Origin of the sequence: Mesorhizobium sp. SP-1A (assembly GCF_032460275.1) — a bacterium.
Classification (GTDB): Bacteria; Pseudomonadota; Alphaproteobacteria; order Rhizobiales; family Rhizobiaceae; genus Mesorhizobium.
This window is the reverse complement of sequence record NZ_JAVXZD010000003.1, coordinates 1-454547: the sequence shown is the minus strand read 5'-3', so window position 1 is coordinate 454547 and position 454547 is coordinate 1. Positions and strand designations below refer to the sequence as shown.

Here is a 454547-nt window from a genome sequence, read left to right as displayed (position 1 = left end):
CAAGCCGGCGCGTCCGATCCGGAAGTGCTGATCGTTACGACAATGCGACAGCTTATCTTTTTTCTGTCGGCGTCGGAGAAATTTCCCGATGCGCGGCGTCATCCAATCGGCCTGCGACCACCTCTGCTTTGCATCGTACCCTCCCTCTTAGGGTAATGGCGGGCCCGGAGCCAGTATATTAAGTTTCCCCTAGGTTAACCCGTAAGACTGTCGTCTTTGTGTGATGCCTGCCACCAGAGGGAAAAAAATGAAAACGGTTTTTACTCGCATCAGGAATGCCTTGGTCCTGCTTGCCTGTGTTGCCGGAGGGCAGCTTGCCTGGTCAAGCACTTCGGCTATGGCGCAGGACGATATCGTGCTTTGCACGGTCGACGATCTGTCCGGCGACTTCTCCATCATGTCGACACCGAAGACCTATGGCTACCGTTTGGCCGTAAAGGAAATCAACGACGCCGGTGGCATCGAAGTCGATGGCGTGAAGAAGAAAATCAAGCTTGTGTCTTATGATGGGCAGTCTGATGTGAAGCGATATCAGGAACTGGCCCAACGCTGCATCTTCGAGGATGAAGCAAACGTCGTCATGGCCGGGTATACCGGAGCAGAGCGCGAAGCCGCGCGCAAGGAAGTCGTTCGCAACAAGGTCATCTACTGGCACAACAACCAGGGCGAGGGCGGTATCGCCGACAAATATTCCTTCTTTTCAGGTCCGACGCCTGAGCAGCAGGTCCTGCCCGCGCTCAAATACATGATCAAGGAAATGGGCCCTCGGATGACTTTCATCGGAGCGGACTACAATTTCTGCAGGGCGATCGGCCAATGGGTCCGAGTTGCCGCCGGTCTGTATGGCGGTAAGATCGAGATGGAAGAGTATTTCCCATTCGGCGTCTCGCAATGGCAGTCCACGATCGACAAGATCAAGGGCATCAAGCCCGATTTCCAGGTCCATTGCCTGGTCGGTGCCGAACAGGTGCAATTCTATCCGCAGGCGCGGGCCGCCGGCCTTGTCACGCCGATGTGGTCCAATGTGACGATCTCGGACGGCTATGAACACAAGCGCTTTGCGCCTCCTTCCCTGGCAAACATGTACGTACCTCCGGCTTTCATCGAGGACGTACCCGGTGACGTCAGCAAGGCTTTTACAGCCAAGATCCGCGCGATGTTCCCTGATGCGGTGTATGTGAATGAGCATGCTGCCTTTGGCTACGTAGCCGTAAAGGCAATGGCAGAGGCCTGGAAGCGTGCCGGCACGACGGATATCGATGCCGTTATCAAGGCGCTCGAAGACGACGTGTCCATCCCCGACGCTCCAGGGGGCCCTTGGACGTTGCGTGGCTCACAACATCATGCGGCGATGCCGACCTATCTCTTCAAGGTCGATGACTCGCATAGTCTCCAACTTGTCACGCCGTTGGGAGTAACGGAGCCGACTTTCCTTACCGAGGTGGGAGTGGACATGCGTAAGCATGCGCCCGGCCGTCAGTTCCTGCCTTCAGATAATCCGACGTGGAAAGCCTTCTTCGAGAAGAATTGATCGATCCGTGTGCCGAAGTTTCTACTTCGGCACACGATCTGATCGTTTCGCTTGCCCGTAGGTACGGAGGTCGCCGTGGATATTCTTGGCCAGATAATAAGCTATATATATCAGTATTTCGATAACTTCAGCTTCCTGATCCTGTCCGGTGTGGGCCTAATCATCATCTATGGGATGATGGGCGTCATCAACATGGCACATGGCGAGTTGATGATGATCGGTGCCTATGTCGCCGTCACGGCTTTCCACGCCGGAACGCCTGCTCCAGTTGCCGTGTTGCTTGGCGGATTGGGCGCCGGGGTGGCTGGTGTCATCATCGAGCGGCTGGTCATTCGGCACTTCTACAATCAACTGCTTTCTTCACTTGTCGTGACCTGGGGAGTGAGCCTGGTTGTCAGCCAAGGCACCTTATTGCTGCTGGGGCCTTCGATTATGAACATGCCCACCCCGCTCGGCAGCTTCAGCGTCGGTCCGTTTGCATTCGGCGTTTATCGAGTGGTCATGTTCATCGTGGCGGTCGGCCTGATCGCAGGGGTCTGGGCGATCTTCCGCTGGACCAAGCTCGGAATGCAGGCGCAGGCCACGATGGAGAATCCCGCCATGGCAGATGCGCTCGGCGTCGACACGCGCCGCGTGTACACCTTGACCTTTGGCCTTGGCTCGGCGCTTGGCGGAATTGCGGGAGCAATGTTCGCGATGACGGCGACGATTTCACCGTTCTTCGGGCAAAACTATACGCCGATGGCCTTCATCACTGTCGTGATCGGCGGTGGCGCGAGTCCGATTGCGGGCCTTGTTTATGCGGGGCTGTATCTTGCAGGGATTCAGACGGTCTCGTCGAACGTCTTCAATGAATATATCGGCTATGTCTCGGTGATGGCGGCAGCCTTCCTGGCGCTTCTTCTCATGCCAGCCGGCATTTCCGATTTCATAGAGCGGCGTCGTATACGCGCGACGCAGAGGTGACTATGCAAAAGCAATCAAGCGGCTTTCAGCGCTTCTTGCGCGCATTCAACGGTCAGCAAACCCTAGGCAACAGTCGTTTCTTTTGGCTTTGCTGGTTGGTCGCGGTGGTGTTGCTCGTTCTTTTGCCATTCTACGGATCTCGATACCAGGTATTGACCGCGAGCAACTTCTTGATCTCGTCCATGCTGGCGCTGAGCCTGTGTCTTATTTGGGGCTTCTGCGGGATACTCAGCTTGGGTCAGGCTGCCTTCTACTGCATAGGCGGTTACGCTTTCGGCATCGTGGCAATGAACCTGATCGAAACCCAAGCCAACACCGACTTGGCTTTGGTGGCTGGCATCCTGGTGCCGACGGTGTTTGCCGCATTGATCGGGGCACTGATGTTCTACAGCCGTCTTAAAGGCGTTTACATCGCCATTCTGATGCTGGTGACTTCTCTGCTTCTCGGACTATTCATGCGCCAAACTGCCGACCCGAGCTATGTCATCGGTTCTGCTTATCTGGGTGGCATGAACGGCCTTAGTCCGGCGACAGCCTCAGACCCTTCGCTCCCGAACATCATTCTGGGGCTCGGCGAAGCCGTATTTGAGTTCGATGGACGTAGTCGTGACTTTTATTGGCTCGTGCTCGGCATCGGCATCGTCGTCTATCTTGCACTTCGCTGGATCGTGAATTCCAGCTTCGGATACGTTCTGGTGGCGGTTCGGGAGGATCCTGAAAGAGCTGAAACTTTCGGTTACGACGTGCGCCTCGTGCAACTTGGGGTCTTCTGCCTTTCAGCTGCAATCGCTGGTCTTGCCGGCACGCTTTACACGGCTTGGGGCACATACATTCATCCAGATGGCTTCAGCGTAGGTGCCAATATTCTTGTCGTCATCTGGGTAGCGGTAGGCGGCCGCAAGGATTTGACGTCGGTCGTCGCGAGCACCATAGCGCTCAACTGGATTTCCATAGAACTGTCGGCATGGGGGGAGATTTCCATGTTCGTGCTTGGCTGCATACTCATCGTTGCGATGATGGCAGCGCCAGAAGGTGTCATGGCCGGTATCGGCAAGATCATCGGTCGCTTTCTAAATCGGACGGTCCGCTCTGCCGGGCGAGCTATTCCGCCGACCCAAGGCTGCAATCTACCGAAGATGGAGCGGATACAATGAATGCGCAGGCGAGAATCCACATGGTCGACGCTCCGACGCATCCGTCGCTCTCGTCGCCCATTCTCGAAGTGCGCGACGTACACAAGGTATTTGGCGGCGTGCGTGCCCTTAACGGGCTTTCACTCTCCATCGCTGAAGGTGAGGTCCATTGCGTGCTTGGGCCGAACGGGGCCGGCAAAAGCACCTTTTTCAAGATACTTATGGGGACCGAGAGGCCGACGACCGGAAAAATTCTCTACAAGGGTCGTGATGTCACCGACTTGCCAGCCTTCAAACGGGCTCGTCTCGGTCTGTCGGTGAAATTCCAGAATATCCGGGTTTTCGCCGATCTCACCGTTTTCCAAAACCTGTTCATTCCTTTGCGTCGCCACTATAGCGCCCGCCAAATACCAGAACGGGTCGCGGTGCTGCTTGCGCAAGTCAGTCTCGATGGCAGCGAACACCGCTTGGCGCGTGAACTTTCCCACGGCCAGCAGCAGTGGCTCGCCATTGCCATGTCGATGGCGTTCGATCCTGAAATCCTGCTTTTGGATGAGCCGACTGCAGGAATGTCGGTGGAGGAAACGGACAAGACCGCGGCTATCATCCGCCAGCTCAACGCACAGAAAACAACGATCATTGTCATCGAACACGATATGGGTTTCATTCGCGACCTTTGCGCGCGAACCAGTGTGTTGCACTATGGCAAGTTGTTTGCCCAAGGCAGTTTTGACGAAATTGCAGCCGATGCCGATGTTCGGCGGATCTATCTCGGCACCTTGTGAGGAGAAGATTGAGTATGCAGCTTCAAATCTCCGCGCTCAGGTCCGGGTATGGTTCCGTCCGCGTCATCAATGACGTGTCTTTTGACATCAAATCAGGGGAGATAGTCGCAGTGATCGGGCGTAACGGCGTCGGCAAGACTACGTTGATCAAGACGATAATTGGCGCGCTGCCCACAATGTCCGGATCGATCTCCTACCGTAACAAGGAAATAACTAAGCTTAGTGCCACCAATAGAGCCCGCCTGGGAATTGGTTACGTACCGCAAGGGCGCGGGATATTCACGCGAATGACGGTCGCGAGCAATCTGGCAATGGGTTCCGGTGTCGGTAACGCGGCCGCTCCCGATTTCAAGCGGGCTTTTTCGTTCTTTCCGATACTGGAGAAACGGTTGCAGCAATTGGCGGGATCAATGAGTGGTGGTGAGCAACAGCAACTTGCTATCGGCCGCATTCTGGCAGGCCGGCCAGAGATCCTTCTGTTCGATGAGCCGTCCGAAGGTATCCAGCCGAACATCGTTCAGGAAATCGGGTTGATCATTCGTCGCCTCCGGGACGAGGAAGGGCTGACGATCATGATCGTTGAACAAAATCTTCAGCTAATACGATCTGTCGCGGATTATTGCTTGGTCATGGATAAGGGGAAGATCATTGATCGCATCTCGCCTGACGATCTCGAGAACCCTGAGGTTGCCCAGCGTTACCTAGCGATATGACTCCAGAACTCAAGAAAATTTCTTGAGGCGCGTATCAACTCTCAGATGAGTCCAAGACGTACTGCGATGGCAACGGCTTGAGATCTGTTTGTTGCCTCAAGCTTGGTGATCGCATTTTTAATATGTAGCCTTACCGTCTCAATCGACCTTCCGAGTATGATCGAAGTTTCTTCTGAAGTTTTTCCGGCTGCAGCCCACTTCATGCATTCGAGCTCCCGGCTGGTAAGCTTGCTGAATCGCACGGTATCTATCTGATTTTCGAACTTCATATCCAAAATGGATTTCGTAAATGTATGCATCAATCTGAAAAGAGGCTCTCTCACAGATTCAAACATGGTATTCCAGTCGATGTCTTGCCGGTCGACTATAGCGCTCATGACCGCAAACCGTCCGAACGGAAGATGGGCCGGAACAGTGATGCCATGCGAAAGGCCGAAATCGTTTAAGTAAGAGCACGCTTCTCGCTGGACCGCGGCAAGATTTCCGTTCGCCTGCACGCGAGTCCAATCTATAGGTAAAGTTCCTTGAAAACAGGCCCGATAGTAAGGGTCTACTTTCATAAACCTGTTCCAGCCGTCCTCCCAGCCTTTCGGGAAATTACGGACGTTCAGTTTAAGCGGCAGCCAGTCACCATTTGGTAGCTGTGGGGGTATGGGCAGGTAGGCGTATAGCACCTGCGTGAAACCGAACTCTCCAACGGTGTCCATCAGAACATCGAGGGCTTGACTGAAATCCCTCGAAGTTTCCACTTGCTTCTTGATGTCAAAGGGCAGTCCGAAACCAGATTGGATCATGCCTTGCATTGCTCACGGTTATACCTGATTGCTATGCGATCATTCAGAGTAGCAATTTATCGCCGGGATGGAAGGCGTGTTTTTCAGATTCCTTTTTTTGCGGTGCACAATAGCATGTAAGGTTGTTAGTTACTGAGTTTGCTCCTTAGTTGATATCCGCTTCGTTACCGTAATGGACGCGAGTAAGGCGACGGCAAAGGACATGCTGGCTGCGCTCGTCATGTTCATAGCGGCGCAGAAGTACGCCATTTGCAATATCCAGCGCGCCGAACGCTTTCCAGCCTCACGCCGTTTTTGGCGCGATACCCATCTCCTCCATGTCCTGGAAGCGGTCGCCTATGCGCGGATGCATGCGGCCACCGTCGGACGCGCCGATAGCCACCAGAATTTCGTCGCGGTCGGGTGCGTCGCTGATGCAGAAATTCAGGGTCAGGAAGTGGGAACGCTGGCCGACTATCGTCTTGTGGGTCATCGGCAAGGAAACCATCGCGCCGGCAGGGGTGCGGGTGTTCGTGAAGTTGAGGTAGCTGGTGCCGCCCACGGCGTCGCGGAAGATGTTTCCGAAACGGAGCGTATGGATCAGGGCGGAAGCCTGTTCGATTTCTCCCCCCAGGCCGACGATGGCCGATTTGCCGTAGGCTTCGACCTTGTCGGCCGGGCACAGTTCCAGCAGCCTCCCGACGAGTTCGCGCCCCAGTATCGGCGCGGCTTCAAGCACCTCGGGACGCAGATCCTCCACGAAACCGCGCCCTGCCCAGGGGTTGGTGACGACCGCGGCGACGGCGACGGCCGTGACCGGGCGCTGTCCCGCCTTTCCGCCTTCGATGAAGACTTCCTCGACGTGGCGAACGATCTTGCGGATTTCCAGGGACATGACCTTCCTTCATCGATGCTGGCTGCGGAAACGAGTCTTTCGTTCGCATCTACGCTAGGGCAGGTCCGGGCCATCGGCTTCCTATGGAAGAGAGGAGAAACCGGCGTCGGAATGCTGCCCTATTGCTGACAGGTTCCTAATATGTGAGGGACGACGAGGAGATCGGGAGGATTTTCTTGAAGGCCATAGACCGCCCCCTGTCGCGCGTGCTGCACGACGTTGCCAGTCTTATCAACTCCAGCGTGGACCTGAGCACCACGCTGCAGCATCTTGTCGATGCCGCTTGCCACCACACCATTTGGTCGATGGCCGGCGTGATGAGCATCGACGAGGCCAGCGGCGATGCGCTGGTGGTAACGCGCCATGATCCCAACCTCCTGGCCGGAACCTATCGCGACCGCTGGACGCTCGCCACAAGCCCGTCGCTGACCGCTCTCACCCGCGGCGAGCCCGTCGTCATCCGCGATGCACAGGCCGCCACGGAATATCCCGGCTATCAGGCAGAGGCCGTCCAGCGCGGCTATCGCACCGTCGTCGTGCTGCCGCTCGGCTGCCGCGACATGGAAGGGCGCGCCATGGTGCTCTCGGTTCAGTCGCGAAGCATAGTCGAACTCGGCGAGGCCGATCTTTCCTTCCTCGAGACGATCGTGCATCTCGGTGCCATCGCCGTGGACAAGGCGCATCGGCTGCGGGCCGAACGTGTAGCGACAGAGCGTCTGCAGTCCGTGCTGAGCGCGCATTCCGCGCTGATGCACAAGGTTCTCTCCGATGGATCGGTCGGGTCGGCGGCGGCGATGGCGGAGACCTTTCTGGCGACCCCGATGGTGGTGGTCGACCTGACCGCCAATCTGGTCGTCGCCGGACGCTCGCCGCGAAAGGATATCGTGGACGATGCGGCGTGGCGCGAAGAGGTCGACAAGAAGCTGAACCGGCAATTGCTGAAGGTCGCTCGTCAGGCGGCGGACGGAACGCGGCTCGGCACGAGCAGGCTCTATCTCAATTGCGGCGGGCAGCATCTCGATGCTCCTGCGATGGTGGAGCCGCTGACCGTCGATGACGAGACGGTGGGCGCCTTGATCGTGTTTCCGCCGCAGGAAGATGCCGACGGTCTCGACAGCCTGCTTCTCGAGAGTGCCAAGTTTGCGCTCAGCGTGCAGATGATGCGCTCCCATGTCCGGTTCCGGAGCGATTCCCAGACTTCGAGCGAGCTGTTTGCCGAGATCGTCTCGGGCAACTGGAGGAATGTGGGCGACCTGACGGCGCGGGCGCGCCGCCTCGGCATAGAGGTCAACGCACCCGCCAGGCTGATCGCCATTTCGCTTCCGCGTGAAACCGGCGGCTCGGCCCGGCCGCTTCCGGAGTTGCATCGATCCATCGTACGGCTGGGCGAGCAGCAGAATCCGGCACCCGTGACGGCGGTGCTCGACGACATCATCCTGTGCCGGGTACCGGGCTCCTCCAGGGAAACCGAGGCAGCGATCAAGACGCTCGTGCGCAAGATCGTGGAGGAAGCGAAATGGAGCCTCGACGTCAGGCCCATAGTGGTGACTGGCAAGACCTGCTCGAGCATACAGGACCATGCCGCGGTGTGGCGCGAGTGCGAACGAATGGTGCGCCTTGCCATTCGGTTCAATCGCACCGGCCAGCTCACAGCGCAGGATTTTGGCCCGTTCCCTTTGCTGCTTTCGGCTGCCGACAGCGCCGAGGTGCGGTCCTTCGTCGAAATGACGATCGGCCAGGTCATACGCCACGACAAGGATAATCACGGGGACTACATCAAGACACTGACATCGTTCCTTGAACATGGTTGCCGCAGCCAGGCCTGCGCCGACGCACTCGGCCTTCACGTCACGACGCTGCGGTATCGACTGAATCGCATCCAGGAATTGTTCGGCATCGAGATCGATACGCCGGAGCGCCGTTTTGCGCTGGAACTGGCAATCCGTCTTAACGAAACGCTGTCGCAGGATGCCCCGATCTGAGGCAATCCTGCTCCGGCACCTAGGAGACTGACCGCATCCTCTCCTGCGGACCGCAGGAAGAGCCATTTCGCGCATGGCCCTATCCTTTCCGGAACTGGAGAGGCCTGGCGCATGTTGCCCGTGAGCGAAAAAGAGCAGAGCACGATCGATCCCGTCGAGTTGCGGCGGGCTTTCGGCACCTTTGTGACTGGGGTCACCGTCGTCACCACGCGCGACGAGGACGGCCTGCCGCGCGGCATGACGGCGAATTCCTTCACGTCCGTCTCGCTCGATCCGCCGCTTCTTCTGGTCTGCATCGGCAAGGCGGCGAGCAGCTTTCCTGCGTTCAATTCTAGCGACAGCTTCGCCGTGAACGTTCTGCACGACCGGCAGAAGGACGTGGCAAGCGTCTTCGCCTCCAAATCGGCGTCCAAATTCGAGGCGGTCAGCCACGACGCCATCCATACTGGCGCACCCGTTCTTTCCGATAGCCTGACCTGGTTCGATTGCACGGTTCATAGCCGGGTAGATGCGGGCGATCATGTCGTCCTGATCGGCCGCGTGCGCGCTTTCGGCACAAGCCCGGCCGCACCGCTTGGTTTCTGTCGGGGCCGGTTCGCCTCGGTCGAGGACCCGATGCCTCCCGGATGGACGCCTTCGCGCCGCATGGTGATCGGCTATCTGGTCGAGCATGAAGGCCGCATCCTGCTGCGCAGTGACGGCGCAGGCGGCTGGGGCCTGCCTACGGCGAACCGCCGCAAAGCCGGCGACATCGTCAGCCTGGACGAGAACGGCGCCGTGGCGCTGCTTTCCGACGACGCGTTCCTCTACTCGGTGTTCGACGTCGCCGACCAGGAGCCGGGCTATGTCGTCTATCGAAGCATCCTGTCCGGGCAGGGCGGCGCGGTGCCGGAACTGTCGCCTTCGCTGAAGTTCTTTGCGCCCGACGAGTTGCCCTGGGCGCACATCCCGGTCCGGCAGATTCGCGCGATGCTGCGGCGCTACCTGCATGAGCGCAGCGAAGCGCGCTTCGGCATCTATGCCGATTCCAGCGATGGCGGCCGCGTGGCCATGATCGATGGCGCGCCGCGCCCCTGGCGAACGCTGAACGGCCTGGCCGTCGACCACGAAACCGCAGACGGGTGAGATGATGGACCTTACGATGAAGGCGATCGAAGGGTCGCGTCAGGATCTTTATATTGGCGGCGAGCGCGTGGCGCCGAAATCGGGCCGCTACATTCCGAGCTACGACCCCACAAATGCCGAGCCCTGGTACGAGGTCGCCGACGCGGGCGCCGAGGATGTGGACACCGCCGTGGCGGCGGCGAAGAAGGCATTCCACGATCCGGCATGGAGAAGACTGACCCAGACCGACCGCGGCAAGCTGCTGCGCCGTCTGGCCGAGCTGATCGCCGAACAGGCCGACGAGCTCGCCGCCATAGAGATGCGCGATAACGGCAAACTGCTGAAGGAGATGCGCGCGCAGCTCCGCGCCGCGCCTGACAGTTATCTCTATTTCGCCGGCATGGCCGACAAGCTGCATGGCGAGACCATACCGGTCAACAAACTCGACATGTTGAACTTCACGCTGCGCGAGCCGATCGGCGTGGTCGGCATGATCTCGCCATGGAATTCGCCGCTGATGCTTTTGACCGGCACGCTGGCGCCTTGCCTGGCGATCGGCAACACGGTCGTCGTCAAGCCTTCCGAGCACACTTCCGCGTCAACCCTCGCGCTTGCCGAACTGATCGCGCGGGCGGGCTTTCCGGCCGGCGTCTTCAACGTGGTGACGGGCAGGGGCGCCTCGGCGGGCGAAGCGCTGACGCTGCATCCCGACGTCGCCAAGATCGCCTTCACCGGCAGCACGGCGACGGGGCGCCGCATCGCCGCCAACGCCGCCAGCCGGCTGGTGTCGTGCCAGATGGAGCTTGGCGGCAAGTCGCCCCACGTCGTGTTCGGGGATGTCGATCTCGACCGCGCGGTGAATGGCGTGGTGGCCGGCGTGTTCGCCGCCGCCGGCCAGACCTGCATCGCCGGTTCCCGCTGTTTCGTCGAGGCGCATGTCTATGACGAATTCGTCGAGCGGCTGGTGGAGCGCACGTCGCGCATCCGCATCGGCCACCCGGCCGATGACGAAACCGAGCTGGGTCCTTTGGCGCTGGCGGCGCAACTCGACAAGGTCGAGCAATATGTGGGCTATGGCGTGGCCGACGGCGCGCGGCTGGCCGTCGGCGGCCGCCGACCGCAGCAGGAGGCACTTGCCCGCGGCTGGTACTACGAACCGACGGTGCTTGCCGATGCGCGCAACGACATGCGTTTCATGCGCGACGAGATTTTCGGGCCCGTGGTCGGCGTCACGCCCTTCCGCGATGAGGCCGAGCTGATCGCGCTGGCCAACGACACGAATTACGGGCTCGCCGCCGGCATCTGGACCCGCGACATCGACCGCGCCATGCGCTTCGCCCGCAGTGTCGATGCCGGCACGGTGTGGATCAACACCTATCGCTCTGCCGCTTACATGTCGCCCTCCGGCGGTTTCAAGGAAAGCGGCTACGGCAAGCGCGGCGGTTTCGAGGTCATGCGGGAATTCTCGCGGCTGAAGAATGTCGTGCTCGATTATTCCGGCGCTACCCAGGACCCGTTCGTCATCCGCCTGCGCTGACGTTTTCCAGAACAAACTGCTGAAACATCCGAAAAGGTCACTGCCATGAAGTTTTCCGTAGCCCTGCATATGGAGCGGTTCAGTCCCGACACGGATATGCGCGACGTGGTGGGCCGCACCCTGGAAATCGTGCGCATGGTCGATGCCGGGGGGTTCGAGACGATCTGGTCGGCCGAGCACCACACCATCGAATTCACCATCGCGCCGAACCCGTTCCAGGTGCTGACCTGGTGGGGGGCGCATACGGAGCGCATCCGCCTTGGCACCGCGACGCTGGTGGCGCCTTACTGGAATCCGATCCGTCTTGCCGGCGAGGCCGCCCTTTGCGACCACCTGACCGGCGGAAGGCTGGAATTCGGCATCGCGCGCGGCGCCTACCAGTACGAATTCGACCGCATGGCCGGCGGCATCCCGCAGCAGGAAGGCGGGGCCTATATGCAGGAGCTGGTGCCCGCCGTGCAGAAGCTGTGGGCCGGCGACTACGCGCATGAAGGCAAGTATTACAACTTTCCGCTCGCCACCTCCGTGCCGAAGCCGCTGCAGCAGCCAAATCCGCCGATCTGGGTTGCGGCGCGCGATCCCGGCACCTTCGACTGGGCGGTGCGCAACGGCCACAATATCCTTTCCACGCCTCTGTCGCGGCCGGTGGCCGAGGTCGGCATTCTCGGCGACAAGTTCAAGAAAGCGGTGGCCGACCACCCGAATGTCCCCAAACCGCGCTTCATGATGCTGCGCCGCACCTGCGTCTATGAAAGGCCGGACGACTGGGAACTGCCGGTCCGTCGCAGCATCGATTATGGCCGCAGCTTCGAGAACCTGTTCCAGAACATCGGCACCGTGACCAACGGGTTCCCCGAAGCCGTGCCTTACGAGGCAGTCGCCAACCGTGACCAATATGACCCGCAGGCGGTCCGCGACAACCTTGTCTTCGGCACGCCGGACGAGGTGATCGAGAAGCTCATGGTCTATGAAGCCGCAGGAGTCGACCAGTTCTGCCTCGGCCTTGCCTTCAACCTGCCCTTCGAGGTCCAGAAGAAGTCGCTTTCGCTTTTCATCAAGGAGGTGATGCCGGTCTTTGCCGCGCGCGAGCGCGATGCGATGAAGCAAAAGTCGCGGGCGATCGCGTGACGATGGCAGAGGAGAGCGGCACGGTCGATGCGGTGTTCGACGCAGGTGGCGTCGGCATCCGCTATCGGCTGGAAGGCGCGGGCACGCGCCGCCTCGTCTGCGTGCATGGCGTCGGCTCCTATCTCGAGGCATGGGACGGGGTGATCGAACGGCTCGCGCCGCGTTTCCGCATCCTGCGCTTCGACCTGCGCGGCCACGGCCGTTCGGCGCGCGTGAAGGGACGCTACGAGATCGGCGATTTCATGCGCGAGCTCCTGCTTCTTGCGGATCATGTCGGCTTTACGCGCTTCGCCCTGGCCGGTTTTTCCCTCGGCGGGCTGATCGCCCAGCGCGCGGCGCTCGATCATCCTGACCGCGTCGAGCGGCTGGTGCTGCTCTCCACCGTCGCCGGACGCAACGAGGCGGAGAAGGAGCGCGTCCTGAACCGGCTCTCCATGCTCCAGAGCAGGGAACCCGGCTCACATTACGACAACTCGGTGAGCCGCTGGTTCAGCCAAGAATTTCAGCAGGCCAATCCGGACCTGATGGCGACGCTGCGCGCGCGTAACGCAGCCAATGATCCGGACTGCTACGCCTCGGCCTATCGCGTGCTGGCAGAGAGCGATTTCGGCGACGAGCTGGGTGAGATTCGCTGTCCTACCCTGATCGTCACCGGCGAGGAGGACCAGGGTTCCAATCCGCGCATGGCAAAGCTGATGAACGAGCGGATTCGCGGCTCGCAACTGGCGATCCTGCCCGGCAAGCGCCATTCGATTCTCATCGAGGCGCCGGCCGATGTCGCCGACCTCATGCAGGATTTCCTGCTTTCAGATCAGGTGACCGCCCATGGATAAAGACCTTCGCATCAAGGGCGAGAAGGTTCGACGCGCCGTTCTGGGTGACGACTACGTCGATGCGGCACTCGCCAGCGCCGACGATTTCTCGATGCCGTTTCAAGACGTGCTGAACGAATATTGCTGGGGCCAATGCTGGACCGAAGACGGTCTTTCGCTGGCGCAGCGCAGCCTGCTCAATCTCGGCATGCTGGCGGCGCTGGGGCGCATGCACGAATTCAAGGTGCATTTCCGCGGCGCGATCCGCAACGGGCTGAGCGATGCGGAGCTGCGCGCGGCACTGATCCAGGTTGCCGTCTATTGCGGGGTGCCGGCAGGCGTGGAGGCGTTCCGCGTCGCCCGCGCGGTGCGCCAGGAAATGGCGGCGGAAGCGACGGGCGGGAAGGTCGAGCGGTGATCGTCGAGGAGCGCATCTACAAGATCAAGCCCGGCAAGCTCGCTCGCTATATGCAGCTCGTGCGCGAAGAAGGTCTGGCGATCCAGCAGCCGATCCTCGGCAATCTCATCGGCTATTTCCAGACCGAGATCGGGCCGCTCAATCACGTCGTGCATCTGTGGGGCTATCGCGATCTGAACGATCGCGCCGAACGCCGCAAACGGCTTGCCGAAGATCCCGCCTGGCAGGCTTTCACCGTGAAGCTCACCGAAAACCTAGACGGGCTCGAAAACCGGATCCTCGTTCCGACCGACTTCTCGCCGCTACGCTAGATTGCGGCGAGCTGACCAAGCCTGAAAGTTTCTACGACCTCGTCGGCGGTCATTACCCAACCATAATTGCGCGCGAAAGCATCGAGGGTCGCCCGCTGGCTCGGAACATAGTTGGACGAGACTGCATCCTCCACGAGAATGGTAGGATAGCCGAAATGCACAGCGTGGCGTGCGCTGTCCTCCACGCACATCTCCGTCACGGTGCCGACAAAGACGAGGCCGTCGACCTTCAGCGCCTTCAGTCTCTCTTCGAAATCGGTGGCATGGAACGCACTGAAATAGATCTTGTCGAGCACCGTCTCGCCGGGAAGCGGCAAAAGCTCATCGATCACCTGCGCGGCATCCAGCATCCCTTCCGCATCTCCATAGGAGCGCATGAAACCCGGCACGCAGGCGCAGGTCGGAGCGTCGAGCAGACCTATCCACCCAAGCTTGCGGGCCAGCGGGCGGTAGAGCGGATCGGCGACATAGCGGGTGAAAATCACCGGCTTTCCGTTCGCGCGAAAGGCGTCCATGAGCTTATGGATCGCCGGTATGGTTCCACGCGCCGCCGACACCTCCATCGGCGCGCCCTTCCGGACGAAATCGTTCTGCATGTCCACGACCACAAGGGCCGGATTCGTCAGTTCCGTCAGCACGCGTTTTCTCCGGATCGATGCGGAACACAAGCTATAACGCCAGCGCTGCCGACCGTATGCTCCTGTTCGTAGCATTTGAGCGCACCGGCATCCTCAGCAATGGGGGAAGACGCTGATCGCGATTGTCCGTTCATTAGGCGCAATGGCGGCCCCGCGCTGCAACTGATAACAGCATAAACGCAGCGGGGGCGTGGAGAATCGGCGTGACAGACCGCATAACGATTGAAAACCTCTACAAGATATTCGGCAAGTCGCCCGAGGCTGCGCTGCGCTTGCTGGCGCAAGGGGAATCGAAGGAAACGGTTCTCGGCCGGACCGGTCAAGTCGTCGGCCTGCATGATGTTTCGCTGTCGGTTCCCGCCGGCTCGATCTACATGATCATGGGTCTGTCCGGTTCCGGCAAGTCGACGCTGGCGCGCTGCATCAACCGGCTGGTCGAGCCGGATGCAGGCCGTATCCTGATCGATGGAGAAGAGATAACCGGCATCGGAGAGGCGCGCCTGCGCGAGGTGCGCCGTACCCGCATCTCCATGGTGTTCCAGCACTTCGCTCTGCTGCCGAACAGGACCGTGGTCGAGAATGCCGAGTTCGGCCTGAAGCTGCGAGGCATCGGAGCCCGCGAGCGGCGGCGCAAGGCCATGGAGGTCCTCGACGTGGTCGGGTTGGCTTCCTGGGCGCATCATCGCCCGAGCGCGCTGAGTGGAGGCATGCGCCAGCGCGTCGGTCTGGCGCGGGCGCTGGCCACGGAAGCGGACGTGCTCATCATGGACGAAGCGTTCTCGGCGCTCGATCCGCTGATTCGCAGCGAAATGCAGGAGGAACTGCTTCGCCTGCAGCAGACGCTGCGCAAGACGATCCTGTTCATCACGCACGATTTTCAGGAAGCGCTGAAATTAGGCACCCGTATCGCCATCATGTCGGAAGGCGCCGTGGTGCGCGAGGGTACGCCGCAGGAGATCGTCCAGGCACCGGGCAACGACTATGTCGCCGCCTTCACGCGCGATGTCGATCGCTCGCGTGTGTTCGACGCCGCTTCGATCATGAGCCCTGTCCTGCCGATCGTGATCGGGCCGAATGGACTTTTTACCCGGGAAGGCGAGCCAGCTCCCGATGGCGGTTTCGCTGTCGATCCGGAAGGGCGCCTGCTTGGATACTGTCGCACCGGCGACATCGAGAAGTTGAGGGTGTCTCCGCGCCCGCATTCGCTGCTATCCCAGGATTACGTCGCTGTGTCGGGCGAAGACAAACTAGTCGAAGTGGCGGCCCATTGCCGCCCCGAACGTCCGGTTGCCGTAGTCGATCGGGAAGGACGCTTCGAGGGAAGTATCGAAACCTCGAGGATACTGTCGCGCATCGGCGAAAAGCCGGCCATCTAGATCGAGACATTCGCCAATGTTCAACCCGGACGATCTTTACATTCTTCCTGTCGACAAATGGATCCAGACGGCCGTCGAATGGGTGGCGTTTCATTTTCGACCGCTTTTTCTCGCGATCAAATGGCCGGTCGAAGGACTTCTGTCGCTCATCGAACAGGGCCTGCAGGATCTTCCGTTTCCCGTTTTCGTGGCGGTGTTCGCCTTGTTGGCCTGGCGTCTTGCCGGTCGCGGCGTCGCCATCTTCAGCGCAGTGGCGCTGATCTTTATCGCCTTCATGGGGGTCTGGTCCGAAGCGATGACGACCCTCGCGCTGATCGCGACTGCGATCGTGCTGTGCGTCGTTCTCGGAATTCCGACGGGTATATTGTGCGCGCGCAACGATACTGCCTGGAGCATCGTCCGGCCGATCCTCGACATCATGCAGACGACGCCGAGCTTCGTCTATCTGGTCCCGGTGGTGATGTTGTTCGGCGTTGGAACGGTGCCGGGAGAAGTGGCAGTCATCGTGGCCGCCATCCCGCCGCTCATACGCTTTACCAATCTCGGCATCCGCATGGTCGATGTCGAGATGGTGGAGGCCGGCAAGGCGTTCGGCGCAACGAGCGGGCAACTGCTTTTCGAGATCCAACTCCCGCTCGCCACGCCCACCATCCTGGGAGGCCTCAATCAGACGGTGCTGACTGCCATGGTCATGTCCGTGATCGTGGCGATGATCGGGGCCGAAGGCTTGGGTCTCGTGGTGCTTCAAGGTTTGGGGCGTCTCGATGTGGGACGCGCCGCGGTCGGCGGCATTGCCATCGTGCTTCTGGCTATCATTCTGGACCGTATCACCCAGGCCATCGCTGAACGCGAACCGGCAGGCCGCCGTCCCCTGTTTGGCGCCGTAGCGCGGTTGTTCCGCTTCCGCAAACCGGAAGAAAACGAACAAATCGCAACCGGCAACAGCACGCCTGCCCCGCGCCATTCATGAACTACAAAGTACGACCCAAAGGAGGAGTTATGAGGTCAAGTGCTTTCCATATGTCCCGCTGGCTGGCGATCGCGGCAGCCGCGGCACTTACGGCCGGTTGTATAACCGCTGCCGATGCCGGGCCTCTGCCGGGAGAGGGCAAGACGGTCAATTTCGCCCAGAACGACAGTCTCGGCGCCAATTACGTTCAGGACCAAATCCTGATCATGGCGCTGGAAAAGCTGGGCTACAAGGTGAACCTGCAGACGCTTGGGGTCGCCACCTTTTTCCAGGCGGCTGCGCAGGGCGACCTGGACATGACGGGAGACATCAACTGGCCCCAGCGTGAACCTGCCTTCCGGCAGGTGGAAAAGCAGCTGACTTTGGTTGGCGACGGCACGATCGAAGGCGGCGGCATAAACGGCTACGTCATCGACAAGAAGACGGCCGAAGCCCACAACATCACCAACATCGAACAACTGAAAGATCCCAAGCTCGCCGCGCTGTTCGACACCGATGGTGACGGCAAGGCCGACCTGATCAACTGCGACCCCGGCTGGAGTTGCGGCGATGTCGTGGACTATCAGATCGAGAAATTTGGGCTTTCCGGGACCGTCCATTCGGTACGCGCCAAGTATGAGGCGCTGATGGCCGAAACCTTTGCGCGTGCGCGGCGCGGCGAGCCCGTGCTTTACTATACCTGGAGCCCGTCCTGGATCACGGACGCTCTGGTTCCGGGCAAGAACGTGGTGTGGCTTCCCATTCCCTACGAAGCACTTCCCGAGGGCGTATCGCGGGGCAATGGCAGCGACGTTAAGGGTGTGGAGGGCTGCGCCGGCAATCAGGATCCCTGCCGCATGACGGTTGGTTCCTGGAACTGGCTGATCGTCGCCAATCGTGATTTCCTCGATAAGAATCCGGCCGTGCGCAAGCTTGCGGAGACGGCGAAGTGGCCGCTGCCCACCTGGTCGTCCTGGGAAGCTGCGCTCAACAAGGGCAACAGCAACCGCGATATAAAGAAGCTGGCCGAGAGCTGGGTCGCCGAAAACCAGAAACAATTCGACGGCTGGATCGCCGAGGCGGCGGCCGCCAAATAGGCACCTGCCGGCAAAGCGGTTTCAGCAACAGCGTGAAAGGGCTTCGTGTCCGGAAGCGCGTAGAATAATGTGACCGAGCGGTTCCGGGAATTCCATCAACCGGAACCGCTCTCTCTACCCTCAGGCAGGGCAGGCGGCTCGCCGGACGAGCCAAGATGGCGACGTTCATGCGGCATGAAGGGCCGGGCCGGCCTTGTTCGCCTTCCGGTCCCGCCTTGTGCCGCCCTGCGATATCAACTGCTTCGTCGTCGGGTGCGGCGCGGCGGTTTTCAGCCAAGCTACAGTTCCCGCAGCACCGGCGCGGCTTTCTGGCCGAGGATGCGCCAGGTGCCGGCCAGCCCGAACCCGACCGTCAGGACGAGCGAGACGGCGATCGTGGCGGTTGCCACTTGCGGCAGGAACTCCGATGGCAGGCGCATCACGCGCGCGACCACATACCAGGCCGCGGCGGCGCCGGCGGCAAGGGCGAAGACAGCGGTGACGAGCCCGATCAGGAGATATTCCAGCGCGAAGGCGGCGATCAGCGTCCTGCGCGTCGCCCCCAGCATCTTGAGCACGATCGCGTCGTGCATCCGCCCGCGGTTGCCGGCGGCCAGCGCCCCGGCCAGCACCAGCACCGAAGCCACGAGCGCGACGGCCGCGGCCGCCCGGATGGCGACACCAAGCTGCGACACCAGCCGGTTCACGATGTCCAGCGCATCCTTGACCCGCACCGTCGTCACCGTCGGAAACTCCCTGGTCACCGCGTTCAGCACCCTGGCTTCGCCGGCGGGGGTGGCGTCCTTCATCGCCAGGGTCGCCAGCCAGCTATGCGGCGCGCCCCTGAAGGCGTTGGGCGAGAACACCATCACGAAATTGATGCCCATCGTTTCCCACTGCACTTTCCTCAGGCTGGCGATGCGCGCGGTGATGTTCCGGCCGAGCACGTTGACGGTGACCGTATCGCCGATGCCGAGGCCGATCTGGGCGGCTTCCTCGGCCGAGAACGACACCAGCGGCTCGCCCGAATAGTCCTTCGGCCACCACTTGCCGGCCGAGAGCGTGGCGTTCTGCGGCGGACTGTCCGAATAGGTGATACCGCGATCGCCGCGCAGCACCCAGGCGCCTTGCGGGGGGACCTTCACCTTCTGCGCCTCGACACCGTTCAGCGCCACGACCCTGCCGCGCAGCATCGGCACGCGCTGGATCTCCGCGCCGGGCGCCTCCTGCGACAGGAACGACGCGAACCGGTCGGCGTCGGCGGCCTGGATGTCCACGAAGAAGAAGTTCGGAGCCTGCGCCGGCAGGCTGTCGGCGATCCGCCGCCGCAGGTTGCCGTCGATCAGCGCCAATGTCGCCAGAAGCGTCAGTCCGAGGCCGAGCGACAGCACGACCGACGGCGTCAGCGCGCCGGGGCGGTGGATGTTGCCGACCGCCAGCCGCAACGGCACGGAATGCACGACAGGGCTTTTGCGGGCAAGCCACTGGACGAGCCAGGCCACGGCCCGCAGGATCAGGAACGAAGCGATGGTCGCCGCAACGAAGATCGTCGCGATGCGCCGGTCGTCGGCGACGAGAACGGCGAGGGCGGCTAGCGCGATGCCGATCGCGGCGGCGGCCGACAGGTAGGCCGGACGCGGCCAGCCGCGGCTTTCGAGGCCTACCTCGCGAAACAGCGCCGTCGCGGGCACGTCCCTGGCCCTGCCGAGGGGCAGCAGGGCGAACAGCAGGGTCACCAACACGCCGAAGAGCGCCGCGACCGCCAGCGCCGAAGGGTAAACGCCGGTCGCGGCGGGCAGGGGCAGCAGCGATTTCAGCGCCGCTTGCGCGGCAAACGGCATCAGCACGCCGATGAGGAGTCCGGCGGCGATGCCGATGGACGCGATCATGAGGATCTGGATGAGGTAGACGCCGAACACGAAGCCGCCCGATGCGCCGAGGCTCTTGAAGGTCGCGATGACCCCGCGCTTACCGTCCAGATATGCCCGCACGGCGTTTGCGACGCCCACGCCGCCGACCACCAGCGACGTCAGCCCCACCAGTGTCAAGAATTGCGAAAAGCGCTCGATGCTGGACGACAGCGCCGGAGCCGCGTTCGCGCGCGTCCGCACGTTCCAGCCCGCCTGCGGGAAGGCGCGGTTCGCCTCCTCCACGGCCGCCTTGATCCCGGCGTCGCTGGTGCCGGCGGGAAGCTTCAGCTTGTAGCTGTGTTCGACCAGGCTGCCCGGCTGCACCAGCCCGGATGCGTGCAGCCCCTCAAGCGACACCAGAAGACGTGGCGCGAACGCGAAACCCTGCGAAATTGCATCCGGTTCGTCGACCAGCACGGCGCGGAGCTCGAAGGTCGCGCTGCCGAGCCTTATCCTGTCGCCGACCTTCAGGCCGAGCCTCTCGAAAAGCAGATCGGGCGCCGCCGCTCCGAACACGCCGTTTGCTTCACCGAACAGGTTCGACCTGTCCAGCGCGGGCTCCGTCCGCAGCGCCCCGAAAAGAGGATAGCGGTCGTCCACCGCCTTCACCTCGACCAGCGCCTGGTCGGAGCCATCGACCAGGCGTGCCATCGAGCGCATTTCGGCGCTTGCCGCGAGTTCTCCGAGCCCCTTCAGGAAGGCCAGTTCGCGGGCGTCCGCCTCGCGCTGGTTGAGTTCGAAGCGGAGGTCGCCGCCAAGCAGCGTTTGCCCTTGGTCGGCAATCCCTGCTGCGATCGAGCGCGCGACCGAATTGACGCCGCCGATCGCACCGACGCCGAGCGCGATGCAGGCGATGAAGATCAGGAAGCCGGAAAGTCCGGAGCGCATTTCGCGCAAGGCAAAGCGGAAGGGCAGGTAGGTCAAGGCTGGCTCCGGCCGGACCGCCACTCGCGGGCGGCATCATTGTGAAGGTGGCGCTTCCGCAGAGCAGTGCTGCATTGCATCGGTCGCTTCGATTAAAATGTCTCTTCTCGAAGCCTCGTGTCGATAGCGCCTTCGCGCCCTGTTAAACGATAGCCGGTTGGACGATGCGTATCGCCCGCCCTGAAACGGTTCAGGCGCGCAACAGCGCGGCTCCCTTCCCAGTCTCAGCATCGGGTTCGATCCGTCCCGAGCGCATGTGCACCTGCCGGTCGCACCGGGCGGCCAATGCCGGGTCATGCGTGACCAGCACCAGCGTCATGCCCCGCGAGCGGACGGTGGCGAACAGGAGGTCGGCGATCTGCCGCCCCGTGGCCTGGTCCAGATTCCCGGTCGGCTCGTCGGCGATCAGGATCGGAGGCTCCGGCGCAAGTGCGCGCGCTATCGCCACGCGTTGCTGCTCGCCGCCGGAAAGCTGGCCTGGATAGTGGGAAGCCCGCGCCGCGAGACCGACGGCCGCGAGTTCGCGCCGCGCCGCTTCGAAGGCGTCGCGCCGGCCGGCAAGTTCCAGCGGCACCGCGACATTTTCGAGCGCGGTCATGTTGGGGATCAAGTGAAACGACTGGAAGACGATGCCGACATTGCGGCCGCGAAAGGCCGCGATCCTGTCTTCGCTCAGCCCGTTCAGTTTCTCGCCGGCGATCCCGACCGCGCCGGAATCGACCTGCTCCAGGCCGGCAATGACCATCAGCAGGGTCGACTTGCCCGAGCCCGACGGACCTACGATGCCGACCGCCTCCGCCGCTTCGACCTCCAGCGTCGCGCCGTCCAGTACCTGGACCGAGGAGGCCCCGGTGCCGAGCCGCAACCGGACTTCCTTGAGGTCGATCGCCGGCTTCGGCTCGATCACTGGGCTTGTCACAAGAAATTCCCTATTTCGGAGAAAGGATCCCGGCGGCTTTGCTCATATGGGTTGGTTATGACGGCAATCAAATATTTCGCGCTCACGCTCATGGCATCGCTTCTGCTGGCTTTCTCGCCGGCGGCGGCCAAGGCGGAGCCGTACAGGATAGTGGCCGTCGGCGACAGTCTGATGGCCGGCTTCGGGCTGCCGCCGGGCGAAACCTTCCCCGAGAAGCTGCAAGCCGCATTGAAGGCCAAGGGCTACGACGTGACGATCGACAATGCCGGCGCGTCCGGCGACACCTCGTCGGGCGGCTTGTCCCGGCTGGACTGGTCGGTGCCGGAAGGCACGCGGCTCGTCATTCTGGAACTGGGCGCCAACGACATGTTGCGTGGTATCGAGCCCGCCCTGACGGAGAAAAACCTGGACGCGATGATCTCGCGCCTCAAGGCCCGCGGCGTCCAGGTCATCCTTGCCGGCATGCGCGCCGCGCCCAATCTCGGCCCGGATTACCAGAAGGCCTTCGACGGCATCTACAAGCTCCTGGCCGACCGGCACGGGGTCACGCTCTATCCGTTCTTCATCGACGGCGTCGCGGCGCAAAAGGCGCTGTTGCAGGATGACGGGATGCATCCCAACGGCGAAGGCGTCGGTCGCATGGTCGAACGCTTCCTGCCGGTGATCGAACCGTTGCTGGCTGCCGCGACGACGGCCTCGGACACGCAGCAGGGCGCGGCCAGATAATTCGACCCCGACCGATGCGCGGCGAATGCCCTATGACGCTGGCAAGGAGGCACTGGCGGCGGCCGCGCCGGCGCGCTACGACATGCCGCACGAACGGCAACCGGTGGGGAGGGGTATCGGCATGGCGCCAAGGGTCGACAAGGTGACGCCGTCCCAATGGACGGGCGAAGGCGCCGATGTCGTGGTCGTCGGCGGCGGCATCATCGGCTGCAGCACGGCGCTTTTCCTCGCCCGGCGCGGCATCTCCGTCGCGCTGCTGGAGAAGTCGGAAATCGGCTGCGAGCAGTCGAGCCGCAACTGGGGCTGGTGTCGCGCGCAGGGGCGCGACGTGCGCGAGATTCCGCTGATCCTGGAGAGCCTGCGGCTATGGCGCTCGCTCGACAATGAAATCGGTGCGGTCAGCGGGTTTGCGACCTGCGGAACGCTCAACGTGTTGTCGACCGACCGCCAGATCGAAGACGCCAACCGCTGGCTCGACAAGGCCAAAAGCTACGACGTCGATTGCAGGATGATTTCCTCCGCCGAGATCGCGGCGCTGGTTCCCGACCATCGCGGGAACTGGAAGGAGGCGCTCCACTGCCCGTCGGACGGACGGGCGGAGCCGGGGCTGGCGGCGCCCGCCATCGCCGCGGCCGCCAAGCGCGCCGGCGCCCGCATCCACACCGGCCGCGCCGTTGTGGGCATCGAGCTTTCGGGCGGCGCCATATCGGGCGTCGCCGTGGAGGGCGGGCGCATTTCCTGCAGCCAGGTCGTGATCGCCGGCGGCGCATGGTCGAGCGCGCTGCTGCGTCCCCTGGGGATCGGGTTGCCGCAACTGCCCGTCATCGAATCGGTGCTGCGCACCACCCCGGTCGCGGGCGGACCGTCCGTCTCGATCAAGGGCGGCGGCTTCTCCACCCGCCGGCGCATGGACGGCGGCTATACGATCGGCTACGGGGCGACGATGACGGGGGAGATCGTCGCCGATTCCTTCCGTTTCCTTTCGGATTTCCTGCCGCTCATGAAGGACGAGTGGCGCACCATCCGCCTGCATGCCGGCCGGCGAACTTTCGCCAGCATGGCCGGCGGCGGAACGGCCGCGACGCCGCGGGCGGGGCTGACGCTCGATCCCGCGCCGTTGAAACGGGACATCACCAAGGCCTGGCGCAATCTGCGGCAGGCGCTTCCGCAGTTCCGCGACGCGCGCGTCGCCGAGGAATGGGCGGGCCTGATCGACGTGACGCCGGATGTGGTGCCGGTCATTTCCCGCGTCGAATCGGTGCCCGGCCTGACCGTCTCGACCGGCTATTCGGGCCATGGCTTCGGCATAGGGCTGGGGGCGGGCCGGCTCACGGCCGACCTCGTCGCCAACGACAATCCCGTGGTGGACGCGGCGCCCTTCAGGCTTTCGCGTTTCCGGACCGGGCGGTCGTAGGTCGCGCCGCCAGGCCCTTAGGCCGGACCTACAGAGGCGGCAGAACGAACAATCGCGCCCCGTTCTGCCGCTCCTGTTCGACATAGCCGATGATCTGGAACCATCGACCGACATCGGGATGGTCGATCCAGCTCCGCGATCGAATCGGCAGGTTGCCGGTCAGCGCCTGGATCCGGCGGATGTGCCCTTTGCAAAAGCGCACCGTCGAAGCGGAGAAAAAGTCGTCCTGCGCAGCGAAAAGCGTGTCCGCGGCGTCGTCCTCTTCGTGCCACGCGATAATGGCCACGGGACGGTCGTCCTGGAGAAGCACATGGGCGCGGCCTTCTCCCAGGTTCATCATCAGATTGTCATAGGCGAATTTGCTGTCCTTGCCGGCAGCGGCATACTCGTCCGACATGCGTTTGGACAGGTCGTGGAAAACGGTTTCGAGGTCGCCAACAGTGGCCTGCCGTGCTCTCATTTCTCCTCCAGACACCCCCGCAAGGCATCTTGCCCTCACAGGGCGTGAGCTCCAAGCAAATAGAATCTTTTAAACACGCTGATGACGATCGGACGTCGCCTTTGCCCGCTTCCCGGGCGGCTGGCGGGGCGGCAATGCATCGGGCCTGACCTCTGGCCGGTCACAGGCCCGGGACAGATTGACTTCCGCCACGCGGCACCTCTATCATCGGTTGAGGTGATGGAGTTCGCCTTGTAACCGCCCTTAGGGCTCATGACTCCTCCGGGTGCCGTTTGAGAGGCAAGGAGGAGCTATGGATTTTTCCCCGACCACTTTGTTCCAGCCTACGTCGTGGATTGCGGGCGCTTTCCGGCCTGCGCATTCCGCCCGTCGCGTCCGGCCGCCGGCTGGCCAACTCGCGGCTTTGCGCCCTTTAAGACACAATTTTCATCCTGCACCGACTGGGGCCTGCCCGCTCCGGCGTCGCCGTCACTGACACGAGGAAGACGAAGGAAATCATGTGGACTTACATCGCCATCGCCATAGGCGGCGTCGTCGGCTGCTGGGCGCGCTTCGCAATGACCAACCTGGTGCAGGCGGTCTTCGGTCGCGAGTTCCCCTACGCCACGCTGAGCATCAATCTTCTCGGCAGCTTCCTGATGGGCTTCCTGTTCATCAACACGCTGGAGCGCCTCGTCATCCCGCCGGAACTGCGGGCCGGCATCCTCACCGGCGGGCTGGGCGGTTTCACCACTTTCTCCACTTTTGAAATGGAAACGCTGCTGCTGGTCGAACAGGGTAGCTTCGGCAAGGCGGCGCTCTATGTGGTGCTTTCGGTGGGCGTCGGTTTCATCGGCGCCTTCGGCGGCGCCTACATCGCCCGCATCTTGTGAAGGTCACGGCCCCATGAGCAGCGAAGTCGTCGTCGTGCGCATCTATATCCATGAGGCGGAGCAGGGCCGGCGCACGAACCTGCAACAGGAGATCCTGGCGCTGCTGCACGACCGGCAAAGGGTGAAAGGGGTCACCGTCTTCCGCGGCGTTGCCGGTTTCGGCGCCAGCGGCACGGTCCATGCCGCCGACCTCCTGCGCCTGGTCGCGGACCTGCCCATCGTGATCGAATTCTATGACGAGCCCGAGGTCGCCCAGGCGGCGATGAAACTTCTCGACGGCCTCGTGCCCGACGGCCACATCGTGTGGTGGCGGGCCAACTGCCGCACCATCGCAGACGGGCAGCCGCAGGCATGACCGCCGCCGCGCCTGTTCAGCAGCGGCTCTGCCTGGCGGAATAGATCGCGCGTTCCTCGCCTTGCAGGCGCTCGATCTTGCCGGTCTGTCTTTTCTGGATGGCGGAAACGGCCTTCGTGCCGCCCGGCACCCAGAAGGGAACGCTCCATTGCGAGACCTTTCCGCGGCTGATCGCGGTGGCCGATATGCCCTTCGACGTCCCGCCCAGGGCGGAGTTGAGGTCGGGGCAGCTCATGGCGGCGTATTTTGCCGGGTCGACCGGCTTTGCAGAGCCGAACGAGGACGCGCAGCCGGTCAACGCGGCTGCGGCAAGGCTTAGGGCGCCCAAAGGGCCAAGGATTGCTGCCTTCATCGGCCTACCGTAACAAGACCAACCGCGCTTTGGAACCTCGCGGCGGCGAAAGCCGGCCGGCAGACTTCGGGGAGCGGCCATCCGAACTGGAGCGCGGCAGCCGAATCCCTCTTGCACCGGATGAAATGGCTCATATTGTGCCTTTGATCTCGGGTTCTTCCGTCGTTGGAGGGATCGCGCGGCAAGCCGGCGCAAGACCGGCGGAAATCGCAAGTCATTTGCAAACCTCTTGAGGAGAATTTCCATGACGTTCCGCACATTCGTCCTGGCCGGCGCGCTGGCGTTTGCCGGGCTGGTGGCTCCTGCCGCCGCCAAGGACTGGAAGACCGTGACGATCACGCTGGAAGGCGCCTATGCGCCCTGGAACATGACCAATGCGGACGGTTCGCTGGGCGGTTTCGAGCCGGAGCTGGCCAAGGTGCTGTGCGAACGGGCCAAGGTCGAGTGCAAGCTGGTCGCCTCCGACTGGGATGGCATGATCCCGGCGCTCAACGCCGGCAAGTTCGACATGATCATGGACGCGCTGTCGATCACCGACGAGCGCAAGCAGGTGATCGACTTCACCGTGCCCTATGCCGCGACGCCGGCCGCCTTCGCCACGGCCAAGGACAGTGCGCTGGCAAACGCCGCGGGCACCGGCGCCACGATCAGGATGGAACCCGGCCAGACCGGCGTGAAGGAAGTCGAGGCGCTGAAGGAAGCCTTCAAGGGCAAGACCATCGGCATCCAGGCCGCCACGGTCTACGCAAAGTTCATCTATGACAATTTCGGCGACACGGCCACGGTGCGCGAATACAAGACCGGCGCCGACCGCGACATCGATCTCCAGAACGGGCGCATCGACCTCGGCTTCGACGACGCCGTCTATTTCAACAATGCCTTCGATGCCGCCAAGGGCGCGCTGGTCTTCACCGGGCCGGAGATCGCCGGGCCGATCTGGGGCGAGGGCGAGGGGCTCGGCGTGCGCAAGTCTGACACCGACCTGCGCGACATGTTCAGCGCCGCCATCAAGTCGGCCCTGGCCGACGGCACCGTCAAGAAGCTCTCGGAGAAGTGGTTCAAGACCGACGTCTCTCCGCAGTAACGGTTCGCAGCCCGCGCCGTCCAACGCTGCGGCGCGGGCCTGCCTCGACCGGCTGCGCGCGGCGCAGGCGGCCTGAGGGGAGGTGCACGCGATGTCGACACTGGAACTGCTCGGCTTCGGCCAGACGGGATGGGGCGCGCTGCTGCTGCTGGCGGCGCTGATGACGCTGGCGGTCACGGCTGCTGCGCTGGCCATCGGCGCGGTGCTCGGCGCCATCGTCGCCACCGCCAAGCTGTCGGGGCGCTGGCTGCCGGTGGTGCTCGGCAATGTCTACACCACCGTCTTCCGCGGCGTGCCGGAACTGCTCATCATCTATCTGATCTATTTCGGCGGCTCGACCGCCGTCACCAATATCGGTCAGGCGCTGGGCTATGAAGGCTTCCTCGGCCTGCCGTCCTTCCTCGCCGGGGCGTTTGCGGTGGGCATCATCTCCGGCGCCTACCAGGCGGAGGTTTTCCGCGGCGCCTATCTGGCAATCTCCAGGGGCGAACTGGAGGCGGCTTCGGCCATCGGCATGCACAGGGCCTTGCGTTTCCGGCGCATCGTGATGCCGCAGGTGCTGCGCTACGCCCTTCCGGGCATCGGCAATGTCTGGCAGCTCAGCCTCAAGGATTCGGCGCTGATCTCCGTCACCGGCCTCGCCGAACTGATGCGCACCAGCCAGGTGGCGGCGGGCTCGACGCGGCAGTATTTCCTGTTCTTCATCGTCGGCGGCGCGCTCTATCTGGTGCTCACCAGCCTGTCGGACCGCATCTTCAACCAGGCCGAGCGGCGCGCCAACCGCTCCATGCCTTCGGCCATGGGGCAGGTCTAGCCATGGATTTCGCCTTCCTCGGAAGCACCATGGCGACGCTGCTGAAAGCGGTGCCGACGACGCTGGCGCTGTTTGCGCTCTCGGTGACGACGGGCGGCCTGCTGGCGCTGCTGATCGTATGGATGCGGGTTTCCGGCAACCGGGCGCTGGCTGCCTTCGCCCGCGGCTACATCTTCGTGTTCCGCGGCTCGCCGCTGCTCATCCAGATGTTCCTGATCTTCTACGGCCTGGCGCAATTCTCCTTCGTCCGCAACGGGCCGCTATGGCCGTTCCTGCGCGAACCCTTCGTGTGCGCGGTGCTGTCGCTGGCGCTGTGCACGGCCGGCTATTCGGCCGAGATCTTCCGGGGCGGCATCCGCTCCATCTCGCCGCGCGAGATCGAGGCGGCGCGCTCCATCGGCATGTCCGGCTTCCTGCTGGTGCGCCGCATCATCGCTCCCATCGCCTTCCGCTACGCGCTGCCGGCCTATTCGACCGAAATCGTGCTGATGATGAAATCGACCGCGCTGGCGAGCCTCGTCACGGTCTGGGAAGTCACCGGCGTGGCGCAGCGGCTGATCTCGCAGACCTATCGCACCATGGAAGTGTTCCTGTGCGCGGCGCTGATCTATCTGGTGCTCAACTTCATCGTGCTGCAGGCGCTCGGCTTGCTGGAGCGCTCGCTGTCGCATCACCTGAAGGCCGCGCCGCCCATGCGGAAGCCTTGAGCCATCGCGGAGAGAAAATGCCAGATACAACCCGACTTTCCGTCCGCAACATCCGAAAGAGCTTCGGCCATCACGAGGTTTTGCGCGGCATCTCGCTGGAGGCGAGGGACGGAGACGTCATCTCCGTGCTCGGCCCCAGCGGCTCGGGCAAGTCCACTTTCCTGCGCTGCATCAACCTCTTGGAGATGCCCGACGACGGCGAGGTGCTGGTGGACGGCGAGCTGATCCGCATGATGAAGAGCGGTGCGCACAGCCGTCCGGCCAGCCAGAAACAGGTGGACCACATCCGCGCCGAGCTCGGCATGGTGTTCCAGTCGTTCAACCTGTGGTCCCACATGACCATCCTGCAGAACGTCATCGAGGGGCCGGTGCATGTGCTGAAGCGCCCGCGCGCCGAATGCGTGGAGGAGGCGCAGGCGCTGCTGAAAAAAGTCGGCATCGCCGACAAGGCAAACGCCTATCCGGCGCATCTTTCCGGCGGCCAGCAACAGCGCGCCGCGATCGCCCGCGCCTTGGCGATGAAGCCGAAGGTGATGCTGTTCGACGAGCCGACCTCGGCGCTGGACCCCGAACTGGTGGGAGAGGTGCTGCGCGTGATGCGCGCGCTGGCGGAGGAGGGCATGACCATGCTGGTCGTGACGCACGAGATGGGCTTTGCCCGCAACGTCTCCAACCGCGTCGTCTTCATGCGCGACGGTCTGGTCGACAGTTCGGGCACGCCGCACGAGATGTTCGGTGAAGGAGCGTCACCGAGCTTCCGCCAGTTCATCGGTCACTTCGCCGGCGGAAACTAGCCTTTCTTCGGCTTCGGATCGAGATCGACGCCGTTGACGCGGCCGACATGGGTGGCCAGCATCGGCACATATTCCTCGGTGCCGGCGGTGACCGCGCCGCGGAAGGAATTCTTGGCGGCGTTGCCCAGCGGATTCATAACGCCCGCTGCATTCGCCATCGATTCCAGATAGGTCAGGTCCTTGAGGCCGTTGGCGAGGGTGAACTTGTGCGCGTCGCGGTCGCCTTCCAGCACCCAGCGCATGAAGGTCTGGTAGAAGCCGCAATCCATGCGGCTGCCGCGGATGACGCTGTCGAAACGCTGCGGCGAGATGCCGACCTTGGCCGAGAGCGCCAGCGCTTCCGAATAGAGCGCGGCGTAGCCGAGCGACAGGAAGTTGTTCAGCAGTTTCATCCGGTGGCCGTCGCCCACGGTGCCGATGTGAACGATGCGGCCGGCCCAGGTTTCCAGCACAGGCTTCAGCCGGGCGAACACCTCGTGGGTGGCGCCGACCATGGTGTCCAGCGTGCCTTCCCAGGCTTCCTTCGGCGTACGGCCGAGCGGCGCGTCGGCATAATCGACGCCGATCTGCGCCAACTCGGCCGCCAGCGCCGTGGTCGAGGTGGGGTCGGCGGTGGAGCAATCCACAACGACGGAGCCTTTCTTCAATCCTTCCTTCAGGCCGTTCTTGCCGCGAACGATCTCCTCGACCTGGCGCGAGCCGGTGACGCAGAGGAAGACGATGGTGGACCGCGCCGCCAGTTCGCCGGCCGTCGCGGCCTCGGAGGCGCCGCGCTTCAGCATGTCCTCCGCGGGCTCGCGGTTGCGATGGGCCAGGAACGTCAGCGCATAGCCCTTTTCCAGGATGTTCTTGGCCATGCCGTGCCCCATGAAGCCGAGCCCGATGAAGCCGATCCGTTCGCTTTCAGGTGCAGTCATGTCCGTGTTCCGATCCTGTGGTGGCGCCGACGATAAGCCTTTCGCGACGGGAAGTCTCTGCCCCGTCGAGTTTCGCCCGAGCCGGCTTGACGAGCCGGCTTGACATCACGGCGAACCGGCTTCTTGGATGGGCCGGCAGGAAGAGGGTGAGGATGGCGCAAGCGAAGACGACGAAGGCCGGCCGGCGGAGCGAAAGCGTGCACGCTTCGGTGGCGAACGAAATCGGCCTCAGGATCGTGCGCGGCGACTACGCGCCGGGGGCCATCCTGCCGAACGAGGCGCAATGGGCGCAGACCTTCAACGTCAGCCGCTCCGCGGTGCGCGAGGCGATGAAGATGCTGATGGCCAAGAGCCTGCTCGCGTCGCGCCCGAAGGTGGGCAGCCGGGTCGAGCCGCGCGAGCGCTGGAACCTGCTCGATCGCGATGTGCTCGGCTGGTACGCGACTTCGCCCGACCGCGCGACCTTCCTCAAGACGGTGCAGGAGTTTCGCCACATCATCGAGCCGGAGGCCTCCGCCTTCGCCGCCCAGCGGCGCAACGACGCGCAGATGGAGGAGATCAGCCGCGCCTGCCGCGAGATGAAGGAGGCACCGACGCTGGAGGCGCGAACGCGGGCCGACACGCGCTTCCATCTGGCCATATTGCGGGCCGCCGGCAACGATCTCCTGGTGCCGCTCGGCGTACTGATCGAACAGGCGTTCGACCATCTTTTCGTGCATGTGACGCGCGAGGGCGACGATTTCGACCATGCGCAGAAGCTGCATGAGGCGATCGAGAAGAACATCCGCCTGCAACGGCCGGATGCGGCGCGCAACGCCGTGCGCAAGCTGCTGGCCAACACCGACAAGGTGGTCGGCCGCGCGCCGGCCAATGGCGGCTGAGGATTTTCGACAGGACAGGACCATGCGGCCCAACGTGCTTTTCATCTGCGCCGACCAGTGGCGCGGCGACTGCCTCTCGGCGCTCGGTCACCCGAATGTGCGCACTCCGAACCTCGACGCGCTGGCGGCCGACGGGGTGCTGTTCTCCAACCATTTCGGCCAGTGCACGCCTTGCGGCCCCTCCCGCACCAGCCTGCTGACCGGGCTCTACCTGATGAACCATCGTTCGGGCCGCAACGGCACGCCGCTGGACGCACGCCACACCAATATCGCGCTGGAAGCGCGCAAGGCCGGCTATGAGCCGGCGCTGTTCGGCTATACCGACACCAGCATGGACCCGCGCGGGCGCGACCCGAACGATCCGGTGCTGACCGGCTACGACAAGGGCGTGATGCCGGGCTTCGTGACGCCGCTGCACCTTCCAGACGACATGGAGGCCTGGATCGCGGACCTCGCCGCCAAGGGTTACGACGTGCCCGCCGGCCGCGACGACGCCTTCCGGCCACGCCCCGGTTTCGACAAGCCGGCAGATCGCGGCTTCCGCTATATCCCGACCGTGTTCCCGGCAGAGCACAGCGAGACGGCCTATCTCGCCGACCGCTTCCTCGAATGGCTTTCGGTGCGGCAGGGCAAGCCCTGGTTCGCCCATGTCGTCTTCTATCGACCGCACCCGCCGCTGATCGCGCCGGAGCCGTACAACGCGCTGCTCGATCCCGCCGACGTCGAATTCCCGGTACGCGCCGCCTCGGTCGAGGAGGAGTGCCGCCAGCATCCGCTGCTGGCGTATGAACTGGAGCGCATCAGCGAACCGGGGCGCTATGACGAGCACAGCCCGATCGATCCGGTTTCGGCGGACGAGCTGGAAATCCGGCAGATGCGCGCCGCCTATTACGGGCTGATCGCGGAGGTCGACCACCATGTCGGCCGCATCGTCGCGCACCTGAAGCGCACCGGCGAATATGAGCGCACGCTGATCGTCGTCACCAGTGACCATGCCGAGATGCTGGGCGAGCACCATGTCTGGGGCAAGGAGATCTATTTCGACCCGGCCTTCCATCTGCCGCTGGTGATCTGGGACCCGCGTCGCGAAGCGGATGCCGCGCGCGGCGGCCGTATCGACGCCTTCACCGAGGCGGTGGACATCATGCCGACCATACTCGACTGGCTGGGCATGCAGGCGCCGCGCACATGCGACGGGCGCTCGCTGCTGCCGCTGGTGGAGGGCACAGTGCCGGACGGCTGGCGCGAGGCGGTGTTCTTCGAGCATGATTTTCGCAATGTGGCGACGCAGCGTGCCGAAACCGCGCTTGGCATCACCTCCGACCAGTGCAGCTACGCGGCCATTCGCGACCGGCGCTACAAATATGTTCATTTCGCCGCGCTGCCGCCGCTGCTGTTCGACATGGCCGCCGATCCGAGCGAGATGAAAAATCTCGCCCCCCGGCCGGAAATGGCCGCGACGGTGGCCGCCTACGCGCAGAAGATGCTGAGCTGGCGGCTGGAACACGCCGACCGCGCCTTGACCAACATGCAACTGACCAAGGACGGCGTGATTTCACGGCCATAGGCGCCTTGCAGGTTCAATCCTGCCTGTCGCGGCCGAAGGCGGCACGCAACTCGTCCTTGGCGTCTTCGAGCACCTTCTTCTGCTTTTGCGGCAGGTTCTTGCCGGCGCGGTTGATGTAGAAGTTCAGCATCGACATCGCCGACTGGAACGGCTCCGCCTTGCGGCGATGGCTGTGCTCGGCCGAGCGCTTCAAGGAAGCGGCGATCTTCTTCGGGTCGTCGGATTCGAAGATATGTTCCTCGAGGTCCAGCGCATCGCTGTGCTCGGTGACATCGTGCGACCATTTTCGTTTGTGCTGGGCAGCCATGGGTCTTCTCCTTGCCTGCGGATTCCGAACTCAATGGACGGGCAGGGGAGCAGGTTCCGATCCTCCACGGCCGTGACGATCCGGCTGGACCGAACGGTCGCACCATGATGGCGCTGCCGTGCCGTGCGGCAGGGCGCGATAGTGGCCGCTTCGAGAAACGAGCGAATCGCGGCGATGAACCTGAATTCCTTGCTGACCGCGGATGCGGAGCCGACGCTCGACGGAGCCTATGCGTGGCGGCGGCTGGCGATTTCCATCCTGCTCGGCACCATCGGCGCCGTCGGCTTGTGGTCCGTGGTCGTGGTGCTGCCGGCGGTGCAGGCCGAGTTCGGCGTGGACCGGGCCGACGCCTCCTTGCCCTACACCGCCACCATGGTCGGTTTCGCCGCCGGCAACGTGCTGGTCGGCCGCGCCGTGGACCGCATGGGCTACTGGATGCCCGCGCTGGTTTCGTCCGTGGCGCTCGGCATCGGCTATCTGGCCGGCGCGCTCGCCCAGTCCATCCTGCAATTCGCGCTGATCCAGGGATTGCTGATCGGCCTGGGCACGGCCGCGATCTTCGGGCCGCTGATGTCGGACATCTCCCACTGGTTCACGCGCCGCCGCGGGCTCGCGGTCACGGCGGCGGCTTCGGGCAACTACATCGCCGGAGCCCTGTGGCCGGCCGTGATGCCTTCGATGATGGCGGCCGAGGGCTGGCGCTTCACCTATGTGGTCATCGGGATCGTGTGCCTGGTCACCATGGTTCCGCTGACGCTGCTGCTGCGGCGCTCCGCCCCGGCGGCTTCGGCATCCGGCGCCACCCAGGGGCCCCGGCGGGTCCAGCCCATCTCCCTGTCTCCGGGGACATTGCAGGCGCTGCTCATCCTCGCCGGCCTCGGCTGCTGCGTGGCCATGTCGATGCCGCAGGTGCATATCGTCGCCTATTGCATGGATCTCGGCTACGGCGTGGCGCGCGGCGCCGACATGCTCTCCATCATGCTGGCGGCCGGGGTGGTAAGCCGCATCGGCTCGGGCTTCCTGGCGGACCGCATCGGCGCGGTGAACACGCTGCTGCTGGGCTCGGCGCTGCAATGCCTGTCGCTGGTGCTCTACATCCCCTTCGATGGGCTCGCCTCGCTCTACGTCGTGTCGCTGGTTTTCGGGCTGTCGCAGGGCGGCATCGTGCCCTGCTACGCCATCATCGTACGCGACTACATGCCGGCCGCGGAGGCCGGCCAGAGGGTCGGCCTGGTGATGATGGCGACCATATTCGGCATGGCGATCGGCGGCTGGATGTCAGGCTGGATATATGACGAGACGGGCTCCTACGCCGCCGCCTTCCTGAACGGCATCGCCTGGAACCTGCTCAATCTCGCGGTGATCCTGTTCCTGTCGTGGCAGGCGCGGCGCGCCATGCCGGCGACGGCCTGAAAGCATTACAGCCCGACGCTGAGATTGGCGGGAAAATCGTCGTTGTCGGCGTCCCGCATGGCGGCGAGGCTGCGGTTGTCGAGCACGTTCGCGATCGCCTGCCGCACCTCCATCATCATGTGGCGGACCTGGCAGGTGGCCTCGTCGCAATCGTCGCAGCTCTGATATTGCGTATGGCTGGCGCAGGGAATGGGCGCCAGCGGACCGTCCAGCACGCGCACGACATGGCCGATCCTGATCTCCGAGGCCGGCCGGGCAAGGCGATAGCCCCCCTCCTTGCCCTTGCGGCTCTGAACGAAGCCGGCATTGCGCAACTCGCCCAGTATGGTGTCGAGGAACTTCTTCGGGATGTTGTTGGCGACGGCGATGTCGTTGACGAAGGCGAGACGATCCGGCGGCAATCGCGACAGATGCACGAGCGCCTTCAAACCGTATTTGCCTTTCTTGGTGAGCATGCCCGGGACAGTTCAGACTGAAACGCAATCGTTGCGACGCTTCCTACGCGGCGTCGCATACTTGCGAACAACATAGAGTCCAGCGAAATGATATACAATATGAAAGCCGTTGATTTTACCGGGCTTTCGCTGGCCATGGCTCGCATTCCATAAAAGAAAAGCCGGCAGCGCCGGCTTTTCCGATCCATCCGCGGCAGGGCTCAGCGATTGCCGTAGATCTGGTCGAGCAGAGCGCCGTCGGCGAAGTGTTCGGCCTGCACCTTGTCCCAGCCGCCGAACACGTCCTCGACCGTGACGAGCTTCACCGCCGGGAACTTGTCCTTGAACTCGGCCGCCACCTTCTCGTCGCGCACGCGCAGGCCGTTCTCGGCTTCGATCTTCTGGCCTTCGGGCGTGTAGAGGAAATCGAGATAGCTCTTGGCGAGATCACGCGAGCCGTGTTCCTCGGCCACCTTGTCGACGACCGCCACGGGGAATTCCGCGAGCAGGCTGACGGACGGCGTGACCTGCTGGTAGTTGTCGGTGCCGTATTCACGGGCAATGCCCTGCGTTTCGGACTCGAAGGTGATCAGCACGTCGCCGATGCCGCGCTCGGCGAAGGTCGTGGTGGCGGCGCGCCCGCCGGTGTCGAACACCGGCACGTTGTTGAAGATCTTGGTGACGAACTCCTTCACCTTGGTCTCGTCGCCGTTGAACTTCTCCTTGGCGTAGGCGGTCGCGGCCAGATAGGTGTAGCGCGCATTGCCCGAGGTCTTCGGGTTGGGGAAGATCACCTGCACGCCGTCGCGGGCGAGGTCGTCCCAGTCCTTGATGTTCTTCGGATTGCCGGCCCGCACCAGGAAGGACGGCATGGAATAGAAAGGCGAGGCGTTGCTGGGGAAGTTCTTCTGCCAGTCGGCCGAGACATAGCCGTTCTTGACCAGGAATTGCACGTCCGGGACTTGGTTGAAGGTGACGACGTCGGCGCCCAGACCGTCGACGATGGAACGCGCCAGCTTGGAGGTGCCCGCGTGCGATTGGTCGATGGTCACGCCGGGATGCTTTTCCACGAACGCCTTGTTGATCTGTACGAACAGCTCGCGCCCGACATCGTAGGACGCGTTCAGCAGCTTGTCGGCCGCATTGGCCGAAGCGGATGCGAGCAGCAGTCCGGCAAGGGCCGCGCCGGCGAGGAATAGGCGTTTCATGGATGCTCCCTAAGGAAAAAGTGCCAGAGATGACCGCACCATAAAGGGCGCCGCCGCCAAGACGAGGCACCGATCTGCCTCTGCCTTGGCCTGAACGGAAAAATCTACCCGAATATCGCGGACAAGTGGAATGGGGTTTCCGTGCCGACGCCGCATCAAGCCTCGGAGGGAAACAGTTTCCAGCGCCGCGGGCGGAAGGCGACGCGGCTCTTCTGTGCGGCCGGATGGTCGATCGGCAGTTCGATCTCCACGCGCCTGCGGTCGCCGCCGATTTCCAGTTCCACGCGCCGCGTCTCGGCGACGCGGCGGCTGTTGGCGACCGTGCCGGCGATGCAGCCGCCGCAGCCGTCGAGCAGTTCGACATCGTGCGGACGAAAGAACAGCGTACCCTTGCCTTCAGGCACGCCGTCGACGGAGAGGCCGACGGGCCGGTCCGCGACCCAGACCTGCCCGTCCTCCACCTTGGCCGGCAGCGACGAGGAATCGCCGATGAAACCGTAGACGAAGGGCGAGTTCGGCGTGTCGTAGACCTCGTCGGCCGTGCCCACCTGTTCGATGCGCCCCTGGCTCATCACCACCACGCGGTCGGCCAGCTCCAGAGCCTCCTCCTGGTCATGGGTGACGAAGACGGTGGTGTGGCCGGTTGCGTCATGGATATCGCGCAGCCAGCGGCGCAGATCGCGCCGCACCTGCGCGTCCAGCGCGCCGAAGGGCTCGTCCAGCAGCAGCACCTTCGGCTCGATCGCCATGGCGCGGGCGAGCGCCACGCGCTGGCGCTGGCCGCCGGAAAGCTGGGCGGGGTAGCGGTTTTCCAATCCCGAAAGCTGCACGAGGTCGAGCAGTTCCAGGGCCCGTTTGCGGATGTCTGCCGCCGGGGGGCGGCTGGCGGCGGGGCGCACCTTGAGACCGAAAGCGATGTTGTCAGCCACGGTCATGTGGCGGAACAGCGCGTAGTGCTGGAAGACGAAGCCGATATTGCGCTGCTGGATCGATTTTTGCGAGGCGTCCTCCTCGCCGAAGAAGATCTTGCCGCGCGTCGGCCGCTCCAGACCCGCGATCAGCCGCAGAAGCGTGGTCTTGCCCGAGCCCGAGGGGCCGAGCAGCGCGATCAGCTCGCCCGAGCGTATGTCGAGCGACACGTCATGCAGCGCCGGGAACCGGTCGAATTCCTTGCGCACATTGGCAACGCGAACTTCCATCGAAAAGCTTCCCCGTCAGTGTCCGCGGCTGCCGGCGATGGCATGGCCGTAGCGGATTTCCAGAATGGTCTTGAGCGCCAGCGTCACCAGCGCGAGGCCTGCCAGCAGCGAGGCCACGGCGAAGGCGCCGACAGCATTGTACTCGTTGTAGAGGATCTCGACATGCAGCGGCATGGTGTTGGTCTGGCCACGGATGTGGCCGGACACCACGGAAACGGCGCCGAATTCGCCCATGGCGCGGGCGTTGCACAGCAGAACGCCGTAGAGCAGGCCCCATTTGATGTTCGGCAGCGTCACATAGCGGAAGGTCTGCCAGCCGTTGGCGCCGAGCGACAGCGCGGCCTCCTCGTCGCCCGTGCCCTGTTCCTGCATGAGCGGGATCAGTTCGCGCGCGACGAAGGGGAAGGTGACGAAAATGGTGGCCAGCACGATGCCCGGCACGGCGAACAGGATCTCGATGCCGTGCGCCTTGAACCAGGGCCCGAGCGCGCTTTGCGCGCCGAACAGCAGCACATAGACGAGGCCCGAAATGACCGGCGAGACCGAGAAGGGCAGGTCGATCAGCGTGGTGAGGAACGCCTTGCCCTTGAACTCGAATTTGGCGATCGCCCATGCGGCGGCGACGCCGAAAACGACATTCAGGGGCACCGAGATCGCCGCTACCAGAAGGGTGAGCCGGATCGCAGCGCGGGTGTCGGAATCGCCCAGCGACGTCAGGTAGGCCTTCAGTCCCTTGGCGAAGGCCTGCTGGAAAACGATGAAAAGCGGCAGGACGAGGAAGATGCCGAGGAATGCGAAGGCGATCGCCATCAGGGCGATGCGCGCGGGACGGCTTTCCGTCACCGCCGCCGAGCGCGTTTCATGTTCCGGGTCATCCGTTTCGATCTGGGGATCAGCCATAGCGCTTGCGGCTCCATGTCTGGAGAAGGTTGATGACCAGCAGCATCGCGAAGGAGAGCGCCAGCATGATCGCCGCGATCGCGGTTGCGGCGGCGTAATTGTATTCCTCCAGCCGGATGACGATGAGCAGCGGCGCGATCTCGGAGATCTTGGGCAGGTTGCCGGCGATGAAGATGACCGAGCCGTATTCGCCGACGCCGCGCGCGAAGGCCAGCGCGAAGCCGGTCAGGATGGCCGGGGCAAGGCCGGGAAACAGCACGCGCGAGATGGTCTGGAAGCGGCTGGCGCCGAGCGTGGCGGCGGCCTCCTCCACTTCCTTGTCGATTTCCTCGATGATCGGCTGCACCGTGCGCACGACGAAGGGCAGGCCGACGAAGATCAGCGCGACCACGATGCCGAGCGGCGAATAGGCGACCTTGACGCCGAGCGCCATGAGCGGCTTGCCGAGCCAGCCATTGGGCGCATAAAGCGTGGTCAGCGCGATGCCGGCCACCGCGGTGGGCAGGGCGAAGGGCAGGTCCACCATGGCGTCGACGATGCGGCGGCCATGGAAATCGTAGCGCACCAGCACCCAGGCCACGAGCGTGCCGAACACGACATTGACCGCGGCGGCCACGAACGCGGTGCCGAAACTGATCTCCAGCGCCTTCAGCGTGCGCGTGTCGGTGGCGATCTTCCAGAATTCGGGCCAGCCCAGCGCGGCGGAGCGCCATACGAGGCCCGAGAGCGGGATGAGGATGATGAGGACGAGGTAGACAAGCGTGAAGCCGAGCGTCAATCCGAAACCCGGAATGACACTCGGCTGTCGAAACCGTCCCCCCGCCACCGCGGGCGCCATAGTCATGCTTTATCCACTCTCCTTCGTATCCCTGCTTCGGGTCCTGCGCGGTCTCTACTGGGCCGGCTTATAGACCTGGTCGAAGATGCCGCCATCCCCGAAGTGGTAGGGCTGGGCTTTTTTCCAGCCGCCGAATTGCGGATCGTCGATGGTGACCAGCTTCACCTTGGTTTCCCAGCCGAGCGTCTCGGCGGGGACCAGATCGGGCTTGGCCGGCCGATAGTGGTTGCTGGCGATGATCGTCTGGCCTTCCTTGGAATAGAGATATTTCAGGTATTCCTCGGCCACCTTGCGCGTGCCCTTGTCGTCGACATTGCCGTCAACCACGGCCACCGGCGGCTCGGCCAGGATCGAACTCGGCGGATAGACGATATCGAAATTGTCGGCGCCGAACTCGCTGAGTGCCAGATAGGCCTCGTTTTCCCACGCCAGCAGCACGTCGCCCAGCCCCTTCTGTGCGAAGGTGACGGTGGAGCCGCGCGCGCCGGTGTCGAGCACCGGCACGTTGGCGTAGAGCCTGCCGATGAATTCCTTCGTCCTGGCCTCGTCGCCGCCGTCCTGCGCGTTGGCATAGGCCCAGGCGGCGAGATAGTTCCAGCGGGCGCCGCCGGAAGTCTTCGGGTTCGGCGTGATGACCTGCACGCCGTCCTTCACCAGGTCGCCCCAGTCCTTGATCCCCTTGGGGTTGCCCTTGCGGACGAGGAAGATGATGGTCGAGGTGTAAGGCGCTGAATTGTTTTCGAATTTGCCGCGCCAATCGGGAGCGATCTTGTGGGACTTGTCGGCAATGGCGTTGATGTCGCTTTCCAGCGCCAGCGTCACGACATCGGCCGCCAGCCCGTCGATGACCGCCCGCGCCTGCGCCCCCGAGCCGCCATGCGATTGCTGGATGGTGACGGTCTCGCCCGTCTGGGCCTTCCAGTGGGCGACGAAGGCTTCGTCGTACTGCTTGTAGAGTTCGCGCGTCGGATCGTAGGAGACATTGAGGATGGTTGTGTCGGCGAACGCAAAGCCCAGCACGCCGAACTGCACGGTGCCCGCTACCAGCGCGGCGACAAGGGTTCTGAAATGAGGTGCGGCCATTTCCGCCTCCGTTGAAGACGGCTTTAATCTACCGAAATAGTAGAAATTGAACGCAGGCGGATGTTATCTTTTTTGGCGCGGGGGAGAAAATTTGGGACGATGCGGGCGGCTGAGGAGAAATTTCATCCTCGCCATCGTGGTGGTGCTTCGAGCGGCCGTCGTGAAGCCGGGTTGCCGGCGGCTCTATTCCACGAACACCTTGACGCTGGCGGCGCGGCCGGCCGCGTCGATGACCGTCAGCGTCGAATAGCCGGCGCCGTCGGGCTGCCATGTGGCGGTGCGGGTGCGATCGAGGCCGGAAAGCGGCTTGCCGTTGGCCAGCCAGCGGAACGGCGCCCGCCCGCCTTGCAGCTTCAGCACCAGTGGCGAGGCCTCGCTCGACGCCGCGCCGAGATCGACGCGCGCGCCGTCCGGCGGGAAGACGATGCGCGGCGCGGGTTCCGCCACGCCCGCGACATTGCCTGCGCCGCTGGCGGGGCCGAAACGGGCCAGCGTGACCGGCAGGTCCTCGCGCCGGGGAACGACCACGCCGGCCGGGCGCGGGGGTAGCGGCACGGCCGCGAGGCCCGAGCGGGCGAAGCCCTCGAACAGGATGGGCGCGGCCGAGACGTAGCCCGAGAGCCCCGGGATGGCGGCGGCGTCGGCGCGGCCGACCCACACGCCCAGCACGTAACGGCCGTCGAAGCCGACGGACCAGGCGTCACGGTAGCCGTAGGACGTGCCGGTCTTGTAGGCGATGCCGCGCGGCGCGGCGCCTTCGGGCGGCCGCACGCCCGACAATATATCGATGACCTGCCAGTTGGCGGCGGGATCGAGCAGGGTGGTCGCCGCTTCCTTTGCAGCTTCCTTCCCGGTGCCGTCGCGCAGGGGCTCGACGCGGCCGCCATTGGCCAGCCCGCAATAGAGCTGGACGAGGTCGCGCAGGCTCATTCCCACGCCGCCGAGGCCTATGGCCAGCCCCGGCGCCTGGTTGAGCGGCAGCGCCGGGCTGACGCCGGCCTGGCGGAAGCGCGCCATCAACCGCGCCGGCCCGACCGCGTCCAGCACGCGGACGGCCGGAACGTTGAGCGACAGTTGCAGCGCCTGGCGGACGGAGACGTCGCCCTGATAGCCCATGTCGAAATTCTTTGGCCGATAGCCGGAAAAGTCGGCGGGGCTGTCTTCGATCAGGGTTTCCTGCGCCACCATGCCCTGCTCGAAGGCGAGGCCGTAGATGAACGGCTTCAGCGTCGAGCCGGGCGAGCGCAGGGTGCGGGTCATGTCGATCCAGCCGGCGCGGCCGCCGTCGAAATAGGACGCCGAGCCGACCTCGCCGAGGATGTCGCCGGTGCGGGAATCGGCCATCATCATGGCGACCGACAGTTTCGGTCCCAGCTTTGCCGCCGCGTTGCGGGCGACCGCCTCCAGCCCCTGCTGCACGCTTTTCTTGAGCGTCAGGCGGGGCGGAACGCCGGCCCGGGCCGTCTTCAGGGCGAGGTCGGCCGTGTGCGCGGCGAGTGCCGGCAGGGCGCGACGGGCGCCCGGCACGCTGTCCAGCGCTGCGCGCGCGGCCTCGCGCTCGCCCAGTTTCCCGGCTTCCACCATGCGCTGCAACACACGGTCGCGCGCGGCCCCGGCGGTTTTCAGGTTGCGGTCGGGCCGGCGCTTTTCCGGCATTTGCGGCAGCGCTACCAGAAGGGCGGCCTCCGAGACCGTCAGCCGCTTCGGCTCCTTGCCGAACCAGGCGAGAGAAGCGGCGCGCACGCCTTCCAGATTGCCGCCATAGGGGGCGAGGGTGAGATAGCGTTCGAGAATTTCGCGCTTCGACAGGCGCCGCTCGATCTGCAACGCGCGCAGCGCCTGCTTGAGCTTGGCGGCGACGGAGCGGCTGTCGCGCGGCTCGATGAGCCGGGCAAGCTGCATGGAGAGCGTGGAGCCGCCGGAAACGATGCGGCCATGGGTGACGAACTGGAGGGCGGCGCGTGCGATCGCCAGCGGATCGATGCCGCCGTGATCCCAGAAGCGCTTGTCCTCATAGGTTATCAGCATGTCGACGAAGTTCGGGTCGACCTGATCGAGGCTTGTCGCGAGCCGCCAGTAGCCGTCGGACGCCGCATAGGCGCGCAGGAGCTGGCCGTCGTGATCCAGCACTTCGGCCGAGACGGCCGGCTTTTCGGGGATCGGCGGCGGAAAGGCGCGGTCGAGCGCGAGGAGGCTGGCGATGATGAGCACGCAACCCGTCAGGACGGCAACCGCACGGAGGGCAGCCTTGCGCAGGAGGCTCATCGGAGCGATCCGCAAGAGCGTTGAAATCTGCGTCCGGTCTACGTGAAACATGAAGGTCTGCCTTACCGCGCCTTCACCTCCATCATGCCAGTGGCGGTGCGGGCCGAATATTGCGGCCGGTACATGTCTTCCACGCTGGCGGCCGGATGCGCATAGACGCCGGGCGTCACCGCGCGCACCACATAGGCCAGCGTCTTGGAGCGGTCGCCGTCGTCCTGGCTGCTTTCGTCGGTGCTTTCGCCGCCGGGGCCGAAGGCGGCGACGAAGCGATCGTCGCGGAACTCGACATGCGCCGGGTTGGTCTGCGCGAGCCATGAGAAGTTTGCGAGCTGTGCACTGGAGACCAGGCTCGGATTGTCGATCTCGAAGCCGGCCGGCAGAAGATCCGTGACCAGAACGCGCTGCGGCCAGTCGTTCAGCTCCTGCACCTTCAGCACCACCACATAGCGCTCGTTCTGCTGCGCTTCGGAGACGTTCGCCTCGCTGCCGTCGAGATGGTAATAGGTGCGCTCGATGGTGAAGCCGTCGCCGCCCGCCGGCAGCGGCTGGACCGGCGCGGCATGGCTGGTGACGACCGCCTGCAGCGCCGACTTGCCGGTGTTGGCGACGGTCACCGGGCTGTCGAGCAGGTCGTTGCCGGACATTTCGGCCGAATAGGCGCCTTCATGCGGCGCGCCGTTGACCGTCAGCGCGATCGCCTCGTTGCCGTTCTTCAGGGCACGCGCCGCAAGCAGCATCCAGGCATTGTCCTGCGTGCTGGTCCAACGCGTGTTGGCCCGCTCGCGGGAGACCATCTTCACCAGTTCCGGCACGATCTTCGGCGCAGGCTTGCTCTCCGCCGCCAGCGCCAGCATCGCGGCCTCGTCGCGGAGCGGCGAACCGTAGTCGGCGCGATAATAGTCGTAGTCGCTGGTCTGGCGGGCAAGCCGGAGGGCCGTATCGAAGGTCGATTCCGCCCGCTGCGCATCCCCATAAAGCGAAAGCGACGCGGCAAGCTGCGCCACCGCCATGGGGCTAGCGAAGGCGTCCAGCTTGGTGTCGGCATAGTAGCGCAGGTCGCCCACCGAAGCCTTCTTGTTGCGGGCCAGCACATAGAGCGCGTAGGCGATCTCGTTGCCCCGGCTCTGCACATCCTGATCGTAGCCCAGCGAGTTCTGGAGATTGGCCAGCGCCTGGCCGACGGCCTCGGCCGGCACCTCGTATTTCGCCTCCCGCGCGCGGGTGAGGAAATCGGTGACATAGGCATCCAGCCACAGATCGCCCGAACCCGGTCCCCACAGGCCGAAGCCGCCGCTGGAGGACTGGTTGTTCAGCACCTTGTAGACGGCCTGCTGGATGCGGTCGTGCAGTTGCGGATCGTCGGCCATGCCGAAGCCCTTGGCCATGTCGTTGACGTAGAGCAGCGGCAGGGCGCGGCTGGTGGTCTGCTCGGCGCAGCCATAGGGATAGCGGTCGAGCGCCATCAAAAGCGAAGGCACGTCGAAGGCGGCGGACTGCGAGACGCCGAGGCTGACGGATGCGCCCTCCAGCAGGCTGGCGGCCAACAGCTCGCGGTCCACGCGCAGCGAAGCTCCGGGCTTCAGGTCCACCACCATGCGCGTGGTGAGCGGAAGCTGGGCCGGGCGGATGGACAGGAACAAGGTCTGCTCGACTTCCGGCCCGCCCTCGCGGGATATCTTGACGGTGACGGAAGCGTCGCCCGCCGCCACAGCGATCAGCGGCACCGTCAGCGACTGCCTTTTGCCGGCGGTGAGCTTCAGCTTGGAAGGCACCGCGTCGTCGCCGACGGTAAGGTCGCCGGTCGCGGTCACGGCGAGATCGTAGTCGCCGTCCGGGGCATCGGTGTTGGCGACGTCGAGCCGCATGACGGAGGAATCGCCCGGCGCCATGAAGCGCGGCAGGCCGGCGGTGACGACGACGGGATCGCGCACGATCACATCGGCCGTCGCGTGGCCGACCGCCTTCTTCGTCCAGGCCACAGCCATCACGCGCACGGTGCCGTTGAATTGCGGGATGTCGAAGGCGACGGTCGTCTTGCCGTCCGGACCCAGTTCGACCGGCCCGGAGAAGAAGGCGACGAGCTTTTCGGTGGGCGGGCTGCCCTGGCTCTGCATGGCGTTGCCGTCGCCGCCGGTGCGCAGCCGGCCGGTGACGCCGAGCGAACCGTCGATCAGGCGGCCGTAGAGGTCGCGCAGTTCCAGCCCCATCATGCGTTGGCCGAAATACCAGCCCTCAGGATCGGGCGCCTTGTAGTTGGTGAGGTTCAATATACCGACATCGACGGCCGCGACCGTGACATAGGCTTTATCTCCGGCCTCCGCGCCGGTCACGGCGACCGGAATCGACAGCGGCTGGCGCGGTTCGGTCTTTTCGGGCGGCGTCAGCGAGACGGCAAGTTTCCTGGCGCCGGGATCGACGGCAAGCCATTTCACGCCGATGGCGCGGGCGGGCATGCGCGACTGCTCGGCATCGCCCGGGCGGAACAGCGTGGCCGTGACATAGGCGCCCGCGCCCCAGTCGTCAGAAACCGGGATATCGACGGTGCCGCCAGCTGCCGGGATGGAAGCGGTGACGGTCTTGAGCAGCCTGTCGGCACCGATCGTGACCAGCAGTTCGCCGGCGAAATGCGGCGACACCTTCAGCCGCGCGACCTCTCCGGCGGCGTAACTGTCCTTGTCCAGCGCGATCTCCAGCGCATCCGGCGTCTCGGTCGAGGTGGCGGAGACATACCAGCCGGCGTCGAACTCGTAGCTGGTGGCCGGACCCTGCGAGTCGGCGGTATCGACCTGGAGCCGGTAGCGGCCCCAGTCCACCGGCAGCGAGATCGTCGCCTCGGCGTCGGCGGCGATGTCGGTGGTGCCGTTGGCCACGGCCTTGGTGAAGGTCACCGGCTCGTAATTCCACGAACCGCCGTTGCGGTACCATTGGTAGTTGCGCTCGACCTTGACCAGCGACCAGGAGGCCCCTTTCAACGCCTCGCGCTTGCCGTCGGGCGCCACCGCTATCAGGCTGAACTTGGCGACCCCGCCCTGCGGCACCTCGTCGCCCGAAAAGTCGGGGCGGATGCCGATCATCTCGCCTTGCGGGCGCACGGCGACGGACAGCGAGCGCTCGACGGCGCGGCCGCCTGCCTCGCGCATGCGAACCGTCACCTTGGCGTTGACGAGCTTGGTGGTGGAGGGGAGTTGGTCGACCGAGACGGGGAAGCTCGCCTTGCCGTCGTCGCCCACCAGCGGCAGGTCGGCCAGCGGCGTGACGGTGGGTTCGGCCGTCTGCTCGTCGGCAAGGCCGAAGACGTAGCCCTTGAAGCGGTCCCAATCGCGCGTGGCCGCCAGCGTCGTCTCGCCTTCCAGCGCAAGTCCGGCTGCCGGCGCGCCGTAGAGGAAGCGCCCGTCCACGGTGATGTTCGCCGTTTCGCCCTGCGCGATCTCCTGCTTGTCGGAGGTCAGGTCGAACTCGATGCGGTCGGGAACGAAATCCTCGACGAGGAACATCTGCGTGGCCACGGCGGGCTGCGTGGGATCGGTATAGACGTTGACCGACCAGGTGCCGCGCATGGCGTTTGATTGCAGCGGTAGTTCGACGGCATGGCCGCCGGCGGCGGTGCCGTCGCTGACCATGCGGCGGTCCTCGACGCCGTCGGGGCGGCTGAAAACGAAGGTGAGCGGCAGGTTTTCGACAGCGTTGGCCGCGTCGTCGCGGGCAAGTGCCGCGACATGGACGGTCTCGCCGGCCCGGTAGATGCCGCGCTCGGTCCAGGCGTAGACGTCGAGCGCGCCGGGCGAAGCGCGGCCGGCGACGCCACGGTCGGACAGGTCGAACCCGGCCTTGGTCATGTCGAGGAAGACGAAGTCCTGATCGCCCTGTCTGGCCATCAGGACGGCCGGCACCAGCCCGCCTTCGCCGCGGGTGAGGCCGGGATTGAAGACGGCGCGGCCCTCGGCGTCGGTGGTGGCGGTGCCGAGAATCTCGTTGTTGCGGGCCAGCAGCGTCAGTTCGGCGTCCCGGATCGGCTTGGCCGAGCCCAGCGAGCGGGCGAAGACGGTAAGGCCGTCCTGTCCCGTATAGGTGGACAGGCCGATATCGGAAACGACGAACCATTGCGTGGCGCGCGAATTCCATTCGTCGCTGCGGTCGTCCACCGGCCGGGCCGTCAGCACATAGACGCCGGGCTTGCGCTGGGGCAGGGCCTCGTCCACCGGGAAGGAGGTCGTCACCTCCTTGTTCAGCTCGTTGGCGATCTCCATGCGACCCTGCCAGACCGGCTCGCCCATCTGGTCGGAGATGTTGGACAGGTCGTAGCCGTTGAGCTGCTTCAGGAACTGGTAGCCGGACAGAAGCTGCGCCAGCGCGCGGTCGCCGACGCGGTAGAGCTTCATCTCGGTGGCGTCCATGTTGACGGTGACGACCGGGATGCCGCGGCGCATGCCGGAAGGCAGGACGAAGCTGTCGCCGGTGAAGCGGGCTGACGGCGCACGATCCTGCACATAGATGGAGAGCACGACGGGTGCGGCGATCACCTCGCCGATCGCCGCCGGCAGACCGGCGCGGAAGGTGACGCTGTAGTGGCGGCCATGCTCCAGCCCTTCGACGCAGATCTGCTTGTCCTTGGCCTCGACGCCCTTGGGCGCTCCGCCGTCGACCGTGACGAACTGGGAATAGTCCATGCCGGTCTTCAGCAGTTCCTCGGAAAATCGCGCGCAGATGCGCGGCGCGCTGGTGTCGGCATCGACGGAATGGTCGACAATGCGAAAACCCTTGCGTGCCTTGAGGTCCTCGTAATCCGTGCGCACGGCCGGCGACGGAACCAGTGCCAGACTGGCCTCATAGGCCTGAAGGGCGGGGCGGTAGAGGTCGCGGCGGTCGAGGCCGGCGGCCAGCAGCGCCAGCGCCTCGGCGCGCGCGCTTGCCGTACGGGTGAACTTGTAGCCGTTGAAGGCGGCCGAAGTGGCGTTGGCCTGGAAGGTCGCCGTCTCCTGCCCGTTCGCCGGCTGGATTGCCAGAATAGCACGGGCGAGCTTCGGCCATAGCGTGCCGTCGTCGGGCATGGCCGAAAGCGCAGCCTCGTATTTCTGCATGGCCGTGCGCTGGTCGCCGGCCTGGGCGGCCAGGTCTGCCTGCTGGACGAGCGCGGAAAGGCCGTCGACAGGGCGCTTGAAGCCGGGTCCGGTGAGATAATTACGGTATTGCTGCGCCTGGTCGGCCATCCAGGCCGGGAAGAAGGCGAGCTCGGGCGGGGCGCCGATGTCCTTTTCCGTGGCCAGCACCGACACCGCCTTGCCCGCCACCGCGCCGGGGAACGGCTTCACGGTGTTGAAATCGGATTTGAGGAAGCACCACTTGGCCTTGGTGTTGTAGGTGAAGGCGCGGCATGAGGGGTCGCCCAGGCAGGCGGTCTTGCACTGGTCAAGCGTGACGTTCTGTTCGGAACGAAGGTCGAAGCCGAAATAGTCGGCGTTGTCGGTGGTGACAATGCGTCGCGCTTCGGCGGCGCCGGCCGTCCGCACGCCCGCAAGCGCGGCCAACAGCACCAGGACAAGCACCGGAAGGAAGCGAGTTGCGCGCATCGTCATTGACCCCTCTCAAACAACGCCGGCCGTGGACCGCCGAACCGCTCTCGCCGGCATGTTCAAGCTTGGGTTGCGCTTGTCAACACCGGCCGGAACCGGTCAGAGCCGTATTTTCCGCCAGTTCCCGCGCTGGCGTGAACCCGGATTCATCACGCTTTCTTTCACCTTTGAAAAGGAGTGTGAATTCCATCGGGGCCGGGATTCAGACAATTGGAACGTGGCTCCTTTACGGCTGTTTCACAAGTTGACTGCAATTTTAGCTTTTGCAAGCTAGGGTAGGTGTATGCCTGCGGCGCGTACAAGGAGTATCGTGAAGGGAGTTGCGCATGGACGCAGCCTTTCGCGCATCCTCCTTCTGGCGCTGGCCTGCACGGGCGCGCTCGCGGGCGTACGCGAGGCAGCGGCCTTCGAGATCTTCGGCATCAAGCTTTGGGGATCCTCGGAAGAGGGAAACGACATCGTCGATCCCTTGCGCTATTCGGTCACCATAGAGGCGCCGGACGCGGAACCCGAGCTCAAGAAGGCCCTTGAGAACGCATCGACCCTGAAGGCCGACGAAGACAAACCCGTTTCAGGTTCCCTCGGCCTTCTCGCCAAGGCGCGGGCGGAGCGCCAGCAACTCGTCTCGACCCTCTACGAGAACGCCTATTACGAGGGCGTGGTGGACATCGCCATCCAGGGCAGGTCGCTGGACGATCTTCCGCCCGACGCTGAATTCAAGGGGCCGCAGCCGATCCCGGTGACGGTGACGGTCAACGCGGCAAGGAAGTTCACGCTGGGCAATATCCGGCTGAAAGGCGATGCCGCCGGCCTGATGGGCGCCGACTACGGCCTGATCGCGGGCGGAGACGCCGGGTCCGGCGCGGTCCTGAAAGCCGAGGCCGCGATCGTGCGCGCGCTGAAGGAGGAGGGCAGGCCGCTGGCCAAGGTCACGGACCGCGAGATCGTGGCCGATCATGCGAGTTCGACCCTCGACGTGACGCTCACCGTCGCGGCCGGCCCGGTGGCCGGCTACGGCGAGACGGATGTCCAAGGCACGAAAGATGTCGATCGCGATTTCACCGCCTACATGACCGGCCTGAAGCGGGGGCAGACCTATTCGCCCAAGGAGGTCGACGCGGCGCGCGAGAGGCTTCTGGGGCTGGAGGTGTTCAACAGCGTGACGGTGCGCGAGGCCGACAAGCTCGACGCGCAGGGCAATATTCCCATCGACGTCAACGTCACGGAGCGCAAGCCGCGTTATTTCGGCGTCGGCGGCACCTATTCCAACATCGACGGCCTCGGCGTCGAAGGCTATTGGGGCCACCGCAACCTGTTCGGCCGCGCCGAGAAACTGCGCATCGACGGCGCGATCAGCGGCATCGGGGCCAATTCGATCAGCGCGCTCAACTACAATGCCGGCATCATGTTCGAGAAGCCGGGCGTGCTGGGGCCGTCGTCGAAATTCTTCTCGAACCTCAAGGCGGTCTACGAGCATCCGGACGCCTATGACAGTTTCTCGGTCAAGGGCGACGTCGGCCTGTCCTACGAGTTGTCGCGCTACCAGACCGTCTCGGCCGCGTTCGCGCTGGACTATTCGAAGATCACCGACGTGTTCGGCAAGCATGACTACCTGATCGCCTCGGTGCCGCTGCAATATGTCTTCGACAACCGCGACAACCGGCTGAACCCGACCAAGGGCTTCAGGTTCCTGGCCTTCGCCGAGCCGAGCTACGACATCCTCAACGGAAACACCTTCGTCAAGTTCAAGGGCGAGGGTTCGGCCTACCAGGCGCTGGACGATGCGTCCAAGTTCGTGCTCGCGGGCCGCGTGGCGGCCGGCTCGATCGTCGGCACCTCGCTGGGGAACGTGCCCGCCGACCGGCGCTTCTATGTCGGCGGCGGCGGTTCGGTGCGCGGCTACGGCTATCAGGGCATCGGCCCGAAGGTCAACGGTACGCCGACGGGCGGCCTTGCCTATTTCGAAACTTCGGCGGAGATGCGCATCGCCATGACCGACACGATCGGCATCGTGCCGTTCGTGGATGCCGGCTCTGTTTCGACGAGCAGCATGCCGACATTCTCGAACATGAAGGTCGGCGCGGGCGTGGGCCTGCGCTATCTCACGCCGTTCGGGCCGCTGCGGGTCGACGCCGCAGTGCCGCTCAACCGCGATCCGGGCGATCCTCGCTTCGGCATCTATGCCGGCATCGGACAGGCGTTCTGACCATGATGCGCATCGTCCGGCGCGTCATGCGCGTGCTTTTCTATCTGGTGCTCGTCGTGGCGGCGGCCGGCCTCGGCGCGCTGGTGGTGCTGACGACGCCGGAGCGCGGCCGCGAAAACCTCGCCGGCATCATCTCGAGCCTCGCTTCTAGCCCGGAACGCAAGGTCGAGATCGGCGGCATCAGCGGGATATGGTCGGGGGCCTTGCGTCTCGATCATGTCGTGGTCGCGGACAAGGCCGGCCCGTGGCTGGTGCTGCGCAACGTCGCGGTGGACTGGTCGCCGACTGCGCTGTTGGGAAAGACCTTCCGTGCCGAACGCGTGGCGGCCGGGCGCATCGAACTGGCGCGCCTGCCGCAGCAGGAACCGCAGAAGCGGGTCGAGCAGCCCAGCGGGTCTTTCACCTTGCCCATATCGGTCGACATCCAGCAGATCGACCTGCCTGACATCGCGCTCGGCGAGGCGCTGGCCGGCGCCGGCATAGCCGAACTTGCCGCGAAGGGAACATTGTCAGCCAAGGCCTCGCCGCTGGCCATCGCGACAGATCTCGACGTTTCGCGGCGCGACGGAAAGCAGGGCAATGTCACGGCCAAGGTGCATTTCGCGCCGGCCGACAACCGCCTCGACCTCGACGTGAAGGCGTCGGAACCGGACGGCGGCATCCTCGCCAACCTGCTCAAGCTGCCGGGCGCGCCTGCGGTGGATATCACGCTGGCCGGCAGCGGCCCGCTGGCCGACTGGAACGGCACCGGCAATTTTTCCATCGACGGGCAGGTGGTCACGCAGATTTCCGGCCGCCACCAGTTCACCGACAAGGGCAACCGCATCGAGGTCAAGGGCGACGGCGATTTCGCGCGCTTCGTGCCGGAGCGGGTAAAGCCGCTGCTGGCCGGCAAGGTCGATTTCGACATGGCCGGCACGGCGACCAGCGCCGGCGGAGTGGAGATCGAACATGCGACGGTGCAGAGCAGTGCCCTGCACGGCGCCGCAAAGGGCAGCATCAACCCTGCGGGCGCGAGCGACTTCGCGCTGGAGTTCACATCGGTGGGGCCGACCTTGCCGCTCTCCTTCGGCAGCAAGGAAAGCCCGATCGATATCGACCTGAAATCGGCATCGCTGCGGGCCTTGGGCGAGGGACGGAGCCCGGCGGTCGACATCGCGGTCACGGCGACGAAGGTCGCCACCAACGTCACCAAGGTCGAGAACCTGGCCGTGGCATTGCATTCCGATGCCTTCGACATCGAGAGCAGGACCGGCCCGATTTCCGGCACGGCCACAGCGGAAAAGATCGGCCTCGACAATCCTACCGTTGCGCCGCTGATCGCCGGCAAGGTGGCGACCAAGGTCGTCGGCAAGCTGGAGAAGGACAAGATCGTCGTCGACAGCGGCTCGATCCAGTCCGACGCGCTCAAGGGCGGCTTCGACGGAAGCGTTTCGCTGGCCGACGGTTCGATCGAGCTGAACGTCAAAGCGGACGCCGCCTCCGCCGCGCTCCCGGCTCCCGCGCGCCCGGTGCTGGGCGAGCGCACCGTTCTTTCGGCGGCTCTCAAGCGCGATTCCGGCGGCAATGTCAGCGCCGATTCCGTCGAGCTTTCCTCCGGCGCCGTCTCTGCCAGCGGCACCGCGCGCCTGAGCGACGGCCAGTTCACGGCCGATCTCAAGGGCGCGCTGGCCGACCTCTCCTTGCTGTCCAAGGACGCCAGGGGCGCAATCAACCTGTCGGTGCAGGCGCAAGGCGCGATGGCCGCTCCGGATGTTTCCCTGACCGTCGAGAGCGGCAAGCTTTCCGTGGCGAACCGCGAGATCACCGGCCTGAAGCTGGATGCGCAGGGCCGCATGGACATCGCCAACCCCGCCGCCACGGTTTCGCTGACCGGCGACGTGGCGGGGCAGCCGCTGAAGGGCAACGCCGTGCTGAAGACGGCCGACGGCAGGCGCGAAGTGCAGGGGCTTGCGCTGTCGCTCGGGCAGAACCAGGTTTCCGGCGACCTGACGCTGGACGAGGCCTTCCTGCCGGACGGCACGGTGACGTTCAAGCTTCCCGACATCGGGCCGCTTGCGGCGCTGGCGCTCGAGAAGGCGGAGGGCGACGTCAACGGAACGGTGCGCTTCTACAAGGAGAGCGGCGTTCCCCAGGTGGCCCTGAAGGCAGCCGCAGGCTCCATCAGGCGCGGCGAGCTTTCGGTGAAGAAAGCCACTGTCGATGCGCTCGTGGCGAACTATGCGGCGGCGCCGGCGATCTCCGGAACGATCCGCGCCGACGGCGTGACCTCCGGCGGGACGGCCATCACCGGCATAGCCGTCGATCTCAAGCGCGACGGCGACTGGACCGCCTTTTCCGGCGGCGCGACGGTCAAGGATATCCCGGCGAGGGCCGAGGGCCGGGTGAAGCTGGCCGACGGAACCACCACGGTGGAGCTCAAATCCGGCCAGGCGACGTTCCGCGGCGTCAAGGCGGCGATCTCGCAGGCCTCGACCATCACCATCGCCAACGGCGTGACGCAGCTCGACAAGCTCGCCGTCGGCATCGGCGGCGGCACGGCGACCGTGTCCGGCACGGCCGGCGAGAAGCTGGACCTCGACGTCAGGCTTTCCTCGGTGCCCGTTTCCGTGGCGAACGGTTTCGCGCCGGGGCTGGACGCGGCCGGTACGGTCTCGGGAACGGTGAAGGTGAGCGGCGCCGCGGCCAACCCGGCGGTCGCCTTTGACATCAACGGCTCCGGCATCCAGACCTCGCAGACGCGCGGCGCGGGCCTGCGCGCCTTCGGCGTCAAGTCGTCCGGCAATTTCGCCTCCAACAAGCTGAACCTCGACGCCAATCTCAGCGAAGGTTCCGGGCTCGCGCTCAAGATCGGCGGCTCGGTGACCACCGCGGGCACGCCGCAGCTCGGGCTCGACATCAACGGCGCGGTGCCGTTCGGCTTCCTGGCGGGCAAGCTGGCGGAGCAGGGCCTGTCGCTCAGCGGCACGGCCAATGTCGCCATGCAGGTGCGCGGCGCCGCCACGCAGCCGGTCATCGGCGGCACGGTCCGGACTTCCGGCGCACGCTTCGTGGACGCGAAATCCGGACTTGCCGTCAACAACCTCCAGGCAGAGGTGACGATGGGCAATGGCGTCGCCACGATCAGCCGGCTGACCGGCACGCTCTCGACGCGCGGCACGCTGAGCGCGAGCGGCACGGTGGGCATTGATCCGGCCAAGGGTTTTCCTGCCGACCTCAGCATCAAGCTGGTCGACGGGCGCTACACCGACGGCAGCGTGGTGACGGCCAATCTGTCCGGCGACCTTGCCATCAAGGGACCGCTGACCTCGGCCGCCGTCATCTCCGGCACGGTCAATCTCGCCAGGACGGTGATCACCGTACCGGACAAGCTGCCGGGCTCGCTGTCCGCGCTGGACGTCAAGCACAAGAACGCGCCGGCCGCCGTGCGCGCGCAGGATCGGGCGCTCAATCCAAGCCAGGGCGCCAAGAGCGGCGGCAATGGCGGCGGGCTCGGTCTCGACATCACGGTGCGCGCGCCCAACCAGATCTTCGTGCAAGGGCGCGGCCTCGATGCCGAGCTGGGCGGAACGCTGAAGCTCACCGGTCCGGCGTCGTCGCCGCAGGCGGTGGGGCAGTTCACGCTGCAACGCGGCCGGCTGGCGCTGCTCGGCAAGCGGCTGACCTTCACCGAAGGCACGCTCACCTTCGCCGGCTCGCTGGTGCCCTACCTGAACATGACGGCACAATCGAGCGCGAACGACGCCACGGTGACGGTCACCGTGGTGGGAGACGCGACCAACCCGAAATTCAACTTCTCCTCGGTGCCGGCCCTGCCGGAGGACGAGGTCCTGGCGAGGCTGATCTTCGGCCGCGCCATGTCGAGCCTGTCGCCGCTGCAGATCGCGCAGCTCGCCGATGCCGCGGCCACGCTCGCCGGCGCGGGCGGTTCGTCCTCGCTGCTCAACAAGCTGCGCAACGGCCTGGGCGTGGACGACCTCGACGTGACGACGGACGAAAAGGGCGGCACCTCGGTTTCGGCCGGCAAATATCTCAACGACCGCACCTATCTCAGCATCCAGAAGGGCGACAAGCCCGGTTCGGGCAAGGCGCGGATCGATCTCGACGTGGGGCGCGGGCTGAAGCTGCGCGGCGAGGCTTCCGATGCCGGCGAGGCGAAGGGCGGCATCTTCTACGAAAAGGAATACTAGGCCGCGCGCCGATGCCAGCGCGGGGGCCGTGGATCCGGTCTTGTGCCGTCCGGTCGGCGGCCGATTCGAAGATCGGCCGCCAGCCAGCCGCAAACGGCCCCCGGGCCGCCCGGGAGCCGGTGTCGGGCCGGCGTGGTCCAATCGATATCGGCATTTTGGACGAATCGTCAGCGGGTTAGCGATTTTGCGTCATACAGGTCGCAATCTCGCTAATCGTATGGCTGACAACGTTGCACATTTCCGATCGCAATCCCTTCAGGGCAGTCTTTGACATGGGGCAGCGGATGCGGAATGCTAAAAGGCCGAAGAGCCAATAACGGGAGCAACGGGAGATAGTCATGCGTTTCTACAGGAGTAATAGCAACGAAGTGCCGGCCGTCGTTGAAGAACTCGCGGCCTGTGCCCGGGCGGGCAAGATGGATCGCCGCGAATTTCTCGCCATAGCCAGCGTCATGGGCGCCTCCACCGCAATGGCCTACGGCATGATCGGACTGGCGGCGCCGACCAGGGCCCAAGCGGCCGAGACGCCGAAAAAGGGTGGCGTGCTGCGCTGCGCCATGCCGGTGAAGGCGCAGAAGGATCCGCGCAGCTACGACTGGTCCGAACTGGCCAACACCACGCGCACCTTCCTCGAACCGCTGGTGAAGTACACTCCGGACTACACGTTCCAGCCGATGCTGCTCGAAAGCTGGGAGCTCAACGACGACGCCACCGAATATGTGCTGCATGTGCGCAAGGGCGTGACCTGGAACAATGGCGACCAGTTCAACGCCGACGACGTGATGTTCAACCTGATCCGCTGGTGCGACAAGAAGGCCGAAGGCAACTCCATGGCCGCGCGCATGGGCGGCATGGTCGACCCGAAGACCGGCAAGGCGGCCGACGGCGCCATCACCAAGGTCGACGACTACACGATCAAGCTCAAGCTTCCGTCTTCCGACATCTCCATCATCCCGAATTTCGCCGACTATCCGGGCCTGGTGCTGCACCGCGACTTCGAGAAGAACGGCTCCGACATCGTCAAGCACCCGGTCGGCACCGGCGCGTTCGAGCTGGTGTCCTACGACGTCGGCTCCAAGGTGGTCACGAAGCGCCGTGAGAACGGCAAGTGGTGGGGCGGCGAGGCCTATCTCGACGGCGTCGAGTACATCGACTACGGCAACGATTTCAACGCGGTCGTCAATGCCTACGAAGCCGGCGAGATCGACACCAACCACCAGACCATGGCCGAGTTCATCGACATCCTCGACGGTATGGGCCTAGTGAAGTCGGAAGCCAAGACCTCGACGACGATCGTGGCGCGCACCAATGTCGGGCACAAGCCCTATGACGACCAGAAGGTGCGCAACGCTTTGCAGATGGCGGTGGACAACGCCACGGTGCTACAACTCGGCTACAACAATCTGGGCACCGTGGGCGAGAACCACCATGTCTGCCCGATCCACCCGGAATATTACGAGCTGCCCAAGAAGAGCCGCGATATCGAGGGCGCCAAGAAGCTGATGACCGAAGCCGGCCAGATGGACTTCGAGCACGAGCTGATCTCGGTGGACGAGGATTGGCACAAGAACACCGGGGACGCGATAGCGGCTCAGCTGCGCGAGGCCGGCATCAAGGTCAAGCGCACCATCCTGCCCGGCTCGACCTTCTGGAACGACTGGACGAAATATCCGTATTCGACCACCAACTGGAACATGCGCCCGCTCGGCGTGCAGGTTCTGGCGCTGGGCTACACCAGCGGCGCGGCGTGGAACGAGTCCGGCTATGCCAATCCCGAGTTCGACAAGAAGCTCAACGAAGCCCTCGCCATCGCCGATCCGGAGAAGCGCAAAGCCGTGATGAAGGACGTGGAGCAGATCCTGCAGGATTCCGGCGTCATCATCCAGCCGTTCTGGCTGTCGCTCTACCATCACTCGACGAAGAAGGTGAAGGACAACCCGATGCATCCCACCTTCGAGGACAATTACGAGAAGGTCTGGCTCGATCCGGACGCCTGAGTGCAGATGCCGTCGTCACAAGACGACCGTAGGGGAGCCGATCCGGCTCCCCGCTTTCCTGATTTTCCGACGTAAGACCCGCCTCGAGGAGGGGCCACGGTGATATCATTCATATTGCGGCGCCTGGGCGTCATGGTCCTGACCATGATCTGCCTGACGCTGGTCGTTTTCTTTCTCGTGAATCTGGAGCCGAACCTGAAGAAACTCGCCCTGGCGCAGACCAACAGCCGCGCCAGCCAGACCGAGATCGACAGCTGGCTCGACCGCTTCGGATATCGCGACCCGTTCCTGAAACGCTATGCGGCGTGGATCGGCGTCTGGCCGAAACAACCGGCTCGCGACGAGAACGGCAACCCGATTGCCCGCTTCAACTATTGCGGCGAAGCTGCGACGCCGCAATTCTCCGGCGTGCTGCAAGGCGATTTCGGCTGCTCGACCAAGTTCCGCACCAAGGTCGCCGCCAAGCTGTTCCCGGCACTGAAGGCCACCGCGATCCTGATGTTCTGGGTGATGGTGTGCATGATACCGAGCGCGCTGCTGATCGGGGTGCTGGCCGGAATGCGGGAGGGATCCCGAACGGACCGGTCGCTATCGGTGGTGTCCATCGCCACCACGGCCACGCCGGAATATGTCTCGGGCGTCATCTTCACCGTCGTCTTCGCCACCTGGCTCGGCTGGCTGAACGGTTCGGCTGCGAGCGCGACTTTCCAGGGCATCACCTTCACCAATTTCGCGCTGCCGGTGATGACGCTGGCGATCTACGGCATGGGCTACATCGCGCGCATGACGCGCGCCTCCATGGTCGAGGTGATGACGGCGCAATATATCCGCACGGCGCGGCTCAAGGGACTCTCCTTCGGCGCCGTGATCATCAAGCACGCGCTGCGCAACGCGCTGATCGCGCCCTTCACCGTCATCATGCTGCAGTTCCCCTGGCTGCTGACCGGCGTCGTGGTGGTGGAGATCATGTTCCGCTACCAGGGCTTCGGCTACACGCTGGTGGAGGCGGCCGGCAACAACGACATCGATCTCCTGCTCGGCTGCTCGCTGGTGTCGGTGTTCATCGTTCTCATCACGCAACTCATCTCGGACGTGGGATATGCCTATCTCAACCCGCGCATCCGGGTTCAGTAGAAGGGGGACGCCATGCAATATCTCTCGGTCCCCGACATCTTGCTGCACATCCTGGTCTACCGGCTCTGGCCGGTATGGCTGGCGCTGGCGGTGGTGATGGGGCTCAGCTACCGCTTCCGCAAGTCGCTCGGCCTCTACGGCCAGCTCTACGAAACCAGCGTGGGCATCGCCGGCATCTTCATCCTGGGGTTCTGGCTCTTCGCGGCGATCTTCTCGCGCTACATCTCGCCCTTCAACCCGCTGGAACAGATCGCGGTGATGAAGAACGCTCTGCCCGGCGCCATCGAGCCGACCAGCGGAGAGGCCTATCTGCTCGGCGGCGACAAGCTTGCGCGCGACGTGTTCAGCCGGGTGATCGACGGCAGCCGCGTGGTGCTTTTGATCGCGCCGCTGGCCACGCTTGTGGCGCTGACCGTCGGCATCACGCTCGGCCTGCCCGCCGGCTATTTCGGCAGGAAGACGGATTCGCTGCTCTCCTTCCTGGCCAATCTGGTGCTGGCCTTCCCGGTCATCCTCCTGTTCTACCTGCTGGTTTCGCCGGAGATCATGGAGACGGGGCTTCCACGGGTGACGGCGGGCGTGTTCTTCGCCTTCCCGGTGATCCTGGGGGTGCTGGCCTTCTTCACCAGATATTCGGGAAGGCCGCTGCTGCTGGCCGTGCAAATGCTGGTTGTCCTGGCCATCAGCTACTGGCTCTATTCCACCTTCATGTTCTATCGCGACCCGCTCGGGCTGATCCAGGTGACGCCCAGCGTGCTGAACATCTTCGTGGCCGTGGTCTTCGCATCCTCACCCGGCGTGTTCCGCATCGTGCGGGGCCTGACCATGGACATCAAGACGCGCGACTATGTGGCGGCCGCCCAGACACGCGGCGAGAACCCGTGGTACATCATGTTCTGGGAAGTGCTGCCCAACGCGCGCGGGCCGCTGATCGTCGATGCGTGCCTGCGCATCGGCTATACCACGATCCTACTCGGCACGCTGGGCTTCTTCGGCCTCGGCATGCCGCCCGAAAGCCCGGACTGGGGCACTACCATCAAGGACGCGAGCCAACTGCTGCGCGCCTATGTGCATCCAGCCCTGCCGCCGGCGATCGCCCTGATGTCCTTCGTGCTCGGGCTCAACCTGCTTGCGGACGCGCTGCGCGAGCAATCGCTGAAGGATTGAAACCAGGCGGCGGTTACCGAACCGAGACCGCCGCCATATGTTCTATCGAGGCATCGGCCCCGTGCGCACCCGCCGAACGGGAGCTATGCCTAGCCAAGGACTGGAACGACCCATGAACGAGGCAGTTCGAAATCCCGCCAAGGCGACCGACGGACCGATCATCGAGATCGAGAACCTGTCCATCTCCTTCTTCACCCGCAAGGGCGAGATCCCGGCCGTGATGGACTTTTCCTGCACGGTGATGCCGGGAGAAGCCATGGGCATCGTCGGCGAAAGCGGCTGCGGCAAGTCCACCGTGTCGCTCGGCATCATGCGGGACCTGTCCAATATCGGCAAGATCGTCGGCGGCCGCATCCTGTTCAAGGGCCGCGACATGGGCGAGTTGAGCGAGGAGGAACTGCGCTCCATTCGCGGCAACGAGATCGCCATGATCTACCAGGAGCCGATGGCCAGCCTGAACCCGGCCATGAAGATCGGCCAGCAGCTCATGGAAGTGCCGCTGCTGCACGACAAGGTCTCCAAGGAGGAGGCCTACAGGCGCGCGCTGGAGATGGTGCGCGCGGTGAAGCTGCCCGATCCGGAGCGCATGATGCGCTCTTTCCCGCACCAGCTTTCGGGCGGCCAGCAACAGCGCATCGTGATCGCCATGGCGCTTCTGTCCAACCCGGCCCTGCTGCTGCTGGACGAACCCACCACGGCGCTCGACGTGACGGTCGAGGCCGGCATCGTCGAACTGGTGAAGGGGCTCGGCAAGCAGTTCGGCACGTCGATGATCTTCGTGTCGCACAATCTCGGCCTGATCCTGGAGACCTGCGACCGGATCACGGTGATGTACTCCGGCGAGGCGGTCGAGACCGGCAAGATCACGGACGTGTTCGACCGTATGCGCCATCCCTATACGCAGGGGCTGTTCCGTTCGATCCCGTTACCGGGCGCTGACAAGAACGAGCGGCCGCTGATCGCCATTCCCGGCCAGCTTCCATTGCCGCAGGAGCGGCCCATGGGCTGCAATTTCGGCCCGCGCTGCCATCATTTCGTGGACGGCGTGTGCAACGTCGCCGAGATTCCGATGATCCCGGTCGAAGGGCATGAGGGACATTTCTCGCGCTGCGTGCGGTTCAACGAGATCGACTGGAACGCGCTGCCGCCCGGTGCAAAGAAGGAGAAGGAGCCGATCGTGCCGGGCAAGCCGGTGCTGAAGGTCGACCATCTGAAGAAATACTACCAGGTTGGCGCGGGCGGCGTCTTCGGCGGCGGCGAGGGCCGCACCGTGAAGGCCAACGAGACCATCACTTTCGACGCCCGCGAGTCCGAGACGGTGGCCATCGTGGGCGAAAGCGGCTGCGGCAAGTCCACCCTGGCCAAGGTTCTGCTCGGGCTGGAAACGGCGAGTTCCGGCAAGGTCACGCTGGGCAATGTCGAGATCCAGGGCACGGGCGTGGAAGGGCGCGACGTGCAGACCGTCTCGGCCATCCAGATGGTGTTCCAGAACCCCTTCGATACGCTGAACCCCAGCCACACCGTCGGCGCGCAGATCATCCGCACGCTGGAGAAGTTCAAGGTCGGCGCGAACCCGGCCGAGCGGCGCCAGCGCATGCTGGAGCTTCTCGATTTGGTGAAGCTGCCGCGCGCCTTCGCGGAGCGCAAGCCGCGCCAGCTTTCAGGCGGCCAGAAGCAGCGCATAGGCGTCGCCCGCGCTTTCGCCGGCGATGCCAAGGTGGTTGTGGCCGACGAGCCGGTCTCGGCGCTCGACGTGTCGGTGCAGGCGGCGGTGACCGAACTCTTGATGGACATCCAGCGGCGCAACCAGACCACGCTTTTGTTCATCAGCCACGATCTTTCCGTGGTCCGCTACATCGCCGACCGCGTGGTGGTCATGTATCTCGGCCATATCGTGGAGCAGGGCACGACCGACCAGATCTTCTCGCCGCCGTATCATCCCTATACCGAGGCGCTGCTCTCGGCGATTCCCATTGCCGACACCTCGGTGGTGAAGAAGAACATCGTGCTGGAGGGCGACATTCCCTCGGCCATGAATCCGCCCAGCGGCTGCCCGTTCCAGACCCGGTGCCGCTACAAGCATCTCGTGCCGGACAATCTGTGCGAGACGAAACTGCCGCCGCTCAAGGATCTCGGCGGCGGGCATATGAGCCTGTGCTGGCTGTCCGACGAGGTGCTGGCCAGGATGGAGCCGGTGATCCGCTTCGACAAGGAAAAGGTCGCATCGGAAGGCGTGCCGGACGATGCGCTTTCGGGCGCGGCAGCCGAGATCGACGACCGCCCCGCCGACGAGCCGGCAGCCTATGAGGAGCCGAAGCGGCCGCGCGGCAAACGGGCCGCGCCGGCGGCCGGCAATCTGGGGGCATCGGCCGAGGAGGAGGAAGCGCGTGCGCGCGCCCGCCGCCACGAACGCAGCGACGCGGCCTCCGAAGGCGATTTCCCGCGCGACGAGAATTCGACGCTGGAGCCGTTCACGCCGCCGAGCCTCGGCGACGGCCGCCAGGCGCTGGACGAGGACGCGCCGTCCGCCTTCGAGCCGACCGAGCCGGAAAACGAAGCCAAGGCCCGGAAGAGCGCTGTAAAGAAGGGCAAGGCAAAGACGGGCAGGGCACCGAGGAAGAAGTAGCGCGTCCTACCCGCCGCACTGCTGGAGCTGGGCCCCGTAGCGCCGCGCCATCTGGTCGGTGGCGCGCGCGTAGTTCTGTACGCCCGAATTGCTGCGCCAGGAGCCGCGTTTATAGGCGTTCCAGCCCATATAGTAGGCCAGATACAGGTTGAACGTGTCGGTGGGGGCCACGCCGTAGCCGGCGACCGTCTTGGCGTGATACCAGCCGACGAAGTCGATGGCGTCGGCGAAGTTCGAGCGGCGCGCGGTGAAATTGCCGCTTTCGCGGATATATTGCGACCATGTGCCGTCGAGCGCCTGCGAGAAGCCGTAGGCGCTGGACTGCCGCTTCCACGGAATAAAGCCGAACAATGTGGTGCGCGGCGGCCGCGCATTGCTCTTGAAACCGGATTCCTTGCGCACCGTGGCCATCAGCACCGGCACGGGGACGCCATATTTGCGTTCCGTGCTTTCGGCGGCCGAGCGCCAGTTGTTGAACCAGCCGTCGCGCTGGTCGAATACCGCGCAGACATCGTTGATGTGCGACGGTGCTGTCGCACAGGCCGAAAGCGACAGAACGAGGCCGATCGCTAAAACTCGACTAAAATTGACGCGGTACATGTCGCCAGCTTTAGCGATGAATCATAAAAGGAGTCTTGCCGGCCTCCTTAACCATTGCGGCTGTCCGAAGGCGAGAATCCCGTCCGCGCGCGGCGCATTTCTTGCAGACCGTACGCCCAAGCGGAGCTTTGATACGGGGCATGACCGAGCACCGCAGCCGCCGCAGCACCGAGCGCGCCCGTTCACGGGCGGCAACCGGCATTCCGCAATTGCCCCTGCGGCATGTGGAAAATCCCTATCCGCCGATGGAACTGTTGTCGGCGGACCAGGTCGAGGCGATCCATGCCGCCTCCATGCGCATATTGGAGGAGTTCGGCATCGAGGTGATGAGCGCGCATGCGCTCTCCCTGTTCGAGCAGGCGGGAGCCGAAGTCGATCACGCCACGTCGACGGTGCGCGTCGACCGGGACCTGCTGGCCGAGGCGCTGAGGCCCGCCCCGCCGATCTTTGCGCTCACCCCACGCAACCCGGCGCATCGGGTCCGTCTCGGCGGCAACGGCATCAATTTCACGCTGGTTGCCGGGCCGCCCAATGTGCACGACATGGAGCGCGGACGGCGCGCCGGCAACTTCCGCGACTATTGCGATCTCGTAAGGCTGGCGCAGCATTTCAACTGCATTCACATGCTGGGCAACCAGGTCTGCGCGCCCGTCGAGATGCCGGCCAATACGCGCCATCTCGACACCTACCTCGCCAATCTGACGCTGACCGACAAGGCGTTCCATGTCTCGGCCATCGGCCGGGGCAGGGCGCTGGACGGCATCCGCATGATGGCGATCTCGCGCGGCTTGACGTTGGAGCAGCTTGCCGCCGATCCGGGCGTCACCACCATCATTTCCGTCAACTCGCCGCGACGCTTCGACGAGCAGATGGCGGAAGGGCTGATCGCCATGGCCGAACACGGCCAGCCGGTCTGCATCACGCCCTTTACCCTGATGGGCGCGATGAGCCCAGTGACGCTGGCCGGCGCGCTGGCGCAGCAGAACGCGGAGGCGCTGTTCGGCGCGATGCTGGCGCAACTCGTGCGGCCGGGCACGCCGGTGCTCTACGGCGCCTTCACCTCCAATGTGGACATGAAGTCCGGCGCGCCCGCCTTCGGCACGCCCGAAAACACCAAGGCCAATATCGCCTCCGGCCAACTCGCGCGGCGCTACCGCCTGCCTTATCGCACCACGCCGGGCTCGGCCTCGAATGCCGCCGACGCTCAGGGCGCCTATGAGACTCTGATGGCGCTCTGGGGCGCGGTGCTCGGCCACGCCAATCTGGTCTATCACGCCGCCGGCTGGCAGGAAGGCGGGCTGACAGCGAGTTTCGAGAAGCTGGTGATCGACGTGGAGATGATCCAGCACATGATGGAGTTCCTGCGCCCCATCGAGGTCGATGAGGGCGAACTGGCGCTGGACGCGCTCGCCCATGTGCCGACCGGAGGCCACTTCTTCGGCGAGCCGCACACGCTGGAGCGCTACTCCACCGCCTTCTACCAGCCGATCCTGTCCAACTGGCAGAATTTCGAAGCCTGGCAGGAGGTCGGTGGACTTGATGCGACCGCGCGGGCCACGCGGCTCTGGAAAAAGGCGCTGGAAGAGTACCGCCAGCCGGAGATGGACGCTTCCGTGCGCGAGGAACTCGAGGCCTATGTGGCCCGGCGCAGGCTGGAGATCGGCGCCGGCGAGCCATAAGCCCGCCGGCTGCTCCCTTCCGTTTCGAGGGAAGGGAGCAATCCAAATCCACCTCCCTCTACCGTTTCGGCGCGACGAGCGCGAAATGGGCGCCTTGCGGGTCCTGGCATTGCGCAACCCATTGGCCGCCGGGCACTTCCATCGGGCCCATCAGCACCTTGCCGCCCTTGTCGGTGACGGCTTTCGCCGCGGCGTCGATGGCGGGCACGTTGAAATAGAACTGCCACACCGCGTTGGGGATCTGCGGAGGCTTGTTCATCATGCCGCCGATCTCCTGGCCTCCGGCAGCGAAGAGGGCGTAGACGCCCATCTCGCCCATGTCGTGCTCGCGCTCCTTGGTCCAGCCGAACTGGCCGGAATAGAAGTCGAGCGCCTTGCGCCAGTCCGTGGTGTAAAGCTCGTGCCAGCCTATGGTGCCGGGCGTGCCGGCCGGGAGCGGCGGCATGTCGGGGCCGTTCGGCTGCAGGAAGTTGAACATCGCGCCTTGCGGATCGGCGACGACGGAGAAGCGTCCGACCCCCGGAATGTCGTCCGGCGCACGGTAGACTTTGCCGCCGGCCTGCTTCAGCGATTCCGTGGCGGCGTCGGTATCCTTGACATGGATATAGCCGACCCATGCCGGATGCATGTTCGGTCCGGCTTCGGCCGGTATCTTCATGACGCCGCCGACGCCGCGCTCGCCGACATTCATGACGATGTAGCGCGGCATGCCGGGCGCGCCGTTGAAGTCCTGCGGTCTCCATCCGACCACGGCGCTGTAGAAATCGCTCGCCGCATCGGGATCGGTCGTCATCAGTTCGTACCAGAAGAAGGAAGTGGGGGACTTGGCCATTGCATTCTCCTTGTTTTTCGGGCCGCCACCGCGACCCGATCGAAACTAGGACGCACAACGCGACAGGAAACCGACAGCGCGCCGAAATATTTGCGGGTCAAGCGCATGTAAAATCATGATAGTGAATGTCATGTTTTTACATTGCCAAAACAGCGGCTTGGCTGAAATTTGACCGATTGATAAAAAAATAAAACGTGCTAGCCTTCCCCTAAATATAACAATGGGGAACACGGAAATGGCGACTGGTCATTTCAAGGAAGGCATAGCCGCCGGAAGGCTTGCCGACGCGCAATATGCGGAGAATTTTTCCGATCTTCATCCTCCGCTCGACCAGCATGAAGCCTTGGTCGAGGCGGATCGCTGCTATTTCTGCTACGACGCGCCCTGCATGCAGGCCTGTCCGACGTCCATCGACATTCCGATGTTCATCCGGCAGATCGCCACGGGCAATCCGCTCGGTTCGGCCAAGACGATCTTCGACCAGAACATCCTCGGCGGCATGTGCGCCCGCGTCTGCCCCACCGAGACGCTGTGCGAGGAGGCCTGCGTGCGCGAGACGGCGGAGGGCAAGCCGGTGCAGATCGGCCGGTTGCAGCGCTATTCCACCGACATCGCGATGGAAGAGGACAAGCAGTTCTACCAGCGCGCCGCGCCTACCGGAAAGACGATTGCCGTGGTCGGTGCCGGTCCCGCCGGCCTCGCTGCGGCGCACCGCCTGGCGCGCTACGGCCATGACGTGACCGTCTTCGAGGCGCGCCCGAAGGCCGGCGGCCTCAACGAATACGGTATCGCCGCCTACAAGAGCACCGAGGATTTCGCGCAGGCCGAGGTGGACTACATCACCGCCATCGGCGGCATCCGGATCGAGAACGGCAAGGCGCTCGGGCGCGATGTCCATCTCGCGCAGCTGGTGCAGGACTACGACGCCGTGTTCCTCGGCATGGGCCTCTGCGGGGTCAACGCGCTGCACGCCGACGGCGAAGACGCCGACGGGGTCATCAACGCGGTGGAGTTCATCGCCGAACTGCGTCAGGCCAGCGATCTGGGCAGCTTGCCGGTGGGCCGCCGCGTCGTCGTCATCGGCGGCGGCATGACCGCCATCGACGCTGCGGTGCAGTCGAAGCTGCTCGGCGCCGAGGAGGTCACGATCTGCTATCGGCGTGGCCAGGAACATATGAACGCCTCCGAGTTCGAGCAGGATCTGGCGACCGCGAACGGCGTCGTCATTCGCCACTGGATGCAGCCGAAGCGTGTCGTCACGGAAGGCGGCAAGGTGGTGGGCATCGAGCTGGAATATACCGCCATGGCGGGTGAGACGCTCGCCGGCACCGGCGAGACGATCGTTTTGCCCGCCGATCAGGTGTTCAAGGCCATCGGCCAGAGCTTCGTGCCTGTCGCGCTGAACGGCAGCGGGGCGGGCATCGAACTGGAGGGCGGGCGCATCAAGGTCGATGCCGAAGGCCGCACGACGATGCCGAAGGTGTGGGCCGGCGGCGACTGCATCCATGCCGGCGAGGACCTTACGGTTACCTCGGTGGCGCAGGGCCGCGACGCGGCCGAAAGCATCCACAAGTGTCTCACCTCGAACGGGAGGGCATGAGCATGGCTGACATTCGCAACAACTTCATCGGCATCAAGTCGCCCAATCCGTTCTGGCTGGCTTCCGCGCCGCCCACCGACAAGGCCTACAATGTCGAACGCGCCTTCAAGGCGGGCTGGGGCGGCGTGGTGTGGAAGACCCTGGGCGAGGAGGGCCCGCCGGTCGTCAACGTCAACGGACCGCGCTACGGCGCGATCTGGGGCGCCGACCGCCGCCTGCTCGGCCTCAACAATATCGAGCTGATCACCGACCGTGACCTGCAGACCAACCTGCGCGAGATGAAGCAGGTGAAGATGAATTGGCCGGATCGGGCGCTGGTCGCCTCGATCATGGTGCCCTGCGTGGAGGAAAGCTGGAAGGCGATCCTGCCGCTGGTAGAGGAAACCGGCGCCGACGGCATCGAGCTGAATTTCGGCTGCCCGCACGGCATGAGCGAGCGCGGCATGGGCTCGGCGGTCGGCCAGGTGCCCGAATATATCGAGATGGTGGTGCGCTGGTGCAAGCAGTACACGCGCATGCCCGTCATCACCAAGCTGACGCCCAACATCACAGACATCCGCAAGCCGGCCCGCGCCGCCCATGCCGGCGGCACCGATGCGGTGTCGCTGATCAACACGATCAACTCGATCACCGCGGTCGATCTCGACTCGTTCTCGCCCGAACCGTCGATCGGCGGCAAGGGCAGCCATGGCGGCTATTGCGGCCCGGCGGTGAAGCCGATCGCGCTCAACATGGTGGCCGAGATCGCGCGCGATCCGGAAACGCGCGGCCTGCCCATTTCGGGCATCGGCGGGGTGACGACGTGGCGTGACGCGGCCGAGTTCCTGGCGTTGGGCGCCGGCAACGTGCAGGTCTGCACGGCGGCGATGACCTACGGCTTCAAGATCGTGCAGGAGATGATCGCCGGCCTCGAGAACTGGATGGACGAGAAAGGCCACAAGAGTCTCAACGACATCATCGGGCGTGCGACGCCCAATGTCACCGACTGGCAGTATCTCAACCTCAACTACGTTGCCAAGGCGCATATCGACCAGGACGCCTGCATCAAATGCGGCCGCTGCCACATCGCCTGCGAGGACACCTCGCACCAGGCGATCACTTCCATGGTCGACGGCGTGCGCCACTTCGAGGTGATGGAAGAGGAATGCGTGGGCTGCAATCTGTGCGTCAATGTCTGCCCGGTCGAGGGCTGCATCACCATGGAGCCGCTGGCCGTGGGCGCGGTGGACAAGCGTACAGGCCGGACCGTGTCGCCGGACTATGCGAACTGGACCACGCATCCGAACAACCCGATGGCCAGGCAGGCGGCGGAATAAAGGGCGCAGAACGGGGGCGCGGGGAAGGTCGGCGGCAGCGCGGCGCGGGGGTGTCGCAGTGCCGCCGATTGCGTCTTGCCCCAAACAGGCTGATTTTTCAGGTGAAACGTTTCAGGCGGCCAACGCCCTTTCGCCACGCAGCCCCCGCCACTGCCGCAGCAGCACAGGCACGACCAGCGCGACGCCCAGCACCGTGGAATAGAATTCCGGGGCGATCATCAGGAATGCTGCCAGCACCAGCAAGAGATTCTCCCAGGCCCTCGTCCGCACCAGCATGAAGCGCGAGAGAGCCGCGCCCAGGCAGACGATGCCGAACGCGCAGCCGAAGAAGGCCAGCAGGAAATCGGGCACGGTGAAGTCCTTCGTCACCAGAAGCAGCGAAGGCGAGAAGACGAATACGAACGGCACCAGCGCCTTGCCGAGCCCGAGCCGGAAGGCGGTGTTGCCCGTCTTGAACGGATCGGCGCCGGCCATGCCGGCTGCGGCGTAGGCGGCGAGCGCCACGGGCGGGGTGATGTCGGCCAGCAGCCCGTAATAGAAGACGAAGAAATGGGCGACGATGGGCTCGACGCCCAGCAGCACCAGCGCAGGGGCCGCGATCGTAACCATGATGATGTAGTTCGCGGTGGTGGGGATGCCGCAGCCCATCAGGATGCAGACGATGCCGGTCATCAGCAGGGTGAACAGCAGCGTCAGCGTGGTCTGCGAGAACATTACCGCCGGAAGCAGGGAACCGGAAAAGACGGCCATCTGGCCCGCCGCCGCCGTGACGATGTAGGACAGCTTGAAGCCGACGCCCGTCAGCGTGACCACGCCGACGACGATGCCGACGGTCGCCGCCGCGGCGCCGACGGCCAGCGCGTATTTGGCGCCGTCGCGCAGGCACACGAAGACCTCGCTGATCGACATGCGCCGGCGCGGGTTGAGCAGGCCGACCACGATGCACAGCGTGATGCCCCAGAACGCCGCGAGATAGGGCGTATAGCCGGCCACGAGCACGCCGATCAGGGCGAACAGCGGAATGACGGTCGGCCAGTCGCGCTTCAGCGCTTCCTTGATATCGGGCATCTCGTCGGGCCGCAGGCCGCGCAGGCCGGTGCGCTTGGCTTCGAAATGCACCTGCATGAGCACGCCGAAGAAATGCATGAAGGCCGGCACGATCGCCGCCAGGATGATCGTCGTGTAGGGCAGGTTGAGGAATTCGATCATCAGGAAGGCCGCCGCGCCCATGATCGGCGGGGTCACCTGTCCGCCGGTCGAGGACGCCGCCTCCACCGCGGCGGCGAAGTTGCGCCTGTAGCCCAGGCGGATCATGGCCGGGATGGTGAGCGAGCCTACGGTGACCGTATTGGCGACCGAGGAGCCCGAGATCATGCCGAACAGGGCCGAGCCGAAGATCGACACCTTGGCGGGGCCGCCGGCGAAGCGGCCTGCGACCCAGGCGGCGCAGTCGAGGAACAATTGGCCGAGGCCGATGCGGCTGGCGAACACGCCGAACAGAACGAAATGGAAGACATAGGTTGCGACGACGCCGAGGGCGAGGCCGTAGATGCCCTGTGTCGTCAGATAGAGATGATTGACGAGCTGCGACACCGTGTTGCCGGGGTGCACCAATATGCTCGGCATATACGGTCCGAACAGCGCGTAGCCCATGAAGATCAGGCAGATGATCGGCAGCGGCCAGCCGACGGAACGGCGGGTCGCGTCGAGCAGCAGCACGATCAGCGTCAGGCCGAGAATGACGTCCACCTGCGTCGGGTTGCCGACGCGGAAGGCGAGATCGTCCAGCGGAATGAGCGGCACATGGGCGACCGCGACGACGGCGGCGATGGCCAGGAGCCAGTCATAGACCGGGATGCCGAGCGGGGTGAGCAGCGTCGATCGCGGCTGCCTGTCGTAGCCGTATTTGGTCAGCGGGAAGACGAGGAAGACCAATCCCAGCACGAACGAAAGATGGATGCCGCGATGCACCATCTCCTGCAGCAGGCCGAAGCCCGCCGTGTAGTAGTGGAACAGGGAAAGGGCGATCAGCAGGAAGCCGACGAGATAGGACGCCGCCGGGGTGAGCTTGCGGAAACGAATCTCGGAATCGAACTTCTCCTCGAGTTCCCGTGCCTTGTCCTCGTCCAGTTCCATCGCCTGGAGGCGGATCGTCTGGTCGTCTTTCTGGTTCATGCCGGATTTCCCCTTGGAGACTCTCTCGATCCCGGTGCTGGTCAGGACAAACCAAACAAGGCGGAAGGCATCCCTTCCGCCTTGTCGCCGCTCGAAGCGTCGCGAAAAAGCTCCTTATTTCAGGACGCCTGCCTCCTTGTAGTAGCGCTCGGCGCCGGGATGGAACGGGATGCCGGCGCTCCTGACCGCGTTGTCGAGGCTTATCAGCTTGCCCTTGGCATGGCCGGCCTGCAGCGCCTTCTGCGTGGCGTCGCTGTAGAGCGACTTGGTGATGTTGTAGACGAGGTCGTCCGCCTGCTTGGCGCTGGTGACGAGCTGGGCCGCAACGGAGATGGTCTTGGTCTCGGGCACGTTCTTGTAGGTGCCTTCCGGCACGGCGTCGGTCTGGAAGAATTTCTGCTCCGACAAGAGCTTCTCGGCTTCCGGGCCGGTGATCGGCACGAGCGTGATGTTGTTGGTGGCGGCAAGTTCCACGATGGCGCCGGTCGGATAGCCGCCGACGAAAAAATAAGCGTCGAGCGAATTGTCCTGCACCTTTTCGCCGGCCGGGCCGGGCTTGAGGTATTCGGCCTTCACGTCCTTTTCCGACAGGCCGTAGGCGGCGAGCACGAGACGCGCATCGACGATGGTGCCGGAGCCGGGTTCGTCCAGCGAGACGCGCTTGCCCTTGAGGTCGGCGACCGACTTGATGCCGGCATCGGCGCGGGCGACGAGATGGATCGTTTCCGGATAGAGCGTAGCGATCAGGCGCAGATCCTCCACCTTGGGCTTGCCTTCGTAAAGGCCGGTGCCGCTATAGGCCCAGTAGGCCACGTCGGACTGGGTGAAGCCTGCCTCGCCGGAGCCGGACTGGATGGCGCTGATGTTGGCGACCGAGCCGTTCGAGGCCACCGCCGTGGCGACCAGTCCCTGAACGCCGGAAGGGCCGGTGGCCGAGATCGCGTTGGCGATAAGGCCGCCGATCGGATAATAGGTGCCCGCCGTACCACCCGTGCCGATGCGGAAGAACGCCTGCTGCGCCAGGAGCGCCCCCGAACTCGCCAGCAATGCCGTGGCGCCGAGGCCGGCCGAAAAGGCGCGGCGGGTGATCGAAAATGCCATCGTTCAACTCCCAGTCTGCATCAACCAAAGAGCTAACATGGTCGAGCCGGTAAAAGCTTGTCAACGTCCAGTTGCGGGACGCTGTGCAATCTGCGGTGGCTCCCAGGCCTGCGTCATCGCCGGCCGCTTTCCTCGTTGGGCCGATATTGCGGATAATGGTTATCCATGATAAAAGGTATCCATGATTATGAGGCCAATGACCGATGAAGCTCAGCGAAGGGGTTGAAGCCGCCATTCACAGCGCCGCGCTGCTGGCCGGGCTGGAAGGCGGAGCCACCATGCCGGCCGCCGCGCTGGCCGAAGCCTACGGGCTGTCGCCGAGCTATCTGCTCAAGCATCTCAATGCCCTGGCATCGGCCCGCATATTGGAATCGGTTCCGGGGCCGGCCGGCGGCTACCGCCTTGCGCGGTCGCCCGAGAAGATTTCGCTGCTCGACATCGTGCTCGCCGTCGAGGGACCGCAGCCGGCATTCCGCTGCGGCGAGATCCGGCGCAACGGCCCGGGCAAGCTGCCGGCTTCGGCTTACGTCAAGCCCTGCGGCATCAACGCGGCCATGCTGAGAGCCGAGAAGGCCTATCGCGCCGCGCTGGCGGCGGAGCGCCTTTCCGACATCGTCTCCCAATATCTGGACGAGGCCGACGCCCGCTCCGTCGCCGCCAGTTGCGCGTTCGTCGCGCGCCACGGCCGGCCGCAGAAATCCGTTTTGAAACAAGGCTAAGAGGAAAGAAGATGGAACAGAGAATCAAGTACCAGAACCATGCGCCGGAACTCTTGAAGCAGGTTTATGCACTCAACAAGGCGGTCGACGAGTGCGGGCTTGAGAAGAGCCTGCTGCACCTGATCAAGCTGCGGGCGTCGCAGATCAACGGCTGTTCCTTCTGCGTCGACATGCACAGCCGCGAGGCCCGCCATGACGGCGAGAGCGAGCAGCGGCTCTACCTCGTGGCCGCATGGAAGGAATCGCCGCTGTTTTCCGAGCGCGAGCGCGCCGCCTTCGCCTGGGTCGAGGCGGTGACGCTGATTTCAAACGGCGGCGTTTCCGACGAGCTCTACAGCAAGACGCGCGAACACTTCAGCGAGGAGGATCTGGTCAAGCTGACGGTCGCCATCGGCATGATCAACATCTGGAACCGCATCTGCGTGTCCTTCCACGTCATTCATCCGGTTCGGGACAAGCTGGCGGCCTGAAAGCCGCGAAAGCCTTTGCGCGAGGTGCGCGTGGCGCGCCCCGCGCCGCCTGGCGGGGATCGGCGCATTGCGCACTTTGAGGCGGAAGTGCGATCCGCTAAACAGCTTTGCGGATCGGGGGACATGATGGCTACGACATTGATGATCATCGGGCGCGTGGTCTTCGGCGCGTTCTTCCTCATCGCCGGCATCCGCAATTTCCTCAATTTCGGCGAGCGCAAGGCGACCAGCGCCACCAATTACGGCTGGTCGCTGCCGGCGCCCTTGCTGGCCGCCGGTTTTGCCATGCAACTCCTCGGCGGCGCCTTGCTGGTCTTCAATGTGTGGGTCGTGGCAGGCGCGCTGGTCCTGATCGCGTTCCTGCTCGCCGCCACGCCGCTCTATCACAACCTGTTCATGTTTCAGGGCAAGGAACGCGACCCGCATCTCTATCTGACGCTGGTCAATATCACGCTGTGCGGCGGCCTGCTGATGGTGATCGCCGGCGCGCTTTGAGCCCGCGCCTCAGCCCTTCGGCTTGAGCCCTTCGATGAAAAGCCGTTCCAGGAAGCGTGCGGCGTCCTCGAAACGGCCGTCGCCGCCGCGCGCGGAGCCCAGAACCGCGCGTACCTGCACGTCGAAATCGGCATAGTGCTGGGTTGTCGCCCAGATCGAGAAGATCAGATGGTAGGGATCGGTCGGGACAATGCGGCCGGCGCGCATCCAGCCCTCTATGACGGCGGCCTTGTCGTCCACCAGCGTCTTCAGTTCGCCCTCCAGCATCGGCATGATGCGCGGCGCGCCCTGCAATATCTCGTTGGCGAACAGCCGGCTCTCGCGCGGATAGTCGCGCGCCATCTCCAGCTTGCGGCGGATGTAGGCGCGCAGCTCGGTCAGCGGGTCGCCGACATCGTCCAGTTCCCGCAGCGGCGCCAGCCAGGTGTCGAGCAGGCGCTGCATCAGCGTTTCGTGGATATCTTCCTTGCGGCGGAAGTAGTAAAGCAGGTTCGGCTTCGACATGCCCGCCGCTTCGGCGATCTGGTCAATCGTCGAGCCACGGAAGCCATTGGCCGAGAACACCTCGAGCGCCGCTTCCAGGATCAGTTCGCGCTTCTCCTGCTGGATGCGCGTGCGGCGGGGAGCGGTCGCTTCCATCTGTCCTCACCGTTGCCGGATCGACAACCGGGACGTAAACTGGACCAATGTTCTGGACCAGTTCTTGCCTGCCTGTGGAGCGCGCTGGAGGGGCTGCATTTCCGCTACTAAGTCCCTTGACCGCCGGCATGGCGGTGCTAACGTTTGTCCATCCGGTCAAAATTTCGTAGCACGAATTCGCACGGAAGACCAAGCGTTGGCCGCACCGAAACCAGGGAAGTGAAAGGAAAGGCTTGGTCATGTCCAACCGGCTCAAAGTAACGCCGAACGATCTCAGCGCATTCTGGATGCCGTTTACGGCGAACCGCCAGTTCAAGCAGGCGCCGCGCATGCTCGTCAGCGCCAAGGACATGCACTATACGGCGAGCGACGGTCGCAAGATCCTCGACGGCACCGCCGGCCTGTGGTGCGTGAATGCCGGCCACTGCCGTCCGAAGATCGTCGAGGCGATCCAGAGCCAGGCGGCCGAACTCGACTACGCGCCGGCCTTCCAGATGGGCCATCCCATCGTGTTCGAACTGGCGAACCGGCTGATCGACATCGCGCCCAAGGGCATGGACCATGTGTTCTTCACCAATTCCGGCTCGGAATCGGTCGATACGGCGCTCAAGATGGCCATCGCCTACCACCGCGCCAAGGGCGACGGCGCGCGCTTCCGCCTGATCGGCCGCGAGCGCGGCTATCACGGCGTCAATTTCGGCGGCATCTCGGTGGGCGGCATCGTGTCCAACCGCAAGATGTTCGGCACGCTGCTGACCGGCGTCGACCACATGCCGCATACCCATCTGCCCGAGAAGAACAGTTTCACCCGCGGCGTGCCGGAGCACGGCGCGGAACTCGCCAACGAGCTGGAGCGCATCGTCGCGCTGCACGACGCCTCGACCATCGCGGCTGTCATCGTCGAGCCTGTGGCCGGGTCGACCGGCGTCATCCTGCCGCCGAAGGGCTATCTCAAGCGCCTGCGCGAAATCTGCGACAAGCACGGCATCCTGCTGATCTTCGACGAGGTCATCACCGGCTTCGGCCGTCTCGGCACGCCGTTCGCGGCCGATTATTTCGGCGTCACGCCCGATATCATGACCACGGCGAAGGGCGTCACCAACGGCGTCGTGCCGATGGGCGCGGTGTTCGTGAGGAAGGAAATCCACGACGCCTTCATGAACGGGCCCGAGCACATGATCGAGTTCATGCACGGCTACACCTATTCGGGCAATCCGATCGCCTCGGCCGCGGCGCTGGGCACGCTCGACACCTACAAGGAAGAAGGGCTGCTGACGCGCGGCGAGGAATTGGCGCCTTATTGGGAAGACGCGCTGCACTCGCTCAAGGGCGAGCCGCACGTCATCGATATCCGCAACATCGGCCTGATCGGAGCCATCGAGCTGGAGCCGATCGCGGGCGCCCCGACCAAGCGTGCCTTCTCCGCCTTCGTCAAGGCGTTCGAACGCGGCGCGCTGATCCGCACCACCGGCGACATCATCGCGCTGTCGCCGCCGCTCATCATCACCAAGGGCCAGATCGACGAACTGATCGATCACGTGCGCGAGGTGTTGAGAATGGTCGACTGACCACCGATACCGTAGGTGAGGGGCGGCGACGGGAACCGCCGCCCCTCGCTACATGAATGAGAGGAAAGCGAATGGCCGCGCCAGGCGAGAATCTGCGCATCAATCCCGACCGCTTGTGGGATTCGATCATGGAAATGGCCAGGATCGGCCCGGGCGTGGCCGGCGGCAACAACCGCCAGACGCTGACCGATTCCGACAAGGAAGGGCGCGCACTTTTCAAGTCCTGGTGCGACGCGGCCGGGCTTTCCATGGGCGTCGACAAAATGGGCACGATGTTCGCCCGCCGCGAGGGCACCGACCCTGCCGCACTGCCGGTCTATGTCGGCTCGCATCTCGACACCCAGCCCACCGGCGGCAAATATGACGGCGTGCTCGGCGTGCTTTCCGGCCTGGAGGTCGTGCGTTCGCTGAACGATCTCGGCATCAAGACGAAACATCCCATCGTCGTCACCAACTGGACGAACGAGGAGGGCGCGCGCTTCGCGCCGGCCATGCTGGCTTCAGGCGTGTTCGCCGGGGTGCATACGCTCGACTATGCCTATGCGCGGCAGGATCTCGAAGGAAAAACCTTCGGCGACGAATTGAAGCGCATCGGCTGGATCGGCGAGGAGGAGGTGGGCGCGCGCAAGATGCACGCCTATTTCGAATACCATATCGAGCAGGGGCCGATCCTCGAGGCCGAGAACAAGCAGATCGGCGTCGTCACCCATTGCCAGGGGCTGTGGTGGCTGGAGTTCACTCTGACCGGCAAGGAGGCGCATACCGGCTCGACGCCGATGGCGATGCGCGTCAATGCCGGGCTTGCCATGGCCCGCATCTTCGAGATGGTGCAGAAGGTGGCGATGGATGCGCAGCCCGGCGCCGTGGGCGGAGTCGGCCAGGTCAAGTTCTCGCCCAATTCACGCAACGTGCTGCCGGGAACGGTGATCTTCACCGTCGACATCCGCTCGCCCGACAAGGCCAAGCTGGACGGCATGCGGGCGCGCATCGAGAAGGAAGCCGCTCCGATCTGCGAGGCGCTCGGCGTCAGATGCTCGATCGAGGCGGTCGGCCATTTCGATCCCGTCACCTTCGATCCGACGCTGGTGGCGCGGGTGCGCAAGGCGGCCGAGGATCTCGGCTATTCGCACATGAACATCATTTCCGGCGCCGGGCACGACGCCTGCTGGGCGGCCAAGATCGCGCCGGCCACCATGGTGATGTGCCCCTGCGTCGATGGCCTCTCCCACAACGAGGCCGAGGACATCTCCAAGGAATGGGCGGCGGCCGGCGCCGACGTGCTGTTCCATGCCGTGGTGGAGACTGCGGAGATCGTCGAATAAACTGAATCGCATACCGAACGCAGCTCACAAGAAGCGCGAACGAACCAAGGGAACACGAGATGACCAGAGTTATCAGGAACGGCACCGTCGTCACGGCCGACCGCACCTACAAGGCCGACGTGCTTTTCCAGCACGGCAGGATCGTGGCCGTCGGCCCGGACCTGCATGGCGACCACGAGTTCGACGCCACCGGCTGCTATGTGATGCCCGGCGGCATCGATCCGCACACCCATCTGGAAATGCCCTTCATGGGCACCTATTCGGCCGACGATTTCGAGAGCGGCACGCGCGCCGCGCTTGCCGGCGGCACCACCATGGTGGTGGATTTCTGCCTGCCCGCGCCGCAGCAATCGCTGCTCGAAGCCCTGCAGATGTGGGACAACAAGACCTCCAAGGCGTCCTGCGACTATTCCTTCCACATGGCGATCACCTGGTGGGGCAAGCAGGTGTTCGACGAGATGGCGACCGTGGTCGACAGGGGCATCACCTCGTTCAAGCATTTCATGGCCTACAAGGGCGCGCTGATGGTGGACGACGACGAGATGTATGCGTCGTTCCAGCGCTGCGCCGCGCTCGGCGCGCTGCCGCTCGTCCATGCCGAGAACGGCGACGTGGTGGCGGCGCTCAGCCAGAAGCTTCTGGCCGAAGGCAATAACGGGCCGGAAGCGCATGCCTATTCGCGCCCGCCCGAGGTCGAGGGCGAGGCCACCAACCGCGCCATCATGATCGCCGACATGGCGGGCGTGCCGCTCTATGTCGTGCATACGTCCTGCGAGCAGGCGCATGAGGCGATCCGGCGGGCGCGCCAGAAGGGAATGCGGGTCTATGGCGAGCCGCTGATCCAGCACCTGACGCTGGACGAGAGCGAATATTTCAACAAGGACTGGGACCATGCCGCGCGCCGCGTCATGAGCCCGCCCTTCCGCAACAAGCTGCACCAGGATTCGCTGTGGGCGGGCCTGCAGGCGGGTTCGCTGCAGGTGGTGGCGACCGACCATTGCGCCTTCACCACCGAGCAGAAGCGCTTCGGCGTCGGCGACTTCACCAAGATCCCGAACGGCACCGGCGGTCTGGAAGACCGCATGCCCGTGCTGTGGACGAAAGGCGTCAACACCGGCCGGCTGACCATGAACGAGTTCGTGGCGGTGACCTCCACCAACATCGCCAAGATCCTCAACATGTATCCGAAGAAGGGCGCCATCGTGGACGGCGCCGACGCCGACATCGTGGTGTGGGACCCCAAGCGCAAGAAGACGATCTCGGCCAAGGGCCAGCAGTCGGTGATCGACTACAATGTCTTCGAGGGCATGGAAGTGACCGGAACGCCGCGCTTCGTGTTCTCGCGCGGCGAACTGGTCATCGAGGAATCGGACGTCAAGGCAAGACCCGGCCATGGCGAGTTCGTGGCGCGCGAGCCCTACCAGGCGGTCAATCGGGCGCTCTCGACCTGGAAGGAGATCACCGCGCCGCGCAAGGTGGAACGTACCGGCATTCCTGCAACGGGGGTTTGATGTTGCGCCGGTTCGTTCTGCTTGCCGCCGTGGCGACCGTCGCCGCGGCACCGGTCCATGCCGCCGGCATCGACCTTTCGAAGCCCCATGGCAACAAATCCGGCTGCATCAACAAGGACGGGCAGCAGGTCTATGCCGAGGATATGCTTTTGGTCACCGCAAGCGAACTTGTGACGGCGGCGAGCGCCTGCACCATCCTGCAGAAACGCGCGCAGGAAGACGGGTCGCTGCTTCTGAACACCATGTGCGAAGTCGAAGGCGAGGACGGCAAGTCGCCGGCCGACTTCACGATCAGGCCAAGCCCCAAGAACAGGAACAGGCTCATCCTTGCCGACGACAGCGGGTTTGTCATGGGGGAAGTGGCGCAATGCAGGTAGCGCGACGGCCTGTGGCAAACCGCGCCTGTCGCGCCGGCTGGCCGGCAGGGCGGGAGTTTGGCAGGCCCGTTTCAGGCGACCAGACCGTCGAGTTCCGGCAGCAGCACGACGCTTTCCTGCTCGTTCGGGTCGGTGCGGGCAATGACTGCCGTCGCCGGCTCGCCCGACAGGTTGGCCGGCAGGTGAGGCACCCCCGCGGGGATGTAGAACAGATCGCCGGCGCGGGCGACGAGGCATTGTTCGAGCCTCTCGCCGAACCAGGTGTGGACCTCGCCGGAGAGCACGTAGATCGCGGTCTCGTGGCCTTCGTGCAGGTGGGCCTTGGCGCGGACGCCGGCCGGCAAGGTGAGAAGATGCATGCAGATGCCGCGCGAACCGACGGTTTCGGCGGCGATTCCTGCGAAATAGTTCAGCCCCTGCTTGCCTTCATAGGCATTGCCAGGCCGAATGAGGTGGCAAGTGGGTTTCGATGAGGCGGGCATGGGGCAGGTCCTCGACAAGGAACGGCTGGCGCGAAGCGAACAAAGTGGAAGCCAGGACACGCATGAAAGCAATAGGGTTTCGGAAGCGGACAGCGCGCCGCTTCCAGGTCAGAGAGGCGCAATGACGAAAGCCACGCCAGCCGTCGTCGCGGCAAGCAAGCTCGGCCTCACCTTCCAGACCAATGACGGTCCGGTGCGGGCGCTGTCCGATGTCGACCTCACCATCGGCAAGGGCGAGTTCGTCTCCTTCATCGGTCCGTCCGGATGCGGCAAGACCACGCTGCTCAGGGTGATCGCCGACCTGGAACGGCCGACATCGGGCACCATCTCGGTCAACGGCATGACGCCCGAACAGGCGCGCGAGCGTCGCGCCTACGGCTATGTGTTCCAGGCGGCGGCGCTGTTTCCCTGGCGCACCATCGAGCGCAACGTGGCGCTGCCGCTGGAGATCATCGGCCTGTCCAAGGCGGAGCAGAAGGCGCGCATCAAGCGCACGCTCGACCTGGTCAATCTTTCCGGCTTCGAGAAGAAATATCCCTGGCAGCTTTCGGGCGGCATGCAGCAGCGCGCCTCGATCGCGCGGGCGCTCGCCTTCGACGCCGACCTTCTTTTGATGGACGAGCCGTTCGGAGCGCTGGACGAGATCGTGCGCGACCATCTCAACGAGCAACTGCTGAAGCTGTGGAGCCAGACCGACAAGACGATCTGCTTCGTCACGCATTCGATTCCGGAGGCGGTCTATCTCTCCACGCGCATCGTGGTGATGTCGCCGCGGCCGGGCCGCGTGACCGACGTGATCGAGTCCACGCTGCCGAGGGAACGGCCTCTGGACATACGCGAGACGCCGGAATTCCTGGCGATCGCGGCGCGCGTGCGCGACGGCCTCAGGGCAGGGCATTCCTATGAGGATTGAGGCTTTGTCCCTCTTACCCGGCCGCCATGCTCCATCCGTCCTCTCCCCGGCGGGGAGAGGAGGTCGCCGGTCGCGAAGGGAAGCCTAGCATGGACTCCTTTCACTCCAAGATCATGCCTGTCACCAGCCTGCTGGCCGGGGTGGTGGTGCTCTGGTACGTCTTCGCCGTCGTCCTCAACGCGCCGTTCCAGCGCGATCTGGACGCGCGGTCCGGCGCTGCGCCGGGCATGACCGCCTTCATCGGCCGGACGTTGTCGCAGCCGAAGCCGACCCTGCCGGCGCCGCACCAGGTGGCGGCGAACGTGTTCGAGAACACCTTCCTGCGCAAGATCACCAGCAACCGCAGCCTGGTCTACAATTCCTGGGTGACGCTGTCGTCCACGGTGCTGGGCTTCGCCTTCGGCACGGTGCTCGGCATATTGATCGCCGTGGGGATCGTGCATGTCACGACGCTGGACCGCAGCCTGATGCCCTGGATCATCGCCTCGCAGACCATTCCCATCCTCGCCATCGCGCCGATGGTCGTGGTGGTGCTGGCCGCGATCGGCATCACGGGGCTGATCCCCAAGGCGCTGATCTCGACCTACCTGTCGTTCTTCCCCGTGGCGGTCGGCATGGTGAAGGGGCTGCGCTCGCCCGAACTCATGCATCTCGACCTGATGCACACCTATAACGCCAGCCGCCCGCAGATATTCTGGAAGCTGCGGGTACCGGCCTCGATCCCGTTCCTGTTCGCTTCCATGAAAGTGGCGGTCGCGGCAAGCCTTGTCGGCGCGATCGTCGGCGAGCTGCCCACGGGCGCGGTGGCCGGCATCGGGGCCAAGCTGCTTGCCGGCGCCTATTACAGCCAGACCATCGACATCTGGGCCGTACTGGTCGCCGGTTCGGTGGTGGCCGCCCTGCTCGTCGCGGCGGTTGGGCTTGCCGGGCGCATCGTCGAGCGCGCCATGGGCGGGAGGCCGGCATGAGCGGGTTTCGACCCTCCTGGCAGGCGGTTCTGGCGCTTTTCCTGTGCATCGTCGCGGCCGCGCTCGGCGCCATGACGCTGCCCGAGACCACGGCCGCTGCCGGCGCGACCTATCCCTACGCAGGCACGAAATACCTCATGCTCGGGCTCGTGGCCGCGGCGGCTCTGCTTTCGATGATGCGGCTGCCGGCCCTTGTCGAGGCGGCCGTGCTGTTCATCGGCGCGCATGTCGCGGCGTGGCTGCTGATCCGGGGCATAGCCGGGTTCGAAGGCACGGCGCGGGCGCCGTATTTCCTCGTGCTTGGCGCGGCGTGGCTGCTCGGCTGGCGCTGCGTGGCGGTGCTGGCCGGCGTCAGAAGCGACGTAAAGGCAGTCTCGACCGCGCTGCGGCTCGCCGTTCCCACCATATTCGGCCTGTGGATCCTGATCCTGTGGGAAGCGATCACGCGGGGTGCCGGCATCCCCTTCATCCTGCTGCCGCCGCCGAGCGCCATCGGCGCGCGCATCGCCGGTTCGTTGCCGGTGCTGGCGGCGGACGTCAACCAGACCATCTTCAAGGCGGTGCTGATCGGCTATGTGCTCGGCTGCGGGGCAGGCTTCGTCGTTGCGATCCTCGCCGACCGGGTGCCGTTCCTGCGGCGCGGGCTCCTGCCGATCGGCAATATGGTGTCGGCGCTTCCGATCATCGGTGTCGCGCCGATCATGGTGATGTGGTTCGGCTTCGACTGGCACTCCAAGGCGGCGGTCGTCGTCATCATGACCTTCTTCCCCATGCTGGTGAACACGGTGGCGGGCCTGGCCGCCTCCGGCCATATGGAGCGTGACCTGATGCGCACCTATGCCGCCGGCTACTGGCAGACCCTGTTCAAGCTGCGCCTGCCGGCGGCGGGGCCGTTCATCTTCAACGCGCTGAAGATCAACTCCACGCTCGCCCTGATCGGCGCCATCGTGGCCGAGTTCTTCGGCACGCCGGTGGTGGGCATGGGTTTTCGCATCTCCACCGAGGTCGGGCGCATGAACATCGACATGGTGTGGGCCGAAATCGCGGTTGCGGCACTGGCCGGTTCGGTCTTCTATGGCACGGTGGCGCTGATCGAGCGAGCCGCCACGTTCTGGCATCCGTCGATGCGACGCGGGTGAGGCGAGGGAGGTGCACGGTCCGCAGAGCTGGCAGGAAACGGGGTTCGAGGATTAAGGTTCAACGCTTAACTTCAGAGGGTAACCAGATGAAAAGACTGATCGTTCCAATCCTGGCGACGGCGATGTCACTTGCCGCTTTCCAGGCGTTCGCCGCCGACAAGGTGACGTTGCAGTTGAAATGGGTCACGCAGGCGCAGTTCGCCGGTTATTATGTCGCCAAGGAAAAGGGCTTCTACGAAGAAGAAAATCTCGACGTGGACATCAAGCCGGGCGGTCCCGACATCGCGCCCGAGCAGGTGATCGCCGGCGGCGGCGCCGACGTGATCGTGACCTGGATGGCAGCGGCGCTCGCGGCGCGCGACAAGGGCGTGAAGCTGGTCAACATCGCGCAGCCCTACAAGAAGGCGGGCATGGAACTGGTCTGCCCGAAGAGCGGGCCGATCAAGTCCGAGGCGGACTTCAAGGGCCACACGCTCGGCGTCTGGTTCTTCGGCAACGAATATCCGTTCTATGCCTGGATGCACAAGATCGGCCTCTCGACCGACGGCGGCAAGGATGGCGTCACGGTACTGAAGCAGAGCTTCGACGTGCAGCCGCTGATCCAGAAGCAGGCCGACTGCATCTCGGTCATGACCTACAACGAGTACGGGCAGGTGCTGGATGCCGGCTACAAGCCCGAGGACCTGATCGTCTTCAACTATTCGGCGATGGGCAACGACCTGCTCGAGGACGGGCTCTATACGCTCGAGGACAAGCTCAAGGACCCGGCCTTCGAGGACAAGATGGTCCGCTTCGTGCGCGCGTCCATGAAGGGCTGGAAATACGCCACCGAGCATACCGACGAGGCGGCCGAGATCGTCGTGGACAATGGCGGCCAGGACGAGAACCACCAGAAGTTCATGATGAAGGAAGTGGCCAAGCTGATCGACAACGCCGACGGCAAGCTGATCCCGGCAGCCTACGAGCGCACCGCCAAGGCGCTGCTCGACCAGAAGATCATCACCAAGGAGCCGTCCGGCGCCTACACCACCGCGATCACCGACAAGGCGATCAAGTAGGCTGCGGCTGTCATTGCAGGATTGAAAGGGGCGGGCGACCGCCCCTTTTCTTTTGCCTATACCGATCCGCCTCCCGGTCGGGAGAGCCTTCTATCCGGCTGCCGGGCTGGCGCAGGAAGCAGCGTGAGCTCCGCCGCTGCGAGCCGGATTGCGGCATACGTCGTTCGACGTAGCCGGATAGAAAGCGCTCCGGGAGGGTGGTAATTTCAGGCGCTGGACGGATCGCGGGGGAAACCCATGGTGGAAACCGACAAGATGTTCGCCGGCTCGGTTCCGGAGAACTACGACCGCTATATGGTGCCGTTGATCTTCGAACCCTATGCCGCGGATCTCGCCCGGCGGGCGGCCTCCCTGTCGCCCCGCGCGGTTTTGGAAACCGCCGCCGGCACCGGGGTCGTCGCCCGCGCTTTGGCGCCGAAACTGGCCAGCGACGCAATCTATGTCGCCACCGATCTCAGCCAGCCGATGCTCGACTATGCCGCGTCGCGGCAACCGCCCGACGGCCGCATTCGATGGCGGCAGGCGAACGCCCTGGAACTGCCCTTCGCGGACGCTTCCTTCGACGTCGTCTGTTGCCAGTTCGGTGCGATGTTCTTTCCCGACCGCGTGGCCGGCTATCGCGAGGCGAGGCGGGTGCTGAAGCCCGGCGGCCACTTCCTGTTCAGCGTATGGGACCGCATCGAGGAAAATATCCTTGCCGATGAGGTGATGAACGCGCTGGCGCAGATGTTTCCGGACGATCCGCCGCGCTTCATGGCGCGGACGCCGCATGGCTACCACGATACGGCGCTGATCCGCAGCGATGTGGAAGCGGCCGGTTTCTCACGCGTGAGCATCGAGACGAAAGCCGAGCAAAGCCGGGCTCCCTCGCCGCGTTTCGCGGCGCTCGCCTACTGCCAGGGCACGCCGGTTCGTGACGAAATCGAAGCCAGGCAGCCGGGGAAACTGGACGCGGCGACCGACCACGCCGAAGCCGCGATCGCAAGGCGGCACGGACGCGGCGCGGTTGCCGCCAAAATTCAGGCGCATGTCATCGTGGCCACCATCTGAGGAAATCTCCTGGAATCGGTAACCGGTTTCGGGAGACAGGTCAGCGCTTCTCGCGGATATCGGTCAGCGTCTTTGCCGGGGTGATCGCCTCGGGATCGAGCTTGACCTCGATGATCGTCGGTTTGCCGCTCTTCCTCGCGCGTTCGAAGGCCGGCGCGAAATCCTCGGTCCTCTCCACCGTCTCGCCATGGCCGCCGAAGGCGCGGGCATAGGCGGCGAAATCGGGATTGCGCAGGTTGGTTCCGGAGACGCGGCCCGGATATTCGCGCTCCTGATGCATGCGGATGGTGCCGTAGATGCCGTTGTTCAGGATCACGACGATCACCGGCAGGCCGTACTGGACGGCCGTGGCGAATTCCTGGCCGTGCATCAGGAAATCGCCGTCGCCGGCCCACACGATCACCTCGCGGTCCGGGAACACGCTCTTGGCGCCGACGCCGGCCGGCATGCCGTAGCCCATGGAACCCGAGGTGGGCGCGGCCTGCGTGTCATAGCGGCGGAAGCGGTGGAAGCGGTGCATCCAGGTGGCGAAATTGCCGGCGCCGTTGCAGATGATGGCGTCCTCAGGCAGCACGCCTTCCAGATAGTCCATGATCGGTCCCATATGGACCGCGCCGGGACCGGTCTTCGGCGGCGTCGACCAGGCGAGATAATCGGCATGCGCCTGCTTTGTCGCGTCGGTCCAGCCGGGCGAAGCCGGAGCCTTCCGTTTCGAGAAGGCTTCCACGAAGGCTGCGGGCGAGGCGTTGATCGCCAAGGTCGGGCGGTAGACGCGGCCAAGCTCGTTGGCGTCGGCATGGACATGCACCAGCGTCTGGTCGGGATAGGGGCTCTTCAGCAGGGTGTAGTCGGAGGAGGGCATTTCGCCCATGCGCCCGCCGACCAGCAAGATCAGGTCGGCTTCCTTGATGCGCGCGGCGAGTTTCGGATTGATGCCGATGCCGACATCGCCGGCGTAGTTGTCGTGCAGATGGTCGAACAGCATCTGGCGCCGGAAGGAAACGCCGACCGGCAGTGCCCAGGCTTCGGAAATCCGGCGCATGTGATCGACGGCTTCGGCGCTCCAGCGCGTGCCGCCGAGGATGACGAAGGGCCGCTTTGCGGCGCCCAGCAGCTTCTCCAGTTCATCCAGTTCCGCTTCGCCGGGCCGGGTTTCGACGGGCGTGTAGGGCAGTGCCGCGGGCGCTTCCGTCTCGGAGACCAGCATGTCCTCCGGCAGGGAAACGACGACCGGGCCGGGGCGGCCGGAGGTCGCCACCGCGAAGGCGCGGGTCACGAGCTCGGGGATGCGCGCGGCGTCCTCGATCTCCACCACCCATTTGGCGATGTCGCCGAAGAAGCGCTTGTAGTTCACTTCCTGGAAGGCTTCGCGCTCCTTCGCATGGCTGGCGATCTGGCCGATGAACAGGATCATGGGGATCGAATCCTGCATGGCGATGTGGATGCCGGCCGAGGCGTTGGTGGCGCCGGGGCCGCGCGTGACGAAGCAGATGCCGGGCTTGCCCGTCAGCCGCCCCTGGCAGTCGGCCATCATGGCGGCGCCGCCTTCCTGCCGGCAGACAATGGTGCGGATCTTCGAATCGTGCAGCGCGTCGAGCACGGCGAGATAGGATTCGCCCGGCACGCAGAAGATGCGATCGACGCCGTTCGCTTCCAGCGCCTCGACGATCAGTTGTCCGCCGTTCTTCATTTCGCGCTTTCCTCCAGTTCGGCAAGAATTTCGGCCGTGTGCTCGCCGAGGCGCGGCGAAGGCCGCTCATAGGCCAGCGGCGTGGCTGACATGACCATGGGCGCACGCACCGACGGCAGAAGGTTGCCCCGGCCGTCGTCCAGATCGAGCCGCATGCCACGCGCCTCGGTCTGCGGATCGGCAAACATCTGGCCGATGTCGTTGATGGGACTGGCCGGCACGCCCGCGGCTTCCAGCCGGGCCAGAAGAGTGTCGCGCTCGAAACCGGCGAGCACGCGCAGCATATGCTCGCGCAACTTTGCGCGATTGGCCACGCGGGCGGCGTTGGTGGCGAAATCGGCCTGTTTCGGCAGGTCGTCCAATCCGACGACCGCGCAGAACTTGGCGAACTGGCCGTCATTGCCGACGGCGAGGATGAAATGGCCGTCCTTCACCGGCAGCACCTCATAGGGCGCGATGTTGGGATGGGCGTTGCCCATGCGATGCGGCGCGACGCCGGAGACCAGATAATTGAGGTTCTGGTTGGCCAGAACCGAGATCTGGGAATCGAGCAGCGCCATGTCGATGTGCTGGCCTTCGCCCGTGGCTTCCGCGTGGCGAAGCGCGGCCTGTATGGCGATGACCGAATAGAGACCGGTGAAGATATCGGTGACGGCGACGCCCACCTTCTGCGGCTCGCCGTCGGCGGCGCCGGTGATCGACATCAGGCCGGACATGCCCTGCACGATGAAGTCGTAGCCGGCGCGCGGCGCGTAGGGGCCGGTTTGGCCGAAACCGGTGATGGAGCAATAGACGAGCTTCGGGTTGATCGCCTTCAGGCTTTCGTAGTCGAGGCCGTATTTCTTCAGGCCGCCGAGCTTGAAGTTTTCGATCAGCACGTCGGCGCCGGCGGCGAGCCTGCGCACGATATCCGCGCCTTCCGGCGTGGAGAAATCGATGGCGACGGAGCGCTTGCCCCGGTTGCAGGCGTGGAAATAGGCGGCCGAAAGGTTCTCGCCGTCCTTGGCCGTGACGAAGGGCGGTCCCCATTTGCGGGTGTCGTCGCCGCCCTCGGGATTTTCGACCTTGACCACGTCTGCACCCAGATCGGCCAGCATCTGGCCGGCCCATGGTCCCGCAAGAATGCGGGCAAGCTCGATGACGCGGACACCTTTCAACGGGGGGTGGGCCATGGATTCCTCATCGGATCGCGCCAGGGATCAGGCAGGCTCTAGCAATAGCCATTGGCGATGTCACGGCCCATGCGGTGGGCCAACGGGGCGGGCGGCGAGGGCATTGTCCGCCCAGGCGGCAAAGTCTTCCATCACGGCGTTCCGATTCACCTCGTTCAGGCTTTCGTGCCGGGTCCCGGCGTAAACCTTTGAAACGAGATTCGAAAAGCCCATCCGCCTCATGCGCCCGGCGAGCTGCGAGACCGCTCTGCCGCCATTGGTCGCCGGGTCCTTCTCGCCGCCGACCAGCAGGACGGGCAGGTCGCGGCGGACATGGGCAAAGCTGGCGTCGTCGGCGCCGCGGAAGATCAGGGCGAATATGTCCCGCCACATCGACACCGAAGCGTCCCAGCCACAGAGCGGATCGGAAATGTATTTTTCCACTTCCGCCGTGTCGCGCGAGAGCCAGTCGAACGGCGTGCGACGGCCGGGCACGGCCTTGCCCCAGGCCTGGAAGGTGAGTTTCGGCAGCATGCGCGACGGCACGTCCGAACCCAGCCGGAATTTTTCCCAGGCAAGGATCGCCAGCGCGGCGCGGCCCGCAAGCCCCGCCGAAAAATTGGCGTTCCAGATCGCCGCGGCCTCTACGCGGTCGGAATGGTCGAACAGGAAGTTCAGCGCGATCAACCCCCCCATGGAGTGGCCGAACAGGATCACCGGCAGGCCCGGATGTTCCTTCGCGATCAGGTCGTGTACGGCCAGCACATCGGCGATGACCGTGGCGGCGCCGCCTTGCCCGGAAAACCGGCCGGCCGGCGCATCCGGCGCCTTGGTACGGCCGTGGCCGCGGTGGTCGTGGGCGTAGGTATGGAAGCCGTGCGCAGCCAGAAAATCGGCGAAGCGCGCATAGCGTGCCGCGTGCTCGGCCAGTCCGTGGTTGATCTGCACGATCGCGCGCGCCGCGCCGTCGGCCTTGCGGGAATAGAGATTCAGCGCCGCGCCGGTGGGCGAACGGCAGATGCGCTGGTCGTCAAAGGACATGCGTGGCCCCCGATCGGGACGGATCATCCATCCGCTATCCAGTTTCGAACTTCAGAAGAAAAATAACGGGAATTTATTCGCATTCTCTCCCCTGCGCATATCCTTGCATGGATTGGACTGAACGGGGAGGCAATCCTGCATTGGATAGCTTGAAAGAAGCGCGCTACGCGCCTCGGTGAGTTTCGACTTTGATTTCATGGCCGCGACCGAAAGGCGTTGCCGTTTCGGCGCCCATCGCCTACATAGCGGCCAACCAAGCCTTTCCGGCAAATCCACAAAGATCGATCAGGGAAACGCGCGCGTGGCACGCCAGTTCATCTATCATATGGCCGGGCTCTCCAAGGCCTACGGGACCAAGAAGGTCCTCGAGAACATCAATCTTTCCTTCTATCCGGACGCCAAGATCGGCATTCTCGGCCCCAACGGCGCCGGCAAGTCGACCATTCTCAAGATCATGGCGGGTCTCGACAAGGAGTGGACCGGCGAAGCCTGGCTCGCGGACGGTGCGACGGTCGGCTACCTCGCGCAGGAGCCTCAGCTCGATCCGGGCAAGACGGTCTTCGAGAACGTCATGGACGGCGTCAAGAAGAAGACGGCCATCATCGAGCGCTATAACGAGCTGATGATGAACTACTCGGACGAGACCGCCGAGGAGAGTGCCAAGCTGCAGGACGAGATGGACCGGCTGAACCTGTGGGATCTCGAGCAGCAGGTCGAGATGGCCATGGACGCGCTGGCCTGCCCGCCCAAGGACGCGGAAGTGACCAATCTTTCGGGCGGCGAGCGCCGCCGCGTCGCCCTGTGCCGGCTTCTGCTCGAACAGCCCGACCTCCTGCTGCTGGACGAGCCGACCAACCATCTGGACGCCGAGACGACGCAGTGGCTGGAAAAGCACCTGCGCGACTATCCGGGCGCGGTGCTGATCATCACCCACGACCGCTACTTCCTCGACAACGTGACGGGCTGGATCCTCGAACTCGACCGTGGCCGCGGCATCCCCTACGAGGGCAACTACACCAAGTATCTCGACGCCAAGGCCAAGCGCCTGATCCAGGAAGGCCGCGAGGACGACGCCCGCCAGAAGGCGATCTGGCGCGAGCGCGAGTGGATCGCGTCCTCGCCCAAGGCGCGCCAGACCAAATCCAAGGCGCGTATCAGTGCCTATGAGGACCTGCTCGAACAGGCCAACAACCGCAAGCCGACCGACACGCAGATCGTCATCCCGACCAGCGAGCGGCTGGGCAATGTCGTGATCGAGGTCGAAGGTCTCAAGAAGGGCTTTGCCGACGAGGTGCTGATCGAGGACCTGTCGTTCCGCCTGCCGCCCGGCGGCATCGTCGGCGTCATCGGCCCGAACGGCGCCGGCAAGACCACGCTGTTCAAGATGATCACAGGGCAGGAACAGCCGGACGGCGGTTCCATCCGCAAGGGCGAGACGGTGAAGCTCGGCTATGTCGACCAGAGCCGCGACGCGCTCGATCCGAACAAGACCGTGTGGGAGGAAATCTCCGGCGGCGCCGAGGTCATCAGGCTCGGCAAGCACGAGGTGAATTCCCGCGCCTATTGTTCGTCCTTCAACTTCCGTGGCGGCGACCAGCAGCAGAAGGTCGGCAGCCTTTCGGGCGGCCAGCGCAACCGCGTGCATCTGGCCAAGATGCTGAAGAACGGCGGCAACGTGCTCCTGCTCGACGAACCGACCAACGACCTCGATACCGAGACGCTGGCCGCGCTCGAGGACGCGCTGGAGGCCTATGCCGGCTGCGCCGTCATCATCAGCCACGACCGCATGTTCCTCGACCGGCTGGCGACCCACATGCTGGCCTTCGAGGGCGATGCGCATGTCGAGTGGTTCGAGGGCAATTTCGAGGACTACGAGAAGGACAAGGTGCGCCGGCTGGGGCCGGATGCGCTGACGCCCCACCGCATGACGCACAAGCGGCTGACCCGCTGATCGAGTTCCACAACGCCCCGCCGGCAACCGGCGGGGCGTTTTCGTATGCCTTTGGAGACCGCTCGCATGAAAGACTGGTCCGCGTCGCAATATCTGAAGTTCGAGGACGAACGCACGCGCCCGGCGCGCGATCTCCTGGCGCAGGTGCTGATCGAAAAGCCGCGACATGTGGTGGACATCGGCTGCGGGCCGGGAAACTCGACCGAGCTTCTCATCGCGCGCTGGCCGGAGGCGAAGGTATCGGGCTTCGACACCTCGCCGGCCATGATCGAGGAGGCCAGGAAGCGGCTTCCCGGCGTTGATTTCCAGATCGCGGATGCCGAAAGCTGGACGCCGGAGGAGCCGGTGGACGTGATCTTCGCCAATGCCGTGTTCCAATGGCTGCCGAACCATCCGGACGTGCTGGCGCGGCTGATGGGGCTGCTCAGGCCGGGCGGGTTCCTCGCCGTGCAGATGCCGGACAATCTCGGCGAGCCGTCGCACCGGTTGATGGTGGAGACTGCCGCCGACGCGCCGTTCGCGGACAGGCTGAAGAACGCGCAGAAGACGCCGCTGCCGGCCGTTTCCAGCTACCACGACCTGCTTGTGCCGCTGTCGGCGCGGCTCGACATCTGGCACACCGTCTACAACCATCCGCTGGCGGATGCGGCGGCAATCGTGGAATGGGTCAAGGGCACCGGTCTCAAGCCCTTCATCGATCCGCTCGATGACGGCGAGCGCAAGGCCTTCCTCGCCGCCTACACGGACCGCATCGCCGCGGCCTATCCGCCGACGGCAAACGGCAAGGTGCTGCTGCGTTTTCCGCGTCTGTTCATGGTGGCGAAGCGCGCGGGGTGAGGGGTTGCTGCTCCGGTCCCGCAGGCTGGCGCCTGCCGGTTTCGCTGGCGCGACGACTTAAGCTGGCGTAAACCGCCGCGGGGCGAAGCTCTCCGTGCCTCGCCAAACTTAGTCTTCGCGGCCGACATCAAGGGATTGCCGCGCCCGCGAACAGACGGACTGGATATGCATCGCGTCATCATCAGCGGCATCGGCGTCGAAATCCCGGAAGCCTCGATCACCAACGACGAACTGGTCGAAAGCTTCAATAGCTGGGTCGATGCCGAGAACGACAAGCGGGTGGCGCGCGGCGAGGAGCCGCTGCAGAGGTCCGACAGCGGTTTCATCGAACATGCTTCCGGCATCAAGACGCGCCATGTGATCGAGCGTGAAGGCATCCTCGATCCGAAGCGCATGTCGCCGCGCATTCCGGCCCGGCCCGACGACGCGCTGTCCATCCAGGCCGAGTTCGGCGTCGCCTCTGCGCGCAAGGCGCTGGCCATGGCAGGCCGCCGGCCGGGCGACATCGACATGGTCATCTGTTCGTCCTCGCATCTGCAGCGGCCCTATCCCGCCATCGCCGTGGAGATGCAGCAGGCGCTGGGCACGAAGGGCGCAGGCTTCGACATGGGCCTTGGCTGCTCCTCGGCCGCGGCCGCGCTTCATGTCGCGGTCAACCTGGTCCGTTCGGGCGCCCAGAAGAAGATGCTGGTGACGACACCGGAGATCATCACCGGACACCTCAATTTCCGCGACCGGCAGACGCATTTCATCTTCGGCGACGCGTCCGTTTCGATGGTCGTGGAGGCGGCGGAAGACGCGAGGCCGGGCCGGCTGGAAGTGCTCGACACGCGGCTGTGGACGCAGATGTCGTCCAATATCCGCACCAATCTCGGCTATCTGACCCGCAGCGCCCAGGACGACCCCTACATGATCGACCTGGAAGGCAATCTGATCAGGCAGGTGGGCAACAAGGTCTTCAAGGACGTGACCGTCGCCGGGCACCGCTTCATCGTGGACTTCCTTGCCGAGCACGGGCTGACGCCCGAGGGCATCCGCCGCTTCTGGCTGCACCAGGCCAATGCCCGCATGAATGCCATGATCCTCAAGCTCGCCTTCGGCCATGAGGTCGGCCATGACCGCGCGCCGATGGTGCTGGACCGGCTCGGCAACACCGCGGGCGCCGGCGCGATCGTCGCGTTGTCGGAGAACCACGCCGACATGAAGGCGGGCGACTACGGCCTGCTTTGCGCTTTCGGCGCGGGCTATTCCATCGGCGGCGCGCTGCTCAGGATGACGTGAACGCCCTTGTGAAAGTTCCGTGAGGCCCCAAGCCGGCGGCTTTTCAAAAGGGCTCCCGGAGCCCGCTTTGAGGAAGGGGTTCAGCTTTCCTCGTCGTTCGGATCGAGCAGGCGCGTGGCGCGCCAGCGGGTCAGGACGGCGTTGGTCTGGTCGATGACGAAAAAGCGCGCGGAATCGCGGTCGTAGCCCTCGGCGAGCAGCTTTTCATAGTCCGTATGGGCGTGGCGGACATGGGCGACCGTGGCCAGCCATACCGCCAGCGACGGCGGCAGCGTCTTCATATGCACCGCGCCGGCGTCGGCCCTGATCTTTTCGATGTCGGAATAGGGCGCCAGCGGCAACAGCGTCGTCAGCGCCCTGGCGATGGCCCGCCGCCTGCCCGTCGCTGCCGCCTTCATTTGGAAGATCGCTCGAATATCGCCTCGGGATAGGCGTCCACGGCCGGAATATAGGGCTTGAGATCGATCACCGGCGTTCCGTCCAGCGCATCCATGGCGTCGAGCGCGAGCGTGCCGGCGTTCACGTCAAAGCCCACCAGGCGCGTGACATGCACTCCGATGGGATTCGGGCGGGCAGGGGAGCGAAGCGCAAAAACACCGCTGGATTCAGAGGCTTTGCGCGGTTTCTGGACAATCAGATTCCGCGGCGCCGCCTGGAACCAGCTCAGCACCATGATGTGGGTCGCGCGCTTCAGCCCCTGCAACCCGCGGCGGTAGGGCTCGTCGATCTCGACCGTGGCGGGGCGGCCGGCCTCGCGGGCCTCGGCGATGTTCTTCGGGCAGGTTTCGCGGCTCGTCCAGGGCGAGCGGATGCGGCCGATGAAGACGATATGGTCATCGGGCCGCAAGGTCGCAGGGTCGATTGCCGTCGCTTCTTCGCCGTCGCGCCTCTCGAACATCGCGTTTCTCCATTTGCCGCGCAGCACAGGCGCGCCATTTTCTGGTCACTCAGCGACATTGCCGGTTGCAATGTCGGGAGTTTCGATATAAAGATATCTTTATATCTTTCTCTTTTTCGCTTTGCGAGGCTGGCTGCCCATGCATGTCGCACTCGACACGATGGTAGATACATTGAAGGCGGCGGCCGAATCCAGCCGCCTGCGCATTCTTACGCTTCTGTCGCGCGGCGACCTGACGGTTTCGGACCTGACCGAGATTCTGGGCCAGTCGCAGCCGCGCGTCTCGCGTCACCTCAAGCTGTTGCTGGAAGCCGGCCTGATCGGCCGCTACCAGGAAGGCTCGTGGGCGTTCTTCCGCCTGTCGGATTCGGATGCGGCGCGCGATTTCGTGCTGAGGCTGGTTTCGGGCGTCCGCGACGCCGATCCGCAGGTCGAGCGCGACCTGGAGCGGCTGGCCTCGGTCAAGCGGCGGCGGCAGGAACGGGCCACGGCCTATTTCAGTGAGAATGCGGCGAGCTGGGACCAGATTCGCTCCCTGCACGTGCCGGACGACGCGGTCGAGGCGGCGCTGGTCAAGCTGGTCGGCAAGCGGCCGTTCCAGTCCATGCTGGATCTCGGCACCGGCACCGGGCGGCTGCTGGAGATCTTCGCACCGCTCTACCGCCGGGGCGTCGGCATCGACATGTCGCGCGAGATGCTGGCCGTGGCCCGCGCCAACCTGGACAAGGCCGGTATTTCCAATGCGCAGGTGCGGCAGGGCGATATCTTCTCGCCGCCCGTCGAGCGCGACGCCTTCGACCTCGTCACCATACATCAGGTGCTGCATTACCTGGACGACCCGGCGCGGGCGATCGCCGAGGCGGCGAAGCTGCTGCGCCCCTCGGGCCGGCTGGTGATCGTGGATTTCGCGCCGCATCGGCTGGAATTCCTGCGCGATGCACATGCGCACCAGCGCCTCGGCTTTTCCGACCGGCAGATCGCCGACTGGTTCGCGGAAGCGGGGCTCGATCTCGAGGAAACCCAGCATTTCGAGCCGCGCGGCGGCGGCGAGAACAAGCTGACCGTGAAACTGTGGCTCGGCCGCGACCGGCGGCTTCTGATCGCCGATCCGTCCACCGGCGCGCAGCGCACCAACCTTCCGCAGATGGGGGAAACCGCCTGATGAACCAGTTCCGCTTTTCCAGACGCCCCGACATCGGCGACAAGATCAGGGTCTCCTTCGAGTTCTTCCCGCCCAAGACCGACGAAATGGAGAGCCGGCTGTGGGAAACCGTGAAGCGGCTGGAGCCGCTGCAGCCGAAATTCGTGTCGGTGACCTACGGGGCGGGAGGCTCCACCCGCGAGCGCACCGCGCGCACGGTCAAGCGCATCCTCACCGAAAGCAGCCTGACGCCTGCCGCGCACATGACCTGCGTGAACGCGACGCGCGAGGAGGTCGATACGGTCATCCACGAATTCGCTGGCATGGGCGTCACCCGCTTCGTGGCGCTGCGCGGCGATCCGGTCGAGGGCGTCGGCGCGGCCTATCGCCCCTATCCGGACGGCTACGCCAACGGCGCCGAACTGGTGGGCGCGCTGAAGCAGGTCGGCAATTTCGACATTTCGGTATCGGCGTACCCCGAAAAGCATCCCGAAAGCCCGGATTTCGCCACCGATATCGACATGCTCAAGCGCAAGGTCGACAACGGCGCCACCCGGGCGATCACGCAATTCTTCTTCGATAACGACCTCTACGAGCGCTATGTCGAGCGGGCGCGGCGCGCGGGCATCTATATTCCCATCGTTCCGGGCATCCTGCCGATCCACAATTTCGCGCAGGTCGCCAGTTTCTCGGCACGCTGCGGAACGCTGGTCCCGTCCTGGCTGGCGGAACGCTTCGACGGGCTGGACGGCGATCCGCAGACCCATGCGCTGGTCGCCTCGGCCGTCGCCGCCGAGCAGGTGCTCGATCTGGTCGAGCGCGGCGTGGGCGATTTCCATTTCTACACGATGAACCGGGCGGACCTCGCCTTCGCGGTCTGCCACATGATCGGCATCCGCGCGCAGCTGCCGCTCGTGGGGTCGGCCGCCGCATGAACATGAAAAAGGCCGGGCGGGGCTGCCCGGCCTTTTGATGGAATTGGTCTATCGGGTGCTCTGCTCCCGAACCTCAGGGATTACGGAAGTGCACCCACAATCAGGGCGCCGATGAAAGCGAACGCAGCACAGATCATCAATGCGTTGAATGGCCTCGTCAGTCCCATGGATAGCCTCCTGTCGAAAAGAGCTATGCCAGGACTCTAGGGGCATTTGCGCCACAGGCAAGGGGAAATGATGCTGCATTGCGGCGACTTTGTGGAACAGTTCGCTCGTTTCGCATGGTTAGATATTGAATTTATTCGGAAAAGACGACCTTACGATTTGTGAATAAATCATGACGGCCCGGAACGGGCCGGACCGGCTGCCCGGCCGTATATGCGGCCGTCGATGGTGAGCAGGCCGAGCGCGATCAGCGCGATGCCTCCCAGTTCGAACGCCTCCAGCCTTTCGCCGAGGAAGACGGCGCCCAGCAATATGGCGCTGGCCGGCACGACCAGCGTGACCAGCGAAGCGTTGGTCGCGCCGGCAGAGGCCACCAGATTGAAGAACAGGATGTAGGCGAAGGCGGTGGACACCAGCGCCAGTGCCAGCACCGCCGCCCAGACCGGGCCGCTGGCCGCGAACAGCGCGCCGGTGCCGTGGACCGCAAGCACGACCGGGACCATGATAATCGTCGATGCGGTGAGCTGGCCCGTGGCGACGACAGGCGCGGGAATGTCCCTGAAGCGCCGGGCAACCAGCAGGGCCGTTGCGTATGACAGGGCCGCGCCGATGAGCGCGAACTTGGCCCAAATCGGACCGCCGAGGCCAGCCAGAAGGCCGGGACCGATCATCACCGCCGTGCCGGCCACGCCGAGCGCGATGCCGGCCAGCTTGTTCCAGGTGAGTTTCTCGTCATTGGTGAAGGCGTTGGCGATGATCAGGGTCCAGAACGGGGTGGTGGCGTTCAGCACCGAAGCGAGGCCGGCGCCGAGCACGGTCTGGCCGGCAAAGATCAGCGAGAAGGGGATGACGTTGTTGGTCAGGGCCAGCAGGAAGAACATGCCGGCCCGCGGGAAAGCCAGCCGGAAGGACGGTCCGCGCATGGCGAGATAGAACTGCAAGGCGGCGGCGGCGATCGCAACCCGCAACAGGACGAGCACCAGCGGGGCAAGTTCCGCCACCGCGATGCGGGCGAAGAAGAAGGAGGCGCCCCAGATGGCGCCGAGCAGGAGGAGACGCGTCCAGTCCTGCAACGCCATCGGGCCTCGTATGGCAGGGTTTGCGGCCGTCATCGGATTTCGCGCCTCTCGATCTGGCGTTGCATGCCGGACCAGACGGTTAAAGCCGAATCAGGCCGGCCACCACCCGAAAAGCCATCCTGGAGGCTGCCGGTTGTCTTGGCGGAGCGAAACCAGCGCTGAGGCGGCCGTGCCAAGGGCCGGCTACAGCTTCGCCAGCAGATCGACGGTCGGCCAGCCGTCCACCGCCAGCCCGAGGCGCATCTGTTCCTTGCGCACGGCCTCGCGCGTGTTGGTGCCGAGAATGCCGTCCACCTTGCCGACATCGTGGCCGCGCGCTTCCAGCCTGGACTGGAGCTCCTTCATCTGGTCGAGCCCGAGGCCGGGTTCCGGCTGGCGCGGGTCGTAGGCCGGCGCGCCGGCCAGGCGCGTGGCGAGCACGGCCGCGGTAAGCGCATAGGTGAAGGACTGGTTCCACTCCAGATAGATGTCGAAATTGTCGTAGGAGAGGAAGGCGGGGCCGTTGCGGCCCATCGGCAATACGAGACCGGCGCGCAGGCCGGTGTCCTGCAGCGGGCTGCCGTCCGGACGGGTCACGCCCCATTGCGACCATTGGGTGAGCGCCAGCTTGCTGGTACGGCCCGTCTGGTCCCAGGGCATGTCGTCCGGCACCCGCACCTCTTCGATCCAGGGCTGGTCGCGCTTCCAGCCCTTCATCTGAAGCTTTTTCGCGGTGGTCATGACGACGTCGGGAACGCTGTTGCGAAGGTCCACCTTGCCGTCGCCGTCGCCGTCCACGCTGTCCATCAGATAGTCTATGGGCAGCATCTGCGTCTGGCCGATCTCGCCGGCCCAGGCGCCCTTGACGTCGGCGGGCAGGTCGCCGCGGTCGATGAGGGTCAAAAGCGGCACGAGTTGCGGCCGGAACACCTGCGGCCGGCGGCAGTCATGCGCCAGCGTGACCAGGGCGTTCAGCGTGCGGAAATCGCCCTGGACGGCGCCGAAATCGGTTTCCAGCGCCCAAAAGGCCGCCACCACCGGGCCCTGCACGCCGAATTCGGCCTCGGCGCGGGCGAACACCTCGGCATATTTCTTCAGGTTGGCCGCGCCCTGCTTCAACCGGTAGGCCGAGATCATGCGGCCGGAAAACTCGATGAAGGTCTGGGAAAATACGCCCTGCGCGCGGTCGCGCGCCAGCACCTTCGGATCGATTGCCGCCGCCGAAAGCGCCGCAAGCCCGGTTTCGCCAACGCCTGCGGCCTTGGCTTCGGCCGCCACGCCCTGCTTCCAGGCGTCGAAATCACCGTCGCACTCCTGCGCCGCGGCAGGAGCGGAAAACGCTGTGGCAAGCAGCGCCGCAAGCAAAGGGGAGCGCAGTCGCATGTCAAATCTTCCGGGTCGAAAATCCAGCGGCCGCCAATATCGGCCCTTGGAGCTTTCGAAAAGCAGGCGGCAGGCGCCCTGTCAACGGGTGTTCTGCCGCAGCCACCTGTTCCAGGCGGCCTCCGTGCCGTTGAAGACGTTGATGTCGGCGTTGCCGGACATGCCCGGTACAACGCCGGTGCCGGTATATTGCCAGAAGGTGAAGGGGTGGCTGCCGTATTTCTCGCGCGGGTGGCCGGCGACGGAACGCAGCCAGTAGGGATAGCCGCGATAGGTCGACAGGTTGTTGTCGTCGAAGAAATCGATCGACGTATAGATGATCGGCTTCTTGCCGTAATGCTTCTCGACCATGCTCAGGAACACGCTCATCTCCGCACGCACCGTTTCGGGCGGCGGCCTGAGCCGGCAGGTCGGCGAATGCGGGTTCCATTCCATGTCCAGCACCGGCGGCATGGCGGAAGGATCGTTCGGCACGTTCTGGATGAACCAGCGCGCCTGCTCGGCCGCGGGGCGGCAGAAATAGAAGAAATGATAGGCCGCGCGCGGGATGCCGGCGGCGCGGGTGCGGCGCCAGTGCTCGGCGAACATGTCGTCCACGCGGTCGCCGCCCTCGGTCGCCTTGACGAAGGCGAAGGAAATGCCGTTGGACCTGGCCTGTGCCCAGTCCACCGAGGTCTGGTATTTGGACACGTCCGTGCCGTGGATCGCGTAGGTCCATGGCGCGCCGCTTTCCCATGTATGCGGCTTGCTGTCCTCGAAGCGCGGCGCGCGCGCGGCGACGCTGTTCGACGTGCCGGCGCCGACGGGCGCGAGATCGTCGACGGTCGAGCAGGCGCCGAGCGCCATCAGCACAAAGGCGAGAGCCGCGAAACGGCGCATGTCCTCTCCGGGGCCGGTGCCAGCCGGCGCTGGTGGGCGTCTCGATGGTGGGTGATCCCCGCCGGGCGCTTCCCACACGAGCGCCCGTACTCCAGCGTCATCGCCCAACAAGGTTGATTTTCGGTTGACGACGCCTGCAGCGGCATCGACTTTGCAGCGCGAATGGCGGCAAAACCATGGCGAAAATCGGTGCGGGGGCGAGGCATGCGGGTGGCGCGAAAGGTACTGAAAGGACTGTCGGGGCTGATCCTGCTTGTTGTAGCTCTCCTGGTGGCGTGGCTCTACGTAGCGCCGCCGGAGCTGATCCGGGTCGGGTCCGGCTATTCGGCCAAGATCGTCTGCTCCAACGTGTTCCTCGCCGGCCGCGATGCGCAACAGGTGCTGGCCGTCGACGTGCAGGCGCCCGGCCATCCGCTGCTGAGACTGATGCGGGTGAGCGTCGACCGGCAGGCAGGCACCGTCACGGCCGGGCTGCTCGGCGTCTTCGGGCGAAGCGTGGCGGTGGAACGCGACGGGCTGGGATGCGCGCTGGTGCCGGACGGAAACATCGCCGCGGCCAAGGCGATCACCGGTCCAGCGCTGACGCCCGCGCCCGTGCCGGACGAATCGTGGCCGCAAGGCGAGCGGGTCGAGCCTTCGCAAGACCCCGCGCTGGCCAAGGTCCTGGACGATCCCGTGCTTTCAGGGCCCGGCATGCGCGGCATCGTCGTGGTCAAGGACGGCCGCATCGTCGGCGAGCGTTACGGCGAGGGCTTTTCCGAAAAGACGCCGCTGCTCGGCTGGTCGATGACCAAGACGGTGAATGCCGCGATCATCGGAACCCTGGTGAAGGACGGCAGGATGGCTCTGGACCGGACCGGCCTATTCGGGCCGTGGCAGGCGGACGGGCGCAAGGCCATCAGCCTCGCCGACCTGATGGCCATGTCGAGCGGCCTCGCCTTCAACGAGGACTATGGCGACGTCACCGACGTGACCCGCATGCTGTTCCTGGAACCGGACATGGCCGCTTTCGCCGGAGCCAAGCCGCTGACGGGCGAGGTCGGCAGGGTGTGGAGCTATTCCAGCGGGACGGCCATGCTTCTGTCGCGCCTGTGGCAGGACGCAATCGGCGACAAGGGCAAGGCGCTGGCGTGGCCGCGCCTTGCCCTGTTCGATCCGCTCGGCATGAAAAGCGCCGCTCTGGAGACGGACGAGCACGGCACCTTCGTTGGCTCGTCCTACCTCTATGCCACGGCGCGGGACTGGGCGCGGTTCGGCCAGTTCCTGTTGCAGGACGGGGTCTGGAACGGGCAGCAGATCCTGCCGGCGGGGTTCGTGGCCTGGATGCGCGAGCCGGCGCCGGCCTCGAACGGGGTCTATGCGCGGGGGCAGCTTTGGATCGAGGCGCCGGGCGACGAAGACACGCCGGGCGCCGGCGCCGCGGCGGGCCTGCCCAAGGACACCTATTGGCTGGAGGGGCATGACGGGCAGACGGTCGCCGTCATTCCTTCGGAGCGCATGGCGGTGGTGCGCATGGGACTCACGCCGGGAAAACTGGGCTATCGTCCGCAGAAGCTGGTTCTGGCGCTGGTCGAGGCGCTGCGGCAGCCGTGACCGTCGCAAGGAAGGCATAGCCGCGATAAAGCGGCTGGAAAGAAAGGCTTGCGCCGGTTCGCTCAGATTCCGATTCCAGCACTTCGCGCAGGGAATCGCGCGGGCTGACATGGAAGCGCGCGAGCCATGCCAGAAGCAGCCGCTCGAACCAGCGCGGAAGGCCCTGCCGGTCGCCGAAATCCACAATGTGCAGCGTGCCCCCGGGTGCCAGCGACCCGATGGCGGCTGCGATCGTGCGTTTCCAGCCGGGGATCATCGACAGCGCATAGGAGATGAAGACGCGGTCGAAGCGCTCGATGCCGAACAGGGCGGCCGTATCGAAGGAGGTGGCGTCGCCCTGCGTAAGCCGGACGCGGCCGGAAAGGTTGGCCCGCTTCAAGGTGGCGCCGGCCGTCGCCAGCATTTCGGCCGAAATGTCGATGCCGAAGAAGCGCGCCTCGGGATAGCGCCTTGCGGCCAAAGCGAGGTTCCGGCCCGTGCCGCAGCCCAGCTCCAGCGCCGTGCCGTTGCTTGGCGCGTCCAGCCCGTCGATCAGCCGGTCGCGCCCGAGCAGGTAGTATTTGCGCGTCAGATCGTAGATATGGCGCTGCCAGCGATAGACGCCGTCCATCAGTTCGGCGTGGCCGGCGCCTGCGGCGGGCCGCACGCTCATGCGGCCTTCTTCACATAAAGATGGAAGCCGCCATAGATGGCCGAACGGTCGCGGGCCGAGAAATTGCGCGAGGCGTCTTCTTCATAGCGCCACTGGTCGAGCAGGGACGGCGAAACGCGGCCGGGCAGCAGCGTCGGCTCGGCGGCGGTGCGGAAGATGACGCGCGCGCCGGCGGCGGCGGTGCGGGTGATCTCGGTCCAGAGCGCGTTGAGCTGCGCGTCGCTCATCCAGTCCTGCGCGTCGAGCAGCACGAAGCGGTCGACAGAGCCGGCATCCTTCGCGGCGAGGAAATCGATCATGTTGGCATGGCGCAGGGCGACGCGATCCACATTCGCCTTCAGCAGCGCATAATTCTGCTTTTCCAGATAGGCGGGAAGGGCGGCCTCGCCGGGAGCCGGATAACGGCGCGCGAAAGCCTGCCAGGCGAAATAATTGTCCTTCAGCGGAAAGCCGCAGGCGAGCTTTTCCAGCCGCGCCTTCAGCACCGAAGCCATGGAGCCGTCGCCCGACGTGATCAGCGCGTCATACTGGGCAGGCGGGATGCCGAGGCCGAACAGGGAGGATTTGCGCGCGGTCGCCCATTTCAGCAGGCGACGGTCGAAGATCGGAGCGAGCTTTTCCTCGAAGAAGCGGCGCTGGGCGGAAATATCGCCCGCCTGCATGATCCGCGCGGGATCGACGCCGTGGAGCTTCGCCGCGCGGTGGCCGACCGCGATGAACAGGCCGAGCAGGCCGGAATGGTAGAAATTGCCGTCGAACAGTTCGATGCGGCGCTTGCCGCGCCAGTTGCGCCGCTCCCAATAGTGCCGCGTGGCCTTGTCGAGGTTCGGCGCGAGGAAGCGGTCGTAGGCGGCGGAGTTGTGACGGTTTCCGGCCGCGCCGAAGAAGCGGAACAGGTCCGCCTGCGAGGGCAGATGGCGCAGGGCGGCCAGCTTCATGCGGTTCAGCGCGATGTGGGCGGTGTTGAGGTCCACGGCGTCGATGCGCGCGGGCGAGCGCGTCAGGTAGGCCAGGATGTTGCAGCCGCCGGAGGCGATGGTGACGATGCGGTGGCCTTCGCCGAGCGCCATCGCTTCCATGTCGATCTCGGGGTCTTCCCATATCTGCGGGTAGACGAGGCCGGAGAACAGGAAGGCGAACAGCCGCTCGGAGACGCCCGCCCTGGACAAGGCGCGGTTCTGGTAGACCGCTTTCTTGACCTCCCTGCCGCGCTGGAAGACGAGTTCGCCTGAAAGGTCGGTCATGGCCGCGTTCGATTCCCCGTTCGTGATTGCGGAGCGGGGTAGCGCAGCGCCGTGACAGCCGCGTGACGGCATCGCCGCCGATTTTCCTGCCGGCGCTGGCGCCGCTGCTTTCGTTTTGGGCGACGGTGTAACAAAACGAAACGCAATGTGACGAAACCGGTCGTTACGCGCGGCATTTCTCATGCGACGGTGCGCCCGGTAGGGGAGCGCTACCATTGCGAAGGAGACATGAGATGAAGAAATTCATTATCGCTTCGGTTTCCGCTCTTGCGTTGCTGAGCGTCGCCGCCTGCAGCGACAGCGGCGATGACAAGACCACGACACAGAGCACGACGCCGGCACCGGCGGACCAGACCACGCAGCCGGCCACGCCGCAGGCCAATCCGCCCGCCAATACGGATAATGGCGGCGGCAACACCATGCAGCCCGCGCAGCCGAAACCGACGACGACTCCGTAGTCAGCGTTCTGTTGCAGCATGCGGAAGGCCGGGCTCGTCCCGGCCTTTTTGCTTTGCCCGCGGTGCGAGCGCCGACAATGGACACAAGGAGCGGGACATAAGGAGCAAAGCCGCGCTTGATAGGGGCCTGCCATTGGCTCTAAAAGGCGCGCATGTCCATCTGGGAACGCATAGGCGAATTCGTCGCGCGGGTTTCGGCTTCAGCATCCTCAAGCATCACCGACATGGTCGAGGCGGTGCGCACGGTCTTTTCCGGCGATGCGGAACTGAGGCGCCGCGTGGCGTTTTCCGTCGCCATGATCGCCCTCTCCGCCAAGATGGCGAAGGCGGACGGGGTGGTGACGCAGGACGAGATCCGCGCCTTCCGCGATATTTTCGAAGTGCCGCGCGACCAGACGCGCAATGTCGCGCGCCTCTACGACCTCGCAAGGCAGGACGTGGCCGGGTTCGAGACCTATGCCGAGCAGATGGCGAAGCTGTGCGGCTCGGGACATTCGAACTGCCTGATGCTGGAAGACATCCTCGACGGGCTGTTCCATATCGCGACCGCGGACGGGGTGCTGCATGAGCGGGAAGGAGACTTCCTGCATCGTGTGGCCGAGATATTCCGCATCGACGAAACCCACTACCAGACGATTCTGGCGCGCCATGTCGATCTCGGTTCGGGCGATCCCTACCGCGTGCTGGGGCTGGAGCGCGGCATAGCTTTCCCCGAAGTCAAGAAGCGCTACCGCAAGCTGGTCGCGGACAACCATCCCGACAAGCTGATCGCGCGCGGCCTGCCGCAGGAGTTCATCAACGTGGCGACCAGGCGTCTGGCGGCGATCAACGCGGCCTATGAGATGATCGAACGGGATTTGGCGCCGGCATGAGCGGTTTCGCGCCCGACCATCCGGGTGCCGAGGTGCGCGTCTCGCCCAATTTCGGGCCGAGGCGCGGGACCGAGGTGCCCGACATGATCATCCTGCACTATACCGGCATGGAAACCGGCGCGGGCGCCGAGGCATGGCTGTGCGATCCGGCGAGCGAGGTTTCGTCCCACTATCTGGTGCATGAGGACGGACGGGTCGTGCAGATGGTGCGCGAGAGCGATCGCGCCTGGCACGCCGGCAAGAGTTCCTGGCGTGGAATTACCGACATCAACTCCTGTTCCGTCGGCATCGAGATCGTCAATCCCGGCCATACGCTCGGCTACCGCCCGTTCCCGGAGCGGCAGATCGAGGCGGTCATCTCGCTTTGCCAGGGCATTTCGCGCCGCCACCCGGTGTCGTCGGAACGGGTGCTTGCCCATTCCGACGTGGCGCCCGGGCGCAAGGTGGACCCGGGCGAGCGCTTCCCGTGGCGCGTCCTGGCCGCGGCCGGGCTTGGTCATTTCGTCGCGCCTTCGCCGATCCGGCGCGGCCCGGTCCTGCGGCCCGGCGACGAGGGCGCGGCCGTCGAGGAACTGCAATCCATGCTGGCGCTCTATGGATACGGCGTCGAGATCACCGGCGTTTTCGACGTGCAGACAGACATTGTTGTTCAAGCTTTTCAACGACATTTCCGTCCGCGGCGGGTCGATGGCGTGGCCGATGGCTCGACGATCCGCACGCTGCGCCGCCTGCTCGGCTCGCTGCCCGAGCTTTCCGTGCAGTAGACGGCAAGACCCCACTCCAGGTTACAGCCTGTAATCCAAAGTTATTTCTGGTGCCCTCATTGCTGCCAAATCGGCCGGCAAAGCGCAGGTCCCGCCATGCTGGAGCTTCCGCCAAAGGATAATCCAGCATTCAACCAGGACCGTCGCGCGGAATTCTTCGCGCGGCCTCACCAGAACAGGACCATATGTACAAACCACTCGTTGTAGCGGCAGCCTTTGCTGCCGGTGTGATGACTTTTGCCTGCGGTACCGCAATATCGGCTCCATTGAGCCCCAGGCTGGACCAGGGGCTTCCCCAATCCGTCAACACCAAACAGCCCGCAAAAGCCGGAACCGCGAAGGTCGAGGCGGTCAAGCTGGAGAAGAAGGCTCCGGCGAAGAAGCGCAAGGCCGCGTCGCGCAAGACGAAACACGCTGCGGTCACGCCTGTTGCCAAGCGCGCCGCCAGCCATGCGAGCGCCAAGCGCACCAAGGTGCGCGTCGATATGACGGCCACCGCGTCGATCCCGGCGAAGATCGATCTTCCCCAGCCTGCCGCCTCCGTCGGCAAGGCGCCCTATTCGGCAATCGTCGCCCGTTATGCCTCCGCATACGGCATACCGGTGGCGCTCGCCAATGCGGTGATCCAGGTGGAGAGCAACTACCAGCCCGGCAAGGTCGGCAGCGCCGGCGAGATCGGCCTCATGCAGATCAAGCCGGCGACGGCGCGCATGCTCGGCTATACCGGTTCCGCCAAGGGGCTGCACGATCCCGACACCAATATCCGATATGGCATGAAGTACCTGGCCATGGCCCGCGATCTCGGTGACGGCACGACCTGCGGCACCATCCTGAAATACAATGCCGGTCATGCCGCCAAGCGCATGAACCCGATCTCCTCCGCCTATTGCCAGAAGGTCAAGGTGCAGATGGCGGCGCTGGGCGCGCCCGTGTGAGGCGAGCCCCCGAATGACGACAGCCGGCGCGGCGGCCGGCTTTTTCATTTGCGTTTTCAGGCATAAATCCCTTTATACGCGGTGCCAGTCGGCCGGGCGGCCGCACCAGCGAATGCCGAAAGGCTGCGGGTGAGGAAAGTCCGGGCTCCATGGAAACACGGTGCCGGCTAACGGCCGGCGGGGGCGACCCCAGGGAAAGTGCCACAGAAAGCAAACCGCCACGGTTTCCGTGGCAAGGGTGAAAGGGTGGGGTAAGAGCCCACCGCGCGACCGGCAACGGGAGCGGCACGGCAAACCCCACCGGGAGCAAAACCGAATAGGGGCGGTGCGAGGGGAAACCTTCAGGGCTGTTTCCGGCTCACCGTCCGGGTAGGTTGCGTGAGGCGCATGGCAACATGCGCCCAAGATGAATGGCCGCCACGTTCTCGCGCCGCAAGGCAGAGGGCCATACAAAACCCGGCTTACAGGCCGACTGGCAATTTTCTCCGGAATAATCCGGACAGGGCATCCGGACGGACGAGAGACTAGGCTTTCAGCCGGTCCAGCGACGCCTTCATCGCGCTCCACAACTCTTCCGCCGGCTCGCAGCCCACGGAAAGGCGCAGGAAGCCCGGCGGCACGGCGTCGCCTCGCCGCGTGCGGCGCTCGGCGGAACTGTGCACGCCGCCGAAGGAGGTGGCCGACTGCATCAGTTCGCAGCCATCGATGAAAGCCTCGGCCTCCTCCGCCGAATCCAGCACGAAGGAAATCAGGAAGCCGAAGCGCTCCATCTGCGCGCGGGCGAGGTTGTGCGAGGGATCGTCGGGCAGGCCGGGGAAGCGCAGCGAGCGCACGGCCGGATGTTCGCGCAGGCGCGGCGCGATGATCTCGGCATTGTCGCACATGCGTTCGAAGCGCATCTCCAGCGTCTCCAGTCCGCGATGCAGGAGCCAGGCGTCGAACGGACTCGGAATGGCGCCGCAGGTCTTGCGCCAGTCCTGCACGCCGGTGACGATTTCCAGATCGCGGCTGGCGACATGGCCGAACAGCACGTCGGAATGGCCGTTGGGCGCCTTGGTGTCTGCGGCGACGACGATGTCGGCGCCGAGGTCCAGCGGGCGCTGGCCGAACGGGGTCATGGTGGTGTTGTCGACGATCAGCAGCGCGCCGGCCGCATGGGCCGCCTGCGCCACGGCCGCGATGTCGCAGATATCCAGGCCCGGGTTAGACGGCGTTTCCACGAAGGCGAAGCGATAGCCTTCGAAGCCGCCGTCGAGGAAGGTCGCCGTCGGACGCAGGTCGCAGGTCACGCCGAACGCCTTGAGGTAGCGGTCGGCGATCAGCCTCGTGGTGGGATAGCCGTCGGCGGCGACCAGGATGCGGTCGCCCGATTTCAGCAGGCTGAAGAAGGTGGCCGAGATCGCCGCCATGCCGGAAGGGAACGCCACGCAGGGAGCGTCCTCGAGATGGGCCAGCATGTGCTCCACCGCGGCCCAGTTCGGATTCGAGAACCGGCCGTATTGATTGTAGCCGGTCGCGTCGCCGGGCGCATGGTAGACCGACGCCATGGTGAGCGGCAGCGGAATGGGATCGCCCTTGGACAGGCTGCCGCGGCGCAGGTGGGCCAGGCCGGCGGCGCGGGACTTGGATGTCTTTTCCATGATTTCAAGGCTTTTCGGCGGGCACTGAAGATACTGGACGCTACTGCCGCCGCGCTCGCGAAACAAGGGACGCATTTGCCTCGCAGCGGCGTTCTAAACCCTTCGTTAGTCTTAATGGACGATAAAGACGGGAATGCCTTTTCCGTTCGCGCGGCGGTTGCGGCAGCCGGTTTGTGAAACCCGTTCCCGTTGACGCCCATATTGCCCCATGTTATCCCATCCAGATACTCAAGCTTACGTTCCGTGTCAGGGTGAAGCGTACGCCGGTCGGGCAGCCGCAGCGGCAGCGCGCCGGCCGGATTCTGCCCGTGCGGCCGGCGGATATCGGATAGGATCGCGCCGGCGCGGCGCGGTGGCGAGGATGGAAAGGAGTGCGGCGGCGAAAGCGGCCGAAGCGTCGAATGGACCGTTTTCTGTCAAGCGCGGTGAACAGGATCGACGGCAAGGGCCGGGTGTCGGTGCCGGCGCATTTCCGCGCTGTGGTGCAGAAGCGCGGCTATCGCGAACTCTATGCGCTGCGCTGCCTGGACGTGCCGGCGATGGATGTGGGCGGGCTCGACCTTCTCGACCGCTACGAGCAGCGAATCGCGCAGGAGGATCCCTTTCTGCGGACCGCGGACGACATGTCCTTCTTCTGCCACGGCGACGGGCTGTTCCTGAAGCTGGATCAGGACGGGCGCATCACCATGAACGATTTCATCCGCGCGCATACGGGCATCACCACGGAGGCCGTCTTTGTGGGGCGGGGCAATTTTTTCCAGATTTGGGAACCGGCGCGACTCGCAGAATATGGCGCGCAGGTGCGGGGGCGGCTGTTGCGGCTTCGGCAGGGGACGATGCCCGGGGAGCGGCCGGAATGACGGCGGGCCACGGCGATCCATCAGCCGTTGGCGGACCGGCCCGTCACATTCCGGTCCTCCTTGCTGAAGTCCTCCAGGCGCTTTCGCCGCAAGCCGGCCAGACCGTCATCGACGGCACCTTCGGCGCGGGCGGCTACACCAGGGCCATCCTGGATGCCGGCGCATCGGTGGTCGCCATCGACCGCGATCCCGACGCCATCGCAGCCGGCCGGGAGCTCGAACGGGAATCGGAGGGCCGGCTGAGGCTGGTGCAGGCGCCGTTCTCGACGCTGGACCAGCATGTCGAGGCCGCCGACGGCGTCGTGCTCGACATCGGCGTCTCCTCCATGCAGCTCGACCAGGCCGAGCGCGGCTTTTCCTTCCGCGCCGAGGGGCCGCTCGACATGCGCATGGCGCAGGCGGGCATGAGCGCCGCCGACGTCGTCAACACCTTCAAGGCGAACGATCTCGCGCGCATCTTCGGCCTGCTTGGCGAAGAGCGTCACGCCGGGCGCATCGCCAGGATGATCGAGGCGCGCCGCGAGAAGCGTCCGTTCGAGAGCACGCTCGACCTTGCCGACGCGATCGAGACGCATATCGGCCGAAAGCCGGGCGACAAGATCCACCCGGCCACGCGCGTGTTCCAGGCGCTGCGCATCTACGTGAACGACGAACTGGGGCAGCTCGCGCAGGCGCTGCTGGCGGCGGAGCGTGTGCTGAAGCCCGGCGGCCGGCTGGCCGTGGTCACGTTCCATTCGCTGGAAGACCGCATCGTCAAGCGCTTCATCGCCGACCGCGCGGATGCCGCCGCCGGTTCGCGGCATCTGCCGGAGGCGCAGGTCCGTGTCGCCACCTTCCGCAAGCTGGGCGGCGGGGTGACGCCGCAAGACGCCGAGACCGCCGCCAATCCGCGGGCGCGCTCGGCCAGGTTGCGCGCCGCGATCCGCACCGAGGCGCCGGCGCGCGCGGGCGACATGTCGATCTTCGGCCTGCCGAAATTGTCCGGTCCGAAATCTGCAGGCACGAGCCTGCCGGGGGAGAGGTGAGCACGTGTTTCGCACCAGCGACATAATCCTGATCGCCGTGATGGTTTCGGCCGCCGCGATGACCTACGCGGTCAAGCGCGACGCGGAGGAGCAACAGACGAAGGTCCGCCAGTTGCAGGCGCAGATCCGGACCGAAGAAGACACGATAAACCTGCTCAAGGCCGACTGGAGCCTGCTGACGCAGCCGGCCCGCCTGCAAAGGCTGGTCGAGAAATACCAGGCGCAGCTAAAACTGGAGCCGGTCGATCCGCATCAGATCGTGCAGATACAGGACCTGCCGATGAAGTCGCTCACCATCGAGGACCTTACCGGCGGGCCCGTGGCCGCGGCGGGCAAGGAAGCCACCGGCAAGGACGCAATCGTGACCGGAGCCGTACGATGATCGGCAGGATCTGGAAGCGCGCGCGGCGCACGCAGGAAGCCGGTTCCATCGTCGTGGACGGCGCCCGCAAGGCCACCGGCGGCAAGACCAGGACCCGCGTCGTGATGACGATGGCGGTGTTCTTCAGCATCTATGCCGCCATCGCCGGCCGGCTGGTGTATTTCGGCCTGCAGAATCCGGACCAGTCCGGTCCGCCGCCCAGCCGGGTGACCGCGGCGCGGCCCGATATCGTGGACCGCAACGGCGAGGTGTTGGCGACCGACATCAAGACCTCCTCGCTCTATGCCGAGCCGCGCCATATCGTCGACGCCGACGAGGCGATCGAGAAGCTCTCGGCCGTCCTGCCGGAAATCGACTACGAGCAGACTTACCGCAAGCTCAGAAGCGGCGCCGGCTTCGTCTGGCTCCAGCGTCAGCTTACGCCCAAGCAGGAAGCCGAGATCATGCAACTCGGCATTCCCGGCATCGGCTTCCGCACCGAAAAGCGCCGCTTCTATCCGGCCGGCAGCACCACGGCCTATATCGTCGGGCTGACCAATATCGACAACCAGGGCATCTCCGGCATGGAGAAGTATATCGACGCGCAGGGCCTTTCGGACCTGCAGATGTCGGGCCTCGCCGATCCCAAGGACCTGAAGCCGGTCAAGCTGTCGATCGACCTGCGCGTCCAGCATGTGGTGCATGACGAGATCGTGACGGGCCTGGAAAAATACCATGCGATCGGGGCCGGCGCGGTGGTGCTCAGCATCAAGACCGGCGAGGTGCTGGCCATGGCGTCGGTGCCGGATTTCGATCCGAACAACCCCTACAACGCCCAGGACAAGGACCGCCTGAACCGCATGTCGGCCGGCCTCTACGAGATGGGCTCGACCTTCAAGAGCTTCACCACGGCCATGGCTCTCGATTCCGGCAGGGTTTCGCTGAGCAGCACCTTCGACGCGTCGCGTCCGCTCAGGGTCGGGCGCCAGACCATCCATGATTTCCACAGCAAGGGCCGGGTGCTTTCGGTGCCGGAGGTGTTCATCTATTCGTCGAACATCGGCTCGGCACGGGAAGCGCTGGCCGTCGGCATCGACGGGCACAGGGAGTTCCTGCATCGCCTCGGCATACTGGAAAAGATGCAGACCGAACTGCCGGAGGTGGCGCGGCCGACCGAGCCGCGGGTGTGGAAGCAGGTCAATTCCATGACCATCGCCTTCGGCCACGGCGTGTCCACCACGCCGCTGCAAACGGCGGTCGGCTGCGCGGCGCTGATGAACGGCTTCCTCATGGAGCCGACCTTCCTGATCCGCAGCCAGGAGGAGGCGATGGCGGTCGCCAAGCGCGTGGTCAACGACAAGACCGTGGAATCCATGCGCTATCTCTATGCGCTCAACGCGGAAAAGGGCTCGGGCCGCAACGCGCGCGTTCCCGGCTACCGGGTCGGCGGCAAGACCGGCACGGCAGAGAAGGTGGTCAACGGCCGCTATTCCAAGGGCAAGAACTTCAACGCCTTCGTGGCCGCTTTCCCGATGGACGATCCGCAATACATCGTGCTGACGATCGCCGACGAGCCGCAGCCGGAAAAGCCGGGCATGGGCGCCACGGCGGCTTCGAACGCGGGGATCATGGCGGGCAACATCATCCGCCGCTCGGCGGCGATGCTTGGCGTGAAGCCAGATTTCAGCCATGAAAATGGTGCAACGCTGGTGTCCTATTGATGATTCTTCAGGCGCGCCGGGGACAGCGCGCCATTTTGTTTCGGTGAACGGAATTCGATGAAGCTCAAAGATCTAGCCGGCATACTGCCAGTCGAGGAAATTCCCGACATAGCGGTAACCGGCATGTCCGCGGATTCGCGCAAGGTCGCGAAGGGCGATCTCTTCTTCGCCCTGGCGGGAAGCAGGGCGGACGGCGCCGCCTATGCGCAAGACGCCGTGCGAAATGGCGCCGTAGCCATCGTGGCGGCACGAAATGCACAGTTTTCCGGCCTGCCGGTCCCGGTGCTTGCCGTCGAGGACCCGCGCCGGGCCCTGGCCCTGGCCGCCGCCCGCTTCTTTGCCCGCCAGCCCGAGACCATGGTTGCCGTCACCGGCACCAGCGGCAAGACCTCCGTCGCGGCCTTCACGCGCCAGATCTGGGAGCAGGCGGGGCTCGCCGCGGCGTCGATCGGCACGACCGGGGTCACCGCGCCCGGCCGCAACGAATATGGATCGCTGACCACGCCCGATCCGGTCGCGCTGCACCGCCTGCTGGCCGAACTGGCCGAAGCGGGCGTCACCCATGCCGCGATGGAGGCTTCCAGCCATGGGCTCGACCAGCGCCGCCTGGATGGGGTGAGGCTGAAGGCCGGCGCCTTCACCAATCTCGGCCGCGACCACATGGATTATCATCCGACGGTGGAGGACTACCATCGCGCCAAGCTGCGGCTGTTCGATGCGCTGCTGCCCAAGGGGGCGCCGGCCGTCGTCTTCGCCGACGACAAATGGTCGGAGCCGACCATCGCCGCCGCGCAAGCCGCCGGCCTTGCCGTGCTCACCGTCGGCAGACAGGGCGGCTTCCTCAAGCTGAAGCGCGTCGAGCATGAGCGGCACCGCCAGCGCGCCGAGATCGAGCACGAGGGCGCCATATACGAGATCGACCTGCCGCTGGCCGGCGACTTCCAGATTTCCAACGCGCTCGTCGCGGCCGGCCTGGCCATCGCCACCGGCACGCCGGCGGCCAAGGCGTTGCCGGCGCTGGAGCGGCTGAAGGGCGCGCCGGGACGGCTGGACCTCGTCGGCACCACAGCCGAGGGCGCGCCGGTCTATGTGGACTACGCCCACAAGCCGGATGCGCTGGAAAACGTGCTGGCTTCGGTGCGGCCGTTCACCACCGGACGTGTCATGGTGGTGTTCGGCTGCGGCGGAGACCGCGACCGCGGCAAGCGCCCGATCATGGGCGAGATCGCCACGCGCCTGGCCGACATCGTCATCGTCACCGACGACAATCCGCGCTCGGAAGTGCCCGCCGAGATCCGCGCCGCGATCCTTGCGGCCGCGCCCGGCGCCGTCGAGATCGGGGATCGCAGGCAGGCGATCCGCGAGGCGGTGTCGATGCTGCAAGCGGGCGACACGCTCGTCGTGGCCGGCAAGGGGCACGAGGAAGGCCAGACCGTGGGGACGAAGACCTTGCCTTTTTCCGATCATGAAGAGGTGCGGGCGGCGCTGAGGGAGCGGGCCGCATGACCTTGCTTTGGACTTCCGATGCCCTTGTGGAGGCGACGGGCGGGCGGCCGGTCGGCAACATGCCGGCGGGCGTGACGGGCATTTCCATCGACAGCCGCAGCCTGCAGCCGGGCGACGCCTTCTTCGCCATCAAGGGCGAGACGATGGACGGCCACGACTTCGCGACAGCCGCCGTGCGCGCCGGGGCCGGCGTGCTGGTGGTGTCCGAAGCCAAGCTCGCCGCGCTCGGCCGCCTGACGGCGCCGATGATCGTGGTGCCGGACGTGCTGGCCGCGCTGGAAAGGCTGGGCACCGCCGCCCGCGCGCGCGCCGCGGCCAGGATCATCGCGGTGACGGGCTCGGTCGGCAAGACCTCGACCAAGGAGGCGCTTCGCCATGTGCTGTCGGCGGTCGGGACCGTCCATGCCTCGGACAAGTCGTTCAACAATCACTGGGGCGTGCCGCTGACGCTGGCGCGCATGCCTGCCGACTGCGACTATGCCGTGTTCGAGATCGGCATGAACCATCCCGGCGAGATCCGCCCGCTGGTGCGCATGGTGCGGCCGCATGTCGCCCTCATCACGCTCATCGCGCCGGCCCATCTCGGCTTCTTCCGCAGCATGGACGAGATCGCCGAGGCCAAGGCGGAGATATTCGAGGGCCTGGAACCCGGCGGCGTGGCGCTGCTCAACCGCGACGACCCGCGCACCAAGCTTCTGGAGAAGCTGGCGCGGCAGGCGGGCGTCGAACGCATCGCCACCTTCGGCGAGAACCCGCGCTCGACCTACAGGCTGCTCGACAGCGCCCTGCATGCCGACCATTCGACCATGGCCGTCAAGATCGGAACGGCGAAGTCCGGCGGCGAGGAGATCGTCGCGCGCGTCGGCGCTCCAGGCCGTCACATGGTGCAGAACGCGCTGGCCGTGATGGGCGCGGCGCATCTGGTGGGCGCCGACATGGCGCGCGTGTCGCTGGCGCTGGGCGACCTGAGCGCGGAAGCGGGCAGGGGCAGGCGTCATGTGCTTGCCCACCCGCACGGCCAGATCGTGCTGATCGACGAGAGCTACAACGCCAATCCCGCATCGATGAAGGCGGCGCTTTCGCTTCTCAGGAACACGCCCGTGGCGGAAGGCGGCCGCCGCGTCGCCGTGCTGGGCGACATGCTGGAACTCGGCGTCCATTCGGAAAAGCTGCATGCGGCGCTCGCGCCGCTGGTCGTGGATGCCGACGTCGGGCTGGTCCTGCTGGCGGGGCCGCATATGGCAAGCCTCGCCAAGGCGCTGCCGTCGGACCTCGACGTCGCGATCCGCGCCACGGCGGACGAATTGAAACCGTTGTTGCTGCAGGCGCTGAGGGGCGGGGATGCGGTGATGATCAAGTCGTCGAAGGGCATCGGCCTCGCCAAGCTGGTCGATGAGATGCTTCGGAAATTCCCGGCCCAGGCCGGCACTGCACAACAGGCCTGACAAGGGTCCGGGGACGAAAAAACTTATGTTCACGCTTCTCGTTGATTTTGCGGACCACATCTCGGTCTTCAATGTCTTTCGCTATATCACTTTCCGCACGGGCGGGGCGCTGATCACCTCGGCGCTGATCGTCTTCATTTTCGGGCCGGCAATCATCGATTCGCTCCGCATCAGGCAAGGCAAGGGCCAGCCGATCCGCGCGGACGGACCGCAGACGCATTTCAAGAAGGCCGGAACGCCGACCATGGGCGGCCTGATGATCCTCGTCGGCATCGTCGTGTCGTCGCTGCTGTGGGCGAACCTGCGCAGCGTCTATGTCTGGGTGGTGCTGCTGGTGACGCTCGGCTTCGGCGCCATCGGCTTCTATGACGACTACCTGAAGGTGACCAAGCAGTCGCATCTCGGCTTTTCGGGCAAGGCGCGGCTGGGGCTGGAATTCCTCGTCGCCGGCATCGCCGCCTGGGTCATCATGCATGTCGGCCAGGAGCCGTTCTCGTCGTCGCTGACCTTCCCCTTCGCCAAGGAACTGCTGCTCAATCTCGGCTGGTTCTTCATTCCGTTCGGCGCTTTCGTGGTGGTGGGCGCGGGCAACGCCGTCAACATCACCGACGGGCTGGACGGGCTGGCCATCGTGCCGATCATGATCGCCGCGGCGTCGTTCGGCGGCATCGCCTATCTGTCGGGCAACGCCGTCTTCGCCGAATATCTGCAGATCCATTTCGTGCCCGGCACCGGCGAGCTTTCGGTCATCCTCGGCGCGGTGATCGGCGCCGGCCTCGGCTTCCTGTGGTTCAACGCGCCGCCGGCCGCCATCTTCATGGGCGACACTGGTTCGCTGGCGCTTGGCGGGCTGATCGGCACCGTGGCCGTGGCGACCAAGCACGAGATCGTGCTGGCCATCGTCGGCGGCCTGTTCGTGGTGGAAATCTGCTCCGTCATCATCCAGGTCGGCTATTTCAAGATGACCGGCAAGCGCGTCTTCCTGATGGCGCCGATCCACCATCATTTCGAAAAGCTCGGCTGGACCGAAAGCCAGGTGGTGATCCGCTTCTGGGTGATCGCGGTGATGCTGGCGCTGATCGGCCTCTCGACCCTGAAGCTGCGGTAAACGGCAGATGGTTTCCTCTTTGCACCAGAGGCGCAGCAGATGATCCCAGCAACCTCCTTTTCGGCCAAGCGCGTGGCGCTGTTCGGCCTCGGCGGTTCCGGCATCGCGACGGCGCACGCGCTGATGGCGGGCGGCGCCGAAGTGCTGGCCTGGGACGACAATCCCGACAGCGTCGCCAAGGCCGCGTCCGAGGGCATCGCGACAGGCGACCTGCGCGCGGCCGAGTGGGCGGGTTTCGCCGCCTTCGTGCTCTCGCCGGGCGTGCCGCTGACGCATCCCAAGCCGCACTGGACGGTCGAATTGGCGCGCGGGGCAGGCGTGGAAGTGATCGGCGACGTGGAGCTTTTCTGCCGGGAACGCAACCGGCAGGCGGCGCAAGCGCCCTTCATCGCCATCACCGGCACAAACGGCAAGTCCACCACAACGGCGCTCACCGCGCATATCCTGAAATCGGCAGGCCGCGACACGCAGATGGGCGGCAACATTGGCCGCGCCGTGATGACGCTCGATCCGCCCGAACCGCGGCGCCACTATGTGGTCGAGTGCTCGTCCTACCAGATCGACCTTGCGCCCTCGATCAACCCGACCGCCGGGGTGCTGCTGAACCTCACGCCCGATCACCTCGACCGGCACGGCACCATGCAGCATTACGCCTCCATCAAGGAGCGGCTCGTGGCGGGCTCCGACACGGCGATCGTGGGCGTCGACGATCCCTATTGCGCACAGATCGCCGACAGGCTCGAAAGCGTCGGCAAGAAGGTGGTGCGCATCTCCAAGCGCCTGCCCCTGACCGACGGCTATTTCGCCGCTGGCACCGACCTGATGGAGGCTGTCGACGGCCGCTACAGCCGCATCGCCTTCCTCGAAGGCATCGGCTCGCTGCGCGGCCAGCACAATGCGCAGAACGCGCTTGCCGCCGTCGCCGCCTGCCTCAGGGTGGGGTTGGAACTCGGCGAGATCCAGAAGGGGCTGGAAAGCTTCCCCGGCCTCGCCCACCGCATGGAGCAGGTGGCGCGCAAGGGCAAGGTGCTGTTCGTCAACGATTCCAAGGCCACCAATGCCGATGCGGCGGCACCGGCGCTGTCGAGCTTCGGCCGCATCTACTGGATCGCCGGGGGCCTGCCCAAGGAGGGCGGCATCGAGCCGTTGCGCGGTTTCTTCCCGCGCGTCGCCAAGGCCTATCTGATCGGCGAGGCGGCGCCCGCCTTCGCGGCCACCCTGGGCGAGGCGGTGCCCTACGAGATTTCCGGCACGCTTGCCGCGGCAGTGGAGCACGCGGCGCAGGATGCGGCCAACGATGCGGGCGACGAGGCCGTGGTGCTGCTTTCGCCGGCCTGCGCCAGCTTCGACCAGTTCAGGAACTTCGAGGTGCGCGGCGAAGCCTTCAGGCAAGCCGTGGCTGCTATTGGCAAAGTGGACCTTATCGGAGGGGCACGATAATGCAGAGCCGTCTCGACAAAAGGCCGGTCTCCATATGGTGGTGGACCGTCGACCGCTGGTTCCTCGCGGCATTCCTGTCGCTGATGGGGCTGGGCATCGTGCTGTCCTTCGCGGCCAGCCCGGCGGTGGCACAGCGCATCGGGCTGGACCCGTTCCACTTCGCCACGCGCCAGATCATCTTCACCATCCCGGCGCTCGGCGTGATGCTGGCCGTCTCCTTCCTCGATACGCGGCAGATCAGGCGCTTCGCCATCATCATGCTGTGCGTGATGATGGTGCTGATGGTGGCGGTGCTCTACATCGGCGTCGAGGTCAAGGGCGCGCGGCGCTGGGTGTCGCTCGCGGGCCTGTCGATCCAGCCGTCGGAATTTCTCAAGCCGGCTTTCGTCATCATCTGCGCCTGGCTGTTCGCCGAGCACAAGCGCCATCCGGACATCCCCGGCAATCTGTTCGCCATGATCCTGCTGGGCTTGGTCGTGTCGCTGCTGGTGGCGCAGCCCGACTTCGGCCAGACCATGCTGGTGACCGGCACCTGGAGCGTCATGTTCTTCATGGCGGGGCTGCCGTGGTTCTGGATCGTGCTTCTGGGCGCGACCGGCGTATTCGGCATCGTGGCCGCCTACGAGACGCTGCCGCACGTCGCCGGCCGCATCGACCGCTTCATGACCGGCGAGGGCGATACCTTCCAGGTGGACATGGGCCGCGAGGCGCTGATCAATGGCGGCTGGTTCGGCGTCGGGCCGGGCGAAGGCACGATCAAGCGCGTCATTCCCGACAGCCATGCCGACTTCGTGTTCGCCGTCGCGGGCGAGGAATACGGGCTGATCCTGTGCTTCTTCATCATGCTGATCTTCGCCTTCATCGTGCTGCGCGGACTCAATACGGCCCTGAAGGAGCACGACGAGTTCACCCGCTACGCCATCGGCGGCCTGGTCACGGTGTTCGGCCTGCAATCGATCATCAACATGTGCGTGAACCTCCAGCTCATCCCGGCCAAGGGCATGACGCTGCCGTTCATTTCCTATGGCGGCTCCTCGCAGATCGCCATCGCCATCTCGATGGGCATGGTGCTGGCGCTGACGCGCAAGAAACCCGAGCGGCTGAAGCGGATCGGCCATGGCGAACTCTCGCCGCATGTCGTGCCGGCCGAATAGATGCCCAAGGGAACCATCCTTCTTGCGGCCGGCGGCACCGGCGGGCATCTCTTTCCCGCCGAGGCGCTGGCGCACGAGCTTGCCGAACGCGGCTGGTCGGTGCACCTGGCCACCGACGACCGGGTCGAGCGTTTCACCGCCCGCTTTCCGGCCGACACGGTCCACCGCATCCGCTCGGCCACCATCGGCTCGAAGAACCCGCTGGCGCTGGCGGCCGCTTTCCTCAGAATCTGGCAGGGCGTGAGGCAGGCATCGCGCGTGATCCGCCGGATCAAGCCAGACGCCGTGGTGGGCTTCGGCGGCTATCCCACCCTGCCGCCGGTCTATGCCGCCACCCGCCGCCATGTGCCCACGATCATCCATGAACAGAACGCGGTGATGGGGCGCGCCAACAAGGCGCTTTCCGGCCGGGTCACGGCGATCGCTGGCGGCTTCCTGCCCGAGGACGGAAGTCCCGCAGGGCTGAAGACGGTGACGACCGGCAATCCGGTGCGACCGCAGGTGCTGGAGGCGGCGAAGACGGGCTATGTCGCGCCTGCGGGCGAGGAGCCGTTCCGGCTTCTCGTGTTCGGGGGCAGCCAGGGCGCGCGCTTCTTTTCGGATGCGGTCCCCCCCGCGGTGGCCCTGCTGCCGGACGTCCAGCGCAAGCGGCTCCTGGTCACCCAGCAGGCGCGCGCGGACGATGTCGGGAGGGTCAAGGCAGCCTATGCGGAGCTCGGCGTGGAGGCGCAGGTGCTGCCCTTCTTCACCGACATGGCGGAGCGCATGGCGTCGGCGCATCTGGTGATCTCGCGGTCCGGCGCGTCCACGGTTTCGGAGATAGCCGTCATCGGCCGGCCGGCGATCCTGGTCCCCTATCCCTTCGCGCTCGACCATGACCAGGCGGCGAACGCGGCCGCGCTTGCCGCTGCGGGAGGTGCCGCGGTGCACCCGCAGTCGACCCTTTCGCCCGAGGCGCTGGCGGCGCTGATCGGACCGCTGATGGAGGATCCGCAGCGGCTGGCCGAGACGGCGGCCGCGGCGAAATCGGTCGGCCGTCCGGACGCCGCGCGGTTGCTCGCGGACCTCGCAGAGGCTATTGCGTCGGGCACATCGATTGAGGATTTCAAGAAGGAAAAGCGCGCATGAAGATGCCGCAGACCATCGGCCTCGTGCATTTCATCGGCATCGGCGGCATCGGCATGAGCGGCATCGCCGAGGTGCTGCACAATCTCGGCTACAAGGTGCAGGGTTCCGACCAGGCCGACGGCGCCAATGTGCAGCGCCTGCGCGAGAAGGGCATCGAGTGCTTCGTCGGCCACAGGGCCGAGAACCTGGGCGAGGCGGAAGTCGTGGTGGTGTCCACGGCGATCCGGAAATCGAATCCCGAGTTGGTCGCCGCGCGTGAAAAACTGCTGCCCGTGGTGCGGCGCGCCGAGATGCTGGCGGAACTGATGCGTTTCCGGCAGGCCGTCGCCATCGGCGGCACCCACGGCAAGACCACCACCACCTCGATGGTCGCGACGCTCCTGGAGGCGGGCGGGCTCGATCCCACCGTCATCAACGGCGGCATCATCAATGCCTATGGCACCAACGCGCGCATGGGCGACGGCGAATGGATGGTGGTGGAGGCCGACGAGAGCGACGGCACGTTCCTCAAGCTGCCGGCCGATATCGCGGTGGTGACCAATATCGACCCGGAGCATCTCGACCATTACGGCTCGTTCGACAAGGTGCGCGACGCGTTCCGCCAGTTCGTCGAGAACGTGCCGTTCTACGGCTTCGGCGTAATGTGCACCGACCATCCCGAGGTGCAGGCCCTGGCCAGCCGCATCGAGGACCGCCGCGTCATCACCTATGGCGGCAATGCGCAGGCCGACGTGCGTTTCAGCAATCACCGCATGGATGGCGCGGCTTCCGAGTTCGACGTGGTGATCCGCAACCGCAAGGGCGGCGGCGAGACCGCCATTTCCGGACTGAGGCTGCCGATGCCCGGCCGGCATAACGTTTCCAACGCCACGGCAGCCATTGCCGTCGCGCATGAACTCGGCATCCCGCCCGAGGCGATCAAGAAGGGCCTGTCTCTGTTCGGCGGCGTCAAGCGGCGTTTCACCCACACGGGATCGTGGAACGGTGTGGAGGTGTTCGACGATTACGGCCACCATCCGGTCGAGATCAAAGCGGTGCTGCGGGCCGCGCGGGACGCCACCAAGGGGCGCGTCATCGCCATTGCGCAGCCGCACCGCTTCACGCGCCTGCATGATTTGTTCGACGATTTTTCCGCCTGCTTCAACGATGCGGACACGGTGATGGTGGCGCCGGTCTATGCCGCCGGCGAAGATCCGATCGAGGGCGTGACCTCAGAAGCGCTGGTGGCGCGCATCCGCACCGGCGGCCACCGCGACGCCCGTCACATCGAAGGACCGGCGGCGGTCGCGCCGGCCGTGCGCGCGCTGGCTAAGCCCGGCGATTTCGTCATCTTCCTCGGTGCCGGCAACATTACGCAATGGGCCTATGCCCTGCCGAAGGAACTCGCCGAGGCCGGGTCATGACACGCGGCGGCGCGCTGCTGGAAAAGCTCGGAGACAGGCTTTCCGGGTTGCGGGGGCGGATGACGCCCGACGCCGAGATGGACAAGATCACCTGGTTCCGCGCCGGGGGGCTGGCGGACGTGCTGTTCCAGCCCGCCGACGAGGCGGACCTCGCCGCTTTCCTGAAAGCCGTGCCGGAAGAAATTCCCGTCATGGTGGTGGGCATCGGCTCCAACCTGCTGGTGCGCGAGGGCGGCATTGCGGGGTTCGTGGTGCGGCTTTCGGCCAAGGGTTTCGGCGAGGCCGAGGTCGTTTCCGAAACCCGGATCCGGGCGGGCGCGGCTATGCCCGACAAGCGGCTGGCCGCCATCGCGCTGGAGGCCGGCATCGGCGGCTTCCATTTCTATCACGGCATTCCCGGCGCGCTCGGCGGCGCGTTGCGCATGAATGCGGGGGCAAACGGCGTGGAGACGCGCGAACGTGTGGTGGAAGTGCGCGCGCTCGACCGCAAGGGCAATGTCCATGTTCTGTCCAATGCGGGGATGGGCTACGGCTACCGCCACTCGTCCGCTCCGGCCGACCTGATCTTCACATCCGCGCTGTTCGAAGGCCATCGCGAGGACAAGGAGGAGATCAGGCAGGCGATGGATGCCGTGCAACTCCATCGCGAGACGGTGCAGCCGATCCGCGAGAAGACCGGCGGCTCGACCTTCAAGAATCCGGAAGGCACTTCGGCCTGGAAGGAAATCGACAAGGCTGGTTGCCGCGGCCTCATGGTGGGCGGGGCGCAGATGTCGCCCATGCATTGCAACTTCATGATCAACACCGGTTCGGCCACCGGCTACGACCTCGAATATCTGGGCGAGACGGTGCGGGCCCGCGTGCTGGAGAACGCCGGAATAAAGCTGCACTGGGAGATCAAGCGCATCGGCAGTTTCCGGCCCGGGCGCGAGGTGCAGGAGTTCCTCGGACAGTTGCTCTGAGGACTCACCCGCGCATTTTCGGCGCGATTTTTTCAGAAAGTGAATCTCTCGGAATCATAAGGACTTGCCACGGAATCAAGTCTCTGATTCTCTGCCCCTTAGAGGCGTTTCCTTGATTTGAGTCGTTCGGGCGCGTGGGGCGCGGTTCCGTCTGGCAGGCATGCCTGCCGGGAGACTCCGACTCAAGCCTGGAAACAGAAGCGCGAACCCGCCGGAAGGGGATGACGGGGGATGAAAGACAAGCATGTGGCTGTTCTCATGGGCGGCTTCTCGTCCGAGCGGCCCGTGTCGCTTTCTTCAGGCAATGCCTGCGCCGCTGCGCTCGAGGGCGAGGGCTATCGCGTCACCCGGGTCGATGTCGACCGCAATGTGGGTGCGGTGCTTGCGGAACTGAAGCCGGATGTCGTCTTCAACGCACTTCATGGTCCTTTCGGCGAGGACGGCACCATCCAGGGCGTCCTCGAATATCTGTCGATCCCCTATACGCATTCGGGCGTGCTGGCTTCCGCTCTGGCCATGGACAAGGAGCAGGCGAAGAAGGTCGCCAGGGCGGCGGGCATCCCGGTCGCGGAATCGAAGCTGGTCAACCGCTTCGCAATTCGCTCCGAGCACCCGATGGCGCCGCCCTATGTGGTCAAGCCGGTGAACGAAGGGTCGAGCTTCGGCGTCATCATCGTCAAGGAAGACCAGTCGCATCCGCCGCAACTGATTTCGTCGCCTGACTGGAAGTATGGCGAGCGCGTCATGGTCGAGCGCTATGTCCATGGGCGGGAATTGACCTGCGCGGTGATGGGCGATGTGGCGCTGGGGGTGTGCGAGATCATCCCGACAGGCCATTCCTTCTATGATTACGATTCAAAATACGTGGCCGGGGGCTCAAAACACGAAACCCCCGCGAAAGTTTCACCGAATATTTACCAAAAAATACAGACACTGGCGCTCAAGGCTCACCAAGCGATCGGGTGCCGGGGCGTCTCCCGGTCGGACTTCCGCTACGACGACCGCCATTCGGAAAATGGTGAGGTCGTGTGGCTGGAGATCAACACTCAGCCGGGTATGACGCCGACGTCTCTGGTGCCTGAAATCGCCGCGCAAGCGGGACACTCGTTCGGCGATCTGTTGAGTTGGATGGTGGAGGACGCTTCGTGTCTTCGTTGAGGTGGGGATATGGCAGGTTTGGGCGCGCCCGGCGGCGCGGTCCTTCCCGCGCGCCCTTCTCCTTGGACAAATTCGTGCTGCCGCGCTGGCTGCGGCGGCCGGTGCGCATGTTCGCGCGTCTGGGCGAGGGCGACCTGAAGGCGCCGCCCTATGCGGCCACCATGCTTTCCGCTGCGTTCCTCGCCTCAAGCGTGACCTATGGCGCCTATCTCGGCGGCAATCTCGACGGTTTCGTGCAAGGCGTGACCGCCCGTACTGGGTTTGCCGTCGATCAGATCAAGGTGGTCGGCAATCGCGAGACTTCCGAGATCGATATTCTCGACAAGCTGGACCTCGACGGCTGGACCTCGCTGGTCGGCTTCAACGTGGAGACCGCGCGCGAGCGGGTCGCCACGCTGCCGTGGGTCGAAGGCGCGGCGGTGCGCAAGATCTATCCGCATACGCTGGAGGTGCGGATCGAGGAGCGGCAGCCCTTCGCGCTGTGGCAGCAGGGTTCCCAATTGTCGGTCATTGAGCGCGACGGCCGCGTGATCGTTCCCTATGCGGGCGGCAACCAGGCGACGCTTCCGCTTCTGGTCGGTCCGGGCGCTCCCGAGCATGCGCCCGATTTCCTCGCCAGGGTCGCGCATTATCCCGATCTGGCCAACCGGGTGAGGGGGTATGTCAGGGTCGGCGACCGGCGCTGGGATCTCAGGCTGGACAACGGCATCACGGTGAAGCTGCCGGAAGAAGCGGAAGACGCCGCGCTGGCGCAGCTGGTGGCGCTGGACCGCGAGCAGTCCCTGCTTTCGCGGGATATCGCGGCCGTCGACATGCGCATCCCCGACCGGCTGGCGCTCGAACTGACGCCCGAGGCGATGACGGCGCGCCAGGCGGCGTTGAAGGAAATCTCCAAGGCGGCGAAGCGGAAGCCGGAGCAGAAGATATGAGCTGGCTGGGCAATCATGGGGATGCAAGCCGCCGGTCCGGCGTGCTGACGGTGCTGGACGTCGGCTCCAGCAAGGTCTGCTGCATGGTGGCCAAGCTGAAGCCGCGCGAGGACGGCACGCTGCTTCGCGGGCGCTCGCACCGCATCCAGGTGATCGGTATCGGCCACCAGAAGTCGCAAGGGGTCAAGTCGGGCGTCGTCGTCGATCTCGACCGCGCCGAACATGCGGTGCGCCTGGCGGTCGATGCGGCCGAGCGCATGGCGGATCTCACCGTCGATTCCCTGATCGTCAACATGACCGCAGGCCGACTGAAGACCGAAACCTTCGGGGCCACCATCAATCTCGGCGGCCATGAAGTGGACGAATCCGACATCAAGCGCGTGCTGGCCGTGGGCGCCCGGCAGGCACTGAAAACGGAGCGGGAGGTGGTGCATTCGCTGCCGGTGGGGTTCTCGCTGGATGCCGAACGCGGCGTGCGCGATCCGCGCGGCATGGTGGGCGACACGCTGGGCGTGGACATGCACGTGCTGACCGCCGACTCCGCCCCGATGCGCAACCTCGAACTGGCGGTCAACCGCTCGCATCTGTCGGTCGAGCGCATGGTGGCCACCCCCTATGCCAGCGGCCTCGCCTCGCTGGTGGACGACGAACTGGAAATGGGCGCGGCCTGCATCGACATGGGCGGCGGCACCACGACCATCTCCATCTTCTCCGAAGGCCGCTTCGTGCATGGCAGCGGCATCCCCATCGGCGGCAATCACGTCACGCTGGACCTTGCCAAGGGGCTGTCGACCTCGCTGGAGGCTGCGGAGCGGCTGAAGGTGATGCACGGATCGGCGCTGCCGGGCAGCTCGGACGACCGCGACCTCGTCACCATCCAGCCGATCGGCGAGGAAGGCGAGGCGCCGTTGCAGGTGCCGCGTTCGGTGGTGACGCGCATCATCCGGGCCCGGATCGAGGAAACGCTGGAACTGCTGCGCGAGCGGCTCAACCGGTCCGGTTACGGCAATGCCGTGGGCAAGCGCGTCGTGCTGACGGGCGGCGCCAGCCAGTTGGCCGGCCTGCCGGAAGCGGCGCGGCGCATTCTGGGCCGCAGCGTGCGCATCGGCCGCCCCCTCGGCGTCGCCGGCCTGCCGGAAGCGGCCAAGGGGCCCGCGTTCTCGGCGGCGGTCGGCCTGATGATCTATCCGCAGATGGCGGCTTTCGAGAGCCATCCTGCGCAAGGAATGTCCCGTTTCAAGATGACGGGAACAGGCGGGAAACTGCATCGCATGAGTCAGTGGTTGAGAGACAGTTTTTAGTATCGACGGGGACAGCCCCATAAGGCGGCCGCGGCGGCGAAGCGGCGGGAAAGACAAAGGACGAGGACTATGACCATCAATCTGAAGAAGCCGGACATCACCGAGCTCAAGCCGCGCATCACCGTTTTCGGTGTGGGCGGTGGCGGCGGCAACGCGGTCAACAACATGATCACCGCCGGTCTGCGCGGCGTCGATTTCGTGGTCGCCAACACCGATGCGCAGGCGCTGACCATGTCCAAGGCCGAGCGCATCATCCAGCTCGGCGCGCATGTCACGGAAGGGCTGGGCGCCGGCTCGCAGCCTGAAGTCGGCCGCGCCGCCGCCGAGGAGTGCATCGACGAGATCATCGACCACCTGTCGAACACCCATATGTGCTTCGTCACCGCCGGCATGGGCGGCGGCACCGGCACGGGCGCGGCTCCCGTCGTCGCCCGCGCCGCCCGCGAGAAGGGCATCCTGACCGTCGGCGTCGTCACCAAGCCGTTCCACTTCGAGGGCCAGCGCCGCATGAAGACGGCCGACATGGGCATCGAGGAACTGCAGAAGTGCGTGGACACGCTGATCGTGATCCCGAACCAGAACCTGTTCCGCCTCGCCAACGACAAGACCACCTTCGCCGACGCCTTCGCCATGGCCGACCAGGTGCTCTATTCGGGCGTCGCCTGCATCACCGACCTGATGGTCAAGGAAGGCCTGATCAACCTCGACTTCGCCGACGTGCGTTCGGTGATGCGCGAGATGGGCAAGGCCATGATGGGCACCGGCGAAGCTTCGGGCGAGGGCCGGGCAATGGCCGCCGCCGAGGCGGCGATCGCCAACCCGCTGCTCGACGAGACCTCGATGAAGGGCGCCAAGGGCCTGCTGATCTCCATCACCGGCGGTCGCGACCTGACCCTGTTCGAGGTGGACGAGGCTGCGACCCGCATCCGCGAGGAAGTCGACCAGGACGCCAACATCATCCTCGGCGCGACCTTCGACGAGGACCTCGAGGGCGTCATCCGCGTGTCCGTCGTGGCCACCGGCATCGACAAGTCGGCCGCCGACATCGCCGCCGCGCCGATCTCCATCCGCCCGGCCCAGCCGAAGGCGGCGGCGCCGCGCCCTGCCGCGGCCGTGGAGCAGCCGCGCAGCGCGCCTGCGCAGCAGCCGGCCATGCACGAGCCCCAGGCGCGCGCCGCCGATCCGGTCGCCGAGGCGATCCAGCAGGCGGAAGCCAATGCGGCGGCGATGGCCCATGGCCGTCCGGCTTCGGCTCCGGCCGAAGATTTCCGCCCGCAGAGCAAGCTGTTCCAGGCGCCTCCGGCCCAGCCGCAGATGCATCAGCCCGCGCCTCAGCCCGTGGCCCAGCCTGCGCCGCAATATCGCGAGCCCGCGCCTCAGCCGGCCGCTGCCGCCGCGCCGCAGCGCATGCCGCGCGTGGAGGACTTCCCTCCGGTCGTGAGGGCGGAAGTGGAAGCCAAGTCGCATCCCGTCGATCATGAGGAACGCGGCCCGATGGGCCTGCTGAAGCGCCTGACCACCGGCCTCACCCGCCGCGAAGAGGAGCCGGCGCGTCTTCAGCCCGCACAGCCGCGCGAGCCGCGCCTGCGCCAGGCGGCTCCGGAAGTGCGCCGTCTGGCGCCGCAGGACGCACAGCTCTACGCGCCGCGTCGCGGCCAGCTCGACGATCACGGCCGCTTCGCGCCGCAAGCCCGCGCGACTCAGGAAGACGATCAGCTCGAGATTCCGGCATTCCTTCGCCGGCAAGCGAACTGATCCGTTAACGGATTGTAACACTTGTTAACAGGCCGGCGCTTCACCGCCGGCCTGTTGCCTTATTTAATCAAATAAAAACAATAATTTATCATGCGCGGCCGGAATATCGAAGCCGTTACAGGAAGTAAGAAAGCGTGATTTGGAACGGGCCATGCCCGACATTATCTTCGCGGCGGCTGAAATCGGCAGGTTTTGGGGAAGAGGGCCTGCCGGATCGACCAGGACCGCAACTGGAGCGCAAACCCGTTCGGGTTTCGATTTCGGACTAGTGAACCGGCGAAAAGAAGAGACGGTTTGTTCCGATCCTTTCGGAATGCCGACACCCGGAACGCCGGTCATGCGGGCTTAGGCAGCTCGGGCATACGGGGATCCATCTTGCAGGACTACCAGACAACCCTCAAAACGCGCGTATCCTTGACCGGCATCGGCGTCCACAGCGGCAACGAGGTGACGGTCCACTTCCTTCCGGCCGACGCCGACACCGGCATCGTCTTCCATCAGGTCGCGCCGGACGGGCAGGTGCGCGAGTTGCGCGCGCTGGTTTCCGAAGTCGGGGCGACCGACCTGTGCACGCTGCTGGGCGATCCGGCCGGGCAGCATGTCGCCACCGTCGAGCACCTCATGGCCGCGCTGTTCGGCGTCGGCATCGACAATCTGATCATCGAGATCGACGGCCGCGAGGTGCCTATCCTCGACGGAACGGCGGCGATGTTCGTCGATGCCTTCGACCAGGCCGGCATCGAAACGCTGCCGGTGAAGCGGCGCTTCATCCGCGTGCTCAAGACCGTGCGCATCGACAGCGGCGCTTCCTGGGCCGAGTTCCGGCCCTATGCCGGAACGCGATTCGAGGTCGAGATCGATTTCGAGAGCCCGGCCATCGGCCGCCAGCACTTCGCGGCCGATCTGAGCCCCGACATGTTCCGCCACGATCTCGCCCGCGCCCGCACCTTCGGGTTCATGAAGGATGTGGAACGGCTGTGGGCGGCGGGCTACGCGCTCGGCTCCTCGCTGGAGAATTCCCTCGTCATCGGCGACGACCACCGCGTCATCAATATGGGCGGGCTGCGCTATCCCAACGAGTTCGCTCGCCACAAGACGCTGGATGCGCTCGGCGACCTGGCTCTGGCCGGCGCGCGCTTCATCGGCTGCTTCCGCTCCTATCGCGGCGGCCACCGGCTGAATGCCGCCGCGTTGCGGCGGCTGCTTTCGGACCGCTCCGCATTCGAGATCGTGGAGACGACCCGCAGCGGGCGCGGCCGGACCGCCGAGATGAGCGCGGTCTACGCGCCCGTCTACGCTCCCTGGGTGGTGTGAGCCTGATTTCCCGCATAGAGCGGCATGATGCATCTGTTGCGAAGATGCATCACCGTCCGGGCGAATCTGCGGTGGCTCGCCACGGGCGGGATACGCCACAAAATTGCACAATTGCATGGCGATAGCGTTGCCGCGCGCGGCAATTATGGTTTATGGCTGCCGCACGATGGCTGCACTGAAGCCGAGAGGGCGAATTCCGATCATGTTCTTCGTTCAATCCAAGGCGCCGGCAAGGGCTGCTTTCCTGGCGCTTTCCGTCGCGGCGCCGATGTTCCTGACCGGCTGCATGTCCTCGGAGAAGGACGTTGACCTTTCCACCTATGTCGACCAGACCGAGCCTGCGGACCAGCTCTACAACCAGGCGCTGGCAAACCTGAACGCCGGGCGGCTGGACGAAGCCTCAAAGAAGTTCGCCGCGGTCGACCGCCAGCACCCCTATTCGGAATGGGCGCGCAAATCGATGGTGATGGGCGCCTTCACCAACTATCGCCAGGGCAACTACGATGACGCCATCGCATCTGCCAAGCGCTACCTGACGCTCTATCCCTCCACCGATGAGGCGGCTTACGCGACCTACATCATCGGCCTGAGCTATTATCGCCAGATCAAGGACGTCACGCAGGACCAGAAGGAATCGCGCCAGACGGTCCAGACCATGCAGGACCTGGTGAACCGCTGGCCCGATTCGGAATATGCCGAGGACGCCAAGGCGAAAATCCGATTCGCCACCGACCAGCTCGCCGGCAAGGAGATGCAGGTCGGCCGCTACTATCTGGAGCGGCGCGAGTATCTGGCCGCGGTCAAGCGTTTCCGCACCGTGGTCGAGCAGTACTCCAACACGCGCCAGGTCGAGGAGGCGCTGGCCCGCCTGGTGGAAGCCTATTACGCGCTGGGCCTGACCGACGAAGCCCAGACGGCGGCGGCCGTGCTCGGCCACAACTACCCGTCCAGCCCGTGGTACAAGGATTCCTATAAGCTCCTGCAGAGCAAGGGGCTGGAGCCGCGCGAGAATGCGGGTTCGTGGATTTCCAAGGCCGGCAAGCTGATCACCGGTGGTGCCTGACATGGCGACGAAGCCACCTCACGGCTTCGTCGGATGATGCTATAGAGCGGCGATGCTCTCCAGGTTGTCGATTCGCGATATCGTCCTGATTGAACGGCTGGACATCGATTTTGCGCCCGGCCTTTCCGTGCTGACCGGCGAGACCGGCGCGGGCAAATCTATTCTTCTCGATGCTCTGTCCCTGGCGCTCGGCGCGCGCGGCGATGCCTCGCTGGTGCGCCACGGGGCGGCGCAGGGGCAGGTGACGGCCGTGTTCGACGTGCCGCGCAACCATCCCGTCCGCGCGCTTCTGGCCGAGAACGCCATCGACGACGAGGAGGGCGACGTCATCCTGCGCCGCTTGCAGACGGCGGACGGGCGCACGCGCGTCTTCGTCAACGACCAGCCGGCCAGCGTGGCGCTGATGCGTGGCGTGGGGCGGGCGCTGGTGGAGATCCACGGCCAGCACGACGACCGCGCGCTGGTCGATGCCGGCGCGCACCGCGAGCTGCTCGACGCCTTCGGCGGGCATCTGGGCGCCGTCGCGGCGACGGGCTCGGCGTGGCGGCACTGGCGCGCCTGCGAGAGCGAGCTTGCGCGCCATCGCGCCCGCGTCGAGGCGGCCGCGCGCGAGGCCGACTATCTGCGCGCGGCCGTTGCGGAGCTTTCCGCGCTGGACCCGCAGCCGGGCGAGGAAACCGAGCTCGCCGAACTGCGCGCCACCATGATGCGCGCCGAGAAGATCGCGTCGGAAATCCACGATGCGCAGGACGTGCTTTCCGGGCCGAACTCGCCGCTGCCGGCGCTGGCGAGCCTGCTCAGGCGGCTGCAGCGCAAGGTGTCCGACGCGCCCGGCCTGCTGGACGAGGTGGTGAAGTCGCTGGACGAGGCGCTTCTGTCGCTGGACGCCGCCCAGTCCGGCGTGGAGGCCGCGCTGCGGGCCACGGAATACGACCCGCAGCGGCTGGAAAAGGCCGAGGAGCGGCTGTTCGCGCTCAGGGCGGCCGCGCGCAAGCACAATGTCGCCGTCGACGACCTGGCGCAGTTGCGCGACACGATGTCGGCCGACCTTGCCGATCTCGACGCCGGCGAGGAGAAGCTGCATGTGCTGGAAAAGCAGGCGTCGGCCGCCCGCGAGGCCTATGACGTTTCCGCCGCCCAGCTCTCGGCCCTGCGGCAGGGTGCGGCGGAGGGCCTCACCAAGGCGGTGATGGCTGAACTGCCGGCGCTGAAACTGGAGCGTGCGGAGTTCATCGTGGAGATGGCCAGCGAGCCCGACAGCCGTCAGGAGGAGGGTATCGACCAGATCGAGTTCTGGGTGCGCACCAATCCCGGCACGCGCCCCGGCCCGATGATGAAGGTGGCGTCGGGCGGCGAGTTGTCCCGCTTCCTTCTGGCACTGAAGGTGGCGCTGGCCGACCGGGGTTCGGCGCCGACGCTGGTGTTCGACGAAATCGATACTGGCGTCGGCGGCGCGGTGGCGGATGCCATCGGCCAGCGGCTGGCGCGGCTGTCCAAGCGCGTGCAGGTACTGTCGGTCACGCATGCGCCGCAGGTGGCGGCAAGGGCGGCGACGCATTTCCTCATCTCCAAATCGGGTGGCGCCGACCGGGTGGCCACGGGAATCGCCGAAATGGATCGCGCCGCCAGGCAGGAGGAGATCGCCCGTATGCTGGCCGGCGCGACCATCACCGACGAGGCGCGCGCGGCTGCCGAGCGGTTGCTGCGGGAGACCACGGCGGCTGCTTCGTAAGACCGTGGATCGTCCCGGCCGGTTCTTGTCGGGAAGAGTCAGCAGATAGTTATATCCTTCTGTCCGGCCATGATTTTCCGCTCGCCCCGCTCCCCTGCGCGGCGATCCTGATTTATGGTGGCGCGCTATTCTGCAAGAGGCCGAGCCATGTCCGACAAGCCCGTCGAAACGCTGACCGCAGCCGAGGCCGAAGCCGAGCTCGCGCGGCTTGCCGCCGAGATCGCCGGGCACGACCGCCGCTACTACGCCGAGGATGCGCCGACCGTCTCGGACGCCGAATATGACGCGCTGCGCATCCGCAATGCGGAGATCGAAGCACGCTTTCCCGAACTCGTGCGGGAGGATTCGCCTTCGCTCAAGGTGGGCACCGCGCCGACCGGCGCGTTCGGCAAGGTCGTGCACGCGGTGCCGATGCTGTCGCTCGACAACACATTTTCGGACGAGGACGTGCGCGACTTCGTCGCCAGCGTGCGGCGGTTCCTGGCATGGCCGGCGGATCGCGAACTGGTGTTCACCGCCGAGCCCAAGATCGACGGGCTGTCCATGTCGTTGCGCTACGAGAACCGCCGGCTGGTGACCGCGGCGACGCGCGGCGACGGTACCACGGGCGAGAACGTGACGGCCAATATCCGCACGGTGAAGGAAATCCCCGAGACCTTGCCCAAGGATGCGCCCGAGGTCGTGGAAGTGCGCGGCGAGGTCTATATGCGCCGCGACGATTTCTTCGCGCTGAACCAGCGCATGGCCGAGACCGGCCGGGTGTTCGCCAACCCCCGCAACTCGGCCGCCGGCAGCCTTCGCCAGCTCGATCCGGAAATCACCCGCTCGCGGCCCTTGCGCTTCTTCGCCTATGCCTGGGGCGAGGTGAGCGAGCCGCTGGGCGCCACGCAGTATGACGTGGTGAGGCGCTTCGGCGACTGGGGCTTTCCGATCAACGAGCGCATGGTGCGCTGCGGTTCGGTCGAGGAAATCCTGGCGCACTACCATCGCATCGAGGCGGAGCGCGCCGAGATTCCCTACGACATCGACGGCGTCGTCTACAAGGTCGATCGCCTCGACCTTCAGGAACGTCTCGGCTTCCGCTCGCGCAGCCCGCGCTGGGCGACGGCGCACAAATTCGCGGCCGAAAAGGCGATGACGGTGCTGAAGGGCATCGACATACAGGTCGGCCGCACCGGCGCCATGACGCCGGTGGCACGGCTGGAGCCTGTGACAGTGGGCGGCGTGGTGGTGACCAACGCCACGCTGCACAACGAGGATTATATCAAGGGCATTGGCAACAGCGGCCAGCCGATCCGCGAGGGCCGGGACATCCGCATCGGCGATACCGTGATCCTGCAGCGGGCCGGCGACGTCATCCCACAGATCCTCGACGTGGTGCTGGAAAAACGGCCGGCGGATGCGGTGCCTTACGAATTTCCGCATGTCTGCCCCGCCTGCGGCAGCCATGCCGTGCGCGAGGAGGGCGAGGCGGTCCGGCGCTGCACCGGCGGGCTGATCTGCCCCGCGCAGGCGGTGGAACGGCTGCGCCATTTCGTGTCCCGCAACGCCTTCGATATCGAGGGGCTGGGCGAAAAGCAGATCGAGTTCTTCTTCCAATCTGAAGACCGGGCGCTCAACGTGCATTCCCCGGCCGATATCTTCACGCTGAAGGCGCGCCAGCAGGCGTCGCTGACCAAGCTGGAGAATGTCGAAGGCTTCGGCGCCGTCTCGGTGAAGAAGCTTTTCGCCGCCATCGACGACCGGCGCAGGATCGAATTCTCGCGCTTCCTCTATGCCCTCGGCATCCGCCATATCGGCGAAACCAATGCCAGACGCTTCGCTCGCCATTTCCTGTCCTTCGATGCCTTCCGCAAGGCGAGCGAGGAAGCGGTCCTGCCGCAGGGCAAGGGCGATGCCGGCAACGCCGCCTGGCAGGACCTGAACGGCATCAACGGCATCGGCGACGTGGTGGCGGAGGCCGTGGTGGACTTCTTCGGCGAGGCCCACAACCGGCAGGTGGTGGATGCGCTGCTGGAACAGGTGACGGTGCTGGACGAGGAGCCGGTCGGCGACGTTTCCTCGCCGGTCGCCGGCAAGACGGTGGTCTTTACCGGCGCGCTCGAAAAGATGTCGCGCGACGAAGCCAAGGCCATGGCCGAGAAGCTGGGAGCCAAGGTGGCGGGCTCGGTGTCGAAGAAAACCGACCTCGTGGTGGCGGGACCGGGCGCCGGCTCCAAGCTCAAGCAAGCGAGCGAGCTCGGCATCGAGGTGATCGACGAGGACGGATGGTTCACGCTGGTGGGGAAAGGCGCCTGAAATGGGCGCATTCGCGGGATTCGGCGAGAGGGCCATTCCTTTCCTGAAGGCGCTGGATTTCCACCAGAGTCGCGAATGGTTTCAGGAAAACCGGGACCTGTTCGAGCGGGAACTTCGCGAACCCCTGGGCGATCTGGTGGAAACGCTGACGGAACGCTTCGCGGCAGCCGGGCTCGGGCTCCGGGGCGATCGCAAGAAATCCCTGTTCCGGATCAATCGCGACGTTCGCTTCTCCAGGGACAAGCGGCCCTACAACAAGCATCTGTCCGCGATCCTGTCGCCGGACGGTTCCAAGATGGAGCAGGGCGTTTTCTTTTTCCATGTCGGTATCGACCGCTGTTTCGCGGCGGTGGCGTGGTGGCAACCGGACGCGGCGCTGCTTCTGGCCATGCGCAAGGCGATAGCGACAAAGCCGGAAAAGTTTCGGGCGATGGCCGGCGCGCTGCGAAAGAACGGCCTCGACCTGGATACGGAGGGGTGCCTGAAACGCCTGCCGCGCGGTTTTGAAGAAATTACGGATGCTGACCTCGCCGCCGCGATACGCAACCGGCATTTCGTCGTAAGGCATCACATCGAACCAGAGGCGATCCAGCGGCCGGAACTGGTCGATGAGCTTATGGATTTCACCTGGCGCGCACGGCCCTTGCTGGACTGGGGCAGGGCCATCGAAGGCAAGGTCGCCGCGAAGTAGACGCCTCGAGGCATCACTTCCGCTGATCTTTGGCTCAAGCGAATTCGTGTGACAGCACAACTGGCTTTCTACATACGTCACTCGAAGGAGTGACGATGGCGGTGCACGCAATTTCCAACGGCTCGCGAGCGGGCGAATTCTGGCGCGGCGTTCGGCTGGCGGTGCCGGTGGTGGTCGCGGCCGGGCCGTTTGCCATGCTGTTCGGCGCCATTGCCGTCGATAACGGTTTTTCCGTTTTCGAAGCGTTCTTCATGAGCCTCACCGTCTTCGGCGGCGCCAGCCAGATGGTCGGCATCGAACTGTTCGGCCACCATGTGGCGCCGTGGCTGATCGTGCTGTCCATCTTCGCGGTGAATTTCCGCCACGTGCTCTATTCGGCCGCCGTCGGACGCCATCTCGCACATTGGCCCATGGCGCAGCAGATCGTGGGCTACTTCCTGCTCACCGATCCGCAATACGCGCTTGCCGAAAGCGAGGTGCAGGCCGGCCGCAAAGTCGGCTTCGTCTGGTATATGGGGGCGGGACTGGCCGTCTACGTGCCATGGGTCATCCTAACCACGTTGGGGGCCGTTTTCGGCAAGCTCATCCCCGACACGAGCGCGGCCGGCATCGACTTCCTGCTGCCGATCTATTTCCTCGGCCTGGTCATGGATTTCCGCAAGCGGCCGCTGTGGCTGCCGGTGGTCGCGGTCAGCGCCGTCGCCTCGATCCTGGCCTACAGGTTCGTCGGCTCGCCGTGGCACGTCACGCTGGGCGCGCTGGCGGGCGTGGCGCTCGCCGTCATCCTGCCGCCGCATCACAGCGGCGTCGGGGTCTCACCCGACCAGACGGAGATCGAGCATCTGCCATGAGCACGACGTTCTGGATCACGATCGCCGCGGCGGTCGCCACCTATCTCACCCGCATCGGCGGGCATCTGGTCATTTCGCGTTTCGAGCGCATTCATCCGCGCGTCGAGGCCGGTTTGAACGCCGTGCCGGCGGCCGTGCTGACGACGCTGGTGGCGCCGGCCGTGCTGGGCGCCGGCCCCGCGGAATGGCTGGCGCTGATCGTCGCCGGGCTGGTTTCGCTGCGAACCGGGCTGCTGACCATGTTCCTGACAGGGGCCGCCATACTGATCGCCGCCCGCCAGTTCATGGCATAGGCTTTTTCGCCCCGGATCAGCCCTTGTGCTCGTGCGGCAGGGGCGCACAGGCGTTTTCCAGCCAGGCCAGCACCTCGCCGTCCAGCATCGGGCCGATCTCGGCCAGCACGCGGGCGTGGTACATGTCCAGCCAGTGCAGTTCGTCGCGGGTGAGCAGGCCGGTCTCCACCAGCCGCGTGTCGAACGGTACCAGCGTCAGCGTTTCGAAGCCGTGCATGGCGATGTCGCCGCTTTCCAGTTTCGCCGCTGGCTGCACGAGGATCAGGTTCTCCAGCCGGATGCCGTAATGGCCTTCCTTGTAGTAGCCGGGCTCGTTGGAGATCATCATGCCTTCGAGCAGCTTTTCCGTGCCGCTGCGGGCGATGCGTTGCGGCCCCTCGTGCACGGCCAGGTAGGAGCCGACGCCATGGCCCGTGCCGTGGGCGAAGTCCAGCCCGTGCCGCCACAGCGCCATGCGGGCGATGGCGTCGATCTCGGAGCCGCGCGTGCCGGCCGGAAAGCGCAGCGTTGAAATACCGATCAGGCCCTTGAGCACCAGCGTGTAGCGCTCGCGCATTTCGGGCGTCGGTTGGCCGATGGGCACGGTGCGGGTGACGTCGGTGGTGCCGTCCTGATATTGCGCGCCGGAATCGAGCAGGAACAGTTCGCCGTCTTCCAGCTTGCGGCTGGTGGCGTGCGAGACGCGGTAATGCATGATGGCCCCGTTGGGGCCGGCACCGGAAATGGTGTCGAAGGAAACGTCGCGCAGCGGCATCTGCGTTTCCTCGCCTGTGGCGCGGCGGCACTCCTCCAGCTTCGTCACCACGGCGATCTCGTCGACAGAGCCGGGTTCCCGGCGATCCAGCCAGGCGAGCAGCTTCACCACGGCCGCGCCGTCGCGGCGATGGGCGGCGCGGCTGCCGGCTATTTCGGCTTCGTTCTTGGTGGCGCGAGGAATGCGGGCCGGGTCGGGCGCGCCGACGACGGTGCCGCCATTGTCCTCGATCAGCATGCGCAGCCTGTCGGCGGCCAGGGCCGGATCGAGCGCGATCTTCGCGCCGCCCTTTGCAAGGGCGACGAGCGCCGGCTCGAAGGCGTCGGGCTCGTCGAGGCCGATGAGCTGCGTCAGATAGGCCTTCACCTCGCGAGAGAACTTGCGGCTGTCCATGAAGAGCCGGTGGTCGCCGTCGGCGGCCAGAATGGCGAAGCCGAGCGCCAGCGGGGTGTGCGGCACGTCGCCGCCGCGGATGTTCAGCACCCAGGCGATGGAGGAGGGATCGGTCAGCACCGCATGGCTGGCGCCGTCCTTGCCGATCGCCGCCGCGAGCCGCGCCAGCTTGTCCTTGGCCAGTTCGCCGGCAAAGGCGATGGGCTGGATTTCGACCGGAGCATGTGGCGGTTCCGGTTGGTCGTCCCAGATGGCGTCGATGGCGTTCGTCTCCACCGGCACCAGCACGGCGCCGGATTCCTCTGCGGCGGCTTTCAGCGCTTTCACCTCGCCCACGGTGTGAAGCCAGGGGTCGAAACCGATGCGTGTGCCCTTGCCGACATTTTCCCTCAGCCAGACCGAAGGCGGGGTATCGACCAGGTTCTCGATCGTGAAAACGGAAAGGTCGGCCTCGCTGCGCACCTGAAGCTGGTAGCGGCCGTCCACGAAGATGAAGGCACGGTCCTTGAGCACTATGGCGACGCCCGCCGAGCCGGAAAAGCCGGTCAGCCATTTCAGCCGTGCCGCGCGGGCGGGAACATATTCGCCCTGATGCTCGTCGGCGCGCGGCACCATGAAGCCGTCCAGATCGTTTTCGGCCAGCCAGTGCCGCAGCTTCGCCACGCGCGGCTTGCCGACGGAAGGATCGCCGGCCGAATCGAAGGTCTGGAACATAAGGCAGCCTTTCACATGGATTGGCGAAACCGTACCCGCCGCGGCAGGCGCTGACAATCTGGCGGCAATGGTCCCGCCGCGGTCTATCGCTTCAGGTGGATGGTGACCCAGCCTTCCAGATGCAGTGTGCGGACATGGCGGAAGCCCTGCGCCGCATAGGCGGCAAGCACGGCCTCCTCCTGCCGGTCGAGGATGCCGGACAGCACCAGCGATCCGCCGGGCTTCAGGTGCCGAGCCATTTCCGGAGCCAGTTCCATGAGCGGGCCGGCCAGGATGTTGGCGACGATCAGGTCGAACGGGCCGCGCCCGAAGGCCGGATGGTCGAATCCGGTCGCGGTGACGGTCTCGACCAGCCCGGCGGTGCCGTTCAGGCGTGCGTTCTGCGCCGCCACCTCGGTCGCCACCGGGTCGATATCGGTCGCAAGCACCGGAATTGCGGCCAGTTTGGCCAGCGCGATGGCCAGCACGGCGCTGCCGGTGCCGAGGTCGAGCGCGTTTTTCGGCTGTTCGCTCGCCACGACGCTTTCCAGCATTTCGAGGCAGCCCGCCGTGGTGCCGTGATGGCCCGTGCCGAAGGCCATGCCGGCCTCGATCTCGATGGCGATATCGCCGTCGCGGCGCTTGTCGCGGTCATGCGCGCCATGGACGAAGAAGCGGCCCGCCCGGACCGGCTGCAACCCTTCCAGCGATTTCGCGACCCAATCTATGTCGGGCAGGATTTCGCACTGGACCCGGTGCGTCGAGCCGATATCGGCCAGAACGCCGGCGATGCGCTCGCCGGGCGCGTCGACGCCAGAATCGGAATCGGCATAGAGCGAGACTTCGTGGATGTCGCGATCCTCGTCGATTTCCTGCACGGCCAGCGGCAGGCCGTCTTCCTCGAAGGCTGTTTCAAGAGCGGCGAAGATCCGGTCTGCCTCGGCTTTGGAGGCGACGATATAAAGGCGTGTCTGGGTCATGGCGGCTACTTAGCAGGCCACGGAGCGGCGGTCATCCCAAAGGATGCCACCAAGCCGCTCATCCGGTTGTCCTGCCCGCATTTATGCACCGGCGGAGCCCGCCTGGCTGCAAGAGGCTCAGCCCTTCTCGGCCAGCCGCTTGAGCTTGGCCTGCGCGGTGTCGGCGTTCTCGCCATAGGCGATGGTGCCGGCGAACTCGCCCTTGCCGTTCAGCAGCAGCACCGAGGCGGTATGGTCCATCGTATAGTCGCCGCCATCGGTCGGCACCTTCTTCCAGTAGATGCCGAACGCCTTGGCCATGTCGTAGACCTTGTCCGGCTCGCCGGTGATGCCGACGATACGGTCGGAGAAATTGCCGACATAGGTGTTCATCACGTCGGGCGTGTCGCGCGCGGGATCGATCGAGACGAAATAGGCGCGGATGTTCTTGCCGTCGTCGCCGATGGTCTTCAACCAGCCGGAAAGCTCGAACAGCGTAGTCGGGCAGACCTCGGGGCAGTGGGTGAAGCCGAAGAAGACCGCGCTCGGGTGGCCGCGGAAGGCTTCCTGGGTGATCGGCTGGCCTTTCTGGTCGACCAGCGTGAAGGGCGCGCCGAAGGCCTCGCCGCTGTAGTGGCCGCGATACCAGTCGAAGGTTAGCCAGCCGATGCCGGCCGCCATCAGGACGAGAATGCCGACAAGGATTGAGCGCATCATGGAATCGGTCCGTTCCGGATTTCGTCCCGCCGCAGGTCAAACCCGGCGGCGGTATCTTCATGCCGCGATCTTATCGTCCGGGCAGGGGCTGCGCAAAGATGCCGTGTTGCCGCAACCTGCCGCTTGCAAAAACGCGCATGCTTCACCACCTGTGATCGGCCCATGAATGCAGATTGGTCCCAGTTCAACGGCAGGAGCGTTCCTTGCGCCATACATTTTTCCGCAGGCTCATCGCGCAAAAGACGGCCGGCATCGCCGCCGGCGCCATTCTCCTTCTCGGCGTCGGCGCGGCGGTCGCGCAGGAGATCGGCCGGGTGGGCGTCGACTGGATCGGCAACGACATCGTCGTGGAAGCAATCAAGGACCCCAAGGTGGAGGGCGTGACCTGCCATGTCTCCTATTTCGACCGCAGCGTCGTGGACCGGCTGAAGAAGGGCAACTGGTTCGAGCAGCCGTCCGACACGGCGATTTCCTGCAACCAGACCGGGCCGATCACCATCGGCGACATCGACCTCGGCAAATCCGGCGAGGAAGTGTTCAAGCAGGGCATCAGTCTGATCTGGAAGAAGCAGGTGGTGAACCGCATTTACGACAAGACCAACGACACGCTGGTCTATCTGTCGCATTCGCGCCAGGTGCAGGACGGTTCGGCCAAGATGGCCATCTCGACGGTGCCGCTCTACGGGCAGAACGTGGTGTGGGCCAAGGGCAAGCCGAAATAGCCGCGCTTGCCGGCGTCGGCGCGGCGGCGTAAAGCCCCGCCATGGACCGCCAAGACGATCTCGTATTGAGAGACCCCGAGCCGCGCATTCATCCCACGGCGGAGATGAAATCCTGCCGGCTCAGCCGCTATGTCTCGATCGGCGAGCGCGTGATCCTGCGGCAGGTCACGGTGGGCGACTTCTCCTATTTCGAGCGGCATTCCGAGGCGATCTACGCGACGGTCGGAAAATTCTGCTCCATCGCCGCCAACACGCGCATCAACGCGCTGGAGCATCCGATGGAGAGGCTGACCACGCACAAGGTCAGCTACCGGCCGAACGAATATTTCCGCTGGCTCGGCGTCGACGGCGAGTTCCGCGACCGGCGCCTGAGCAAACCCGTCACGATCGGTCACGACGTGTGGATCGGACACGGCGCCGTCATACTGCCGGGCGTGACCATCGGAAACGGTGCGGTGGTGGGCGCCAATGCCGTGGTGACCAAGGACGTGCCGCCTTATGCAATTGTCGCAGGCGTGCCTGCGCGCGTGCTGCGGCCGCGTTTCGCGTCCGGAATCGCCGCCCGGATCGAGGCGCTGGCCTGGTGGGACTGGCCGCCTATGACCATCGCCCAGGCTGTTCCGGACATGCAGGCGATGCCGATCGAAGCTTTTCTCGAGAAGTGGGAAGCGGAGGCATCTCCCGCCGCAGAGCGGTAACCATTTCGCTTAAGGTAAAGATTTAGCGTTAAGAAACGGAAAACGGGTTGTATAAGACAATGTAAGCAATCTTCGGTTGTGTTTTCTTTCCTGGAATGTCCTACTCGCCTTGGAGGTACTTTTCACGAGGCGGAAGGAAACTTCGGCAACACAGGAGAGAAGTCATGAAGTATGCATTTGTGCTCGCTACTGCCATTGTTTCCCTTTCCACCGCAGGTGCTTATGCCGGCGGCTGCAATTGCGGCTCCACCAAGATCGGCGGCAGCACGGGAATTTCCAGCGGGCTGATCAATGTCTCGCCCTCGATTGGGCTTGGAAACATCTCGGCGCTGAACGGCATCGCCAACGGCAACGCCATCCTGAGCGGCAACGTCATTTCGGGCATTCTCAGCGGCAACAAGACCGGCGTGCTCAACGGCGTGGGCGGCGTGCTGAACGGGCTGGGCGTGAACCTGCTCGGCTCCAACGCCAGCTACAAGCTCGGCAGGCACTGAGTCTCGCGACAGAGCCGGACGGTTGGGCCCGGCCGGCCGCGTCCGGCTCGGGGCAGGAGGGACTTGCCCTCCCTCCTGTCTTGATCGCTGTTTCCGGATGGCGCCGGGCTCAGGTCCGGCGCCGTCCGCGCGCTAGATCTTCGTGCGCAGGCCGACAAAGGCGTCGACCGTGGACTGGCGGATATCGATCACGGTCTTGAACGTTCTCGAATAATCCACCCTGAACACCAGCGAGGCAGGCGCGCCGAGTTCATAGACCGCTTCGGCAAACAGGGAACGGGTGTGCTCCTTGTTTTCGAACAGCAGGTTCTCCTTCGTCTGGCAGGCGAGGCCAGCGCCGAACAGAAGTTCTTGCCGCGGTTTGAAGGCGATTTCCAGCTCGCCGCGGCGCAGCCATGAGGCGAGGGGATCGTCGCTGTCGGCGCTTTCGTAGCGGCCGATGAAACTGCCTCGTAGTTCCAGCGTATCGATCAGGGGTTTGGAGAAGGTCACCTGCCAGGCCGGGCGCACACGGCTGTACAGGCGGTCGCGGTCGCCGAGCCATTCCGCGCCGAGCGCGAGGCCGAGCGCAGACCCGTCCTTGCCGGCGAAAGCTATTTCCCCTCGCAGCCCATATTGCCGGAACGAAAGCGCGACGGGCGGCGAACCGAGTTGCTCCACCGATTCCAGCAGGGCGGAGGCCGAACCGCCAAAGGCCAGCGCGCCGCGCGTGCGGGTCAGCCGCAGGGAAAATTGCAGGCGATTGCGGTCGGGATCGAGCCGGCTTGCCGGCAGCAGGTCGTTCTGGAAATGCGTCCGTCCGACCATTTCGAAATTGTCGGCGGCTTCCAGGATCAGCGACGTGGCGTCGCCGAGATCGAAGCCGACCTGAAGGCCGGCGCCGGCGACCTGCTTGGTCGTGCGGGTGCCAAGCACCACGGGTCCGATCTGGACGTCGTCGCCCGTGCTGGCAGCATTGTAGGCGAGGGTGCCGCGCAGTTCGGCGCCGTTCGATAGGCGCCGGAAGACCTCGCCGGACAGGGCGAGCGCGCGATCGTCCTCCAGCGTGACGGTGTCGTGGCGGCTTGCCTCGAATTCGGTGCGCAAAGCGGCATAGGCGTCCTCGTCGCCCCATCGGCGATGGAGGGAGCCGCGCAACAGCGTGTACCAGTCAGGCAGCGCATAGTCGCTGTCGAGAACGTTGCTGGTCCAGTGGCGTTCGAGACTGCCGGCCAGCTTCCAGCCGTCAGTGCCCTTGGCCGGCAACTCCGCCGCGGGGGCGGCAGCGCCGAGCGCCAGGAGGCAAGCGCCGGCAAGCGCGTATCGCAATCGCATGCCGGGCTTCGCTGGAGCCGAGGAGGCGATGCGGCGATGCGGCAAACTGCACTCCCCGATGGGACCCCTCCCGCCTGCGGGGGTGGCGAAGCGGAAGGGGCCGGAGGTACCGCTCTGGGCGGAAGGAGCAGGCTTCTTGCCTGCAAGTCCACTCTCCTATATCCCTTATAAATTGAGTATAATAATCTGCACAATTTCAGATTGTATTCGGTTGCACTGAAAAATAGACGCCTGGCAAGGGAACCCTCCGCGCCCCGCAAGGTTACCTCCATTCTTCTGGAGGAAACATGCTTGAGAGGCTTTTCACCCGCATCGCCAATCGCGTTGCCTGGTACGCCGGTGCGCCGGTCGTCTTCATCCTGTGCGTCGCGGTGGTCGTGATCTGGGCTGCCAGCGGCCCGGTCTTCCACTATTCCGATACATGGCAACTGGTCATCAACACGGGCACGACCATCGTAACCTTCCTGATGGTGTTCCTGATCCAGAACACGCAGAACCGCGACGGCGCAGCCATACAGGCCAAGCTGGACGAGTTGATCCGCGTGACGGAGGCGCGTAACGGCTTCATCGGCATCGAGCACCTGACCGAAACGGAGCTCGAGGAGATCCGGCGCAAATGCGAACAGGCGGCGGAGCGCGCCGAAAAGAAGATCGCGAAGGCCGAAGAAGTCGTCGCGAAGGAGGCCGAGAAGACCACCGGAAAGCCCTCCAGAACGCGCAAACATGCGGCGTGATGCAGGTCCCGCGGCTTCCCGGCGGGTTGACCGGCCGGCGTCCGGTCGCAATGGTGGCAGGCCTAGGATGCGGAGACTTCTGATTTGACGGACTGGATAGAAATCCTGAGGCAGCAGGCGGAAACCGGCGAACGCATGGCTCGCGATGTGCCGGCCATGCTGGGAAATCCCGATATCAGCGAGGCGCAGGTGCGCACCCTGTTTTCGGAACTGGAAAAGCAGGCCGAATTCGTCGAGAAGCTGCGCATGGCGCTGGAGAAGGTCGGCCACGATTTTCCGATCGTCACCGCCGCCGAAAAGCTGGAGGAGCGTTATGCCGACCTGGCTGCTACCGTGGCGGAGAAGCTGAAGGCGATGCGCGGCTGAGGCGCGCCTACCTGCTTTGTTCCTTCTTTATCTGGCGTTCGAAGCGCGTGTCCGGCACGAACCAGATCACGGCCACCAGCACGTAAAGTCCGATGGCGATCCAGTGGTTGACGAAGGCCAGGGCAATCGCCGCCAGATAGATGACCACCGAGATCCTGCCCTTGAAATCGGCGCCCAGCCCCTTGGCGAAGCTGGTTTCGGGACCATGCAGGCGGTGCAGTTGCGCCACCAGAATCCAATAGGCGACGGCGCATAATACGAGATCGATGCCGTAGACTGCGGCCGGAACCGCCGCAAAATGGTTCTCGCCCATGAACGCCGTGGTAATGGGCATCAGCGACAGCCAGAACAGCAGGTTCATGTTGGCCCAAAGTACCCGCCCGTCCACGTGCTGCACGGTGTGGAACATGTTGTGCAGGTTGTTCCAGTAGATGCCGACATAGATGAAGGACAGGACATAGCTGAGGAAATGCGGCCATTGCGGCAGCAGGACGGAAAAATCCTCGCCCTCCGGCACCTTCAGTTCCAGCACCATGATGGTGATGATGATCGCCACCACCCCGTCGGTGAAGGCTTCGACCCGGCCTTTGCCCATAAGCGCCCTCCGCGAGGCCCGGGACCGATCGGCGAATGTCGATCAGTCCAAATCGTTTCTCAGGTCCCGCGGCCGTTTTCCGCGACGGCGTTCGACATGCGCGAACGGCCGCCGCCCGGCACGACGACGAGCTGCCTGACCTTGCCTCTCTTGAAGGCTTTCAGGAAGCGGTCGTAATCCTTGAACACCACGCAGCCGTTCGATTCCGCGCGCCCGCCACGCAGCATGTAGGTGTGCGCCAGCAGGCCGTTGCGGCCGAATTTGTTCCTGCCGTCCACCGGAGTGAGGCGGATGGCCTCCACGCCGTGGAAGCGGGATTCCCGGATGGTGAGATTGTAGGTGTTCGGCGGGGTCGGCCCGCGCATCTTCTGATCGACGTAGCGGACATTGTCGACCATGTGGCCGAGACCCGAATGCGCCTCCAGCCTCTGTCCGTCGGGCATGTAGACCGTCGCGGCCGAAATGTCATAGACGGCGACGCCGCCGCCGGCCTTGGCACCGGGCTGGCCGGAAAACAGGTTCTTGAATGCCTGGGCGATGCCGCCCCGCTCGGGATTGTCCGGCCGCGCATAGGCCATCATCGTCTGGGCGGGCGCCGGCTTCTTCGCCAGCCGGGGTGCGGCGGGGAAGACTTCCTGCCGCGGCGGGCGCTCCTGCTGCGCCGGCTGTTCTTCGCGCTGGGTCTGGCGCTCGAGGCGCGGGCGGTACACGGGCAGCGGCGCGCTGTCGGGCATGGCGAAGGCCGGCGCCTCGGCATCGTCCTGGCCCGCGTCGATCTGGCCGGAATCGGCCTGCCCAGAATCGGAATCATCCGGCAGGGTAAGCTCGAGGCTGGCCAGCAGGATGCTCCGGGAGGCCGTGTCGGGTTCGGGCAGGGGGACAGCATATTCGGTCTGGGAGCGCGCTGCGCCGGCCAGCGCCAGTGCCAGCCGGGAAGAACGTTCGGGCTCGGCCGCCTTCGGGCCGAAGCGCGAGGGATCCGGCATCCTGGCATTCAGGTCGGCAGCGGCGATGCGTGCTTCGAGCGAGCCGGGCGGCGGCAGCGTCGCCCCGGCCTTGTCCGCTGCCGCGTCGTGTCCCGGCACAAGGGCGGCGAGGCGAGGAGAGGTGTTTGCCGTCACGCGTGCGGTCTTGTCTTCCTGTGCCACGTTCGACGCGAGCTGGAAGCGCACCTGACGCTCGCGCGCGGCCAGCGTCTGCGCCTTGGCGCGCAGTTCTTCGGCCGAAGGGTGACGGGGCTCTGCAACCATTATGCGCCCCGGCGCGTTGAGAGCCGACAGGTGGGGGGCCACGGAGATGGACGCGGCGGTCGAATAGACGCCGGCCACCGTCGCGGCTGACCACAAGGCAAATCCAACCCCTACGCAGGGGACGACGACCCAGCGGGCGACGCTGCCCGCCCTTGCCGCAACCGAACCGGATTTTACGATGGCTTTGCCACCAGATTTTTTTTCACGCGCAGACGCCATACCTACCAAGCTTCTTTCAACCGGCTTGCCCGACCGCCTCTCGCAGTCGCAGCCATTGCCCGCATGCCTCCATGGCAGCGCGCCGCGATTCATCGCCGATCAATTCAAAAGATGGACAAAGATGGTTAACTAATCCCTTTGCGTGTCCCCGGCGGACGCTGCCCTTTGCAGGCAACATCCGTCCGCATTCCCCCTCAGGAAACGCCGGACGGGTGGTTTACCTCTTTCGGACGTTCCTGTGGATAAGGTCACCAAGCGGGAGAATCTGGATTTTTAAGGGCAAAAAGGCGGCGAAAAGCTGTCTTTGGCCGCCAGAGCCGCGATTCATGGGCTTTTTAGCCGTTTTCCCCAGAATGTGCGCGGGTGCGCGGCGCCCGTTAAACCGCGGTTACGAAGCCGTCCAGCACCTTTTTCTGGCCGGCGCGGTCGAAATCGATCGTCAGCTTGTTGCCGTCGACCGCGGCGATATTGCCGTTGCCGAACTTCTGGTGAAACACCCGGTCGCCCACCTTGTACGCGGAAGGCGCGTCGGCCACCGACTTGGCCACCAGCTCTCCTTCAATGGTGCGGCCCTTCACCGAACCGCGGCCGGCGCCATAGCCGGAATCGGTCTCGCCATAGCCGATGCGCTCGACCTGATGGCCCGAGCGCGTGCCCCAGTTGCGGTCGGTCGCCTCGGTGCGGTTGGCCTTGGCGCGGGCCCAGCCCGGCGTGGCATAGGTGTTCGAGAAGGACCCTGAGCCGACGCTGTCGAACCGCGAGGCGCCATAGGGGTTCTGCCGGCCGGCGGAATGGCCGCCGCCGTAGGGATTGCCGTAGCCGCCATAGCCTGAGCCGCCTTCCGCGACCTCGACATGCGCCTCCGGCAGTTCATCGAGGAAGCGGGACGGGATGGTCGATTGCCACAGGCCGTGGATGCGGCGGTTCGACACGAACCAGAGGTGCAGGTTCTTCTTCGCCCGCGTCAGGCCGACATAGGCAAGCCTGCGCTCCTCTTCGAGGCCCGAGCGGCCGCCTTCGTCGAGCGCGCGCTGGTGCGGGAACAGGCCCTCTTCCCAGCCGGGCAGGAACACGGTCTCGAACTCCAGCCCCTTGGCCGAGTGCAGCGTCATGATGGAAACCGCGTCCTGGTCCTCGTTCTGCTCGGCGTCCATCACCAGCGCGACATGTTCCAGGAAGGCGCGCAGCGATTCGTATTCCTCCATGGAACGAAGGAGTTCCTTCAGGTTCTCCAGCCGCCCGGGCGCTTCGGCCGAACGGTCGTTCTTCCACATGTCCGTATAGCCGCTCTCCTCGAGGATCATTTCGGCCAGTTCGGTGTGCGGCGTGGTGTCCAGCAGGCCCTGCCAGCGCGTGAAATTGGCGGCGACCTCGCGCAGCGCGGCACGCGGCTTCGGCTTCAGTTCATCGCTTTCGGCGAGCTTGCCGGCAGCCTCCAGCATGGGAACGCGCAGGGCGCGCGCCGTATCGTGGACGAGACGGACCGCGGCCTCGCCGAGGCCGCGCTTGGGCACGTTGACGATGCGCTCGAAGGCGAGGTCGTCGGCACCCTGCGCCACGACGCGGAAATAGGCCATCGCGTCGCGGATTTCCTGGCGTTCGTAGAAGCGCGGCCCGCCGATGACGCGATAGTTCAGCCCGATCTCGATGAAACGGTCCTCGAAGGAGCGCATCTGGAACGACGCGCGCACGAGGATGGCCATGTCGTTGAGCTTGTGCTTCCGGCGCTGGAGCGTCTCGATCTCCTCGCCGACGGCGCGGGCCTCCTCGTCCGAGTCCCAGGCCGCATGGACATTGACCTTTGGGTCTTCCGGGTCCGGCCGTTCGGTGAACAGGGTTTTGCCCAGCCGGCCCTCATTGTGGGAGATGAGGTGGGAAGCCGCACCCAAAATATGGGCGGTCGAGCGGTAGTTGCGCTCCAGCCGGATCACGGTCGCGCCGGGGAAGTCCTTCTCGAACCGCAAAATGTTGTCCACCTCCGCGCCACGCCAGCCATAGATCGACTGGTCGTCGTCGCCGACGCAGCAGATGTTGATTTGCTGTGTGGGTTTGTTTTCGCTCACGGGCCGCACCGCCGCCTCCGGCGGCTGGCCCTGCGCGGGCGCGGGCGAAACGTCGCCCGGCGCGCGGTCGCGCGCTCGCCCTTCGGCCGTATGTAGCGAGGTTGGAGCCGCGGTTTTCGGCCGCTGCGCCAGCAGGCGCAGCCACATATATTGCGCGGTGTTGGTGTCCTGATACTCGTCCACCAGTATGTATTTGAATTTCTTATGATATTCCGCCAGAACATCATGATGCTTGCGGAAGATGCGGATCGGGTGAAGCAAGAGATCGCCGAAGTCGCAGGCGTTCAGCGTCGTCAGTCGCTCCTGGTAGGCGCGGTAGAGTTCGCGCCCCTTGCCGTTGGCGAAAGCGCGCGCCTCGCCCTCGGGGATCTCGTCGGGTCCGAGCCCCTTGTTCTTCCAGCCGTCGATCATCTGCGCGAAGGTGCGCGGCGCCCAGCGCTTGTCGTCCAGTCCCTCGGCCTGGATGAGCTGCTTGATGAGGCGCGTGACATCGTCGGTGTCGAGGATGGTGAAGCCGCTCTTCAGGCCCGCCAGTTCGGCGTGGCGGCGCAGCAGCTTGACGCCGATGGAATGGAAGGTGCCGAGCCAGGGCATGCCCTCGATCGCTTCGCCGACCAGCAGGCCGATGCGCTGCTTCATCTCGCGCGCGGCCTTGTTGGTGAAGGTCACGGCCAGGATCTGCGACGGGAAGGCGCGGCCCGTGGCCAATATGTGGGCGATGCGGGTGGTGAGCACGCGGGTCTTGCCGGTGCCGGCGCCAGCCAGCACCAGGACAGGTCCTTCAGTGGTCTCCACCGCCAGCCGCTGCTCGGGATTGAGGCCCTTGAGATAGTCCGGAGCGCCGCCCTGGCCGTGGCGCGCGGCCATGGCGCGCGCGGCGATGCCGGAAGGCGCAGGCGCGCGCGCGTCGGGCTCGTCGAAGAATGGCATATCGTCGGGAAAGGCTGACATCGTTCCCGAATGTAGTGATTTGGCGTGATTTGTCACGGAGTATCGAGCAACATGTTGATATCAAAAGGCTTATGCCGCTTCCTGGACGCAAGCGCAATGCCGTGCGGTGCGGTACAAACCGAGAATCGCTGTCTACACCGTTTGTCAGAAAAAGGGCACATGCGAGGCGCTCAGGCCGGCGAGCAGCACGCCGAGCAGAAGCGCGATGATCGAGACGAGAAAATAGCGCAGCGTGACCTTGTAGACCGGCTCGTCGTCGTCGCGCGGCTGCAGAGCCCGCCAAAGCGTGATGAATTGCAGCAGGATCGCCAGCGCCAGCAATATGGTGGAGATGATCGAGGCCACCGTCCACTCGCCCTCGGCCTCGAAATTCCAGTAGCGCAGAAAAAGCAGCGAGAAGCCCAGCAGCACGGTGATTGCGGAAATCACGCCCTGCCGATAGCCGGCGGGCAGGGGATGCCCTTGCGTCGGCGGCGTGGGTCCGGTGTCGTCGCTGCTCATGTCGTTGCCCTTCGAACCGCGGCAGCGCCGCCGGGTCGGACGGCTTCATAGTAGCTGCGGAAATGCCGGCACAGCAAGGCCGGGCGCCACGGCGACACGACAGGTATCGTCCTCAACGAGGCTGATCCGCAGGGAAAAGCCGAAGGAAACAGGAACGGAATTGCGGCGCGAGCATTGAACATGTGCCGCATACGGAATTCGCGAGGGGCGGATCCTAGAGGGGGCTGGTCGTGGCCATTTCCATCACCTGTATCGTTCTCGTTCTCTTCGGTCTCTATCTCGGCATCGGCGGCGCCTGGCTCATGGCGGTCGGCGGAAGCTGGTACTATCTGATCGCGGGCATCGCCCTGCTTGTGAACGCGTGGCTGCTTTACCGGCGCAGCATGAGCGCCCTGTGGGTCTTCGCAGCCATCGTGCTGGCCACGCTGGTCTGGGCGGTATGGGAGGCCGGCTTCGACTGGTGGTCGCTCGCGCCGCGCGGCGGCGTGCTGGTGCTGATCGCGCTGTGGCTGCTCACGCCATGGATTTGGCGCCGGCTGGCCGGCCGGGACGGCCGTGCGCCGCTGATCCTGGCCGTGCTCGCCTCGCTGGCGGTCGCGGGTTACTCCATGTCGGCCGATTCGTACGACCTCGCCGGCGTGCTGCCGACGGACAAGGCGGCGGCCACGCCAAATCTCGGCGGCGACTTTCCTGCCGGCGAATGGCACTTCTACGGGCGCACGCAGTTCGGCCAGCGCTATTCGCCGCTCGACCAGATCACCGTCGACAACGTCGCGACGCTGCAGCCGGCATGGACTTACCGCACCGGCGACATTCGCGGTCCCAACGACGTGATCGAGACGACCTATCAGGTCACGCCGCTGAAGGTCGGGGACACGCTCTATCTGTGCACGCCGCATGATTTCGCCATCGCCGTGGAGGCGGCGACCGGCAAGGAGAAATGGCGCTTCGATCCGAAGGCCGGACTGGAAAGCCAGCGCCAGCACCAGACCTGCCGCGGCGTGGCCTATTACCACGATGCCAAGGTGGCTGCGGGGCAGCCCTGCGCAGAGCGCGTCTATCTGCCCACCTCCGATGCGCGCCTCATCGCACTTGATGCTGCCAACGGGCAGGTCTGCCCCGGTTTCGGCCAGGGCGGCACCGTGAACCTGCTGGCCAACATGCCTTATCCGAAGGCCGGTTACTATTATTCGACCTCTGCGCCGTTGATCGCCGGCGGCAAGATCATCGTCGGCGGCGCGGTCAACGACAACTACTCCACGCAGGAGCCGTCGGGCGTCATCCGCGCCTTCGACGCGGATACGGGCGCGCTGGTCTGGAACTGGGATTCCGGCAATCCCGACCAGACGGCACCCTTGCCGGCCGGGCAGACCTACACCGCCAACTCGCCCAATATGTGGTCCACCGCCAGCGCCGACGAGAAGCTCGGCCTTGTCTATATCCCGCTCGGCAACCAGACGCCCGACCAACTCGGCATGAACCGCAGCGCCAATGTCGAGAAGTTTTCCTCCTCGATCGCGGCGCTCGACCTGAACACCGGCAAGCTGCGCTGGGTGCGCCAGACGGTGCATCACGACCTGTGGGACATGGACGTGCCGGCGCAGCCGTCGCTGATCGACATCACCACCGCCTCGGGCGTCGTGCCGGCGCTGGTGGGAGCGACCAAGCAGGGCGACATCTACGTGCTGAACCGCCAGACCGGCGAGCCGATCATACCGGTGAAGGAGGTGCCGGCGCCGAGCAAAGGCGCGATCCAGGGCGAGAAGCCGTCGCCGACGCAGCCGGTTTCCGGCCTCACCTTCATGCCGAAGCCGCTGACGGGCGCCGACATGTGGGGCGTCACCATGTTCGACCAGCTCGCCTGCCGCATCGAGTTCAGGAAGCTGAACTACGAAGGCCGCTACACGCCGCCTTCGCTGCAAGGCACGCTGGTATATCCCGGCAATTTCGGCACCTTCAACTGGGGCGGCGTGGCGGTCGATCCGGTCAGGCAGGTCATGTTCGGCATGCCGACCTATCTCGCCTTCAAGTCCACGCTCATTCCGCGCGACCAGGTGCCGCCGCCGGACAACGGCAGGGGCAGCGAGCAGGGGCTGAACCGCAACGAGGGCGCGCCCTACGCGGTGGTGATGGGGCCGTTCCTGTCGCCGCTCGGCATCCCGTGCCAGTCGCCGCCCTGGGGCTATGTCGCAGGCGTCGACCTGCGCACCGGCAAGATCGCCTACAAGCATCGCAACGGCACCGTCTACGACATGACGCCGCTGCCGCTGCCGTTCCGGGTCGGCGTGCCGGGCATCGGCGGGCCGATGATCACCGCGGGCGGCGTCGTCTTCCTCGGCGCGGCGGTCGACGATTACCTGCGCGCCTACGATCTCACGACCGGCAAGCAGCTCTGGCGCGCGCGGTTGCCGGCCGGCGGCCAATCGACGCCGATGACCTATACGACGTCCGACGGGCGGCAGTTCGTGCTGATCGTGGCCGGCGGACACGGTTCGATCGGCACCAAGGCCGGCGACTATGTGATGGCCTGGACGCTGCCCAAGTAAGAACGAGCGCTCGCGGCCGTCACGACAGGCCGAGCTGCCCTTTCAGGCTGGGCACCTGGCCCAGCACCTGGTTGGTGATCTGGGGTCCGGCGGCAGTCTTCGCCTGTTCGATGAGCGCCTCGCCGGCGCGGCGGATCTGGTCCATGTCGAGGCCGGATGCCTTGAGCTGCGCGATGCCGTTGAGCAAAGCCCCGGCCTTCTCGCCCAGCGCGCCGCCAAGCGCGCTTTCCAGGGAACCGAGCAGCCCGCCGCCGGAGGCGCCGGCCGCCATCACGTCGTATTGCTGGGCGAGTTCGGCGGCGCCGGGCATCTTGGCGAAAAGCTGGTCGACGCTGGTGCCTTCGGCCTCGTGCTGCAGCACCGACAGCACGGTGCCGACGACTTTCTCCGTGGTGACGGGATCGATGTCGGCCGTGTTGGATATGGTGTTGACGATGTCCTGGATGTTCATGGCGTTCCTCGCTTTCGCCGAAGGGCGTGCCTGTCCGCCGAACCATGGAAGGCAAGCCGGCGGGAAGCCATTCACTTCCTCGTGATTCGTTCGAAGCGGTTGCAGGCCTATCTTGGTTCGTTCGGGAAAAGGAGGACGAACGATGCCGAAGCCGCTGATCACCCAGGCGATGATCGACGCTTACGACGAATATACCCATCTCACCCTCGACCGGCGCGGCTTCATGGAAAAACTGACGCTGATGGCCGGCTCCGGCGCGGCCGCCGCCGCCATCGTGCCGCTGCTCGCGGCCAATGCCGCCAGCGCCGCGATCGTTGCCGAGGACGACAGGCGCCTCAAGGCGGAAGACATCACCTATCCCGGCAGCGGCGGCGACATGAAAGCCTATCTGGTTCGCCCGGCCGACCAGCAGGGGCGGCTCGGAACCGTCATCGTCATCCACGAGAACCGCGGGTTGAACGGGCATATCAGGGACGTGGCGCGGCGGGTGGCGCTGGAGGGCTTCGTGGCCCTGGCGCCGGATTTCCTGTCGCCCGAGGGCGGCACGCCGGCCGACGAGGACAAGGCGCGCGACATGTTCTCCAAGCTGGACCCGGCCCGCACCGCCGCCAACGGGGTTGCGACGGTGGCCTATCTGAAGAACTACGAACACGGCAACGGCAAGGTCGGCGCCATCGGCTTCTGCTGGGGCGGCGGCACGGCCAACATGCTGGCCGTCAACGCGCCGGACCTCGCCGCATCCGTCGCCTACTACGGCGCGCAGCCGAAGGCCGAGGACGTGCCGAAGATCAAGGCTGCGCTGCTGCTTCATTATGCGGGACTGGACCAGCGCATCAATGCCGGCATCGACGCCTTCAGGAAGGCGCTCGACGCCGACCACAAGGAATACTCCGTCTACGTCTATGACGGCGCCAATCACGCCTTCAACAACGATACGTCCGCGGCGCGCTACGACAAGGCGGCGGCCGATCTGGCCTGGGGGCGCACCATCGCCTTTCTGAAGGAGAAACTGGCCTGAAAAAGAAACTGGCCAAGATTGGACCGGACCATGGCCGAGCCTGAACGCCATCGCTTCCCGCCGCGGAACGGCATTCCAAACAGCGCCCTGCCGCTGCTCCTGTGGAAGGGACGCCTGCCCGAAGACACGCGCGAGGGCAGGGCCGTCTGCGCGCTCTACGAAAGCAACAGCTGGGGCGGCACCTGGGTCTATACGGTCTATCCGTTCTGGCATTTCCACACGCAGGGACACGAGGTCCTGTCCTGCGTGTCCGGTACGGCAACCATCGGCTTCGGCGGCGACGGCGGCATCTCGGTGGGGGTCCAGAAGGGCGACGTCTGCGTGATACCGGCGGGTGTCGGGCACAGGCGATTTGCCGCTTCCGACGATTTCCTGATGGCCGGCGGATATCCACCCGGCCAGAGGGGCGACATCGTGCGTCCCGGCGGCATCGAACCGGCCGAGGCCGCGCGCCTGATCTCGTCGCTGCCATTGCCGGCGACCGATCCGATCAGCGGATTGGCCGACGGCGTGGTCTCCATCTGGAACGAGGCTCGCGCCGAAAGCCGAGCCTGATCCAGCGTTTCCTGAAATCCACACCGCCTGCCGTTCTTCCTCAATAGGGCGACTTTGCACTTGCCCCTCGGGCAGGGTCGGTTAAGTCTGTCGCGTCGGCTTGAGCGAAACGCGATCATGCGACGAGGAGCGGCGGCCGATGGCAGAGGACGGAATGGACGACAATTTCGACAAGGCGGCGATTGCCGTCATCATTGTCTTCGGGGCCATCATCCTTGGCGGCCTGATGGCGGCCAATCTGGTGGTCGGCGACCGAAACGGGTTCCTCTTTGCGCTCGGCGCGGCTTTTCTCGCCTGGATCGCCGGGCATATGATCCTGTTCGACCTGCCGCGCGCCTACGCCTTCCTCGTTGCCGGCGCGGCCGTCATGGCCGTGTGCTCGACGCTCTTCTTCGTTCTTTAGCTTCAGCCGAAATTCGCGCGCCCGCGTTTCGAGCGCGCCTGCTTGAGGATCGCCCGCCAGCGAACCATGGCGAAGGGAATCGGCTCGTTGTTGTTGGCGATCTGGTAGATCTCGTTGTTGAGGTTCTTCAGCGAGCGCCAGAAATCATAGTCGGTGATGCGCGGGTCGGCAGCCAGCTTGTCGGCCGCCGCCTTAATGTCGATCGTCATGCCCGTTCCTCAACCGCCCGTTCCTCGAAACCTTCGAGGAACCGCGTCGCCTTAACGGGGAGGTTTTCGGACTTCCCGCCGATTCGTTCAACGCTCCAGAGGCCCCGATCAGGCTTGTTCACGTTCAAGATCGGTTAAGGTTAACGCACAAGTGTGATCGGCGGCCTCAACCCTGCTTCCTGCGGATGCCTATGGCGCGGCCGGCGCGCTCGGGCATGGGCAGCGCGGCATGCGCCGTGCGCATCGCTTCGAGATTGGCCTGGATGTCGGCAGGGAAGGCCACCACTTTCGGTCCGGTCATGTCCACATGGAGCGACAGCGATTCGGAGCTGGCGGCAAGCCAGCCGTCGGCATGGCGGATTTCCTGATAGACCCGGATCCGCTTCTCGTCGTGGTCGAGAAGCTGGAAGGAAACCATCACGCGGTCGCCCAGATGCAGTTCCTGGACGTAGCAGACATGGACTTCCGCCGTGTAGATGGTGAGCTGGCGCTCCTTCGCGTAGGCCGCGCCTATGCCCAGCGCGTCGAACGCCCTGTCGGAGCCGCGGTCGAACAGCACGTTGTAATAGGCCATGTTGAGGTGGCCGTTATAATCGATCCAGTCCTTCTCGATGTCCAGCGGCCCCGCGATGAAGGGTGCCTTGCGGATTTCCGCAGGAGAGGCGGGCGTTGTGTTCATCGAAATTCCTTCCTGGTCGCTGGACAAACCGTTCGGAGCCAGACTAGTGGTCCGGGTTCTGACATTTGCACCCGCCCGAATGCGGGTACGGGTTTTCGGATTGGCGCATGCCCTGTCTAATTGTTTCAGCCGCATTTTGCAGCAGGCCGATTGCGCCCGGCGGCAAAAATGCTCAAGACATCCATAGTTTCGGGACAAGGGCCGCGCTGGTCCGTTCGCGGAGGAAAACATGGCTCTGAGCGACCTCGCGCCGGTCGAGCGCAACGAGGAAGGCATTGCCGCCGCGCTGGGCATTCTCAAGCAGAGATTCGCTGAGCGCTTCCAGACCGGGGAGGCGATCCGCGGCCAGCACGCCCACACGACGACCTACATTCCCACGCAGGCGCCCGACGGAGTGGTTTTCCCCGAATCGACCGCCGAAGTGCAGGAGGTGGTGCGCGTCTGCGCCCTGCATCGCGTGCCGGTGATCGCGTTCGGCGTCGGTTCCTCGCTGGAAGGCCACGTCAACGCGCCGGGCGGCGGCATTTCGCTGGATACCTCCCGCATGAACCGCATCCTCGCCGTCAACGCCGAGGACCTCGACTGCACGGTAGAGCCCGGCGTGACGCGCGAGGAACTGAACCACCATCTGCGCGACACCGGCCTGTTCTTCCCGATCGATCCGGGCGCCAACGCCACGCTCGGCGGCATGGCGGCGACGAGGGCTTCCGGCACCAATGCCGTGCGCTACGGGACGATGCGCGAAAGCGTGCTGTCGCTGACGGCGGTGATGGCCGACGGCGAAGCGATCACCACCGGCGGCCGGGCCAGGAAAAGCGCCGCCGGCTACGACCTGACGCGCCTGCTGGTCGGCTCGGAAGGCACGCTCGGCATAATCACAGCGCTGACGTTGAAACTGCAGGGCATCCCGCAGGCGATCTCGGGCGGGGTCTGCCCGTTCCCGACGCTCGAAGCGGCCTCGAGGGCGGTGATCGCGACGATCCAGATGGGCATCCCCGTGGCTCGGATCGAACTGGTCAACGCCTTGCAGATGCGCGCGATGAAGACCTATTCGAAGCTGGATTTTCCCGAAAGCCCGTGCCTGTTCGTCGAATTCCACGGTTCGGACGCGAGCGTCGCCGAGCAGGCGGAAACCTTCGGCATGATCGCCGAGGAGGAGGGCGGCGGGCCGTTCCTGTGGACGGCGGTCGCCGAGGAGCGCGCCAAGCTGTGGAAGGCCCGGCACGACGCCTATTGGGCGTCGCTGACGCTCAGGCCCGGCGCCAAGGGCCTGTCCACGGACGTTTGCGTGCCGATTTCGCGGCTGGCCGAATGCGTAGCCGAAACGGAGGCCGATATAGCCGAAATGGGGCTGATCGCGCCCATCGTCGGCCATGCCGGCGACGGCAATTTCCACACGCTCGCCCTGATGAACGCCGAGGACCCGGCCGAGATTGCGCTGGTGGAGAAGTTCGTAGCGCGGCTCAACCGGCGCGCCATCGCCATGGGCGGCACCTGCACGGGCGAGCACGGCGTGGGCCAGGGCAAGGCGGCGTTCCTGCGTGAGGAAATGGGGCACGGCGTGGACGTGATGCGCACGATCAAGCAGGCGCTCGATCCGCTGAACATCATGAATCCCGGCAAGGTGCTGCCGGCGGAGTGATAAGGCGCGGCTCCGGCCCGCCAGCCTCCCCATCTCGTTCCGCCGCAAGACGGTCTGGCGGCGACATGCCGGAGCCGATGGTTGCGGCATTTGCGGCAGGTGGCCGGCCCGGCACAGAATTGCCTCTTTCATGACGCTCTTAACGGGCTAGAGTGCGGCCACATTCCCGGTAACGCGCGTTGGGTGATGCTCGCTCGTCTTTTCGTGATCGTCGGCGGTTTCGTGGTGCTGGTGCTGCTTGCGGCGCTGGTGGTGCCGCCTTTCGTGGACTGGACCGGCTACCGGGCCGATTTCGAGCGCGAGGCCAGCGCCATCCTCGGCCGCAAGGTTACCGTGCGCGGCGAGGCCAAGGCCCGGCTGCTGCCGTTCCCGTCCGTCACCTTCACCGACGTTTCCGTCAATGGCGGCCCGGACGGCCAGCCGGCCATGACGGTGGACACCTTCTCCATGGACGCCGAGCTTGCGCCTTTCCTGCGCGGCGAGGTGCTCATCTTCGACATGCGGCTGGAACGCCCGAAGGCGACGATCGCAGTCGCCGACGACGGCACGGTGGACTGGGCGGTGCGGCCTTCTTCGCCGTTCGATCCCGGGCAGGTCTCCATCGAGAAGCTGAGCATCACCGACGGGCAGGTGGAGCTTCGCCACGCCGCCGGCGGCCGCAGCCACCGGATTTCCCACATCGACGCGGTCGTGTCCGCGCGCTCGCTGGAAGGGCCGTGGCGGATGGACGGCTCGCTGCGCTTCGATGGATTGCGTTCGCGCGTCTCCGTCTCCACCGGGAAGGCGGAAAAGAACGGGCGAATCGCCTTGCGGGTGAAAGCCGATCCGGACGCCTATCCGCTGGCCTTCGAGACGGACGGAACCGCCGGGCTTGAAAACGGCGCGGCCAGCTATTCCGGCCAGTTCCAGCTCGCCGGAACCGACAGCAGGGCCGCAGGGCCTCTCGCTACGGGCGGCCAGAGCGTCGAGGCGAACGGCGGCAAGGTCACAGCCGGCAAGGCCGAGCCCGGCTACCGGCTGCACGGCAAGTTCCAGCTCGATCATCGCAGGCTGGCCTTTCCGGAATTCCGTTTCGAAACCGGGCCGCTGGACAATCCCTACACCGCCGACGGCTCGGCCACGGTCGATATCGGCGCGACCCCGCGCTTTTCCGTGAAGGCCACCGGAGCGCAGGTGCAGTTCGACGAGGCCGTGGGCAGCGGCGCGGGGATGACGCTGGCCAGGCGGGTGTCGGCGGTCGAGAAGGCGCTGTCGAGCCTGCCGCGTCCCACCATTCCCGGCACGGTCGATGTCGGATTGCCGGCAGTCGTGGCCGGCGACACCACCATACGCGACGTGCGCCTGTCCGCCGAGCCGGCCGAGCGCGGCTGGACGGTGAACTCCTTTGCCGCGACCCTGCCGGGCCGCGCCACGCTGGAGGCCAACGGGCTGCTCGGCATCGACGACGGCATCGGCTTCAAGGGCTCGCTGCTTCTGGCGGTGGGCCAGCCTTCCGGCTTTGCCGCGTGGCTGGCCAAGGATGTGGATGAGGCGATCCGCCGCCTGCCGGCTGCCGGCTTCAGGGCCGATGTCGACATGAGCGACCAGCGGCAAAGCTTCAGCAATCTCGAACTGATGCTCGGCAAGGCGAAATTCTCCGGCCGCCTCGACGCGGCCGAGCCCGGCGACGCCCGCCCTTCGGTCGTCATGACGCTGGACGGCGGCGCGCTGGATGTCCAAGGCCTGGCCGCCTTCGCCTCGCTGTTCGTGTCGGACAAGGGCGACAACCGCTTCGCCGACCGGGACCTCGATTTCAAGGTGAAGGCAGGGCCGGTGGATGCATGGGGCCTGACCGCCGATACGCTGGACACCGCGCTTCGCCTGCGCGAAGGCGTTCTGGAGATCGACAGGCTGTCGGTGGGCGGACTGGCGGGGGCCTCGATCAGCGCGACGGGCCGCATCAAGGATTTCCCGGCGAGCCCGACCGGAAAGCTCGACGCTTCCGTGCTGGCGGTGGACCTCGAGCCGCTCGTCGCCATGGCGGCCTCCCATTATCCCGGCAACGCCGTGCTCAAGGGACTGTCGGCGCGGGCCGAGGCCTATCCCGACCTTTTGCAGGACGCCCGGATCGATTTCGTCGCCAGCGCGGCCGACAATGGCGACGGTTCGACCGGACTGGCGCTGTCCGCGCAGGGCGATGCCGGCGGCTCGGCCTTTTCCGCCTCCCTGTCGGGCCAGGGCAAGCCGGGCGAACTGGACAAGGCCACGCTCGCGGCGACCTTCAACGCCAGCAACAAGGATGCCACCGCGCTCCTGGCGCTCTATGGACTGCCCGTGCTGCCGCTCGGCCTCGTTGGCGAGGCGACGACCGGTTTCAATGCCAAGGGCACCCTGGCGGGCGGGCTCGCCACCAGCTTCAATTTCTCGGGCGTCGACTTCAAGGCCCTGTTCGACGGCACTGTCGCTTTCGCCCCGCAGCAGGGACCGACCGCCAAGGGCAAGCTTGCCATCGATGCGGCCGACATGGAGCCGTGGCTGATGACCACCGGGATGGCGCTGCCCGGCATGGGAACGGGCACGGCGGTGAACCTTGCCGCCGATGCGGACTACGGCAACGGCTTGCTGGTGGTTTCCGGCCTCGAAGGGGCGGTCAACGAGGCCGCCGTTTCGGGCGACATCAATGCCGATATCAAAGACGGCCGGCCGCATCTCACGGGCGCCCTGGCGCTGGACGAACTGGATCTTGCGCCGGTCGCAGCCATGGTTTTCGGTAGCCAGGCGCTGGCCGGCGACGGCAAGGGCTGGCCGACCGCCCCGTTCGCGCCGGCTTCGGCCGCGCCGTTCAGCGCCGAAGTGGACCTGACCGCCAGCGCCCTCCTGGCCGCGCCCGTCGCCACGGCCGACGATGCCTCGCTGACATTGAAGCTCGATCCGGAGGGACTGCATGTCTCGAACCTGAAGGCCAGGCTTTTCGGCGGGCAAATCGCCGGTCTCTTCGAACTCAGGAACAATGGCGGCACGGGGCTGTTCTCCGGCCAGTTGACGGCCTCGGGCGTCGATCTGGCGGCGATGCTGCCGCAGGCGGGCCTGAGCGGAAAAAGCGACCTCTCCGCCACGCTTTCGGCCGGGGGCAAGTCGGTCGACGGCATGATCTCGGCCTTGTCCGGCTCGGGGACCGCCTCGCTCAAGGGACTGGCGATCGACAATCTCAACCCGGACGCCTTGCCCGCCTTCATTGCCAAGGCCGACGAGGCCGGGCGCGACATCGATGCCGCCGCGGTCGCGGCCTTTGCGCCCGCAATCGCCAAGGCCGGCCGTTTCGCCGCGCCCGACACGCAGGTCGCCTTCACCGTCGCCAGTGGAACGCTGCGGGTGCCGCCGGTCGATTTCGCCTCTCCCGGCTCGACGCTGACCAGCGACCTTGCGGCCGATTTCGGCGCGCAAACCGTCGCGGCGCGAGGCTCGATCGCCTACAAGCCGGGCGACGAAGCGCTGGTGGGTTCGGCGCCGGTGCTGAACTTCTCCGTCGAAGGGCCGTTCGGCGCGACGCAGCGCAGCTTCGACAGCGCACCGCTGGCGCAATTCCTGACTCAGCGCGCGCTGGAGCGGGAGCAGCAGCGCGTCGAGGCGATGCAGTCGGCCTTGCTGGAGAAACAGCGGCTGCGGCGCGAGGTGCGCTACTATGCGGCGCTTCAGGCCGGACGCGAGAAGGCGGCGGCGGAGATCCGGCGGCTGGAGGAGGACCGGGCGAGGGCGGCTGCGGCGGCCGCCGCCGAACAGGCGCGCATTGACGCGAAAGCCAAGGCCGACGCCGACGCAGCGACGGCCGAGGCCGCGAGGAAGGCCGAGGACGAGAAGCAGGCACGCCGCGCGGCCGAACAGGCCGCCGCCGACCGCAAGGCGCGGGAAGAGGCCCAGAAGGCCGCGGAGCAGGCGCGGCAGAAAGTCCTCGATCAGGCGCCGCCGGCTCCGGAGCAACCGACGCCGCGCGAACGGTCCGCGCCCGCCGCTCCGGCGTCGAAGCCTTTTTCGCTCGGCGATTTCCTGAAAACCTTGCAGTGAGGCCGCGCGGGGGCGGGTCAGCCGGTCCTGCCGCCCGCCTGTACCCATCGCAGCACATGCACCCTCAGCGCCGACGACAGATTGGCATCGCGCGGCCGTTCGGCGTCGATCTCGGCGATCAGCGCCGCCAGCGGCATGTTCTTCTGCGCCGCGATGGAAAGAAGCACTTCATGAAAGGGCTGTTCGAGGGAATAGGAGGTCCGGTGCCCGCGAATGGCCACCGAATGCTTGCGCACCAGGCTCATTCGCGTTCCGGGCTGCCGTCTGGGTAGCCGTCTTCCGGGCTGCCAGGCCCGGCCTTCGAACCGGCAGCGTCGCGGCGGTGGCCCTCGACGAAGCGTTCCGACTGGGCGCGCAGCAGATCCTGCCGCTCGCGCTCGGCCTTGGGGCGGCCGTGAAGGGCGCGGTTCTGCTCGGCGGCGCGCTCTTTTTCCGTTCGCGCCTTCTGCTTGCGCGCCTGCCGCAGATTGACGATCTCGGCCATCGGGCTGGCGGCCGCTATTTCTTGCGGAAGGCGTCGAGCGAGACGACGTCGGCCCCCTTGCCGCTGGCTGCGGCCTCGGAAGCCGCCTTCTCGGCTTCGGCGGCTTTCTTGCGGCTCGCCGGCTTCTGCGGCTCGACCGCGACCGGCTGGGGCGCCGGTTCCTGCTTGTCTTCTTCCGCCGGCTGGTCGGTGCGCACGTCGAATTCGAGTTCGAAATTCACCGACGGGTCGTAGAAGCCGCGCACGGCGGAGAACGGGATTTCGAGCTTTTCGGGGATGTCGGAGAAGGACAGGCCGATCTCGAAGCCGGTTTCCGACACCTTCAGGTCCCAGTACTGGAACTGGATGACGATGGTCATCTGCTCCGGATAGCGCTCGCGCAGCCGGCTGGAGATGCGCACGCCGGGGGCCGTGGTGAGAAAGGTGATGAAGAAATGGTGGTTGCCGGGAAGGCCCGTGCGCGCGACCTCGGCCAGCACCTTGCGCATCACGCCGCGCAGGGCCTCCTGGGCGAGAATGTCATAGCGGATGTGGTCGTCGGCCATGTGGCGCTGCGGTTCCTCTGACTCGTCGCAATAGCTGTAATCAAGCTTGGCGGGCTCGTAAACCGCATATAGACGGCGCGCATTGCCGCTGGAAGCTGGCCGGTGCTTTTTTTGCCGGTTCCGGAGACCGGCCGACATTCAGGGATCGCGGCCAGGGATCGCGGCGTGCCATGCCGCTAAATGGCGATCGGCGCCTTGATATTGGCGTCCGCCTGATAGTTTTCGAGGCGGAAATCCTCGAAGCGGAAGGCGAACAGGTCCTTCACCTCGGGGTTGATCCACATGGTCGGCAATTTTTTCGGCGTGCGCGAAAGCTGCTCGCGCGCCTGCTCGAAATGGTTCGAATAAAGATGCGCATCGCCGAGCGTGTGGACGAATTCGCCGGGCTTAAGCCCGGTCACCTGCGCCACCATCATGGTGAGCAGCGCATAGGAGGCGATGTTGAACGGAACGCCGAGGAAGATGTCGCCCGAACGCTGGTAGAGCTGGCAGGAAAGCCTGCCTTGCGAAACATAGAACTGGAACAGGCAATGGCAGGGCGGCAACGCCATCGCATCCACCTGCGCCGGATTCCAGGCGGAAACGATGAGGCGCCGCGACTGCGGGTTCTCGCGGATTTCCCGAAGCAGCCAGGCGATCTGGTCGATATGGCCGCCATCCGGTGCCGGCCATGAACGCCATTGCCTGCCGTAGACCGGACCCAGTTCGCCGTTTGCATCGGCCCATTCGTCCCAGATGGTGACGCCGTTGTCGTTGAGGTATTTGACGTTGGTGTCGCCGGCCAGGAACCACAGAAGCTCGTGGATGATCGACTTCAGGTGCAGCTTCTTGGTCGTGGTGACGGGAAAGCCTTCCGACAGGTCGAAGCGCATCTGGTAGCCGAAAACGGAACGCGTGCCCGTGCCGGTGCGGTCGCCCCGGTCCGTGCCGTTGTCCAGCACATGTCTGAGAAGATCGAGATATTGGCGCATCGACTCGGGCCGCCCTTCGTTGTCGGCCGATCATAGCCCATCGACGATGCAGCGAACACTCGGCGCATGGCCGATCCGGGCGGCTTTTCCACGCTGTCCCCAGGGGAGGGACGACCGCCCATCGCGCGCGCCGGTTCGGCGCGCGTCGATGAAGCGCTTCGGAAGGTGCTGCCTAGATGGTGGCGAGCTTGCCGAGTTCCTTGGCCACCAGATAGTAGAAGGTGACGCGGCCCTTGGAATGGTCGGCCGCCATGGTCTTGGCGACCTTGGCGACGGCTGCCTCGCCCTTGGCGGCGTCCACGCCGAGCTTCTTCACCGCCCAATTGTCCCGAACCCGGTCGAGTTCCTTCTGGTCGGTGGCCGAGACGAGCGAGGAATCGCGGTTGCGCAGCGCGATGCCCAGATGCTTCACGATCTTTTCGACCACCGCCGCGTCGGCGGCGGCATCGTACTTCTTCACGTCTGCCAGATAGTCGGTCATCGGAATTCCCCGTCGGAGCCATCGATCCATGCGGCGAGGCCGAGAAACCGCCGCAACCCTTGCGATCAAGCAGACTCTCCTCACCTGGCCGGAGCTTCGATTGAGAGCGGCTTCAAGTCAACCCTTCGCAACGTCGAAGGGAATGGCGGCCGGCCCTTCCATTTTGCCGCGCCGCTGCCTATATTCGCTTCGTCGGCTCGACCGACTATGGCGATAAACAGGCGATGAAATAAGCCGTTCGGACCCGGGGGCGGTACCCGGCGCCTCCACCAACAGCCGCCGGCCAGACAGGCGGCGGTTGTTGATGGGGGCGAAACAGGATCGACGAAGGTGTAAAGATCGTGCTTTTGCCCGGCATTGTACCACCGTTATCGGGCTAAACTTATAGTTGCCAACGACAACTATGCGGAAGCTCGTCTCGCTGCTTAATGCGGCGCGAACGCTTCAAATCAAGCCTTAGGCCGTCGCAGGTCTAAGCGGGGTCCGGAGGCACCTGGCAACAGAAGCCTCCACTTCCTTCATCTTCCTTTCCTTCTTTGCCGCGGCCTCGCGCGTTCGGTCCGTGCCGGCGCGGATCGCTTGCGTGCGCTGCCTTTTTCCAGGGACAAATCCGATGACTGCCGCAACCGACCGATATTTCGTGCTGAGCGGCGGACCTGGCTCCGGCAAGACGACGCTGATCGAAACCTTGCAGGCAGCCGGATTCGCGACGATGCCCGAAGCCGGGCGCGCCATCATCCGCGACCAGATGGCGGTCGGCGGACCGGCCTTGCCGTGGAACGATCCGGCACTGTTCGCGGAATTGATGCTGGCGTGGGAACTGCGCTCGCATCAAGAGGCGGCGTCACGCGGCGGTCCGGTCTTCTTCGACCGCGGCGTGCCGGACGTCGCAGGCTACCTGAAGCTGACGGGATTGCCGGTGCCTTCGCATGTCGAGGCGGCGGCGCGGCGCTTCCGCTACAACCGCAAGGTCTTCATGCTGCCGCCTTGGCCGCAGATATTCCGGCAGGACGATGAACGCAGGCAGGATTTCGATGAGGCCGCGCGCACCCATGCGGCGATGGCCGAGACCTATGCCGGGCTGGGTTACGACCTGGTGGAGGTGCCGCGTGCCTCCGTGGCGGAGCGGATGCGTTTCGTAGTTTCGCAGGTCGGCACGCAACCATGAAAAAAGGCCGGGAAATCCCGGCCTTTCTGGTCTGCTACCGGTTCATTCCGATGGTTCATTCCGCCGGGGCCTGCGCCGCCACGCGCGCGCGGCCCCCGAGCGTGAACTGCGCGATGGTGAAGGAGATCACGGCGCAGAGCGCGATGCCGGCCACCATCGGCAGCGGCGTGCCGTCGAAGAACAGGCTGGACACGCCCATTGCCACCGCACCGATGCCGAATTGCAGCGTGCCCATGAGGGCGGAGGCGGTGCCGGCGATCTCGCCGTGATCGTCCATGGCCAGAACCGAGGTGGACGGGATGACCAGGCCGACGAAGCCGTAGCCGACGAACAGCAGCGCTGCCAGCACCCAGAGCTGGTCGGCGCCGGAGGCCATCAGCGCCAGCAGCACCACCATGGTGGTGGCGTAGCCGGTCACGGCGACCCGCACGACCCGGTTCAGCCCGAAACGCTGCGAAAGCACGCCGGTGAGCTGCGACATGGCGAAGAACGACACCGCATTGATCGAGAAGAAGCCGCTATAGGCGCGCGGCGACAGCCCGTAATGGTCGATCAGGATGAAGGACGAGCTCGACAGGTAGACGAAGAAGGAGGAGATGGCGAAGCCGCCGATGGCGGTGAGCCCGAGGAACTTGCGGTCGCCGAGCAGGAAACGGTAGCCCCGCAGCGCCGCGCGCAGGGAACTGCCGGCGCGATGCTCGGGCAGCCGGGTTTCCGTGAGCGAGGTCGCCAGGAGCACGACCGCTATGAGTGCTGCGCCGCTGACGGTCCAGAACACCCCGCGCCATCCGAATGCCTCGATGATGAAGGAGCCGGTGAGGGGCGCCAGGATCGGCGACACCGAGAACACCAGCATCAGCAAAGACATCAGCTTTGCGGCCTCGACGCCGGTGTGCAGGTCGCGCACGACGGCACGCGGCACCACCATGCCGGCGCAGGCGCCGAGGCCCTGGATGGCGCGGAAGGCGATCAGCCATTCCGCATCGGGGGCGAGTGCGGCGCCGATGCCGCCGGCCATGAACAGCAGCAGCCCGCCATAGAGCGGCGCCTTGCGACCGAGCATGTCTGAGATCGGCCCGACGACGATCTGGCCGAAACCCATGGACAGGAAGAAGATGAGCAGGCTCATCTGCACGGCGGCCGTGCTCGCATGCAGGTCTTCGCCGATCGAGGGCAGCGCCGGCAGGTACATATCGATGGCGAAGGGGCCTATGGCAGACAAAAGGCCGAGCACGACTGCGGTGCGCAGGAATTTCGGAGACATGGCTGACACTCTCGGATCTTTTTCGACTGCCTGCGGGAGGAGCAGGCGGCCACAGGACGTTCGAAGTCCCGGAATCCCGACACGGGAGAGGCGAGATTCCTAGATTGGATGACCATATTTTTAGACAGTGTTGTCCAATTCGTCAATCGCTGCTATATAGATTTTTCATGAACACGGCCATTTCTCCTGACACCCTCCCGCCACGCGGACACAATGCCAAGCGCATGTCCATCATCGATGCCGCGGGCGAGGTGTTCTGCCGGGAGGGTTTTGCCGGCGCCAATATCGATTTGATCGCGGTCGAGGCCGGCGTGTCGCGCCAGACCGTCTACAACCACCATGGCGACAAGGAAAAGCTGTTCATGGCCGTGGTGCGCGACCTGACCGAGCGTTCCAACGCCGGCGTCTTCGCCACGCTCGGCACCTTCCCCGACCATCCGCAGGAGCTAGAGGCCGAACTCGTCGCCTTTGCCGAACGGCTCAACCGCAATTGCATCTGCAACCGCGAAGGCAAGTTCCTGCGCAAGCTGATCCAGGCCGAGAGCGCGCGCTATCCCGAACTCTTCGCGGATTGGCGCGAGCAGGGACCGGGCAAGACCTGGTCGGCGCTGGCAGCGCGCTTCGCCCGCCTGGCCTTCGCCGGCCTGCTCCAGATGGACGATCCCGACCTTGCGGCGCGGCAGTTCCTGGCGCTGGTCAATGCCGATCTGCAACTGACTTTCATGCTCGGCGGCACGCCGACGCCCGAGGAGGTGAAGGCCGCTTCGACCAACGGCGTGCGCACGTTCCTGCGCGCTTTCGGGCGACCGTGCGCGGGCGGCGACGCTGCCAAGGGCGCGTCGCCTGAGCCTGCGACAAGACCCGGGCCTGCGATAAGAACTGTGTGAGCCGCGAGGAACGCAAAAGGACGGGCGATGCCCGTCCTTTTCATGAGCCGGACTATCCGGTGCGATAACCGCGTCAGTCCACCGCCACCATCACGTCCGAGGCCTTGACCACGGCATAGGCATCCTGGCCGACGGCCAGCTTCAGTTCGTCCACCGCCTCATTGGTGATCGCGGCCGTCACGACCGAGCCGCCGACGTCGATGCGCACGTGCGCCGTGGTGGCGCCCTTGGTCAGTTCGACGATCTTGCCCTTGAGCCGGTTGCGCGCGCTGATCTTCATGAGTTTCTCCTGAATGGTTCGGGTGGACGATATATACGGACGTCACCATCTAAGCCGCCCGCGCAAAGGTGGCAAATGCTTTTGAAAACTGGAGCGAGCCGGCCTCGGCCCGCTTCCTTTGTTATATTCATCTGTATATATCGAAACGGCTGAACCAGATAGTTTTCATCGGAACGGGGAGATCTCCATGTTGACGCGCAGGAAATTCGGACTGGGCATGATGGCCGCCATCGGCGGCCTCGCGGCGATGCTCGTGGCGGCGGTGCCGGCAGCGCAGGCAGAAGACAACGTCATCGTTTTCGCCGCGGCAAGCCTCAAGGGCGCGCTGGACAACGTCAACGACGCCTGGAAGGCCGAGACGGGCAAGTCGGCCAAGATCTCCTACGCGGCAAGCTCGGCGCTCGCCAGGCAGATCGAGGAAGGCGCGCCGGCCGACATCTTCATCTCGGCCGACCTCGACTGGATGAAGTATCTCTCCGACAAAAAACTCACCAAGGCCGATACCGAGACCAGACTGCTCGGCAACCGCATCGTGCTGGTGGCGCCGGCCGATTCGAAGGCGGCTGTGGAGATCGGGAAGGGTTTCGACCTCGCCGGCCTGCTCGGCGACGGCAAGATCGCCATGGGCGACGTCAAGGCGGTGCCGGCCGGCAAGTACGGCAAGGCGGCGCTGGAGGCGCTCGGCGCATGGTCGTCGGTCGAGAACAAGGTGGCGCAGGCGGAGAACGTGCGCGCCGCGCTGAAGCTCGTCGCCACGGGCGAGGCGCCGCTCGGCATCGTCTACCAGACCGACGCGGCGGTGGAGCCGGGCGTCAAGATCGTCGGCACCTTCCCGCAAGATTCGCATCCGCCGATCGTCTATCCGGTGGCGGTGACGGCGGAATCGAAGAATGCCGACGCCACGGCGTTCGAGGAATACCTGAAATCGGACAAGGCCAAGAGCCTGTTCGAGGCCCAGGGCTTCACTTTCCTGACCGGCGCGAAGTAGGCTTCGAAGCTTTTTAGAGCGGGGCCGATAACGGAATATGGACTGGCTGCTGGACCTCACGCCCGACGAATGGAACGCGGTCCGGCTGTCGATCAAGGTGGCGACCGTGGCCATGATCGCCTCCCTGCCGCCGGGCATCCTGATCGCGCTGCTGCTGGCGCGCGGCAAATTCTGGGGCAAGACGGTGCTCAACGGCGTCGTGCATCTGCCGCTCATCCTGCCGCCCGTGGTCACGGGCTATCTGTTGCTGCTTTCCTTCGGCCGGCGCGGCCCGGCCGGTGCCCTCTTCGCCGATTATTTCGGGCTGGTCTTCTCGTTCCGCTGGACGGGTGCGGCGCTTGCCTGCGGCGTGATGGGCTTTCCGCTGATGGTTCGCGCCATTCGGTTGTCCATCGAGTCGGTGGACCGCAAGCTGGAAGCGGCGGCCGGCACGCTCGGCGCCAACCCGCTCTGGGTTTTCGGCACGGTGACGCTGCCGCTGATCCTGCCCGGCATGATCGCCGGCGCCATCCTCTCCTTCGCCAAGGCGATGGGCGAGTTCGGCGCCACCATCACCTTTGTCTCCAACATTCCCAACGAGACGCAGACCCTGCCTTCCGCCATCTACACGTTCACGCAGATGCCGGGAGGCGATGCCGGTGCGCTGCGCCTCACTCTCATCAGCATCGTCATCTCCATGGCCGCGCTTGTGGCTTCGGAAGTGCTGGCGCGGCGCGTCGGCCGGCGGCTGGACATCGAATGAACATGGCCGGTGCGACGGAAACTCCTGTGCCGCAAGGGCGCCGCGATTCGGTATCGGTGGCCGTCAGCCACCGGCAGGGCGCCTTCACGCTCGATGCGCGTTTCGAGAGCGCCGGCCGGCTGACCGCGCTGTTCGGCCCTTCCGGTTCCGGCAAGACGTCGCTGATCAACATGGTGGCGGGGCTGACCAGGCCCGACGAGGGACGCATCGCGGTGGACGGGCGCGTGCTGGTCGATACGCACAGGGGCATCTTCGTGCCCAAATACAGGCGGCGCATCGGCATGGTGTTCCAGGATGCGCGGCTGTTCCCGCATATGAGCGTGGCGCACAATCTGCGTTACGGACGCTGGTTCACGCCGCCGGCCGAACGCTATGCGGAGATGGGATCGGTGGTCGACCTGCTCGGCATTTCGCATCTGCTCGATCGCAAGCCGTCGCGTCTGTCGGGAGGCGAGAAGCAGCGGGTGGCGATCGGTCGCGCCTTGCTGGCGAGCCCCAAGCTGCTCCTGATGGACGAGCCGCTGGCTTCGCTGGACGAGGCGCGTAAGGCCGAGATCATACCCTATATCGAGCGGCTGCGCGACGAAACCAGGATACCGATCCTCTATGTCAGCCACTCGCTGGCCGAAGTGGCGCGGCTGGCCAGCGAGGTGGCGGTGCTTTCGGCCGGCAGGGTGACGGCATTCGGCCCCACCGCCGAGATCATGCAGCGCCTCGACCTGTTGCCAGCGGACGAGCGCGGCGAGGGCGGTTCGGTGCTGGAAGCCAGCGTGGCCTCGCATGATGAACGCTTCGGCATGAGCGTGTTGTCGTCGGCGGCCGGCGAAATCCACGTGCCGCGTCTCAGGCTGGAAATCGGCGCGCCGGTGCGGCTGCGCATCCGTGCCCGCGACGTGATGTTGGCGACCGAGCGGCCGCACGGCCTTTCGGCGCTCAATATACTGGCCGGCCATATCGAGGGCATCGAAACCGGCGAGGGGGCGTCCGTCAGGGTGCGGATCGATTGCAACGGCGTGCCTGTGCTGGCGCGCATCACCGAGCAGTCGCGGCAGATGCTGGGGCTTCGGCCGGGCCTTGCGGTGTTCGCCGTGATCAAGACGGTGAGCTTCGAGGGCAACGTCGCCGCGGGCGCGCGCGCGGACGTGCATTTGTAACCGCCGGGAGCGTTATGGCGTTAGGCAATAGCGCTGCGCAGGCCCAGGCGCTATGGTCGCAACGGTTACGGAGAAAACCATGCCTTCGCTGAGCCTGCGCATCAATCTCGACCCGGACGGCCGGATCGGCCCCGGCAAGATCGAGCTTCTGGAGCAGATCGCCGCCTTCGGCTCGATTTCGGCCGCCGCGCGCGGCATGGAGATGTCCTACAAACATGCCTGGGACCTGGTGGAGGACATGAACCGCGTGTTCGGCAAGCCGCTGGTGGCGGCACAGACCGGCGGCCGCAAGGGCGGCGGCGCGCAGCTCACGGCGGTGGGTCTCGCCGTGGTCAGCCGCTATCGCGCCATCGAGCGGGCCGCCACTTCCGCCGCGACGGCGCATATGGAGGCGCTGCAGGCCGAAATCGACGCCGGGTAGCGCCCTTTTTGCCGTCCCAGGGGAGGGTGAGGAACTTGTCCTATTCCTCCGGTTCGCCGGGCTTGCGCAACAGATAGGTGTCCATGATCCAGCCCTTGCGGCCGCGCGCTTCCTCGCGCAACCGCACGATGTCGTCCTCCACGGTGCCCAGCCGTCCGGAAACCAGGATCTCGTCCGGTGTGCCGAGATAGGCGCCCCAGTGAATTTCCAGTTCCTTGTCGGCCAGCGTGCGGAAAGCGCATTTGCCGTCCAGCATGACGATTGCCGTGCCGGCGTTGCCGGGCATGCCTTCCTCCGTCAGCCGGCGGCCGGTGGTGACGAGAAAGGGATCGCCGATGCGGTTCAGCGCCATCCTGTGGCCGGCGGCCAGCGCCTGGATGGCGGTGATGCCGGGGATGACCTCCAGCGCGAATTCGACATTGTCCCTGTCGCGGACGCGTTCAAGGATGCGCAACGCGCTGTCGTAGAGGGAAGGGTCGCCCCAGATCAGGAAGGCGCCGATGCCGTCGTCCGGCAATTCGTCGCGGATCAGCGCCTCGTAGATGCCGGCGATGGCCTCATGCCAGTCGTCCACCGTGGCGCGGTAGGACGAGGTGGGCTCGGCGCGCACCGGCACGTCGAACTCGACGCGGCGCGAGGCCGGGTTGGTGACGAACCGGTCGCAGATCTGGCGGCGCAGTTCGGCGAGGTCGTTCTTCCTCGCGCCCTTGTCGGGGATGAACAGCACGTCGGCGCGGTTGAGGCCGTTGATGGCCTGAACCGTCAAATGTTCGGGATTGCCGGCGCCGATGCCGATGACCAGAAGCGTTCGCATGGTTCACTCGTGCCGCAACGCAAGGAGCCTGTCCAGTGCGGGCGCAAGCTTGAACCGGCGGGAAAAGCTTCTAGTGTTCCGGCGGCCACCGGGATTTGAGGAATCGCTGCCATGTTCCTGCGCGCCGCGCTCGCTCTCAGCGCAGCCTTTTTTGCCGTGCAACCGGCTTTCGCCAACGATTCGACCGCGGAACTGGGCACCGGTGGAGTGATCCTGTCGCGCAGCGACGCCGTCTCGATGGACAGCGAGAACCTTTTCATCTCGCGCGAGAAGGTGACGGTGGACTACGTGTTCCACAACCGTTCGGACAAGGACGTCGACACCATCGTGGCCTTTCCGCTGCCCGACATCGAGGGCAATCCCTACGAAATGCCGGCGATCCCCGACGATCCGGACGACAATTTCCTCGGCTTCGACATGTCCATCGACGGCAAGCCGGTCAAGCCGGAACTGGAGCAGCGCGCCTTCGCGGTCGGCATCGAGGTCACCGATGAACTGAAAGCACAGAAGATTCCGCTCTATCCCTATGGGGACGCGGCGATTTCCGCTCTGGAAAAGGTGCCGCAGAAGGTCGCCGACGACTGGCTGTCGCGCGGCATCATCATCATGAACGAATATGACGACGGTTCCGGCTGGAAGAGCGTGCGCACGCCTTATTGGACCCTGCACTCGACCTACTGGTGGCGCACGGTCTTTCCGGCGGGCAAGGAGGTGCGCGTTTCCCACCGGTACAAGCCCAGCGTCGGCGGCACGGCCGGGCTGAGCTTCTTCTACGACGGCAAGTTCCAGGGCCAGTACGACACCTACAAGACCCGCTACTGCATGGACGAAGGCTTCGAGAACGCCGTGCGCAAGGCCGCGAAGGACAGTCCCGACGGCTATCCGCAGTTGATCGAGAACCGGCTGTCCTACGTGCTGACCACGGGCGGGAACTGGGCGCTGGGTTCGATCGGCAAGTTCAAGCTGACCATCGACAAGGGCAAGGCGGACAGCCTGGTTTCCTTCTGCGGCACGAATGTGCGCAAGGTCGGGCCCACGACCTTCGAGATGACGGCGGAAGACTATTTCCCGGACAGAGATATCGACCTATTGATCCTCGACCGGGCTGCCAGCGACGCGCCCGCAGACAGCGGGAGCGCCGACTGATGCACATCGCCATCCACGTAGCCATTGCCGAAAACGGCGTGATCGGCCGTGACGGCGGCCTGCCGTGGCGGCTCTCGACCGACCTGAAGCGCTTCAAGGCGGACACGATGGGCAAGCCCATCATCATGGGCCGCAAGACCTATGAGGGTATCGGCAAGCCCCTGCCGGGCCGGTTGAACATCGTGGTGACGCGCGACCGCGACTGGCGCGCCGAAGGTGTGGAGGTCGCTTATTCGCTGGACGACGCGGTCCGGCTGGCCAGGGCGCGGGCGCGCTGCATGGCGGGCGTGGACGAGGTCTGCGTCGTCGGCGGCGGGGAGATCTACCGCCAGGCCTTGCCGCTGGCCGACCGCCTCCACGTCACCCACGTGCTGGCCGAGGTCGAGGGCGACGCGCATTTCCCGCCCATCGATCCGGCGGCATGGCGCCAGGTGTCGTCCGAGGAAATCGCGGCGGGCGAAAGGGACAGCCACGCCACGCGGCACGCCGTCTACGAGCGACGCGGCGTGGCCGGCTGACAGGACAAACCGTCGCGGGGGCCATCCGGCAGGGCCCAAACGCCAAGGGAAGCGCGGCGATGCGTTGAAAGCGCGTCGCCGCCTGCCTATAGAAGAACGAACTCCCTGCTGCGGCTGGAGGATCTGCGCCGTCTCAGGCGCCCTGAGGGACCAAGCGAAAGGACATTTATGCCCTGGAACGATAAGAGCGGCGGAGGCGGCGGCCCATGGGGCGGCGGCGGAGGTAATCAGGGGCCGTGGGGGCAAGGTCCGCGCGGGCCGGGAGGGCCGCAAGGTTCCCCACCCGATCTGGAGGACATCATCCGGCGCGGCCAGGACCGGCTGCGACGCGCGCTGCCCGGCGGCGGAGGCGGTACTCCCGCGTTCTGGGGCCTCGTGGCGCTCGTCCTGGTGGCCCTGTGGGCTTTCAAGGCCATCTACACGGTGCAGCCCGACGAGGTGGCGGTGGAACTGCGCTTCGGCCAGCCCAAGGCGCAGCTTTCCGAACCGGGCCTGCATTTCCACTGGTGGCCGATCGAGACGGTCGAGACCGCCAAGATTTCCGAGCAGCTCGTCAACATCGGCAGCGGCGCGCGCAGCGGCGACACGTCGGGCCTGATGCTTTCGGGCGACCAGAACATCGTCAACGTGCAGTTCTCGGTCGCCTACCAGGTGTCCGATCCCAAATCATATCTCTTCGACGTTTCCGATCCCGACGGCATGTTGCGGCAGGTTGCCGAGAGCGCCATGCGCGAGGCCGTCGGCCGGCGCCCCGCGCAGGACATTTTCCGCGACGACCGCCAGGGCATCGCCACTTCGGTGCGCGAGATCATCCAGAACACGCTGGACAGTTACCATGCCGGCCTGACGGTCAATGCGGTCTCGATCGAGGATGCCGCGCCGCCGCGCGAAGTGGCCGACGCGTTCGACGAAGTGCAGCGCGCCGAGCAGGACGAGGACCGCTTCGTGGAGGAGGCCAATCAGTACTCCAACCAGAAGCTCGGCCAGGCGCGCGGCCAGGCCGCGCAGGTGCGCGAAGAGGCGGCTGCCTACAAGAACCGCGTGGTGCAGGAGGCGGAAGGCGAGGCGCAGCGCTTCATCTCCGTCTATGACGAATATGCCAAGGCGCCGGACGTGACCCGCAAGCGCCTCTACCTCGAGACGATGGAGAAGGTGCTGAAGGATTCCAGCAAGGTGATCGTGGAGCCCGGCGCGGGCACGGGGCCGGTGCCATACCTGCCGCTGCCGGCGTTGCAGCCCAAGGCCCCGGCGACCACGGGAGGCAACCAGTAATGTCCAACAGGCTTCCCATCATTGCAGTCATCGCGGCGATCGCCCTGTTCCTGGTCTACTCGTCCGTATTCGTCGTCAACGCCCGCCAGCAGGCGATCGTGCTGCGCTTCGGCGAGATCGTGGACGTGAAGGCCGAACCGGGCATCTACTTCAAGCTGCCGTTCGGCTTCTTCGATGCCGACACGGTGCAGATGGTCGAGAAGCGCGTGCTGCGCTTCGATCTCGACAACATCCGCGTCCAGGTTTCGGGCGGCAAGTTCTACGAGGTCGACGCCTTCATCGCCTACCGCATCTCCAATCCGCGGGTCTTCCGCGCGGCGGTGTCGGGCAGCGTCGATCTGGCCGAGCAGCGGTTGAAGACGCGTCTCGACGCGGCCTTGCGCCGTGTCTACGGTCTGCGCGGCTTCGAGGCGGCGCTTTCGGAAGAACGCGCGTCGATGATGCGCGAAGTGCGCGACCAGCTGCGGCCCGACGCGACCTCGCTCGGCCTCGAGATCGACGACGTGCGCATCCGCCGCACCGATCTCACGGCGGAGGTTTCCCAGCAGACCTACGACCGCATGAAGGCTGAGCGCCTGGCCGAGGCCGAGAGGCTGAGGGCACGCGGCAACGAGGCGGCGCAGCGCATTCGCGCCCGGGCCGACCGCGAGGTGATCGAGATCATCGCCGAGGCCAACAAGGAATCGGAAATCCTGCGCGGTGAGGGCGACGCCCAGCGAAGCGCCACTTTCGCCGCCGCCTACCAGCGCGACCCGGGCTTCTTCGATTTCTACCGTTCGCTCAACGCCTACGGGACGGCGCTGGACAACACCGGCACCACGATGCTCCTGTCGCCGAACTCGGAGTTCTTCCGCTTCTTCCGCGATCCCGACGGCAAGCTGCCGGGCGCGGCGTCGGGTGCGCCGGCCGCGCGGACCGCGGCTCCCGCCGCCGGGCAATAGCGGGTGTCGGACTTCCTGGCCGCCATGGGCCTGGTTCTCGTCGTCGAGGGCCTGGTCTATGGCGGCTTCCCGACGCTGGCCCGCAAGCTCGCCGCGGAAGTGCAATCCACCTCGGATTCGACGCTGAGGATCGCCGGCCTGGCCTCGATCGCGGCCGGCGTCGGCGTCGTATGGCTGGTGCGTGGCTGAACCGCGCCGCCCGGTTTTATGCGGAGCCGCTGGCAGCAGCCGCAAACGTGCCTTATTTCTTGACATGATGACGCAAGGCGCGGCCCTGGTGGAGCGCCTTTCCCTTTCAAACCAACGTGCCGGGAGGCCCCGATGACCACCGAAACCCTCTTGCGAGCGGCCAGCCGGCGCGTCTCCCTCAAGCGCGCGACGGCGCGGCTGCCTGCCGGCCCCGCGCTCATGCTCGCCCTTTGCGCGCTCGCCGCGCCTTCCTTCGCGCCTCCGGCCCAGGCCACCAGCATGTCGGCGGCGGCCGCCAACGGGCCGGCCTCGGTCGCGGACCTTGCCGAAGGGCTTCTGGGCGCCGTGGTCAACATCTCCACCTCGCAGACGGTGAAGGGCACGGAAGGCCCCGGCGCGGTGCCGATGCCGCAGCTTCCGGAAGGCTCGCCCTTCCAGGATTTCTTCAACGATTTCTTCAAGGATCGCGGCGGCGACAAGGGCGGCGGCGGTTCGCAGAAGGTGCAGTCGCTGGGCTCGGGCTTCGTCGTCGATGCCACCGAAGGCTATGTGGTGACCAACAACCACGTGATCGCCGACTCCGACGACATCGAGGTCAACTTCTCCGACGGCACCACGCTGAAGGCGAAGCTGGTCGGCACCGACACCAAGACGGACATCGCCGTGCTGAAGGTGGACCCCAAGGGCCACAAGCTGACCGCCGTGAAATTCGGCGATTCCAACAAGATGCGCATCGGCGATTGGGTCATGGCCATCGGCAACCCGTTCGGCCTCGGCGGCTCGGTGACGCTGGGCATCGTCTCGGCGCGCAACCGCGACATCAATTCCGGGCCCTATGACGACTTCATCCAGACGGATGCCGCCATCAATCGGGGCAATTCCGGCGGCCCGCTGTTCAACATGAACGGCGAGGTGATCGGCATCAACACGGCCATCATTTCGCCGTCGGGCGGCTCGATCGGCATCGGCTTCGCGATTCCCTCGCAACTCGCGGCGGGGGTGGTCGACCAGTTGCGCCAATATGGCGAGACCCGGCGCGGCTGGCTTGGCGTGCGCATCCAGCCCGTCACCGCCGAAATCGCGGAAAGCCTCGGCATGGCGGCGCCGAAGGGCGCGCTGATCGCCGGCATCATCAAGGGCGGTCCGGTCGACAACGGTTCGATACAGCCGGGCGATGTCGTCACCAAGTTCGACGGCAAGGATATCCGCGACATGCACGACCTGCCGCGCATCGTCGCCGAAAGCCCGGTCGGCAAGGCTGTCGATGTCGTCATCGTGCGCAAGGGCAAGGAGCAGACCGTCAAGGTCACGCTCGGCCGGCTCGAGGACGGCGAGAAGCTGGCCGAAGCCGACAAGGCAAAGCCGGATGAAGGCAATGGCGGCGACGAGGCCGCTCCGGTCGCGACCGCCACCGTGCTCGGCATGACGGTCGGCGAACTCAACGAGGCCACGCGCGCCAGGTTCGGCATCGCCGCCGACGTCTCGGGCGTGGTGGTCACGGACGTGGCCAAAGGGTCCGCCGCGGCGGAGCGCGGCGTGCAGCCGGGCGAGGTCATCACCGAGATCGCGCAGGAATCGGTCGCCACGCCGAAGGACGTGATGGACCGGATCGGCGCGTTGAAGGAGCAGGGCCGCAAGAACGCGCTGCTCATGCTGGCCTCGAAATCGGGCGAGCTGCGCTTTGTCACGATCCGGATGGATTGAGTCCGGAAAGGGTTCTAACCCGTTGTTCCAGAGGTGAAAAAGGCGGCTATGATGCCGCCTTTTTCCTGGCCTGCCAGTCTTCGCGGGAAAGCCGGTAGAAGACGTGCCGCCTCAGATGCGGGTGGCTGTCCGGCACTCGCGGATGGTCGAAGTCCGCGGAAACGTCGCGGCGCATTCCCAGCCGCTCCATCACGCGTGTGGATTTTTTGTTCCCGGACACGGCAAACGAAATGATCTCATGCCTGTCGAGCGTCTCGAAACCGAAGTCGAGCCAGGCGGCCGCCGCCTCGGTGACATAGCCGTGGCCCCAGAATTCCGGCGCCAGCCGCCAGCCGATCTCGATCGATCCGGGCGGTGCGAAGGGCCCGATCTCCGCATCATGCAGCCCGACGAAGCCGATGCATTGACCGGTCGAGGCGATTTCCGCGGCGGTCCAGCCATAGCCGTCGCGGGAGATTTCCGCGCTTATCTCGTCCATCTTGGCATCGGCCTGCGCCCGATCGCGGCGGAAGGGGAAGAATTCCATCACCTGCTCGTCGCAATTTATGCGATGGAACAGGCCCCGGTCGCGTTCCTCCCAATTGCGCAGGATCAGGCGCCCGGTGCGGATCAGCTTCATTGTGCGAACTCTTTGCGCGAATAGCCCTGGAGGTAGAGCAGGGCGGTGAGGTCGCCATGGTCGATGCGGATCCGGGCGGCTGCCGCGACCGAGGGCTTGGCATGCAGGGCGACGCCGGTGCCCGCCAGGTTCAGCATGTCGAGGTCGTTGGCACCATCGCCGACCGCGATGGCATCCGCGGGCGTCAGGCCGAGCCGGGTGGAAATGGCGAGCAGCGCCGCAGCCTTGGCCGCACGGCCGAGGATCGGTTCACCGACCTCGCCGGCGAAGCGGCCTTCCCGTTCGATCAGCCTGTTGGCCTGGTGCTCGTGGAAGCCCAGCATTTCGGCGATGCGGCCGGTGAACACCTCGAAGCCGCCGGACACCAGTGCCGTATAGGCGCCTGCGCCACGCATGGTCTGCACCAGGGCTCGGCCGCCGGAAGCCAGCGTCAGGCGGCTGGCGACGATGCGGTCGACCACCTCGATCTCCAGCCCTTTCAGCAGGGCGACCCGTTCCCTCAAGGCCGGCTCGAAGGCGATCTCGCCGTTCATCGAGCGGGCGGTGATGTCGGCCACCCGCTCCTTGAGGCCCACCTCGTCCGCCAGTTCGTCGATGCATTCCTGGTCGATCATGGTGGAATCCATGTCGGCCAGCAGCAGTTTCTTGCGGCGGTGCCACGCGGGCTGGACGGCAACGTCCACCGGCTCGGGGCCCAAAGCCGCGCGCAAGGCGGCCTCCGCTTCCGCGCCGTCCGCGCCTTCGGGCAGGTCGATGTCGCAGGCCTCCGATTCGGCCAGCCAGCGCACCGTGCTTGCGCCGACCGCCAAAGACGCCTTATTCGCAAGTGCCGGCGACAGGATGCGCGCGGCAGGATGGGAAACGAGCGTGGCAACGAGCGACATGGAAGGATCCGGTGAGCAGGCGGCTCCGGGCCGCGTGAAGAACGCGATCCTGATAGCCGGGCCGACCGCCAGCGGCAAGTCGGCTCTGGCGCTCGACCTGGCTGTTCGCGAGGGCGGGGTGATCGTCAATGCCGATTCCATGCAGGTCTATTCGATCCTGAACGTGCTGACGGCGCGGCCCGGCGCGGCCGAGACGTCGCAGGTGCCGCATCTGCTCTATGGCCATGTCCATCCGTCGATCGCCTATTCCACCGGCGCGTGGCTTCGCGACGTGATGCGCCTGATCCGGGAAGGAGCTTTCGCGGGACGCAAGGCGATCTTCGTCGGCGGCACCGGCCTCTATTTCCGCGCGCTGGCGGAAGGCATCGCCGAGATGCCCGCGATACCGGCTTCCGTGCGCGACCACTGGCGCGGGGAACTGGCCCGGCTGGGGGCGCCCGCGCTCCATGCCGTCCTCGCCCAGCGCGATGCCGGGACGGCGGCGCGGCTGCGGCCGGGCGACGGGCAGCGCATCGTGCGCGCGCTGGAGGTCCTGGATGCATCCGGCCGCTCAATCCTGGACTGGCAGGCGGATCGCGCAGAGCCGCTCATCGACCGTTCCAGCGCCCGCTTCCTGGTCGTCGAGCCGCAGCGCGATGCGCTCGTACGGCGTATCGACGCCCGCTTCGACAGGATGATGGAGGAGGGCGGGCTGGACGAGGTGCGGGAACTGGCAGCCCTCGGGCTCGACGCTTCCCTGCCAGCCATGAAGGCGATCGGAGTGCGCGAGCTTCAGGACGTGCTGGCCGGCGACATGGCGGCAAAGGACGCTATCGCACGCGCCAAGATCGCCACGCGGCAATACGCCAAGCGGCAGGCGACGTGGTTCAGGCACCAGCTCGGTCCGGAATGGGTGCGCATCCCCCTCGGCGACCGGCTGTAACCGCAAATGGGCGCGGTGCCTCGATATGCAACTTGGAATATGCTCGAAAGAGTATCTCTCGCATTTTAGTTGTCGAATTTAACTGTCTGTAAGTTCGAGGCTGACATAAGGACCGGAGGGCAATTCCGGCGGGCGGCATGCGTTTCCACAGGGCGGAGTCGGCGTTCTTCATCTTCATAATCGTCGTGCTGGCCGCCGGGCTGGTGACGGCGCGTGCCTATGCTTTTCTCCATGCGCTGGCTCCCAGCTTCACGCGTCCCTCGCGGATCGCGGACATCGTCTATCTGAACGAGTTGCTGTTCGTCGTCGGCGTGCTTCTGGCCACGGCCCTGTTCTTCGGCGTGTTCTTCATCTATCCGCTCATCCGCAAGCAGGTGCGGGAAGAAGGCAAGCTTCGCGCCATGACGCTGTCGCTCAGCGAGCGTTCCGAGACGCTGGAGCAGGCGGCGCTGACCGATGCGCTGACGGGAATGCAGAACCGTCGCTATTTCGACGATGCGCTGAAGGAATATATCGCGGAGTTCCGACGCATCGGCAGGCCCGTGGGCCTGATGATCCTCGATCTCGACCACTTCAAGCAGGTGAACGACACTTACGGCCACGACGTCGGCGACGAAGTGCTCAGGGTCGTGGCGAACTGCCTGAAGAACATGACGCGCTATCACGACGTCGCCGCGCGACTGGGCGGCGAAGAGTTCGCGGTCGTCACCCCGAACATGGAAAGCCCTGTCCTGGAGCGGTTCGCCGAGCGCATCCGCAAGGCCATCGAGGCCACCCCGGTGCTGGCCGGAAGCACGCGGTTGCGCGTCACCACCAGCGTGGGGCTCGCGGTGTGGGACGGCAAGGAGGCGGCGGAGGAGTTCTTCCGCCGCGCCGACAAGCAGCTCTACAAGGCCAAGAGGCAGGGCAGGAACCGGGTCTGCGCCTGAGATCTGCAGCGGGTTTGGCCGCGAAACGCCAGGCTCGGTCGGTTTTTGCCAGCCGGTGCTACTCGTTTTGCGGGCGCATGCCGAAGGTCGTCGGCTTCAACCCGTAGCGCATGTCGAAATCGGTGTCCGGCTGAATGCGCGGCGACGCCGGCTTGCGGTAGCCGGCATCGCCGGCCTGAACCGTCGTGGCCACGGGTTCGGAAAAGGCCATCGCGGAGGTCTGCGGCTTCGGCACGTTGCGCAATTTCTCGACGATCGCGGCCAGGTCGACATTGGCGTCGTCGCCTTCGGGCTCGCCGACCTTGCGCTTGGCGGCGCCGGGCAGCAGGCTGTCGTCCAGCCTCTCGAACTTCAGGCGCATGGTGGTGGCCACGCCTTCGCCGAAGGCGATGGCCTCGCGCTGGCCCATGGAGGACAGGAAGGCGAGGCTCGAGGCCGAGGAATCGGCGATGGCCGAGCGGATGATGGCCTGGTCGGCCTCGTTGGCGAGCCGCATGGCGAAGAAGGTGGAGCATTGCGACAGGATCGTCGGGTCGAGTTCGCCCGGCCGTTGCGTCACCACGCCGAGATAGCAGCCATATTTGCGGCCTTCCTTGGCGATGCGCGACAGAGCGTGCCGCGTCGGCGCGAAGCCCAGGCGCGGATCGGCCGGCATGTAGCGATGCGCTTCCTCGCACAGGAGGAGAAGCTGCAACTTGCCCTCGCTCCACAAGGCAAGGTCGAAGGCGAGGCGCGCCAGCACGGAGCAGACCGAGTTCACAACTTCGGACGGCATGCCCGCCATCTCGAAGCAGGTGACGGGGCGGCCATAGTGCGGCACGCGGAAAATGTTGCCGATGGTTTCGTGGATCGAGTCCTCGATGAGGCGCGAATTGAACATGAAGCGATAGCGCGGGTCCGCCGCCGCCTGCTCGATGCGGGTCCGGAGCGACTTCAGCGCCGGCCGATCGGCCTTGCTGTCGAGCAGGCCGATGCGCTCGTCGATCTGCTTCAACAGATCGGCGATGCGGTAGGGCACCGGCGTATCGGCCGTCAGCGTATCGGCGCCCCGGCGCAGGAAGGTGCCGGACTGCGGATTGCGGTAGAGGTTCTTCGCAACCGGGATGAGGTCGCGCAACATGTCGACCTCTTCGGGGTCTATCTCGCGGCCGCGGAAAAGCACCTCGGTGAATTCTTCCAGGCGGAACATCCAGAAGGGCAGGTCGAGCGAGGTCGCGTCCACCCGCACACAATACTCCGGCAGCGAGGCCGCGAACTCGTTGTGCGGATCGAGGATGAGCACCCTGAGGTCGGGCCGCGCGGCCAGCGACTTGCGCAAGAGCAGCGAGACGGCGGTGGATTTGCCGACGCCGGTGGTGCCGACGATGGCGAAATGGCGGGCCAGCGTGTCGTCGATGGCGATGTTGGCGTCGATCGCCTCGTCCTGGGAGAGGTTGCCGATGGTGATCGCCCGCCGGCCGGCGAGATCGTACACCGCCTCCAGGTCGCGGCTGCGGATGCGGTGCGCGATCGCGCCGATATGCGGATAGTTGGTGATGCCCCGGTCGAACACCGGCTTGGCGCCGGGGGCATCGCCGTCGCGGACCTCGCCGACAAGCTCGACGCATACTTCGATGGGGTTGCTGCCGGCGGCGTCCCAGGCGCGGTCCGACTTGTCGATGGCATAGACCAGCCCGACGGTGCGCGAACCGCCCAGATTGATCGAGATCATCTTGCCGACGGTCCAATGCCCGCTGCCGGTTCCGCCGTCATTCGCGAAGGCGCTGATGACGGCGCGCGCGCCGTCGCATTGCACGACATGGCCGAGAATCCGGCTTTCATTCTGGCCGGACCCGCGCCGTTCCTGCGACGTACCTTCGCCTGTGGAGGCTTCGCGTTCCACGAACATGCAATCCCACCCGATCCCCGCGGTCGTAAACTACGGCAAGCCGGTTAAGGGCGCGTGAGAGGGATTGGTTTCGGTCAACTTAGGCAATTGCCTTGCATTTTACCGATCGACCGGGATGGAGGCACCGCGCCGGGCTAATGCGTCGCATCGACCTTGCGGTCACGAAGAAGTGACAGCGGCTTTTCAATTTCGCCAAAAAGGGGGCGCAGGATTCTCTGCGAAGGGTCGATTTGCGGAGCACGAACATGACTTCCTGTCTGGCTCTTTCGCTGGGCCGAGGCGGCCGCGCCACGTCCATCGCACTGGCTCTGGCGCTGGGCGCCACGCCATTGGCGCCGTTGCTGCCGCCGCTCGACCCGCCAGCCCGTGCGGCGGTGATTTCCGTACATGTGCGCGAAAGGCTGTCGCGCTACGGCGAGTGGCAACAATCGACGCGCTATGGCGAGGTCTGGGTGCCGTCGGTCGATACGGACTGGCGGCCTTATACCGTCGGGCATTGGGTATGGACCGAGGACGGCTGGTACTGGCAATCCGAGGAGCCGTTCGGCCAGATCGTTTTCCACTATGGCCGCTGGGTTTACGATCCGGACCTCGGCTGGGTGTGGGTCGTCGGCGACGAATGGGCGCCGGCTTGGGTTGTCTGGCGCGAGAGCGACGACGACATAGGCTGGGTGCCGGCACCGCCGCGAGACGACGTCGTGGTCGAGGACGTGTGGTGGACGTTCGTGCCGGCGGTGGCCATCGGCGCGGCCAATCTCGTGCAGGTGGTGCGGCCGGTGGATGAGAACCAGACGCTGATCCAGAACACCACGATCATCAACCAGCGGGTGGTCATCAACGAAAACAACGATATCGGGTCCGCCCGCCTCGGCAGGGAAACGGTTCCGATCAATGCCGGCCCGCCGATCTCTCGGCTGCCCGCCAACGTCGTGTCCAAGGTGAGGGCCGCGGGCATCGTGCCGCCGCCGCGCGGCGGCAATTTTGCGGCGGCGCGTCTCGATCCGTCCAAGGGCCGCCAGGTCAAGCAGGCGGCGGCGAAGTTGAAGCCGACCACGCCGCCGGCGACGAAGCCGAACGCATCGCCGTCCGGACAGGGTGCGGCGACGAAGCCGAATGCGTTGCCGTCCGCCCCGGGTGCGGCGGCGAAGACGGGGAAGGGCGCTGCCGCTCCGGCTCCGGCGGGCGCTCCGCCGAAACAGCCCGCCGCCAAGGCGACGTCCGCGCCGAAGGCCGGCCAGCAAAAGCCCGCACAGGAAACGGCGCCGCCGCCTTCGGCGAAGCGCGCGCCGCAGGCTCCGGCATCCAAGAAAGCGCCAGCTACGGCGAACACGGGAAAGGAGATTGCGAAGAAGCCCAAGCCGGGGACGCCTCCCTCCGCGAGAACGCAGGCACCCAGGACACCCGGCGCCGCCGCCGTCAACCGCAAGCCGGCAAAGCCCGCGCCCACGGCGACAGCAAGACCGGCAAAGCCCGGGCCCGCGACGACCGCAAGGCCGGCGGTGCGATCGGCACCCCCGAAGCCCGCTCCGGCGAGAACCCAGGCCCGGCCCCCCGCGCCGCCGAGAGAAATGCGGCAGGCTCCGGCAAGGCCGTCAGTCCAGGCTCCGGCGAGAACCCAGGCCCGGCCAGCCGCGCCGCCGAGAGAAATGCGGCAGGCACCGCCACGGCCATCGGTCCAGGCTCCGGCGCGGCGCGCGCCAGCCCCTGCCGCGCAGCGGCCGAAATGCGACCCGCATGATCCGCACTGCAAGCCCAAGGGCTGACGGTTGACGCAAGGCTATCCGGTCCGCGAAAACGACCCTTGGCTGCGCTCCGCGCAAAGCCGGGTCAGCGGAGATCTTGCGGCCCGGCCCGGTGTTCCGACTGGAACGCGGCCACCAACCAGCGGCGGACGCTTTCCGTCGCGCCGCTGAGCGGTCCGGTCGCGGGGCTTGTCAAATGGTGGCCGGCTCCGCTCGCCAGCACGAAATCCGACAGCGGAACCAGCGAACCTTCCCGCAGGGCGGCATTCGCGAGCGGCCGGGAGCCGAGCAACACCCCGGCTCCGTTCTTCGCCGCTTCCAGCGCCACGACGAAGCTGTCGAACTTCAGGCTCGCGCCAGCCCCCGGCGGCAGGCGCGCGGCCGCGAACCACTCGCCCCACATCTCGCGCGCGCCGACCACCGAAAGCATCGGCAGGCGGGTCCAGTCGGAACCGTCCGCCAGGCCGGGCGCGGCCATCGGCACGAGGGTTTCGCGGGTCAGCAGGTCCGCGCGACGGCCGGGGAAGGAGCCGTTGCCGTAGCGTATGTCCGGCCCCGCAAAATTCTCGCTCTGGTCGGCAGGAGTGTGGATCGTCTCTATGCGCAGGTGAGCCGAGGGAACCGCCGCCGCGAGGGTGGGCAGCAACGGCGCGATCATCAGCACGGCGAAGGAAATGGGCGAACGAAGCGTGACGGTCTCGACCGGTCTCGTCTCGAAAAGCTCCCGCGTGCTGGCGCCGATCGTGGCGAAGGCCGATTGCAGATGCGGCAGATAGGCCGCGCCGTCCGGCGTCAACTCGACGCCGCGCGCCAGGCGGGTAAAGAGCCGGCGCTTGAGCCGCTCCTCCAGCAGGCGGATATGCTGGCTGACGGCGGCCTGGGTGAGGCCGAGCTCGGACGCAGCCGCGGTGAAGTTGGAAAGGCGGGCCGCGGCCTCGAAGCTGCGCAGCCAATCCAGCGGGGGCAGGCCGTTCAAACTATCCATAAATAAATCCGCATCTTTGGCCGAAAAAACATAATTTGGATTATGGCTCTCCTCGCGCCATGCTGCAACCGAGACCAACGCAAGGCAAAGCAAGGATCGGAGCCATGCTGACGAAGGCGGAGACGAGTCCGGATGGGCGGACAATCGAACTGACATGGGCGGATGGCGGCAGCGCGCGCTTCCACGCCATGTGGCTGCGCGACAATGCGCTGGACGACAAGACCCGCAGCCCCGGCAACGGGCAGCGGCTGGTGACCATTCTCGACATTCCCGCCGGCACGGTCATCGGCGAGGCGCAGGTTGCGGGCGGCGATCTCTCCGTGCGCTTTGCGCCCGAAAACAAGACCGTGCGCTTTCCCGCCGCGTGGCTGCGCGCCAACGCCTATGACCGGCCGGTGCCGTCCGGTCCCGGCTGGGTGGCCGACGGCGTGAAGACCTGGACCAGGGCGAGCATGCAAGGCTCGGTGCCGCGCGCGTCCTATGCTTCCGCGGTCCGCGACCCTTCGGTGCTGCGGAACTGGCTGGATGCGGTGAAGACCTACGGTTTTGCCGTGATGGAAGGCCTTCCGGCCGAATCCGGGGCGCTGGCCAAGGTCTCGGACCTGTTCGGCTATATCCGCGAGACGAATTACGGGCGCTGGTTCGAGGTGAGGGCGGAGGTCAATCCGAACAATCTCGCCTTCACCAATCTGGGCTTGCAGGCGCATACGGACAATCCCTATCGCGACCCGGTGCCGACGCTGCAGATCCTGTCCTGCATCGAGAACACGGTGGACGGCGGCGATTCCTCGGTGGTGGACGGCTTTGCCGTCGCGGAAGCCCTGAAACGCGAGAACCCGGAAGGGTTCCGGCTGCTGGCGTCCTATCCCGCGCGCTTCGAATATGCAGGCTCGTCCGGCGTTCGGCTGCGTTCCAAACGGCCGATGATCGAACTCGGGCCGGACGGCGAGATGATCGCGATACGCTTCAACAACCGATCGCTGGCACCGACCGTGGACGTGCCGTTCGAGGATATGGAGGCCTATTACGCGGCCTACCGGCGTTTTGCGGAACTGATCGAGGATCCCGCCTTCGAGGTGACCTTCAAGCTGGAGCCCGGGCAGGCCTTCATCGTGGACAACACCCGCGTCATGCATGCGCGCAAGGCGTTTTCCGGAACCGGCAACCGCTGGCTGCAGGGCTGCTACGCCGACAAGGACGGGCTTCTGTCCACGCTCGCGGCGATGGAAGGCAGCGTGAAGGAGGCCGCGGAATGAACATCGAGACGCTGAACGCCGACAACGTCGTGGAATTCATCGCCGACATCTTCGAGCGGCGCGGGGCCGAGTCCTATCTGGGCGAACCCGTCACCATGTCGGAGCACATGCTGCAAGGCGCATGGCTGGCCGAGCAGGAGGGCGCGCCCGATGTGCTGGTCGCCGCCGCCCTGCTGCACGATATCGGCCACTACACCAGCGAGTTCGGGCCGTATTCTCCCGACGACGTCGAGGACAAGCACCATGACGAGGCGGGCGGCGAGGTGCTCGCCCCGTTCTTTCCGCCGGTGATCGTGGAGTGCGTCAGGCTGCACGTGGCCGCCAAGCGCTATCTCTGCGCCACCGATCCGACCTATTTCAGCAGGCTTTCGCCGGCCTCGGTGCACACGCTTTCCTTGCAGGGCGGCCCCATGGACGGGGAGGAGGTGGCGGAATTCCGCAGCAATCCGTTCCATGAGGAAGCCGTCAAGGTGCGCATCTGGGACGAGGGCGGCAAGGTCGCCGGCATGAAGACGCGGACCTTCCGCGACTACGTTCCGCTGCTGGAGAAAGTGGTGAAGGATTTCGCCGGGGCCGCGTGAGCGGTCCCAAGTCTCTCGTCCGCAACCCGATGGTCCCGTCCGATGTGCTATCTGTTCGACAGAGCCCGCGAGGCGCTGATCTGCACCGCGCGTGAATGCCGCCGCAGCCGAAACGACGCGGAGGCCGGGCGGGATCGCCGGGGCGTTTCCGCGCCCGCTCCGCCCGCCGGAGGGCGGTTGCGGCCAAATCAGGCCGGTGGGAGCAAGATAACGCTTTCCCAACGTCAATTTGTCCATTGACACCCGGCCCGTCGCGCCACTAGTGTCCGCGCCCATGACGACGAAGGTTCTCATCCTCGTAGGAAGGCGCATGGGCAAGGCGGTGTGACCGCCGGGCAGCGACCTCCCATGCGCGACACACAGGCTCCCACCGGGGGCCTTTTTTATTGCCTCAAACAGGACTAAACGACCAGCGACCGGCTGGGAAAGCAAGGAAGACGGAACGGACCGATGAGCAACGGACAAAGCGAGCGGCGTGAAATGACGGGCGCCGAGATGGTGGTGCAGGCGCTGATCGACAACGGCGTCAAGCATATCTTCGGCTATCCGGGCGGCGCGGTGCTTCCCATCTATGACGAGCTTTTCCAGCAGGACACCATCGAGCACATCCTGGTGCGGCACGAGCAGGGCGCCGGCCACGCGGCCGAAGGCTACGCCCGCTCGACCGGCAAGGCCGGCGTGATGCTGGTCACCTCGGGGCCCGGCGCCACCAATGCGGTGACGCCGTTGCAGGACGCCTTGATGGATTCCATCCCGCTGGTCTGCATCACCGGGCAGGTGCCCACCACGCTGATCGGCTCCGACGCTTTTCAGGAGTGCGATACGGTCGGCATCACACGGCCCTGCACCAAGCACAACTGGCTGGTGAAGGACGTCAACGAACTGGCCGCCACGATCCACGAAGCCTTCCACGTCGCCACGACGGGCCGGCCGGGACCCGTGGTCGTCGATATTCCGAAGGACGTCCAGTTCGCCAAGGGCACCTATGTGTCGCCGCAGACCGCGCCGCGCACGAGCTACCAGCCGAAGGTCCAGGGCGACCTCGAAAAGATCAAGGCCGCCGTCCAGCTGATGGCCGGCGCCAAGCGGCCGATCCTCTATACCGGCGGCGGCGTCATCAACTCCGGCCCCGAGGCAAGCCAGTTGCTGCGCGAACTGGTGGAACTCACCGGCTTCCCGATCACCTCGACGCTGATGGGCCTGGGCGCCTATCCCGCCTCGGGCAAGAACTGGCTCGGCATGCTGGGCATGCACGGCACCTATGAGGCCAACATGGCCATGCACGACTGCGACGTGATGGTCTGCATCGGCGCGCGGTTCGACGACCGCATCACCGGACGGCTGGACGCCTTCTCGCCCGGCTCGAAGAAGATCCACATCGATATCGATCCCTCGTCGATCAACAAGAACGTGCGGGCCGATATCGGCATATTGGGCGACGTCGCGCATGTCCTGGAGGATCTGGTCAGGCTGTGGCGCGCGACCGCCAAGACCGACAAGAAGGCGCTCTATCCCTGGTGGGAACAGATCGCCAAGTGGCGCGCGCGCGACTCGCTGGCGTTCAAGCCGAATGACGACGTGATCATGCCGCAATATGCGGTCCAGCGTCTCTACGAACTGACCAAGGACCGCGACACCTACATCACCACCGAGGTCGGCCAGCATCAGATGTGGGCGGCCCAGCATTTCCACTTCGAGAAGCCGAACCGCTGGATGACCTCCGGCGGCCTCGGCACCATGGGCTACGGGCTGCCGGCGGCGCTCGGCGTCCAGATCGCACATCCGGATTCGCTGGTCATCGACATTGCCGGCGACGCGTCGGTGCAGATGTGCATCCAGGAGATGTCGGCGGCCATCCAGTATGACGCGCCGATCAAGATCTTCATCCTGAACAACCAGTACATGGGCATGGTGCGCCAGTGGCAGCAACTGCTGCACGGAAACCGCCTGTCGCACTCCTACACCGAAGCGATGCCCGATTTCGTCAAGCTGGCCGAAGCCTATGGCGGCCACGGCATACGCTGCGACAAGCCAGCCGGGCTGGACGACGCAATCCGGGAAATGATCTCCGTGAAGAAGCCGGTGATCTTCGATTGCCATGTGGCGACGCTGGCCAATTGCTTCCCGATGATCCCGTCGGGCAAGCCGCATAACGAGATGCTGCTGCCGGACGAGGCGACCGACGAGGCGGTTGCCAACGCCATCGACGCCAAGGGGCGGGAACTGGTGTAAGGCGCGTTCCGCGCCTTTCCAACCCATCCGGAAACAGGTCCTGGCCCTGCCGCCAAAGTTCGAGATCGAGAAACATAGATGAACGCCCAGCTTCAACCCACCGGCTCCGCCTATTTCATCGCCAAGGAAACCGAGGTGCCGGAAACGCATACGCTTTCGGTCCTCGTCGACAACGAGCCGGGCGTGCTTGCACGCGTGATCGGCCTGTTTTCCGGGCGCGGCTACAACATCGAGAGCCTGACCGTTTCGGAGACGGAGCACGAGACGCACCTGTCGCGCATCACCATCGTCACGCGCGGCACGCCGCATGTGCTGGAGCAGATCAAGCACCAGCTCGAGCGCATCGTGCCCGTGCATCGCGTGGTCGACCTGACGGTGCGCGCGCACGAACTCGGCCACGATCGCCCGCTGGAGCGGGAGCTTGCGCTGGTCAAGGTTTCGGGCAGCGGTGACGCGCGGGTCGAGGCACTGCGGCTCGCCGATGCGTTCCGCGCCCATGTGGTGGACGCCAACACCGAGCATTTCATCTTCCAGATCACCGGCAAGAGCACGAAGATCGACCAGTTCATCGCCATCATGCGGCCGCTCGGGCTGGTGGAGATCTGCCGCACCGGCATTGCGGCGATGAACCGCGGCTCCCAAGGCATGTAGGGCCGCCCGATCGGAAGCGGCGGGCGTTGGCGGAACTTGTCACGGTGACAACAATTCGCGTGACTCGCGCCGACTAATAAGTCAGCAAAACTGACGTATCTAGCCGTTCGATCCGGTTCGGAGGCCTGTCTTGTCGCACGAAGCCTTCCTGGCCCTGCTGGTCTATGCCTTCGTGACCTCGATCACGCCTGGACCGAACAATTTCATGCTGCTCGCGTCGGGCGTGAATTTCGGCTTCACGCGCACGGTGCCGCATATGCTGGGCATCGGCATCGGCTTCTTCGTGCTGCTTCTGGCCGTGGGTTTCGGGCTGGGCACGGTGCTCACCGCTTTTCCCGCGCTCCACACCGGCCTGAAGATCGCGGGCGGCCTCTACCTGCTTTATCTTGCCTGGAAGATCGCCATGTCGCGCTCCATGGGCGCCAAGGGCGACAGAGAGGAAAGTTCGGGACGGCCGATGCGCTTCATCGAAGCCGCCGCCTTCCAATGGGTCAATCCCAAGGCCTGGGTCATGGCGATCACCGCGATGGCGGTCTACACCAATCCCGACCAGCCCTTCTTCTCGGTGACGCTGATCGCGGGCGCCTTCGCCATCGTCAATCTGCCGAGCGTCTCGACCTGGGCGGGTTTCGGCATGGCGTTGCGCGGCTTCCTGTCCGATCCGGCGCGGCTGAAGTGGTTCAACATCGCCATGGGCGGACTGCTGGCAGCCACATTGTGGCCGATGATGCGCTGAAGGCGGCGGCGACCCTGAGGGGCGTCCCCCCATTAAATGTTTGTAATGCTTGATTTTGGCCCTTTTTCGCCGCGCATAGGCTCTATCTAACGCACGATCAGCCGGACTATCATATAGACCGGCACGCGAAGGCTGTCCGGAATGCGCGCGAAGATAGTGTATTCTCTTGTCGGTGCCGCCTGTCTTGCCGTCGCGGCGGGGCTGTATTTCTACCCTGGTGTCCTGACCAGGACCGGGCAGACGCTCTCGCACGGGGACGACGCTGCGCCGAAGTCACCCCAGGCGGGTAGTCAGCAAGGCGTTTCGGTCGTTGCGGCGACAGCCTCCACGGCCGACTTCCCCATCAGGCGCTACGCGATCGGCTTCATCGCCTCGCCGGCCGTGGTCAACGTCAATGCGCGCATTTCCAGCCAGATCGTCTCGATCGCGGTCAAGAACGGGCAGATGGTCAAGGCCGGCGATCTGCTGTTCCGGCTCGACGACCGTGCCCTGAAGGCGCAGGTGGCGCGGGACCAGGCGATGCTCGACAAGGACCAGGCCACATTGGTGAGCAACACCGCCGATCTTGCCCGCGCGAAGGACCTTGCCGCCAAGCAGGCGGGCACGCGGCAAGCCTACGACCAGGCGCTGGCAACGCAGAAGGGCACCGCCGCGTCGATCGAGGCCGACAAGGCGCAACTCGACGCCGACACGATCCAGCTCGGCTTCGCCACCATCACCGCGCCGATCACCGGCCGGCTCGGGGCAGTCAACGTCACCGTCGGCGATCTGGTCGGACCCTCGAACAACGGCAACGCCAACTCATCCACGCCGCTGGTCACCATCACGCAGATGGACCCGCTTGAGGCCAACTTCACCTTGCCCGAAAGCGATCTCGACCTATTGCACAAGGCGCTGGCGAAGCCGCAAGCCGGCGCCGTGAAGCTGAGGCGGGACGGCAATCCGGAGCCGGTCGGTTCCGGCACGCTCGATTTCGTCGATTCCAGCGTCGATACCGCGTCCGGAACGATCGCGGCGCGCGCCAGCGTGCCCAATCCCGACCTGGCGCTGTGGCCGGGCCAATATATCAATGTGGTGGTCAACGCCGGCACCATGCCGCAGATGACCTCGATCCCGACCATTGCCATCCAGCCAAGCCAGCAGGGACCGTTCGTCTACGTCGTCAAGCCCGACAGCACCGTGGAGATGCGGCCGGTGAAGGTGGCGCTGGCCGAGGGCGCCAACAGCGCCATCAGCAACGGTCTCAAGAGCGGCGAAAAGGTGGTGGTCGAAGGCCAGACCAGGCTGAAGAACGGCATGGCCGTCCGCGCGGAAGCGGCCAAGACGGCAGACGCCTCCGCTGCCGGAGCGGCGGGCGCCAGCCTCGCCCAGGCGAGCGCTGCGGACGGGACGCGGCCATGATCTCCGAATTCTGCATCCGCAGGCCCGTCGCAACGCTTCTGATGTCGTTCGCACTGGTGCTGGCGGGGCTGTTCGCCTACAAATTCCTGCCCGTCGCCGCGTTGCCCAGCACCGAATTCCCGGTCGTCAACGTCTCGGCGCAATTGCCGGGCGCTTCGCCGGAAACGATGGCGACCTCGGTGGCGACGCCGCTCATCAAGCAGTTCTCCACCATCGCCGGCATCGATTCGATCTCCACGACCAACTCGCTCGGATCGACATCCATCGCCATCCAGTTCGCGCTGAACCGCGACATCGACGCGGCAGCGGCCGACGTGCAGGCGGCAATCGCGCGCACGCAGCGCCAGTTGCCGCCGGAAATGACGGCGCCGCCGAGCTATCGCAAGGTCAATCCGGCCGACGCGCCGATCCTGCTCCTGTCGCTGGTGAGCAACACCGTGCCGATGACCGATCTCGATGCCTTCGCCGAGAACGTCATCTCGCCGTCGCTCTCGACCATCGAGGGCGTGGCGCAGGTGTCGATCTTCGGGCAGCAGAAATATGCGGTCCGCATCCAGATCGATCCCGCGGCGCTCGCCGCGCGCGGCATTTCCATCGACCAGTTGCAGGCCGCGATCTCCTCGGCCAACAGCAACACGCCGCTCGGCGTACTGCAGAACAACCAGCAGCAGCTCACCATCACGTCCAACACGCAGCTTTCCAACGCGGCCGGCTTCTCCAACCTGATCATCGCCACCAAGAACGGCCATCCCGTCCGGCTCGGCGACGTGACGCGGGTGGTCGATTCGGTGCAGACCACCACGACCGCGAGCTGGTACGACGGCACCCGCGCGATCATCCTGGCCGTGCAGCGCCAGCCGGACGCCAACACCGTCGACGTGGTGGACCGCGTCAAGGCGATGCTGCCTTCGTTCAGGGACCGGTTGCCGGCCGCCGCAGACATCAGGCTGCTGAACGACCGCTCGACCTCCATCCGCGCCGCCGTCAGCGACGTGCAGTTCACGCTGCTGCTCACCATCGCGCTGGTGGTGCTGGTGATCTTCGTGTTCCTGCGGCGGTTGACGGCCACGGTCATTCCGGCGGTGGCGGTGCCGATCTCGCTAATCGCGACGCTCGCGGCGATGTATCTGTTCGGCTTCTCCATCGACAATATCTCGCTGATGGGGCTGACGCTGGCGGTCGGGCTGGTGGTGGACGACGCCATCGTCATGCTGGAGAACATCTTCAGGCATATGGAGGAAGAGGGGATCGGCGCCTTCGAGGCGGCGCTGAAGGGCGCACGCGAGATAGGCTTCACCATCATCTCGATCTCGATCTCGCTGGTCGCCGTGTTCATTCCCGTGCTTTTGATGGGCGGCGTCATCGGCCGCATCTTCAACGAATTCGCGGTGGTAGTGACGGTGGCGATCCTGGCGTCGATGTTCGTGTCGCTGACGCTCACGCCGATGCTGTGCTCGCGCCTGCTGCGCTTTTCGAAGGGCAAGGGCGAAGCGGACGAGCACCGCAAGGCGTTCTTCCTGCGCGGCTACGACTGGATGCTCAGCTTTTGCCTGCGCCATCATTTCCTGGTCTTCATCGTCTTCGTGGTGACGGCAGGGCTGTCGATCTGGCTGATCCAGATTTCGCCGAAGGGCTTCTTCCCGCAGGAGGATATCGGCCAGATTTCGGTGACCACCCAGGCCCGGCAGGACATCTCCTTCGACGCCATGACCAATCTTCAGGGGCAGGTGGCGGATGTCTTCCTGAAATCGCCCTATGTCGCCAATGTCGCCTGGTCCGTGGGGGGTGGCGGCTATGGCGCGCAGGCGATGAACCAGGGCCAGCTCTTCGTGGAGCTGAAGTCGAAGGACCAGCGCCCCGACCTGGAGACGGTGCTTGCGGCGCTCCGCCGCCAACTCGCCAATGTGGCCGGCATATCCGCCTATATGCAGCCGGTGCAGAACCTGCGGCTCGGCACGCGCGGGTCCGCGAGCGCCTATCAGCTCGTCGTGCAGGGGCTGGATACCGGCCGGACCGACCAGTGGGCGCAGAAGCTGACCGAGGCCATGGCGGCCGACCACGCCAATTTCGCCGACGTCAACAACGACCTCCAGAACAACGCCTTGCAGGCCTCCCTGGTGGTCGACCGCGACAAGGCCGCCCAGCTCGGCATCGATACCGGCACCTTGCTGAACAGCCTCTATGGCGGCTTCGGCACCGATCAGGTTTCGACGATCTTCGGCTCGGCCGACAGCTACCAGGTCATCACCGAGGTCGATCCGCGCATCAGCTGGTCGCCGGAGCGCCTGCTCGCCCTGCAGATCAGGACGGCCGGCGGCGGCCTGGTTCCGCTCGGCACCTTCGCCCATGTCCAGAGAACGGCCGGCGCGCTCACCGTCAACCAACTCGGCCAGCTTCCGGCGGTCACCATTTCCTACAACCTGCCCAAGGGCGTGGCGCTCGGGCAGACCGTGGCGCGCATCCAGGCGCTCAAGGACCAGATCGAAATGCCCAACGCGATCTCCACCACTTTCGCGGGCACGGCAAAGACCTTCCAGGATTCGCTTGCCAACCAGGGGCTGCTGATCGGCGGCGCGATCCTCACCATCTACATCGTGCTGGGCATGCTCTACGAGAGCTTCATCCACCCCCTGACGATCCTGACGGGCCTGCCTTCCGCCGTGCTCGGCGCCCTGGTGGCGCTGAGGCTCGCGGGCATGGACCTGTCCGTGATCGCGGTGATCGGCATCCTGATGCTGATCGGCATCGTCAAGAAGAACGGCATCATGATGATCGACGTGGCGCTGGTGCTGCGGCGCGAAGGGCGCAGGCCAAGGCAGGCCATCCACGACGCCTGCCTGATGCGTTTCCGGCCGATCATGATGACGACGCTGGCGGCGCTGATGGGCACCATCCCGATCGCGCTCGGCACCGGCGCCAGCGCCGAACTGCGCCAGCCGCTCGGCGTGGCGGTGGTGGGCGGGCTGCTCGCCTCCCAGGCGCTGACGCTGTTCGTCACGCCCGTCATCTATCTCTACATGGAGTGGCTGTCCGAATGGCTGCTGGGCTTCGGCCGCAAGCGCGGCGCGGAGCCGGTTCCGGCCGGGGCGACGGAAGACGCGAGGCAGCCGTCGCTGTTCGAGGAAGCGGAGCAGGACGAACGGCGGCGCGCGGCGGCGGAATAGGTTGGCGCGGGCGCGCACTTGCAGCTTGCCCGGCGCCGGCCTAGCGTGACGGTCATGGCGCACGATCACGACGACCACCACCACGACAACGAACTCGACCCCATGGCCGCGCGGGTGCGCGCGCTGGAAACGATCCTGACCGAGAAAGGTCTGATCGATCCCGCCGCTATCGACGCGATCGTCGAGACCTACGAAACGAAAGTCGGCCCGCGCAACGGCGCCCGCGTGGTGGCCAGGGCCTGGAGCGATCCGGAATTTGCCGAATGGCTGAAGCGCGACGCCACCGCGGCGATCGCTTCGCTGGGCTACAGCGGCCGGCAGGGCGAGCACATGCAGGCGGTGTTCAATACACCGGAGCAGCACAACATGGTCGTTTGCACGCTGTGCTCCTGCTATCCGTGGTCGGTGCTCGGCCTGCCGCCGGTCTGGTACAAGTCGCCGCCTTACCGCTCGCGCGCGGTGATCGACCCGCGCGGCGTTCTTGCCGAATTCGGCGTGACGCTGCCGGTAGAGACGAAAATCCGCGTCTGGGATTCCACGGCCGAACTCCGCTATCTGGTGGTGCCGATGCGCCCCGCAGGCACCGAAGGCTGGCGCGAGGACAAGCTTGCCGACCTTGTCACGCGCGACTCCATGATCGGCACCGCGGTTGCGAGGGATCCGGCATGAACGGACCGCAGGACCTCGGCGGCCAGATGGGCTTCGGCCCGGTCGCGCCGGAAAAGGACGAGCCCTATTTCCATGCCGAATGGGAAAAGCGCGCCTTGGGCGTGACGCTTTGCGCCGGCGCCATGGGCCACTGGAACATCGACGAGAGCCGCCATGCGCGCGAGTGCCTGCATCCGGCCGACTATTATTCCTCCAGCTACTACGAGATCTGGATCAAGGCACTGGAAACGCTGCTCAAGCGGCACGGCTTCGTCACGCAGGACGAGTTGCTGGTGGGCAAGTCGCTGGGCGGCAATGCGCGGCCAAGGCGCGTGCTGAAGGCCGGGGACGTGCCGGCGGTGCTGGCGCGCGGCGGGCCGTGCGACCGTCCGGTCGGTTCGCCCGCGCGCTTCAAGGCCGGCGAGCGCGTGCGCACGAAGAACTTCAACCCGACCGGCCATACGAGGCTGCCGCGCTATGCACGGGGCAAGGCCGGCACGATCGATGCCGTGCGGGAAGGATTCGTGTTTCCCGACACCAACGCGCATGGCCGCGGCGAAAACCCGCAATGGGTCTACACGGTCGTTTTCGACGGCCGGGAAATCTGGGGCGAGGGGGCCGACCCGGCACTGACGGTCAGCATCGATGCGTGGGAAAGCTACCTTGAGCCGGCGTGAGGCGGAACGCGTTTTGCCACCCGGCATGGACGAGCCGGCGTTCGCCGAACCGTGGCAGGCCCAAGCCTTCGCGCTGACCGTGGCCCTGCACGAAAAGGGCCTGTTTTCGTGGGGCGAGTGGGCCGAGGCGCTTTCGGCCGAGGTGAAGGCGCCGGAAGCGGCCGAAGACGGCAGCGACTATTACAGGCACTGGTTACGCGCACTGGAAAAGCTGCTTGCTGCCAAGGGCGTCGCCGGAAAGCAGGATGTGGACGAACTCACCGTCGCTTGGCAGCGCGCCGCGCATGCCACGCCGCACGGCAGGCCGATCCTGCTGGAGAACGATCCGGAACGGGGCTGATTCATCGTCCGAGTGCTGCTCTCGATCGGCCACGGGAAAACCTACGGGCTGTATGTTCTTGTTGTGTTCTCATTCTGTGTGCGATAGCATGGGGTTTATGTAACCAATTAGAATTGCATACGACATGGTGATACACGTTAAGGGAGAGGAAACCGACATGCCGGTTTGTCGGCTGGCGCGTTCACGCGGGATCGGTATCGCCGAAGCCATAAGCGAGGCTGCTGAATCTTGGAGACTGATTTTCCTATGCCATGGCCAAGCAGCGTGAGGTTTCGCTGCTCTGTAAAGGCGGCGATTTCGCACAGACCGATTTGGGCTGGTTCATCTGGACCTTGCCCTTGAGGCGCGAATCCTGTCTGTCGAAATCATGGAATTCTCACCGCAACAGGATGCCGCGCTTCAGGCGGTGGCGAAGTGGCTGAAAAGCGGTAAGCCGCAGGTCTTTCGCCTGTTCGGCTACGCCGGCACCGGCAAGACCACGCTGGCGCGCTATTTCGCCGAGCATGTCGACGGGCAGGTGCAGTTCGCCGCCTTCACCGGCAAGGCCGCGCAGGTGCTGCGCTCCAAGGGCGCCGTCAACGCGCGCACCATCCATTCGCTGATCTATCGCCCGCGCGGCGAGGAAGCGGTGGAGGACGAGACGACCGGCAAGACGTCGATGTCGCCGACTTTCTCGCTCAACCGCCAGAGCCCGATTGCCAAGGCCGCGCTGGTCATCATCGACGAATGCTCGATGGTGGACGAGGAACTCGGCCGCGACCTCTTGTCTTTCGGAACGCCGATCCTGGTGCTGGGCGATCCCGGGCAATTGCCGCCGATTTCGGGCGGCGGCTTCTTCACCGAGCACGAGCCGGATTTCCTGCTCACCGAAATCCACCGGCAGGCGCGCGACAACCCGATCATCCGGCTGGCGCTCGACGTGCGCGAAGGCCGCGAGTTCATGCGCGGCGATTTCGGCACGGCGCAGGTCATTGGCAAGGAGCAGGTGACCCAGGACCTGGTGCTTTCGGCCGACCAGGTGCTGGTGGGCACGAACCGCACGCGCAGGCGCTACAATGCGCGGCTGCGCGAATTGAAAGGCTTTTCCGCCAGCTATCCGCAGGCCGGCGACAAGCTGGTGTGCCTGCGCAACGATCCGGCCAAAGGCCTGCTCAACGGCTCGCTCTGGAAGGTCATGACCTCCTCGCGCGAAACGGTGAAGCCCGGCATCAATCTGCTGGTGTCGCCCGAGGAGGACGATCCGGACCGCGGCGTGGCCAAGATCAAATTGCTCAAGGCCGCCTTCGAGAATCCTGACGAGGATATTCCCTGGCAGCAGAAGAAGCGCTTCGACGATTTCGACTACGGCTATGCGCTGACCGTCCACAAGGCGCAGGGCTCGCAGTGGAACAACGTCGTGCTGTTCGACGAGAGTTTCGCCTTCAAGGACACGCGCCAGCGCTGGCTCTACACGGCCATCACCCGCGCGGCCGAACGGCTGACCGTGGTGCGATAGAGCGCACCGGCTCCGCCGCTGTATGCCAAGTCAGTTCGCTGCGGGGTGTGCGCCCAGCCAGCGCCATGCCTCGGCTTCGTCCTCTGCGGGGAAATGGCGCAGTTCGATGGGCAGCGCAGGCGCAAGGAAGCCCTGGAAGGCGGCCGTCCAGTCCGGATCGCCGATCGCGGCGCAACGCCGGATATGCTGGATGGCCCCGTCCTTGCCCTGTTCGATCGTCTCCTGCGGAATATCGGCCCAATCCACCCCGTCATGCTCGGTCAACCTGACGAGTGCGTCCATCTTCTCGTGCAGCACCCAGGCGGCCTGCAGCAGGCCGAGCAGGTTTTCCGCATCCGCCGCGGTGACATGACCAACGATTTCGACCGCGAACAGGTCTTTCCTGTCGGTATCGATGCGGCGAACGGCCGGCACTTCCTCAAGGAAATTCATCAGCGCTCCTCGTTCATTTTTGCCTTTCGGTACTGTGGAACACCGTAAACCCCCTGTGCGTTCCGCCCGAAGCCGCTATAGATGCCGGGCCAAGACCGATCCACGTATGCCGATTGGTCCTCAACGTTCCGGAGCCTGCCATGCCCGCCAAGCTGTCGGTGAACCTCAATGCGGTAGCCATGCTGCGCAACCGGCGTGACCTGCCGTGGCCGAGCGTGACCGGGCTGGGGCGCATCGCGCTCGCGGCCGGCGCGCATGGCCTGACCGTCCATCCCAGGCCGGACCAGCGCCACGTCCGTTTTGCCGATCTGCCTGAGATTCGCGCGCTCATCGACGACGAATTCCCGCAGGCCGAATTCAACATCGAAGGCTATCCGAGCGAGGATTTCCTGCAACTCGTGGAACGGTACCAGCCGGAACAGGTTACGTTGGTGCCCGACGATCCGGCACAGGCCACGTCGGATCATGGCTGGGACTTCGCCGCACAGGCGTCGTTCCTTGGTCCCGTCGTCAAGCGTCTGAAAAAGGGAGGGTTTCGGGTGTCGCTCTTCTCCGATCCGGACCCGGCGGGCATCGCTGCGGCACGCGACACGGGCGCCGACCGCGTCGAACTCTATACGGGGCCGTATGGCGGTTGCCATTCAGATTCCGAAAAGGCGCGCAAGGAACTGGAAAAACTGGGGAAAACGGCTGACGCGGCACGGGCCGCCGGACTGGCGGTGAATGCCGGCCACGACCTGGTGGTGGACAATCTTCCGGCGCTCGTAGGCAGGGTGCCCGCGCTGGCGGAGGTTTCGATCGGACATGGGTTGACAGCGGATGCCCTGCAGTATGGCATGGCGCGCACAGTCGAGCGCTTTCTCCGTGCATGCGGCTGGTAGGATACGAAACCGGGGATGCAGCCGCGCAGAGGTCACATGGCAGCCATTACCTCTGGAGCACTTGATATTGCATTGCGGCAAGGGTAGAGCACCGCGCGCTTAACGGAGTGTCGCCGATGGCCCTCGCCAACAATGGCAGCGAGGCGGAAGCAGCCGAACAGACGAGTCAGCCCGAGGCCGAGCAACACGGCACGCCGTGGCTGATGCTGGGCGCGCTCGGCGTCGTCTACGGCGATATCGGCACCAGCCCGATCTACGCGTTCCGCGAGGCGCTGCACGCTTCGGGCGAGGCGGTGGCGCGCTCCGACGTGCTGGGCGTGCTGTCGCTCATCGTCTGGGCGCTGACGATCATCGTCACCATCAAATACATCGCCTTCGTTCTGCGCGCCGACAACAAGGGCGAGGGCGGCACGCTGTCGCTGATGGCGCTCGCCCGCAGCGCCTATCCCAAGGGCTCAAGGGTCATTCTCGCCATCGGATTGTGCGGGGCGGCGCTGTTCTTCGGCGATTCCATCATCACGCCGGCGGTTTCGGTCCTTTCCGCGGTGGAAGGCCTCGAGGTCGTCACTCCGGCCTTCAACTCCTATGTGGTTCCCATCACCCTCGTCATCCTGGCAGCGCTTTTCGCGGTGCAGCGCTTCGGCTCGGGCCGGGTGGCGGTGGTGTTCGGCCCCATCATGGCCGTCTGGTTCATTTCGCTCGGCGTGTCGGGCCTGTCGCATCTTCTGGACGACCCGTCCGTGCTGCTGGCGGTCAATCCCTATTATGCGATCTACTATCTCGCGACGACGCCGACCGGCGCCTTCGTCACCGTCGGCGCCGTGTTTCTGGCCGTCACCGGCGCGGAAGCGCTCTATGTGGACCTCGGCCATTTCGGCCGCCGGCCCATCGTGCTGGCATGGTTCTGGATCGTCTTTCCCTGCCTGCTGCTGTGCTATTTCGGCCAGGGCGCGTTCGTGCTGGCCAACGGCGGCAAGCCGCACAACCCGTTCTTCCAGATGCTTCCCGACTGGGCGTTGCTGCCCATGGTCATCCTGGCGACCGCGGCGACTGTGATCGCCTCGCAGGCGGTGATCTCGGGCGCGTTCTCGCTGACGCGGCAGGCGGTGCAACTCAACCTCCTGCCGCGCATCGAGGTGCGCCACACCTCCGAAATGCAGTCGGGCCAGATCTTCATGCCGCGCGTCAACCTGATCGTCGCGCTCGGCGTCATGCTCCTGGTGGTCGGCTTCGGCAGTTCCAGCGCGCTGGCCTCGGCCTACGGCATCTCGGTCACCGGCGAGATGCTGATGACCACGATCCTGCTGTTCGTCGTCATGCGCTGGCAATGGGCCTGGAAACTGGGCGCAGCGGCCGCGCTCGCCATTCTGTTCGGCATCATCGATTCGGGCTTCTTCCTGGCCAATGTGGTGAAGGTCATGGAAGGCGGCTGGGTGTCGCTCACCGTCGCGGCGATCATGGGCCTGATCATGTGGACCTGGATCCGCGGCAGCCGCTATCTCTTCGAGAAGACCCGCCGCAACGAGATTCCGCTCGATTTCCTGGCGGCGAATCTGGTGAAGAAGAAGCCGCAGATCGTGTCGGGCACGGCCGTCTTCCTGACCAGCGACCCATTCAGCGCACCGACGGCGCTCATGCACAGCCTCAAGCACTACAAGGTGCTGCACGAGCAGAACGTCATCCTGTCGGTCGTCACGGCGCCGCAACCGGTCGTTCCGGACGGCGAACGCGTGAAGATCGAGACGGTCAACGAGCTGTTCATGCGCGTGAAGCTGACCTTCGGTTATATGGAGCAGCCGAACATCCCGCGCGCGCTGGCGATCTGCCGCAAGCAGGGCTGGAAGTTCGACATCATGACGACCTCGTTCTTCCTGTCGCGGCGCTCGCTCAAGGCCTCGCCCAATTCCGGCATGCCGGTCTGGCAGGACCGGCTGTTCATCGTGCTGGCGCGCACGGCCGCCGACGCTACGGAATATTTCCAGATTCCCACCGGGCGCGTGGTCGAGATCGGCACGCAGGTCGCCATCTGAGACTGACCGGCGGGCCCGGCGGTCGCTTCGGCCTGCCGTCCGGAGCCAGCTATCTCACGCGTGGCGGCGTCGGTCCGCTGCGCGATACTCGGGCAGGCCGATTCCGCGCTTGCAAGCGACGGCGGTTTGAGCCATAAGCCGAACCGTAACGTACGGTACGGTTAAGGCGGCGATGCCGCTTTCCGTGCGGTCTTGGGAAGCCACGTCTTGCATCGGCCTGTCGACAACACGATCGAGGACCTGACCCCGCGCCAGCGCGATGTGCTGGACGCGGTGCTTCGGCTTCTCGTCGAGGAGGGCGACCGGCTGACCATGGCGGCCGTGGCCCGCCGGGCGAGTTGCTCCAAGGAAACGCTCTACAAATGGTTCGGCGACCGCGACGGCCTGCTGACCTCGGCCGTCAGATGGCAGGCCTCGAAGGTGCGGGTGATGCCGGTCGATGCCGGAAATCTGGACCTGATTTCACTGACCGAGAGCCTCGAAGGCTTCGCGCAGGACTGGCTCAAGGTCATCTCGAGCGACACCTCGATCGCGCTCAACCGCGTCGCGGTCAGCCATACGAGCTCGGGCAAGGACAATCTCGGCGCGATCCTGCTGGAGAACGGGCGCTTCGCGCTCGCCGGCCGACTGAAGCCGGTGCTGGAAGCCGGCAAGCGGCGCGGCTATCTTGCCTTCGAGGATTCCGAGACGGCGTTCCGCACCTTTTTCGGCCTGGTCGGCCGCGATGTACAGATTCGCCTTCTGCTCGGCGACTGGCCGGGCCTGACGGAGGCTGCCATCGCCACGGACGCCGCCCGCGCCACCCAGCAATTTCTCGCCCTCTACGGGGCAGGGAAGGATTCGCAAGCTCACTAAATCCAAACACGGGAAGGATGAAAACATGCGTGTCTATTACGATCGCGACGCCGATCTCAATCTGATCAAGGGCAAGAAGGTCGCCATCATCGGCTACGGTTCGCAGGGCCGCGCCCATGCGCTGAACCTCAAGGACTCGGGCGCCAAGGAAATCGCCGTCGGCCTCAAGGCCGGCTCGGCGACGGCCAAGAAGGTCGAGGCCGACGGCCTCAAGGTGATGAGCGTCGCCGACGCCGCCAAGTGGGCCGACCTGATGATGATGGCCACGCCCGACGAATTGCAGGCCGACATCTACAAGAACGAGATCGCCCCGAATATCCGCGACGGCGCCGCGATCGCCTTCGCGCACGGCCTCAACGTGCATTTCGGCCTGATCGAGCCGAAGTCGACAGTCGACGTGGTCATGATCGCGCCGAAGGGCCCGGGCCACACCGTGCGCGGCGAATACCAGAAGGGCGGCGGCGTGCCGTGCCTGGTGGCCGTGCATCAGGACGCTTCCGGCAATGCTCTCGACCTCGCGCTCTCCTACGCCTGCGGCGTCGGCGGCGGCCGCTCGGGCATCATCGAGACGAACTTCCGCGAGGAGTGCGAAACCGACCTGTTCGGCGAGCAGGTGGTGCTGTGCGGCGGTCTGGTCGAGTTGATCCGCGCCGGCTTCGAGACGCTGGTGGAAGCCGGCTACGCGCCGGAAATGGCCTATTTCGAGTGCCTGCACGAAGTGAAGCTGATCGTCGACCTGATCTATGAGGGCGGCATCGCCAACATGAACTACTCGATCTCCAACACCGCCGAGTGGGGCGAGTATGTGTCGGGTCCGCGCATCATCACGCCTGAGACCAAGGCCGAGATGAAGCGCGTGCTGAACGACATCCAGACCGGCAGGTTCACGTCCGAATGGATGCAGGAATACCGTTCGGGTGCGGCGCGCTTCAAGGCGACTCGCCGCCTCAACGACGAGCATCCGATCGAGCAGGTCGGCGAGAAGCTGCGCGGCATGATGCCGTGGATCTCCAAGAACAAGCTGGTCGACAAGGCCAAGAACTGAGCCGAGCCGCGGCTTGTTCGCCTTTGCGCGTCCCAGGGCTTCGCCCTGCGGGGCGCGCGGGTCGATATTTTCAAGCACCGGTTCTCAAGCGAAAAGGCCGGCGGAGCGATCCGCCGGCCTTTTTGTGGTGGCCTCGGCCGTCAATAGGGCGAACGGCACTGCTTGCGAGGTCCATAGTTGGGCTGGAAGGTGTTGTCCGAAGCCCGGTAGGACCGGTAGTGCTCATAGCACCACCGCACATGCGCGTTGCCGCCCCGGTAGACGCGATAGACACGGCGCGGCGCATAGTAGCGCGGCGCATAATAGTAGCCCGGCGCGTAACCGGGGTAGTAGCCGGGTCCGTCATAGTATCCCGGCCAGCCGCCGCCGAGCCCCAGCCCGAGGATGAGGCCCGAAGCGCCCCAACCCCAGCCGTCGCCGCCGCGGTAGTAGCGGTGTCCGCCTCGATAGTAGCCGCCGCGCCAATGGTCACCGCGCCAGTGGCCACCGCGCCAATCGCGGTCGCCGCCGCGCCAGCCGCCGCGATTCCAGCCGCGGTGCCAGCCGCGGTTGCGCCATATCATCTCGCCGCCGCGGCTGTTGCCGCCAGCCCAGCCCTCACGGACCTTTATGATGTCGCTCATGCCTGTTGCGGCGGGAACCGCCGGCGCCGGAACTGTCGGAGCGGCAAGGGTCGGCGCAACAGTCGCCGCCGCCAGCCCGAGCGCCAGCAATCCCGAAGTGAAAGTGGCTTTTGAAAAGAGCGGTTTCATTGCGCTTCTCCTCGATCGATTGAACCCTGAACCTGCTTACCCGCAGAAAGGGTACGATGTGCGTTTCTGTTTGAACGGAAGATGAACGCGAAAGTTCCACGGGCTCGACTTCGATCAAATCTCGGCGCCTCGGGTAACGGGCTTGTGTTCGCGGCTTCTTGCGGGCAAAGCTCGCGATCATGTCGCTGCGCCTTGCCACCTTCAATGTCGAGAACCTGATGAACAGGTTCGATTTCTCCGGCTTCCGCAACCAGCTCAACGAGGACCGCACGCTGGCCCTGTTCGACATCCGCACGGAAGCGGAATACCGGGCGCTGGAACAGGCGCGAACCATCGCCCATGCCGACGACGCCCGGCAATTGACGGCGCTGGCGATCGCGGCGACCCGCGCGGACATCATCTGCCTGCAGGAAGTCGACAATATCGAAGCACTGAAGGCGTTCGAGTATGGCTACCTGTTCAAGATGATCGGGGAGGGATACCGGCAGAAATACACCACGGCCGGCAATGATTCGCGCGGCATCGACGTCGCCGTCATGATGCGCACCGAAACCATGCACGGCCAGCCGATCGAGTTCGTGCGCATGACCAGCCATGCCCACGTCACCTTCGACCAGTTCGCTCTGTTCACGCCGGAACTGGCAGGATTGGGCTACCAGGCCAATGAACGCATCTTCAGGCGCGACTGCCTCGAGGTGGACCTGAAGGTCGGCGGGGCTCCGTTCACGCTCTATCTCGTTCATCTGAAGTCGATGGGACCGCCGCGCAACGGGCTGGACGGGCGCGCGGCGACGATGCCGTTGCGCTTCGCCGAGGCGCAGGCGGTGCGGCGCATTATCGAGGAGCGCTTCGGCCCCGACCACGCCGCTTCCAAGCGCTGGGCGATCTGCGGCGATTTCAACGACTACCGCCAGCGCGTGAAGATCGAAGGCGACGCCTTCGGCGGTTACCGCCACGAAGTGGCCGACGAGCCGCATTCCAGCCTCAACGTCCTGCTGGACGACGGTTTCTGCGAAAACGTCGTCGAGCGGCGGCCGGAAATGGATCGATGGACCCTGTTTCACACGCGCGGCCCGCAGGAGCGGCATCTCTGCCAGCTGGATTATATTCTGCTGTCCCCGTCCCTGGCCGCGCACAATGGCGGGGCCGTTCCCGACATCGTGCGCAACGGCCAGCCCTACCGCACGCCGTTCCCCGAAGGGCAGGACGTGGAGCGCTTCCCGCGCGTGGGCTGGGACAGGCCGAAGGCCTCGGACCATTGCCCGGTTGCCATCACCCTCGATCTGGCTTGAGGCGGGCATGAGTTTCGATCTGCCGCGCGGTATGGTCCTGCCCGTCGACAAGACAGACGTCCGGCTCGATCCGGCGCCGCATCCGTTCGAGGCGCGGCATGCGCAGGCGATCGCCGCGAACTGGGAAGAGGAGGTCGCGGCCAATCCGGCATTGTTCAACGGAACCATGGTGCTGCTTTCCAGCCTCGGCTACGACAAGCGCCGGCTTGCCGGGCGCTGCCACCCGGTGCGCTATGCGACCATGCTCTACTGGCGCAAGAACAAGGGCGAGGCCGGCATAGAGCACAGCTTTGCATTCCCGGTGCTGGTGTCGCGCGACAACGCGCTGGTGGCGATCCGCATGGGGCGACACACCGCCAACCCCGGCAAGATCTATTTCGCGGCGGGTTCGTTCGAGCCGATGGATTTCATAGACGGGCAGGTCGATCTGCACGGCAACATGGCGCGCGAGGTCCTGGAGGAAACCGGGCTCGACATATCCTCAGCCCGACGCGACGCCGTCGATCACATCTTTTCGCTCGATTCCTCGACGGTGATCTTCCGTCGGTATTTCCTCGACGAGGATGCCGAGACTTTGGCGCGGCGCATCGAGGCCTTCGTCGCAAAGGAAGCGGAGCCGGAGATCGAAAGGCCGATCGTCATCCGTTCGGGCACGGTCCGGCCCGAAGGCATGATCGGCCACATGAACGCGATCGTGCGCTGGCATTTCGAGAACGCCGCTTCTTCGGCCGGCTGACGGTATCCGGGCTTACTCGTGCCGCAGCGCCTCGATCGGATCGAGGCGGGCGCCGCGCAGAGCGGGGAAGAAGCCGAACACCATGCCGATGAGGGCCGAGAAGCCGACGGCAAGCAGGATCACGGCCGGGCTCGGTGCGAAAGGTATGCCCAGCGTCAGCGAGGCGAGGCCGGCGAGCGACAGGCCGATCAGGATGCCGACGATGCCGCCCAGCAGCGACAGCACCGTGGCTTCGACCAGGAACTGGACGAGGATGTGCTTCTCATGCGCGCCGATGGCCAGCCGTATGCCGATCTCGCGCGTGCGTTCCGTCACCGACACCAGCATGATGTTCATGATGCCGATGCCGCCGACCAGAAGCGAGACGGCGGCGACGGCGCCCAGCATCCCGGTCATGGTGGCGGTCGCGCTGGCCATGGTGTCGGCGATCTGCGTCATGTCGCGGATGGCGAAATCGCTGTCCCGGTCCTGCGGAACCCGCCTCGCGTCCCGCAATATGTCCTCGACGCGCGGCAGCAACTCGCTGGTGGGCGTGGCATCGTCCGCCGCGACATAGATGTTGTCGATGTTGCGGTTGCCGGCGATGCGCCGCTGGAAGGCGTTGAGCGGCATCAGCACGACATTGTCCTGGTCCTGGCCGAAGCCGGTGTAGCCCTTCGGCGCGAGCAGGCCGATGATCTTGCAGCTCGAGCGGTTGACCCGGATGATCTCGCCGTCCGGGTCGCCGGCGCCGAAGAACTGCTGGCGCACGGTTTCGCCGATCAGGCACACGCCCGCGCCGCCGCGCGTCTCCGAATCCGAGAAGGCCCGTCCCGACGCCAGCGTCCAGTCGCGCGCGTCCAGGAAGGCGCTGTCGGTGCCGGTGACGCCGGTGGTGATGCTCGCCGTGCCATAGATGACGCGCACCTGCTTCTGCGAAGCGGGCGCGATGGCGCGCGCACCGTCAAGATGGGCGGTGAGGGCGGCAAGGTCCTTGTCGGTCAGGGGGCGCACCACGGAATCCTGCACTCCGGGGCCTGCTGGACGGCCGGCGCGGACCACGAGCAGGTTCGAGCCCAGCTTGGCGATGTCGGCCTTCACCTTTTCTGTCGTGCCCGAGCCGATGGTCAGCATGGCGATGACGGCTGCGACGCCGATGACGATCCCGAGCAGGGTGAGAAACGAGCGAAGCGCGTTGCGCCGCACCGAGCGCAAAGCGAGGCGGACGGTTTCCCAGATCATCCGACGGCCTCCGCATTCATGGTGTCGGAGGCGACATGGCCGTCGAGGAAACCGATCGTGCGCTGCGCGTAGGCGGCGATGTCGGGCTCATGGGTGACCATGACCACCGTCAGCCCAAGGTCGCGGTTCAGGCGCGTCACCAGTTCCATGATCTCGTGGCTGCGGGCGGTGTCGAGATTGCCGGTCGGCTCGTCCGCCACCAGGAGAGTAGGGCGCGTAACGATGGCGCGCGCGATCGCCACGCGCTGCTGCTGGCCGCCCGAAAGCTCGGCGGGCGTATGGTGTTCGCGCCCCGTCAGCCCGACCTCGGCCAGCGCCCGCAACGCCAGTTCCCGCCGCTCGGAAGCCGGCACGCCGCGATAGATCAGCGGCAACTCGACGTTTTCCGCCGCCGTCGTGCGCGGCAGCAGGTTGTAGCCCTGGAAGACGAAGCCGATATGCAGGTTGCGCAGCATGGCGCGGCGGTTGCGATCCAGCCGGCCGGCATCCAGACCCATGAAGGAGTAGGTACCGGCGGTGGGCGTGTCCAGGCAGCCGATGATGTTCATCGAGGTGGACTTGCCTGAACCGGACGGGCCCATGATGGCGACGAACTCGCCCTTCGGTATGGAAAGGTCCACGCCCGCCAGCGCGTGAACCCTGGCTTCGCCCTGGCCATAGGTCTTCCACACCTTGTCGAAGGTGATGAGCGCGGAGCCGGGTTTCATCGCTTTAGCTCCGCTGCTGGGAGCCGGTGATGACCAGATCGCCTTCCGAGAGGCCGGACAGCACTTCCGTGCGTTCGCCGTCGCTCGCGCCGACCTTGACGGAAACCGGCCGCGGTCTTCCATCCTTCAGCACGTAGAGCAGCCGCGAGCCGTCGGCGGGCTTCGGCTGCCGTTGCTCGGGCTGGGCGGCGCCGGGGCGCCCCCTGCGGCCGGTGAACATGGAGAGCAGGCTGAAACCCCCGTCGCGGCGGCCCATGGCGGGACGGTAGCGGAAGGCCGTGGAAGGCACGGTCAGCACGTCCTTCGCATTCTGCGTGACCACCGAAACGGTGGCGGTCATGCCCGGCCGCAGCAGCAGTTCGCCATTATCGACGTCGAGGCGGGCGTCATAGCTGACGACGCCGTCGGTGGTGACGGAGGCGTAGGAGATATCGCGGATCTCGGCATCGAAAGGACGGTCCGGAAACGCATCGACGGTGAAGCGGGCATGCTGGCCGGGCCGGACCCGGCCGATGTCGGCCTCGTCGATGGCGGCCTTCAGTTCCATGCTTTTGAGGTCCGCGGCGATGACGAACAGGACCGGCGCCTGCAGCGAGGAGGCCACCGTCTGGCCGGGATCGACGGAGCGCGTCAGCACGATGCCGTCGATCGGCGCGTAGATCGTGCTCTTGGCGAGGTCGGTCTGCTGCGCCTTCAGGTCGGCATTGGCGATGGCCAGATTGGCCTCGGCGCTGTCCAGCGCTGCCCTGGCGCGATCGCGGGCGGCGGTGGCGGTGTCCAGCGTCTGCTGCGGGGCCATGCCGCGCCGCGTCAGCTCGGCTGCGCGCGCCAGCGACTGTTGGCTTTCGGTCAGCGTGACCTTGGCCGTCTCGACGCTTGCGGCGGCCGCCTTGGCCGAGGCCTCGGCCCGCTCGATCTGCACCTGGAGCTTGGCGGTGTCGAGCGCCGCCAGCACGTCGCCCTTCTTCACCGCCTGGTTCTCATTGGCGGATACGGAACGCACGATTCCCGACAACTCGCTGGAGATGTCGACCTGGGTCAGGGGCTGGAGCGTGCCGGTGGCCGAAACCTCGACGGTCAGGTCGGCGCGCGCGGCCGGAGCGGTGGTGAAATCCACTGCCGGCGGGGCCGACGCATACCATTGATAGGCGGCAATGGCGGCCATGATCGCCGCGAGGGACAGGATCGCATAAATCCACGCCCGCCGGGGCTTGCGGGCCAAGCCGGCGGCCTCGAACCCGGGCGGATTTCCCGTCGGCTCAGTTTCCGCCTGCGGCGGCTTGACAAGCTGGTCCACGGCGGAACCCTATTCTGATGTTCGAAGTCCCTTCCAAGGGCACAGATCAGGTCATACAGGCTGAATTTCAACTTAAATTTTGCTCATGTTGGCGACGAACCGGAGGAAGGGCCATGCCGCGCCGCAACTATGTGGTCTATGACGTCTTCACGGACCAGTGTCTTTCGGGCAATCCCCTTGCCATCGTGCTTGACTGCGAGGGGCTGGACACAGCGGCCATGCAGCGCATCGCCCGGGAGTTCAATCTCTCCGAATCGGTCTTCGTGCAGCCGGCCGAAGATCCCCGGCACCGGGCCCGCATCCGCATCTTCACGCCGGACTACGAGATGCCCTTCGCCGGCCACCCGACCGTCGGCTCGGCCGTGGCGCTCGCCGAACTGGCGGGCGCAAACGGCAACGGCATATTCGTGCTGGAGGAGAACATCGGCCCGGTTCGTTGCGCGGTGAGCCGCCGCGGCGATGCCGCAGCCTTCGCCGAATTCGACCTGGCCCGCCTGCCGCAGCAATTGCGGCTTTCGGCAGACGCGGAAGCGGTTGGCGCCGCGCTCGGCCTCGATCCGCACGAAATCGGCTTCGAGAATCACCGCGTGTCCTTCTGGTCGGCGGGCGTCGGATATGTCCTGGTGCCGGTTCCAGACCTGCAGGCCGCGGCGAAAATCGAGTTCAACAACGCCGCGTGGCTCGACATCGCCCCGACCGACGAGACCGGCCAGCCGGCCAGCGCCTATATCTACTCGCGCGAGACCAAGCAGAGCGACAGCGCCTTCCACGCCCGCATGTTCGTGCCGGGCTTCCCGTCTTGGGAGGACCCGGCCACCGGTTCGGCGGTCGCCGCCCTTGCCGGTGCGATCATGCATTTCGACCAGCCGCGCGACGGCATCGCGCGCTATTACATCGAGCAGGGGCTGGAGATGGGGCGTCCCTCGCGGATCCGGCTGGAGCTCGAAGTAGCGGCCGGCAAGCTCGAGGCCGCACGCATCGGAGGCCATGCGGTCAAGGTGGCCGAGGGCGTGCTTTTTGCCTGAGACGGCAAACTGTCGAGATTTATCGGGAAATGCGTCGCACGGGGCTGGACAGGGCGAAAAGCGGCGGCTATATGCCCGCCCAAGCTGGTTTCACCGGCCCCGTGGGTGATTAGCTCAGTTGGTAGAGCAGCTGACTCTTAATCAGCGGGTCGTAGGTTCGATCCCTACATCACCCACCATCCAAACCCTTTCAGTTCCGATGTTTGCGCGGCGTTTTTACGTGTTCGCGTGAAGTCGGCGCCTCCGCTCGCACGAAGGCGCCGCGGCGCGGAGCGCGTGTCGTCAGCCGTTCGGATAATAGCCGCCGTCGGCGCCGCCGCCGAAATAGAAGCCTTGTCCGGTATCGTCCTGAAGCTGCTGGTCAAGATCGTTGACCTGAGCCAGGACGGAGCGATCTCCCGACCATGCCGCATGGCGGATGCCCTCGGCCTGCATCATCAGGTCGCGGGCCTGCCCCGCAGAGATCTTGCCGGTTTCCCGGGCTTCGGCGATTCCCTGCTCGACGCCCTGCAATTGTTCGAAAACGGCTCGTCCCTCCTTATCCATCGGCACCGATGCCGTTATGGCCTGCGTGTCTATGTTCGCGGTGTGATGGCGATGAGCCGCATAGGCGCCGGAAAGCGGCAGGGCTGCCAGTAACGCTGCGGCGGCGATGATTTTTGACGTGAAAGAGCGCATGATGGCGTCTCCCTTGGCTGAGGAAGCGGTGAGCCCGCTTCCGGACAAGAGCCGTCGGATTCCGTCGTGTCGCGCTGATCCAGTCACCGCCGGCGGTTCCCGGCTCGCCAAGGCATATAGAGGCCGCCATGGCACTGGGGCATGGCGCGGAACGCAAACGTTATCGGCTGTGATGGGCGTTGATGGCTTCGGCCGGCGACGCCATCGCGGGCCGGATGGAACGGAGGGCGTCGCGAATCGTTCCGGCTTTCCAAGCAGGGAGAGCGTGCATGACCGTCCGAGGAACCGTTCCCAGGCCGGGCCCAACGCCCGAGCCTTTTCCCGACCCGCAGCCCGATCCGCAGCCGCCACCGGCGCCGCCGCCGCATCCAAGCCCGGTGCCGCCTCTGCGGTAGCCCTATTTCTCGGAGACGCCGGCCTCCGCGAAGCTTGCCATGCGGGCGTGGCATTCCAGCGCCGAGCGCACGATATTGACGGCCAGGCAGGCTCCCGAGCCTTCCCCGAGCCGCATGCCGAGGTCAAGCAACGGGGCAAGCTTCAACGCCTCCAGCAATCCGCGATGTCCGGCCTCGGCCGAGACATGAGCCGCGATCGTATGGGCCAGGCCCTGCGGGTGAAGCCGCGCCAGTGGAGCGGCAGCCGCCGTGCAGACGAAGCCGTCCAGCAGGACCGGCACGTTGCGCTGCCGCGCGGCGAGCGTGGCCCCGAAGATGGCGGCAAGCTCCCTGCCGCCGAGTGCGGCGGCGACCTTCAGGGGGTCGGACAGCGCGCCGGCATGGCGCGCAAGGCCGGCCTCGATGGCCACGACCTTGCGCTTGAGGCCGGCATCGTCGACGCCCGTGCCGCGTCCCGTCCAGCCCTGGACGCCACCGCCGAAGAGGGCCGCCGAGATCGCCGCCGCCGGCGTCGTGTTGCCGATGCCCATCTCGCCGAAGCAGACTAAATCGATATCCGCGGCGACCGCGTCGTAGCCGGCGGAGACCGCCGCGAGGAAAGCGTCGTCGTCCATGGCCGGTTCCCTGGTGAAGTCGCCGGTCGGATGATCGAGATCGAGCGGGATGACCTCAAGCTCGGCGCCCGCGACGCGCGCAAGCTGGTTGATCGCCGCGCCGCCGCCGGCGAAATTGGCCACCATCTGCGCCGTGACTTCGGAAGGATAGGCCGACACGCCCTGCGCGGTGACGCCGTGGTTTCCGGCGAAGACGAACACCTTGACCCGGTCCAGCTTCGGCATCTCGCGGCCCTGCCAGCGGGCCAGCCAGGCGGCGATCGTCTCCAGCCTGCCCAGGCTGCCCTGCGGCTTGGTCAGCGTGTCCTGGCGGCGGGCGACGGCACCTGCCGCCGCCGCGTTGCCGGCGGGCAGATCGAGGCAGGCGGCGCGCAATTCATCGAGCGATTTGAACGGCATGTGACGAACATCTCCAAAAGCGAATCAGGTCAAGGAAGCCGAGGCGACGAGAAGGACCGCGATCTCCGCCAGTTGCTGCAGCGCGCCTACCGTGTCGCCGGTTTGCCCGCCGATCTGATGCAGGCAAAGCTGGCGAAATGTGGCAAGGACCGCGGCGAGCAGCAGAAGCCCGGCGACGAAGCCTCCGAAACCGAGCGGCAGCATGGCGACACCGCCAAGAACAATTCCGGCAAGCGCGGTGTCGAACGTCACGCTGCCTGCGCCGGCGGAAAGCCCATCGGCGCGGGCCGGCGGCAGCAGATGCATGAAAGCGGCCATCAGCCCGCGCGAGGCGCAATGGGCGGCGACCAGCGCGGCAAGCACATGCGCCGCGCTCGTCAGTTCGGCGAGCGCGCTCCAGCGCAGCAGCAGCGACAGGCCAAGTGCGGCCGCGCCGTAGGAGCCGATGCGGCTGTCGCGCATGATCTCCAGCTTGCGCTCGCGCGTACGTCCGCCGCCGAACCCGTCGGCCACGTCGGACAGTCCATCCTCGTGCAGTCCGCCGGTCGCCAGCAGCGTGGCGGCCAGCGCCAGCGCCGCCGCAGGGCCGAAAGCGAGGCCGAGCCGCGTTCCGACGGCATAGACGAGCGCCCCGATCAGCGCGACCGCGAGTCCGGCGACGGGGGCGGCCCAGATGGCCCGGGCCAGCGAGCGGCCTGCGAAATCGAGGTTCGGCAAAGGCAGGCGCGTGAAGAAGACCAGGCAGAGCGCCGCGTCATCGGCAAGGCGTCGTGCGGAGAGACCGTTCACTCGCCCCTCGCAATGGCATGGAAGAAGGTGCCGCTGACATGGCCGCGCCGCCCGCCGGAAGGCCCGAGCGGCATGCCCTGGCCATCGGCAAGATCGGCCAGAGGGGCATCGTCGCCGGGGTCCGTCACGCGCGCATAATGGAATTCGTGGCCCCGGATCAGGCTGCCGGCCGGCCCCAGCGGACAGTCGACCGCCAGACGGGCCTGCCGGTAGCCGAGATTCATCCTGCGCCTGGCGAAGCTGGTCGAATGGCCGAGCAGGCCGAGCATGGGGTGGACGATGCCGTCCGCGTCTTCCAGCGCCTGCCCCAGCACCATGAAGCCGCCGCACTCGCCATGCACCGGCTTTGCCTGCGCGAAAGCCTCCATGCCGGCGCGGAAGTTCCCGGCGGCGGCCAGCCGGCCGGCATGCAGTTCCGGATAGCCGCCGGGCAGCCAGCAGATGTCGCAGCCGGCTGCGGGCGCGTCGTCCGCCAGCGGCGAGAAAGGCATGATCTCGGCGCCGGCGTCGCGCCAGCGGCGCACGACATGCGGGTAGAGGAAGGTGAAGGCGCGGTCCTGCGCCAGCGCGATGCGCTGGCCGGGCGGGGGCAAAGCAAGGCCGAAATCGCCTTCCGCGGGGCGCAGAGGCTTCGCCAATTCGATGACCGCGTCGAGGTCGAGCGAGCGCTCGACCATGTCGGCCATGCGGTCGATGAAGGCCATGAGGTCGTCATGCTCGCCGGCCTGCACCAGCCCCAGATGCCGCTCGGGCATGGTGAGCGAGGGGTCGCGCTGGATCGCGCCCACCACCGGCAGGCCGAGGGCTTCGACCGCGTCGGCGCAAAGCTTGCGATGCCGCTCGCTGCCCAGCCGGTTCAGCACCACGCCGGCAATGGCGACATCGGTGCGATAGGTGGCGAAACCCTTGGCGACGGCCGCGACCGTGGTGGACTGGCCCGACACGTCGAGCACCAGCAGCGTCGGGATGCCGTAGAGCGCGGCAAGATCGGCCGCCGAGCCCGAACGGCCGGACACGCCGGGAATGCCGTCGAACAGGCCCATGGCGCTTTCCAGCACGATGAAATCGGCATCCGCCGCCGCCTGCCGTGCAAGCCCGTTCAGCAAGGCCGGAGCCATGGCCCAACTGTCGAGATTGACGCCGGGAAGACCGGTGGCCGCCTCGTGGAAGCCCGGGTCGATGTAGTCGGGGCCGGATTTCGCGCCGCGTACGCGCAATCCGCGCCGTGCGAGCGCGCGCAGCAGGCCGATCGTCACGCTGGTCTTGCCCGAACCGGAGCGCGGCGCTCCGACGACGATGGCGCGGGCGCTCATTCGCGGCCCGCCAGTTCTGCGCGCAGGGCCACGATGCCGCCGATGACGATGAGGGCGGGCGAGACGATGTTTTCGCGGCTTGCAGCTTCCGCCAGCGTGCCCAAGGTCGCGACCACGGTGCGCTCCTGCGGCAGCGTCGCGTTCTCGATCAGGGCTGCCGGGGTCTCGTGCGCGAGGCCGCCGGCGATCAGGTCTGCGACGGTCGCGGCCATATGGGTAAGGCCCATATAGACGATGATAGGCTGGCCGGTGCGTGCCAGCGCTGTCCAGTCGGGGCGGTCGTCGGAGACGGCGGCGAAGCCGGTGGCCAGGATGATCGCGCCGTTGACGCCGCGCATGGTGGCCGGAATGCCGGCCGAGGTGAGGCCGCCGAACGCCGAGGTTATGCCGGGAAGCACCCGATAGGGAATGCCTGCCTCCACCAAGGCGCGCGCCTCCTCGCCGCCACGGCCGAAAACATAGGGGTGGCCGCCCTTCAGGCGCACGACCTTGCGTCCTGCGTTCGCCAGCCGCACCAGCAGCGCGTTGATCTCGTCCTGCGGGATGGACAGCCGGCCGCCGCGCTTGCCGACATAGAATTTCTCGGCCTGTTCGGCTGCCGCAACGATTTCGGGCGAAACCAGCGCGTCATGCACCAGCGCGTCGGCCTGGGCGAGCGCGTTGAGGGCATCCAGCGTCAGCAGGCTGGGATCTCCAGGTCCGGCACCGACCAGCCAGACATGGCCGGGCTCGAGCGTGCGCGGCCGCAAATCCAGGCGTTGCAGCGCTTGCGACAGCGCGGTCTTTTCCGGAACGTCGCTCACAATCCATCCCTTCCGCGAAAACGGCGCTGGTAAAAGGCATCGTAAAGCGAGCTTTCGGAAAAATCCTCGGCGGCCAGCGAACGCCCGACGAAGATGATGGCCGTGCGCTCGATCGGATCGGCGGCGAGCTGTCGCGCTATGGTCGCCAGCGTGCCGCGAACCACGCGTTCGTCCGGCCAGGTGGCGCGGAAGACGATGGCGACGGGGCAATCGGGGCCGTAATGCGGGGTGAGTTCGGCCACGACCCGGTCCAGCGCGTGGATGGCCAGGTGGATGGCCAGTGTCGCGCCGGTGCGGCCGAAGCCGGCAAGCGTCTCGCCCGGCGGCATCTTCGACGCCCGCCCCGAAACGCGCGTGAGCACGAGGCTCTGCGCCACCTCGGGAATGGTCAGTTCGCGCCCGAGGGCCGCCGCTGCTGCCGCGAAGGCCGGCACGCCGGGGGTGAGCGTATAGGGAATGCCGTGCCGTTCGAGCCGGCGGATCTGCTCGGCCACGGCGCTCCATACGGAAAGATCGCCCGAATGCAGGCGCGCGACATCGAGGCCCGCGGCGTGCGCAGAAACATATTCGGCCTCGATCTCGTCGAGCGACATCGGAGCGGTGTCGACCAGCCGCGTTTCCGGCCCGCAATGCTGAAGCAGTTCGGGCGCGACGATCGAGCCGGCATAGAGGCAGACCGGGCAGGACGCGAGCAGGTTTGCGCCGCGCAGGGTGATGAGGTCGGCCGCGCCCGGACCGGCGCCGATGAAATGCACGGTCATGCGTTGCTCTCCGCGATGGCGCAGGTGACAGGGCCGTGCACGGTTCGGGGCCCGAGCAGGCGGGAAAGACGGCCGGCGCCGGCAAGTGCTGCGGTCTCGGACACGGAAGGCGCGCCCGAAACGGCCAGCGAGAATTGCGACTGGGTGAGCGCGCGCAATGAGACGACCTGCATTGCCGCCTCGTCCGCCAGAAGCACAGGCAGTTGCAGGCGCTGGCCGGCGGCGATGATGGCCGCCTCGTCCTGCTTGAACTTGGCGGTGGCGAGCGCCGACAGGGCCGTTGGCGAAAGCGCGTGCGCCTTCAAGGCGGCGTTGATGGCCGCCAGCACGTCGTCCACGCTGGCATTCTTGCGGCAGCCGATGCCTGCGACGATCATGGCTTTTCCCAGCTCCATTGCGTCACCGGCATGGCGGGGCGCCAGCCCTGCATGGTGCCGACCGGCGCGGCGCGGGAAACGGCGATGCGGGTGAGTTCGCCGCCGAGCACGGCGTGCCGGGCCAGCAGCAGCGCCTCCATCTCCAGCGTCACCGCATTGGCGACGAGGCGTCCGCCGGGGCGTAACGCATCGAGCGCGGCATCCAGCACGCCGGCATCGCTGCCGCCGCCGCCGATGAAGATCGCATCGGGCGTTTCCAGCCCGTCCAATGCGCCGGGTGCGGCGCCTTCGACAACGACAAGGCCGGGAATGCCGCAAGCGGCCGCATTGCGGCGGATACGGGCGGCGCGCTCGCCATTCGCCTCGATGGCGACGGCGCGCAGCGACGGGTGCGCCAGCATCCATTCGATGCCGATGGAGCCGGAGCCCGCGCCGATGTCCCACAGCACTTCGCCACGGCGGGGGGCGAGGGCGGAGAGGGTGAGCGCGCGGATTTCGCGCTTGGTGATCTGGCCGTCATGTTCGAACAGGTCATCCGCGAGGCCGGCCGTCAGCGGCAGGATGCGGGCGTCCCGAGATGATTCAACCTCTATCGCCAGCACGTTGAGCGGATTGAGGTTTTCGAGGGCGAAGCTGCTCGCTTGCGTTTCGCGGGTCTTCTCACCGGGGCCGCCGAGCGCTTCCAGCACGGTGAGCCGCGAGCCGCCGAAACCGAGTTCGGTAAGAAGCGCCGCGATGGCGGCAGGGGCGGCGGCATCCGAGGTCAGTGCCAGGAGCCGCGCGCCGGGATGCAGCAGCGGGCGAACCAGATCGATCGGCCGGCCATGCAGCGAGACCGTTTCAATGTCCTGCAAGGCCAAGCCAAGCCGCGCGGCAGCGAGCGAGATGGAGGAGGGCGCCGGAATGACCCGCATTTCGGGCGGCGGCACCTTTCGCGCCAATGTCACGCCGACGCCGTGGAAGAACGGGTCGCCGGAGGCCAGGACGCAGACTTTCCGGCCAGCCAGTTCCAGAACGGCGCGCATTTCCGGATCGAACGGCGTCGGCCAGCGTTGAAGCTGGCCCTTGATGATGGGTTGCGTCAGTTCAAGATGGCGCGCGCCGCCGAAGACGAATTCCGCTTCTGCGATCGCGCGCTTGGCCTCGTCGCCGAGACCGGCTACACCGTCCTCGCCGATGCCGACAATGGTGAGCCAGGGGGCGCGCGCTTCAGCAGACATGATGGCCAAACGCATCCTGATACTCGGCGGAACCACGGAGTCCCGGCAATTGGCGGCCGCGCTTGCCGCACGGCCCGGCTTCAAGGTGGTGCTGTCGCTGGCCGGCCGCACGACGAGCCCGGTGGCGCAGGGCGTGCCTGTCCGCAGCGGCGGGTTCGGCGGCGCGCAGGGTCTGGCGCGGCATCTCAGGGACAAGGAAATCGACCTGCTGATCGACGCCACGCACCCCTATGCGGCCCGCATCTCCGCCAACGCGGCCGAAGCCGCGCGGCTTGCCGGCGTGCCGATCCTGGCGCTGCGCCGCCCCGGCTGGGAGCAGATGGCCGGCGACCGCTGGACGCTGGTAAAGGATGCGCAGGCGGCCGCCGAGGCCTTGGGCGCCGAACCTCGCCACGTTTTCCTGTCGCTCGGCAGGCAGGAGGTCAGCGCGTTCGAGGCCGCGCCGCAGCACCGCTACCTCATTCGCAGCGTCGATCCGGTCGAGCCGCCGCTGGCCGTGCCGCATGCCGAATATATTTTGGCGCGCGGGCCTTTCCGCGAGGCGGACGAGCGCGAACTGCTCAAGGCGCATGGCGTCGATGCGATCGTATCCAAGGACAGCGGCGGCGCGGCCACCTACGGCAAGATCGCGGCGGCGCGGGCACTCGGCATCGAGGCGGTGATGATCCGCCGGCCGGTGCTGCCGGAGGTTCCGTCCGCCTCGACCGTCGAGGACGTGGTGGCGATGGCCGCTCATCTGCCTGGCCCCGTCGCGGAGCGGGGCGTATAGACGAGGGCCGGACGGCCATTTCTCTTGATGATGCGGGTTTCCGGCGAGCCGATGATGATGCAGGTGGCCATGTCTGCCCTGGCCGGATCGGCAAGCGCCAGCGGCGTCACCTCGATGCGCTCGTCCGGCCTGCCTGCGGCGCGGCCGAAGATCACCGGCACGGTGCCCGGCAGCACGGCGGCGAGCGCCTCGAAAGCGCGGCCGAGCTGCCAAGGCCGCGCCTTGCTGATCGGATTATAGAGCGCAATGACGAAGCCGGCGCCCGCTGCCGCCAGCAGGCGCAGTTCGATCAAGTCCCACGGTTTCAGGTTGTCCGACAGCGAGATGGCGCAGAAATCGTGCCCGAGGGGCGCGCCGATGCGGGCGGCGACAGCCAGCATGGCGGTGATGCCCGGCACCACGGCGATGTCCAGTTCGCGCCACTCGTCGGGTCCGGCTTCGATCGCCTCGCAAACGGCGGCGGCCATGGCGAAGACGCCCGGGTCGCCGCCGGAAACCACGGCCACCGCATGGCCTTCGGCCGCCTTGGCCAGGGCTTCCTTGGCCCGGGCCAGCTCCTCGCGATTGTCGGAGGCGACGGCCTGCTGGTGCGGGCCGAGATTCAGCCGGTCAAGATAGGGCTTGTAGCCGTAGAAGAAGCTGGCTTCGGCAACGGCGTTGCCCGCTTCAGGCGTGACCTGGTCGGCATTGCCGGGGCCGAGGCCGATGACGGTCAGCTTTCCGCTCACAGCACCACTCTCGAAGCCTGCACGCCCGGCCGCGCCGTCCAGCCGGCCACCAGGATGATGCTGAAATAGGGCGCGACATCGTCGGACTTGTCCGCCAGCCGCATGGAGGTCCCGTTGGACATGGTGCCGCGCTCGACATAGACCGCGCGTTCCAGCCTGTCGGCGGCGGTCAGCGCGCGCCTGATCTTGGGCAGGTTGCGGCCGACTTTCATGATGACGGCGGCGTCGGTGTCCGCCAGCCGGCGCGTCAGCTCGAACTCGCTCATCGTGCCGGGCAGCACGGTCAGCACGTCGTCGCCCTGCACGATCGGCTCGCCGGTCAGCGACCAGCAGCCGGACATGGCCGTGACGCCGGGGATCACCTGCGTGGGGAAGCGGTGCGCCAGCCTGACATGCAGGTGCATATAGGAGCCGTAGAACAGCGGGTCGCCCTCCGACAGCACCGCGACCGTGCGGCCGGCTTCGAGGTGCCCGGCCACCTTCGCCGCGGACTGCTCGTAGAAGGCGAGGATCTGCGCCTTGTAGTCGTCGTGATCCTTGTCGATTTCGGTGGTCACCGGATAGTGAAGCGGCAATTCGACCGCGCCGGGCTTCAGGCGACCTTCGACGATGGCGCGCGCGTTGCCGTTGCCGGTGCGCTTGGCGAAATGCGCCACAATGTCGGCCTCGCCGAGCGCGCGCACGGCCTTCAGCGTCAGCAGTTCGGGGTCTCCGGGGCCGGTGCCGACGCCGATCAGACGGCCGGAAGACACGGCGCCGCTCACAGGCCTGCCCTCGCCAGCGCATTCAGCGCCGCCGCCGTCATGGCGCTGCCGCCCAGCCGGCCGCGCACGATCGCCCATGGCACGCCGTAGGAGTTGTCCGCCAGCGCCTCCTTGGATTCGGCGGCGCCGACGAAGCCTACGGGCATGCCGAGGATGGCCGCGGGCTTCGGCGCGCCGTCACGCAGCTTTTCAAGCAGATAGAACAGCGCCGTCGGGGCGTTGCCGATGGCCACCACCGCGCCTTCCATGCGCGGCCCCCACAGGTCGATTGCCGCGGCCGAGCGGGTGTTGCCGATTTCCTTGGCGATTTCGGCCGTTCGCGGATCCCGCAGCGTGCAGACCACCTCGTTGCCGGCGGGCAGGCGGGCGCGGGTCACGCCATGCGCCACCATCTCGGCGTCGCAGAAGATCGGCGCGCCGGCCCGCAAGGCCGCGCGGGCGGCGGCGACGAAACCCGGGCCGAACTCGAAGCTTTTCGCCGCCTCGACCTGACCGCACGCATGGACCATGCGGACCGCCACATCGGCCTCCTCGGGCGAAAAGCGCGCAAGTTCCGCTTCCTCGTGGATGATGGCGAAGGAGCGTTCGTAGATCGCGTTGCCGTCGCGGATATAGTCGTAGGCGGGCATGTTCATTCCTGTGCGAAGGCGGTTGCAATTTTTGCTGCGCCGAGACGGGCGAGGCAGGCGGCGGCGGTTTCTCCCGGTCGCTTCGTGTCGCGCACCAGCGAAGCGATTCTGCGAAGGCCGGCCAACGCCTCATAGTGCGGTACCTTAGCAGCCGGAAGCGATTTCGCCGTTCCGTCCACGACAAGCGCGGCTCCGTCGTCGTCGCCCACGAGGGTGAGCATCGTGGCGCCGGCATGGGCGCAGCCCTTGGCGCAGCCGGAGACGTGCAGCGCAAAGGAGCCGTCGAGAAGATCGGGAGCAGATGCGGCGAATTCGGTGGCGATGTCGCGGGTGAAGATGCGGCCTGAGGCGCAGGCCGGGCGGCCGGGGCAGGCGGCCATGGCCAGTCTTGGATCGGCCGGATCGGTTACGAAGCCCTGATGGGAGGCGGTTTGCTGCAATTCGGCGCAGGCTTCGCGGGTCAGGCCGGGGATCAGCAGGGCACGATCGGGAGCAGGGCGGAGTTCGGTCGCCCCGAGGGCCTTCGCAGCTTCCGCCAGCGCAATGACGGCTTCCGCAGGCATCGAGCCGAAAGGCAGCGTCAGCCCAAGCGCATGAGTGCCATCGGCAAGCGGGAAAATGGCCACAGCCCTGGCTTTCTGGTGTGTTCCCCTCCGTGAGGAGGAGGTGGCCGGTGGGCCGGAGAGGGGCATTGCCGCAACAATGCGATGCGCGTCGGTCAAATCTCGCGCCCGCCCCTCCCGACCAAGATTCGCGACAGCCTCCAGGAGAGCGATCGCGGCGGGACGGGCATGGACTGCTTCGACGAAGCCGAGCGGCTTCGCGGTCGCGGCGTCTCCGCCGACAGCGACGTGCCAGAGCACCTCGTCGTTCCGCTCGACCGCGACAAGGCGCACGTCTCCGATGATGTCGGCGAGGTCGATGCGGCCGCCGCCGTCGATCACGACGGACACCTTGGGACCGAGGCGCGTGCCCAGGTGCGCCCTGGCGATCGCAGTGCGGATTTCTTCGGCGAGCGGGCGGGGATCGGCAATTTCGTCCGGGTCGATGCCGGCCAGGGGTCCGGTCTCCACCGGTACGCCGCTGCGCACGGCGATGCCAAGCGCATCGACGTCCGCCTCCAGGCGCGGGGCGCTTGACGGAGTGAGTCCGCGGATCTGCACGGAGCCGCGCGCGGTGACCTCGACGATGCCGTTGCCGTGCCGCAAGGCGGATTCGCAGAGTCCGATCAAGGCGTTGGACGAAAAACCTCCAGCGATGGGGTTGAGGCGCGCGAGCAGGCCGTCTCCGGTCTGCATGGGCGCGGAAAGCGCCGGGCAGGCGCCGCGGCGGGCAGGGGCGTTCATTCTGCCGCCTCCGAAGAAGGCGCAACCGACGCTTCGGCGATCAGGGCCGTCAGATCGTCGTCGATGGAATTACGCAATGGATGCCACAGGCCGCGCCGGCGCGCAGACTGGAAGCGCTCGGCGATGACCTTGGCCGCCGCCGGGTTCTCGCGCAGCAGGAAGGCCCGCACCTGCGGATCGCCCAGATAGGCGTCGTAGACGGCTTCGACCAGGCTGCCCGGAATGGCATGGGTGGTTTCGGCGAAGCCCACGAGCCGGTCCACGGTCTCGGCGAATTCGGAGGCGCCGCGCGGTCCGTGCCGCATCTGGCCGGCGATGAAGCGCGGATTGACGGCGCGGGCGCGCACCACGCGCGTGACCGCTTCCGAGACGGAGCGCGGTTTCGGTTTCTGCGGGTCGGTGGTGTCGAGCACGATAACGTCGGCGTTGCTGCCGAGCGCAGCCAGCGCCGCCGAAAAGCCGCCGATGAAGGCGACGTCGGCCGAGCCTTCGAGGATGTCGCGGCCCGGATCGTCGCCGGTATGGACCAGAAGGTCGGCTTCGGCGATGCGGCCGGCGAAGGCGCCGGGCGCCTGCGTGCCTTCGCCCTCGGCGCCGCCAAAGACGTGCGAGGCGCTGTCGAGATAGGCGCGGCCGATTTCCTCGCGCCGTTCCCAATCGCCGCTGGCGAGCAGGCTTTCGACGCCCGCGCCGTAGGTGCCGGGAGAAGAGCCGAAAATGCGCGGCTGGCGTTTGCCTTCCGCGCGCGTGACGGCCGCCAACGGGTTTTCGTCGTCCGTTTCGTCACGCGCGGCCACGGCACCGGCAGCGGCGTCAATGAGAGCGATCTGGGTCGGGAACATGTCGCGGAACAGGCCGGAGATGCGCCATGTCACGTCCACGCGCGGTCGACCCAGCGCGGCCGGCGGCAGCACCTCGATGCCGGTGACGCGGCCCGTGGCGGCGTCCCATTGCGGGCGGCAGCCCATCAGCGCCAGGCCCTGCGCGATCTCCTCGCCGCCGGTGCGCAGCGAGGCCGAACCCCACAGGTCGATGACCAGCGAGCGCGGCCAGTCGCCGTGGCTTTGCATGTAGGACAGGACGATCTCGTCGGCCGCGACCTTGCCGAGGTCGAAGGCCGTCGGCGTCGGCATCGTGCGCGGATCGGCCGCGAACAGATTGCGGCCGGTGGGCAGCACGTCGGTGCGGCCCCGCGCCGGGGCACCGGAGGGGCCGGCGGGGATGTGGCGGCCATCGAGCGCGGCCAGAAGCGCCGCCCTTTCTGCTGCCGCGCTTTCGAGTCGCAGCGGATCGGCCTCGCCGGGCGCCGCACGGCCGTAGACATGCAGGCCGTCCTTCACGGCGAAATCCTTGAGGTCGCACAGCCAGGCGTCGATGCGGCGCAGCGCCTCGTCCGGCGCGTCGGTGCCGGCGACCCCGGCTTCGGCGGCAAGACCGGTGCGGCTGGCTGTCTCAACAATCAGCCTCGCCAGCCGGTCGCGACGGCGGCGGTCGAGGCCGTCGGCCTGCGCATATTCGTCCACGAGCCGTTCCAGCCTCTGCCGGTCCTCGTCCAGTCCCGCGCTCGTCAGCGGCGGGGGCAGGTGGCCGAGCGTGACGGCGGCGATGCGGCGCTTGGCTTGCGCGGCCTCGCCGGGATTGGAGACGATGAAGGGATAGATCACCGGCAATGGGCCGGCGACGATCTCCGGAAAGCAGTCCTGCCCCAGCGCCACCGTCTTGCCGGGCAGCCATTCCAGCGTGCCGTGCGCGCCGACATGGACAAGGGCGTGAACGCCCAGCGTCTCGCGCAGCCAGAGGCCGAAGGCGACGAGTTCGTGGCGTGGCGGCAGGGTTGGGTCGTGGTAGTCGGCGCGGCGGTCCTCGAAGCGGCCCCGGTCGGGCGCGAGGGCTACGGTAATGTTGCCGAAATTTGCTGCGCTGAAGGCGAAGGCGCCTTTACCCTCTCCGTTGTGGGGAGGGTCGCCCGCAGGGCGGGGTGGGGGCATGTTTCCGGTATTGGACATCCCCACCCCGTCGCTTCGCGCCGACCCTCCCCACAAGGGGGAGGGTAAGGCGTCGGCAGGATCGCCCCATGCTTTCGCGACAGCCTCGCGCGCTGCGGCAGGCAGTTTGGCGAAGTGGCGGCGGTAGTCTTCGAGGCCCGTCCCTTGCGTGCCTGCCTCGAGCAGGTCGAGCAGTTGCCGGGCGGATTGCGGAATCTTCTCAACCGAATAGCCGGCGTCCTTCAGGTCGTGCAGCATGGCCAGGACGCTTTCCGGCACGTCCAGCCCGACGGCATAGCCGGTACGGCCCGGTGCGCTCGGGTAATGCGGCATCAGGATGGTTATGCGGCGCTCGGCCGGTGGCGTGGCCCGCAGGCGCAGGAAAGCGGCGATGCGGGCGGCCACCTGTGCTACGCGATCCTCCTCCGGCCTGTTGGCGAAGGCGCGGAAGCCGAGCGCGGCGTCGGCCTCCGTTTCTCCCTTGAAGGAGATCGCGCCGGCAAGGATACGGCCGTCGAGTTCCGGCAGCACGACATGCATGGCGAGGTCGGCCGGCGCCAGGCCGCGCTGGTTGGTTGCCCATGCTTCCCGCCGGGTCGTGGCGACGATGACCTGGAAGACCGGCACGCCGGCACGGTCGAACAATGTCTGCGCGCCCGGTTCGGCTCCGCAAGCGAATGCGGTGGCGGTGACGACGGCCGAGGGCTTCAGCGCGGCCAGCGCGTTTTCGGCGAAAGCGAGGGAAGCGGCTTCCTTCAGGCTGGCCACGAAGATCGGCACCGGCACGATGCCTTTCTGGCGCAACGCATCGGCCAGCGCGTCGATCGGCGCGGTGTCGGCCGCCAGCAGCATGGAGCGGTAGAACAGGATCGGCACGACGGGTTTCGCCTTGTCGATCTGCGTGGGCTGCAAACCGGCTGTCTGTTCGACGACACCTTCGCCGGGCCGATAAAAACCGGCTTTCGGTATCTCGACAGGGGCGGGCGCATCCATCGCATGGCCGGCGAGGGCCGCCATGCGACGCACCAGCGCGGCCATGTTGGCAGGGCCGCCATTGCGGAAATAGCCGAGCAGGGCGCTCAATTCGGCCTGCGGCAGGGTGGAGGCTTCGGCAAGGCGCGAGTCGGCGTCGCGGTCCTCGCCGGGCAGGAGCGCGAGCTTGATGCCGCGTTCCCGTGCCAGCGCCGAAAGCCGGTCGCAGCCGTAGCGCCACCAATCGTAACCGCCGAGGATGCGCACCAGTATGACTTTCGCGTGCCGCGCCACGCCGTCCACCCACAGGTCCACCGACATCGGGTGGCGCAGGTCGCGCAGGGCGGCCAGCCGCATGGACGGAAGGCTGTCCGCTTCGGCCTTCCAGGCCGCGGCGAGTGCGGCCAGATCGCTGTCGGTGAAGGACAGCGCCACCATGTCGGCCGGCTGCTGCCGCAGGTCGACGGGCTCGGCCAGATCGTCGAGCGATGCGGATGTGGTGGTCAGGATGTGCATGGTCTATGCCATCCGGAATGCTTTGGGCGTGCGAGCCTCACAGCGTCACCCCGCCAGCATCTTCTCGATGGCCGGGCGGTTCAGCCCCTTGAGGCCGATCACCACCAGCCGCGAACGGCGGTCGTCCTGCGGCGTCCAGGCACGGTCGTAATAATGGTTCACGCGTGGACCGACGGCCTGCACCAGAAGCCGCATCGGCTTTGCCGCCACTTCCACGAAGCCTTTCACGCGCAGCACGTTCTCGGCTTCGGCGGCCGTGGCGACGCGGCGCGCAAGCTCCTCCGGATCGGCGACGGAGGGGATTTCCACCACGAACGTATCGAAATCGTCGTGCTCGTGATCCGCCATGCCGTCGTGATGGCTCTTGCGGTTCTCGATGTCGTCCTCGACGGCGAGGCCGAGGCCGAGCATGACCGAGGGGTCCACCTTGCCGTGCGCGGTGGGCAGAACCTTGACCGCGCGCGACAGATGTTCGCCGATGACGGCATTCGCCCGGGCGGCGCCGGTTTCGTCCATGAGGTCGTTCTTCGACAGGATGATGAGGTCGGCGCAGGCGACCTGATCCTCGAACACCTCTTCCACCGGGTCGTCATGGTCGAGCGTTCCGTCGGCGGCGCCCTGCGCGGCCAGCGCGTCCATGTCGGACGCCACCCGACCGGCGGCGAGGGCGGGGCCGTCCACCACAGCCACCACGCCGTCCACCGTGACGCGGTTCTTGACCGTGGGCCACTGGAAGGCCTGCACCAGCGGCTTGGGCAGGGCAAGGCCGGACGTTTCGATCAGGATATGGTCCACCCGGGGCGTGCGCGACAGGATCTGGTCGAGCGCCGGCACGAAATCATCCGCAACGGTGCAGCAGATGCAGCCGTTGGCCAGTTCCACGATGTTCTCTTCCGGGCAAGCTTCGACGCCGCAGCCCTTGAGGATTTCGCCGTCCACGCCGACGTCGCCGAACTCGTTGACGATCAGGGCAAGCCGCTTGTCGCCGGCGTTTTCGAGGATGTGACGGATCAGCGTCGTCTTGCCGGAACCAAGGAAGCCGGTGACGACGGTGCAGGGAACGCGGACGGCGGATGCGCTCATGACGGGTCCTTCAGGAGATCGAGGGGAGGGATGCGCGCGACGAGGCCGCGCTTGAGGCAATCGGGACGGCCGCGCCAGGGAATGAGGCCGTCTTCGGAGGCCGCGAACAGCTTGGCGCCGGCCACGAGATCGGGGCCATTCTCTACCGAGAGGTCGCCGAACACATAGCTCCAGGCGCCGTCCCGCAGGATCGCGGCGCTGAGCCGGCGCTTGCAGTTGCCGAGGCATTCGACGGTGCGCACGCGCACGGCTTCGTCGGCGACGGCACTGCGCGTGCGTTCGGCCAGCAGTTCGCCGGCGCGCGGATGGGCATCGGAACCGGATTCGTCACGGCAGGTGCGGCAGACCACCACGGTGACGGAACCGGGCCCCGCGCCGCCGGTCGGCGCCTCCTGCGTCTCGTCTGAGAAAAAACCGTCGCGGTCCACATCAACTCCTTGCCCGGGGCACCCGCCAGGCGTTGGGATTCTCGGTCGGACGGCAGGTCTCCTGGCTCGCGGGTCGTCGCCTCGGTGCCGCCTTCCCGGAAAATCCAGTGGCTATCGGCCTCGGCTCGCCGCCTACAGTTGCGGGGACAGCAGCGGATTTGAAGCCTTCCGGCTCCGCACCGCATTCCCTCTTAGCCTCTCCCGGCGAAGGGAGAGGAACCGTCTTTGCGGGATTTAGGCTTGGCTATGCGACACTGTCAACGCGCGGCTGCGACATGGCCGCGTCCGCAAGCGCCGGGCCGAGGTCGCCGGCCGGGGTGATCTCGAGCCGTTCGAGGCCGAGCCAGCCCTGCATGAGCCGCAATTCCTCGAAGAGCTGTCGTGCCGTTTCGGCCGGCGCGCCCTCCTCGGCATAGGCGGCATGAACGCGCAGGATGCCTGCGGGGCGGTCGGCCTTAAGGTCGATGCGGGCCACCAGCCGGTCGCCCAGCAGGAACGGCAGCACGTAATAGCCGTATTGGCGCTTCTGCGCCGGCGTGTAGATCTCGATGCGGTAGCGGAAGCCGAACAGGCTTTCGGCCCGGCTGCGCTCGAAGACCAGCGGGTCGAACGGCGCGAGCAGGGCGCGTGCGCGAATGGCGCGGGCAATACGCGCATCCTTGTGCAGGTAGGCGGGCTTGCTCCAACCCTCGACGCGGAGCGGCAGGAGTTCGCCTTCCTCCACGAGTTCCTCGATCCGGCCTTTGACGTCGCCGGGCGAAAGCCGGAAATAGTCGCGCAGGCAGGCGGCGGTGCCGACTCCGTGGGCCCTGGCCGCAATGCGCAGAAGCTCGCGATGGGCATCCGCGGGCGCCGGCGTGGGCAGGTCGAGCACTTCGCGCGGCAGCACCCGCTCGGGCAGGTCGTACAGGCGCTCGAAGCCACGCCTGCGGGCCGTCGTGATGCGGCCGGCCCAGAACAGCCATTCGAAGGCGTGCTTGGCGTCGCTCCATCCCCACCAGCCGCCGCTGCCCTTCTGGCCGTCGATGTCGGAGGCGGCCACGGGGCCACGCTCGGCCACGATCCGGTAGATGTCTTCTATATAGGCGGCGCGCTCGCGGCCGAATTTGGCGAGGCCGGCATACATCTCCTCGCCGCGCTCCGCCCGCTCCATGCGCCAGCGCAGCAGGGGCCAGGTCGAGACCGGCAGGAAGGAGGCCTCATGGGCCCAATATTCGAACAGGCTTCGCCTGCGGCCGATCGTGGATGCGTCGAGAAGCTCCGTGGGGTAGGGGCCGAGCCTGGAATAATGGGGCATGTAGTGCGCGCGCACGACCGTGCTGACGGAATCGATCTGCAGCAGGCCGGTGCGGCCGATCACCCGATGGATGTGCCTGCGGGTCGGCACGGCAGACGGCCGGGCGTCGGCGAAGCCCTGCGCGGCGAGCGCGATGCGGCGAGCGGTGGCGAGAGAAATCTTTTCCTTCATGCCGTATCCCTGTTGCGGAGCGGTCGCGAGCCGCCACCCGATTCCAGCCATGTTAGCAGCCGGACGGCAGCATTCTTGTCAGGATAAAAAGTGGAGTAAAAAGCGAAGGAAATCAAATCGCCGTGAAGCGGCATGGATTTACAGTATTACCCGCTTGGCGCCATTTTTAGGACAAGGTTGGACTTGCTTCGCGGGAACCGCTGCGCTAACCCTCGCCGCGTTGCAGCATGGGACCCTCAATCGGCTCAGCGGTCCGGACGGCCACGCTTCCGCATTCCGGTCCCCTGCTGCTAAGTCTGGCGGATCGGCCGCCAACGGAAATCGCAGCATGGGCGCACTCCTCGTTTCTTATCTGCCTGTCGTCATCTTCATCGCGGTTGCGCTGGTCGTCGGCCTGGCGCTGATCGTCACGCCTTTCGTGATCGCGTATCGCAACCCCGACCCGGAGAAGCTGTCGGCTTACGAGTGCGGCTTCAATTCGTTCGACGATGCGCGCATGAAGTTCGACATCCGCTTCTATCTGGTGTCGATCCTGTTCATCATCTTCGATCTGGAGGTGGCGTTCCTGTTTCCCTGGGCGGTTTCCTTCGGGAAGATCGGCATGCTGGGCTTCTGGTCGATGATGGTGTTCCTTGCCGTGCTGACCATCGGCTTCATCTATGAGTGGAAGAAGGGAGCGCTGGAATGGGATTGAAAGACAATTCCGGCACGCTCGTCGCGCCGCGCCCGAAGGGCATTCTCGATCCCCGCACCGGCAAGCCGTTCGGGGCGGACGATCCATATTTCGCCGAGATCAACAGCGAACTGGCCGACAAGGGCTTCCTCGTCACCTCGGTCGAGTCCCTGATCACCTGGGCGCGCACCGGCTCGCTGATGTACATGACGTTCGGGCTCGCCTGCTGCGCGGTGGAGATGATCCATTCGGCCATGCCGCGCTACGACAGCGAGCGCTTCGGCATCGCGCCGCGCGCCTCGCCGCGCCAGTCCGACGTGATGATCGTCGCCGGCACGCTGACCAACAAGATGGCGCCGGCGCTGCGCAAGGTCTACGACCAGATGCCGGAGCCGCGCTATGTGATCTCCATGGGCTCCTGCGCCAATGGCGGCGGCTACTATCACTACTCCTATTCCGTGGTGCGCGGCTGCGACCGCGTCGTGCCGGTGGATATTTACGTGCCGGGCTGCCCGCCGAGCGCGGAAGCGCTGCTTTACGGCCTTCTTCTGCTGCAGAAGAAGATCCGCCGCACCGGTACGATCGAGCGGTAAGCGATCATGAGCGAAACCCTGAACGATCTCGCCGCGCATATCGCGGCAAAGCTCGGTGCGGTCGTCACCGACAGCGTGCTGGCCTATGGCGAGCTGACGATCACCGTCGAGCCGGCCGATATCGTCAAGGTCGCCACCTTCCTGCGCGACGACGAGAAGTGCCGGTTCGTGTCGATCATCGATGTCTGCGGAGCCGACTATCCGTACCGGGCGCGCCGTTTCGACGTGCTCTACCACCTGCTCTCGCCCGCGCAAAACCTGCGCGTCAGGATCAAGGTGCAGGCGGACGAGAACACGCTGGTGCCGTCCGTCACGTCCGTCTGGCCTGGCGCCGACTGGTTCGAACGCGAGACCTATGACCTCTACGGCGTCCTGTTCTCCGGGCATCCGGACCTCCGCCGTATCCTGACCGACTACGGTTTCGAGGGCCACCCGCTACGCAAGGATTTCCCGCTGACCGGGTTCGTCGAGGTCCGCTACGACGACGAGGCCAAGCGCGTGATCTACGAGCCGGTGGAACTCAAGCAGGAATTCCGCAACTTCGACTTCCTCTCGCCCTGGGAAGGCACTGACTACGTGCTGCCCGGCGACGAAAAGGCGAAACAGTGATGCGGCAGATCGGCAATCGGCAGTAGGCAATCGGATGGCGAACGACGATACCATTCGCTCGTATCGTGATCTAAGGGTGTGGAAAGAAGCTATGGAACTGGCGGCGGAGTGTTATCGGATGACACGCGCGTTTCCGCGCGAGGAGGTTTTCGGCTTGACTTCACAGATTCGCCGTGCCGGTGCATCCATCCCCGCCAACATCGCCGAAGGTTATGGCAGAGAGAGCGCGGGTAGCTACGTTCAGTTTCTCAAGAATGCGCAAGGATCGCTCAAGGAACTTGAGACACATCTTTTGCTCGCGGTGAAAACAGAGATGGCGTCGCCCGGTGACGTGAAGCCTGGGCTGGATCGAGCGGAAGCGGTAGGGAAGATGCTTCGAGGACTGATCCGTTCGGTGCAACACGCAGGAGCATGATCGTGATCCGACTGCCGACTGCCGATTGCCGACTGCCCAGGAGGTCATTTGCATGACCGAGCATTCCGTCCGCAACTTCAACATCAACTTCGGGCCGCAACATCCGGCGGCGCATGGCGTTCTGCGCCTCGTGCTGGAGCTGGACGGCGAGGTGGTCGATCGCGTCGATCCGCATATCGGCCTGCTGCACCGCGGCACCGAGAAGCTGATGGAGCACAAGACCTACCTGCAGGCGGTGCCGTATCTCGACCGGCTCGACTATTGCGCGCCGATGAACCAGGAGCATGCCTTCGCGCTCGCGACCGAGCGGCTGCTGGGCATCGAGGTGCCGAAGCGCGGGCAATTGATCCGGGTGCTCTACTCCGAGATCGGCCGCATCATGTCGCACATCCTCAACGTGACGACCCAGGCCATGGACGTCGGCGCGCTGACGCCGCCGCTGTGGGGTTTCGTCGAGCGCGAAAAGCTGATGGTGTTCTACGAGCGCGCCTCGGGCTCCCGCATGCACGCGGCCTATTTCCGTCCCGGAGGCGTGCATCAGGACCTGCCGGCCAAGCTGATCGAGGACATCGGCAAGTGGATCGATCCGTTCCTCAAGTCGATCGACGATCTCGACGCGCTTTTGACGCCGAACCGCATCTTCAAGCAGCGCAATGCCGACATCGGCGTGATTTCGCTGGAAGACGCCTGGAAATGGGGTTTCTCGGGCGTGATGGTGCGCGGCTCCGGCGCGGCATGGGACCTGCGCAAGTCGCAGCCCTATGAATGCTATGCCGAGCTGGATTTCGACATTCCCGTCGGCAAGAACGGCGATTGCTACGACCGTTATCTCATCCGCATGGAGGAGATGCGGCAGTCGGCGAAGATCATGCGCCAGTGCATCGATCTGCTGCTGGGCAAGGAAAGCGCCGGTCCCGTCTCGAACATGGACGGCAAGGTGGTGCCGCCCAAGCGCGGCGAGATGAAGCGCTCCATGGAAGCGCTGATCCATCACTTCAAGCTGTACACCGAAGGCTACAAGGTGCCGGCCGGCGAGGTCTATGCGGCGGTCGAGGCGCCGAAGGGCGAGTTCGGCGTCTATCTGGTTTCCGACGGCAGCAACAAGCCCTATCGCTCCAAGCTGCGGGCGCCCGGTTTCGCGCATTTGCAGGCCATGGATTTCCTGTGCCGCGGCCACCTGCTGGCCGATGTGACCGCCGTCCTCGGCTCCCTCGATATCGTGTTCGGTGAGGTCGACCGCTAATGTCTGTTCGCCGTCTCGCAGATGCCAGCATCCAGCCGGCCAGCTTCGCCTTCAGCAAGGAGAATGCGGCGGCTGCGAAGAAATGGATCGCAAAATATCCCAGGGGCCGGCAGCAGTCGGCCATCATCCCGCTGCTCATGATCGCGCAGGAGCAGGAGGGCTGGGTGACCAGGGCGGCCATCGAGACTGTCTGCGACATGCTGGAAATGCCCTATATCCGCGGGCTGGAGGTCGCGACCTTCTACACGCAATACCAGCTCAAGCCGGTCGGCACGCGCGCCCACATCCAGGTCTGCGGCACCACGCCCTGCATGATCCGCGGCGCTGGCGAACTGATGGACGTGTGCCGCTCGAAGATCAATCCCGAGCAGTTCCACACCAATGAGGACGGGACGCTGTCGTGGGAGGAGGTCGAATGCCTCGGCGCCTGCGTCAACGCGCCCATGGTGATGATCTTCAAGGACACCTACGAGGACCTCACGCCGGAGCGGCTGGCCGAGATCATCGACGCCTTCGAGGCCGGCAGGGGCGACACGATCGAGCCCGGCCCGCAGACGGACCGGTTCTATTCGGCTCCGGTCGGCGGGTTCACCTCGCTGAAGGATGAAAAGGCGCTTCTGCAGTCGAACGGCAAGGGACGGAAGGGGGCCAAGGCCGCCGAGGTGCCGCCGTCGAACGCGGCCCGGGCGAGGACCGACAAGGCGGAAACCAATCCGACGCTGAAGACGCCGGCCGCGCCGCCCAAATCCGGCTCCGAGGGTGCGTCCTTCGCGCCCGCGTTCGATGCCCGCAAGGCCAACAAGGCCGAGCCGGCGACGGGAGCGGAAAAGGGCAGGCAGCGCAGCGGCCCCCTGGAATCGAATGCTCCCGCGTCCGCCTACAAGGCCCCGGAGATGCTCAAGGGCGAGCCGATCGGCCCGGGCGGGAAGGCGGCCAAGGCCGCGAAGCCCTCGCTGGACCACAAGGACCGGCCCAAGGGCATCGAAAAGCCTGCCGCGGTCGACGATCTCAAGCTGATTTCCGGCGTCGGGCCGAAGAACGAGGCGATCCTGCACGAAATCGGCATCTATACCTTCGCGCAGGTCGCGTCGTGGAAGAAGGCCGAGCGCGCCTGGGTGGACGCCTATCTGAACTTCCACGGCCGCATCGAGCGCGAGGACTGGGTCAAGCAGGCCAAGGCGCTGGCCAAGGGCGGCGTCGAGGAATACATCCGCGTGTTCGGCAAGAAGCCGGTCTGAGGGACGAAAATGCTTCAGGACAAGGACCGCATCTTCAAGAATATCTACGGCCGCTTCGACAAGTCGCTGAAGGGCGCCATGTCGCGCGGCTGCTGGGACGGCACGGCCGACATCGTCGCCAAGGGCCGTGACTGGATCATCAACGAGATGAAGGCGTCCGGCCTGCGCGGCCGCGGCGGCGCCGGCTTCCCGACCGGGTTGAAATGGTCGTTCATGCCCAAGCAGAGCGACGGCCGCCCGTCCTACCTCGTGGTGAACGCCGACGAGTCGGAGCCCGGCACCTGCAAGGACCGCGAGATCATGCGCCACGACCCGCACACGCTGGTCGAGGGCTGCCTGCTGGCCGGTTTCGCCATGGGCGCGGTGGCTGCCTACATCTATGTGCGCGGCGAGTTCATCCGCGAGCGCGAGGCGCTGCAGCGCGCCATCGACGAAGCCTATGACGCCAGGCTGATCGGCAAGAACAACCTCAACGGCTACGATTTCGACATCTACGTCCATCACGGCGCGGGCGCCTATATCTGCGGCGAGGAGACGGCGCTGCTGGAAAGCCTGGAAGGCAAGAAGGGCCAGCCGCGGCTGAAGCCGCCGTTCCCGGCGAATGTCGGCCTGTATGGCTGCCCGACGACGGTCAACAACGTCGAATCCATCGCCGTGGCGCCGACCATCCTGCGCCGGGGCGCAGCCTGGTTCTCATCGATCGGACGCCCGAACAATGTCGGCACCAAGCTCTTCATGCTCGTCGGGCACGTCAACACGCCTTGCGTGGTCGAAGAGGCCATGGGCATCACCTTCCGCGAGCTGGTCGAGGAACATGGCGGCGGCATCCGCGGCGGTTGGGACAATCTGCTGGCGGTCATCCCCGGCGGCGCGTCGTGTCCGGTGGTGAAGGGCGAGGACATCCTCGACGCGCATATGGATTTCGACGGCATGCGCGACCTGAAGTCGTCCTTCGGCACGGCGGCCGTGATCATCATGGACAAGTCGACCGACATCGTGAAGGCGATCGCGCGGCTGTCCTATTTCTTCAAGCACGAAAGCTGCGGCCAGTGCACGCCATGCCGCGAGGGTACCGGCTGGATGTGGCGGGTGATGGAGCGGCTGGTGCGCGGCGAGGCGCGGAAGTCCGAGATCGACATGCTGCTCGACGTCACCAAGCAGGTCGAGGGCCACACGATCTGCGCGCTCGGCGACGCGGCGGCATGGCCGATCCAGGGCCTGATCCGCAATTTCCGGCCGGAGATCGAACGCCGCATAGACGAATTCAGCCGCAACGCGCACCGGGTGGAGCCGGTGCTCGCCGCGGCCGAGTAGGAACGAAGCGGGTCGACGGCTGCGGAGCGATGAACGATTTCGAGACGATGCAAGAGACGCTGAACGGCATGGTCCCGGCCGAGATGGCCGGCGCCGTCAACATGCTCGCGCACCCGGTGGCGGGGGCGGCGGCCATGTCGGCGCTCGGCTACGGTCTCTTCAGCCATGTGCTGGGGGCCTGGATGGGCGCGATGAACGGCGCCGCGGAAGCTTCGCAGCGCCTGTTGCGGCCGGCCGCGACGAACATGCCCGTCGTGACTACGGCGCGCGCGTTCGATTCGACGCTCGACAAGGCGCGGGCTAGGGCCAAGGCGCTGATGGAAAAGGCGCAGGCGGAAGCGCGTGCGGCCGCGGAGGCCAGCCCGGCTGCGATGCCTGCGGCGACGGCGCACCATCTGTGGCAGCCGAAATCCTTGGCGCGGCCGGACGTGCCGGACGACCTGAAGGCGATTTCAGGGATCGGTCCGAAGCTGGAAGCCGTGCTGAACGGCATCGGTATCTGGAGCTATCGCCAGATCGCGGCATGGACGCTTCAGGAAGCGGGCTGGGTGGACGAGCATTTCGGTCTCGGCGGCCGGGTCGGGCGCGACGGCTGGGTGGAGCAGGCGGCGGCCCTGGTCCGGAGCGGGCAGGAAAATTGAATTTATCGTCGGCGCGGATCGTTCCGCGACGCAAAGGAATTGCGGGATTTCCGCAGGGGTTCGAAGCGACATGGCAAAGCTGAAGGTCGACGGAAACGAGATCGAGGTGCCCGATTACTACACGCTGCTTCAGGCGGCGGAGGTGGCGGGCGCGGAAGTGCCGCGTTTCTGCTTCCACGAGCGGCTGTCGATCGCCGGCAACTGCCGCATGTGCCTCATCGAGGTGAAGGGCGGGCCGCCCAAGCCGCAGGCGTCCTGCGCCATGGGCGTGCGCGACCTGCGTCCCGGCCCGAACGGCGAAACGCCGGAGATCTTCACCAACACGCCGATGGTCAAGAAGGCCCGCGAAGGCGTGATGGAATTCCTGCTCATCAACCATCCGCTGGATTGCCCGATCTGCGACCAGGGCGGCGAATGCGACCTGCAGGACCAGGCCATGGCCTTCGGCATGGATTCCTCGCGCTACAAGGAAAACAAGCGCGCGGTCGAGGACAAATATATCGGCCCGCTGGTCAAGACGATCATGACGCGCTGCATCCACTGCACGCGCTGCGTCCGCTTCACCACGGAAGTCGCCGGCATTTCCGAGCTTGGCCTGATCGGCCGCGGCGAGGATGCCGAGATCACCACCTATCTCGAACAGGCGATGACCTCCGAATTGCAGGGCAACGTCATCGACCTCTGCCCGGTCGGCGCGCTGACCTCGAAGCCCTTCGCCTTCACGGCGCGGCCGTGGGAACTGAGCAAGACCGAATCCATCGACGTGATGGACGCCGTCGGCTCGGCCATCCGCGTGGATTCGCGCGGCCGCGAAGTCATGCGCATCATGCCGCGCAACAATGACGCGGTGAACGAGGAGTGGATCTCCGACAAGACCCGCTTCATCTGGGACGGCCTGCGCACGCAGCGGCTCGACCGGCCCTATGTGCGCCGCGGCGGCCGTCTGGTGCAGGCAAGCTGGGCCGAGGCGTTCGCGGCCATCAAGGAAGCGGTCTCGAAGGCTCCCGCCGACAGGATCGGCGCCATCGCGGGCGATCTCGCGGCGGTCGAGGAGATGTATGCGCTGAAGCTGCTGATGCAGGCGCTCGGCTCCAGGAACATCGATTGCCGCCAGGACGGCGCGGCGCTCGACCCGTCGCTCGGACGGGCAAGCTATATCTTCAACCCGAGCATCGAGCGCATCGAGGATGCCGACGCGGTGCTGATCATCGGCGCCAATCCGCGTTTCGAGGCTTCGGTGCTCAACACGCGCATCCGCAAGCGCTTCCGCGCCGGGCCGCTGCCCATCGGCGTCATCGGCGAGATGGGCGACCTGCGCTACGACTACGAGCAGCTCGGCGCCGGGCCTGAAACGCTGAAGGACCTTGCCGAAGGCAACGGCAAGTTTTTCCAGGCGCTCAAGAAGGCTTCCCGGCCGCTGATCATCGTCGGCCAGGGCGCGCTGGCGCGGGGCGACGGCGCCGCGGTGCTCGGGCTGGCGGCCAAGCTCGCCGCCGCCGTGGGCGCGGTCACGCCGGACTGGAACGGCTTTGCCGTGCTGCACAATGCGGCTGCGCGCGTCGGCGGCCTCGACATCGGCTTCGTGCCGGGCGAGGGCGGCAAGGATGTTGCCGGCATGATGGCCGACAGCGACGTGCTGTTCCTGCTCGGCGCGGACGAGATCGACATGGCCAGGGTCTCCGCCGGCTGCGTGGTCTATATCGGCACGCATGGCGACGCGGGCGCGCATCGCGCCGACGTCATCCTGCCGGCTTCGGCCTACACCGAGAAGTCGGGCACCTATGTGAACACCGAAGGCCGCGTGCAGATGACCAACCGCGCAGGCTTCGCCCCCGGCGACGCGCGCGAGGACTGGGCGATCCTGAGAGCGCTTTCGGACGTGCTCGGCCATCGCCTGCCGTTCGATTCGCTGGTGCAGCTTCGGGCAAAGCTTTATGGCGAGTTCCCGTATCTGGCCCGCATCGACAAGATCGAAGCCGGCAACGCGGCCGATCTTTCCAGCGTGGCGAAGCTCGGCGGACGGCTCGGCAAGGGCGCCTTCGTCTCGCCGGTCAAGGATTTCTATCTCACCAACCCGATCGCGCGCGCGTCGGCGGTGATGGCCGAGTGCTCGGCGCTGGCCAAGGTTGGCTTCAAGCAGGCCGCGGAGTAGGGACGGGGACATGGACAGCTTCTTTTCCTTCTACGTGCTGCCGGCGCTTCTGATCCTGCTGAAATCGGTCGTGCTCATCGTGGTGCTGCTGATCTTCGTGGCTTACATCCTCTACGCCGACCGCAAGATCTGGGCGGCCGTGCAGTTGCGGCGCGGCCCCAACGTGGTGGGGCCGTGGGGCCTGTTCCAGGCCTTCGCCGACCTGTTCAAGTTCGTGTTCAAGGAGCCGGTCATCCCCTCCGGCGCCAACAAGGGCGTGTTCCTGCTGGCCCCGCTGGTCTCGGCGGTGCTGGCGATCTCTGCCTGGGCGGTGATCCCGGTCAGCGAGAACTGGGCGATCGCCAACATCAATGTCGGCATCCTCTATGTCTTCGCCATCTCCTCGCTGGAGGTCTATGGCGTCATCATGGGCGGCTGGGCGTCGAACTCGAAATATCCGTTCCTCGGCGCGCTGCGCTCGGCGGCGCAGATGGTGTCCTACGAGGTCTCGATCGGCTTCGTCATCGTCACCGTGCTGCTCTGCGTCGGCTCGCTGAACCTGCAGGACATCGTGCTGTCGCAGCGCGACGGGCTGGGCACCATCATCGGCCTGCCCAATTCCTTCCTCGACTGGCATTGGCTCGGCCTGTTCCCGATGTTCATCGTGTTCATGATCTCGGCGCTGGCCGAGACCAACCGCCCGCCCTTCGACCTGGTCGAGGCCGAGTCGGAGCTCGTCGCTGGCCACATGGTCGAATATTCCTCGACGCCGTTCCTGCTGTTCTTCCTCGGCGAATATGTCGCCGTGGTGCTGATGTGCGCCCTGACCACGATCCTGTTCCTGGGCGGGTGGCTTCCGCCGCTCGACATGGCGCCGTTCACCTGGGTGCCGGGCCTGATCTGGTTCGTGCTCAAGGTTTGCTTCGTGTTCTTCATCTTCTCCATGGCGAAGGCGGTCCTGCCGCGCTACCGCTACGACCAGCTCATGCGGCTGGGCTGGAAGGTCTTCCTGCCGATCTCGCTGTTCATGGTCGTGGCCACGGCCGCCTTCCTCAAAATCGCGGGGTTCGCGTGATGTCCGCTCTCGGCCAAGCCGCCAAGGCGCTGCTGCTGAAAGATATCGTCGCCGGTTATCTTCTCGGCGTAAGGCAGTTCTTCGCGCCCAAGGAAACGATCAACTATCCGCACGAGAAGGGGCCGGTCAGCCCACGCTTCCGCGGCGAGCACGCATTGCGCCGTTATCCGAACGGCGAGGAACGCTGCATCGCGTGCAAGCTGTGCGAGGCGATCTGCCCGGCGCAGGCCATCACCATCGAGGCCGGGCCGCGCCGCAACGACGGCACGCGCCGCACCGTGCGCTACGACATCGACATGGTGAAGTGCATCTATTGCGGCTTCTGCCAGGAAGCCTGCCCGGTGGACGCCATCGTCGAGGGACCGAATTTCGAGTTCGCGACGGAAACGCGCGAGGAACTTTACTACGACAAGGCGAAGCTGCTGGCCAACGGCGACCGCTGGGAACGCGAGCTCGCCCGCAACATCGCTTTGGACGCACCGTACCGGTGATTTGAATTCAGTCCTCATCCGTCGCCTTCGGCGACACCTTCTCCCGCAAGGAGAAGGAGGGGCGCTCTCCCTTCTCCCCTGCCGGAGAAGGCGGCCGAGCGAAGCGGGTCGGATGAGGGGTAAGCAACGGCATTACGCGTAGACGTTTTGCTATCGCTTGGATAAGAAACACGCGGTTTCGCGGCCGGAAGGCCGGGAATCGAGCAAGGAACCTGGGGAATCCCAATGTTGAACGGATTAGAGGCGGTCTTCTTCTACCTCTTCGCCTTTGTCGGCGTGGCGTCGGCCTTCATGGTCATCTCGTCGCGCAACCCGGTGCATTCGGTGCTGTTCCTGATCCTGACGTTCTTCAACGCGGCCGGATTGTTCCTGCTCACCGGCGCCGAGTTCCTGGCGATGATCCTGCTCGTCGTCTATGTCGGCGCGGTCATGGTGCTGTTCCTGTTCGTGGTGATGATGCTCGACGTCGATTTCGCCGAACTGAAGAGCGGCGCCTTGCAGTACGCCCCGATCGGCGCGCTGGTCGGACTGGTGCTGGCGGCCGAGTTGATCGTGGTGCTGGGCGGTTATGCCTTCGCGCCGCAGCTTTCCTCCGTCATTGCGCAGCCGACGCCCGATATCGCGACGCGTTCCAACACGGCCGCGCTCGGCGACATCCTCTATACGGACTATTTGTTCTATTTCGAAGTCGCCGGCCTTGTCCTGCTGGTGGCGATGATCGGCGCCATCGTGCTGACGCTGCGCCACAAGCCGGGCGTCAAGCGCCAGTCCATCCCGGCACAGGTCGGCCGCACGCCGGCCACGGCGATCGAAATCAAGAAGGTCGAGACGGGAAAGGGCATCTGAGATGACCGTCGGCATCGCGCATTATCTGACCGTTTCGGCGCTGCTGTTCACCTTCGGCGTGTTCGGCATCTTCCTGAACCGCAAGAACGTCATCGTCATCCTGATGTCGATCGAGCTGATCCTGCTTTCGGTCAACATCAACTTCGTGGCCTTCTCGGCCGCGCTGGGCGATCTGGTCGGCCAGGTGTTCGCGCTGTTCGTGCTGACGGTCGCCGCCGCGGAGGCTGCGATCGGGCTGGCCATCCTCGTCGTCTTCTTCCGAAACCGTGGCTCGATCGCGGTGGAAGACGTGAACATGATGAAGGGCTGACGGAAGAGAAAAATGTACCAGGCAATCGTCTTCCTTCCTCTCATCGGCTTCCTGATCGTCGGGCTGTTCGGCAATTCGCTGGGCGCCAGGGCGTCGGAATTCATCACCTCCGGCTTGCTGGTGGTTTCGGCGGTGCTGTCGTGGATCGCCTTCTTCACGGTCGCGTTCGGCACCGGCGAGGTGTTTACCGTTCCGGTGCTGCGCTGGATCCAGTCCGGCGGCATCGACGTGTCGTGGGCGCTGCGCATCGACACGCTGACGGTGGTGATGCTGGTGGTGGTCAACACCGTGTCGGCGCTGGTCCATATCTATTCGATCGGCTACATGCACCACGATCCCAGCCGGCCGCGCTTCTTCGCCTATCTGTCGCTGTTCACCTTCGCCATGCTGATGCTGGTGACGTCCGAGAACCTGGTGCAGATGTTCTTCGGCTGGGAAGGCGTGGGCCTCGCCTCCTATCTGCTGATCGGCTTCTGGTACAAGAAGCCGTCCGCGAACGCCGCCGCCATCAAGGCCTTCGTCGTCAACCGCGTCGGCGATTTCGGCTTCGTGCTCGGCATCTTCGGCGTGTTCGTGCTGTTCGGCTCGGTGAACCTCACCACCATCTTCGCCAACGCCGCGACCTACCTGCCTGCCGAGGGCGCGCCCGAGGGTGCCGCGGTGCTGACCTTCCTCGGCCATGCGCTGGACAAGTCGGCCGCGCTGACGGTGGTGTGTCTGCTTCTCTTCATGGGCGCCATGGGCAAGTCGGCGCAGGTGCCGCTGCACACCTGGCTGCCGGACGCCATGGAAGGCCCGACGCCGGTCTCGGCGCTGATCCACGCCGCGACCATGGTGACGGCCGGCGTGTTCATGCTGGCCCGCCTTTCGCCGCTCTTCGAGCTGTCGCATTCGGCGCTCACCGTCGTGACCTTCATCGGCGCGATCACTGCCTTCTTCGCCGCGACCGTCGGCCTGGTGCAGAACGACATCAAGCGCGTCATCGCCTATTCGACGTGCTCGCAGCTCGGCTACATGTTCGTGGCGCTGGGCGTGGGCGCATACGGCGCGGCGATCTTCCACCTGTTCACGCATGCCTTCTTCAAGGCGCTGCTGTTCCTGGGTTCCGGCTCGGTCATCCATGCCGTTTCCGACGAGCAGGACATGCGCAAGATGGGGGGCCTGCGCAAGCTGATCCCGGCCACCTACTGGATGATGGTCATCGGCACGCTGGCGCTGACGGGCGTCGGCATCCCGGCCACGGTCATCGGCACGGCCGGGTTCTTCTCCAAGGACGCCATCGTCTCCGCATCCTTCATCGGCCATAACGCGGTAGCGGGCTTCGCCTTCGTGCTGCTGGTCGTCGCGGCCTGCTTCACTTCCTTCTATTCCTGGCGGCTGATCTTCATGACCTTCCACGGCGAGCCGCGCGCCAGCGAGGACGTGATGCACCATGTGCACGAATCGCCGCCGGTCATGCTGGTGCCGCTGTTCGTGTTGGCCGCCGGCGCGTTGTTCGCGGGCGTGCTGTTCGCCAACTACTTCATCGGCGAGGGCTATGCCGAATTCTGGAAGGCCTCGCTGTTCACGCTGCCCGACAATCACATCCTGCACCAGATCCACGAGGTGCCGCTGTGGGTGGAACTGTCGCCCTTCGTCGCGATGGTCATAGGGCTCTACGTCGCCTGGGTCTTCTACATCCGCTCGCCGCAGACGCCGAGGACGCTTGCCGCGCAACATCGCGGGCTCTACGCCTTCCTGCTCAACAAATGGTATTTCGACGAGCTGTACGACTTCCTGTTCGTGCGCTCGGCGAAGTGGCTCGGCCGCTTCCTGTGGAAGACCGGCGACGGCAAGATCATCGACGGCTTCGGACCTGACGGCGTCTCCGCGCGCGTGGTGGATGTCACCAACCGCGTGGTCAAGCTGCAGACCGGCTATCTCTACCACTATGCCTTCGCCATGCTGATCGGCGTTGCCGCACTCGTCACCTGGATGATGCTATGACCGACTGGCCCATTCTCTCGACGGTCACGTTCCTGCCGCTGGTCGGCGTCGTCCTGATCCTGCTGATCCGCGACGACAGCGAAGCCGCGCGCCGCAATATCCGCATGATCTCGCTGCTTGCGACGGTGGCGACTTTCATCGTGTCGCTGTTCATCTGGACAGGCTTCGACAATTCGCAGGCCGGCTTCCAGTTCGTCGAGAAGCACGACTGGCTGGATTCGGGCATTTCCTACCATATGGGCGTGGACGGAATTTCCATGCTGTTCGTCATCCTGACGACATTCCTGATGCCGCTGTGCATCCTGGCGTCGTGGGATTCGATCCAGAACCGGGTGAAGGCGTACATGATCGCCTTCCTGCTGCTCGAGACGCTGATGATCGGCGTGTTCTGCGCGCTCGACATCGTGCTGTTCTACGTCTTCTTCGAAGGCGGCCTGATCCCGATGTTCATCATCATCGGCGTGTGGGGCGGCAAGCGGCGCGTCTACGCCTCGTTCAAGTTCTTCCTCTATACGCTGCTCGGCTCGGTGCTGATGCTGCTCGCCATCATGGCGATGTTCTACCAGTCCGGCACCACCGACATCACCACGCTGTTGTCCCACAATTTCCCGGCGCATATGCAGACCTGGCTGTGGCTGGCCTTCTTCGCCTCCTTCGCGGTGAAGATGCCGATGTGGCCGGTGCACACCTGGCTGCCGGACGCGCACGTCGAGGCGCCAACCGCCGGCTCGGTCATCCTGGCGGGCATCCTCCTGAAGATGGGCGGATACGGCTTCCTGCGCTTCTCGCTGCCGATGTTCCCGCTGGCGTCGGAAATGTTCGCGCCGCTGGTGTTCACGCTCTCGGTGGTGGCCATCATCTACACCTCGCTGGTGGCGCTGATGCAGGAGGACATGAAGAAGCTGATCGCCTATTCCTCCGTCGCCCATATGGGCTTCGTGACGATGGGCATCTTCGCCATGAACCAGGAAGGCATCCAGGGCTCGCTGTTCCAGATGCTGTCGCACGGGCTGGTTTCCGGCGCGCTGTTCCTGTGCGTCGGGGTCATCTACGACCGCATGCACACGCGTGAGATCGCCGCCTATGGCGGGCTGGTCAACAACATGCCCAAATACGCCACCGTGTTCCTGATCTTCACCATGGCCAATGTCGGCCTGCCGGGCACCAGCGGCTTCATCGGCGAGTTCCTGACCATGCTGGGCGTGTTCAAGGTCAACACCTGGGTGGCGTTCTTCGCCGCGACCGGCGTGATCCTGTCCGCGGCATATGCGCTGTGGCTGTATCGCAAGGTCGCCCTCGGCGCGCTCACCAAGGATAGCCTGAAGGGCCTGCTCGACCTTTCCGCTCGCGAGAAGGCGGTGATCTACCCGCTGGTCGTGCTCACCATCTTCTTCGGCGTCTATCCCGCGCCGATCTTCGACGCGACGGCGCAGTCGGTGAAGTCGCTCGTCACCCACGTCACCGCATCCATACAGTCCGCGCAGACAGCGTCGGCGAACTGACCGGGGAAAACCATGACGCCGGACCTTCTTTCCAGTCTTTCGCTGTCGACGCCCGAACTGATCCTCGCCGTCGGGGCGATGGTCATGCTGATGGTGGGCGCCTATGCGCGCGGCAACAGCAGCACGCTCGTCACCGGCCTCGCCGTGGTGGCGATGGCAATAGCCGGCGGCTGGATGCTGTCGCGAGGGGCCGAGGGGATCGCCTATGGCGGCGCCTTCAAACAGGACGCGTTCGCGCTGTTCATGAAGATCCTGACGCTGACGGGATCGGCCGTCACGCTCATCATGTCCGCCCGCTACGCCCGGGAGCAGCATTACGCCAATTTCGAGTATCCGGTGCTGGTGACGCTGTCGACGCTCGGCATGATGCTGATGATTTCGGCAAACAACACCATCGCGCTCTATCTCGGCTTCGAACTGCAATCGCTGGCGCTCTACGTCGTGGCCGCGATCAACCGCGAGAACCTGCGCTCGAGCGAGGCCGGGCTGAAATATTTCGTGCTGGGCGCGCTCGGCACCGGCATGATGCTCTATGGCGTCTCGCTGACCTACGGCTACACGGGATCGGTCGATTTCGGAGTGATCGCCAAGGCGGTCGCGGGCGAGGGGCGGCAGCTCGGCGTGCTGTTCGGCCTCGTCTTCATCCTGGCCGGCCTGACCTTCAAGATCTCCGCCGTTCCCTTCCACATGTGGACGCCGGACGTCTATGAGGGCGCGCCGACGCCGGTGACCGCCTTCTTCGCAGTCGCGCCGAAGGTGGCGACGATGGCGCTGATCCTGCGCGTGACGATGGACGCCTTCCATCCGGTCGCCGACCAATGGCAGCAGATCATCATCTTCATCTCCATCGCCTCGATGGCGCTCGGCTCCTTCGCGGCGATCGGCCAGCGCAACTTCAAGCGCCTGATGGCCTATTCCTCGATCGGCCATATGGGCTTCGCGCTGGTCGGTCTCGCCGCCAACAGCGAGGCGGGCGTGCGCGGGGTCATCATCTACATGCTGATCTATGTGGCCATGACGCTCGGCACGTTCGCGTTCATCCTCGCCATGCGCCGCAACGACGCCAATGTGGAGGAGATCGGCGACCTGGCCGGGCTGGCCGGCACCAATCCCTGGATGGCGACGATCCTCACCATCCTGCTGTTCTCGCTGGCCGGCATCCCGCCGCTCGCGGGCTTCTGGGCGAAGTGGTACGTGTTCCTGGCCGCCATCAACGCCGGGCTGTATCCGCTGGCGATCATCGGCGTGCTTACGTCGGTCGTGGCCGCGTTCTACTACCTGCGCATCATCAAGATCATGTGGTTCGACGAGTCCGTCGGCGCGTTCCAGAAGATGGCGGGCGAACTCAGGCTGGTGCTCGGCCTGTCCGGCGCGTTCGTGCTGTTCTATGTCCTGATCGGCGGGCCGATCAGCGCCATGGCGCAGGCTGCCGCCAAGAGCTTCTTCTGAGGCCATGGCGTTTGCGCTGGCGCCGACGGCGGCTCTCGACGGCTACAGGCTCGAGGCGCATGAAGCCGTCGGCTCCACCAACGCGCTGGCGCTCGACCATGGGCGCGCGGGCGATGCCGGCAGGCTCTGGGTGGTCTCGAAACGGCAGGAAAGCGGGCGCGGCCGTCGCGGGCGCGCCTGGGCGACGCCGCAAGGGAACCTTGCGGCGACCCTGCTTCTGGTCACCGGCGGCGAATTGAAGACCGCGGCCACGCTCGGCTTCGTCGCCGGGCTGGCGCTGTCGGACGCGCTCGACGCGGTCGTGCCCAAGGGGCGCATCGCCATGGCCATCGACGGGGCAAGCGCCGGCAGCAATCGCTTCACGTTGAAATGGCCGAACGACGTGCTGGCGTCCGGCGCCAAGCTGGCCGGCATCCTGCTGGAATCGGCGATGCTGGAGGGCGGCCGCTTCGCGGTGGCCGTCGGCATCGGCGTCAACGTGGTCGCGCATCCCGAGGGCCTTCCCTATCCGGCGACTTCCCTGAAGGCGCTTGGCGGCGATTGCGACGCCGAGACGCTGTTCCTGGCCCTGTCCGACGCCTGGAGCGAGAATGCGCGGCTGTGGAACGAGGGGCGGGGGCTCGACGCCATCCGGCAGCGCTGGTTGGGCCGCGCGGCGGGTCTCGGAGGCGAGGTCGCTGTCAGGATCGACGGCGATGTGGTGCGCGGCACCTTCGAAACCATTGACGAGGACTGCCGTTTCGTGATCCGCCGGTCCGACGGCACGGTCATGACCGTGGCGGCCGGCGACGTGCATTTCGGCGCGGTCGCTTCCGCCGGCGCAATCTGACCGCGCGAGGCGGCTGGAAAGGATAGGAAATGGCGAACGACCAGAACGCCGAACTCGTATTCGTGCCGCTCGGCGGCGTCGGCGAGATCGGCATGAACTTCGCCCTCTACGGATACGGACCGGCGAATGCACGCGAATGGCTGGTGGTCGATGTCGGCGTGACCTTTCCCGACCCCGCGCATCCGGGCGTGGACCTGATCCTGCCCGACACGCGCTTCATCGAGGAAAACATTTCCGGCCTGCGCGGCATCGTCATCACCCATGCGCATGAGGATCACTATGGCGCGCTGCACGAAGTGTGGCCGAAGCTGAACGTGCCGGTCTGGATGACGCCTTTCGCCGCCGGCCTGCTCGAGGCCAAGCGCCAGGGAGAGCAGGGCGCGCCCAAGATCCCGGTGACGGTCTACCGGGCCGGAGAAAAATTCACCATCGGCCCGTTCGAGATCGAGGCGATCCCGGTGGCGCACTCGATCCCCGAGCCGATGTCGCTGGCCATCACCACGCCGGCCGGCACGGTGATCCACACCGGCGACTGGAAGATCGATCCGGCGCCGGCCATCGGCCCGAAGACCGACGAGGCACGCTTGCGCGCCTATGGCGACAAGGGCGTGCTGGCGCTGGTCTGCGATTCCACCAATGCGCTTCGGGAAGGGGATTCGCCTTCCGAGCAGGCGGTGGGCGCCAGCCTGAAAACGCTGATCGAGCAGGCGAAGGGGCGCGTGGCCATCACCACCTTCTCCTCCAATGTCGGGCGCATCCGTTCCATCGCCGAAGCCGCGCGGGACGCAGGCCGGCAATGCCTGCTGCTCGGCCGTTCGCTGAAGCGCGTCGTCGATGTCTCGTCCGAGCTTGGCTATATGGATGGCCTGCCGGAGTTCATCGCGGAGGAGGATTACGGCTTCATCCCGCGCGAGAATCTGGTCGTCATCTGCACCGGCAGCCAGGGCGAGCCGTTGGCGGCGCTGGCCAAGCTGTCGCGCGACGAGATGAAGTCGGTGGCGCTGACGGCCGGCGACACGGTTATCTTCTCCTCGCGCACCATTCCCGGCAACGAAAAGGCGATCCTGGAGATCAAGAACCGGCTGATCGACCTCGGCATGAAGATCATCGAGGACGGCGATGCGCTGGTGCATGTGTCGGGCCACCCGCGGCGGGCGGAGCTTCGGCAGATGTATGAGTGGGTGCGGCCGAAGATCGGCGTGCCGGTGCACGGCGAGGCCGCGCATCTGGTGGCGCAGGGCTCGCTGATGGCCGTGTCCGGCATCGGCCAGGTGGCGCAGGTGCGCGACGGCGACATGCTGCGTCTCTATCCCGGCGCCGCCACCATCGTGGACCAGGTGCCCTATGGCCGGCTCTACAAGGACGGCAGGCTCACCGGCACCGACGAGGCCATGGGCATCCGCGACCGGCGCAAGCTCTCCTTTGCCGGCCATGTGGCGGTGAATGTGGTTCTGGACGACCGTTATGAACTGGCCGGCGATCCGGACATCGTGGCGATCGGCGTCGCCGAGACGAACGCGGCCGGCGAGGCTCTGGAGGAGCTGATGCTCGATGCGGCAATCGGCGCGGTGGACTCCATCCCGCGCCAGCGCCGAAAAGACCTCGATCTCGTGCAGGAAGCCGTGCGCCGCGCCGTGCGGGCGGCCGCCAACGAAGCCTGGGGCAAGAAGCCGCTGGTGACGGTGTTCGTCACGCGATAGCCAATTTCGGATGCCCTCGCTAAGCAGAGTGTTCGAGGATCGGAAGATGAAGCTGGAACGCCTGAACCACGTCGCCATCGCCGTGCCGCACCTCGCTGCAGCGGCGGCGACCTATCGTGATGTGCTGGGCGCGCGGACAAGCGAGCCGCAGGCATTGCCGGAGCATGGCGTCACGGTGGTCTTCGTCGATCTCGGCAACACCAAGGTGGAATTGCTGGAGCCGCTGGGCGAAGGCTCGCCCATTGCCGGTTTCCTCGAAAAGAACCCGTCCGGCGGCATGCATCACGTCTGCTATGAGGTGGACGACATCCTGGCCGCGCGCGACGGGTTGAAGGCCGCCGGCGCGCGTGTTCTGGGCGATGGCGAGCCGAAGATCGGCGCGCATGGCAAGCCGGTGCTTTTCCTGCATCCGAAGGATTTCTCCGGAACGCTGGTGGAATTGGAGCAGTCGTGAGCTGGGTTTCGTTCGTTGCGCTTTTCTTCGTCACCTGGTGGCTGGTGCTGTTCGCCGTGCTGCCTTTCGGCGTCAGGACCCAGGATGAGGACGAGAACGTCACGCTCGGGACCGTTCCCAGCGCGCCGCGCGGGCCGCATATGCTGCGCGCCGTCCTGTGGACCACGCTGGTCACGGCCATTTTGATGGGCGGTTTCTACGGCCTCACCAAGGGGCTCGGGTACAGCGTCGACGATCTGGCACATCTGATGCCGAGCCCGGGCTAAATCCAGGCCGAACTGCGTTCTCCATCGGGCGTTGGGAAAGCGGACACGCCGTTCCCTTCGAGGCGCGCAAAGACCTTCTGCCTTATCGTCGTGCGGTCGTCTTGACGGTTGCTTTGACCGGTGCCCGGATCGGAGGAGCTTCGCTTCGCGATCCTGTGCCAAAACCAGTCCATGGCCGGTCGTGAACAATCCCGCGCCAAACATCTGCACAAAAAAAATGCAAGGCTCAAGGCCTTGCAATTGAACGCGTCCGATCTGCTTTCCGGTATCCGGCGGCAGCGAGTAACCGCGCCTAGATCGCATCCTCCCAAGACTTTGACCGCGTAGGAGAACAGATTTGCTCTGTCCTCTCGGTTATCGGGATACACTAGACCATCGCCGGTGAAAATGTCACGAAAAATTTTGCCGAGAAAACAGCAATCCTGTGCTGCATTGCACAATAAAACATCATGCCTGGACCAGGAACGGGCGCCCACGCAACTGTGTTGGCGCGGCGGGCGGCGCGGGTTTCCAAGTGGTCACGAAATGGCTATGAAGCCGATGCAAGTAAGCCCACGTCGCATCGATTCCGATACGGCCAGCCCTCATTCATGGACCAGCACATGCGTTTGTCGCGCTACTTCCTGCCCATCCTCAAAGAGAACCCGCGCGAGGCCGAGATCGTCTCGCATCGGCTGATGCTGCGCGCCGGCATGATCCGGCAGCAGGGGCAGGGCTCCTTCACCATGCTGCCATTGGGCAAGAAGGTGCTGGACAAGGTTTGTGCCATCATCCGCGAGGAGCAGAACCGCGCCGGGGCGCTGGAGATCCTGATGCCGACCATCCAATCGGCCGAGCTGTGGCGCGAGAGCGGCCGCTACGACGCCTACGGCAAGGAGATGCTGCGCATCAAGGACCGGCAGGACCGCGAACTGCTCTACGGCCCGACCAACGAAGAGATGGTGACGGAGATCTTCCGCTCCTACGTCAAGTCCTACAAGGACCTGCCGCTCAACCTCTACCATATCCAGTGGAAGTTCCGTGACGAGGTGCGTCCGCGCTTCGGCGTCATGCGCGGCCGCGAGTTCCTGATGAAGGACGCCTATTCCTTCGATCTCGACTATGAAGGCGCCAAGGCGGCCTACTATCGCATGTTCGTGGCCTATCTGCGCACCTTCACCCGCATGGGGCTGAAGGCTATCCCGATGCGCGCCGACACCGGCCCGATCGGCGGCGACCTTTCCCACGAGTTCATCATCCTGGCGGATACGGGCGAGAGCCAGGTATTCTGCCACAAGGAATTCCTCGATCTTCCCGTGCCCGGCGAGAATGTCGACTTCTCCAACGATGCCGAGATCGCCGGCATCGTGGCGGAGTGGACGACGCCTTATGCGGCGACCGACGAGATGCACGACGAGGCGGCGTGGGACAGCATCCCCGAGGCCGACCGGCTTTCGGCTCGTGGCATCGAGGTGGGCCACATCTTCCACTTCGGCGAGAAATACTCCAAGCCGATGGGGGCCAAGGTGCAGGGACCCGACGGCAAGGAGCACAACGTCTCCATGGGCTCCTACGGCATCGGCCCGACACGGCTGATCGCGGCCATCATCGAGGCCAGCCATGACGAGGCAGGCATCATCTGGCCGGAGTCGGTGGCGCCGTTCGACGTCGGGCTCATCAACATGAAGGTCGGCGACGCCGATTGCGACCGCATCTGCGACCAGGTCTATGCGGCGCTGACCGCGGCCGGGAAGGACGTTCTTTATGACGACACCGACCAGCGCGCGGGCGGCAAATTCGCGACCGCCGATCTGATCGGCCTGCCCTGGCAGGTGATCGTCGGCCCGCGCGGCGCGACGGCGGGCGAGGTCGAACTGAAGAACCGCAAGAGCGGCGAGCGCGAAACGCTCTCCGTCGAGGCGGCCATCAAGCGACTGGGTGCGGCGGCATGAGCAAGGCGGCGGCTCCCGAGGCGCCTCCCGCCGGCCCGTTTTCGGGCTTCGAGAGGATGGTGGCCTGGCGCTACCTGCGCTCGCGGCGCAAGGAGACGGTGATCTCGGTTATCGCCTCCATCTCCTTCCTCGGCATCATGCTCGGCGTCGCCACGCTGATCGTGGTGATGGCCGTCATGAACGGCTTTCGCGCCGAGCTTCTGACCCGCATCCTCGGCATCAACGGCCATTTGATCGTGACGCCGGTGGACATGCCGCTGGAGGACTATGCCGAGGTCGCCAAGCGCATCGACGGCGTTTCCGGCGTCAAATACGCCCTGCCCCTGATCGACGGGCAGGTGCTGGCGCAGGGCAATGTCGGTTCGGGCACCGGCGCGCTCGTGCGCGGCATCCGGCCCGAGGACCTTTCCCGGATTTCGCTCGTCGCCAATAACGTCAAGCAGGGCTCGCTGAAGGAGTTCGGCGGCACCGAAGGCGTCGCGATAGGCACGCGCATGGCCGAGAACCTAGGGCTCGGCGTCGGCGATTCCATCACGCTGATTTCGCCCGAGGGCGACGTGACGCCGCTCGGCACGACGCCCAGGGTGAAAGCCTATCCCATCACGGCGATCTTCGAGGTGGGCATGTCGGAATATGACGCGTCCATCATCTATATGCCGCTTCCGGAGGCGCAGCTCTATTTCAACATGGACAACAAGGTCCAAAGCATTGAGGTCTATGTCGACAATCCCGACAATGTGGATGCGCTGAAGCCGAAAGTGGAGGCGGCGGCGCAGCGGCAGATCTACATGACCGACTGGCGCCAGCGGAACCAGACCTTCTTTTCCGCGCTCCAGGTCGAGCGCAACGTCATGTTCATGATCCTGACGCTGATCGTGCTGGTGGCGGCGCTGAACATCATCTCGGGCCTGGTGATGCTGGTGAAGGACAAGGGCCACGACATCGCCATCCTGCGCACGATGGGAGCCACGCGCGGCGCGATCCTGCGCATCTTCCTGATGACAGGGGCCGCGATCGGCGTTGTCGGCACATTGGCGGGGGTGGTCCTGGGCATCATCATATGCCTCAACATCGAGCGCATCCGCGAGTTCTTCTCCTGGCTGTCAGGCACCGTGCTGTTCAATCCGGAGCTTTATTTCCTCAGCCAGTTGCCTGCCAGGATGGATGCCAGCGAAACGCTGTCCGTCATCGCCATGGCGCTGGTGCTCTCCTTCCTCGCGACGCTGTTCCCGGCCTGGCGGGCCGCACGGCTCGATCCTGTCGAGGCGCTGAGGTACGAATGACGGACGTGATCATCGAACTGAAGGGCGTCCAGCGCTACTATCTTCAGGGCGAGCGCAAGCTCAACATCCTGAACGGCGCGGATTTCGCCCTCCGGCGCGGGGAGATGGTGGCGTTGGTGGCGCCATCCGGCACCGGAAAATCGACGCTGCTCCATACGGCCGGCCTGCTGGAGCGGCCGAACGCCGGCGACGTCATTCTGGGCGGGCGCGCCTGCGGTCGCCTCTCCGACGACCAGCGGACCGCCATCCGCCGCAACGACATCGGCTTCGTCTACCAGTTCCATCACCTGCTGCCGGAATTCTCGGCGCTGGAAAACATCATGATGCCGCAGCTCATCAGGGGGCTGTCGCGCCCGGAAGCGGCCAAGCGCGCCGAACAACTGCTGGACTACATGCAGATCGGCAAACGGGCGCAGCACCGCCCGGCGGAACTTTCCGGCGGCGAGCAGCAGCGCGTGGCGATCGCGCGCGCGGTGGCCAACGCGCCGCTGGTGCTGCTGGCCGACGAGCCGACCGGCAATCTGGACCCCACCACGGCGTCCTATGTGTTCGACGCGCTGGAGGCGCTGGTGCGGCAGTCGGGGCTCGCGGCGCTGATCGCCACCCACAATCACGAACTTGCCGCGCGCATGGATCGACGCGTGACGCTGTCCGAAGGCAAGGTCGTGCCGCTTTGAGCCTTCCGGAGGGCGTCCGACACACAGGACCTATGGCTTGGCCGGTTCGTCCTGACCCGTGTCCGGGATCCTGAAGCGAACCTTCATGAAAACATGATCGCCGAAATGATGCGGTGGCCCTTGGTCGCCGTTTCGGTGACGGTCGCGTTCGTCGTGATGCTGGAAATCTCGCAGGAACGGGCCGGCGTCCAGATCACCACGGCGCAGCTTCCACCGGCCATGCGGTAGAAGCACGGAGCGCATCTCCCTGCCGTCCGCACATGTCCTTCGTTTCATCGGCCGCGACCGAGTTCGCGAATGAGGACTGGACGGTGTTCGGTTGGCCGATCCGATCCGGCAGGGACATGCAGTCCTGTTGGGCCAAGTCAGGCCCGAAACGACGCACGCCACAGAGGCGGGCAGGAAGAGTTTCCGCGGCATCATGATCCTGCTCTCGCCAAGGCAGGCAATGGTAGTGCGAGGCGCGGCAGAGTTACGTTAGTTCTATCCGTGGACGTGAAGCGATGGCCGCCCCCGCGTGTCGCCGGTCCCGGGCTCTATCCACGATCATCTTTCGTTAACCCTGCTGTCAGGAGTTGGCGGCATCTGCATCTTCGGCGTGAAATGCGTTTTGACATTTGAACAAAAATAGAACAAATTACGAACATATTAAAAACAGGAGAGAGAAATGACCGATCTTGTTCGTGACGTGGTCTCGCTGCTGTGCATGAGCGCCTTTCTGGTTTCGATGGCGATCTGGATCGGAGCGATATAGAGAGCGCCACCCTTTGCAGGCTGGTGCCGGTAGTGGTTGTGGAAACGCTCTTGGAGCATGGCGCCGGCCGGAGCCGGAGACGAATGGCCGACGTTCAGCCGGTGCGTAGCATCGGCCGGTATATGGGGGCGGCGGGGCCGAATACCTGCTCGAAGGAGGCCTTCAGCGCGACGTCCAGGTCTGACATGGTCACCGGCAGGCCGAGATCGACCAGGCTGGTGACGCCGTGATCCTGGATGCCGCAGGGCACGATGCCGCCGAAATGGGACAGGTCCGGTTCGACATTGATAGCGATGCCGTGGAAGCTCACCCATTTGCGCAACCGGATGCCGATCGCGGCGATCTTGTCCTCGGCCGGTGTCCCATCGGCCAGAGGCGGCCGATCCGGCCGGACAACCCAGACGCCGACGCGGTCCTCGCGACGTTCGCCGCGCACGTTGAACATGGCCAATGTCTCGATGATCCACGATTCGAGCGCCGCGACGAAGGCCCGCACATCCTCGCGCCGCCGCTTCAGGTCGAGCATGACATAGGCCACCCGCTGGCCGGGGCCGTGATAGGTGTATTCGCCGCCGCGGCCGGCCGCGAAGACCGGAAAGCGATCCGGCTCGATCAGATCCTGCGCGCGTGCGCTCGTGCCCGCCGTGTAGAGCGGCGGATGCTCGACCAGCCAGACCGTTTCGCCGGCAGCGCCCGAACGGATATCTTCCGCGCGCGCCTCCATGAAGGCGAGGGCATCGGGATAGGCGACGAGACCGGGTTCTATGCGCCATTCCACCGGCGCGGAGCCGGGCAGGGGCATGAAGGCCGTTTCTAGCTGGCTGCGTGCTGGCATGGCTGTCTCGTACGGCGGATCGAACCTTTCATATGGCCGCTATCGGGCGCGACGTCCAGTTCCGGGCAGGACGGACCGGCCGGTGGCGGACGCCCGCGTTTGATTCGCCGGTTCGCCGGGGCGCGTCGGTCGCGGCCGTGCCGCTCCCGTTCCGGGCGGCGAATTGCCGAGGTCCGGGGTCGTGTCGCCGGCCGGCGCGCGGCCGGGAAACGGAACCGGCCTTGCAAGCTTTTATCTTGCGCTAAATCGGTGCGAGTGCACTTGTTTCGCCGGATGCGATTTGCTACACGCCGCGAGCCGGTCGGTTCCGGCTTCTACCACGTGCGGTCGTGGCGGAATTGGTAGACGCGCAGCGTTGAGGTCGCTGTGGGGCAACCCGTGGAAGTTCGAGTCTTCTCGACCGCACCATTGTTCCTTCGATCGAGGCTCCGATCCGTATAGGCCAGCGTCTACGCGCGGCCGGCACGGCAGTCTTCCGGTCCAGTTCGCTTTTTGCCTGAAATGTCCACGGCGACCGGAACCGGCAGGCCGCAGCATCCTTTTGTTCGTGCACCGATTTTCTGTCGAGACCGGTTCCCACCTGACCCGCCGATGCGTTAGATCGGCATCTATCCTTTCCCATGCCGGCAACGGGAGACGCCGATGGAAGGCCATGAGCAGACAGGCGGCCCGGACGCCGAAAGGCGCCACGCCGACATTTATGACGAGGAAGGCGTCATCCGCGCGTCCTTCCTCGCACAGGTGGGCGCGGCCATCGCCGACCGGGACATACTGGCGCTCAAGCGCGATGTCGGCGGCCTGCACCAGTCGGAGCTCGGCCACCTTCTCGAGGCCCTGCTGCCGGAGCAGCGCCGCGCGCTGGTCGAGCTGCTTGGCTCCGATTTCGACTTTTCCGCGCTGACCGAGGTCGACGAGGCGATCCGTCTCGACATCGTCGACAACCTGCCGAACGAGCAGATCGCGCAGGCGGTTCAGGAGCTGGATTCCGACGACGCCGTCTACATCCTGGAGGATCTCGACCAGGAGGACCAGGACGAGATCCTGTCGCAGCTTCCCTTCACCGAGCGCATCCGCCTGCGGCGTTCCCTGGACTATCCGGAGGAGACCGCCGGGCGGCGCATGCAGACCGAGTTCGTCGCCGTGCCGCCGTTCTGGACCATCGGCCAGACCATCGACTACATGCGCGAGGACAAGAACCTTCCCGACCGCTTCAGCCAGATCTTCGTCATCGATCCGACCTTCAAGCTGCTGGGCGCCATAGACCTCGACCAGATCCTGCGTTCCAAGCGCACGGTCAAGGTCGAGGACGTCATGCACGAAACCCGCCACGCCATTCCGGCCACGATGGACCAGGAAGAGGCGGCACGCGAATTCGAGCAATACGACCTTCTGTCGGCCGCTGTGGTGGACGAGAACGAGCGGCTGGTCGGCGTGCTCACCATCGATGACGTCGTCGACGTCATCCAGGAAGAGGCCGAGGAAGACCTGCTGCGCATGGGCGGCGTCGGCGACGAGGAGCTGTCGGACTCGATCCTGTCCACCTCCCGCTCGCGCGTGCCGTGGCTTCTGGTCAATCTGGTCACGGCCTTTCTGGCGGCTTCCGTCATCGGGTTGTTCGACGAAACCATCCAGCGCATCGTGGCGCTGGCGGTGCTGATGCCGATCGTGGCCGGCATGGGCGGCAATGCGGGATCGCAGACCATGACCGTGACGGTTCGGGCGCTGGCCACAAGGAATCTCGACATCTACAACGCCTGGCGGGTCATCCGGCGCGAGATGGGCGTCGGTTTCATCAACGGCGCGGTTTTCGCCGTGCTGATCGGCGCGGTTGCGGCCACCTGGTTCCAGGACCTCAATCTTGGCGGCATCATCGCGGCAGCCATGATCATCAACATGTTCGCCGCCGCGCTTGCGGGTATTCTCATCCCGCTCACCCTGGATCGCTTCAATGTCGATCCGGCCGTCGCCTCGGCCGTTTTCGTCACCACCGTCACCGATGTCGTGGGCTTTTTCGCCTTCCTCGGCCTGGCGACATGGTGGTTCGGCGTGCGCTGAGGCGGCAAGATCGGCCAGCCGCACAGGAAAATCATTCCTGACCGGGGCCCTCGATTGACTTTTACGTAAGTGCAGTGCGATTGTCCGTCGCTGCGTGGCCGCATGCGTAGCCGGCTTCATTCCGTGACGGATGGAGGAGCCGCGATCTGCGCGCAGGCCCGGCTCGGAGTGACAATGAGGGAATATTATTCGATCACCGAGCTCACCCGCGAGTTCGACATCTCGACGCGGACGCTACGCTTTTACGAGGACGAGGGGCTGATCGCCCCGGTGCGCAGGGGGCGCACCCGCCTGTTCCGTCCGTCGGACCGGCATCTGGTCCGCCAGATCCTGCGCGGCAAGCGGCTCGGTTTCTCCATCAACGAGATCCGCGAGATCATCCAGATGTACAAGGAGCCGCCCGGCGAGGTCGGGCAGCTCAAGCTGATGATCAAGCGAATCGAGGAAAAACGGGACGATCTGCGCCAGAAGCGCCGCGATCTCGAGGAAACGCTGGCCGAGCTCGACCATGCCGAGGAATCCTGCGTCGAGCGGCTGGCCGAACTCGGCGTCAAGACCTGAAACACCGGGATTCGCGGCTTCGAAAGCCCGTCAGATCCAGCGGCGCACCCGCCTGGCATAGTCGCGGTATCTCTTGCCGAAGCGTTCGGCAAGCGTGCGCTCCTCGAACTCGATGGCGAGCTTGGTGGTGAGGAAGGCCGCGACGAAGGCGAGCAGCAGGAACCATATGCTGCCGACGATCAGGCCGATCCCGATCAGGAGCATGGTGTTGGCCAGATAGATCGGGTTGCGGCTGATGCCGAAGGGACCGCCGGTCAGCAGCTGCTCGGGCAGGCCTTTCGGGTTCAGCGTCGTGCGGGCGCGTATCATCATGCGGATGGCGCTGATCCAGAGCGCCGCCACCCCCAGCAGACAGATCCAGCCGACCGCGAACAATATGTCGGCCAGCGTGCCGTTGATCCACGGCAACGGATAGAACAGGCCGAGCGCCACGCCGACGATGATGGCCACCAGATAGATCAAGGGCGGCCAGGGAATTCCATGCCTGCTCGTCGCTGTCATGGCTTGTCCTCCGTCGGCGCCATGTCCTGCCCGGTCAGGCCGTCGGTTTCGGCCGTGCAGGTCGAAGCGAGATCGCGCACGCGCTGCTGCAGCGCGGCATCCTGACCGCCCTTATAGAGACTATCCAGCATTCCGCCTTTTTCCAACCTGCCAAGCATGCATCCGCAATAGCGCGTGCAGAAAGCGGCATCACGCGTGTTGGCGCAACTGGCCTGGCAGGCTTCGGTGAAATTGGTCTGGGGCGAGCGGGCTTCGGGCGGCAGGATCTGGGAAAACAGCCACACGCAGGCGATCAGCGCCGGCTGATGGATGAGATAGAAGGCAAGGCTATGCCGGCCGATGAAGGTCAGCGGGCTGGTCCAGCGGACATGCGGGATTTCGGCCAGACGAGCGAGCAGGCCGGTCGAGGCGGCCAGCGCGGTCGCGCTCATGCCCGCCAGCACCACACCGAACCACGGAAACAGCGGCACATAGTCGTTGGAGCGCGGATCGACCGTGGAGAGGCCCACCCACTGCAGCGCCGGATGATCGAAGAAGGACGAGCGCAGATAGTGCGGAGCGGCTATGACCAATGCGGCGATCAGAAGCGAGAGCAGCGCCGGGACGCGCAGGAAAGCGAGGCCCAGCACGCTGGCCAAAGCGATCTGGTGCAATATGCCGAAGAAGATGAAGCTGTCGGGCGTGGCGAAATAGGTAACGGCTGTGATCGCCAGAGCGGCCGCCACGATCATGCCCAGCCGCTTCCAGAAGCCGGGCCATCTTATGCCACGGCCATGGGCCAGCACGAGGCTGACGCCGACGAGGAACAGGAATGTCGAGGCGATGCAGCGCGCGTAAATCTTCCACGGGCCGAAGGCGGTGAGGCCGGCGCGCGCGTAGCCGAAGAATTCCAGATCCCAGGTGAAGTGGTAGGTGGCCATCGCCAGCAGCGCCAGGCCGCGCAGGATGTCGATAATTTCTATACGGCGGTTCGGTTTCAGGGCGGTCGCTGTCGCGGTCGGCTGTTCGGCGATCATGATTCCTGATCCTGGGCACGTCCGGTGAGGCCCCAAAGAGGGGTGGAACGAGGGGTAGAGGCAAAGTCCGATCCTGTAAAGCGAGCCATGAAGGGTTGGGCCAGCGGCGAAAAGCCTTTGGCCGGCTTCGCTTTCGGGCCGCGAGGCGTCGGTTTCCTGCTACCGGCCGCAGCCTTCGACGCGCAGATTGCCCGCGCGCGAATCCGCATCGAGGGGGACCATGGCTACGCATGTGCGCCATCCGATCTGGCTACCGGCCGTGCGTTCGGCCGGGGCGCGCACCTTTGCGTCGCTCTACACCATCGAATCCTTCGCGCGCGCCACGATCTCCAGCGTCATTCCCATCCAGGCCTACGAGATCCTGCACAGCGAGCGCACGGTTTCCATGCTCTACACGCTGGTTTCGCTGCTCGGCCTGTCGGTGACGCTGTTCATGCCGATGCTGATCCGGCGCTTCGCGCGGCGCTGGGTCTACAGTGCAGGGGCCTGCCTGCTCGCCGTCGGCTCGCTGTTCTTCGTCACGCACAGCCTGCCGGGGCAGTTTCTCGGCATGCTCTGCCGCGTGATGGGCGCGAGCGCACTGTCGATCACGCTCAACCTCTACATCATGGATCACATCCGCAAGACGGATTTCATGCGGGCCGAATCGCTGCGCATGGCCTGGTCGATGGTGGCGTGGACCGGAGGACCGACGCTCGGCATCTTCCTTTATTCGCGCTACGGCGTCTATGCCGCGCACGGCGCGGTGGCGGTGTTCGCGCTGCTGCTTCTGGCGCTGTTCTGGTTTTACCGGCTGAGCGACAATCCGCTGATCGCGCCGGGCAAGAGCCGGGCGGCGAACCCGCTCGCTAACATAGGCCGGTTCGTGCGCCAGCCGAGGCTGCGGCTGGCGTGGCTGATCGCCTTCGGGCGCTCGTGCTACTGGACCACCTTCTTCGTCTACGGGCCGTTGTTCATGGTCATCACCAGGCAGGGCGACCTGGCCGGAGGCCTTCTGGTGTCCGCCGGCAACGCGCTGCTGTTCGTGGCGATCTTCTGGGGCCGGGCCGGCAAGCGATTCGGCGCGCGGCGCATCATCACGCTGGCCTTCGCGGCGACGTCGCTGATCCTGTTCGCGGCCGGTGCGCTGGGGGAGGCGGTGCCGTTGCTGACGGCCGCCCTGCTGCTAGCAGGCGCCTTCTTCAACATAGCCATCGACGCGCTCGGCTCCACCGCTTTCATGCGCGCCGTGCGCACCTATGAGCGGCCGCAGATGGCGGCGGTCTACCGCACCTACCAGGATTTTTCGGAACTCACGCCGCCGCTGGTCTATTCGGTGGTGCTGAGCTTCTTCGGGCTGGGTTCGGTGTTCGCGACGCTTGGCTGCCTGACGCTGGCCTGCGCCATCGTGACCTGGGTATACCTGCCGAAATCCCTTTAGATCATGAGGCCGGTTTACAATTTGTCGGGCATGGGCTTGGTGCCTATGCTGATTGGGACATAAGAAAAGGAAACGACATGCACAGCGTCTCGGCGTCTCCAGAACGGCGTGTCCGCCTTGCCTGAAAGCGCAAGCCTCACGCTGCTGCTCGGCGGCGCGCGCTCCGGCAAGAGCGCCCATGCCGAGAAGCTGGTCATGGCGAACATGGCGCCGTGGACCTACGTCGCGACGGCGCAGGCCTATGATGAGGAGATGCGCGAGCGCATCGCCCATCACCGTGCCCGCAGGGGCGAGGGCTGGGAGACGATAGACGCTCCGCTCGATCTGGCCGGCGCTCTGGAGGCCATGCCCGTGGGGCGCCCGGTCCTGGTCGATTGCCTGACGCTTTGGCTGACCAACCACATGCTTGGCGAACACGATCTCAAAGCCGAATATGCCAGGCTGGCCGAGGTGCTTTCGCGCCCGCGCGGGCCGTGGTTCGTGGTTTCCAATGAGGTCGGGCAGGGGATCGTGCCCGACAATGCGCTGGCGCGCCGCTTCCGCGACGAGGCCGGCCGGCTGAACCAGCAGGTCGCGGCCGTGGCCGACGCTGTTTTCTTTATGGTGGCGGGGCTGCCGCTCAAGGTGAAGTGATGGACAAGACCGAAACCGCCGAAAAGGACGAGGAGCGTCACCGCGCCAAGATGGCCAAGCGCAAACAGGTGCAGGACGCCGAGGTCGCCGAGAAGAAGATCGAGAAGGGCCTGCTGATCGTCAACACCGGGCCTGGCAAGGGCAAGACCACGGCCGCGTTCGGGCTGGCGCTCAGGATGCTGGGCCATGGTCGACGCGTTGGGGTCGTGCAGTTCATCAAGGGCGCGTGGCATACGGGCGAAAAGGACGCTTTCGCGGCCTTCGGCGACCGGGTGGCCTGGCACACGATGGGCGAGGGGTTCACCTGGGAGACGCAGGACCTCAAGCGCGACATCGCGGCGGCCGAAGCCGCCTGGGCGAAGGTGCTGGAACTGATGGCCGATCCGTCCATCAGCCTGCTGGTGCTGGACGAACTCAATATCGCGCTGCGCTACGACTATCTGGACATCGACAAGGTGGTCGCCGCGCTGAAAAGCCGGCGCGAAGACCTTCATGTCGTCGTCACCGGGCGCAACGCCAAGCCAGCGCTGGTCGAAGCGGCCGATCTCGTCACCGAAATGGGCGCGACCAAGCACCATTTCTCGGCCGGCGTGAAAGCACAGCAGGGAATAGAGTTCTAGGCTGCCGCGTCAGGCGAGCGCCATGCCCAGCGCAAGCAGGCCGTACAGGCAGATCAGCAGCAGGTCGGCCGTCCAGTAGAGTTTCAGGGCACGCCTGATATCGGCCGCGGTCGCCTCGCGGCGGCCGCCGTCTCCCATGAAGGGGTCGCCGACCACCACGCCGCCATAGACGCGCGGGCCGGCCAGCGCGAGCCCGAGCGCCCCGGCCATGGCGGCTTCCGGCCAGCCGGCGTTGGGCGAGCGATGGCGTCTTGCATCGCGCCGCACGGCGCGCCACGCAGCCCCGGCATCGGCGCCCGGAACGACAGCGGCGGCAGCCACGATCAGCATCGCCGTAAGCCGCGAAGCGGGCAGGTTTATCAGGTCGTCGAAGCGTGCCGCCGCCCAGCCGAAGGCTTCGTGGCGCGGCGTGCGGTGGCCGATCATGGAATCGGCGGTGTTGGCGGCCTTGTAGGCGACGCCGCCGGCAAGGCCGCCGATGCTCAGCCAGAAGGCCGGCGCGACGATGCCGTCCGAAAAATTCTCGGCCAGGCTTTCGATGGCGGCGCGGCTGACGCCCGCCTCGTCCAAGGTCTCGGGATCGCGTCCGACGATCATGGAGACGGCTTTCCGGCCAGCCTCCAGCCCGCCTTTTTCCAGCGCCTCGGCCACAGCCGCGACGTGCTGGCCGAGGCTCTTTTGGGCCAGCAGGGAACTCGCGACCAGCGCAACGAGCAAGATGCCGAAAGGCAGCATGACGAGCAAGGTTTCCAGCAGCCTTGCGGCAGCGGCAGGCACCAGCACGATAGCGGCCAGCGCGCCGATCCCCGCCATGCGACGCTGCGCGTCGGAATCGGTCGCGCGGTTGAGTGTCTTGTCGGCAAAGGCTATCAGCCTGCCGAACCACGTCACCGGATGGCCGATGGCGCGGAACAGCCGGCCGGGATATCCAAGGCCGAGTTCGGCAAGCAGCGACAGGAAGGCGACGAGGATCGACATGGGGCTTCCCGGCGAGCCGTTGGCGAAGGTGGATCACGGCGGCAGCCTCGGCCGGGCGCGGGCATTGTTTCCCAATGCGCCCGAACCGTTCGTCGACCTTTCGACCGGGATCAACCCGCACTCCTATCCGCTTTTCGAAATCCACGCTACCGCCTTCACCCGCCTGCCCGAGGCGGCGCAGGCACAGGAACTCGCCGCCGTCGCGGCAAGGGCCTATCGCGCTCCTTCGGCCGGCAACGTGGTCGCCGCCCCGGGCACGCAGGTGCTGCTGCCGCGCGTGGCCTCGCTGGTGGCGCCGGGACGGGCGCTGGTGCTCGGGCCGACCTATGCCGAACATGCCAGGGCGGCCCGGATCGCCGGACACGAGGTCGTCGAAACCAGGCATTTTTCCGCGCTGGCCGATGCTGATGTCGCGGTGGTGGTCAACCCGAACAACCCGGACGGCCGGGTGATCTCCCGCGCGGAACTGCTCGATCTTGCCGGCCGTCTGCGCGCTCGAGGCGGTCTGCTGGTCGTGGACGAAGCCTTCATGGATGTCGGCCCGCAGGCGGAAAGCCTTGCCGGCGACGTGGCGCAGGGCGGCATCGTCGTGCTGCGCTCCTTCGGCAAGTTCTTCGGCCTTGCGGGAATCAGGCTGGGTTTCGCTCTTGCGCACAAAACACTGGCGGAACGGCTCGACGCTCAACTCGGTCCATGGGCGGTTTCCGGTCCGGCACTGGACTATGGCATCCGCGCGCTGGCCGACACCGGATGGCAGGACGGCATGCGGGAGCGTCTCGCTGGCGACGCGGCGCGGCTCGATGCGCTGCTTGCCCGGCACGGCGCGCCCGTGACCGGCGGCACCAGCCTCTACCGTTTTCTGGAATTCGAGGGTGCGGGCAGCCTGTTCCGGACGCTCGGCGAGCACGGCGTCCTGCTCCGCCACTTCGCCGATCGTCCGCATGCGCTGCGTGCCGGCCTGCCCGCCTGTCAGGAAGAATGGCAGCGTCTGGAAGCCGCCCTTGCGTCCTGGGCGCGGACGCGCGACCATTCCGGCGAGGAGCCCCGGCCATGAATGCAAGCCCTGCAACGGTCATCGTCTGCCCGCTCTCCAAGGTCGAGGAGACCGTGACGAGGGTGGGGGCGGCCCGGCTGCTGTCTTTGCTCGCCGAGGGCACGGGCATGACGAGACCGGCTTCCATCCTGCCGCAAAATCATCTCCATCTCGTCATGCACGACATCGCCGAGGCGCAGGAAGGCATGACGCTGCCCGGCACATTGCACGTGCGGACCCTGCTGGAATTCGCCCAGGGCTGGGAGCGCTCGCGGCCGCTGGTGGTGAATTGCTATGCCGGCATCAGCCGTTCCACGGCATCTGCCTATATCATCGCCGCTGCGCTGGCGCCGCAGCGCGACGAGGAGGAGCTTGCGCAGACGCTGAGGGCGCTGTCGCCTTCGGCCACGCCGAACCCTCGGCTGATCGCCGTCGCCGACGAATTTCTGGGACGCCGGGGCCGCATGGTCGCCGCCATCAAGGCCATCGGCCGTGGCGCCGATGCCTTCGAAGGCGTTCCCTTCGCGCTTCGAATCTGACCCGGATCAGGACAGCCAGTCGGCAAGCCTGGCCTTGCGGATGTCCTGAAGCAGGCGCACGAAACCGTCTGCCTGATGTTCGGCCGTCAACCTGCCCTTCTCGGCGGTGGCGGCCGCGGCGTTGCCTGCCACGCCATACTCGCTGATGTCGCCGGCGATCCAGGCGAAGGCATGGGTGCCGGTCTGGCGCAGCAGGTCGAAATGCTTGTCCGCCTTGGTGACGTTGGAAACGAAGTCCCGCGCCTTGCTCATATCGACCAGGTCGGGCCGGAAATGCAGCATCAGCGAGGTCTCGACATCGCCGCCATGGATGCCGAGACGATCCTCCTCGGGCGTATACATGCCGTCCGGCCGGCCGAAGCGCTGCCAACTCGACTTGACCGCCATCATGTTGAAGCGCACGCGCAGCTCGCGCGTGACGATGCCCATGATCTCCTCGTTGCCGCCATGGGAATTCACCACCACCAGCTTGCGGATGCCGGTCTTGGCGATGGAGACGCCAAGCTCGGTCCAGGCCTCGATCAGGGCAACCGCCGGCAGGCTCAGCGTGCCGGGAGAGCGCAGATGCTCGTTGGATTTGCCCACGGCCTGTACCGGCAAGATGCGCACGTCGAGGTCGGCGGGCAAGCGCGGGATCACGGTTTCCAGCATGCATTGCATGATGGTGGTGTCGGTGGAGACGGGCAGATGCGGACCGTGCTGCTCGATGGCCGCAACCGGCAATACGGCGATCGTCACCTCCGGATCGATGTCGGCGAATTCCGCCGTGCGGTACTCGCCCCACCAGGCCCGCCTGTTCGCTTTGCTCATGATGCCACCTGTTCGTTGTGCGTGCGCCGCGGCCTCAGCCTGCGGCGATGACCTCGATTTCGATCTTGAATTCCGGCCGCGAGAAACCCGACACGACGATCAGCGTGGAGGCTGGCGCAGGGTCGGCGAACAGCCGGTCGCGAACCTCCATATAGGGCTTCATATAGGCCCGGTCGGAGACGAAGGTGTTGATGCGCACGATGTCGCGCAGGCCGAGGCCTGATTCGGCAAGCACGGCCGCGATGTTGGCAAAGCAGAGTTCAGCCTGCGCGCCGGCATCCTGCGGCACCGAATCGTCCGGCCCGATGCCCAGTTGTCCCGAACACAGGATCAGCCGCTTGCCTGCGGGCACCTCCACGCCATGGCTGTAGCGGGCGAAGGGCGGCCTGATCGATTTCGGAGCGAGGAACTTGAACATGGCGGCCGTTTGCCCGTCTGGAATTGCAGCCGACCCTAGACGCCGAACTCATGGCCTACAAGATCGCTTTGGATGGCCTTTGGCGATTATGGACAGCCATTGGAAAAATAGGCACCATGCCGCCCGACAGCACGACCCGGCCGACTCCTGACAGCTCCAGGACGGCACCGCCTGCCGACGACCGGCGGCCATGTCTTGCTTCAGGAAACAGTGACGGCCCGGCCTTGCCGCCGGTCAAGCAGAGAGTGGTGCCGATGATCGCAAGGGTCAAGACTTCCGCCGGGGTGCTGGCGCTCCTGGCAGCCGGAACGCTCGGCGCCGCCGCCAACGAGAAGGTCGTGTTCGGCACCAACTGGCTGGCACAGCCCGAACACGGCGGCTACTACCAGGCGATGCTGGACGGCACCTATTCCGCCTGTGGCCTGGATGTCACCATCATGCAGGGCGGGCCGCAGGTCAGCGGGCGGCCGTTGCTGCTCGCCGGCAAGATCGACTTCTACATGGGCGGAAACATGCTGCAGGCCTTCGACGCCGTGCAGCAGGACATCCCGCTGCGTGTCGTGGCCGCGACCTTCCAGAAGGACCCGCAGGTGATGATGTCGCATCCGGGGCAGGGCCTGGACAAGTGGACTGACCTGCCCAAGGCCGAGCAATACATCATCGGCGACGAGGGCGCGCAGAGCTTCTTTCTCTGGATGACGAGCGAATACGGCTTCGATCCGTCCAAGCGCGTGCCCTATACCTTCAATTCGGCGCCGTTCATCGCCAATCCGAAATCCATCCAGCAGGGTTACGTGACTTCCGAACCCTATGCCGTGGCGAAGGAGGGCGGCTTCCAGCCCAACGTCTTCCTCCTCGCCGACAATGGCTTCAACGCCTATGCGACGACCATCGAGACCATGCAGGAGACGATCGACAAGCGGCCGGAGGTGGTGCAGTGCTTCGTCGATGGCTCGGCCAAGGGCTGGTACAAATATCTCTACGGCGACAACAAGGCCGCCAACGAGGCGATCAAGAAAGACAATCCGGACATGACGGACGACCAGATCGCCTTTTCCATCGCGCAGATGAAGAAATACGGGATCGTGGACTCCGGTGATGCCGAAAAGCTCGGCATCGGGGCCATGACCGACGAGCGAATCCAGAATTTCTACGACAAGATGGTGAAGGCCAAGGCCATTCCGTCGGGCATCGACATCAAGAAGGCTTACACGCTCGTCTTCGTCAACAAGGGCGTCGGGCTCGACCTGAAGAAGTGAGCGCCGGGATGCCGCACGCCGCGCCGATGGAGGGAGGCCGCGCGGCCGGGAAGGCGGCGTTGCTGTCCCTGCGGGGCGTCGGCAAGGTCTTCTCCAACGGCGTGACGGCGCTCGACAATGTCGACATGACGATCGGGGAGGGCGACTTCGTCAGCCTTCTTGGGCCTTCCGGCTGCGGCAAGTCCACGGCGCTGCGCCTCATCGCCGGGCTTTCGACGCCGACTTCCGGTTCGATCGATCGGCCCGGCGCGGCGGGCGACGCGGTCGGCTTCGTGTTCCAGGAACCGACGCTGCTGCCCTGGGCGAGCGTCTTCGACAATGTGTGGCTGCCGTTGCGGCTCAAGGGCGTCTCGAAAGCGAAGGCGGCGCCGGCCGTGATGGAGATGCTGGAGCGCGTGCATCTGCACAGATTCGCCTCGGCCGTGCCGCGCGAGCTTTCCGGCGGCATGAAGATGCGCGTTTCCATCGCCCGCGCCCTGGTCACGAGGCCGCGCGTGCTGCTGATGGACGAGCCGTTCGCCGCGCTGGACGAGATCACCCGCTTCAAGCTCAACAACGACCTGCTGGACCTCTGGCAGGACCAGCGCTTCACCACCGTCTTCGTCACGCATTCGGTGTTCGAAAGCGCGTTCCTGTCCAACCGCATCATCGTCATGGCGGCGCGGCCGGGCAGGGTGTTTCAGGAACTGCCGGTCGAGGCGCCCTATCCGCGCGACGAGGCGTTCCGCACTTCGCCGGACTATGCCGCATTGTGCCGCGAGGCGTCGAACGTGCTTTTGTCGGCCATCCATTCGACCGCGGGACCCGAGCATGACGGTCGCTGAACACAAGGCGGCGGGGAACCGCACGGCCGCCGGAGCACTCGATCCGGAAGAGGCGCGGCGCGTGCGCCAGCAGCGGCTGGAAAAGGTGGGCCGGTGGTTGCTTCCGCTCGTCATCATGGTGCTGGCGATCTGGCTGTGGGATCGCCTGTGCGTGTGGAACGGCATCCCGAAATATATCCTGCCGCGCCCCATGGAGGTGCTGCGCACCCTGCATGACGACGCCGGGCTTCTGTTCGGGTCCTTGCTGGTGACGCTGAAGATCACTTTTCTCAGCCTGCTGCTGGCCGTCATCGGCGGCGTCGGGCTGGCGGTGCTGTTCGCGCAGTCGAAATGGGTGGAGATGTCGTTCTTCCCCTTCGCTGTGGTGCTGCAGGTCACGCCGATCGTGGCGATCTTCCCGCTCATCAACATCTATGTCGACAACCAGACGACCAAGCTGCTGCTGTGCGCGTGGATCGTGGCTTTCTTTCCGATCCTTTCCAACACGACGCTGGGCCTCAACTCGGTCGATCGCAATTTGCGCGACCTGTTCCGATTGAATGGTGCGACGCGCTGGCAGGAGCTTTTGCACCTGCGCCTGCCGGCGGCGATGCCTTATTTCCTCGGCGGCCTGAAGATCGCCGGCGGGCTTTCGCTGATCGGCGCCGTTGTGGCCGAGTTCGTCGCCGGAGCCACCGGCCAGTCTTCCGGGCTCGCCTCGCGCATCATCGAAGCCGGCTACCGGCTGAACGCGCCGCGCCTGTTCGCGGCGCTGATCCTGATCTCGCTCGCCGGCATCGTCATCTTCCTCGTGCTGTCGCTGGTTTCGCATCTTATCCTGCGGCGCTGGCACGAAAGCGCGCTGCGGCAGGAGGGCTGATGGCGCCGGTTTTTGCGGAGCGTTGCGCTGGAGGACGGGATGGCTGAGTTTCCGATTCCCACGTCCGGTTCCTTCACCCTCACCAACGCCCGCGTCCATTTTTCGCTGGCTCCGGGATTCGAGGCCGTTTTCGACGGCGACGGCTTTGCGCTGGCGGACATCGCGGTGGCGGACGGGCGGATAGCAAGCATCGCGGCCGCTGCGGATGGAGGAAATATCGCCGCCTTTGATCTCAAGGGCCGCATCGTGCTGCCCTGCTTCGTCGATTGCCATACACATATCGACAAGGGGCATATCTGGCCGCGCAGTCCCAATCCGGACGGTTCGTTCATGGGAGCGCTGGGGGCCAACGCGGCCGACCGGCGCGCGCGCTGGAGTGCGGAGGACGTGGCGCGGCGCATGGATTTCTCGCTGCGCTGTGCCTACGCCCATGGCACCAGGGCCCTGCGCACGCATATCGACAGCGATGCGCCGCAAGAGGAAATCTCGTGGCCGGTGTTCGAACAGATGCGCGAGCGCTGGCAGGGGCGCATCGAATTGCAGGCGGCCAGCCTGGTCGGCATCGAAAATGTGCGGGACGCCGCCTGGCTCGAGCAACTCGCCGTCCGCGTGGCTGCGGCGGGGGGCATTCTCGGCGCGGTCAGCTATATGGCGCCCGATCTCGAAGACCTGCTCGACCGCATGTTCCGCACCGCGATCGCCCACGGGCTCGACCTCGATTTCCATGCCGACGAGACCGACGACGTCGGTGCGGTCTCGCTGAAGAAAATCGCCGAGGCGGCCCTGCGCCATCGTTTCCAGGGAAAGATTCTCGTCGGCCATTGCTGTTCGCTCGCGCGCCAGCCCGACAAGGACGTGCTCGACACGCTGGACAAGGTGGCGCGGGCCGGCATGGCGGTGGTGTCGCTGCCGATGTGCAATCTCTATCTGCAGGACCGGCGGCACGACGGCACCACGCCGCGCTGGCGCGGGGTGACGCTGCTCCACGAGATGAAGGCGAGAGGCATTCCGGTTGCCGTGGCTTCCGACAACACGCGTGATCCGTTCTATGCCTATGGCGACCTCGACATGCTGGAGGTCTACCGCATGGCCACGCGCATCCTGCATCTCGACCATCCGGTCGGCGACTGGCCGAAGGCAGCGGCATCCACTCCGGCTGAGACGATGGGGCTCGCGAGCGACGGGCTGTTGCGCGCGGGCGGCCCGGCCGATTTCATCGTCTTCAAGGGCAGAAGCTGGACCGAACTTCTTTCGCGGCCCGAGTCCGGCCGTATGGTGGTGCGCGCCGGAAAGCCGATCGACGCCGGATTGCCGGACTACGCCGAACTCGACGATCTGATGGTGGATTGATGGATATCGCCGCGCTGAAACGCGATCTCGACGGGGTGAAGCTGGAAGATCACGAAAAGATCGTCCAGCAGAAGAGCCGCGACTTCTACTGGTACAGCCCGGTACTCAAACGGCAACTGGACGAGGTCAGCGGCGATCTCATCGTCTCTCCACGCGACGAGGCGGAAGTGGTGCGCGTGCTGGCCGCCTGCTTCTCGCGTGGCGTGCCGGTCACGCCGCGCGGCACCGGCACCGGCAATTACGGCCAGGCCATGCCGCTGTCGGGCGGGGTGGTGCTGTCGCTGGCCGACATGAACGAGGTGAAGTCGATCGCGCCGGGACGCGTGGTATGCGGGCCGGGCGCCATCATCGCCGACATCGACAAGGCCACGCGCGCGCATTCCCGGCAGGAACTGCGGCTGCATCCCTCCACCTACAACACCGCGTCCATCGGCGGTTTCATCGCCGGCGGCTCGGGCGGCGTCGGCTCGATCAATTTCGGCGGCCTGCGCGATTTCGGCAATGTATTGCGCCTGCGCGTCGTCACCATGGAGGCCGAACCAAGGGTGCTCGACCTTACCGGCGAGGATTTGCACAAGGTGACCCACGCCTATGGCACCAACGGCATCATCACCGAGGTGGAAATGCCGCTGACCGCCGCTTACGACTGGGTGGACGTGATCGTCGGCTTCGACAGCTTCATGGCTGCCGCGCGTTACGGCAATGCGCTCGGCTGCCAGGACGGGCTGCTGACCAAGCTGATAACGCCCGTCGCCGCGCCGGTGCCGCAGGATTATTTCAAGCGCCACCAGCGCTTTTTCCGTGCCGGGCAGAGCATCTGCCTCACGATGGTCGCGCCGCATTCGCTGGACGCTTTCCTCGCCTTCACCCGCCGCGCGGGCGGCGAGGTGGTCTTCAATGCGGCGGCTTTGACGGACGAGGAGAAGAAAGGCCTGCCGCCGGCCTTCGAACTGGCCTGGAATCACACCACGCTTCGGGCGCTGCGCGTCGATCCGTCGATCACTTACCTGCAAACCCTCTATCCGTTTCCCAACCAGCTTGCACTGGTGGAGAAGATGGATGCCATGTTCCCCGGCGAGGTCTTCTCGCATCTGGAATTCGTGCGCTTCGACGGCAACATCACCTGCTTCGGCCTGCCGCTGGTGAAGTTCACCACGGAGGAGCGGCTGGACGAGATCATCCGCCTGCATGAGGAAAACGGCTGCCCGGTCTTCAATCCGCATCGCTACACGCTGGAGGAGGGCGGCATGAAGCAGACGGACCAGGTTCAGCTCGCCTTCAAGCGAGAGGCGGATCCGCAAGGGCTGCTCAATCCGGGAAAGATGATCGCCTGGGAGAACCCGGACTACGATTACCGTTCCGGCAAGACTTTCCTGTTCAAGGGATTGGAGAAGGCGGGATGAGATACGGCGCGGCCCTTACCCGTCTCCTTGTGGGCAGGGTCGATCCGCGAAGCGGCGCGGGTCAGGGGTACAGAAATCGGCCCCGGGGCGAAACTCTGACACGCCGTCTCGCAATCCGGGCTTCGCTTCGATTGCCTGCCGACCCTGCCCACAAGGGTAAGGGGCGCCCATGAAGGTCCTCGTGGTCTATTGCCATCCGGTGCCCGAAAGTTTTTGCGCTTCCGTGCGGGATACGGCATTGGCGGCAATCGAGGCCAAGGGATGCGAGGCGCGGCTGGTGGACCTCTACGCCGAGAATTTCGACCCGGTGATGCGCGATTGCGAGCGGCGCGAGTACAACGACCATGCACCGACCGACCCCGCGCTAAAGAGGCACGTAGAGCACCTCAGATGGGCCGAAGCCATCGTTTTCGTCTATCCGACGTGGTGGTACGGGCTGCCGGCGATGCTGAAAGGCTGGCTCGACCGCGTCTGGGCGACGGACGTGGCCTTCGAACTGCCGAAGGGCCCCGGCCCGGTCAAGCCGCTGATGACGCATATTTCCAAGATCGCCGTCATCACCACCTGCGGCGCGCCGCGGTGGTGGTCCCATGTCGTGGGCCATCCGGGACGCAAGACGATCCTGCGCGGCATTCGCGCGCTGTGCGGCTGGCGCTGCCGCACGCTTTTCATGGCGCATTACCTGATGGACCAATCCACCCCGGAAACCCGCAGCGCGTTTTTGCGGGAGGTTCGACGGAAACTGGAGGCATTTTGAAGGGCTTGCCCTCCCCACGAAGGGGGAGGGCAAAAGCGTCTTACGCCCGCACCCTTTCCGCCTTCGGATCATACATCGGCTTCAGCGAAGCCTCGGCAGGAAAACGCTCGCCGGCGATCTCGATCTCGTAGGTGGAAGACAGCACGTCGTCCGCGCTCTGCCCTTTGCACGGCACATAGCCCATGCCGATCGCGCCGCCGAGGAAGTGGCCGTAATTGCCGCTGGCGACGGTGTCCACGATGCTGCCGTCGCGCACGATCGCCTCGTTGTGGAACAGAAGCGGCTGCGGGTCCTTCAGCCGGAACTGCACCAGCCTGCGGTCGAGGCCTGCCTCCTTCTTGCGCAGCACGGCATCGCGGCCGATGAAATCGCCCTTGTCGGTCTTCACCGCAAAGCCGAGGCCTGCCTCGAGCACATGGTCCTCGTCGGTGATGTCGTGGCCGAAATGGCGGAACGCCTTCTCGATGCGGCAGGAATCGAGCGTATGCAGGCCGCACAGTTTCAGGTCGAGTTCGCGACCGGCCTCTTCCAGCGCCTCGAAGACATGGGCCGTCTGGTCGGTCGAAACATAGAGTTCCCAGCCGAGTTCGCCGACATAGGTGACGCGATGGGCGCGGGCGAGGCCCATGCCGATCTCGATCTCGCGGAACGTGCCGAAGGGATGAGCCTCGTTGGAGAAGTCGTTGGGGCTCACCTTTCGTATCAGTTCGCGCGAGCGCGGACCCATCAGGCAAAGCACGGATTCGGACACCGTCACGTCGGTGATCACCACGAACTCGTCGGAGAGATGCCGGCGCAGCCAGGCGAGGTCGCGTTGCAGCGTGGCGCCGGGCACGACGAGGAAGAAGGCGGTTTCGGACAGGCGCGAGACGGTCAGGTCGCTTTCGATGCCGCCGCGCTCGTTGAGCATCTGGGTGTAGACGATTTTGCCCGGCTCGACGTCGAGGTCGGCGGCGCAGAGTTTTTGCAGGAAGGACAAGGCGTCACGGCCTTCGACGCGGATCTTGCCGAACGAGGTCATGTCGAACAGGCCGACATTGTTGCGCACGGCAAGGTGCTCCTCGCGCTGGTTGTCGAACCAGTTCTGCCGCTTCCACGAATAGCGGTATTCGCGCTCCTGTCCCTCGCGCGCGAACCAGTTGGCGCGCTCCCAGCCGGCGGTCTCGCCGAAGACCGCGCCTCGCGCCTTCAGGTGCTCGTGGATGGGCGAGCGGCGCACGCCGCGCGCGGTCACGGGCTGGCGATAGGGGAAGTGGTCGGCATAGAGCAGGCCGAGCGTCTCGGTGGAACGCTGGAACAGATAGGAGCGGTTTGCCTGGAACGGCTGCACGCGGCGGATGTCGACATCCCACAGGTCGAAGGGCGGCTCGCCGTCCTGCATCCATTGCGCCAGCGCCATGCCCGCGCCGCCCGACGACTGGATGCCGATCGAGTTGAAGCCGCAGGCGACCCAGAAATTCTTGAGCTGCGCCGCTTCGCCGAGATAGTAGCGGTCGTCCGGCGTGAAGCTCTCCGGGCCGTTGAAGAAGGTGTGGATGCCGGCATTCGCCAGCAGCGGCATGCGCTTCACCGCTTTTTCGAGGATCGGCTCGAAATGGTCGAAATCCTCCGGCAACTGATCGAAGCAGAAATCTTCCGGAATGCCTTCCATGCCCCATGGCTTGGCGACCGGCTCGAAAGCGCCGAGCAGGATCTTGCCGGCGTCTTCCTTGTAATAGGCGCATTCGTCAGGCACCCGCAGCACCGGCAGGCGGCCGAGATCTGGGATCGCCTCCGTCACGATGTAGAAATGCTCGCACGCATGCAGCGGCACCGGCACGCCGACCGACGCGCCCACGTCCCGGGCCCACATGCCGGCGCAATTGACGACATGCTCGCAGGCGATGGTCCTGGTTTCGCCATCGGCCGTAACGGTGACGCCCGTGACGCGGCCCTTGTCCTTGTGGATCGCCGTCACCTTGGCCTGCTCGATGATCCTGGCGCCGTGCTGGCGCGCGCCCTTGGCCAGCGCCTGGGTGATGTTGGCGGGGTCGCCCTGGCCGTCCTTGGGGATGAACACCGCGCCCTTGACGTCGGAGATCTCCAGATGCGGATACCTGGCCTTCGCTTCGGCCGGCGAGATTTCCTCGACCTCGACGCCACGGGCGCGCGCCATCGAGGCGCCGCGATAGAGTTCCTCCTTGCGCTCGTCGGTGAGCGCTATCGATATGGAGCCGCATTGGCGCATGCCGGTGGCGACCCCGGTCTCTTCTTCCAGCCGCACATAGAGGTCGGCGGTGTATTTCGCCAGCCGCGTCATGTTCGCGGTGGCGCGCAACTGCCCGATCAGGCCGGCGGCGTGCCACGTCGTGCCGCATGTCAGCTGCTTGCGCTCCAATAGCACCACGTCGCTCCAGCCGAGCTTGGCAAGGTGATAGGCGACGGAGCAGCCGGCCACGCCGCCGCCGATGATGACGACGCGGGCCTTGTCGGGGAGAGCACTCATGTGGCGATCTTTTCTCTGGGCTGGCGTTGGTAGGAAGCCGCGAAGCGGCGCAACCTTCGCGCGGCCTCGATCAGCGTTTCGGGGGATTGACAGAGGCTTATGCGGATGTGGCCCGCGGCCGCATCGCCGAAGGAGGAGCCGGGCATGACGGCGACCTTCTCGGCGTCGAGGAAGGCGAATGCAAATTTCTCGTCGTCCGGCTCGATGGCCGATATGTCGAGCATGGCGTACATGCCGCCTTCGGAGCCGCGCACGACGACGTCGTTCATGCCGTGCACGGCATCGAGGAAGACCTTGCGCCGTTCGGCGTAGAGCTCGGCGATCTCCTTTACGCCATAGCCGTTTTCCAGCGCCTCCGCTGCGGCGCGCGAGACGAAATCCGTCAGCCCGTAGGTGGTGACGAGGTTGAGGCTGACGATGAGGCCGATCAGTTCTCTGGGTCCGGTCAGCCACCCGATGCGCCAACCGGTCATGCCATGGCTCTTCGACATGGAATTGATGACCAGCGTGCGCTCGGCCATGCCGGGCAGGGCGCGGGGCGACAGATGCTCGCCGCCACCCAGCGTCCAGTATACCTCGTCCGAGAGAAGCCAGAGATCGTGCCGGCGGCAGACATCCGCAAGGCGCTCGAGGCTCTCGCACGTGTAGACGGCGCCGGTGGGGTTGTTGGGCGTGTTGATGAGGATGGCGCGCGTATTTGGCCGGACGGCGGCCTCGACGGCCGCCGCGTCCGGCTGGAAGCTGTCCTCCGGGCGCGTTTCCACGATGGAAAAATCCGCTCCGGCGGCGCGGAAGGTGCCCGGATAGGTGGCGTAGTAGGGCGACACGACGATGGCGTGATCGCCGGGGTCGAGCGTGCCCTGGACCGCCGCATAGAGGGCGAGCTGGCCGCCCGGCGTGGCCAGGATCTGGTCGACATCGGTGGGCACGCCCGTGACCTGCGTCGAAATCTTCGCCATCGCCGCACGCATCCGGGGAATGCCCGGAAGCTGCGTGTAATGATGGTAACCGCCGCGCACCGCCGTCACGCAGGCCTCGACCGTCTCGGCTGGCGTATCGAAATCATGGTCGCCGACGGAGAGCATGATGATGTCTTCGCCTGCTTCCTTGCGGGTCATGGCTTCGAAATGTACCTCCCATCCATCCTTGCCGGATGGCGTGATGCCGGAGATACGGGCGGACGGTTTCGGCATGTCAGGCTCTCAATCGCTCGTTTTTCGGGTCCCACAGCGGCTCGTCCTTCTGCACGGTCGCCGCGAAGCGATCGCCGAAGATCTCGACCTCGACGGTGGTGCCCGGTTCGGCAAGGTCGGCGCGGATCATGCCGAGCGCGATGGACTTGTCCACCCGGTGCCCCCAGCCTCCTGACAGCGTTTCGCCGACGATCCTGCCGTCATGCCAGACGGTGGACATGTAAGGCGCGTCGCAATCGCCGGGATTCTCGATGACCAGCGTGGCGAAACGTTTCTTCACGCCCTGCTGCTTTTCGCTGGCGAGAGCGGCCTTGCCGCGGAAATCTGGCTTTTCCCATTTCACGAAGCGGTCCAGTCCGCCCTGAAGCACGGTGTAGTCGGTCGAAAGGTCCTGCTTCCAGGCGCGGTAGCCTTTTTCCAGCCGCAGCGAATCCAGCGCGAACATGCCGAACGGCTTCAGGCCGTGCTTCCGGCCGGCTTCCCAGACGGCGTCGAAGATCGCGGCCGTGTCCTCGACCTTGGAGTGGATTTCCCAACCCAGCTCGCCGGCGAAGGAGACGCGCACGAGCTGGCACCAGCGCCCCGCGATCTGCGCGCTCTGATGCGTGAGCCAGGGTTGCGACAGGTCGGCGTCGGAAACTGCCGAGAGGATCGCGCGTGCATTCGGACCGGACAGGATCTGGCAGGAGAAATTGTCCGTGACATCCTGAAGCGTGATCCGGGAATCCCCGGGCAGGTGATTCTTCAGCCATTCGAAATCATGCCATTGGGCGACGGCCGCCGTGATGAGGAAGAAGAAGTCCTCATCGATCGCCATGATAGACATTTCGGTGACGATCCGGCCGGAGTCGTCGGCAAAGTAGCCGAGGCCGATGCGTCCCGGCTTCGGCACGATGCCGGTGATCTGGCCAGCCAGCCATTCGCGCGCGCCGGGTCCTTGCAGGCGGAAGCGCGAGAAGCCCGGCAGGTCGAGAATGCCGGCGGCGTCGCGCACGGCCAGGCACTCCTCGCGGACGCGCTTTTCCCACGGGCCGGAGCGCTTGAAGGTCTGGGTCGATTCCTCGGAGGTGTCGTCGCCGGCTTGAGCGAACCATGTCGCGCGCTCCCAGCCATTATAGGCGTTGAACTGCGCGCCGAGTGCCTTGATGCGGTCGTGAATGGGCGAGAGCTTGCGGTCGCGGCCGGCAGGCCAGGCATAGCGCGGAAAATGAATGGCGTATTCGTGGCCGTAGACTTCCTTGCCCTTGGCGACCGCATAGTCGGGCGCGGCGGCATAGGAGGTGAAGCGGCGCGGGTCGCAGGACCACATGTCCCATTCGGTGCGGCCCTCGGTGACCCATTCGGCCAGCACCTTGCCGGCACCGCCGGCCTGGGCGATACCGAAGGTGAAGACGCAGGCCTCGAAGGCGTTGGGCACGCCCGGCATCGGGCCGATCAGCGGATTGCCGTCCGGCGCGTAGGGAATCGGGCCGTTGATGACGTTGGAGAGGCCGGCGGTGCCGAGGATCGGGACGCGGGAGACGGCGGCGTTCAAATACCATTCCAGCCGCTCCAGATCGTCCGGATAGAGCTGGAACGAGAAATCCGCCGGCATCGGATCGTCCGGCGTGGCCCAATGGGCGCGGCAGTTGCGCTCATAGGGGCCGAGGTTCATGCCGTTCTTCTCTTGCCGCAGATAGTAGGACGTATCGACGTCGCGCAGCAGAGGCAGCTTGTGGCCGGCTTCCTTCGACCATGCGGCGAGTTCCGGGATCTCCTCGAACAGGATGTACTGGTGGCTCATCACCATCATCGGCACTTCGCGGCCGAACATGCGGCCCACTTCCTGCGCGCGATAGCCGGCCGCGTTGACGACGATCTCGCAGCGGATTTCGCCCTGCGCCGTCTCGACAATCCATTCGTCCTTTTCGCGCCGCACGCCGGTGACCGGGCAGAAGCGGATGATCTTGGCGCCCATGTCGCGCGCGCCCTTGGCCAGCGCCTGCGTGAGCTGCGCGGGATCGATGTCGCCGTCATTGGGGTCGTAGAGCGCGCCTTCCAGCTCGTGCGTCTCGATGAAGGGATAGCGGCGCTTGATGTCGTTGAGGCCGATCACCTCGATGTCCATGCCCTGGTAGCGGCCCATGCCCTTGGCGCGCTGGAATTCCCGCATGCGCTCCTTCGTATGCGCCAGCCGCAGCGAGCCGGTGACATGGTAGTTCATCGGATAGTCGACCTCGGCCGCCAGCCCGCGGTAGAGCTCGGTCGAATAGCGCTGCATGTTCATCAGCGACCAGGAGGACGAGAAGGTCGGGACGTTGCCGGCGGCATGCCAGGTGGAGCCCGAGGTCAGCTCGTTCTTCTCCAGAAGCACGCAGTCGGTCCAGCCGGCCTTGGCCAGATGGTAGAGCGACGAGGCGCCGACCGCGCCGCCGCCGATGATGACAACCCGTGCCGATGCCGGAAGTTCGGCCATGTCGTTCCTCCCAAATTTCAATATACCGGTGGCGAGATCACCCAGATCACCACGGCGGGTTCCTTGCCGGGGTTTCGCCAGCGATGTGTCTTCTTTTCGAAGCGGAAGCTGTCGCCGGGGCCGAGGCGGTGCCAGACGGCATCGATCTCGATCTCGAAGATGCCTGATACGACGTAGCCGGCCTCCTCGGTGGGGCGCAGCGAGCGCGTCTTCAATTCCGCGCCCGGGGCGAATTCGGACCGCAGCATCTCGAAGCTGCCGCCGAGGTCTGGCGACAGCAATTCCTCGACCAGCCCCGACTCGCTGGTGCCCAGAGACCGGCGGCGCTCGGCTCGCACGATCACGCCGCGTTCCTCTTCCTGCGGCACGTCATGGCTGAAGAAGAGCGAGATGGGCACGCCGAAAAGATCGGCCAGCGCGCGCAGGTCGCCGATGGACGGCACCGAAAGGCCGCGCTCGATCTGGCTGACCCAGCCAACGGAACGGCCCAGCTTGAGCGCGATCTCCGAAAGCGTCAGGCCGCGCGCCTTGCGCAAGGCGCGAAGATCGGCGGCGAGCACATGCTCGCCTGTTTGCATCTTCGAAGGGGCGGCTGAAGTCGTCACGGGGCAGAACATGAAAAAATCAATCTGATTTTCATGAAAGGCCAATCTCATGAAAAAATCAAGGGAGATTTCATGTCCGGCCAAGAAGTGCTTGCGGTATTTTGGCGCTTCATGCAAAGGCTGCCCCGGTAGCCGGCGGGGTGGAGGGACGCCGCTGATTCCATTGCAAGGGATGGCCGATGCTGGCACCGGAAAACAGCGCTCCTTTTTCCGACGAAACCGTCATTGTCGACGAGGCGATCCTGTCGCGCCGGTCGGTGCGTGCCTTCCTGCCCGACGCGGTGGACGACGAAACCGTACGCGAGATCCTGCGGATCGCGTCGCGCGCGCCGTCCGGCACCAACATGCAGCCCTGGAAAGTCTATGTGACCAAGGGCGAAACCAAGCAGCGCATCGGCGACGCGATCCTGAATTCCGGCGTTCGCGCCGAGAAGGCGGAGTGGGACGAGTACAAATACTATCCCGACCAGTTCTTCGAGCCCTATCTGGCGCGGCGGCGCGCCAACGGCTACGGGCTTTACAGCGTGCTCGGCATCGGGCGGCGCGAGGTCGACAGGATGCGGGCCCAGCACGACCGGAATTTCGTCTTCTTCGACGCGCCGGTGGGCATGATCTTCACGATCGATCGCAGGCTCAACCAGGGGTCCTGGATCGATTACGGCATGTTCCTGCAGAACATCATGATCGCCGCGCGGGCGAGGGGTCTGCATACCTGTCCGCAGGCTGCTTTCGCGCCCTATCACCGGCAGATCCGGCCTGTGCTCGGCATTTCCGACGAGGAAATCGTCGTGTGCGGCATGGCGCTGGGCCATGAGGACAAGTCGCGGCCCGAGAGCACCTTCCGCACCGACCGTGCGCCGCTGGAAGAATGGGTGAGCTTCGCCGAATAGCGACGGCTATTCGTTTGCCATCATGGCGCCGTGGCCGCTGATATGGGCGCCGTCCTGCGGGGTCAGCCGGAGATAGGCCAGCAGCGCGCAAAGCGTGATGAGCGCCTCGACCAGGAACACGACGCGAAAATCGTCGGCGGAGGCCATGTTGCCCGACCCGGCCAACAAGGCCAGCATGGCGGAAGCCGTGCCGACGCTGATCGCCACGCCCAGTTGCCACAGAATGTAATAGAGCGCGCTGAAACGGGCGAGTTGCTCGGGCGCAACGTCCGAATAGGACAGGTTGCCGGTAGATGCCCATTGCGCCGAGCGGAACATGCCGAAGACGAAGATGTAGGCCAGGACGATCCACATGGGCGTCGTGGCCTGCACCAGCGCAAAGCCGGCCACCAGCGCGGCGCAGACCGGTGTATTTACGACAAGCACGCGGCGGAAGCCGAAGCGCCGCAGCACGGCAGGCATGATCACCCTCACCAGGATGGAGCCGGCGGCGGCCGCGAATGTCAGCGAGCCGGCTTCCATGGCGCTCATGCCGAAGCCGACCTGGAACATCAAGGGCAGCAGGAACAGCACCGAGGACAGGCTGATCGTGTCCAGCCCGCCGCCGGTCAGGAAGGCGATGCGGAAGGTGCGGATGTTCAGCAGCCTGAGATCGAGCAGGGGATTGGGCGAACGCAGGCAGTGGAACGCAGCAATCGTGAGGAGCAGCAGGGCCGCCAGAAGCCCGATGGCCGCCGTCCAGCCGGACAGGTCCGCCGCGGCGAGCGAATCCATTCCGAAGACCAGAAGCACCATGCCGGCGCCCACGAGCACGAAGCCGGTGAGGTCGAAGCGGGAGAATTTGTTGGCGGCGGGTGAAGGAAACAGGACGGCGGCCGAGACCGCGGCAGCCAGCGCCAGCGGCACGTTGATGAAGAAGATCCAGTGCCAGGACACGTATGTGGTCAGAGCGCCGCCGAGCAGGGGCCCCACCAATGGTCCGGTCTGGCCGGCAAGCGACATGTAGACGTTGATCTTGAGTGTGCGCTCGCGCGGGAAACTGCCCAGCACCACCACCTGGCCGAGCGTTCCCATCAGCGCGCCGCCGAAGCCCTGCAGGGCCCGCGCGGCGATCATCATGCCCATGCTCGTCGCGAGGCCGCACAGGATCGACGCGATGCCGAAAACCAGCACCGCCGCGCAGTAGGAACGGCGCACGCCGAAACGCTCCGCTACCCAGCCGCCGAGCGGCATACATATGATGAGGCTGGCGACGTAGGCCGTCACCACCAACCCGAGATGGCTGGCGGGCTCGTTCAGGCTTTCGCCGATGCCGGGCAGGGCGGTGATGACCACGTTCTGGTCGAGGCTGGTCATGAACTGCCCGCAGGCGACCGTCACCGGAACCAGCAACGAGACGCCGCCCGGAATTTCCACGCGGGCAGGTATGGTCGCTGAAGTCTCGGTGCTCATGGAAACGCACGGCCAGTTCCTTCCCGGCGGCGGCTGCCGCCGATCCGCGCGCAATATCGGTTCGACGCAGGATGGCTCAAGCGACAGAGGAGCCGGCTTATGATGCCAGTGGCTGCGCTTCAGCGCACCTCGTAGCCCACTTCCTCTGCCGCATGGCAAAGCGTCTTCCAGAAGGAGCGCGCGAAGGATCGAAATACGTAGAGATCGAAGCGGTCGCTGCCCGCGCGCTGGATCTGCGCGAAGACGTCATGATGCGTGGTGGAGCGGCCAGCGCCCATCGGGAAGGCCGCGAGCGAAAAATCGATGGCGAAGAGCTTTCCGAGCACCCATTCCGCCTTCGGGCCTTCGATGCGGATTGCAGTGCGGCCGTGCGACAGGTCGGTGATCGTTCCGGCCGACGCAGGCACCGCCTTGGCGAGGACGTCGGCCAGGCCTTCGTCTTCGTCGGTCACCATGAACCTGTCCGGAGCGAAGCCGAAGGCCGATTTCCGGCCGTTGGAGGCGCCGCCGCCGGCGCCGTCCGGCAGGGAAAGCCCGGTCGCCGTGCGGATGGCGGTGATGACGCGTTTCTCCTCGCCCGGCCAGGCGGCCAGTTGCACGATGGAACCCGGACGCGGCTCCGACAGCCTGACGCCGACGCCACCCTCGAAATGGCCGAACGATCCCGGACGATAGACGGGTTCGAGCGGGGACTGGCGCTCAACCATGCATGCGGCTCCCTTCGGGGTCGAAGAAATGGTGGCTGACGATCTCGACTGGGCCGAAACGCTTGCGCAGGGGATCGGAGACGAAGGCGCGCGTGCCGTGCCTCTCCTTGCCGCCCTTCAGCAGCGCCAGCGCGATATACTTGCCAAGCGCCGGCGAATAGCAGCAGGCGGTGAGATGTCCGAGCGAGTCACGGGGGTTCTCTTCGTCCAATTCGTCGACGACATGCGCGCCGCCATTGAGCGCGCGACCGTCGAGCGCGACCAGCCCGACGAGCTGCAGCCGGTCGGCCGCGACCAGGCCCTCCCGGTCCATCATGGCGGAGCCGATGAAAGGTTTCTTCTTCGACAGCATCCAGTCGAGATGCAGGTCGCGCGCGGTGGTGCGCCCGTCGATCTCGGCGCCGGTGACATGGCCCTTCTCGATGCGCAGGGTGCCCAGCGCCTCCAGCCCATAGGGCACGAGGCCGAAGGGCTTGCCTGCCTCCATCAGGGCTTCCCACACATGCGTGCCGTAGCCGGCCTTGCAATAGACCTCGAAAGCCATTTCCCCGGAGAAGGAAAGCCGGCAGATCATTACCGGCGCGCCGTCGATTTCACCATGTACGATGCCCATGAAGGGCAGGGCGGAATTGTCCACCGCGGTGCCCTTCACGCAGGACGCCAGAATCTGGCGCGCCTTGGGCCCGCCGATCGCCGCGCCCGCCCATTCGTCGGTGACGGACGTGACCGTCACCTTCAGGTCCGGCCAGATCACGTCGAGGAAATATTCCAGATGCTGCATCACCTTGCCGGCATTGGCGGTGGTGGTCGTCATCAGGAACTCGTTTTCGCCCAGGCGCCAGGTGGTGCCGTCGTCTAAGGCGAAACCGTCCTCGCGCAGCATCAGGCCGTAGCGCGCCTTGCCGACAGGCAAGGTGGAGAAGACGTTCGTGTAGACGCGGTCCAGGAACTCGGCCGCGTCGGGGCCCTGAACGGCGATCTTGCCCAGCGTCGAAACGTCCACGATGCCGGCGCTCTCGCGAACGGCCTGCGCCTCGCGCACATAGGCCTGCTCGATCGTTTCGCCGGGCTCGCCGTAGATCATAGGACGGTGCCAAAGCCCGGCCGAATACATGGTCGCGCCATGTTCGACATGCCAGTCGTGCATCGGCGTCAGGCGGTCGGGCCTGAGATCGCCGTAGCGTTCGGCCGCCAGCGCGCCGAGCGACACGGCGGAATAGGGAGGGCGGAAGCGCGTGGTGCCGACCTCGGGTATCGATCTGCCGAGCGCGTCGGCCATGATCGCGAGGCCCGGCACGTTGGAGGTCTTGCCCTGGTCGGTCGCCATGCCGAGCGTCGTGTAGCGCTTCAGATGCTCGACGGACTGGAAGCCTTCCCGGTGAGCCAGCCGGACGTCGTCCACGGTCACGTCGTGCTGGAAATCGACGAAGCTCTTGCCGTCTGCCTTGATCTCGAAGACGGGCGCCGGGTTGGGATTTCCGGATGCCCCTTCGACCGACGGAAGGTCCGTCTTCGTCTCCTTGCCGCCCGAGGCCGTCAGGCCGGCGGAGCGGCCGTCGACGATGGCCTCCAGCGTGGAGAAATTGCCGTTGAAAGAGCCGGCTCCGATCCATTTCTGGCCCGGGCGCGGCGGCAGGAACGCCTGGAGTTCGGCATCCCATTGCGCCCTGGCGCCCGCCTGGCTGGCCAGATGGACAGCCGGCGACCAGCCGCCGGACATAGCGAGGCAATCGGCCTGGATGGTGCGGACATCGCCGGAGAGGGTTCCGCTGCCGGCATCGAAGCGCCGCACCTTGATCGCGGTCAGCGCCCTGACGCCCTCGGTCGCCACCACGGCGTGACCTGTAAGAAGCTCGGCGCCCGCCTGCTGGGCCAATGCGCGGGCCGCGCCCGAAACATCCGCGCGAACGTCGACTATCGCGGCAATCTGTGCGCCGGCCTTGTGCAGCGAAACGGCGGTGCGATAGGCGCCGTCATTGTTGGTGAACAGGGCGATCCTGTCGCCGGGCAGCACGCCGAATTCATTGGCGTAGCGCTCGACCGCTCCCGCAAGCATCACGCCGGGGCGATCGTTGCCGGGAAACGCAAGCGGACGCTCCAGCGCGCCGGTGGCCAGAACGACGGTCTTCGCCCGGATGGTCCAGTGGCGGTGGCGCGGCTCGCCCTTGCGGGGCCTTTCCTTGTGGTCGCTCACGCGCTCCAGCGCGGCAAGCGTGTTGCCGTCATAATAGCCCCAGACGGTCGTTCTCGGCAGCAGGCGCACATTCTCGCGGGTTTTCAGGTCGCGCACTTCGGATGCGGCCCATTCGGCGGCGGGCATGCCGTCGATGGTTTCGCCGGACCAGTTGGCGGTGCCGCCCAAACGGGAATCGAGTTCGGCCAGGATGACCCTTCCGCCAGCATCGGCCGCCGCCCGGGCCGCCATCAGCCCCGCCGGACCCGAACCGACCACGAGAACCTCGCAGAAGGCGTTCATGCGCTCGTAGCGGGCGGGGTCGGCCGTCTTGCTGGCCCGGCCCAGCCCGGCCGCGCGGCGGATGAAATGCTCGCAGAACATCCAGAAGCGCGTGCCCTTCAGCGGGCCGACCACCGGTCCCATGAAGGTCTTGTAGTAGAAGCCGGCGGCGATCAGCGGGCCGGCGAGCTGATTGGCGGCGCCGATATCGAAGGCCAGCGAGGGGAAGCGGTTCTGGCTTTCGGCGACGAGGCCGTCATGGATCTCGACCATGGTGGCCGGCAGGTTCGGCTCGCGCACCTTGCCGCGCAGGACCGTCACCAGCGCGTTCGGCTCGTCGATGCCGGCCGTCAGCACGCCGCGCGGACGGTGGTATTTGAACGACCGGCCGAACAGCGAAATGCCGTTGGCCAGCAGGGCGGAAGCCAGGGTGTCGCCGGGGTGGCCGGTGTAGGACCTGCCGTCGAAGGTGAAACGGATCGTCCTGAAGCGGTCGATGCGGCCGCCGGTGCCGGAACGGCGCGGGCTCATGACTTGGCTCCCTGCCGTTTGGGCGTGGCGCGATGATGGTGGTGATGGCGATGATCGCCGCGCGCGAAGACGCTGCTCGCGATCTCATGCGTCAGCGTGTTGCGCACCACCTTCAAATGGCTGCGGCAGCCGCCGGAATGCTGCCAGATCTCGGTGTGGTCGCCGGCCGGATTCGCCCTATCATAGACATATTCGTTCCATGCGCCGAGATCCTGCGAGTTCGGAGCCGGGCGCTGGCGGTTGCCGTCGCCCTGATAGGTGAATTCGGACACGTCGCGCGGTCCGCAATAGGGACAGGTGATCAGCATGGCATTGCATCTTCTCGTTTGGCCGTGGTCTTGGCCGAAAACCGGTGTCCACTTTTCGGGATCATGGCCTAGTGGAGCCTGGGCGTCGCGCCCTGACCCTTGTCGTCGATGACGATGCCGCGATGGAAGCGGTCGAGGGTGAAGGCGGCGTTGAATTCATGCGGCTCGTCGCGGGCGATGGTGTGGGCGAAGCACCAGCCGGAGGCGGGCGTCGCCTTGAAACCGCCGTAGCACCAGCCGCAATTGAGATACATTCCCGGAAGCGGGCCGGTGGTGATGATGGGCGAGCCGTCCATCGACATGTCGCACACGCCGCCCCAGGAACGCAGCATGCGCACGGGCGCGAGGCCGGGGAAGAGCGCCACCATTTCCGCCATCACCTCCTCCACGATCGGCAGATTGCCGCGCTGGGCGTAGGAATTGTAGCCGTCGAGGTCGCCGCCGTAGATCAGGCCGCCCTTGTCGGACTGGCCGATGTAGAAATGCCCCATGCCGAAGGTGACGACGGTGTCGAGAAACGGCTTCAGCGATTCCGACACGAAAGCCTGCAGCACGTGGCTTTCGATCGGCATCCTGTCGACGCCGGCCAGTTGCATGACACGGCCTGTGCTGCCGGCCACGGCCACCGCAACCTTCCTGGCGCGGATCTCGCCGCGCGAGGTGGTGACGCCGATGACCCGGTCGCCGTCTTTCAGGAAGCCGGTGACCTCGCAATTCTCGACGATGTCGACGCCACGCCGGTCCGCCGCGCGCGCATAGCCCCAGGCGACGGCATCGTGGCGCGCGGTGCCGGCGCGCGCCTGCATCAGGCCCCCGACGATGGGAAAGCGTGCGCTGGACGAAACGTCCAGCGCCGGTATCAGCCGCGAGATCGCGGAAACCGTCATCAGCTCGGCATCGACGCCGAGATGGCGCATGGCATTGCCGCGCCGCGCGAAATCGTCGAGCTGGGCGGGACTGTGCGCGAGGTTGAGGCAGCCCCGCTGGGAGAACATGACATTGTAGTTGAGGTCATGGGAGAGGTTCTCCCACAGCTTCATCGAGTGCTCGTAGAAGCGCGTATTGGCCGGCAGCAGATAGTTCGAGCGCACGGCCGTGGTGTTGCGCCCGACATTGCCGGAGCCGAGATAGCCTTTCTCCAGCACCGCGACATTGGTGATGCCGTGCTCCTTGGCGAGATAATACGCCGTCGAAAGCCCGTGCCCGCCGCCGCCGACGACGACCACGTCGTAAGACGCCTTGGGGTCCGGCTTGCGCCAGGCCGGCTTCCAGTCGCGGTTGCCCTTGAATGCGTTCGCTATGAGCGAAAAGGCTGAGTATTCGGCCATTCCTGCCATGATCCGTTTCGGAAGAACGGCAGACTATAGAGCAGAGGCGCGCATCAAAGCCAAGATTGCGCCATGGCTTTTCGCTAGGCCGACCCGCCTTGGTCGCCCCGCATGGCTTGCCCGGCCGGGGGCGCGACTCTATCAATGGCGGGGCTTTCGCGGCCGCTTCGGCCGGTTCGGGATTTTCGCATGTCGATTCGCTGGTTTCGCCTGTTTCTGGTCCTCGTCGCCGTGACGTCGGCGATGCCGGCGGCGCGGGCGCAGCAGACCCAGCCCAACGCACAGAGCCAGCAGGCCGCCACGCCGGCTCCGGCTCCGTCAGCCGTCGTGGCCGACCAGCAAAGGGTGCTGCAGGGGCTGAAGGCGAAGACGGACGACCTGGAAAAGCGCATCCAGCAGGAAGCGGACGACGACGCCAAGCTGGTGGACATCCGGCTGCAACTGGAGGAGCTGTCGCGCCAGGCGCTCGCCGCAGGCGTGGCGTTCCGGCCGCGCATGAGCGAGATCAACGCCCGGCTGGAACAGCTCGGGGCGCCGCCTGCGGAAGGCCAGCCGGCCGAACCCGAGATCGTCTCCAAGGAACGCGCGGGCCTGGCGACGGAAAAGGCCGAGATCAACGCGGCGATCGCTGCCGCCCAGACGCTGTCGATCCGCATCAGCGGCCTGATCGACAAGATCGCCACGATGCGCAGCGAGCTTTTCCGCAACGTGCTGACCAAGCGCTACATACTCGTCGACTCGTTCGGCAGCGCCGTGGTGACCGACGCGAGCACGGAGTTCACCAATCTTTATGCCGCGCTGGCGTCGTGGCTGTCCTTCGCGTTCCAGTACAAGTTCCAGGCCGTGCTTGCGGCGACGGCGATGGCGCTCGCCGCCGCCGCGGTGCTGCTGCTCGGCGGGAGGCGCCTGTTCGGGCGCATCTTCGAGCCGGATCCGAACGTCGAGGATCCGTCCTATCTGAGCCGGCTTTCCGTCGCCTTCTGGTCGACGCTGCTGCCCTCGCTGGCGCTCGGCGTGTTCTTCTTCGCCACCTACTTCTTCTTCGACTATTACGGCGTGCTGCGCGGAGACATCGGCACCTTCATCAGGGCCTTCATGCTGCTGATCATGGTGACCTTCTGCGTCAACCGGCTGGTCACCAGCGCGCTCTCGCCGAAGCTTCCGAACTGGCGGCTGATCCCCGTCGAATCCACGCCGGCCCGCTGGCTGGTGCGGTTGTCCACGGCGATGGCCGTCGTCATCAGCGTCAACAGCTTCCTGGGGGTGGTCAACGAGCAGATGGGCTCGCCGCTTTCCCTCACCATCGCCAGAAGCTTCATGGCCGCGGTGGTGGTCGGCATCATCCTGATCCTGATGGGGCTGGTCCGGCCGTTCCGCACGCATCTCGGCGTCTGGCGCCCCTGGCCCGCCTGGTTGCGCTATCTGGCCTTCGGGCTGGGCCTGTTCACCATCGGGGCTGCGCTGCTCGGCTATATCGGGCTCGCCATTTTCGTCTCGCTGCAGGTCGTCATCACCGGCACGATACTGATCACGGCCTATATCGGCTTCCTCTCGGCGCGTGCCGTCAGTGAAGAGGGCGGCTTCGGCGGCTCCACGATCGGCCGCTGGCTGGCCGACCGGACCAGCCTCGAAGACACCACGCTCGACCAGCTCGGCCTGGCGGTCAGCATGGCCATCAACCTGATGATCGTGCTGGTTTTCCTGCCGCTTATCCTGTTCATGTGGGGCTTCCAGCCGGGCGACATCCAAACCTGGATCTACAAGCTGGCGACGGGCATCAGCATCGGCTCCGTCACGATATCGTTCACCGGCATCCTGTCGGGCATCGTCGTTTTCTTCGTCGGCTATTTTCTGACCCGCTGGTTCCAGGGCTGGCTCGACGGGTCCGTCATGGCGCGCGGGCGGGTCGACGCCGGCGTGCGCAACTCGATCCGGCTGGTGGTGGGCTATGCCGGCGTGGCGATCGCCGCGCTGGTGGGCATTTCCGCCGCCGGCATCGATCTTTCCAATCTCGCTCTAGTGGCCGGCGGTCTCTCCCTCGGCATCGGTTTCGGCCTCCAGAACGTGGTCTCGAATTTCGTCTCGGGCCTGATCCTGCTTGCCGAACGGCCGTTCAAGGTCGGCGACTGGATCGTGGCGGGGCAGGTTTCGGGCACGGTCAAGAAGATCAGCGTGCGCGCCACCGAGATCGAGACTTTCCAGCGCCAGTCGGTGATCCTGCCCAATTCCGAGCTCATCAACAACGCGGTCGGCAACTGGACGCACAGGAACAAGCTCGGCCGCGTCGAGATCAAGGTCGGCATTGCCTACGGTTCGGACGCGCGGCACGCGCATGAAATCATGCTGGAGACGGCGCGGGCGCATCCGCTCGTGCTGAAGAATCCCGAGCCTTTCGTGCAGTTCGTCAATTTCGGCCCCGCCGCGCTGGAATTCGAGGTGAGGGTGTTCCTGGCCGACATATTGAACAGCGGCGGCGTGCAGAACGACATCCGCTTCGGCATATTGGAGGCTTTCGGCAAGGCCGGGATCGAGATTCCCTCGACGCCGCGCGCGGCCGTCACGCCGCCCAAGCCTGAGGCCTGGCCGATCGACGACGACAAGGCGGAAGTGGTCCACGCCGAGCTTGAGGAGGCGAAGGCCGAGGCCGAACGCAAGCGGGCAGGGCGCCGCCGCCGCCGGCCCGACCCGGGCTGAACACGGCGCCGCCCACAGGCGATTGCGGCATGAATGTGGCATTCAGTTGCGGTTCAGCTTCGTTCTCCTATAAGCTCCGACGTCGGGCTGATGCCCAGGCGAGCAACAGGGGCGGTGGAAAGCACCGGATCGGCAATGCTGAAATCTCTTATCGCTGGTGCGCTCCTCCTTGCGGCGGGCGGAGGTGCCTTGGCCGCGAGCGCGGTCAACAAGGATTCGCAGCCGCGCACTCTGGTGGTGACCGAGGGCGGTTCGAAGACCGAGTTGTCGCTCGCCGCGGGCGAGACCGCCGAATTCTGTCCCAAGGGGTGCTTCGTCACCATGCCGAACGGCGACCTGGAAGCCCTGACCGGCACGGAAACGGTCGAGATCAGCGGCGGAATCGGCCGCATCAAGTAGGCCGTGCGGACGCATGACGGATCTGAGAGGCCGGATCGTCCGGCCTTTTCTGTTTAGGGGTCCGGAATGCCCGCGGGCTGCCCGCGCCTTGCGGCGCGGGCTCCGCAAAGCCGCCTGCCGCGCTTTGGTCGCTCGGTATTTTGCGAATGTCGCAAACAGGCTGCAATCGTCCTGCGCCGCCTTATAGTGTGCCTCGAAAATCACCTCGGAGTCATGGGCAATGGCAGGGTTTCCTGAAAAGGCGAAGGTCGTCATCATCGGGCTTGGCGGCATCGTCGGCGCCTCCATCGCCCATCATCTGATCGAGCGCGGATGGGACGATATCGTCGGCATCGACAAGTCGGGAATCCCGACCGACATCGGCTCGACGGCCCACGCCTCGGACTTCTGCTACATGACCAGCCATGACTTCCTGTCGTGCTGGACCTCGCTCTATTCCATCGATTTCTACGAGAAGATGGGGCACTACGCCCGCATCGGCGGTCTGGAAGTCGCCCGCGCCGGCGACGACGCCTGGATGGAAGAGATCAAGCGCAAGGTGACATCGGCCAAGGCCTTCGGCACGCGCGCGCATCTGGTCACGCCCGCCGAGATCAAGGAGAAGTTTCCCCTGATCGAGGAAGACATGGTCATGGGCGGCCTGTTCGATCCCGACGCCGGCCTTGTCATACCCCGCTCGCAGACGGTCGCCGGCAAGCTGGTCGACGCGGCCGAGAAGTCCGGCAAATTGCAAGCCTTCGCCAACACGCCGGCCCAGTCGCTGATCGTCGAGAACGGTCGCATCAAGGGCGTCGTCACGCATCGCGGCACGATCATGGCGGATCATGTCGTCGTCTGCGCCGGTATCTGGGGACGCCTGATCGCGGAAATGGTCGGCGAGGACCTGCCGGTCATGCCGGTCGACCACCCGCTGACCTTCTTCGGCCCGTACAACGAATTCGAAGGAACGGGCAAGGAAATCGGCTGGCCGCTGCTGCGCGACCAGGGCAACTCGGCCTACATGCGCGACACCGGCGACCCCAAGACCACCGAGGGCGGCCAGATTGAGTGGGGCTATTACGAGACCACCAATCCGCGCCTGTGCCACCCGCGCGACATCCTGGAAAAGGATCAGGCCCGGCTTTCGCCGTCGCAGCGCGACCTCGAGATGGAGCAGATCCTCGAGCCGCTGGAGCGCGCCATGGAGTTGACGCCGATCCTCGGCGAACTCGGCTACAACGAAAGCCATTCCTTCAACGGCCTCCTGCAGGTCTCGGCTGCCGGCGGCTCGTCCTGCGGCGAGAGCCAGAAGGTCCGGGGCCTCTGGTATTGCGTGGGCATCTGGGTCAAGGACGGGCCCGGCTACGGCAAGCTGATCGCCGACTGGATGACGGACGGCCGCACCGAGATCGACCATAATTCGATCGACTACGCCCGCTTCTACCCGCACCAGCTCGAGGAAAAATTCATCGAGGGCCGCACCTTCGAGGCCGCCCAGAAAATCTACTTCCCGGCCGTGCATCCGCGCGAACCCTATGCCAGCGGCCGCGGCGTCAAGCGCTCGCCGTTCTACGAGCGCGAGAAGGAACTCGGCGGCTATTTCATGGAACTCGGCGGCTGGGAGCGCGCGCATGGCTACGCCGCCAACGAGCACCTGCTCGAAAAATACGGCAACCGCGTTCCTGTGCGCGAGAATGAGTGGGACAATCGCCATTTCTGGCGCGTTTCCAACGCCGAGCATCTGGCCATGAGCGAGGATTGCGGCATCGTCAACCTGTCGCACTTCCACATGGTCGATATCGAAGGCCCCGACCATGTCGAGCTTCTCGAATGGCTTTGTGCGGCAAAGATCGGCGGCGACAACAATATCGGCAAGGGCATCTACACCCACTTCCTCGACGACGAGGGCATGGTGCGTGCCGACTTCACCGTCTTCCGCATGGCCGATCGCTGCCGCCTCGTGAACGGCGCCGACGCCGGCCCGCGCGACTTCCACTACATGAAGCGCGTGGCGCAAGATCGCGGCCTGGACGTCACCATCACCGACGTCTCGGAAAAGTTCATCACCATCGGCATCTGGGGCCCGAACGCCCGCGAGAACCTGAAGAAGGTGGTCGCCGATCCGGCCGGGCTCGATCCGCAGAATTTTCCCTTCGCCGCGATCAAGCAGGTCGAGATCGCCGGCAGACAAGTCACTGCCTTCCGCATTTCCTATGTCGGCGAGCAGGGCTGGGAACTGCACATGAAGTACGAGGACGGCCTCGCCGTCTGGGATGCGCTGCGGGCGACGGGCGTGATGGCCTTCGGCGTCGAGACCTACGCCAATTCGCGCCGCATGGAAAAAAGCCTGCGGCTGCAGAATGCCGATCTTCTCACCCAGTACAACCTCATCGAGAGCGACCTTGCCCGCCCGAAGGTCAAGGACGCGGACTTCCGCGGCAAGGCCAAGCACCTGGAATACAAGGCCCGCGACCATCAACCGGCGATGCTCTGCACGCTGGTGATGACGGAAAACACCGACAGGAACGGCGTGAAGCGCTTTCCGGTCGGCAACCTGCCGGTGATGGATCCGGAAACCGGCGAGGTGCTGGTCGACGAACTCGGCCGCCGTTCCTACACGACCTCCGTCGCCTATGGCCCGACCATCGGCAAGAACATCGCGCTCGCCTACCTGCCTCATGCCTATGCCCAGGAAGGCCGCAAGCTGAACGTGGAATATTTCGCCGAGACCTATCCGGTCGAGGTGGCCGGCGTCGGTTACAAGCCGCTCTACGATCCGGAGAACCTCAAGCCGCGGAGCTGACGAGCCGCGCGGGCTTGCGAATACGAACTGAAAAGGCCCGGCAGCGTCCGGGCCTTTCTTTTTCGGTCTGCTTCAGGAGTCAGGCCGCCAGCAATTGCTTCCTGTCCACGCGCTCCTGCTGCGGCGAGCGAGCATAAAGCTCGCGGTAGCATTTGGAGAAATGCGAGGCCGAGACGAAGCCGCAGGCCACCGCCACCTCGACCACCGGCATGGAGGACTGGAGCAGCAGGTGCCGGGCGCGATCCAGTCTGATCTCGAGATAGTAGCGCGCGGGGGACCGCCCCATTTCGGTGCGGAACAGGCGCTCGATCTGCCGCCGCGACAGATCGACGTGGTCGGCGATCTCGAGCAGCGAAAGCGGCTCGGCAAGGTTCGCCTCCATCAGTTCGATGATGGTGAGGACCTTGGAATTCTGCACCCCGAGGCGGGCGCGCAGCGGCAGGCGCTGGCGGTCGGTGGGGCTGCGCACGCGGTCGGTCAGCACCTGTTCGCAGACGCGATTGACCAGATTCTCGTCGAAATCGTCGCCGATCAGCTTCAGCATCATGTCCAGCGCGGCGGTGCCGCCGGCGCAGGTGTAGACGTTCTGGTCCACCTCGAACAGGTCGGCGAAGACATTCGCCTTGGGGAAAGCCTCCTGGAAGCCAGGCAGGTTTTCCCAATGGATTGCGCAGCGCTTGTTGGACAGCAGGCCGGCATTGGCGAGCAGATAGGCGCCGGTGCAGAGGCCGCCCACGGCCACCCCGCGATTGTACTCCTCGCGCAGCCAGGCAAAGACCGACTTGTTGTGATATTTGTCGACATGCATGCCGGTGCAGACGACCACCATGGAGGGACGGTCGGGACCGGCCATCTTGCGCCGCTCTTCCTCCAGCGTGGTGTCGACCGTGCATTCGACGCCGTTGGAGGCCCTTACCGGCTTGCCGTCGAGGCTGGCGAGGCGCCATTTGTAGGCTTCATAGCCCAAAGTGCGGTTGGCCAGCCTCAGCGGGTCCAGCGCTGTCGCAAATGCGACCATGGTGAAATCGGGGACGAGGAAAAACACAAACGATCGCTTGATCGGATGCTTTGTGGCGTTCACGGGTAATCCTCACGCGGCCATGACGCGAACAGAATGTCGCTATCAGCACAGCGTCATCAGGAAAATCCCGGCGTGTCAATCGTTCCGCCGGTCACAGTCGGATTAAATTTGCGACATGTCCGGCCGGAAGGGTCGCAAATCGACAACTGACGCCGCGCGGCTTTTGGCTGCGCGCCGTCGGTCTATAAAATTCAAAAAGGGGCCGCCCGGCGCTCGATGCCGACGTGCAGTCGGAGACTGGCCGGGCTCGGCGGAACGGGCGGAATGCCGGTCAGGCGATGATGCCCAGACGAGCCGCGGCGATGGCACCGGTCTGGCCGGGCATGGTCTTTGCCAGGCGCTGGCGCTCGAGCGCGGTGGTGAGGTTGGTGTCGCGGCGGGCGAACAGGCGTGCGAAGAGCTTCATGTCTATCTCCAATCGGTTGCTCAGACGGGTCGCCTTCGCGCTATGGAGTGGGGCAGCTCGTTTGCTGGCGTGCATATAGGTACATTCGGACCGGAACCTCAGCGCAAAAACGAAGCGGTTGATAGAAAAAGCGACACCGCTACTGCGACATGCCGCCTTTCCCGCCGGATTCCCGATCTCTTACAAGTATTTAGCGTCCGGATACTTGCGCCATGCAGTAGTTTCATGCGCGCCATGCAGCGGCGGCATGGCTGAAGGCCCCGCCACGGCGGGACGGGATGCCGCGTCAGCCGCAGGCGACGGGCGCGGCGCGGCCATTGCGGGCCGGTTCGCAGGAAGCCTCAGGCCAGCCGATGTCCTTCTGCATCTCGAGAGGCAGCGCGCTCAGCATGCGCCGGGTCCGGTAGCGTGCGCGGGTGGCGGCAAATTCGGCCGCGATGCGACCGATGGATGACAGGATGAACATGTCCTTCTCCTTTGCTGGTCGAATGGATCGTTGCGGGTGTCGTGCCGGCTTGTGCTTGCGCTGGTGGCCCGAACCTCTCCGGAGGTCAGGGACTGGCAGGAGGCCGTCTCGACGATGTTGACTATGAGACCTGTTTCAGGTTCAATCAAACGAAATGGAATGATCGTTTTCATCAGAAAAATTGAAAGCAGGTTCCGATGAACGCTCCCCTCAACCATCCTCTGCCGCTGCTTGATCTCGATGTGCTGCGCACCTTCGTGGCCATCGCCGAAACCGGCAGTTTCACGACAGCCTCCACGGCCGTGTTCCGCACGCCGTCGGCCGTTTCCATGCAGATCAAGAAACTGGAGGACATACTCGGCCGCTCGGTGTTCGTGCGCGACGCGCGCTCGGTGACCTTGACCACGGACGGCGAGATGCTGCTCGGCTATGCGCGCCGGCTGCTGGCGATCAATCGCGAGGCGGTGTCCAAGTTCATCGTGCCTGATATTTCCGGCGTCGTGCGCCTCGGCTCGCCGGACGATTATGGAGAGCGGGTGCTGCCGCATATCCTGAAGCGCTTCGCGCAGTCGCACCCTTCCATTGCCGTGGACGTGGTCATCGACCAGAGCATCAACCTGCGCCGGCGCATGGACGACAGGGCGCTCGACATCACGCTGCTCACCAATTCCTACAAGGCCAGCGCCGCGGGCGCGGAGGTGCTGTTGACCGAACCGATCGTGTGGGCGGGCGCCAAGGGCGGCTGCGCGCATCTGCGCGAACCGTTGCCGGTTTCGCTCTGGGAGGAGGGCTGCGCCTGGCGGGCCGGTGCGCTCGAAGCCCTTGGGCGCGAAGGGCGCAACTATCGGGTCGCCTATATGAGCGCGCATACGGCCGGCCAGCGCGCCGCCATCATGGCCGATCTTGCGGTGGCGCCGCTGCCGAAATCGTTTCTCGGTTGCGACATGGTCGAACTCGGACCCAAGGACGGGATGCCCGATATCGGCACCTACAGCCTGGCCATGGTGGTGACCTCAGACGCCAGCGCGCCGGTCAAGGCGGCCGCCGACCATATCCGGGCCACCTTCGAGGGGTTCCGCGAAACCGGCAGGTTCTGAGCGGAGCGGAGAGATCGCAACCGGCCGGGAGCGGTTATCTCGACAGATCCGGGACGCGTCCGGACAAGGCGAGATGTTCGAACTGCCCTTGGCCGGTAGCGGGCTACGCACGGGGCTCGGCATGGCTGCCCAGTCCTCCAGGAACGACACGATGCGGCTTCGGGCCCGGCGCGCCTCCGGCATGCGGATCAGCGGCCAGACGTGGAACATGCCTTCTTCGTAGACGAGTTCCACGTCGACGCCGGCCGCGCGTGCCTTTTCGGCAAAGATGAGGTTGTCGGGCGAGAGCAGGTCGTGGGAGCCGGTCAGCAGCAGGGTTGCCGGCAGCACCGAAAGATCGCCGTAGAGCGGGCTGATGTGCCAGTCGGTGCGGTCCATGCCGGCGCCGTAGAGGCGGATGGCTTCGAGCCCGCCCGGAATGTCGAGCCAGGGGTCCAGCCGCGCCCTCTCGACGACGTCCGGGTTGGCCAGGGAAACGTCGAGGCCGGGCGAGATCAGCACGTGGCGAGCCGGAGCGGGGATGCCCTGCTCGGCCATCATCATGGTCAGGACCACGGCCATGTTGCCGCCGGCCGAATCGCCCATGAAGACGATGTCGCCGGCGGACGTGTCTTCCAGCATTGTGCGATAGACGTCGGCCACCATGCCGAACATGTCGTGGAAATCATGTTCCGGCGCGATCGGGTAGATCGGCACGGTCACGCCGAAGCCGAGGCGCTCGGCCATCTCGGCGATCAACGCCCAATGATAGGACGTGATTTCAAAGACATAGGCGCCGCCGTGGAGGTAAAGAATCCGCTTGGCGGCGCCGTCTTTCGGCGCGATCTCGTAGACCGGAAAGCCGTTCATCGTGCCCTGGCCGATGGCAAGCCGGTTCGCCAGCGCGGCCGGCGGCAGATGGCTCTGGCGCTTTCGCGCCTGACGTATCCAGCGCTGCAGGTTTTCGGGACTGGCGAACGCTTTCTTGCGCGTGTGACGGAGCATGAAGGCGACGAGACGGCTTTGCAAACTAGGCATGTGACAATGAACGGCTTTGAGCCGGTTAGCATTTTGCCTCCCGGTTCACGATTTCGTTCACGGACCTAAAAGTCAACGATGACGCTAGGGCAACGCACGGTCTCGTGACCGTGCGCTCCCTGGCGGTTTGCGATTTCGGCCGGTTGCGCGCGCCGATTGCCGCCTCGACCTGCCTACAAGGCTGGCCGCTGCTAAGTCCTGCCGCGCCGCGCGGCGCGTTCCTCGCGCGACCGCCGTCGTGGTGCCGCATCGCTCGCCGCATCCTCTTCCGAGACCACCTTTCGGGGCGGCAGCTTGACGGCTTCCGCGAGCTTCGGGAAGGGATCGACCTTGTTGGGCAAGGCCATCGCGTCGATGAATATCTGCTGGAAATGCGGCTCAAGCGCCGTCTCGATCTTCTCGATGCGATGCACTTCGTCCTCGATCTCGCGGCGGTGGTCGCGGTTGAGAAGCGCCATCAGCGCGCCGGTGCCGGAAGCGTTGCCGACCGCCTTGACCTCGGCCAGATCGCAATCGGGAATGAGGCCGAGCACCATGGCGTATTTCGGGTCGATGAAGGAGCCGAAGGCGCCGGCAAAGCGGATCAGGTCGACATGCTCGACGCCCTGCTTTTCCATCAGAAGCTTGACGCCGGCATAGAGCGCGGCCTTGGCGAGCTGGATGGCGCGCACGTCGTTCTGGGTGACGGTGATGCGAGGCTCGCCGTCGCGCAGCAGGTAGGAGAAGGTGCGGCCGTTCTGCATGATGCGCGGCGACTTCGCGGCAAGCGCGCCGTCCACCACGCCGTCCTCCGAGATGATGCCGCTGAGATACATCTCCGCCACAACCTCGATGATGGCCGAGCCGCAGATGCCGGTGACGCCGGTGGCCTTGGCGGCCTCCTCGAAGCCTTCCTCGTCGGACCATTTGTCCACGCCGATGACGCGGTACTTCGGCTCCAGCGTGTCGGGATCGATGCGCACGCGCTCTATGGCGCCGGGCGCGGCGCGCTGGCCGGAGGAGATTTCCGCGCCTTCGAAGGCCGGGCCGGTGGGCGAGGAGGCCGCCACCACGCGCTGCCTGTTGCCAAGGATGATCTCGGCATTGGTGCCGACATCGACCAGCAGCATCATGCGATCCTGGCGGTAAGGGCCTTCAGACAGCGCCGCACCGGCGGCATCCGCGCCGACATGGCCTGCGATGCAAGGCAGCGTATAGAGCCGTGCGCCGCGGTTGATGTCGATGCCGAGGTCATGCGCCCAGTATTGCAGCGAGCTCGAGACGGCCAGCGCGAACGGCGCCTGACCAAGCTCGGTCGGATCGATGCCGAGGAACAGGTGGTGCATGATCGGGTTGGCGACGAAGACCGCGTCGAGGATGTCGTGGCGGTTCACGCCGCCCTCGTCGCAGACCTTGCCGATCAGCGTGTTGACGGCCTCGCGCACGGCCTTGGTCATGGCCTCGCGCCCGTCGGGGTTCATCATGACGTAGGATACCCGGCTCATCAGGTCCTCGCCGAAGCGGATCTGCGGGTTGGACGTGCCCGACGAGGCGACGATGCGGCCCGACAGCAGCGACACCAGATGCATGGCGATGGTGGTGGAGCCGATATCGCAGGCAATGCCATAGGCCTCGTTCTTGAGGCCGGGCCACATGCCGATGATGAAGGGACGCGAGGAATCCATGTCGCGGTGGATGGCGACGGTGACGCCCCAGTTCTCCTTGCGCAATATGCCCTGCACCTGCGGGATGAGGTGCGGGGCGATCAGCAGGTCCTTCCAGCCCCAGTCCTTTTCCAGCACAAGCTTCAGCCGGTCGAGGTCGCCGAGCGGCTTGTGCATGTCGGGCTCGTCCACCTCGACATAGCAGAGCTGCACCGCCGGGTTGCGGTCGATGTGGCGCTCCACCGCCGCCTTGCGCACCACCTGCGCGTTGATGACCGTATCCTGCGGGACATCGACGACGAGGTCGCCCTGGATGGTGGCGGAGCAGGAGAGGCGGCGGCCTTCGGGCAGCCCGCGCACGCGCTCGTAGCGTTCTTCCTTGGGCCCCTTGGGCGAGATGTGGTCGAGGGAGGAGACGATCTTGTGCTTGGCGAAATTGCCTTCCTGCACCTCGATCTGGCAGCGGCCGCAGGTGGCGCGCCCGCCGCACACGCTCTCCACATAGACGCCGAGCTGGCGCGCGGCGTCGAGGACAGGCGTGCCGACGGGAAAACGCCCGCGCTTGCCCGAAGGCATGAACAGGACCAACGGATCGGTGATGTTGGCGGGAGAGTTCATTTCAGGCACTCCTTGCGACCGCGAACGCCCGGATGGATTTCCCTGCTGGCGGCGCGGCAATGGTCGCCATCCCTAGCGCAGCGACCGTCTTGCGAAACGAGACACGGCCCACCCAAAGGGCAGGCCACGATCTCAATCCAGTTCTGTGTCTCAGGCGGAAAATCGTGCCGACGACGCCCCGGGCCGAAAGCTTTCGCCCGGCCGACCGGTCCGGACCGGGCGGAACTGCATGAACGTCGTCAGGCACATCGTTCTCCGGTGAGGCTAGCCTCTCGCCATGCGGGCTTCACGACCGCCGCGGCGGCGGCCGGCCGGGGCGGCGGCGCCGTCGCCGGCAGGCGCGGTGACGGCGACCGGGGCCGGGGCGGCATGTTCGCCCGGCTTGTAGTCCTTGTAGGTCTTGATCCAGGTCATGCAGTCCTTGTCGGTGCCGGCCAGCACGTTGGCGCCGCGCACGGCTTCCATCTCCTGCGGACGGCAGGGGTTCATGATGGCGCTGGTCATGCCCGCGCCGATCACCATCGGGATGAAGGCGCCGTTGATGCCGTGGCGATGCGGCAGGCCGAAGGAGATGTTGGACAGGCCGCAGGTGGTGTTGACCTTCAGCTCCTCGCGCAGGCGGCGCAGCAGCGCGAAGACCTGGCGGCCGGCGTCGCCCAGCGCGCCGATCGGCATCACCAGCGGGTCCACCACGATGTCATGGGCGGGAATGCCGTGGTCGGCGGCGCGCTCGACGATCTTCTTGGCGACGGCGAAGCGCACGTCGGGGTCCATGGAGATGCCGGTCTCGTCGTTGGAGATGGCCACCACCGGCACGTTGTATTTCTTCACCAGGGGCAGGATGGCTTCCAGCTTCTCTTCCTCGCCGGTCACGGAGTTGACCAGCGGGCGGCCCTTGGCGACCTTGAGACCCGCTTCGATAGCGGCGGTGACGGAGGAGTCGATGGAAAGCGGCAGGTCCACGAGGCCCTGCACGATCTCCAGCGTCTGCACCAGCAATGCCGGCTCCGTGGCGTTGGGATCGACGGCGGTGACGCCGGCATTGACGTCCAGCATGGTCGCGCCGGCCGCGGCCTGCTCCAATGCATCCTTCTTCACCGTCTCGAAATTGCCTTCGATCATCTCGGCGGCCAGTTTCTTGCGGCCGGTCGGGTTGATCCGCTCGCCGATCACACAGAAAGGCTGGTCGAAACCGATGACGATTTCACGGGTCGCCGAAGCGACGATGGTGCGGGTCATAAATCTCTCCGTAGTGATATAAAGATTTCTTTATATCGTTATCCAATGTCTATCAAGCCGGCGCTCAGTGCGCTTCCCTGACCATGTCTACCTGCGTTTCGGTCCTGTCGTCGTGGAGGATGTGGTCCAGACGCTCTGCCACCAGCGCGTCGTCCGGGCGGACTTCACGCTTCCACGGCCTGCGGCCCTTGAGGACGCCCGATTCATCGACGATCTCGGCGACATATTCCTCCTGGCGATAGGCCATCACGTGGACGCCCGAGACGCCGGGGATTTCCTTCACTTCGTTGATGATGTCGATGCAGATCTGCTTGCCTTCCTTCTTCTGGTCCTGCGCGCCTTCCAGACGCTTGATGATCTCGTCCGGGATGTGGATGCCGGGCACGTTGGAGCGGATCCACTTGGCCGTCTTGGCCGAGGCCAGCGGACCGACGCCGACGAGGATGAACACCTTCTCGTCGTAGCCGAGATCGCGCACGCGCTGCATGAAGGTGCGGAACATCGGCACGTCGAAGCAATACTGGCTCTGCACGAACTGCGCGCCGGCGGCGATCTTCTTGCCGAGATGGATCGGACGGAAATCGTAGGGCGGCGCGAACGGGTTCACGGCCGCGCCGAGGAAGACCTTCGGCGGCGTCGTCAGCTTGCGGCCGGACAGGAACTTGCCGTTGTCGCGCATGATGCGGACGGTTTCGAGCAGCGACATGGAGTCAAGATCGAAAACCGGCTTGGCGCCGGGCTGGTCGCCGGCCTGCACGCCGTCGCCCGTCAGGCACAATATGTTGGACACGCCCATGGCGGCCGCGCCCAGCACGTCGCCCTGGATGGCGATGCGGTTCTTGTCGCGGCAGGCGATCTGCATGATCGGGGCGTAGCCCATGCGCGTCAGCAGGGCACAGATGCCGACCGAGGACATGTGGCAGTTGGCGCCGGAGGCATCGACGGCATTGATGCCGTCCACCCAGCCGTCGAATATCTTGGCGCGGTTGTAGACGTCCTCCGGGTCGGCGCTGTCCGGCGGGTTGAGTTCGGTGGTCACGGCGAACTCGCCGCGGCGCAGGACGCGCTCCAGGCGGCCGCGCGAAGAATGGCCGGGCTGGGGCTCCAGCGGCAGGTCGATGCCGGCCGGGTTCTCGTCGCGCTGGGGCGGGCGGGCGGAGGTCATGCGGAGGCTCCCGGCTTGCCGGCTTCGCGCTGGGCTGCCGCCTGCGCTGTGACGCGCAGCCAGGCGGAGGTTTCGCGCAGCGACTGGTCGACCGGCTTCTGGACGTTCAGGATGGCGTCGCCCTTCACCATGTTGCGCGAGCCTTCCCATGCCTTCACCCAGACGCAGGGCATATCCGGCTCCACCTCGCAGTTGCCGTTGGCGCGCACGCCGCCGCAGGGGCCGTTGCGCAACTGCTTGGGGCAGTTCATCGGGCAGGACATGCCGGTGGAGGACAGGATGCACTGGCCGCACATGCGGCAGTCGAACATGAAGCCCTTCACGCGCTTCTCGACGAATTTCACCGGTGCCTCGACGCGGCCATAGCCGATGCCCTTCCACAGCGGGTGAAGCATCAGGAACGCATCGGCGAAGCGCGCATAGAACCATTCCAGCAGCTTCGAGTGGCGGATCGACCACAGGCGCACCGAATAGGAGCGCTGCACGCGCCGCTGCGGCGACACGTCCGCCGGCTTGTAGTCGCTTTTCGGGGCCGTCTTCTTGACCATGGTGGCCTGCGTCACCGAGCCTGTGGCTGCAGGGGGGATCGTCTCCGGCGCGGAACTGGCCGCACCCGCTGCGGAGGTGGATTTCGGCTGGATATCAGACATTTTCCCGGCCGCCCGCCTTTGCCAGCGCCACCAGCCGCTCCCGATCGTAACGGGCTTCCAGCTCGCCTGCGGCTTTTTCAGCTTCGGTTTCCAGTTCGTCGCCGACCGGGACCGAGTCCGCCCTTCGCCATTCGGCGAGATAGGCGTCGGTCTCGGCGGCGCCGGAGCGCATGGCCGCCATGTCTATGGCCTCGGTGAAGCGCAGCGACAGTTCGCGCTTGGCGCTCTGGCGCCCCTTCTTCACGATCACCTGGGCAGGAATATCGCGCCAATAGACGACGATCAGATCGGCCATGATTTCGGTCTCCTCACTGGATCGAGCATTGCCGCAACCATTGCGCGCCCGCTTCTCATGGGACGACGCGCGCGCCTTCAAAAGCGACGTGACGGGATGTCGCAAAATGGAAGGCCATTGGCAGGGAAAGTTTTCTCTCCTGCCGCAGGTTCAGCGTTTCAGTTCCAATATGTCGAGCCTGGATTCGCGATGGGGCGCGGGGAACTCTATGCGCCAGGCATCGGCGCCGGTTCGGAACGCGTAGCCGGCCTGGTCGGTCTCCGGTCCGGCGCCGTAACGCCTGGTCGGCTCGGCGTTGACGCTGAACGAGCCCAGATAGATCGCGCGCTTGTCGCCGTCGTCATAGAGGCGGCCGGTGGTGCGTTGCGAGCCGGTCGTCTTCGTCAGCATCCAGCCGGAACCGTCGTCGGTGACCCGGCATCTGAACCAGCCGTAGACGACGAGAGGACTGATGCCGCCGGCCTTGATGGTGCGGCATTGCCAGTTGCCGGTAAGGTCCTTGTCCGAAAAGGGGACCAGGGGCCGTTTCAGCACGGCGTTCAACTGTTTCACGTCGCCGGGCTGGCCGGCTTTCGCTTCATCCAGAGCGGCGCGCCGCGTCGTCTCGTAGTTCTCGAGCCGCGCCTTGTCTGCCTTGGTGATCAGCTTCTGCACCGCACCGTCGGCCAAAGCCGGACTGGCGCAAAGGACGGCAAGCGCCGCGACGGCGTATCTCCTCAAGGGCATTGGTCTCCTCGCCTGGTTCCGATTGGGGATGCCTGTTCTCGGATTCGGAAAGCGCAGCATCGCGCGACCGAGGGGGAGGGCGCAACGCCTGGCTGTCAGGCTTTCGCCTTGGCGGCATGTGCGAGGCCGGCGACGAGGTCGCCATAGCCCGTGGAGCGGCGCTCATAGACGAGACCGAGCATCCTGGCGGCGTTTTCCGCGACCTTGTCGAGTTCGGGATCGTCGGTCTGGGCCAGGTAGATCAGCTTCTCGTAGTTGCCGAAATAGTCGGTGACCAGTTCCGGGTGCTTGTCGAGCCCCAGCGGCCGGATGAAGAAGGCATCGAACTGCCGGCACAGGAAATCGGTCATGTAGAACGACATCATGTCGTCGTCCTCGACTTTCCTGTAGGCGTCCAGCCCCTGGTAGAAGGCGAAGCAATGGGGGCCTTCCATGCGCTCGACGTCGTGCTTCTCGCATATGCGGTCGAGCATTCCGCCGGTGCCGCAATCGCCATAGCCGACGAAGATGTGGGCATAGCCGTCAGCCTTCGCCTCCTCGATGGCCTTGTCCATCGCGGGCGCTATGCGGTCCGGGTAGAAATGATATTCCGCAGGCAGGCAGGTCAGGTCCAGATGGTCGAGCCCAAGCTGCTCCTTCACGGCAAGAATCTCGCGCGCGATCATGCCGCAGGCGATGACCAGCAGCCTGTCGCGCTTTTCCAGATCTTTTCGTTTGGCGGCCATGGAACCAGTTGACCCGGCCTTCGTTGCTATCAGGCGTTGTTATCGAGAGAGGGAGAGTCCGCTCATGAAATCATTGACATATGCATGCATGGCGCTTCTCGCCAGCACTTTGCTGCTTTCGGCTTGCGCGAACACGATCCGCGGCGCCGGAAAGGACGTTGCCAACACCGTGAACGCCACGGAGCATGCCGGCAAGAGGGTTGCCCACGCGGCGAAATAACGCCACGCGCACCGACCGTGTTCCCGCGAAAGGGCCGCCCGCGCGGCCCTTCTCTCGTCAGGCCGAAGCGCGCACGTTGTGCTTGCGCTTCATGAAGTCCTTGGCGGTCTCGACAGCCACGGCGGCATCCCGGCAATAGGCGTCGGCACCGACGGCCTTGCCGAATTCCTCGTTGAGCGGCGCGCCGCCGACGAGCACGACATAGTCGTCGCGGATGCCCTTTTCCTTCATCGTGTCGATCACGACCTTCATGTAGGGCATGGTCGTGGTCAGAAGCGCCGACATGCCGAGGATGTCGGGCTGATGTTCCTCGATCGCCGCCAGATATTTCTCGACCGGGTTGTTGATGCCGAGGTCGATGACGTCGAAGCCGGCGCCTTCCATCATCATGCCGACGAGGTTCTTGCCGATGTCGTGGATGTCGCCCTTGACCGTGCCGATGACCAGCTTGCCCTGCTTGGGCGCGCCGGTGGCGGCCAGCAGCGGGCGCAGGATGGCCATGCCGGCCTTCATGGCGTTGGCCGAGAGCAGCACCTCCGGGACGAACAGGATGCCGTCGCGGAAGTCCTCCCCGACGATGCGCATGCCTTCGACCAGCGCTTCGGTCAGCACCTTGTAGGGCGCCCATCCGCGCTCGAGCAGGATGTTCGTGCCTTCCTCGATTTCTTCCTTCAGTCCGTCATAAAGGTCGTCGTGCATCTGCTGCACGAGTTCGTCGTCGGCAAGCTCGGACAGGATGATTTCATCGTCGGCCATTGTATCCAGCTCCTTGGTGTCCGCGCGGGCAATATCAACGGCGCGGAACGTCTTGCAATACCTATCTTGCCGAGGGCATTTGCCCATAGCTGATTTGCGACTTTCTGCAAAAGGAAAGCGACTGCAAATCAAAGGGGTTGCTTGTCGATTTTGCGACAGGTCTTGGCGCTGGCTGGCCGTTTCGGACAGGGTGCTTGGCTACGATCCGGCAAGAAGCCGTCGCAAGGGCGGCGAGCGCGAGTTTCAGGAAAGAACGGCCATGAGCGAAAACGCGGCAGTCGATCGGCACACGGACGATCACGAGACATCGGGCGGGCGGCGCGGCCGCGGAGCCAGCGGCGGGGCCGCTGCGCGCCGGGCAGCGCGTGCCGGCGGCGGGCCCGGCACACAGCTCACCTATATCCAGCGCAAGGTGAAGGTCTACGAGGTGCTGGACGAGGAAGGCCTGGCGCTGATCGAGAAGAACGCCGACATCGTGCTGGAGGAAACCGGCATCGAGTTCCGCGACGACGCGGAAGCGCTGGAACTGTGGAAACAGGCCGGCGCCGACGTGAAGGGCCAGCGCGTGCATTTTCCCAAGGGGCTTTGCCGTTCGCTGCTGAAGAGCGCGCCGCCGATCTATACCCAGCATGCGCGCAACGCCGCCCGTTCGGTGCAGATCGGCGGCAACGCCACGGTGTTCGCGCCTGTCTACGGGCCGCCCTTCGTGCGCGACCTCGACGGCAACCGCCGCTATGCGACGATCGAGGATTTCCGCAGTTTCGTGAAGCTCGCCTATATGGCGCCGTCGATCCACCATTCGGGCGGCACGGTGTGCGAGCCGGTCGACGTGCCGGTCAACAAGCGCCATCTCGACATGATCTATGCGCATATGCGCTATTCCGACAAGCCGTTCATGGGCTCGGTGACCGCGCCCGAGCGCGCGGAAGACACGGTCGAGATGTGCAAGATCCTGTTCGGCGAGAAGTTCGTCGAAGAGAACACGGTGCTCACCAGCCTCATCAACGCCAATTCGCCGATGGTGTTCGACGAGACCATGCTGGGCGCGCTGAAGGTCTATTCGCGCAACAACCAGGCCTGCATCGTAACGCCGTTCATCCTGGCAGGCGCCATGAGCCCGGTGACGGTGGCCGGCACGCTGACGCAGGTTCTGGCCGAGGTGCTGGCGGGCGCTTCCTTCACCCAGCTCATCCGTCCCGGCGCGCCGGTGATCTTCGGCACCTTCGCCTCGTCCATATCGATGCAGTCGGGCGCGCCGACCTTCGGCACGCCCGAGCCGTCGCTGGTGTCCTACGGCGCGGCGCAGCTGGCGCGCCGTCTCGGCCTGCCGTTCCGTACCGGCGGCTCGCTGTGCGCCTCCAAGGTGGAGGATGCGCAGGCGGCCTATGAAAGCGCCAACACGCTGAACTCGACCATTCTTGCCGGCACCAATTTCGTGCTGCACGCGGCCGGCTGGCTGGAGGGCGGCCTGGCGTCGAGCTACGACAAGTTCATGATGGACATCGACCAGCTCGGCATGCAGCAGAAGTTCTGCGAGGGCGTGGACCTGTCCGAGAACGGGCAGGCCATGGATGCCATCCGCCAGGTCGGGCCGGGCAGCCACTTCCTCGGCTGCGACCACACCCAGGCGAATTTCCAGACCGCCTTCTATCGTTCCTCGATCGCCGACAACAATTCCTACGAGCAGTGGCTGGCCGAAGGCGAGAAGACCGCGCCGCAACGGGCCAACCAGCTTGCCCGGCAATGGCTGGAAAGCTACGAGGCGCCTTACCTCGATCCCGCCATCGACGAGGCGCTGAAGGACTTCATCGCGAAGAAGAAGGAGTCGATGCCCGACGCCTTCACTTGAAAAGAGCCCGATTCAGGCCGGGCTAAAGTGGCCAACATCATCCACAAGGAAGTCTGGCGGAGCGCCTTCTCCGACCCGGACCGGAAGTGACGTCGGCCGGCCCGCGGCACATGCGGGCTGGCCCAAAAGGCGATGCTTGCAGCCGAGCGGAGGGCGTGGTCTGCTTGCCGATCCGCTTCCATCGGGAGAGTTCGCATGCCGCCGGCCGTGGTCCTCGCCAGCGTTTTCGCCATCTTCATTCCGGCGCTGATCCTGCCGGGGCCGGATTTCATCGCCGTGGTGCGCTCATCGATGACGCGCGGCACCACGGCGGGCCTGCTCACGACGCTCGGCGTTTCGACCGGGCTCGGCATCTATGCCACGCTCGGCCTGCTCGGCCTCTCGACCGTGCTCATCAAGTTCGAATGGCTGGCCTGGTCGATCCGCGTCGCCGGCGGCGCCTATCTGATCTATCTGGGCGTCCGTCTCCTGTTGGCGAAACCTGAAAGCATGGAGATCGCCGGCGGCGGAAGCGGCAGGCAGCGCAACGCCTTCCTGTTCGGGCTCGGGGTGACGCTGACCAACCCCAAGGCGATCGTGCTGTTCGCCAGCGTCTTCGCCACCTCCGTCACGGCTTCGACGCCCGGCTGGCTGATGGGCCTGATGGTCGCGCTGGTCGTGGCCAGCGGCGTCGTCTGGTACACGATTGTCAGCCTGTTCATGTCGTCGGCGCCGGTGATCCGTTCCTTCGGGCATGTGCGCCACAGGATCGAGCGTGCGGCGGGCGCCTGTTTCGTGCTGATCGGCGGCCGCATCCTGATGGACAGCCGCACGCCGTTGACGTCGTGATTGCCGAGGCTCTGGCCGCGCACGGGCTGCTTGTCCGCGGCAGCTTCAATTTCGACGCGGGCGACGAAGCGCCGCCCGGACTTTCTGGGGCTCCGGCGAAGGCCGTGATGCTGGTGGGGCAGGTGGGTGCCGCGCCCTGGCCGCATTTCCGGAAGTGGCGTGCGCAGCGACCGCAAGATCTGGAAAATCCGCTCGACACCTGGTCGCGCGAGGTGATCGACGCCGTCGCAGCCGCGTGCGGGGCGCGCGCCGCCTATCCTTCGGACAAGCCCTATCTGCCATTCCAGCGCTGGGCGATGCGGGCCGAGGGATTGAAACCGTCGCCGCTCGGTATCCTCATGCATCCCGCGTACGGGCTGTGGCACGCCTATCGCGGCGCGCTGCTGTTCGATGTCGAGGTCGAGGATCAGCCGGCTCACAAACCGATTCATCTTTGCGATGCATGTGTCGGAAAACCTTGCCTGAAAGCGTGCCCGGTCGACGCCTATTCCGGGGCCGGATTTGCCTATGACGATTGCCTCGCGCATGTGCGCGGTCCGTCGGGAGAGGCCTGCCGCAAGCTCGGCTGTCTCGACAGGAACGCCTGCCCTTACGGCGTGGCCTATCATTATCCGGCCGAAGTGCAGGCGTTCCACATGGCGAGCTTCATGGGATGACGGCGCCGACCGGGTGAAGACCATCGCGGGCCGTGCGGACAGCGGCTTTACGAGTTTCCGTTCATTTCGCGGACTTTGCCGGTAGCGCCTTCGAGACCTTGACCTCGGGCCATCGCGCGTCTAGCAAAGTCATCAGATGACTTGATGATTTTTCCATGCAACCACCTGTTCGAAACAACCTCACCGACGGCGCCGCCGATGCGTTGCGCGCCGAAATCTCCGCCGGCCGATGGCCTGTCGGCACGCGTATTCCCAATGAAGCCACGCTGTCTGAAATGCTCCTGGTCAGCCGGGGGACGGTGCGGGAGGCGGTCAGGTTTCTTGTGGCGCAGGGCCTTCTGGAAACCAGGCAGGGCTCCGGCACCTATGTCCGTGCCACGGCCGATCCGGCAGCGGCGCTCGACCGGGTTCGGCGCGCCTGCCTGCGCGACCAGTGGGAAGCCCGCGCGGCGCTGGACGCGGAGGCCGCCCGGCTGGCCGCGCTTCGCCGCACTCCTGCCGACATCGAGCGGATGCGTCGCCTGCTGGGCGAGCGCGGCACGGCGGCCGACGGCGGGCGCGAAGCCTTCGTCAGGCGCGATATCGCCTTCCACAAGGCGGTCGTGGCCGCATCCGGCAACCGGGCGATGATGGAAATCTACGACTTCTTCACGGCTGCGATCATGGACGTCATCCAGTCCTCGCTGGGCGGCGACCTGCCGGAACCCGGCGCAGAAGCGCATGCCGCCATTGTCGATGCCATCGCCGCCGGCGATCCCGACAAGGCGGTCGCGGCGGTTCGCGCATTCGCGGCTCCCGCCCTTCTCGAACTCGATCGGCTTATTTCACAATGAAGCATACGTCCCCGCATACCCGTCCGGACGGGGCCCATCCGGTCATGGATGCGCTCGACGAACAGCTCATAGATGCCGAGGAAGACAGCCTTCCCAAGCCGCAGCCGCCACGATTCCGGAGCCGCGCGGCGCGGCTACTTTTCGGCGCCAGCCTGGTGCTGATCGCGTTCAACCTGAGGCCGCTGTTCTCCTCGCTTTCGGTCCTGTTGCCGGAAGTCACCCGCGCAACCGGCCTGTCCACCGTGGGCGCCAGCCTGCTGACGACATTGCCGGTGGTATGCCTCGGCGTGTTTGCGCCTTTCGCGCCGCGGCTGGCACAGCGCTTCGGCGCAGAGCGCACCCTGCTCGGCGCGCTGCTCTTGCTGGCTATCGGCATGGGCCTGCGCGGCATCGAGTCGGTGCCGCTGCTGTTCGCGGCCACGCTGGCTGCCGGTGCGGCCATCGCGGTTTCGAATGTGCTGCTGCCGGGCGTGGTGAAGCGCGACTTTCCCGAAAGTGCCGCCATCATGACCGGGCTCTACACGATGGCGCTATGCGCCGGTGCCGCATCGGCTGCGGGGCTGACCTTGCCGGTCGAGCGGGTCGTGGGCTCGTGGTCCGGCGCGCTCGCTGCCTGGGCGGTGCCGGCGTTCGTCGTGCTGTTGGTTTTCGCGCCTCAGGCTTTGGCGGCGAAGCCTCCGGTGGCCCATTCCGGCTTCCGGGTGGTCGGCCTCTGGCGCGACCGGCTGGCATGGCAGATCACGCTTTTCATGGGGCTGCAATCGGCATTGGCCTATTGCGTCTTCGGCTGGCTCGCGCCGATCCTGCGCGAACGCGGCTTCGAACCGGCGGTAGCTGGCGGCATCGTCTCGATGTCGGTGATGGTGCAGGTGGTGACATGCCTGGCCGTGCCGTCCTTCGCCATCCGCCGCAAGGACCAGCGGGGCACGAACGTCGCGCTGGTCGCCATCGCCACTGCGGCGTTGCTCGGGTTGATGTTCGCACCGAAATGGACCGTGCCCTTCTGGGCGGTCCTGCAGGGCGTCGGGCAGGGCGGGCTGATCGCGGCCGCCATGATCGTGATCGTGCTGCGCTCCCCGGATTCCCATGTCGCGGCGCATCTGTCGGGCATGGCGCAGGGCGTCGGCTATGTGCTCGCCGCCATCGGACCGTTGCTGGTCGGTCTTATCCGCAGTTGGACGGGCAGTTTCGATGCGGCCGCGTTGCTGATGGTCGCGATCGGCCTTCTCGCGATGTGGATGGGCATCGGCGCGGGCAGGGCGCTGCATGTCGGCGCGCGAACCGTTCGGCTCGAGCCGGATCGGCCCGACGAAAACTAGCCCCCGACATTCCTGGCATGTTGACGCTCGGGCCGCGACAGCCTTGTCCCGACCGGAAGCGCGGTTATCTACTGCGCGAGGAAAAGGAGAGCGGCTCATGACGAAGAAGGACATCGAGATCAGGACAACCGACGGCACGGCGCGGGCAGGGCTGTTCCGGCCGGCCGGCGCCGCGAAGGCCGGCGTCGTCCTCTATATGGACGCTTTCGGCCCGCGTCCCGCCCTGGACGAGATGGCGGAGCGGCTGGCGGGGGAAGGCTATGCCGTGCTGGTGCCTGATCTTTTCTACCGCAACGCGCCCTACGGGCCGTTCGACGCCAAGACCGCCTTCACGCAGGAAGACAGCAAGCAGAAACTGATGGCGCTGGTTGGCGGCACGACGCAGGAAATGACCATCCGCGATACGCAAGCTTTCCTCGAAGCGTTTTCGGGCGAGGGCGTCACCGGTCCCTTCGGCACGGTCGGCTATTGCATGGGCGGGGCGCGGGCGCTCAATGCCGCAGCAAGCTATTCCGACCGGATCGTGGCCGCGGCCTCCTTCCATGGCGGAAATCTCGCAAGCGAAGCGCCCGACAGCCCCTATCGCGGCGCCGCCGAAATCAAGGCGCGGGTCTATGTCGGCATGGCGGGGGTAGACAGCAGCTTCCCGCCGGAACAGTCCGCGCGGCTGGCTGAAGCCCTGCGCGTGGCCGGGGTCGACTATGTCCTCGAGAACTATGTCGGCATGAGTCACGGCTGGTGCGTGCCCGACCATAGCGCTTACGATGCGGCCGGGGCGGAGCGGCATTGGAAGCATCTCACTGCGTTTTTCGGCGAAACGCTGGGGTAGTCCTCTGAGATCGGGCCGCGATTTCTTTGCTCCAAGTCAAGGCGATGCATTCTCTGGTTGTAAATATTCTCGTTCAAGCAACCGTGATCGAGAGGTGCAACATGGTGACTTCATCGCCGAGGGGTTATACGGCCACGCAGATTTTCCTGCACTGGGTGATCGCGGCGCTGGTCGTCTTCCAGGTTATCTTCGGGGATTGGATCAAGCCGGCCTATCGCGCGTTCCGGCGCGGGACGGAGGCCGGAGCCGGGGAGCTGTTCCAGGCCGATGTCCACGTTTACGTCGGCGTCCTGGTGCTGGTGCTGGCCATTGCGCGGCTTGCCTTGCGCCTGGTCCACGGCGCACCGGCGGCGCCGGCCGGCGAGAGCGCGGTCCAGAAACGAATCGCGATGGCCACCCACCTGATACTTTACCTGATCATCTTCCTGATGCCGGTGTCGGGCATGATGGCCTGGTATGGCGGCATCCATTTGGCCGGAGAGCTGCATGAGACCGCCAAGCCCGTCATCATCGTCGTGGTTTTCCTGCATGCTGCGGGTGCGCTGTTTCAGCATTTCGTGGGCAAGACGGACGTGCTGACGCGGATGCTCCGGCCCGTCAAAGGCGAGTGACCATGCCTGCCGATCCGTTCGATCTCGAGCGTTTCGTAGAGGCACAGGACGCGGTTGTCGATAAAGTGCTGGCCGAGCTGCGGCAGGGCCGCAAGACCAGCCACTGGATGTGGTTCGTGTTTCCGCAGATCGCCGGCCTGGGCATGAGCGCGATGTCGCAGCGCTATGCGATTTCCTCGCTTGGCGAAGCCCGCGCCTATCTGGACCATCCGGTGCTGGGATCGCGGCTGCGGGATTGCGTCGGCATCCTGCTCGGCGTGACGGGTGGTTCGGCGCATGACATTTTCGGCAGCCCGGACGACCGCAAGCTGCATTCCTCGCTGACCCTGTTCCAGCAGGCAGCGCCTGATGAGCCGCTTTTCCGGCAGGCGCTGGAGCGCTATTTCGGCGGTGAACCCGACCGCGCTACGCTCGAGCGGCTGTAGCGGCGGATTTTTTTCTTCCAGTCTCCCAAGGAATCGCCGCAAGCCTTCGTCCAACAATGGATGATGGCGATGATGCCAGATGAAGACGAAGCCCCCGACAGCGAGCTGATCGGACGGGCGAAAGGCGGGGACCGCGATGCTTTCGGCCGGTTGGTCGAGAGGCACTACGGTTTCGTCCATCGCATCGCCTGGCGCTGGTGCGGCAACAAGGCGGACGCCGAGGACATCGCGCAGGAGGTCTGCGTGCGGCTCGGCCGTGCGATCCGCGGCTATCGCGGCGGCGGAGCCTTCACCACCTGGCTCTACGCGATGACGCTGAACGCCGTGCGCGACCTGGCGCGCAAGACGACGCGCGACACAGCGAGGACCGAGGCCTTCGGGACGCATGCGCTGATCGCGGCCGACATGCCGGAAGAACCGGACGAACGACCGGAGGCGCTGTGGGCCGCGGTGCGGCTGCTGCCGGACAAGCAGCGCGACGCGGTTCTCCTGGCCTATGGCGAAGGGCTCAGCCATGCGGCGGCCGCACAAGCGATGGCGATCTCGGAGACGACGGTTTCCTGGCACATCCACGAAGCCAAGAAGCGGCTGAAGGCGCTGCTGCGCCCGGCCGGGGAAGTGTGATCATGGTCGATGACGACGATCTGAAAAGGCTGCGCGACATTGCCGGACCCGTGCCGGATGCGGCCGCGAAGGTGCACGCGCTGGCGGCGGCGATGGCGGCTTACGACGAAGCGGAGGAAATCGCGGCAGCCCCCCAAGGTTCGGCACACCGGCCACGTCTCACGGAGCGAGCAATCAGGCTCTGGAGAGAGGTCATGCAGAAGAAACTCATCGCCGCGCCGGCCGTTGCCGGCCTGCTCGCGTTGCCGATTGCCGGCTTCACGGCCTATTACCTCATGCAGGATGCCGCTTTGCGCCGCTATCCTGCTGAAAGCGAAGGCAACGCAAGCCAGTCGTCGGCTGCCGGCAAGAAGGAGACTAGCCCGGCCGATACAGTCATGGCCGCACCGGACGCCAAGATGCAGAGCGCGCCTGCGGCGCCGCCGCAAGCCGCGCCGGCCCGCTCGTCCGAGCCCGCACCGATGGCGGAAAGCCTGGCTGGCGGAAGGGCGTCGGGGCCGCTCACGCAGCGGCTTCTGGCCCAGCCGGCCCCGGCGCCGCTTTCGGCCGAGATACCGGCGGATTTTCCGGCGCCGCGTCCCGAGAGCCGCGACCGCCTGCCGGATTTCAAGTCCAATCCCGTGCGCTCCGTGGCCGAAGACCCGGTTTCCACCTTCTCCATCGACGTGGACACGGCCTCCTATTCCTTCGTGCGCCGTTCGCTCAAGGAAGGCGTGCTGCCGCAGGCCGACACGGTACGCGTCGAGGAGATGATCAACTACTTCCCCTATGACTGGAAGGGGCCGGACACGGCGGCGGTGCCGTTCAATTCCACGGTCACGGTCATGCCGGCGCCCTGGAATGCCGGCCACAAGCTGATGCATGTCGCCATCAAGGGCTACGACGTGCAGCCCGCCGCGCGTCCGAAGGCCAATCTGGTGTTCCTGATCGACGTGTCTGGCTCCATGGACGAACCGGACAAGCTGCCATTGCTGCAATCGGCCTTCCGGCTGCTGGTGTCCAAGCTGAACCCGAAAGACACCGTTTCCATCGTCACCTATGCGGGCGAAGCCGGCACTGTGCTGGAGCCGACCAGGCTTTCGGACAAGGACAAGATCCTCGATGCAATCGACAAGCTCTCGCCGGGCGGTTCGACGGCCGGCGAGGCCGGGATTCGGGAAGCTTATCGTCTGGCGGAAAAATCCTTCGTCAAAGGCGGCATCAACCGAGTGATGCTGGCCACTGACGGCGATTTCAACATCGGCCAGACGAGCGACGACGATCTGAAGCGGCTGGTGGAGCAGGAACGCAGGTCGGGCGTGTTCCTGTCTGTGCTCGGCTTCGGGCGCGGCAACCTCAATGACGGCATGATGCAGGCGATTGCCCAGAACGGCAACGGCACGGCCGCCTATATCGATACGCTGGCCGAGGCCGAGAAAGTGCTCGTCGAGGAAGCGTCGTCCACCCTGTTCCCGATCGCGAAGGACGTGAAGATCCAGGTCGAGTTCAATCCGGCCAAGGTCGCGGAATACCGGCTGATCGGATACGAGACCCGCGCGCTCGCACGCGAGGACTTCAACAACGACCGGGTCGACGCCGGCGATATCGGCTCGGGCCATTCGGTCACGGCCGTCTACGAGATGACGCCGAAGGGCGCGCCGCAGCAGATCGATCCGCTGCGCTACGGCCAGGCAGCCACGAACAACGGCGGCGTGGCCGGTGCCGACGAATATGCCTTTGTGAAAATCCGCTACAAGCTGCCGGACGAGGATGCCTCGAAGCTGATTTCAACCCCAGTGACGGGAGCCGACGAGGTGCCCTCGTTCGACGCCGCCGGACCGGACCAGCGCTTTTCCGTGGCCGTCGCGGCTTTCGGCCAGAAATTGCGCGGCGAGGACGCAATGGCGAATTTCGGCTACGACCGCATCATGGAGATCGCGTCTGCCGCGCGCGGCACCGATCCTTTCGGCTACCGGGCGGAATTCCTCTCGCTGGTGCGGCTTGCCTCGGCGCTTGGGCGCTAAGCGGACCGAGCCGGGTAACATGCCGCCGCTCTGTCGGCTGTGCTCGGCATTTTAGGCAATTGCCGTATAGCAACTGAACCGGCGGGCAATCTTTGCCCGCTAAGCCGTTTTTGCGAACGTTTGAGGGAGTTCGACATTGCGTATCGACAGCATCGCGGGCGGGGCGCCGCACGCGGCCGGTGCCCGCGCGCCGGGACATCCATCCGAGCCGGCGAGTTTGAAGGAAACGGTCGGCACGACGCGCGACGCGGCCATGTCGGCCTTCCATAATGACCGTTTCCGGCAGGTGCTGGAATGGCTGAGCGATCCGCGCGCCTCCGAGGCCGCGATGCTGATGCGTCCCGACGAAGGCGGACAGACGAATTACGACACGGCGAAATCACGCTACGCCGAAAACAACGGATAGGGCAGCGGCGCGCCCGCCGCGCCCTCCTAAGCCGAAGTCAGCCGCGGCGGCGGCGCTCGCGCCGGCCTTCGCCGGCTTCCGCAGCGTTTGGCGTCGCTGCCTTGTTGCGCATCGGACCGATGCGTTCCACGATGGTTTCGATGGTCGGGCGCTCGGCCGGCTGCTTGTGCTCGTCCAGTGCTTTGCGCATGGCGGCCAGATGGGCGAAGGAGGTGCCGCAGCAGCCGCCGACGATCCTGGCGCCGGCATCGACCGCCAGCCGCACATATTCCGACATGAGTTCAGGGGTGCCGGAATAATGAATCTCGGAACCCCGGAATTCCGGAATGCCGCAATTTCCCTTCACGATGACGGTGGCTTCCGGCTTCGCGGCGGTCATGTCGAGCAGCGAGGCGAGGATGTCGGACGCGCCCACGCCGCAATTGGCGCCGACGCCGAGCGGCGCCTCCGGCAGCCCGTCCGCCACGGCATGGATATCCTTCGGCAGCAGGCCCATCATGGTGCGGCCGGCCGTGTCGAAGGAGCCGGTATAGGTGTAGGGCAGGCCGACGCGGATGGCCGCTTCGGCAGCCGCGCGGATCTCGTCCGGCGCCGACATGGTTTCGATCCAGGCGACCTCTGCACCGCCGGCCTTGAGACCCTCGATCTGTTCGGCGAAGGCGTCCACCGCCTCCTCGTAGGTCATGGCGCCAAGCGGCACCAGAAGCTCGCCGGTGGGCCCGACGGAGCCCGCCACGATGACCTTGCGGCCCGCCTTCTCGGCGACCGAGCGCGCGATCTCGGCGGCGCGCTTGTTCAGTTCGAAGACACGATCCTGCGCGTGATGAAGCTTCAGCCGGTGACGCGTGCCGCCGAAGGAATTGGTCAGGATGATGTCGGCGCCGGCATCGACGAAATTCTGGTGCAGGCTGGCGATGGTCTCCGGCGCGGTCTCGTTGAGAAGTTCCGGCGCCTCGCCGGCCTGCAGCCCCATGGCGAAGAGGTTCGTGCCGGTGGCGCCGTCGGCGAGCAGCACGCCCTTTTCGGCGATCAGGGCATCGATCGGATTGGTCATTGGAGGCGCCTTTTTGGGAAATGTCTGGAATAAGGATATAAAGAACTCTTTATGTCCGGTCAATATTTTCCGGATCGTCAGTCGAAGAATTCGGTTTCCGCAAGACGCTGGGCAAAGCCCGCGGCTTCGTGGGCATTGATCTCGGCCGCGCGCACCAGATTGTCGAAATGTCCCGTCAGCATACGGATCGGAGCGGTGGCGTTCAGCACCAGATACATGTCGCCGACATAGATCGCGGCGCGATAGGGCCCGAATATGGTGTAGGGGATCGAATAGCGCACGCGGCCGTCATAAAAATACAGCCGCAAGGTGGGGTAGAGGTCGTCCAGCAGGGTGGCCATATGCAGAAGCTGCGCGCGGCGCTCGTCGGCGGCAATGCCGCTCCAGACGCCCAGGCCGCGCGCGAAGATCTCGAGCGTATGGCGCGGCATGCAGATTTCCATGTCGGTTTCCGGCCGGCGGTTGTAGTCGATACGGTATTGCGTCTCGACCGCCTGCGCCTGCCGGTCCTTGTTGGCGATGTCGGCTTCGTAGTCCAACAGCGCGTCAGTGCGCAGAAGATCGGGAATACCCGCCGGCACATAGCGTATCTTCGTGCCCAGCGCCTCGGCGTGCCATTTGGCCAGAAGCGTGCGGTCGAAGCCGCCCGCCGCCTCCTCGATCTCGAGGCTCTCCCTGATCTCGCCGGTCACGCCCTCGTCCTGGCTGAGGCCCAGCAGCCAGTCGAGTGAGACCTTGAACTCGGCAGCGATGTTGAGCAGCGTTTCGGCCCGCGGCAGGCGGGTGGAGGCGCCAGACAGCAGTTGCGACAGCGCCGAGCGGTCGATGCCGACGGCGGCGGCGAAGGCGGACTGGTTCAGGTCCGAGCGTGTCAGGAGCAGCTTGAGCCTCTCCCGGAACACCGCCGACAGGTCGCGCTTGTCCATCATCTGATTCGTTCCTGCAGGAAGAATTTTGCCCCATTCCGGCGCGCAAGGTCGCATCGCCGGAAATGAATCTCTTGGTTTGTTTACTAAGCATAACATATGCAGTCAAAGAAGACCAATCTCAACACTTTGTGCGCATTGTCGCGTTGAGCTCACATGGGGCTTCCTGACACTATGCTGTCAGTAAGTTGCGCACGGCGGCAGTGAGGCACCGGGACATGGCACGCAAGGACAAGAGAACGGAACGGTTGCCGGCGGTCGAATGGCCGACCGTCGCGCTGCTCGTGTCTTGTTACGGCGCGTGGCTCGCCGTCGGCCTGTTTGTTTGGCCGGCCTACCCCGTGTTGGCGCTTGTCCTGCTTGCTCTGACGGTTGCGCTGCATTCGTCGCTGGTCCACGAAGTCCTGCACGGTCACCCGACCCGTAACGCGTTGGCGAACGAGGCCTTCGTCTTCCTGCCGCTCGGGCTGGTGTGGCCGTTCCGGCGCTTCAAGGCGCTGCACCTGCGCCATCACGCCGACGAACGCCTGACCGATCCGCTGGACGACCCGGAAAGCTACTATCGGGCGCTTTGGCGGCATGAGGAACTGCCGGCCGCAATGAAGGTCCTGCTCAGGATCAACAATACCATGGCCGGCCGCTTCGTGCTCGGCCCCTGGCTGGCGAGCATCGGCTTCGTGATCGGGGATGTTCGCGAGATGCTGGCCGGCGACCGGGCCATCCGCAAGGCATGGCTGCTGCACGGCGCCGGGCTTGCCGTCGTGCTGCCGATCGTGGCCTTTGGCTTCGGGATGCCGCTCTGGCTCTATATTCTGGTGCCCGCATGGCTCGGCCAGTCGCTGATCGCGGTCCGTACCTTTGCCGAGCATCAATGGTCGGAACATCCGGGCGGACGCACCATCATCGTGGAACGCTCGCCGCTGTCGCTCCTGTTCCTCAACAACAACCTGCACTTCGTCCATCACAGCAAGCCTACGGTGGCCTGGTACCGGCTGCCGAAGCTGTTCCGCCAGGACCGCGAAGGATGGGTGAAGGGCAACAACGGCTATGTCTATCCGAACTATCTGGCGCTTGTCCGGGCCTACGCCTTCAAGGCCAAGGAGCCGGTGGTGCATCCGGTATTGCGGCGTGCGCCGGAACCCGGCAGGGCGTTCAGGCCGCGCGTGCGCGCACGCAATGTCTCCGGCCTTGGCACGGCCCCTGTGCCGGCCGACCCGCCGAAGGAATGAGACGCGTCCGGCCGAAGGCCGGCGAAAAGCCCCGGAATGGGCTTTTCGAGCGTCGAATGCCCGAGGCCGTAGCCGAGGGCCATGTCCGGCCGAAGGCCGGCGAAAAGCCCCCGGAATGGGCTTTTCGAGCGTCGAATGCCCGAGGCCGTAGCCGAGGGCCATGTCCGGCCGTGCGTCAAGAATTCCGCGCGCGGCTAAACTTTATCCTTTTCGTTGATATCCTGCCTTGATGAGTTCCTTCATCGCCGCGCTGCCGATGTATGATGGGAAGGATGCCGCAGAAAATAAGGTGTCCAGAGAATTGTTGTACGAATGTTGTACAATATCCCACGCTTCGGGCCAACAAAAACCCCGCCTGCCTTTTAGCAGACGGGGCCGGTCACTCTACGCGTTTGGCGCCGCGGAGCGTCCTAACACGGCATGAGCTTCATGCGGGCTCCTCGATGCGCGGCGGGCGATGGCCGAATTTCGCCTCGTAGCAGGCCAGCCAAATTTCTTCGCGCAACTCGTCGACGTTTTGCAGCAGCCCGGCCACAAAGCTCGTCAAGGTAAGGAAGGCAAGCCGATCACGTTCGTCAGGCACGGCGTCTTCCTGCGTGCCGAACTGCATAATGACGCGGTTCAAGTCGCGGAGTTCCGCGAGGGGATTGCTCATCTTCGATTGAAGCTCAAAAGCACGCACGGCGGCATTGGTGGGCGCGGCTTCGATTTTGGCGTGGGCGTTCATGTTGAGTTGGCTCCTTGTGTTGATCTAAACCGATCTATGTGATACGAAAGCGATCATATGCTGGAAATGATATACTGTCAATCATAGGATCGGAAATTGATCACTGGGGCGCAGATGAGAGCCGCAAGGGGACTGATACGCTGGAGCGCAGACGATCTTGCTACACAGTCAAAGTTGGGCGTGGCGACTATCAGGCGAGCCGAAGCCGTGGACGGCGTGCCGAAGACAACGGAGGCCAACCTTGCCGCCATCCGCGCCGCCCTAGAACAAGCTGGCGTCATCTTCATTGCTAGCAATGGCAATGGTCCGGGCGTGAGGCTGAGGGATCGGCAGGAGTAGCAACAGGTGGGCGACACCAAGCCGTTCACGCGAGCACTATACGTCACGAGGATCGAGGCCGCCTCTAGACAGATTGAGGCCGCGATTGACGCCTTCGAGATCGGGAGCTTTGATGTGGCCGTTACACTCGCGTGCGCCGCTGAAGGAATGGCACCACCGAACCCCAAGGGCCTATTCAAACTTATGATGCAAAGCCCTAGGTGGGGCGATCTGACTGAAAAAAATCGAAGCAGCAAGGTGAACCTAACGCGAGATTGGCTCAAACATCGGGCTGAAGACAAGCCAGGTCGCCTATTAATAGAGGAAGCGGAAGCCGCCTATTGCATTGTTCGCGCGATGTCTGTCTGGGAGCCTTGGACCCCCAAAATCGATGCATTCGGCCATCAATTTCTGCAAGCACTTGGCAAGCCTAGAACTGGGCCGCATAGCGCCAATTCCTGATTGACATCCCCGCCCGCCCGGCGCGACGATGGCGGCGGGTTAATGGGAGGGGATGATGGCGAAAGATGTCATCAATTTTGGTGAAGTATCCGCAGGGCTAATCTGTCCCGACTGCGGTTCAACTGATTTCCAGAATGAGGGCGAGGGTGATTCCGCAATCGTCTCCTGCAAATCCTGCGGGCACAAATTCGGAACGCTTGCCGAAGTAAACAAACGCAGACTCGCCGCAGCTAAAAAGAAGGCAGGAGAGATAGCAAAAGACGCCAAGGCCAGCATTCTAAAATCGATCCGCAAAAGCACTAGGCGGCGATAAGCCAGATCCCCCGCCACCGCGTTTTTCAAAGTCGCACTCACATCTTCCTCGCCTGAACATCCGCAATCATGCCGGGGAGTTGGCCTTTCACGGACTTGGTGGACTGCTGGACGCTGGCCGTGACAATATGCGGCGCGGCCTGCCGGATTCCATCCTGCGTGACGCTCTCGACGAATGGCATCAAGTTGCCGTTCTGGTCGACCGATACGCCAACGGTGACGTGTACATTCTGCCCGCCACCACCAGCCGCCATTCGCGGCATCACCGGGGCGCTCATAAGCGCAGGCGTCACAAACCCGCCGTTTGCGTAGCCGCGCAGCTTGTCGAGGTTGGCCACGCCAATGCGCCTGGTGGTCTTGGCATCCATGACATATTCACCGGCATGGACGATGCCGGCCGGCTGATTGCGGCCGCCCGGCCCGGTATAGCCGCCATCCGCAAAGCCCAGCAGCTTGCCAAACAGGCCGAACCCACCGCCCGCACCGCCGCCGAACAGCATGTTGATGCCGGACTGCGCCAACTGCTTGGCGAGTTGCTTGACGGCGGATTGCAGAACTTCGGTCGCGTCCTTGCCGTCGATCAGGCCGTCAACCAGCGTTGAGGCGAAGTCCTTCGCCATGTCGCGCAGTTCTTCGACAGCGTGAAGCTCGGCCTCGTGTGCTTCCTTGGCGCTGTAGATCGCTGTCACCAGCGCCGTGATTTCCGCTTTCTGTTCGGCCGTCGCATCCTTGCCGGCTCGCCATAGCGCGTTCGCCTTCTCAAGCTCGACGCCGCTAAGGCCGATCAGGTCACGCTCGTGCTGCAGGTTTTCGATCAGCTTCTCGGCAAGGTCGACGGACTCCTTCAGCCCACCGCCGCCACCGGCCTTGGCACCAGCGCCGCCGCTTGTCGGGATAACCGTCTTGGGCGCCGCATAGGCCGCCTGGAATTTTGCCAGCGTGGCCGGATCCATCACGGCAGCCGAGCCGCCGAACCTGGCATCCATCGACGTCGGCTTGTCGCCGCGGCCCGTTACGATGGCCTCGCCCTTGGGCCGCACCATGGCACCGACCATCGCGCCGGCATCGGCTGCGGCCCGGCGTTGCTGGTACTCTGCCAGTTTGCCGAGCAGCACGTCCATGCCCTGGACAGCGGACAGCAGCGCCGACTTCGATTCCGCGGCGAAGACTTGCCACATAGACGCAAACCGCGAATCCAGTTCGGCCGCCCGGCTCACAAGCTCGGCGTCGATCACCGCGCCGGCCGCCTGTGCGTTGGCTTCAAGCTGCTCCAGACCGCGTGCGCCGTCTTTGAACAGCGGCACCATCTTCGCGGCTTCGTCGCCGAAGCCTTGTTGCGCGAGATATAACTGCTCGGCAGGCGTGGCGGCGTTCTGGATAAGGTTGGCGAACTCGCCGAGAATATCGCGCGTACTGCGCAGCGTGCCGTCTTGCTGCTTTAGCTCGACGCCGTTGGCCTTGAATATCTGCGCAAGCGGCCCGGCACCAGATGCCGCTTCCGCCACCTTGGCCGCGAAATCGCCCAAACCATCGCCCATTTGATCGACGGCCACGCCAACCTGTGTCGCGCCATATTGCAGGGCCTGCAGCGAAGTAGTGGACAGCCCGATGCGGTCGGCCAGGCGTTGCAGGCTGGCGGTTTCGCTGATGTCGCTGATTGCCTTGCGGAACAGCATGAGCGGCGCCATCGCAGCCAAGATGCCGCCACCGACGCCGAGCGCGAACTCTTTGCCGATCGAGCCAAGTTTGGAATTGACGCTGGCAACCATGCTGCCCGCGCCTTTTTCGATGCCGCGGAAATTGTCGTTGGCCGCCTTTTTGGCGCGTGCCATGCCGCGTTCGAGCTTGTCGATGCGCGCGATTACGTCGACGACAAGCGCGCGGCTTTCACTGTTGGCCATGCGGCCTCCTTTATGTTTAAAGTAATACGCCCGCCGTCGCGGAACGTTGGGGGTGCGCGGCTTAGGCCTGCAGCGCGACGGCGGGCGACCTAAAACGCGAAGGCGTCTTCCGATGCCGTTTCGTACATGGACAGCCCGGTGGCCGCTTGGGCGGCACGGCCGACGCAGATGATGGCCGCGACGGCCGGATCGATCTTGTCGATTGAACGTTCCTTGAGCGGTCTGCGGTTTCCGCTAGCGTCTGTGTATAGTACTACGTTACCGATGGCCCAGCGCAGGAGTGGGTTGCCGCCATGGACAAGTTTCCGCTCAAACATCGACGCTTCGAAGTCTATAACGGGCCGAGCGAACGTCGCTATGTTCTGTGGAAATTCGGCGACAGGGTAACCGTCCGTTTCGAGCGATGCCATCACGTCTTGCGCATGCCAGCGGTCAAATGCGATTTCTTCTACTCGAAACCTTTCGGCCAACCCGCGAATATAAACCTCGATCATGCCAAGATCGATGGTGTCGCCGGGGCACGCAGTCAGGTAGCCCTGTTCTCGCCACAGCGCATATGGAACGTCGTCCGCGCGTTTGCGGATCGCACCTTCCGGGCAAAAAGACTGGACGTGGAGCGCGATGCGGCCGTCATCGAGCAGGATGGCGAGGCCGACTGCAGCGAGATCAATACGCTTGGCGAGGTCTACCGATACCCAAGCCGGTCTCCCCTCAAGCTTGGATAAGTCGAGTTCGCCCGCGTTCTCATCCCAAACCGACAAATCCCATTCGGGATTCGCGGCGCCGTCGAGCCAAACATTCAAGTTTAACTGCTTGAACATCTCCCGGTCGGCTGGCTTGTGTTCCGCCTCCCGCACAAGCTGGCGCAAGCCATCAATGTCGGGATAAGGCGGGCTGCACGACAAGCCGGGATTGACGCGGCGCCATATGGCCTCGTCCTTATAATCCTCGTCCGGCCCGGTTTCGAATAGGATCGGCAAGAAGGTTTCGTCGACGATCTGGCCGGTCGCTACCTGCTTGGCATATTTGTACTCGCTATAGGCGAGGTTTTCTTGCCCGATGCCTGCCGTCGTGGTGATCGCCAACAAACTGCCCGGCGTCTTCACCAGGCCGGTGCGGATGGCATCCCACAGGTCGCGCTTTCGCCACGCATGAAGCTCGTCGACCAGGGCAAACTCTTCCGTCGACGCCTCGATGATCTGAGCGCGCAACGTGGCGAACGGCGCCCATGCATCAACCGGGTTGCCATAGTCATCGATAGTCTGCGTGAGCGTCTCTATCGAGATGGTTTTATCGAGCTTTCCGGCGCGCATTAAACAACTCCCGCGAGCGTGTCTTCGCTCAAGATTTTGAGCGTCACGACGGCATGGCTATGGATGCCGTCCGGGTCGCGCAGGTAAACGGCGCTGTCGAAATAGGCGTCGAGCGCAAAGCCATCCACGACGTCGCTGGCGTCCTTCACACCGCGGCGGATTTCACCGACAATATTCTTGCAGGCCGCTAGGCCGTTCTCCGTGGTCCATACGTGGCAGTCCGCGAATATCTCGTCGGCGACGATGCACGCGGCGTCGTCGGCCGTGATGGTGGCCTCGCCGATCAGGATGCAGGGGAACACCTCTGGCCGGTCGTTGCGGTCGAAGATCGACGTCGCGGGAACCAACGCCGTAAGCGCGGCGCGGTTTATAAACAGCGTGCGGAGAAACTTCTGCGCCGCCAAACTGGCTTCGCTCATTTGCGCCACTCCTCTTTAATAGCTTTTCCTATGGCGCGATCGATGCGGCGCTTGACCTTGCGCCCCGCGGTGCGCACCGTGACCCAGAAGAAAGGTTCCCGCTGGGTGTCGGCGGTGCCGTATTCCACGCCCAAAGCGTAGTCGTAATCAGCACCCGAACCGGCCCGTACTTCCTTGGTGGTCTTCTCGCCGCCCGCCGTGATGCGAGCCGAAAGCGGAACGCCGGTATCGTGCCATTGGATTGACGAGCGCAGCTTGCCGGTTTTGACGGGCGCCAGGCCGCGCATGCGCGTCACCAATTCGTCGGCGCCTTTCTCGATTGATGGCTGCACACGTGAGCGCACCGTTTTCGGGATAGCGTCTAGCCGCGCTAGCAGGCTTGAAATGTCGTCCCTAGGCATTGTCGGCCCATGAATAGTGGCGACGATTGCGGATGGTGTCCTCCACCTGCATGGGCACCGATAGGATAGACAGGCCGGCGACGGTGCTTTCGCGGTTTTCGTAGAAGTGCGCCGTTACCTGTTTGACGGCCTCGACAAGATCGGCCGGCACTGTGTCGGGAAATTCTGTTGCAATGACGTAGCCTAGCATCTGCTCCAGCCATGCCTGCGAGGCGTCGATCTTCGCGGTAATGAGGGCATCGTCGGTGGTATCCGTGATGCCGAGATGGGCCTTCGCGTCGGCCAACGTGACGATTGCCATTGTTCAACTTTCTTGAACGTACCATGCGGTACGATGAAATTTCTGTTTACGATGAATTGCGCGTTGTGGGGCGCGGGTGGTCTACAACCAAAGCGGGAAAGTTGCCGACCCACCCCCGGTTGTGCCGTAACGGCGCGGTTGTGGTGGCTCAGTCCGCTTATCGTGACCTGCCAGCACCCCAAGCCTGCGACTGATCGCGCGCCGTGCGCGCCGAATGACAAGGGCCGCACATCGAACGTAGGTTCGACTCGGCCAACCGCAGGTCAGGGCGCTCACGCACCGATTGGATATGATCGACGTGGGTTGCCTTCGCGCCGCACACGACGCACAATGGATGGTGGTGCAGATGCCGAAAGCGCAACTTGCTCCACTCTGCATCGTACCCACGGCTCGCCGCACTGCCACGCTGCGCATCGTTGACACGCTGTCGCTCAACCTGCCGTGCCCGTTCATGGATACAGCGCTGGCCCTTCGGCACTGAGCAGCCACAGCTTGTGATGCGATTGACCATGGTGACTCCAAATAGGGAAGCCGCCCCGCCACACCGCCGAGGCGGAGAGGACGAGGCGGGACGGCTATTGCGCAGGCAATCCCCATTGCCCACGGCTTGCCGTGCCCACGCCGTGCATGGCCCATAGGGCGGGCGGCCACTGCGTGGGCTGTAGATTGGCCAGACCTTGAGGAGCGCCGCCCTTGTCTGGTTAAGCCACAGGCCTGTCCGCAGCGTTGCCCTTCACCACGACCGCGCCGGCAACGATAGAGGTGCCCGAGGTCTTGGTGATGACAGCGCGGATAAACCGCTTGGTTCCGGTATAGCCGACCTTATAGGCGGACGTGGCCGCAAGCTCTGCCGGCAGAGAACCAACCAGGTCAGCAGCATTCACGTCCGTAAAGTCGCCATCCGTGCTCGTAGGCGATTCCTGAACGGAAACCACGTACTTGCCGGCAGAAGTGATGGCGCCCGTGTTGATGACGAGCGCAGCGGAGTTGAAGCCAGCGAGGTCGACCGCGGTGCCTTTGGTGGTGGCCGAGTAATCGACCGGAGCGAGCGTCTGTGCGACGCCAATGTTCGATGCGAGATCGCGCATGATGTGTCCTTATGAAAAGAGGATGGGCGGCCCGAAGACCGCCCGCTATGGGTTAGGAAGTAGCGCAGCGAACCTTGCGCACGGCCTCGGCAAGCACCAGCGCACCGCCCGTGCGGCGGCGAGCATGGAAGCGAACCAAACCAGAGGTAGCCTGGGAATAGGGATCACGCATGATCGACAAGGCAACGCGATCGTAAATCCTATACGCGCTGGCGATGTCGCCGAACAGGATCGGCTCCGCCGCACTGCCAATGTCATCCATGGTCGGGTCTTCGATTAGCGGGCGGCCAAGGATGGTGGCCGGGTCGCCAGCCGAAAGGCCGGGCTGCCACAGATAGGCACCAGTCGAGCCGTCCTTGAGCTTGCGAACGGCGGCGATGGTCTTGCTGTTCATCATCCACACGCCGCGATTCCTATAATAGGCCGGAAGCGCATAGAATGCGTCAATCAGCGTGTCAGCCGGCGCCGTGCCCAGTGTCGAGGCATTGCCGGTTGCGGTGTACGCGACGCCGCTGGCCTCCATGAGGCCAAGTGGCTTTTTCACGCCATCGCCCTGGCTGAAGCCGAGCGCCTCAAGCCGGCCGAACTCCTCGGCCAAGTCGCTGGACACTTCGGCCTCAACATTGACGGCTGCGTCTTCAAGCAGGCGCTGGCTAACGTCGACATAGCAGGCCATCTCATGGATGGGAACCTCGATCTGCCCATAGCTGGACTCGGTGGCCGGGCGGGTTTCGGTTTCGCCAACCCACGCGCCCGTGGGGCGGCCCGTGCGCTTCGGAAGGATCACCTCGCCGCTGGACGTCGAGCCGACGCGAGCGGCCTGGCGGATCGGGCTGAACTCGACGATCTGCTTCACGACTTCCGCGCTGAATTCCGAAGGTGCCAAATAGCCGCCGGCCGTGTCATCGGCCACGCGAAGCGACTTCACCTCGTCGGCCTGTAGCGCTTCCTTGCCGCGGCGCAGATAATTGGTGAACGCCTTGCGTTCGGGGGTAGGTTCGTTGTCGTTAGCGCCCTTAACGATGGCCGGGCGGGCGAGCTTGGTTTCAACCGCGGCGATGCGATCGGCAAGCTTGTTATCGTTGTCGGCCTTCGTCTCGATGGCCTTAAGGCGCTCGTCGACGCTGGTCTGCAGGTCTGCAAGAGCCTTGGTAACGAGGTCAACGGTATCGTCTTCACCCTTGCGGACAAGGGCGGTATTCATGTTTTGCATGTAGTTTAGTCCTAGCTAGGATTGCGGAGCGCCGAGGCGGTCCTGGTGATAGCCGCCGCAATTTCGAGTGCGCGCACGGCGGTTTTGGCGGAAGTGACCTTCGCGCCCGGATGCATCGGGATCGCCACGAGGGACGCCTCCAGAAGCTCCAACTTTGAAATGGTGCGCCCGCCGCCTTTTCGCGGTATCGCCTTTTTGGTCAGGAATCCGATGGACAGCCCACGCACGGCGCCGGCCTTCACCAACGCGCGCACCTCGTCGGCCCGCCGCACCTCACCGACGAGCAAGCGGCCCTTAAGCCGCAAACCGTCTATGGCCTCTGTGGCCTCGGTCCAAGCGCCAACCGGGTCGTCGGGATCGTGGCCGAACAGCATGGGCAGCGGCAATGCGGCACCGGCGAAGGCGCCTTTCTCGATCACGTCGCCAACACGATCTGGCGAACCGAACGGCCATGCAAGGCCCTCGATTTCGCCGGTATCATCTGCGGCAAACTTGGTTTCGAAGAATAGCCGTTCCATCAGGCCGCCTCATTGCCTTCGGCGGCCTTCTTCCTGAAGATGGCATCCGCCAGAATGTCGGCGGCAAGCTCGGCATAATTGCCATGGCCGTCGCGTTCGAGAACGGCAAGCACGTCCTTACGTGGGACGATACCCGTCTGCCCGTAGCTGAAGCCATGCAGGCGGGCCTGCCGGTACGCCTTGGCCGCGATCTTTTCGACTTCAGACGGCCCATGCAGGCCGAACGATACGACAGCGGCAACATCGGCAAACGTCCATTGCCCTTCAGTGATGGCCTTCAAGATGCCATAGAGGCTGCGGCCGATGGCGTTTTCAAAATATCCGACATACTGTGCGTCGATTTCAAACTGGCGCTCGGCGCCGTCATAGGTGGCGGTAATCAAGCCGCTGCCTCCTTTTCGGGTGTGTCATTGTTGTCGGCGACTGGCGCGGCTGGGCCGGGCGTAATTGCCGGGTTGGCGAACTCGTCGCCGCCCGGGTATGGCGGTGCGCCATCCCACGCGCGAAGTTCGTTCGGCGAATAGATGCGCGCCGTCACCAACGTGGAATAAGCCGTCGCCCGCTCGCCGAGATCGGCGCGGGTGAGATCGTCACGGTCGAACCGGATGCGGAAGTCCTTGCGATCGCCCTCGTCGATAAGGGCACGCCGCAGCGCGGCCTCCAGCGCCTGGAGCCATGGCTCTAGGCAGTACACCAGGAACTCGCGGTTCTTCGTCGATAGGTTCGACCATGTGGCGCGCGTCAGGTCGCCAAGCAGTGGGCTGGGAATATTGAAGGCCCGCGCCACCTCTTCCAATTGGAAGCGCCGAGTTTCGAGAAACTGCGAATCGACGCTGTTGAAGGTGAGCGGGTTGAACGTGCCTCCATCCCACAAAAGTGCCGTTTTGCCGGCATTGTCGCTGCCCTCAAATGCCGACTTCCATGCCGTGCGCATTTTCGCCAAGGCGGCATCGCCGATCTTTACATCCTTGGGGAACTGGATCACCCCGCCAGGCCGCGCACCGTTGGTGAACAGCTTGGCCGCGTGCTTTTCGAGCACGTTGGCCAGTCCGATCGCCTCCGCGCACAACGTCAGCGGTGACTTGCTGAACGGGCCGCGCAGGTGGATGACGTTCGCGGTCGGGATAACCGCACCGGACAGCCGATAAGTCGGCTCGCCGGTTTCGGCATATTCAACAGAAAACGGGTTATCGCGATAGGTGATGATCTCGGCAGGCTTGCCGTCGACGCGACTCACGTATGCGAAGCCGCCCGCATCGCGCGTCAGGCACTCCGCTACCAGGTCGCGGATGGTTTCAAAGCCGGACGCCCACGGGCAGGCGTCGACGCGCAGGAGGTGCCATGCGGGATGCTCCTCGTCGGGCACCCATGCGTCACCGTCACGGCGTTCGACAAGCACCTCCAGGCTGGCCGCCGCCTCGCTAATGGTGCGCACCGCGGCAGCAACCGCAGGCACCGTCAAGGCAACCGAAGTGGGCACGGCGGCCGTGCCGGTCACGGTGGCGCCCAGCAGGGCAAGCAACTCTTCGTCCGGTGCGGCGAGGGATTTGGCCTCGATGGCGGGCGCGGGTTTGGTTCTAAATGGCCACATCGAGCCTCTCCTTAATCTCTTGAACAACCCAACCTGGATGCACGATGCGACACGGCCTAACCGGCCATTGCTGCTCGTCGGGCTGGATCCAGTGCTCGCCGTCGTCAGTGACGATGAGCGACGTGCCGTCCGGTGGCTCGGTGGCTAGGTGCTGACGGACGATTGCCAGCGCGTCCGCAATGGACAGGTCCGGCCCGGCCAGGTTGCGGGCGGTTTTGAATTCGGCCAGGTCGCGGACGCTGAAGACACGGGCGCCGCGACGTTTGCCGCCAAGGCCGTATCGGTGGATGAATGAGTCTAGGGTGTTTTCGGACACGCGCAGGCAGCGCGCAGCCGCCTCACGCGAGATATCGCGCAGGGTGTACATCTTGCCTCCGCAAGGATTTTATCTGGACAAAAAGAATGTGGCCGACCGTTGCATCGCGCAGGCGGTCGGCCACCACCGCGACAGCATCGCGCATGTCGCAGGTTGGGTGCGGGCGCTGCCGTCCCGGCAGCCAACTACCCGCGTGCGCGTGGATTTGAGCGAACACGCGCAATAGGTAGAGGGGTTATTCGCCCCTTCACAATACTGTAAACTCAAAGGCAAAAAGTGGCCATTTGGCTCAAAGAAATCGACGCCAAGGCAATTTATTCAATGAATTGGATTGCCGCCCGGCGAATGGGATTTTCATCCCCCCTCATATATACACGCCATAACTCAGCACGATTCCGGCGTTTCGGCGAAAACTATTAATGCCGCGCCGAAAAACGTAATGTTTTGGAGTCCGTCGTCGGCGCAAACTTTTGCGTCGACATTCTCCGTACCCTTCCCGCACCGGAAGCGGTTTGAGGACGCACCGGCGCCCCGTTTATGAACGCCAGCACGAAAAGCTCAATGAAACGCTAGCCGCAGCTACCGGGCACAGAATGATTGATAGGCATCCTATCTATCATTCGCGGCGCGAAACCGCGTTTGAGTCCGTACTGACTACGCGGCGAGGTCTTCGCGCCTAACGTTGCCAATCCGTAGAAAGTGGGCTTTTTACGCTGATTTTTCAAAATAGTCCTCTCACCCTATAGCCAACCTGAACCCGTTTGAGGTCGCAAAAAACGCCATTCTGTAAACGCCACGCCGAAAAGGCTAAGTATTTCAATCGGCCCACTCTGGCGTTCCGTGATAGGTATGCTTCGGGTCACGGAAGGGCACGTTGTCATTTACAGATGACGTCTTCCATGCCGCTCTTGCCGAAGCCTGCCAATACTCTAGAGATGCCTTTAAGCGGCCCATAGCGGCCCGCTGAACGCGATTGGCTTCTGCCCGCTGGTACCCAGCGGAAATCTCACAAATCGCGCCACGGAGTGCCCCTGCGGCGAAGGCGCGGCATTGCGCTACCGACCCATAGGGTCCGGAGCACTCGTCCAGGGGCTTGCCTTCCAGCAATGCTTCGACGGCGATCTGCTGCTGGCGAAGGACGGGGCGGGCAGGGTCGGCAATCCAGCGCGCCGCCTCCTGTGCCAATGTGCGGATAGTGTCGCCGTCCAGGCCGGCGAGTGCGGCACGGATGTTTTTGTTGCGCTGGCTCATGCGGCTTTCCTCATCATCCCACTAAATCCACCTTCTGGCCGCTTGGACACTGGTCGCGGCGCGCTCGACCGGAACGGCTTGCAGATGCCCAGCCCCTCCGGCCGCAGGGTGATATCCACCTCGGTGCCGAGCATGGCCTCAGTATCGGCAAGCTCATCCAAACCGGCCTCAGCGAGGATGACGCGCATTTCCGGCGCGACGGGCGGCAACACCTTCTCGAACTCCTCGCCATCGTCGCGCCGGAAGGTGACGTGGATACCGTCGACGGTGGCGCGGGCCGCCGTAATAATGGCGGGCCGGGTAAGGTATAGCTCCATCCTCGGCTCACGCTCTGGTTCGGGCTTCGTCGCCTTCGGCTCAACGCGGCGGTCGGCTTCGTCGTACTTCTCGGCGGCCAGCCACTTTTCCAATGGCATACGTTTTTGCCCCGGCTTGGCCGATGCGGCCCATGATGCGGCCCGCGCGACGATCAACTCGACGTCTGGATTTTCGATAGCCTCGAAAGCGGCGCGGGAAGCCTTCTTGTTTCCCAGCTTGCGGTAGGCAACCCAGATGCGCTCAAAATCACTACCCGCGCCGGCAACGGCCGAAAGGCCGGACGCCGCGGGCGCGGATACTTCTTCTGTACCCATACTCATAACCGCGCCTGTCGGCGGGTTATGTATGTGAGTCTTTGTCCCGGTAGGGTGGGACGAAACAGCGCCATGTGTCCCGGTAGGGTGGGACAGTACTGTCCCGGTAGAATGGGACAGTTGAGAATCATCTTCAGTGTCCCGGTGAAGTGGGACACTAGATTCTGATGACGGCAACGTTCCTTGCGTTGCCAGTTCGAGTACGTTCAGCACAGGAACGTATCTACTCGCACCACGTCGGCCGACGTGGGTACGGACAAGCCAACCATTTTCAATAAGGAGGATAATGGCGCGCTGCACGGCGGAGCGCGATAGGTGACGCGCGCCGTCAGGAGCGCGTGCCCGCATGGTGGCGACGATATGGCGAACGGAGGCTAAAGCATCACCGCGCGTCTGCATGTACCAGCCAATCAAAAAACGATACACGGTGCGAGCCGGGTCGGTCAGGCGCTGGTCGTAATCGACAAGCTGCGCCATTCGGAATTGTGCGACCGGGCCGGGGAATTCCCCTACCTCATGCGTCCAGTATTTTCTGCTGGCGCTGACGGGTTCTTCAGGCTGCGACATCGGCAACAGCCTCCGCGATCGCATCGGCCACGGCCGGCGGAAAGGCAACAATGCGCTGCCCATTGAACTCAGGACCGTAAATTCGAATCCCGTTTCGCGTCTCTACGAGCCGCAAGTTTCGAATGAAAATTCCATCGTCAAGGCGCACGTCCAAAAACGCGCGTGTGTTCCCGCCCGGTCGGGCAGGTCGGTAGTTGCAAATTTCCACAGGGAAACTCCCATTGTGTTTGTAGGTAGTCGGTGAAGCCGGCTTGGCGCCGGTCTTGGCCCCAGCCGCGCAAGGCGGCCGGGGCGATGGTCTGGTGGGTTAGGCTAACTGGTGCGCCCGCTCGATGTCGTCCGAACTTAGCTCAGAGAACACTTGTGCGGTGGCCCAGTCGATATCGTCGCCGGACAGATTCTCCGAGTTCGCCCACCGCAAGAAGCCGGCTAAATCGGCAACCCGGTCGTCGGTCCTCGGCACTCGCTTCCACCATGTGGTGTCGCCCGTCCGCATGTGGATGCGCGTTTTGATGTCTGGCATCAACTCTCGCGTCTTGGCCGAAGCGGTCTCGATGTCGGCCAGCAACTTCTGCATATCGTCCATCACGCCGCCTCCCTTTCACCGCCTTCCAAATAGAGTGAAGGCCCCGGTGCCGCCGCCAGAAATGGCAAGAATTTGTGCGGAGCAACCGCTACAATTGCATCGTTCTTCACCCGAACAGAAAATAGTTGGTAGGTAATAAGGTCGCTGGTTTCTTCCGTGAGCGGCCAGCCAAGCGCGGAAAGCCAAATTTCTTTCTTTATTCGGTCCTCCTCAAGCCAGCTTTCGAGGAAAACTTCATCGCGAAATTCCCATCCGAGGAGCCTCGTTCCTTCAACGATTTCGATCTGGAGGTTAGCGATTTTCCGTGTGCCCCACACCTTGCGGCCCGCCTCCGAAAAATGGACATGTGTGATGTACGCAGTGTATTCGCCGTCTTCGATGCTGGTCATGCGGCGGCCCTCGCACGTTCATTATCATTCACGAAATCGTAGATCGCCGTCCGCCGCTGGCCGGCCATCCATGCCTCCAAGTCGGGGATGGCATATCGAACCGAACCGCCTAGTTTTAGGTAGACCGGTCCATCGCCTCGCATCCTGCTCTTGTTGAGCCACGAAACCGACACTCCTAAGAAATCTGCAGCCTCTTGTGATTTTAGACTTGACACGTTTTTGCCCTCCTGATAGGTTTTAAGCATAAGGGGAATTCCGTCTGCTTCTGGCAAAACCTATATGGTATAAAAGATGGCCCTTGTGTCAAGCAAAATCTGCTAGGCGCACGCTTTTTCCAACCATTTCCAGCCTTCGAACTTATCGCCCGTCTGCCGCAGGTGGGCGTAGCGTTGAAGGTTCTGCCACGATCGGTGGCCGCTGACTGAAGCGGCCTGCGGGATCGTCCGGCCCATCTCGAATAGGCGCGAAACCCCTTCGTGACGAAGGTCATGAAAATGGAGTCGCTCGTCGTCGGGCATGTCCTCGGTCGTAATACCTAGCACAAGGCAAGCCTCGCGGAACGTGTACGAGACCGTCTCGGGGTTGAACGGAAAGATTTCCGCTGCGGAGCGCGGCATGGACTGGATGATGCGCAGCGCCTCTGGCGTCAGTTCAGTCCAGATATGGTTTCCGGCCGCACCCTTGGGGTCTTTCGCGTCTCGCACTAGGATGCGGCTGTGTGCCTCGTCCAAGTCGCTCCACAAGAGCCGGGTTATCTCCGACTGGCGACGGGTGCTGAATAGCGCGAATGCCACAATCTTTAGCATGGGCAGTGCGTCGACCTTGCGGCCAGCGAAGAACTCCATCAGCCGGTTCATTTCATCTAGGGTAGGGCGGCGCTCTCTCTTCTTGCTGCGCCCTGTCAAGCCCTGCTTGCCGATAACGACGAGCGCATCTTTCATAGCCTGCGCATCGAGGGGGTAGCCCCAAGCCGGTCGCGCTATATCGAAGACGCCGTTTAGGAATGTCATGTAACCAGACACTGTGGCTGGCGCTCGCCCCTCGGAAAGTTCGCGGGCAAGGGCTACAATATGCTGGCTGCGGATTTCGGAGCACCGCATCTGCGCCAGCTTGGTGGTGCGCAATATCTTCAGGACGCTGCCCTTGGTACGCCCGACATGTTTAAGCTCTCGCTCATGCTTTTCGATCGCCTTCGCCAGCGTCGGATCTTCGGCCTTGATCTCCTCTACAGCACCCGGCTCGGCTAGTTCGCTCTCACGGAATTTACCCCACGCGACCGCCTCGCGGCGCCTGCCGAATGTCTTATTCTCGCGGTGGATGATCCTGCCGTCGCGCTTGATGACGATTTGCGCTAGGAATGACGACGTGCCGTCTTTCTTCTTCCGCTCTACGATACTGGCCATGGTCGGTACAACACGCCCCCGTTTCGGTACGACTTGTTGTACTAGATATGAAAAAGGTTGAAAAGGCGGGAACTAGCTGGAATGAAGGAACGATAGCAAATGATTGAAAAAACAACATAATGACAAAATTTGAAACGCCTTTCATTACCGCCTTGCCGATGTATGACTGGCCCGAGCTTCGGGCCGAAACCGATGCGCAATGGGGAGCGATCCGTGACCGTTTGCGGGCGAGGGGGATCGATGCGCCGGAACATCTGACGCGGGAGAGCGCATTGTCGGGACATCTCGACCTTCCGGCCCTATGGCGCCATCCGAACCTGCTGCTGGCGCAGACCTGCTGGGGGCCGATGGAACTGGGTCTGGCCGATGAGGTGCAGGTGGTCGGTCAGCCGGACTATTCCGACTGCGAGGGCGGGCAGGGCGAGTTCTATTCGAGCGCGATCCTGATGCGCGGGGCGGGTTCACCCCCCTCTGGCAGGCCAGAAGGGGGTATCCAAGCACCCACTGACGGCCGCGCCATCCTTCCACTCGACCTGCTGCGCGGCAAACGCTTCGCATTCAACAGTTCCGATTCCATGTCGGGCATCATCGCCCTGTCGCGCGACCTGCAAGCTAGGGGCGAAACCGTCGTCATCTTTTCCGAGCAGGTCGAGACCGGCGGCCATCGCGCCTCGATGCGCGCCGTCGCCGAAGGCCGGGCGGACGTGGCTGCGATCGACTGCCGCTCATGGAGCCTTTTCAGGCGTTTGGAGCCGGACGTTTCCGCCCGGCTTCAGGTCGTGGGCTGGACCGCGCGCCGCAAGGGCCTGCCCTATGTCACGGCGCGCGCGACACCGCCTGAAACCGTCGCCATCCTGCGCGAGGTGCTGGCGACGGTTCCCTAGCAGGTTCGGCTATGCCCGCATCTTCTCGCCGCTCGGATCGAACGGCGGCTCGACATTGATGCGGGCGGGTCGGCGCTTGCCGAGGATTTCGATCTCGAACAGGCCGGCGCTCTCGTTTTCGGCCAGCGCCGCCGGTACATAGCCCTGCGCCATCGATTTTCCGACATGGTGGGCATAGCCGCCGGAGGTCACCCAGCCGACCACGCGCCAGTCGCCGTCCACGATGCCGCGAACGGCCGAGGCACCCTGGGCCGCGGTCGAGGTCCGCACTTCCCTGCCTTGTGCGTCGAAGCGCGGCGCGCCGTAGCCATGCGGCTTTTCCACGGTGCCGTAGTCCGTCGAGACCTTGGCCCAGATCGGCTCGTCGCCCATCACGTCGGCGTCCTCGGCATCGACCACGAAGGAAACGCGGCGCAGCTTCGGTCCTTTCTCCCGCTCCCTGGCAGCGGCTTCGCGGCCGATGAAATCGTTCTTTTCCAATTTGACGAAGCGGTCCATCGAGCCTTCGAACGGGCCGTAGATCGGGCGCAACTCGCGGAACCAGGTCGGGAAGTTCTTTTCAAGCCGCATGGACAGAAGCGCCCGCATGCCGAAATCGACGATGCCGAACTCCTCGCCTGCCTCCTTGATCGCCTTGTAGACGAGACGCTGATAGGCCGGCTGCATCCAGATCTCGTAGCCGAGGTCGCCGGTGTAGGTGATGCGGTTGACCATGCAGGGCGCGCCGCCGACCGCCATCTCTCGGAAGTCCATGAAGCGGAACGCCTTGGACGACACGTCCACATCGACCAGCTTCTGCAGCAGCGCCTGCGATTTCGGTCCGGCGATGGAAAGGCCCACCAGCGTCTGGTCGAAACGGTGGATGCGCACTGAACCATCCTTCGGCAGGTGCTTCTCGAACCAGCGCATGTGGTATTTGGCGGCCGCCGACGAGCCCCAGATCATGAAGCGTTCTTCGCTTCCCCTGGCGCCCATATTGGCGATGGTGAAATCGCCGATCAACTTGCCGAACTCGTTGAGCATCGGCGTGAGGGCGATGCGTCCCGGTTTCGGCATACGGTTGGTCATCAGCCGGTTGAGGAAGTCTTCCGCGCCCGGGCCGGACACTTCGTATTTGGCGAAGTTGGCGATCTCGGTCACGCCGACGCCCGTCCGAACGGCGCGGACCTCGTTGCCGACATGCTCGAAATCATTGGAGCGATGGAAGGATACGATGTCCTTCGGCTCGGTGCCCTTCGGCGCGAACCAGAGCGGCGTTTCGAGCCCCCAGCTGTCGCCCATCACCGCATTCTGCGCCACCATCGTGTCGTAGAGCGGCGTCGTCTGCGCCGGGCGGGCGGCCGGCAGTTCCTCGTTGGGGAAGCGGATGGAGAAGCGGCGCGAATAGTTCTCGCGCACCTTGGCGTTGGTGTAGCGCAGCGTGGCCCATTCGCCGAAGCGGGCGACGTCCATGCCCCAGACGTCGAAGCCCGGATCGCCGTTCACCATCCAGTTGGACAGCGCCAGGCCGACGCCGCCGCCCTGGCTGAAGCCGGCCATGACGGCGCAGGCGCACCAGAAATTGGTGAGGCCCTGCACCGGGCCGACAAGCGGGTTGCCGTCCGGAGCGAAAGTGAAGGGGCCGTTGATGACCTGCTTGATGCCGGCATTGGCGATGCCGGGAAAATGCTGGAAGCCGACTTCGAGCGACGGGGCGATGCGGTCGAGATCGGGCTGGAGCAACTCGTGCCCGAAATCCCACGGCGTATTGACCGGAGACCACGGCTTGCACGCCTTCTCGTAGGTGCCGAGCAGCACGCCGTTGCGCTCCTGGCGCGTATAGATCTCGCCCTTGAAGTCGAGCACGCCGACCATCTCGCGGCCGGTGGCCTTGTTGAATTCCTCGACCTCCGGCATCGGCTCGGTCAGCAGGTACATGTGCTCCATGGCCAGCAGCGGCAGTTCGATGCCGACCATGCGGCCGACCTCGCGCGCCCACAGGCCGCCGCAGTTCACCACATGCTCGGCCTTCACCGTGCCCTGCTCGGTGACGACGTTCCAGGTGCCGTCGGGCTCCTGCGTCAGGTCGACGACGCGGTTGCGCAGCACGATCTCGGCGCCCAGCTTCTTCGCCGCCTTGGCGTAGGCATGCGTGGTGCCGGAGGGATCGAGGTGACCCTCGACCGGATCCCACATGGCGCCGACGAAATGCTTCTCGTCCATGAGCGGGAACATCGCCTTGGCCTCGGAGGGCGTGATGAGCTCCGTGTCCATGCCGAGATAGCGGCCCTTGGCGTGGGCCAGCCGCAGGAAGTCCATGCGTTCGGGGCTGTCGGCCAGCATGACGCCGCCGGTGAGATGCAGCGAGCAGGATTGGCCGGAAAGCTCCTCCAGTTCCTTGTAGAGCTGGACGGTGTAGGCCTGCAGCTTGGCCACGTTCGGGTCGCCGTTCAGCGTGTGGAACCCGCCTGCCGCGTGCCAGGACGAGCCGGAAGTGAGTTCCGAGCGCTCGATCAGCATGACGTCGGTCCAACCGGCGCGGGCGAGGTGATAGAGCACCGAACAGCCGACGACGCCGCCGCCGATGACCACTGCTTTTGCATGGGATTTCATGTGGTTATGTCCCGATTTGGATGGATCGATTCAGATTGATGCAGCGGACGGACCCGCTGACCAAGGGTCCGCTGCTCCGCGGCAGATGGGGTTTGGCGAGGCTTTGCGGGCGATAGCGGAGATCGAAAGCGTCAGTGCTTTCGGTCAGCCGGCCAGTGAGCGCGGCGAGAATGGTCTCGCAGACGGCCTCGCGATGTTTGAGAACGTCTGTGTTCCAGAACCGCAGGACGGAATAGCCGTACGACTGCATGAATTCGTCGCGGGTGCGGTCGTGGGCGCTGTCTGCGTGTTGTGAACCATCAAGTTCGACGACAAGCGACCGTTCGCGGCATGCGAAATCCGCGAAATAGGGGCCAATCGGCAGTTGGCGCGTGAAACGATAGCCACCGAGCCTTCTGTTCTTCAGCTCAAGCCAAAGAAGAGCTTCGGCTTGATTGCCGCCCTGGCGAAGCTTGCGGGCACGAGCGGTCGTGCCGTTCCTGCGACGGCTGCGGATTGAATGGATGCCTTCCCCCACTCCGTCGCCGCTTCGCGGCGCCACCTCTCCCCCCTCCGGAGGGAGAGGAAAGGAGCTCGGTCCGGCAAGCTCGCGCCCTTCCTCTCCCCCGTCGTCCGGGGGAGAGGTGGTCGGCGGAGCCGACCGGAGTGAGGGTCGATCTGGCGTCATCCTCAAAAATCCGTCGGGGCCCCGCCTTCGGCCTTGCGCTTTTCCACGAAAGCGTCGAGTTCCTCGCGGATCGCCGGGTCCATGTAGGGCTGTTCATAAGCGGCCAGCCGCGCCTTCCACACGCGGTTGGCCTTTTCCGCCGCGGTCGGAGAGCCGGCCTCGGTCCAGGTCTCGAAATTGCGCCAGTCGGAGAGAATGGGCGAATAGAACGCGGTCTTGTAGCGTGCCTGCGTATGCGGCGTGCCGAAGAAGTGACCGCCCGGCCCGACATCGCGGATGGCATCGATGGCCAGCGCATCCTCGGAAAGGTCGAGCGGCGTCAGGAACTCGGCCACCATCTGGAGCAGGTCGATATCCAGGATGAATTTTTCGTACGACGCCCTCAGCCCACCTTCCAGCCAGCCGGCGCCGTGCATGAGGAAGTTGCCGCCGCCCTGGATCGCGCCCCACAGCGAGAACACGCTTTCATAGGCCGCCTGCGCGTCGATGGCGTTGGCCGCGCAGGTGTTGGAGGTGCGGTAGGGGATCCTGTAGCGGCGCGCGAGTTGGCCGCCGACGAGCTGCGCCTTCATATATTCGGGCGTGCCGAAAGCCGGCGCTCCCGATTTCATGTCCACGTTCGAGGTGAAGCCGCCATAGCCGACCGGCGCGCCTTTCTTCACCATCTGCGTGAAGGCGATGCCGGCCAGCGCCTCGGCGTTCTGCTGCACCAGCGCACCGGCGACGGTCACCGGGGCCATCGCACCGGAGAGGGTGAAAGGCGTGACGACCACGACCTGTCCGGCCGACGACATCTGGATGATGCCTTCCATCATCGGCACGTCGAGCTTCAGCGGCGAGTTGGTGTTGATGATGGTGAAGACGGACGGTTCGCGTTCGAGTTGCTCGCGGGAAATACCACGGGCGATGCGGGTGATCTCGATGCCGTCGACGTTGCGTTCCTTGCCCAGCGAATAGATGTGGAAGACCTTGTCGGTGAGCGTGACGAGGTCGCGGACGCATTCGAGATGCCGAATGGACGGATGGATGTCCACCGGTTCCACGGGGTAGCCGCCGGTGGCATGCATGATGTTGTGCATCTGCGCCAGTTTGAGGAAATTGCGGTAGTCGACCTGGTTGCCGGGCCGCCGGCCGCCGTCGAGATCGGAGCAGTTGGGCGCCGACGCAACCTGGGCGAAGACGACGTTGTTGCCGCCGAAGCGCACGTTATGGGCCGGGTTGCGCGCATGCAGGGTGAATTCGGACGGGGCATGCTCGATCAGCTCCAGTATCATGTCCGCGTCGAAACGGACCCGCTCCGAGCCTTCGCGCACGTCGGCGCCGTGCGCCTTCATGATGCGGCGGGCCTCCTCGTGCAGGACATCGACGCCGATCTCCTTCAGCACGCGCAACGAGGCGAGATGGATCGATTCCAGCTCGTCGTCCGAGACCAGCCGGGTCGGTTCCAGCGGATTCTTGAGCTGCCGGAAGGGAGGCTGCTCGAAGGCCGCGGAACCGCCGGAGCGCTTGCCGGCGCGGCCGCCACGCCTGGCGTGGTCGGTCGCCGGGACGGGTTCGTCAGGGTTCAGCACGGCGGACATGGGCGGCCTCATGATATGCGTTTCGCCGTGCATATTGGACTGGGAGGGCGGCCGCCATTGCGGAGGTGGCGACCAGTAGGGCGAGCAAAACGACATTCCGCCGGCCTCTGCAGCCAGGCCAAATGTGGCACCAAACCGCCCCAGGCGCGTTGAACCCGGAAGGGAGCAATGCGATGCCCACCAAGGACGAGCGAAAAAGCGGAGAAGTCCCCGAACTGCGCATCGGCACCTCAGGCTGGCATTATTCGGACTGGTGGGGACCTTTCTATCCGGAAACGCTGAAAAGGAAGGATGCGCTCGTCTACTACGCCGCCCGGTTCCGCGCGACGGAGCTGGACGCGCCCTTCTATCGTACGCCAACGCCCGGTGCGGTGGAGAAGTGGTTCATGTCGACGCCGGATGATTTCCGTTTCGCCTGGAAGGCGTCGAAGTTCATTACCCATTCGAAGCGGCTGCTCGTCGACGATGCATCGCTCGATCTGCTGACCGAGCGCGTAAAGCTGCTCAGGCAAAAGGCAGGGCCGATCCTGTTCCAATTGCCCCCGCGCATGAAGATCGACCGGGAGCGGCTGGGCGCCTTCCTCAAGAGGCTGGATGCGAGGTATCGCCACAGCTTCGAATTCCGCCATCCGAGCTGGTACGAGCAACCCATCTTCGACCTGCTCAGCGAAAACGACGCATCGCTTTGCCTGTCCGATCATGCCGCGGCGCCCGCGCCGCGTGAGGTCACGGCAGACTGGGTGTACATCCGCAACCACGGGCCGAGCGGCAGGTATTTCGGCAGCTACACCGACATTGCGTTGTCCGGATGGGCGGCCGACATCCGCCGGTGGCGGGGGGAGGGCCGCGATATCTGGTGCTTCTTCGACAACGACGTGAAAAGCGCCGCACCCGCGGATGCGCATCGCCTCATCGCCATGCTCAGATGAAACGGCGTTGAACGGCGCGTCAGCTCAGCTTCGTCATTTCGATTGGTCCTGCCGCAGCACATGGCTTGTGTCGGCGCCCGTGGGCTGATGTTGTGGCGCGATGGCTCGGGAGGACGTTCAGACAGGCGACATCACCCAGTCGGCGGCGATGGTCGGCGTCATCGCCACCGTGTCCGTCTTCGCCATCGCGCAAGGGCTGAGCTATCCCCTGCTCAGCTTCATCCTGCAGCGCCAGGGCGCGTCGCCGGCGCTGATCGGCCTGTCGGCGGCGATGACGCCGATCGGCTTCATCGTCTCCTCGCCGCTCATCCCGATGCTGGCGCGCCGTTTCGGGGCAGGGCGCACGGCGCTGACCTGCGCGGCCCTGTCGGCGCTGACGCTGCTGCTGATCGCCTGGAGCTACAGTCTCTACGCCTGGTTTCCGCTGCGCTTCCTGATCGGCATGGTGACCAACCCGCTCTATGTGCTGAGCGAGGTGTGGATCATCGCCCTGGCGCCGCCGACGCGGCGCGGCAGGGTGATGGGCATCTATTCGACGCTGATTTCGGCCGGGTTCGCCGCCGGACCGCTCTGCCTGCTTCTGGTGGGCACGGAAGGCTGGCCGCCTTTCATGGTCGGCATCATGGCGTTCGTGCTGTGCGGAACCTGTCTGGCGGCGGTCCTCCCCAGGCTGCCGAGGGTGGACCAGGCGGGCGAGCATGTATCGGTGCTCGGCTTCATGCCGCGGGCCAAGCTGCTGCTGGTGGCCGTGGTGGTCGCTGCCGGCTTCGAGCAGGCAATCCTGGCTCTGCTTCCGGTGTACGGCACCTCGTTCGGCATCGCCGAGACGCGCATGTCGGCTATCCTGGCGATCATGATCGCCGGCAACATCGCCATGCAGGTGCCGCTCGGGCTGCTGGCGGAACGAATGGGCGCGCGAACCGTCAAGCTGCTTTGCGCGGGCGCCACCGCGATCGGCTGCGCCCTGCTGCCGCTTTTGATCGAGACGCCGCTGGTGTGGCCTTTCGTCTTTCTCTGGGGAGCGGTGTCCTACGGCATCTATACGATGGCGATCATCGAACTCGGCGAGCGTTTTTCCGGCGCCGCGCTTGTGGCCGGCAACGCAACCTTTGCGCTGATGTGGGGCGTCGGCGGCCTTGCGATGCCGCCTCTGGCGGGAGCGGGCATGAACGCACTCGGTGCGGGCGGTCTGCCGCTCACGCTCGGCCTTGCCTGCCTTGCGCTCGGGATCGCGGGCGCCTTGCGCCGGAAGCCGGCTTGAACCTTGAAGCGGGCTTCGGCTAGATTGCCGACATGCGCGTGGTCGAAGCCCATCCCCGTAAGCTCGATGTCGCGGTGACGCCGTCGCCGCGCACGCGCCATACCGAATTGCTGCGCCTGTGCGCCCGCATCGGATATTCGCCTCCTGCTGCCTGCCTTTGACATCGCCCCGGCATGTGTCGCCGGTTCTGTTTTTTTCGATGAGAGGCCAGATCATGACCTATCAGAACTATTCGCTTAAGCAGCTTCAGCAGATCGATTCCGCGCATCACCTGCATCCCTTCACCGACCATAAGGACCTGCGCGAGGCGGGTTCGCGCATCATCACCCGCGCCGAAGGACCGTTCATCTACGATTCGGAAGGCAAAGAGCTCCTGGACGGCATGGCCGGCCTGTGGTGCGTCAATGTCGGCTACGGCCGCAACGAACTGGCCGAAGCGGCCTACAGGCAGATGAAGGAGCTGCCCTATTACAACTCCTTCTTCAAATGCTCCACGCCGACGCCGGTGCTGCTTTCCCGAAAACTGTCCGAGATCGCGCCGAAGGGCATCAGCCAGGTGTTCTACGGCTCGTCCGGCTCGGAGGCCAACGACACGGCGCTCAGGCTGGTGCGCCATTTCTGGGCGCTGGAAGGCAAGCCGGAAAAGAACCGCATCATCTCGCGCACCATGGCCTATCACGGCTCTACCGTCGCCGGCGCGTCGCTCGGCGGCATGGACGGCATGCACGCCCAGCTCGGCGGTCCGGTGCCGAACATCGTGCACGTGATGATGCCTTATGCCTATGAGCTGGCATTGCCGGGCGAGAGCGACCATGATTTCGGCCTGCGCGCGGCCAAGGCCGTCGAGGACGCCATCCTCGAGGCCGGAGCCGACAAGGTCGCCGCCTTTATCGGCGAGCCGGTCATGGGGGCCGGCGGCGTCAAGATCCCGCCGGCAAGCTATTGGCCGGAGGTGCAGCGCATCTGCCGCAAATACGACGTGCTGCTGATGCTCGACGAGGTCATCACCGGCTATGGCCGCACCGGCCAGTGGTTCGCCGCGCAGTCGATGGGCATAGAGCCTGACACCATCACCACGGCCAAGGCGCTGACGTCCGGCTACCAGCCCTTGTCGGCCCTGCTGGTGGGCGACCGAATCGCAAGGACCCTGGTGGAAAAGGGTGGCGAATTCTACCACGGCTATACCTATTCCGGTCATCCGGTGGCCTGCGCGGTGGCGCTCGCCAATCTCGACATCATCGAGAAGGAAGGGCTGGTGGAGCGGGTGAGGACCGATACCGGGCCTTATTTCGCCGAAGCGCTGCGGGAACGCGTTTCCGGCCATCCGCTGGTGGGGGAGACGCGTGCCATCGGCCTGATGGGCGCCATCGAGATCGTCAAGGACAAGGCCACCCGGGAGCGTTTCAAGCCGGCCGGCAGCGCAGCCGTCGCAGTGCGCGACCATGCCATCGCAAACGGCCTGATGCTGCGCGCGACCGGCGACACCATGATCCTGTCGCCGCCGCTGATCTGGACGCGGGACACGATCGACATGGCCTGCAAGCGCATCGTCAAGGCGCTCGATCTTGCCGAAGCGGATCTACGCAAGGCCTGATCCGGATCGGCGGACGAGACCCGGCGGAACCTGCCGCCGGGCTTTTCGTTGAAGGCGCAGTCATTGGAGCGGGCGAACATGAAGGGCAGGGCCGTGCAGATGCGCTCGAAGAGCCGAAAGGCCGCGGCGGCAGCCGCAGGCGACCTGATGCTCGCGCCCATGGTGGCATGGATGCGGCTGCCCCAGATGGCGGCCGAGGCGCACGCACCCTGGGGGCGGGAATCGATCACGGCCGTTTCGGAAAAGGCCGCAGCCATGGCCGAAGGCATGGTGGCCGCCCAGCTTTCCATGATGGGTTCGATGGCTGCTTTCTGGCCCGAACTCCTGTCGGGCCGCACCCCCTCGCTGCTGAATGGGGCCGCCGTCGAGAAATCGATGCACGCGGCGCTGCGGCCGGCGCGCCGGCGCGTGAAGTCCAACTATCGCCGGCTGGGCCGCATCTCCGGGCGCTGAGAGGCGGCAGGCCAAAAAGCAAAAACCGCGTTTCCGGAGAAACGCGGCTTTGCCAGATACGCATGGCGCTTCGCTACTCGAACGCTTGCGAAACTCGAAGCCTCCGGTACGCAAGACCTGATCCGGAGCGCTGGGCAGATGCGTTGTCCGCCTCGTGTTCCGTTCTACAGGCACATCGTTACCGCACGGTTAGCGAGAGCTTAAGCAAGTCTAAACGCGAGCATTTTCCGCCGGAGAAGCGCCGCGCTCCTAGGACGTCTTGCCGCGCAGGAAATTGATGACGCCCGAGAAATCGGCGCCGGCGTTGCCCTGCGCGTTGAAAAGCCCGTAGATCTGCGCGGCCTCGGCGCCCAGCGGCGTGACCGCTCCGGCCGCCTGCGCGGCTTCCTGCGCGAGTTTCAGGTCCTTCAGCATCAAAGCGGCGGCAAAGCCCGGCTTGTAAGCATTGTTGGCCGGGGAGGCCGGAACCGGACCGGGCACCGGGCAATAGGAGGTCAGCGACCAGCACTGGCCGGAGGAGGTGGAAGCGACGTCGAACAGCGCCTGATGCGAAAGTCCGAGCTTTTCCGCCAGCACGAAAGCTTCCGAAACGCCGATCATGGAAATGCCCAGGATCATGTTGTTGCAGATCTTGGCCGCCTGGCCGGAACCGTCGCCGCCGCAGTGGACGATGCGGCCGGCCATCGGCTTCAGGATGGGCTCGGCGCGGGCGAAGGCATCGTCGGCGCCGCCTGCCATGAAGGTCAGCGTACCGGCCGCCGCGCCGCCGGTGCCGCCGGAAACCGGCGCATCGATCGACGCGTGGCCGTGCTTCTGGGCGATCGCGTGCGCCTTGCGCGCGGATTCGACGTCGATGGTCGAGCAGTCGATCAGCAGCACGCCCTTCTTAGCCTTCGCAGCGATGTCCTCGTAGACCGACAGCACATGTTTGCCGGCAGGCAGCATGGTGACCACCGCTTCGGCGTCCTTCACCGCCGAAGTGGCGTCGGCCATGATGGTGACGCCGTGGTCGCGCGCCACCGCCAGATTCTCGGGCACAAGGTCGAAACCCAGCACCGCATGTCCCGCCTTGACGAGATTGGCGGCCATGGGATTTCCCATGTTGCCGAGGCCGATGAAGGCGATGGTCGTCATGATGGAACTCCTCCGGAATTGGGCGGTCGGCAATTGGAAGTCGGAGATCGGGTTTTCGACTGGCGATCTGCCGGCTGCCTACTGTCGGCCGATAAGATGTCTCGCTACGATGACGCGCATGATCTCGTTCGTGCCTTCGAGAATCTGGTGGACGCGCAGGTCGCGCACCAGCTTCTCCATGCCGTATTCGTGCAGATAGCCGTAGCCGCCGAACAGTTGCAGCGCGCCGTTGGCGATGTCGAACCCGGTGTCGGTGACGAAGCGCTTGGCCATGGCCGACCATTTGGACGCGTCTGGCGACTTGGCGTCGAGCTTCGAGGCCGCCGCATAGAGGAACAGGCGGGCGGCCTGCAATTCCGTCTCCATGTCCGCCAGCCGGAATTGCAGCGCCTGGAACTGGTTTATCTTCGAGCCGAAGGCCTTGCGTTCGGCTGCGTATGCAAGCGCCTTGTCGAGAGCCGATTGCGCGCCGCCGAGCGAGCAGGCGGCTATGTTCAGGCGACCGCCGTCCAGCCCGGCCATGGCGATGGAAAAGCCTGCGCCCTCGGTGGAAAGCAGGTTTTCGGCAGGCATCCGGCAATCCTCGAAGATCACCTGGCGCGTGGACTGCATGTGCCAGCCCATCTTGTGCTCGTTGGCGCCGAAGGAGAGCCCCGGCGCGTCCTTCATGACCACGAAGGTCGAGATGCCCTTCGGGCCGTCCGCGCCGGTGCGCGCCATCACCACATAGAGGTCGCTGTCGCCCGCGCCGGAAATGAACTGCTTGGTGCCGTTCAGGACATAGTGATCGCCGTTGCGAACGGCTTTTGTCTTCAACGCGGCTGCGTCCGATCCCGAACCCGGCTCGGTCAGGCAATAGCTCGCCAGCCACTCCATGGAGGTGAGCTTCGGCAGGAAGCGCTGGCGCTGCTCCTCGCTGCCGAACCGGTCGATCATGGAGGCCGCCATGTTGTGGATGGAGATGAAGGAGGAGAAGGCCGGGCAGGCATGCGCCAATGCCTCGAAGATCAGGACCGCGTCCAGCCTGCCAAGGGCGGAGCCGCCCACGTCGTCGCGCACATAGATGCCGCCGAGCCCGAGCGGGCCGGTTTCGCGGATGACATCGGCCGGAAAGTGCTTCTGTCTGTCCCATTCCAGCGCATTCGGCGCCACGCGCTCCGCCGCGAAGGCTTCCGCCACCGCCTGGATGGCGCGCTGGTCCTCGTTGAGCTCGAACTGGCCGCCGGCCGCCGTCGTGGCGATATCCATGGCGTGCTCCTCTGGTCCGATGTTTTCGGCTATGCGTGGAGTTCAATCTAGACCAATGATGTGGTCGCGCAACCCGACCTTATGGGAAGCGGATGTGCAGATAATGACGTGCGGGAATGGTTCGTGACCACAATTTTCGATGACCTGCTGGAAAGCGTCCGGGCCTTCCTCCTCGGTGTGGACGACGTTCGCGTGGCGGGTGCCGTTTCCGGGATCGACTGGAAAATGCACAGGCGCGAGCTTGCGCCCCAGCGGCTGGATTGCCTGCGCCATCTGGATCGGGCGGCCGAAATCGCGCCTGCTTCCGCCCGGCCTCTGGCGGGGCTTCTGGCCGGGCACCGCAGCCGGCTTCGGTGGGGCCAGACCTACGGCCGGGAGGATTTCGGGCAAGGCTTCATCGACAATTACGGCTGGTGCGAGGTGTTCGGCACGCGGGGTCATTTCGCCAATGATTCGATCGCGTGCGGCGTGCTGCTGCTGGGCCCCGGTCTGCTCTATCCGGACTATCATCATGAAGCGGAGGAAATCTACGTTCCGCTGACCGGCGAGACCGAGTGGCGCATGGGCGACGAGCCGTTCCGCCGCCGGATGGCGGGCGAGGTCGTCCACCACGCCTCCAATGTCGATCACGCGATGCGCACCGGTACCGAACCTCTGCTGGCGCTCTATCTGTGGCGAGGCGGACCGCTGGCGCAGAAATCCGTCATCGCCCGAACCGGCGAGGAAAACTGAGCCATGGCGCGCGCGATCATGCTGCAGGGCACCGGATCGGATGTCGGCAAGACGGTGCTGGTGGCAGGGCTTTGCCGCGCGGCGTTGCGGCGAGGCCTGAAGATGCGCCCGTTCAAGCCGCAGAACATGTCGAACAACGCCGCCGTCGCCGAGATTCCAGGCGAAACCGGCGGCGGCGAGATCGGGCGCGGACAGTGGCTTCAGGCGCTGGCCTGCGGCGTCGCGCCCACGGTGCATATGAACCCGGTGCTGCTCAAGCCGCAGACCGATGTCGGCTCGCAGATCATCGTGCAGGGAAAGGTGTTCGGCGAGGCGCGGGCGCGCGACTACCAGACGCTCAAGGGGCGGCTGATGGAGGCGGTCCTGGACTCGTGGGCGAAGGTGGGCGAGGGCGCCGACCTCGTCATCGTCGAGGGCGCGGGGTCGCCTGCGGAGATCAACCTGCGGCCGCGCGACATCGCCAATATGGGCTTCGCCACCAGGGCAAACGTGCCCGTGGTGCTGGTGGGCGACATCGACCGGGGCGGGGTCATCGCCTCCGTCGCCGGCACGCATCTGATCCTGCCGGAGGAAGACCGGCGCATGATCGCCGGCTATATCGTCAACAAGTTCCGTGGCGACGTGAGCCTGTTCGATGAAGGCGTTGCGGCGATTGGAAGATTCACCGGCTGGCGCTGCTTCGGTGTGGTGCCGTGGCTCAAGGCCGCGGCAAGGCTTCCTTCCGAGGATTCGGTAGTTCTGGAGCGGCTGGCTTCCGGCGAGAAGCGGGCCCTGAAAGTGGCGGTGCCGATGCTGTCGCGCATCGCCAATTTCGACGATCTCGATCCGCTCAAGGCCGAACCGGACATAGAGGTGGTGTTCGTGCCGCCGGGCCAAAAATTGCCGGAAGACGCCGGCCTTGTCGTCATCCCGGGTTCGAAATCGACCATCGGCGATCTCATCCACTTCCGCGAGAACGGCTGGGACGTCGATCTGACGGCACACCGCCGTCGCGGCGGCCATGTCGTCGGGATTTGCGGCGGCTACCAGATGCTGGGGCGCGCCGTGCGCGATCCCGACGGTATCGAAGGCAGCGTGCGGGAAACCGCCGGGCTCGGCTTGCTCGACGTCGAAACCGTCATGGAGCCGGAAAAGACGGTGCGCAACGTCTCGGCGCGCTCGGTGACGTTCGACGTGCCGCTGGACGGCTATGAAATCCATCTCGGCCGCACAGTCGGGCCGGATTGCGCGCGGCCGGTGGCGCTCATCGACGGCGTGGACGACGGGGCGACGTCGGCGGACGGCAAGGTCTTCGGCACCTATCTGCACGGCCTGTTCGGCGCGGACGATTTCCGTGCGCGCTTCCTTGAAAGTCTTGGCGTCAAGGGCGGCGGCATCGACTATCGCGCCGAGGTGGAAAAGGCGCTGGACGAGATCGCCGCGGAACTGGAAGCCCGCCTCGACTGCGATGCGATCTTCGGACTGGCGCGGTAGCTAGAAGCCCAGCGCTACCCGCAGGGGATTGGCCGGGTCGGCGAGCAGCCTGATCGCCAGGGCCACGCAGACCAGCACAAGCAGCGGCTTGATCAATCGCGAGCCGATGCGGATCGCCATATGGGCGCCGACGCGCGCGCCGAGGAACTGGCAGATTCCCATCAGCAGGCCGATCTTCCAGTAGATCACGCCGGCAAAGGCGAAGACCGCGAAGGCGCCGATGTTGGTGGCGAAGTTGAGCAGCTTGGTGTGGGCAGTGGCCTTCAGCACGCCGTAGCCGGCGAGCGTGACGAAAGCGAGCATGTAGAACGAGCCGGTGCCCGGTCCGAAAAGGCCGTCGTAGAAGCCGATCGCCGGGACGACGGTCAGGCCGAACAGGAAGGGCGACAGCCGCTCCGCGCGGTCCACATCGCCCATATTGGGCTTGATGGCGAAATAGAGCGCGATGGCGATCAATACGACAGGCAGCGCCGCCTGCAATATCTCGCCGGGGACCACCGTTGCCGCGAGCGCGCCGATGGCGCTGCCGCACAGGGCCATCGCAGCCGAGGGCAGTTGCTTGCGCACGTCGACATGGCCCTTGGCCGCATAGGCCAGCGTCGCCGAGCCGGAGCCGAACAGTCCCTGCAATTTGTTGGTGCCGAGCGTCTCGACCGGGGGAAGACCGGCCAGGAGCAAAGCCGGCACGGTGATCAAACCGCCGCCGCCGGCGATGGAATCGACGAAGCCGGCAGCGAAGGCGGCGGCGCCGAGCACCAGGGTGACTTGCAGGGAGGGGTCGAACATGAAGGTTCTGGACGGAAGATTGTCACGCGGTTGTGGCGCTTCGATCACAGCCGCCCGGTTTCCGCAAGGGCCAAACCACGCTAACTCTGTGGCGGAGCACAGATGCGGGAGGATGCCGATGGCCATAGCATTGCTGGACCAGATACGTTCGATCTTCGAGGGCGATCCGGGCGTACGCAAGGTGGCCGACGATCCGGTGCTTTCGGCGGAACTGCTGATGCTGTTCCGCATGATCCTCGCTGACGGCGAGGTCAGCGAGAGCGAGATGCAGGCCTTCCGGCGGATCTGCACCGAATCTTTCGACATCCCGGCAGACAGCATCGAAGCGGTGATCGAATATCTCAACGATTTCGGCTACGAGACCAACGGCTCGCAGGCCATCGCCATGTTCCGCGATCTCGACATCGAGCGCCGGCAGCAGCTTGCCCGTCATATGGTCGAGATCGCCAAGGCCGACCAGCATCTGGCGGAAAACGAGGTGCGTCTCCTGCGACGCACGCTGGACATATTGGACATCAGCCCGGTCGAGGCGGTGAAGGGCAACTGAGCCTAACGGAACCGGCGGCCTGCCGGGGTCCGTTGCCTTCGGCAACTCCCCGGCGTTCGCAACCTTCCCTCCTGCCGTCGGCACGGGCAATTCGCTGCGCGAACCGGTCGCTCACCCCTGTTCCTGCATTTTCCTGGCGATCGCACGATGCAGATCGGGCGCTGCGGCGACAAGTTCGCGCGCGGCTTCCGATTGCGGGTTGTCAAGCACGTCAGCGGTGCGGCCGCGTTCGACGATGCGGCCCTCCTGCATCACCATCACCTCGTCGGTGATGGCCCGCGCCACCGTCAAATCGTGCGTGATGAAGAGGTAGGCGATGCCCAGCCTGCCGTTCAGCTCGGCAAACAGGTCGAGGATCTGGGCGCGGATCGACACGTCCAGCGCCGAGACGGGCTCGTCCGCGACGACGAGTTTCGGCCGTGTGATGATGGCGCGCGCGATGGACAGGCGCTGGCGCTGCCCGCCGGAGAATTCATGCGGGTACTTGTCCATGTCCGCCGGTCCGAGGCCGACCTCCGCGAGCGCGTGCTGGACCAGTTCGCGGCGTTCGGCCCGCGACGGCTTCTTCTCCAGCACGTGCAGCGGCTCGGCCAGCAGCCTCTCCACTTTCTGGCGCGGGTCGAAGGAGCCGTAAGGGTCCTGGAACACCACCTGCATGTCACGCCAGGCCGGTTTTAGTTCGCGCTCGCTTCTGTCCGTGATCGTCTCGCCGCGAAAATGGATTTTCCCCGATGTCGGCCTGTCGAGCGCCAGGACCATCCGCGCCAGGGTGGACTTGCCGCAGCCGGAACGGCCGACCAGCGCCACGGAACGGGCGGGCGCGATGGCAAAGGAAACGTCGTTCACCGCGCGGATCGGCTCCGCAGGCCTAAGCATGGAGGTGCGCCGGCCGGGATAGTCGCGCGACAGGTTCTCGACTTGCAGGAGCGGGACTGGTCCCTGCGGCAAGGAATGGTCAACAGGCCGGCGTTCCGGCACATGCATGGAGGCTTGCGCCAGTTGCCGCGTGTAAGGATGGCTCTGGGCGGACAGCGTGCGCGCCGTATCGCCGGCCTCCATCACCTCGCCGCGGCGCAGGATGGTGATGCGGTCGGCCATCTCGGTCACGACGGCAAGGTCGTGCGAGATCAGCAGCAGGCCCATGCGGTTTTCGTGTACGAGCTCGCGCAGCAGGTCGAGGATCTGCGCCTGCAGCACGACGTCCAGCGCGGTGGTGGGTTCGTCTGCGATCAGCAGTTTCGGCTTCAACGCGCAGGCGATGGCGATGACGACGCGCTGGCGCTGCCCGCCAGACAGTTCATGCGGATAGCGCGTCAGCGGGAATTGCGCCTCGGGCAATCCGACCCGGTCGAGCATCCTGCGCGCGCGGTCTTCCGCCTCGGCGCGGCCGGCGCGGGTGTGCAGGCGGATGCCTTCCGCAACCTGCTCGCCGATGGTCTTCAGGGGGTTCAGCGCCGTCATGGGTTCCTGGAAGACCATGCCGATATCGTCGCCGCGCAGGGCGCACATCTGGTCCTCGCCGGCGGCCAGCAGATCGATGCCGTCGAAGCTCACGCGGCCGGACGCCGTGGCGCTGAAGGGCAGGAGCCGCATCACCGTCAGCGCGGTCATCGACTTGCCGGAGCCGGATTCGCCGACCAGCCCCACCACTTCGCCCGGCCCGACGGTCAGGTCCACGCCTTTGAGGATCGGCGTGCGGCCGATGGCGAGCGACAGTCTTTCGATCTCGAGCAGGCTCATCGGCGCCGCCGCGATTTCGGATCGAGCATGTCGGCGATGCCGTCGCCCAGAAGGTTCAGCGCCAGAACGGTGACGACGATGGCCATGCCCGGGAAAATCGCCATCCACGGCGCCACGGCCATGCGCGTCTGCGCGTCGAACAGCATGCGGCCCCAACTCGGCATGGGCGGCTGCGCGCCGAGGCCGAGATAGGAGAGGCTGGCTTCCGCAAGAACGCCCAACGCGAACTGGATGGTGCCCTGCACCAGAAGCAGCGTGGCGATGTTGGGCAGGACGTGTTCCAGCGTGATCAGCGCCGGGCCCTTGCCGGCGGCCCGGGCGGCCAAAATGAATTCGCGCGGCCACACGGCCAGCGCGCCGGCGCGGGCGACGCGCGCGAAGACGGGAATGTTGAAGATGCCGATGGCGATGATGGCGTTGACGGCGCCCGGCCCGAAGACGGCGGTGATCATGATGGCCGAAAGCAGGGCCGGGAAGGCGAAGACGAGGTCGTTCAGCCGCATCACCGCCTCGTCCAGCAGGCCGCCGCGCGCTGCCGCCAGGCAGCCGAGCGGCACGCCGATGCCCATGCCGATGCCGACGGCCACCAGTGCCACGGCGATGGAGTTGCGCGCGCCGATCATCACCATCGACAGGATGTCGCGGCCGAAATGGTCCGTGCCGAACCAGTGTGCTGCGGATGGGGCCTGGTTCTTGTCCGTGATGATCAGCCGGGTCACGTCATAGGGCGTCCAGGCGAAGGAAAGCAGCGCCATCGCCGCGATCAGCGCGACGATGACGAAACCGATCAGGAAGGAGCGGTTGGCGAATGCCTTGCGCAGGGTGGCGCGGAACGTCGTCTGTTCCGGCGGGGCGAGATGCAGCGTCATCAGCGCCGCCTCAGGCGTGGATCGACGATCGAATAGGAGAGATCGACGAGCAGATTGACGATGATGACGGCGGCGACCAGCAGCATGACGACGCTCTCCACGACGATCAGGTCGCGCTGCGTGATGGCCTGGAACACCAGCCGGCCGAGGCCGGGCAGGTAGAAGACGTTTTCGATGATGACCGTGCCGGCGAGAAGGAAGGCGAATTGCAGGCCCATGATGGTCACCACCGGCAGCAGCGCGTTGCGCAGCGCATGCCGCCACAACACGGCACGGTAGGGCAGGCCCTTGGCGCGCGCGGTGCGGACGAAATCCTCCGACAACACCTCGACCAGCGCCGAACGGGTCACGCGGGCGAGAATGGCGGCCTGCGGCAGGGCGAGCGCGACGGCCGGCAGGATGAGGGCCTTCAGCGCCGGCCAGACACCCGCGCTCCAGCCCGGAAAGCCGCCGGCCGGCACCCAGCGCAGCCAGACGGCGAAGACGTAGACCAGCAGCAGCGCGAACCAGAAATTCGGCACGGCAACGCCCACCTGCGCCGCCCCCATGGCGAGCGTGTCGCCCATGCGGCCATGCCGGCTCGCCGAATAGACGCCGATGGGGATAGCGATGACGGTCGAGAGGATCAGGGCGATGGCGGCCAGCGGCAGCGAAACGATGACGCGCTCGCGCACCAGATCGATCACCGGCACCGAATAGGTGTAGGAACGGCCGAAATCGAGCCTCAGCATGTTTCCGGCCCAATGCAGGTAGCGCAGGAGAAGCGGGTCATTAAGGCCCATCTGCATGCGCAACTGCTCAACCTGATCGGCGCCGGCATTCATGCCGAGCATCAGGCGTGCGGGATCGCCCGGCACGATCTCCAGTACGGCAAAGACCACGACGGAGGCCAGAACCAGCGTGGCGAGGGCGATGGCCAGGCGCTTTGCGAGATGGGCTGTCATGGAGCGTCGCCCTTATCCTCCCCCTTGTGGGGAGGGTCGGTTCGCAAAGCGGACCGGGGTGGGGGGAGGATTTCGACAAGGCCTTGCAAATTACCCCACCCCGTCTCGCAATCTTCGCTCCGCGGAGATTTCTCGCCGACCCTCCCCACAAGGGGGAGGGTAAATTCCGTCTGCGCCCAGCGCTGCGATCCGGCATATCGGCCGATATCTGGCCGGGCTACAGGATCACGGGCAGGCTGTGCCGTTCAATCCGCCCATTTCACCTTGGTGAGGTCGTTGGCCTGGATCGGAGCGTTCTGCCACATGCCCTCGAGCCTTGCATCCCAGACGCCCACCTTCGGCAGTTCGAACAGGAAGCCGACCGGCGCGTCGTCCGCGAGGATCTTCTGCGCCTTTTGCAGCAATTCGATGCGTTTCGCTTCGTCGGCGGTCTGGTCCAGTTCCGCGATGACCTTGTTGAACTCGGGATTCTGGTAGTTGAAGTAATAGTCCGGCCGCGAATAGATATCGATGTCGTTGGGCTCGGTGTGGGAGACGATGGTGAGGTCGTAGTCCTTCTTGGTGAAGACCTGGTCCAGCCACTGTGCCCATTCGACCGGTACGATCTCGGCATCGATGCCGATCTCGCGCAGTTCCGAGGCGATGATTTCGCCGCCGTCGCGCGCATAGGGCGGGGGCGGAAGCTTCAGCGTGGTCTTGAAGCCGTTCTCAAGTCCCGCCTCCTTGAGCAGTTCCCTGGCCTTGGCGACGTCGTGCGGATAGCGGCCGGTGAGGTCGATATAGGCCTTGTTCGAGGGCGGCATGTGCGAGCCGATGGGCTGCCCCAGCCCGGCCGAAGCGCCGTCGATGATCGCCTTGCGGTCGAGCGCGTATGAGATGGCCTGCCTGACCTTCAACTGGTCGAAGGGCGGCTTCTTGTTGTTCATGGCAAGGATCGTCTCGCCTTCGGTCGAACCGACCACCACCTTGAGGTTCGGATCGTCCTTGATCTGCGCGGCCGCGTCGGGCGGGAAGAAAGGGAAGGCCTGCACGTCGCCCGAAAGCATGGCCGGCACGGCCGCGGCGGCATCGGGAATGACGCGGAACTCCACCTTGTCGAGGGCTATGGGATCGCCCCAGTAATTGTCCGCTTTGACCAGGTTGATTGAAGATCCCTTGGCCCAGTTCCGGAATTTGAAAGGGCCGGTGCCGATCGGCTTTTCCTTGTTGGTCGCGGCGGATTTCGGCGAGACGATCACGGCGTCGCCCCAGCCCATATTGTAGAGGAAGGAACCCTGCGGCTGCTTCAGCGTCACCTTGGCGGTGGCGGGATCGATCACCTCTACCTTGTCGATGGCCGCGAAAAGCTGCTTCTGGGCGTTCTGCGAATCGGGCGCCATGGCGCGGTCGAGCGAGAACTTCACGTCGTCGGCGCTGAAATCGCTGCCGTCGTGGAACTTGACGCCGGTGTGCAGGTGGAAGGTGTAGGTCTTGCCGTCGGGCGAAATATCCCAGCTCTTGGCGAGCGCGGGAAGCACCTCGCCATTCGGGCCGATGCGGGTGAGGCCTTCGAAGACATTGGCGTAAAGAACCTCGTCTATCGCCGCCGCTGCGCCGGCCGTCGGGTCGAGATGCGGAGGCTCGAGCACGATGCCCAGCACCAGATCGGTGCGCGCGGCCGTCGCCGTCGTCAGCGGCGCGGCTGCGAACAGGGCGGCGGCAAGCAGGGTCCTCCACAATCTCATCTTCAACTCCCGTATTCCCGAACCGGGCGGATAGAAGCCCGAAAACGGTGCGTAGTAAATCGCATTGTTGGGGCGCCGGCCGGTTTCGCGGCCAGCCGTTTCGACCCTCATTTCGCGCCGCCGCGCAGCAATATGTTGAGCCCGATGGCCATCACCTTGGCGGACTGCGTCATATCCTCGATGCCGACCCATTCGTCGGGGCGATGGGCAAGGTCGAGGATGCCGGGTCCGTAGGCGATGCAATCGTAGATATGGCCGATGCGCGCGACGTGCTTCTGGTCGTAGGTTCCGGGCGAGATGACATAGTCCGGCTCCCGGTCGAACACCGCCATGATGCCCTCCGCCACGGCCTTCACCACCGGCGCGTCGCGCCCGGTCATGGTCGGCTGCACTTCCATGATGTCGCGGATCGAATAGTCGAATTTGTTCCGTTCGCGCTTCAGCCGGTCGAGAATGGAAACGACCTCGCCCTTCACCTCGTCGATCTTCTCCTCCAGCAGGAAGCGTCGGTCGATGGTCAGCCGGCACGAATCGGGCACGTTGGGCGAAGGCAGGCCGGGGCGGAAGTCCTCGGTCTGGCCGCCATGGATGGAGTTGATGTTCATGGTGGAGCGGCGCGCCCCTTCCGGCACCACGGGCATCTTCGTGCGCTTGCGGTCGAGCGCGGGGAAAAGCTCGTTTTCGAACGCCTCCAGAACCGCGCCCATGTGGCGCACCGCGCAATCCCCGAGGAACGGCATGGAGCCGTGCGCGATTTCGCCCCTGGTCTCGATCTCCGCCCACCAGACGCCGCGATGGCCGAGGCAGATGCGGTCCTTGTTCAGCGGCTCGGGGATGATGACGTGATCGACCTTCGGCCTGGAGAAATAGCCCTTTGCGGCCAAATAGGCGACACCGCCGAAGCCGCCGGATTCCTCGTCCACCGTGCCTGAAATCTCGATGGCGCCCGGAAAATTGGGATAGGTTTCCATGAAGGCTTCCGCCGCGACGATCGAGGCCGCAAGGCCGCCTTTCATGTCGCAGGCGCCGCGCCCGTAGACGCGGCCGTCCTTCACGATGCCGGCGAAGGGATCGACGGTCCAGCCGTCGCCGGCCTCGACCACGTCGATGTGCGAGTTGAAATGCACCGTCGGGCCCGGCACGCGCCCGTCGAACCGGGCGACCATGTTGATGCGGGGGTAGCGGTCGGTGTCTCCCGGCGTTCCCACGCCACGAATGAATTCCGTTTCGAAACCGGATTTTCGCAGCCTCTGCGCGAGATATTCGGCGCAAGGGCCATAGGCTTCGCCGGGCGGATTGACGGTCGGGAAGCGGATCAGTTCGGCGGTCAGATCGACGAGTTCGTCGGTGCGGCGCTCTACGGCTTGCAGCAGTCTTCCTGTCATGGAGCGAGTTGAGCAGGGAAGGCCATGGCATGGCAAGCCCCGGCCGCGCCGGCAAGAAATCGTTCAAATGCTTCGCCTGTCCATAAGCAATTCCGCAAGGACTTCGGGAGTAACATCCTGTTTCGGCCGGGGTGGAAGCAAAATTTTTCCTTGCGGTTGGCGTGAGGGAAGCAAGGGGGATGAAGAGGGGTCGCAAGACGATGAAGAAGTCCGTCCTGGCAGCAATTGCACTGGCTTCGATTCTTTTCAGTGCGGGTGCCGAAGCTGGCTCAGCCAGTCTCGAAGCGAGAATCAACGTCGCAACACAAACCATGACAGTGTCGCGTTACGGACAGGTGATCTATCGGTGGAAGGTTTCGACCGCCCGCAGGGGCTATTTCACGCCGCGCGGTACTTATCGTCCGCAGCGTCTTCACCGCATGTGGTATTCGCGCAAATACGACAATTCTCCCATGCCCTATTCGGTATTCTTCCGCGGCGGCTACGCCATCCACGGCACCGGCGCCGTCAGGCAGCTCGGCCGCCCGGCTTCGCATGGCTGCGTGCGCCTGCACACGCAGAATGCTGCTGAATTCTATGCGCTGGTCAGGGAAGCCGGCATGGGCAACACCCGCATCGTCGTGGTGAACTGAGCGATAGACAAGAAAAAGGCCGGGCTCCATTCAGCCCGGCCCAGTATGCTTTAACGACGGAGAATCGGTTACGGCCGTACTGCCGTGACTTCGATCTCGACCAGGAAGCCGGGACTTGCGAGGCCGGCAACCTGGACGACGGAGCGGGAAGGATCGCCGACCAGGAAGACCTGCATCTTCACTACGTTGCCCATCTTCAGATCTTTCCGACGCGTTCTACGCCGCCAGTCCCTGCCGGAGCCGCGTGGCGTGCCGACATAATGGCGAAATTATGCCTGCATTGATTCATGTCAATGAAACCGGCGGGAATGGAACAATCGTTCAAAGGACGCTGGCGCAGTCTTTTTATGCTGACCAGTCGAGCTTCGAGGGCACAATCTTTTCGCGGCAAACCCGAAGTTCGGGCATTTCTTTTCCATCGGCGCCCCGCTAGGACTCGTGATCGAGGAGCAATGCCGATGAGATCCAGGGAGCGTGTCGCGCTTTCAAGGCCGGTCGCCGACGAGGTGCGCAAGACCACCTGCTACATGTGCGCATGCCGCTGCGGCATCAACGTGCACATCAAGGACGGCAAGATCCGCTACATCGAGGGCAACCGCGACCATCCGGTGAACAAGGGGGTGCTGTGCGCGAAAGGCTCGGCCGGAATCATGCAGCATTATGCGCCGGCAAGGCTGCGGGCGCCGCTGAAGCGCGTCGGCCCGCGCGGCTCGGGCGAGTTCCAGGAAATCTCGTGGGACGAAGCGCTTTCCCTTGCCACCGAATGGCTCGGGAAGGTGAGGCGGGACGATCCTAAAAAGCTCGCTTTCTTCACCGGGCGCGACCAGTCGCAATCGCTCACCGGCTTCTGGGCGCAGCAATACGGCACGCCCAACTATGCCGCGCATGGCGGCTTCTGCTCGGTCAACATGGCTGCCGCCGGCATCATGACCATAGGCGGCGCCTTCTGGGAGTTCGGCGCGCCAGACTGGGACCGCACGAAGCTGTTCGTCCTGTTCGGCGTGGCGGAGGACCACGATTCCAATCCGATCAAGATCGGCATCTCCAAACTGAAGAAGAACGGCGCGCGATTCGTCTCGGTCAATCCGGTGCGCACCGGTTATTCGGCGGTAGCCGACAACTGGATCGGCATCCGGCCCGGCACGGACGGGCTGCTCATTCTCGCCGTGGTGCACGAGCTGCTGAAAGCCAGGAAGATCGATGTCGATTATCTGGTGCGCTACACCAACGCCACATGGCTGGTGATCGACGCGCCAGGAACCGTCGATCACGGCCTGTTCGCGCGCGACGGCGATGGCAAGCCGCTGGTGCACGAGACGGTGACGGAGCGCATCCTGCCGGCCGGCAGCAAGGGCGCGCGGGCCGCGCTTTCCGGCCGCGTGCAGCTCGACGACGGGCGCTTCGCCGTGCCGTCGTTCCAGCTCCTGGCCGAGAAATATCTCGACGGGAAATATGCGCCCGAGGCCGTCGCAAAGGAAACCGGCATCGCGGCGGAGACGATCCGGGGACTGGCGGCGGAGATCGCCCGCGTGGCGTTCGAGGAGGAGATCTTCATCGAGCAGCCCTGGACCGACGTGAACGGCCAGCGCCATCAGGGCTATGTCGGGCGGCCGGTGTCGTTCCACGCCATGCGCGGCCTGTCGGCTCATTCCAACGGCTTCCAGACGACGCGTGCGCTGCACATGCTGCAGGTGCTGATCGGCGCCATCGACTGTCCGGGCGGTTTCCGTTTCGAGCCACCCTATCCGAAGCCGATCTCGGCGCATCCGACGCCGCATGGCAGGGCCGAGCATTTCGGTTCCAACAAGCCGCTTTCGGGGCCGCATCTCGGCTTTCCGCGTGGCCCTGAAGACCTTTTGATCGACGAGGAGGGACGGCCGAACCGCATCGACAAGGCGTTTTCCTGGGATGCGCCCATTGCCGCGCACGGCATGATGCACATGGTGATCGCCAACGCCCATGCCGGCGATCCGTATCCTGTCGACGTGCTTTTCCTCTACATGGCCAACATGGCGTGGAATTCGTCCATGAACACGGCCGGTGTCATCAAGATGCTTGAGGACAAGGACGAGAAGACCGGCGAATACCGCATTCCCAAGATCATCTATGCGGACGCCTATGCGTCCGAAATGGTCGCCTATGCCGACCTGGTGCTGCCGGACACCACCTATCTGGAGCGCTACGACTGCATTTCGCTGCTGGACCGGCCGATTTCCGAGCCCGACGCGGTGCAGGACGCCATCCGCTGGCCGGTGCTGGAACCCGATCGCGACGTGCGCGGTTTCCAGACGGTGATGCTGGACCTCGGCGCGCGGCTCGGGCTGCCCGGCTTCGCCGACAATCACGGCAAGGCGCTCTACAAGAATTACGCCGACTATATCGTGCGGCACGAGCGGCGGCCGGGCATCGGGCCGCTCGCCGGGTTCCGCGGTCTGAACGGCGACCGGACAGGCCGGGGCGCCGCCAATCCCGATCAGTTGAAGCGCTACATCGAGAACGGCTCGTTCTTCTCGGCCCATATTCCCATGGAGGCGCAATTCTTCAAGCACGCCAACCAGGCCTATCAGGATTTCGCCGTGCGCATGGGCTTCTTCGATACGCCGCAGCCGGTGACCTTCCAGCTCTATCAGGAAACGTTGCAGAAATTCCGGCTGTCGGCGGAGGGGCTGCGCGAGCCGAAAGCTCCCGAAACGCATCGCCAGCGCATCCTCGATGCTTTCGACCCGCTGCCGGACTGGTATCGCCCGCTCGGCGAGGCCCTGCTGGACCGCAACGAATATCCCTATCACGCCATCACGCAGCGGCCGGCCGCCATGTACCATTCATGGGGCTCCATGAACGCGTGGTTGAGGCAGATCCATACGCGCAACCCGCTCTATGTGCCGGGCCCGATCTGCGACGAGCTCGGCCTGAAGGACGGCGACTGGGTGTGGGTGATCTCGCATCACGGACGCATCAAGGTGGAGGCCGCGCGCATGGAAGCCGTCAACGGCTCGACCATCTGGACCTGGAACGCCATCGGCAAGCGCGAGGGCGCCTGGGCGCTGAACACGAATGTGCCGGAAGCCAGAAAAGGCTTTCTGATGAACCATCTGATCCATGAACTTCTACCGCCGCAGGCGGACGGGATGCGCTGGTCGAACTCCGATCCGGTGACCGGGCAGGCGGCATGGTACGATCTGCGCGTGCGCATCGAGAGGGCGGAAAAGGGCGACAACGTCATCGAGCCGCTTTTCCCGCCGGTCGCGCAACCGGAGCCGGAGCCGCATCCGGAGCAGCTTCGCTACGGACAGGAGTGGGCGCAATGAGTCCGGCTGCGCGGCGCTCGGCGTCTTGGGAGTCGTCCAAATGACCAGTCTGCCTTCCCTGCCGACCCCGAAGAAGATGGGCCTCGTCATAGACCTCGACGTCTGCGTGGGCTGCCACGCCTGCGTGGTCAATTGCAAGGAGTGGAACACCGGCGGCTACGGCGCGGCGCTATCGGACCAGCATCCTTATGATGCGGATGTCTCCGGTACATGGCTCAACCGGGTGCATGCCTTCGAGGTGGTGCCGGAAGGCGGCGAGGTGGTCGGGGAGGCGGGCGAAGCGCGCATCGTGCACTTCCCGAAATCCTGCCTGCATTGCGAGGACGCGCCCTGCGTGACCGCTTGCCCGACCGGCGCGTCCTACAAGCGCGCCGAGGACGGCATCGTGCTGGTCGACGAGGACATGTGCATCGGCTGTGGCCTGTGCGCCTGGTCATGTCCCTATGGCGCGCGCGAGATGGATCTGGCAGCGGGCGTCATGAAGAAATGCACGCTCTGCATCGACCGCATCTACAACGAGACCCTGAACCAGATCGACCGCCAGCCGGCCTGCGTGCGCACCTGTCCCGCCAATGCGCGCCATTTCGGCGATCTCGCCGATCCGAACTCGGTGGTCTCGATCATGGTGGCGCAACGCGGCGGCATGGACCTGATGCCGGAGCAGGGTACGCGACCGGTCAACAAATATCTGCCGCCTCGGGCACGCAAGCCGCTCGCGGCCAGCGCGGGCGCGGCGGCCCAGGAAGACACCTCCGGAGCGACCGGCTTCTTCGCCTGGCTCGACGGCATGTTGGATCGCATCTGAATTCATGCACCCCGCACTTTCCATCATCGCCTTCACCACTTTGTCAGGCCTCGGCTACGGCCTCGCAGCCATATTGGGCCTCGGCGTGCTCGGCCCGTCGGCCATCTCTTCAAAGGTGGCCTGGGTTCTCGCCCTGGCGCTGATCGGCGGCGGGCTTCTGGCTTCGACCGCGCATCTCGGCAACCCGCAGCGCGCCTGGCGCGCGCTGTCACAGTGGCGTTCGAGCTGGCTGTCACGCGAGGGCGTCATGGCGATCCTCACCTTCCTGCCGCTGCTGGTCTCGGCGTGGGGCACGGTGATCCTGAGCCGCTATTTCCCCGTGGCCGGCGTCATCGGGGCCGCGCTTTGCCTGGTCACGGTCTACTGCACGTCGATGATCTACGCGTCGCTCAAATCCATTGATGCCTGGCATACGCCGCTGACATCGCTCTGCTATCTGCTGTTTTCGGTTGCGGGCGGCCTGACGGCCGCCTGCTTCTTCGCCTTGTGCAGCGGCAGCGCGGCGCGGGGCCTTCTGCTGGCAGCACTGGTCGCGCTGGTCGCGGCCTGGGTGGCCAAAAGGTCGTGGCGGCAGAGAATGCAGACGCTCAAGCCGCTGTCGTCGCCCGAAACGGCTACCGGGCTCGGGGCGATCGGCAAGGTGCGGCTGTTCGAACGCCCGCACATGACCGAGAACTACCTGACGCGCGAAATGGGCTTTCGCGTCGCGCGCAAGCACGCGGCCAAGCTCTGGCTGATCGCGCTGGTGGCCGGTGGCGCGGTGCCGGGGCTGATCCTGCTGGTGCTTGCCATCGCCGGGAACGGCGGCACGGCTGCCGCCATCGCGGCGGCGATCGCCCTGCTGCTCCATGTTCTTGGCGTGCTGGTCGAACGATGGCTGTTCTTCGCCGAAGCCCGCCATTCGGTGATGAATTATTACGGCGGATGAAACGGATCAGTGGCGCGACGGCAGCTTGCGGGGACGGCCGCTGATCTGCCAGCGCTTATGGAACCACATCCACTGGCCGGGATCCTCGCGCATCCAGCGCTCGACCACGTCCGCCAGCATCTGGGTCGTGGCCGCGACATCGACATTGCCTCTCGGGCCGCGCGGCAGGTCGAGTTTCTCCTCGATCTCCAGCCGGAAGCGGTTGCCCGGCAGGCGTACGCAACGGGCGGGATAAACGTCGCAATCGAATTGCCGCGCCAGCATGCCGAGCACCGGATTGCTCTGGCATTTACGGCCGAAGAAAGTGGTTTCCACGCCGCGGGTGAACTTCTGGTCCACCAGCACGCCGATATTGCCGCCGTTCTCCAGCACCGAGGCCAGCGCGAATGAGGCGCCTGTGTGGGACGGCAGCAGGCCGCCCATGTTGGAGCGGCGCGTGGAGAGGATATAGTCGGCGAGATAGGGGTTGTTGGGCGGACGGAACAGCGCCGTGATCTTCATGCCGAATGTGGCGGCGGCCACCGGCAGCAGCTCGAAATTGCCGAGGTGCCCGGTGAAGACGATATGCGGCCGGTCCTCGCCGGCGATGCGCTCGAAGCGCTCGATGCTGGCGTCCGAGACCTCGACGCGGCCGTGCACGGTCGCCTTGGGATCATAGTCGAAAAGCTGGTCGAGGAAGATGTATTCGGCGGCGAGGCGGGCCATGTTGCCCCACATGTCCGAGGCGATCGCCTTGATCTCGTCCTCGCTCTTTTCGGGATAGGCCTGGCGAAGATTGTCGAGCGCGACGCGGTTGCGGCTCACCAGCGGGCCGATGCGGCGCGCGACGCGATCGGCGAAGTTGAGCGCGCTATCGGGCGGCAGGAGGCGCAGCAGTGCCATGGCGCCCATGGCGATCCTGGCGACGAGCCAATAGTTCAGCTTGCGCAGGCGAAGGGCGAAATCGTACCGGAACGTCCTGCCCAGCTTGGTCAAGGGGCCGCCGCGCAACGCGCTTCAACCGACGTTGAGGATGATCTTGCCGAAGACGTCGCGGCCTTCCATGCGCTTCAGCGCCGCGTCGATGCCGTCGAAATCGACTTCAGTGTCGATGACCGGTGCTACCTGCCCGGCCGCCATCTTCTGCATGGCGTTCGCCATGTTCTCCATGCGGCAGCCGAAGGAGCCGAGCAGCTTCAACTGCTGCTGGAAGAGCTGCATCAGGTTCATCTGGGTGGAAACGCCGCTGGTCGAGCCGCAGGTGACCAAACGGCCGCCGCGCTTCAGCGACAGCATGGAGCCGGCCCATGTGTCGGCGCCGACATGCTCGAACACCACGTCCACGCCCTTCTTCTTCGTCAGCTTGCGCACGACGCCCTCGAAGCGGTCCTCGCGGTAGTTGATGACGTGGTCGGCGCCGAGCGCCTTCGCCTTCTCGATCTTGTCGTTCGAACCCACGGTGGTGATGACCGTGCAGCCCATCTTCTTCGCAAGCTGTATTGCCGCCGAACCGATGCCGGAGCCGCCGGCATGGACAAGGATCGTCTCGCCGGGCTCGAGCCTGGCGTTGTCGAACAGCATGTGTTCGACCGTGCCGAAGGTGACGGGAGCGACCGCCGCGCCGATGGCGCTCACGCCGGGAGGAGCGGGCACGAGCAGCCGTGCCGGCAGGTTGATCTTCTCCTGCGCGAAGCCGTCGAGGTGGAAACCGTGCACGCCCGAGACATGCTCGCAGAGGTTGTCGCGACCTTCGCGACAGGCGCGGCAGAGCCCGCAGGTGCGCGCGCCGTAGATGGAGACGAGCTGGCCGGGCAAAAGGTTCGATACGCCGGGGCCGACCGTCTCGACCTCGCCGGAAGCCTCCGCGCCCACGGTGAGCGGCAGCTTGCGCTTGGCGAACGCCATGCCGCGCCAGCCCCAGACGTCGATGTGGTTGAGCGCGACGGCCTTGATCTTCAGCGTCACCTCACCCTGGCCCGGTGCCGGCGGCGGCGCGATGTCGACCGTCTCGAGGCGGCGGTCTTCAATGAGTTGCAATGCGCGCATTGAGCCACGCTCCATCGAATAATCGACGGGCGGTCAGAACCGCCCGCGTGCAATTGATTTCAGTGGCCGTCGCTTAAACAGGTTCCCGCGCCATGACAAGGCAGGTGTTCTGGCCGCCGAAGCCGAAGGAGTTGGACAGCACCGTGCCCACCTTGGCCTCGCGCTTCACGTTCGGCACCACGTCCAGCGCGATGGCCGGATCGGGATTGTCGTAGTTGATCGTCGGCGGGATGACGCCTTCGCGCATGGTCATCAGCGAGAAGGCGGCCTCGATGGCTCCGGCCGCCGACAGCGTGTGGCCGATCATCGACTTGTTGGACGAAATCGGGATGCGGCTGATGCGCTCGCCGAAGACGGTGGACAGCGACAGATGCTCCATCTTGTCGTTTTCCGGCGTCGAGGTGCCGTGCGCGTTGACATAGTCGATCTCGTCTTCGCTCAGGCCCGCATCCTCCAGCGCGGCCTTGACCGCGCCGATGGCAGGCGAGCCGTCCGGCTTGGAGCGGGTGCGGTGGAAGTCGTCGGCCTTCTCGCCGCAGCCGCGCAGGATGCCCAGCACGGTGGCGCCGCGCGCCAGCGCGCTTTCAAGTGATTCCAGTACCAGCGCGGCAGAGCCCTCGGCCAGGACGAAACCGTCGCGGTCCTTGGAGAAGGGTTTCGACGCCTTTTCCGGGGCGTCATTGTTGGTGGAAAGGGCAGAAAGCAGCGAGAAGCGGATCAGCGCCTCGGCCGTGGCCGAACCGTCCGCGCCGATGGAGAGCGCGCGGTCGCACTCGCCCCGGCGGATCGCCTCGACGCCGAGCTGGATCGCGGTGGCGCCGGACGCGCAGGCGGTGGAAAGCGTGATCGGCAGGCCGGTCGTGCCGAAACGGTCGGCAAGCCGGTCGGCGATGAAGCCGAACTGCGAGGTGTCGAACATGTCGAGGGCGTTCTGGCTGCGGGCGACTTCGAGCAGGCGCGCGGAAGCATCCGCATTGTCGCCGCCCTTGTAGAGGGCGAGGCGGTCGTGCCAGTCGAGTTCGACCGGCGGCGAGGCCAGGAACAGCGGCCCGCCGAATTCCTCGACATCGAGCCCGGATTCCTCGACGGCCTCCAGCGCGGCCGTCTCGGCCAGCTCGTAGGTCAGCGCGCTGGCCCCCTTGCTGCTGGACGGCAGGAAATCGACCATGCCGGAAATGCGTGTATTCAGGTGCTCGACCGGGAAGCGGGTGATCGGGTGGATGCCCGACTTGCCGGCCGTCAGCGCCGCCCAGTTCTCGGCCTTGCCCTTGCCCAGAGAGGTGACGACGCCGATGCCGGTGACGGCGACGACGGGCCTGCCCAGATGATCCTTCAGCTTGGTCATTTCGACACCTCAGTCGGCGGCGCCGACCAGCGCCATGCCCTCGAATTGGTGATAGCCGATCGCCGTTGCCAGAACTTTTTGCGGGACGCCCTCGAAAGCGCGTTCGGTTTCCGCATCGAAGGCCGGGTAGGGCGCCTTGTTGGCGACGGCCAGCGCGGCCAGCGCCACCGCGAACGGGAATTGCGCTTCCTTGAGGTGGCCGGTGAGCGTGGCGAAGGCGCGCGGGGCCAGACCGGGCCGGGCATCGAGCGCCGCCTTTTCCGCCTTCGTCGCGACATGGCCGCCGGAAGCGCCGGAAATCGTCAGCAGCTCGCCTGCCGGCAGGCCGGCCGATTCCAGCAGCGCCGCAATGTTGGCATCCAGTTCGCCGCGCGTGCGGCGCGCGCGTCCAGAGGACACGGGACCGAGCTCGGCATAGATTTTCCTGCCGCGTTTCTGCGCGTGCTGGCGCTGCTCCAGCACGAGGAACGCCGCTCCCGATCCGGAAACCACGCCGCCGCCCCGCGCGCCCTGCCTTTGCCAGACGGGCTTCCAGCCATCGCGATGAAGATAGCCGCCCAGTTCGTAGCCGAGCAGCATGTCGGGGTGCTCGGTCTGGAACGCGCCGCCTACCAGCATGTGGGTGGACTGGCCGGAACGGATGCGCGCAGCGGCCGTCTCGACGGCCGCGACGCCCGCGCCTTCCTCGCCCATGAAGGTGCGCGACGAGCCGGTGACCTTGTGAACGATGGAGATGTTGCCGGCGAGCAGGTTGGAGAGCTGCGCCAGGAAAAGCGTCGGCCGCAGTTCGGTGGTGAGCTTCTCGTTCAGCAGGACGTCGAAATCGTCGCGGCTTGCGGAGGCGGCGAGAATGGCGTTGTCCACGGCGACATCGCGCTCGCCGCCGCCGGCGGCGACCACCATGTCCATGCTGGCGCACAGCGCCTCGTCGCCCTTGATGCCGGCATCGTCCAGCGCGAGCCCGGCCGTGTAGGTGCCGAGCCTCTGCCAGGTCTCCATCTGGCGCTGGTCGCCGCGCTTGGCGATCTGCAGGTTCCAGTCGATCTCGGGCAGCGGATGCACGACGTAGGGCGAAAAGCGCTCGGCGTCGAACACCGGCTCGGGAACGGGCGCGGTCAGCTTGTGCCAATGCGCGGCGGGGCCTTCTCCCAGCGAGGAGACAAGGCCGATACCGGTGATGACGACGTCTTGGGAACTGGTCTTCGGGGAGGTCATGGCGGCTTTGTGGGGCAGCGGGCGCCGCCCGTCAAGCGCGCAGCGGCGGAGCGGGGAAGCCCTCGCTCAGGCGTTCTTCGCGGCGACCAGACCGTCAATCTTGGCGCACAGATTCTTCATGACGAAATATTCGTCGGTCGAGGCCTTGCCGTCGTTGACTTCCTGCGTCCACTTCTCCAGCGGCACCTTGATGCCGAATTCCTTGTCGATGGCGAAGACGATGTCGAGGAAGTCGAGGCTGTCGATGCCCAGATCGTCGATGGTGTGGCTTTCGGGCGTAATCGTGTCGATGTCGATCTCGCTGGTGTCCGCGATGATCTTGGCGACTTTTTCGAACGTGGTGGCCAAGGTTTCTTCCTTCGATTGCAGGCGGTTCGGTCTGAATATGTTTTGCGCTGTCTATTCGGTTTTTCCGAACAGGAAAAGGCCGAATCTGGGATGTCCGGGGTCGGTTCGCGGGCTGAGTGGCACGCAGGTGCCTAGAATACGATACGTCCAAGCACGCGCAGCGCGTCTCCTTCGAAGCCCACGATCACCGCCTCGCCCTCGCGCGGCGAAACGCCCGTCAGTTCCTTTATATCTTCCAGATGCGTGACCATGACGAGGTTGTCGGAGCCGGAGAAGGCGCGGATTTCGGCAAGGATGGCCGCGGCCTGCGCAGTCATGGCCGCCTCGTTGTCCGGCGGGTCGAGCGGCGCGAACGGTTCCGGCTCCGCCTCGAAGGCGATGCGGGCGGTGTCCAGGCAGCGGCAATAGCGGCTGGACAGCACGCGCTCTATCGGCGCGGCGCGGGCGGCGAACAGCGCGCCGATCTTGCGGGCCTGCTGCTTGCCCCTGTCCGACAGATTGCGCTGGGTGGCGCATTTGGCGATGTCGAAATTGGCCGGCTCGCTCGTTCCGGTGATGGCGGCATGGCGCAGCAGCACGACGTGGCCGCCATTGCGCAAGAGGGCCCAGCCCGCCTCGGTTGCGGCGGCCGGCGCCAGCGCCAGAAGCAGGAACAGCAACGATATCGCTATGCGCATTCATCTTTCCCAAGCGGTTCGCCCGGTATAGGGACGGTAAAGCCGCGCGAAACACAAGCCGCGCCGCTCGACGGCGATTGCGGCCGCTGGACCATAAGCTCATGGCTCAAGGTGATTGATCCAGATGCCGGCGCCGGGTAAGAGGTGGCGCGCTTGCGGGGAAGGCCATATATTGGTGGCAATATCGCGCAAACATCCAGTGTGCACCGCACCAGCAGGCCGTGACCTGCCGGTCATGAAGAATTTCAGAGAACCGATGCGTTGCGGCGCGTCGGACGAAAGGCGAGAATAATGCTGCAGAAATCCAGCCATTTCATGCGTCAGGCCAACCTCATCAACGGTGAGTGGATCCAGGCCGATTCGGGCAAGACCATCGACGTCACCAATCCCGCCAACGGGCTGAAGATCGGCACCGTGCCGTCCTGCGGCGCGGCCGAAACCCGCCGGGCCATCGAAGCCGCGCAGGAGGCTTTCCTTTCCTTCCGCAAGACGTCCGCGCTGGAGCGCTCCAAGCTGCTGCGCAAGCTCCACGACGCGATCATGGACAATCAGGACGCGCTGGCCGAACTGCTCACCATCGAGCAGGGCAAGTCGCTGGCCGAGTCACGCGGCGAAATCGGCTCTTCCGCCGCCTATGTGCTGTGGTTCGCCGAAGAGGGCCGCCGCGCCTATGGCGACGTGGTGCCTTCGCCGTGGGCCGACCGCCGCATCCTCGTCACCAAGGAGGCGGTGGGCGTCATCGCCGCCATCACGCCCTGGAACTTCCCGTCCTCGATGCTGGCCCGCAAGCTCGGCCCGGCACTCGCCGCCGGCTGCACCGCGGTCGTCAAGCCGGCCATCCAGACGCCTTATTCGGCGCTGGCCTGGGGCGCGCTGGCCGAGGAAGTCGGCTTCCCCAAGGGCGTGGTCAACATCGTCACCGGCCCGGCGAGCGAGATCGGCGACGAGCTGTGCTACAACCCGCTGGTCAAGAAGATCACCTTCACCGGCTCCACGCCGGTCGGCAAGATGCTGATCGAGAAGTCCGCCAAGACGGTCAAGAAGGTGTCGATGGAACTCGGCGGCAACGCGCCGTTCATCGTCTTCGACGACGCCGATCTCGACCGCGCGGTCGAGGGCGCCATCACCGCCAAGTTCCGCAATTCGGGCCAGACCTGCGTGTGCACCAACCGCTTCTTCGTGCAGGCCGGCATCTATGACAAGTTCGTCGAGAAGCTGGCGGCCGCGACCGCCAGGCTGAAGGTCGGTTCCGGCCTCGACGACGGTGTCCAGCAGGGGCCGCTGATCGACGAGAAGGCCGCCAGGAAGACCGAGGAATTCGTGGCTGACGCCACGTCCAGGGGCGGCAAGGTCGTCACCGGCGGCAAGCGCCATGCCTTGGGCGGCTCGTTCTTCGAGCCGACCGTCATCAGCGGCGCCACTCCCGACATGATGTTCATGAAGGAGGAGATCTTCGGCCCGGTCGCGCCCGTCTTCAGGTTCGAGACCGAGGAGCAGGCGATCGCGCTGGCCAACGACACCGAATACGGCCTGGCCTGCTACTTCTACACAGGCGACCTCGGCCGTGCCTTCCGTGTGATGGAAGGTCTGAAATACGGCATGGTCGGCGTGAACGAAGGTCTCATCACCACCCCGGAAGCGCCGTTCGGCGGCGTCAAGGAATCCGGTCTCGGCCGTGAGGGCGGGCACCAGGGCATCGAGGACTATCTCGACACCAAATATGTCTGCATCGGCGGCCTCGGCCTCTGATACCGGCAGGATGTGATTGATTGCAGGGCGGCGTCATCGAACGGTGACGCCGCCCTTTCTTTTCGTCCGCGGCGGGGATTTATTCGCGCCGCCGCATCGCACTTTGTGCGCCGATGCTTTAGCCTTGATGCAGGCAGCGATGGACGATGCGCATGAAGGACGGCGAGCTCTTCGGCACGACGCGGGCGGGCGCGGCGATCCGCCGCTTCACGATTCAGGGCGGCGGCCTCACGGCCAGCATCATCGACTGGGGTGCGATCGTCCAGGACCTGCGGCTGGCGGGGCACGATGAACCGCTGGTGCTCGGGTACGACCGTTTCGAGCCGTATGAGACCGACACCGCCTATATGGGCGCGCTGGTCGGCCGCTGCGCGAACCGTATCAGGGGCGGCCAGTTCACGCTGGCCGGCAACAGATACCAGACCGAGCGCAATTTCCTTGGCAAGCATACGCTTCATGGCGGTTCGCACGGGTTCAACAGCCGGCAGTGGGACGTTTCACTGCACGGGCGGGATTTCGTCACGCTTTCCCTGCATGATCCGGCCAACGCCATGGGCTTTCCCGGCGCGCTGGACGTGACCTGCACCTATCGGCTCAAGATTCCCGGCACGCTGAGCGTCGAGCTCAGCGCGACCAGCGAGGACGCCACGGTCTGCAACCTGACCCAGCATTCCTATTTCAACCTGGACAATGGCGGCACGGGCGACGTTCTCGACCATCGGGTGGCCGTCATGGCCGGCGCGTATCTTCCCGTCGACGCGGAGTCGATCCCGACCGGCGTCGTCCAGCCGGTGGACGGCACGCCGTTCGATTTTCGCCAGGCGCGCCCGCTTCGCCAACCGGGCGAGGGCGGCCAGTTCCCCTATGACAACAATTTCTGCCTGGCCCCGACGCGCGGACCGCTGCACCAGGCCGCCTGGGTGCAAGGCTCGGTTTCGGGCGTGGAAATGGAACTGTGGACGACCGAGCCCGGCGTTCAGTTCTATATCGGACAGCATATCGCTTCCAGGGCGCCGGGCCTTGGCGGGCGCGCGTACCGGGCGTTTTCGGGCCTCTGCCTCGAACCCCAGACATGGCCCGACGCTCCGAACCACCCCTATTTCCCGCAGGCGACGCTGTGGCCCGGCAACGTCTACCATCACGTGACGGAATACCGGTTCAGGCTGCCCTAGATCGTTTCGGAAACGGCGGAACTCTAACCGGCGAAGGCCTTCTGCAGCACGTCGAAGGGGGCAAGTGCGCCACGAACCTGCACCACCGCGGCCGCGACCCGGTGCGCACGCAACGCCGCCTCCTGCGGAGGGTATCCGGCCAGCCGGGCGGCCAGATAGCCGCCGTTGAAGGAATCGCCCGCACCCGTGGTGTCGACGGGAGAAGCGACATGGATGGCCGGTATTTCCTCGAACCGGGAATCGGCGGCCGCCAGCGCGGGCGCTTCGCCGTTCTTCACCACGACCTCGCCCACCGTGCAGGCCAATCTCTCGGCGGTCTCCTGCGGGCTGGCGTCGCCATAGAGCGCCTGCTCGTCGGGGAAGGTAGGCAGGGCGATGTCGGTCACGGCCAAAGCGGCGGCGATGGCGGCCTGCGCCGTCGCCTTGTCCTGCCACAGCCGCGGCCTGTAGTTGGGATCGAAGGCAATCAGGCTGCCGGCCCGGCGCGCAGCCGACACGCAGTCGACGAGCGTCTTGCGGCTGCCGTCGTCCAGAATTGCCAGCGTGATTCCGGAAAAATAGACAAGCGCCTGATTTTCAAGGCTCTTCATCAGCGCCGCGCGGTCGGAGGCGAGCTGGCGTGCGGCCGAATCCGCCCGCCAGTAGGTAAACGAACGCTCGGCGCCTGTCAGCGTGATGGCGTAGAGGCCAGGCCGCGCGCCGGGAATGACCGGACTAGCGCCGATGCCGATGCCGTGCTTGCCGAAGAAATCGATCTGGTTGCGCGAAAACGGGTCGTCACCGAAGGCCGAAACATAGGTCGCCGGCCGGTCGCGCGAGAGTGCCGAAAGCGCCCACAAGGTGTTGAACGTGTCGCCGGCGACGCCCATGTGCCATTCCGTGCCGCCACGGCCGGACAGCTCCAGCATGCATTCGCCGATCGACGCAATTCCGTTCGCGGTCATGGAGGCTCCTCTATTTTGGCTGCTGTAGCTCTTTAGCTGCATGGACGCCACGTTTTCGAGCGTAGATTCTTTGATTTCGGCGTCCTATATGCCGATCGAAGATATGACCTGCCTGTCGGCGCGTTCATTCGAGCGGAAAGGATTGTGCGTTGACGGCATTCTGGCGGTATCTGCTGCTCACGCTGGGGCTCGCGGGTGCGCTCGCCGTGGCGTTCGGCGTAATCTATCTGGCTGCGCTGCGGCACAGCGGCCTGGATCTTTCCCGTTCGAAGGCCACGGCCGCCGGCGTTTTCGTCGTGTCCATCGCTCCCGAAAGCGCCGTCGTCCAGCAGGGCCAGGCGCAGAACTGGTTGCTCACGCTCAAGACGGCAGCCGGCGCTCCTGTCGAGAATGCCGCCATCGACGTTTCCGGCGGAATGCCGCAGACCAACCAGGCGCTGCCGACCAGCCCGCAGGTCACGGATTATCTCGGCAGCGGGCGTTATCTCGTTCAGGGCGTCAAATTCTCGCAGCCCGGGTGGTGGCAACTGCGCGTGGGCATTTCGGCCGCGGCGGGGTCCGACACGGTCGTCTTCAACATCGTCCTCTAGTCTGGTGGGGAGTTTTCCGGAAGTCCCCCGCTTCCGGGCGAGAGGCTCTAGCCGCCGCCCGTTGCGATCGTCAGCACCTTGAACGGCGTGGTGATGACGATCTCGGCCACCGAACCGACGGTCTGGCCGATGCCCTTGCCCAGCGTATCGATCGGCTGCGCGTCGATCTGGTCGTCGCCCAGCCCGGCGGGCAGGCGCAGGCGGTCGCCCAGCAGCCCCACCAGGAAGGGATTGTTGGCAAACTTGGCGTGGTTGAGCTGGTCGGCGCCCCGGGTCTGGCTGAGGTCGGCCACGGTCACGCCGTAACTGGCGAGGTCCGCCGCATCGCTGTAGTCGCCCACGCGGGGCTTGGCGCCCGAAATGAAGCTCGAAACCTGCAATGCGCGGTCGTCGTTCGAAAGCAGCACGGTGAAGGGCCGGTCGGGCTTGCCGTAGCGCATCATCTGCTTCTTGAAGACGTCCACGTCGATGTCGGGCGAAGCCAGCACCACATTGCCCAGCTTGCCGCCAAGGTCGCGATTTCCCTCTATGGCGAGCTGGCGCAGCGCTTCCATCGTGACCCAGGTGCCCATGGAATGGGCGATGATGTCGATGCTTTTGGCGCGCGTCTTCGACAGCATCTTGAGCGTGGCCTCGAGATCGTCGCGAGCCGCGTTGGCGCTTTCCTTGTCGTAGATGTAACCGGTGGTGCGGCCGGCCGAGGCCCAGGAAAACAGCAACGGGGTTCCCGGATAGCCGGTATCGTGGACGATCTGGGTGATGCGGTAGACGCCGTCGTCGAAACCGTTGTTGAAGCCGTGCACGAAGACCAGAACGCGGTCGCCACGCCTGGTTATGTCGGCGCCGATGGCCTTGGCGAACACCTGCGCATCCCGATAGTAGGCCACGCGCGCCGCGGCGAAGTCCTTGGCCGGGTCGCTTGGAGCCCGCCCCTTGGCACGCTCGATGCTGCCCACCTTGTGGGTCTTGGGCACGGTCATGTCGACACGCGCATAGCTGGTGGTCAGCGAGCGGTCGCCGCCGAACACCTGGCGGGGATCGGTGGCCGCCTTCTTGCGTGTCGTGGCCACGAATATCTCATGGGTGGCGGCGATGGCGGAAGCCGGCGCGTCGATGGCGGTGCGGTTCAGCAGGTCGTGCGTGCTCGAACCGGCGCAGCCTCCAAGAACCAGCGCGAGGGCGACGACATACAAGGCCTTCGAGCGCATCAGCCCGCTCCCAAATCCCGGCGCCACACAACGCCTGGTTTCCGCATAGAGCGAAATTCGGCCACCGTCCAGCGGCCGGCATCTTACATGAGGCCGGCCTTTATCTGCTGGTTCAGGGCGTTGATGCGATCCGTGACGGCGCGGTCGCTGGCAAAGCCGTCGTCGATGCGAAGGCGCTGGCCAAGCTCGCGCACCAGCGCCGGATTGTCCGCGAACTTGGTGTGGTTGAAGCTGTCGGATCCCTTGGCGGTGCTGAGATCGACCACGCTGACGCCGTAGTCGGCAAGATCGGACGCGTTGCGATAGTCGCCGACCCGTGGCCGGGAGCCGGCAAGCAGGCCGGAGATCTTGAGGGCGCGGTCGTCGTCGGAGAGCAACAGGATGAACGGCTTGCTCGGCTTGCCGTAGCGGCGCATCTGGCTCTTGAACACGTCCACGTCGATGTCGGGCGAAGCCAGCACCACGTCCCCCAGCTTGCCGCCGAGGTCGCGGTCGCCGGTGATCGCGATCTGGCGCAGGGTCTCCATCGTCACCCAGGTGCCCATGGAATGCGCCACGATGTCGATGCGGCGCGCACCGGTCTGCGCCAGCATCCTGAGCGTCACTTCGAGCTGGTCGCGGGCGGCGCTGGCGCTTTCCTTGTCGTAGACATAGCCGGTGGTGGACCCGCCCGACGCCCAAGAAAACAGAACGGGTGTGCCGGGATAGCCGGAATCGTGGACAATCTGGCTGAGGCGGTAGACTGCGCTGTCGAACGAGGTGTTGTAACCATGCACGAACACCATGACACGGCCGCCTCGCGCTGCGATGTCGGCGTTCAGGGCAGTCTGGAATTTCGGTCCGGTGTCGTAGCCGACCGCTTCGGAAGCCATGAAATATCTGGACGGGTCGTCCGACTTGCCACGGCTCTTGCGTTCGATCTGGCCGGTCTGGTGGACCTTCGGCACGGTGACGTTGACGCGGGCGAAGTTGAGGGTCGCGGAACGTTCTCCGTCGAACACCTTGGTCGGATCGTCGGAACGCTTGCGCGTGGTTGCGATGAAGATCGAATGGTTGCCGGCGATGTCGTTCACAGAGGCCGTGACGAGGGCGCTGCCCAGCAACTCCTCCGGCTTGTGGCTGGCACAGCTCGATATGAAGGCCGCCAGGGCCACAAGGAACAACGGTTTGAAACGCACTTTGAATCCTCGAAATTCATGCTGCGCGACAAGGGTCGCTTGCCCTGCGCGCAACCGCCTTGCCACAAAGCAACTGCGGCGGAAGTAAGTCAAAGCTCGTGAAAAGCCGGCCTTCGACGCCATCGGCATTTGCAACTGTTGCACGAAAGCCAAAATGACGGCAGGAACCGCGGGCAAGCAACAGGAGACCTGCCGCCATGACCAGTTTCGCCGAACGGGTATCGGCCGCCGCGGAGGCGGTGCGTTCGTTGTTTCCCGAGACGCCGCTGCAGGAAAACGCCTACCTGTCGAGGAAATTCGGGGCGAAGGTGCTGCTCAAGCGCGAAGACCTGACGCCGGTGCGCTCCTACAAGATCAGGGGCGCCTTCAACTTCTTCCGCAAGGCTCTGGCCGCCGGCAACAGCGCGGAACTGTTCGTCTGCGCCTCGGCGGGCAACCACGCCCAGGGCTTCGCCTATGTCTGCCGGCATTTCGGCAAGCGCGGCGTGGTCTTCATGCCGGTGACGACGCCGCAGCAGAAGATCGACAAGACGCGGCTTTTCGGCGGCGAGTTCGTCGAGATCAGGCTGGTCGGCGATTTCTTCGACGATTGCTACCGGGCCGCCTATGAATTCACGGAGACGAGCGGCGCGCATATGGTGCCGCCCTTCGACCACAAGGATATCATCGAGGGGCAGGCGACGGTCGCCTTCGAGATCGCGGCGCAGATGCCGGGCGGGCGCATGCCGGACCTCGTCGCGCTGCCGATAGGCGGCGGCGGCCTGGCGGCGGGGGTGACCCACTATTTCGAGGGCCTGCGAGCGGAAACCCGCTTCCTGTTCTGCGAGCCGGCCGGCGCGCCGAGCCTGAAGGAGAGCCTTGCCGAGGGTCGGCGGGTCAAGCTGCCGAAGGTCGACAATTTCGTCGACGGCGCGGCGGTGGCCGAGATCGGCCGCGAGCCGTTCAGGCACCTGAAGGAATATCCGGCCGACACGGTGCGGCTGGTGCCGGAAAATCGCCTGTGCGCCACCATGATCGAGATGCTGAACGTGGAGGGCGTGGTGCTGGAGCCTGCCGGCGCCCTGGCCATCGATGCGCTGAAGGATTTTTCGCGCAAGGACCTTAGGGGCCGCACCGTCGTCGCGGTGGTGTCGGGCGGTAATTTCGATTTCGAGCGCCTGCCGGACGTCAAGGAGCGGGCCCTGCGCTTCGAGGGTTTGAAAAAATATTTCATCATCCGCTTTCCGCAGAGGCCGGGTGCGCTGCGCGACTTCCTCGAGATGCTCGGACCGGACGACGACATCGCCCGCTTCGAATATCTGAAAAAGTCGGCGCGCAATTTCGGTTCGGTGCTGATCGGCATCGAGACCAAGGACCGCCGCAATTTCGAGCTGCTGAAGGCGAATTTCGACGCCGAGGGCGTGCAATATCAGGACATCACCGACAACGAGACGCTGGCGGGCTTCATCATCTGAGGATCAAGGCGGGCCCCTGAGCCCTCGATCGGCTCAGCTTGCCGGCGTCCAGTCGAACGTCAGTTCCTCGCGGAAGGCAAAGCGCCTGATGTGGTCCTCCACCACCTTCTCAAGCTGTGCCAGCGTGGCGGTGTCTTCCGCCGTCACGTCGATGTGGAGTTGGCTGGCGTCGGCGCCCAGGACCGTTCGGCCGAGCGAGAGGTCGATGGAGCCGCGATGCGCATCGAACTCGACCGGAAACTTGTGCGCCCAATGCTTGCAGAGCTGCTGGAGATAGCGGCTGGCGTTCTCGGTGCTGACGTCGGCCCGGCTGCCCGGCATGGTCTTTCTCCAGTCTCTACCAGCTTCCGGTGTTGGCCATCGAAGCCCACGGCTCGGCAGGCTCCTTGGAGCCATCCTTCTGCAGCAGCTCGATCGAGATGCCGTCCGGCGAGCGCACGAAAGCCATATGACCGTCACGCGGCGGGCGGTTGATGGTGACGCCGCCGTCCATCAGCTTCTGGCAGAGCGCATAGATGTCGTCGACCTCATAGGCGAGGTGGCCGAAATTGCGCCCGCCCTTGTAATCCTCGGGATCCCAATTGTAGGTCAGCTCGACCAATGGCGCCTTTTCGGAGATGCCCGCCCGTTCGTCTCCGGGCGCGGCCAGGAAGACGAGCGTGTAGCGGCCCTTCTCGTTGTCCATGCGGTGCACTTCCTTCAACCCGAGCTTGTTGCAGTAGAAGTCGAGCGAGGCGTCGAGATCGGCGACGCGGACCATGGTGTGCAGGTAGCGCATTGGAGTTCTCCGTCAGGGCGTTGCGGGGAACATAGGGGCGGGCGCCCTCGGCGACAAGCCGCACGCGGCTTCGCTTCCCCGGCAAACAACGGCAGAGTAATTGCTGAATGATCCGTTAAAAAAGCCGTCTCAGGTCTTGCCACCCCCGGAAGCGGCGGTGTTAATCTCATATCAAGAATCAGTAACGGCATTTTCGACGGAAAGGGGGCGTCTCATGGGGGAAAAGGCCTCTTTGACAGGCCGTAACGTGACCGGCGGCGAAAAGATGAAGCAGGATGCGGATGGTGCGTCTGCCGATCTGATCGAGATTTCCGGCGCGATTAAATGGTTCGACGTCGCCAAGGGCTATGGTTTCATCCTGCCCGACGACAATGTTTCCGGCGATATTCTCCTCCATGTGACCTGCCTGCGCCGCGACGGTTTCCAGACGGCGCTGGAGGGCGCGCGCGTGGTGTGCCTGGTCAAGCAGGGCGAGCGCGGCCTGCAGGCTTTTCGCGTGCTGTCGATGGACACGTCCACTGCGGTGCATCCGGCCGAAATGCAGGAGCAGCGCACCCATGTCACCGTGACGCCCGAGAGCGGGCTGGAGCGGGCGCTGGTGAAATGGTTCAACCGTACGAAGGGGTTCGGCTTCCTTACGCGCGGGGAGGGCACGGAAGATATTTTCGTGCATATGGAGACGCTGCGCCGCTACGGCGTGACAGAGCTCAGGCCGGGACAGGTCGTGCTGGTGCGGTTCGGGCGCGGCGACAAAGGCCTTATGGCTGCCGAAATCCATCCCGATATGGGAACCTTGCCGGTCGCGCACTGAAGCTCAAGGCCGGACGGGATTCTGGAATGATCCATAAGATGTGGCTGGCCTCGAGCCGGATCGGCGTTCTGGTCGCGACCCTTGCCGTCGCGGCCTTCCTTGTCATGCCCCGGCTGGCGTTCGCGGGTGAAGAGGCGATGATTCTGGCCACGGACCCCGCGCGGCTGACGGTCGAGACCAAGACAGGCACGCGCTCCTTCGCGATCGAGATCGCCAAGAACCCCGCCGAGCGCTCGGCGGGGCTGATGTTCCGGGAGACGATGCAGGACGACCACGGCATGCTGTTCGTGTTCGAGCGGCCGCAGGTCGCCGCCTTCTGGATGAAGAACACACCGATGGCGCTCGATCTGGTTTTCATCCGGCAGGATGGCCGGATCGCCGCGATCCGGCGGGGCGAGCCGCAGTCGGAGGCGGTGATCTCCCCAGGCACGGAAGTGCGTTTCGTGCTGGAACTGAAGGCCGGAACCGCCGCCCGCGAGAGTGTTGCGGCGGGCGACCTGGTGAAACATCCGGCGATCGTCGCGGCTTCGGACGGGCCGTGACAGTGGCTGGGGAGACAGGAATGCAAACCTTCAGCCACGACGGTTTCGAGATCGCCTATCTCGACCGGCCACCCGTTTCCGGCAGCGGCGATCCGGTGCTGATGATCCACGGCTTCGCCTCCAGCCACTATGTGAACTGGGTGGCGCCGGGCTGGTTCAAGACGTTGAACGACGCCGGCTACAGGGCCATCGCGCTCGACAATCGCGGTCACGGCGTGTCTACCAAAAGCTATGATGCCGAAGACTATACGCCGGCCAGGATGGCTTCGGATTCGGCTGCGCTGCTCGACCATCTGGGCATTGAGCGCGCCCATGTGATGGGCTATTCGATGGGTGCGCGACTTTCCGCCGTGCTGGCGTTGTCCGATCCCGGCAAGGTGGCGACGCTGGTGCTCGGCGGACTGGGCATCGGCATGGTGGACGGCGTCGGCGACTGGGACCCGATCGCCGATGCGCTGACGGCCGACGATGCCGGGACGATCACCCACGACCGCGGCAAGATGTTCCGTGCCTTTGCCGACCAGACCCGTAGCGACCGTCGCGCCCTGGCGGCCTGCATCACCACCTCGCGCGCATTGCTGAGCGAAGACGAGGTGGCGCGTATTGCCCAGCCGACCCTGATCGCGGTCGGCACCAGGGACGATATCGCCGGCTCCCCGGACGAGCTTGCCGCGCTGATGCCCAATGCGGCGGTGTTCCACATCGAAGGCCGCGACCATATGCTGTCGGTGGGGGACAGGAGCTTCAAGCAGCGCGTGCTGCAATTCTATGCGGATCATCCCTTGTAGGATGGGTCGGGCGCTGGCCGTGGCCTCGCGGCGCCGGCGGCACTTTCAGCTTTTGCCTTCCAGCCTCTTCAGCGACCGGGCGATATTGAGCCGTGCCTGCTTCTCGAAGCGATTGCGGAATTCCTCCGTGTGGAAGATGTGCGGGCGCTGGATGAAGGCTTGCAGCACGGCCGTGCGGCCGCTTCGCCATGCTTCCTCTGGCACCCAGGCGTATTCGCGCCGGATGGCCTGTTCATAGGCGTCGAAAACTTCCTGCGGAGCGCCCAGGACCGACAGGTCCATATCCAGGAAAAGCGCGGCGTCGCGCGTTTTTGCGGGGTCCGCGAATCGAGGAAGCTCATGCGTGGCGGTCGCTTCGATCATCGCCGCGATACGGGCAAGGCGTTCCGGCGCGGTCTTTCCTGCCAGCTTGCGGCGGGCAAGTTCGGCGCTGCGCGCCTCGTTGTCCTTGGCGCGGCTGTCATAGACGGCGTCGTGAAACCAGATCGCGGCTTCGACCGCGTCGGGGTCGGACAGGAGAGCGCGATATTCAGCGGCGAGCGCCAGCAGCGCCTCTATATGGGAAAGGCCGTGGTAGTGGCGGCCGTCGGCGCCGTAGAGGGCCGAAAGGTCGCGCCTCAGCACGGCATCGATGAGCGGGCTTGTCATCGGCCTGAGAATTCCGGTGCGCGGCGCTCCCGGAATGCGGCACGGCCTTCGGCGTAGTCCGCGCTGTGGAAAGTCGCCGCGCCCGCGTCCTGCGCGGCCCGGGCGTCGATCGCATCGCCGCTTAATACGGCGCGGATCGACAGCTTGGAGGCACGCACGGAAAGCGGCGCGTTCGCGGCAACGGTTCTTGCGATCTCGATCGCCTGCGCGTCGAGTTTCTCGCCTGGCACGACCTTGAGCAGGAAGCCGGCCGACAGCGCTTCCTGCGCATCGATCCGCGCGCCGGTGAAGGCGAGGTAGCGGGCCATCTGCGGGCCGGCCGCGGAGACGATGTCCTGCATGGCGTCCTGCGGATAGGCGAGGCCGAGTTTTGCGGCGGGCACGCAGAATTGCGCGTCGGGCGTGGCGATGCGCAGATCGGCCGCCGCTGCCAGGCCGAAACCGCCGCCGAAGCAGATGCCGCGGATGGCCGCGACCACCGGTACGCGACAGTTCCGGATCGCTGTAAAGGCGGCCGAGTTCGCGGCTTCATAATCCTGCGCGTTGGCGGCGTCGCGCAGCGTCGCGAACTCGCCGATGTCGGCCCCGGCCGAAAAATCGACGCCGGCGCCGCACAATATCACCGCCCGAATGGCGGGATCGGCCGATAATGCCTCGAAGCCCAGGGCGAGTTTCCGCCACATGTCGAACGTGACGGCGTTCTTCTTGTGGTGGCGGTTCAGCGTGACAATGGCCACGCCGGCATCCGCTTTCACGATCAAGGGCTCGGTTTCCATGGCCGGTGGTTTTTCCAGCAAGCGACACCCATTTGATGAAGCACTAAGGAAAATTGAGTTCACCCGTGCTATGATCTGACTTATATGAGCGGCCACAGAAGGCAAGCCGGCAAGCGGAGACCGCAATGAACAGCATCACCTTTGCCCGCCCCAGCGCGCTGCAGCCCATGGATCCGATCTGGCAGTCGATCCGCGAGGAGGCCGCGGAAGCGTTGAAGCACGATCCGCTGCTGGCCGCGTTCCTCTATGCCACCATCCTGAACCAGGAAAGCCTCGAGGATGCCGTCATCCATCGGCTGGCCGAGCGGCTGGCGCACCAGGACCTCGGCGCAGACCTCTTGCGCCAGACCTTCAAGGCCATGCTGGCCGACGATCCGAACTGGTCTTCGGTGGTGCGCGTCGACATCCAGGCCTATTACGACCGCGATCCGGCCTGCGACCGCTTCATCATGCCGGTGCTTTATTTCAAGGGCTTCCATGCCATCCAGACGCACCGGCTGGCGCATTGGCTCTGGAACAAGGGCCGGCAGGATTTCGCGCTCTACCTGCAGAGCCGCTCCTCCTCCATCTTCCAGACCGACATCAACCCGGCCGCCCGTATCGGCAAGGGCATCTTCCTCGACCATGCCACCGGGCTGGTGGTCGGGCAGACGGCCGTCATCGAGGACGACGTCTCGATGCTGCATGGCGTGACCCTCGGCGGCACCGGCAAGGCCGGCGGCGACCGCCATCCCAAGATCCGTCACGGCGTGCTGATCGGCGCAGGCGCCAAGATTCTCGGCAACATCGAAGTCGGCCACTGCTCGAAGATCGCGGCGGGCTCCGTCGTGCTCGCGCCCGTGCCGCACAACAAGACCGTCGCCGGCGTTCCCGCCCGCGTGGTCGGCGAGAGCGGATGCGCGGAGCCGTCGCGGCAGATGGACCAGTTGCTGCCGTCCCCGTCGGCGGAAAATCCCATCACCTTCGACATCTGACCGCGATATCGCGGCCGACGCCGGCCCGCAGCTTTCGCGCGGGCCGACGATCGTTGTCCAGCCTGCCTTTACATCGTCGTCTTCGCCATGCCAGAAGCTCAGGTCCAACGCGAAGCACGACCGTATCCGGAGAACTCTCTTGAAGCCTGACGAAATCCGAAAGCTCGACGCCTACTTCAAAAGCGTCTTCCAGAACCCGAAGCTTCAGGTGAAGGCGCGCCCGCGCAAGGAGGATTCGGCCGAGGTCTATATCGGCGACGAATTCCTCGGCATCGTCTTCAAGGACGAAGACGACGGCGACTACAATTTCTCGATGGCCATTCTGGACATCGATCTCGGCTGAAATTTTCCATCCGACGCGGCGGCCTTATCTGAGCGGGCTGCCGCCGGTCTTGAGCATGGTCGCGGCCTTGGCCGCGACGGCCGCATCCAGTTCCTTCCAATCAGCCAGCAGTTCCTTCGGGAAGCGATAGGTCAGGCTCAGGCGCTCGCCGACCAGAATATCCCGCTCGCACGGCGCGAGGGACTGCGCAGCGCCGGGTCCGGCCAGGCAGCGGGCGACGAATGGCGTGGCGCCGGGCCGCTCCGCCACGGCAAGGGTTTCGTTCAGATAGCCCGACTTTTCCGAGAACTCGTAGCTTGTCAGGCCCGCCGGACCGGACGTGCCCGGCTTGACGATCAGCGTGCTGTAGATCGGCGCGAAGCGTCCGCTCATGTCGCGTGACATCAACTGCTCCTCGAACGACAGGAAGATGATGTTCTTGCCCGGTCCGGTGCGGTCGAAGTCGCCCCGCGCGGCCAGGCTGTAACCCTCCATCTGCGGGTAGCGCAGATAAAGGTCGAGACGCGCGGCCAGACCGTCGCGGCGCGCGCGGTCGAAGCGGATGGCATTGGCCGGAGCGACGATGACGTTGTTGCCGATGACGATCTCGTGGAGCGTGGTGTCGGTCGTGTTGCCGCCCATGGCGACCGTCTGACCGAACCATTTGCCCGCAAGGCTGATGGCCACGGACATCAGCGCCACCGCGGCGAAACCGTAGAACAGCTTCATCATCAGCCGGGAGTCGACGACCTTGAAGTCTGCTGTTTCGGAAGCCGGGTGGCTCATGGCGATCCCATCGTCTGCGGCCGGCAGGGAGAAGCCGTGCACGCCGCGACTGTGCGATTTCATGGTAAATGATTGGTGAAGATGCCGCGCCCCGATTCAACGCAGGCATTGCGAGTTGCCGGTCTGTCGCCTTTAATGCGCGACTTCCACCAGATCATCGAGGAAAGACATGCCGATCTACGCGATTGACGGGAAAGCGCCGCGGTTCGAGGACGCAGCAAGCAACTGGATCGCGCCCGACGCCGTGCTGATCGGCAATCTGGAGATCGGGCGCGACGCCGGCTTCTGGTTCGGGGCGGTGCTGCGGGGCGACAACGAACTGATAGCCATCGGCGCGGGCACCAACATCCAGGAGCACACGGTTGTCCACACGGATCCGGGCTTCCCGGTGAGCGTGGGCGAGGGCTGCACCATCGGCCATCGCGCCATGCTGCATGGCTGCACGATCGGCGACAACAGCCTGATCGGCATGGGCGCCATCGTGCTCAACGGCGCCCGGATCGGCAGGAACTGTCTGGTCGGGGCCGGCGCGCTGGTCACGGAAGGCAAGGAGTTCCCGGACAATTCCCTGATCGTGGGCTCTCCCGCAAAGGTCGTTCGCGCGCTCGATGAGGCTGCGATCGAACGGCTGCGGAGCTCGGCCAGGCATTACATCGCCAATGCGAGGCGGTTCATGTCGGGACTGAAGCCCGCCTGATTCGTCCGGGAAAGTGGAGCCGGCCCGGGGACGGGGCCGGCTCCTGAACCCGGTCGTTGGGGACGGGGAGGGTGGGGACTCGACCGGGTATCTCGTGGCGTCCCGTCGGCTTTCTACCTAGCGGACGCTGGCGACCGCATCGGCGCGGCCGTTGTTGATCGTCACCCAAACGCCGGAATTCGTTTCCGACTGGCGCTTGAGATAGGTGTAAGGCGTGTCGGTCCAGGCCAGCACCCGCGCCTCCAGATTGTCGAGGATGTATTCACCGAGGCTGGTGCGCACGGTCAGGACAGCATGGCCGTCGCCATTGGGCTGGCGTACCACGGTCACCAGCAGATCGCCCGCCGGAACGCCGGCCTTCATCAACTCGCGGCGCTTCTCGAGCACGTAGTCCTCGCAGTCGCCATAGCCGTTGTCGGGATAGGCCCAATATTCGTCGACGCCGTAATTCTCCATGTCGGTGCGCGGCTTGATGCGCGTGTTGACGGAGTTGTTGACCTCGATGACAGTCGCCCAGAGCTGACGCGTCAGTTCGACAGGCGGCTGCTTCGGCGTCACCTGCCGGCATTCCTGCGGCAGCCTCCGGCAGAACTCGTAGTGGCCGACCGGCTGGGTCGTGCGGCTGCCGGTCTGCATAGAGACGCCGGCGGCCTGCGCCGCACCCAAACCGGCGAATTGCATGGCTATGGCAAGGAAAAACAGCTTGCCCCATGTCATTTTCATTTTCTCGTCTCCCCGTTCCAGGAGACAATGACACATGCGGCTTTATTCGACGCAAAAGCGCGTCCGAGATATTGAGTAAAACTCTGGGAGACTTTTTATAGAACTCAAATAAAACAAGTATAAAATCTGAATCAGTTTGGAAACTGGTTTTTAACCATCCGACACCGGCGTGAACGAACGAGAACGGCCCCTGAAAGGGGGCCGGTTCCAGATTTTTTCAATGTTTGAGAATGTACGGATGCGAAGGCCGCGGTGATCAGGCGTGCGGCCTGCTGAACTCTGAATCCAGGGTTTCCGGGCGCTGGACGACGGCGAATTCGATGGCTATGCCGTCGTCGAAATGGCGCACGACCTGTCCGCGCATGGTGCCGAGCACGACCTGGACGCCGATGGCCGGTTTCACGTCGATCTCCATGGCCGCGCCGGACAGGGACAGGTCGATGATGCGGCACTGGTATTGGCGCCCGTCCGCGAGTTGCAGGACGCTGGTCGGGTTGCGCGGCGCCACGCGCTCGTGCCGGCGGTCTTCCGGCAGGTCCAGCTCGTGCTTGTTGGCGAGCCAGGTGAGCTGGGCGGCGAGCTTGTCCTTCTTGCGATCGGAGGCGATCACGGTCATGGCGAAGCCGTCCTGCAAGGTACGGGTGACCACGCCTTCGATGCGGCCGATATGGTCGATATAGGCGATGACCTTTTCGCCCGGCTCGCCGACGCGATCCGTGCGCAATGCGACGTTGCCGGGCGACATGTCGATCACCTGGCAGGGGTGTTCGGTCCGGTCCTCCAGCATGAAGCGGCCATAGATTTTCACTCGAACCCGTTGAAAGGTTCGTCTTTCGACCTTGGACGGCGCGTGATCGAACGCCGCTGACCTCATTGCCTACCCCCGTTGGCACTCGCGCGCGTGCGCGAAATTTCCCGAGGAAACTAGGCAATAGAGGTTAACAAATGTGGAAAAAGAGGTGCCCGCAGGTCATTCCTCGCGGCCGCCTTCGAGCACGACGAGATGGCGCACGCGCCTCGCGCGGCCGAATTCGGAAAAGGACCGCGGCGCCGAAAGATCGGCCGGAGCAAGCGAGGGGACCTCGATGGATGTCCGCGTCCCCAGCGACATCGCTTCCTTGTCCGGATCGATGACGCGGATCGCGTCGATCGAGGCGTCGCTGACGGGATCGGCGCCCAGCCAATACGGTTTTTCCGCCCCGGAAATGACGCCCAGGCAGCGCGGATGTTCCGCGCCGCCGTCGAGCGGCAGCGCCAGGAGTTCGAAGCTCATGGAGCGGCCGCCGCGGCTGAAGCCCTCGAAGCCGATCATCACAACGGACTTCTGCAGGAACACGCCCTGAATGAGGCGCGCAACAAGCCTCTGGTCGCGCTCCCGCCACAGCGAAGGGAAGGAAAAGCTCTTCAATTCGCGGCCATAGGTAGCGCAGAGACGCGTGCCGGCCAGGCGGAACACCGCTTCGCCGCGCGTGTCCTTTTCCAGGATGAAGGTGTCGGCGAGCAGTTCCTTTATTTCGGCAGGCTCGACCTCGGTGCGCCGCGGGGCAGGGCGCCCGTCGCGCAGCCGGTTCCAATAATGGAACAGTGCGATCGATCCATTGAGTTTCATACTGACCCGCTCCGCGCGACCTGCCGTCTGATGTGCCATCGGTGAACAGAAGGGGCGCCTTCCGATGACCTACATGCGGTGCGGAGCAGGTTGCGTGCCAGCCCGGAAGGGTTTTGTTAACGGATCGGGGCCGTTAAGGTTAACGAAGGGTTTACGTTGCGGGGCAAACTTCTTCATGCCACATTGAAATCACTCCAGTTTTCGCTTCGACGCTGCGGCGTCCGGTCAAGGCCTTTGGGGAGCATGGGGGCTCGACCAGCCGTCCAAGGGAAGCCTTGGGCGGCATTTTTTTGATTCCCGGCAGGCGATTCGCCATTTGTGATTCTCCGGCGGCTCGCTTACATGCCCGCAAATCTGTCTTACCGGTCTGGAGCCAGAATGAAACAACCGCCGCCGTCGGGCGATTTTGAAGAGCGTGAAGCACCCCGGCGCGCGGAGCGCGAACCGGTATTCAACATGCCTTCGGTGATCCTGGCGGTGATCGCGCTGTGCGTCGGCGTCCATCTGGTCCGGGTCTACTGGCTGACGCCGCAACAGGATGTCGCGCTGCTGCTGCGGAGCGCCTTCATACCCGTGCGCTATTCGGGGCAATACGAGCTGGACCTCTACGCGTTCACCAGCCCGTTCACCTACACGTTCCTGCATGGCGGCGTCGCGCACCTCGCCGTGAACATGGTCTGGCTCGCCGCCTTCGGCACGCCGCTCGCCAACCGCCTCGGCGCGCTGCGCTTCGCGCTTTTCTTTGCCGCAACCGGCGTCGCCGCGGCTGCATTCTTCTGGGCGATCCATCCCTCGATGGAAGCGCCGCTGATCGGGGCCTCGGGCGCCATCTCCGGCATGATGGGCGCCGCCGCCCGGCTTGGCTTCAGGATCGACCGTTCGTCGGGCAAGGCGGCCTTCGCGGGCGCTCCGCTGCCTTTTTCCGAAGTTGTGCGATCACGCGCCGTCATCACCTTCCTCGGCGTGTGGATGGTCATCAATATCGTGACGGGGGTGATCGGGCTGGCGCCGGGAATGGAGGACCAGATCGCCTGGGAAGCCCATATCGGCGGCTTCCTGGCCGGGTTTTTCGGGCTTCGCCTTTTCGACCGCCGCGCCTGAGCGTCGTCCGGTGCGGCGGAACCGCGATGCGGATCGGCGCGTACTTGAAATGCAACCGATCGCGGCGCACCATGTTCAAGAAGACGTGAATGCCGGAGAAGGCAGGTTCCGGCCGGAATGCAGAGGAGGACGCCATGACCGTCAAGGCAATTCTCGAGGCGAAGGGTCACGACGTAATAACGCTCGGACCCAACGAAAAACTCTCCGAAGCCATTCGGCTGCTCACCGAACACAGGATCGGCGCGCTGGTCATCACCAATGGCGACCGCAAGATCGTCGGCATCCTTTCAGAGCGCGACATCGTGCGCGTGATCGCCAAGGAGGGTGCGGCGGCGCTCGACATGGCCGTTCGCATGGCGATGACGCCGAAGGTCAACATCTGCAACGAAAACCACACGGTCAACGAGGTCATGGAGATCATGACCTCGGGCCGCTTCCGCCATCTTCCGGTGGAAAAGAACGGCCAGCTCGACGGCATCATTTCGATCGGCGACGTGGTCAAGCGCCGCATCGAGATGGTCGAGCGCGAGGCGGAAGAAATCAAGGCCTATATCGCGACCGCGTGAACGACAGGCGAGCGCTAGCGGCCCGCCCGCCCAGGCACTGCCGGAGGCGAGGCGCGGGCCTTGCCTCAAAGGCCGCTTTGCACTAGCGAAGGCGGTAACTTCGGCTATGCGCCACGCATATCCGCTATCGAAATTCGACCGCAGGCTCCCATGACCATCATCGATACCCGCACGCCCGACGCCAAACGCCTCATCCCCGGCGCCACCGGCGACTGGGAGGTCATCATCGGCATGGAGGTGCACGCGCAGGTCACGTCGGAAGCCAAGCTGTTCTCCGGCGCCTCCACGGCCTTCGGCGCGGCGCCGAACGCGAATGTCAGCTTCGTGGACGCGGCGATGCCGGGCATGCTGCCGGTCATCAACGAGGAGTGCGTCAGGCAGGCCATCCGCACCGGTCTCGGGCTCAAGGCGCAGATCAACCTGAAGTCGGTGTTCGACCGCAAGAACTATTTCTATCCGGACCTGCCGCAGGGCTATCAGATATCGCAGTACAAGCAGCCGATCGTGGGCGAGGGCACGGTGACGGTGTCCGTCGGGCCGGACCGCGAGGGTAAGTTCGAGGACATCGAGGTGGGCATCGAGCGCCTGCATCTCGAGCAGGATGCCGGCAAGTCGATGCACGACCAGCACCCGACGATGTCCTATGTCGATCTGAACCGTTCCGGCGTCGCCCTGATGGAGATCGTGTCGAAACCGGACATGCGCTCTTCCGACGAGGCCAAGGCCTATCTGATCAAGCTCCGGACCATCGTGCGCTATCTCGGCACCTGCGACGGCAACATGGACGAAGGCTCCATGCGCGCCGACGTGAACGTTTCGGTGCGGCGGCCCGGCGAGCCGTTCGGCACGCGCTGCGAGATCAAGAACGTCAATTCCATCCGCTTCGTCGGCCAGGCCATCGAATACGAGGCGCGCCGCCAGATCGCGGTTCTGGAGGACGGCGGCAAGATCGACCAGGAGACGCGGCTGTTCGACCCGAACAAGGGCGAGACGCGTTCCATGCGCAGCAAGGAGGAAGCGCACGACTACCGCTATTTCCCCGATCCCGACCTTCTGCCGCTCGAATTCGATCAGGCCTATGTGGATGAACTGGCCAAGGACCTGACGGAACTGCCGGACGACAAGAAGGCGCGTTTCGTCGAAAAGCTCGGCCTGTCGGCTTACGACGCCTCGATCCTGGTGTCGGAAAAGGCCATCGCCGACTATTTCGAGAAGGTGGTGGAAGGCCGCGACGGCAAGACGGCCGCGAACTGGGTCATCAACGACCTGCTGGGCGCCTTGAACAAGGCGGGCAGGAGCATCGAGGAAGCGCCGGTCTCGCCCGAGCAGATCGGCGCCGTCATCGACCTGATCAAGGAAGGCACCATTTCCGGCAAGATCGCCAAGGACCTGTTCGAGGTCGTCTGGAACGAAGGCGGCGATCCGAGGGAAATCGTTGAAAAGCGCGGCATGAAGCAGGTCACCGACACCGGCGCGATCGAGAAAGCCGTGGACGAGGTCATCGCCGCGAACCCGGAGAAGGTGGAGCAGGCCAGGGCCAAGCCAACCATGGCCGGATGGTTCGTCGGGCAGGTGATGAAGGCGACGGGCGGCAAGGCCAACCCGCAGGCCGTGAACGATCTGGTCAAGGCCAAGCTCGGCATCGAATAATGTTCATCCGCACCGCCGGCGAGCGCGATCTCGAAGCGGTTCGCGCCCTGCTAATCGAGACCTGGCACACCACCTATGACGAGCTTTACGGTCGCGAAGGTGTCGAGGCCATTTCCGAGCGGTGGCATTCGCAAACCTGGCTGAGGCAATTGCTGCGCCGGCCGAGGTCGGAATTCATCGTCGCCGATACCGGCTCTGAATTGGCCGGGATGGCTTTTGCCGCGATTCCGGAAAGCGACCCCGAAGTGGTCGAGATCGAGGAACTCAACGTCCGGCCCGGCATGCAGGGCAGGGGCGCGGGAAGCCTGCTGCTTGCCGAGCTGGAGGATTCGTTCTGGGACTGCCGGCTCATGCGGCTGGACGTCGAGGCCCGGAACGTCAGGGCCCTCAAATTCTATCAGGCCAAGGGGTTCACCGAGCGCAACCGCCGGACCGCCACGCAATGGGTCAGCGCAACCGTCGTAACGATGGTCAAGCCTTTGGCTTAGAACCGCGGCTCTATATTTCGAGATTGTCGATCAGCCGCGTGCCGCCAAGGCGCACGGCAGCGAGTATGCGCCCGTGCCGGTCGATCCGCCACGGCGCCAGCGTCAGGCTTTCGCGCGCTTCGACGTAGTCCACCGTGCCGAAGCCGGCGTCCAACAGCTGCTTCCGGGCGGCAGAGAGCGTCTCCGTCTCGCCCGCGCCCGAGCGCAGGGCTTCGGCCGCCTGCCGCAATATCCTGTTCAACTGGCGGGCGACGCCCAGTTCGGCCGGCGAGAGATAGGCGTTGCGCGACGACATGGCGAGACCTTCCGCATCGCGAACCGTGGGGGCGGCAACGATCTCGACCGGAATGTCGAGGTCGCGGCAGAGTTTCTTCACCACGCATAGCTGCTGGTAGTCCTTCTCGCCGAACACCGCGAGATCGGGCGCGGCCTGCAGCAGCAATTTCGCCACCACCGTCGCGACGCCTTCGAAGAAGGTGGGCCGGAAGTCGGTCTCCAGGCCGGCCGAGGGTCCGCCCACGATGATTTTCGCAGCGAACCCCTCGGGATACATTTCCGTCGCCGGAGGCGTGTAGGCGAGCTGCACGCCTGCCTCCGCCAGCCTGTCGAGATCGGCGGCGAGCTGCCGCGGATATTTGTCGAGGTCTTCGTTTGGGGCGAACTGCGTCGGATTGACGAAGATCGAGACCACGCAACGGTCGGCGCGTTCCAGGGCGAGGCGTGTCAAAGAGATGTGGCCGTCGTGCAGGGCGCCCATCGTGGGCACCATGGCGACGCGCAGGCCTTCGTTGCGCCAGGATCGTACCACGGCACGCAGATCGGCAACCGTTTCAACGATTTGCGGGCTGTTCATGATGCTTGGCTGTCCTTCGGCAGGAAGACATGTTCGGGGCCGGGGAAGCTGCGGGCGCGCACTTCGGCGGCGTAATGCCGCGCGGCTTCGGCCACGACGCCGCGCAGGTCGGCATATTCCTTCACGAATTTGGGCACGCGGTCGACGGTGAGCCCGACCGCGTCGTCGATGACGAGAATCTGGCCGTCGCACATGGCGCTGGCGCCGATGCCGACGGTGGGGATCGCCGCGCGGCGGGTGATCTCTGCGGCGACCGGATCCATCGTGCCTTCTATGACGAAGGAGAACGCGCCAGCGCGCTCCACCGCCTCGGCGTCCGCTAGCAGTGCCGCGACGGCATCGGCGGTTCCGCCCTTGATGGTGTAGCCGCCGTCCTTCTCGACGGACTGGGGCAGCAGGCCGATATGTCCCATCACCGGAATGCCGGCCGCGACGATGGCGGCGATCTGCGGCTCCATGCCAGCGCCGCCTTCCAGCTTCACCGCCTGGCAGCCGGTTTCCGCCACGATGCGGCGGGCGGATGCGAGCGCTTGTTGCGGGGAGCCCTCATAGCTGCCGGCGGGCATGTCCACCACCACGCAGGCGCGCTGCGAACCGCGCATCACCGCCTGGCCGTGGAGAATCATCATCTCCATGGTGGCGCCGAGCGTCGTGGGATGGCCGTGCTGCACCATGGCCACGCTGTCGCCGACGAGCAGCAGGTCCACATGGGGATCGAGCAGCCGGGCGAACGGATAGCTATAGGCTGTGAGGCACACGACAGGGGCGCCGCCTTTGCGGGCGCGGATGGCCTCGGGGGTTGTCCGGCCCCCGGCATCGGCTGCGGTCATGGTTTCCTCCCCGACCGGCGACGCGATCGGCCGATGGAGCCGGCTCGATCCGTCCGTTGACCCGCTCTAGAAAGATCGAGGGTGCTTTGCAAGATGCTGCGGTGCAATAGAGGCCGTCGCATGGCGGCAAAACCCTTGCCTTCATGCAAAGCTGACGCCATAAGCAGGGCAACGGCATTGCCCGCGAGGTCAGCATGAAAGCCTTCCTTTTGCAGTTTTTCACCTGGTGGAACCGCCAGACGCTCGGCACGCGCTTCTACACCTGGCGTTTCGGCAAGGAAGTCGGCCGCGACGAGTTCGGCAACGTCTACTACGAAGGCGGCCTGAACTCGGACGGTATGACCCGCCGCTGGGTGATCTATTCCGGCTATTCGGAAGCGTCCTCCATTCCGCCCGGCTGGCACGGCTGGATCCATCATCGCGACGACACGCCGCCGCCGGACGAGAACTACAAGCCGCGCGAATGGCAGAAGCCGCATCAGCCGAATCTGACCGGCAGCCCGGCAGCCTACAGGCCGCTGGGATCGCTGCTGGGCAGCCGGCATCGTCCGCAGGTGACCGGCGACTACGACGCCTGGACTCCCGGTTCCTGAGCGTCCGCCGCGTGCCGGTCCTTTGTCGCCACATTTGCGGTCTAATGGCTGGCCGAGCCGATAGTGGCGGGCGCAAACATCCGGTATCTGAATGAAAATCCCAGGCCGAATCCAGATTGGTGCGACGGCGGCCGTGGCCGCCATGCTGGCCGGCTGCGTGCTGGCTTCGGCCGCGGAGCCGAGCGCGGTGGCGCGAGTGGCCAATCCGGTGGCCGAATTCGCCGGCATCGACAAGATCACCGGCCGCATCATCACCTTCGACGTCTATATCAACGAAACCGTGCAGTTCGGCGCGCTGCAGGTGACGCCGCGCATCTGCTATTCGCGCCCGGGCGCGGAAGAGCCGAAGACCGATTCCTTCGTCGAGGTCGACGAGATCACGCTGGACAGGAAGATAAGGCGCATCTTCACCGGCTGGATGTTCGCCGAAAGCCCCGGCCTCAACGCGGTGGAACACCCCGTCTACGACGTGTGGCTGAAGGCCTGCAAACAGAAATCGGACGTGCCTGCGCCCGGCTCGGCGAAAGCCGCGCCCGCGCCGGCCCAGAATGAACCTGACCAGAATCAGGACGGCGGCGCGGCCGCGGCGCCTGCGGACACCGGATCGGCGGCGCCGGACGGGGACAGCGCGGACTGATCCTACGGAACCCCTGTAGCAGCCATGCGTTGGAACGCGGGGCGCAAAGAGGCAGGAGGAATGTCCGTGATGGCCAGCGAGAAGGAACTGCTCGAACTGGAAAAGGGTTTCTGGACCCTTGGCGAGACCTACTACAAGGCCAATGCGGACAAGGAATGCCTGGTCGCCTTTCCCGGCATGGCGAAGACCATGAGCAATGCCGACCTTGCCGAAACGGCCCAGAATCCCAATCGCTGGCGCGACCTGAAGATGGACCTCAAGGGCATGGTCGAGCCCGGCAGCGACGTGGTGATGCTGACTTATGAAGCCCATGCCACGCGCGAGAACGGCGAGGCCTATGCGGCGCTGGTGAGCACCGGCTATGTGCGGCGCGCCAATGGCTGGAAGATGATGTTCCACGCGCAGACGCCGCTTGAGAGCGCGCCGAAAAAGAAAGGCTGACGGCCGTCCGCCGACTACGCCTCAGGGGCTGAATACGGCCTCTCCCGCCAGGGCGTCGGCGAGCATCTGCTCGTATTGCGTGCGCGGAACGTCGACGGCGCCGAAGCGCTTCAGGTGCTCCGTGGTGAACTGGGTGTCGAGCAGGGCGAAGCCGCGCTCCCGCAAGCGCTCGACCAGATGTACGAGGCAAATCTTGGAGGCGTCGGTTTCCTTGGAGAACATGCTCTCGCCGAAGAAGACGCGGCCGAGCGAGACGCCGTAGAGGCCCCCGACCAGCCGTTCTTCGCGCCAGGCCTCCACGGAATGGCAATGGCCCATATGGTGAAGTTGCGTGTAGGCTTCGCGGATCGGCTCGTTGATCCAGGTCGAGCGGCGTTCCTCGCGGCTTTCGGCGCAGGCTTCTATCGTCGCCTCGAAATCGGAATCGAAGCGGATTTCGAGCGGACTTCTGCGAAGCGCCTTGCGCAGGCTTTTGGGGACGTGGAAGCCGTCGAGCGGAATGATGCCGCGAATCTCCGGGCGAACCCAGAACACTTCCGGATCGGAAGCGCTCTCGGCCATCGGGAAGACGCCGGAGGCGTATGCCTTCAGCAGCAGGTTGGTCGGAATCCGGAAGCCGGGCGCAAAAGGACGGGTCATCGGAGCATGCGTCCCAATATCATTGCCGCTCCCGGGAGCCGCGCGGCATGTGCGCGGACGCGCCTCCCGGGGAACGCACGATATTCTACTCCGTCTTGGCCAGATATTTCTCCAGCCAATGAATGTCGTAGTCGCCATTGGCGATGTCGGGGTTGCCGACAAGATCGCGGAACAGCGGCAAGGTGGTCTTGATGCCGTCGACGACGAACTCGTCCAGCGCCCTGCGCAGGCGCATCATGCATTCCACGCGGTTGCGGCCGTGCACGATGAGCTTGCCGATCAGGCTGTCGTAGTAGGGCGGGATGCGGTAGCCGGAATAGACGCCCGAATCGACGCGGATGCCGAGGCCACCCGGCGTGTGGAAATGCGTGATCGTGCCGGGCGAGGGCGTGAAGGTGCGCGGGTCCTCGGCGTTGATGCGGCATTCGATGGCGTGGCCGTTGAACTTGATGTCCTCCTGCCGCACCGAGAGCCCGCCGCCGGACGCGACCCGAATCTGCTCGTGCACGAGATCGATGCCGGTGATCGCCTCCGTCACCGGATGCTCGACCTGAAGACGCGTGTTCATCTCGATGAAGTAGAACTGGCCGTCCTCGTAGAGGAACTCGATGGTGCCGGCGCCGGAATAGCCGAGATCGGCCACGGCGCTCGCGCAGATGCCGCCGATCCGCGCGCGTTCCTCGTCGTTGAGGGCGGGCGAAAGCGCCTCCTCCCAGACCTTCTGGTGGCGGCGTTGCAGCGAACAGTCGCGCTCGCCGAAATGCACGCCATGGCCGGCTCCGTCGCCGAACACCTGCAACTCGATATGGCGCGGCTTTTCCAGATATTTCTCGATGTAGACGGCGTCGTCGCCGAACGCGGCGCCGGCTTCCGAACGGGCGGTCGCCAGGGCGACGTTCAGTTCGTCCTCGTTGCGCGCCACCTTCATGCCGCGGCCGCCGCCGCCGGCGGAAGCCTTGATGATGACCGGATAGCCGATCTCGGCCGCGATGCGCTTGGCTTCCTTCTCGTCCGAGACCGCGCCTTCCGAACCCGGCACGACGGGAATGCCGAGGCGCTTGGCGGTGCGCTTGGCCTCGATCTTGTCGCCCATGATGCGGATATGGTCGCCCGAAGGCCCGATGAAGGTGATGTTGTGAGCCGCGAGGATGTCGGAGAACTTGGCATTCTCGGACAGGAAGCCGTAGCCGGGATGCACGGCATCCGCGCCGGTGATCTCGCAGGCCGCCACGATCTGATGGATGTTGAGATAGCTGTCGCGGGACGGCGGCGGCCCTATGCAGACGCTTTCGTCGGCCAGACGCACATGCATGGCGTCGGCGTCGGCGGTGGAATGCACCACCACGGTCTGGATGCCGAGCTCCTTGCAGGCCCGCAGCACTCTCAGCGCGATTTCGCCGCGATTGGCGATGAGGATCTTCTGGAACATCCGCCCGTTCCCGGCCTATTCGACCACGACCAGCGGCATACCGTATTCGACCGGCGCCGCATCCTCCACCAGGATGGCGGTGACGGTGCCGGCGCGGGGCGAGGGGATCTGGTTCATCGTCTTCATCGCCTCGATGATCAGCAGCGTCTGGCCCTGCGTGACCTTCTGCCCGACCTCGATGAAAGGCCTGGCGTCCGGCGCGGGCGCCAGATAGGCCGTGCCGACCATGGGCGAGGGCACGGCGTTCTTCGCCGTGTCAACGGCGGGCGACGCGGCCGGGGCCGCGGCTGCCGGAGCGGCCGCCGGTTGGGCCGGCTGCGCATAGGCTGCCGGCGCCGCAACCGCGTGGACGGCAGGCGCATGACGCGAGACCCGCAGCTTCAGATCGCCCAGCTCGACCTCGATCTCGGTCAGATTGGTGTCGTTCAGGATGCCCGCGAGATCGCGGATGAGCTGCTGGTCAACGTCGGTTTTCTTTGTACTCATGATCGGCCCTTCTTTTTTCCGCGTGCCCGCGCCGCCTTACAGGCGGTCGGCGAGCGCCCGCAGCGCCAGCACGTATCCGAGCGGCCCGAAGCCGCAGATCATGCCGAGAGCGTGCGGCGCGACCTTGGAGACGTGGCGGAACGGTTCCCGCGCGTGGATGTTCGACAGATGCACTTCCACGACGGGCACTGGCGCCACGCCGCGGATCGCATCATGGATGGCAATTGAGGTGTGCGTATAAGCGCCGGCGTTGAGCACGATGCCTGCCGCAGCTTCCGCCGCTTCCTGTATCCAGGTGACAAGATCGCCCTCGTGGTTCGACTGGCGGAAGTCTATCTGCAAACCAAGCTCGGCGCCGGCCTCGCGGCAATCGGCTGCGATGTCGTCCAGCGTCCTGGTCCCATAGATCGACGGCTCGCGCTTGCCGAGCATGTTGAGGTTGGGTCCGTTCAGAACGAAAATCGTTTTCAAAGCGATCTTTCCCGGCGCAAACCGATGCGCCAAGCCTTGTTGCGAGGCCTTCTATAATGGGCATAGGCCACGGCGAAAAGAGCGCAAGTGCGTTCTTGCGCTGTCCACAGCAGCTCTGACAGCGCCAGATGAAGGAATTCTAAAGCGTCGGCTTGGCCGCGGCGATCTTCTCGGCCAGCACGTCCTTGCCGAGCGCGCCGAACACGACCTCGTTGCCGATCACGTAGGAGGGCGTGCCGCTGATGGCCAGCTTGGAGGCCAGGTCGTAGGTGCGCGAGAACGCTTCGTTGATCGAGGGGTCCTTCATGCCTTCGCGCAGCTTCTTCTCGTCGGCGCCGAGCGACAGCGCCACCTTGATGGCAGCCGCCTCGGTCGCGCGCCCTGCGCCGCCGAGCAGAGCGGTGTGGAACTCGCCGTATTTCTCCGGCATCATCTTGTGGAAAGCCATGGAGACGATGCTGGCCTTGTGCGAATCCGGGCCGAGGATGGGGAACTCCTTCAGCACGAAGCGCAGCTCCGGATTCGTCTTCGTCAGGGCCTGCATGTCCTCGATGGCGCGTTTGCAGAAGCCGCAATTGTAGTCATAGAACTCGACGATGGTGACCTTGCCCTTGGGGTTGCCGACCACGCCGTCGAACTTGGAATTGAAGATCTCGTCCTTGTTCTGCTGGATGACGCCCTGGGAAGCGAGAGCCTGCGCCTCCTTCTGCTTGGCCTCCAGCGCGTCCTGCACTTCGAGCATGATCTCGGGATTCTTGAGCAGATAGTCGCGCACGACGTTTTCGATCTGCGTGCGATCGATGGTGCCGTTGGGCGATACCTGCAAGGCGCCCGACGGGTCTTGCGCCCGTGCCGCGCCGGTGCTGCCGGCCGCAATGCCGAACGCCAGCAACGCCGCCGCAGCGGCACTCGCGGTGCCGAGAACAAAAGCCTTCTTCATCGTCGTGGTCCTTCCTTTACCGTCCGCCGCCGCGGCCGGGCACTCAGTTCTTCTTGCCCGATGTTCCGTAGTTTATGATGTCCTGCGCCCTGACCCAACCGGGTTCACCCGGCTTCATGCCTTTTTGCGCGCGCATGGCGAAGATCTTGGCGTCCTTGTAGGCCCCGCCGTAATAGTAGCCTTCCGCCGTCGCCAGATCGGCCTTCGAAATCTGCCCCAGCTCGCCATAGGCCTGCGCCAGATAGCGATAGCCAGCGGTGTTCTCGCGATCACGCTCCAGCCCGCTGGAAATCTGTGTGACGGCTTTCTTGAGCGAATCGGGCGTTCCGACCGCCATCAAGGCCTGTCCGTAGGACACCGGCAGGAGACCGGATCTGGCAGAATCGAGGCTGGCGGCCTTGGCGTAGGCGCCGGCGGCCTCCGCGGGCTTGTTGGCCTTCATCAGGATGTCGCCGCGCAGTTCCTGGAAATACGGGTTCTTCGGCTGCTTTTTGACCAGCGCATCGGCCTTGGTCAGCGCCGTGCCGGGATTGCCGTTCAGATAGGTCGAAATGGCATCGCCATATTGAACCGCCAACTGATCCGGGTTCTTGCGCAGCAGCCGCGAGGTCGCCGCCTGGCCCTGGGTGAAAGCGGCGATCTTGACCCGCATCATGTCGTGGCGCTGCTGCAACGCCGGAGAATCCGTCTTGTCGAAATAGGGGCTCTGATGCACCAGCGTCTGCAGGTTGGCGATGCGCTCCTGCGGCATCGGGTGGCTGATGCGGTAGGGATCGACCTGCGCGCCGGAAAGCGACAACGCATTCTGGAAACGCTCGAACGTCTTCAGCATGCCCTTGCCGGATTGGCCGGTGGCGTTGAGATAGGTGATCGCCGAGCGGTCGGCCGTGACCTCCTCGCCACGCTGGTAGGTCAGAAGGGTGCGCTGCGCCAATTCGCCGCCGCCGGTGGCGATGCCCATGCCTGCGCCGGCAAGTCCGCGGCTGTTGGTGGCGGCGCCCGCGGCCAGAGCGCCCATGCCGAGCAGGCTGGCGACGATGGCCATGGTCTTGGAGCGTTCGAGCTGGTCGCGCAGCTTCTGCTGGTGGCCGCCGGCCAGATGGCCGCATTCGTGCGCGATGACGCCGATGATCTCGTTGGGCGTTTCCGCCTGCAGCAACGCGCCGGTGTTGATAAACAGGCGGCGACCGGCAACGAAGGCGTTGAACGAGGAATCGTTGACCAGCACGATCTGAATGCCGGCGTTGGAGAGGCCGGCCGCCTTGAAGATCGGACGCGCATAGTCGCGCACCAGCGCCTCGATCTCCGCGTCGCGCACGATCGGCACGCCCTGGGCGAAGCTGGAAACCGTGCCCGCCAACGCGACCGCCGCACCGAGCGACAATGTCGCCAGCGCGCGCGCGGCCCTTGCGATCTTGGACGTCGGTCGTGTCAGGCTCAACATGATTTGCTCACTGGTAGACGACGCGGCCAGGGATGAAAAGCCGGAACGGCAAACTTCCTCGCCTTGTGATCCTCACACCAATCGGGCAATTGTGCGGCGCTGGCGCGTTTGCCGGCGACGCACCGAGGTCGAAATGGTCATATCGCTTTCGCGGCGCAGCGCCGTCGAGCCGTTCCACGCCATGGACATACTGGCCGAGGCCAACCGCCTGAAGGCCGAACGACATCCGGTGATCTCGATGGCCGTCGGCCAGCCTTCCGACCCGGCCCCGCTCGCCGTGCGGCAGGCCGCCGAGGCGGCCCTGAAGGCGGGTCGCATAGGCTATACCGACACGCTCGGCCTCATGCCGCTGCGCAAGGCGATCGCTGCGCATTACGGCGAGCATTACGGTGTGGAGGTTTCGGCGGAGCGCATCGCCGTCACCACCGGCTCTTCCGCGGCCTTCAATCTCGCCTTCCTGGCCATGTTCGACGTCGGCGACCGCGTGGCCATCGCCGCTCCCGGCTACCCGGCCTACCGCAACATCATGGCCGCGCTGGGCATCGAAGTCGTGGAGATCGAACTGGCGGGCGAAACCTATCTCCATGCCGAACATCTCAGGAGCGCCCATCGCGAGAAGCCGCTCAAGGGCGTGCTGTTCGCCAGCCCGGCCAACCCGACCGGCGCGATCGTGCCGGCCGCGGAGCTGAAAGAACTGGTCGAAACCGCCGAGGATCTCGGCATCGCGGTGATATCCGACGAAATCTACCACCGGCTCGCCTATGCGGCGCCGGACACGACCGCGCTGGCCTTCAGCCCGAATGTCACGGCGATAAACTCCTTCTCCAAATATTATTGCATGACGGGCTGGCGCATCGGCTGGATGGTGCTGCCGGAAGAAATGGTGCGGCCCGTGGAGCGGATCGCCCAGAGCCTCTACATTTCCGCGCCGGAACTGTCGCAGATCGCCGCCATCCAGGCCTTTTCCGCGACCCGGGAGCTGGAAACGGTGAAGGCGCGCTATGCGCAAAACCGCGAGTTGCTGATGAAGCGCCTGCCGGAACTGGGTTTCGCACTCGCAGCGCCCATGGACGGCGCATTCTATGCATTCTGCGATGTGTCGCGGCACACCAACGACAGCATGGCTTTCGCGCGGCGCATGCTGGCCGAAGCGCATGTGGCCGCCACGCCGGGCCGCGATTTCGATCCGCTGCAAGGCCATCGCTACATGCGTTTTTCCTATGCCGGCAGCCATGACGATATGGTGGAAGCCCTGGCGCGCATCGATCGTTGGCTGAAGTAGGCAGGCGAGGGGAAGGACGTGGCGGAACTGGAAGAAGTGCTGCAATCGCTGGCCGAAGACATGTCGGCGAGGACGGATCGGGGCGCGGTGGCCGGCTACATACCGCAATTGCGCAAGGCCGATCCGCAGCGTTTCGGCATTGCGGTCGCGCTCAATGACGGCCGGGTCGTCACGGCGGGCGATGCCGACGAGCCGTTCTCGATCCAGAGCATTTCCAAGATCTTCACGCTGACGCTGGCGCTCGGCAAGGTGGGCGATGCTTTATGGCGGCGGGTCGGCCGGGAACCCTCCGGCAATCCGTTCAATTCCATCGTGCAACTCGAGCGGGAGATGGGCATTCCGCGCAACCCGTTCATCAATGCGGGCGCCGTGGTGGTGACCGACGTGCTGCTGGCCGGTCACCAGCCGCGCGAGGCACTCGGCGAAATCCTGCGCTTCATCCAGTTCCTCGCCGACGACGACAGCATCATCATCGATCGCGACGTCGCGGCCTCCGAGCGGGCCACCGGCTACCGCAATTTCGCGCTTGCCAACTACATGCGCGCCTTCGACAATCTGGAGCACGAGCCCGAACTGGCGCTTGGCGTATATTTCCACCATTGCGCCATTGCCATGAGTTGCCGGCAACTGGCGCTGTCGACGCGCTTCCTGGCGCATGAAGGGCGCAATCCGCAGACGGGCCATTCCGTCGTCTCGGCCGAGCGGGCGCGGCGCATCCTGGCGCTGATGCTGACCTGCGGCCATTATGACGGTTCGGGCGACTTCGCCTTCCGGGTCGGAATACCGGGCAAGAGCGGTGTCGGCGGCGGCATTGTCGGCATCGTGCCGGGCATCGCCTCCATCGCGGTATGGTCGCCCGGCCTCAATGAGAACGGCAATTCCAAGCTGGGTTCCGTCGCGCTGGAAAGGCTCACCCGGACGATGAACTGGTCGATCTTCGCGCCGTGATGCCACGGCGGCGCCTGCGAACTTTGCCGCGTCATCGATGAAAAAATCCCGCGACACCGAAGGTGCGCGGGATTTTGATTTGGCGGGATCGTTTCAGCGCAACGATCTGTCTACTTGTTCTCCGCAATTCCGGCGGGGATCACCTTTCCCGGAATTGCTTCATATCCGCCCGGCGGCTGTCTTCTCAGAAGAAACCTTTCCGCTGCCACCAGCCGGCGCGCTTCGGCTTTTCTTCCGCCGCCTGTTCGCCTTGTTCGTCGCTGGTGACAGTGGACGACACGACCGGCTCGGCGACGGCAGCCGGTTCCGCGGCCGGCGCTGCCTTGCGGCGCGTACGGCGGGCTTTCGGCGCTTCCGCTGCGTCAGGTGCCTCTTCAGCCTTCGACGCCGGGGTCTCCGGTGCTGGGCCCTCTGGCGCCGGCTCGGCAACGACTTCAGCCGCCCGGGCGTCGGCCGCCGCCTTCTTGCTGCGCGTCGTGCGGCGCGGCTTCTTCGGCTTTTCCGCCGGCGTGTCGCTGCCGTCGGCAGGCGGCGCTTCAGCCGCAACCGCCGGCTCGGCAACCGCCTCTACGGCATCGGCCGAAGCGGCAAGCGCATCCGGCGCGGGCGACGTCGCCTCACCGCCGGAAGCCGCTTCACTGTCGGCACCGGCTTCGGCGCTCGGGCTTTCGGCCTCATCCGAGGCATCGCGACGGTTCCGCTTGCCGCCACGCTTGCCGCGACGTCGCTTCTTGGCGGCGCCTTCGTCCTCGGCGGCTGCGGCCTCGGCCCCGCTTTCGGAAGCCGTCTCCTCCGTCTCGTCGGCGGTCCCGGCCTCCTCGGCAAAGCCCTCAGGAGCGTTCGAAACCGTGGATCCCGCCTCGGTCGCGAGCGCGGCGCCATGCTCGGACTCGCGATCCTTGCCGCCACGGCGACGACGGCGACGGCGGCGCTTGCGGTCGCGCTGGCTTTCGCCGTCCTCCGCGCGAGATTGCGGTTGCTCCGCGGCCTCGATCGTCTCTTCCTCTTCCTCGACGACGATCTCTTCCTCGGGCTCCTCCGGCTCGACATAGGCCGGCTGCGGCTGGATCGGCACGAAGCCTTCCGGCTTCTCCGCAAGAGCGCCACGCGTGATCACATAGTGCTGCGATCCCACCGAATCGTCGGCCTCGAGCGTGATGGTCAGGCCGAAGCGAGTCTCCAGCTCCGTCAGTGTGCTGCGCTTGTGGTTGAGCACGTAAAGCGCCGTCGCGACCGGCGTGCGCACGGTGATGTGGCTGCGCGAATCCTTGAGCAGGAAGTCCTCGATCGCGCGGACCACCGCCAGGGCCACCGACGAATCGGAGCGCACATGGCCGGTGCCGCCGCAATGCGGGCAAGGCTTCATGGTCGATTCCAGCACGCTGGCGCGGATGCGCTGGCGGCTCATTTCCATCAGGCCGAAATGCGAGATGCGGCCGACCTGGATGCGCGCGCGGTCGTTGCGAAGGCAATCCTTCAGCTTCTTCTCGACGGCGCGGTTGTTGCGGTTCTCCTCCATGTCGATGAAGTCGATGACGATGAGGCCCGCAAGGTCGCGCAGGCGCAATTGCCGCGCGACTTCCTCCGCCGCCTCCAGATTGGTCTGGAGGGCGGTGTCCTCGATGGAGTGCTCCTTGGTGGAGCGCCCGGAGTTGACGTCGATGGCGACCAGCGCCTCGGTCTGGTTGATGATGATGTAGCCGCCCGACCTCAGCGTCACCTGCGGCTGCAGCATCTTGTCGAGCTGCGCTTCGATGCCGCTGCGGGCGAAGATCGGCGAGGCGTCCCGGTAGGGCTGCACGACCTTGGCGTGGCTCGGCATCAGCATGCGCATGAAGTCCTTCGCCTCGCGGTAGCCTTCCTCGCCGGAGACGAGAATCTCGTCGATGTCCTTGTTGTAGAGGTCGCGCACCGAACGCTTGATGAGCGAACCTTCCTCATAGACGAGGGCAGGGGCAGTGGATTGCAGCGTCAGGCTGCGCACGTTCTCCCACAGCCGCATCAGATATTCGTAGTCGCGCTTGATCTCGGCCTTGGTGCGGCTTTCGCCGGCGGTGCGCAGGATCACGCCCATGCCTTGCGGCACTTCGAGATCGGCGACCACTTCCTTGAGCCGCTTGCGGTCCTGGGCGTTGGTGATCTTGCGCGAAATGCCGCCGCCGCGCGCCGTGTTCGGCATCAGGACCGAATAGCGGCCGGCCAGCGAGAGATAGGTGGTGAGCGCCGCGCCCTTGTTGCCGCGCTCTTCCTTGACAACCTGCACCAGAAGGATCTGGCGGCGCTTGATGACTTCCTGGATCTTGTACTGCCGGCGCGGCGGCTTGCGGCGGCTGCGCACTTCTTCAAGCGCGTCTTCGGCGCCGACCGATTCGATCTCATGGTCGTCATGATGGGCGTGGTGGATTTCCTCGACGGTGCCGCTGTCGCCGTTTTCGGGAGCGGACTCCTCCGGGACCTCCTTCGAGATCACGTGAACGTCGGCGGCAGCCGCCATCGATACGCTGGATTCGCTGTCCGAAGGCTCGCTGTCGGAAGCGGTTTGCGGCGTCTCTTCTTCGACAGGCTCCGCGCTTTCGGCCAGCTCCGGTTCCGGCGCAGCCTCCGCATCCTCGCGGCCGGCGGCCAGTTCCGGTTCCGCATCCGTTGCCTCTGCAACGGCGTCCTCGGTTTCTTCGCCGTTCTCGACGGATTCGGCCTCGCCGGTATCGCGCTTGTGCTCACCGCGCCCGCGGTTGCGACCCCGGCGGCGCCCACGCCGGCCGCGGCCGCGATCGGAGTGCTCGTCGCCGTCTCCGTTCTCGTCGTCGTCCTCGGCGGCGTCTTCAGCCTCGGCGCGCAGCAGCGCCTGACGATCGGCAACGGGGATCTGATAATAGTCGGGATGTATTTCGCTGAAGGCGAGGAAACCGTGACGGTTCCCGCCATATTCGACAAAGGCGGCCTGAAGGGAAGGTTCGACGCGCGTTACGCGAGCGAGGTAGATGTTTCCTTTGAGCTGCTTCTTGTCCTGTGATTCAAAATCGAATTCTTCAATACGGCTACCGCGAACGACGACTACGCGGGTTTCCTCCGGGTGGGAGGCGTCGATTAGCATCTTGTTGGGCATTATCCTGAGTCTCCCCGGCAGCCGTCAGCCCCGGCCGACGGGGCAAGGCCCGCCGCCGTGAAGGCGAATTGTGACGAGTGCCGGACATTTGGGGGGCCTCACCGGATCGATCCGGCGCAATGGTGGTGCCGCCCGCTGCCATTCCGGCGCGGTTGAACGCGGACCTTTCCAAGATTGCGCCTGAAGTCATCTCGACCCAGCGGACCTCTTTGAACCACGGCCCGGAAACCGGACCAGCTTGTTGCTCACATGAGCCGGCAAGGAACCAATCCCTGCCGTTTTCCTCACGCAGGCACTTCCCCCGCCACGGGTGCGTGCCTGCGAAATTCCTTGCGATCGCCCGATGTCCTTTTTCGCTGCATGCGAAAGGAATCGTCTTTTCAGGGGCCTGCAGCAGAGTTGTGCAGGAAGACGGTCCCAGGATTGCGGCAACCCACCTTCGCTTTTATGATTTGGCAGGGGCGAAGGCAACCCCGATTTCCATGCCGGCAAAAAGCCGCTGCCCCGGCCGTGAATCACCCGAAAAGGCTTGGTTAACCTTCTCTGGATACCAATCGTTAATCGGGTTTTTCGGCCGCGCGGATTCGGCGCGAGCCTCAAGCGCAGCGTATCTGTACGATCGGAACTGAAATGGGGTTGAGAGAGATCGCAGACAAGAGCCGCAGCGCCGGCCGGTTCGTCGCTCTCCTTGCCTGTGCCTTGCTGGCCTATGCCTTGAGCCTTCCCGGCAGTGCCCGGGCCGCCGAACAGGCCGACAGGGTCCAGCCGCCTGCCGCGGCCCAATCCGGCGCCGGACAGCCAGTGCGCGCCGTCGATTTCAAGATGGCGGGCGACGCGGCAAAGATGCGTATCGTCGTGGATTTCGACCGCGAGCCCAATCCGCGCTGGTTCCTGTTGCGCGGCCCGCACCGTCTCGTCATCGATACGCCCGATTCGGTGATGGCGCTCGATCCGAAGGACATGAAGGCGAGCGGGCTGGTCAAGAGCGTGCGCTACGGCAAGGTGGGAGCGAGCGCTTCCCGGCTGGTGCTCGCCACCAAGGGGCCGTTCCAGATCGACAAGTTCGATATCCTGAAGAACGACGACGGGGCCGGCTATCGCATCGCCGTCGATATATCCGCAGCCTCGGAGCGCGAGTTCGATTCCGCCCTGGCCGACCAGGCCACGACCACCGGTTCCACCGTCTCGCCCGATAAAAGCGGCCGTGTCGGCAAGGGGCCGATGGTGCCCGATCACCGCTTCACGGTCGTCATCGATCCGGGCCATGGCGGCGTCGACGGCGGCGCGGAAGGCCTGCACGGCACCGTCGAAAAGGATGTCACGCTGGCCTTCGCCAAGGAGTTGCGCGACAAGCTGATCGCCGTCGGGAACTACAACGTGTTCATGACGCGCGACACGGACGAATATCTTCGCCTGGACGACCGGGTGCGCATCGCCCGCCAGCACGAGGCCGACCTGTTCATTTCCATCCATGCCGACACGATCAGCGTGAAGGGGATTCGCGGCGCCACCGTCTACACGGTTTCGGACAAGGCCTCGGACGCCGAAGCCAAAGCGCTGGCCGATCGTGAAAACCTCTCCGATCAGTTCGCCGGGATGGAGATCAAGGACGACAACCAGGAAGTGACGGACATATTGATCGACCTCATCCGGCGCGAAACCCACTCCTTCTCCATGAGTTTCGCGCATACGCTGGTCGGGCAATTGTCCACCACCGTCGGCCTCATCAACAATCCGCACCGCTCGGCAGGGTTCCGGGTGCTGAAGGCACCCGATGTGCCCTCGGTGCTGGTCGAACTCGGCTATCTGTCGAATGCCGGCGACGAAGCGCAGCTGATCGATCCCGACTGGCGCGCCAAAGCCGCGCAAAGCATCACCAACGCGGTGGCGCTGTTCGCTTCGGCAAAGACCGCCCGGACCGTGACCGGAGGGTAGCCGGCAAAAACCGGCGGGCCGCAGCGAGCCGTCCCGCAAAGGGCCAAGGAGGCGTTGCGCCTGCACAACATCCTCCACTATTATGGTCGCGCCGTGCGGCCAATTCCAATCTTGCCGCATTTTGCCCACATCGTCGCGACATTGGGCGTGGAATGCGTGCCGGGAAGTTCCCTGAAACCTTGCGTGATCTGCCGCATGGTTTAGAGGCACATGGACAGACCCCCGACCACGGACTGGAGTGGGCATGATTCGTCTCATCGGCTATTTTTTCGGGATCGGCACGACGCTGGCGCTTCTGGTCGCCGCCGGCGCGGCCATCTATGTCGGCCATCTGGCGAAGGACCTGCCCGACTACGAGGTGCTGGCGAAGTACGAGCCGCCGGTGACGACGCGCATCCACTCCTCTGACGGTTCGCTGATGGCCGAATATGCGCGCGAGCGGCGCCTCTACCTGCCGATCCAGGCGATTCCCGATCGCGTCAAGGCGGCGTTCCTGTCGGCGGAAGACAAGAATTTCTACAACCATCCCGGCGTGGATATCCAGGGCATCGGCCGCGCCGCGCTGCGCTATGTGACCGGCGGCCCGATGCAGGGCGGATCGACCATCACCCAGCAGGTGGCCAAGAACTTCCTTCTGACCAACGAACAGACGCTGGATCGCAAGATCAAGGAAGCGATCCTGTCCTTCCGCATCGAGCAGGCCTATCCGAAGGATCGTATCCTCGAGCTCTACCTCAACGAGATCTATTTCGGCCTCGGCGCCTACGGCGTGGCGGGCGCGGCGCTGACCTATTTCGACAAGTCGGTCAACGAACTCACCGTTGCCGAGGCCGCCTATCTGGCGGCGCTGCCGAAGGGGCCGACCAACTACCATCCGTTCAAGCACGCAAACCGCGCCGTCGAGCGGCGCAACTGGGTCATCGACCAGATGGTCGACAACGGCTACGTGAAAAAGGACGAGGGGGAGAAGGCCAAGGCCGAGCCGCTGGGCGTCAAGCCTCGCCGCAACGGCACCTATCTGTTCGCCGGGGAATATTTCACCGAGGAGGTCCGCCGCCAGATCATCGCCCGCTACGGCGAGAACGCGCTCTATGAGGGCGGGCTTTCTGTGCGCACCACGCTGGATCCGAAGTTGCAGCTGTTCGCGCGCAAGTCCATGCAGAACGGCCTCATCAAGTTCGATACGCTGCGCGGCTATCGCGGCCCGGTGACCCACATCGACGTTTCCGGCGACTGGGGCGAGCCGCTCGGCAAGGTCAAGGGACTCGACGACGTGCCCGAATGGTCGCTCGCCGTGGTGCTCGACAGCTCGGCTTCCGGCCTTTCCATCGGCCTCCAGCCGGCGCGGCAGGCCTCCGGCGAACTGGTCAAGGAACGCGTGGAAGGCACGGTCTCCAAGGACGACATGAGCTGGGCCATGCGCTACAAGCAGGGCGGCAAGACGCTCAAGGCCAAATCGCCGGCAGACGTGCTGAAGCCCGGGGACGTGGTGTTCGTCCAGAAAAAGGGCGATTCCAACAATTACATGCTGCGGCAGGTGCCCGAGGTGGAAGGCGGCCTGGTCGCCATGGACCCGCATACCGGCCGCGTCCTGGCCATGGTCGGCGGCTTCTCCTACGCCGAATCCGAGTTCAACCGCGCGACGCAGGCGATGCGCCAGCCAGGTTCGTCGTTCAAGCCGATCGTCTATTCGGCCGCTCTCGACAACGGCTATACGCCGGCTTCGGTGATCATGGACGGGCCCATCACCATCCAGACCGGCAACACCACCTGGACGCCGAAGAACTATGACGGCCGCACCGCCGGTCCCGCCACGCTGCGGTCCGGCATCGAGCGTTCGCGCAACCTGATGACGGTTCGGCTGGCCAACGACATGGGCATGAAGCTGGTGGCCGAATATGCCGAGCGTTTCGGGGTCTACGACCACCTGGCGCCCTATCTGCCGATGGCCCTCGGCTCCGGCGAAACCACGGTCATGCGCATGGTGACGGCCTATTCGATCATGGCCAACGGCGGCAAGTCTATCAAGCCGTCGCTGATCGACCGCATCCAGGACCGTTACGGCAAGACCGTCTTTAAGCAGGACGAGCGCACCTGCGAGAACTGCAACGCAGCCGAATGGAAGAACCAGCCCGAACCCGAACTGGTCGACAATTCGGAGCAGGTCCTGGATCCGATGACGGCCTACCAGATCACCTCAATGATGGAAGGCGTGGTCCAGCGCGGCACTGCAGTCACCATTTCCGAGCTCGGCTATCCGATCGCCGGCAAGACCGGCACCACCAACGACGAGAAGGACGCATGGTTCATCGGCTTCACGCCGAACCTCGTGGTGGGCCTCTATATGGGCTACGACACGCCACGCCAGCTCGGCAAGGGCGTGACCGGCGGCGGTCTGGCCGCGCCGGTGTTCAAGAGTTTCATGAAGGACTATCTGGTCGGACAGCCGAAGATCGAGTTCAAGGTGCCGGACGGCATGAAGCTGATCGCCATCGACAGGAAGACCGGCATGCGTGCCGCCGAAGGCGCGCCGGGCACCATCATCGAGGCGTTCAAGCCCGGCACCGGTCCCGCCGACAGCTATTGGGTGATCGGCATGGGCGAGGACGGCTCGAACGGGCCGGGCACCGCGCTGTCGCCGCAGGCTTCCGAGGCCATCCAATCCGGCGGCGGCGGGCTTTACTAGGCCTGCATAGAACCCGCGATGGGCCGATCCCGGATCGGCCCATTTCGCTTTACAGGCAGCGGAGCGATGCCTATGTATCGCGCCGATCCTATTTCTCACCTGGAGCTTTTTCCCGAAAAGTGGAAACCGGCTTTCGACAGAACATGCTCCAAGCCGTTGTTTTAACCGCATTTGTGCGACGTGGGGTGACACCACCTTGCCGCAGGATGCTCTAGCAGGACAGAAAACCAGCCATGCGCGCGGAAACGCAGACCATTGTCGACGAAATCAAGCAGGCCATAAGCCTGCTGAGGAGGCATCTTTGACTGGGATCAGGCTGTAAAGCGGCTTGAATACCTCAATGTCCGCGCCGAGGACGCCAGTCTCTGGAACGATCCCGCCGAAGCGCAGAAGCTGATGCGCGAGCGCCAGACCCTGGAAGAGGGGATCGGCGCCGTCAAGAGCCTGACGCAGGCGCTGGAAGACAATATCGGCCTGATCGAGCTTGGCGAGGAAGAGGGAGACGACGGCGTCGTCGCCGACGCGGAAGCCGCGCTTCGCTCCATGCGGGGCGAGGTCAAGGCCCGGCAGGTGGAGACGCTGCTTTCCGGCGAGGCCGACTCCAACGACACCTATCTCGAAATCCATGCCGGCGCCGGCGGCACCGAAAGCCAGGACTGGGCCTCGATGCTGCTGCGCATGTACACGCGCTGGGCCGAGCGCCGCCGCTTCAAGGTCGAGGTTCTCGAAATCCATGACGGCGAGGAGGCCGGCATCAAGTCGGCGACCGTTCTCATCAAGGGCCATAACGCCTATGGCTGGCTGAAGACGGAATCGGGCGTGCACCGGCTGGTGCGCATCTCGCCTTACGATTCCAATGCCCGCCGCCATACGTCCTTCGCCAGCGCCTGGGTCTATCCGGTGATCGACGATTCGATCGTCATCGAAATCCCGGAGTCTGAAGTGCGCATCGACACCTACCGCTCGTCGGGCGCCGGCGGCCAGCACGTCAACACCACCGATTCAGCCGTGCGCATCACCCATATACCGACCGGGATCGCGGTCGCCTGCCAGGCGGAGCGCTCGCAGCACAAGAACCGCGCCAAGGCGTGGGAGATGCTGCGTTCGCGCCTCTACGAGGAAGAGCTGAAGCGGCGCGAAGCTGCCGCCAACGCCACCGAAGCGGCCAAGAGCGACATCGGCTGGGGCCATCAGATCCGCTCCTACGTGCTGCAGCCCTATCAGCTGGTGAAGGACCTGCGCACGGGCGTGGAAAGCACCAGCCCATCCAGCGTGCTGGACGGCGATCTCGACGACTTCATGGAGGCGTCGCTGTCGCAGCGCATCGAGGGCGGCAGCGGAGAGCAGGTGGCCGATCTCGATTGATCGGCTGCCGTCCACCGAAATCGTCGATCGGTAAATTAGCGGACAGGAACCTAAGCGGCAAAGGGGCGTTCCTTAGCGGGCGAGGGCTCGTTCGAAAGGATCGACCATGTCCGCTGCGTTGGTGCGTTCGGCCCGCGTTGCCCGAGGGGCCGGCGGGTTTTCGGCTTTGTTGCCAGCGGTCGCCGCTTTTTTCCTTCTTGCGGGGCAGGCATCTGCCCACGACGCAAAGCCGACGCCAGCCCAGCCGCTGGGGTGGCATTACCCTTTTTCCTGCTGTGCCGATTATGACTGCCGCGCCGCGACCAAGGGCGAGGTGCTGGAGCGGCCGGAAGGCTATGTCATCACCGATACCGGTGAGGTGGTGCCAATGACCGACAAGCGCATCAAGGACAGCCCCGACGGCCAATATCACTGGTGCGCGCACAAGGGAGGGCTCGATGCCGGCAGGACGATCTGCCTGTTCGTGCCGCCACGCTCGTTCTGAGCCGGCGAAACCGGGGGCGGCGGCAAAATTCCGCGATCGTGAACCGCCTCGCTATGGAAGCCTATCGGGCGTGCACTATCATCTTTGAGACAGGGCGAAAGGGGCCAAAACCACCTGCTTAGGAGGTTGCCATGAGGCACCAGACACTGGATCAGCTACACAAGGTAGCCGAGATCCAAACTGACCCGACCCAACTTGGAATGGATCGAACCCAGCGCCTGCAGCGTTGGGCCGAGCTTCTGGAGCGCCAGCCCGCGCGACTGCTTTCGGCGCTCCCCGGCACCGAATACTACCCGTCGCACGAACGCGATCTCATGCGCAGCTTTGGTTCCGCGATAACGGTGGCTTTTGAAGACCCGCTGCTGCGCAGGGAGGGGCTGGCAAACGACAGCTACGGCGAAGCCAAGCGCTTCTTTGAACTGTCGGACGGACAGCTTCACAACGTCGTCTGCCATTGCCATGTCGGTGAGACCATGCACGCCTCCCGGGCCGCGCTTTGCGTGCGCTCCGCTATCGGCGGCATGGGGTTCCTGGCAAGCCTGCGGGCGTTGTTCCACTGGACGGCCCGGCCGGCGTGACGGTGCAGAACTGGCGATTTCGGGAAGGCGTGAAGCGGTTTTCCGGAATTGCGTGAAAAAGGAGACAGATCGTTTCGGTGTTTCTGAGACAGTGAGACGATCTAGCCTGGAACCGGCCTGGAAAACGGCCGGGCGATTGCGGGTGCCGGCAACGAAAAAGGGGCGATGATCGTCGCCCCTCGTTCCGGGTGTTCGTCGGTCGCGGGCACCGGCCCGTCTGGAACGCGTCAGCCCTTCTTCTTCGTGAGATAGGTTTTGCAGGCCGGCGTCAGTTGATCCATGTGCTGCCGCAGGCAGCTTTCCGCCTTTGCCTGGTTCTGCATCGCGCAGACGCGCTTTCCGTCAGCCGTGCAGGGGGTCTTGTAGGGATTGGCGGCGAACGCGTTGTTCGCGCCGACAAATGCAAGAGCCGCGGAGAAGATGACCGCAGCTATGCGAGTTGCACGCATGGAAATACCCCTTCGCTCAGTAAAGATGGTTGCTTGGTCCCGCCAGTGTAAAGATCGTAATCCAAGCCCAGCCCGGTTCAATTATATAATAAGGGCTATCTCATCCGCGCCATACGTGCGCATTGCTTGGTCGCAGGCAGTGCAATACTGACGGTGCTGGTTGAGCCGGCGATTTCCCGCTTCGACAGGCCCGATAGAGCCGGGCTGGTGCGCATGGAGGGACTCGAACCCCCACGCCTCTCGGCACCGGAACCTAAATCTTCTCCGCTAGCGTAGTTGGTGCGGGTAGAGGGACTCGAACCCCCATGCTTTTCAAGCGCTTGGACCTAAACCAAGTGTGTCTACCAATTCCACCATACCCGCCTGGAATTGTCACCGTGACACCGTTTGTCACAGCCTTTGTCACAAGTCAAAGGTCGCCGTTCTCGACAACCCTCAAGGCCGGCTTGGCGGGCTCCAGCATGTTCCCGAGGATGTCCCCGGCGAGGTCGAGGTCGCCCGTCCCCAGCTTGGCGTACTTCAAGGTGGTCTCGATCCGCTTGTGGCCGAGCCAGTTCTGGATGCGCTTCAGGTCGACGCCGGCCTGGACCAGCCAGCTTGCGCAGGTATTAACTCCGTTACCGGAGACAATAAGGCGCAGTTGGGCATTCACCCGGTCAGCGACGACCTGGTAGATGTCCTGGGGCTTCTCCGCTGGGATCAGGTTCACAGCCGCGCCGCCGACACTGTCGAGGAGCGTGGCCGAGAAGTGCTGGAGCCCGTTGCAGGAGCCGTCGAGGGCGATGGGGAGGTGGGAGACGAAGGCTTGGTAGCCCTCCTCGTATAGACGAGCCCACTCGAAGCAGAACGCGAGGAAGCACCAAGGCTTGTCGGCCTCGGTCCACCAGCGGTTCTCGTACGGGTCCTCGGCGCAGTAGTAGATGTCGTCGCAATGCTCCTCCACCCACCCAACGCGCTCGTCGAACGACACCTTATCGATCCCGAAGCAGTTCGCCCCGTGGATCGCCAGCCAGCGTTCCCCGTCCTGCCCCAGCGGCTTCCCCTCAGCAAACCTTAGCAGCCCCTTAACGGGATCGCTGCCCTGCGGATGGAGAACCTCGGGGACAGGGTAGGCCCGGCCACGGAAGTCCAGGTTGTGCGGGAAGAAGATCGCGGCCTCATCCCTGAACCTCTCCGCTAGGTCGAGCATCTGGCCCTGCTTCAGGCGGTCCTGCTTGAGCTGGAGGTTCTCGGCATAGACGTCCCGAGCGGCCCACTTCCACTCTCGTCGGGCCTCCTTGTTGGTGTCGATGTCGGCCGGCTTATCGGGCAAAGGCTTGTCCCCAGGCACGAGCCCGGCGATCCCGGCGTCCGACTTGGCGAGGACCTTCATGACGTCGAGGACCGGCCCGTTGATCGACCAAGGGGTCTCCTGGATAGCGTTCAGGCCCCGGTAGACGACCGAGAGGTCAGCCTTGGCGAGCAGCTCGCGTTGCTCCTTGCGCGCCTTGCGGACCAGCGGGAGGGGCCTGTCGAGGTCCGTGAAGTAGCCCCCACTGGATAGGCTTACCCAGCGCTTGGGGGGCACCAAGGTCGGCAGATAGGCCGGGAACAGGAGTTCCCCCCCGCGTACCGATTGGTCCACCCAGGCGTTCGCTCGGTCGGTGAGGTGGACGAGGTACTGGGCGAACGGTGCCTCCTTGTCCCCGCCGTTGACCGCTTGCTGGATCACGGCGAGCCCGGTGTGTTCGCAGAACAGCTCGACCAGCTTGACCCCGAGGTGGATCATGTCGGTCCTGCTCCAGCGGTCCCATTCGATGCCGCACTTGCCCATGGCGTAGGTCAGGACGTGGGCCTTGTGCTGCTCGTTCGCGCCCTGTTCGGACAGCCGCCGCATCTCCCAGGCGAACTTCTCCTTGTTCTGCCTCTTGAACTCGGTGAAGCGCGCCTCCAGCTCCACCGCTCGGGAGACCTGGACGGCCAGCGTCATGAGGACCGGGGCGCGCGGCTTCAACATGCGCCCGAGGATGGCCCGGCAGGCGAGGTAGGAGACGACTTCGGGGTCCATGTCCTTGGTCAGGACGACGGCCCGATGCTTCGGCCCTGGGCGGCCACTGAAGGCTTCCTCCTGAAAGGCGCGTAGGCCGTCCGCAACGGGTCCTATGGCGGACTGGAGGATGCACCTTCCGGTGTCCGTGTCGTAGCCGCGCTCCTTGTCGATGTTCTTGCGGACCTTGGAGAGGTAGCGGTCACGGCCGAGGCCGGACATCTCGATCTCCAGCTCGATTTGCCGCTGGAGATTATGGTCGTGATGGGTCATTCGTTCTCCAAAGCCCGTAGTCTGGGGCGCAGTGGTCCCTGATGTCCAATGCCAGCTCTCGGGCCACCTCATCGGCGTCAGGGGTGTTCAACATGATCTTGTATAGGGCGAGCTTGGCGTCGGCGTAGGGCCGGCCGGACGCTTCAGCGAGGGCGTGTACCCCAATGCGGTTCTGAGCCATCAGAGCATATCTCGGTCCCATGCGGTCAGTACCTTGAACGTGGACGCCGCGACGGTAGCGATGGCGCGCGCCTTCTCCTCCCGGTAGGCCGTTCCGATGGCGGGAATACCTGGGTGCTCTTGCTCCCACTCAGCGCAGCGCCGCTTTACTAGTCGGCGCGCCTCCAACCGGCAGCGACTGAGAACCTCCGGCCCCCACGGCGGGCAACGACCGGGGAAGCCCCTCCACTTGGAAACCTCAGTAACCACGAGGGCCGCTTCACTCATGAGCCGGCGTTCTGTTCTCATGCTGTTCTCCTGATTGTCACCGTTGTCACGGGAATTTGTCACAAAGCGATTTTGTCACCGTATCCAGTACGGAAACGGAGATAATGGCCAGCCGGAGGAAATCCTTAGATTTCACAGTGCTTTAGCATTCAAATCTGGATGAGATACGCTAGCGGAGATGGCGCGGATCGGAACCTAAATCCGGGGCGTCTACCAATTCCGCCACATGCGCGCGAGGCGGAAATCCCACGTAGCCATCATTCTGTCAATGTCGGCGGCAGGAATCCTGCGCGTGGCTTCGGATGCCCGCCGGTTATGGAACGGAGTGCAACGCGAAGATGGTTGAAAATCGGTCACGCCTGTGACAAAAGGCGTGTCGAATGTGACGGGATGCGACGATCCGCTTCTGCAAAATGTGATAAGAAGTAGGAAAAACAAAGACTTAATCACATTTTGGAGTGTCGTCTGGAGCATTTGAGCCGAAGCTGCGGCCACCGCTCCGGTCCCGCGCCAAAGCCATCCTGGCCAAGACAGTCCGGCAGGCTGCGAACGGCGAAGCCGTTAGGCGGCTTCATTGGTGAAGATAAAGGTTTGATGATGCAGGTCACCGAAACGCTCAATTCCGGCCTCAAGCGCGAGATCAAGGTCGTCGTGCCGGCCGGCGACATGGAAGCCAAGCTGATGGCGCGTCTGTCGGACGCCAAGGACAAGGTCCGCATCAACGGCTTCCGTCCCGGCAAGGTGCCGGTGCAGCACCTGCGCAAGGTCTACGGCAAGTCGTTCATGGCCGAGGTGGTCAACGAGATCTTGAACGAATCCCGCTCCATCATCACCGGCCGCGGCGAGAAGGCCGCCATGCAGCCCGAGGTCATCATGACCGAGGACGAGAAGGAAGCCGAGAAGATCCTGGCCGGCGGCGCCGATTTCGAGTTCAAGCTGAACTACGAGGTCATCCCGCCCATCGAGATCAAGGATTTCTCCGACATCAAGGTGACGCGCCCGGTCTATGACGTGCCGGAAAGCGAGATCGAGGAGCAGATCAAGCGCATCGCCGAATCGACGCGTTCCTACGAGCCCAAGGACGGCAAGGCCGCCGAGGGCGATCGCGTCACCATCGACTATGTCGGCAAGATCGACGGCGAGGCTTTTGGCGGCGGCGCCGGCAACGACCAGCCGCTGGTTCTGGGCTCCAAGGAATTCATCCCCGGCTTCGAGGAGCAGCTCATCGGCACCAAGGCCGGCGAGGAGAAGACCATCACGGTGACCTTCCCCGAGGAATACCAGGCGGCGCATCTGGCCGGCAAGGAAGCCACCTTCGACGTTACCGTCAAGGAAGTGGCCAAGCCCGGCGAACTCGAGATCAACGACGAAACCGCCAAGGCGCTCGGCCTTGAATCGCTCGACAAGCTGCGCGAGATCGTGCGCGGCCAGATCGAGAGCCAGTTCGGCTCGATGACGCGCCAGAAGGTCAAGCGCCAGCTGCTCGACCAGCTCGATGCCGCCTACAGCTTCGAAGCGCCGTCCAAGCTGGTCGATGCCGAGTTCAACAACATCTGGAATCAGGTCAACCGCGACCTGCAGGCCGCCGGCCGCACCTTCGAGGACGAAGACACCACCGAGGAAGAGGCGCGCGCCGAATACACGCGCCTTTCGGAGCGCCGCGTGCGCCTTGGCCTTGTGCTGGCCGAGATCGGCGAGAAGGCCGGCGTGACCGTTTCCGACGAGGAATTGCAGCGCGGCCTGTTCGAGCAGGTGCGCCGTTTCCCGGCCAACCAGCAGCAGGAAGTCTTTGAATTCTACCGCAACAACGCCGAAGCGCTGAACTCGCTGCGCGCGCCGATCTTTGAAGAGAAGGTAGTGGACCACCTGCTCGGCCAGATCTCCGTCACCGACAAGAAGGTGAGCAAGGAAGAGCTGATGGCGGAGGACGAGGAGGGCGAAGCCAAGGCCAAGCCCGCCAAGAAGGCTGCCGCCAAGAAGTCCGAGACGAAGAAGGCGGACGACGCCGCCGAGACCGACGAGCCGAAGAAGAAGGCCGCGCCGAAGAAGAAGGCCGCAGCCAAGGACGCCGAATAAGCTTCTCTTGTTCCGTTTCGATGAAAAGGCCGCCCCGGGGCGGCCTTTTTGCATGTGAAACGTCCCCGGCGAAGATTTGCCCGGCTCAGATCAGCAGCAATCCCTTCATCGAGGCATGGCCTTTCTTGCCGATGATGATGTGATCGTGCACCGAAATGCCGAGCCTTTTCGCCGCTTCTACGATTTCCTTGGTCATCTCGATGTCGGCGCGCGAGGGGGTCGGGTCGCCGGAAGGATGGTTGTGCACGAGGATGATCGCGGTCGCTGAAAGCTCGAGGGCGCGCTTGACGACCTCGCGCGGATAGACCGGCGTGTGGTCCACCGTGCCCGTCTGCTGCACTTCGTCGGCGATCAGGGCGTTCTTCTTGTCGAGGAACAGGATGCGGAACTGCTCGCGCGCCTCGAAGGCCATGGCCGCGCGACAATAGTCGAGAACCTGCGTCCAGGACGACAACGTCTCGCGCGTCGTAAGATCGGAACGCAGCATGCGCTGCGCGGCAGCCGCAATGATCTTGAGGTCGAGGGCCACCGCCGGTCCGACGCCCTTCACCTCGCGCAACAGCGCCTCGTCCGCGCCCAGAACTTCCGCCAGCGTGCCGAAGCGCGCCAGCAGCGCCTTTGCCACCGGCTTGGTGTCGGAGCGCGGGATCAGCCGGAACAGCAGGAGTTCCAGCAATTCGTAGTCGGGCAGGGCGGCGTGGCCGGCAACGGAAAAGCGCTCGCGCAGCCGGTCCCGGTGCCCGAGATAATGCGGCCTCGCCGCCGGCGCCTTGCCCAACAGAGGCAGAGGCTGCTCTGCGAGAAAGCCGCGTTCGTCGCTATCGTCCTTGCTCATGCGCCCCCGCACGCTGCCGCAAACGATGGAGTTACGGAGATTGCCTCAGCGAGGCGGCAGCCCCGGCGTGTCGAGGCCATTGGGCGAGAGCGTGAAGATCTCGCAGCCCGTTTCGGTCACGCCCACGGCATGCTCGTACTGTGCCGAGAGCGAGCGGTCGCGCGTCACCGCGGTCCAGCCGTCGGACAGCACTTTCACGTGAGGACGTCCGAGATTGATCATCGGTTCGACGGTGAAGATCATGCCCGGCCGCATCTCCACGCCTTCATTGGCGTTGCCGTAGTGCAGGATGTTGGGCGCGTCGTGGAAAAGCCTGCCGACGCCATGGCCGCAGAAGTCGCGAACCACCGAGCAGCGCTCGCCTTCGGCATAGGTCTGGATGGCCTGGCCGATGGCGCCGGTGCGGGCGCCGGGCCTGATGGCGGCGATGCCGCGCATCAGGCATTCGTAGGTGACTTCCATCAGCCGCTCGGCCGCGCGCTTGATGGTGCCCACCGGGTACATGCGGCTGGAATCGCCATGCCAGCCGTCGAGAATGTAGGTCACGTCGATGTTGACGATGTCGCCGTCGCGCAGCGGCTTTTCGTCCGGAATGCCGTGGCAGACGACGTGGTTGATGGAGGTGCAGGTGGACTTGGTATAGCCGCGATAGTTCAACGTGGCCGGCAGCGCGCCGTGGTCCATGCCGAATTCGAACACGAAGCGGTCGATGGCGTTGGTCGTCACGCCGGGCTTCACCAGTTCCGCCAGTTCGTCCAGGCAGCGCGCCGTGAGCTGGCAGGCCCGGCGCATGCCGGCGAATGCTTCCTCGTTGTAGAGGCGGATTTGGCCGGTGTTCCTCAGCGGGGCGGAATCGGCTTCGAGATAGGTGACCATCGTTCCAAGTTTCGCGGGGTTGTTCCTGTCGCCTATCATGTGACATCGAACGCGCTCGTCTTCAACCTCCTATAGGTGAAACACGTCACAGACGGCGCGACGCAGTACGGACACAATCGCGCGCGATGGTCGGGCGATGCAACCTTCGGCAGCGCGCGGCGTTCCGGGCTCGGCAGCCGATGGTTCTGGAGATATCCGATGAACAGCCTGCAATTCGAGGTTCCGGTCAGGGTGGCCTTGGGCCCCGGCCAACCGATCGAGGAAATCTACGGCGTCGAAATGGCGCTCGACCTGCTGGCCGATTGGCCGGTCGGCCGCCAAGGACCGCTTTACCAGGCCGCCTTTAACGCCTGTTTCGGGGTTAGTGTCGGTGTGGTGCAGGCCGAGGAAGCCTGCCGCGCCTTCGCGGCCTTCTGCCGGGTCAGCAACATACTGGCCAAGGACATGATGCCGCCCGAGACCGGGAAGGGCCCGGAAGCCGGCCAGGGCTACCTGATCTGACGAGGGCGCCGGTTCAGAGGCTGAACGACCAGAACAGGCAGGCAAGGGTCGCTCCCGCGAAAACGACCAGGAAGAGACTGCGCAGCAGCACGTTGCGGCGCAGGTCGTTCATGACCAAATGGGCGGCGACGACGGCCGCGACAAACAGGAACCGCCAGTTCCAGAGGGCCCACGGCGCGTCCGCCTGCCCAAAGGCCCATTTCGCGGCGGTGCAGCCGAAAATCGCCGCAAACAACACGATCACCGTCCAGAAGATCATGTCGGCCGCATTCAGCAGCACGAAGCTGGCTGCCCTGATGGGCAGCACCATCATGAGCATCGCGCCGAAGAAATAGAGAGCGGCAAGCGGAAGGAAGGCGCCGGCGTCCACCACGGCTTCCAGCCGCCTGACACCGACCACGCCGAACGGGTAACCGTGCCTGGCCACCGCAAAACTCAGGGCCGTCAGCAGCGCCGTCATCACGGCGACGAGCGCGAAGGAGATCAGGGCCTTGCTCATGCCAACCAGGCTTCCATGCGAATCGGACACGCAATCTGGTAGCCCATCCTTCGTAAATTGCGGGTAAGCCCAACTGCGTTTTCGGGCCTGCGGCGATCGGTCAAAACCGTGCGATCCGCTTTACCCGGAATTATCCATGCTCATTTATGCGATCTTATTGTCCTTTGCTCATGTTCTTTGGCGCAGCCAGCATGAATGCATTGATTAAGGAAATTACGATGAGCGATATCGAATCCAGGGTTCGTGAGATTTTGGCTGCGCGCAGCGATCTGCCGGCCGACGTGACCCGGCTGAAGGGAAACTCCGACCTCTATGCGGCTGGCCTTTCCTCCTTCGCCTCCGTCCAGATCATGCTGGCGTTGGAAGAAGCCTTCGACGTGGAGTTTCCGGATTCGCTCCTGAACCGAAAAACCTTCCAGAGCATCGATGCGATTTCCGCTGCCGTCGAGGGCCTGGTCAGCGGAGCCTTGGTCGGAGAATGAACACCTCAAGCACGAGCCTTGCTGAACGCGCCGGACGTGTGGCCGCCGTAGCAGCCGCCCATGCCGAGGATGTCGACGCCAAGGCTCGTTTCCCGCGCGAAGCCGTCGAGGCCATGCGCTTCGAGCGACTTCTGTCCATCCAGATCGCGCCCGAACTGGGCGGTGAAGACGCGGCACTTTCCGACGTCGCGGAAATCTGCTCGCTGATCGGACAATCCTGCGCGTCGGCGGCGATGGTGTTCGCCATGCACCATATCAAGCTGTCCAGCCTCGTCTCGCACGGGGCCGAGAGCGAGTGGCACCGCACGTTCATGCGCCGCGTGGCCCGCGAACAGCTTCTGCTCGCTTCCGCCACCACGGAGGGCGGCATCGGCGGAAATCTGCGCAACAGCATCTGTGCGATCGAGGTCGACGGCGCCGACTGCCACCTGGAAAAGGACGCGACCGTCATTTCCTACGGCGCCTATGCCGATGCGATCCTGATCACCTCGCGCGCGCATGCCGATGCGGCCTCCACGGACCAGGTGATGACCGTGTTCTGCAAGGACCAGTACACGCTGGAGCAGACGCAGACCTGGGATACGCTGGGCATGCGCGGCACATGCTCGGACGGCTATCTGTTCAAGGGCGACGCGCCTGCGGAACAGATCCTGCCGAAGCCGTTCGCCGAAATCGCGGCGCAATCCATGCTCGCGGCCTCGCATCTGCTGTGGAGTTCGGTCTGGTATGGAATCGCGGTCAATGCAGTGGCGCGCGCGCAGAGCTTCGTGCGGGCGGCCGCGCGCAAGAGCCCGGGCACCACACCGCCCGGAGCGCTGCGGCTGGCGGAGGCGTCGAGCCTGCTGCAACTCCTGAAATCCAACATCATCGCCGGTCTGCACGAGTTCGGAGCCGCGAAGAAGGACGTCGACCGCCTGTCCTCGGTGGGCTTCGCCGTCGCCATGAACAACGTCAAGATCGGGGCGTCCGAGATCATCCTCACCATCATCAACCATGCGATGCTGGTGTGCGGCATTCTCGGCTACAAGAACGGAACGCCTTACAGCCTTGGCAGGCACCTGCGCGATGCACATTCGGCGCAACTGATGATCTCCAACGACCGCATTCTCGGCAACACCTCCAATCTCCTGCTCGTCCATAGGCAGGATACGAGCCTGATGGGATAAGTGATGGATATGCAAACCTCTCTGCTGGACCGGCTTTTCGAGACCGGCCTGCTCATCGACACGGGGATCGAAGGGCTCTACGGGCGCAGCGGATCGTTCGAGGAGGTCATCACCCGCTTCGAGGCGCTGATCGACGAGGTCGGCGGCGCCGACGGCGCGGAAGCCATCCGTTTTCCGCCGGGCATGAATCGCGCCTATTTCGAAGGCAGCGGCTACATGAAGAGCTTTCCGCAACTTGCCGGCACGGTTCACAGTTTCTGCGGCAACGAACTCGACCACATGCACCTGCTGCAGTGCATGGAAGCCGGCGACGACTGGACCAAGGGGCAGGAAGCGACCGACATCGTGCTGACGCCGGCTGCCTGCTATCCGCTTTACCCGACCGTGGCCAAGCGCGGCGCGCTGCCGACGGAGGGCGGGCTTTTCGACCTCCAGTCCTACTGTTTCCGACACGAGCCTTCGAACGACCCGGCCCGCATGCAGCTTTTCCGCATGCGCGAATATGTGCGCATGGGCACGCCGGAACAGGTCATGGCCTTCCGCAACGACTGGATGGAGCGCGGCAAGGCGCTGATGGCGCGCGTCGAGCTGCCGGTGGAGATCGATGTCGCCAACGATCCGTTCTTCGGCCGCGCCGGCCGGATGATGAAGAACAACCAGCGCGACCAGAACCTGAAGTTCGAGCTGCTGATTCCGATCACCTCGACGGCCAAGCCGACCGCCTGCATGAGCTTCAACTATCATCAGGACCATTTCGGCAAGAGCTGGGATATCAGCACCGCCGATGGCGAGGTCGCACACACCGCATGCGTGGGCTTCGGGCTTGAGCGGATCGCGCTTGCGCTGTTCCAGCATCATGGCCTGGATGTCGGCGAATGGCCGGCCAGGGTGCGCGCAACGCTCGGATACTGACCTTGCCGCAGCCCACCGTCTTCAGCGGGCTCGCTCCCGACAGCTATCGGCCGCATGCGTTGCACAATCCGGAGCGGATGTGGCCGGAAACCAACTGCTATGTCGATCTCTGGATCGAGGCGCTCCATGCTTTCGGCACCGTACCGGAGGCGATGCTGGGCTTCACCCTGACGCAGGATTTCGAGGGCGACCAGTTCACCTTCTTCAAGGTTCCCCTGGAGGACCTTGAATCGCTTTACGGAATCCGCTGCACCGAGCTCGCGGTATATGATCGCATCGAGACGCATGTGGACGAGCAGATCAGGCGAGGGCGGCTGTGCCTCGTCGAGATGGACAGCTACTACATGCCGGACACGCGCGGTGTCTCCTACCGGACGGAGCACGGCAAGACGACGATCGCCATCAACCGGCTCGACGTGATGGGGCGCAGCATAGACTACTTCCACAATGCCGGCTTTTTCAGGCTGGAAGGCGAGGATTTCGACGGGCTGTTCCGCATGACGGATGGGCCGGAGGACCTGCCGTTCCTGCCCTATACCGAGTTCGCGCGTTTCCCGGCTGCGTGTCCGGGCCAGGCGCACCTGCGCGCCGAAGCGGGCAGGCTGCTCGCGCGCCATTTCGCGCGGCGCCCGAGGGAAAATCCCGTTGCGGCTTTTGCCGGGCGCTTTCCCGAACAGGTTCGTGCGATTGCCGAACGGCCCTTCGACTTCTTCCACAAATACGCCTTCAACACGCTGCGGCAGCTCGGCGCCAATTTCGAGCTGGCGGCCAGCCATCTCGACTGGATCGCGCCCGACGGCGCATTGAGCGACGCCGCAGCCCATGCGCGCCGTATCGCCGAGGTGGCGAAATCCACCCAGTTCCAGCTCGCCAGGGCGGTCAGCCGTCGCAAGTTCGAGCCGCTGGCCGGCGTGCTCGATCCTGCGGCCGAGGCTTGGGATGGGCTGATGCGCGGTCTTTCGGCGCGTGCCGGCTGAGCGCTGAGATGGAGACGCCGCACATGCTGCCGGCCTGTGGCGACCGCCTTCTCGAACAGGGCTGGCGCATGGCGACGACGCAGCCTGATGCGTGGGCGAAGCCGCCGGCGGATCTTGTCGGGACCGACCTCGTCGAAGCGCCGGTGCCCGGCACCGTCGCCGGCGCGCTGGAGCGGGCAGGGCGTTTCGACCGCACCTCGCCGCAACCGCTCAACGGGCTGGACGCCTGGTATTTCCTCGATCTGGACGGCGATGCTCCCGGTCCCGCCCGGCTTCGTTTCGACGGACTGGCGACGGTCGCCGAGGTCTTCTGGAACGGCGAGCCGGTGCTGGCTTCGCGTTCCATGTTCGTGGCGCAGGAGCTTCCGGTGGAACTCTCCGGCCGTGACCGGCTCGCCATATGCTTCCGGGCGCTGGCGCCGCACCTGGAGAGGCGCGGTCCACGGGCACGGTGGCGGCCGCAGATGATCACGCCGCCCGGCTTGCGGCTGGTCCGCACCACCGTGCTCGGCTACATGCCCGGCTGGTGCCCGGAGGTGCATGCCGCCGGGCCTTACCGTCCGGTGAAGCTGGTGCGGGACGATCCGGCCATGCCGCGCGACATTCGCATACGAGGCTGGCTGGATGCGGACGGGACGGGGCGGCTGGACGTTCGTTTCGCTGCGCCGGGCCTTTCGGGGGCCGTGTCCCTGAATTGCGCGGGACATCAGGTGGAGCTTCGCGCGCAGGACGGGGTGTACGCAGGGCAGCTTGCGCTTCCGGGCGTCGCGGCGTGGTGGCCGCACACGCATGGCGAACCGGCGCTGCATGACGTCGAAATCGTCACGGACGGCGTTCGCCACCGGATCGGGCGCACGGGTTTCCGCCGCATCGAGATCGACCGGGGGGACGACGGCAGGGATTTCGCCGTCCGCGTCAACGGGCAGAAGCTGTTCTGCCGGGGTGCAGCCTGGACGAGCGCCGACATAGTCGACCTTGCCGGCGACAGGGCGCGCTACGAACCGTTCCTTCGCCTGGCGGCGGAAGCCGGCATGAACATGCTGCGCGTTCCGGGCGTGGCGACATATGAGACGCCGGCCTTCTTCGAACTCTGCGACGAACTCGGCATCATGGTCTGGCAGGACTTCATGTTCGCCAATTTCCACTATCCGGAAAGCGACGGCGAGTTCATGGACCTTGCGCGGCAGGAGGCGGAACAGTTTCTGGCCTCTACCGCCGCTTCGCCTTCCGTGGCGGTGCTGTGCGGCGGCAGCGAGATGGCGCAGCAGGCGGCTATGCTGGGCCTGCCGCGCCAGGCGTGGTCCGGGCCGCTCACGGACAAACTGCTTCCCTCTGTGGCGGCAAGGCTGCGGCCCGACGTTCCTTATGTGCCCAACAGCCCGAGCGGCGGCGACATGCCGTTCTCGCCCAATGCCGGCGTGACGCATTATTACGGCGTGGGCGCCTATTGCCGGCCGCTCGAAGATGCGAGACGCGCTAACGTGCGCTTCGCGGCCGAGTGCCTGGCCTTCGCCAACGTGCCCGAACAGCGCACGCTGGACGGCTCTCTGCCGGTGCCGGCCGTGCACGACCCGCGCTGGAAGGCACGTGTGCCGCGCGACCGTGGCGCATCCTGGGATTTCGAGGATATCCGCGAGCATTATCTCGCCGCGCTTTACGGCGTTGAGCCGTCGCGGTTGCGGCGGGAAGATCCCGGCCGTTATCTGGACCTTTCCCGCGCCGTGACCGGCGAAGTGATGGAGGCGACCTTCGCCGAATGGCGGCGGCCTGGTTCTTCCTGCAACGGCGCGCTGGTCTGGACCCTGCAAGACCTGCTGCCCGGTGCGGGCTGGGGCGTGATCGACGCGACGGGCGCGCCGAAGCCGGCCTTCTTCGCGCTGAAGCGTGCGTTCCGGCCGGTTCAACTCACCTTGACCGACGAAGGCACCAACGGCCTCGACGTCCACGTCCTGAACGAGACCGATCGTGAACAGGCGCTCATTCTCGAACTTGCCTGCCTGCGCGACGGGAAGCAGCCTGTCATACGCGGCAGCCGCTCATTGAAACAGATCCCGCGGCAAGGCGTGACCGTCCCGGCCACCGATCTGTTCGGGGCGTTCTTCGACACGGCCTACGCGTTCCGGTTCGGCCCGCCTTCGCACAACGTGACGGTGGCGCGCCTGCGGAACGGCGAAGACGAGACCATTCTGGCGGAAGCGTTCCATTTTCCGCTCGGGCGCGCGGCGGCTTTTGGCGAGGCCGTCCTTTCGGCGGAACTTCGCGAGGACCGGGACGGCTGGTGGCTGGCGGTGTCGGCGGATCGGCTCGCACAATGCGTCCATATCGACGTTCCAGGCTTCCGGCCGTCGGACAACTGGTTCCATCTGGCGCCGGGCGAGGGTCGGAAGATAAGGCTTACCGGCCTCCAGGAGCAAACGGCAGTGCCTTCAGGCGATGTGCGGGCGCTGAACGCGGCTTCCTCGGCGCATTTCTGAAGACGGCTCAGTTTTCGGACGCGGCGGTCATTTCCTTCTCGGCACCGGCCAGCAACGCGTGCTCCAGGATGCGGTCGCGAATATGGGCCCTGGCGGCAGGCGGGGTCATGTTGTGGTCGGCGTCCGCGACAATCTCGACCGACACGTTCGCATATTGCGCCAGGTCCTCGCCTTTGTCGCCGAAATACAGCCGGTATTGGTCCAGACCGACATCGGCGCCGCTGTAGATCAGCGAAAGAGGCATGCGGCGCGCGTACAGGCGCCGGAAGGCGGCATGCGTGGCCTCACGCAGGCGCCCGTATTTGGAGAGCGCCCCGAGCATGCCGTGGGCCCTCGGCGTGAGACGGCGGGCCAACTGCCGGCTGATGTTGAGGGTGGCGCGCCGGACATCGACGCCCCCGGTGCCCAGACGCCGGAAAGTCTCCATGCTGACGATGCGCCGGCCGTAGTCGGACAGGGAACGCGGATTGTAGCGCAGCACGTCGTCCACCTGTTCGTCCGGGTCCCAGACGAAGGTGAACGGATTGACGATGACCGCTGCCTTGCAACGCTCGTCCTGCACGGCGCTGCGGAAAGCGAGAAACGCGCCGCTGCAACGGCCGGCAAGCACGGCCGGTGCCAGGTTGAGCTTTTCGAGAAGCTCGAAGGCGGCGCCTACGTCGTCGATCTGCCTGTCGGAAAACAACACCTGATCCGGGGAGCCGGTGACCGGCGGGCTGTCGCCGACATTCGCCGCATCGAACCGCAGCGAGGCAACGCCCTGCGCGGCCAAGTGGCGCGCGCTCTGCACCGCCGTGCGGGCCCAGCCGGCGTGCCGGTCATAGGCGGTGCCCAGATAGACCACCGTCGCGCCCCGTCGGGTTCCAAGTGGCATGCAAAGAATGCCGAACAGCCGCCCATCCGGGCCGAAGCGCAGCGGCGTTTCCGTGAAATCCGGCCCTGCGAGCAGGGGTTCTCCGGGATATTCAACCGGCAGCCTTGTGCCGCCGGGCCGGGCGGCAATCGCAGCCACCCACTCGGTCAGCTGCTCGATCACCAAAGCCGGTTGTTTGGCGATCGTCGGGTTCGAGACGAGATCGTCGTAGCCGTAATAGCCAAGTCGTGTGACTTCGGCGCCGAGTTGGCCGAGATGACGCGACAGGGCGACGTCCTTTTCGCGCATCGGCCGTTCCACGACGAGGATATGCGGTGCTGGCGCCTCGGGCAGGGTTTCGATGGAAAGCGCCTTGACCTGCGCCGCGATCGCGTCCGGCATGACGAGACCGGCGATGGCGACGTGCCCGGTTATGCGCTGCCCGTTGCGCAGGCCCAGCCCCTCGTCCACCATCTTGGACCAGGCAGCCAGTTCGCGCAGATAGAAGCGGCCGCTGACGACCGGCGCCATCAGCGCGAGCGCCTGGACCCCGTCCAGCCTGGGCGCGACAATCGCGGCGAGCGTCGCGCCGATGCCGTGGCCGATCAGGATCAACCGGGATGCGCCGGACAGGGCGCGCAGCTTTGCGGCAGCCGCCAGGATGGCGTTTTCCCAGACCGAGAGGCCGGTGCTGAAATCGTCGCGGTCAAGGGCGTCGCCGGTGCCCGGATAGTCGAAGCGCAGGCTGGCGATGCCGGCCAGGGATGCCTTTTCCGCCAGTTCGCGCCACAGCTTGCGCGTGCACATTTCCTCGAAGCCCCAGGGGCTGACGAAAAGCAAGGCGCTGGCCGACGCTTCGGTGCCGGCGGCTGCAGGCGTGAACAGGCCGACCGTATCGGAGAAGGTGACCGGCAAGGCCGCGGATTTCGGCGTCCAGGAAAGGAGTTCAGGCGCGCCTGTTTCGATACTGTCCCGGTCTCCATGCATAAGGGCTGGATGCGAGGTCATTTTGTGGCCTCCGAGGTGGTCGAATAAGGAGCGATCAGGCCCAGAAACAGTCGGGGGACCTGCGCCAAAACAGAAGGCAGCCGCGTCAGCAGGCTGTCGATCATCGCCGCATCCTGCCGGGGGACGGCCGCCAGCAGGCGCAACATCAGGCCATAGACGACCGCGCCGCCCGCGATGCCGGCCACGAGGCCGCCGACGCCGGGGAGCATTCGCGTGATCGTCAGGGCGGCAAACCCGCAAAGCGCGCCTGCGGCGGCAACCTTGACGACGACCGGCACCAGTTCCCGCGCGCCTCCTGCCAGATCGACGCGCCGCAGCAGGATCACGCTCATGATCAGGAAAACCAGGTCGCGGACCACCGCCGCACCGGTGCCGCCCCATTGCGGCACGGCGAAGAGGCATCCAGCCACCATGAGGACGGCGCCGATTCCGCTCGTCGCGAGACGGTATTTCAGCCGGTCCATCGAATAGAGATATTGCGTGACGAGCTGGATGAAGACGTAAGCCGGGGCCCCGACGGCCATGATGGCGACGATCAGGCCGGCCGGCTCGAAGGCCGGACCGTAGATCGCCAGCACAAGCGGCATGGCAATGGCGGCGAGGCCGAAGCAAAGCGGGAAGGTGATGTAGGAGAAACTGCGCACCACGCCGGCGAAAATATCCGGTGAAGTTTTCGAACCGCCTGTTCCCTGCCGTTCGGCGTAAAACGGAATGAGGCTGCCTGTAAGCTGAACCGGCAACTGCAACGCCAGGTTGGCGAGAGACAGCGCCACGGCGTAGAAGCCGACCTGCTCGACACCGCGGAAGTGCTGCAGGAAGACCAGTTCCGGGCGGGTCAGGAACACGGCGGTGATGACGAACTCGAAGAACAGGACGACCGAGGTTCCGGCAAGGGCGCGCATCGTGTGGCCGGCCTTGTTCGGCCGGGTCAAAAGGATGCCGCTCGTATAAAGGAAGAAGACGGATTGCCCGGCGATGTAGCCGATGAGGGCGCCTTCGACACCATAAAAATATGCGCCGGCAAATACGATGACGATCTGCAATATCGAGGTCAGGCTGGTGAAGTGGAGGAACGTACGGAGACGCTGCTCGCTGATCAGGTAGTTCTTGGTGAACGAGCCGATCGACTGGATGAACAGCAACAGCGCCGTAAGGGCGGCCGCCGTCGCAGTGGAGTCGATCCATTCGACGCCGCCGCCCAGCCAGCAGAACGCCCCGAAAAGCAGCACGAGAATGGTGGTGGCCACGGCGACGGGCAGGGCGAGATAGGCGGCAAATCCGCGGCGCCCGCGCTCGTCCACTCCTTTGGCCTTCAATTGCGGCAGCAGCCGCAGAAGCAGCACGCCGGTGCCGAGCTCGGCCACGAGCGATCCTGTCGTGGCCAGCCACAGCGCAAACGCGATCGTGCCGTTCGCTTGCGGCCCCAGCAGCCGGGCGACGATGACCGAGCAGCCGAATCCGCTCACCAGCAGCAGCAGGCCCGCCACCGCGTTGATGATCGAGTTCGACATGATCTTGCTGTTCATCAGCGCACCTTCGCGCACTGTGGATCGGGCGCGATCATGTCTACGTCACGAAGGCCGGCGAAGTCCGGTGTCATATCCTGCCCGACGCAGGCGCCGGAGCGCTCTTCCAGCCGGACCAGCGGCCGGAGAAGATCTCCCATGAACGCTTCGCAAGAGCCGGCCGTCCGCTCAGCGTATAGATGGCGACGCCGGCCAGAGGCCGCAGCAACCGAGGCACGTAGGAAAAGAAGCTGTAGCCGTGCCTGCGCATGACATAGCCCATGCCGACGCTGTAGGCCCTTATCTTGGCGATGTTGGCGGGCGAGGTGCGGTCGCTGCGGTCGTCGGGATGATGACCGACGAGCGTCGGATCGTAATATCCCTTGTAGCCGGCCCCCATCAGCTTCAAGGCGAGGTCCTGCGCCTCATAGGCTCCCCAAGGGGTGCCCGCGCCGAGGCCGATTTCCCCGTCGAACCCGCCGACTTCCTCGAAGGCGCTCCTGCGGATTATCATGACCCATTCGATCAGCGTCGTCCAAATCGCGTCCTGGCCGATCGGCTTGGCGGTGTTCTGGAACGTACCCATGATCGTCTTGCCGTCAGCATTGACGGAGCGGCCGCTGTAGAAGTCGGCCGAGTGTTCGACCTTCAACCTGTCGAGATGGGCCAGGAAGTCGTCCGGATACCAGCAGTCGTCGTCGGGAAAAAGAATCCACTGCCCGCGAGCGTGCGCGGCGCCCGCATTGCGCGCCCGGCAGAGGCCGCGATTTTCCGCCCGCACGCGAACGATCTCCAACTCGTCTTTCCAGGCATCGAGTATCGGCGCGAGACGGTCGTCACTGTTCTGGTCGACGACGATGACCTCGAAATCATTGCGCTTCTGCGCCGCCAGCGAGCGAAGCAGCACTTCCATCTCGCGTGCCCGGTTCAGGGTGGCAACGACCATGGACGTCAGAATTTCAGAGTCTTGCCGAGCCATTGCAACCCTACGACAAAGATACGAATCCACGCCGGCAGATCGTGCGGCATGCTGCGCTCACTTTTGAATCTTGCGCGTTAAATTGACGTGAACGGAGCCGGTACGATTGTTTGCAAGCTACACTTGGTGGCGCATGGGCCCGGGCGCGACGACATGGAAATATTCCTGTGCCGGTGCCTGGTCATTCTCGATCAGCTTGCCTGAACAGTTCTGATTTCGCGGTTGATTGTCCGGGGGCGTTGCATGGCCATCCGCCCGATGGGAGCCGCTCGTGCGGTTTGCCGGCAGGACGGTCTCCGGGTTGCAGGCGGCAGCAGCGTGGAAAGGCTCAGCCTTTCCTGTCGCCGGCGAGCCATGCCAGGCGCTGCGACGCGATCCAGACGACGGCGACGCCGATCAGGCCGGCGGCTGCCTTGATCACGGCATCATGCAGGCGGCCGTGACGTGAGGGGTCGATGAGTTGAAGCGCTTCCAGTGAGAACGCCACGGCCACGACGAACAATGCGCTGCGGCTGAAGCGGCCTGGAAAGCCAACGGCCAGGGCGAAGCCGAACACGAAGTAGGCCGCGGCGCGCTCCAGATTGGCATTGCCGATGTGAGGACGCAGATCGATCGGCGACAAGGTCGCAAAAGCGATGAACAGGAGAAGCAGGATCGCCGTGAGGCGCGAGGCGAGAATCATGAGCCGGTAGCTATTGGCAATGACGGCGGACGTCAACGACGGGCTCGATCACGACTTCGCAAGCCGCGCAGGAGAAGGCTTTAGCGGCCGGTCGCTCGTTGGGGACGGAGGCGGGATTTATCGGTTTCTTAACCATAAGGAAAGCAGTGTCGGATAGAAGCTTTCCAGCTCCGTTGTTTCGATTTTCGCGGGCGTGAGGCGGATATCGGCCGAACCCGGCCGGGGGCTGCTACTTTCATCTCGGGCATCTGATGAACATAGATATTTTCCAATTGCCGGGGATATTGAAGCGCAGGGCCCACTATGTGGTTCTGGCGATCCTCGTCTGTCTGGCATTGGCGTTCGTCTTCCTGCTGCTGCAGAAACCCTACTACCGCTCCTCCACAGAGATGCTGCTCGATCTCGACCGTTCAGGCGCGGTCGGCAACGCGAATGCGGCCGCGCCGCAGGTAAGTGCCCAGCAGTCCGTCGGCAGCCAGATCTATGTCGTGCAGTCGCGCGAAGTGCTGCAAAAGGTCGTGCAGGACCTGAAGCTGACCTCGGACCCTTATCTCGGCGGCTCCGGCGGCGGCTGGCGCCGGCTGATCTTCGGTGGAGCGGCAAAGCCGCCTAGCGGCGACGCCGTCGATGGCGCCGTCGAGGCGTTGCGCAAGAACCTGACGGTAGAGCAGGCCGGGGACTCGCTGGTGATCACCGTGACCGTCAAGCATCGGAACAGCGAGATGGCCGCCCGGATCGCCAATGCGATCGCGCAGACCTATCTCAGCGAAACGGACCAGACGCAATCGAGCGCCAGCCAGAAGACCGGATCGGCCCTGCGCGAGCAGACCGAGGAACTGCGCCAGCGGCTTCTGGCCGCCTTGGCCGCCGCCGAGAAATTCCGCACCGAGCATGGTCTGATCAGCACGGGCACTCAGGGGCTTGTGGTGGATCAGCAGCTTGCTGGGGTGAACCAGCAGCTTCTGGCGGCGCGGCAGGCGGCCGAGCAGCAGAAGACCATTGCCGACCAGGCGAGCCGGCTGAAGGTTTCCGACGTCGAGACGGGCGCCATCGCCGAGGCGTTGCAGTCCCCGACGCTGGTCGATCTGCGCGGCCGCTACGCGCAGCTTCTCGACCGGCAGGCGGAACTCTCGACCAATCTGGGCTCGGAGCATCCGCAGATGCGCGCGGTGCGTTCCCAGGTCGCCAGCATGCGCAGGACGATCGAGAACGAGTTGCAGCGCATCCGCGCGACCGCCGCCAACAATTACGAGCGCGCGCAGGCGAATGTGGCCGCGCTGCAAGGCCGGTTCGACGCCCTGGCCGGTACGAGCGGCGAGGAAGGCGAGGCCCGCATCAAGCTGGCGCAATTGCAGAGCGAGGCGGCCTCCATCAACGCCGTCTATCAATCCTTCCTCAGCCGTTCCGAGGAACTGGGGCGCCAGCAGGACGTCGGCGCCGGCAATTCCCGCGTCATCTCGGCTGCCGTCCCATCCTCGACGCCGATCCAGGCGCCCAAGAGCCTGGTGCTGGTGGCCGCCTTGCTGTTCGGCGCGGCTTTGGGAAGCGTGCTGGCCGTGTTGCGCGAAACGTTCAGCACCACCTTGCGGTCGGAACAGGAACTGATCGCCCGCACCGGCGCGCCGGTGCTCGTGACGGTCGAAGCGCCTTCCGACGAGACGAAGGCGAACTGGGTGAAGGAGGTGCTTCACAGGTTGCCCCTCGCGCAACGTCTTCTTCCGTCCGGCGGCAAAGGGCCGGGCACGCCGCAGCAGGACAGTTTCGCTCGCGCGGCCCTGATGCTGCAGGCGGGGCGCGACCCGTCGATGCCCACCGCCGTCGTCGTGCTCTCGGCCGATGCGGCGCAGGTCGGGGAACCGGCCGCCGCGCGCATCGCCCGCCAGTTGCATGTCCTCGGCGAGGAAGTGTTCCTGTCCGACGGCAGCATGCGGCAGCGGGCGCCGCTGGCGACCCTTGCGGGAGAGCGGCAGGCGGCCGGTCATGAAGCCGCCGCGCCAGCAGGCAAGCGGGCCCACCCCTTGCTGGACATACTCCGGTTCCAGCGCGTCGGTGCCTCCTCCAGGGCCGGCAATTCGCTGCTTTCCCTGATACCCGCCGGCAATGCCGCCGTGCCTTTCTATATTGTCGACGCTTGCGGCACGGAGGCGGAGAGCCTTCTGCCGACGATCCTGAAATATGCGGACGGCATTCTCGCATTGTCGAAAATCGGCACCACCAACAAGGACGATCTCGCGACGTTGATCACCCGCATAGGCCCGTGGCGCAGCAAGCTGATAGGCAACATAGTGGTCGAGAAGAAGGCAGCCTGAGGGGCGGGCGGTGGCGAACGTCGACACAGCCTCATGGCGCAACGGCTCTTCCTGGGACGCGGCCGGCGAGGACGGTGCGCCGGTTCCCGTCATCGTGCGGTTTCTGGCGATCGCGGCGGTCATGGCCGCGCTGGTGTTCAATTTCCTTCTGTGCTTCGTCAACACCCGCCTGTTCCCGATCACCGACGCCTATGTCATGCTGTCGGAGATGCTGGTCATCGGCACGGTCATGCTTGCCGCACTGACGCGCCGCGCGCCGCTTTACCTGCTCCTGGTGGCTTTCCTGACCTACATGCTTCTGCTGTTCGCCTTGCGGGGCGGCCAGTACAACCTGAAATCGGTCCGCGATATCCTGATCCCGATCGCGTTCTATTTCACCGGGATGCGCCTGCGCGATCCCGGGCTGGGCGACCGGCTGGTGCTCGCCAGCGCCCTCGTCGTCGTGGCGGCGGGTCTTTTCGAATATCTGTTCGTCGATACCTTCATCTCGTACTTCAATGTCCTGGGCTATTATCTTGCCAGGGGAACGGTTTCCGCCGACCAGCTCTATGGCCAGACGCAGGGGCTTTTCATCTCAGGCATGCGCCCGGAACCGCGCACCATCCTGCCTTTTCTCGGCCAGCACCGGGTTTCGTCGGTCTTCCTCGAACCGGTTTCGATGGGCAATTTTGCCGTCATCATCTATTCTTGGGCGCTCTATCGCGGCCGTGCCTTCGCCGCCCGCTGGTGGGTCATGGCGCTTGCCTTCACGGTCATCGCGCTCGCCGACGCCCGTTTCGGTCTCTACAGTTGCGTGCTCGTCACGCTGCTCTACCCGCTCTACGACTATATTCCCCGTCCGGCCTGGATTGTGCTGCCGTTCCTGATGCTCGCCATGCTCGGCATCTACGGGATCATGTCCGGCACCGGCGGAGGACCGAACGACCTGTCGGGACGCTTCGCCGTTACCGCGCATATCCTCACGCAGCTTTCGCCGGGGGTGGTCTTCGGCGCGGAGGCAACTGACCAGTTCACCGCGGATTCCGGCCTTGCCTATACGTTGACGGCCTTCGGCCTGTTCGGCTTCGCAGCCCTTTGGACGACCTTCGTCCACGCGCCGCTGGGCACGGCGCGCGCCTGGCGGTTCCACTCGATGGTCATCGTCTACCTGCTGCTGCTGATGCTCATCAGCGACTCGTTCTATTCGATCAAGACGGCCGCCTTGCTGTGGTTCCTTCTGGGAACGTCCAACGGCGATCGTCCGGCCCTGGAAGCGCCTGCGGCCTGATCGGGCAGCCGATAACGATCAGCCTCCGTTTTCCAGGGCAGGGCACTTGCCGGCGCCGCCGAACAGGGCGCCGCTGCGGCTCAATGCCTTGAGCTGGGGCCTGTCACGTCCCTTGACCGGCTGGATGTTGAGCGGCTCGCTCTCGGGCCACCAGTCGCCTGCGGCCCAATAGGCCCAGCCGGTCCACACGTCGCGGTTCTTTTCCATCACCTCGACCATGCCGGTGATGCCTTTTGCGCAATTCGCGTCGCCCCCGCCGCCGAACTCTCCCAGGAAGCCGCGCTTGCCGTTGTCGCGCAGCCATTGGGTGAAGCGTTGCAGAGCCTCGACGGCGTCGTCGGCGCGCTCGCAGGTGGCATGGGTGCCGGAGAAATTGCCGTCCAGATATTGATGGACCTCATAGGCGTAGTTGTTGGCAGGATCCTGCACGCCGAGCATGATGCTGGCGTTTGCATTTGCGGCGTCGGTGCTTTCCCAACTGTGTGCGCCTGTCCAGTTGGTGCCGGGCACCAGCACGAGATTGCGGGCTCCCGCCTTGCGGATTGCCGCGATGGCCGCGTTCGCCGAAGACAGCCATTGGCGGACGTCGAGATCGTGAGGCTCGTTCATCAGCCCGAACGCTACGGCCGCGTCCTTGCCGTAAAGGACGGCCAGCCGGCCCCAAAGATCGGCAAAGGCGGCGTCGGGCAGGTCGTCCGAGCCGAGCACCGCGTCCCTGTATCGGGCATAGTTATGAGGATCGAGCACGACATGCAGGCCGGCCGCCCTGAGGCGCGAGACGGCATCGGCGAGCCGGGCAGCCTCCGCCTTGTCGAACGCCTCGCCGAGGCGCGGTTGCAGCCGCTCCCAAAGAAAGGGCAGCCGCACGGTATTGAAGCCCTTCTTCGCGAAATAGGCGACCGTGCGGTCGCTGGGGTAGGTGTAATCCTTGCCGTAAATGCCGCCTGCCTTACCGAATTCGGCTCCGGAAAGGTTCACCCCATGAAAGCAGCCCGGCTTCGATGCGGCGGGAAAGGCCTGCGTTGCGGACAGCATCGCGCTGGCCAGCACCGACAACAGAAGCTTGCGGCGCGCGCATCGTGTCCGGGTCAATTGCTCCTCCCGGCGGCTGTGTCGTCGCCCCGTGGCCTGCTGGCCGGCTCGCGGAGCAGTTCCCGGTAGACGTCCAAATATCGTTCGGCGACCTGGTGCCATGAATATGCCGACGCCGCCTGCATGACGCTTTCCCTGTACGCGCGCGGATCGGCCGAAAGCTCCCGGAAGGAGTTCGCGATGGTGCCGGCCGCGAGTTCCGGATTGCCGAAATCGCAGAGCCGGATCTCGGGATGCTTCGCGGCCAGATCCCGATAAGCCGTGTTGGGGTTCAGCAAAGGCATCAGCCCCGCGCTCATGGCCTCGACGGCGACCAGGCCAAACCCCTCATAGTCGGATGCGGATGCGAAGAGGGAGCATTCGGACAGGACAGCGCGCAGTTCGGGGACCGACAAGCCGATGCGGACCTGCACCGCGTCCGACAGGCCGCGCTCTGCGACCATGCGCGCGAGGTCGTTTTCGTCCAGATCGCCGGGGACGCCGACAATGTCGAGCCGCCAGCCGGGGGCAACCGCCTCCAGTGCCTGCATGGCGCCGAGCAGATTGTCGAGGCGCTTGTTGACCGAGAAGCGGCCGATGGTGACGAGGCGCCGCTTCGGCGACCGTGCGGCGGCGTCGGCGAATTTCCCGGTGTCGACGCCATTGTCGATGCGGATGACGCGGTCGCCGGCAATTCTTGCGAAGGTCCGCGTGTCCTGCAGGCTGCAGCCGATCAGGCGCTTATAGGCAAGGGCCGACACGCGCGTGGCGGTGTTGAACCACGCCGTCTTCAGCGATGCATATTTTTGTGTATGGAAGAACCCGCCGTGGGTAGTCGCCACCATCGGCTTGCGGTGGAAGGGGCGTGTCCAGGCCAGTGCGTCGAAGAAGAAATCGATGGCGTGCACATGCACGATGGCCGCATCGCCGATATGGCGCAGGACCTGCGGCGCGACCGGATAGCGCGTGCTTCCCCTGAACGGTATGCGTACCACCTCGATGCCGTCGATGATTTCGGTCGCCGGAAGCAGCCGGTCCGGAGCGGTAAACTGCCGGTCGAGCGTGACGACGCGAACGCGGTAGCCGCGCGCGTGCAACTGTCCGGACAGATTCGCCACCACTTCCTCCAGCCCGCCCCGGTTCGGCAGATACTGGCGAACAACCTGCACAATGAGCGGCGGCTGGCGCGAGGCTGAAAACTCGTTGGGTAGGCGAGCGTGCATCGACGCTTCCTTTGCATGCCTGCAGAGAGCGGCCCTTGCGGGTTCGCTCCGGAAATGCGGGTATCGGCCAGAACCGGCTAAAACCGGGTTAAACCCGATGGTAGCGGGGTAAAGCCGCTCGGAGCGGCGCCGAGATGCAAAATGCTCGCCTTGCCGGCGGGGTTCGGCCCTCGCCGGCAGTTCGCCTTATTGTTCAGGCCTCGATCGAAATCGCTCCCCTCGGCCTGCTGCAACACGCAAGGACGTAGCCTTCCGTCTTTTCTTCGTCGGACAGGCCGCCCAGGTCGGCCATGTCGACCGCCCCTTGGGTCATCCTGATCTTGCAACTGCCGCAAACGCCCTGCTGGCAGGAGCTTTCGATCCAAATCCCGACATTCAATGCGGCTTCCAGCAGGGTTTCGCCGGGCGCACATTTGCCGTGCTTGCCCGACAGCGCGAAATAGACTTCGCCGCCGAGGTCGCCCGTATCGTCGATGGAGATCTTTTCTCCGAAGCTCTCTTCGTGCAGCGCGGTGACTGATATTTCCCTGGCCATCTCACGCGCCGCCTTCATGAAACCTTCCGGGCCGCACATGAAGATTTCCCGTTCATGGAGATCGGGCACGAGCGACCGCATCAAAGCCGCTCCGACATGCCCTCTCGCGCCCGGGAAGCCCGGCTCTTCCCCGGTGTCGTCAACCACCAGATGTATCTTCACGTTCTTGAAGCGCTTGGCGATGAACTCGAGCTGGTCGCGGAAAATGATGTCTTTGGGCGTGCGTGAAAAATAGACGAAGACGACGTCCGTCGGGTCCACGATATCGTTTATGTACTGAAGCATAGACATGACCGGGGTCACGCCAGAACCGCCGGCGAGGAAAACCGGTTTGCGCGACGGCAGGTCGATATAATTGAAGTGGCCGCCGATATCGGCGATCTCGACCTCCATGCCGGGCCGCATCTCATCGTTGAGCCAGTTCGAAACAATGCCGCCGGGCACCCGCTTCACCGTGATCTGTATGTTGTGCGGCCGCGTCGGAGTGGAACAGATCGAATAGGCGCGCGGATAAAGCTTGCCCCCGATTTCGAATTTGAAGGTCACATACTGGCCGGGCTTGAAGTCGAAGGTGCGGCTTTGCCTGTCCTCGAAGACGAACGTCCTGGCGTCGTGCGTTTCCTCCACGACTGCCTTGCAGATGAGCGTCGCCGGACCGCCCCGGTAGCAAGGCTGCTGGTTGGCGATCGACAGGGAATAGCGGAAAGGAGATTCCATCAGCATCGCGCACCTCCGACGAGCGCGCGAGTCATATCAAGTTTATCGATCTGCCGGGACTCGGCGAAACTTCGTTTTCGATCGAAAAATTCGATCATCGACGGTCGACGAGATCTCTCAGGAGCTTGAGCGCCCAGACCACCAGCGGATCTCGACGACGCCGCAGATGTACCGCCGAAAAGACCGGCTGCGGGATGATCGGAGCGTCCTCGATGATCCTGAGCTTGGGGACTTTGGTCTGCGCGCTCGCAACCGCGAAGCGGGGCAGATAGAGCGTGCCTCCATATCGTCTCAGAAGTTCGATGGCGAGGTCGTCGCTGCCGATGACCATGCCGGGGAACGCGAGGTCGGGAAGAACCTCGTCGAGCGCGCGTTCGAAGGCGCTGGTGTAGGCGACCTTGATGTAACGGTTCATGTCCACCTGCGCCAGGCTGTCGTGATCGGTCGAGACCATGACGAATTCGGCCGCGCCGAGATCGGCGATCTGGATATCCGGCGTCAGTTGCGGCGCGAACATGATGCCGACGTCGGTCTCGCCTGAAAGGATGTCACGCTGGATCTGCGACGAAAAATTGATCTCGACATGGAGATCGAGGTCCTTGTCGCTCCGCAGCTTGTCGATCCAGTCGATCAGATAGGCGCGGACGAGACTGTACTGGCAGGATATGTGCAAACGCCGCTTGCGGGCCGAAGCACCTGCAAGAACGTCCCGGCGCGCATGGCCCCAAAGTGTCAGGAACGCGCGGCAATGCCCTTCGAAGCGCCGGCCCGCAAGCGTGGGCTCGGCTCCGCCGCGACCGCGCTCGAAAAGCCGCGTCTCCAGGGTTTCTTCCAGTTGGCGGATCCGCGCGCTGACCGTGGACTGCATGATGTTCATGCGTTCCGCCGTGCGCTTGAAATTGCCCGTCTCCATCACGTCCAGGAATGTCAGCAGCAGGGCGGTGTTCATCGGTTCAATCGCATATCTCGATCGATAATCAATGATTGCTGATATTTCCCGATCGAATGCCGGTCAATAGGCTTGGTTCGGATGCAAATCGGCTGATCGATCGGATCTGCGAAGCTGGAGTCCCCCTGATGTTTATCGTCGATACCGACTGTCACAACTATTGGTGCAGCGCCACGGTGCTGGAGCCCTACATGGAGGGCCTGTTCAAGGACATGTTCGTCCGGGGCGAAAAGACGGGCCCGCGCGGCGCATTCCCCCATGGCCATCGCCCGTGGTTCCATCCGGAAGGCTTTGCCCGCCACGACGTCAATCCGGTCGAGGAAGACGACAACTACCTCATCATGAAGGAAAAGCACCTCGACAAATACAATATCGATGTGGCGATCCTTACGGGCGACGAGCCGATCGAGGCATCGACGCTCGCCAATCCCTACTACGCCAACGCGCTTTGCAAGGCGTACAACGACTACATGATCGACTACTGGCTCCCGAAGGACGATCGCTTCTGGGGATCCCTGGTCGTGGCGCCGCAGGACCCCAGGCTGGCCGCAGAGGAGATCCGCCGCGTCGGCTCCCATCCGCGCATCGTGCAGGTTCTGGTGAGCCATGGGGCGCAGAGGCCTTATGGCGATCCCTTCTATCATCCGATCTTCGAAGCATGCGCGGAAATGGGCCTGCCGTTCGCCATGCATCTGGGCGGGCAGGGCGGCCTCAACGCGACTCCGATCGGGGCCGGGCCCTCGACCTTCTTCTGGGAGACGCATGCGATCCTGCCTCAGTCCGCGATGACGCATATGGCATCGCTCATCGCTCAGGGCGTGTTCGAGAAATGGCCGGGCCTGAAGGTGGTCATCATAGAATGCGGCGTGGCCTGGGTGCCGTCCGTTCTGTGGCGCCTGGATTCGAACTACCGGGCGCTGCGCAAGGAAACGCCATGGCTGAAGCGGCTGCCTTCGGAATATTTCAAATCGAACATCCGCATGTCGACGCAACCTCTGGAACAGCCTGCCAACATCCAGCACCTCTGGGCAACGCTCGAAGCGATGGATGGCGAGAACACGCTGCTCTTCGCATCGGATTACCCGCATTGGGACTATGACGACGTGACCAAACTCCACATCCCGCCGGCATGGCGCGAGAAGGTCCTCGGCCTCAATGCGCTTGATGTCTACACGCGCATCCAGCGTCCCGCGGTCATGGCGGCCGAGTAAGGAGAGCGACATGGCAGAGAAGCAATTCGCTTGCAAAGCCTCCGAGGTTCCGCCGGATGCCGCCAAGATCGTCACGTTCGGGAGGCTGTCCCTTGGCTTGTTCAAGCTGGACGACGGCTATCATGCCCTCCTCAATGTCTGCCCGCACAAGGGCGCGGCGCTTTGTGAAGGTCCCGTCTGCGGCACCACGAAGCAGACCGACGATCGGGAATTCGTCTACGAGCGCGCCGGGGAACTCGTGCGCTGCGCCTGGCACGGCTGGGAGTTCGACATACGCAGCGGCGAATTCCTGGTGGACAGGAGCGTTCGGACCAAGACCTTTCCGGTGACGGTCGAAGGCGAGGACATCTACATCCACATCTGATCTGTCGGCCCCCGCCGCCGTTGCGCGAGATCGCCGCGGCGTCGGACGCATCGCCGCAGGGACAAAAAAGGCCACCATGCTAAAGTGATCAATCGGAAATTCCGATTGATATCGGCTTGTCGTTCCTATTGCCCGCCACAGACGGCGGTCCGAGGATGGCCAGATCCACCGGCCTTCGATCTTCTTGCGGCCGAGCCGTCCGGTCCAGTCGCTGCGAAGCGTGCAAGACAAAGCTGAAAGATTTCAATGCGCGGCGCCGGGGTGGCTTCTGGCCGCCTCACGCCGCACGTCACCAGGCTCAAGCGGGAGAAGCAGATGATCTTTTTCAAAAGCAATGGCGACAGCGTCCCCGGCCACATCCGTGAGATGGCCGAGCGCGCGAGATCGGGCGACATGGATCGTCGCGAATTCCTCGCGCTGGCCAGCGTTTTCGGCGCTTCGGCCGCCATGGCCTACGGCTTGATCGGCCTTGCGGCGCCGACGCCCGCAGCCGCCCAGGAACCCCGGAAGGGCGGGGTGCTCAAGGTCGCCATGGTGGTGAAGGAACCGAAGGACCCGCGAGTCGCGGAGTGGCCGGAAGTCGGCAACGCCCAGCGCCAGACGCTGGAAACCCTGATCCGCTACAATCGCGACTTCACCTTCTCGCCCAATCTCCTCGAAAGCTGGGAGATCAACGAGGACGCTACCGAATATGTGCTGAAACTGCGCAAGGACGTGACCTGGACCAACGGCGACGCCTTCAACGCTGACGATGTCGTGTTCAACTTTACCCGCTGGTGCGACAAGTCGGTCGAAGGCAATTCGATGCCCGGCCGGTTGGGCACGTTGGTGGACGAAAAGACCGGCAAGGCCCGCGAGGGCGCAATCACCAAGGTCGATGATCACACGGTCAAGCTCGGCCTGCTGTCGTCCGACATCACCATCATCCCGAGCATCACCGAATATACCGCGCTCATCCTGCATCGCAGCTTCGATGAGACGGGAGCCAATTTCCTGAAGAACCCCATCGGCACCGGGCCATTCGAGCTGGTTTCCTACGACGTGGGCACGCGCGTGGTCTACAAGCGCCGCGAGAACGGCAAATGGTGGGGCGGGGAAGCGCCTCTGGACGGCGTGGAATTCCTCGACTACGGCGCCGATCCGAATGCCGTAGTGAATGCCTTCGAGGCCGGCGAGGTGCAGGCCAACTACGAGACGACCGGCGATTTCGTCACCATTCTCGACGGCATGGGCCTGACGAAATCGGAAGTGGCGACCGCCGCCACGATCGTGTGCCGCACCAATATCAAGAACAAGCCCTATGACAACAAGCAGGTCCGCAACGCGCTCCAGCTTGCCGTCGACAACGAAACGGTGCTGCGGCTGGGCTATGGAGGGCTCGGGTCGGCAGCGGAAAACCATCATGTCAGCCCGATCCACCCCGAATATGCCGAGTTGCCCAAGAAGGAGCGCGACATCGAGGGCGCCAGAAAACTCATGACCGAAGCCGGCCAGCTGGACTTCGAACATGAACTGATCTCGACCGACGAGGAGTGGCACAAGAACACCGGCGATGCCATCGCCGCGCAGCTTCGCGAGGCCGGCATCAAGGTCAAGCGCACGGTGCTGCCCGGTTCGACGTTCTGGAACGACTGGGCAAAATATCCGTTCTCGCTGACGACCTGGAATTCGCGGCCTCTGGGCGTGCAGATCCTCGCCATCGGCTACCGGACCGGCGAGGCCTGGAACGAAACCGCTTTCGCTGATCCCGATTTCGACGCGAAGCTCAACAAGGCGCTGGGTGTAGCCGACGTCGACAAGCGGCGCGAGATCATGAAGGACATCCAGACGATCCTTCAGGATTCGGGCGTCATCATCCAGCCTTTCTGGCGCAAGCTCTACTGCCACATGAAGCCCGAAGTGAAGAACCACGCCATGCATCCGGCCTTCGAACTGGATTTCGGCAAGGTCTGGCTGGAAGAGGCCTGAGCGAAAGGCGAGGGCACCGAACAGCTCCGTCCCGCTGGCCAACCAGAACGGGACGGTGCTGGCCGGACCGCTATTTCACCTCGAACGTGGGTTTGAACCAGGCCGGCGCAAGGCTCTGGTCGAGATCGAGCGACAGCACATTGGCCTTGTCGACGATTTCGACATGCGGCCCGATATGCTTGTATTGCAGGGTTCCCTCGATCGCGCGGATCGCCTGATCGATCGCGATCCGCCCCTGTATCGGCGGCGAGTCCGTCGGCGCCGCGAGCACCTTGTCCCGGTAGATTTCCCGGAAGGTGCCGTGGGTGAAATAGTCGGCCAGTATCTTGATCTCGTTTTCCCGCTGCTGTGCACGCAGGACGCTGACCGCAGCATCGGCCGTCAGCGCGCTGCCGACGATGTAGTCGATGTCGGGATGCGTCTCCAGCAGCTCCTCGATCAAGAGAAGCTGGATCTCCAAACCGGTATCGCCCCACTTCGTCACCGTTATCTCGGCCGAACTGTTTTTGATGCCTTTCTGGAAGCCTGCCTCAACAAACTGCACCCATCCTGCTCCCTTGGGACCGGGGAACCACGCCACCTTGACCCGCTTGGAGCCGGCAGGGTGCAGTCCAGCCAGATAGGCGCCGACAGACCGGCCCATCTCCTCCCATGACACCCCCGTCTTCGCGGTTATGCCGGCATCGTTGATATCGTTGACGGCGGCGATCACGGGAATGCGCCGCGCGATTTCCTGGATCGTCGGGGTGAGCCCGTCATAGGAGACGGTGCCGACGATCAGGGCGTCCGCGCCGGCGCTGCAAGTGCGTATCTGTTCGATCTGCCGGTCGAGGTTCGGATAGCCGCCGGCCTCCACAACGGTCAGCCCGACGCCGGCCGCTTTCGCCTGCTCCACCATGCCGTAATTGACGCTCACCCAGTAGGAGTCCTTGAGGTGAGGGTAGGAGGCGCAGATCTTCCAGTGCTTTGCCGCCTTCGCCACGGGCCGGTAGTCGATCGCCGCAGGCGCGTGCGAATAGTCGAACGGCGGCTGCCAGGCGTCGAGGTGCCAGACAACGGGCCCTTCGTCGGCATTAGCGCCGGTCGCGACCGTACTCAAAAGCGCGGCGGCAGCCACGGCACGGAGAATGGGAACATTCACGCCTTTCATGAGCCGCACGCTAGACAGCTTATGCAGGCCGCGCAAACCGTGATTATAATGGATCATGCTTTATCGGTTCGGCATCGGCGGGAGGCTCTTTCTTGCCTTCCTGTGTATTACCGGTCTGTCGTTGTCGTCGGGAATAGCCAGCTGGCTTATCCTGCGCCACATCGCTGCCGCCCAGTCCGTGGTCAACACGCGTGCGCTGCCGGCTGTCGCGGCCACCCAGCATATCGCCGAACTCAGCGCCAAGCTCGTCGCAGCCGCTCCCGCGCTCGCCGCCGTCCAGTCGACAGCCGAACTTTCGGCCGAAAAGGCGGAGCTCTCGGTCCTCGCCCGGGAAATGGTGGAATCGCTCGATCAGGTCCGGAAATTCGGGCCGGATGCGCAACTGGTCGAAGAATTCGCCGGCTCCGTGGAGAAAATGCTGGCGAATCTGAAAAGCAACTACGAGCTCGTGCGCCAGCGCCTGGAACAGGATGCGGCCTTTCGCGGCAGTGCCGAGAAGGTAACAGACGCCGCGCAATCGATCCTGCTCCTGTCCGAGACGTTGATTTCGAACGCCTCGGCGGGTGCGTCCGCGGTCACCGCAAGCCTTTACAGCCTCATCAACGACCCCTCGCGGCGCGAGGACGCCTACAGCGCGATCGATCGTCTGATCGAGCACGATATTTTCCTGATGGAGCGCATGTACGAACTGCGCCATCGCAGCGCCCAGATCAGCCTGCTCATAAACCGGCTAGGCCGCGCACAGTCGATGCAGGAGGTCAGCGAAATCAGCGGCGTCTTCCAGGATCATATGAAGGTCATCCGCCGCCGGATATTGGGCATCGACGATCCGGTGCGAAAGAAGCAGGCGCTCGAATTCTTCAGCGAGATCGAAACGGCCGTCGGCGATACGCCGGTGGCAGGATCGTTGTTCGGTCGCCGACAGCGCGCGGTCGATCTGGTCGGCAAACTGGATACGATGGCCGAGGCCAATCGGGATTTGTCCGCAAAGCAGAACGTGGTCGCCAGAACCATTCTGGAGCGTTCAGGGGCTTTCGCCAAGGCAACGGCCGACCGCGCCGACCATGCCGTCCAGATCGGCGTCGTCGTGCTTATCCTGACGCTCCTGGGCGCCGTCCTGGTGTCGGGCGCAATCGTCTGGCTCTATGTCGAGAGGAGCCTCGTACGCCGGCTGGGCGGGCTGGCGCGCGCCATGCAGCGGCTGACAGCGGGCGACCTCAACGTGAAGGTCGCGGAAGACGGCGACGATGAATTGCGCACTATGGCCGTCGCCGTGAACCGGTTTCGTGAAGAATCCCGGCGCAGGCTCGATCTGGAGCAGGAGCGCGAGCGCATCATGATCGAGCTCGGGCGGCATCGCGAGGAGTTGCAGCAGCTGGTCGAGGAACAGACCGAGCAGATCCGGCTCGCCAACACGCGGCTGCGCCAGGAAGCGCTCGACCATGCGGAAGCACGCGAACGCGCCGAGCAGGCCAGCCGCGCCAAATCCGCCTTCCTGGCGACGATGAGCCACGAAATCCGCACGCCCATGACGGGTATGCTGGGCATGATTCGGCTGCTCGGCGACACCAGGCTGAGCACGGCGCAACGCAACCATCTTTCGGTGGCGGCCAATTCGGGCGAAGCGCTGCTCGGAATCCTCAACGCCATTCTCGACTATTCCAAGATCGAGTCCGACAAGGCCGTCCTGGAGCAGGTGGATTTCGACATGAGGGCGCTGGTGGAAGGCGTGGTCGCCTTCATGCGCCCGACGGCAGCGGAAAAGGGGCTGGCTCTCGTTCTAGACGTCGATGCGAAGCTCGCGCCATGGTTCTCGGCAGATGCCACGAAGCTGCGTCAGGTGCTGTTCAACCTGGTCAGCAACGCGATCAAATTCACCGAGCGCGGCGAAGTGAGGGTCGCGGTCGCGGCCGGCGAGACAGCAGAGGGGTGCCAGCATGTCCGCCTCAGCGTCTCCGATACCGGCATAGGCATTCTGCCTGAACATCAGGTGCATATCTTCGAGCCTTTCACGCAGACGGACGCCTCGATCACCCGCCGCTTCGGCGGTACCGGCCTGGGGCTTGCCATCTGCCGCGAACTGGCACGGCTGATGGGAGCCGACCTGACGGTCTCGTCGGTTCCCGGGTCAGGCAGCACGTTCACTTTCGCGGTGGCATTGCGGATGGCCAAGCGCCCCCTTCGGGTGGAAAGGCGGGCAAAGCGTGCGGGCAGACCTGCGTCCTGCCTGGATATATTGATGGTCGAGGACGACGATGCCACGCGCCTGGTCGCCGAAACGGTGCTCGCGAAGGCAGGCCATCGCGTCAAGGCGGTCAGCACCGGCTATGCGGCCGTGGAGGCGGTAGCCGATTTCAGTCCCGATATTCTCGTCATGGACATCAGCCTACCCGGCATCGACGGTCTGGAAGCCATGAGACGGGTGAGGGCAGCGCTCGGGAAGCAGGATCTGCCCGTCATCGCGATGTCGGCCCATGTCTTTGCGTCCGAGGTCGAACGTTATCTCGGTTCCGGGGTCAACGCCTTCGTTGCAAAGCCCATCATCGACGGGCAATTGCTCGATGCCATCGACGCCTTGTCGGGCCGCCGCGCCGAGCCCCATCCAATGCCGCCGGCATTCGACGAAGCGGCATACAAGGCCGATATCGAAGTTCTTGGCCCGGCAGTCGTCGAACGCCTTCTGGCGCTTGCGAAAACAAACCTGCCAGAGCGTTTCCGGTCGATGCGGAAGGCTCTCGACGCTGGCGACGGCGAGATGTTGCGCGACCTGGCCCATGCAACGAAAAGCTCCGCAGGCTCGCTCGGCTTCCCGCAGTTGCTCGCGGCTGCTGCCGCGCTGGAAGCGCAGGCCTTGTCGTCATCCGACCGGCAGTTGAGGGACGGCGTGGCCTTGTGCGAAGCAGCGTTCGAATCGGGGCTTGCCGAACTGGAAGCCCTGCTCTCGACCGGAAGAAAGCAGGAGCCCGCGGCGGCGGAATGAACCGGCGCAAGCAAAGAGGTTCAATACCGCACAAAATCCCGCGGCGTCGCCTCTGGGGCGAAGAAATAGCCTTCCCCATGGGCGGTGACGATGATGCGTGGCGAGCGCGGATTGTCTTGCAATTTCTGCCTCAGGCGTCTGACCAACACGTCGACGGTCCGGTCATGGGCATCCCACTCGCGCCTTGAAATCTCGTGCAGCAGGCGCTCGCGCGTGAGCACCTGGCCGGGATTGGCCGTAAGCACCGCCAGCATCTTGAATTCCGCGCCCGTCAGTTCCACGAACGCTCCGTCGGCGTCCTGCAGCGTTCGCCGCGAGATATCCAGCGTCCAGCCGTAGAAGTTGCGCGCCGACATATCGCCTGCATGCTGCCGGCTTTTACCGACACGCCTCAGCAGGCCTTTGACCCGGGCAAGCAGTTCACGGTGCTCGAACGGCTTGGTCACATAGTCGTCGGCACCGACTTCCAGCCCGACGATACGGTCGACGGTGTCGGTCCGCCCGGTAACGAGGATGATGCCCGCGTCCGAACGTTCCCGCTGCTCGCGGGTCAGCTTCAGGCCGTCCTCGCCGGGCAGGTTTATATCGATCATCAAGAGATCCGCCGGCTGGCGTTCGACGATGCTGCGCATTTGATCGCCGTCGCCCGCTTCGCTGACCTTGTAGCCCTCGGCCAGGAAATAGCCCGCGAGCTTCGCCCGCGTGACCGGATCGTCCTCCACGATCACGATGTGATGCTGGAGCCTCATTATGTCGTTCCTCCCGAGATCCGATTAACATCTTTTCACATCTCGAGCCATGACTTTTACATCCTGACCGACACCGGTTCACTTCTCCCCGCTATCCTGCTTGGGCTGAGCGGATTGCGATGCCCGAAGAAGCACCGTCCGCTCCGGGAACGAACAACACAAAAGGGAGAAGAAATGCGCAAGCTCACGAAATCCGTATGTGCGGCCGCCATGCTGGCGTTCACGGCAAGCACGGCACTTGCCGAAGATTCCACCGACCCGATCAAGATCCCGATCCACAACTGGTCGAGCCAGATCGTGGGCGCGCATATCGTGGGCAAGATTCTGGAAAAGACCGGCGCCAAAGTCGAATACGTCTCGTCGGACAGCCAGGTCGTCTACACGGCGATGTGCGAGGGCGACGTCGATCTCGAGAACGAAGTCTGGGAAGGTGCGTTCGGCGTCGCCTTCGAAAAAGTGGTCAAGCAGGGCTGCGTGCTCGATGCGGCCACGCACGACGCCAAGACCCGCGAGGAATGGTGGTATCCGAAATATGTCGAGGAGATCTGCCCGGGGCTGCCTTCATGGGAAGCGCTGAACGCGTGCGCCGACAAGTTCGCCACCGCCGAGACCTCGCCCAAGGGCCGTTTTCTCGGCGGGCCGGTCGACTGGCTCAAGCATGATGCCGAACGCGTCGAAGCTCTCGGCATGAACTTCGAGGTGGTGAATGCTGGTTCGGCCGCGGCGCTTTGGGCGGAACTGGCTTCGGCCGAAAAGCGCAAGGAACCCATCGTCCTGTTCAACTGGACGCCGAACTTCATCGAGGCGCTTTACGAAGGCAAGTTCGTCGAATTTCCGGACTTCGACCCCAAATGCAAGGATGATCCCTCCTGGGGTTCGAACAAGGAGCTGACCTACGACTGCGGCAATCCCAAGGACGGCTATCTGAAGATTGGTGCCTGGAAAGAGTTTCCGAACAAATGGCCGAAGGCCTATGCCGTGCTCCAGAAGATCAACTTCAGCAACATGGACGTCGCGGTGCAGGCCAAGCTCGCCGACATCGACAACATGGAGCCCGAGCAGGCGGCCGACAAATGGCTGGCCGACAACGAGGCCCGCTGGAAGCCCTGGCTGGAATAAGCGGTCCTTCCGCAGCCTAGGGGCATGATCCCATCGGCGGGCGCCTGACGTCCCCCGGGTCATGCTCCAAGCCAGCAGACCTGACATCGAAGGCAAAGCTGCAATGTGGACCGCCGCCTCGAGGTGGCGTTCCGCACGCGGCGCTGCAAGCCTCGAAACGGCCAGCCTCGAACCGGCAAGGGGAATTCCATGAACGAACCCAAGATCGCATGTCGCAATCTCTGGAAACTCTACGGCAAGGATCCATCCGGCTTCCTCAAAAAGCACGGCGGCAGGCCTTCGATCGATGACATTCGCGAGGAAGGTTACATCTCCGCTGTGCGCGACGTCTCCTTCGACGTGATGCCTGGAGAAATCCTCGTGGTGATGGGCCTCTCCGGGTCAGGCAAATCGACCCTGCTTCGCTGTCTTTCGCGTCTGGTCGATCCGACTGCCGGAGAAGTGATGTTCGAAGGCCGCAACATGTTGGCAGCCTCCGAACGCGAGCTGATCGAACTGCGCCGGCACAAGATGGGAATGGTCTTTCAGAATTTCGCGCTGTTGCCGCATCGCACTGTCCTGGACAACGTCGCTTTCCCGCTCCAGGTGCGGGGAACCGGCCGGCGGGAACGGGAAGGCCTGGCGCGCGAAGTCATCGAACTGGTCGGGCTGAAGGGGCGCGAAGGTTACTATCCGCGCGAGCTCTCCGGCGGCCAGCAGCAGCGCGTCGGCATCGCCCGGTCGCTCGCCGTGGGGCCGGACCTCTGGTTCCTGGACGAACCGTTCTCTGCGCTCGACCCGTTGATCCGCAAGGAAATGCAGGACGAATTCCTTCGCCTGCAGAAAGTGCTCAACAAGACCATCGTCTTCATCACGCACGACTTCGACGAGGCCATCCGCGTCGCGGACCGCATCGCCATCATGAAGGACGGGGCGGTGGAGCAGCTCGGTACGGCCGCCGAACTGGTAACGCAACCGGCCACGCCCTATGTCGCGAAATTCACGGAAAACGTGTCGCGTGAGCGGCTCCTGAGTGTCCGCAGCATCATGGTTCCGGCGGATGCATCCCGCAAACCGGCGAGAAACGCCGTCCGCGCCGATATCTCCCTTTCCAGCATCGCGCGGCGGCTCGTCACAAGCGGGCAGTCTATCGACGTCATCGACGACGACGGCGCACTGATCGGCACATTGGACCGCGACGCCTATGTCGATGCGCTCTATGGCCGGGAAGCGGTGCAATGAGCGCCGTGGCGATGGAACAGACTGTCAAAGTCGATGGATCGACGACATTGGCGAAAACCGCGAAGCCGGCGCTCGTCCTGTTGTCCTTCCTGGTCCTGCTTCTGTGCGCGCCCCTGCTGCCCGACTGGCTCGTCAAGGTGCCGAAAGCGTGGGCGATACCATTCGTCGACTGGACGAATACCCTCTTCGACCATCTTCGTGATGATGCGATCTTCGGCCTGTTCTCGGTCCGCGACGCAACGCGCTGGGCAGCCGATCTGATAGACTGGCCGCTGGCGCTGGTGGAGGGGGCGCTGGTTGCCGGCTTTCCAAGCCTTGGCCTGCCGGCCCTGCCGTGGATCATGACCGCCGGCCTTTGCGGGGTGCTCGGCTGGTCGCTGCGCGACTGGCGCCTCGGCGCCCTGTCGGCGGGATGCGTGGCCTACATGGCGGTGTTCGGCAAGTGGGAACTGTCGATGATCACGCTCTCGGTGGTGCTCGTGGCCGCGCCCATTGCCGCCATCATCGGCTTGCTGATCGGCATATTGGCGGTGAAGAAGCCCTGGTTCGAAGCAGTCGCCGTTCCCGTGCTGAACGTGCTGCAGTCGCTGCCGCACTTTTCCTATCTGATCCCCATCGCCGTGTTCATCGGCGTCGGCCACAAGGCCGGAACCATTGCCACCGTCATTTTCGCCATTCCGCCGATGGCAAGGTTGACGATCCTCGGCCTCAGAGGGGTGACGGAGGAAATCCGCGAGGCGGGCCGCATGGCGGGCTGCACCCGCTTCCAGATGTTGTGGATGGTAGAGATACCGGCTGCCAGGCAGGCGCTCCTCGTCGGCATCAACCAGGTCATCATGCAGTGCCTGGCCATGGTCGTCATCGCTTCCTTCGTCGGCGCGCGCGGCCTCGGGCATGATCTTCTATTCCGCCTCCAATCGCTCAAGATCGGTCAGGCGCTGGAAAGCGGCGTGGCGATCGTGCTTATGGCGATCACGCTCGACCAACTGAGCCGCGCCGCCGCCGAGAAGCAACCCAGCCACGTCGCCGAAAATGCTCCGTGGTTCGCTCGCTTCCCGTTCCTTTCGGCCGCCGCCGCGGTCATCGGCGTCTCACTGCTGCTGACCTGGGCAACGCCGTATGCCTATGCCTGGCCGGAGCAACTGACCTTGAGCACCGCCCCGCTGTGGGACGGACTGGTTGATTGGATCACGCGCTACTTCTTCGATCCGCTGCAATATTTCCGCGACGCGATGCTGCTCTACGTGCTCATCCCGGTGCGCGGGCTGTTCCAGCAAATTCCGTGGGTGGCGATGGTGGCGCTGGTCGCATCGGCCGGCTGGCTGCTCGGCGGCCTGCGGCTGGCGCTGATTGTCTCGGGTTTCGTGCTGTTCATCGCCTTCGCCGGTTTCTGGGACCGCTCCCTGATCACAGCCTACATGGTCGCGGTGGCCGTGGCGCTGTGCGTGATGATCGGACTGCCGGTCGGCATCTGGGCCTCCCAGACCGACCGCCGCGCCGAACTGGCCAAGCTATGGTGCGATACGTTCCAGACGTTTCCCTCCTTCATCTACCTGATCCCGGTGATCATGCTGTTCAAGGTAGGAGACGTCGCCGCTATAGCTGCCATCATCATCTATGCCATGATCCCGGTGATCAGATACACCGTGTTCGGCCTGCGCAACGTACCGCAGCAGATAGTTGAAGCAGGGGTCATGTCCGGCTGCACGAAGCGCCAGATCCTGTGGAACATCCGCATGCCGCTGGCTTTCCCGGAGATCATGCTCGGCATCAACCAGACCATCATGTTTGCGCTGTTCATGGTCATCATCGCCGCCTTCATCGGCACGAAGGACATCGGCCAGGAGATCTTCCGGGCTCTGACCTTCAACGATGCCGGCAAGGGTCTGGTGCTGGGGCTTTGCGTGGCTTTCATGGGGCTCACGGCAGACAAACTGATCACCGCATGGGCGACCCGCCAAAAGAAAAAGCTCGGGCTCACATAAGATTTGGCCTGAATCAGAAGCTGAGGCGGTCGGTGCAGATCGCACAAGCCGCCTCTGGTCGAAAAATACAGGCTGGACTGAGCCTCAAAATCGCAGATCGGCATCCCATTGGGGGTGCCGTCCAATTTTGGCAAACAGGAAATCAACGAAGACGCGTATCTTTTGAGGAAGCAGTTCGCGTCTCGCATAGAAAACGCTGTAGTGACGGTCGGCTGAAATATTGTCGGTTAGAACGGCTTCCAGGCGGCCAGACCGCAAGTCGTCGGCGATCTCGGCAGTGGAACGCATGGATAGACCGGCGCCGGCAAGCGTCCATTGGTGCAGAACTTCCGCGCTATCGGAATCGAGCGTACCTTTTCCCTTCATGTCCAAAGACGTGTTCAGGTCGCCCTCACGAAAATGCCAGCGGAACTCCTTGGTGCCCGGGAATCGCAACAGCAGGCAATTGTGATCCAAGAGATCCGCCGGTGTTCTCGGTCTGCCGTGTCTTTCAAAATATTCCGGTGAGCCGCAAACGACTCTCCTGTCCACCGCGATCTTGCGTGCCACGAGACTGGTATCCTTCATCGGCAGATTGCTGATGGCCACATCGAACCCGCCGGGAAGCAAATCAACGTTGCGGTCGGTCAACTGCAGATGGACATGGATGTTCGGATACTGCTCGTGAAACTCCAGTATCAGCGGGCAGACCTGCATGCGTCCGAAAAGGGTGGGCGCGGTGACCTTAAGCTGTCCGCGCGGCTCGTCGCTCAAGGTCGATAGAGAACTCTCGAGCAGGCTGATGTCCTCCAGGATGCTATGCGCCTTCTCGTAATATTCGTTGCCGGCCTCGGTCAGTTCGATCTTTCTGGTCGTTCTGTTCAGAAGCCGAACGCCCAGGCGTTCCTCCAGCTTGTTCAGCCTCTTGGTTACCGCGCCCGGCGTCATGCGCAATTCACGCCCGGCCCGGGTCAGGTTCGCGCATTCCACGACCTTGGCGAACACCTTCATATCGCTGATATCGACCAAAGATCAGGCTCTGTTGTGAATGGATTTCAAGAAATCTACCGGGGCTTTCATCCGCCGACAATCTCGCTTCGCAATTTAAAAGCCACGGGACGAGGCGTGCGACGAGCTTTCGGCGATGCGTGGCGCTGCGAACAGCCATTCGATTTTTGAGTTATTTTCAACAATGTTTGTAAAAGCTTTCGTTACCCGGCAGCGATGCGTCCTGTTAGGATCACCTAATAAGAAGGCAGCAAGCCTCGGAGGAGCTCTTTCGAAGAGTCGTGGCGCACCGCGCCGCTAGCTATCGAAAAGCGTCATTTCAGGAATATCGGCCGGCGTCACCTTCGCGCGGCCCGAGATGAACTGATGCCGGTTTCCCGGCAGCAGGAGGAGAGGTCATGACTCAGCACGCCGCCGTCACCGCCGGCCCAGAAGCCGCAACTTCCAGCAAGCCCGGCCTTCGGGAGGCCGAAGCACCGTCGGCAGAAGCCATCAACGCCTTCTACAATGGCATGATGCCTTACTGGCATCCGGTGCTGGCGGAAGCCGATCTGCCGGACGGGAAGCTCGTACGCGTCGAACTGCTCGGCGTCGGCATCGTATTGGCCAGACTGAATGGGGCCGTCGTTGCCCTGCGCGATCTGTGCCGGCATTTCCAGGCCAGGCTTTCTCTCGGCGAGATCATCGATCTCGACGGGCTGCAACAAGTCATGTGCCCGTACCACGGCTGGTCCTACGGTGCGGACGGACAATGCAAACGAATCCCGCAGTTGCTTGAAGGCCGCAAGATCCCGTCGAATGCACGCGTTGACTCCTACAAGGTCACGACCAGATACGGCCTGATCTGGGTGTGTCTCCAAGACGAGCCGAAATTCGACGTTCCCGACTATCCGGAATGGGGTGATTCCTCGTTCCGGACGGTGGTCATGAAGGAAAACGAACCGTCGAAGACATCGTCGATCCGGATGATCATGGGGACGCTGGACGACACTCATTTTCCGTGGGTGCATCAGGGCATCCTCGGCAACCGGGATGAACCGGCGGCACCGGATCACAGGGTCTGGCGGGAGGGCCAGTATCTGGTCCTGCAGTACGACGTCGAGCAGCCGCCGAACCTGGCCACCACCGACATGTCCGCGGCCGGTGTCGACCAGATCGAAAAAATTGCCCTGCGCTATACCGACTATGTCGGCATGCCGAATGTCATCCGGCTGGTAAAGGACAGCGCGGCCGGCCGATACGTCGTCTGGCTCGCCACATGCCCGAACTCTTACAACCAGACGACCAACTTCTGGGCCTTTTCACGCAATTACGACATGAGCCCTGAGCGCGACTCCACCTACGAGGAGTTTTCCGCGCATGTCAGGACGCAGGACAAGCCAATCATCGAGAGCCAGCGGCCCTGGTTGTTGCCGCCCTTCTGGAGCCAGATCGAGCTCCCGCTCGGTCCGGCGGACAAGCCGCTGATGGAGTTTCAGCGGTGGCTTGAGGAGCTCGGTATCGTCAGCGGTATCTGAGGCCAACCGGGAGGAGACGGTTCAATGGCTACCCACCAACACGGTGCCGATTGCTACGCCGTGGAGATGCTGTCGATCAGCAAAAGTTTCGGCAGCTTCGTTGCCAATCGCGACGTGACGCTGAAGATCCGCCGCGGTGAGATCCACGCGCTGCTCGGTGAGAACGGCGCCGGCAAGTCGACCCTGATGAACATGCTCTACGGCTTGCTGAAGCCGGACAGCGGCATCATACGCATCAATGGTGGCGAGATCCGTTTCAACTCGCCGCAGGATGCCAAGGCGGCAGGGATCGGCATGGTGCACCAGCACTACATGCTGGTCCCGACGCTTACGCCCTTGCAGAACATCATCCTGGGGGACCGCGGCAAATTCGTTCTGTCGAAGGAACATCTCCAGGGCGTGAGGCTCCGTCTCAAGGATCTGATCGAGAAATACGGGCTCGCCGTTCGTTTGGATGTGCCGATCTGGCAACTTTCCGTCGGTGAGCAGCAGCGCGTCGAAATCCTGCGCGCCCTCTACCATGAATCGACGATACTCATCCTTGACGAGCCAACGGCGATGCTGACGCCGAAAGAGGTTGAGCAACTGCTGCCCAGACTGAAGGCGCTCGCCGCCGAAGGCACCTCCATCATCATCATTTCACATCATCTCCACGACGTTCTGTCGATCGCCGACAATGTTACCGTGCTGCGTTCCGGCGAGCACGCCGGAACGTTGCGCGCTGGCGACACCGACGCCCGAAGCCTGGCCCGCATGATGGTCGGCCACATCACCGAGTTCAAACGGCCGCAAAGCCACACGGCCACCGAAGGCAGGAGCCGCGGCGACAGCCGGCGACTCGTCGCCGAAGGTTTGAGCGCCGAGGGCGACCATGGCCAGAACGCGTTGAAGGACGTGAATTTCGAACTCGGCGCCGGCGAGATCGTCGCTATCGCGGGCGTGTCCGGCAACGGGCAGACGGAGCTTGAGGAAGTCCTGTTCGGCCTGCGTGAAAGCACGAATGGAAAACTTTTGCTTTCCGGCATCGACATCGCTGGCACGGCTCCCGGCCAACGCGCCAAGGCGGGCATGGCTTATATCCCGTCCGATCGCTACCGCTACGGGCTGGTGCGCGATATGGCGGTTTCTTCGAACCTCGTCGTCGACCGTTTTGCGGAGCAGCCTTTCGCTCGCCGATGGCGACTGTCGCTCGAGACCATCCAAAGCCATGCACGGGACCTGATCGGTCGCTTCGCAATCAAGGTAAAGTCGCCGCAGCAGGCCGCCGGCACGCTGTCGGGCGGCAATGCGCAACGCGTGGTCCTTGCCCGTACCCTGTCTCGCGACATCACCACGCTGGTGGCGGCCCAGCCTGCGCGAGGCCTTGACGTCGGAGCCGTTTCCTTCGTCTGGGAGAAGCTCAGCGCCGCCCGGGACAACGGCGTCGCCATTCTGCTGATCTCGACGGAACTGGATGAAGTCTTCGCGCTCGCCGACCGTTGCTACGTCATTTATCGCGGCAGGCTGATCGGCCATTGGCACCGTGACGAATTCGATCGCGAGGCGGTCGGCTTGGCCATGGGGGGCGTGCCGCGCATCGAGCAGCCCCCGAACAAGACGATGGCAGGAGCTGCCCATGTCCACTAACCTTGCATCGCCTCTCGTCGCGGCCGACACATCCCCGCCGACGATCATGCGCCTTCTTCCCCGCATCAAGGCCATCGCCATTTCAGTGACGGCATTTGCCGCGGCCCTGGTCTTCGGTGGTCTGCTTTTCACCGCGACCGGCGTCGATCCAGTGGCCGCATACTGGACAATGCTGCAGGGGGCGTTCGGCTCCTGGTTCGCATTCGGCCAGGTCCTGACGCGTGCCGTCCCGCTGCTGATCATCGCCGTCGGTCTGATCGCCGTTTTCCGGGCGAACATCTGGAACATCGGGGCAGAGGGCCAGTTGCTGATCGGCGCCCTGGCGGGCGGTTACGTCGCCATCGAATTTCCGATCGAGAGCGGCTGGCTTTCAATACCCTGCGCAATGGCTGCCGGGGCTGTCGCCGGTGGTGCCTGGGGCGCAATCGTGGGATGGCTGCGTGCCAAATGGGAAGTGCACGAAGTCATCACCTCCCTTTTGCTGAATTTCATAGCGGCACTGATTTTCAGCTACCTGGTCCGGGGACCGTTGCGCGACCCGATGGGCTTCTTGCCGCAATCCAAGGATGTTCCGGCCTTCTCACAGCTGCCGTTCATCCCGGGACTTGGCGTGAACATCGGCCTGCTCATCGCCTTGGCGCTTGCTGCCTTCTTCACCTTTCTCCTGTCGGCGACGCCCTACGGCATGAAGATACGCATGATAGGAAGCAGCGCCAGCGTCGCCAGGGCGGTCGGCATCGATCCGGCCCGCATGACCATTGAACTGATGGCCATCTCCGGCGCATTGGCCGGCCTTGCCGGCGTCATCCAGGTCCTCGGTGTCCAGTATGCACTTCTGGAAGGCCTGTCCCCCGGTTTCGGCTTTACGGCCATCATGGTGGCGCTGCTTGGCCGGCTTCACCCTATCGGCGCTCTGGTGGCCGCAGTCATCCTTTCCGCGATCACCGTCGGCGGCAACGCGATGCAAATCACCTACGGAATCCCGGCGTCCGCCGTGGCAACCCTGAGCGCACTCCTGGTTCTGTTCCTGCTGGTCAGCGATCACCTGGCGAAGAGAGGTGGAGAACAATGAACATCGACTTCCTCATACCTTTGCTGTCAACCGCGTTCGTGCTGAGCATTCCGGTTGCCCTGGCAGCGGTCGGCGAATGCATCTGCCAGCGGACCGGCGTGCTCAACCTCGGCGTCGAGGGCATGATGCTGATGGGTGCGCTCACCGCTTTCCTTGGTGCCTTTTACAGCGACAACTCCTGGATCGGTGTTCTGGCAGGGATAGCCGGTGGCGTCTCCTTTGGCATCCTGATGGGCATCCTGTGCATTTCGATCAAGGGTGAACAGGTCGTCAGCGGTATCGTGGTCGTCCTGCTTTCGCTGGGCTTCACGTCCTACCTCTACGGCAGCCTGTTTCATGTCGGCTCAACGCCGCCGCGCATCGACGGATTGCCGCCGATCCATATTCCGCTTCTCAGCGACATTCCCTTTGTCGGCCCGATCCTGTTCCGGCAGACGCTGCTGGTCTATCTTTCGCTCGGCTTGATCGTGCTGCTGTCGTGGATGCTCGAACGGACATCCCTCGGTCTGGCACTGCAGGCGATCGGCGAAAAACCGGAAGCTGGCGATGCCGCCGGGCTCAACGTCGATATGCTGCGCTGGCTCGGCATCGTGACATCGAGCGCCATGGCAGGCCTTGGTGGCGCGGTTTTGATCATCGCACAATTGCACCTGTTCGCCGACAACATCACCGCGGGCCGCGGCTGGATCGCCATCGCCCTTGTGATTTTCGGTCGCTGGAAGCCGCTGTGGGTTTTCGCCGGCGCGCTTCTCTTCGGCATCGTGGATGCCATTCAGCTCAAGATACAGGTGATGGCAGGCGGTATCGATTCGATCGTCCCCTTCGAGATGTTCCAGGCGCTGCCTTACGTGGTGACGCTGGGGGTGCTGGTGCTTTCGGCGATCCGGGCTCGCAGAAATGCCCAGCCGTCGGCGCTCGGCGTTCCCTTTATCAAAGGTCAAAAACACTAAGACAGCCTGCAATAAAAAAGGAGGAGAAAATGATAATGAAACCAATGAGTTTGGCGTGTTCGCTGTTGGCCCTGGCGGCATTATCGGCCGGTCCGGCGCATTCGGCGGAAAAGACGAAGGTAGCCCTCGTGCTGCCGGCCGAAATCAACGATCTGTCGTGGAACCAGCGCGCCTATGAAGCCGCTAAGAAGCTGAGCGATGAAGGCAAGATCGAGTTCGCTTACAGCGAAGCGGTGAAGCCTGACGCAACCACATTGGATCCGATCGTGGCCGGCTACGCCCAGCAAGGCTACCAATTGATCGTCACGCACTCATTTACGTTCGGCAAGACGGTGGCCCGGATGGCCGGGCAGTTCAAGGACGTCAATTTCGCCTGGCCGGGCGGGATCGGCAAAACGGCGGACAATCTCGCGGACTATGACCAGCCCTTCTATCAGGGTTATTATCTCGCCGGTGTACTGGCTGGCGGAATGACGGAATCCGGAGTCATCGGCGCCGTCACCGGCTTCGACATTCCCGTATGCCATGCATCGATGGTCGCGTTCGAAGCCGGCGCCAAAAGCGTGCGGCCGGATGTCAAGGTTCTCTCGACTGTCACGGGCAACTTCGTCGATGTCGCCAAGGCCAAACAGGCCGCGCTGACGCTTGCAGACCAGGGCGCGGACTATTTCATGTCGTGTGGCCAAGGCGTGACTCTCGGCACGATCGAAGCCGCCAAGGAGCGCAATCTGGGCGCCACCAGCTATGTTGGCGACATGTCGAGCCTGGCGCCGAAAAATGTCTTTGCTTCCGTCGTATGGAACCTGGACGTCCTGTTCGACAAGATGGTCACGGACATCAAGTCAAACACGTTCCGTCCGGCCAAGTTCTATTCGCTTGGTGTACCGGAGGGTGGCATCTCCGTCACCGTCCATCCGGAATTCCACAAGAAGCCGTCGGCGAAAACCATGGCGGCCTACGACAAGGCGCTGGCCGACATCAAGTCCGGCAACCTCAAGGTCGCATTCGTGCCGAAATAGGCTTGGGTATTCGAGCCCAGGGGCAGGACAGCTCCTGCCCTATCAAGCGGAAGAACATGATGCCAAAAACATTTCTATTGGGATGCAATGGCCGGGGCGCGCAGCACGTGCCCGGCAGTCCCCCGCCGATCGACGATCAGTTCCGAATGGTCAAGGAAAGCGGCGTTTTCGATTATTTCGACCGTTTGCCGCAGCCCGGACTGGAGAAGGAATATATCTCCGCCGCGCAGAAGCACGATCTGCCGATCCTGACCGGCCTGTGGACCTATACCAAGGGCAAGGACGAAGAACTGCTGGTCAACAATCTGAAGCTGACCAGGGAGACCGGTGGCGAATGCCATAACATCATGTTGTACGCGACGCATGCCGACGGCCATCCCGTCAGCAACGCGGAGGTCGTCGAGTTCTATCTGTTCGCCTACGAGCAGGCTCAGCGCATCGGCGTCGAAATCACCTTCGAAGTGCATATCTACATGTGGTCGGAGGACCTTCGGCGGATGAACCAGGTCGCCGACCTCGTTCAAAAGCGCGGCGTGCCCTTCAACTTTCTGCTCGACCACAGCCATGTCCTTCTGAAGCTCGACAACGCGGAAGAGCAGGAGCGATGCGGCATGCGTTCGGCGGTCGAGGCGGGCGATATCATTCTCGATCCGTTCGAAATCGGCAACATCATCGATGACTGGATTGGCCGGAACATGACGCTCTGGCACGCGGTTCGCCCGGTCGCTCCGAACGGTCCGAAGAATCTTTGGGCGAGGGACGAGCACGGTAATTTCGGCCGCGCTTGCCAATATCCGTTCACGCGGCCTCGGCCTGGCGAATTTCACTCCGAGTGGTTCGCCTACAAGCTTCAGCCTTTCAAGGAAATCGTGCGCAAGGTGCTCGTGCACCATCGCGACGCGCCGGACAGCCGGTTGCGCTATGTTACGACTGAGATCATCGATCTCATCGACTATGGTCAAAACACCAGGTACTCGCTGTTCGAGCAGAGTGTCGCGATCGCGACATGGATTCGGGATCTTTGGCAAAACCTCAATCTTGATACGGCCAATGACGACCGCGTCGCGGCTGCGGAGAAACTCGCATGAAAACCCGCGCCGCAGTTGCCGTTGGAGCCGGCAAGCCGTTGGAGGTGATGGAGGTGGACCTGGAGGGGCCGCGCGAGGGCGAGGTCCTGGTCGAGGTGAAGGCGACGGGCATCTGCCAC

At 64.9% G+C, this 454547-nt stretch carries 424 protein-coding genes, 3 tRNA genes, 2 other RNA genes, 2 pseudogenes and 2 riboswitches (1 of these 433 running past the window's edge); of the genes and pseudogenes, 249 read left to right on the top strand and 182 right to left on the bottom strand.

Annotated features, from left to right (window positions below):
• The 6 genes and pseudogenes from QU595_RS17110 to QU595_RS17085 all read left to right on the top strand — a co-directional run.
• Positions 1 to 31: the 3' portion of an urease accessory protein UreD gene (locus QU595_RS17110; RefSeq protein ID WP_315924056.1), read on the top strand. 827 nt of this gene lie to the left of the window's left edge; only the last 31 of its 858 coding nucleotides appear in the window; its start codon lies off the left edge, out of view; its stop codon occupies positions 29 to 31.
• Between the two features lie 216 nt (positions 32 to 247).
• Positions 248 to 1531: an ABC transporter substrate-binding protein gene (locus tag QU595_RS17105; RefSeq protein ID WP_315924055.1), complete on the top strand. Its 1284-nt coding sequence runs from the start codon at positions 248 to 250 to the stop codon at positions 1529 to 1531.
• A gap of 75 nt (positions 1532 to 1606) precedes the next feature.
• Positions 1607 to 2497: an ABC transporter permease subunit gene (locus tag QU595_RS17100; RefSeq protein WP_315924053.1), complete on the top strand. Its 891-nt coding sequence runs from the start codon at positions 1607 to 1609 to the stop codon at positions 2495 to 2497.
• Between the two features lie 2 nt (positions 2498 to 2499).
• Complete coding sequence (locus QU595_RS17095) at positions 2500 to 3651, top strand: branched-chain amino acid ABC transporter permease (protein WP_315924051.1); 1152 nt, start codon at positions 2500 to 2502, stop codon at positions 3649 to 3651.
• Positions 3648 to 4415: an ABC transporter ATP-binding protein gene (locus QU595_RS17090; RefSeq protein WP_315924049.1), complete on the top strand. Its 768-nt coding sequence runs from the start codon at positions 3648 to 3650 to the stop codon at positions 4413 to 4415. The genes QU595_RS17095 and QU595_RS17090 overlap by 4 nt, the downstream gene beginning before the upstream one ends.
• Before the next feature lie 71 nt (positions 4416 to 4486).
• Positions 4487 to 5128, top strand: a pseudogene (locus tag QU595_RS17085) (ABC transporter ATP-binding protein); the annotation flags it as partial.
• A 41-nt stretch (positions 5129 to 5169) separates the two neighbouring features.
• On the opposite strand, the gene QU595_RS17080 reads toward QU595_RS17085, so the two are convergent.
• Both QU595_RS17080 and QU595_RS17075 read right to left on the bottom strand, forming a co-directional pair.
• On the bottom strand, positions 5170 to 5931 hold the full coding sequence (locus QU595_RS17080) for a LuxR family transcriptional regulator (protein WP_315924045.1): 762 nt from the start codon (positions 5929 to 5931) through the stop codon (positions 5170 to 5172).
• A 274-nt stretch (positions 5932 to 6205) separates the two neighbouring features.
• The gene (locus tag QU595_RS17075; protein WP_315924042.1) at positions 6206 to 6796 is read right to left on the bottom strand and encodes an amino acid synthesis family protein; all 591 of its coding nucleotides are present in this window, start codon (positions 6794 to 6796) and stop codon (positions 6206 to 6208) included.
• Positions 6797 to 6972: 176 nt separating this feature from the next.
• Between QU595_RS17075 and QU595_RS17070 the strand changes: the two genes are divergently transcribed.
• The 7 genes from QU595_RS17070 to QU595_RS17040 all read left to right on the top strand — a co-directional run bounded on the left by QU595_RS17070 (position 6973) and on the right by QU595_RS17040 (position 14088).
• Positions 6973 to 8778, top strand: coding sequence for a helix-turn-helix domain-containing protein (locus tag QU595_RS17070; protein ID WP_315924041.1), 1806 nt, complete (start codon positions 6973 to 6975; stop codon positions 8776 to 8778).
• A 111-nt stretch (positions 8779 to 8889) separates the two neighbouring features.
• On the top strand, positions 8890 to 9903 hold the full coding sequence (locus QU595_RS17065) for a flavin reductase (RefSeq protein WP_315924039.1): 1014 nt from the start codon (positions 8890 to 8892) through the stop codon (positions 9901 to 9903).
• 4 nt (positions 9904 to 9907) lie between these two features.
• The gene (locus tag QU595_RS17060; protein WP_315924517.1) at positions 9908 to 11419 is read left to right on the top strand and encodes an aldehyde dehydrogenase; all 1512 of its coding nucleotides are present in this window, start codon (positions 9908 to 9910) and stop codon (positions 11417 to 11419) included.
• A gap of 45 nt (positions 11420 to 11464) precedes the next feature.
• Complete coding sequence (locus QU595_RS17055; RefSeq protein ID WP_315924036.1) at positions 11465 to 12547, top strand: LLM class flavin-dependent oxidoreductase; 1083 nt, start codon at positions 11465 to 11467, stop codon at positions 12545 to 12547.
• A 2-nt stretch (positions 12548 to 12549) separates the two neighbouring features.
• The gene (locus tag QU595_RS17050; RefSeq protein ID WP_315924515.1) at positions 12550 to 13380 is read left to right on the top strand and encodes an alpha/beta hydrolase; all 831 of its coding nucleotides are present in this window, start codon (positions 12550 to 12552) and stop codon (positions 13378 to 13380) included.
• Positions 13373 to 13777, top strand: coding sequence for a carboxymuconolactone decarboxylase family protein (locus QU595_RS17045; protein ID WP_315924033.1), 405 nt, complete (start codon positions 13373 to 13375; stop codon positions 13775 to 13777). The genes QU595_RS17050 and QU595_RS17045 overlap by 8 nt, the downstream gene beginning before the upstream one ends.
• The gene (locus QU595_RS17040; RefSeq protein ID WP_315924031.1) at positions 13774 to 14088 is read left to right on the top strand and encodes an NIPSNAP family protein; all 315 of its coding nucleotides are present in this window, start codon (positions 13774 to 13776) and stop codon (positions 14086 to 14088) included. Before QU595_RS17045 ends, QU595_RS17040 begins: the two co-directional genes overlap by 4 nt.
• Here QU595_RS17040 and QU595_RS17035 read toward each other — a convergent pair.
• Positions 14085 to 14726 carry a cysteine hydrolase gene (locus tag QU595_RS17035; protein ID WP_315924029.1) on the bottom strand — a complete coding sequence of 214 codons (642 nt, stop codon included), beginning with the start codon at positions 14724 to 14726 and terminating at the stop codon, positions 14085 to 14087. The genes QU595_RS17040 and QU595_RS17035 overlap by 4 nt on opposite strands.
• A 203-nt stretch (positions 14727 to 14929) precedes the next feature.
• Here QU595_RS17035 and QU595_RS17030 point away from each other — a divergent pair, with 203 nt between their 5' ends.
• From QU595_RS17030 to proX, 3 genes are read left to right on the top strand one after another with little or no spacing between them, the layout of a single operon-like run.
• Entirely contained in the window at positions 14930 to 16102 is a 1173-nt protein-coding gene (locus QU595_RS17030; RefSeq protein ID WP_315924027.1) for a glycine betaine/L-proline ABC transporter ATP-binding protein, read from the top strand.
• Positions 16103 to 16118: 16 nt separating this feature from the next.
• Positions 16119 to 17072 (top strand): proline/glycine betaine ABC transporter permease, encoded by a 954-nt coding sequence (locus QU595_RS17025; RefSeq protein ID WP_315924025.1) that lies wholly within the window; start codon positions 16119 to 16121, stop codon positions 17070 to 17072.
• 29 nt (positions 17073 to 17101) lie between these two features.
• Complete coding sequence (gene proX, locus QU595_RS17020) at positions 17102 to 18148, top strand: glycine betaine/L-proline ABC transporter substrate-binding protein ProX (protein ID WP_315924023.1); 1047 nt, start codon at positions 17102 to 17104, stop codon at positions 18146 to 18148.
• Between the two features lie 278 nt (positions 18149 to 18426).
• On the opposite strand, the gene QU595_RS17015 is transcribed toward proX, so the two are convergent.
• A complete protein-coding gene (locus QU595_RS17015) occupies positions 18427 to 20925 on the bottom strand; it encodes an ABC transporter permease (RefSeq protein ID WP_315924513.1) in 2499 nt (832 codons plus the stop codon).
• Between the two features lie 226 nt (positions 20926 to 21151).
• Entirely contained in the window at positions 21152 to 21880 is a 729-nt protein-coding gene (locus tag QU595_RS17010; RefSeq protein ID WP_315924022.1) for an ABC transporter ATP-binding protein, read from the bottom strand.
• Positions 21881 to 21937: 57 nt separating this feature from the next.
• Here QU595_RS17010 and QU595_RS17005 point away from each other — a divergent pair, with 57 nt between their 5' ends.
• Both QU595_RS17005 and QU595_RS17000 read left to right on the top strand, forming a co-directional pair.
• A complete protein-coding gene (locus QU595_RS17005; protein ID WP_315924019.1) occupies positions 21938 to 22606 on the top strand; it encodes an arylesterase in 669 nt (222 codons plus the stop codon).
• Between the two features lie 25 nt (positions 22607 to 22631).
• Positions 22632 to 24020 carry an FAD-binding oxidoreductase gene (locus tag QU595_RS17000; protein ID WP_315924018.1) on the top strand — a complete coding sequence of 463 codons (1389 nt, stop codon included), beginning with the start codon at positions 22632 to 22634 and terminating at the stop codon, positions 24018 to 24020.
• A gap of 28 nt (positions 24021 to 24048) precedes the next feature.
• Here the strand turns inward: QU595_RS17000 and QU595_RS16995 are convergent, their stop codons facing one another.
• Positions 24049 to 24480, bottom strand: coding sequence for a hypothetical protein (locus QU595_RS16995; protein WP_315924016.1), 432 nt, complete (start codon positions 24478 to 24480; stop codon positions 24049 to 24051).
• Between the two features lie 206 nt (positions 24481 to 24686).
• A riboswitch (Fluoride riboswitch) is annotated at positions 24687 to 24749 on the top strand.
• A gap of 228 nt (positions 24750 to 24977) precedes the next feature.
• Here QU595_RS16995 and crcB point away from each other — a divergent pair.
• Together crcB and QU595_RS16985 are read left to right on the top strand one after the other, a co-directional pair.
• Positions 24978 to 25352 carry a fluoride efflux transporter CrcB gene (gene crcB / locus QU595_RS16990; protein ID WP_315924014.1) on the top strand — a complete coding sequence of 125 codons (375 nt, stop codon included), beginning with the start codon at positions 24978 to 24980 and terminating at the stop codon, positions 25350 to 25352.
• Positions 25353 to 25365: 13 nt separating this feature from the next.
• Positions 25366 to 25707, top strand: a complete 342-nt coding sequence (locus tag QU595_RS16985) for a DUF190 domain-containing protein (RefSeq protein WP_315924012.1) — start codon at positions 25366 to 25368, stop codon at positions 25705 to 25707.
• A 16-nt stretch (positions 25708 to 25723) separates the two neighbouring features.
• Here the strand turns inward: QU595_RS16985 and QU595_RS16980 are convergent, their stop codons facing one another.
• Positions 25724 to 26059 (bottom strand): hypothetical protein, encoded by a 336-nt coding sequence (locus QU595_RS16980; RefSeq protein WP_315924010.1) that lies wholly within the window; start codon positions 26057 to 26059, stop codon positions 25724 to 25726.
• Between the two features lie 244 nt (positions 26060 to 26303).
• On the opposite strand from QU595_RS16980, the gene QU595_RS16975 reads away from it, so the two are divergent.
• From QU595_RS16975 to QU595_RS16960, 4 genes are all read left to right on the top strand, one after another.
• On the top strand, positions 26304 to 27143 hold the full coding sequence (locus QU595_RS16975) for a transporter substrate-binding domain-containing protein (protein WP_315924008.1): 840 nt from the start codon (positions 26304 to 26306) through the stop codon (positions 27141 to 27143).
• A gap of 91 nt (positions 27144 to 27234) precedes the next feature.
• Positions 27235 to 27957 carry an ABC transporter permease subunit gene (locus QU595_RS16970; RefSeq protein ID WP_315924006.1) on the top strand — a complete coding sequence of 241 codons (723 nt, stop codon included), beginning with the start codon at positions 27235 to 27237 and terminating at the stop codon, positions 27955 to 27957.
• A gap of 2 nt (positions 27958 to 27959) precedes the next feature.
• On the top strand, positions 27960 to 28664 hold the full coding sequence (locus tag QU595_RS16965; protein ID WP_315924004.1) for an ABC transporter permease subunit: 705 nt from the start codon (positions 27960 to 27962) through the stop codon (positions 28662 to 28664).
• 17 nt (positions 28665 to 28681) lie between these two features.
• On the top strand, positions 28682 to 29458 hold the full coding sequence (locus QU595_RS16960) for an ABC transporter ATP-binding protein (RefSeq protein WP_315924002.1): 777 nt from the start codon (positions 28682 to 28684) through the stop codon (positions 29456 to 29458).
• On the opposite strand, the gene QU595_RS16955 is transcribed toward QU595_RS16960, so the two are convergent.
• Entirely contained in the window at positions 29455 to 30375 is a 921-nt protein-coding gene (locus QU595_RS16955; RefSeq protein ID WP_315924000.1) for an NAD(P)-dependent oxidoreductase, read from the bottom strand. The genes QU595_RS16960 and QU595_RS16955 overlap by 4 nt on opposite strands.
• 152 nt (positions 30376 to 30527) lie before the next feature.
• Here QU595_RS16955 and QU595_RS16950 point away from each other — a divergent pair, with 152 nt between their 5' ends.
• Together QU595_RS16950 and QU595_RS16945 are read left to right on the top strand one after the other, a co-directional pair.
• The gene (locus QU595_RS16950; RefSeq protein ID WP_315923998.1) at positions 30528 to 31256 is read left to right on the top strand and encodes a FadR/GntR family transcriptional regulator; all 729 of its coding nucleotides are present in this window, start codon (positions 30528 to 30530) and stop codon (positions 31254 to 31256) included.
• A gap of 22 nt (positions 31257 to 31278) precedes the next feature.
• The gene (locus tag QU595_RS16945) at positions 31279 to 32823 is read left to right on the top strand and encodes an alkaline phosphatase family protein (protein WP_315923996.1); all 1545 of its coding nucleotides are present in this window, start codon (positions 31279 to 31281) and stop codon (positions 32821 to 32823) included.
• A gap of 13 nt (positions 32824 to 32836) precedes the next feature.
• Here QU595_RS16945 and QU595_RS16940 read toward each other — a convergent pair whose 3' ends face one another.
• Positions 32837 to 33130 (bottom strand): DUF3175 domain-containing protein, encoded by a 294-nt coding sequence (locus QU595_RS16940; protein WP_315923994.1) that lies wholly within the window; start codon positions 33128 to 33130, stop codon positions 32837 to 32839.
• A gap of 174 nt (positions 33131 to 33304) precedes the next feature.
• On the opposite strand from QU595_RS16940, the gene QU595_RS16935 reads away from it, so the two are divergent.
• On the top strand, positions 33305 to 34543 hold the full coding sequence (locus QU595_RS16935; RefSeq protein WP_315923992.1) for an MFS transporter: 1239 nt from the start codon (positions 33305 to 33307) through the stop codon (positions 34541 to 34543).
• A gap of 5 nt (positions 34544 to 34548) precedes the next feature.
• On the opposite strand, the gene QU595_RS16930 is transcribed toward QU595_RS16935, so the two are convergent.
• The 8 genes from QU595_RS16930 to QU595_RS16895 all read right to left on the bottom strand — a co-directional run bounded on the left by QU595_RS16930 (position 34549) and on the right by QU595_RS16895 (position 48043).
• Positions 34549 to 34998 carry an Rrf2 family transcriptional regulator gene (locus tag QU595_RS16930; protein ID WP_315923990.1) on the bottom strand — a complete coding sequence of 150 codons (450 nt, stop codon included), beginning with the start codon at positions 34996 to 34998 and terminating at the stop codon, positions 34549 to 34551.
• A 200-nt stretch (positions 34999 to 35198) separates the two neighbouring features.
• Positions 35199 to 36185 (bottom strand): sulfate ABC transporter substrate-binding protein, encoded by a 987-nt coding sequence (locus QU595_RS16925; RefSeq protein ID WP_315923988.1) that lies wholly within the window; start codon positions 36183 to 36185, stop codon positions 35199 to 35201.
• 155 nt (positions 36186 to 36340) lie between these two features.
• Positions 36341 to 37384 carry a sulfate/molybdate ABC transporter ATP-binding protein gene (locus QU595_RS16920; RefSeq protein ID WP_315923986.1) on the bottom strand — a complete coding sequence of 348 codons (1044 nt, stop codon included), beginning with the start codon at positions 37382 to 37384 and terminating at the stop codon, positions 36341 to 36343.
• 15 nt (positions 37385 to 37399) lie between these two features.
• Positions 37400 to 38284: a sulfate ABC transporter permease subunit CysW gene (cysW, locus tag QU595_RS16915; RefSeq protein WP_315923984.1), complete on the bottom strand. Its 885-nt coding sequence runs from the start codon at positions 38282 to 38284 to the stop codon at positions 37400 to 37402.
• Positions 38277 to 39128 (bottom strand): sulfate ABC transporter permease subunit CysT, encoded by an 852-nt coding sequence (gene cysT, locus QU595_RS16910; RefSeq protein WP_315923982.1) that lies wholly within the window; start codon positions 39126 to 39128, stop codon positions 38277 to 38279. Before cysT ends, cysW begins: the two co-directional genes overlap by 8 nt.
• 48 nt (positions 39129 to 39176) lie before the next feature.
• The gene (locus QU595_RS16905; RefSeq protein WP_315923980.1) at positions 39177 to 40205 is read right to left on the bottom strand and encodes a sulfate ABC transporter substrate-binding protein; all 1029 of its coding nucleotides are present in this window, start codon (positions 40203 to 40205) and stop codon (positions 39177 to 39179) included.
• Between the two features lie 183 nt (positions 40206 to 40388).
• Positions 40389 to 42470 carry a penicillin-binding protein 1C gene (pbpC, locus tag QU595_RS16900; protein ID WP_315923978.1) on the bottom strand — a complete coding sequence of 694 codons (2082 nt, stop codon included), beginning with the start codon at positions 42468 to 42470 and terminating at the stop codon, positions 40389 to 40391.
• Between the two features lie 62 nt (positions 42471 to 42532).
• Positions 42533 to 48043: an alpha-2-macroglobulin family protein gene (locus tag QU595_RS16895; protein WP_315923976.1), complete on the bottom strand. Its 5511-nt coding sequence runs from the start codon at positions 48041 to 48043 to the stop codon at positions 42533 to 42535.
• 280 nt (positions 48044 to 48323) lie between these two features.
• Here QU595_RS16895 and QU595_RS16890 point away from each other — a divergent pair, with 280 nt between their 5' ends.
• From QU595_RS16890 to QU595_RS16865, 6 genes are all read left to right on the top strand, one after another.
• On the top strand, positions 48324 to 50246 hold the full coding sequence (locus QU595_RS16890; RefSeq protein WP_410000513.1) for an autotransporter assembly complex protein TamA: 1923 nt from the start codon (positions 48324 to 48326) through the stop codon (positions 50244 to 50246).
• A gap of 2 nt (positions 50247 to 50248) precedes the next feature.
• Positions 50249 to 54436, top strand: a complete 4188-nt coding sequence (locus tag QU595_RS16885; RefSeq protein ID WP_315923972.1) for a translocation/assembly module TamB domain-containing protein — start codon at positions 50249 to 50251, stop codon at positions 54434 to 54436.
• Between the two features lie 338 nt (positions 54437 to 54774).
• Complete coding sequence (locus QU595_RS16880) at positions 54775 to 56433, top strand: ABC transporter substrate-binding protein (protein WP_315923970.1); 1659 nt, start codon at positions 54775 to 54777, stop codon at positions 56431 to 56433.
• Positions 56434 to 56532: 99 nt separating this feature from the next.
• A complete protein-coding gene (locus tag QU595_RS16875) occupies positions 56533 to 57567 on the top strand; it encodes an ABC transporter permease (protein ID WP_315923968.1) in 1035 nt (344 codons plus the stop codon).
• 12 nt (positions 57568 to 57579) lie between these two features.
• Entirely contained in the window at positions 57580 to 58734 is a 1155-nt protein-coding gene (locus tag QU595_RS16870; RefSeq protein WP_315923966.1) for an ABC transporter permease, read from the top strand.
• Between the two features lie 112 nt (positions 58735 to 58846).
• A complete protein-coding gene (locus QU595_RS16865) occupies positions 58847 to 61360 on the top strand; it encodes an ABC transporter ATP-binding protein (protein ID WP_315923964.1) in 2514 nt (837 codons plus the stop codon).
• Positions 61361 to 61366: 6 nt separating this feature from the next.
• On the opposite strand, the gene QU595_RS16860 is transcribed toward QU595_RS16865, so the two are convergent.
• Positions 61367 to 61960: a transglycosylase SLT domain-containing protein gene (locus QU595_RS16860; RefSeq protein ID WP_315923962.1), complete on the bottom strand. Its 594-nt coding sequence runs from the start codon at positions 61958 to 61960 to the stop codon at positions 61367 to 61369.
• Between the two features lie 140 nt (positions 61961 to 62100).
• On the opposite strand from QU595_RS16860, the gene QU595_RS16855 reads away from it, so the two are divergent.
• On the top strand, positions 62101 to 63639 hold the full coding sequence (locus QU595_RS16855) for a trimethylamine methyltransferase family protein (RefSeq protein ID WP_315923961.1): 1539 nt from the start codon (positions 62101 to 62103) through the stop codon (positions 63637 to 63639).
• 58 nt (positions 63640 to 63697) lie between these two features.
• Here QU595_RS16855 and QU595_RS16850 read toward each other — a convergent pair whose 3' ends face one another.
• On the bottom strand, positions 63698 to 64471 hold the full coding sequence (locus QU595_RS16850; protein WP_315923959.1) for a VOC family protein: 774 nt from the start codon (positions 64469 to 64471) through the stop codon (positions 63698 to 63700).
• Positions 64472 to 64706: 235 nt separating this feature from the next.
• Here QU595_RS16850 and QU595_RS16845 point away from each other — a divergent pair, with 235 nt between their 5' ends.
• Together QU595_RS16845 and preA are read left to right on the top strand one after the other, a co-directional pair.
• Positions 64707 to 66071: an NAD(P)-dependent oxidoreductase gene (locus QU595_RS16845; protein WP_315923957.1), complete on the top strand. Its 1365-nt coding sequence runs from the start codon at positions 64707 to 64709 to the stop codon at positions 66069 to 66071.
• 2 nt (positions 66072 to 66073) lie between these two features.
• Positions 66074 to 67387 (top strand): NAD-dependent dihydropyrimidine dehydrogenase subunit PreA, encoded by a 1314-nt coding sequence (gene preA, locus QU595_RS16840; RefSeq protein ID WP_315923955.1) that lies wholly within the window; start codon positions 66074 to 66076, stop codon positions 67385 to 67387.
• Positions 67388 to 67498: 111 nt separating this feature from the next.
• On the opposite strand, the gene QU595_RS16835 is transcribed toward preA, so the two are convergent.
• Together QU595_RS16835 and QU595_RS16830 are read right to left on the bottom strand one after the other, a co-directional pair.
• Complete coding sequence (locus tag QU595_RS16835; protein WP_315923953.1) at positions 67499 to 69562, bottom strand: TRAP transporter permease; 2064 nt, start codon at positions 69560 to 69562, stop codon at positions 67499 to 67501.
• Between the two features lie 114 nt (positions 69563 to 69676).
• On the bottom strand, positions 69677 to 70663 hold the full coding sequence (locus tag QU595_RS16830) for a TAXI family TRAP transporter solute-binding subunit (RefSeq protein ID WP_315923951.1): 987 nt from the start codon (positions 70661 to 70663) through the stop codon (positions 69677 to 69679).
• A 203-nt stretch (positions 70664 to 70866) separates the two neighbouring features.
• Between QU595_RS16830 and QU595_RS16825 the strand changes: the two genes are divergently transcribed.
• From QU595_RS16825 to QU595_RS16815, 3 genes are all read left to right on the top strand, one after another.
• Entirely contained in the window at positions 70867 to 71382 is a 516-nt protein-coding gene (locus QU595_RS16825; protein ID WP_315923949.1) for an Rrf2 family transcriptional regulator, read from the top strand.
• A gap of 11 nt (positions 71383 to 71393) precedes the next feature.
• On the top strand, positions 71394 to 71852 hold the full coding sequence (locus QU595_RS16820; RefSeq protein ID WP_315923948.1) for a carboxymuconolactone decarboxylase family protein: 459 nt from the start codon (positions 71394 to 71396) through the stop codon (positions 71850 to 71852).
• Between the two features lie 126 nt (positions 71853 to 71978).
• Complete coding sequence (locus QU595_RS16815; protein WP_315923946.1) at positions 71979 to 72347, top strand: DoxX family protein; 369 nt, start codon at positions 71979 to 71981, stop codon at positions 72345 to 72347.
• A 9-nt stretch (positions 72348 to 72356) separates the two neighbouring features.
• Here QU595_RS16815 and QU595_RS16810 read toward each other — a convergent pair whose 3' ends face one another.
• Positions 72357 to 72986 carry a TetR family transcriptional regulator C-terminal domain-containing protein gene (locus QU595_RS16810; RefSeq protein WP_315923944.1) on the bottom strand — a complete coding sequence of 210 codons (630 nt, stop codon included), beginning with the start codon at positions 72984 to 72986 and terminating at the stop codon, positions 72357 to 72359.
• Positions 72987 to 73225: 239 nt separating this feature from the next.
• On the opposite strand from QU595_RS16810, the gene QU595_RS16805 reads away from it, so the two are divergent.
• The 4 genes from QU595_RS16805 (at position 73226) to QU595_RS16790 (ending at position 77764) form a co-directional block, all read left to right on the top strand.
• On the top strand, positions 73226 to 74554 hold the full coding sequence (locus QU595_RS16805; protein ID WP_315923942.1) for an aspartate aminotransferase family protein: 1329 nt from the start codon (positions 73226 to 73228) through the stop codon (positions 74552 to 74554).
• A 71-nt stretch (positions 74555 to 74625) separates the two neighbouring features.
• Positions 74626 to 75876 carry a Zn-dependent hydrolase gene (locus QU595_RS16800; protein ID WP_315923940.1) on the top strand — a complete coding sequence of 417 codons (1251 nt, stop codon included), beginning with the start codon at positions 74626 to 74628 and terminating at the stop codon, positions 75874 to 75876.
• 59 nt (positions 75877 to 75935) lie between these two features.
• Positions 75936 to 77387 (top strand): dihydropyrimidinase, encoded by a 1452-nt coding sequence (hydA, locus tag QU595_RS16795; protein WP_315923938.1) that lies wholly within the window; start codon positions 75936 to 75938, stop codon positions 77385 to 77387.
• The gene (locus QU595_RS16790; RefSeq protein ID WP_315923936.1) at positions 77387 to 77764 is read left to right on the top strand and encodes a hypothetical protein; all 378 of its coding nucleotides are present in this window, start codon (positions 77387 to 77389) and stop codon (positions 77762 to 77764) included. The genes hydA and QU595_RS16790 overlap by 1 nt, the downstream gene beginning before the upstream one ends.
• A 71-nt stretch (positions 77765 to 77835) precedes the next feature.
• Here the strand turns inward: QU595_RS16790 and QU595_RS16785 are convergent, their stop codons facing one another.
• Entirely contained in the window at positions 77836 to 78246 is a 411-nt protein-coding gene (locus QU595_RS16785; RefSeq protein ID WP_315923934.1) for a cupin domain-containing protein, read from the bottom strand.
• A 121-nt stretch (positions 78247 to 78367) separates the two neighbouring features.
• On the opposite strand from QU595_RS16785, the gene QU595_RS16780 reads away from it, so the two are divergent.
• From QU595_RS16780 to QU595_RS16760, 5 genes are all read left to right on the top strand, one after another.
• Positions 78368 to 79159, top strand: coding sequence for an ABC transporter ATP-binding protein (locus tag QU595_RS16780; protein WP_315923933.1), 792 nt, complete (start codon positions 78368 to 78370; stop codon positions 79157 to 79159).
• An 89-nt stretch (positions 79160 to 79248) separates the two neighbouring features.
• Positions 79249 to 80127 (top strand): ABC transporter permease, encoded by an 879-nt coding sequence (locus QU595_RS16775; protein WP_315923931.1) that lies wholly within the window; start codon positions 79249 to 79251, stop codon positions 80125 to 80127.
• The gene (locus QU595_RS16770; protein ID WP_410000512.1) at positions 80124 to 81266 is read left to right on the top strand and encodes an ABC transporter permease; all 1143 of its coding nucleotides are present in this window, start codon (positions 80124 to 80126) and stop codon (positions 81264 to 81266) included. Before QU595_RS16775 ends, QU595_RS16770 begins: the two co-directional genes overlap by 4 nt.
• Before the next feature lie 86 nt (positions 81267 to 81352).
• Positions 81353 to 82324, top strand: a complete 972-nt coding sequence (locus QU595_RS16765; RefSeq protein WP_315923929.1) for an ABC transporter substrate-binding protein — start codon at positions 81353 to 81355, stop codon at positions 82322 to 82324.
• 237 nt (positions 82325 to 82561) lie between these two features.
• A complete protein-coding gene (locus tag QU595_RS16760) occupies positions 82562 to 83374 on the top strand; it encodes a class I SAM-dependent methyltransferase (protein ID WP_315923927.1) in 813 nt (270 codons plus the stop codon).
• Positions 83375 to 83414: 40 nt separating this feature from the next.
• Here QU595_RS16760 and QU595_RS16755 read toward each other — a convergent pair whose 3' ends face one another.
• From QU595_RS16755 to QU595_RS16745, 3 genes are read right to left on the bottom strand one after another with little or no spacing between them, the layout of a single operon-like run.
• Positions 83415 to 85064, bottom strand: coding sequence for a thiamine pyrophosphate-binding protein (locus tag QU595_RS16755; protein ID WP_315923925.1), 1650 nt, complete (start codon positions 85062 to 85064; stop codon positions 83415 to 83417).
• Complete coding sequence (locus QU595_RS16750; RefSeq protein ID WP_315923923.1) at positions 85061 to 86236, bottom strand: CaiB/BaiF CoA-transferase family protein; 1176 nt, start codon at positions 86234 to 86236, stop codon at positions 85061 to 85063. Before QU595_RS16750 ends, QU595_RS16755 begins: the two co-directional genes overlap by 4 nt.
• A 60-nt stretch (positions 86237 to 86296) precedes the next feature.
• Entirely contained in the window at positions 86297 to 87256 is a 960-nt protein-coding gene (locus QU595_RS16745; RefSeq protein WP_315923921.1) for an alpha/beta hydrolase, read from the bottom strand.
• Positions 87257 to 87557: 301 nt separating this feature from the next.
• Here QU595_RS16745 and ettA point away from each other — a divergent pair, with 301 nt between their 5' ends.
• From ettA to QU595_RS16730, 3 genes are all read left to right on the top strand, one after another.
• Complete coding sequence (gene ettA / locus QU595_RS16740; protein WP_315923919.1) at positions 87558 to 89207, top strand: energy-dependent translational throttle protein EttA; 1650 nt, start codon at positions 87558 to 87560, stop codon at positions 89205 to 89207.
• A 66-nt stretch (positions 89208 to 89273) separates the two neighbouring features.
• Positions 89274 to 90044 (top strand): trans-aconitate 2-methyltransferase, encoded by a 771-nt coding sequence (gene tam, locus QU595_RS16735; protein ID WP_315923917.1) that lies wholly within the window; start codon positions 89274 to 89276, stop codon positions 90042 to 90044.
• A gap of 165 nt (positions 90045 to 90209) precedes the next feature.
• The gene (locus tag QU595_RS16730) at positions 90210 to 91325 is read left to right on the top strand and encodes a beta-ketoacyl-ACP synthase III (RefSeq protein ID WP_315923915.1); all 1116 of its coding nucleotides are present in this window, start codon (positions 90210 to 90212) and stop codon (positions 91323 to 91325) included.
• 80 nt (positions 91326 to 91405) lie between these two features.
• Here QU595_RS16730 and QU595_RS16725 read toward each other — a convergent pair whose 3' ends face one another.
• Together QU595_RS16725 and tsaA are read right to left on the bottom strand one after the other, a co-directional pair.
• Positions 91406 to 91723, bottom strand: a complete 318-nt coding sequence (locus tag QU595_RS16725; protein ID WP_315923913.1) for a DUF2293 domain-containing protein — start codon at positions 91721 to 91723, stop codon at positions 91406 to 91408.
• The gene (gene tsaA / locus QU595_RS16720; RefSeq protein ID WP_315923911.1) at positions 91720 to 92223 is read right to left on the bottom strand and encodes a tRNA (N6-threonylcarbamoyladenosine(37)-N6)-methyltransferase TrmO; all 504 of its coding nucleotides are present in this window, start codon (positions 92221 to 92223) and stop codon (positions 91720 to 91722) included. The genes QU595_RS16725 and tsaA overlap by 4 nt, the downstream gene beginning before the upstream one ends.
• Positions 92224 to 92362: 139 nt before the next feature.
• Here tsaA and QU595_RS16715 point away from each other — a divergent pair, with 139 nt between their 5' ends.
• Together QU595_RS16715 and metF are read left to right on the top strand one after the other, a co-directional pair.
• Positions 92363 to 93385, top strand: coding sequence for a metalloregulator ArsR/SmtB family transcription factor (locus QU595_RS16715; protein ID WP_315923909.1), 1023 nt, complete (start codon positions 92363 to 92365; stop codon positions 93383 to 93385).
• The gene (gene metF, locus QU595_RS16710; protein ID WP_315923907.1) at positions 93385 to 94299 is read left to right on the top strand and encodes a methylenetetrahydrofolate reductase [NAD(P)H]; all 915 of its coding nucleotides are present in this window, start codon (positions 93385 to 93387) and stop codon (positions 94297 to 94299) included. Before QU595_RS16715 ends, metF begins: the two co-directional genes overlap by 1 nt.
• Before the next feature lie 335 nt (positions 94300 to 94634).
• On the opposite strand, the gene QU595_RS16705 is transcribed toward metF, so the two are convergent.
• The 3 genes from QU595_RS16705 to QU595_RS16695 all read right to left on the bottom strand — a co-directional run bounded on the left by QU595_RS16705 (position 94635) and on the right by QU595_RS16695 (position 97784).
• Positions 94635 to 95576, bottom strand: a complete 942-nt coding sequence (locus tag QU595_RS16705; RefSeq protein ID WP_315923905.1) for a DMT family transporter — start codon at positions 95574 to 95576, stop codon at positions 94635 to 94637.
• Between the two features lie 150 nt (positions 95577 to 95726).
• A complete protein-coding gene (locus tag QU595_RS16700) occupies positions 95727 to 96905 on the bottom strand; it encodes a lytic murein transglycosylase (RefSeq protein ID WP_315923903.1) in 1179 nt (392 codons plus the stop codon).
• An 81-nt stretch (positions 96906 to 96986) separates the two neighbouring features.
• Entirely contained in the window at positions 96987 to 97784 is a 798-nt protein-coding gene (locus tag QU595_RS16695; protein ID WP_315923901.1) for a GH25 family lysozyme, read from the bottom strand.
• Between the two features lie 204 nt (positions 97785 to 97988).
• Here QU595_RS16695 and QU595_RS16690 point away from each other — a divergent pair, with 204 nt between their 5' ends.
• Positions 97989 to 99377, top strand: a complete 1389-nt coding sequence (locus QU595_RS16690) for a serine hydrolase (RefSeq protein ID WP_315923899.1) — start codon at positions 97989 to 97991, stop codon at positions 99375 to 99377.
• Here the strand turns inward: QU595_RS16690 and QU595_RS16685 are convergent.
• Both QU595_RS16685 and QU595_RS16680 read right to left on the bottom strand, forming a co-directional pair.
• Positions 99304 to 100029, bottom strand: coding sequence for a class I SAM-dependent methyltransferase (locus QU595_RS16685; protein WP_315923897.1), 726 nt, complete (start codon positions 100027 to 100029; stop codon positions 99304 to 99306). The genes QU595_RS16690 and QU595_RS16685 overlap by 74 nt on opposite strands.
• Entirely contained in the window at positions 100026 to 101273 is a 1248-nt protein-coding gene (locus tag QU595_RS16680) for a DUF3419 family protein (RefSeq protein ID WP_315923895.1), read from the bottom strand. The genes QU595_RS16685 and QU595_RS16680 overlap by 4 nt, the downstream gene beginning before the upstream one ends.
• A 233-nt stretch (positions 101274 to 101506) precedes the next feature.
• Here QU595_RS16680 and QU595_RS16675 point away from each other — a divergent pair, with 233 nt between their 5' ends.
• The 5 genes from QU595_RS16675 (at position 101507) to rnpB (ending at position 104782) form a co-directional block, all read left to right on the top strand.
• Entirely contained in the window at positions 101507 to 101731 is a 225-nt protein-coding gene (locus QU595_RS16675) for a hypothetical protein (RefSeq protein WP_315923893.1), read from the top strand.
• A gap of 152 nt (positions 101732 to 101883) precedes the next feature.
• The gene (locus QU595_RS16670) at positions 101884 to 102603 is read left to right on the top strand and encodes a DnaJ family molecular chaperone (RefSeq protein ID WP_315923891.1); all 720 of its coding nucleotides are present in this window, start codon (positions 101884 to 101886) and stop codon (positions 102601 to 102603) included.
• On the top strand, positions 102600 to 103367 hold the full coding sequence (locus tag QU595_RS16665; protein WP_315923889.1) for an N-acetylmuramoyl-L-alanine amidase: 768 nt from the start codon (positions 102600 to 102602) through the stop codon (positions 103365 to 103367). The genes QU595_RS16670 and QU595_RS16665 overlap by 4 nt, the downstream gene beginning before the upstream one ends.
• Before the next feature lie 185 nt (positions 103368 to 103552).
• Positions 103553 to 104302 carry a lytic transglycosylase domain-containing protein gene (locus tag QU595_RS16660; RefSeq protein ID WP_315923888.1) on the top strand — a complete coding sequence of 250 codons (750 nt, stop codon included), beginning with the start codon at positions 103553 to 103555 and terminating at the stop codon, positions 104300 to 104302.
• Positions 104303 to 104386: 84 nt separating this feature from the next.
• An RNA gene (gene rnpB / locus QU595_RS16655) (RNase P RNA component class A) lies at positions 104387 to 104782 on the top strand.
• A 44-nt stretch (positions 104783 to 104826) separates the two neighbouring features.
• Here the strand turns inward: rnpB and QU595_RS16650 are convergent.
• Entirely contained in the window at positions 104827 to 105942 is a 1116-nt protein-coding gene (locus tag QU595_RS16650) for a cystathionine gamma-lyase (RefSeq protein WP_315923886.1), read from the bottom strand.
• Between the two features lie 401 nt (positions 105943 to 106343).
• Here QU595_RS16650 and mraZ point away from each other — a divergent pair, with 401 nt between their 5' ends.
• The 16 genes from mraZ (at position 106344) to ftsZ (ending at position 125198) form a co-directional block, all read left to right on the top strand.
• A complete protein-coding gene (gene mraZ, locus QU595_RS16645; protein ID WP_315923885.1) occupies positions 106344 to 106802 on the top strand; it encodes a division/cell wall cluster transcriptional repressor MraZ in 459 nt (152 codons plus the stop codon).
• On the top strand, positions 106799 to 107827 hold the full coding sequence (gene rsmH / locus QU595_RS16640) for a 16S rRNA (cytosine(1402)-N(4))-methyltransferase RsmH (RefSeq protein ID WP_315923884.1): 1029 nt from the start codon (positions 106799 to 106801) through the stop codon (positions 107825 to 107827). Before mraZ ends, rsmH begins: the two co-directional genes overlap by 4 nt.
• A gap of 4 nt (positions 107828 to 107831) precedes the next feature.
• Positions 107832 to 108209 (top strand): hypothetical protein, encoded by a 378-nt coding sequence (locus tag QU595_RS16635; RefSeq protein ID WP_315923882.1) that lies wholly within the window; start codon positions 107832 to 107834, stop codon positions 108207 to 108209.
• The gene (locus tag QU595_RS16630; protein WP_315923880.1) at positions 108206 to 109909 is read left to right on the top strand and encodes a penicillin-binding protein 2; all 1704 of its coding nucleotides are present in this window, start codon (positions 108206 to 108208) and stop codon (positions 109907 to 109909) included. The genes QU595_RS16635 and QU595_RS16630 overlap by 4 nt, the downstream gene beginning before the upstream one ends.
• Positions 109910 to 109966: 57 nt before the next feature.
• Positions 109967 to 111415 (top strand): UDP-N-acetylmuramoyl-L-alanyl-D-glutamate--2,6-diaminopimelate ligase, encoded by a 1449-nt coding sequence (locus QU595_RS16625; RefSeq protein ID WP_315923878.1) that lies wholly within the window; start codon positions 109967 to 109969, stop codon positions 111413 to 111415.
• Positions 111412 to 112860 carry a UDP-N-acetylmuramoylalanyl-D-glutamyl-2,6-diaminopimelate--D-alanyl-D-alanine ligase gene (locus tag QU595_RS16620; RefSeq protein ID WP_315923876.1) on the top strand — a complete coding sequence of 483 codons (1449 nt, stop codon included), beginning with the start codon at positions 111412 to 111414 and terminating at the stop codon, positions 112858 to 112860. Before QU595_RS16625 ends, QU595_RS16620 begins: the two co-directional genes overlap by 4 nt.
• Positions 112861 to 112885: 25 nt before the next feature.
• Positions 112886 to 113968, top strand: a complete 1083-nt coding sequence (gene mraY, locus QU595_RS16615) for a phospho-N-acetylmuramoyl-pentapeptide-transferase (protein ID WP_315923874.1) — start codon at positions 112886 to 112888, stop codon at positions 113966 to 113968.
• A 39-nt stretch (positions 113969 to 114007) separates the two neighbouring features.
• Positions 114008 to 115408: a UDP-N-acetylmuramoyl-L-alanine--D-glutamate ligase gene (gene murD, locus QU595_RS16610; protein ID WP_315923872.1), complete on the top strand. Its 1401-nt coding sequence runs from the start codon at positions 114008 to 114010 to the stop codon at positions 115406 to 115408.
• Positions 115408 to 116562 carry a putative lipid II flippase FtsW gene (ftsW, locus tag QU595_RS16605; RefSeq protein ID WP_315923870.1) on the top strand — a complete coding sequence of 385 codons (1155 nt, stop codon included), beginning with the start codon at positions 115408 to 115410 and terminating at the stop codon, positions 116560 to 116562. Before murD ends, ftsW begins: the two co-directional genes overlap by 1 nt.
• Positions 116563 to 117690, top strand: a complete 1128-nt coding sequence (gene murG / locus QU595_RS16600) for an undecaprenyldiphospho-muramoylpentapeptide beta-N-acetylglucosaminyltransferase (protein ID WP_315923868.1) — start codon at positions 116563 to 116565, stop codon at positions 117688 to 117690.
• Entirely contained in the window at positions 117687 to 119093 is a 1407-nt protein-coding gene (gene murC, locus QU595_RS16595; protein WP_315923866.1) for a UDP-N-acetylmuramate--L-alanine ligase, read from the top strand. Before murG ends, murC begins: the two co-directional genes overlap by 4 nt.
• Positions 119090 to 120055 (top strand): UDP-N-acetylmuramate dehydrogenase, encoded by a 966-nt coding sequence (gene murB / locus QU595_RS16590; RefSeq protein ID WP_315923864.1) that lies wholly within the window; start codon positions 119090 to 119092, stop codon positions 120053 to 120055. Before murC ends, murB begins: the two co-directional genes overlap by 4 nt.
• Before the next feature lie 231 nt (positions 120056 to 120286).
• Positions 120287 to 121213 (top strand): D-alanine--D-alanine ligase, encoded by a 927-nt coding sequence (locus tag QU595_RS16585; RefSeq protein ID WP_315923862.1) that lies wholly within the window; start codon positions 120287 to 120289, stop codon positions 121211 to 121213.
• Positions 121201 to 122142, top strand: a complete 942-nt coding sequence (locus QU595_RS16580) for a cell division protein FtsQ/DivIB (RefSeq protein ID WP_315923860.1) — start codon at positions 121201 to 121203, stop codon at positions 122140 to 122142. The genes QU595_RS16585 and QU595_RS16580 overlap by 13 nt, the downstream gene beginning before the upstream one ends.
• On the top strand, positions 122139 to 123443 hold the full coding sequence (gene ftsA, locus QU595_RS16575; RefSeq protein ID WP_315923859.1) for a cell division protein FtsA: 1305 nt from the start codon (positions 122139 to 122141) through the stop codon (positions 123441 to 123443). Before QU595_RS16580 ends, ftsA begins: the two co-directional genes overlap by 4 nt.
• Before the next feature lie 69 nt (positions 123444 to 123512).
• Entirely contained in the window at positions 123513 to 125198 is a 1686-nt protein-coding gene (gene ftsZ, locus QU595_RS16570; protein ID WP_315923857.1) for a cell division protein FtsZ, read from the top strand.
• Between the two features lie 63 nt (positions 125199 to 125261).
• On the opposite strand, the gene QU595_RS16565 is transcribed toward ftsZ, so the two are convergent.
• Entirely contained in the window at positions 125262 to 125537 is a 276-nt protein-coding gene (locus tag QU595_RS16565; protein ID WP_315923855.1) for a hypothetical protein, read from the bottom strand.
• A gap of 36 nt (positions 125538 to 125573) precedes the next feature.
• Between QU595_RS16565 and lpxC the strand changes: the two genes are divergently transcribed.
• The 7 genes from lpxC (at position 125574) to QU595_RS16530 (ending at position 133440) form a co-directional block, all read left to right on the top strand.
• Entirely contained in the window at positions 125574 to 126512 is a 939-nt protein-coding gene (gene lpxC / locus QU595_RS16560) for a UDP-3-O-acyl-N-acetylglucosamine deacetylase (protein ID WP_315923853.1), read from the top strand.
• A gap of 202 nt (positions 126513 to 126714) precedes the next feature.
• Positions 126715 to 127575 (top strand): outer membrane protein assembly factor BamD, encoded by an 861-nt coding sequence (locus QU595_RS16555; RefSeq protein WP_315923851.1) that lies wholly within the window; start codon positions 126715 to 126717, stop codon positions 127573 to 127575.
• Positions 127576 to 127627: 52 nt separating this feature from the next.
• Positions 127628 to 129307 (top strand): DNA repair protein RecN, encoded by a 1680-nt coding sequence (gene recN, locus QU595_RS16550; protein ID WP_315923849.1) that lies wholly within the window; start codon positions 127628 to 127630, stop codon positions 129305 to 129307.
• 147 nt (positions 129308 to 129454) lie between these two features.
• Positions 129455 to 131605, top strand: a complete 2151-nt coding sequence (ligA, locus tag QU595_RS16545) for an NAD-dependent DNA ligase LigA (protein WP_315923847.1) — start codon at positions 129455 to 129457, stop codon at positions 131603 to 131605.
• A 1-nt stretch (position 131606) separates the two neighbouring features.
• A complete protein-coding gene (locus QU595_RS16540; RefSeq protein WP_315923845.1) occupies positions 131607 to 132296 on the top strand; it encodes a TIGR02453 family protein in 690 nt (229 codons plus the stop codon).
• Between the two features lie 95 nt (positions 132297 to 132391).
• Complete coding sequence (locus QU595_RS16535) at positions 132392 to 133147, top strand: AzlC family ABC transporter permease (protein ID WP_315923843.1); 756 nt, start codon at positions 132392 to 132394, stop codon at positions 133145 to 133147.
• Positions 133144 to 133440 carry an AzlD family protein gene (locus QU595_RS16530; protein ID WP_315923841.1) on the top strand — a complete coding sequence of 99 codons (297 nt, stop codon included), beginning with the start codon at positions 133144 to 133146 and terminating at the stop codon, positions 133438 to 133440. The genes QU595_RS16535 and QU595_RS16530 overlap by 4 nt, the downstream gene beginning before the upstream one ends.
• Before the next feature lie 16 nt (positions 133441 to 133456).
• Here the strand turns inward: QU595_RS16530 and QU595_RS16525 are convergent, their stop codons facing one another.
• From QU595_RS16525 to QU595_RS16515, 3 genes are all read right to left on the bottom strand, one after another.
• Positions 133457 to 135301: an aminopeptidase P family protein gene (locus QU595_RS16525; RefSeq protein ID WP_315923839.1), complete on the bottom strand. Its 1845-nt coding sequence runs from the start codon at positions 135299 to 135301 to the stop codon at positions 133457 to 133459.
• Positions 135302 to 135384: 83 nt separating this feature from the next.
• Complete coding sequence (locus tag QU595_RS16520; RefSeq protein WP_315923838.1) at positions 135385 to 136260, bottom strand: 50S ribosomal protein L11 methyltransferase; 876 nt, start codon at positions 136258 to 136260, stop codon at positions 135385 to 135387.
• A 117-nt stretch (positions 136261 to 136377) separates the two neighbouring features.
• Positions 136378 to 136956 (bottom strand): SCO family protein, encoded by a 579-nt coding sequence (locus QU595_RS16515; protein WP_315923836.1) that lies wholly within the window; start codon positions 136954 to 136956, stop codon positions 136378 to 136380.
• Positions 136957 to 137207: 251 nt separating this feature from the next.
• Here QU595_RS16515 and QU595_RS16510 point away from each other — a divergent pair, with 251 nt between their 5' ends.
• The 3 genes from QU595_RS16510 (at position 137208) to QU595_RS16500 (ending at position 138870) form a co-directional block, all read left to right on the top strand.
• A complete protein-coding gene (locus tag QU595_RS16510; RefSeq protein WP_315924510.1) occupies positions 137208 to 137678 on the top strand; it encodes a CreA family protein in 471 nt (156 codons plus the stop codon).
• A gap of 41 nt (positions 137679 to 137719) precedes the next feature.
• Positions 137720 to 138376, top strand: a complete 657-nt coding sequence (locus QU595_RS16505; protein ID WP_315923834.1) for a DapH/DapD/GlmU-related protein — start codon at positions 137720 to 137722, stop codon at positions 138374 to 138376.
• Positions 138377 to 138540: 164 nt separating this feature from the next.
• A complete protein-coding gene (locus QU595_RS16500; protein ID WP_315923832.1) occupies positions 138541 to 138870 on the top strand; it encodes a hypothetical protein in 330 nt (109 codons plus the stop codon).
• 132 nt (positions 138871 to 139002) lie between these two features.
• Here the strand turns inward: QU595_RS16500 and QU595_RS16495 are convergent, their stop codons facing one another.
• Positions 139003 to 140184 carry a hypothetical protein gene (locus tag QU595_RS16495; protein WP_315923830.1) on the bottom strand — a complete coding sequence of 394 codons (1182 nt, stop codon included), beginning with the start codon at positions 140182 to 140184 and terminating at the stop codon, positions 139003 to 139005.
• Positions 140185 to 140471: 287 nt separating this feature from the next.
• Here QU595_RS16495 and QU595_RS16490 point away from each other — a divergent pair, with 287 nt between their 5' ends.
• Both QU595_RS16490 and QU595_RS16485 read left to right on the top strand, forming a co-directional pair.
• Entirely contained in the window at positions 140472 to 140918 is a 447-nt protein-coding gene (locus tag QU595_RS16490; protein WP_315923828.1) for a low affinity iron permease family protein, read from the top strand.
• Between the two features lie 84 nt (positions 140919 to 141002).
• On the top strand, positions 141003 to 141284 hold the full coding sequence (locus QU595_RS16485) for a hypothetical protein (protein WP_315923826.1): 282 nt from the start codon (positions 141003 to 141005) through the stop codon (positions 141282 to 141284).
• Between the two features lie 7 nt (positions 141285 to 141291).
• Here the strand turns inward: QU595_RS16485 and QU595_RS16480 are convergent, their stop codons facing one another.
• The 4 genes from QU595_RS16480 to QU595_RS16465 form a co-directional block, all read right to left on the bottom strand.
• The gene (locus QU595_RS16480; protein ID WP_315923824.1) at positions 141292 to 141879 is read right to left on the bottom strand and encodes a TMEM175 family protein; all 588 of its coding nucleotides are present in this window, start codon (positions 141877 to 141879) and stop codon (positions 141292 to 141294) included.
• 59 nt (positions 141880 to 141938) lie between these two features.
• Positions 141939 to 143225, bottom strand: a complete 1287-nt coding sequence (locus tag QU595_RS16475; protein WP_315923822.1) for a DUF2778 domain-containing protein — start codon at positions 143223 to 143225, stop codon at positions 141939 to 141941.
• Between the two features lie 500 nt (positions 143226 to 143725).
• Positions 143726 to 146362, bottom strand: a complete 2637-nt coding sequence (locus tag QU595_RS16470; RefSeq protein WP_315923820.1) for an ATP-dependent helicase — start codon at positions 146360 to 146362, stop codon at positions 143726 to 143728.
• 144 nt (positions 146363 to 146506) lie between these two features.
• On the bottom strand, positions 146507 to 146863 hold the full coding sequence (locus QU595_RS16465) for a hypothetical protein (RefSeq protein WP_315923818.1): 357 nt from the start codon (positions 146861 to 146863) through the stop codon (positions 146507 to 146509).
• Between the two features lie 230 nt (positions 146864 to 147093).
• Here QU595_RS16465 and QU595_RS16460 point away from each other — a divergent pair, with 230 nt between their 5' ends.
• Complete coding sequence (locus QU595_RS16460; RefSeq protein WP_315923816.1) at positions 147094 to 149409, top strand: glucose/quinate/shikimate family membrane-bound PQQ-dependent dehydrogenase; 2316 nt, start codon at positions 147094 to 147096, stop codon at positions 149407 to 149409.
• 19 nt (positions 149410 to 149428) lie between these two features.
• Here the strand turns inward: QU595_RS16460 and QU595_RS16455 are convergent, their stop codons facing one another.
• A complete protein-coding gene (locus tag QU595_RS16455; RefSeq protein WP_315923814.1) occupies positions 149429 to 149860 on the bottom strand; it encodes a hypothetical protein in 432 nt (143 codons plus the stop codon).
• Positions 149861 to 150002: 142 nt separating this feature from the next.
• On the opposite strand from QU595_RS16455, the gene QU595_RS16450 reads away from it, so the two are divergent.
• The 3 genes from QU595_RS16450 (at position 150003) to QU595_RS16440 (ending at position 151836) form a co-directional block, all read left to right on the top strand.
• Positions 150003 to 150878, top strand: coding sequence for a dienelactone hydrolase family protein (locus QU595_RS16450; RefSeq protein WP_315923812.1), 876 nt, complete (start codon positions 150003 to 150005; stop codon positions 150876 to 150878).
• A 30-nt stretch (positions 150879 to 150908) separates the two neighbouring features.
• Entirely contained in the window at positions 150909 to 151433 is a 525-nt protein-coding gene (locus QU595_RS16445; protein ID WP_315923811.1) for a hypothetical protein, read from the top strand.
• Between the two features lie 139 nt (positions 151434 to 151572).
• Positions 151573 to 151836, top strand: a complete 264-nt coding sequence (locus tag QU595_RS16440) for a hypothetical protein (RefSeq protein WP_410000511.1) — start codon at positions 151573 to 151575, stop codon at positions 151834 to 151836.
• 2 nt (positions 151837 to 151838) lie between these two features.
• Here QU595_RS16440 and QU595_RS16435 read toward each other — a convergent pair whose 3' ends face one another.
• Both QU595_RS16435 and QU595_RS16430 read right to left on the bottom strand, forming a co-directional pair.
• Positions 151839 to 152045 carry a hypothetical protein gene (locus QU595_RS16435; protein ID WP_315923809.1) on the bottom strand — a complete coding sequence of 69 codons (207 nt, stop codon included), beginning with the start codon at positions 152043 to 152045 and terminating at the stop codon, positions 151839 to 151841.
• A 166-nt stretch (positions 152046 to 152211) separates the two neighbouring features.
• Positions 152212 to 152724 (bottom strand): thioesterase family protein, encoded by a 513-nt coding sequence (locus QU595_RS16430; RefSeq protein ID WP_315923807.1) that lies wholly within the window; start codon positions 152722 to 152724, stop codon positions 152212 to 152214.
• Positions 152725 to 152953: 229 nt separating this feature from the next.
• Between QU595_RS16430 and QU595_RS16425 the strand changes: the two genes are divergently transcribed.
• Both QU595_RS16425 and QU595_RS16420 read left to right on the top strand, forming a co-directional pair.
• Positions 152954 to 154366, top strand: a complete 1413-nt coding sequence (locus tag QU595_RS16425; protein ID WP_315923805.1) for an FAD-binding oxidoreductase — start codon at positions 152954 to 152956, stop codon at positions 154364 to 154366.
• Positions 154367 to 154552: 186 nt separating this feature from the next.
• Entirely contained in the window at positions 154553 to 158407 is a 3855-nt protein-coding gene (locus tag QU595_RS16420; RefSeq protein ID WP_315923803.1) for an AsmA family protein, read from the top strand.
• A gap of 17 nt (positions 158408 to 158424) precedes the next feature.
• On the opposite strand, the gene QU595_RS16415 is transcribed toward QU595_RS16420, so the two are convergent.
• The 5 genes from QU595_RS16415 to QU595_RS16395 form a co-directional block, all read right to left on the bottom strand.
• The gene (locus tag QU595_RS16415) at positions 158425 to 158652 is read right to left on the bottom strand and encodes a ribbon-helix-helix domain-containing protein (protein ID WP_315923801.1); all 228 of its coding nucleotides are present in this window, start codon (positions 158650 to 158652) and stop codon (positions 158425 to 158427) included.
• A complete protein-coding gene (locus tag QU595_RS16410) occupies positions 158649 to 158891 on the bottom strand; it encodes a DUF4169 family protein (RefSeq protein ID WP_315923799.1) in 243 nt (80 codons plus the stop codon). Before QU595_RS16410 ends, QU595_RS16415 begins: the two co-directional genes overlap by 4 nt.
• Positions 158892 to 158905: 14 nt before the next feature.
• The gene (locus QU595_RS16405) at positions 158906 to 159436 is read right to left on the bottom strand and encodes an SspB family protein (RefSeq protein WP_315923797.1); all 531 of its coding nucleotides are present in this window, start codon (positions 159434 to 159436) and stop codon (positions 158906 to 158908) included.
• 176 nt (positions 159437 to 159612) lie between these two features.
• Complete coding sequence (locus QU595_RS16400) at positions 159613 to 160407, bottom strand: thymidylate synthase (protein WP_315923795.1); 795 nt, start codon at positions 160405 to 160407, stop codon at positions 159613 to 159615.
• Positions 160408 to 160579: 172 nt separating this feature from the next.
• Positions 160580 to 160888 (bottom strand): DUF2853 family protein, encoded by a 309-nt coding sequence (locus tag QU595_RS16395; RefSeq protein ID WP_315923793.1) that lies wholly within the window; start codon positions 160886 to 160888, stop codon positions 160580 to 160582.
• A gap of 152 nt (positions 160889 to 161040) precedes the next feature.
• On the opposite strand from QU595_RS16395, the gene ssrA reads away from it, so the two are divergent.
• Together ssrA and QU595_RS16385 are read left to right on the top strand one after the other, a co-directional pair.
• Positions 161041 to 161402: a transfer-messenger RNA gene (gene ssrA / locus QU595_RS16390) on the top strand.
• A gap of 99 nt (positions 161403 to 161501) precedes the next feature.
• Positions 161502 to 162056 (top strand): AAA family ATPase, encoded by a 555-nt coding sequence (locus tag QU595_RS16385; RefSeq protein ID WP_315923791.1) that lies wholly within the window; start codon positions 161502 to 161504, stop codon positions 162054 to 162056.
• Positions 162057 to 162111: 55 nt separating this feature from the next.
• Here the strand turns inward: QU595_RS16385 and QU595_RS16380 are convergent, their stop codons facing one another.
• Entirely contained in the window at positions 162112 to 163320 is a 1209-nt protein-coding gene (locus tag QU595_RS16380) for a multidrug effflux MFS transporter (protein WP_315923789.1), read from the bottom strand.
• A gap of 167 nt (positions 163321 to 163487) precedes the next feature.
• On the opposite strand from QU595_RS16380, the gene QU595_RS16375 reads away from it, so the two are divergent.
• A complete protein-coding gene (locus QU595_RS16375; RefSeq protein WP_315923787.1) occupies positions 163488 to 164207 on the top strand; it encodes a TetR/AcrR family transcriptional regulator in 720 nt (239 codons plus the stop codon).
• Between the two features lie 73 nt (positions 164208 to 164280).
• Here the strand turns inward: QU595_RS16375 and QU595_RS16370 are convergent, their stop codons facing one another.
• The gene (locus QU595_RS16370) at positions 164281 to 164487 is read right to left on the bottom strand and encodes a molybdopterin-binding protein (protein WP_315923785.1); all 207 of its coding nucleotides are present in this window, start codon (positions 164485 to 164487) and stop codon (positions 164281 to 164283) included.
• A gap of 187 nt (positions 164488 to 164674) precedes the next feature.
• Between QU595_RS16370 and modA the strand changes: the two genes are divergently transcribed.
• The 4 genes from modA (at position 164675) to QU595_RS16350 (ending at position 167792) form a co-directional block, all read left to right on the top strand.
• Positions 164675 to 165475 carry a molybdate ABC transporter substrate-binding protein gene (modA, locus tag QU595_RS16365; RefSeq protein ID WP_315923783.1) on the top strand — a complete coding sequence of 267 codons (801 nt, stop codon included), beginning with the start codon at positions 164675 to 164677 and terminating at the stop codon, positions 165473 to 165475.
• A 37-nt stretch (positions 165476 to 165512) separates the two neighbouring features.
• Entirely contained in the window at positions 165513 to 166217 is a 705-nt protein-coding gene (gene modB, locus QU595_RS16360) for a molybdate ABC transporter permease subunit (RefSeq protein ID WP_315923781.1), read from the top strand.
• A gap of 2 nt (positions 166218 to 166219) precedes the next feature.
• Positions 166220 to 167371 carry a molybdenum ABC transporter ATP-binding protein gene (gene modC, locus QU595_RS16355; RefSeq protein ID WP_315924506.1) on the top strand — a complete coding sequence of 384 codons (1152 nt, stop codon included), beginning with the start codon at positions 166220 to 166222 and terminating at the stop codon, positions 167369 to 167371.
• A gap of 79 nt (positions 167372 to 167450) precedes the next feature.
• Positions 167451 to 167792 carry a winged helix-turn-helix domain-containing protein gene (locus QU595_RS16350; protein WP_315923779.1) on the top strand — a complete coding sequence of 114 codons (342 nt, stop codon included), beginning with the start codon at positions 167451 to 167453 and terminating at the stop codon, positions 167790 to 167792.
• A gap of 40 nt (positions 167793 to 167832) precedes the next feature.
• Here the strand turns inward: QU595_RS16350 and cobF are convergent, their stop codons facing one another.
• Positions 167833 to 168606: a precorrin-6A synthase (deacetylating) gene (cobF, locus tag QU595_RS16345; protein ID WP_315923777.1), complete on the bottom strand. Its 774-nt coding sequence runs from the start codon at positions 168604 to 168606 to the stop codon at positions 167833 to 167835.
• Between the two features lie 111 nt (positions 168607 to 168717).
• On the opposite strand from cobF, the gene QU595_RS16340 reads away from it, so the two are divergent.
• From QU595_RS16340 to QU595_RS16315, 6 genes are all read left to right on the top strand, one after another.
• Positions 168718 to 169752, top strand: coding sequence for a DUF4424 domain-containing protein (locus QU595_RS16340; RefSeq protein WP_315923775.1), 1035 nt, complete (start codon positions 168718 to 168720; stop codon positions 169750 to 169752).
• Complete coding sequence (locus QU595_RS16335; protein WP_315923773.1) at positions 169752 to 170270, top strand: dihydrofolate reductase; 519 nt, start codon at positions 169752 to 169754, stop codon at positions 170268 to 170270. The genes QU595_RS16340 and QU595_RS16335 overlap by 1 nt, the downstream gene beginning before the upstream one ends.
• A gap of 168 nt (positions 170271 to 170438) precedes the next feature.
• Positions 170439 to 171542, top strand: a complete 1104-nt coding sequence (gene hflK / locus QU595_RS16330) for an FtsH protease activity modulator HflK (RefSeq protein WP_315923771.1) — start codon at positions 170439 to 170441, stop codon at positions 171540 to 171542.
• A complete protein-coding gene (locus tag QU595_RS16325; protein WP_315923769.1) occupies positions 171542 to 172483 on the top strand; it encodes a protease modulator HflC in 942 nt (313 codons plus the stop codon). Before hflK ends, QU595_RS16325 begins: the two co-directional genes overlap by 1 nt.
• A 3-nt stretch (positions 172484 to 172486) precedes the next feature.
• The gene (locus QU595_RS16320) at positions 172487 to 172672 is read left to right on the top strand and encodes a DUF2065 domain-containing protein (protein WP_315923768.1); all 186 of its coding nucleotides are present in this window, start codon (positions 172487 to 172489) and stop codon (positions 172670 to 172672) included.
• 219 nt (positions 172673 to 172891) lie between these two features.
• Positions 172892 to 174376, top strand: a complete 1485-nt coding sequence (locus QU595_RS16315) for a DegQ family serine endoprotease (RefSeq protein WP_410000522.1) — start codon at positions 172892 to 172894, stop codon at positions 174374 to 174376.
• A 46-nt stretch (positions 174377 to 174422) separates the two neighbouring features.
• Here QU595_RS16315 and QU595_RS16310 read toward each other — a convergent pair whose 3' ends face one another.
• Complete coding sequence (locus tag QU595_RS16310) at positions 174423 to 174995, bottom strand: GNAT family N-acetyltransferase (protein WP_315923764.1); 573 nt, start codon at positions 174993 to 174995, stop codon at positions 174423 to 174425.
• A complete protein-coding gene (gene serB, locus QU595_RS16305; RefSeq protein WP_315923762.1) occupies positions 174992 to 175879 on the bottom strand; it encodes a phosphoserine phosphatase SerB in 888 nt (295 codons plus the stop codon). The genes QU595_RS16310 and serB overlap by 4 nt, the downstream gene beginning before the upstream one ends.
• Here serB and miaA point away from each other — a divergent pair.
• Both miaA and QU595_RS16295 read left to right on the top strand, forming a co-directional pair.
• Positions 175878 to 176801, top strand: coding sequence for a tRNA (adenosine(37)-N6)-dimethylallyltransferase MiaA (gene miaA, locus QU595_RS16300; RefSeq protein WP_315924504.1), 924 nt, complete (start codon positions 175878 to 175880; stop codon positions 176799 to 176801). The genes serB and miaA overlap by 2 nt on opposite strands.
• A gap of 137 nt (positions 176802 to 176938) precedes the next feature.
• Positions 176939 to 177730, top strand: a complete 792-nt coding sequence (locus QU595_RS16295; protein WP_315923760.1) for a GGDEF domain-containing protein — start codon at positions 176939 to 176941, stop codon at positions 177728 to 177730.
• Positions 177731 to 177788: 58 nt separating this feature from the next.
• On the opposite strand, the gene QU595_RS16290 is transcribed toward QU595_RS16295, so the two are convergent.
• Positions 177789 to 179618: an ATP-binding protein gene (locus QU595_RS16290; RefSeq protein ID WP_315923758.1), complete on the bottom strand. Its 1830-nt coding sequence runs from the start codon at positions 179616 to 179618 to the stop codon at positions 177789 to 177791.
• Positions 179619 to 179863: 245 nt separating this feature from the next.
• Here QU595_RS16290 and QU595_RS16285 point away from each other — a divergent pair, with 245 nt between their 5' ends.
• Complete coding sequence (locus QU595_RS16285) at positions 179864 to 181381, top strand: DUF6600 domain-containing protein (protein ID WP_315923757.1); 1518 nt, start codon at positions 179864 to 179866, stop codon at positions 181379 to 181381.
• A 64-nt stretch (positions 181382 to 181445) separates the two neighbouring features.
• Here QU595_RS16285 and QU595_RS16280 read toward each other — a convergent pair whose 3' ends face one another.
• A complete protein-coding gene (locus QU595_RS16280) occupies positions 181446 to 182345 on the bottom strand; it encodes a LysR family transcriptional regulator (RefSeq protein ID WP_315923755.1) in 900 nt (299 codons plus the stop codon).
• Positions 182346 to 182449: 104 nt separating this feature from the next.
• Between QU595_RS16280 and QU595_RS16275 the strand changes: the two genes are divergently transcribed.
• From QU595_RS16275 to QU595_RS16225, 11 genes are all read left to right on the top strand, one after another.
• Positions 182450 to 183601, top strand: a complete 1152-nt coding sequence (locus QU595_RS16275) for a gamma-butyrobetaine dioxygenase (RefSeq protein ID WP_315923753.1) — start codon at positions 182450 to 182452, stop codon at positions 183599 to 183601.
• Positions 183598 to 184182 (top strand): HD domain-containing protein, encoded by a 585-nt coding sequence (locus tag QU595_RS16270; protein ID WP_315923751.1) that lies wholly within the window; start codon positions 183598 to 183600, stop codon positions 184180 to 184182. Before QU595_RS16275 ends, QU595_RS16270 begins: the two co-directional genes overlap by 4 nt.
• Positions 184183 to 184632: 450 nt before the next feature.
• Positions 184633 to 186414: an acetolactate synthase 3 large subunit gene (locus QU595_RS16265; RefSeq protein WP_315923749.1), complete on the top strand. Its 1782-nt coding sequence runs from the start codon at positions 184633 to 184635 to the stop codon at positions 186412 to 186414.
• A gap of 78 nt (positions 186415 to 186492) precedes the next feature.
• Positions 186493 to 187065, top strand: a complete 573-nt coding sequence (gene ilvN, locus QU595_RS16260) for an acetolactate synthase small subunit (protein ID WP_315923747.1) — start codon at positions 186493 to 186495, stop codon at positions 187063 to 187065.
• 130 nt (positions 187066 to 187195) lie between these two features.
• A complete protein-coding gene (locus tag QU595_RS16255; protein ID WP_315923745.1) occupies positions 187196 to 187801 on the top strand; it encodes a LysE family translocator in 606 nt (201 codons plus the stop codon).
• 141 nt (positions 187802 to 187942) lie between these two features.
• The gene (locus QU595_RS16250; RefSeq protein WP_315923743.1) at positions 187943 to 189202 is read left to right on the top strand and encodes an efflux RND transporter periplasmic adaptor subunit; all 1260 of its coding nucleotides are present in this window, start codon (positions 187943 to 187945) and stop codon (positions 189200 to 189202) included.
• Positions 189199 to 192366 carry an efflux RND transporter permease subunit gene (locus QU595_RS16245; RefSeq protein ID WP_315923741.1) on the top strand — a complete coding sequence of 1056 codons (3168 nt, stop codon included), beginning with the start codon at positions 189199 to 189201 and terminating at the stop codon, positions 192364 to 192366. Before QU595_RS16250 ends, QU595_RS16245 begins: the two co-directional genes overlap by 4 nt.
• 54 nt (positions 192367 to 192420) lie before the next feature.
• Positions 192421 to 193035, top strand: coding sequence for a nitrile hydratase subunit alpha (gene nthA, locus QU595_RS16240; RefSeq protein ID WP_315923739.1), 615 nt, complete (start codon positions 192421 to 192423; stop codon positions 193033 to 193035).
• Positions 193032 to 193691 carry a nitrile hydratase subunit beta gene (nthB, locus tag QU595_RS16235; RefSeq protein ID WP_315923737.1) on the top strand — a complete coding sequence of 220 codons (660 nt, stop codon included), beginning with the start codon at positions 193032 to 193034 and terminating at the stop codon, positions 193689 to 193691. The genes nthA and nthB overlap by 4 nt, the downstream gene beginning before the upstream one ends.
• Positions 193678 to 194031 (top strand): nitrile hydratase accessory protein, encoded by a 354-nt coding sequence (locus tag QU595_RS16230; protein WP_315923735.1) that lies wholly within the window; start codon positions 193678 to 193680, stop codon positions 194029 to 194031. The genes nthB and QU595_RS16230 overlap by 14 nt, the downstream gene beginning before the upstream one ends.
• A 367-nt stretch (positions 194032 to 194398) precedes the next feature.
• Positions 194399 to 195526, top strand: coding sequence for an ATP-dependent RecD-like DNA helicase (locus tag QU595_RS16225; RefSeq protein ID WP_315923733.1), 1128 nt, complete (start codon positions 194399 to 194401; stop codon positions 195524 to 195526).
• Between the two features lie 30 nt (positions 195527 to 195556).
• Here QU595_RS16225 and QU595_RS16220 read toward each other — a convergent pair whose 3' ends face one another.
• Positions 195557 to 195958, bottom strand: a complete 402-nt coding sequence (locus QU595_RS16220) for an STAS/SEC14 domain-containing protein (RefSeq protein WP_315923731.1) — start codon at positions 195956 to 195958, stop codon at positions 195557 to 195559.
• 140 nt (positions 195959 to 196098) lie between these two features.
• Here QU595_RS16220 and QU595_RS16215 point away from each other — a divergent pair, with 140 nt between their 5' ends.
• From QU595_RS16215 to ilvC, 4 genes are all read left to right on the top strand, one after another.
• A complete protein-coding gene (locus QU595_RS16215; protein WP_315923729.1) occupies positions 196099 to 196839 on the top strand; it encodes a pyridoxine 5'-phosphate synthase in 741 nt (246 codons plus the stop codon).
• 116 nt (positions 196840 to 196955) lie between these two features.
• Positions 196956 to 198869, top strand: a complete 1914-nt coding sequence (locus tag QU595_RS16210) for a potassium transporter Kup (protein WP_315923727.1) — start codon at positions 196956 to 196958, stop codon at positions 198867 to 198869.
• 207 nt (positions 198870 to 199076) lie between these two features.
• Positions 199077 to 199724 carry a TetR/AcrR family transcriptional regulator gene (locus QU595_RS16205; protein WP_315923725.1) on the top strand — a complete coding sequence of 216 codons (648 nt, stop codon included), beginning with the start codon at positions 199077 to 199079 and terminating at the stop codon, positions 199722 to 199724.
• Between the two features lie 25 nt (positions 199725 to 199749).
• Entirely contained in the window at positions 199750 to 200769 is a 1020-nt protein-coding gene (gene ilvC, locus QU595_RS16200) for a ketol-acid reductoisomerase (RefSeq protein ID WP_315923723.1), read from the top strand.
• A gap of 140 nt (positions 200770 to 200909) precedes the next feature.
• On the opposite strand, the gene QU595_RS16195 is transcribed toward ilvC, so the two are convergent.
• On the bottom strand, positions 200910 to 201521 hold the full coding sequence (locus tag QU595_RS16195; protein ID WP_315923721.1) for a BA14K family protein: 612 nt from the start codon (positions 201519 to 201521) through the stop codon (positions 200910 to 200912).
• Between the two features lie 179 nt (positions 201522 to 201700).
• Between QU595_RS16195 and QU595_RS16190 the strand changes: the two genes are divergently transcribed.
• Entirely contained in the window at positions 201701 to 202813 is a 1113-nt protein-coding gene (locus QU595_RS16190; protein WP_315923719.1) for an endonuclease/exonuclease/phosphatase family protein, read from the top strand.
• 7 nt (positions 202814 to 202820) lie between these two features.
• Positions 202821 to 203549, top strand: coding sequence for an NUDIX hydrolase (locus QU595_RS16185; protein WP_315923717.1), 729 nt, complete (start codon positions 202821 to 202823; stop codon positions 203547 to 203549).
• A gap of 12 nt (positions 203550 to 203561) precedes the next feature.
• Here QU595_RS16185 and QU595_RS16180 read toward each other — a convergent pair whose 3' ends face one another.
• From QU595_RS16180 to QU595_RS16170, 3 genes are read right to left on the bottom strand one after another with little or no spacing between them, the layout of a single operon-like run.
• Complete coding sequence (locus tag QU595_RS16180) at positions 203562 to 204770, bottom strand: ABC transporter permease (protein ID WP_315923714.1); 1209 nt, start codon at positions 204768 to 204770, stop codon at positions 203562 to 203564.
• On the bottom strand, positions 204767 to 205477 hold the full coding sequence (locus QU595_RS16175; RefSeq protein WP_315923712.1) for an ABC transporter ATP-binding protein: 711 nt from the start codon (positions 205475 to 205477) through the stop codon (positions 204767 to 204769). The genes QU595_RS16180 and QU595_RS16175 overlap by 4 nt, the downstream gene beginning before the upstream one ends.
• A gap of 4 nt (positions 205478 to 205481) precedes the next feature.
• Positions 205482 to 206774: an efflux RND transporter periplasmic adaptor subunit gene (locus QU595_RS16170; RefSeq protein WP_315923710.1), complete on the bottom strand. Its 1293-nt coding sequence runs from the start codon at positions 206772 to 206774 to the stop codon at positions 205482 to 205484.
• A 113-nt stretch (positions 206775 to 206887) separates the two neighbouring features.
• Between QU595_RS16170 and QU595_RS16165 the strand changes: the two genes are divergently transcribed.
• Together QU595_RS16165 and QU595_RS16160 are read left to right on the top strand one after the other, a co-directional pair.
• Positions 206888 to 207799, top strand: a complete 912-nt coding sequence (locus QU595_RS16165) for a PhzF family phenazine biosynthesis protein (protein WP_315923708.1) — start codon at positions 206888 to 206890, stop codon at positions 207797 to 207799.
• Between the two features lie 103 nt (positions 207800 to 207902).
• Positions 207903 to 207978: transfer RNA gene (locus tag QU595_RS16160), tRNA-Lys, on the top strand.
• Positions 207979 to 208081: 103 nt separating this feature from the next.
• On the opposite strand, the gene QU595_RS16155 is transcribed toward QU595_RS16160, so the two are convergent.
• From QU595_RS16155 to cbiE, 8 genes are all read right to left on the bottom strand, one after another.
• On the bottom strand, positions 208082 to 208477 hold the full coding sequence (locus tag QU595_RS16155; protein ID WP_315923706.1) for a hypothetical protein: 396 nt from the start codon (positions 208475 to 208477) through the stop codon (positions 208082 to 208084).
• Between the two features lie 397 nt (positions 208478 to 208874).
• The gene (gene cobT, locus QU595_RS16150) at positions 208875 to 209885 is read right to left on the bottom strand and encodes a nicotinate-nucleotide--dimethylbenzimidazole phosphoribosyltransferase (protein WP_315923704.1); all 1011 of its coding nucleotides are present in this window, start codon (positions 209883 to 209885) and stop codon (positions 208875 to 208877) included.
• A gap of 24 nt (positions 209886 to 209909) precedes the next feature.
• Entirely contained in the window at positions 209910 to 210674 is a 765-nt protein-coding gene (locus QU595_RS16145) for an adenosylcobinamide-GDP ribazoletransferase (protein ID WP_315923702.1), read from the bottom strand.
• Entirely contained in the window at positions 210671 to 211987 is a 1317-nt protein-coding gene (locus QU595_RS16140; protein WP_315923700.1) for a cobyrinate a,c-diamide synthase, read from the bottom strand. The genes QU595_RS16145 and QU595_RS16140 overlap by 4 nt, the downstream gene beginning before the upstream one ends.
• Complete coding sequence (gene cobA / locus QU595_RS16135) at positions 211984 to 212790, bottom strand: uroporphyrinogen-III C-methyltransferase (protein ID WP_315923698.1); 807 nt, start codon at positions 212788 to 212790, stop codon at positions 211984 to 211986. Before cobA ends, QU595_RS16140 begins: the two co-directional genes overlap by 4 nt.
• Complete coding sequence (gene cobM / locus QU595_RS16130; protein ID WP_315923696.1) at positions 212787 to 213551, bottom strand: precorrin-4 C(11)-methyltransferase; 765 nt, start codon at positions 213549 to 213551, stop codon at positions 212787 to 212789. The genes cobA and cobM overlap by 4 nt, the downstream gene beginning before the upstream one ends.
• Entirely contained in the window at positions 213548 to 213928 is a 381-nt protein-coding gene (locus tag QU595_RS16125; protein ID WP_315923694.1) for a cobalamin biosynthesis protein, read from the bottom strand. Before QU595_RS16125 ends, cobM begins: the two co-directional genes overlap by 4 nt.
• On the bottom strand, positions 213925 to 215163 hold the full coding sequence (gene cbiE / locus QU595_RS16120) for a precorrin-6y C5,15-methyltransferase (decarboxylating) subunit CbiE (protein ID WP_410000510.1): 1239 nt from the start codon (positions 215161 to 215163) through the stop codon (positions 213925 to 213927). Before cbiE ends, QU595_RS16125 begins: the two co-directional genes overlap by 4 nt.
• Here cbiE and QU595_RS16115 point away from each other — a divergent pair.
• A complete protein-coding gene (locus QU595_RS16115; RefSeq protein WP_315923692.1) occupies positions 215150 to 215917 on the top strand; it encodes a cobalt-precorrin-6A reductase in 768 nt (255 codons plus the stop codon). The two genes, cbiE and QU595_RS16115, sit on opposite strands and share 14 nt — an antisense overlap.
• Here the strand turns inward: QU595_RS16115 and QU595_RS16110 are convergent.
• The 8 genes from QU595_RS16110 to QU595_RS16075 form a co-directional block, all read right to left on the bottom strand.
• The gene (locus QU595_RS16110) at positions 215881 to 216645 is read right to left on the bottom strand and encodes a precorrin-3B C(17)-methyltransferase (protein ID WP_315923690.1); all 765 of its coding nucleotides are present in this window, start codon (positions 216643 to 216645) and stop codon (positions 215881 to 215883) included. The genes QU595_RS16115 and QU595_RS16110 overlap by 37 nt on opposite strands.
• Positions 216642 to 217409 (bottom strand): precorrin-2 C(20)-methyltransferase, encoded by a 768-nt coding sequence (locus QU595_RS16105; RefSeq protein ID WP_315923688.1) that lies wholly within the window; start codon positions 217407 to 217409, stop codon positions 216642 to 216644. Before QU595_RS16105 ends, QU595_RS16110 begins: the two co-directional genes overlap by 4 nt.
• The gene (locus QU595_RS16100; RefSeq protein ID WP_315923686.1) at positions 217406 to 218038 is read right to left on the bottom strand and encodes a precorrin-8X methylmutase; all 633 of its coding nucleotides are present in this window, start codon (positions 218036 to 218038) and stop codon (positions 217406 to 217408) included. Before QU595_RS16100 ends, QU595_RS16105 begins: the two co-directional genes overlap by 4 nt.
• Before the next feature lie 2 nt (positions 218039 to 218040).
• Positions 218041 to 219384 (bottom strand): precorrin-3B synthase, encoded by a 1344-nt coding sequence (cobG, locus tag QU595_RS16095; RefSeq protein WP_315923684.1) that lies wholly within the window; start codon positions 219382 to 219384, stop codon positions 218041 to 218043.
• Positions 219381 to 222857 (bottom strand): cobaltochelatase subunit CobN, encoded by a 3477-nt coding sequence (gene cobN / locus QU595_RS16090; RefSeq protein WP_315923682.1) that lies wholly within the window; start codon positions 222855 to 222857, stop codon positions 219381 to 219383. The genes cobG and cobN overlap by 4 nt, the downstream gene beginning before the upstream one ends.
• 45 nt (positions 222858 to 222902) lie before the next feature.
• A complete protein-coding gene (cobW, locus tag QU595_RS16085) occupies positions 222903 to 223940 on the bottom strand; it encodes a cobalamin biosynthesis protein CobW (protein ID WP_315923680.1) in 1038 nt (345 codons plus the stop codon).
• Positions 223937 to 224368 (bottom strand): DUF1636 family protein, encoded by a 432-nt coding sequence (locus tag QU595_RS16080; RefSeq protein ID WP_315923678.1) that lies wholly within the window; start codon positions 224366 to 224368, stop codon positions 223937 to 223939. Before QU595_RS16080 ends, cobW begins: the two co-directional genes overlap by 4 nt.
• Before the next feature lie 33 nt (positions 224369 to 224401).
• A riboswitch (cobalamin riboswitch) is annotated at positions 224402 to 224607 on the bottom strand.
• Between the two features lie 5 nt (positions 224608 to 224612).
• Positions 224613 to 225836 (bottom strand): winged helix-turn-helix domain-containing protein, encoded by a 1224-nt coding sequence (locus QU595_RS16075; protein ID WP_315923676.1) that lies wholly within the window; start codon positions 225834 to 225836, stop codon positions 224613 to 224615.
• Positions 225837 to 226164: 328 nt separating this feature from the next.
• On the opposite strand from QU595_RS16075, the gene QU595_RS16070 reads away from it, so the two are divergent.
• The 24 genes from QU595_RS16070 (at position 226165) to QU595_RS15955 (ending at position 249720) form a co-directional block, all read left to right on the top strand.
• Entirely contained in the window at positions 226165 to 226530 is a 366-nt protein-coding gene (locus QU595_RS16070; protein WP_315923674.1) for an NADH-quinone oxidoreductase subunit A, read from the top strand.
• The gene (locus tag QU595_RS16065; protein WP_315923672.1) at positions 226521 to 227102 is read left to right on the top strand and encodes an NADH-quinone oxidoreductase subunit B family protein; all 582 of its coding nucleotides are present in this window, start codon (positions 226521 to 226523) and stop codon (positions 227100 to 227102) included. The genes QU595_RS16070 and QU595_RS16065 overlap by 10 nt, the downstream gene beginning before the upstream one ends.
• A 6-nt stretch (positions 227103 to 227108) precedes the next feature.
• The gene (locus tag QU595_RS16060) at positions 227109 to 227711 is read left to right on the top strand and encodes an NADH-quinone oxidoreductase subunit C (RefSeq protein WP_315923670.1); all 603 of its coding nucleotides are present in this window, start codon (positions 227109 to 227111) and stop codon (positions 227709 to 227711) included.
• 34 nt (positions 227712 to 227745) lie between these two features.
• On the top strand, positions 227746 to 228126 hold the full coding sequence (locus QU595_RS16055) for a four helix bundle protein (protein ID WP_315923668.1): 381 nt from the start codon (positions 227746 to 227748) through the stop codon (positions 228124 to 228126).
• A 52-nt stretch (positions 228127 to 228178) separates the two neighbouring features.
• Positions 228179 to 229369 (top strand): NADH-quinone oxidoreductase subunit D, encoded by a 1191-nt coding sequence (locus QU595_RS16050; RefSeq protein ID WP_315923666.1) that lies wholly within the window; start codon positions 228179 to 228181, stop codon positions 229367 to 229369.
• Positions 229369 to 230607 (top strand): NADH-quinone oxidoreductase subunit E, encoded by a 1239-nt coding sequence (locus QU595_RS16045; protein WP_315923664.1) that lies wholly within the window; start codon positions 229369 to 229371, stop codon positions 230605 to 230607. The genes QU595_RS16050 and QU595_RS16045 overlap by 1 nt, the downstream gene beginning before the upstream one ends.
• A gap of 9 nt (positions 230608 to 230616) precedes the next feature.
• Positions 230617 to 231921 carry an NADH-quinone oxidoreductase subunit NuoF gene (gene nuoF / locus QU595_RS16040; RefSeq protein ID WP_315923662.1) on the top strand — a complete coding sequence of 435 codons (1305 nt, stop codon included), beginning with the start codon at positions 230617 to 230619 and terminating at the stop codon, positions 231919 to 231921.
• Positions 231922 to 231950: 29 nt separating this feature from the next.
• Positions 231951 to 232562, top strand: coding sequence for an NADH-ubiquinone dehydrogenase (locus tag QU595_RS16035; protein WP_315923660.1), 612 nt, complete (start codon positions 231951 to 231953; stop codon positions 232560 to 232562).
• 70 nt (positions 232563 to 232632) lie between these two features.
• The gene (gene nuoG / locus QU595_RS16030) at positions 232633 to 234714 is read left to right on the top strand and encodes an NADH-quinone oxidoreductase subunit NuoG (protein WP_315923658.1); all 2082 of its coding nucleotides are present in this window, start codon (positions 232633 to 232635) and stop codon (positions 234712 to 234714) included.
• A 10-nt stretch (positions 234715 to 234724) separates the two neighbouring features.
• Positions 234725 to 235768 (top strand): NADH-quinone oxidoreductase subunit NuoH, encoded by a 1044-nt coding sequence (gene nuoH / locus QU595_RS16025; protein ID WP_315923656.1) that lies wholly within the window; start codon positions 234725 to 234727, stop codon positions 235766 to 235768.
• Positions 235768 to 236259, top strand: a complete 492-nt coding sequence (nuoI, locus tag QU595_RS16020; protein WP_315923654.1) for an NADH-quinone oxidoreductase subunit NuoI — start codon at positions 235768 to 235770, stop codon at positions 236257 to 236259. The genes nuoH and nuoI overlap by 1 nt, the downstream gene beginning before the upstream one ends.
• A 225-nt stretch (positions 236260 to 236484) precedes the next feature.
• Complete coding sequence (locus QU595_RS16015) at positions 236485 to 237105, top strand: NADH-quinone oxidoreductase subunit J (protein ID WP_315923652.1); 621 nt, start codon at positions 236485 to 236487, stop codon at positions 237103 to 237105.
• Position 237106: 1 nt separating this feature from the next.
• Positions 237107 to 237415: an NADH-quinone oxidoreductase subunit NuoK gene (nuoK, locus tag QU595_RS16010; protein WP_315923651.1), complete on the top strand. Its 309-nt coding sequence runs from the start codon at positions 237107 to 237109 to the stop codon at positions 237413 to 237415.
• A 12-nt stretch (positions 237416 to 237427) separates the two neighbouring features.
• On the top strand, positions 237428 to 239401 hold the full coding sequence (nuoL, locus tag QU595_RS16005) for an NADH-quinone oxidoreductase subunit L (RefSeq protein ID WP_315923649.1): 1974 nt from the start codon (positions 237428 to 237430) through the stop codon (positions 239399 to 239401).
• Complete coding sequence (locus QU595_RS16000) at positions 239398 to 240903, top strand: NADH-quinone oxidoreductase subunit M (protein WP_315923647.1); 1506 nt, start codon at positions 239398 to 239400, stop codon at positions 240901 to 240903. Before nuoL ends, QU595_RS16000 begins: the two co-directional genes overlap by 4 nt.
• Positions 240904 to 240915: 12 nt before the next feature.
• Positions 240916 to 242352 (top strand): NADH-quinone oxidoreductase subunit NuoN, encoded by a 1437-nt coding sequence (nuoN, locus tag QU595_RS15995; protein ID WP_315923645.1) that lies wholly within the window; start codon positions 240916 to 240918, stop codon positions 242350 to 242352.
• Between the two features lie 4 nt (positions 242353 to 242356).
• On the top strand, positions 242357 to 243181 hold the full coding sequence (locus QU595_RS15990; protein WP_315923644.1) for a biotin--[acetyl-CoA-carboxylase] ligase: 825 nt from the start codon (positions 242357 to 242359) through the stop codon (positions 243179 to 243181).
• 29 nt (positions 243182 to 243210) lie between these two features.
• On the top strand, positions 243211 to 244881 hold the full coding sequence (locus tag QU595_RS15985; protein ID WP_315923642.1) for a ribonuclease J: 1671 nt from the start codon (positions 243211 to 243213) through the stop codon (positions 244879 to 244881).
• A gap of 46 nt (positions 244882 to 244927) precedes the next feature.
• The gene (mce, locus tag QU595_RS15980) at positions 244928 to 245335 is read left to right on the top strand and encodes a methylmalonyl-CoA epimerase (RefSeq protein WP_315923640.1); all 408 of its coding nucleotides are present in this window, start codon (positions 244928 to 244930) and stop codon (positions 245333 to 245335) included.
• Positions 245332 to 245601: a DUF1467 family protein gene (locus tag QU595_RS15975; RefSeq protein ID WP_315923638.1), complete on the top strand. Its 270-nt coding sequence runs from the start codon at positions 245332 to 245334 to the stop codon at positions 245599 to 245601. The genes mce and QU595_RS15975 overlap by 4 nt, the downstream gene beginning before the upstream one ends.
• Before the next feature lie 602 nt (positions 245602 to 246203).
• Positions 246204 to 247532, top strand: coding sequence for a proline--tRNA ligase (proS, locus tag QU595_RS15970; protein ID WP_315923636.1), 1329 nt, complete (start codon positions 246204 to 246206; stop codon positions 247530 to 247532).
• A complete protein-coding gene (locus tag QU595_RS15965) occupies positions 247529 to 248815 on the top strand; it encodes a lipoprotein-releasing ABC transporter permease subunit (RefSeq protein ID WP_315923634.1) in 1287 nt (428 codons plus the stop codon). Before proS ends, QU595_RS15965 begins: the two co-directional genes overlap by 4 nt.
• Positions 248812 to 249492 carry an ABC transporter ATP-binding protein gene (locus tag QU595_RS15960; protein WP_315923632.1) on the top strand — a complete coding sequence of 227 codons (681 nt, stop codon included), beginning with the start codon at positions 248812 to 248814 and terminating at the stop codon, positions 249490 to 249492. The genes QU595_RS15965 and QU595_RS15960 overlap by 4 nt, the downstream gene beginning before the upstream one ends.
• A 105-nt stretch (positions 249493 to 249597) precedes the next feature.
• Positions 249598 to 249720, top strand: coding sequence for a hypothetical protein (locus QU595_RS15955; protein WP_315923630.1), 123 nt, complete (start codon positions 249598 to 249600; stop codon positions 249718 to 249720).
• 620 nt (positions 249721 to 250340) lie between these two features.
• On the opposite strand, the gene lipB is transcribed toward QU595_RS15955, so the two are convergent.
• A complete protein-coding gene (gene lipB, locus QU595_RS15950; protein WP_315923628.1) occupies positions 250341 to 251081 on the bottom strand; it encodes a lipoyl(octanoyl) transferase LipB in 741 nt (246 codons plus the stop codon).
• Positions 251082 to 251404: 323 nt separating this feature from the next.
• Between lipB and QU595_RS15945 the strand changes: the two genes are divergently transcribed.
• The 3 genes from QU595_RS15945 (at position 251405) to QU595_RS15935 (ending at position 253697) form a co-directional block, all read left to right on the top strand.
• Positions 251405 to 251489, top strand: a tRNA-Leu gene (locus QU595_RS15945).
• Between the two features lie 234 nt (positions 251490 to 251723).
• Positions 251724 to 253136 (top strand): magnesium transporter, encoded by a 1413-nt coding sequence (mgtE, locus tag QU595_RS15940; RefSeq protein ID WP_315923627.1) that lies wholly within the window; start codon positions 251724 to 251726, stop codon positions 253134 to 253136.
• Positions 253137 to 253310: 174 nt separating this feature from the next.
• Positions 253311 to 253697 carry a MerR family DNA-binding transcriptional regulator gene (locus QU595_RS15935; protein WP_315923625.1) on the top strand — a complete coding sequence of 129 codons (387 nt, stop codon included), beginning with the start codon at positions 253311 to 253313 and terminating at the stop codon, positions 253695 to 253697.
• A gap of 30 nt (positions 253698 to 253727) precedes the next feature.
• On the opposite strand, the gene QU595_RS15930 is transcribed toward QU595_RS15935, so the two are convergent.
• Positions 253728 to 254198, bottom strand: a complete 471-nt coding sequence (locus tag QU595_RS15930) for an isoprenylcysteine carboxylmethyltransferase family protein (RefSeq protein ID WP_315923623.1) — start codon at positions 254196 to 254198, stop codon at positions 253728 to 253730.
• The gene (locus QU595_RS15925) at positions 254195 to 255214 is read right to left on the bottom strand and encodes a DUF1624 domain-containing protein (RefSeq protein WP_315923620.1); all 1020 of its coding nucleotides are present in this window, start codon (positions 255212 to 255214) and stop codon (positions 254195 to 254197) included. Before QU595_RS15925 ends, QU595_RS15930 begins: the two co-directional genes overlap by 4 nt.
• Before the next feature lie 220 nt (positions 255215 to 255434).
• Between QU595_RS15925 and QU595_RS15920 the strand changes: the two genes are divergently transcribed.
• The 3 genes from QU595_RS15920 (at position 255435) to cobO (ending at position 257887) form a co-directional block, all read left to right on the top strand.
• Positions 255435 to 256634 carry an MFS transporter gene (locus QU595_RS15920; protein WP_315923618.1) on the top strand — a complete coding sequence of 400 codons (1200 nt, stop codon included), beginning with the start codon at positions 255435 to 255437 and terminating at the stop codon, positions 256632 to 256634.
• 117 nt (positions 256635 to 256751) lie between these two features.
• Positions 256752 to 257267 (top strand): bifunctional adenosylcobinamide kinase/adenosylcobinamide-phosphate guanylyltransferase, encoded by a 516-nt coding sequence (gene cobU, locus QU595_RS15915; RefSeq protein WP_315923616.1) that lies wholly within the window; start codon positions 256752 to 256754, stop codon positions 257265 to 257267.
• Positions 257267 to 257887, top strand: coding sequence for a cob(I)yrinic acid a,c-diamide adenosyltransferase (cobO, locus tag QU595_RS15910; protein WP_315923615.1), 621 nt, complete (start codon positions 257267 to 257269; stop codon positions 257885 to 257887). Before cobU ends, cobO begins: the two co-directional genes overlap by 1 nt.
• 9 nt (positions 257888 to 257896) lie before the next feature.
• On the opposite strand, the gene cbiB is transcribed toward cobO, so the two are convergent.
• A complete protein-coding gene (cbiB, locus tag QU595_RS15905) occupies positions 257897 to 258865 on the bottom strand; it encodes an adenosylcobinamide-phosphate synthase CbiB (RefSeq protein ID WP_315923613.1) in 969 nt (322 codons plus the stop codon).
• Between cbiB and cobD the strand changes: the two genes are divergently transcribed.
• Positions 258864 to 259919: a threonine-phosphate decarboxylase CobD gene (gene cobD, locus QU595_RS15900; RefSeq protein WP_315923611.1), complete on the top strand. Its 1056-nt coding sequence runs from the start codon at positions 258864 to 258866 to the stop codon at positions 259917 to 259919. The two genes, cbiB and cobD, sit on opposite strands and share 2 nt — an antisense overlap.
• Positions 259916 to 260437 (top strand): tyrosine phosphatase family protein, encoded by a 522-nt coding sequence (locus tag QU595_RS15895; RefSeq protein ID WP_315923609.1) that lies wholly within the window; start codon positions 259916 to 259918, stop codon positions 260435 to 260437. Before cobD ends, QU595_RS15895 begins: the two co-directional genes overlap by 4 nt.
• A gap of 6 nt (positions 260438 to 260443) precedes the next feature.
• Here QU595_RS15895 and QU595_RS15890 read toward each other — a convergent pair whose 3' ends face one another.
• Positions 260444 to 261247, bottom strand: coding sequence for a creatininase family protein (locus QU595_RS15890; RefSeq protein ID WP_315923607.1), 804 nt, complete (start codon positions 261245 to 261247; stop codon positions 260444 to 260446).
• Between the two features lie 34 nt (positions 261248 to 261281).
• A complete protein-coding gene (locus QU595_RS15885) occupies positions 261282 to 261665 on the bottom strand; it encodes a RidA family protein (protein WP_315923605.1) in 384 nt (127 codons plus the stop codon).
• Between the two features lie 254 nt (positions 261666 to 261919).
• On the opposite strand from QU595_RS15885, the gene QU595_RS15880 reads away from it, so the two are divergent.
• The 6 genes from QU595_RS15880 (at position 261920) to QU595_RS15855 (ending at position 268117) form a co-directional block, all read left to right on the top strand.
• Complete coding sequence (locus QU595_RS15880) at positions 261920 to 262924, top strand: ABC transporter substrate-binding protein (RefSeq protein ID WP_315924500.1); 1005 nt, start codon at positions 261920 to 261922, stop codon at positions 262922 to 262924.
• An 8-nt stretch (positions 262925 to 262932) separates the two neighbouring features.
• Positions 262933 to 263748 carry an ABC transporter ATP-binding protein gene (locus QU595_RS15875; protein WP_315923603.1) on the top strand — a complete coding sequence of 272 codons (816 nt, stop codon included), beginning with the start codon at positions 262933 to 262935 and terminating at the stop codon, positions 263746 to 263748.
• Complete coding sequence (locus QU595_RS15870) at positions 263735 to 264607, top strand: ABC transporter permease (protein WP_315923601.1); 873 nt, start codon at positions 263735 to 263737, stop codon at positions 264605 to 264607. Before QU595_RS15875 ends, QU595_RS15870 begins: the two co-directional genes overlap by 14 nt.
• 39 nt (positions 264608 to 264646) lie before the next feature.
• Positions 264647 to 265957, top strand: a complete 1311-nt coding sequence (locus QU595_RS15865) for a cytosine deaminase (RefSeq protein ID WP_315923599.1) — start codon at positions 264647 to 264649, stop codon at positions 265955 to 265957.
• Complete coding sequence (locus tag QU595_RS15860) at positions 265957 to 267360, top strand: FAD-binding oxidoreductase (protein WP_315923597.1); 1404 nt, start codon at positions 265957 to 265959, stop codon at positions 267358 to 267360. The genes QU595_RS15865 and QU595_RS15860 overlap by 1 nt, the downstream gene beginning before the upstream one ends.
• Positions 267361 to 267529: 169 nt before the next feature.
• The gene (locus QU595_RS15855) at positions 267530 to 268117 is read left to right on the top strand and encodes an NAD(P)H-dependent oxidoreductase (protein ID WP_315923595.1); all 588 of its coding nucleotides are present in this window, start codon (positions 267530 to 267532) and stop codon (positions 268115 to 268117) included.
• A 40-nt stretch (positions 268118 to 268157) separates the two neighbouring features.
• Here the strand turns inward: QU595_RS15855 and QU595_RS15850 are convergent, their stop codons facing one another.
• From QU595_RS15850 to QU595_RS15835, 4 genes are read right to left on the bottom strand one after another with little or no spacing between them, the layout of a single operon-like run.
• Positions 268158 to 270602 (bottom strand): FAD-dependent oxidoreductase, encoded by a 2445-nt coding sequence (locus QU595_RS15850; RefSeq protein WP_315923593.1) that lies wholly within the window; start codon positions 270600 to 270602, stop codon positions 268158 to 268160.
• Positions 270599 to 271795, bottom strand: a complete 1197-nt coding sequence (locus QU595_RS15845; protein ID WP_315923591.1) for a pyridoxal phosphate-dependent aminotransferase — start codon at positions 271793 to 271795, stop codon at positions 270599 to 270601. Before QU595_RS15845 ends, QU595_RS15850 begins: the two co-directional genes overlap by 4 nt.
• 1 nt (position 271796) lies before the next feature.
• Positions 271797 to 274250, bottom strand: coding sequence for an FAD-dependent oxidoreductase (locus QU595_RS15840; RefSeq protein WP_315923589.1), 2454 nt, complete (start codon positions 274248 to 274250; stop codon positions 271797 to 271799).
• 17 nt (positions 274251 to 274267) lie between these two features.
• Positions 274268 to 274828 (bottom strand): XRE family transcriptional regulator, encoded by a 561-nt coding sequence (locus QU595_RS15835; RefSeq protein ID WP_315924498.1) that lies wholly within the window; start codon positions 274826 to 274828, stop codon positions 274268 to 274270.
• Positions 274829 to 275034: 206 nt separating this feature from the next.
• Between QU595_RS15835 and QU595_RS15830 the strand changes: the two genes are divergently transcribed.
• Positions 275035 to 275745, top strand: coding sequence for a nitroreductase (locus QU595_RS15830; RefSeq protein WP_315923587.1), 711 nt, complete (start codon positions 275035 to 275037; stop codon positions 275743 to 275745).
• Positions 275746 to 275751: 6 nt separating this feature from the next.
• Here QU595_RS15830 and QU595_RS15825 read toward each other — a convergent pair whose 3' ends face one another.
• The 5 genes from QU595_RS15825 to QU595_RS15805 form a co-directional block, all read right to left on the bottom strand.
• Positions 275752 to 277197 carry an MFS transporter gene (locus tag QU595_RS15825; RefSeq protein ID WP_315923585.1) on the bottom strand — a complete coding sequence of 482 codons (1446 nt, stop codon included), beginning with the start codon at positions 277195 to 277197 and terminating at the stop codon, positions 275752 to 275754.
• A 119-nt stretch (positions 277198 to 277316) separates the two neighbouring features.
• The gene (locus QU595_RS15820; protein WP_315923584.1) at positions 277317 to 277904 is read right to left on the bottom strand and encodes a sarcosine oxidase subunit gamma; all 588 of its coding nucleotides are present in this window, start codon (positions 277902 to 277904) and stop codon (positions 277317 to 277319) included.
• Positions 277897 to 280890, bottom strand: a complete 2994-nt coding sequence (locus QU595_RS15815) for a sarcosine oxidase subunit alpha (protein ID WP_315923582.1) — start codon at positions 280888 to 280890, stop codon at positions 277897 to 277899. The genes QU595_RS15820 and QU595_RS15815 overlap by 8 nt, the downstream gene beginning before the upstream one ends.
• On the bottom strand, positions 280887 to 281198 hold the full coding sequence (locus QU595_RS15810) for a sarcosine oxidase subunit delta (protein WP_315923580.1): 312 nt from the start codon (positions 281196 to 281198) through the stop codon (positions 280887 to 280889). The genes QU595_RS15815 and QU595_RS15810 overlap by 4 nt, the downstream gene beginning before the upstream one ends.
• A 68-nt stretch (positions 281199 to 281266) precedes the next feature.
• Positions 281267 to 282526, bottom strand: coding sequence for a sarcosine oxidase subunit beta family protein (locus QU595_RS15805; RefSeq protein ID WP_315924496.1), 1260 nt, complete (start codon positions 282524 to 282526; stop codon positions 281267 to 281269).
• A gap of 189 nt (positions 282527 to 282715) precedes the next feature.
• Between QU595_RS15805 and QU595_RS15800 the strand changes: the two genes are divergently transcribed.
• From QU595_RS15800 to QU595_RS15790, 3 genes are all read left to right on the top strand, one after another.
• On the top strand, positions 282716 to 285220 hold the full coding sequence (locus tag QU595_RS15800; RefSeq protein ID WP_315923578.1) for a mechanosensitive ion channel family protein: 2505 nt from the start codon (positions 282716 to 282718) through the stop codon (positions 285218 to 285220).
• 135 nt (positions 285221 to 285355) lie between these two features.
• Positions 285356 to 285619 (top strand): hypothetical protein, encoded by a 264-nt coding sequence (locus QU595_RS15795; RefSeq protein ID WP_315923576.1) that lies wholly within the window; start codon positions 285356 to 285358, stop codon positions 285617 to 285619.
• A 220-nt stretch (positions 285620 to 285839) separates the two neighbouring features.
• Positions 285840 to 288401: an FAD-dependent oxidoreductase gene (locus QU595_RS15790; protein ID WP_315923574.1), complete on the top strand. Its 2562-nt coding sequence runs from the start codon at positions 285840 to 285842 to the stop codon at positions 288399 to 288401.
• Positions 288402 to 288480: 79 nt separating this feature from the next.
• On the opposite strand, the gene QU595_RS15785 is transcribed toward QU595_RS15790, so the two are convergent.
• The 3 genes from QU595_RS15785 to QU595_RS15775 form a co-directional block, all read right to left on the bottom strand.
• Positions 288481 to 289419, bottom strand: coding sequence for a GlxA family transcriptional regulator (locus tag QU595_RS15785; RefSeq protein ID WP_410000521.1), 939 nt, complete (start codon positions 289417 to 289419; stop codon positions 288481 to 288483).
• Between the two features lie 334 nt (positions 289420 to 289753).
• Positions 289754 to 289888: a hypothetical protein gene (locus QU595_RS15780; RefSeq protein WP_315923570.1), complete on the bottom strand. Its 135-nt coding sequence runs from the start codon at positions 289886 to 289888 to the stop codon at positions 289754 to 289756.
• A gap of 286 nt (positions 289889 to 290174) precedes the next feature.
• On the bottom strand, positions 290175 to 290354 hold the full coding sequence (locus QU595_RS15775; RefSeq protein WP_315923568.1) for a hypothetical protein: 180 nt from the start codon (positions 290352 to 290354) through the stop codon (positions 290175 to 290177).
• A gap of 197 nt (positions 290355 to 290551) precedes the next feature.
• Here QU595_RS15775 and QU595_RS15770 point away from each other — a divergent pair, with 197 nt between their 5' ends.
• On the top strand, positions 290552 to 291451 hold the full coding sequence (locus QU595_RS15770) for a LysR substrate-binding domain-containing protein (RefSeq protein WP_315923566.1): 900 nt from the start codon (positions 290552 to 290554) through the stop codon (positions 291449 to 291451).
• Here the strand turns inward: QU595_RS15770 and QU595_RS15765 are convergent.
• From QU595_RS15765 to QU595_RS15730, 8 genes are all read right to left on the bottom strand, one after another.
• Entirely contained in the window at positions 291368 to 292468 is a 1101-nt protein-coding gene (locus tag QU595_RS15765) for an alpha/beta hydrolase (protein WP_315923564.1), read from the bottom strand. The genes QU595_RS15770 and QU595_RS15765 overlap by 84 nt on opposite strands.
• A 191-nt stretch (positions 292469 to 292659) precedes the next feature.
• Positions 292660 to 294729: an ASKHA domain-containing protein gene (locus tag QU595_RS15760; protein ID WP_315923562.1), complete on the bottom strand. Its 2070-nt coding sequence runs from the start codon at positions 294727 to 294729 to the stop codon at positions 292660 to 292662.
• 264 nt (positions 294730 to 294993) lie between these two features.
• Positions 294994 to 295968, bottom strand: a complete 975-nt coding sequence (locus tag QU595_RS15755; protein ID WP_315923560.1) for a methyltetrahydrofolate cobalamin methyltransferase — start codon at positions 295966 to 295968, stop codon at positions 294994 to 294996.
• A 64-nt stretch (positions 295969 to 296032) separates the two neighbouring features.
• Positions 296033 to 297133 carry a methylenetetrahydrofolate reductase gene (locus tag QU595_RS15750; RefSeq protein WP_315923558.1) on the bottom strand — a complete coding sequence of 367 codons (1101 nt, stop codon included), beginning with the start codon at positions 297131 to 297133 and terminating at the stop codon, positions 296033 to 296035.
• Positions 297130 to 297681 carry a methylenetetrahydrofolate reductase C-terminal domain-containing protein gene (locus tag QU595_RS15745; protein WP_410000520.1) on the bottom strand — a complete coding sequence of 184 codons (552 nt, stop codon included), beginning with the start codon at positions 297679 to 297681 and terminating at the stop codon, positions 297130 to 297132. Before QU595_RS15745 ends, QU595_RS15750 begins: the two co-directional genes overlap by 4 nt.
• 94 nt (positions 297682 to 297775) lie before the next feature.
• On the bottom strand, positions 297776 to 298078 hold the full coding sequence (locus QU595_RS15740; protein WP_315923554.1) for a virulence factor: 303 nt from the start codon (positions 298076 to 298078) through the stop codon (positions 297776 to 297778).
• 150 nt (positions 298079 to 298228) lie between these two features.
• Positions 298229 to 298804, bottom strand: a complete 576-nt coding sequence (locus tag QU595_RS15735) for a DUF4893 domain-containing protein (protein WP_315923552.1) — start codon at positions 298802 to 298804, stop codon at positions 298229 to 298231.
• Positions 298805 to 298899: 95 nt separating this feature from the next.
• Positions 298900 to 299529, bottom strand: a complete 630-nt coding sequence (locus QU595_RS15730) for a DUF1638 domain-containing protein (RefSeq protein WP_315923550.1) — start codon at positions 299527 to 299529, stop codon at positions 298900 to 298902.
• An 88-nt stretch (positions 299530 to 299617) separates the two neighbouring features.
• Here QU595_RS15730 and QU595_RS15725 point away from each other — a divergent pair, with 88 nt between their 5' ends.
• Entirely contained in the window at positions 299618 to 299749 is a 132-nt protein-coding gene (locus tag QU595_RS15725; RefSeq protein ID WP_410000519.1) for an entericidin, read from the top strand.
• Between the two features lie 57 nt (positions 299750 to 299806).
• Here QU595_RS15725 and QU595_RS15720 read toward each other — a convergent pair whose 3' ends face one another.
• Positions 299807 to 300505, bottom strand: coding sequence for a B12-binding domain-containing protein (locus QU595_RS15720; RefSeq protein ID WP_315923546.1), 699 nt, complete (start codon positions 300503 to 300505; stop codon positions 299807 to 299809).
• A gap of 259 nt (positions 300506 to 300764) precedes the next feature.
• Here QU595_RS15720 and QU595_RS15715 point away from each other — a divergent pair, with 259 nt between their 5' ends.
• From QU595_RS15715 to QU595_RS15665, 11 genes are all read left to right on the top strand, one after another.
• Positions 300765 to 302354 (top strand): trimethylamine methyltransferase family protein, encoded by a 1590-nt coding sequence (locus QU595_RS15715; RefSeq protein ID WP_315923544.1) that lies wholly within the window; start codon positions 300765 to 300767, stop codon positions 302352 to 302354.
• Positions 302355 to 302549: 195 nt separating this feature from the next.
• On the top strand, positions 302550 to 303182 hold the full coding sequence (locus QU595_RS15710; protein WP_315923542.1) for a LysE family translocator: 633 nt from the start codon (positions 302550 to 302552) through the stop codon (positions 303180 to 303182).
• Positions 303179 to 303838, top strand: coding sequence for a hypothetical protein (locus tag QU595_RS15705; RefSeq protein WP_315923541.1), 660 nt, complete (start codon positions 303179 to 303181; stop codon positions 303836 to 303838). The genes QU595_RS15710 and QU595_RS15705 overlap by 4 nt, the downstream gene beginning before the upstream one ends.
• A gap of 155 nt (positions 303839 to 303993) precedes the next feature.
• Positions 303994 to 304671, top strand: coding sequence for a FadR/GntR family transcriptional regulator (locus QU595_RS15700; RefSeq protein ID WP_315923539.1), 678 nt, complete (start codon positions 303994 to 303996; stop codon positions 304669 to 304671).
• On the top strand, positions 304668 to 305990 hold the full coding sequence (locus QU595_RS15695) for a CynX/NimT family MFS transporter (protein WP_315923537.1): 1323 nt from the start codon (positions 304668 to 304670) through the stop codon (positions 305988 to 305990). The genes QU595_RS15700 and QU595_RS15695 overlap by 4 nt, the downstream gene beginning before the upstream one ends.
• A gap of 97 nt (positions 305991 to 306087) precedes the next feature.
• A complete protein-coding gene (locus tag QU595_RS15690) occupies positions 306088 to 306819 on the top strand; it encodes a dienelactone hydrolase family protein (RefSeq protein ID WP_315923535.1) in 732 nt (243 codons plus the stop codon).
• A 101-nt stretch (positions 306820 to 306920) separates the two neighbouring features.
• A complete protein-coding gene (locus QU595_RS15685; protein ID WP_315923533.1) occupies positions 306921 to 307430 on the top strand; it encodes a cytochrome b in 510 nt (169 codons plus the stop codon).
• A 2-nt stretch (positions 307431 to 307432) separates the two neighbouring features.
• Positions 307433 to 307855, top strand: coding sequence for a DUF1810 domain-containing protein (locus tag QU595_RS15680; protein ID WP_315923532.1), 423 nt, complete (start codon positions 307433 to 307435; stop codon positions 307853 to 307855).
• A gap of 63 nt (positions 307856 to 307918) precedes the next feature.
• Entirely contained in the window at positions 307919 to 308479 is a 561-nt protein-coding gene (locus QU595_RS15675) for an RNA polymerase sigma factor (protein ID WP_315923530.1), read from the top strand.
• 2 nt (positions 308480 to 308481) lie between these two features.
• Positions 308482 to 310482, top strand: coding sequence for a VWA domain-containing protein (locus tag QU595_RS15670; protein WP_315923528.1), 2001 nt, complete (start codon positions 308482 to 308484; stop codon positions 310480 to 310482).
• A 136-nt stretch (positions 310483 to 310618) separates the two neighbouring features.
• Positions 310619 to 310888 (top strand): hypothetical protein, encoded by a 270-nt coding sequence (locus QU595_RS15665; protein WP_315923526.1) that lies wholly within the window; start codon positions 310619 to 310621, stop codon positions 310886 to 310888.
• Between the two features lie 37 nt (positions 310889 to 310925).
• On the opposite strand, the gene bmt is transcribed toward QU595_RS15665, so the two are convergent.
• Together bmt and QU595_RS15655 are read right to left on the bottom strand one after the other, a co-directional pair.
• Positions 310926 to 311942 (bottom strand): betaine--homocysteine S-methyltransferase, encoded by a 1017-nt coding sequence (bmt, locus tag QU595_RS15660; RefSeq protein WP_315923524.1) that lies wholly within the window; start codon positions 311940 to 311942, stop codon positions 310926 to 310928.
• A 77-nt stretch (positions 311943 to 312019) separates the two neighbouring features.
• Positions 312020 to 312868 carry a helix-turn-helix transcriptional regulator gene (locus tag QU595_RS15655; protein ID WP_315924494.1) on the bottom strand — a complete coding sequence of 283 codons (849 nt, stop codon included), beginning with the start codon at positions 312866 to 312868 and terminating at the stop codon, positions 312020 to 312022.
• 218 nt (positions 312869 to 313086) lie between these two features.
• Here QU595_RS15655 and QU595_RS15650 point away from each other — a divergent pair, with 218 nt between their 5' ends.
• Positions 313087 to 314097, top strand: a complete 1011-nt coding sequence (locus QU595_RS15650) for a fatty acid desaturase (RefSeq protein WP_315923522.1) — start codon at positions 313087 to 313089, stop codon at positions 314095 to 314097.
• 427 nt (positions 314098 to 314524) lie between these two features.
• Here QU595_RS15650 and QU595_RS15645 read toward each other — a convergent pair whose 3' ends face one another.
• Entirely contained in the window at positions 314525 to 314824 is a 300-nt protein-coding gene (locus QU595_RS15645) for a hypothetical protein (protein WP_315923520.1), read from the bottom strand.
• A 345-nt stretch (positions 314825 to 315169) separates the two neighbouring features.
• Between QU595_RS15645 and QU595_RS15640 the strand changes: the two genes are divergently transcribed.
• Together QU595_RS15640 and QU595_RS15635 are read left to right on the top strand one after the other, a co-directional pair.
• The gene (locus QU595_RS15640; RefSeq protein ID WP_315923518.1) at positions 315170 to 315604 is read left to right on the top strand and encodes a hypothetical protein; all 435 of its coding nucleotides are present in this window, start codon (positions 315170 to 315172) and stop codon (positions 315602 to 315604) included.
• Positions 315605 to 315659: 55 nt separating this feature from the next.
• Positions 315660 to 315917 carry a hypothetical protein gene (locus QU595_RS15635; protein WP_315923516.1) on the top strand — a complete coding sequence of 86 codons (258 nt, stop codon included), beginning with the start codon at positions 315660 to 315662 and terminating at the stop codon, positions 315915 to 315917.
• A 37-nt stretch (positions 315918 to 315954) separates the two neighbouring features.
• On the opposite strand, the gene QU595_RS30225 is transcribed toward QU595_RS15635, so the two are convergent.
• Entirely contained in the window at positions 315955 to 317592 is a 1638-nt protein-coding gene (locus tag QU595_RS30225) for a hypothetical protein (RefSeq protein ID WP_410000509.1), read from the bottom strand.
• Here QU595_RS30225 and QU595_RS15625 point away from each other — a divergent pair.
• Complete coding sequence (locus QU595_RS15625) at positions 317591 to 317842, top strand: hypothetical protein (protein ID WP_315923514.1); 252 nt, start codon at positions 317591 to 317593, stop codon at positions 317840 to 317842. The genes QU595_RS30225 and QU595_RS15625 overlap by 2 nt on opposite strands.
• Positions 317843 to 317906: 64 nt before the next feature.
• Here QU595_RS15625 and QU595_RS15620 read toward each other — a convergent pair whose 3' ends face one another.
• The 5 genes from QU595_RS15620 to QU595_RS30220 form a co-directional block, all read right to left on the bottom strand.
• Positions 317907 to 319130, bottom strand: a complete 1224-nt coding sequence (locus QU595_RS15620; RefSeq protein WP_315923512.1) for a terminase large subunit — start codon at positions 319128 to 319130, stop codon at positions 317907 to 317909.
• A complete protein-coding gene (locus tag QU595_RS15615; RefSeq protein WP_315923510.1) occupies positions 319130 to 319549 on the bottom strand; it encodes a DUF3168 domain-containing protein in 420 nt (139 codons plus the stop codon). Before QU595_RS15615 ends, QU595_RS15620 begins: the two co-directional genes overlap by 1 nt.
• Entirely contained in the window at positions 319546 to 319950 is a 405-nt protein-coding gene (locus QU595_RS15610) for an HK97-gp10 family putative phage morphogenesis protein (protein ID WP_315923508.1), read from the bottom strand. Before QU595_RS15610 ends, QU595_RS15615 begins: the two co-directional genes overlap by 4 nt.
• Complete coding sequence (locus QU595_RS15605) at positions 319943 to 320251, bottom strand: head-tail connector protein (protein WP_315923506.1); 309 nt, start codon at positions 320249 to 320251, stop codon at positions 319943 to 319945. The genes QU595_RS15610 and QU595_RS15605 overlap by 8 nt, the downstream gene beginning before the upstream one ends.
• Before the next feature lie 157 nt (positions 320252 to 320408).
• Positions 320409 to 320531, bottom strand: a complete 123-nt coding sequence (locus tag QU595_RS30220) for a hypothetical protein (RefSeq protein WP_410000518.1) — start codon at positions 320529 to 320531, stop codon at positions 320409 to 320411.
• Between the two features lie 9 nt (positions 320532 to 320540).
• On the opposite strand from QU595_RS30220, the gene QU595_RS15600 reads away from it, so the two are divergent.
• The gene (locus QU595_RS15600) at positions 320541 to 320732 is read left to right on the top strand and encodes a hypothetical protein (protein WP_315923504.1); all 192 of its coding nucleotides are present in this window, start codon (positions 320541 to 320543) and stop codon (positions 320730 to 320732) included.
• Between the two features lie 220 nt (positions 320733 to 320952).
• Here QU595_RS15600 and QU595_RS15595 read toward each other — a convergent pair whose 3' ends face one another.
• From QU595_RS15595 to QU595_RS15540, 12 genes are all read right to left on the bottom strand, one after another.
• Positions 320953 to 321339 carry a hypothetical protein gene (locus QU595_RS15595; RefSeq protein ID WP_315923502.1) on the bottom strand — a complete coding sequence of 129 codons (387 nt, stop codon included), beginning with the start codon at positions 321337 to 321339 and terminating at the stop codon, positions 320953 to 320955.
• 52 nt (positions 321340 to 321391) lie between these two features.
• The gene (locus QU595_RS15590) at positions 321392 to 322552 is read right to left on the bottom strand and encodes a phage major capsid protein (protein WP_315923499.1); all 1161 of its coding nucleotides are present in this window, start codon (positions 322550 to 322552) and stop codon (positions 321392 to 321394) included.
• 11 nt (positions 322553 to 322563) lie between these two features.
• Entirely contained in the window at positions 322564 to 323070 is a 507-nt protein-coding gene (locus QU595_RS15585) for an HK97 family phage prohead protease (protein WP_315923497.1), read from the bottom strand.
• The gene (locus QU595_RS15580; RefSeq protein ID WP_315923495.1) at positions 323070 to 323453 is read right to left on the bottom strand and encodes a hypothetical protein; all 384 of its coding nucleotides are present in this window, start codon (positions 323451 to 323453) and stop codon (positions 323070 to 323072) included. Before QU595_RS15580 ends, QU595_RS15585 begins: the two co-directional genes overlap by 1 nt.
• Positions 323450 to 324661 carry a phage portal protein gene (locus QU595_RS15575; protein WP_315923493.1) on the bottom strand — a complete coding sequence of 404 codons (1212 nt, stop codon included), beginning with the start codon at positions 324659 to 324661 and terminating at the stop codon, positions 323450 to 323452. Before QU595_RS15575 ends, QU595_RS15580 begins: the two co-directional genes overlap by 4 nt.
• Positions 324648 to 325028, bottom strand: a complete 381-nt coding sequence (locus QU595_RS15570) for a hypothetical protein (protein ID WP_315923491.1) — start codon at positions 325026 to 325028, stop codon at positions 324648 to 324650. The genes QU595_RS15575 and QU595_RS15570 overlap by 14 nt, the downstream gene beginning before the upstream one ends.
• Before the next feature lie 765 nt (positions 325029 to 325793).
• Positions 325794 to 326228: a hypothetical protein gene (locus QU595_RS15565; RefSeq protein WP_315923489.1), complete on the bottom strand. Its 435-nt coding sequence runs from the start codon at positions 326226 to 326228 to the stop codon at positions 325794 to 325796.
• Positions 326225 to 327427: a hypothetical protein gene (locus tag QU595_RS15560; RefSeq protein ID WP_315923488.1), complete on the bottom strand. Its 1203-nt coding sequence runs from the start codon at positions 327425 to 327427 to the stop codon at positions 326225 to 326227. Before QU595_RS15560 ends, QU595_RS15565 begins: the two co-directional genes overlap by 4 nt.
• Before the next feature lie 307 nt (positions 327428 to 327734).
• On the bottom strand, positions 327735 to 328013 hold the full coding sequence (locus QU595_RS15555; protein ID WP_315923486.1) for a hypothetical protein: 279 nt from the start codon (positions 328011 to 328013) through the stop codon (positions 327735 to 327737).
• Positions 328013 to 328402, bottom strand: coding sequence for a hypothetical protein (locus QU595_RS15550; protein ID WP_315923484.1), 390 nt, complete (start codon positions 328400 to 328402; stop codon positions 328013 to 328015). Before QU595_RS15550 ends, QU595_RS15555 begins: the two co-directional genes overlap by 1 nt.
• On the bottom strand, positions 328399 to 328647 hold the full coding sequence (locus tag QU595_RS15545) for a helix-turn-helix domain-containing protein (RefSeq protein ID WP_315923482.1): 249 nt from the start codon (positions 328645 to 328647) through the stop codon (positions 328399 to 328401). The genes QU595_RS15550 and QU595_RS15545 overlap by 4 nt, the downstream gene beginning before the upstream one ends.
• A gap of 72 nt (positions 328648 to 328719) precedes the next feature.
• Positions 328720 to 329805, bottom strand: a complete 1086-nt coding sequence (locus tag QU595_RS15540; protein ID WP_315923480.1) for a tyrosine-type recombinase/integrase — start codon at positions 329803 to 329805, stop codon at positions 328720 to 328722.
• 119 nt (positions 329806 to 329924) lie between these two features.
• On the opposite strand from QU595_RS15540, the gene QU595_RS15535 reads away from it, so the two are divergent.
• Positions 329925 to 330689, top strand: a complete 765-nt coding sequence (locus tag QU595_RS15535) for a phosphate/phosphite/phosphonate ABC transporter substrate-binding protein (RefSeq protein ID WP_315923478.1) — start codon at positions 329925 to 329927, stop codon at positions 330687 to 330689.
• 9 nt (positions 330690 to 330698) lie between these two features.
• Here QU595_RS15535 and QU595_RS15530 read toward each other — a convergent pair whose 3' ends face one another.
• From QU595_RS15530 to QU595_RS15520, 3 genes are all read right to left on the bottom strand, one after another.
• Positions 330699 to 333281 (bottom strand): FAD-dependent oxidoreductase, encoded by a 2583-nt coding sequence (locus QU595_RS15530; protein WP_315923476.1) that lies wholly within the window; start codon positions 333279 to 333281, stop codon positions 330699 to 330701.
• 4 nt (positions 333282 to 333285) lie between these two features.
• Positions 333286 to 333777 carry an endonuclease domain-containing protein gene (locus QU595_RS15525; RefSeq protein ID WP_315924492.1) on the bottom strand — a complete coding sequence of 164 codons (492 nt, stop codon included), beginning with the start codon at positions 333775 to 333777 and terminating at the stop codon, positions 333286 to 333288.
• Positions 333778 to 333950: 173 nt separating this feature from the next.
• On the bottom strand, positions 333951 to 335528 hold the full coding sequence (locus QU595_RS15520) for a trimethylamine methyltransferase family protein (RefSeq protein WP_315923474.1): 1578 nt from the start codon (positions 335526 to 335528) through the stop codon (positions 333951 to 333953).
• Positions 335529 to 335701: 173 nt separating this feature from the next.
• Between QU595_RS15520 and QU595_RS15515 the strand changes: the two genes are divergently transcribed.
• The 5 genes from QU595_RS15515 to QU595_RS15495 all read left to right on the top strand — a co-directional run bounded on the left by QU595_RS15515 (position 335702) and on the right by QU595_RS15495 (position 339765).
• Positions 335702 to 336457 (top strand): DUF72 domain-containing protein, encoded by a 756-nt coding sequence (locus QU595_RS15515; protein WP_315923472.1) that lies wholly within the window; start codon positions 335702 to 335704, stop codon positions 336455 to 336457.
• A 100-nt stretch (positions 336458 to 336557) separates the two neighbouring features.
• A complete protein-coding gene (locus QU595_RS15510; RefSeq protein WP_315923470.1) occupies positions 336558 to 337718 on the top strand; it encodes an MFS transporter in 1161 nt (386 codons plus the stop codon).
• A gap of 32 nt (positions 337719 to 337750) precedes the next feature.
• On the top strand, positions 337751 to 337879 hold the full coding sequence (locus QU595_RS15505; RefSeq protein WP_315923468.1) for a hypothetical protein: 129 nt from the start codon (positions 337751 to 337753) through the stop codon (positions 337877 to 337879).
• A gap of 53 nt (positions 337880 to 337932) precedes the next feature.
• Positions 337933 to 339312 carry an aspartate aminotransferase family protein gene (locus QU595_RS15500; RefSeq protein WP_315923466.1) on the top strand — a complete coding sequence of 460 codons (1380 nt, stop codon included), beginning with the start codon at positions 337933 to 337935 and terminating at the stop codon, positions 339310 to 339312.
• Between the two features lie 78 nt (positions 339313 to 339390).
• On the top strand, positions 339391 to 339765 hold the full coding sequence (locus QU595_RS15495) for a hypothetical protein (protein ID WP_315923464.1): 375 nt from the start codon (positions 339391 to 339393) through the stop codon (positions 339763 to 339765).
• Between the two features lie 249 nt (positions 339766 to 340014).
• Here the strand turns inward: QU595_RS15495 and mmsB are convergent, their stop codons facing one another.
• Together mmsB and QU595_RS15485 are read right to left on the bottom strand one after the other, a co-directional pair.
• A complete protein-coding gene (gene mmsB / locus QU595_RS15490) occupies positions 340015 to 340899 on the bottom strand; it encodes a 3-hydroxyisobutyrate dehydrogenase (protein WP_315923462.1) in 885 nt (294 codons plus the stop codon).
• Positions 340900 to 340977: 78 nt separating this feature from the next.
• Positions 340978 to 342147, bottom strand: a complete 1170-nt coding sequence (locus tag QU595_RS15485) for an isobutyryl-CoA dehydrogenase (protein ID WP_315923460.1) — start codon at positions 342145 to 342147, stop codon at positions 340978 to 340980.
• A 123-nt stretch (positions 342148 to 342270) separates the two neighbouring features.
• Here QU595_RS15485 and QU595_RS15480 point away from each other — a divergent pair, with 123 nt between their 5' ends.
• Entirely contained in the window at positions 342271 to 342879 is a 609-nt protein-coding gene (locus QU595_RS15480; protein WP_315923458.1) for a dimethylsulfonioproprionate lyase family protein, read from the top strand.
• Between the two features lie 3 nt (positions 342880 to 342882).
• Positions 342883 to 344352, top strand: a complete 1470-nt coding sequence (locus QU595_RS15475) for a cobyric acid synthase (protein ID WP_315923456.1) — start codon at positions 342883 to 342885, stop codon at positions 344350 to 344352.
• On the opposite strand, the gene QU595_RS15470 is transcribed toward QU595_RS15475, so the two are convergent.
• Positions 344353 to 345138, bottom strand: coding sequence for a TSUP family transporter (locus QU595_RS15470; protein WP_315923454.1), 786 nt, complete (start codon positions 345136 to 345138; stop codon positions 344353 to 344355).
• A 118-nt stretch (positions 345139 to 345256) separates the two neighbouring features.
• Here QU595_RS15470 and QU595_RS15465 point away from each other — a divergent pair, with 118 nt between their 5' ends.
• Positions 345257 to 345685: a TerB family tellurite resistance protein gene (locus QU595_RS15465; RefSeq protein WP_315923453.1), complete on the top strand. Its 429-nt coding sequence runs from the start codon at positions 345257 to 345259 to the stop codon at positions 345683 to 345685.
• Positions 345686 to 345796: 111 nt separating this feature from the next.
• On the opposite strand, the gene QU595_RS15460 is transcribed toward QU595_RS15465, so the two are convergent.
• From QU595_RS15460 to QU595_RS15440, 5 genes are all read right to left on the bottom strand, one after another.
• Positions 345797 to 347425, bottom strand: coding sequence for a dipeptide ABC transporter ATP-binding protein (locus QU595_RS15460; RefSeq protein ID WP_315923451.1), 1629 nt, complete (start codon positions 347423 to 347425; stop codon positions 345797 to 345799).
• Complete coding sequence (locus tag QU595_RS15455; protein ID WP_315923449.1) at positions 347422 to 348294, bottom strand: ABC transporter permease; 873 nt, start codon at positions 348292 to 348294, stop codon at positions 347422 to 347424. Before QU595_RS15455 ends, QU595_RS15460 begins: the two co-directional genes overlap by 4 nt.
• A complete protein-coding gene (locus tag QU595_RS15450; RefSeq protein WP_315923447.1) occupies positions 348294 to 349238 on the bottom strand; it encodes an ABC transporter permease in 945 nt (314 codons plus the stop codon). The genes QU595_RS15455 and QU595_RS15450 overlap by 1 nt, the downstream gene beginning before the upstream one ends.
• Before the next feature lie 245 nt (positions 349239 to 349483).
• The gene (locus QU595_RS15445) at positions 349484 to 350962 is read right to left on the bottom strand and encodes an ABC transporter substrate-binding protein (protein WP_315923445.1); all 1479 of its coding nucleotides are present in this window, start codon (positions 350960 to 350962) and stop codon (positions 349484 to 349486) included.
• 107 nt (positions 350963 to 351069) lie between these two features.
• Positions 351070 to 352347: an acetylornithine deacetylase/succinyl-diaminopimelate desuccinylase family protein gene (locus QU595_RS15440; protein ID WP_315923443.1), complete on the bottom strand. Its 1278-nt coding sequence runs from the start codon at positions 352345 to 352347 to the stop codon at positions 351070 to 351072.
• A gap of 200 nt (positions 352348 to 352547) precedes the next feature.
• On the opposite strand from QU595_RS15440, the gene QU595_RS15435 reads away from it, so the two are divergent.
• Positions 352548 to 352979: a L,D-transpeptidase gene (locus QU595_RS15435; RefSeq protein ID WP_315924490.1), complete on the top strand. Its 432-nt coding sequence runs from the start codon at positions 352548 to 352550 to the stop codon at positions 352977 to 352979.
• 68 nt (positions 352980 to 353047) lie between these two features.
• Here QU595_RS15435 and QU595_RS15430 read toward each other — a convergent pair whose 3' ends face one another.
• Positions 353048 to 353173, bottom strand: coding sequence for a hypothetical protein (locus QU595_RS15430; protein ID WP_315923441.1), 126 nt, complete (start codon positions 353171 to 353173; stop codon positions 353048 to 353050).
• A 264-nt stretch (positions 353174 to 353437) separates the two neighbouring features.
• On the opposite strand from QU595_RS15430, the gene QU595_RS15425 reads away from it, so the two are divergent.
• The 3 genes from QU595_RS15425 to QU595_RS15415 are packed head-to-tail and all read left to right on the top strand — an operon-like array spanning position 353438 to position 358020.
• Entirely contained in the window at positions 353438 to 356287 is a 2850-nt protein-coding gene (locus QU595_RS15425) for a molybdopterin oxidoreductase family protein (RefSeq protein WP_315923439.1), read from the top strand.
• Positions 356288 to 356327: 40 nt separating this feature from the next.
• Positions 356328 to 357092, top strand: coding sequence for a 4Fe-4S dicluster domain-containing protein (locus tag QU595_RS15420; protein ID WP_315923437.1), 765 nt, complete (start codon positions 356328 to 356330; stop codon positions 357090 to 357092).
• Positions 357093 to 357096: 4 nt separating this feature from the next.
• Positions 357097 to 358020 (top strand): dimethyl sulfoxide reductase anchor subunit family protein, encoded by a 924-nt coding sequence (locus QU595_RS15415; RefSeq protein WP_315923435.1) that lies wholly within the window; start codon positions 357097 to 357099, stop codon positions 358018 to 358020.
• 6 nt (positions 358021 to 358026) lie between these two features.
• Here the strand turns inward: QU595_RS15415 and QU595_RS15410 are convergent, their stop codons facing one another.
• The 6 genes from QU595_RS15410 to QU595_RS15385 all read right to left on the bottom strand — a co-directional run bounded on the left by QU595_RS15410 (position 358027) and on the right by QU595_RS15385 (position 363630).
• Complete coding sequence (locus QU595_RS15410) at positions 358027 to 358986, bottom strand: lipid A biosynthesis lauroyl acyltransferase (RefSeq protein ID WP_410000517.1); 960 nt, start codon at positions 358984 to 358986, stop codon at positions 358027 to 358029.
• 30 nt (positions 358987 to 359016) lie between these two features.
• Positions 359017 to 360045 (bottom strand): zinc-binding dehydrogenase, encoded by a 1029-nt coding sequence (locus QU595_RS15405; RefSeq protein WP_315923431.1) that lies wholly within the window; start codon positions 360043 to 360045, stop codon positions 359017 to 359019.
• A 73-nt stretch (positions 360046 to 360118) separates the two neighbouring features.
• A complete protein-coding gene (locus tag QU595_RS15400) occupies positions 360119 to 361390 on the bottom strand; it encodes a beta-ketoacyl-ACP synthase (protein ID WP_315923429.1) in 1272 nt (423 codons plus the stop codon).
• Between the two features lie 9 nt (positions 361391 to 361399).
• The gene (locus tag QU595_RS15395) at positions 361400 to 362605 is read right to left on the bottom strand and encodes a beta-ketoacyl-ACP synthase (RefSeq protein WP_315923427.1); all 1206 of its coding nucleotides are present in this window, start codon (positions 362603 to 362605) and stop codon (positions 361400 to 361402) included.
• Positions 362606 to 362671: 66 nt separating this feature from the next.
• Positions 362672 to 362953: an acyl carrier protein gene (locus QU595_RS15390; RefSeq protein WP_136353303.1), complete on the bottom strand. Its 282-nt coding sequence runs from the start codon at positions 362951 to 362953 to the stop codon at positions 362672 to 362674.
• Between the two features lie 131 nt (positions 362954 to 363084).
• Positions 363085 to 363630 carry a histidine phosphatase family protein gene (locus tag QU595_RS15385; protein ID WP_315923423.1) on the bottom strand — a complete coding sequence of 182 codons (546 nt, stop codon included), beginning with the start codon at positions 363628 to 363630 and terminating at the stop codon, positions 363085 to 363087.
• A 291-nt stretch (positions 363631 to 363921) separates the two neighbouring features.
• On the opposite strand from QU595_RS15385, the gene QU595_RS15380 reads away from it, so the two are divergent.
• Positions 363922 to 365379, top strand: a complete 1458-nt coding sequence (locus QU595_RS15380; RefSeq protein ID WP_315923421.1) for an NAD-dependent succinate-semialdehyde dehydrogenase — start codon at positions 363922 to 363924, stop codon at positions 365377 to 365379.
• Positions 365380 to 365525: 146 nt separating this feature from the next.
• Positions 365526 to 366551, top strand: coding sequence for an aldose epimerase family protein (locus QU595_RS15375; protein ID WP_315923419.1), 1026 nt, complete (start codon positions 365526 to 365528; stop codon positions 366549 to 366551).
• A gap of 23 nt (positions 366552 to 366574) precedes the next feature.
• Here the strand turns inward: QU595_RS15375 and QU595_RS15370 are convergent, their stop codons facing one another.
• Positions 366575 to 367495 (bottom strand): sugar kinase, encoded by a 921-nt coding sequence (locus QU595_RS15370; protein WP_315923417.1) that lies wholly within the window; start codon positions 367493 to 367495, stop codon positions 366575 to 366577.
• 149 nt (positions 367496 to 367644) lie between these two features.
• On the opposite strand from QU595_RS15370, the gene QU595_RS15365 reads away from it, so the two are divergent.
• Positions 367645 to 368085 carry a FixH family protein gene (locus QU595_RS15365; RefSeq protein ID WP_315923415.1) on the top strand — a complete coding sequence of 147 codons (441 nt, stop codon included), beginning with the start codon at positions 367645 to 367647 and terminating at the stop codon, positions 368083 to 368085.
• Positions 368086 to 368132: 47 nt separating this feature from the next.
• Here the strand turns inward: QU595_RS15365 and QU595_RS15360 are convergent, their stop codons facing one another.
• Together QU595_RS15360 and QU595_RS15355 are read right to left on the bottom strand one after the other, a co-directional pair.
• A complete protein-coding gene (locus QU595_RS15360) occupies positions 368133 to 369293 on the bottom strand; it encodes an alpha/beta hydrolase (RefSeq protein ID WP_315923413.1) in 1161 nt (386 codons plus the stop codon).
• 83 nt (positions 369294 to 369376) lie between these two features.
• The gene (locus QU595_RS15355) at positions 369377 to 370456 is read right to left on the bottom strand and encodes an alpha/beta hydrolase (RefSeq protein WP_410000516.1); all 1080 of its coding nucleotides are present in this window, start codon (positions 370454 to 370456) and stop codon (positions 369377 to 369379) included.
• A gap of 212 nt (positions 370457 to 370668) precedes the next feature.
• On the opposite strand from QU595_RS15355, the gene ilvA reads away from it, so the two are divergent.
• On the top strand, positions 370669 to 371925 hold the full coding sequence (ilvA, locus tag QU595_RS15350) for a threonine ammonia-lyase IlvA (protein WP_315923410.1): 1257 nt from the start codon (positions 370669 to 370671) through the stop codon (positions 371923 to 371925).
• A gap of 33 nt (positions 371926 to 371958) precedes the next feature.
• Here ilvA and QU595_RS15345 read toward each other — a convergent pair whose 3' ends face one another.
• Together QU595_RS15345 and QU595_RS15340 are read right to left on the bottom strand one after the other, a co-directional pair.
• Positions 371959 to 372246 (bottom strand): DUF2218 domain-containing protein, encoded by a 288-nt coding sequence (locus QU595_RS15345; RefSeq protein WP_315923408.1) that lies wholly within the window; start codon positions 372244 to 372246, stop codon positions 371959 to 371961.
• 16 nt (positions 372247 to 372262) lie between these two features.
• Entirely contained in the window at positions 372263 to 372703 is a 441-nt protein-coding gene (locus QU595_RS15340; protein WP_315923406.1) for a VOC family protein, read from the bottom strand.
• A 265-nt stretch (positions 372704 to 372968) separates the two neighbouring features.
• Here QU595_RS15340 and QU595_RS15335 point away from each other — a divergent pair, with 265 nt between their 5' ends.
• From QU595_RS15335 to QU595_RS15325, 3 genes are read left to right on the top strand one after another with little or no spacing between them, the layout of a single operon-like run.
• Positions 372969 to 373514 (top strand): cold-shock protein, encoded by a 546-nt coding sequence (locus QU595_RS15335; RefSeq protein WP_315924488.1) that lies wholly within the window; start codon positions 372969 to 372971, stop codon positions 373512 to 373514.
• A gap of 26 nt (positions 373515 to 373540) precedes the next feature.
• Positions 373541 to 374056 (top strand): DUF192 domain-containing protein, encoded by a 516-nt coding sequence (locus QU595_RS15330; RefSeq protein ID WP_315923404.1) that lies wholly within the window; start codon positions 373541 to 373543, stop codon positions 374054 to 374056.
• Positions 374057 to 374076: 20 nt separating this feature from the next.
• Entirely contained in the window at positions 374077 to 374844 is a 768-nt protein-coding gene (locus QU595_RS15325; RefSeq protein WP_315923402.1) for an alpha/beta hydrolase, read from the top strand.
• 45 nt (positions 374845 to 374889) lie between these two features.
• Here QU595_RS15325 and QU595_RS15320 read toward each other — a convergent pair whose 3' ends face one another.
• Together QU595_RS15320 and QU595_RS15315 are read right to left on the bottom strand one after the other, a co-directional pair.
• On the bottom strand, positions 374890 to 375492 hold the full coding sequence (locus tag QU595_RS15320) for a hypothetical protein (protein WP_315923400.1): 603 nt from the start codon (positions 375490 to 375492) through the stop codon (positions 374890 to 374892).
• A complete protein-coding gene (locus QU595_RS15315) occupies positions 375489 to 376268 on the bottom strand; it encodes an enoyl-CoA hydratase-related protein (protein ID WP_315923399.1) in 780 nt (259 codons plus the stop codon). The genes QU595_RS15320 and QU595_RS15315 overlap by 4 nt, the downstream gene beginning before the upstream one ends.
• A 125-nt stretch (positions 376269 to 376393) precedes the next feature.
• On the opposite strand from QU595_RS15315, the gene cysE reads away from it, so the two are divergent.
• Both cysE and QU595_RS15305 read left to right on the top strand, forming a co-directional pair.
• Complete coding sequence (gene cysE, locus QU595_RS15310) at positions 376394 to 377242, top strand: serine O-acetyltransferase (RefSeq protein ID WP_315923398.1); 849 nt, start codon at positions 376394 to 376396, stop codon at positions 377240 to 377242.
• Positions 377243 to 377381: 139 nt separating this feature from the next.
• A complete protein-coding gene (locus QU595_RS15305; RefSeq protein ID WP_315923397.1) occupies positions 377382 to 377585 on the top strand; it encodes a DUF3126 family protein in 204 nt (67 codons plus the stop codon).
• 24 nt (positions 377586 to 377609) lie between these two features.
• Here the strand turns inward: QU595_RS15305 and QU595_RS15300 are convergent, their stop codons facing one another.
• Positions 377610 to 378350: a hypothetical protein gene (locus QU595_RS15300; RefSeq protein ID WP_315924486.1), complete on the bottom strand. Its 741-nt coding sequence runs from the start codon at positions 378348 to 378350 to the stop codon at positions 377610 to 377612.
• Between the two features lie 169 nt (positions 378351 to 378519).
• Between QU595_RS15300 and QU595_RS15295 the strand changes: the two genes are divergently transcribed.
• Positions 378520 to 379047, top strand: coding sequence for a gamma carbonic anhydrase family protein (locus QU595_RS15295; protein WP_315923395.1), 528 nt, complete (start codon positions 378520 to 378522; stop codon positions 379045 to 379047).
• A gap of 117 nt (positions 379048 to 379164) precedes the next feature.
• Here the strand turns inward: QU595_RS15295 and QU595_RS15290 are convergent, their stop codons facing one another.
• The 3 genes from QU595_RS15290 to QU595_RS15280 form a co-directional block, all read right to left on the bottom strand.
• On the bottom strand, positions 379165 to 379770 hold the full coding sequence (locus QU595_RS15290) for a transglutaminase-like cysteine peptidase (protein ID WP_315923393.1): 606 nt from the start codon (positions 379768 to 379770) through the stop codon (positions 379165 to 379167).
• Positions 379771 to 380026: 256 nt separating this feature from the next.
• A complete protein-coding gene (locus tag QU595_RS15285) occupies positions 380027 to 380644 on the bottom strand; it encodes a PilZ domain-containing protein (protein WP_315923391.1) in 618 nt (205 codons plus the stop codon).
• A gap of 96 nt (positions 380645 to 380740) precedes the next feature.
• On the bottom strand, positions 380741 to 381379 hold the full coding sequence (locus QU595_RS15280) for a PAS domain-containing protein (protein ID WP_315923389.1): 639 nt from the start codon (positions 381377 to 381379) through the stop codon (positions 380741 to 380743).
• Positions 381380 to 381757: 378 nt separating this feature from the next.
• Between QU595_RS15280 and QU595_RS15275 the strand changes: the two genes are divergently transcribed.
• The 4 genes from QU595_RS15275 (at position 381758) to QU595_RS15260 (ending at position 385184) form a co-directional block, all read left to right on the top strand.
• Positions 381758 to 382480, top strand: a complete 723-nt coding sequence (locus tag QU595_RS15275; protein WP_315923387.1) for a rhomboid family intramembrane serine protease — start codon at positions 381758 to 381760, stop codon at positions 382478 to 382480.
• Between the two features lie 134 nt (positions 382481 to 382614).
• Positions 382615 to 383046 carry a CBS domain-containing protein gene (locus QU595_RS15270; RefSeq protein WP_315923385.1) on the top strand — a complete coding sequence of 144 codons (432 nt, stop codon included), beginning with the start codon at positions 382615 to 382617 and terminating at the stop codon, positions 383044 to 383046.
• 150 nt (positions 383047 to 383196) lie between these two features.
• The gene (gene gatB, locus QU595_RS15265) at positions 383197 to 384696 is read left to right on the top strand and encodes an Asp-tRNA(Asn)/Glu-tRNA(Gln) amidotransferase subunit GatB (RefSeq protein WP_315923383.1); all 1500 of its coding nucleotides are present in this window, start codon (positions 383197 to 383199) and stop codon (positions 384694 to 384696) included.
• A complete protein-coding gene (locus QU595_RS15260; RefSeq protein WP_315923381.1) occupies positions 384696 to 385184 on the top strand; it encodes a GNAT family N-acetyltransferase in 489 nt (162 codons plus the stop codon). The genes gatB and QU595_RS15260 overlap by 1 nt, the downstream gene beginning before the upstream one ends.
• A gap of 10 nt (positions 385185 to 385194) precedes the next feature.
• On the opposite strand, the gene panC is transcribed toward QU595_RS15260, so the two are convergent.
• Positions 385195 to 386037 carry a pantoate--beta-alanine ligase gene (gene panC / locus QU595_RS15255; protein ID WP_315923379.1) on the bottom strand — a complete coding sequence of 281 codons (843 nt, stop codon included), beginning with the start codon at positions 386035 to 386037 and terminating at the stop codon, positions 385195 to 385197.
• Positions 386034 to 386867: a 3-methyl-2-oxobutanoate hydroxymethyltransferase gene (gene panB, locus QU595_RS15250; protein WP_315923377.1), complete on the bottom strand. Its 834-nt coding sequence runs from the start codon at positions 386865 to 386867 to the stop codon at positions 386034 to 386036. The genes panC and panB overlap by 4 nt, the downstream gene beginning before the upstream one ends.
• A gap of 194 nt (positions 386868 to 387061) precedes the next feature.
• Here panB and QU595_RS15245 point away from each other — a divergent pair, with 194 nt between their 5' ends.
• The 3 genes from QU595_RS15245 (at position 387062) to QU595_RS15235 (ending at position 388538) form a co-directional block, all read left to right on the top strand.
• Positions 387062 to 387460, top strand: coding sequence for an NADH:ubiquinone oxidoreductase subunit NDUFA12 (locus QU595_RS15245; RefSeq protein ID WP_315923375.1), 399 nt, complete (start codon positions 387062 to 387064; stop codon positions 387458 to 387460).
• A gap of 91 nt (positions 387461 to 387551) precedes the next feature.
• The gene (locus QU595_RS15240; RefSeq protein ID WP_410000508.1) at positions 387552 to 388097 is read left to right on the top strand and encodes a DUF2155 domain-containing protein; all 546 of its coding nucleotides are present in this window, start codon (positions 387552 to 387554) and stop codon (positions 388095 to 388097) included.
• Between the two features lie 69 nt (positions 388098 to 388166).
• On the top strand, positions 388167 to 388538 hold the full coding sequence (locus QU595_RS15235) for a hypothetical protein (protein ID WP_315923373.1): 372 nt from the start codon (positions 388167 to 388169) through the stop codon (positions 388536 to 388538).
• A gap of 21 nt (positions 388539 to 388559) precedes the next feature.
• Here QU595_RS15235 and aat read toward each other — a convergent pair whose 3' ends face one another.
• The 6 genes from aat to QU595_RS15205 form a co-directional block, all read right to left on the bottom strand.
• The gene (aat, locus tag QU595_RS15230) at positions 388560 to 389177 is read right to left on the bottom strand and encodes a leucyl/phenylalanyl-tRNA--protein transferase (RefSeq protein ID WP_315923371.1); all 618 of its coding nucleotides are present in this window, start codon (positions 389175 to 389177) and stop codon (positions 388560 to 388562) included.
• 85 nt (positions 389178 to 389262) lie between these two features.
• On the bottom strand, positions 389263 to 390606 hold the full coding sequence (gene accC / locus QU595_RS15225) for an acetyl-CoA carboxylase biotin carboxylase subunit (protein WP_315923369.1): 1344 nt from the start codon (positions 390604 to 390606) through the stop codon (positions 389263 to 389265).
• A gap of 15 nt (positions 390607 to 390621) precedes the next feature.
• The gene (gene accB / locus QU595_RS15220; RefSeq protein WP_315923367.1) at positions 390622 to 391092 is read right to left on the bottom strand and encodes an acetyl-CoA carboxylase biotin carboxyl carrier protein; all 471 of its coding nucleotides are present in this window, start codon (positions 391090 to 391092) and stop codon (positions 390622 to 390624) included.
• A 36-nt stretch (positions 391093 to 391128) separates the two neighbouring features.
• Positions 391129 to 391563 (bottom strand): type II 3-dehydroquinate dehydratase, encoded by a 435-nt coding sequence (gene aroQ, locus QU595_RS15215; protein WP_315923365.1) that lies wholly within the window; start codon positions 391561 to 391563, stop codon positions 391129 to 391131.
• A 139-nt stretch (positions 391564 to 391702) separates the two neighbouring features.
• Positions 391703 to 392503 carry a DsbA family protein gene (locus QU595_RS15210; RefSeq protein WP_315923363.1) on the bottom strand — a complete coding sequence of 267 codons (801 nt, stop codon included), beginning with the start codon at positions 392501 to 392503 and terminating at the stop codon, positions 391703 to 391705.
• 43 nt (positions 392504 to 392546) lie between these two features.
• On the bottom strand, positions 392547 to 393947 hold the full coding sequence (locus QU595_RS15205; RefSeq protein ID WP_315923361.1) for a M48 family metalloprotease: 1401 nt from the start codon (positions 393945 to 393947) through the stop codon (positions 392547 to 392549).
• 133 nt (positions 393948 to 394080) lie between these two features.
• On the opposite strand from QU595_RS15205, the gene QU595_RS15200 reads away from it, so the two are divergent.
• Both QU595_RS15200 and QU595_RS15195 read left to right on the top strand, forming a co-directional pair.
• Positions 394081 to 395229, top strand: coding sequence for a pyridoxal phosphate-dependent aminotransferase (locus QU595_RS15200; RefSeq protein WP_315923359.1), 1149 nt, complete (start codon positions 394081 to 394083; stop codon positions 395227 to 395229).
• A gap of 18 nt (positions 395230 to 395247) precedes the next feature.
• The gene (locus tag QU595_RS15195; protein ID WP_315923357.1) at positions 395248 to 396177 is read left to right on the top strand and encodes a glutaminase; all 930 of its coding nucleotides are present in this window, start codon (positions 395248 to 395250) and stop codon (positions 396175 to 396177) included.
• 184 nt (positions 396178 to 396361) lie between these two features.
• Here the strand turns inward: QU595_RS15195 and QU595_RS15190 are convergent, their stop codons facing one another.
• Positions 396362 to 399283 carry a ribonuclease E/G gene (locus QU595_RS15190; RefSeq protein WP_315923355.1) on the bottom strand — a complete coding sequence of 974 codons (2922 nt, stop codon included), beginning with the start codon at positions 399281 to 399283 and terminating at the stop codon, positions 396362 to 396364.
• Between the two features lie 630 nt (positions 399284 to 399913).
• Between QU595_RS15190 and QU595_RS15185 the strand changes: the two genes are divergently transcribed.
• From QU595_RS15185 to QU595_RS15165, 5 genes are all read left to right on the top strand, one after another.
• The gene (locus QU595_RS15185; RefSeq protein ID WP_315923354.1) at positions 399914 to 401218 is read left to right on the top strand and encodes an N-acetylmuramoyl-L-alanine amidase; all 1305 of its coding nucleotides are present in this window, start codon (positions 399914 to 399916) and stop codon (positions 401216 to 401218) included.
• A 244-nt stretch (positions 401219 to 401462) separates the two neighbouring features.
• Positions 401463 to 403904: a penicillin-binding protein 1A gene (locus QU595_RS15180; protein ID WP_315923352.1), complete on the top strand. Its 2442-nt coding sequence runs from the start codon at positions 401463 to 401465 to the stop codon at positions 403902 to 403904.
• 233 nt (positions 403905 to 404137) lie between these two features.
• A protein-coding gene (gene prfB / locus QU595_RS15175; protein ID WP_315923350.1) for a peptide chain release factor 2 occupies positions 404138 to 405269 on the top strand; the annotation gives its coding sequence in 2 pieces (ribosomal slippage) (positions 404138 to 404203 and positions 404205 to 405269; 1131 coding nt in all).
• 106 nt (positions 405270 to 405375) lie between these two features.
• A complete protein-coding gene (locus tag QU595_RS15170; protein WP_315923348.1) occupies positions 405376 to 405753 on the top strand; it encodes a hypothetical protein in 378 nt (125 codons plus the stop codon).
• Between the two features lie 131 nt (positions 405754 to 405884).
• Positions 405885 to 406331 carry a hypothetical protein gene (locus QU595_RS15165; RefSeq protein WP_315923346.1) on the top strand — a complete coding sequence of 149 codons (447 nt, stop codon included), beginning with the start codon at positions 405885 to 405887 and terminating at the stop codon, positions 406329 to 406331.
• A 227-nt stretch (positions 406332 to 406558) separates the two neighbouring features.
• Here the strand turns inward: QU595_RS15165 and QU595_RS15160 are convergent, their stop codons facing one another.
• The 3 genes from QU595_RS15160 to QU595_RS15150 form a co-directional block, all read right to left on the bottom strand.
• Entirely contained in the window at positions 406559 to 406780 is a 222-nt protein-coding gene (locus tag QU595_RS15160) for a hypothetical protein (protein WP_315923344.1), read from the bottom strand.
• Positions 406781 to 407057: 277 nt separating this feature from the next.
• A tRNA-Leu gene (locus QU595_RS15155) sits at positions 407058 to 407143 on the bottom strand.
• Between the two features lie 46 nt (positions 407144 to 407189).
• Positions 407190 to 409079: a DNA-directed RNA polymerase gene (locus tag QU595_RS15150; RefSeq protein ID WP_315923342.1), complete on the bottom strand. Its 1890-nt coding sequence runs from the start codon at positions 409077 to 409079 to the stop codon at positions 407190 to 407192.
• A 1044-nt stretch (positions 409080 to 410123) separates the two neighbouring features.
• Here QU595_RS15150 and tig point away from each other — a divergent pair.
• Positions 410124 to 411602 (top strand): trigger factor, encoded by a 1479-nt coding sequence (gene tig / locus QU595_RS15145; RefSeq protein WP_315924483.1) that lies wholly within the window; start codon positions 410124 to 410126, stop codon positions 411600 to 411602.
• Between the two features lie 85 nt (positions 411603 to 411687).
• Here tig and radC read toward each other — a convergent pair whose 3' ends face one another.
• Both radC and map read right to left on the bottom strand, forming a co-directional pair.
• A complete protein-coding gene (gene radC, locus QU595_RS15140; RefSeq protein WP_315923340.1) occupies positions 411688 to 412437 on the bottom strand; it encodes a RadC family protein in 750 nt (249 codons plus the stop codon).
• 45 nt (positions 412438 to 412482) lie between these two features.
• Positions 412483 to 413313, bottom strand: coding sequence for a type I methionyl aminopeptidase (gene map / locus QU595_RS15135; RefSeq protein WP_315924481.1), 831 nt, complete (start codon positions 413311 to 413313; stop codon positions 412483 to 412485).
• A gap of 198 nt (positions 413314 to 413511) precedes the next feature.
• Between map and QU595_RS15130 the strand changes: the two genes are divergently transcribed.
• Positions 413512 to 413814 carry a DUF982 domain-containing protein gene (locus QU595_RS15130; protein WP_315923338.1) on the top strand — a complete coding sequence of 101 codons (303 nt, stop codon included), beginning with the start codon at positions 413512 to 413514 and terminating at the stop codon, positions 413812 to 413814.
• A gap of 13 nt (positions 413815 to 413827) precedes the next feature.
• Here QU595_RS15130 and QU595_RS15125 read toward each other — a convergent pair whose 3' ends face one another.
• The gene (locus QU595_RS15125) at positions 413828 to 414313 is read right to left on the bottom strand and encodes a hypothetical protein (RefSeq protein ID WP_315923336.1); all 486 of its coding nucleotides are present in this window, start codon (positions 414311 to 414313) and stop codon (positions 413828 to 413830) included.
• Between the two features lie 227 nt (positions 414314 to 414540).
• Between QU595_RS15125 and QU595_RS15120 the strand changes: the two genes are divergently transcribed.
• From QU595_RS15120 to QU595_RS15100, 5 genes are read left to right on the top strand one after another with little or no spacing between them, the layout of a single operon-like run.
• Positions 414541 to 414795: an acyl carrier protein gene (locus tag QU595_RS15120; protein ID WP_315924479.1), complete on the top strand. Its 255-nt coding sequence runs from the start codon at positions 414541 to 414543 to the stop codon at positions 414793 to 414795.
• Positions 414792 to 415961, top strand: a complete 1170-nt coding sequence (locus QU595_RS15115) for an acyl-CoA dehydrogenase family protein (protein ID WP_315923334.1) — start codon at positions 414792 to 414794, stop codon at positions 415959 to 415961. Before QU595_RS15120 ends, QU595_RS15115 begins: the two co-directional genes overlap by 4 nt.
• A 3-nt stretch (positions 415962 to 415964) precedes the next feature.
• Complete coding sequence (locus QU595_RS15110) at positions 415965 to 416873, top strand: amino acid--[acyl-carrier-protein] ligase (protein WP_315923333.1); 909 nt, start codon at positions 415965 to 415967, stop codon at positions 416871 to 416873.
• Positions 416837 to 417850: a DUF1839 family protein gene (locus QU595_RS15105; RefSeq protein ID WP_315923331.1), complete on the top strand. Its 1014-nt coding sequence runs from the start codon at positions 416837 to 416839 to the stop codon at positions 417848 to 417850. The genes QU595_RS15110 and QU595_RS15105 overlap by 37 nt, the downstream gene beginning before the upstream one ends.
• A 23-nt stretch (positions 417851 to 417873) precedes the next feature.
• Entirely contained in the window at positions 417874 to 420324 is a 2451-nt protein-coding gene (locus QU595_RS15100; RefSeq protein ID WP_315923330.1) for a beta-mannosidase, read from the top strand.
• A 7-nt stretch (positions 420325 to 420331) separates the two neighbouring features.
• Here QU595_RS15100 and QU595_RS15095 read toward each other — a convergent pair whose 3' ends face one another.
• The 4 genes from QU595_RS15095 to QU595_RS15080 form a co-directional block, all read right to left on the bottom strand.
• On the bottom strand, positions 420332 to 422185 hold the full coding sequence (locus tag QU595_RS15095; protein WP_315923328.1) for an alpha/beta hydrolase: 1854 nt from the start codon (positions 422183 to 422185) through the stop codon (positions 420332 to 420334).
• Positions 422182 to 423711, bottom strand: a complete 1530-nt coding sequence (locus QU595_RS15090) for a lipopolysaccharide biosynthesis protein (protein WP_315923326.1) — start codon at positions 423709 to 423711, stop codon at positions 422182 to 422184. The genes QU595_RS15095 and QU595_RS15090 overlap by 4 nt, the downstream gene beginning before the upstream one ends.
• Positions 423712 to 423781: 70 nt before the next feature.
• Entirely contained in the window at positions 423782 to 424636 is an 855-nt protein-coding gene (locus tag QU595_RS15085; protein ID WP_315923324.1) for a glycosyltransferase family A protein, read from the bottom strand.
• A gap of 361 nt (positions 424637 to 424997) precedes the next feature.
• Entirely contained in the window at positions 424998 to 425387 is a 390-nt protein-coding gene (locus QU595_RS15080) for a VanZ family protein (RefSeq protein ID WP_315923322.1), read from the bottom strand.
• A 215-nt stretch (positions 425388 to 425602) separates the two neighbouring features.
• Between QU595_RS15080 and QU595_RS15075 the strand changes: the two genes are divergently transcribed.
• Together QU595_RS15075 and QU595_RS15070 are read left to right on the top strand one after the other, a co-directional pair.
• On the top strand, positions 425603 to 427660 hold the full coding sequence (locus QU595_RS15075) for a GumC family protein (RefSeq protein WP_315923320.1): 2058 nt from the start codon (positions 425603 to 425605) through the stop codon (positions 427658 to 427660).
• 10 nt (positions 427661 to 427670) lie between these two features.
• Positions 427671 to 428927, top strand: a complete 1257-nt coding sequence (locus QU595_RS15070; RefSeq protein WP_315923319.1) for a hypothetical protein — start codon at positions 427671 to 427673, stop codon at positions 428925 to 428927.
• Positions 428928 to 428945: 18 nt separating this feature from the next.
• Here the strand turns inward: QU595_RS15070 and QU595_RS15065 are convergent, their stop codons facing one another.
• The 4 genes from QU595_RS15065 to QU595_RS15050 all read right to left on the bottom strand — a co-directional run bounded on the left by QU595_RS15065 (position 428946) and on the right by QU595_RS15050 (position 433422).
• Positions 428946 to 429962 carry a glycoside hydrolase family 5 protein gene (locus tag QU595_RS15065; RefSeq protein WP_315924477.1) on the bottom strand — a complete coding sequence of 339 codons (1017 nt, stop codon included), beginning with the start codon at positions 429960 to 429962 and terminating at the stop codon, positions 428946 to 428948.
• A gap of 53 nt (positions 429963 to 430015) precedes the next feature.
• Positions 430016 to 431221, bottom strand: coding sequence for a glycosyltransferase family 4 protein (locus tag QU595_RS15060; protein WP_315923317.1), 1206 nt, complete (start codon positions 431219 to 431221; stop codon positions 430016 to 430018).
• A gap of 193 nt (positions 431222 to 431414) precedes the next feature.
• The gene (locus QU595_RS15055; protein WP_315923315.1) at positions 431415 to 432479 is read right to left on the bottom strand and encodes a hybrid-cluster NAD(P)-dependent oxidoreductase; all 1065 of its coding nucleotides are present in this window, start codon (positions 432477 to 432479) and stop codon (positions 431415 to 431417) included.
• Between the two features lie 88 nt (positions 432480 to 432567).
• Positions 432568 to 433422 (bottom strand): LysR family transcriptional regulator, encoded by an 855-nt coding sequence (locus QU595_RS15050; protein WP_315923314.1) that lies wholly within the window; start codon positions 433420 to 433422, stop codon positions 432568 to 432570.
• 128 nt (positions 433423 to 433550) lie between these two features.
• Between QU595_RS15050 and QU595_RS15045 the strand changes: the two genes are divergently transcribed.
• From QU595_RS15045 to QU595_RS15035, 3 genes are all read left to right on the top strand, one after another.
• The gene (locus QU595_RS15045) at positions 433551 to 434633 is read left to right on the top strand and encodes an amidohydrolase family protein (protein ID WP_315923313.1); all 1083 of its coding nucleotides are present in this window, start codon (positions 433551 to 433553) and stop codon (positions 434631 to 434633) included.
• A gap of 10 nt (positions 434634 to 434643) precedes the next feature.
• Positions 434644 to 434997, top strand: a complete 354-nt coding sequence (locus tag QU595_RS15040) for a Rieske (2Fe-2S) protein (protein ID WP_315923311.1) — start codon at positions 434644 to 434646, stop codon at positions 434995 to 434997.
• A gap of 315 nt (positions 434998 to 435312) precedes the next feature.
• Entirely contained in the window at positions 435313 to 436965 is a 1653-nt protein-coding gene (locus tag QU595_RS15035) for an ABC transporter substrate-binding protein (protein WP_315923309.1), read from the top strand.
• A gap of 70 nt (positions 436966 to 437035) precedes the next feature.
• Here QU595_RS15035 and torT read toward each other — a convergent pair whose 3' ends face one another.
• Entirely contained in the window at positions 437036 to 438115 is a 1080-nt protein-coding gene (gene torT / locus QU595_RS15030; RefSeq protein WP_315923307.1) for a TMAO reductase system periplasmic protein TorT, read from the bottom strand.
• A 55-nt stretch (positions 438116 to 438170) separates the two neighbouring features.
• On the opposite strand from torT, the gene QU595_RS15025 reads away from it, so the two are divergent.
• Positions 438171 to 441095 carry an ATP-binding protein gene (locus QU595_RS15025; RefSeq protein WP_315923305.1) on the top strand — a complete coding sequence of 975 codons (2925 nt, stop codon included), beginning with the start codon at positions 438171 to 438173 and terminating at the stop codon, positions 441093 to 441095.
• A gap of 20 nt (positions 441096 to 441115) precedes the next feature.
• Here the strand turns inward: QU595_RS15025 and torR are convergent, their stop codons facing one another.
• Positions 441116 to 441844 (bottom strand): two-component system response regulator TorR, encoded by a 729-nt coding sequence (gene torR, locus QU595_RS15020; RefSeq protein WP_315923303.1) that lies wholly within the window; start codon positions 441842 to 441844, stop codon positions 441116 to 441118.
• 174 nt (positions 441845 to 442018) lie between these two features.
• Here torR and QU595_RS15015 point away from each other — a divergent pair, with 174 nt between their 5' ends.
• From QU595_RS15015 to QU595_RS15005, 3 genes are all read left to right on the top strand, one after another.
• Complete coding sequence (locus QU595_RS15015; RefSeq protein WP_315923301.1) at positions 442019 to 442963, top strand: ABC transporter substrate-binding protein; 945 nt, start codon at positions 442019 to 442021, stop codon at positions 442961 to 442963.
• Positions 442964 to 443152: 189 nt separating this feature from the next.
• Positions 443153 to 444184 (top strand): glycine betaine/L-proline ABC transporter ATP-binding protein, encoded by a 1032-nt coding sequence (locus tag QU595_RS15010; protein ID WP_315923299.1) that lies wholly within the window; start codon positions 443153 to 443155, stop codon positions 444182 to 444184.
• Positions 444181 to 446169 carry an ABC transporter permease gene (locus tag QU595_RS15005; protein ID WP_315923296.1) on the top strand — a complete coding sequence of 663 codons (1989 nt, stop codon included), beginning with the start codon at positions 444181 to 444183 and terminating at the stop codon, positions 446167 to 446169. The genes QU595_RS15010 and QU595_RS15005 overlap by 4 nt, the downstream gene beginning before the upstream one ends.
• Positions 446170 to 446253: 84 nt before the next feature.
• Here QU595_RS15005 and QU595_RS15000 read toward each other — a convergent pair whose 3' ends face one another.
• Positions 446254 to 447177, bottom strand: a complete 924-nt coding sequence (locus QU595_RS15000; protein WP_315923294.1) for a LysR family transcriptional regulator — start codon at positions 447175 to 447177, stop codon at positions 446254 to 446256.
• A 377-nt stretch (positions 447178 to 447554) separates the two neighbouring features.
• Between QU595_RS15000 and QU595_RS14995 the strand changes: the two genes are divergently transcribed.
• From QU595_RS14995 to QU595_RS14965, 7 genes and pseudogenes are all read left to right on the top strand, one after another.
• Positions 447555 to 448673: an aromatic ring-hydroxylating dioxygenase subunit alpha gene (locus QU595_RS14995; protein WP_315923292.1), complete on the top strand. Its 1119-nt coding sequence runs from the start codon at positions 447555 to 447557 to the stop codon at positions 448671 to 448673.
• A gap of 24 nt (positions 448674 to 448697) precedes the next feature.
• Positions 448698 to 450299 (top strand): ABC transporter ATP-binding protein, encoded by a 1602-nt coding sequence (locus QU595_RS14990; protein ID WP_315923290.1) that lies wholly within the window; start codon positions 448698 to 448700, stop codon positions 450297 to 450299.
• Positions 450289 to 451371, top strand: coding sequence for an ABC transporter permease (locus QU595_RS14985; protein ID WP_315923288.1), 1083 nt, complete (start codon positions 450289 to 450291; stop codon positions 451369 to 451371). The genes QU595_RS14990 and QU595_RS14985 overlap by 11 nt, the downstream gene beginning before the upstream one ends.
• On the top strand, positions 451368 to 452321 hold the full coding sequence (locus tag QU595_RS14980; RefSeq protein ID WP_315923286.1) for an ABC transporter permease: 954 nt from the start codon (positions 451368 to 451370) through the stop codon (positions 452319 to 452321). Before QU595_RS14985 ends, QU595_RS14980 begins: the two co-directional genes overlap by 4 nt.
• 35 nt (positions 452322 to 452356) lie before the next feature.
• On the top strand, positions 452357 to 453340 hold the full coding sequence (locus QU595_RS14975) for a BMP family protein (protein WP_315923284.1): 984 nt from the start codon (positions 452357 to 452359) through the stop codon (positions 453338 to 453340).
• A 107-nt stretch (positions 453341 to 453447) separates the two neighbouring features.
• Positions 453448 to 454428 carry a hypothetical protein gene (locus QU595_RS14970; protein WP_315923282.1) on the top strand — a complete coding sequence of 327 codons (981 nt, stop codon included), beginning with the start codon at positions 453448 to 453450 and terminating at the stop codon, positions 454426 to 454428.
• Positions 454425 to 454547: pseudogene (locus tag QU595_RS14965) on the top strand (S-(hydroxymethyl)glutathione dehydrogenase); the annotation flags it as partial. The gene QU595_RS14970 and the pseudogene QU595_RS14965, both read left to right, overlap by 4 nt.

Bases quoted from the DNA above. Each gene is read 5' to 3' on its own strand.
- QU595_RS17105 (WP_315924055.1), top strand. From the start codon at position 248: ATGAAAACGGTTTTTACTCGCATCAGGAATGCCTTGGTCCTGCTTGCC.
- QU595_RS17095 (WP_315924051.1), top strand. From the start codon at position 2,500: ATGCAAAAGCAATCAAGCGGCTTTCAGCGCTTCTTGCGCGCATTCAAC.
- QU595_RS17090 (WP_315924049.1), top strand. From the start codon at position 3,648: ATGAATGCGCAGGCGAGAATCCACATGGTCGACGCTCCGACGCATCCG.
- QU595_RS17080 (WP_315924045.1), bottom strand. From the start codon at position 5,931: ATGCAAGGCATGATCCAATCTGGTTTCGGACTGCCCTTTGACATCAAG.
- QU595_RS17075 (WP_315924042.1), bottom strand. From the start codon at position 6,796: ATGTCCCTGGAAATCCGCAAGATCGTTCGCCACGTCGAGGAAGTCTTC.
- QU595_RS17065 (WP_315924039.1), top strand. From the start codon at position 8,890: ATGTTGCCCGTGAGCGAAAAAGAGCAGAGCACGATCGATCCCGTCGAG.
- QU595_RS17060 (WP_315924517.1), top strand. From the start codon at position 9,908: ATGGACCTTACGATGAAGGCGATCGAAGGGTCGCGTCAGGATCTTTAT.
- QU595_RS17055 (WP_315924036.1), top strand. From the start codon at position 11,465: ATGAAGTTTTCCGTAGCCCTGCATATGGAGCGGTTCAGTCCCGACACG.
- QU595_RS17050 (WP_315924515.1), top strand. From the start codon at position 12,550: ATGGCAGAGGAGAGCGGCACGGTCGATGCGGTGTTCGACGCAGGTGGC.
- QU595_RS17045 (WP_315924033.1), top strand. From the start codon at position 13,373: ATGGATAAAGACCTTCGCATCAAGGGCGAGAAGGTTCGACGCGCCGTT.
- QU595_RS17025 (WP_315924025.1), top strand. From the start codon at position 16,119: ATGTTCAACCCGGACGATCTTTACATTCTTCCTGTCGACAAATGGATC.
- proX (WP_315924023.1), top strand. From the start codon at position 17,102: ATGAGGTCAAGTGCTTTCCATATGTCCCGCTGGCTGGCGATCGCGGCA.
- QU595_RS17015 (WP_315924513.1), bottom strand. From the start codon at position 20,925: ATGCGCTCCGGACTTTCCGGCTTCCTGATCTTCATCGCCTGCATCGCG.
- QU595_RS17005 (WP_315924019.1), top strand. From the start codon at position 21,938: ATGACGGCAATCAAATATTTCGCGCTCACGCTCATGGCATCGCTTCTG.
- QU595_RS17000 (WP_315924018.1), top strand. From the start codon at position 22,632: ATGCCCTATGACGCTGGCAAGGAGGCACTGGCGGCGGCCGCGCCGGCG.
- QU595_RS16995 (WP_315924016.1), bottom strand. From the start codon at position 24,480: ATGAGAGCACGGCAGGCCACTGTTGGCGACCTCGAAACCGTTTTCCAC.
- crcB (WP_315924014.1), top strand. From the start codon at position 24,978: ATGTGGACTTACATCGCCATCGCCATAGGCGGCGTCGTCGGCTGCTGG.
- QU595_RS16985 (WP_315924012.1), top strand. From the start codon at position 25,366: ATGAGCAGCGAAGTCGTCGTCGTGCGCATCTATATCCATGAGGCGGAG.
- QU595_RS16980 (WP_315924010.1), bottom strand. From the start codon at position 26,059: ATGAAGGCAGCAATCCTTGGCCCTTTGGGCGCCCTAAGCCTTGCCGCA.
- QU595_RS16975 (WP_315924008.1), top strand. From the start codon at position 26,304: ATGACGTTCCGCACATTCGTCCTGGCCGGCGCGCTGGCGTTTGCCGGG.
- QU595_RS16970 (WP_315924006.1), top strand. From the start codon at position 27,235: ATGTCGACACTGGAACTGCTCGGCTTCGGCCAGACGGGATGGGGCGCG.
- QU595_RS16965 (WP_315924004.1), top strand. From the start codon at position 27,960: ATGGATTTCGCCTTCCTCGGAAGCACCATGGCGACGCTGCTGAAAGCG.
- QU595_RS16960 (WP_315924002.1), top strand. From the start codon at position 28,682: ATGCCAGATACAACCCGACTTTCCGTCCGCAACATCCGAAAGAGCTTC.
- QU595_RS16955 (WP_315924000.1), bottom strand. From the start codon at position 30,375: ATGACTGCACCTGAAAGCGAACGGATCGGCTTCATCGGGCTCGGCTTC.
- QU595_RS16950 (WP_315923998.1), top strand. From the start codon at position 30,528: ATGGCGCAAGCGAAGACGACGAAGGCCGGCCGGCGGAGCGAAAGCGTG.
- QU595_RS16945 (WP_315923996.1), top strand. From the start codon at position 31,279: ATGCGGCCCAACGTGCTTTTCATCTGCGCCGACCAGTGGCGCGGCGAC.
- QU595_RS16940 (WP_315923994.1), bottom strand. From the start codon at position 33,130: ATGGCTGCCCAGCACAAACGAAAATGGTCGCACGATGTCACCGAGCAC.
- QU595_RS16935 (WP_315923992.1), top strand. From the start codon at position 33,305: ATGAACCTGAATTCCTTGCTGACCGCGGATGCGGAGCCGACGCTCGAC.
- QU595_RS16930 (WP_315923990.1), bottom strand. From the start codon at position 34,998: ATGCTCACCAAGAAAGGCAAATACGGTTTGAAGGCGCTCGTGCATCTG.
- QU595_RS16925 (WP_315923988.1), bottom strand. From the start codon at position 36,185: ATGAAACGCCTATTCCTCGCCGGCGCGGCCCTTGCCGGACTGCTGCTC.
- QU595_RS16920 (WP_315923986.1), bottom strand. From the start codon at position 37,384: ATGGAAGTTCGCGTTGCCAATGTGCGCAAGGAATTCGACCGGTTCCCG.
- cysW (WP_315923984.1), bottom strand. From the start codon at position 38,284: ATGGCTGATCCCCAGATCGAAACGGATGACCCGGAACATGAAACGCGC.
- cysT (WP_315923982.1), bottom strand. From the start codon at position 39,128: ATGACTATGGCGCCCGCGGTGGCGGGGGGACGGTTTCGACAGCCGAGT.
- QU595_RS16905 (WP_315923980.1), bottom strand. From the start codon at position 40,205: ATGGCCGCACCTCATTTCAGAACCCTTGTCGCCGCGCTGGTAGCGGGC.
- pbpC (WP_315923978.1), bottom strand. From the start codon at position 42,470: ATGAGCCTCCTGCGCAAGGCTGCCCTCCGTGCGGTTGCCGTCCTGACG.
- QU595_RS16895 (WP_315923976.1), bottom strand. From the start codon at position 48,043: ATGACGATGCGCGCAACTCGCTTCCTTCCGGTGCTTGTCCTGGTGCTG.
- QU595_RS16890 (WP_410000513.1), top strand. From the start codon at position 48,324: ATGCCTGCGGCGCGTACAAGGAGTATCGTGAAGGGAGTTGCGCATGGA.
- QU595_RS16885 (WP_315923972.1), top strand. From the start codon at position 50,249: ATGATGCGCATCGTCCGGCGCGTCATGCGCGTGCTTTTCTATCTGGTG.
- QU595_RS16880 (WP_315923970.1), top strand. From the start codon at position 54,775: ATGCGTTTCTACAGGAGTAATAGCAACGAAGTGCCGGCCGTCGTTGAA.
- QU595_RS16870 (WP_315923966.1), top strand. From the start codon at position 57,580: ATGCAATATCTCTCGGTCCCCGACATCTTGCTGCACATCCTGGTCTAC.
- QU595_RS16865 (WP_315923964.1), top strand. From the start codon at position 58,847: ATGAACGAGGCAGTTCGAAATCCCGCCAAGGCGACCGACGGACCGATC.
- QU595_RS16860 (WP_315923962.1), bottom strand. From the start codon at position 61,960: ATGTACCGCGTCAATTTTAGTCGAGTTTTAGCGATCGGCCTCGTTCTG.
- QU595_RS16855 (WP_315923961.1), top strand. From the start codon at position 62,101: ATGACCGAGCACCGCAGCCGCCGCAGCACCGAGCGCGCCCGTTCACGG.
- QU595_RS16850 (WP_315923959.1), bottom strand. From the start codon at position 64,471: ATGGCCAAGTCCCCCACTTCCTTCTTCTGGTACGAACTGATGACGACC.
- QU595_RS16845 (WP_315923957.1), top strand. From the start codon at position 64,707: ATGGCGACTGGTCATTTCAAGGAAGGCATAGCCGCCGGAAGGCTTGCC.
- preA (WP_315923955.1), top strand. From the start codon at position 66,074: ATGGCTGACATTCGCAACAACTTCATCGGCATCAAGTCGCCCAATCCG.
- QU595_RS16835 (WP_315923953.1), bottom strand. From the start codon at position 69,562: ATGAACCAGAAAGACGACCAGACGATCCGCCTCCAGGCGATGGAACTG.
- QU595_RS16830 (WP_315923951.1), bottom strand. From the start codon at position 70,663: ATGGCATTTTCGATCACCCGCCGCGCCTTTTCGGCCGGCCTCGGCGCC.
- QU595_RS16825 (WP_315923949.1), top strand. From the start codon at position 70,867: ATGAAGCTCAGCGAAGGGGTTGAAGCCGCCATTCACAGCGCCGCGCTG.
- QU595_RS16820 (WP_315923948.1), top strand. From the start codon at position 71,394: ATGGAACAGAGAATCAAGTACCAGAACCATGCGCCGGAACTCTTGAAG.
- QU595_RS16815 (WP_315923946.1), top strand. From the start codon at position 71,979: ATGGCTACGACATTGATGATCATCGGGCGCGTGGTCTTCGGCGCGTTC.
- QU595_RS16810 (WP_315923944.1), bottom strand. From the start codon at position 72,986: ATGGAAGCGACCGCTCCCCGCCGCACGCGCATCCAGCAGGAGAAGCGC.
- QU595_RS16805 (WP_315923942.1), top strand. From the start codon at position 73,226: ATGTCCAACCGGCTCAAAGTAACGCCGAACGATCTCAGCGCATTCTGG.
- QU595_RS16800 (WP_315923940.1), top strand. From the start codon at position 74,626: ATGGCCGCGCCAGGCGAGAATCTGCGCATCAATCCCGACCGCTTGTGG.
- hydA (WP_315923938.1), top strand. From the start codon at position 75,936: ATGACCAGAGTTATCAGGAACGGCACCGTCGTCACGGCCGACCGCACC.
- QU595_RS16790 (WP_315923936.1), top strand. From the start codon at position 77,387: ATGTTGCGCCGGTTCGTTCTGCTTGCCGCCGTGGCGACCGTCGCCGCG.
- QU595_RS16785 (WP_315923934.1), bottom strand. From the start codon at position 78,246: ATGCCCGCCTCATCGAAACCCACTTGCCACCTCATTCGGCCTGGCAAT.
- QU595_RS16780 (WP_315923933.1), top strand. From the start codon at position 78,368: ATGACGAAAGCCACGCCAGCCGTCGTCGCGGCAAGCAAGCTCGGCCTC.
- QU595_RS16775 (WP_315923931.1), top strand. From the start codon at position 79,249: ATGGACTCCTTTCACTCCAAGATCATGCCTGTCACCAGCCTGCTGGCC.
- QU595_RS16770 (WP_410000512.1), top strand. From the start codon at position 80,124: ATGAGCGGGTTTCGACCCTCCTGGCAGGCGGTTCTGGCGCTTTTCCTG.
- QU595_RS16765 (WP_315923929.1), top strand. From the start codon at position 81,353: ATGAAAAGACTGATCGTTCCAATCCTGGCGACGGCGATGTCACTTGCC.
- QU595_RS16760 (WP_315923927.1), top strand. From the start codon at position 82,562: ATGGTGGAAACCGACAAGATGTTCGCCGGCTCGGTTCCGGAGAACTAC.
- QU595_RS16755 (WP_315923925.1), bottom strand. From the start codon at position 85,064: ATGAAGAACGGCGGACAACTGATCGTCGAGGCGCTGGAAGCGAACGGC.
- QU595_RS16750 (WP_315923923.1), bottom strand. From the start codon at position 86,236: ATGGCCCACCCCCCGTTGAAAGGTGTCCGCGTCATCGAGCTTGCCCGC.
- QU595_RS16745 (WP_315923921.1), bottom strand. From the start codon at position 87,256: ATGTCCTTTGACGACCAGCGCATCTGCCGTTCGCCCACCGGCGCGGCG.
- tam (WP_315923917.1), top strand. From the start codon at position 89,274: ATGAAAGACTGGTCCGCGTCGCAATATCTGAAGTTCGAGGACGAACGC.
- QU595_RS16730 (WP_315923915.1), top strand. From the start codon at position 90,210: ATGCATCGCGTCATCATCAGCGGCATCGGCGTCGAAATCCCGGAAGCC.
- QU595_RS16725 (WP_315923913.1), bottom strand. From the start codon at position 91,723: ATGAAGGCGGCAGCGACGGGCAGGCGGCGGGCCATCGCCAGGGCGCTG.
- tsaA (WP_315923911.1), bottom strand. From the start codon at position 92,223: ATGTTCGAGAGGCGCGACGGCGAAGAAGCGACGGCAATCGACCCTGCG.
- QU595_RS16715 (WP_315923909.1), top strand. From the start codon at position 92,363: ATGCATGTCGCACTCGACACGATGGTAGATACATTGAAGGCGGCGGCC.
- metF (WP_315923907.1), top strand. From the start codon at position 93,385: ATGAACCAGTTCCGCTTTTCCAGACGCCCCGACATCGGCGACAAGATC.
- QU595_RS16705 (WP_315923905.1), bottom strand. From the start codon at position 95,576: ATGACGGCCGCAAACCCTGCCATACGAGGCCCGATGGCGTTGCAGGAC.
- QU595_RS16700 (WP_315923903.1), bottom strand. From the start codon at position 96,905: ATGCGACTGCGCTCCCCTTTGCTTGCGGCGCTGCTTGCCACAGCGTTT.
- QU595_RS16695 (WP_315923901.1), bottom strand. From the start codon at position 97,784: ATGCGCCGTTTCGCGGCTCTCGCCTTTGTGCTGATGGCGCTCGGCGCC.
- QU595_RS16690 (WP_315923899.1), top strand. From the start codon at position 97,989: ATGCGGGTGGCGCGAAAGGTACTGAAAGGACTGTCGGGGCTGATCCTG.
- QU595_RS16685 (WP_315923897.1), bottom strand. From the start codon at position 100,029: ATGAGCGTGCGGCCCGCCGCAGGCGCCGGCCACGCCGAACTGATGGAC.
- QU595_RS16680 (WP_315923895.1), bottom strand. From the start codon at position 101,273: ATGACCGACCTTTCAGGCGAACTCGTCTTCCAGCGCGGCAGGGAGGTC.
- QU595_RS16675 (WP_315923893.1), top strand. From the start codon at position 101,507: ATGAAGAAATTCATTATCGCTTCGGTTTCCGCTCTTGCGTTGCTGAGC.
- QU595_RS16670 (WP_315923891.1), top strand. From the start codon at position 101,884: ATGTCCATCTGGGAACGCATAGGCGAATTCGTCGCGCGGGTTTCGGCT.
- QU595_RS16665 (WP_315923889.1), top strand. From the start codon at position 102,600: ATGAGCGGTTTCGCGCCCGACCATCCGGGTGCCGAGGTGCGCGTCTCG.
- QU595_RS16660 (WP_315923888.1), top strand. From the start codon at position 103,553: ATGTACAAACCACTCGTTGTAGCGGCAGCCTTTGCTGCCGGTGTGATG.
- QU595_RS16650 (WP_315923886.1), bottom strand. From the start codon at position 105,942: ATGGAAAAGACATCCAAGTCCCGCGCCGCCGGCCTGGCCCACCTGCGC.
- mraZ (WP_315923885.1), top strand. From the start codon at position 106,344: ATGGACCGTTTTCTGTCAAGCGCGGTGAACAGGATCGACGGCAAGGGC.
- rsmH (WP_315923884.1), top strand. From the start codon at position 106,799: ATGACGGCGGGCCACGGCGATCCATCAGCCGTTGGCGGACCGGCCCGT.
- QU595_RS16630 (WP_315923880.1), top strand. From the start codon at position 108,206: ATGATCGGCAGGATCTGGAAGCGCGCGCGGCGCACGCAGGAAGCCGGT.
- QU595_RS16625 (WP_315923878.1), top strand. From the start codon at position 109,967: ATGAAGCTCAAAGATCTAGCCGGCATACTGCCAGTCGAGGAAATTCCC.
- QU595_RS16620 (WP_315923876.1), top strand. From the start codon at position 111,412: ATGACCTTGCTTTGGACTTCCGATGCCCTTGTGGAGGCGACGGGCGGG.
- mraY (WP_315923874.1), top strand. From the start codon at position 112,886: ATGTTCACGCTTCTCGTTGATTTTGCGGACCACATCTCGGTCTTCAAT.
- murD (WP_315923872.1), top strand. From the start codon at position 114,008: ATGATCCCAGCAACCTCCTTTTCGGCCAAGCGCGTGGCGCTGTTCGGC.
- ftsW (WP_315923870.1), top strand. From the start codon at position 115,408: ATGCAGAGCCGTCTCGACAAAAGGCCGGTCTCCATATGGTGGTGGACC.
- murG (WP_315923868.1), top strand. From the start codon at position 116,563: ATGCCCAAGGGAACCATCCTTCTTGCGGCCGGCGGCACCGGCGGGCAT.
- murC (WP_315923866.1), top strand. From the start codon at position 117,687: ATGAAGATGCCGCAGACCATCGGCCTCGTGCATTTCATCGGCATCGGC.
- murB (WP_315923864.1), top strand. From the start codon at position 119,090: ATGACACGCGGCGGCGCGCTGCTGGAAAAGCTCGGAGACAGGCTTTCC.
- QU595_RS16585 (WP_315923862.1), top strand. From the start codon at position 120,287: ATGAAAGACAAGCATGTGGCTGTTCTCATGGGCGGCTTCTCGTCCGAG.
- ftsA (WP_315923859.1), top strand. From the start codon at position 122,139: ATGAGCTGGCTGGGCAATCATGGGGATGCAAGCCGCCGGTCCGGCGTG.
- ftsZ (WP_315923857.1), top strand. From the start codon at position 123,513: ATGACCATCAATCTGAAGAAGCCGGACATCACCGAGCTCAAGCCGCGC.
- QU595_RS16565 (WP_315923855.1), bottom strand. From the start codon at position 125,537: ATGACCGGCGTTCCGGGTGTCGGCATTCCGAAAGGATCGGAACAAACC.
- QU595_RS16555 (WP_315923851.1), top strand. From the start codon at position 126,715: ATGTTCTTCGTTCAATCCAAGGCGCCGGCAAGGGCTGCTTTCCTGGCG.
- recN (WP_315923849.1), top strand. From the start codon at position 127,628: ATGCTCTCCAGGTTGTCGATTCGCGATATCGTCCTGATTGAACGGCTG.
- ligA (WP_315923847.1), top strand. From the start codon at position 129,455: ATGTCCGACAAGCCCGTCGAAACGCTGACCGCAGCCGAGGCCGAAGCC.
- QU595_RS16540 (WP_315923845.1), top strand. From the start codon at position 131,607: ATGGGCGCATTCGCGGGATTCGGCGAGAGGGCCATTCCTTTCCTGAAG.
- QU595_RS16535 (WP_315923843.1), top strand. From the start codon at position 132,392: ATGGCGGTGCACGCAATTTCCAACGGCTCGCGAGCGGGCGAATTCTGG.
- QU595_RS16530 (WP_315923841.1), top strand. From the start codon at position 133,144: ATGAGCACGACGTTCTGGATCACGATCGCCGCGGCGGTCGCCACCTAT.
- QU595_RS16525 (WP_315923839.1), bottom strand. From the start codon at position 135,301: ATGTTCCAGACCTTCGATTCGGCCGGCGATCCTTCCGTCGGCAAGCCG.
- QU595_RS16520 (WP_315923838.1), bottom strand. From the start codon at position 136,260: ATGACCCAGACACGCCTTTATATCGTCGCCTCCAAAGCCGAGGCAGAC.
- QU595_RS16515 (WP_315923836.1), bottom strand. From the start codon at position 136,956: ATGATGCGCTCAATCCTTGTCGGCATTCTCGTCCTGATGGCGGCCGGC.
- QU595_RS16505 (WP_315923834.1), top strand. From the start codon at position 137,720: ATGGACCGCCAAGACGATCTCGTATTGAGAGACCCCGAGCCGCGCATT.
- QU595_RS16500 (WP_315923832.1), top strand. From the start codon at position 138,541: ATGAAGTATGCATTTGTGCTCGCTACTGCCATTGTTTCCCTTTCCACC.
- QU595_RS16495 (WP_315923830.1), bottom strand. From the start codon at position 140,184: ATGCGATTGCGATACGCGCTTGCCGGCGCTTGCCTCCTGGCGCTCGGC.
- QU595_RS16490 (WP_315923828.1), top strand. From the start codon at position 140,472: ATGCTTGAGAGGCTTTTCACCCGCATCGCCAATCGCGTTGCCTGGTAC.
- QU595_RS16480 (WP_315923824.1), bottom strand. From the start codon at position 141,879: ATGGGCAAAGGCCGGGTCGAAGCCTTCACCGACGGGGTGGTGGCGATC.
- QU595_RS16470 (WP_315923820.1), bottom strand. From the start codon at position 146,362: ATGTCAGCCTTTCCCGACGATATGCCATTCTTCGACGAGCCCGACGCG.
- QU595_RS16465 (WP_315923818.1), bottom strand. From the start codon at position 146,863: ATGAGCAGCGACGACACCGGACCCACGCCGCCGACGCAAGGGCATCCC.
- QU595_RS16455 (WP_315923814.1), bottom strand. From the start codon at position 149,860: ATGAACATCCAGGACATCGTCAACACCATATCCAACACGGCCGACATC.
- QU595_RS16450 (WP_315923812.1), top strand. From the start codon at position 150,003: ATGCCGAAGCCGCTGATCACCCAGGCGATGATCGACGCTTACGACGAA.
- QU595_RS16445 (WP_315923811.1), top strand. From the start codon at position 150,909: ATGGCCGAGCCTGAACGCCATCGCTTCCCGCCGCGGAACGGCATTCCA.
- QU595_RS16440 (WP_410000511.1), top strand. From the start codon at position 151,573: ATGGCAGAGGACGGAATGGACGACAATTTCGACAAGGCGGCGATTGCC.
- QU595_RS16435 (WP_315923809.1), bottom strand. From the start codon at position 152,045: ATGACGATCGACATTAAGGCGGCGGCCGACAAGCTGGCTGCCGACCCG.
- QU595_RS16430 (WP_315923807.1), bottom strand. From the start codon at position 152,724: ATGAACACAACGCCCGCCTCTCCTGCGGAAATCCGCAAGGCACCCTTC.
- QU595_RS16425 (WP_315923805.1), top strand. From the start codon at position 152,954: ATGGCTCTGAGCGACCTCGCGCCGGTCGAGCGCAACGAGGAAGGCATT.
- QU595_RS16420 (WP_315923803.1), top strand. From the start codon at position 154,553: ATGCTCGCTCGTCTTTTCGTGATCGTCGGCGGTTTCGTGGTGCTGGTG.
- QU595_RS16415 (WP_315923801.1), bottom strand. From the start codon at position 158,652: ATGAGCCTGGTGCGCAAGCATTCGGTGGCCATTCGCGGGCACCGGACC.
- QU595_RS16410 (WP_315923799.1), bottom strand. From the start codon at position 158,891: ATGGCCGAGATCGTCAATCTGCGGCAGGCGCGCAAGCAGAAGGCGCGA.
- QU595_RS16405 (WP_315923797.1), bottom strand. From the start codon at position 159,436: ATGGCCGACGACCACATCCGCTATGACATTCTCGCCCAGGAGGCCCTG.
- QU595_RS16400 (WP_315923795.1), bottom strand. From the start codon at position 160,407: ATGCGCCAATATCTCGATCTTCTCAGACATGTGCTGGACAACGGCACG.
- QU595_RS16395 (WP_315923793.1), bottom strand. From the start codon at position 160,888: ATGACCGACTATCTGGCAGACGTGAAGAAGTACGATGCCGCCGCCGAC.
- QU595_RS16385 (WP_315923791.1), top strand. From the start codon at position 161,502: ATGACTGCCGCAACCGACCGATATTTCGTGCTGAGCGGCGGACCTGGC.
- QU595_RS16380 (WP_315923789.1), bottom strand. From the start codon at position 163,320: ATGTCTCCGAAATTCCTGCGCACCGCAGTCGTGCTCGGCCTTTTGTCT.
- QU595_RS16375 (WP_315923787.1), top strand. From the start codon at position 163,488: ATGAACACGGCCATTTCTCCTGACACCCTCCCGCCACGCGGACACAAT.
- QU595_RS16370 (WP_315923785.1), bottom strand. From the start codon at position 164,487: ATGAAGATCAGCGCGCGCAACCGGCTCAAGGGCAAGATCGTCGAACTG.
- modA (WP_315923783.1), top strand. From the start codon at position 164,675: ATGTTGACGCGCAGGAAATTCGGACTGGGCATGATGGCCGCCATCGGC.
- modB (WP_315923781.1), top strand. From the start codon at position 165,513: ATGGACTGGCTGCTGGACCTCACGCCCGACGAATGGAACGCGGTCCGG.
- modC (WP_315924506.1), top strand. From the start codon at position 166,220: ATGGCCGGTGCGACGGAAACTCCTGTGCCGCAAGGGCGCCGCGATTCG.
- QU595_RS16350 (WP_315923779.1), top strand. From the start codon at position 167,451: ATGCCTTCGCTGAGCCTGCGCATCAATCTCGACCCGGACGGCCGGATC.
- cobF (WP_315923777.1), bottom strand. From the start codon at position 168,606: ATGCGAACGCTTCTGGTCATCGGCATCGGCGCCGGCAATCCCGAACAT.
- QU595_RS16340 (WP_315923775.1), top strand. From the start codon at position 168,718: ATGTTCCTGCGCGCCGCGCTCGCTCTCAGCGCAGCCTTTTTTGCCGTG.
- QU595_RS16335 (WP_315923773.1), top strand. From the start codon at position 169,752: ATGCACATCGCCATCCACGTAGCCATTGCCGAAAACGGCGTGATCGGC.
- hflK (WP_315923771.1), top strand. From the start codon at position 170,439: ATGCCCTGGAACGATAAGAGCGGCGGAGGCGGCGGCCCATGGGGCGGC.
- QU595_RS16325 (WP_315923769.1), top strand. From the start codon at position 171,542: ATGTCCAACAGGCTTCCCATCATTGCAGTCATCGCGGCGATCGCCCTG.
- QU595_RS16315 (WP_410000522.1), top strand. From the start codon at position 172,892: ATGCTCGCCCTTTGCGCGCTCGCCGCGCCTTCCTTCGCGCCTCCGGCC.
- QU595_RS16310 (WP_315923764.1), bottom strand. From the start codon at position 174,995: ATGAAGCTGATCCGCACCGGGCGCCTGATCCTGCGCAATTGGGAGGAA.
- miaA (WP_315924504.1), top strand. From the start codon at position 175,878: ATGGAAGGATCCGGTGAGCAGGCGGCTCCGGGCCGCGTGAAGAACGCG.
- serB (WP_315923762.1), bottom strand. From the start codon at position 175,879: ATGTCGCTCGTTGCCACGCTCGTTTCCCATCCTGCCGCGCGCATCCTG.
- QU595_RS16295 (WP_315923760.1), top strand. From the start codon at position 176,939: ATGCGTTTCCACAGGGCGGAGTCGGCGTTCTTCATCTTCATAATCGTC.
- QU595_RS16290 (WP_315923758.1), bottom strand. From the start codon at position 179,618: ATGTTCGTGGAACGCGAAGCCTCCACAGGCGAAGGTACGTCGCAGGAA.
- QU595_RS16285 (WP_315923757.1), top strand. From the start codon at position 179,864: ATGACTTCCTGTCTGGCTCTTTCGCTGGGCCGAGGCGGCCGCGCCACG.
- QU595_RS16280 (WP_315923755.1), bottom strand. From the start codon at position 182,345: ATGGATAGTTTGAACGGCCTGCCCCCGCTGGATTGGCTGCGCAGCTTC.
- QU595_RS16275 (WP_315923753.1), top strand. From the start codon at position 182,450: ATGCTGACGAAGGCGGAGACGAGTCCGGATGGGCGGACAATCGAACTG.
- QU595_RS16270 (WP_315923751.1), top strand. From the start codon at position 183,598: ATGAACATCGAGACGCTGAACGCCGACAACGTCGTGGAATTCATCGCC.
- QU595_RS16265 (WP_315923749.1), top strand. From the start codon at position 184,633: ATGAGCAACGGACAAAGCGAGCGGCGTGAAATGACGGGCGCCGAGATG.
- ilvN (WP_315923747.1), top strand. From the start codon at position 186,493: ATGAACGCCCAGCTTCAACCCACCGGCTCCGCCTATTTCATCGCCAAG.
- QU595_RS16250 (WP_315923743.1), top strand. From the start codon at position 187,943: ATGCGCGCGAAGATAGTGTATTCTCTTGTCGGTGCCGCCTGTCTTGCC.
- QU595_RS16245 (WP_315923741.1), top strand. From the start codon at position 189,199: ATGATCTCCGAATTCTGCATCCGCAGGCCCGTCGCAACGCTTCTGATG.
- nthA (WP_315923739.1), top strand. From the start codon at position 192,421: ATGGCGCACGATCACGACGACCACCACCACGACAACGAACTCGACCCC.
- nthB (WP_315923737.1), top strand. From the start codon at position 193,032: ATGAACGGACCGCAGGACCTCGGCGGCCAGATGGGCTTCGGCCCGGTC.
- QU595_RS16225 (WP_315923733.1), top strand. From the start codon at position 194,399: ATGGAATTCTCACCGCAACAGGATGCCGCGCTTCAGGCGGTGGCGAAG.
- QU595_RS16220 (WP_315923731.1), bottom strand. From the start codon at position 195,958: ATGAATTTCCTTGAGGAAGTGCCGGCCGTTCGCCGCATCGATACCGAC.
- QU595_RS16215 (WP_315923729.1), top strand. From the start codon at position 196,099: ATGCCCGCCAAGCTGTCGGTGAACCTCAATGCGGTAGCCATGCTGCGC.
- QU595_RS16210 (WP_315923727.1), top strand. From the start codon at position 196,956: ATGGCCCTCGCCAACAATGGCAGCGAGGCGGAAGCAGCCGAACAGACG.
- ilvC (WP_315923723.1), top strand. From the start codon at position 199,750: ATGCGTGTCTATTACGATCGCGACGCCGATCTCAATCTGATCAAGGGC.
- QU595_RS16195 (WP_315923721.1), bottom strand. From the start codon at position 201,521: ATGAAACCGCTCTTTTCAAAAGCCACTTTCACTTCGGGATTGCTGGCG.
- QU595_RS16190 (WP_315923719.1), top strand. From the start codon at position 201,701: ATGTCGCTGCGCCTTGCCACCTTCAATGTCGAGAACCTGATGAACAGG.
- QU595_RS16185 (WP_315923717.1), top strand. From the start codon at position 202,821: ATGAGTTTCGATCTGCCGCGCGGTATGGTCCTGCCCGTCGACAAGACA.
- QU595_RS16180 (WP_315923714.1), bottom strand. From the start codon at position 204,770: ATGATCTGGGAAACCGTCCGCCTCGCTTTGCGCTCGGTGCGGCGCAAC.
- QU595_RS16175 (WP_315923712.1), bottom strand. From the start codon at position 205,477: ATGAAACCCGGCTCCGCGCTCATCACCTTCGACAAGGTGTGGAAGACC.
- QU595_RS16165 (WP_315923708.1), top strand. From the start codon at position 206,888: ATGCCGCGCCGCAACTATGTGGTCTATGACGTCTTCACGGACCAGTGT.
- QU595_RS16155 (WP_315923706.1), bottom strand. From the start codon at position 208,477: ATGCGCTCTTTCACGTCAAAAATCATCGCCGCCGCAGCGTTACTGGCA.
- cobT (WP_315923704.1), bottom strand. From the start codon at position 209,885: ATGCCGTTCAAATCGCTCGATGAATTGCGCGCCGCCTGCCTCGATCTG.
- QU595_RS16140 (WP_315923700.1), bottom strand. From the start codon at position 211,987: ATGAGCGCCCGCGCCATCGTCGTCGGAGCGCCGCGCTCCGGTTCGGGC.
- cobM (WP_315923696.1), bottom strand. From the start codon at position 213,551: ATGACCGTGCATTTCATCGGCGCCGGTCCGGGCGCGGCCGACCTCATC.
- QU595_RS16125 (WP_315923694.1), bottom strand. From the start codon at position 213,928: ATGATCGTCGCAGGCATCGGCTGCCGCAAGAATGCCAGCGTGGACGAC.
- QU595_RS16115 (WP_315923692.1), top strand. From the start codon at position 215,150: ATGGCCAAACGCATCCTGATACTCGGCGGAACCACGGAGTCCCGGCAA.
- cbiE (WP_410000510.1), bottom strand. From the start codon at position 215,163: ATGCGTTTGGCCATCATGTCTGCTGAAGCGCGCGCCCCCTGGCTCACC.
- QU595_RS16100 (WP_315923686.1), bottom strand. From the start codon at position 218,038: ATGCCCGCCTACGACTATATCCGCGACGGCAACGCGATCTACGAACGC.
- cobG (WP_315923684.1), bottom strand. From the start codon at position 219,384: ATGAACGCCCCTGCCCGCCGCGGCGCCTGCCCGGCGCTTTCCGCGCCC.
- cobN (WP_315923682.1), bottom strand. From the start codon at position 222,857: ATGCACATCCTGACCACCACATCCGCATCGCTCGACGATCTGGCCGAG.
- cobW (WP_315923680.1), bottom strand. From the start codon at position 223,940: ATGAGCGCATCCGCCGTCCGCGTTCCCTGCACCGTCGTCACCGGCTTC.
- QU595_RS16075 (WP_315923676.1), bottom strand. From the start codon at position 225,836: ATGAAGGAAAAGATTTCTCTCGCCACCGCTCGCCGCATCGCGCTCGCC.
- QU595_RS16070 (WP_315923674.1), top strand. From the start codon at position 226,165: ATGGGCGCACTCCTCGTTTCTTATCTGCCTGTCGTCATCTTCATCGCG.
- QU595_RS16065 (WP_315923672.1), top strand. From the start codon at position 226,521: ATGGGATTGAAAGACAATTCCGGCACGCTCGTCGCGCCGCGCCCGAAG.
- QU595_RS16060 (WP_315923670.1), top strand. From the start codon at position 227,109: ATGAGCGAAACCCTGAACGATCTCGCCGCGCATATCGCGGCAAAGCTC.
- QU595_RS16055 (WP_315923668.1), top strand. From the start codon at position 227,746: ATGGCGAACGACGATACCATTCGCTCGTATCGTGATCTAAGGGTGTGG.
- QU595_RS16050 (WP_315923666.1), top strand. From the start codon at position 228,179: ATGACCGAGCATTCCGTCCGCAACTTCAACATCAACTTCGGGCCGCAA.
- QU595_RS16045 (WP_315923664.1), top strand. From the start codon at position 229,369: ATGTCTGTTCGCCGTCTCGCAGATGCCAGCATCCAGCCGGCCAGCTTC.
- nuoF (WP_315923662.1), top strand. From the start codon at position 230,617: ATGCTTCAGGACAAGGACCGCATCTTCAAGAATATCTACGGCCGCTTC.
- QU595_RS16035 (WP_315923660.1), top strand. From the start codon at position 231,951: ATGAACGATTTCGAGACGATGCAAGAGACGCTGAACGGCATGGTCCCG.
- nuoG (WP_315923658.1), top strand. From the start codon at position 232,633: ATGGCAAAGCTGAAGGTCGACGGAAACGAGATCGAGGTGCCCGATTAC.
- nuoH (WP_315923656.1), top strand. From the start codon at position 234,725: ATGGACAGCTTCTTTTCCTTCTACGTGCTGCCGGCGCTTCTGATCCTG.
- nuoI (WP_315923654.1), top strand. From the start codon at position 235,768: ATGTCCGCTCTCGGCCAAGCCGCCAAGGCGCTGCTGCTGAAAGATATC.
- QU595_RS16015 (WP_315923652.1), top strand. From the start codon at position 236,485: ATGTTGAACGGATTAGAGGCGGTCTTCTTCTACCTCTTCGCCTTTGTC.
- nuoK (WP_315923651.1), top strand. From the start codon at position 237,107: ATGACCGTCGGCATCGCGCATTATCTGACCGTTTCGGCGCTGCTGTTC.
- nuoL (WP_315923649.1), top strand. From the start codon at position 237,428: ATGTACCAGGCAATCGTCTTCCTTCCTCTCATCGGCTTCCTGATCGTC.
- QU595_RS16000 (WP_315923647.1), top strand. From the start codon at position 239,398: ATGACCGACTGGCCCATTCTCTCGACGGTCACGTTCCTGCCGCTGGTC.
- nuoN (WP_315923645.1), top strand. From the start codon at position 240,916: ATGACGCCGGACCTTCTTTCCAGTCTTTCGCTGTCGACGCCCGAACTG.
- QU595_RS15990 (WP_315923644.1), top strand. From the start codon at position 242,357: ATGGCGTTTGCGCTGGCGCCGACGGCGGCTCTCGACGGCTACAGGCTC.
- QU595_RS15985 (WP_315923642.1), top strand. From the start codon at position 243,211: ATGGCGAACGACCAGAACGCCGAACTCGTATTCGTGCCGCTCGGCGGC.
- mce (WP_315923640.1), top strand. From the start codon at position 244,928: ATGAAGCTGGAACGCCTGAACCACGTCGCCATCGCCGTGCCGCACCTC.
- proS (WP_315923636.1), top strand. From the start codon at position 246,204: ATGCGTTTGTCGCGCTACTTCCTGCCCATCCTCAAAGAGAACCCGCGC.
- QU595_RS15965 (WP_315923634.1), top strand. From the start codon at position 247,529: ATGAGCAAGGCGGCGGCTCCCGAGGCGCCTCCCGCCGGCCCGTTTTCG.
- QU595_RS15960 (WP_315923632.1), top strand. From the start codon at position 248,812: ATGACGGACGTGATCATCGAACTGAAGGGCGTCCAGCGCTACTATCTT.
- QU595_RS15955 (WP_315923630.1), top strand. From the start codon at position 249,598: ATGATGCGGTGGCCCTTGGTCGCCGTTTCGGTGACGGTCGCGTTCGTC.
- lipB (WP_315923628.1), bottom strand. From the start codon at position 251,081: ATGCCAGCACGCAGCCAGCTAGAAACGGCCTTCATGCCCCTGCCCGGC.
- mgtE (WP_315923627.1), top strand. From the start codon at position 251,724: ATGGAAGGCCATGAGCAGACAGGCGGCCCGGACGCCGAAAGGCGCCAC.
- QU595_RS15935 (WP_315923625.1), top strand. From the start codon at position 253,311: ATGAGGGAATATTATTCGATCACCGAGCTCACCCGCGAGTTCGACATC.
- QU595_RS15930 (WP_315923623.1), bottom strand. From the start codon at position 254,198: ATGACAGCGACGAGCAGGCATGGAATTCCCTGGCCGCCCTTGATCTAT.
- QU595_RS15925 (WP_315923620.1), bottom strand. From the start codon at position 255,214: ATGATCGCCGAACAGCCGACCGCGACAGCGACCGCCCTGAAACCGAAC.
- QU595_RS15920 (WP_315923618.1), top strand. From the start codon at position 255,435: ATGGCTACGCATGTGCGCCATCCGATCTGGCTACCGGCCGTGCGTTCG.
- cobO (WP_315923615.1), top strand. From the start codon at position 257,267: ATGGACAAGACCGAAACCGCCGAAAAGGACGAGGAGCGTCACCGCGCC.
- cobD (WP_315923611.1), top strand. From the start codon at position 258,864: ATGGGGCTTCCCGGCGAGCCGTTGGCGAAGGTGGATCACGGCGGCAGC.
- cbiB (WP_315923613.1), bottom strand. From the start codon at position 258,865: ATGTCGATCCTCGTCGCCTTCCTGTCGCTGCTTGCCGAACTCGGCCTT.
- QU595_RS15895 (WP_315923609.1), top strand. From the start codon at position 259,916: ATGAATGCAAGCCCTGCAACGGTCATCGTCTGCCCGCTCTCCAAGGTC.
- QU595_RS15890 (WP_315923607.1), bottom strand. From the start codon at position 261,247: ATGAGCAAAGCGAACAGGCGGGCCTGGTGGGGCGAGTACCGCACGGCG.
- QU595_RS15885 (WP_315923605.1), bottom strand. From the start codon at position 261,665: ATGTTCAAGTTCCTCGCTCCGAAATCGATCAGGCCGCCCTTCGCCCGC.
- QU595_RS15880 (WP_315924500.1), top strand. From the start codon at position 261,920: ATGATCGCAAGGGTCAAGACTTCCGCCGGGGTGCTGGCGCTCCTGGCA.
- QU595_RS15875 (WP_315923603.1), top strand. From the start codon at position 262,933: ATGCCGCACGCCGCGCCGATGGAGGGAGGCCGCGCGGCCGGGAAGGCG.
- QU595_RS15870 (WP_315923601.1), top strand. From the start codon at position 263,735: ATGACGGTCGCTGAACACAAGGCGGCGGGGAACCGCACGGCCGCCGGA.
- QU595_RS15865 (WP_315923599.1), top strand. From the start codon at position 264,647: ATGGCTGAGTTTCCGATTCCCACGTCCGGTTCCTTCACCCTCACCAAC.
- QU595_RS15860 (WP_315923597.1), top strand. From the start codon at position 265,957: ATGGATATCGCCGCGCTGAAACGCGATCTCGACGGGGTGAAGCTGGAA.
- QU595_RS15855 (WP_315923595.1), top strand. From the start codon at position 267,530: ATGAAGGTCCTCGTGGTCTATTGCCATCCGGTGCCCGAAAGTTTTTGC.
- QU595_RS15850 (WP_315923593.1), bottom strand. From the start codon at position 270,602: ATGAGTGCTCTCCCCGACAAGGCCCGCGTCGTCATCATCGGCGGCGGC.
- QU595_RS15845 (WP_315923591.1), bottom strand. From the start codon at position 271,795: ATGCCGAAACCGTCCGCCCGTATCTCCGGCATCACGCCATCCGGCAAG.
- QU595_RS15840 (WP_315923589.1), bottom strand. From the start codon at position 274,250: ATGGCCGAACTTCCGGCATCGGCACGGGTTGTCATCATCGGCGGCGGC.
- QU595_RS15835 (WP_315924498.1), bottom strand. From the start codon at position 274,828: ATGCAAACAGGCGAGCATGTGCTCGCCGCCGATCTTCGCGCCTTGCGC.
- QU595_RS15830 (WP_315923587.1), top strand. From the start codon at position 275,035: ATGCTGGCACCGGAAAACAGCGCTCCTTTTTCCGACGAAACCGTCATT.
- QU595_RS15825 (WP_315923585.1), bottom strand. From the start codon at position 277,197: ATGAGCACCGAGACTTCAGCGACCATACCTGCCCGCGTGGAAATTCCG.
- QU595_RS15820 (WP_315923584.1), bottom strand. From the start codon at position 277,904: ATGGTTGAGCGCCAGTCCCCGCTCGAACCCGTCTATCGTCCGGGATCG.
- QU595_RS15815 (WP_315923582.1), bottom strand. From the start codon at position 280,890: ATGAGCCCGCGCCGTTCCGGCACCGGCGGCCGCATCGACCGCTTCAGG.
- QU595_RS15810 (WP_315923580.1), bottom strand. From the start codon at position 281,198: ATGCTGATCACCTGTCCCTATTGCGGACCGCGCGACGTGTCCGAATTC.
- QU595_RS15805 (WP_315924496.1), bottom strand. From the start codon at position 282,526: ATGGCCGAATACTCAGCCTTTTCGCTCATAGCGAACGCATTCAAGGGC.
- QU595_RS15800 (WP_315923578.1), top strand. From the start codon at position 282,716: ATGTCGATTCGCTGGTTTCGCCTGTTTCTGGTCCTCGTCGCCGTGACG.
- QU595_RS15795 (WP_315923576.1), top strand. From the start codon at position 285,356: ATGCTGAAATCTCTTATCGCTGGTGCGCTCCTCCTTGCGGCGGGCGGA.
- QU595_RS15790 (WP_315923574.1), top strand. From the start codon at position 285,840: ATGGCAGGGTTTCCTGAAAAGGCGAAGGTCGTCATCATCGGGCTTGGC.
- QU595_RS15785 (WP_410000521.1), bottom strand. From the start codon at position 289,419: ATGGTCGCATTTGCGACAGCGCTGGACCCGCTGAGGCTGGCCAACCGC.
- QU595_RS15780 (WP_315923570.1), bottom strand. From the start codon at position 289,888: ATGAAGCTCTTCGCACGCCTGTTCGCCCGCCGCGACACCAACCTCACC.
- QU595_RS15775 (WP_315923568.1), bottom strand. From the start codon at position 290,354: ATGTTCATCCTGTCATCCATCGGTCGCATCGCGGCCGAATTTGCCGCC.
- QU595_RS15770 (WP_315923566.1), top strand. From the start codon at position 290,552: ATGAACGCTCCCCTCAACCATCCTCTGCCGCTGCTTGATCTCGATGTG.
- QU595_RS15765 (WP_315923564.1), bottom strand. From the start codon at position 292,468: ATGCCTAGTTTGCAAAGCCGTCTCGTCGCCTTCATGCTCCGTCACACG.
- QU595_RS15760 (WP_315923562.1), bottom strand. From the start codon at position 294,729: ATGAACTCTCCCGCCAACATCACCGATCCGTTGGTCCTGTTCATGCCT.
- QU595_RS15755 (WP_315923560.1), bottom strand. From the start codon at position 295,968: ATGACCCGCACCATCGTCGCTTCGGCGACCCGTGAAATCGTCATCGGT.
- QU595_RS15750 (WP_315923558.1), bottom strand. From the start codon at position 297,133: ATGACCTCCGCCCGCCCGCCCCAGCGCGACGAGAACCCGGCCGGCATC.
- QU595_RS15745 (WP_410000520.1), bottom strand. From the start codon at position 297,681: ATGGTCAAGAAGACGGCCCCGAAAAGCGACTACAAGCCGGCGGACGTG.
- QU595_RS15740 (WP_315923554.1), bottom strand. From the start codon at position 298,078: ATGGCCGATCTGATCGTCGTCTATTGGCGCGATATTCCTGCCCAGGTG.
- QU595_RS15735 (WP_315923552.1), bottom strand. From the start codon at position 298,804: ATGCCCTTGAGGAGATACGCCGTCGCGGCGCTTGCCGTCCTTTGCGCC.
- QU595_RS15730 (WP_315923550.1), bottom strand. From the start codon at position 299,529: ATGGCCGCCAAACGAAAAGATCTGGAAAAGCGCGACAGGCTGCTGGTC.
- QU595_RS15725 (WP_410000519.1), top strand. From the start codon at position 299,618: ATGGCGCTTCTCGCCAGCACTTTGCTGCTTTCGGCTTGCGCGAACACG.
- QU595_RS15720 (WP_315923546.1), bottom strand. From the start codon at position 300,505: ATGGCCGACGATGAAATCATCCTGTCCGAGCTTGCCGACGACGAACTC.
- QU595_RS15715 (WP_315923544.1), top strand. From the start codon at position 300,765: ATGAGCGAAAACGCGGCAGTCGATCGGCACACGGACGATCACGAGACA.
- QU595_RS15710 (WP_315923542.1), top strand. From the start codon at position 302,550: ATGCCGCCGGCCGTGGTCCTCGCCAGCGTTTTCGCCATCTTCATTCCG.
- QU595_RS15700 (WP_315923539.1), top strand. From the start codon at position 303,994: ATGCAACCACCTGTTCGAAACAACCTCACCGACGGCGCCGCCGATGCG.
- QU595_RS15695 (WP_315923537.1), top strand. From the start codon at position 304,668: ATGAAGCATACGTCCCCGCATACCCGTCCGGACGGGGCCCATCCGGTC.
- QU595_RS15690 (WP_315923535.1), top strand. From the start codon at position 306,088: ATGACGAAGAAGGACATCGAGATCAGGACAACCGACGGCACGGCGCGG.
- QU595_RS15685 (WP_315923533.1), top strand. From the start codon at position 306,921: ATGGTGACTTCATCGCCGAGGGGTTATACGGCCACGCAGATTTTCCTG.
- QU595_RS15680 (WP_315923532.1), top strand. From the start codon at position 307,433: ATGCCTGCCGATCCGTTCGATCTCGAGCGTTTCGTAGAGGCACAGGAC.
- QU595_RS15675 (WP_315923530.1), top strand. From the start codon at position 307,919: ATGGCGATGATGCCAGATGAAGACGAAGCCCCCGACAGCGAGCTGATC.
- QU595_RS15670 (WP_315923528.1), top strand. From the start codon at position 308,482: ATGGTCGATGACGACGATCTGAAAAGGCTGCGCGACATTGCCGGACCC.
- bmt (WP_315923524.1), bottom strand. From the start codon at position 311,942: ATGACCAATCCGATCGATGCCCTGATCGCCGAAAAGGGCGTGCTGCTC.
- QU595_RS15655 (WP_315924494.1), bottom strand. From the start codon at position 312,868: ATGGACAAGCGCGACCTGTCGGCGGTGTTCCGGGAGAGGCTCAAGCTG.
- QU595_RS15650 (WP_315923522.1), top strand. From the start codon at position 313,087: ATGGCACGCAAGGACAAGAGAACGGAACGGTTGCCGGCGGTCGAATGG.
- QU595_RS15645 (WP_315923520.1), bottom strand. From the start codon at position 314,824: ATGAACGCCCACGCCAAAATCGAAGCCGCGCCCACCAATGCCGCCGTG.
- QU595_RS15635 (WP_315923516.1), top strand. From the start codon at position 315,660: ATGGCGAAAGATGTCATCAATTTTGGTGAAGTATCCGCAGGGCTAATC.
- QU595_RS15625 (WP_315923514.1), top strand. From the start codon at position 317,591: ATGAGCGGCGCCATCGCAGCCAAGATGCCGCCACCGACGCCGAGCGCG.
- QU595_RS30225 (WP_410000509.1), bottom strand. From the start codon at position 317,592: ATGCTGTTCCGCAAGGCAATCAGCGACATCAGCGAAACCGCCAGCCTG.
- QU595_RS15620 (WP_315923512.1), bottom strand. From the start codon at position 319,130: ATGCGCGCCGGAAAGCTCGATAAAACCATCTCGATAGAGACGCTCACG.
- QU595_RS15615 (WP_315923510.1), bottom strand. From the start codon at position 319,549: ATGAGCGAAGCCAGTTTGGCGGCGCAGAAGTTTCTCCGCACGCTGTTT.
- QU595_RS15610 (WP_315923508.1), bottom strand. From the start codon at position 319,950: ATGCCTAGGGACGACATTTCAAGCCTGCTAGCGCGGCTAGACGCTATC.
- QU595_RS15605 (WP_315923506.1), bottom strand. From the start codon at position 320,251: ATGGCAATCGTCACGTTGGCCGACGCGAAGGCCCATCTCGGCATCACG.
- QU595_RS15600 (WP_315923504.1), top strand. From the start codon at position 320,541: ATGATCGACGTGGGTTGCCTTCGCGCCGCACACGACGCACAATGGATG.
- QU595_RS15595 (WP_315923502.1), bottom strand. From the start codon at position 321,339: ATGCGCGATCTCGCATCGAACATTGGCGTCGCACAGACGCTCGCTCCG.
- QU595_RS15590 (WP_315923499.1), bottom strand. From the start codon at position 322,552: ATGCAAAACATGAATACCGCCCTTGTCCGCAAGGGTGAAGACGATACC.
- QU595_RS15585 (WP_315923497.1), bottom strand. From the start codon at position 323,070: ATGGAACGGCTATTCTTCGAAACCAAGTTTGCCGCAGATGATACCGGC.
- QU595_RS15575 (WP_315923493.1), bottom strand. From the start codon at position 324,661: ATGTGGCCATTTAGAACCAAACCCGCGCCCGCCATCGAGGCCAAATCC.
- QU595_RS15570 (WP_315923491.1), bottom strand. From the start codon at position 325,028: ATGTACACCCTGCGCGATATCTCGCGTGAGGCGGCTGCGCGCTGCCTG.
- QU595_RS15565 (WP_315923489.1), bottom strand. From the start codon at position 326,228: ATGAGCCAGCGCAACAAAAACATCCGTGCCGCACTCGCCGGCCTGGAC.
- QU595_RS15560 (WP_315923488.1), bottom strand. From the start codon at position 327,427: ATGTCGCAGCCTGAAGAACCCGTCAGCGCCAGCAGAAAATACTGGACG.
- QU595_RS15555 (WP_315923486.1), bottom strand. From the start codon at position 328,013: ATGGACGATATGCAGAAGTTGCTGGCCGACATCGAGACCGCTTCGGCC.
- QU595_RS15550 (WP_315923484.1), bottom strand. From the start codon at position 328,402: ATGACCAGCATCGAAGACGGCGAATACACTGCGTACATCACACATGTC.
- QU595_RS15545 (WP_315923482.1), bottom strand. From the start codon at position 328,647: ATGCTTAAAACCTATCAGGAGGGCAAAAACGTGTCAAGTCTAAAATCA.
- QU595_RS15540 (WP_315923480.1), bottom strand. From the start codon at position 329,805: ATGGCCAGTATCGTAGAGCGGAAGAAGAAAGACGGCACGTCGTCATTC.
- QU595_RS15535 (WP_315923478.1), top strand. From the start codon at position 329,925: ATGACAAAATTTGAAACGCCTTTCATTACCGCCTTGCCGATGTATGAC.
- QU595_RS15530 (WP_315923476.1), bottom strand. From the start codon at position 333,281: ATGAAATCCCATGCAAAAGCAGTGGTCATCGGCGGCGGCGTCGTCGGC.
- QU595_RS15520 (WP_315923474.1), bottom strand. From the start codon at position 335,528: ATGTCCGCCGTGCTGAACCCTGACGAACCCGTCCCGGCGACCGACCAC.
- QU595_RS15515 (WP_315923472.1), top strand. From the start codon at position 335,702: ATGCCCACCAAGGACGAGCGAAAAAGCGGAGAAGTCCCCGAACTGCGC.
- QU595_RS15510 (WP_315923470.1), top strand. From the start codon at position 336,558: ATGGCTCGGGAGGACGTTCAGACAGGCGACATCACCCAGTCGGCGGCG.
- QU595_RS15505 (WP_315923468.1), top strand. From the start codon at position 337,751: ATGCGCGTGGTCGAAGCCCATCCCCGTAAGCTCGATGTCGCGGTGACG.
- QU595_RS15500 (WP_315923466.1), top strand. From the start codon at position 337,933: ATGACCTATCAGAACTATTCGCTTAAGCAGCTTCAGCAGATCGATTCC.
- QU595_RS15495 (WP_315923464.1), top strand. From the start codon at position 339,391: ATGAAGGGCAGGGCCGTGCAGATGCGCTCGAAGAGCCGAAAGGCCGCG.
- mmsB (WP_315923462.1), bottom strand. From the start codon at position 340,899: ATGACGACCATCGCCTTCATCGGCCTCGGCAACATGGGAAATCCCATG.
- QU595_RS15485 (WP_315923460.1), bottom strand. From the start codon at position 342,147: ATGGATATCGCCACGACGGCGGCCGGCGGCCAGTTCGAGCTCAACGAG.
- QU595_RS15475 (WP_315923456.1), top strand. From the start codon at position 342,883: ATGGCGCGCGCGATCATGCTGCAGGGCACCGGATCGGATGTCGGCAAG.
- QU595_RS15470 (WP_315923454.1), bottom strand. From the start codon at position 345,138: ATGTTCGACCCCTCCCTGCAAGTCACCCTGGTGCTCGGCGCCGCCGCC.
- QU595_RS15465 (WP_315923453.1), top strand. From the start codon at position 345,257: ATGGCCATAGCATTGCTGGACCAGATACGTTCGATCTTCGAGGGCGAT.
- QU595_RS15460 (WP_315923451.1), bottom strand. From the start codon at position 347,425: ATGAGCCTGCTCGAGATCGAAAGACTGTCGCTCGCCATCGGCCGCACG.
- QU595_RS15455 (WP_315923449.1), bottom strand. From the start codon at position 348,294: ATGACGCTGCATCTCGCCCCGCCGGAACAGACGACGTTCCGCGCCACC.
- QU595_RS15450 (WP_315923447.1), bottom strand. From the start codon at position 349,238: ATGACAGCCCATCTCGCAAAGCGCCTGGCCATCGCCCTCGCCACGCTG.
- QU595_RS15445 (WP_315923445.1), bottom strand. From the start codon at position 350,962: ATGAGATTGTGGAGGACCCTGCTTGCCGCCGCCCTGTTCGCAGCCGCG.
- QU595_RS15440 (WP_315923443.1), bottom strand. From the start codon at position 352,347: ATGACAGGAAGACTGCTGCAAGCCGTAGAGCGCCGCACCGACGAACTC.
- QU595_RS15435 (WP_315924490.1), top strand. From the start codon at position 352,548: ATGAAGAAGTCCGTCCTGGCAGCAATTGCACTGGCTTCGATTCTTTTC.
- QU595_RS15430 (WP_315923441.1), bottom strand. From the start codon at position 353,173: ATGGGCAACGTAGTGAAGATGCAGGTCTTCCTGGTCGGCGATCCTTCC.
- QU595_RS15425 (WP_315923439.1), top strand. From the start codon at position 353,438: ATGAGATCCAGGGAGCGTGTCGCGCTTTCAAGGCCGGTCGCCGACGAG.
- QU595_RS15420 (WP_315923437.1), top strand. From the start codon at position 356,328: ATGACCAGTCTGCCTTCCCTGCCGACCCCGAAGAAGATGGGCCTCGTC.
- QU595_RS15415 (WP_315923435.1), top strand. From the start codon at position 357,097: ATGCACCCCGCACTTTCCATCATCGCCTTCACCACTTTGTCAGGCCTC.
- QU595_RS15405 (WP_315923431.1), bottom strand. From the start codon at position 360,045: ATGCGCGCATTGCAACTCATTGAAGACCGCCGCCTCGAGACGGTCGAC.
- QU595_RS15400 (WP_315923429.1), bottom strand. From the start codon at position 361,390: ATGACCAAGCTGAAGGATCATCTGGGCAGGCCCGTCGTCGCCGTCACC.
- QU595_RS15395 (WP_315923427.1), bottom strand. From the start codon at position 362,605: ATGACCTCCCCGAAGACCAGTTCCCAAGACGTCGTCATCACCGGTATC.
- QU595_RS15385 (WP_315923423.1), bottom strand. From the start codon at position 363,630: ATGCGCATAGCGATATCGTTGCTGTTCCTGCTTCTGGCGCTGGCGCCG.
- QU595_RS15380 (WP_315923421.1), top strand. From the start codon at position 363,922: ATGCTGCAGAAATCCAGCCATTTCATGCGTCAGGCCAACCTCATCAAC.
- QU595_RS15375 (WP_315923419.1), top strand. From the start codon at position 365,526: ATGCGCATGAAGGACGGCGAGCTCTTCGGCACGACGCGGGCGGGCGCG.
- QU595_RS15370 (WP_315923417.1), bottom strand. From the start codon at position 367,495: ATGACCGCGAACGGAATTGCGTCGATCGGCGAATGCATGCTGGAGCTG.
- QU595_RS15360 (WP_315923413.1), bottom strand. From the start codon at position 369,293: ATGCGCTCGAAGGCCTTGTATGTCGTCGCCCTCGCGCTGGTTCTTGGA.
- ilvA (WP_315923410.1), top strand. From the start codon at position 370,669: ATGACCAGTTTCGCCGAACGGGTATCGGCCGCCGCGGAGGCGGTGCGT.
- QU595_RS15345 (WP_315923408.1), bottom strand. From the start codon at position 372,246: ATGCCGGGCAGCCGGGCCGACGTCAGCACCGAGAACGCCAGCCGCTAT.
- QU595_RS15340 (WP_315923406.1), bottom strand. From the start codon at position 372,703: ATGCGCTACCTGCACACCATGGTCCGCGTCGCCGATCTCGACGCCTCG.
- QU595_RS15335 (WP_315924488.1), top strand. From the start codon at position 372,969: ATGAAGCAGGATGCGGATGGTGCGTCTGCCGATCTGATCGAGATTTCC.
- QU595_RS15330 (WP_315923404.1), top strand. From the start codon at position 373,541: ATGATCCATAAGATGTGGCTGGCCTCGAGCCGGATCGGCGTTCTGGTC.
- QU595_RS15325 (WP_315923402.1), top strand. From the start codon at position 374,077: ATGCAAACCTTCAGCCACGACGGTTTCGAGATCGCCTATCTCGACCGG.
- QU595_RS15320 (WP_315923400.1), bottom strand. From the start codon at position 375,492: ATGACAAGCCCGCTCATCGATGCCGTGCTGAGGCGCGACCTTTCGGCC.
- QU595_RS15315 (WP_315923399.1), bottom strand. From the start codon at position 376,268: ATGGAAACCGAGCCCTTGATCGTGAAAGCGGATGCCGGCGTGGCCATT.
- cysE (WP_315923398.1), top strand. From the start codon at position 376,394: ATGAACAGCATCACCTTTGCCCGCCCCAGCGCGCTGCAGCCCATGGAT.
- QU595_RS15300 (WP_315924486.1), bottom strand. From the start codon at position 378,350: ATGAGCCACCCGGCTTCCGAAACAGCAGACTTCAAGGTCGTCGACTCC.
- QU595_RS15295 (WP_315923395.1), top strand. From the start codon at position 378,520: ATGCCGATCTACGCGATTGACGGGAAAGCGCCGCGGTTCGAGGACGCA.
- QU595_RS15290 (WP_315923393.1), bottom strand. From the start codon at position 379,770: ATGAAAATGACATGGGGCAAGCTGTTTTTCCTTGCCATAGCCATGCAA.
- QU595_RS15285 (WP_315923391.1), bottom strand. From the start codon at position 380,644: ATGAGGTCAGCGGCGTTCGATCACGCGCCGTCCAAGGTCGAAAGACGA.
- QU595_RS15280 (WP_315923389.1), bottom strand. From the start codon at position 381,379: ATGAAACTCAATGGATCGATCGCACTGTTCCATTATTGGAACCGGCTG.
- QU595_RS15275 (WP_315923387.1), top strand. From the start codon at position 381,758: ATGAAACAACCGCCGCCGTCGGGCGATTTTGAAGAGCGTGAAGCACCC.
- QU595_RS15270 (WP_315923385.1), top strand. From the start codon at position 382,615: ATGACCGTCAAGGCAATTCTCGAGGCGAAGGGTCACGACGTAATAACG.
- gatB (WP_315923383.1), top strand. From the start codon at position 383,197: ATGACCATCATCGATACCCGCACGCCCGACGCCAAACGCCTCATCCCC.
- QU595_RS15260 (WP_315923381.1), top strand. From the start codon at position 384,696: ATGTTCATCCGCACCGCCGGCGAGCGCGATCTCGAAGCGGTTCGCGCC.
- panC (WP_315923379.1), bottom strand. From the start codon at position 386,037: ATGAACAGCCCGCAAATCGTTGAAACGGTTGCCGATCTGCGTGCCGTG.
- panB (WP_315923377.1), bottom strand. From the start codon at position 386,867: ATGACCGCAGCCGATGCCGGGGGCCGGACAACCCCCGAGGCCATCCGC.
- QU595_RS15245 (WP_315923375.1), top strand. From the start codon at position 387,062: ATGAAAGCCTTCCTTTTGCAGTTTTTCACCTGGTGGAACCGCCAGACG.
- QU595_RS15240 (WP_410000508.1), top strand. From the start codon at position 387,552: ATGAAAATCCCAGGCCGAATCCAGATTGGTGCGACGGCGGCCGTGGCC.
- QU595_RS15235 (WP_315923373.1), top strand. From the start codon at position 388,167: ATGGCCAGCGAGAAGGAACTGCTCGAACTGGAAAAGGGTTTCTGGACC.
- aat (WP_315923371.1), bottom strand. From the start codon at position 389,177: ATGACCCGTCCTTTTGCGCCCGGCTTCCGGATTCCGACCAACCTGCTG.
- accC (WP_315923369.1), bottom strand. From the start codon at position 390,606: ATGTTCCAGAAGATCCTCATCGCCAATCGCGGCGAAATCGCGCTGAGA.
- accB (WP_315923367.1), bottom strand. From the start codon at position 391,092: ATGAGTACAAAGAAAACCGACGTTGACCAGCAGCTCATCCGCGATCTC.
- QU595_RS15210 (WP_315923363.1), bottom strand. From the start codon at position 392,503: ATGAAGAAGGCTTTTGTTCTCGGCACCGCGAGTGCCGCTGCGGCGGCG.
- QU595_RS15205 (WP_315923361.1), bottom strand. From the start codon at position 393,947: ATGTTGAGCCTGACACGACCGACGTCCAAGATCGCAAGGGCCGCGCGC.
- QU595_RS15200 (WP_315923359.1), top strand. From the start codon at position 394,081: ATGGTCATATCGCTTTCGCGGCGCAGCGCCGTCGAGCCGTTCCACGCC.
- QU595_RS15190 (WP_315923355.1), bottom strand. From the start codon at position 399,283: ATGCCCAACAAGATGCTAATCGACGCCTCCCACCCGGAGGAAACCCGC.
- QU595_RS15185 (WP_315923354.1), top strand. From the start codon at position 399,914: ATGGGGTTGAGAGAGATCGCAGACAAGAGCCGCAGCGCCGGCCGGTTC.
- QU595_RS15180 (WP_315923352.1), top strand. From the start codon at position 401,463: ATGATTCGTCTCATCGGCTATTTTTTCGGGATCGGCACGACGCTGGCG.
- QU595_RS15170 (WP_315923348.1), top strand. From the start codon at position 405,376: ATGTCCGCTGCGTTGGTGCGTTCGGCCCGCGTTGCCCGAGGGGCCGGC.
- QU595_RS15165 (WP_315923346.1), top strand. From the start codon at position 405,885: ATGAGGCACCAGACACTGGATCAGCTACACAAGGTAGCCGAGATCCAA.
- QU595_RS15160 (WP_315923344.1), bottom strand. From the start codon at position 406,780: ATGCGTGCAACTCGCATAGCTGCGGTCATCTTCTCCGCGGCTCTTGCA.
- QU595_RS15150 (WP_315923342.1), bottom strand. From the start codon at position 409,079: ATGACCCATCACGACCATAATCTCCAGCGGCAAATCGAGCTGGAGATC.
- tig (WP_315924483.1), top strand. From the start codon at position 410,124: ATGCAGGTCACCGAAACGCTCAATTCCGGCCTCAAGCGCGAGATCAAG.
- radC (WP_315923340.1), bottom strand. From the start codon at position 412,437: ATGAGCAAGGACGATAGCGACGAACGCGGCTTTCTCGCAGAGCAGCCT.
- map (WP_315924481.1), bottom strand. From the start codon at position 413,313: ATGGTCACCTATCTCGAAGCCGATTCCGCCCCGCTGAGGAACACCGGC.
- QU595_RS15130 (WP_315923338.1), top strand. From the start codon at position 413,512: ATGAACAGCCTGCAATTCGAGGTTCCGGTCAGGGTGGCCTTGGGCCCC.
- QU595_RS15125 (WP_315923336.1), bottom strand. From the start codon at position 414,313: ATGAGCAAGGCCCTGATCTCCTTCGCGCTCGTCGCCGTGATGACGGCG.
- QU595_RS15115 (WP_315923334.1), top strand. From the start codon at position 414,792: ATGAACACCTCAAGCACGAGCCTTGCTGAACGCGCCGGACGTGTGGCC.
- QU595_RS15110 (WP_315923333.1), top strand. From the start codon at position 415,965: ATGGATATGCAAACCTCTCTGCTGGACCGGCTTTTCGAGACCGGCCTG.
- QU595_RS15105 (WP_315923331.1), top strand. From the start codon at position 416,837: ATGGCCGGCCAGGGTGCGCGCAACGCTCGGATACTGACCTTGCCGCAG.
- QU595_RS15100 (WP_315923330.1), top strand. From the start codon at position 417,874: ATGCTGCCGGCCTGTGGCGACCGCCTTCTCGAACAGGGCTGGCGCATG.
- QU595_RS15095 (WP_315923328.1), bottom strand. From the start codon at position 422,185: ATGACCTCGCATCCAGCCCTTATGCATGGAGACCGGGACAGTATCGAA.
- QU595_RS15090 (WP_315923326.1), bottom strand. From the start codon at position 423,711: ATGAACAGCAAGATCATGTCGAACTCGATCATCAACGCGGTGGCGGGC.
- QU595_RS15085 (WP_315923324.1), bottom strand. From the start codon at position 424,636: ATGGTCGTTGCCACCCTGAACCGGGCACGCGAGATGGAAGTGCTGCTT.
- QU595_RS15075 (WP_315923320.1), top strand. From the start codon at position 425,603: ATGAACATAGATATTTTCCAATTGCCGGGGATATTGAAGCGCAGGGCC.
- QU595_RS15065 (WP_315924477.1), bottom strand. From the start codon at position 429,962: ATGCTGTCCGCAACGCAGGCCTTTCCCGCCGCATCGAAGCCGGGCTGC.
- QU595_RS15060 (WP_315923317.1), bottom strand. From the start codon at position 431,221: ATGCACGCTCGCCTACCCAACGAGTTTTCAGCCTCGCGCCAGCCGCCG.
- QU595_RS15055 (WP_315923315.1), bottom strand. From the start codon at position 432,479: ATGCTGATGGAATCTCCTTTCCGCTATTCCCTGTCGATCGCCAACCAG.
- QU595_RS15050 (WP_315923314.1), bottom strand. From the start codon at position 433,422: ATGAACACCGCCCTGCTGCTGACATTCCTGGACGTGATGGAGACGGGC.
- QU595_RS15045 (WP_315923313.1), top strand. From the start codon at position 433,551: ATGTTTATCGTCGATACCGACTGTCACAACTATTGGTGCAGCGCCACG.
- QU595_RS15040 (WP_315923311.1), top strand. From the start codon at position 434,644: ATGGCAGAGAAGCAATTCGCTTGCAAAGCCTCCGAGGTTCCGCCGGAT.
- QU595_RS15035 (WP_315923309.1), top strand. From the start codon at position 435,313: ATGATCTTTTTCAAAAGCAATGGCGACAGCGTCCCCGGCCACATCCGT.
- torT (WP_315923307.1), bottom strand. From the start codon at position 438,115: ATGAAAGGCGTGAATGTTCCCATTCTCCGTGCCGTGGCTGCCGCCGCG.
- QU595_RS15025 (WP_315923305.1), top strand. From the start codon at position 438,171: ATGCTTTATCGGTTCGGCATCGGCGGGAGGCTCTTTCTTGCCTTCCTG.
- torR (WP_315923303.1), bottom strand. From the start codon at position 441,844: ATGAGGCTCCAGCATCACATCGTGATCGTGGAGGACGATCCGGTCACG.
- QU595_RS15015 (WP_315923301.1), top strand. From the start codon at position 442,019: ATGCGCAAGCTCACGAAATCCGTATGTGCGGCCGCCATGCTGGCGTTC.
- QU595_RS15010 (WP_315923299.1), top strand. From the start codon at position 443,153: ATGAACGAACCCAAGATCGCATGTCGCAATCTCTGGAAACTCTACGGC.
- QU595_RS15005 (WP_315923296.1), top strand. From the start codon at position 444,181: ATGAGCGCCGTGGCGATGGAACAGACTGTCAAAGTCGATGGATCGACG.
- QU595_RS14995 (WP_315923292.1), top strand. From the start codon at position 447,555: ATGACTCAGCACGCCGCCGTCACCGCCGGCCCAGAAGCCGCAACTTCC.
- QU595_RS14990 (WP_315923290.1), top strand. From the start codon at position 448,698: ATGGCTACCCACCAACACGGTGCCGATTGCTACGCCGTGGAGATGCTG.
- QU595_RS14985 (WP_315923288.1), top strand. From the start codon at position 450,289: ATGTCCACTAACCTTGCATCGCCTCTCGTCGCGGCCGACACATCCCCG.
- QU595_RS14980 (WP_315923286.1), top strand. From the start codon at position 451,368: ATGAACATCGACTTCCTCATACCTTTGCTGTCAACCGCGTTCGTGCTG.
- QU595_RS14975 (WP_315923284.1), top strand. From the start codon at position 452,357: ATGAAACCAATGAGTTTGGCGTGTTCGCTGTTGGCCCTGGCGGCATTA.